The organism is Alistipes sp. dk3624 (genome assembly GCF_009557455.1).
GTDB lineage: Bacteria > Bacteroidota > Bacteroidia > Bacteroidales > Rikenellaceae > Alistipes_A > Alistipes_A hominis.
The window spans coordinates 576717-1038089 of record NZ_CP045651.1; the positions used below are offsets into that span (position 1 = coordinate 576717).

The following is a 461373-nucleotide window of genomic DNA, read 5'->3' on the forward strand; positions in this document are numbered from 1 at the left end:
ATTTGACGAATCTATCGGCGTCGTAAATGGTAGCATACGCGTCGCTACACACCATCAACGACAAAAGCAACTCGATAAATCCCAGGCAAAATAACTTTTTCGCAATCGTTCTCATCGGAATCTATTCTTAGGCTAGTGTTTCGATGCCAGCTTTCCGCTCAAGCCCCCGCGTAGATCAGGAACCCGAGTCCGACGATAAACAGAACGAACATCCAGGCATTCAGTCGGTCGGACGCTTTCGGAGCGCCTTTGAACTCTTTCCAGACCAGGATACCCCACATGGCGGAGACCAGCGTGGCTCCCTGCCCCAGTCCGTAGGAAATCGCAGCCCCGGCCTGTTCCGAAGCGATCATGCTGAACGACTGACCGACGCACCAGATCACACCGCCCAAGATACCGACCAGGTGCGTCTTCGCACTGCCCCGGAAATAGCCGCCGATCGAGATCGGCTCGCCCTCAACCGGACGTTTCATCGCAATCGTATTGAAGATAAAGTTGCTGGCGAACACTCCCACGGCAAAGACGAATACGGCCGTATAAGGCGTCAGCTTCCCGGGAGCCGGATCGGCAAAATTCGTAAGATCCATCGACGCCGCGACGAAACGGTAAAAGAAAGCCATGATTACGCCCGCTGCAATCGAAATCCCGATCCCCTTGGCGGGAACCTTCTTCGAGCCGGTCAGCATTTTCCGGTAGGCCAGTCCGTTCAGTACGATGGCTACGACGATCAGCGCCACCCCGATGAAAATGAACAACGGCGCGCCCTTCGCGGCCCCGAAATAGTTGACCAGCACGCCGAGCACCAAAGCCAGCCCGATCCCGACCGGGAACGCCACCGACAGTCCGCAGATCGCGATAGCCGCCGCCAGCAGAATATTCGCCGCATTGAACACCACGCCGCCGAGCAGCGCGCTGCCGATATTGCTCCAGTCGGCCTGCGCCAGATCGGGCAGGAAACTGCGCCCTTCGGAGCCGACGCTACCGAGCGTAAAAGCCGACAGGATCGAAAACAGCAGCAACCCGATCACATAGTCCCAGTAAAAATATTCGTAACGCCAGGCTTTGGCGGCCAGTTTCTGCGTATTTCCCCACGATCCCCAGCAGATCATCGTGACGACGCAGAAAATCACGGCCAACGTGTAATTGTTTACGATATACATAATTTCGTTTTTAAAAGTTCGACATCCTACGGAACGAAACGATCGACTTCGCTGCGATACGGAATCGACGACTGCGCCCCCATGCGAGTCACCGAAATCGCCGATGCGCGGCTTGCGAAACGCACGGCTTCCTCAAGGCTTTTGCCTTCGGACAGCGCGACGACCAGCGCCCCGTTGAATACGTCCCCGGCTGCCGTCGTATCGACCGCCCGCACTTTCTGCGCCGGAACCGCTTCGTCGAACCGGTCGTTGCAGATATACGCTCCGCGCGAACCGAGCGTGATAATCACGTTCTGCACGCCCATCGCCCGGATACTGCGGGCCGCTTCGGCTTCGGTCTCGGCATTGTGGATCCGGATACCCGTAATGATCTCGGCCTCGGTTTCATTCGGCGTAATCAGGTAAAGACTTTTGAGCAATTGCGGCGACAGCGCGGCGCCGGGAGCCGGATTGAGCACCGTCCGCTTGCCGCGCTTGGCGGCTTCGGCGGCTACGTATTCGATCGTCGTCATCGGCGTTTCGAGCTGCATCAGCACGATATCGCAATCATCCAACGCCGTTTCGGCCTTGGCCACGTCCAGCGGCAGCAAATTCGCATTGGCCCCGGAAGCCACGACGATCGTATTTTCGGCGCGGCTGTCGACAGAAATCAACGCCACCCCCGACGGATTATGATCGTCGATGAACACGAAACGGGTATCGATGCCCTCCTGAGCCAACTGCTGGCGGGTGGTGATGCCGAACATGTCGTTGCCGGTCTTGCAAACGAAAATCACGTCGGCCCCGAGCCGAGCCGCCGCAACGGCCTGGTTGGCCCCTTTGCCGCCGGGATTCATCAAAAAAGTTCCGCCGAGTACGGTTTCCCCCGGCCGCGGCAGGCGTTCGGTTCTGACCACCATATCGGTATTGGTACTGCCGACCACCAGAATTTTTCCTTTTCTTAACCCATTCATCGCGACACTATTTTAGATTGATTTGATAAAGTTAAACTCTATTTTCCGAAAAAGCAACCCGGACGCCGAATATTTAAACTCCCAAAAAACGGACCGATTGCAAAAAGCGACCGCCGGGACAGCTTTTCCGCACCGTCCGTAGCATCCGCTTCCGGACGCCGCCGAGAGCGGAATTCCGGAATTTTGCCGCGGGAATTGGATTTTTCCGGCCATTTTTGCTAATTTTACCGATCCGTGCAAAAGGCCTGCCGCCTTTGCCCGGACAAATCCAACCTGAACAACAACCCGTCATGAAAAAATTTTGCATTTTACTTACCGCGCTTTTCCTCGGCCTGTCGGCCGGAGCGCAAACTCCGTTTCAGATCACCTTCGGCCCCTATCTACAGAACGTGACGGCCGACGGAGCCACCGTAATCTGGGGAACCTCCGCCGACGCGCTGTCGTGGGTCGAAGCCGCACCCGACGGCGAAGACCACTTCTACGCCGAAGAACGCCCGCAGTATTACCAGACCAAGCTCGGCAAACGGACGGTGGGACGACTGCATACGGTGCGGATCACCGGACTGAAGCCCGCCTCGTTTTACCGCTACCGAGTATGCTCGCGCGAAGTGACCGAACTGCAACCGTACAAAGTCAGCTACGGACAGACGATCTGCTCGGACGTCTACCGCAAAAAACCGTACCGCTTCAAAACGCGGGACGCCGCGCAGCAGAGCGTATCGTTCACCGTGGTCAACGACATCCATGAAAACAGCGACATGCTGGCGACGCTGCTGTCGGACGTCAAAAAAGAGCAGCGCGACTTCGTCTTTTTCAACGGCGACATGGTCAACAACATGAGCAGCGAACAACAACTGATCGACGGCTTTCTGCGCCGTTCGACCGAACTGTTCGCCGCCGAAATCCCGTTCCTGTTCGCACGCGGCAACCACGAAACGCGCGGCCTGTTCTCGGATCATTACCTCGACTACTTCCCCACCCCGACCGGCGAACCGTATTACGCATTCCGCCAGGGGCCCGTATTTTTCGTCGTGATGGACGGCGGAGAAGACAAGCCCGACAGCGACATCGAATATTACGGGCTGTCCGACTTCGACCGCTACCGCGCCGATCAGGTGGCCTGGCTGAAGGAAACCGTCGCGAGCGAAGCGTTCCGCACGGCCCCGTTCAAGGTGGCGATCATACACGTTCCGCCGGTCAACAGCACGTGGCACGGGCCGCTCGACGTCAAGAAGCATTTCCTGCCGGTGCTCAACGACGCCGGGATCGACCTGATGCTGTGCGGCCACCTGCATTCGTACCACTACCTGCCGGCCGGCCAAACCGAATGCGATTTCCCGGTGCTGATCAACTCGAACGACCGGGCGGTCGAAGTCGAAGCGACGGCCGACGCACTGAACCTGAAGGTCAAAGATACTAAAAAACAGGTTGTTCAGGAACTGACGCTGAAAGCCAAACAATAGCCGGCCAGCCGAAAAGACATGGAGCCGTCACTCGAAAAAAGAAGCCGTATTCTGTCGAAGAATACGGCTTCTGCCGTATATGCGGACAAGGAACCCGCTACCACATGTAGATCACGGCGTCGCCCGGATCGACCGTCATCTCGGTAATGTCGTCCGCCGGCACGATCGAACCGTTCTTCAGTACCTGCCGTACCCGGCTCTCCGCTTCGAAACGAAGCCCCATGGCAGTATTCGGATCGCGGTTAACGATCACCAGGAACGTATACCCCTGATTTTCCAACTGTGAAACGACCGCTCCGCTTCCCTCGGTTTCCAGTCGCCTGACCGGTTCGGGCAGGTCGGTCAGCCGAACGGTTCCTTTCGGAACGGACGTCCCCGTATGGCGTACGGAAACAACCCTGGCTCCGAGGAAAACGCCGCTCAATCGCTGAATTTCACTCGTCACGGTTTTCACCAGATCGTACGTCGCCGTACGGGCTCCGTCTTCGGCGATCGGCGCCATCCGATAATTCCAGTCGCCCGACACCGTCGGCGTCCAATAAGTAAAGTATTGCAGCACCTGCGCCCCGTAAGCCAGATCGCTGTACAACTGCAACCGCAGATCGGACAAAGTCGGAACGGGATACACCACGTGAGGGCATGTCAGCGCGAAAGCCCAAAACTTCTTATTCGCCTTCCGGGCCTCGTCGGCAACGATTTCGAGATCCTCGTACCAGGTGTCTTTGATCAGACGCACCGAAGAACCCGGATTAGTCACCAACGGATATTCGTCGAACGACAGAAAAGCGGCGGGCACCTCGTTCAAGTAGCGCTGCACGTACTCCCGGTAGGTAGCGACGCCCAAGGCCTGCAAATGCTCCGCAGGCCCGGCCGGGAACAGGTTCGCATAGCAGTAGTGATCCGGGTCGACGGCCTGGATCGCGTTCATCATCCGGGCAATGGTCGGAAACTCGCTGCACAGCGGCTCGTCCTTGCAGAAATAGGCTTCGAGGGCCGGATACCTCATCAGTTTTTTCACGGCCGCTTCGCGCCGGGTATCCGAATACAGCGCATCGCACTCGACGATCAGCTTCACGCCGGCCTGCCCGGCGTATTCGAGCGCCTTGCAAGCCGTCTCGGTATCCGAAAAACGGGTGTAATTCACGGTGATGCCCAGTTCGGCGGCTTCCCGGAAACGGGCTACGCTAACCTGGCTCGCCCGCACTCCGTGCCAGGCGACGATCGGAATCCGGCCCGGCGAAGGCAGCTTTTCGGGAAAAGGATCCGGATCGGGCCGGCCGGTCGTATCCGGAGGCGTTACGGCGGTGGTATCCGGAGGAGCGGGCCGCTGCCCGCCGCCGCCCTTCGAAGACGTTTCGTCCTTGCCGCACGAGAAAACGAGGACGGCCGCAGCCGCGCACAAGTAAAACAATTTTTTCATGCCAATCAGTAGTTTATTCGGTTAAAACGGGGCTATCCGCCGGGCAAAGCGGCCAAACGGCGCGCGCGCCGCAGATTCCCCTACTCGATCTTCACGATCCCCTGCCAACTGATATAATGTTCCGTAATGCCGATCTCGTCCATCCAGCGGCGGGTCTCGATCGTTTTCATGTAGGCCGTATCGAAACCTTCGCCCACATCGTTGTTCCATACCCACAGCGGCGTAGGCCACAGGCAGGCGCGGAACCGGATCGATTTGTAGAAATGCTCGTCGCATCCCTGCTGGCCGTGATGCGCCATTTGCAGGTAATCGCAATCCAACAGGGGTTTATAAGTACCTTCGAGCAGCATTTTGCCGCTCTCGACGCCGGTATCGCCCAGAAAGACCATCGACTTTTTCCGGTCCCACACCCTCAGCACGATACTCGCATTGTTGTAGGCATTCGTCAGGATGGACGGATGGGCGACGCCGAGCACTTTCAGGTTCATGCCGTCGATCTTCATCTCGAGTCCCGGCTCGGTCAGGTTTACGACCGGAAGGCCGGAATCCCGGAGCGCTTCGTAGTAAGCGTCCGCAAGCTTTTTGCGGTTCATGTCCGTGCGGAGCTGCTCGTCGGTCATCGGCGACTGATAAACCGTGTCGATAATCATTTGTCGAGGATCTTTCAGGATTTCGGTCAGCGCCCCCATGTGATCCACATGCGGATGGGTGACGATCCATTTGTCGACGCGGTTGCCCAGGGCGGCCACGAATCCCCGCAAAAAAGGCGCGTCCGCAGCGGTTCCCCCGTCCAGCACGACCACCCGTCCCCGGTCGGTCACGAACACGTAGGAATTCATCTGGGAAGGCCCCTGGGCGCAAAGCTGCCATACGGCGAAACCGGGCTTTTTAGCCGCTGTGAAAGAGACGGACATCAGGCCGCACAGCAGGCATACGATCAATTTGTTCTTCATATCGAAATCGTGTAACGAATTTTTTCCGTCCGTTCCCCGTGCATTCCGGCCTTCGGCCGGCTTCAGGAATCCGCAACGGATATTTCAAAAAAAATCGGAAAAAAGAATGTCCGTTCTCACGGACATTCTTTTCAGTTTTAAAGCGTTTCGATCTCCGCGGTTAAGGATGGAGCGAACCCGGATACAAATCGCATATCTCGTGGTTCTCGCCGTTCTTGTTGTGCGTGTGCATCAGGGTCTGCGGTTGCCCGTTTTCGCCCCAATAGGTCCAACATTCAACGATTACGCCGGCGTTCAACGCATCGATGGCCGGGTTATCCGTTACCCAGGTAAGTTCGGCGCCCACCGTATCGACATTGGCCTGCGAAACGCATCTCCACCAATAATATTCCACTTTCAGCGTACGTTCCACGGAAGTATCTTCGGTAAATTCGAAATTAACCGCCGCGCGACCCGGTTTTTTCCACAAATACATGTATCCGTCGGCATTAGCCATCATGTTGCGGATATCGAGGTATTCGAGCGGGTTGTCCATGATCGTCAGTTCGCAAAGCTTCACAACGTTGCTGACGTCGAGCCTCTTGATTTTGTTTCCGTTCAGATGCAGATACCGCAATTCGTTGGCTGGAGCGACTCCCACGGCGCCGAAATTCACGGTTTCGAGCGTTCCCGTATTCCGGGCTTCCAGTCTTTCGCAGTTGGGGAACAACGTCATGTCGAGCGACTGCAACTTGGAATTGTCCAGCGAGAAGAATTTGATGTTCGCAGCATCCGGGAATCCTTCCAAACCTTCCACCGAAGTCACCGCTTTATCGATAAGGTTCAGCGTCTTATAAGTAGATTCGTATTTCACTTCGTCCGGGAATACGACTTCGGCCGCATCGGGTTTGTAAGCGTTGCCCTTTTCGTCGAACAGGTACTTATTGTCCGGAACGAGACTCTGCAAATATTCGCGGAATGCGGCATCGGGAACCATAAAGCGTCCTACCGCGGAACGGAAACATCCCAGTTCCTGCGTCTGCGTACCGCGCTTGAGCGTCATCACCCAGCCTTTGGCATCGACAGCCAAGTCGGCGGGGAACGCGAACACCAGTTTGGCGTCGGTAATCTCGCCGGATACGGTCTCTACGGCGTCGCCGCCGGACCGGGGCTGGAGAACGATTTTATCTTTGCCCAGGAAACCGCGGCCGGTAACCGTCACGTTCCCTCCTACCATCGATTCCACGAAAGAAGGAATCGACAGGGAAGCGAGTTCGATCGGGGTGTTCAGATCGGGATCGTCCGCCGGATCGACCGGTTTGAGCGTACCGAACTCTTTGCTCTGCGTACCGCGTTTGAGCGTCAGCGTCCAGCCTTGTTCGTCGATGGCCAAGTCGTCGGGGAACGTGAACACCAGTTTGGCGTCGGTAACTTCGGAATTGGTAACCTCCACGGCATCGCCGCCCGAAACGGGTTTAAGTTCCACCCTGTCTTTACCGAGGAAACCTTTGCCGTCGATCGTAACGCTGGCGCCTTTCATCGATTCGGTAAAATCGGGAATCACCACGTCCGACAGTTCGATCGGCGTCGTCAGTTCGGGGTCTTCCGGATCTTCGGGCATCATCGTGCCGATTTCCTTGCTCTGCGTACCGCGCTTGAGCGTCAGCGTCCAACCTTCTTCGCTGGTGGCCAGATCGCTCGGGAACTTGAACACCAGCTTGGAAGCCGTAATTTCCGCCGGAGCGATCTCGACGGCCGTACCGCTGGGACGGGGCGTAAGGGCGATTTTGTCCTTACCGAGAAAACCTTTGCCCTGGATCGTGACATTGGCTCCCTTCATCGATTCCTGGAAAGTCGGGATCACGACGCCGGACAACTCGATCGGAGTCGTCAGATCAGGGTCCTCCCCGCCGTCGTTCTTCTCGTCGCTACACGAAGTAGCGGCGAACCCCATCGTGGCGATTGACGCCAACAACAATAAATACTTTTTCATACGCATAAAGTTTTAAAGCGGCATTTCTGCCAAAAGTAATTAATGGTTAATAGATTATGTTTGTTACTCCATTCGGTATCGTCTCGTATTCAATCCGTTGCTTTTTTCGCGGCCCGGTCCGCCATTACTGCTACTTAAACGGTTAAGCTGCGCTACCTAAAAAAGATTTTTCTCCCGTTCGAATTTCAAAAAAAACAACCGTTAAAAAACAAATGCCATCCACGTTTTTCATAATTTATTAAAAATATACAAAAACCGCACTTTACCGTTACAGAGAGCGCCTCTTACTTTTACTCGGTTCATTACTTTCGCAAACCGGAACAAATCGCCGCCGTTACGACGCTTTTTCGTTCGCTCTATCCTCTTTTACGAACTTCTGTTTTCAAAATTAGATTTAATTTTCTAAATAAACAACAAATTCCCGTTACATTTTCATTACTTTTTTCGCATTTTCCGTAAAAAACAAAACCGAAACGGGATTTACAGCCCGTTTTTCACCGCCTGGAATACACGACCCGCCTTTTTTCGTTTTCCGCAAAAAGACAAAAACGGGATTAAAACGAGAGAATCGGCATCCTCTTTTCCTCCGGAGTTCTTCGAAATCTCCCGGACGAAAAAACGGACAGGAGCAATCGTCGGTTACCGCACCCCGCCGTAAGCCGCAAAACATACGTTCTTATGCAGGATCTCCACCTCGCGGAAACCGACTTCGCGCATCAGGTCGAGTTGGTAGTTCAACGGCCGGGGAGAATCCTCCAGCTCCACGTAAGCCAGCACCCTGTCGCGGTACTCCGTTCCGCCCAGAGCGGTCAGGTAATCGCCGTAACGCTCCCGAAAATAGGCGGAAAGTACCTCCGTTTGCTGCGCGACCAGGTCGGAAATCATCAGGCAGCCGCCCGGACGCAGGCTCCGGTACAACCGGGCGAACACGGTCTGCCACTCCTCGTCCCCGCGCAAATGATGCAGCGCGGCTCCCGACAGCACGATATCGTACCGGCATTCGCCCAGATCGGCCTCGCGGACGTCCCGCTGTACCGCCGTGACCCGGCCGGCCGAACAGGCCGAAACGCGTTCGACGGCCCGGTCGAGCATCGGGCGGCTCAGGTCGAGCAGCGTGCAATGAAGCCCCGGCCGTTTCGAAAGCATTTTGAGCGTATAGTTTCCCGCCCCGCAGCCCACGTCCAGCAGATCCGTCGCCAAAGGCGTCAGACGCGCCGCGGCTTCGGTAATCAGTTCCAGCGACAACGCCGCATCGACAGTCGAAACCTGTCCGCTCTGCAAATTCGAAAAACGCTCGACATCGTGATCGAAGCGTTCCCGAATCTCTTCCACACTCGATTTTTCCCGCATATCTTATAAATTGAATTCCATATCCGGAAAACCCGGACATTCATAGCAAAGATAACGTTAATTATCACAAAATTAATCCTACATTTGCATAAATATACCACACCCTATGAAACAAACCGTCCGCCCCCACTCGATGCGCGCCTGGATACTTGCGGCGCGCCCGAAAACGCTCCCCGCGGCAGCCGTTCCCGTACTGCTGGGATGCGCGCTGGCGCTGGCGGAAGGCGGATTCCGGTGGATTCCCGCTCTGCTCTGCCTGCTGTTCGCGCTGCTGATGCAGATTGACGCAAACCTGATCAACGACCTGTTCGACTACCGCAAAGGAAGCGACCGCAAAGACCGCCTCGGGCCCGAACGAGCCTGCGCGCAGGGCTGGATTTCGCCGCATGCCATGAAACGGGGAATCGCCCTGATTACCGCGACCGCCTGCGCGACGGGCCTTTGCCTACTTTTTTACGGAGGAACCGAGTTGATCGTCGTCGGAGCGGTCTGCGTCGTATTCGCATTCCTGTACACCGCCGGGCCGTACCCGCTGGCCTACCACGGCTGGGGCGACGGGCTGGTGATCGTCTTTTTCGGTTTCGTTCCGGTCGGAGTCACCTACTATGTGCTGTGTCACGGATGGACGACCGAAGTAACGGTCGTCTCGCTGGCCTGCGGACTGGTGATCGATACGCTGCTGATGGTAAACAACTACCGGGATCGCGAGCAGGATGCGCAGAGCGGCAAACGGACGTTGGTCGTGCGTTTCGGCCCGAAAGCGGGCAGCCTGGCGTACCTGACGCTGGGAATAGTCGCCTCAGGACTCTGTCTGACGCTGCTCTCCGGCGGGTATTTCGCGGCGGGGCTACTCCCGCTGGCCTACCTGCCGTTTCACCTGGCAGCCTGGCGACGGATGGTACGAATCCGCGAAGGCCGGGAACTGAATCTCATCCTGGGAAAAACGTCCCGTAATATCTTGATTTTCGGAATACTGCTAACCGCGGGGCTGATCCTGCGGTAATGCGGCGAACGAGCGGCTCCGGCGGAACGATCCGCCGGGCATGGGATTTGAACCGTTACCGTAACCACCAAAATCCTTTATCATGAAAAAAATTCTGCTTTTCGTCTTCCTGCTTGCCGGAACCGCCCTGGCGGCCCAGAAATCCCAACCGATCCGAGTGCTCTTCATCGGAAACAGTTATACCTTTTACCATAACCTTCCCGATCTGGTGTCGCAAATCGGCGAAAGCGTCGGCTTTCCGATCGACGCGACGGCCTGCACCAAGGGCAGCCAACGCTTTACCGGCCACCTGCAAAACGGGAAACTGCTTCGGATGCTCGCCGCCGGAGGATGGGACTACGTCGTCCTACAGGAGCAGAGCGAAGCCCCGGCCCTGCCGACCGAACTGGTCGCCGAGGGAACGTACCGGCCCGCCCGGACGCTGGACAGCCTCGTTCATGCCGGAAGTCCGCAGGCGCGGGTAATCTATTACATGACCTGGGGACGCAAAGAAGGCAGTAAGACTTACGGGAACCACTATCCGCCGGTAGCGACCTACGAAGGTATGCAGCAGCGGTTGGCGACCAGTTACCTGGAGATGGCTTACCGCAGCGGCGGCTGGTGCGCGCCGGTAGGACTGGCCTGGATGCGGGTACGGAGCGAGAAACCCGAATACGAACTGTATATGCCGGACGGAAGCCATCCGTCGGAAGCGGGCACGCTGCTCGCGGCGAACGTAATTTTCAGCGTTATCTACGGCAAACCGTATACTTCGGATATCCGGGCGGGCGTTCCGCAGCAGCAGGCGGAATACCTGCGACAAGTGGCGCAGCAGACCGTATTCGACAACCTGCGGCTGATCAACGTCGAACCGGTCGCCCCCGGCCCGCTGCCCGAAATCGCCCTGCCCCGCAAATAAACGGGCCCCGGGAGAATCCGGCAAAATACGAAGACGCATTTCCGGCCGCATTCCGCGCAACGGTCTTCTTATGGCGGACGCCCGTCGCAAAATAGCGCTACCTCAACCCGTCGAGCCATTTCTCCAGTTCGGCGAGCCATTGCCGCTTATAGCGGAACGTATCGCTGAACCCGAAACCGTGTCCCCCCTCGGGATAGATATGCAGCGAAGCGGGAACCCGGTTATCCATCAGGGCCCGGTAATACAGCAGGCTGTTTTCGGGCGTAACGGCCTGGTCGTCTCCGGCCAGCGCGATAAAGGCGGCCGGCGTCTCCGGGGAAACATACCGGTCGAGCGAACATGCGGCGATCTCATCCCCGGAAGGGTGCGGCCCCATCAACCGCTCGCGCGAGGGAAGATGCGTCAGCCCGTCCCGCATACTGATAACCGGATAAAGCAAGATTTGAAAATCCGGTCGCATTCCCGTCTCCGGGAACAGGGCCGCCGACGCCGCGACATAGCCTCCGATGGAGGCCCCCATCACCCCCAGAGACCGGATGCGCAACTCTCCGGAGCGCTCTTCCAACAGGCGTACCGCCCGGCGGATATCCTCGCCGGGAATCTCGCGGCGGCCGTTCGGCAACCTGTATTTCAATACGGCCAGCGTAATGCCCCGCTCGTTGAACCACGATGCGAAAGCGCGGCCCTCGTGCTCCACGGCCACGCCCCGAAATCCTCCGCCCGGACACAGGATAACGGCTTGCCCGCACGGCTGCGAGGCCGGATAAACGTATAACACGGGGACGGAAACATTGCCGATCAGTCCCGGCCCGAGCGTCTGCTCCGCTCCAGAAAGGCCGTTGGACGAAGGCACGCCTTCGGGCCACAAAAGCACCTCCCGGCAAATCGATCCGAATTCTTCCATCAGTTCATCTTTTATCTATCTGAAACGCGACACGCGCAGCGAGCGAAGCCCGTTCCCCGCGCGCCTGCCGCCGGTTCGTCGGCTCAGCGGCCGCGCTCTTTCACCGCAAAATACCGATCGACGGCGAACTTGCCCGGCCCCGCGATGTACATCAGCACGAAAACGACCAGGTACACCAACGCCAACTCGCGAACGGCAAAGGCATCCTGGCTATGAATCACGAAAAAGGCCATCGCCATCGTAAAAATCATCGGGATCATCGCGAGGCGGTACAAAAAGCCGATCAAAAAACCGAACGAACAAACCAGCTCGCCGAATATGGCCAGCATCAGCGAGAAACGGCTGCCGACGCCCAACGGATCGGGAAAGACATCGGCCATCTGCGCGAATCCGGCCCACTTCTGCAACCCGTGCGACATCAGCAATACGCCGAAAATAACCCTCGCCGCCAACAATAACAGCGACGTCTTCGCGCCTTCCGGTCTAACGGGAAATAAAAAACGATATAACATAACATTCAATTTAAATTCATACCAACTACAAGCTTATCAAATACTTTGCCACGAAACGCGCCGTCCTGCCGAATCGAAGAACCGATCCCTTTCGACGCCCGGCGCGTTTCACGCGCAACCGCAGAACCCGGCCCCGCACGATACGATTCTCCGGCTTTCGCCGACGAACGGCTACAACCGTAAATTTAATAAAAATAATTCGGTAGAAACCGATTGACTTTTTGATCGCTCAGAATAACGGACAAAGCGCCTAGATCTTTTTCGGTGAAACGCCGTAATATTTTGGGATTCTATACTGCCGGATTTGTGCGAATAAAGTGCGGAACGCAACGAATCAGGGATATTCCCTTGACGGAAAATATCTTTAATATCGACACCGTCCGCTTACCAAATTCGTCCGACCCGGTAAAACGACGAAGGCAGATGCCTTTTATCATCTGCCTTCCGACGTTTGCGGTCGTAGACCTTTTTCGATTTGTGTATCCGACTGAAACAGATCGGACGGTTGTGATTCTCGATCTCGGCCTCGCGGCTTCCTCTGCGACTGGCTTTGACGTAATCGCGTTCGGTAATTCTTTTTGTTTTCACTTCATGTCAATTTACGGCTGAGCCGCAAAGATAGCATATTTTAAGTCGTTCCGGCCCTATTGACCGTTTCAAAAAGACCTATTTCCCGCCCCTCATCGGTTGTCACGTCATTATTTTTAAACGCATACCCGCCCCACAAAAGACATAATATACTAATTATAAAATCATTAAAAGAACAACGATACAAATCCGGAAATTATTTTCCACAGGAATCTTGTTTTATCGGAAAACAATTCGCACCTTTGCGCCATTACTTTCCTACGGAAGTATCTTCCATTAGATCGCATTGTAAATAATTTTCAAACAGGCTATATGAAACATATCATTATCGGAGGCGTCGCGGGAGGTGCAACCGCGGCGGCCAGGATTCGCCGGGCAGACGAGGAGGCCGAGATCGTCCTACTCGAAAAAGGCAAATACATCTCGTACGCCAACTGCGGTCTGCCGTATTATATCGGCGGCGCGATCGCCGAACGGGAAAAACTCTTTTTACAGACCCCGGCTTCGTTCGGCGGACGATTCAATATCGACGTGCGGATCGAAAACGAGGCGGTAGGCATCGATACCGCGGCAAAGAGCGTCGACGTGCGCCGTGCGGATGGATCGACCTATACGGAAAGCTACGACAAGCTGCTCCTGTCGCCGGGCGCTTCGCCTGTGCGTCCGCCGCTGAAGGGCATCGACAGCGAAGGAATTTTCACCCTGAGAAACGTCGACGATACGGACCGTATCAAAAACTATATAACTACACGAACGGTCGCCAGCGCTGTCGTCGTGGGCGCGGGATTTATCGGATTGGAAATGGCCGAGAACTTGCATCGCGCGGGAGCGGGAGTGTCGATCGTAGAGATGGGCAATCAGGTGATGGCGCCGGTCGATTTCTCCATCGCCTCGCATGTGCACCAACACTTGTTACAAAAAGGGGTGCACCTTTATTTGGAGCAGAGCGTCGAACGCTTCGAAAAACGGGACGACAAAATCGAGGTCTTTTTCACAAGCGGGAAGAGTATCGCGACCGACCTGGTTATCCTTTCGATCGGCGTCCGTCCCGAAACGGCACTGGCCAAAGCAGCCGGACTCAGGATCGGCGAGACGGGAGGCATCTGGGTGGACGACTATCTTCAGACTTCGGCGGCGGATGTTTATGCTGTGGGAGACGCCATCGAATTTCCGCATCCGCTGACAGGCAAACCCTGGCTAAATTACCTGGCCAATCCCGCCAACCGCCAGGGACGCATCGTGGCGGACAACATGGTCTTCGGCAATACGACCCGATATGAAGGGGCGATAGGAACTTCTATCGCCAAGGTGTTCGATATGACGGTGGCTTCGACCGGACTTGCGGCCAAGCGGCTCAAACAGTTCGGCATTCCGTATGCCAGTTCGACCACCCATTCGGCCTCGCATGCGGGGTACTATCCCGATGCGTTGCCGCTGACCCTCAAGCTGACCTTCGACCCCGCGAGCGGCAAACTCTACGGCGGTCAGTGCGTGGGCTACGACGGAGCGGACAAGCGTATCGACCAGATTGCCCTGCTGATCAAGCAGGGAGGCACGGTTTACGATCTGATAAAAGTCGAGCACGCTTACGCCCCTCCTTTTTCATCGGCAAAAGACCCGATCGCCATAGCCGGCTATGTGGCCGGCAACATCATCAGCGGGGCGATGCCTGTGGCGACCTGGCGGCAAATGGCGGAAGCGGATCGCTGCGACACGCTGTTTCTGGATGTGCGTACCCGCGAGGAACACGCCTTCGGAGCGATCCCCGGTTCGGTGAACATTCCGCTGGACGAGCTTCGCGGCCGGATCGGCGAACTGCCGCGCGACAAAGAGATTTACATCTATTGCGCCGTTGGTCTACGGGGATACCTGGCCTTGAAAATTCTGACGGGACACGGGTTTACCCGTGTCAAAAACTTGTCGGGCGGATACAAAACCTATGCGACGGCGACCGCGCCGATCGAAAATAAAACGGCGACGATCAGAACGAATGGCAAAACGGATACGCAGCATACCGGGGAGCGGATAAAAACCTTGAAAATCGACGCCTGCGGATTGCAGTGCCCCGGCCCGGTCATGAAGATCAAACAGGCGATCGACTCGATCGGCGAAGGCGAACGAATCGAAATGGTCGCCACCGACGCCGGATTCTCGCGCGACGCGCAGGCATGGTGCAACACGACCGGAAACATCCTGATATCCAATTCGGAAGAAAAGGGCAAATATACGGTCGTCATTGAAAAAGGTTCGCCCCAAGCGTGCAGGACGGCCACCTCGTGCGACGGCAAAGCCAAAACGCTCATCATGTTCAGCGACGACCTGGACAAAGCCCTGGCCACATTCGTGCTGGCCAACGGCGCGGCGGCTACCGGACAGAAGGTGTCGATATTCTTTACGTTCTGGGGATTGAACGTGATCAAGAAAGTCGCCAAGCCGAAGGTAAAAAAGGATATTTTCGGACGCATGTTCGGCATGATGCTACCGTCAAGTTCACTGAAATTACACCTTTCCAAAATGAGTATGCTGGGAATCGGCGACCGGATGATGCGCCACATCATGAAACGAAAGGGTATCGACTCGCTCGAATCGTTACGGCAACAGGCCATAGACAGCGGCGTGGAATTTATCGCCTGCCAGATGTCGATGGACGTCATGGGTGTCAAACGCGAAGAGCTGTTGGACGAAGCGACCGTAGGCGGCGTTGCGACCTACATGGAGCGTGCCGAAGGAGCGAATGTAAACCTGTTCGTCTAAAACCGACATATGCTATGAAAAAAGGAATTTTAGTCGTTCTCGCGGCGGCAACCTCCGTCCTCGGTCTCCGGGCGCAAGAGCGAGCGGGACACGGAGAGCACGCCCACCCGCGAAACGAAGCAGGACTGAGCCTCGGCGCGGCATACGGCATCGAGCATAAAGAGTGGGCTCCGGCGATCCACGCGCACTATTTCAGGACGCTCGCCCCGCACAGTCGCTGGGCCCTGGGCGCCGGAATAGAATTCATTCCCGGCGAGGAGCGTCATTGGGAGATCGGCGCAGGAGCGAGATTTCAGGTACTGAACGATCTTCAACTGTCGCTGATGCCGGGCATATCGATCGTCGACAAAGCGAAGTTTTCCCTGCACACCGAGGCCGTTTACGAAGCGATCCATCTGGGGGGCTTTCATTTCGGCCCGGTCGTAGGTTACGCATGGACGCGGGATCACTCCCATGTGTCGGCCGGCATACATGCCGCTTTTGCATTCTAAACGGAAAGGATCATGAACAGGTTTGGGATCATCCGGCTCAGCATTGCCACGATTCCCCCGGCGGAAATCTCTATCGAGGACTTGTAGGCTGCGAGCCTGATCGCCTCGTCGCCCGGAATGCGTCGACGGGCGCTGTTGTTCGGACTGTTCCAAAAAGAGAAAAGACAATGAATAACTTTTTGAAAACCGAATGCGGTAAATAACTAAAATACTGCAACATGCACCGAAACATCAAAGACATGGATAGACTCTGTAAAATACGCGACATTCAGCGCGCGGTCAACCAATTCGAGCAAGGATTTGAAAAAACATACGGAATTTGTTTGAACGAAGGAATGGCGCTGTGTTCGTTGCTCAAAGCCGGCAGCCTCTCTTCGGGAGAAATCGGCGAGCTGTTGGGACTGACTTCGTCGAATAACTCGAAAGTGATCGGCTCGATCGAGAAAAAAGGACTGGTCGAGCGCGTGATAGGCACAAAAGACAAGCGTCAGATGTATTTTTCGTTAACCCCGAAGGGAAAGGAATTGATTTCGTCCCTCAAATGCGAACAGATTGAAATCGCCCCGCCGCTTCTGGAGTTACTGGAACGGAGCGGAACAGCCGAGTAGAGTTGTTAACATATGAAGTTACACTGGTATTGAATGCCTGTACGGCCCCCTCAGATTGCAGGACTTTCACATTTTCGACCGTCCAGCGGGCGCGGCGATTCAGTTCGTTCAGTGCTACGGGACGACAAATTTCCTTATCTACCATAAGAAACTGCGATTTCAGATCGAGATCCTGTATAGGCATGACTTCCAGTAAATCGTAAAAATAGTCTTGCACATCGAATGAATGCGCGATATCGGGATGCTTATCTGCAATTTTACCCTTCGGTCGAATAAAGCCCGCAATCGTTCCAAACGGCTGTGCGAGTACTTAGATCCTTTGTCTCAGACTACATAATTCCAGAACATAACGTCGCAACAACTCCTGAAACAAACGACTATCCCTGTTCACTGCATAGAGTCCGATCCCGACCGAACGGGACAGATCCCGTAGTAGCGGCTCTTGAATCATCGTAACCATTCGCCGAAAAATCACGGCATCGGTAGCCCTCAAAATACTATTCATGTCGCTTTCGACCTGCTCGTTACGTAGCAGGTAAGACAGACACCAGCCGATACCGGCAAGTCCTCGTTTGAATAAAATGTCTTTCTTCCACATATCTGGCAATATGTTCCATTGTATTTTAAAGCGATAAAACAAATATTTTTTTAACTTTGCGTCGCAAGGTTTTCCGGAAGTTATTCTGTTGCCGGAAATAATAAGGGAATGCCGTGAGAATCGGCGACAATACCCGTTGCTGTGAGTTTCAGCCCTGATTGGGCAACTTCGCGCACTCTTTGCCACTGGTTTTAAACTGGGAAGGCGCAGCGGAGGAAACGAGTCAGAAGACCTGCCTTGCGACAACGAAGATTTACCCCTGCGGGAACACGGGCGGTAGGTAATTGACTTTCTCAAACATTCAGTGCGTTTGTTCTGTTCGGTCAATTGCAGAGGTAAATTGTATAAACGAATAACTTTGCACACAAACAACTGAAAATAAACACCTTGCAACAAAAGAAAAATCATGATTTCCCTTTTGGGATATCGGATATAGAACGTGCGGCAATTCCTCGGCAGGGTTCCAATCGGCTAAAGATTATGGCCTCTATACCGGTGAACAACTCACAGCCGTGGTACACCCGCGATATGTCGTTGTCCAAGAATTTTCAGTGGAACCGGGTAGGCATACGGATTACGGCTGAAGTCAACAATATTTTCAACCAACAATACGAGATCGCCCAAGTGCTACCTGATGCACGGGACGAATTTAAAAATTAAAATAAACATAACGATATGAAAAACAACAAACTGATATATGTCCTGATACTGGCGGCAATCGTGTGCGTTACATCCTGTCGCAAAGAGGAGGAGATTGTCCCTTCGACATCCTTACAGGTAGTTTATCCGGATCCAAATCCCGGCGAGATCAAGGGTTTTTTCCTGCTCAACGAAGGCAATATGGGCAACAATAAAGCCACGCTCGATTATTTCGATTATGAAACCGGAGTATATACCAAAAATATTTATGCAGAACGCAATCCGGGAGTAGTGAAAGAGCTCGGCGATGTGGGCAATGATTTGCAGATATACGGCAGCCGTTTGTATGCCGTCATCAACTGCTCCAATTTCGTCGAAGTAATGGATGTGAATACGGCTAAGCACATTGGTGTTTTTTCTATTCCCAACTGCCGCTATATCGCGTTCAAAGGCAAATATGCTTATGTGAGTTCTTATGCTGGCCCGGTAGTGGAATCCGATCCTAATTACCGGCTCGGATACATTGCCAAGGTAGATACGGCAACCCTCGAGATAATAGGTACATGCGATGTCGGATACCAGCCCGAAGAAATGGTGGTGGCCGGAGATAAACTATACGTAGCCAATTCAGGCGGATACCGGTACCCGAATTATGATTGTACGGTGTCGGTGGTCGACCTGGAGACATTCACCGAAATAAAAAAAATAGAAACCGGCGTCATCAATCTCCACCGAATGGAATTGGATGTCTACGGCCAGATATGGGTTTCGTCCCGCGGAGATTATTACGGGACATCGTCGAAAACCCTTGTTATCGACAGCCGGACGGATAAAGTGACCGACGTGCTGGATCTGCTTCCCAACAGTGAAATGACCCGGTGCGGCGATTCCCTTTATGTTTACAGTAACGAATGGAGCTACGTTACCAATTCATGGAAAAAATCGTATGCCATCGTCAACGTCAAAACGAAAAAGATCGTCTCCCGCAATTTTATTAAAGACGGAACGGAAAAAAGCATAGTCTCACCATACGGGATAGCGGTCAATCCCGTTACGCGTGAAATCTTCGCTACCGATGCCCGGGACTACGTAACACCGGGAACGATATACTGCTTCTCGCCCCAAGGCATGAAAAAATGGTCGGCTACTACGGGGGATATTCCCGCCCATTTTGCATTTACCAAACGGAAACTCCGACCTCTGGAATAGTTCATAATCAACATTTATAATTTATTACGCTATGAAAAACATGTACCAAACATCTTGGTTATGCCTGTTGCTCGGCTGTATTTTGTTCGCAGCCTGTAGCAAAGACGATGTGAACGATGCACTCGCGCCGAAAATCACATTGAGTAGTTCGACCAGCATCTACACCGGAAAGGTCAACCGCGATATCGTGCTTGAAGCCACCGTGGAACACGGCGACGGCGGCATATATTCGTGGAAACAGGACGGGAAAATCATCTGTACGCAACCGGTCTGTATTTTCCGCTCGGACAAAACGGGCGAGTATTACGTTACGCTGAGGGTTGACACCAAGAACGGTTATGCCGAAAAAGAGATGCGCGTCGACGTCCTTGAGATGGCGCCTCCCGTCATATCGTTGGCTGTGCCCGAAGGCGGTATCGTCACTTATGTGAATACGGAACTGACCCTTTCGCCCGATGTACAGAACAGCGAGGGGGCGACCTACCAATGGTATATCGACAATGAAAAGGCGGGGACGGACAAAGATCAGGTTTTCACCAAGACCGAAACGGGCGATTACCAGGTAAAGCTTGTGGCTACCAACGAAGACGGAACAACCGAGTACGAAACGATTGTCCGCGTCGAAGAGAGCCCGACGCTTAGAATCGAGACGACCGATCCTGTTTCCCACATCAAATCGGCTCCCCGCACAGTAATGGAAGGGCGTTCCGTTTTCCTCAAGCCCATTATCGTCAATGCGGTCGATCCGACTTACAGTTGGAGCGTGGACGACATCGAGCAGGAAGGCGTTACAACCCCGTATTTCAATTTCACGCCTGCGGAACAAAAGGAATACACGGTAAAATTGACCGTTACCAATCATACGCCACAGGTCCGGTCCGTGCTTTCCCGGAATCTTACCCAAAGCGAAAGCAATACCGCATCCGCAACGATCCAGGTAAATTGCGTCGGTACGGACAATGAAATGAACCGCTTCCGCCCTTATGCCGGCACGGAACGCTTTACCGTCATGGAATTCGTGGCTGCTCCGGGCCAGTTCGTCAATGCGGGTTATGAAGCGACTACCTACGAAGAAGCCAATGCATACGCCCAAAAACGCCTGAACGAAGGCAACTACGTCAGCCTCGGCGGTTTCGGCGGCTACCTGACCGTATATTGCAGCCACAGCATTGTCAGCAGCAACGGCGATTATGATTTCTGTGTGTTCGGCAACCCGTTCGATGGAAGTTCCGAACCCGGTATCGTATACGTCATGCAGGACGAGAATGGCGACGGACTTCCCAACGATACGTGGTACGAAGTGAAAGGCAGCGAAACGGGCAAACCCGAAACGATCCAGGATTACGCGATCACTTATTACCGTTCCGAAAAATCCGCTATCCGCTGGTCGGACAACCAGGGAAACAACGGCAGCATGGGCTTTATCAATCACGGAACTTCGTCCATGTATCCGAAATGGATCAGGCCGAACAGCTACACGCTCCGCGGAACGCGCCTCGAACCGAGGACGGTGCAGGAAGGCGGTATCTGGAAAAACAAATCGTTCGACTGGGGCTATGTGGACAATTACAGTACGACAGACCTCATAACAACAAAGAATCCCATGACCCAGCAAACTGCCTCGGGCAACCGTATCCGTATCAGCGACGCCATCACCCCGGACGGGAAACCGGCAAACCTGAAATATATCGACTTTATCAAGGTGCATACGGCCCTGAACGTTTCGGCCGGCGCACTGGGCGAAAACTCGACCGAGGTATTCGGCTACGCATCTCTCGATCCGGAAGCCGCGATTCAATAATCTTAACAACATTAAACCATGAGAAATATACTGAAAAATATTTTCTGCGCCTCGCTCGCCGGATTGATACTGGCCGGATGCAGCAAGGAGGAGAGCGATTTCGCCGGAACGGACAACCACATCATATCGTTCGAAATGAAAGTGGGTTCGGAAAGTTACAAGGCCGTCATACTGGATAACGAGATCCGTCTTACCGTCCCGAAAGGCACCGACCTGAGCCAGGGGAAACCCGATATCGTCCTGTGCGAGAACATGAGGCTGACCCCCGATCCGTCGACCATAACCGATTGGGGCGAAGAATACCAGTTCATCGCCACTTCGTATAACAACAGCGACAGGATCTACCGCTACCGCATCATTCATCCCGAAGTCAGCACCGACGGCAACGTCGTACTGAACACGCAGGCCGATGTGGACGCATTCGCCCGTTCGGGAATAGACGTCATCCGGGGGAACCTGATCATCGGCGCGGAAAAAGGGGGCCCGGCCTTCGATTCCATCCGCAACCTGGAAGGACTGGAAAACCTGCTGGAGGTCGAGTATAACGTCATCGTCAACGAAACGTTCGCCGGGGAAACCCTGAACTTGAAAAGCCTTCGCAGCATGTACGGATTGACGCGCACGACAGATGACAGGGGCAATAATATTATCTGCAAAAACCTGAAAAACATCGTCCTGCCCTCGCTGACTGAAGTAGTATCCGGGATAACGATCAGGCAACCCCATATACAGCGGATCGAAATGCCGGCACTGGTCCGTGTCGGCGGGAATATGACCGTCAATACAGATGAACTGAATGCCATAGACCTGACCTCGCTGGAGACGGTACGGGGCGACCTCTCGTTTACATCCGGCCGCAACGGTACGAAACTGGAGACATTCTCCCTGCCGGCCCTGAAAGAGTTGGGGGGTACGCTTTCCCTTTCGGATATTCCCCAGATGACCGCGGTCGATCTGCCTGATCTGGCCTCCGCCGGGGGATTCAGCATGACCGGATGTGTCAAGATATCCAATTTGACCAATACGATACTCGAAAACCTGACCGGGGAACTGACCCTCTCGGGTAACAATTCGCTGTCGGAAGTGCAATTTCCGACCCTGAAAAAAGCGGGCAGCGTCAATATCCTGGACGGCACGGTAGGTTTTGTCGATTTCACCGCCCTTGCCGAGGTGGGCATCCTCGACCTTCAGACCCTGACCATTATGAACCTCGACGGGTTCAAGTCCCTGAAAACGGCGGCTAAAATATCCCTGACGAATATGGAACTGGTCGAGTCTTTCGACGGAATGGAGTCGCTGCAAAGCGTAGGCGAACTGATACTCGACCGCATCCCTATCAGCGGCGAACTCGACCTGACGAACCTTCAGGTAACTTCCAAACTGCAACTGACCGGATCGACGCTCAACGTGCCGAAGATCGTCGGCCCCGAAGTGCTCGAATGCGACGTTACGATGGACGGAACCAACTATTTCGGAGTCACGAAAATGCCCCTTTTCGAAGGGATCAAGCAGATCGGGAGCCTTAACCTACAGTTCACCACGATGGGAATAGAGGTGGCCGACCTTGGGAACCTTACCCGTATTACAGGCTTACTACGCATATATACGAACCATCAATATTTCCGCAAGGTAAACGCTCAGAATCTGGTCAGCATAGGCGGCCTGACTTTCGGCGGACTCTACACCAGCAAAGCGGAGGATGTGCGTACTTTCAATTTCCCGCTTTTGGAAACCATCACCGGTGACGCCAGTATCAATCTGGATATAAAAGGAATATTCCCGGACGGATTTTCCGTTCCCGCCCTGACCTCGATAGGCGGGAGTATAGAGATCGAAGTATCCACTCAAACAGGCCCAGGATCGCTGGATTTCTCAGCCCTGACGACCGTTGGAGGAAAACTGTCCATTATAAACCGTAATCTGGGTGCAAGCACGGGAATATCCAGTTGGAATTTCGACAACCTTGAATCGGCCGGGTCGGTATATATCAGCCGCATCGGGATGACCGATTTTTCGACATTCAAAAAGGTCATTCCGAGCCTGAACGAAACGACATGGGAGACAAGGCAAGGCGTTTACGACCCGACTTATCAGGATATGCTCGATGGAAAATACACTCCGGAAAGCAATAATTAACCAAACAGTACAAAATATCATGAAAAATAAGATCAATTTACTGTGCGTCGCGTTCTTTTCACTGCTGTTGGCAGGGTGCGAAAAGGAGAACAACGACTTCGTAGGGAGCGACAACTATATCACCTCTTTTAAACTGGTAAACGGGGAGCAGGAGTGGCCGGCTATTATCGCCGATAACAACATAACCGTTACCGTTCCGGCCGGTGCCGATCTGTCCGGAGCCGCGGTCGTATTGGAAACCTGCGAACACGTGGCGGTTTCGCCCGATCCGGCTTCGATTACGGATTGGGAGGCGTCCCGTGATTTCACAGCCGTATCGTACAACCAGACGCAGCGAACCTATCATTATTCGCTGGTACGTACAGAAGCCGACACGAAAGGAGATTTCGTATTGAACACCCAGGCGTCGGTAGATGCGTTTGCGACGATGGGCATAGAAACGATCGACGGGAACCTGTCGGTCGGAACCGAAACGTCGGAAGACGATCCCATTACCAATCTCGACGGATTGCAGAACCTTAAAAACGTGCGTTACATCCTGACCATAGGCGAATACTGTACCCTGCCGGAAATAAAGCTCGAAAACCTACAGCGCACCGGAGCCCTTCGATTGAGCAGTCTGGCCGACGAGGTGCAGAGCCTTTCGTTGCCCGCGCTGGAGGCCGTAAGCATGAACGCCGAAATATGCAGCGGCGAACTCACGTCGCTGGATCTTGCGGGCCTTTCACGGGTTGACGGGGATTTCATACTGAAAGCCGACAAAATGGAAGAAATATCGTTGTCCGCCCTCGTTTCGATCGGTGGAGAACTCCAGATTCAACAGCTCAACAATAACCAGGCACAGGTGCAAAAAATCTCGCTGGGCGCGCTTCAAACCATCGGGAAACGGTTATATTTATACAGTCTACGACAATTGGTCGAGTTGGATGTTCCGGCCCTGAAAATCGTGGGCGGAATATATTTGGAAGATTGCAGGGAGTTTACCGAACTCTCTTGTCCGGCGCTGGAAGAGACGACCTCCTATAGCATCGACTTCAAGAGGTGCAGCCAATTGACCTCCTATAAATTCCCTACGCTGAAAAAAGCCTGGAGCATCATTTGCAATAGCAGCCTCACTTCGCTCGACTTTTCCTCCCTGACGACCGTGACGAGTGATCTTACTTTGACCTCGATGACCCTGTCCGATCTGGGCGTATTCGGCAAACTCGAAACCGTAGGCGGGATACTGAGCCTGGACGGGGTGAAGGAACTGACCTTTTCTTTCGACAAGCTGGGGACTCTGAAAAACATAGGCGGTCTAGGACTGAACAATATTCCTGTCGATGGAGGAGAACTGGACTTCACCCAATCCGGCATCACCGGCGATATCACGCTTTCGGGTTCCAGTATGCTGATCGATAAGATCATCGGTCCCGACCGTTTTGAAGGCACGCTAAACCTGAATAATAGTTCGGCTACTAAACTGCCCGTTATCGAAGGATTTCGGGTAATGGGCGGATTGACGATCAACGCCAATCCGTCCGATGCCGTGTCGCTGCCCGTCGAAGAGATCCTCGGTGATTTGACCCTGACCAAAATGGGCGGCTGCCCATCCTTCGAAATGCCGAACCTAAAGCGGGTGGGAGGCGAATTCGAAGCGGTTATCACCACCTTGACAAAAGCGACGTCTTTTACCTTGCCTGCTCTGGAAACGATCGGCGGCAACATGACTTTTGCAACCGGACGTCCGGGCACACCGCAATCCATCGGTATGCCGGCCCTTACCGCCATCGGAGGAAACCTTTTTGTCGGCCCGACATCTACCATAGCTCTTCTCAAGCCGAATACGGCGATCACATCGCTCGATTTCGGGAAGCTGACTTCCGTAAACAGCGTTACCGTCGACAACCTGAAAAGCCTGAAAGATTTCTCAGGGTTCACGGCTTTGGTTCCTTATATCGATACTACGCGGTGGAATGTGACCGAATGCGCTTATAATCCTAAATACTCAGATTTAAAAAACGGCGATTTCACAGAGCCCTAACAGATTTTAACGTTATACCGATAAAGCCCCGGCTTTGTGAACTGCACCCTACTCTGCGTGCTGCTGAAATACTCCCGGCGCATCATCGTCTGTGAAAAGTCGCCCGAACGGATTCGTTTCGTGCGGGAATATTACTCCGATGCGCTGGTTACCGAACCGGAGGTATGCCGAGATTTCGCACTGCACCACAGCGATCGCGGAAGGGCTGACGCGGCGCTGGAAGCGGCGGGAGCCGTCGATACGCTCCACTTGCCCTGGGAGTGCGTTCGGCCCAAGGTCGTCGTCACCGCAGTGGCATTTTACGACCGGCCGCAGACACTGCTTTTAGCGGATATGTATGGCAAGAACCTCACCTTCTGTATCGGCGGCATGGATGGCTGCGACTGCGCCCGATCGGACAGGGCAAGATCGACACCATGCCGCTCATTACGCACCGCTTTCCATTGAGCCGGATCGGGGAGGCATACCGCCTTTTCGAAAGCCGGCAGGACGGAGCATTTTACTGCAAACGGGGGTACAAATTTGTACCCCCGTTTGCAGTAAAAATAAATAGCATCGATTTTGTCAGTGATGGGCCCCGGCCACGAGTAGCGCCACCAGCATACCCGTCAGGAAAAGAGATTAATTCGTTCTCACAATATTACTTTGCCGATTGGAGCGCATCTTCCAGCGAAATACCCAGCGCCTCGGCCACGCCTCGACCGTAAGCCGGATCGGCCTTATGGCAGTTCCGTACGTGCCGCTGCTTGATGAACAGTTCCGAGTCGCCCATGTTGGCCGCCGTGTTCTTGAACAGCGCCTTCTGCTGTCCGGGCGACATCAATCGGAACAGATCGCCCGGCTGACTGTAATAATCTTCGTCGTATTCGCGCTCGTTGTAGTTGTAAGCGTCGCCGTGCAGCTTCAAAGGCGGTTCCTTCATTTCGGGGCTGTCCTGCCACTCGCCGTAGCTGTTGGGCTCATAACCGATCGCCGAGCCATTGTTACCGTCGGTACGCATCATCCCGTCGCGGTGGTACGAATGGAACGGGCATCGGGGACGGTTCACGGGAATCTGACCGTGGTTGACCCCGAGGCGGTAGTTCTGGGCATCGCGGTACGAGAACAGGCGGCCCTGCAACATCTTGTCGGGCGAGAAACCGATACCGTCGATCACGTTCATCGGATTAAAGGCCGACTGTTCGACTTCGGCAAAATAGTTTTCCGGATTGCGATTGAGTTCCAACACGCCGACATCGTGCAGCGGAAAGTCCGCATGCGGCCATACCTTAGTCAGGTCGAACGGATTGATGCGGTAACCGTCGGCCTCCTGCTCGGTCATCAACTGTACTTTGAGTTCCCAGCGCGGAAAGTCGCCCCGCTCGATGGCTTCGTAAAGGTCCCGCTGATGCGATTCCCGGTCGCGGCCGATCAATTCCATAGCTTCTTCGTCGGTAAGATTCTTGATCCCCTGCAGGGTCTTGAAGTGGAATTTCACCCAGGTGCGTACATTGTCCTTGTTGATAAAACTGAACGTATGGCTGCCGAAACCGTGCATGTGGCGGTACGAAGCGGGGATACCGCGATCGCTCATGGTAATAGTCACCTGATGAAGCGCTTCGGGCAACGAAGTCCAGAAGTCCCAGTTGCTGTTGGCGCTGTGCATGTTGGTGCGCGGATCGCGCTTGACGACGTGGTTCAGGTCGGGGAACTTCAGCGGATCGCGCAGGAAGAAAACCGGGGTGTTGTTGCCCACCAGATCCCAGTTGCCCGTTTCGGTATAGAACTTCATGGCGAAACCGCGAATGTCGCGCTCTGCATCGGCTGCGCCGCGCTCGCCGGCGACGGTCGAAAAACGCACGAAGCATTCCGTTTTCTTACCTACTTCCGAGAAGATCGAGGCGCGGGTATACTTGGTAATGTCGTGCGTCACGGTGAACGTACCGTAAGCGCCCGAACCCTTGGCATGCATACGCCGTTCGGGGATCACCTCGCGGTCGAAATGCGAAAGTTTTTCCAAAAACCAGGGATCTTGCAGAAGCATCGGACCCGGCCGGCCGGCCGTCTGTACGTTCTGGTTATCGGCCACTGGACGACCGGAAGCCGTAGTCATTTTTTTCTTTTCCATAATCATTCGGATTTTAAATGGTTAATAATAATTTGCACCTGTATCTTGTCGATATTCGTGTCGCCGGGCAATTTTCCTGCCAGATAGCGATAAATCAGCCGTGTAAGCTCCGGATCGTCGTAGTCCGCAATCTTCTGTCCGTCGAACAGGTGATGGTGATTCCCGACCGTTATGTCGAAATAATGTTTCCCATCGGCGGGATTGCCGACCGAAGAGAGCACCTTCGCCCTACAAAACGAATCCAGAATCCGGTAAATAGTCGACACCGTGATATCCGGATTGCGTTCGCGCACTTTCTCGATAACCGTATCGACGGAAGCATGCCGCAGCTCCTGCATCACCTCGTAAACCATCCTGCGCTGCGGGGTGACTTTCAGTCCCGCAGTCTTGATTGCCTGAGTTATACCCGTTTTTCGTTCCATATCTATCGCAATATAAATATAAAAATTATCAGTTGCAAAAAAATTGCATCTAAAAACAGATCGACAACGCCTGCAAATATTCGCAGGACGAAGTACGGGCGAGGCTTTTCCGGGAGAACGGGGCGATCGTCCTGCCCGAAGGACTCGAAAGAACTTACCGCCACGGCGACCGGACCCTGACGCTTCGCAGCGGACGGAACGAAATCCGCTGACCGTCCGGTCGCACGGGCACAGACGCGCCGTACGGCCGGATTTCAGACGACCGAAACGCAGGAAGCCCTGCGGCCGCAACGGGAATTGCGGCCGCAGGGTCTTCTTTTGCGCGCTCCCGGCGCTAAACGAACTCCTCCTTTTTGAATACGAAACGCACGACGGGGCTCGTCCCCATGTCCGACCAGTCGAGGAACTCCAGTTCGACCGGGGTCAGCTTATCGACCAGCACCGGGCGGCCTTCGTGCAACAGCCACCCGCGCGGTCGGTCGAACGCGTAGGGAACCGTAGCGACTTTCAGATACGATTCGTAACGGTCCAGCAGACCGTCCGGGCCGAAAACCCACACGACGACGCCCGGTTCGAAAATCTCGCCCGGAAGCCACGCGCCCGGACGGCGGCCGTCGCTCCAGTAGTGCTCGGTACGAAGCAATGCCCAGCGCCCCGACAGCGATACCTCCGCCTGCGGGTGCGCTTCCTCGCGCGTGGCCGGGTGAGGGCCCAGCCCCGTGCGAAGCCATTCGACGCTGTACGCCGGGAAAGCGTAGTGAATCCGCGCGGCCAGTTCGGGACAGATTCCCGTCGCGGGGTCTTTCGCGGCTTCGATCATGTGCGGCCGTTCCAGACCGATGCGGCGGGCCAGCTCGTTCACGCACAACGTTTCGTTTTTAAGTATCGTGACGATGCGATCCCACGAAGGGGATTGAATGATTTTTTTCATAAGGCGAATAGTTAAAAAAACGGATCGTTACTGCGCCCGATGAAATCCGAAGCTGTTCGGAAAAAGGCATAAAAAGAGGGCGCATTTGCAGCCCCTAACAGCAGGTCTTGGGAACCTTAATCTGGAAGCTGTCCTGCGCCCTTGTCTGCCCTACCCGTTAAGGGCAGGACATAACAAGGACTGACAACTGTTATACCCAGATTAAACAACCTCCGAAAAGGCTCCCAAGTTCACTGTCAGGTATAAAGGTTGTTTGCCTTTATAGTATGTCCTTCGGCTATGCCGAATCGTCGTAGTTCCTTAAAGTTTGCATAGTAATTGCTTTTTAGGTTCGTTCCCGGACGGCACGAGCCGCCCCCTGTACAACGAATCCGCTTTAAGAAACCGTAAAACAAAGATACGAATAAAAATCAATTAACCGCGCCGGGTATGTATTTCTGGAAATTTCTTGCTAATTTTGTGAGTATGAAGAACTCGATCGACTTCCTGCCCGAACGCAAACAACGCGATTTGCACGAACTCGTCCGCCTGATCCGCGACGAAGTGAAGGACGTTGTGATGGTTATTCTTTACGGCAGCTATGCCCGGAACACCTACGTCGAGTGCGACGAACGCCGCGACTTCGGCGTGAGAACGTTTTACATCAGCGACTACGACCTGTTGGTAGTCACGAAAAAGCGGCTGGGAGTCAGGGAGTCCACCGCGACCGCCCGTATCGGCAACCGCTTTCTGGAAGGCAAGGATGCGGAGTTTCACACGCATCCGCAATTCATCAACGAAAGTATTTCCAAACTGAATAACGCACTTTCCGAGGGACGTTATTTCTACGTCGATATTCTGGCGCAGGGTATCGTACTCTACGATTCGGGGGAATACCAATTAGCTACGCCGCGCGATCTGAATTATCCGGAGATCAGAAAAATGGCGCAAAAATACTATAATAACAGATTTATCGAGGCATCGCGTTTTTTCGAAACGGCTAAATTCAACTATTTAAAAGAGTGGTACGTTATCGCTTCATTCCAACTTCATCAAGCAACCGAAAATTTTATAAAAACGATCCCGTTGGTCTACATTCTCTACGGGCACAAAGAACACGACCTCGAACTTCTGATAGAAAAATGCAAGCCTTACACGCTGGAGTTGTCGAAGGTCTTTCCGCGTGACACCCCGGAAGAAGAACGGCTGTTCAGACTGCTGCAACGCGCCTACGTCGAAGCCCGGTATAACGACGATTTCGTCGTCACGAAAGAAGACATCGACGCCCTTATGCCTAAAGTCGAACGCCTGCGTGACATCACCGAAAAAATCTGCTGCGACCGCATTGCCGAATACAACCGCCTGAGCCGCCAACCGTAAAATCATTGCAACGTTGCATTCGTTCTTTCAATACGAAGAAACAATGACGTTACGACATATTCTCAGACCAAACCTTGAATATTGATTCAGGCAAACTTTCAACAAAAGAGGGCGCAGGGACTTATATTCTCTAACTGTAGGTCTTAGGAAACCTTAAATCGGAAAATTGCCCTACGCCCAAGTTAGCCTTGACACAAACGGTCAAGGCGTAACATGGACTGGCAACTTTTATACCCGATTTAAACAACCTCATTACAGAGGCTTCCTAAGTTTACAGTTAGGCATAAAGAGTTGTTTACCCTTTATAATTTGCAGTTTTACTGCAAATTTATCGTCTATGTCGTATTACAATGTTTCCACAAAGATAACATAACTTTTTTATTTGATGTTGGTTAAAATGATTCCTTATTGAAAACAAAGATACAATATATTTTCCAACAATTACAGTACTGTCGTTATTAAAACACTCATTTTCTCCGGTTCTTTGTTAAATATGGGACGGGAAAGATATGATTACGAATTGTTGAAATGGACCGCCGATAGGCTAAAAGCACTACGGGAAGAGCGAGGTTTGTCCCAAGAAACAGTTTATTTTCATACCAATATTAATATCGGCAGAATAGAAATCGGCAAATCCAATATTTCATTGACATCATTGTCTATTTTGTGTAAATACTTCGGCATCTCCATTGAAGATTTTTTCAAAGGAATTTCGACAGAACAAGCAGGATAACCGCAAAGTAATAGATAGATACATACGCATATGTCGCGTATCGAAACAAGAAAAGTCAATTTTACAATTAGAACTTTATATAAAATTTCTATTGCACTCAATGTAAAATTAAAAGATATTATCGACATTGACGAATAATGATTTTATAAACACATTTTCAGCAACTTACCAGACACTACAATCGGGAAAAGCATAAAAGAAGGCGCATTTGCAGCTTCTAACAGTGAGGTATTGGGATACCCTGAATCGAAAGCTGTCCTGCGCCCTTGCCGGCCCCGACGCGCCGAATTGCCGACGACCGGGCCGGCAAGCAGACGCAATGCGGCGAAACGCTCCCCTTTTGGCACGAAAACTGAAAGATTCGAAAAACGTATTTTCGAATTTCCCGACACGATGGCTAAAAGCAAAAACATTACGACCATGCAACTCGCGCTGATGACGGCCGCCGCCGTAATCAGCCTGCGGGGACTGCCGATGATGGCGCAGGAAGAACTTACGATGTTCTTCTACATTTTTTTCGCTACGTTCCTGTTCCTTATCCCCGCCGCGCTGGTCGGGGCCGAGCTGGGCAGCGCCTTCGCCTCCCGGGGCGGCGGCGTCTATTCGTGGGTCAAAGAGGCTTTCAATCCGCACATGGGGTTCACGGCGATCTTCCTCCAATGGATTCAGAACGTGGTATGGTATCCCACCGTGCTGGGATTCGCCGCGGCGTCGATCGCCTACATGATCGGGATGCCCGCCCTCGCGCAGAACGGCGTTTTCGTCGGACTGTTTTCGATCGTCATGTATTGGGCGGCCACGTGGGTGACCCTGAGGGGCACGGCGACCGCTTCCGGCTTGACGAGCAAGGGATTCCTGATCGGGACGGTGCTTCCGGGCGTGGTGATCGTGGCGATGGCGCTGGCGTGGATCGCCGGCGGTAATGAAATCGCGTTCGAACACATCCCGGCGAGCGTTTCGCAGGTCGTAAGCGCCGACGCGACGCAGCACGCGCACCCCCGCCTTTTCCCGCACATCACGGGCATGAGCGACATCGCGTTCCTGGCGGGTATCCTGCTGCTTTTCGCCGGCGTCGAAGTGCACGCGGTGCACGCTCCCGAACTCAAAGAGCCGCAGAAACAGTTTCCGAAAGCCATGTTCCTGGCCGCGCTGATCTCCTTCGGGCTTTTCACGCTCGGCTCGCTGGCCGTAGCCGTCATTACGCCGTACGACCAGATCAACCTCCAATCGGGACTGTTCACGACGTTCGACATCGTATTCAAGCACTACCGCATCGGCTGGCTCACGAACGTCATGAGCCTGCTGATCGCTTTCGGCGTCCTGGCGGGCGTGATGTCGTGGATATCGGGACCCAGCCGGGGCCTGCTCTGGACGGCCAAAGAGGGCCAATTGCCCGAATTTATGAAAAAGACCAACAAGAACGGCGTCCAGGTCAACATCCTGGTGATCCAAGGCTGTATCGTCTCGGTGCTCTCGTCGCTGTACATCGTGATGAAAGACGTAAGCGTCGCCTTTTTCCTACTGAGCGCCCTCACCATCGGGCTCTACCTGATTATGTACATGATGATGTACGCCGCAGGCATCCGCCTGCGCTATACGCAGCCCGACCTGCCCCGCAGCTACCGCGTGCCGGGAGGCAACGCCGGGATGTGGTGCATCGGCGGCGGCGGATTCCTCGCCGTGCTGTTCGCATTCACCGTAACGTTCTTCCCGCCGTCTCAGTTGCCGGTAGGCAGCCCGGCGCTCTATACGGGGCTGGTCGTCGCGGGCACGGTCGTATTCCTGGCCATCCCGATCGTCATCAGCGTCGCAATGGGCCGCCGGGCGCGGAAAAACCGGCAGCCGTCGAAATAAAAAATTCCGGAAACGCTTTCCGGACAGTCGTTCCCCCTTCCGACGCATCGCTGCCGGAAGGGGGAACCGTCATTCCGGACAAGCCGGAAAGGTGCGGACAGGCCGCGCCGCAAACGGCGGTTTCGCTCCCCTGGCTTACCCGCTCCTCGCTTCCCCGCGTCATGGACGATCCGAATTTACAGCACCAAGGACACCCCGCCCCGTTTATAAAAAAACGAAACGATCTTGCTTTTCATTAAAATGATTTTTATATTTAGAATGGATTCATTTTAATAACCTGAAAACAAGTTCAATGAACAAAATTATCTACGCAACGGTTTTATCGTGTTTTATCGCGTCATTCGGTTTTTCGCAACAAAGTACGAAGTATCGGAAAATAATCGAGAACAACAGCCGGGACGACTGTACACAGACCGACGACGAAAATACGATTCCGCACGGATCTTATAATTTCGACAGTAAAACGGACATCGAGATGCTTTTTTTCGGAGACATCAATGCCAGGATCGAATATTTTCTGTCTCCTTCATTCGAAAGTCCGGACGGATTGCGAATTTTAAAGGATTCAACAAACAATGCGTATTTGCTGGAGGTAAAACGTATCGCGAACTGGAAAGAAGTAGAAAATCGACTGTCTGAAAAATATCCTTCGATAGGCATTCCGGGCGAGATATATTTCTCAACACCGGAAAACATACGAAAGTTAACCCGAGAGCATAACAACGCCATGTATCGCAAAAGAGAGAAAGAAAGGCTGAAACTCTATGCGGTCGAAACACAAACGTTTCCGATAAGTCATCGATTCGCAGAAGCGTTGTATGCCGGGTTGGTTACGTCGATAGAAGGCTTTGCTATGAAAGGAAGACCGGCAATGACAGGCGACGGTTACAGTGTGACTTTCCGCTGCGTCGTCGATGACGATGTTTGGACATTGACTATCCAAAATCCTCGGGTGGAAAACATACTCGAACTGTCCGATCTGTGCAAACGAATCATCGAAGACGCGGAAGCGGGCCGATTCGACGAATCGAAGTATATCAATGGGATGGATTGGACATGCGCATTTATCATGACGGAGCTTTTCGCCAATTTGACAAATATGGATTAGTTTATGATTAGTTTTCTGTTTATTGATTTATAAAATGGGGATCATGAAAAAAACCGCTTTCACCGTATCGCTATGTTTTATTGTATTGTTTGCTTCCGCTCAACATTTCAGAAAAATAATTGAGAACAAATACAGCATCAGAAGAACCCTGTTCAAAATCGACACGACCCGGCAGCACGATGCCTCTGTACTACACGCTACCTCTGTAGAAGGTGTGGATAATATTGAAAGTAAAAGCCCACTCGAAAAGGTTCTTTTCGGAAACACCAATGCTAAAGTCGAATTTGTCGTCGAACCTTCTTTCGAAGGCGCATACGGCATTCGCGTCATAAAAGATTCGTCCGAAACGTCATCCTCACTCGAGGTGAAACGTATTATAAACTGGAAAGAGGTTGAAAAGCAAATGCAGAAAGCATTCCCCGTAAAAGGGTATACAATCCAAGAACTGAACGCCAAGATTGCCGAAAGAGAAAAAATGTCGGAAGAAGAAAGGGAATTATCAATACTGAAAAGCAGAATCCGTAATGAAAAACGGGAAAAAGAGTCTTTGAAACGCTACCAGGTACAGACTTTCATTATTCCGATTTCAGATTTATTTGCGGAAAAACTATACGCAAAGTTTGTTTCATTCATCGACGATTTCAAAGCGAAAGAATTGGAACCGAACTTGTTGATGGGAGACGGCGAGACGACGGTGTTCCGCTGTATCGTCGATCAGGAAATATGGACGCTATCGATCCCTTTCAAAACCGAAGAAAAAGCACGCGAACTGTCCGATCTGTGCAAACAAATCGTCGAAGACGCGGAAGCGGGCCGATTCGACGAGTCGAAGTATATCGGATCGTTGGAATACGGGCAAGAGGACTGCAACTAAGACAATATAAGGAGCTGCCAGGATCGCAGGCATATTGCAAAAGACGGAGCCCCCGTTTTTTCATTTAATGAAATAGCTAAGATTTCAATTTCAAGCCATAAAAAACAAGACGGCATTGTTTTACGTTAAAGTTTCCTTATATTTGAAATTATTCGATCATAACGATTGCGATTTCGTATTTCATTAACTATTTCCTAAAACTTATCGTTATGAAAAAACATTTACTCGTAAAGACAATGTTGTCCAGATCATTTGTCATCTTTTGTGCAGCCTGCATGGTTTTATCTCAAAGTTGTCAGAAACAAGATTATATCGAAGAGGAAGATTATTTGGATCCTGTCTTATTGAATTCGACGGAATTAGCTGAATTTGTTATTGCCGGTGTGGAATATCAACACACGATGAATACTTTGCAAGCAACAATTAGTAAAGTCAATTTTTCGGAAATGAAATTTATTGAAAAATCCAACGGCATCAAAGTAATGCAACTACCATTCATTCTTAATTTCAAGAATAAAAGCCAATTATTGAACAATAAAAAACAATCGTTACTGGCAAAATACCCTCAATTTGCATCTCTAACAAAAAAAGAAAAATATGAATATTTTCAAAACTGTTTCAAAAATTCAACATACGTAAATCGAAAACTTCTTGAATTGGGAATCAATATCAGTCAACCAACGACAAAAGGAAGTTGGACAGAAAGTTTTAATGATTCAGACGGATATATGTCTTATCTTGCAGATTGGATGGAAAATCCCGATTACAATGAGGCAATAATAATCGTATTTAAAGATGGTTCGGCAACCATAGTTCATGACGATTCTTTCACACCCACTCAATCCGTTATTCCTAGCCTGGGTTATACAGATGATTATTCCGCATACTATTACGACAACAAAGAAATTGATTTCGTCGCACATACCCACCAAAACAGCAGTACGCCTAGTAAAGATGATTTTAAAAATCCCAACAACGATTTACAAGGTCTGAAGCAGGCTATTTATTATAACGGTACATTTGGCGACTTTTTTTACTGTAAATAAAATTCCATGTTGAAAAAATTTTTGACAGCCATTGTCTTTCCCTGCCTGGGCTTGTCCGGATTGTTTGCCCAACAGCTTAAACAAACCAAGCCCGTAGAAGCTGTCGTTTTCACCAAAACGATCGAACAAAACTTCATCCGGACGGACGACAAAACAAAAAAAGAGTATAATCTCGCCGGCAAGCAATACCTCGAAAAATTATTTTTCGGCGACCTCAACGCCCAAGTGGAATACCTAATGATCCCGCCTTTCGCAGGAGCTTATGGTTTACGCATCGTGAAAACCGGGCAGAATGCTTCGTATAAAATTGAAATAAAATACATTGCAAATTACAAAGAAGCAGAATCCCAGATCGACGAAAAATTCCCTCTCGGATCGATGAGCATCGAAAAAGCACTGGGCATGTCCGAAGAAGAAAAGCACAGAATGGCGGAGGCAACACGTATAAAACTAATCGAACGGGAAAAAGAGAGCCTCAAACTCTACAAGGTCAAAACGCTTACCGTTCCGGTTTCCGCCGCTTTTGCAGAAACATTACATGCAAGGATCACATCGGCCATACAGGTTTTGGACATGGAAAAGAAAGTTCCGGGCATGATTTTCGATCCCGATAAAATCATTTTCCGATGTATCGTCGGAGACGAATTGTGGACACTAGCCTACCGTAACCCTCAGGGGGAAATCGGAGAACTGTCCGACCTGTGCAAACGAATCGTCGAAGACGCGGAAGCGGGCCGATTCGACGAATCGAAGTATATCGGACGGCTGGAAGACTACGGGCAGGAGGACTGCAACTAAGACAATCTAAGAAGCTGCCAGGATCGCAGGCATATTGCAAATTTTCATTTAATAAAACCGTTAAGATTTCAATTTCAAGCCATAAAAAACAAGACGGCATTGTTTTACGTTAAAAGTTTTTTTATATTTGAAATTATTCGATCATCACGATTGCAATTTTGTATCAATTAACTATTTCCTAAAACTTATCGTTATGAAAAAACATTTACTCGTAAAGACGGCATTGTCCGGTTTGTTCGCTACTCTTTGCACTGTCGGTATCGTTTCATTTCCAGGGTGTCAAAAACAAGATTACGATTATTCTGAAAAAGACGATTTGGATCCCGCCTTATTGAACTCACCAGAATTGGAAGAGTACATCATAGCCGGAGCGGATTTTCAACAAACGTTAAATATTTTCAAAGACGAAATTAGTAAAATCGATTTCTCAAAGCTCGAATTCGTTGAGGAAACGCCAGGGAAAAAAATTATGCGTCTTCCTATTTCGGTTCATATTGAAGAGAAGTCCCGAATATTTAAAGAAAAAAAGGAAGCACTACTTACAAAACATCCTCTATTTTCTTCTTTATCAGAGAGCACTAAATACGATTATTTCCGAATCTGTATTCAAAATTCAATAAAAGTGAATAATAGGCTGTTAGAATTAGGAATTGATATCAATCAACCGACAACAAAAGCTAGCTACACGGAAGGTTTTGAAAACAAATATTCCGTTTTAGGATATCTCGCCGAATGGATGCAAAACAGCAATTATACAGAAGTGATTATAATCGTGTTTGAGGACGGTTCTGCTACAATAATTCATGACGACGAAAATTTCACTCCAACACAAGCTACTATTCCCAGCTTAGGGTATGATGGTAAAGGCAATTTTTATTATGATAATAAAAAAATTGATTTTGTTGGACATACTCATACCAGTGGGCCAGAGCCTAACGGGAAAGATTTGGAAAATCCAGACGGGCAATATACAGGATTAGATCAAGCAATATATTACGATGGAGCCTTCCATCATTTTCAGGTAAATTAGATATAAATCCGGTATGGAAAAGACTATTTTGACAACCGTTTTTTCAATCCTTCTGGGAACCGTCGTTTTTTCGCAAAGTACTCGGTTCCTGAAAAGAGTCGAAAACAATTACAGCAGCGATCTCGTCCGCTTGAACGGAAAGCCGGACGGGTATTTCAATCTCGACAGCAAAACAGAAGTCGAAAAACTCTTTTTCGGAGACATTAACGCCGGAATCGAATTTTATGTCTCCCCCTCGACTGAAGCGAACTACGGTTTTCGCATCCTAAAAAAGCCATCAGACGGATCGTATACCCTTGAAGTAAAACGAATTTCCAACTGGAAGGAAGTAGAAACCGAACTTCGGGAAGAATTTCCATGGCAACGCGCTTCCGCCAATCGCTACATATCCGAAGATTCCAGCGTACGATTGGCGCAGCACAACCAAGCAATGCTTGCCGAACGCGAGAAAGAGCGGCCCAAACGTTACCAGGTCGAAACCGAATCCATCCCGGTAACCGATTCATTTGCCGAAAAGCTACACGAAAAATTCGTCTCCTCGATCGATCATTTCAAGGGAACGGGACGGCCCGGGAAAGTGCTCGACGGCGAAGAAACGACATTCCGGTGTGTCGTCGGCGACGACGTATGGACGCTGACCGTCAGCAAGACCGAAGGAAACATCCTCAAACTGTCCGATCTGTGCAAACGAATCGTCGAAGACGCGGAAGCGGGCCGATTCGACGAGTCGAAGTATATCGGATCGTTAGAGAATTAATGCGCTTGTCAAAAACCCGGACGAGCGGAGCGGTCGCCGAATCGCTCCGCTTGTTTTACACTTATTAACATCTAACCGGCAATCCGGATGAACGGCCACGGCATTTCAGAATACCCGGCGAAGACGCGAAAATACGGAGTCTTCACCCTGTCCTTTATCATCGTGATCGGGATGGGATTTTGCTACGTCGATCTGTTTACGGATGCCGGGTGGAAATCGAAATGGTACTGGCTTTATACCGCCGTATCCGTCTGCGGCCTATCGTTCTTTCTTACCGGAGCGGGGCGCCCGGAAACCGGGAAAACGTTCCGGATCGGGCTGCCGGACTGCCTGCTGGCGGCGCTCGTGCTGTACTGCCTGTCCAGGGCCGCCGCCGGGCAATTCGCGGAAGCTTTCCTGATGCGGTGCACCGCGTTCCTGCCGATCTACTGTCTGGCCGGCCGCGTAGTCCGGAACCGGTCGTTCGAACCGCTGTCGGCAGCGGTTGCGGCATCCGCACTGCTCCTGGCCCTGTACGGCATCGCGCAGTACGCAGGGCTGCTGCCGGCCGGAAAAACGTTCCGGGTAGTCGGAAATTTCGATAACCCGGCGGGTTACGCCTCGATGCTGGCGCTGAGCGTCCCTTTCATCCTGTATTTCGCCTTATCCGGCCGACGCCGGATGCGGTATGCGGTCGGCGTCGTCTGTGCAATCGTCGTCGGGGCGATCGTCTTGTCCGGTTCCCGCACCGGAATACTGGCCGTCGCAGCGACCGGTCTTCTGTACGCCGTAAGGCGGCGCAGCGACTTCCTTAGACGCACGACGGCCTGGAAGAAAATCGTACTGGCAGCAACGGCCGTTTCCGTCGCGGCCGGATTGTATTTCATAAAAAAAGAGTCGGCCGACGGACGGCTGCTCATCGGCCGATGCACCTGGGAGATGATCCGCGAAAAACCGCTGACCGGACACGGATACCGGTGTTTCGAAGCCGGGTACATGCTCCGGCAGGCGCGTTATTTCGAACGGAATCCCGAAAGCGGATTCGCTCCGCTGGCCGACAACGTAAAACACCCGTTCAACGAGTTTCTGCTGTTGACCGCAGAATTCGGAGCCGTCGCCCTGCTGCTGACGGCGCTGTGGATCGCAAGCCTGATCCGGGCCTATCGGAAAAACCCGAACGACGAATCGCACACGCTCGCGACGGCACTGTCGGCCGCGGCGGCGCTTTGCTGTTTTTCATACCCGCTCTCGTATCCGTTCACCGGGTCGATCGTCGCACTCGCGGCAGGCGGCCTGACGGCCCAGTCGCGCCGAAGTTGCGAACGGTTCCGCGCGCGGCGGGCTTCCGGAATCCTCGCCGCGCTGTCGTCCGCCGCGCTGCTGGGATTTACTGCGAAAGAAATGTATTACGAAAACCGATGGCACCGCGTGCAGAAAACCGCATCGTCCGATCGCCCGCCGCTGCCGGAATACGAGCGACTGTACCCGTTTTTGGATAAAAACGCTTATTTCCTCTACAATTACGCAGCGGAATTGAATGATGCGGGCGAAGCGGACAAAAGCCTCGAAGCGGCGACGGCCTGCGAAAAAATGCTGAACGACTACGACGTGCAGATGTTGAAAGCCGATGCCCACAAAAAGCGGCGCGATTTCCGCCGGGCGGAAGCCTGTTACCTGCTGGCGTCGCGAATGTGCCCCGGACGATTCATGCCGCTGTACGAACTGGTGAACGTATACGACAGCACGAACCGGCCGGACAGGGCGCAGGCTCTGGCGGCGGAGATCGCAGACAAACCCGTGAAAATACCGTCGGGACTCGTCTCCGCAATAAAAATAAAAATGCGGGAACGAGTCGGCGACTAATGCTAATTGCTGTTTCCTTCTTGTAGCCCCGCGCGCGCAGTCTCGAATGGCTCCGGAGTAGGCCGGAATGACAACAACATCAGAATCGGAGATACCGACGAGCTGTTCTACAGGAAAGACAAGAATGGATGGATTTCGCTGGGCAGGCAAAAGGCCCGGGATATCAAACTGACTTTCCACGACATACCGAACAAGGCCCTCTTTCTCTTACTGTATCTCAGCCCGGACAAGGAAATCGAATATTTACGGTCGACCGGGACGAGAAACAGATCTGGTAGTAATTCCGGAAAACGACCGCCCGGCAAACCGGATACGATCCGCAGGGAAAAAGCATTTTACGTTTCACGCGCGGATTCGTGCCGGCCGGAATCGATGAAAAATGCCGAAAGGCTCTCTCTCAGGAAATGTAAGTTATAATCAGGACGGCTCTCTCGCCCAAACCGGAAAATCGTTCTTTCATCGTCTTTACCCAGCGACATCCGTAGTTGACTGCAACACACAAACAACTAAATACAAAATATTTACAAAATAAAAAGAACGAAATTACAACGAAACAGTTGGAAGTAATGAAATAAATGTTTTAACTTTGACGGCGAATCGGTTCGCCTTTTTGCACTCAGAGAAAGGCGATAAAAGGGAACCGGGTGCGAATCCCGGACAGTCCCGCTGCTGTGAAACTCCGAACAACGTCCTGAAACGATCTGAATGGCCACTGGCGGCAAACGATAACGTCGGGAAGGCATCAGGACGGGAGTCAGTCAGAAGACCTGCCGGTTCAGGTGATGTTTTACCGTCCCGAGGGTTGGATGTTAAAACGTGGAAAGTTTAATCATTTTTTTTAATCCGGATCGTTCTGCTGAATGCAGACCGTTTGCGGTGTGTGATAACGATGGAAAAAGTTTGTCCTCGTTGCGGAACACGTTTTGCATGTTCCCTCGATGCTGTTATGGATTGCCTCTGCGCGGGCGTGGCTCTGGATGACGCCCAGCGTCGGTTCATAGCGGATAATTACGACGATTGCCTATGCAACGACTGCCTTCGCATACTCAGGGAGACCTTCTACTCGACAGGGATCAATCCCCGGTATGCTCCTATTGTAAAACCTAAATCATATAGCGAATGATCGAAAAAATCGTTATAGCCAACCGAGGAGAAATCGCCGTCAGAATCATCCGTTCCTGTCGCGAAATGGGAATCCGTTCGGTAGCTCTTTTCTCCGAAGCCGACCGCATGTCGAAACACGTCATGCTGGCCGACGAAGCGTATCCCATCGGCCCGGCTCCGTCGAAAGAAAGTTACCTCGACGTCGATAAAATCATCGAAACAGCTCTGAAATGCGGTGCGGACGCCGTCCATCCGGGATACGGTTTCCTATCGGAAAACGCCGGATTCGCACGAAAATGCGAAGTGGCGGGAATCACGTTCATCGGCCCGCGTGCGGAGACGATCGAACGGATGGGCGACAAGATCTCGGCCCGCCGGTCGATGACGGAAGCCGGCGTGCCCGTGGTGCCCGGCATCCAGCGCCAACTCGAATCGGCCACTGAAGCGGAACGGATCTGCCGAGAAATCGGCTTGCCGGTCATTCTGAAAGCGGCTTCCGGCGGCGGCGGCAAGGGTATGCGCCTGATCCGGTCGGAAAGCGAAATCGGCGAGGCGTACGCCGCCGCTAAATCGGAAGCTCTGTCGTCGTTCGGGGACGAAACAGTCTACATCGAAAAATACATCGAGGAACCGCACCACATCGAATTCCAGATACTGGGGGACGCGCACGGGAATATCGTCCATCTGTACGACCGGGAGTGTTCGGTACAGCGCCGCCACCAGAAAATCGTGGAAGAGAGTCCGTCGCCGTTCCTGACCGACGAACTGCGACAGGAAATGGGAAAGACCGCGGCGGCGGCGGCCCGGGCAGTCGGTTACGTCGGGGCGGGAACGATCGAATTTCTCGTGGACAAAAACCGCAACTTCTATTTCCTCGAAATGAACACCCGACTCCAGGTCGAACATCCCGTAACTGAAGAAGTGCTGGGCCTCGACCTGGTCAAAGAACAAATCTACATCGCCTCGGGCCGCCCGCTGCACCTGCGACAAACGGACATCGTCCAGCGGGGGCACTCCATCGAGTGCAGGATTTGCGCCGAGGATGCGGACAACGGCTTCATGCCTTCGCCGGGACTCGTCAAACAGGTTACCGAACCCAACGGGCTCGGAATCCGCATCGACAGTTACATTTACGAGGGTTACGAAATTCCTGTCTACTACGATCCGATGATCTCCAAACTGATCGTCCGGGCGACTACGCGCGAATACGCCGTCCAGCGTATGCGCGCGGCACTGGACGAATACAAAGTTACAGGCATCAAAACCAACATCTCTTACCTGAACGCCATCATGCATACGCCCGACTTCGTCCGGGGCGGCTACGACACGGCGTTTCTCGAAAAAAACGAAAAGATCATACACCGCTACTTACGGGAACCTTTCCCGGCCGGAGCGGATGACAGACTGGTCGAAGACCTGGTGCTGATCGCCGCACAGATCGACTATTTGGTCATGCAACAGGAAGGCGGAGGAAGTTCACCCGCGGCGGCGGACACCGGCACGCTGAACCGTTGGCGCGAATTCGGCAAACGCAAAGGCGTAATGGGAATTTAAAACGAAACGTATGGAAATACATATCGGAGAACGGGTCGCCGAAGTGCAACTCGTCGAAAAAGAAGGGAATCAGGTACGCATCGCTGTAGACGGGCAGATGTACGACGTCGATATCGTGATTGCCGACAACGGGGTTTGTTCCGTCATCTTCAATGGACAGTCGTACAACATGGAGATCGTCCGTTCCGACAACGGCAAGCGATACAAAGTGAACCGGGGATTCAATTCGTACGATGTCGGGATCGTCGACGCCCAGGAGAAATATCTCCGTTCGCGCCGCAAAGACAACGGGCGCCAGGACGATACGATCACGGCGGCAATGCCAGGCAAGATCGTAAAAATAAACGTCGCCGCGGGCGACCGGGTAACCGACGGAGATACCCTGATCGTATTCGAAGCGATGAAAATGCAAAGCAACCTGAAGGTAGTCGGCGATTGCACCGTCCGCGAAGTGCTGGTCTGCGAAGGTGATCCGGTCGCTACGGGCCAACCGCTGATAAAACTCGATATTTTAACCAACGACCAAAACAATGAATAACGATAAGATCCTAAAAGATTTCCTCGCGAAAGACAAAGCCGCTGAACTCGGCGGCGGAACCCGAAAAATCGAAAAACAACATCAGGCCGGCCGAATGACCGCCCGCGAACGCATTGAGACGCTGCTCGACAAGGGCACCTTCGTGGAATTCGATAAATTCGTCACGCACCGCTGCACGAACTACCACATGCAGCAGGAGAAAATTCCGGGCGACGGGATCGTCTCCGGATACGGCAAGGTCGACGGGCGTCCGGTGTACGTCTACGCCTACGACTTCACGGTCTTCGGTGGATCGCTGAGCCTCACCAACGCCGGCAAGATCGTAAAAGTGCAGACGATGGCCCTCAAGAACGGGGCACCGATCATCGCGCTGAACGATTCCGGGGGCGCGCGCATTCAGGAGGGCGTCGACAGCCTGACCGGTTATGCCAACATTTTTTTCCAGAATACGATTGCATCGGGCGTCATCCCTCAGATCTCAGCGATCCTGGGCCCTTGCGCCGGAGGCGCATGTTACTCGCCGGCGCTGACCGACTTTATTTTCATGGTGAACGAAAAAAGCCACATGTTCGTCACGGGCCCCGACGTAGTGAAAGCCGTCACCCATGAAGAAGTTTCCAAGGAAGAACTCGGGGGCGCTTACACACACAACAGCAAAAGCGGCGTAGCGCACTTCCTGGGTAACTCAGAAGAAGAAGTGCTGATGGGCATCCGCGAGTTACTGAGTTTCCTGCCGTCCAATAACCTCGAAGACGCGCCGGCACGACCGGCCGTGGACGATGTCCGTCGGGAAGACGAACGCCTGACGGATCTGATCCCTTCCGACCCCAACGTACCTTACGACGTGAAAGAACTGATCGAATCGGTGGCCGACGACAACTATTTCTACGAAATCATGCCGCATTTCGCCAAGAACGTGGTGATCGGCTTCGTCCGCATGGGCGGGCGTACGGCGGGAATCGTAGCCAACCAGCCGGCATTTCTGGCCGGGGTGCTCGATATCGACGCATCGGACAAGGCGGCCCGGTTCATCCGTTTTTGCGACTGTTTCAATATCCCGATCATCACGCTGGAAGACGTCCCCGGGTTCCTTCCCGGCTGTACGCAGGAACACAACGGCATCATCCGCCACGGAGCGAAAATCGTTTACGCCTACATCGAAGCCACCGTGCCGAAAATCACGCTCATTCTTCGCAAAGCTTATGGCGGAGCCTACATCGTCATGTCGAGCAAACAGACCGGTTCGGACGTGAACCTCGCCTACCCGATGGCCGAAATTGCCGTCATGGGTGCGCAGGGAGCGATCAACATTCTCTACCGCAACGCGGACGACGACCGGAAAGCGAAAGAGCTCGAAGAATATGCCGCGAATTTCGCCAATCCGTATCAGGCTGCCGAGAAAGGATATATAGACGAAATCATCCTTCCCCGCCAGACCCGTTTCAAACTGATCCAGGCCCTGGAAATGACCCAGAGCAAACTGAGAACCAATCCGCATAAAAAGCACGGCAACATGCCATTGTAGTTGCCAAAAGCCGAATGAACGGGAAAACAGACCACCCCGACAGAATACTTTCGGAAACACGTAACGGAGACTCCTGTCCGTTCGAAGACCGGAGTGAACCCGCGCACGGACATGTTTCGTCCCCCGCGGACCGCGACAACGAGGCCCTGGCTTCGGAAGAACAGGCGAAGCTGACGCCCGGTACAGTCGTCGAAATTTTAAAGCAGGGCAACAGGGATTTTGCCGGTGGAGCCCTAACGGTACGGAACAATACGAAAAGGATACGGGAAGCCGCCTTGTGGCAATATCCCAAAGCGGTTATCCTTTCCTGTATCGATTCCCGGATTCCGGTGGAAGACGTATTCCATCGCGGTATCGGAGAGCTGTTCGTGGTGCGGATTGCCGGCAATTATGTCAATGCGGATGTGTTGGGCTGCCTCGAATTCGCCTGCAAGGTATCGGGCGCGAAATTGATCGTCGTATTGGGTCACGAACACTGTGGCGCCATAAAATCGGTCATCGACCATGTCCAGCTCGGTCATGTCACCGCCATGTTGTCGAACCTGCAACCCGCCGTAGCCCGCGCCAACGAAACATTCCGGGGAGAAAAAAATGCATCCAATCCGGAGTATGTAAAAGAAGTGTGTATTCGCAATATACAACATGCGGTTCGAGGAATCCGCTCGGGAAGCGATATTCTGAAAAAAATGGAAGACAAAGGAGAAATCGGAATCGTCGGCGCCATCTACCACATGAAAACGGGAGCCGTTACTTTTTTATGAGATGTTGCGCCCGCGTGTTTATCGAACGTTTATCGCAGGAGCCTGTCGTCAACACATGCCGTACAGGCAACCCCGTCCGGGATTATCCGTTCCCTTTCCGTATCCGTAAAAAACGGACCGCGTTACCGACGTCCTCGACCTGCTGCCGAACAGCAACATGACCCTGTGCGGCGATTCGCTCTACGTTTACAGCACCGAATGGAGCTGGATCACCAACAAAAACACGATCACCTACGCCATCGTCGATACGAAAACCAAGCGGGTCGTTTCGCGCAATTTCATCCGGGACGGAACGGACAAAACGATTCAGATCCCTTACGGCGTAGCCGTCAATCTCGACACGCGGGAGATATTCGTAACCGATGCGAAAGATTACGTGACGCCCGGCACGCCGAATTGTTTCGATCCGGACGGAAAAAAGAAATGGTCCGTCACGACCGACGATATCCCCGCGCACATCGCATTCACCTACCAAAAATTACGGCCGCTCGAATAATCGCGCAACGATTGCGACCGGTGAAGCAATCGCGGGCACACCCGCCCGATCGGAAAACCCGCCAGCGATCGAACGGGCGGAACAGGAAAAGATTTTTGCAGACCGAATAGTATTTTTCCTTTTTTTTAACGATCTTAGTCGTCTGACTTTACAAACCAACCGACTAACCGATCCGAACATGAACAGACTAAGCCCCAAACGGCGGTTGCTGTATGCCGCTTTTTTACTGTTTCCTTTTGCTTCCCTGACAGCGCAAGTACCTATCGTACCTCCGGCGGACGAGCTGAACAAGCCGTTCGGCGAAAGCGACGAAGAGGCTTTCGCGTCCCCCCCGAAAGTTTTTTATCCGGAAACATGGTTCCATTACATCGGGGGCAACGTATCCCCGAAAGGAATTACCGCCGACCTGGAAGCGATCGCGGCGGCCGGCTTTTCTGGAATACAACTGTTCCACGGACAGTTCGGCGGCGTTTGGCCCGGCACGGAATCGCAGATCGCCTGCCTCAGTCCGTTGTGGGACGATGCCGTCCGGCATACCGCAGAGGAGTGCAAGCGGCTGGGACTGCGCTTTACGATGCAAGGATGTCCCGGCTGGGCGATGGCGGGCGGCCCGTGGATCAAACCGGAACAGGCGATGCGCCATCTGGCATGGAGCCGGACGGACGCCACGTCCGGGGCCAGCAACGTAACGCTGCCCGTCCCGCAGCCGAGCGAAGAGGAGTGGCGGGATTACCGCGATGTGGCGGTCATCGCTTTCCCGACCCCGACGGACGACACCGGGAAACCGCTGGAACCGGAGGACGTCCGGAGCAACCGAGCTGGCGACTGGAAAAAATTCATAAAAGGAGAAGCCGACGCTCCGATGCAACTTTCGCCGGCGGGGGAAAACGATCCCAACTGGGTGGAAATCACATTCCCCGAAGAAACGGTCGTTCGGACGGTCGAATTCCCGTCGGTCAACAGCCTGACCCATGCCTGGTGTTACGAACCGGGAGTCGAACTGACCGTACAGGCGATCCTGCCGTCCGGCAGCGCCGAGGATATTCTGCACACTTACCTACCGCAGGGTAGCTGGCAGGACGACCGTCCCGTCTCGCTGGCCTGCACGGAAACGGAAGGAGTCCGGAAATACCGGATCGTTATCAGGAACGAACACGACATGACCCTGCAATCCCTCCGGCTGTTTTCGGCGGCCCGTAAGAACAACTGGGAATCGGAAGCCGGCTGGACGCTCCGCAGCATCGAGCGGAACGGACAATCGGCCGAACAATCTCCCGACACGTACGTGAAAATGTCCCGGATCATCGACCTGTCCGACAAACTGAACGAAGACGGCTCCCTCGATTGGAAAGCGCCCGAAGGAAAATGGACCGTCCTGCGGATCGGTCACGTAAATACCGGCATGAAGAACGGCCCCGCCCCGGCGGAAGGCACCGGATGGGAGTGCGACAAACTATCGACGGCCGGTTCCGACGCGCAGTTCGACGGATATATCGGCCGGCTCGCCAAATCCGGCGGCCCCCTGGCCGGAGGACTGCTCAACGGCGTGTTGTTCGACAGTTGGGAATGCAAAACCCAGACATGGACGCCGGAAATGGAAAAAGAATTCGTCGAACGCACGGGCTACGGCCTGCGAAAATGGATCCCGGCCCTGTTCGGTTACGTGATCGACACCCCGGAAGAGACCGCGCGCTTTCTGAACGACTGGCGGAGGGTCGTCGGCAACCTCTTCGCCGAAAACTTCTTCGGCAACATGGCGCGACGGGCCCGGGAACAAGGCCTGTCGATCTCGTACGAAACCGCCGCCGGCGATATTTTCCCGGCGGACATCCTCGAATATTACAAATATGCGGACGTCCCGATGTGCGAGTTCTGGCAACCGTTTTCCGAAGGGTACGTAGGCTCGCTGAACTTCAAGCCGATCAAACCGACGGCGTCGGCAGCCCGCCTGTACGGCAAACCTCGCGTCGCGGCGGAATCCTTCACCTCGTTCGCCCATACGTGGGACGAGCATTTCCAGATGCTCAAAGAAGTTGCGAACGTCAATACGACGGAAGGGGTCACCCACCTGATTTTCCACACTTACACCCACAATCCGCAGGTCGGCTTCCCGCCTCCCGGCACCTCTTTCTCCGGAGCGGGGATCGGAACGCCTTTCCTACGGGGACAGACCTGGTGGAAATACATGCCCGAATTTACGACTTACCTGGCGCGCTGCGGCTACCTGCTCGAACGGGGAAAACCCGTCTCCGACATCCTGTGGTACCTCGGAGACGAGATCGACCACAAGCCCGACCAGGAGATCCCCTTCCCGGCGGGATTCAAATACGACTACTGCAACACCGACATCCTGCTGAACCGCCTGAAGGTCGATAACGGCCGGATCGTTACGCCCGAGGGAATCGGATACCGCGTCCTGTGGCTGCCCGAAACCACCCGGATGCTGCCCGAGACCGCCGAAAAGCTGTATGCGCTCATAAACGACGGAGCGACCGTCATCGGAAACGCCCCGCAGGGTCCGGCCACGTTGATCGGCGGAAAAAAAGCCCGAAAACGGCTGGATACGGCCGCAGCGAAAATCTGGGGCAACTCCGCTCCCGGCATCCGCAACGTGGGAAAAGGCCGGATCGTCGCCGGCATATCGCTGGACGACGCGCTGAAACGACTGGCGATCGAACCGGACGTAAATGCGCCGGAAGTCCTGTGGCTGCACCGGACGACCGACCGGGCCGACTGGTATTACGTCTGCGCGCCCAAAGGAAAAGGTTTCCGGGGGACGGTGGACTTCCGGTGTAGCGGAAGGGTACAACTGTGGGATCCGGTAAGCGGAACCGTCCGCGACGTACCCGCCGAGCCGAAAGACGACCGGACGCGCGTCGGCATCGACCTGCCCGCGGCGGGCTCCTGCTTCGTCGTCTTCCGAAAGGACGGTTCGAAGGCTCCCCGGATCGAAGCGCCAGAAGTCGTATCGACCCAAACCCTGACCGCCCCGTGGGAACTCAAATTCCCGGAAGGCTGGGGAGCGCCGGTTTCGGTCGAACTGGTCGATCTGAAACCGTGGAAAGACCTGGATATTTCCCCCGAGGGCAAAGCCTTCTCCGGAACGGCCGAATACAACTCCGCGTTCGAAATCGGGCCGGTGAAAAAAGACCGGCATTACATCCTCGACCTGGGAGACGTGGAGCGCATCGCCGAAGTCTATGTCAACGGAGAGTTCGTCCGCACGCTCTGGACGCCGCCTTACAGCCTGGATATAACGGACCGCGTCCGGGATGGTAAAAATTCGATCACGGTAAAGGTGACCAACACCTGGTTCAACCGGCTGGTATACGACGCCGCCCGGCCGGAGAGCGACCGCAAAACCTGGGTGCTGAAATGGCCGGATAAAAACGCTCCGCTCAAAGAGAGCGGCTTGCTGGGCCCCGTGTCGATCCGCACCATGCAATAGATCCGGATGCGTAAACGCGACAAACCATCGCAGATTCCGATGGTCTGTCGCTTCCAGAACGAAGGCCGGCGTCCCGATGGACGCCGGCCTTCGTCATAACCGTTTCGGAAAGATCAGAAACGCACCTTCGCGCTCCGGCGGATATCCCGCGAGGAGTGACCGGCTTCGATCGTAAACTCGTCCGAATCGCGCACCCAGGCGCGGCGATCGGGATTCCAGTACGAGAAAGCGTCCTTATCGAGCGTAAAAGTCACTTCGCGGCTTTCGCCGGGCTTGAGGAAGACCTTGTCGAAGGCTTTCAGTTCGTGAACAGGACGCGTATAGCGGCAGTTTTTCTGTCCCACATAAATCTGAACCACTTCGGCCCCGTCGCGCGAACCGGTATTTTTCACATGCAACGTCACGACGCAGTTATCCCCGTCTTTTTTCACTTTCATCTTCGAATAATCGAAAGTCGTATAACTCAATCCGTAACCGAATTCGTACCGGGGCGTCACCCGTTTCGTATCGAAGTAACGGTAGCCGACCATCAGGCTGTCTTCGTAATTGACGTTGTCCACGTCCTGCGTCGCCAGTTCGTAAACCGGGGAATCCTCCAGCCGCTCCGGCCAACTGAACGTAAGCCGACCTGAAGGATCGGCGTCGCCGAAAAGGATATCGGCCATCGCGGTTCCCCCTTCCATACCGGGGAAAAACATATCCAGCACCGCCGGCACGCGGTCGATCCACGGCAGGTCGATCGGAGCCCCGTGCATCAGCACGACGATCGTCTTGCCGTTGATCGCCGAAACCTGACGGATCAGTTCGGTCTGCCCCTGCGGGAACTGCATCGACGTCCGGTCGCGCCCTTCGCAATCGAGGTTGTGGTCGGTGCCCCCTACGAAAACGATCGCATCGGCATCGGCCAACTGCTCTCTATACGGGGCGATCTGCCCGGCAATGATATCGGCATCGCTCGGCATGGCCCATTCCAAGCGCAGCGAAGGATTGTCTTTGGCCCAATAATTCATCTCCGTAGCGTTTTTTCGACCGTCGGGCGACTGCGAATAGTCGATCCGGACGTCGTAGGTCTTGCCCGCCTCGAAAAAGAACATCGCCGTATTGCGCTGCGGGACGCCCGCTTCTGCGTTGCGTACCGCCTGGGCCCCCATATCGCTGACCCACAGTTCGGCATGGTCGTCGGTAATCAAGCGCAGGGTATAGTTTCCGGTAACGGGAGCTTTGAGCTTACCTTCGACGGTAGCATGCACGTATCCGGGCTCGATTTTTCCCGGGACGGGCGATGCGTTGAACCAGGTGAAATCGACGACCGGCTCGATACGTTCCTGCTGCACGTCGCCGCTGCCCTGTTTGCGGTAAACGGCCGTAACGCCGTTGCGTCCGTCCTTGCCGACCCAGCACTCGTTCGGGATCGGCTGGAATTCCGAATCCCCGGTCAGCGGCAGGTAGGCCAAGTCGGCCTTGCCGGCCAGTTTGGCTTCCAGACCCTTGAGCGGCGTAGTCTCGTACACGGCCTGAGCGCCCGAACTTCCGCCGAGTCCCAGCACGCAGAAACGCTGGGCGCAATTGGGACCGATCAGCACGACCTTCTTCGTCTTGTCGATATCGAGCGGCAGCAAACCGCCGTCGTTTTTCAGCAGCACCATACTCTCTGCGGCAGCCCGGCGGGCCACCTGCTGATTCTCCGGCGTATTGAGCGCAGCGCCCGCCTTCATATCCTTGTGATCGAGCATACCGGTTTTCCACTTCACCCAAAGGATGCGGCGCACCATCTCGTCGAGCACCGACTGCGGCACATCGCCGCGGGCTACGGCGTCCATCAACGGTTTTCCGAATTTGATCGTTTCGAAATCGCCCCACGGCATATCGATATCCAGTCCGGCCAGAGCCGCTTTCTCGGTAGAACGGGAGTGGCAGAAATCGGTAAGCACCAGTCCCTTGAAACCCCATTCGCCCTTCAGCACATCGTTGAGCAGCCACCTGCTGTCGCTGCACAGGTCGCCGTTCAGTCCGTTGGCCGCCGTCATGCACCCCCACGGGTCGCCCTCTTCGACCGCTATTTCGAAACCGCGCAGGTAAATTTCGCGCAGCGTCCGCTCGTCTACGTTGCTCATGTACCAATTGCGATTCAGGTCGCGGCCGTTCGCCGCGAAGTGCTTGATGCAGGCCGAAACGCCTTCGCTCTGTATCCCGCGCACCTGTGCGGCGGCGAGCTTCCCGCTGAGGAAAGGATCTTCGGTCAGGTATTCGAAAAAGCGCCCGCCCAGCGGATCGCGGTTGATGTTGAACGCAGGGCCGAATACCATGGATATGCCGTTGGCCCGGCTCTCGCTGCCGATCACGCATCCGGTCTCTTCGACCAGCGCGGGATTCCACGTAGCGGCCAACCCCAACCCGGACGGAAATACCGTCACCGCACCGGCGCGTATGCCCCGGGGACCGTCGGCCGCGTACATGGGCAGAATCCCCAGCCGCGGAACGCCCGGCAGCACCACCTCGCCGAACTTGTCTCCGCCGAAACACAACCGCACCTTCTCTTCGGGCGTCATCCGCTCGATCGCATTCTGAATCCGCTCCTCGATCGGAATGTTCGGATCGGCGATCACTTCCGGCTGGGCGGACAACGTCCCCCCGCAGCACAGCAGCAAGCCGATCCCGCATAACAATTTCTTCATTTTCCGTATTTTATTTTAAACGACTTAATCTCCGTTTCGCCGGCTGTCCCCTCCGCCGCGATGAAACGGCATTGCTGCGGACAAGACGTTCCGCCGGCAGAACGACTATTTTTTAAACAACTTCTCCATCTCCTCCAGCGACTTTCCTTTCGTTTCGGGGACAAATTTAACCATAAAAAACGCGGAGGCCAACCCCATCAGCGCATAAATCCAGTAAGCGAACCCGTGGTGGAAATGCTCGATCAGGTAGCTCGATTTGTCCATCATCGGGAAAGTCCAGGACACCACGTAATTGGCGACCCACTGCGCGGCAACGGCCAACGCCATGGCCTGACCGCGGATCCGGTTGGGAAAAATCTCGGACAGCAGCACCCAGCAGACCGGCCCCCACGACATGGCGAACGAAGCCGTATAACACAGCATGGCGGCCAGCGAAAGCCATCCCATATGCTGCGTATAGAAGGTGAGTCCGAGCGTGACCATACTGACGGCCATACCCAGACTGCCGATAATCATCAACGGTTTGCGACCGAAACGATCGACCGTAAATATGGCCAACACCGTAAAAGACAGGTTAATCACGCCTACGATAATCGTCTGGGCCAGGGCCGCGTTGGTACCCATGCCCATACTGCGGAAAATCTCCGGAGCGTAGTACAGCACCACGTTGATCCCCACGAACTGCTGGAATACGGAGAGCAGGACGCCGATCACGATCACGGCGGCGCCGTAACTGAACAGCTTCGAGCGGACGGAACCCGCGAGCGACCTGCGAATGTCCCGCACCTCGGCATCCGTATCCGTCGCGGGATCCACGCGGCGCAGGATCGCCGCGGCTCTTCGATCCTGTCCTTTCATCACCAACCACCGCGGACTCTCGGGAACGCAGAAAATCAGCAGCAGCAGGCAGGAAGCCGGAATCACCTCGGACAGGAACATCAACCGCCAACCGGTCGTCGTAAGCCACTGCTCGTCCCCGCTCAGCGCAATGCCGTAATTGACGAAGTAGACTACCAGCATTCCGAAAATAATGGCGAACTGGTTCCACGAAACCAGGCTGCCCCGCCGGCCGGCCGGCGCCATTTCGGCAATGTACATCGGCGACAGCATCGAAGCCAGCCCCACCCCGATACCGCCGATGATCCGGTAGACGATGAAATGGGGCAGGAACTCGTGCGGATCGCCGTCGCCGAATCCCATTTCGGGATAGGCCGACCCGACGGCCGAAACGATAAAAAGGACGGCGGCCGCCATCAGGCTCCGCTTACGCCCCAGCCGGGTAGCCATCACTCCGCCGATCAATCCGCCGATCACACAGCCGATCAGGGCGCTCGACACGGCGAAACCGAGCAGAGAACTGGCCGCCGTTTCGTCCAAGCCGAGCGGTACGACGAAATTGAGATCGAGGTATTTCACCGTCCCCGAAATCACCGCCGTATCGTACCCGAACAACAATCCGCCCAAGGTAGCCACCAGCGTCAGAAATATCAGATAACCGTTGCTTTTATTCATTTTCTTTTCAGGTTCATTTTGGACGAAAGGCGGGAGCGCAACGGAAAATTCGCTGCGCTCCCGCCTCACGGCATTAGATATACATCGAAAGCAGTTGCTCGTATTTTTCCTGTTTCCCGCTGACGGTCGCGGGTTCTCCGGCCGCAGCGGCCAGATCGCGCAACGCCTCGAGGGTCAGCTTTCCCTGTTCGAATTCGGCGCCTTTGCCGCTGTCGAACGAAGCGTAGCGCTGCTTGCGCCACTGTTCGAGCGGCGAATCGCGCAGGATCGTATCGGCGATCAACAAAGCCCGGGCGAAGGTGTCCATCCCGGCGATGTGGGCGATGAAAAGGTCTTCCGCGTCGGTCGAATTGCGGCGGGTCTTAGCGTCGAAATTCACGCCTCCCGAACCGAATCCGCCGTTGCGTAGGATCACGAGCATCGCCTCGACGGTCTCCTGCAGGTTGATCGGAAACTGGTCGGTGTCCCAACCGTTCTGCGCGTCGCCCCGGTTGGCGTCGATACTGCCCAACATCCCCGCATCGGCCGCACATTGCAGTTCGTGCTCGAAGGTGTGACCGGCCAGCGTGGCGTGGTTGACTTCGATATTCACCTTGAAGTCCTTGTCCAGGCCGTAGTGACGCAGGAAGCCGATCACGGTTTCGGTATCGTAATCGTACTGGTGTTTGGTCGGTTCCATCGGCTTGGGCTCGACGAGGAACGTCCCCTGAAACCCGTTTTTACGAGCGTAGTCGCGGGCCAGGGTCAGCATCGTCGCCAGGTGCTCCTTCTCCCGTTTCATATCCGTATTGAGCAGAGACATATACCCTTCGCGGCCTCCCCAGAACACGTAATTTTCGCCTCCGAGAGCGATGGTCGCGTCGATCGCGTTTTTGATCTGCACGGCCGCGCGCGAAACCGCCGCGAAGTCGGGATTGGTCGCCGCGCCGTTCATGTACCGACCGTTACCGAACACATTGGCCGTCCCCCACAGCAACTTTACGCCGGTCTCCCGCTGCTTCTGCCCGGCATACTCCACGACAGCCTGCAAATTCTTCTCGTATTCGGCTACGGAGCCGCCTTCGCGGACGAGATCGACATCGTGAAAGCAATAGTACGGAGCGCCGATTTTCACGAAGAAATCGAAAGCCGAATCCATCTTGACCTTCGCCTGCTCCACCGGATCGGCGATACCGTCCCACGGGAAACGATGGGTGCCGCCTCCGAACTGATCGCTGCCGTCGGCGCAGAACGAATGCCAGTAAGCGATCGCGAAACGAAGGTATTCTTTCATGGTCTTGCCCGCCACGACCCGGTTCTCGTCGTACCAGCGAAACGCCAGCGGATTTTTCGAATCGGGCCCTTCGTACCCGATCTTGCCGAATTTTGAAAACATGGATTCCATCATCGTTTGATTCGATTTAGTATTGTTTTTAAAGATAAATTTCAAACTGAAGTTCCGTGCGACGCGCGGCCGAGCCGGTTTTCCAGTTCGGCTTTCCAGCGCGCGTATCCCCGTTCCAACACATCCCTGTCCGCAGGATCGGGACGCACTTCGTCGATCTTGCGGAGCGACGCGAACGTCTCTTCCCGGGAAGCGTACAGTCCGGCGCCGAGAGCCGCGCCCCGGGCGGCGCCCAAAGCCCCGTCGGTATTGTACAATTCGATGTCGGCGCCGCACAGGGTAGCCAACGTCTGCCGGAACACGGGACTGAGGAACAGATTCGCATACCCGGCCCGGATCACCCGGAGCCGCAACCCGGTCTCCCGCATGACGTCCATCCCGTAGCGGAACGCAAAAGCTATCCCCTCCTGCGCGGCGCGGAGCAGGTGGAAACGATCGTGCCGGTTGAGATCCAGCCCGATCGCTTCGGCCCCCGTATAACGGTTTCCGAGCATACGCTCCGCCCCGTTGCCGAAAGGCAGCATCAACACGCCTTCGCTACCGACCGGAATCTCCGCGCACCGCCGGTTCACTTCCGGATAACTCATATCCGGGACCGTCGTTTTCTTGACCCAGGCGTTCAGGATACCCGTACCGTTGATACAAAGCAGAACGCCGTAGCGCGGCCGCCGCGGCTCGTGATTCACATGCAGAAACGTATTGACCCGCGAAAACCGGTCCGGCCGGGGAACGTCGGTCACACCGTAAACCACGCCGGAAGTGCCTCCCGTAGCTGCCACCTCCCCCGGATCGAGCACGTTCAGCGAAAAAGCGTTGTTCGGTTGATCGCCCGCACGGTAAGAGACCGGCGTACCCGCTTCCAGGCCGAGATCGGCCGCGGCGGCCGCGTCCACCCGAGCCTGTATGCCGATGGACGGATGCGCCTGAGGAATCGTCCTCGGGTCGATCCCGTAATAACCGGCGACGAAACCGGCCGGCTTATTCTCAGTGAAGTCCCACAAAATCTGCTCGGACAGTCCGCTGCGGGTCGTAGACATTTCTCCCGTCAACCGGTACAGCACGTAATCGCCGGGCAGCATGAAACGATGCACTCCGGCAAAAACTTCCGGCTCGTTCTCCCGCACCCAGGCCAGTTTGGAGGCCGTAAAATTTCCGGGCGAATTCAACAGGCGTTCCAGACAGCGATCGTGTCCGAGCGCGTCGAACGCTCGATCCCCGATCTCCACAGCCCGGCTGTCGCACCAAATAATGGATTTTCGCAACGGCTCGCCCGCCTCGTCGAGGCACACGAGTCCGTGCATCTGGTACGTGATTCCGATCGCTTTCACGGTGCCGGCCCCTCCGGCCCGCGCGACGAGCGTCCGCACCCCTTCCCGCACGTAATTCCACCACATCCGGGGATCCTGCTCGGCCCATCCCGGCTGCGGCGCGTCGATCGGCATTTCAGCCGAAGGCAGCGTCACGGCCCCGGCACACTCGCCGGTCGCCACGTCGAGCAGCGAAACCTTGACCGAAGAGCTGCCGACGTCAATACCTAATGTTTTCATCCCGTTCGTACTATTATTCCGCAAACGACAGGGTGTAGACACGCCCCGTCTCGGTTTCTATATCGTATGTATATTTCGTCGGCAACGCCACCGGATGCAACGGCGCGCCGGGAGCGATCACCGGCGGATTGATCCGCTGAAGGGCGAACAGCGGATTCGGATTTTCGCCTTCGGCAGCGCGGAAACCGCCCCCTTTGCAAGAGCGCAGCGCCGAAGACGAGCGCACGCGGCAGTTCCCCCCGATCGTGGAGCGGATCACGGCCCGCGTCAGCCGGCCGCCGTCCCACTCCATCCGCACGATCTCGAAACCGCCCCGGGCCCGCAGGCCGCACACCCGTCCGCTCCGCCATACGTCGGGAAGCGCCGGCAACAGGTCGATCACCCCGTCGTGGCTTTGCAGCAGCATCTCGGCGATGCCGGCCGTACAGCCGAAATTTCCGTCGATCTGGAACGGGGGATGCGCATCGAACAGATTGGGATAGGTTCCGCCCGATTCGAAAGATTCGCCCTCCGGCGAGATCTGGTCGGTAATCAGCTTGTAGGCATGATTTCCGTCCAGAAAACGGGCCCACAGGCAAACCTTCCAGCCCATCGACCATCCGGTCGAAGCGTCGCCCCGGTGAATCAACGAAGTGCGGGCCGCATCGAAAAGATCGGGAGTCGTATAGGCCGAGATCTGGCGTCCGGGATAGAGCCCCCACAGGTGGGAAACATGCCGGTGACGATCTTCGGGATTGTCCCAGTCCTGCTGCCACTCCTGCAACTGTCCCCAACTACCCACCTGCATGGGAGCGAGCCGGGAACGCTTTTCCCGAAGCTCGCCGGCAAGATCCGCATCGCAGCCGAGGGTTTCCGCCGCTGCGATCGTATTGGAGAACAGGTCGAAGACCATCTGGTTGTCCATCGTCGCGCCGCTGACGACGGCATGGTGGATTCCCGCCTTCGCCGGAGTGTTCTCGGGAGAAATCGACGGCACGCAGACCAGCCAGCCGTGCTCGGGCTCCTCGGTCAGAAAATCGAGGAAAAACTCGCAGGCCCCTTTCATAACGGGATATACCTCCGCCAGGTAGACCGTATCGCCGCTGAACAGGTAACGATCCCACAAATGCTGGCAGAACCAGGCGTTCGACGTAGGCCACATCCCGCTGAGCGGGGTATCGACCATTCCGCTGATGCGCCAGATATCCGTATTGTGATGGGCCGTCCAACCCCGGGCGCCGTACATTCCGGAAGCCGCCTGACGCCCCGTAACGCTCAGGTCGCGGATCAGGTCGATCAGCGGGCCGTGCAGCTCGGACAGGTTGGTCGCTTCGGCGGGCCAGTAATTCATTTCGGTATTGATGTTGATCGTGTATTTGCTGTCCCAGGCAGGAAACGTCTGGTGGTTCCAAATGCCCTGCAACGTGGCCGCCTGTCCTCCGGGCTGCGACGAACAGATCAACAGGTAGCGGCCGAACTGGAAGTACAGCGACACCAATTGGGGATCGAAATGCGTGGCAAACTCGCGAACCCGCGCGTCGGTCGTCTTGGCGGCCTGGGCATTGGCGCCCAAATCGAGCGAAACCCGTTCGATCCACGGACGGTAAGCGGCGATGTGATCCGCCCGCAACCGCTTGTAAGACTTCTTTTTGGCCTGAGTCAAATAAGCCTCGGCCCGGGAGACCGGATCGCCGGAAATATCTTTGTAATCGTTGAAATTGGTTGCGATCGAAACCAGGATCGTAACCGCATCGGCTCCGGTCACCGTAATTCCGGCGCTGTCGGCGACCGTCGTTCCGCCCTCCGGAGAAATCTCCGCGACCGTACGGTACTCCACCTGGCCGGGGATCGTTTCATGGCCGTCGGTTCTGCCGTCGATCAGCAGCCGGTCGTTCCCCTGCGTGGTTACCCGGTAGTTTTGCATCGGGGTAGCGAACGAAATCCGGAACGAAATCCGGCGCCGTTCGGAAGCCGTCAGCCGCACGACCGCCACCTGATCGGAAAAGGAAGTAAACATCTCCCGCTTATAACGTATCCCATCGACGGCGTAGCCGACCGTAGCCGTGGCCGTAGCCAGATCCAGATCCCGGTAAAAATCCGAAACGTTCCGATGCCCCGGAAAGTCCAGCAACAGCGAACCGGCCGTCTGATACGGCATACCGTGCGAGGCGTGCAAAGAGAAATTCTCGTCGCACAGGTCGAAAGCCTCTTTGTAGCGTCCTTCGAAAATCAGCCGTCGCACTTCGGGCAACGCTTCCCGGGCGGCCGGATTGACGTTGTTGTGCGGACCTCCGGCCCAGATCGTCTCTTCGTTGAGCTGCAGCTCCTCGCGTCCGCAGCCCCCGTATACCATAACGCCCAGGCGGCCGTTGCCCAGCGGAAGCGCCTCTTCCCAGCGGGAAGCGGGTCGGTCGTACCAAAGGGACAACGTCCCGGGATTCGGGCCGGCCGCCAGCTTTCCGCAAAAGCAGGTTGCGCCCAGTAAAAACAAACAAACGTATTTCATCGCGGTCGACATTTATTTAAGTATCAAAACGGGTTATGCAAAACGTCGTTCCGAAGCTAAAGCTGCCAGTTGATAAAATTGAGCCGGAATTTCTGCCGGACGTCTTTCTGGTACTTCTGCTTATCGAACGTGTAATACGCAGCCGGCTTGTGAGATACGTTTTTCTCTTTCTCGCCGGTTTCGCGGATGTAGCCGGACGACAACACTTTCTTACGAAAATTCCGGTTGTCGATCTCGATCCCCAAGATAGCCTCGTACAGCATCTGCAACTGACGCAGCGTAAACCGGCTCGACAGCAGTTCGAACGCGATCGGCTCGGTCATCAACTGCCGGTTGAGCATCTCCAAGGCCTGCGCGAGGATCGTTTTATGATCCATAGCCAGCCGGTTGACCGATTCGACGTCGAACCACCGCGCGCCTTTGTCCGCCGCGCAGGCGATCAGCCGGCCGTCCAGCTTGACCAGCGAATAGTAGGCCACCGTGACCACGCGGGTCGTATTCACGCGATAGTATTCGTTCAACCAACGCAGTTCGTCTCCCGAAACCCGATCCGGCCGGGAAAACACATGAAGCTGGCGCAGGTAGATATCGCGCGTGGACGTGTATTCGGCCAGCGTACGGTAAGCCGAAGTACGCAGATCTTCGTTCTCGAAGATCAGGTTGCCCGGCAACTTGTAATCGACGATCTTTTCGCCTCGGCCATCGACGAACTCTCGTTCGACGAGCAGCACTTTGAGCGAATGACCGTCGAAACCGAAAATAACGCAATCCACCGACAGGGAATGATTCGTTTGCGGAGACATGGCTTCGTTTTTAATGACCGGCGAGGAGGTCAAAGTGTAATCTATACGCTATCTATACAAAAATAGCAACCCGCAATCACAAATCCAAACTTATCGTACACAATACGGTAACAGAACCGTTCACACACAACAAGAATCTAATTATCAACAAATAATAGCGAAGGCGTCTGCACATTGCAATACGTTTAGGGGATGCCGACTCCGTTATTTATCCCGCCGGATACGCCGAAAAACGCAGCGACCGAACCGCGATTGCGGTTCGGTCGCTGCGCCGGCTCCACGTCAGAATCCCGGCAAACCTCCGGAACGCGGCTTTGGCAACCCGGCGCTTCCGGCATCGAAACGATTTCCGTTAATAGCCGCCCGGCGACAGTTGCGTACTGATCGGGCGCGGATTGTCCGAAGCCGGGAATTCCAGACCGAAAAGCTCTTTTCCCAACGGCCGGAGCGAAGAGCCGTCCAACTTGCTCGGATCGTACCCCGTTTCACACTCGAAAGGCATCAGGTAAGCCAGCGCCGACCACCCCCAGAAACGTTTCAGGCCGAGTCCTTCGCCGCTCTCGCCGTTGTAGAATTCCCGCGTCACCTCGTTGCGCCGATAGACCAGCTCGACGGTCTTGCGAGCCAGTTCGCGGGCGATGTCCGCGTACCCGTAGTCGATCAGTCCGTGCATAATCATATAGTTGGTCGGAATCCACGTCGAACCCCGCCAATTGCAGCCCCAATCGCGGATATCCCCCTGCACGTAGTCGGGTTCGGTCTTGGCGTAACAGGCTATCGGAAACTCGATCCAGAACTCTTCGGGATTGGTCAGGTGCTCCTTGACCAGCCGTTCGGCGCGGCGCGGGGAGACGATGCCCGCCCACAACGGCAGGAATCCGGCCGCGGATTTCACCTTCACCAGTTCCCCCGTATGTTCGTCGCGGTCGTAATAAAATCCGTCCCGCTCGTCCCAAAAAACCGTATTGATCTTATCGGCCAGCAAAGCGGCGCGCACGCCGAGTTCCCCGGCCTTCTCCGTCTTACCCAGCCGTTCGGCGATCAGTTGCATCGCCTTCAGTTCGCGGTAAACATAACAGGCAAGATCGACTCCCTCGTAACGGAAATCGTCCAACTTGCCCGCCCGACTGATCTGGTTGTCCATGCCGCTGTGATCGGAACTGTTCCAGACCGGCAGTCCGTTCCGGTCGAAATCGCAGTACCGCGTCCAGTAGTCGATGCTCAGCATCAACTGATCGAAATACGAAATCCCTTTGAATGCGGGTCCGATCTGCACCCTCCCCCGGTCGCCTTTCTCTTCGAGCCACGTATAATCTCCGGTCTGCCGCGAACCCAGTTCGGCGATCTGCGCCAGAAACGGTTTGAAATGCTGACGTTCGCGTTTCTCGATCAGCGTGCGGGCGATGAACCCGTTGACGCACTGTTGGTTCAGAAAACTTTTCAGGTTCGTAAAACAGTAATCCGAAATTCCGAAATAGCTCATATAGAGATTCTCGAAATAGAGATCCCAGTCGTACATCTCGTGGTACGCATATCCGGTCAGCAACTTCCGGTTGTCGGGTTCGTACAGCACGATGCCTTTGTCGGCTATGTCGCGGTTCACCTCGTCGATCCGCGCCGCAAATTTCCGCGCGTCGTCGATCTTATACTCCCGAACCACCTTTTTTACCAGTTCTTGACCGGACTGACTCCGTCCCCCTAAAGATACGGTACAGCAAACGAATAACAAACAAACGAATCGGAACGTTCTCATTTCTTCTGAAATTTTATTATAACAAGACGGCAAAACGGTTTCGCCGGAAAAAACGAATCATTCCGGAAGCCTCGCAATCGTTGCAATTTCCGGAAAACACCGGCCGGATCATCCGTTTGGGAAACAAAAATCGAATCGTCCGTCCGATAAATCGCAACAATTTTACAAAAATTATTTTAAAAAACTATCTTTACGCTCGGATTATAACAAAAACAAACGTAACGGCATGATAACATGCCCAATGAATAGACTCGTCGATTTCGCAGCCGGGCGAAGGGATCTGTTTCCCCGCAGAAGATACAGATCCGCAGCCGTGCCGACAAAACCGTTTTTTCAGCTCCCTGCGCCATGAAGATCTCCAAACCCTTAAACGAATCCCTCCCGGCCGAACAAGCCGCGGAATTATACCGGTCCATTCTCGGAACGTTGCCGCTGACGACTTTTCTGTACGACCGAAACAAGAATCTCATCGAAGTTTACCATCCGTCTTCCGTATCCATCGAGAAATACCGCATAGAGTCGTACATAGGCAGCAATATCATGGATTACATCAACGACGAATCCTCCCTGCTGCACGACCAGTTCGTGAAGTTCAACGAAATTTTCGACCGGGTGCTGGCGACCGGAGAACCCGGGCGATTCGAATACGAAGTGGACGGCGAATACATCGAATCGGGAGTCGCCCCGCTCGGCGAAAACCATGTCATCTCTTATGTGCGCAACACGACCCCGGCCGTCAAAAAACAACTGGAAACCGAACGCATGATCCGGAACGAACTTTCGCTGGCCATGACGGTCGGAGGGCTCACTTCCTGGAGTTTCGACGTGGAAAAAGGGATTATTTCGACCAAACACGATAACGAGGTGATCGGAGACCGCCTGACTTACGACGAGTTCCTCGCCCGGATCGACCCGCAGTACCGCCACCGGGTATCCGAACTGTTCGGGAAAATAACCGGCGGGGAAACCGACCGGGCCGAAGCGACTTTGCCGATCACCGACATCCACGGCAAACAAATCTGGATCAACGTACACGCCATGGCGCAGGAATACGCGCCCGACGGAAAAGTTTCGGTTATCGTCGGCTCGCAGAAAGACGTTACGCGGGAACTGGCCGATAAAAACGGCCGCGAGGAGCTGCTCAAACAGAATGCGCTGATCATGAACAACGCCGCCTGCGGCTTCGTCTACATCACGCCCGATTACCGGGTGGCCTGGGAAAACACCGCCCATGTGCTGCCGCCCGAATTCGACGACGGCACCCGCTTTTTCGAGGTCGGCGAGCCGTGCTACAAAAACGAACACCGGATGCAAAATTCGCACACCCGGAAATTCGTCGAAGCGGCATTCCGGGAAAAAACCGTGCAGCGCATCGAAAAGAGGATTCAATCGCGGATATGGATCGACATGACGGCCAGTCCGGTTGTCGCCGGCAACGGAACGGTGGAAGGCGTCGTACTGAAAATCGAAAACGTCACCGAACGCGTGTCGCTGCGGAACGAGTATGAAAACCTGTACCGGCAAACCAAAACCATTCTGGACTCGCTGCCCGTAGGCGTCGAGGTTTACGGAACGGACGGGCGGCTTCTGTTCCTGAACGATACCGATTACCGGATCTTCGGGCTCGACAAAGAAAATTTCGACCTCTCGCGGATCAACATCCAGGACAATCCGAACCTGCCCATCGAAATAAAAGAAGGCGTGACGAAAGGAATGAATACCCATGCGACCTTCGCTTACCATTTCGACGCGGTGAAAGACGCCGGCTTCTACGCTACTTCGCAGGAGGGCGTCCTGCGGATCGAATGCGACGGGCATCCCGTGATCGACGCTTCCGGACGAATCGAAAATTACGTTTTCATCGTCCGCGATGTGACTGAACAGGAACATACCGACGACGAACTCCGCCAAAACAAACGCAAGATGGAACTGGCAATGCAGGATGCCGACATCATGCTCTGGGAGTTCGACGTACGGCAAAGACTCTTTTTCAGCGACAACGAACCGCTCAACGGCTACGATCATGCCCGACCGCTCACTATCGACGACTACCTGAGTTGCATCTATCCCGGAGACGAAGCCCCCGCCCTGGAAACCCTGCAAAAGATGTGCGCGGGGGAAGCCTGTTCTTTCAAGTTCGACGTCCGGATCAAACTTCCCGGATACCCCGACGAATGGCAATATTGCACCATCAACGGCTCCTCTTATCAGAGGGACGGAGAAGGGAAGGCGACGAAGTTCATCGGCACGCGCAAAAACAATACGGAACTCCAAAAAAAGAAACAACTGCAGGAAACCATCCTCAACAGCATCCCCGTCTCGATCCACATCAAAGACGTCGACGACAATTTCCGCTACGTTTTCTGCAACGACGAGAGCAAACGCCTGTTCGGCACCAGCGAAGATACGACCACTTACGACGTGATGGATCCCGACAAGGTGGCCCGTATCGAAAAGACCGACAAGGAGGTCTTCGCCACCGGCAAGCCCTATTTCGGACTGGAGCATATCGAACTGAAAGACGGACGCGTCTACGACACGCTCGTCCGCAAAAGCGTCGTTTACGACGACGGCAGGTGCCTGCTGCTGAACGTCCGCTGGGATCAAAGCCTGCAGAACGACCTCGAACGCCGCGCCAAAGTGCTCAACATCACGATGGAGGCGATGAATGCGTACACCTGGTTCTACGAACCGGAGAAGGACAAGATCAGTTTCGGCGAAGGTTCCGACAAGTTCGGACGCGATATTTTACACTCCGATTCACTCGAAAAATTCATACGTTTCATTCATCCGGACGAACGAAAACTCTTTATGGAGTCCATCCGGAGGCTGATCCGTAACGAGACCGACGAATGGAACGTGGAGTACCGGGCCGATCTCCGCAACAGCGGCGTTTACGAATGGTGGCAAACGCGCGGCATGCTCGAAACGACCCTGCGCGACGATATCCCATATACCTATATGTTCGGCATGACGATCAACATCGAGGAACACAAGCAGACCGAATTGACCCTTTTGAAGAACCGCGAGGAATTGAACCACCTGATCCGACAAAACGAAATGGTGCTCAACAACGCCAACTCCGGCCTGGCGTACATCTCTACGGATTACATCGTCCAATGGGAAAATATCTCGATGTGTTCGGCCAGTCTGTCGCACAAAGCCTACCGGAAAGGCACGATCTGCTACCAAAGCACCCGCGGCCGCACGTCGCCCTGCGAAAACTGCGTCATGCAGCTTTCGATGCGCTCGCGTCAGATGGAACAGGCCAAATTCACGTTCGACAACGGACATACGGTCGAAGTATTCGCAACTCCCGTATTCAGAAGCGACCGGACGATCGACGGAGTCGTAGTCCGCATAGACGACGTGACCGAACGCGAACGGATGATCAAAGAACTGAAACAGGCCAAAGCGCTCGCTGAGCAGTCCGACAAACTGAAATCGGCTTTTCTGGCCAACATGAGCCACGAGATCCGTACGCCGCTGAACGCCATCGTCGGATTCTCCGGCTTGTTGATGGAAACGACCGAACAGCAGGAGAAGGAGGAATACATCAAAATCATCCATATCAACAACGAACTGCTGCTGAAACTGATCAACGATATTCTGGATTTGTCGAAAATCGAATCGGGATCGGTCGAACTGCAATACGAGGACTTCGACCTGTCGGAATATTTCGACGACATGGTGACCTCGATGAAACAGCGCATGACCAATCCCGGCGTACGGCTGATAGCAAGCAACCCCTACTCCGGCTGTAAAGTCAGGCTGGACAAGAACCGTATCGCCCAAATCATGACCAACTACGTGACCAACGCGATCAAATACACCCGGAAAGGATTTATCGAGATGGGGTACGAATCGAAAGACGAAGGCATCCGGCTCTACGTGAAAGACAGCGGCATCGGAATCCCGGAAGATAAAAAGCACAAAGTATTCCACCGTTTCGAAAAGCTGGACGAATTCGCCCAGGGAACGGGTCTGGGCCTTTCGATCTGCAAGGCGATCGCCGAATCGATGGGAGGCTACGTAGGGTACGAATCGCGCTACGGCGAAGGATCGCTTTTCTGGGCCGTGTTGCCTTGCAATGCCGAAGTCCAGCCTTTTGAGAAGCAATTGGACTCCCTGACCGAAACGCCGGATATCCCCGAACGTAAAACGATCCTGGTCGCAGAGGATATTCCGAGCAATTACCGGCTGGTTTCGGCCCTGCTGGAGAAGCGCTTCGACCTGATCCATGCGAAGAACGGCCGGGAAGCCGTGGAAATCGCCGGGAGCGGGCGGGCCGACCTGGTGCTGATGGATATGAGAATGCCCGTGATGGACGGGCTGACGGCGACCGCGGAAATCAGGAAATTCGATCCGGAGATCCCGATCGTCGCCCTGACGGCCCACGCTTTCGACACGGATCAGTTGGCAGCGCTCGAAGCCGGATGCAACGAATACCTCCTGAAACCCATCGACAAGACGAAACTCATGGCCGTACTGCGAAAATACTGTCATAAACCCTAAACCGACGCGGGACCGGCCGCCCGCAAAAAAACAAAACACCGTTTCGCCTATGAAAAACATTACATGCTGTCTCAGCATCCTGTCCGGACTTCTGCTGCAATCCTGCGACATCACGAGGATGGAAACCCCCGCCTATAAAACAGACAGGGCGAGCACGAGAACATACGAAAATCTTATCTTTTACGAGGTACTGACCGACGGGCAGCAGTACGACGCCGCCCGGCTGAGCCTGATCGCGTCGAATATCCGGAAAAACACCGACGTAAAATACACCGCTCTGTTCATCGAATACAAAGAATACGGATCGGCCCCTTCTTACGCGGCGACTTCGATGAACGGGGACTCGGTCGTCACCAGGCTGAAATCCGGGGAAGAGACTCGAAACGGACAGGAAACCGATGCGCCTCCGGCCGATTCTTCGGTCGATTCCCTGAACGAGCCGGAGCAAAAGACCGAAACGGCCGACAGACGCAAGCAGCCGTCCGACTCGGACGACAAAACGGTACTGGGCCGTTTCAGGGATCAGTTTTCCAGCGTTTATACCGTTTACGAACAAGGCGGCAGACATTATCTCGACAATGCTTTCGCGGACGGTTCCCACAGCTTGCAGGAGTTGGAAGTTCGGACGAGGAACGGCGCCAAAACATATCATGCGGCGGATTCCCCGGATGAATTCTACGTAATCCGGAACGGAAAATTCTACTGTTACGACCTGGACGGCAATTTAGGCGTCGTATACGATCCGTACTAATTAAACGAATATTTCCCATTCGACGAAAAAACCGATGATCTTCTTGATTATACTCGCGGTACTGACCGGAACGACCGCCGCCGTACTGAACCACCCCTCCTTCGGCCGGGCGCCGCGAGGCGAACGACTGGAACGCATCGGGCGTTCGCCGAACTACCGCGACGGCAAATTCCATAACATCCACCCGACGCCCATTACGACGGCGGAAAAAGGCGGCCTGAGCGGGATATGGCATTTCTTGTTCGGTAAACGGCGCGATCTGAAACCCGAAAACGACCTACCGACCGTAAAAACCGACCTGCACGGGCTCGACCGGAACGAAGAAACGGTCGTATGGTTCGGGCATTCGTCCTATTTTATCCAGAGCGGCGGCAAGCGGTTCCTCGTCGATCCGGTACTGACGAACCGTCCCCCGATGTCGCTCATGTTCCGGCCGTTCAAAGGCACGGACGTCTATACGCCCGACGACATTCCCGACGTCGACTTCCTGATCGTCACCCACGAACACTGGGATCACCTGGACTACAACACGGTAAAACGGCTGAAAAACCGCGTCGGAAAGGTCGTCTGCCCCCTGGGCGTAGGCGAACATTTCGAATACTGGGGATTCCCGCCGGAGCGCATTGCCGAAATGGACTGGTACGACACGCTGTATGCGGACGACCGGCTCGCGATACACTGCCTGCCCGCCCGGCACTATTCGAACCGGATACTAAAAAGGGATCGGACGCTGTGGGCCTCGTTCATGATAGACGGCCCGCAGCGGATTTACCTGTCGGGAGACGGCGGCTACGACACCCATTTCGCGGAGATAGGCGAAAAATTCCCCGGCATCGACCTGGCCGTCATGGAGAACGGGCAATACGACCGGGATTGGCGTTACATCCACCTGATGCCCGACGAACTGGTCCGGGCGATCGACGATCTGAAACCCCGAACCGTACTTACGGTGCACAACTCGAAGTATGCGTTGTGCAAACACCCGTGGCACGAGCCGCTGGACAACATCCGCAAAGCATCGGCCGGCCGGCCGTACCGACTTCTCACGCCCCGGATCGGTGAAAAAACGAGTCTTCGCGATACGGTCGCCACGAGCGGCAAATGGTGGTAAGGACGGAGCGAACCGGGCATCCGGTTTCGAAGCGGGCCCCGGTCTTTTCGAAAAGACCGGGGCCCGCTTTACCCTTCCTGCTCCATCTACAAGGTATGCCGCAATGCGGAACGGAAGATTCCCCCGGGATTCCGAAACAGATCGGCTCAACCTCATCCCCGGAACATCCTACCCGGCGCCTTTTTGTCCTAAAAATCATGTAAAACGGACGCTTATGTCCGTTTCCGGACACCCGCACAAAAGACAACAAACTGACTAACAAAACACAACATTCCAGGCATTCCTATTGCTGTCACACCCCGTACAAAAGACAGAATATGGATCGGGAAATACCTGCCGAAGTAAAAAAACAAAAAATGCTGAAACGACTGCTGCGGCTCGCCGTCACGGGAACCGCGGCGACGGCCGCGCTGCTCATTCTGTCCCGAGTACTGGGAAACGACCTGCATGAGAACGAACTTTTCATCCGAAAAGTCGACCGGGGCCCGATCGAGATCAGCGTCAGCGCATCGGGCAAACTGATGCCGCTGCAAGAGGAGATCATCGTCACCCCGATCAATACCCGGATTCTGGAAGTATATAAAAATCCGGGGGATTCGGTAGACGAAGGAGACCCTCTCCTCAAACTGGAACTCGCCTCGGTAGAAACGGAATACCGGCAGAAACTGGACGAACGCGAGATGATGAAAAGCAAACTGGAACAGGCCCGCGTCCGGCTGAACGGCACGATCTCCGAACTGGAAATGCAGCGCCGGGTAAAAAGTATGCAGGCAAAACAGTTGTATACGGATCTACAGGACGAACGGTACCTCGACAGCATCGGCGCCGGCACGCCGGACAAGATCCGCCGCGCCGAACTCAACTACGAAGAGACGAAGCTCGAACTACAACTACTGGAACAAAAGATCGAAAACGAACACAAGAACGCCCGAGCCGAACTCCGCGTGCAAGAACTGGAACTGGGCATCCTGGACAAAACGCTCGAAGAGAAAGCACGTCTGCTGAAAGACGCCCGGATACTGTCGCCGCGAAAAGCGACCCTGACCTTCATTAACCGGCAGATCGGATCGCAGGTACCCCAGGGAACCCAGGTCGCGGTCGTTTCCGACCTGACCCGCCTCAAGGTCGACTGCGAAATAGGAGACCAACACCGTGAAAAACTGTCCGTCGGGGCGAAAGCTGTCATCAAAACCGGGGATACCGAACTCCGGGGAACCGTCGTTACGGTCACGCCTTCGGTTACCAACGGCATCGTCTATTTCACGGTCGTTCCGGACGAGGCCGACCACCCGGGCCTGCGGAGCGGTCTCAGCGTCGACATCCACGTCCTATACGGATTGCGGCAAAACGTGCTGCGCATCCCGAACGGTACGTTCTTCAAATACGGGCCGGGACTTTACGACCTTTGGATCGTACGGGAAGGACGCGCCGAAAAACGGGAAGTATCGCTGGGCGAAAGCAGTTACGAATATGTAGAAATCACGGACGGCCTGAACGAAGGCGACCGGGTCATCCTCTCCGACATGGAACGCTATAAAGATAAACAAACGCTCAAAATACGCAAAAACTAACTCACCTAAAACGAACACGAAATGGGAATTATCAACTTGCAGGGGGTCACGAAAATCTACCAGACCAAAGAGGTCGAAACCGTAGCGCTCGAAAACGTCAATCTCGAAGTGAAAGCGGGCGAATTTCTCTCGGTCATGGGGCCTTCGGGCTGCGGCAAGAGTACGATGCTCAACCTCATCGGGTTGCTCGACGTGCCGACCGAAGGCGCCGTCACGGTGGACGGCGCCGCCACGGGCCGGATGAAAGACGCCGAAATGGCGGAGTTCCGAAATAAAACGCTGGGATTCGTCTTCCAGAGTTTTCACCTGATCAACTCGCTGAACGTGCTGGACAACGTCGAACTGCCTCTGCTCTACCGCAAATCGACCGAAAAATCGCGCCGGGAAACGGCCAGGGCCGTACTCGAAAAAGTGGGGCTCTCGCACCGGACGAAACACTTCCCTTCGCAGCTTTCGGGCGGACAGTGCCAACGGGTGGCGATCGCGCGGGCGCTAATCGGCAATCCGAAAATCATCCTGGCCGACGAACCGACCGGCAACCTCGACAGCAAAACGGGCGAAGAGATCATGCGCCTGCTGTTCGAACTCAACCGGGAAGGGACGACCATCGTCATGGTGACCCACGACGAGCACATGGCCCGAAAGACGCAGCGGATCGTCCGCTTCTTCGACGGACGGCGCATTGAATAACCCCAAACGAGCGAACTATGTACAAGACCTACTTCAGACAAGCCGTCGGGATGCTGAAACAGAATCCCTTCATCAGCGTCATCTCGATACTGGGAACGGCGCTCGCGATTATGATGATCATGACGATGATCGTAACATTTCAAATCAAAAACGCCTCGGTCGCCCCGGAAGCCTTTCGAGACCGCACGCTGTACCTCGTCTCCTTTGCGGTACGCGATACCAGCGGAGGAAACAAGAGTTATCAGAGCTACGGCGGCCTTCCCTACGACGCCCTGAAAAACTACATCGTCCCCGCGATGAAAACTCCGGAGCTGGTCGTCGCAACAGTCAATAACGTCGCCGTCGTAAAAAGAGAAGGGGCAAAAGATGCCCTGTACCAGTCCGTCCGGGGAACTGACGCCGATTACTGGAAACTCTATACCCATACGTTCACCGCAGGAAAACCGTATGCCCGGGAGGATTTCGAATCGGGAATCCGGACAGCCGTGCTGTCGGAAACCATGGCCAAAATGCTATTCAAAGGGGAGGATCCGATCGGGAAAAACATCGAAATCGATTTCAACTCCTACCGGGTAACCGGCATCGTACGGAACGTATCTCCGCTGTTCCAGGAGGCTTATAGCGAAGTATGGATTCCCTACACTGCGAGTCCCGGCTACGAACGAAGTTACTACGACGTCATGCTGCTGGCGCGGAACACTGCCGACTTCCCGAAAATACGGGAAGAAGTAAACGAGGCCAAACGGAAACTCGACTTCGAGAAATCGCCGAAATTCGTGGACTTTGCCGGTCCCAGAGACCACCGGGCACTGGCGACAGTCAGCGCCCGGGGAACTACTTCGGAACAGATAAGCGACTACGCCCGGAAAACGCGCCGCAGAACCGTTTTCCTGTTCGCCGTCATGCTGCTGGTTCCCGCCCTGAACCTTTCGGGATTCAGCCTCTCGCGCATCCGCAAAAGGATGGCTGAAATCGGTATCCGCAAAGCGTTCGGAGCCAAACGGCACGTCATCCTGATCCAGGTGCTGTACGAAAACCTAATCACCACGCTGATCGGCGGGATCATCGGGCTTGGACTCTCTTACGGGATCGTTTTCGGAATGCGCAAATGGCTGCTCGGCATCCCGGCCGACGGCAGCCTTCCGCTGAACGCCCTCGTCTCCGGCACCACGTTTCTGGCCATTTTCGTCGTATGCCTCGTACTGAATTTGATTTCGGCCGGCGCGCCGGCTTACCGGGCATCGCGGATGAACATCGTCGATTCACTCCATCAAAACAACAGAAAATGACACGACATATTTTCAAAATCATTTGGAACGAACGCCGGGGCAACGCATGGCTACTGCTCGAATACACGGTCGTCTTCTGTATACTCTGGTTCTGCTGCGATTACGGCTTCTCGCTGTACCGCAGTTACTATGCAGAAAACGGAATCAACGTCCGGCACACCTACCGCATTCAGTTGAGCAAACGGGCCGACCTGCCCGAAACCGACCGGTACGCCACGCTGCGGACCTTAAAGGAACGCATCGAACGCTATCCCGGCATAGAAACCGTCGCATTCGGAAGCTGGAGTCTTCCCTACGGAGGCAGTTACGCGCAGAATGGATTCGTAGTCAATTCCGATACGGTCGGCGGACGAAAAATATGCAATACGCAGGAAGTGCATGTAACATCCGACTTTTTCAACGTTTTCAGGATCGACCTGCAACAGGGAAAGCTGTTCGACGGCACCGATCCGAAAGCGGCGGTCATCTCGCCGTTCGATGCAAAAGGCAGGCTGTTCGGATCTTACACGGAGTTCCACGAACCGATCTCCGAAATACATACCGTGCTTCCGTCGTGGGGCGACTCGTCGTTCGCCCTGCATGTGACCGGAATCACGAAACCGGTAAGAATCATCCGTTACGGAAGCAATCCGATGTCGCTCGTATTCCATCCGCTGACCCCGGAACGCGCCGACCCCACACAGGACATCATGGTACGGATACGACCCGAAGCCGAAACGGATTTCGCGGAAAGGTTTACCCGCGACATGCGCGAGCAATTCACCATAGGTCCCTACTTCCTGCTGTCGGTCACCCCGATCGAAAACGAGAAAAAAGCGAGCGACGAAAGTACGTTTTACCACATGAAAGGCGTATACGCCATCATCGGATTTCTGGTAATCAACGTATTCCTCGGACTGCTGGGCAGCTTTTGGTTCCGGGTACAGGCCCGCCGCAGCGAGATCGGCCTGCGTGTGGCGATGGGTTCGTCCAAACGAAAGGTGAGGCGTATGATCGTCTCCGAAACCCTGCTGTTGCTGAGCATGGCCTGCGTAATCGGCACGGCCGTATGCCTGAACCTGTCGAAAACAGACCTGGTCGAAGCGATCGGAATTCCGATCGCCAACCGTGCGGCATGGGGTATCGGAGCCGAGCAGGACGCGATCAATTTCGCGGCGACGTCCGTATTCCTCGCGATCGTCTCGGTGTTCGCCGTATGGTATCCCGCCCGACAGGCGTCCGAAGTCCCGCCGGCAGACGTTCTGCGGGAAGAATAACGCAACCGGGATCGTCCGCCGCGTTTTCTCGGCGGACGATCCATTCCCCAAGCCGGAAATCCGCGAAGGGCGCAACGCATACAATCCGGCCGGAAAATACACAAACACATTTATTCGGAAAAAGATGAAACGGATATACAGTATCATCGTCCCGATTCTGGGCTTTTGCCTCGCCCGGGTCCATGCGCAAGATACGGTACGGCTCGAACTGACCGAAGCCATCCGGTTGGGAAAAGAGCGTTCGGTTCAGGCCAAAGCTGCCGAAAGCGAATACCTGTCCGCTTACTGGGCCTACCGGACTTACCGGACGGAACTGCTGCCGGAAGTCGTCCTGAGCGGAACCGTTCCGTACTACTCCAAATCCTTCAATACGAGGCAAAACGAAGACGGAAGCTGGAACTACGTCGAAAACAATTACAACCGGATCGACGCCGGGATTTCCGTCACGCAGAACATCCCGTGGACAGGCGGAAAAATCACCGTAGGGAGCAGCTTCGAGCGGCTGCGCCAATACGGGGACGGGGACTACACCCACTACCGGTCGATCCCGGGAACCATTACGCTCGAACAACCCCTGTTCGGCTTCAACCGTATCAAATGGCTGCAACGGATCGAACCGGTGAAATACCGGGAAGCTTCCCGAAAGCGCATCAGCGACCGGGAAGAAGTGACGCTGACGGTGATCCAGTACTATTTCGACCTGCTGGCCGGCCAGACCAACCTCGACATTTCGGTGCAGAACCTGGACAATGCGGAACGTCTCTACGGAATCACCGAAGCCCAGCACCGTATCGGCCGCCAGTCGGAGATCGACCTGATGCAGATGAAACAGACCCTGCTGAACGCGCAGTCCGCCCTGACCGACGCGCAGATATCGCTCGAAGCCCGGATGTTCCAGTTGCGTTCGTTCCTCGGAATCGACGAAAGCGTCGTATTGCAGGCCGTCGTTCCGTCGTTCATCGCCGAACGTATCCCGACCCTGCGCTACCGCGAAGTGGTCGAACTGGCCCTGCAAAACAACCCGTTCACGCAAAACATCCAAAAAAGGATGCTCGAAGCGTCGCGCAACGTCAGCCAGGCCAAAGCCGACCGGTGGAACGTCAACCTGTTCGCTTCGTTCGGCTTGTCGGGAACGGCCGACGCCTTCTACCGGGCGTACAGTTCGCACAACCGCCGCAACGACCAGGTGATCTCGGTGGGGGTCAGCATCCCGATTCTGGACTGGGGGAAGCGAAAAGGGAGAGTCCTGGTAGCCGGGGCCGACAAAGAAGTGACCGAATCCCGGATCGAGAAAGAGAAAATGGATTTCAGCCAGAACGTTTTCCTGCGCGTACAGTACTTCAATAACCAGCCCCGCCAACTGCAACTGGCTCGGGAGCGGGCCGACCTCGCGCAAAAACGGTACGACACCTCCGTAGAGGCTTTCGTGCAGGGAAAAATCGACATCCTCAACCTGAACGACGCGCGTTCGTCGAAAGACGCGGCGCTGCTGAATTACATCGAGCAAATGCACTGGCTCTGGAGTTATTACTACCAGATACGCAGCCTCACGCTGTACGATTTTATCGGCGGCCGGCCGCTGACGGCGGAATACGACCCCGGGTAACGGTACCCGGAAATTGCGTTCCTCGGTCGGATACTCCGTCGAATATTATTATATTTACCTGAATTTTTAATCGAGAAACAACCGTATGATCCTGATTTGCGACGACGACGCGACCATCCGTTCTTCACTGTCCCTGGTGCTGAAACGCGCCGGCTACGAAGTCGCTTCGGCGGAAAATCCGCACGAAGCGCTCGGCTTCGTGCGCGGGCAATGCCCCGAACTGATCCTGATGGACATGAACTACTCGAAAACCACGACGGGGGAAGAAGGACTCGAACTGCTGCGGAAAACAAGAGTTTTCTGTCCGGACGTCCCGGTCATCCTGATTACCGCCTGGGGATCGATCGGCCTGGCCGTCCGGGGCATCCGGGCCGGGGCTTTCGACTTCGTAACCAAACCCTGGAACAACCTCGCACTGCTGAATACGATCCGAACGGCGATCCAGGTCAACGAAGAGAGTAAAGAACAGGCCCGCCCGGCGGAAAGCACTGCGAAGACGGTATTCCGACGCGAACGCATCATCGGCCGGTCGCCGCTGCTGACGCAAGTGCTCGACACGGCTTCGCGCATCGCACGCACCACGGCGCCCGTACTGATTACCGGCGAAAGCGGCACGGGCAAGGAGCTGATCGCCGAAGCGATCCACCAGAACAGCAAGCGCAGCAAGTCGCCTTTCGTCAAAGTCAACCTGGGCGGAATCTCCCAGTCCTTGTTCGAAAGCGAAATGTTCGGCCATAAAAAAGGCGCTTTCACCGATGCTTTTTACGACCGTACCGGTCGCTTCGAAACGGCCGACAAAGGGAGCATTTTTCTCGACGAGATCGGCGAGCTGGACATGGTCAGCCAGGTAAAACTGCTGCGGGTATTGCAGGATCAGACTTTCGAGCCGCTCGGCGACAGCCGACAAAAACAGGTGGATACCCGAATCATCAGCGCCACGAACCGCAACCTGCAGGAGATGGTGCGCGACGGCTCGTTCCGCGAAGACCTGTTCTACCGGATCAACCTGATCACGATCCGTATGCCGGCCCTGCGGGAGCGTCCGGACGATATTCCGCTGTTGGTCGATCACTTCGTCGGTCTTCAGCGGGAACTGAACGGCATCCGTGCGGTGGAAGTTTCGGCCGAAGCGATCGACTACCTGCAAAAACTTCCCTACCACGGCAACATCCGCGAACTGAAAAACCTGGTAGACCGGACGATCCTGGTATCGGACAAAAACGTCCTGACCGATCGGGATTTCAAGGCCCAATACTCCGAAATATCGTCCGCAACGGCCGCGTTCGATTCGGTGCATTCGCTGGAGGAAATCGAAAAAAACATGATCCGCAAAGCCGCCGAACAATTCGGGAACAACCACACCAAAATCGCGACGGCGCTGGGACTAAGCCGGCAGGCGCTTTACCGCCGGCTGGAAAAATACGGCATCCGTCTGCCGGAATAAGTCCGTCGCCATGAAATCGAAACGACTTTTCTGGCTGTTGGCCGCACTGGTCTTCGGATCGCTGATTACGACCGGAATCCTGTTTTCCGACACGCACCCTGCCCTGTTTTGGACGATGGAGGGGATTGCCGCGTTGTCCCTGATCCTGTTCGTCTCCCTTTACCGGCGATTGATAAAGCCTTACCATATCCTGCTGAACGGAATGGAACTGCTCAACGAACAGGATTTTTCGAACCGGCTGCGCCTGGTAGGCAACGACGAAGCCAACCGGCTGATCGAAATTTTCAACCGCATGATGACCGAACTGAAAAACGAACGGTTGCAGGTGCGCGAGACCAACCGCTTCCTCGACCTGTTGATCCGGGCCTCTCCGCAGGGCGTCGTCATCCTGGACTTCGACGAACGCATTTCCGAGATCAATCCGGCGGGACTTAGACTACTGAAAATCAACGATATCGAGACGATCAAAGGGAAAAAGATCGGAGAATCCGATTTCAAACTGGCCGCCGACCTGGCCGGGTTGGAATCGGGGGACGACCTGATCGTGCGCATCCCCGGACAAGCCATTTACCGCTGCGTCCGTTCGTCGTTCGCAGACAGGGGATTCGACCACCCTTTCATCCTGATCGAGGAATTGACCCGCGAGCTGATGCGGATCGAAAAGGCCTCCTACGAACGGATCATACGGATGATGTCGCACGAAGTCAACAACTCGATCGGAGCGATCGGGGCCACGCTGAACGTCGTCTCCGACATTCTGCGGCAAACCCAAGACAGCGACTGGCAGGACGTGCTTCCGGCGGTTTCGGCCTCGTTCGAGCGCTGCGGGAACCTGGCCCGATTCACCAGCAAACTGGCGGACGTCGTACGAATCCCCGAACCCGTGCGAGCCGACCTTTCGCTGAACGAACTGGTGCGGTCGGTCGACGCCCTGACCCGGATCGAATGCCGGAAAAGAAACATCTCCCTGTCGCTGTCGCTCGCCGATCCGGACACGATCATCCGGGCGGACGGCATCCAGTTGGAACAGGTACTGGTCAATATCGTAAAAAACGCTTACGAAGCGATCGGACACGACGGCAGAATCCGAATCGTCACCACTGCGGATCCTCCGTCCGTAACGGTCGAAGACAACGGCCCCGGAATCCCGGAAGAGATTCGGAAGCAACTGTTCACGCCCTTTTTTACAACGAAACCGTCCGGTCAGGGAATCGGCCTGATGTTCGTGCGCGAGGTGCTGAACAACCACCGCATGGCATTCAGCCTCACCTCGCAAAACGGGTGCACCCGATTCGAAATCTCGGTCTGACCGCCCGAACGCACATCTCTCCGGAGCCCCCCCTGCGAACGAAGCGGGTGGCTCCGACAGTCGCAAATCTTGCGGCGCGGTCAATCGCGCCGGACGGGATTTGGTTTTATTCCATCTATTTTATAATTTTACAAGACCCGGAGCGACCTTTTTCCGGGTCGGATCTTACAACCGAAGTACATCGGATCCTATAAAAACTACTAAATTTAAAACCTATGAAAAACAAGTATTCGGTAATTTTAGGCAACCTGGGCAATACCTGCGACCGTTTCTGCAAAAGTTACAAAGACAATCCTTCGACCCTCGAAATGCTGTCGCAGGCGGTTAAGATCCCGCATGTGGAAGGAATCGAGCTGGTCGGCACATGGGACATCGGCCCGGACAACGTCAAAGAGATGAAAAAACGCTTCGCCGATTACGGCGTACAGTGCGTATCGATCATCCCGGACGTTTTCGGCGACAAGGCATACGGGAAAGGCACGCTGACCAGTTCCGATCCGGCCGTCCGGCAAAAAACGCAGGACTACCTGCGCCAGATGAGCGAAGTGGCCCTCGAAATGAACTGCGGCATCCTGAACATGTGGATGGCGCAGGACGGCTACGATTACCTGCTGACCACCGACTACGACCAGAAACGGGAGTGGCTGAAAGAAGGAACCGCCCGGCTGGCCAAAGAGTTCCCGACGCTGAAGTTCGCGCTGGAATACAAGCCCAAAGAGCCGCGCAATTTTTCGTTTCACGCCCGCATGAGCGACACGATCCTGGCGGCCAAAGAGACCGAATGTCCGAACGTCGGCGTCACGATCGACACCGGACACGGATTCGTAGCCGGCGAAAACGTAGCCGAAGCGGTCGTACTGGCCAAACGGGCCGGCGACCTGCTGTTCCACATGCATTTCAACGACAACCACGGCGCATGGGACGACGATATGATCGTGGGCAGCGTCCACAGCACCGTTTACGTAGACCTGATCTACTGGCTGAAAAAAACCGGCTACGCCGGGTGGCTGTCGATGGACCAGTACCCGTACCGCGAAAACGCCGTCGACGCGATCGCCGAGAGCATCGAATGGGTAAGGCGTTTCGAAGCGATCGTCGACGATCATTTCGACGAAATAGACCGGCTGGTAAAGCTGAACGACGCGGTAGCGACCTCTCGGTTCATGCGCAAAGCGCTGTTCGGCTAAACGGTAAAATATCCGAAACGATTGAAGAATAACCGAATGAAGAAACAATTGCTTTACGGCATCGGCCTGCTGCTGGCCGGATGCCTCGGAATGATGCAGGCGGCAGGCAGGCAAGCTCCGGCCGCCGACCTGCGGATCGAAGGCCTGCGCTGCGAATACGCGACCGACCCGATCGGACTGGACGTCCGGTCGCCGCAGTTCAGCTGGCGCACCGAATCGCAACGGCGGGGCGTATTACAATCCGCTTACCAGATCGTCGTCGCCCGGTCGCAAGAAGAACTGGCACAGGACAACGGCGTTTGGAACAGCGGCCGAATCGAATCGTCCCGATCGGCGGGCATCCGCTACGAAGGCCCCGCACTCTCGAGCAAGGAACGCTACTACTGGAAAGTACGCGTCTGGACAACCGACGGAGGACAAAGCGACTGGTCGGCGGCGGGATCGTTCGAAATGGGACTGCTCGACGAAAAGGATTGGGTATCGGACTGGATCGCGTACGTACCCGGAAAACCCGGCCGGATCATCTATTTCAAAGGAACGTTCTGCCAGCAGAAAGAGGTCGAAAAAGCCCGGCTGTATATCTCCGGGTTGGGTTACTACGAAATGTACATCAACAACCGCAAGGTCGGCGACCATGTGCTGGACCCGGCCCAGAGCAGTTATGACAAGCGGGTCTACTACGCCTCCTACGACGTAAAAGACTACCTGTCGCAGGAGAACGTGCTGCTGGTAGCCGTCGCCCCGGGCTGGTACGGGATGCCGAAGCTGCGGATGCAGATGGAAATCGCCTACACGGACGGCAGCGCAACGACGCTGACGGCAAACCACCTGAGGGCCGTAACGACCGGCCCGACCGTCTATTCGACGGTCTTCGACGGCGAGTTGTACGACGCGCGCCTCGAAGCGCCCGACATCTACAAGCCCTTCGTGCCGGCCGGCCTGATGAACAAGGACTGGGGGCTGGCCCATATCGCCGACTCGCCCGGCGGGAAAATGGTGTCGCAAAAAATGGAACCCATCCGGGTAGTGGATACGCTGACCCCGAAGATCATCACAGAACCGAAGCCGGGAGTCTACGTTTTCGATACCGAACAAAACCTCGCCGGATGGGCTTCGTTGACCGTCGAAGGGGAGCGGGGCCGCGAAATCACGTTGAAATTCGCCGAAACGCTGTACGACGACGGACTCGTAAACCAGGAGAACCTGCGGAATGCGAAGGCGACCGACACCTACATCCTCAAGGGCGAAGGCGTCGAAACCTGGGAACCTAAATTCACCTACCACGGATTTCGTTACGTCCAGGTCGAAGGCCTGCCGCACGCTCCGAAAGTCGGGGACATCCGGGTAAAAATCGTGCGCAATGCAGTGGCTCCGGTCGGGAAATTCCATTGCAGCAACGAACTGCTGAACCGAATACACCGGATGGTCGTGGCCACCGAAGCGAGCAACCTGCACGGCGTGCCGACCGACTGTCCGCAGCGCGACGAACGGATGGGCTGGCTGAACGACCTGACCGTCCGCATCGAACAGGCGGTGTACAACTTCGACTTCTCGCGTTTCTACGCCAAATTCATCGACGACATCGCCGATACGCAACACGAAGACGGGACGATCACCTGCGTAGCCCCGTACCGCTTCGGAGCGCGGCCGGCCGACCCGGTATCGGCCAGCTACCTGCTGCTCGCGTGGAAATCGTACGAATATTACGGCAACCGGAACATCATCCGCGACCATTATGACGGCCTGAAAGGATGGGTCGATTACCTCGCATCGCGTACCCAAGACGGGATCGTCGATTATAGCTATTACGGCGACTGGTCGCCGCCGACCCAGTTCGCCGCAGCGCCCGGATCGGCCGTATCGCGGGACACTCCGGGCCAGTTGATGTCGACCGGTTACCTGTACTACTGCGCCTCGATGCTTTCGAAAATGGCGGAACTGACCGGCCACGACAGCGACAAAGCCCGCTACGCGCAGCTCGCCGAACGGACGGCCGAAGCGTTCAACCGGACATACTGGAACGAACAGACCGGCGGATATGCGGCCAATAACCAAGCCGCCAATTCGTTCGCGCTGTTTCTGGGTATCGTCGACGAAACGCGTATCCCGCGGGTCGTGAAAAATCTGGCCGACGACGTCGAAAAACACGACTACCACCTCACGACGGGAAACCTGTGCACGAAATACCTGATGGAGATGCTAACGCGCTACGGCCACGCCGAAACCGCCTACCGAATCGCGACCCAGACGACCTATCCCAGTTGGGGATACATGCTCCAGAACGGCGCGACGACGCTGTGGGAGCGATGGGAATACGCCACCGGCGACGAGATGAACTCGCACAACCACCCGATGATGGGTTCGATCGACTCGTGGTTCTACAAATACCTGCTGGGAATCGTGCCCGACGCCGAACATCCCGGTTTCGACCGGTTCACCATTCACCCCTATGTAGTCGACGACTTGGAATTCGCCGAAGGAGAGTTCAACTCGGTAAAAGGGATGATCCGCAGCGGTTGGAGCAAAAAGAACGGGGTGTTGTCGCTGAACGTAACGATTCCGGCCAATTCGGTCGCTACGGTGTACGTGCCCTCTTCGCGCGTAGGAAGCATCACCGAGAGCGGTAAAAACGCGGCGAAAGCGCCATCGGTACGGTTCCTCGGAGAACAGGACGGCTGCGGCGTCTTCGAAGTGGGATCGGGGGACTATCGTTTCCGGTCAACACTGAAAAAATAGGCCGGGCCGGAGATCGCGCCGGAAAACGGCGAACGGCCGGACCGAAAGATTCCGGATTCCCGTATACCTTGAGGGTAAAACGGGGATCCGGACTTTTTACGCACCGGGCGACCGGCAAAGCAGATTGCACCTGTTACCGGACATTTAAGGCATTTCGATCTCTTTACAGGGGTCCCAGAAAACCTTCCTCCAACCGACGATCCGGTCGCCGGCGACCTGCACGCCCTCCGATTCGAGCAGTTCACGCATCCGGGACGGGCTGCCGAAAGCATGACTGCCCGAAAGCCGTCCCTGGCTGTCGACGACCCGGTGGGCCGGAATGCGGGCTTCGCCGCAGCTTCCCAGGATACGCCCGACCAGCCGCGCCCAGCCGGGACGGCCCAAAGCGCGCGCAACGGCCCCGTAGGAAGTGGCCCGTCCCCGGGGAACCGCAGCGACGATCTGACAGACCGCCTGCCTCAACTCGCTGAAATCGGATTGCTGCATCATTTTTCCGTATCGTTCAATCGACGGCGATTCGCCGCCTCAAAATTCCGGCGAACCGCTTCGAACCGACATTCCCCGAAAACCGCCGGGCGGCGGATACGCACACCGCTCGATGACTTTCCAAAATCAGATCAATCGTCATAAAAATACACATCCGAACGGTAATATACAAACATTTTTCCGATGGAATGCTCCGATATACCCCGATTCGCACATCCCGCAGCGAACGGCATACGCGAACGAAGGTCGGGACGGAAGACCGGTCCGTACGAAAAGGGAAGCGATCGCCTGCGGACGGCCGCCTCACATCGGAGAACGTTGCGGTTATCGGACTCAGAACCGGCAGGCAAGCCGAAACGTCCGGCGGATTTCAGACGAACAGGTCGTTCAGCGCTTCGCTGACGCTCGGGTGCGTGAAAACGAAATCGCGAAGAAAAGCGGCAGTGCGTCCGGATTTCATCGCCACGGCGACCGTATTGATGACCTCGCTCGATTCGGGACAAAACAGCGTACATCCCAGAATCCGGTTCGTGCGGGCGTCGATCACCGCTTTCAACAGGCCGTCCGTCTCGCCGATGGTCCGCATCCGGGGAATCGAAGCGACGGCTATCCGGTTGACCCGGACATCCAGGTTGTTCCGCCGGGCCGTCTTTTCGGTAATGCCGATGTGCGACAACGGCGGGTCGATGAATACGGAGTAGGCCACCGGATTGCGGTCGCCGGTTTTCCGCACCGCCGCGCCGAACAGGTCGTCCCGGATAATCCGGTAATCGTCCAGCGAAATGTAAGTGAACTGGAGTCCCCCCTTCACATCGCCGATCGCGCGGATATTCGGATTGGACGTCCTCAGCCGATCGTCCACGATGACGGCCCCGCGCGAATCGACCTTTACGCCGGCAGCTTCGAGATTCAGTCCTTCGGTCGCCGGCCGGCGGCCCGCAGCGATCAGTACGGCGTCCGCTTCCAGTTCCCCGACCCGGCCCTCCCCGGCCTGCCGCCAGGATACCTTCGCCGCCCCGCCGGAATCGCGCACGGACAATACGTCGGCGCCCGTTCGGAAAACGATCCCCTTTTTCTCAAGAGTCTCCCGGACGCTGTCGGCGACATCCCGGTCTTCCCTCGGCATCAGCACAGGCCCCCCTTCGAACACCGTCACTTCCGAGCCGAAAGAGGCGTACATGGAGGCGAATTCGAGCCCGATGTACCCGCCGCCCACGATCGCCAGCCGGCGCGGCAACTCCTTCAGCTCCATGATCGACGCGCTCGTATGGACGAAACGGCTCGCAGACAGCCCGTCGATCGGCGGCAGGACGGTCTCGGCCCCGGTATCGATAAAGATGTATTTCGCTTTCAGCACCTGCCTGCCTTCCGCGCCCTCCACCGAAACCTCGTCCGGGGAGACGAACGAGCCGACGCCGGTATAGACCGCGATCCCCGGACGGTCGGCCAGGTTGTGGTAATTCCGGTCGCGCAACGACGAAACGACCTCTTCCTTGACCGCGACGGCCCGGCGGTAAAACTCTTTTTTCCGGTCGAACGGAAGTTCGAGGCGCATGGCCGCCGCTTTCGCCTGGTGTATCAGCGTTTTGGTCGGAATGCATCCGGTATTGATACAAGTTCCGCCGTACATCTTCTCGGAACGTTCGACTACGGCCACCGTCCATTCGCGTTTGGCCAGTTCGACGGCTAAGGTCTTTCCGCCTTTGCCGAAACCGATAATAATCGCATCATAAGTCTTCATCGCCGTTGTTTTTTTGTTCGTTCAATAGCCTTCTGGCCGATTCGGAGAGCAGGATCACCGCCCCGGCCAAAATCGCGATATCTTTGACGACCAGCCTCCCCGCCCCGCTCAGCAGCGGAAATCCGTGCTCCGCCCCGAGGTCGGGAACCCACGCTTCGGGAGTCGTCGCAAGGAACGACAGGGTGCCGACAGTCATCAGGATTGCAAGGATTGCACCAACAAGGCCCGCTTTCGGAAAAAACATGCCGAGAAACGCCAGCACCCCGATCCCCATAATCAGGACGCCCAGTCCGCGCGAGAACCCGTACGTATTGTTCGCCGTATGCCAGTCGCGTTTAGCCGGGTCGAATTCGCCCTCGCGGAGCTTGTAATCCCTGTATTCGGGCGCGGATTTCGTATAGAAGAAGCTCATGAAAGGGCTGTTGGCGACGAAAGGGACGATCCCTTCGGCCTCGTAATTCCAAAATTTCAGGCCGCCGATCCAGACGAAGATCACGAAGATAGCGACACGCATCAGGCCGATGCCCAGTTTCCGGCAGCCGGCAGTCAATCTCAGCGAACCGACGTAAAGTTTTTTGAGTTCCGTCATCATCATTTCTCTTTTGAGGTTTAACGATGATGCAAAGATCCGCCGTTTACGCCGGCCGGTAAATGGCGATTCTGCCGGATGTGTTGGCAATTATTCCCTATTTCCGGCTCCGGTATTCCGAAATGCTTTTCCCGGTCGCCCCTTTGAAGAACCGGCTGAAAGAGGCCGCGTCTTCGAATCCGAGGATACCGGCGACCTCCTTGGCGCTTTTCGAAGTATAGAGCAGCAAACGCCGGGCTTCGGCCTGCGTCCGGTCGCGGATGACCTGCAACGGCGACGGCAGGCCGTAAACGGCGAAAAGATTCGACAGCGTTTTCGGGGAGCGGTGCAGCAGAAGGGCATACTCCTGCACCTGCTTCTTTTCACGGAAGTACCGGTCGACCAGCACATAGTACCGGCGGACGATGTCGAACTGCCGTTCGCTGCCCGCCCCGGCTGCGAACCGTTCCCGCGCCATGCGCGTACAAGTAATGATAAAACGTTTCAACAGAATGCGCAGCATCTCTTCGCGCAGGTTGTCGGCGACGGCGTACTCGGCAGCTATCCGGTCGGTGATCTCATGCAGCGCTTCCGACTGTCCGGCGGTCAACTTCAGCCGCATAACGTCCGACGATCCGTTGAACAGCAGGCCGTTGCACGACACTTCGTCGTCGTGCCCGTAGATGCAGTAAAAATCGCTGTTGAACAGCAACGCCAGATACTCTGCGCCGGACTCCCCGAATTCGATCCGGTGCAACGGAGTGAGCGAAACGATCTCGCCGGCGGCGAGTTGCGTTTCCACATGGTCGATCACGAGAGTTAGCGTCCCGCGCTGCACCCAGATGAATTTATACAGGCTCCGGTCCCGGCGCAGCACCGGATCGGCATGAAAGCTGCTGGTCATCGCGACGACTCCTTTCAGACGGGTGGTAACGCTGTAATCCATAGGGCTGCTGTTTTCCGATAGTAAAGATAAGCATAATCCGCCGATAAAACCGCATCTTTCGGGACAGCGCAACCCTCCGTTGCGGGAAAAACGTCCCATTCGGGCGAAAATGATTACCTTTGCAGTCGTTCCCGAAAAACACGGCTATGAACATTCGCCCCCCCGAAACCCGGCTGTTTGCAGATCCGACGAAAAGAAAAAGATACCTTTTCGCCCTGACAATGATCCTGCTGATGGTAGCGGTCGCCGAACTGTCCGGCGAAAAAGAGATCATTTTCCCGGAAATGGCAGCCCTCACGATCGGCATGTGGATAGTCGACAAGCAGGTATGGCGGGTCAGCCGCGCGCGGATGGTGGCGCTGATGACCGCAGGCGCCGTAGCCGGAGTCTGCATCGTGCGCTACTCGCCGCTGCCGCTGATAGCCGACATCGCGGTTTCGTTCGCCTTTACGGCCGTATGCCTGATGCTGTTCCGCGCTTCGCTGCCCCCGCTGATCTCGGCGGGCATGCTGCCGATCCTGCTTGGCACCGACAGTTGGATCTATCCGGCGGCCGTACTGACGATGACCCTGACCGTAGCGGCCGGGCAACGCCTGATGGAACGGGGCCGCCTGCGGACGGCAGCCGATTTTACGCCGGCTGCAACGGAGTGGAAAAAAGAGACGCTCCGTTGGTTGTTCCTGCTCAGCACGATTCTAGTCGTCGCGGCCGTTCCGGTCTATACGTCGAACCTCTATTTCATTCTGCCGCCGCTGATAGTCACCTACGTCGAATTCGCCGGATCGAAAGCGGGCTTCCGAAACCGGCCGGTTCAGATCTTCCTGCTGCTGACGGCCGCCGCTTTCCTGGGCACGCTGTTCCAGTGGGCCGGGCACGTCCGTATGCAATGGCCCGAATGGGCGGTAGCGCTCGCGGTCTTCACCAGCCTGTTCCTGCTGTTCGAACGCATCGGCAAATTTTTCGCTCCGGCCGGAGCGGTCGCGCTGATCCCGATGATCGTGCCGCAGGAAGACCTACCGCTACTGCCCTTCGAGATCGCCGCCGGCGCAGCCCTGTTTATCGCCGCGGCAATGCTGCTGTTCCAGCAATGTTACCGGTGGCAGCGGGCTCAGTTGATCGTTTGCCTGGTTCCGGTTCCGCTGCGGAAACACCTGAACCGGGACGGACGCCGGATGCGGAAAGCGGTACGGAAATTTTAGATCAGCGTCATCCGGGACTGCAACATGTCCAGTATCTGCCCTTTCAACTGTTTCGCATTGATCGGCTTGGGCATGTAACCGTCGAAACCGTTCTGCATCACTTTCTGCTCGTCCGACGCGAAAGCGAAGGCGGTGACAGCGAGCACGGGCACGTCGGAAGATATTTTACGGATCTCGCGCGTGGCTTCGTAACCGTCCATCACCGGCATATTGAGATCCATCAGCACCAGGTGCGGCCGGTATTGTTCGAATAATTCGACGGCCTCTTTTCCGTTCCACGCATGTACCAGCCGGTAATCGTGCCGGAGAATGGTTTCGAACAGTCTGTAATTACTGTCGTCGTCCTCGGCGATCAGGACGGTCAGTTTGTCTTTTTCGACCGCCACGAGCGGACGCTCTTCCGGCTCGTCCTCCGGCCGGAGCGTGGCCGGCGTATAAGGGATCGTGAACCAGAACGTCGAACCTTTGCCCTCTTCGGACTCCACGCCGATCCGTCCGCCCATGTGCCGGACGATCGTATGGCAGATCGAAAGGCCGAGACCGGTGCCCTGTTCGAAGTGGTTCAGCTTGACGAACCGTCCGAAAACGCTGTCTTTCTTATCCTGCGGAATTCCGCAGCCGGTATCGGTCACGTAACAATAGATCTCCTGACCGCGCAGTTCGTAGCCGAACCGGATACTTCCCTGCTTGGTAAATTTGATCGCATTGGATATCAGATTGATCAACAATTGGGAAAGCCGGTTTCTTTCGGAGCGAATAGGACATTCGGCCAAGGGCCGTTCGAACGCCAGCTCCACCCGATCCGTCTTCAGGCGCATCCGCATCACGCGTTCCTTCTCCTGCATCAGTTCGTTCAGATCGAAATCCGAATAGACGAATTCGAGCGTTCCGGCTTCGATCTTCGACAGATCGAGAATGTCGCCGATCAACTGCAACAACAATGCGTTGTTGTTCTCGATAATGCCGACGTACTCCTGCTTCTCCTGCTCCGAATCGGACAATGCCAGAATCCCCGAGAAACCGACGATCGCATTCAGCGGCGTCCGGATTTCGTGGCTCATATTAGCGAGGAAAGCCGACTTGAGCCGGTTGGACTCTTCCGCCCGGTCTTTGGCCGACATCAACTCTTGCTCCATCTTCTTCCGCTCGGTAATCACCTGCGACGAACCGACCAGCACCAGCGGTTTGCCCGATCCATCCCATGTCTCGACGGCCGCCTGCGCCTCCACCCACTCCTGCCGCCTACCCCGGCCTTCGCCGACGATCACCCGGTACTCCTCCTTCACTTTCGCTACCCGGCCTTCCGCCAAATCCCGGTAAGCGCGGCGCACCCTTTCCCGGTCTTCCCGGCGGATTTTGGCGAAATACTGCGTATCCGGCACGGAAAGCTGCTCTTCCCGGACATCGCCGTCCAGTCCGCCCAGTTCGATCGGCCGGTTCACATCGCACAGAATGGTGCGTTCCCGCAGGTTCCACTTCCACGGAACGATGCTGGCTATCTCCAGGGCCATCGACAACTTCTTGTTCGTAGTGGAAAGTTTCTGCTGCACGTCGTGAAGCTGGGTGCTGTCCAGGCAAAATACGTCTATAATTCCCGGCATATGCGAACAGCACAGCACCACCTCGTAGAACGTGTCGATCGACTTAAAATAGTAAGTAAAAGTAATGCTCCGCCGTTCGGCGATCGCGATCCGGATAAAATGCAGGAATTCGGGCATCGACTCGGGAAAAATTTCGCTTCCCTTCTTGCCGATAATTCGCTCCTTGGGATAGAACGACCGTTCGAAAGACCGGTTCACGTCGCAGAACACGGTATCGACCGGATCGCCGGATTCGTCCAGCACTACACGCTCCTGCATGTATATGATCGGCATGTTGTCGAACAAGTTCGTATAGTTTTCACCGATCTGGATCTCCCGCAGTTGCGCCTTACTGAGTTTTTGTAACATGCGGTTGCGCTTCGACTGAAAAAGAAGCAGGGCGACGACGAAAAGAACGACCGTCCCGAAAAGGACGTACTTGTACTGCTCGAAAAAAGAGGGAGGCCGGTTGTAAACCACCGCCCCTTTCGGCGTATCGGCCAGAGAAAACCCGTTGCCGACCAGCGATTCGTAATTGAACGTAGGAATGCCCCGCGGAAAATAAAACGGAATATCCCGCGGCTGACGACCGGCCAGCACCCCGGAAATGGTTTCGATCAACTTTTTATTGAACGCTTCTTGACTGTAAACGAAACCGCCGACGATACCGTTGGAATCCCTGATCCCCGACGGATGCAATGAAAAAAACGGCAGGGCGAACGTGGTGATTCCCCGGTAAGCGTCCGTCATCAGCACGGTATTGCCCACGAAGTTTTTTTTATACCACCAGGACGAATAGAGTACGCCCGTGGTTTTCCTGTCGATCGTTTTCAAAGAATCGAACAACTGCCCGGTCGTCATGTCCGCCGCGGAAAAATAACGGTAGCTTAGTTCCGGATAATCCGTCCGCATCAGTTCGGAGAGTTCCTGTTCGTCCTGCCGGTTGATATACAAGTCGTCGCCCAGGAATACCAGCTCTTTCATTCCCGGAATCATCCGGCGCATCAGATCGACGCTCTGTCGCAGAAAAACGGGCGTTTGCAAGACCGTCAGGTTGTACTCCGAAACCAATTCGGACAACGGGGTTCTCTGATCGGGCGGAATCGGATTTCGCTTCAGATACAGGCTGTCCGTTCCCACATACTCCTTGTCCGCGCAAAAAAGGATCGGAATGTCGCCCCAGTGTTTTTTTACATCTTCCAGCAATATCTTCGCCGGGTTCCCGATCAACAGCAGCATCCGGGGCGGGTGTTCCCGGTAATTCGCGAACAGCCTCCGCTTGAACTCGGTCGCCAGCGTATCGTTGTCGATCAACAACATGTTCATGTATTCGGAATACACGTTCAGGTTCTCGATCCCGGCGGCCATGTTGATGACAGGAATAATGATGTCGTTGCTCCATGCGGAGGCCTCGGCATAAACGCTGACGACCAGCATATAATCGGTTCCCCGACCCTGCTGTTTTCCGAATCCGGGAAAAACCGCGAGCAGGCAAAAAACAAAAAGCAATCCGCCCTTTATCAGGCGAAACAAACGGACATCAGGCCTATCTATCATAATAAACTATATACAAACCTCTTAACATTCGACCTCATTGCGCGCACAATGATATACAAATATATACCTTTATTCTTGCAAAATGCACGATACGAGTTTTTTTATAATCCACCGGGAGCCGTCCCGCCCGGGATTTCGAACGCAATAGGGCTGGAATATGTTTTAAACGGGTTTTCTCCATACAAAACTTCCGTAAAAGCCCTATCGCTTCGGTTTCGCGGAACGAATGAAATTCCGTATCTTTGCAATAAATCCGGAACAATGAAAAACCGTCGCATGAAAAAAAAGACGATCCTGAAATACCTGCTCGCCGTTCTGGCGTGCACCGGATTCGCAGCCGCCGCACGGGCAGCCCTGCAAGACGTCGTTTCCGGGGAAGACCGGCAGACGACGATCCGGGTCTATCCGAGAGAGTCCGCCGGAAAGATCAAACCGGTGAACGGCGGCAACCTGGCCCCGCCGCTCGAAGACGAAGAGATGCCCGGATGCAACCTCCGCGAAGCGTTCGCCGGAATGCACATCCCGATCACGCGGCTGCACGACGCTCCGCTGGAGAATCCCGGCATGAGACTGGTCGATCTTCCGCTGATCTTCGCGAATCCCGAAGCGGACGCGGAAGATCCGGACAACTACTATTTCGCCCAGACGGACGACTATATTGCGAATTGCATCGCGTGCGGCACGGAAGTCTATTACCGGCTGGGAACCTCGATCGAGCACAGCGTCAACAAATATTTCGTGCACCCGCCCGAAGACGTGCGAAAATGGGTCGACGTCGCATCGAACGTCATCCGTCACTACACGGAAGGAAAATGGAACGGGTTCCGTTACGACATCCGTTACTGGGAGATATGGAACGAACCCGATCTGGGCCCGAAAATGTGGACCGGGACGTTGCAGCAGTTCAACGACTTCTATGCGCAGGCGGCGACCGAACTGAAAAAACGCTTCCCGCACCTGAAATTCGGCGGGCCAGGGCACTGCGCCTTCGGCGAACAGGCGGTCAGGGATTTCGCAGGGAACTGCGCCCGTCACAAAGCGCCGCTGGACTTCTACTCGTTCCACTACTACTCGCCCACCGATACCGAATTACTGCAAATGGCCGTAGACGCACGCCGGTATCTGGACGAATGCGGCTATCCCGAGACGGAGATCCACTTGAACGAATGGCACTACAACCCGTACGGCGGAGCGCTGTGGAACATGGGCCCGGCGGAGCAGAACGAAGCGATCCGGTTCATGCGCGGACTGGAATCGGCGGCTTTCCTGAACACGGTGATGATCGGCTGGCAGGATACGCCGCTCGACAAAGGATTCTACTACACGGTCACCACGACGCGCTGGGGCGTATTTGAAAACCGGACGCCGGTCAAAACTTACTACGGCATGAAAGCGTTCGGCGAGTTGACCGCCTATCTCGAACGGGTACGCACCGAAACGGACGGTATGCCCGCCGGAAGCCGCGTGCTGGCCGGCACGGACAGCCTGGGCAACCTGGCGATCCTCGCCGCCTGCTGGAAATCGGGCCCCCGCGAGTTCACGCTGGACATCGATGGCATCGGGAAATTCGCCCGAACCGAAGTATTCCTGCTCGACGAAACGCACGACCTGAGCCGGGTGTTCGAAACCGGGCGGACGGCAGGTCCGTTGAAGATCGGGACGGTTTCCGACTCGGGCGTGATCCTGATCCGGCTTTCGAAAAACGACTGACATGTACCGAACCGAAGAGACCGCCGCGACGATCCCGGCCGGGGAGTACGTCGCCCGCTACCGGAACGCTGAAAAATTCATCGTATTCTGCCAAGCATGTTCCCGCTACGGCGCCTGCTGGGCCTGTCCGCCGCACGGATTCGATGCGGACGAATACCTGTCCGGATACCGCACGGCGTTGATCATAGGCACACGGATCATCCCCGAGCCGTCCGCCCGCGCCGAATGCGCGACGCCGGAACAAGGCCGGCAGGCGGGACAGCGGATGATCGTCGAAGTCCGGCGGACGCTCGACGCCCGGCTATTGGAACTCGAACGGAAATATCCGGGCAGCCGCGCTTTTTATGCCGGAACCTGCCACCTGTGCCCGGAAGGGACATGCGCCCGGAGCGAAGGCCGGCCGTGCCGCTATCCCGACCGGATACGCCCTTCGCTGGAATCCCTCGGTTTCGACATCGGGAAAACCGCGTCGGAATTGCTGGGCATCGAACTGAAGTGGAGCGAACCCGGATCGTCCGGACTGCCCGAATATTTCACACTGGTCAGCGGCTTTTTCTCCAGCCGCCCCGCAAACGACGGATCATGGTAAGCGGGAAGCGCGAAAAAGCCGTTTTCAACTGGAGCGGAGGAAAAGATTCCGCGCTGGCGCTGTACAAGGCGCAGCAGAGCGAAGCCTACGAAATCGTATCGCTGCTGACGACCGTGAACCGCGACAACGCGCGCTCGTCGATGCACGGCATCCCCGTCGGACTGCTTCGTCGGCAGGCCGACAGCATCGGCCTGCCGCTCTACACGATAGACCTCGCGCCGGACGGCACGATGGAGAACTACGAAGAGGCGATGGCGGCGGCGGTCGGACACTTCAGGGATACGGGCGCCGATCGTTTCATTTTCGGGGATATTTTCCTGCACGACGTGCGCTCCTACCGCGAAAAGCAACTGTCGCCCTACGGCATCACGGTCGTCGAACCGCTGTGGGGCAAATCTTCCGCGGAAATCATGCGGGAATTTCTCGCCTCGGGCCTGCAAACCGTGATCGTCACGACGACCGCCGACCGGCTCGGCCGCGACTTCATCGGGCGGCGAATCGACGAAACGTTCGTACGGGACCTGCCCGACGGCGTCGACGTATGCGGCGAAAACGGCGAGTACCACACGTTTTGCTACGCCGGCGGTCCGTTCCGCACGCCCGTGCAGTTCGCGCTCGGCGAACCGTTGCAGCGCAGGTACCCGGTCAAACTGGACGACGGCACGGTAAAAAACTACGCCTACTGGTTCGCCGACATCCGGGAAGGCTGATCCGCCCGCGCGCACCTACCCTATCGTTCTCCCTCGCCGGCAACAATACCTACCTCCGGGTATTGCTTTAAACGGACGATTTTACTTTTTTTACTCCTTAAAACAACGGGGCCGCAGGTTATTGCACACTATTTGCACAGAACCGATATCCGGAGCGTCGCGGCGACGGAGAGCCGCGCATCCGCCGCACGGGCACGGAACGCCAGCCTGCAACCGCGTCCGACATGGAAAATCAAACCGCATAAGACTATGAAAAAAATCGTTTTGCTCCGACACGGAGAAAGCACCTGGAACCGGGAAAACCGCTTTACCGGCTGGACAGACGTCGACCTGACCGAAAAAGGCGTCGCCGAAGCCGACAGGGCCGGCGAATTGCTGAAAAAAGAGGGTTTCGCATTCGACAAAGCCTATACTTCGTACCTTAAACGCGCCGTCAAAACGCTCGACCGCGTGTTGGACAAGCTCGACCAGGACTGGATCCCGGTCGAAAAGAGCTGGCGGCTGAACGAAAAGCATTACGGTATGCTGCAAGGACTCAACAAAAGCGAGACAGCCGCCAAATACGGCGACCAACAGGTGCTCGTCTGGCGACGCAGCTACGACATCGCACCCGATCCGCTCGCCGAGGACGATCCGCGCAACCCGCGTTTCGACCCGCGCTACCGGCTGGTTCCGGACGGGGAACTGCCGCGCACCGAATCCCTGAAAGAGACGATCGAACGGATCATGCCGTACTGGCAGTGCGCGATCTTTCCGAACCTGAAAATGGCCGACCAGTTGCTGGTCGTCGCGCACGGCAACAGTCTGCGGGGGATTATCAAGCATCTGAAGCGCATTTCGGACGACGACATCGTCAACCTGAACCTGCCGACGGCCGTACCGTACGTCTTCGAATTCGACGACCGGCTGAATCTTACGAAGGATTATTTTCTCGGCGATCCGGAAGAGATCCGCAAACTGATGGAAGCCGTCGCCCGCCAGGGTAAAAAACAACAATAAATTTAAACCGTTATAGAATATGAGCCAGATCATCAATTTATTGGGAGACAAAACCGAGTATTACCTGAATCACGTTTGCCGGACGATCGACAAGTCGCTGATCCACATCCCGTCGCCGGACACGGTCGACCGGACATGGATTCCGTCCGACCGCAACGTCCGCACGCTGTGCAGCCTGCAAACGCTGCTCGGCCACGGCCGGCTGGCCGGCACGGGCTACGTGTCTATCCTGCCGGTCGATCAGGACATCGAACACACGGCCGGCGCGTCGTTTGCTCCGAACCCGGTCTATTTCGACCCGGAAAACATCGTCAAACTGGCAATCGAAGGGGGCTGCAACGCCGTAGCTTCGACGTTCGGCAACCTCGGCGCAGTGGCCCGCAAATACGCGCATAAGATACCGTTCATCGTCAAGCTGAACCACAACGAGTTGCTGACCTACCCGAACACGTACGACCAAGTGCTGTTCGGATCGGTCGACGAGGCGTGGAACATGGGAGCCGTCGCGGTCGGCGCGACAATCTATTTCGGTTCGGAGCAGAGCCGACGGCAGTTGGTCGAAATTTCGGAAGCCTTCGAACGGGCGCACGAACTGGGTATGGCGACGATCCTGTGGTGTTACCTGCGCAACGGCAGTTTTAAAAAAGACGGCGCCGATTACCACGCGTCGGCCGACCTGACCGGGCAGGCCGATCACCTGGGCGTCACGATCAAGGCCGACATCGTCAAACAGAAACTGCCGACCAACAACGGCGGGTTCACCGCGCTGCATTTCGGCAAAACGAACGAAAAAATGTACATAGAGTTAGCGTCCGACCATCCGATCGACCTGTGCCGCTACCAGGTGGCCAACGGTTACATGGGCCGCGTCGGACTAATCAACTCCGGCGGCGAATCGCACGGCGTATCCGATCTGAAAGACGCCGTCATCACGGCCGTCGTCAACAAACGCGCCGGCGGCATGGGGCTGATCAGCGGACGCAAAGCGTTCCAACGCCCGATGAAAGAGGGCATCGCGTTGCTGCACGCGATTCAGGACGTTTACCTCGATCCCGGCATCACTATTGCATAATCTACCGGCAATAGGTTCCGGCAAATCCGCTGAATAATTCAAACCGGCATCCATCGAAAAATCGCTGGGTGCCGGTTCTTTATGCCGTTCGTTCCGGAAAACCGTCCCCCGCGATCTCCGAAAACGGGATACCCGCCGCAGGACATCGCCTTACGAAAAGCCGCTACGACCCGGAAAATTACCGGCCGCCGAAAAGCCGCAGACGGCAGAGCAAGTGCCCGAACGCATCGAGCGGACGATACCACAGCAGGCGGGGACCCGCATAACGCATCACGCACCGCATCCGTTCCCGCATGGATATTTTGTAGCAATGAACGGGGCATTTCTTGCAAACCGGTTTCCTGTCGCCGAACCGACAGCAATCCAACCGGACAACGGCATACGCGAGCAATTCCCGACACTCCGGACAAAGCTCCCGGTTCCCTTCCCGGTGGATACAGTAAAAACGGATCATCCGCTCGACGACCCGCTTCTCATAGTTTATCCGCCCCCCCGGAAAAATCATACGTCCGATCTTACAATCACTCAACTCGCTGCAAATCAATTATCCACAAATCTCGAATACGGCACCGTACAGAAACGATCATTACCGCCATACCCGTTTTCCAAACCGCCCGGACATCTCGCAATTCCGCCGTACCAAAGCATTTTGTACAAATATAATCAAATTGTACGGATATTTGTATTTTATCCGGACGCTGTTTACTCCCGTCTCCGGGAAATACCCTCGCCGCATAACATGCTATTTTAGAAACGGAAACCGTCACGGCCCCGTTCCGAAAGAACGGTTCCGACTGACAGAAAACTCATTTATCCCGGACCGAATGCAGTATCCCCGACACCGTACAGCGCTAAAAATTTTAGTCACTTTCACTATTATTTTTCATTTAGATCCAAATACTTAAGAAATTCGGACCGAAACCGATCCGACCAATTATCGATATGTATGCATTCTATCAGTTATTTAATCAGAGCAAAAGAAATCCAGGACTTTGCAGCACAATTTTACGAACCGGGACGGCACGACAAATGTTACAAACAGGTTTGGCTGAAACACGTATTTCCTAAATACGGCTTCAACTACGATACGTTCCTGCGTTACATGCGCGTGGACACCAGTTGTCTCGAAGAACTTCTGGTCGAACAGGAATAAAACCGACCGACAGCGGCTATGGCGATCCAGGATTTCCATTTCGTTCCGGGAGAGCTGTATCTTTTCTCCCTCGATCCCCGGCACCACGACCCGGACCGCTGCCTGTGGGGAATTTTCGACAAACTCGAAAACGGGAACGTCGTTCTGGAGGTCATGACCGACGGATTGACCCGATTTTACAGGGACGCCTGCGTCCCTCCCGAATACGTATCCGTCAGGCGGGCGACCCGCAACGAACTCAAAGATTTCTATTTCAGTTACGGGCACCGGAGCGGGAGAACCGGAGAATAAAATCTTCGGCAGATAATCCGCATCGTCGAATATCTCATCCATCGACCGGCGATTTGGACAGGAATTTGCAAGCTATGCATTTTATTCGTAAAATGCACAGAATTATGGAAACTACCGAAAGAAAACCGCGTTTCAGAAAAATCGTCCGGACGGCGGGGATCGTCGTCGTCGCCGTCCTGCTGCTGCTTGCGGGCGCAAACCTCTGGATCGGCCGGATCGTCCGGCAAAAGATCGAAAAAGAGGTCGCCGAGCAGACCGGCGGAACGTGCCGGATCAGCATCGACCGGGTGCGTTTCAATCCGGTCGGCCGGTCGATGCGGCTCAAAGGCATCGTCCTGACGACCGACAGCTTGCTGCTCGCAAAACGACATCCCGGCCTGCGGATGTTCCGGCTCACCGCAGCACAGCTTTCGATCGGCGGAATCCGCCTGACGCAACAAGACGGAGACCGGACGCCGACGATCGCCGAAATCGAAGTGTCGGCACCGCACGTCGACATCGTCCGCAACTTCAGCGACTCGGTTCCACCGGTCGACTCGCTGCAACGGGCATCCGGACAGACCGTCCGGACGATCGGCATCGGCCGGCTCCGGATCGCGGACGGCTCGGTAACGTACTGCGAGATCCGGAACGGACGGCAGACATGCCATACGTTGCGGGGACTCTCCGTACAAACCGACGATTTCCGCCTGAACGCCGGGAATGCGAACGACAGCGGATGGCTCGACAACGGCATCCGCACTTCCGTCGAATCGGTAAACTATCAGCTCGACGAAGGAGCGGTCGCGTTGCAGGCCGATACGCTGATAATCGACACCCGCAAAGGCGAATGCTCGGTAGCGGGCGTCCGCCTGTTGCCGCAATACCCGAAAAGCGAATTCGCCTCGCTGGTAGCAGGCCATCCGGACTGGACGCAGGTCGTCGCAGGCCGGATCGCGTGCACGGGAGTGGACTATCCCGAGATCGCGCGGAACAAAAAGCTGAAAATCGACAGCGTATGGATCGGCAACGTGGAAATCGGCAGCTTCAAGAACCGACAGATCCCGCAAAAACAGCGCATCAAACCGCTCTTTTACCAATCCCTGCAAAAACTCTCTTTCGGAGTGGAAGTTCGTAGAATAAGTTTCAGCGACATTCGCGCCGTGTACGAAGAACTGTCGGCGACGGGAACCGTTCCGGGTACCGTCACCTTCGACAGTCTGAGAGGCGACCTGTACGGACTCGCCAACGCCGCCTCGCCGGAACATCCGCGCATCACCCTGAAAGCCAGCGGGCGACTGATGAACCGGGGAGTCTTACAGGCGACCTTCCTGCTGCCGGCCGATTCGCTGGACGACCGTTTCGAAGTGGACGGAAAGCTCGGCCCGATGGAACTGCAGGCGATGAACCGGGCGATCGAACCGCTGGTGAACGCGCGAATCAATACGGGGCGAATCGACGGAATGAATTTCCGCATCGCAGGAGACTCTCGTCAAGCCGACGTACAATTACTACTGCTGTACGACAGCCTGAACGTCTCGCTAATGAAACAGGAGAAAGACGGGCCCAAGGCCCGCCGGTTGCTTTCGGCCATCGTAGACGACCTGTTGATCCGCACCGGCAATCCGGAAGACGGAGTGACCCGCACCGGCGAAGGCGCGACCGAACGGGATCCCTACCGCTCGCAGTTCAACTACCTGTGGAAGTCGCTGATGCCGGGTATCAAACAGACGGTCGTCGGACACGGAACGGTCGTCAAAAGACACCGCCACCGGGACGACCGGCGATAAGCGGCCGTCCGCCGGTTCAGGATTCCGACGGCGGCAGCAACCGGTATTCCTTGTAATAGATCCGAATCAACAGCAGGAAGGCGGAGATCAGCAGCGGCCCGAAAATAATCCCCCAGAAGCCGAAAAGCGGAATCCCGAGGATCACCCCGAAAATCACGATCAGCGGGTGGGTATTGGAGATCTTCTTCATCAGGATGATCCGGCACAGGTTGTCTACGTTGGCCACGATCAGTATGCCGCACGCGATCATGATGATCCCCATCCAGACGCTGTCGTCGAAAATCATATAAACGCCCATCGGCACGGTGACGATCGCGGTGCCGACCATCGGTATCAACCCGCAGACGGCCGTCACGAAAGCCCAGAAGACCGCATTGTTGACGCCCAGCGCCCAATAGACCAGAAAGGAGGCCGCCGCCTGCGCGAACATGACCAGCGGAATGCCGACGGCATTGCTGAAAATAATGCTCTTGACTTCGCTGCGAATCACCTGCTGGCTATGACCGCGGAACGGCAGGTAGCGGTTCGCGCTTCGTTCCATAGTCCGAGCGTGCAGCAGCATGAAATAAAGGATCACGAGCATCATGAACACGTTCGCTGCGAAACTGTAAGTCGTATTGAGCAGCATCGAGGCCATTTTCGTGATCGTCCCGCCGGAACCTTTGACGATATTTTCCGGCACGATCGCAAAGCCCAGCAGATGGTTCGCCCGCCGGAGCAGTTCGTTGAAAACGTCGACGATTTTCGAGGTGTCCACGTTCGGGATCTCGGAGGCGATCACCTCGAAAATCAGAAATCCCAGCCCGGACAGCAGCAGCGTCGTAGCCAACACCAGCATCAGCGAGGCGACCCAGGGCTTCCAGTTCCAGCGCTCGGTCAACCGGAACAGCACCGTCCGCAACACGACGTACATCGTGATCGCCCCGAGGAACGATCCTACGAAAAATTGGAGTTGTGTAAAAATTACCAGCCCGATCGTAATCAGGATGCCGATATAAAGCAGTTGCCGGAAAAAAGCGTTGTTTTTCCCTATCGTTCCGTCTGTCATAGCTCTAAGAATGGATATTGCGGATCACTCCGCAAATATTTCACCAATTTTTCGGTGAAAGCAAAAACAAAACGAAAAATCGGGACGATCCGGACGGAACGGCGATTCCGGGCGGCGGGGAATTACCCGGCCGCGACGGTCTCTCCGATCTCGTCGAGTTCGACCAGCTTGTTGACGATCGCATAGATGGTCAACCCGGCCGGACTGTGTATCCGCAATTTGCCGGCGATGTTGCGGCGGTGGGTAATCACGGTATGCGCCGACAGGCACAACCGCTCGGCGATCTGCTTGTTGGTCATCCCCTTCACCACGCAGACCACAACGTCTTTTTCCCGCGGACTCAGCAGGTCGCGCCGGGATTCGGGTTTTTCGTCCCGGTTGGCGAGACGGGACAGTTTGAGCCGGATCTGTTCGGCCGTATCGTACAGGGAGATCGTCTCGTCGTAGATCCTCAGCGACAGGGCGTCGGCCAGCGCACATTGCAGGGCCACGCATTTCATCGTCTCGCACCCCGATTCGTGCCGGATGCGCTGCAACGAAAAAAGCCCCGGCAACGCCGGATTCACGATCAGGATGTCGGGCTTCTGCCAGCAAAGCGACTTGACCAGTTGTTCGGGATCGGCGATCTCCACGACGCTCACATTCAGTCCGGGTAGCCGTTTCAGCACCGCAAGAAGACCGCTGCGGATAATCTGCGAAGACTCGGCTACGGCTATTTTCAACGAAACGCTCATCATTGCGAACCGTTTTTACGCTCCAGTTCCACGACCGCCGGAACGAACAGGTGGTCTTCGATCCGATTGTGCGAAGCCAGGTCGCGCTCGCACGAAAAAATATCGAACAACGCGCTGTTGAGTTCGTTGCTGCCGCTGCCCGGATAGTAGCGGATCAGGATGTTCTTCAACTCCGTCAGCCGGGCCTCCACCTGATCGTGCTGTCTCCGGAAAATATCGATCCTGTACCGTCCCTTCTTACGCCCTTCGAGCAAAGAACGGACATAAGGAAAAACTTTCTCTTCTTCGTAAAGCATGTGCCTGCGCACCTCAGCCGCATATTCATCGAAAAAACGGAGCACGGCGAACGAAACGTCGCCGTGATCGCTGCCGAGCGCATCGGCCAGTTCGCGGCGGATCACCGGCAGACGAAAATCCAGGAAATAGGCGTGCGAATTCTGCAAGTACCGTACGAGCGCTCCGACCGACAGCGGAGCATCGGCCGGAGCGGCTGATTCGTCCTCGTCCAACAGCAGGTTCACGACGGCCAGAAAAGTCGGCGTATCGACCCCGTTGTCCGCGCACACCTGCGCGATATCCTTGTCGCCGAACCCGAGCGAAATACCGAACCTGCTAACTACCAGAAGAATCGGATAGTTTTCACAGATCAGGTCGCCCATTTTGTCGGTTTCCTTATATTGACTGAGTCTGTACATGGCATGAGTCTTTTGACGGATGGGAGCATTCGGCGTAAAGATAGCGTTTTTCTCCGGAAACGCGAAGTCCGGCACGCCGCCTCCGCCGGTCATAGGGCGAACCGGCTCCGCTGCCGGCAAAAGCGTTCGCACTGCTGGATGATATCGTAACCGAGCATGGCCCCCAGCATGAAATCCTGCTCCGGGGTGAGCCGGTTCAGCGGCTTGTCGATAAAGGCCCGCACCGCATCCAAACAGGCGCGTTTTCCGAAATAAAGGTTCACTTTATTGTCCGTCACTTCCTGAATCAGGTACTCGATCCGCTGCCCCCGAAGCCGTTCTGCCACCAGCGCGGCGCAGGTCGGGCACATCGTGCAGAGCACCAGATTCCGAACTCCTTTCTTGAATTCGTAAATCTGGTGCATGAAGATTTTCAGTTCGCCGAAACGGACGTAATCCTGTTCGCTCATACCCCTTCCTCTTTCAGTACCGCGATCCATTGCTTCAGGTGTTCCGACGAAACGGCTTCCGAGTCCGCCTCGTCGATAGCCAATCCGACGAACTTTCCGTCCTCGCACACTTTCGAATCGGTAACGGAATAGTTCTGCGGCGCGTAGGCTCCGACGAACCGACATCCCGTCCCGGCGAGCTCCTCGCGCAGAATCCCGACGGCGTCGCAGAACGTATCGGGATACATGCTGCTGTCGCCGCATCCGAACAGTGCCACGCTCTTCCCGGACAGATCCTGCCCTTTGAGCCCTTCCAGAAAACCGAACCAATCGTCCTGCAACTCCCCGCATCCCCATGTGGAGGAGCCCAGCAGCAGGCAATCGTAACGCTGAACCGCATCCGCCGCCGCGCCGGCCACATCGTGCACGTCCGCCGCGGCGATTCCCAACTCCTCCGCGATGCGGCCGGCCAAAGAACCGGTAGTCCCGGTAGTGCTTCCGTAAAATATTCCTTTCATTTCCAAATTTGTTTTTCGTTTGATGCAAAAGTAGCAAACCGGCCCCGGCGGAAAAATACCCAGAAAAAGCGAAAAAAGAGAGCCCCGATACCTAAAACCGTCAACCGAGGTCCGTTCCTTGCATTACCAACGCCTTAGAAAAGAGTGCCGTAAAAAGGGCGTTTCGCAAAGTAACCGTTTCGTAACAATCGCTTAACGGGAGCGTAACAACAAACCCCTAATATTGCAACATCAATTTAACGACTAAAATTTCGAGAAGTGAAAAAATTGATTCTCATCGCATTGGCCGCCGTTCTGGCCGCCTGCGGACAATCTCCGAAAGGGAGCGGCCGGGAAAAACTGGCCGGCGCGGGCGCAACGTTCCCGCTGCCGTACTATAATCTTGCATTCAAGACCTATCGCGACAGCGTTCCGGCGGAAGTCTCCTACGGCGGTATCGGAAGCGGCGGCGGCATCCGCAGCCTGAAAGACCGGATCGTCGATTTCGCCGGCAGCGACGCCTACCTGACCGATGCGGAAATGGCCGCGATGCCCGACAGCGTGATCCACATCCCGACCTGCATGGGCGCCGTGGTAATGGCCTACAACCTGCCGGGCGTGGAAAAATTGAAACTGACCGGCGAACTGGTGGCCGATATCTACCTGGGTAAAATTACCCGCTGGAACGACGCCCGCATCCGCGGGATCAACCCCAGCGTACAGCTTCCCGATCTGGAGATCCATCCGGTATACCGTTCCGACGGCAGCGGCACGACTTTCGTATTCAGCGATTACCTGACAAAAGTAAGCCCCGCATGGAAAGAGACGATCGGGGCCGGCAAATCGCTCGAATGGCCGGCCGGCCTCGCCGCCAAAGGCAATCCCGGCATATCGGGGACAGTCAGCCAGACCGAAGGGGCCGTCGGCTACATCGGGTCGGAATACGCTTTTGCACAGCATATCAGCTACGCGAGCCTGCAAAACAAGGCGGGCCGCTTCATCGACCCGACCCTCGAAAGCATCTCGGCAGCGGCCGCGGGCGACCTGCCGACCGACACGCGTTGCATGATTACCGATCCGGACGCGGCGGACGCTTACCCGATCAGTTGCTTTACGTGGATTCTGCTGTACAAGGAACAAGGCTACGACAAGCGCACCCGCGAACAGAGCGAAGCCCTCGTCGACTTGCTCGGATGGATGCTCGGCAGCCAAGCGCAGGATCTGGCCGGCAAGGTCAATTACGCCCCGCTGCCGCAACAGGTGATCGACAACGGGCGCGCACAACTGGGCACAGTTACGTATAAAGGAGAAAAACTGCTGAAGTAATGATCCGCACAGCCGCACGCGACCGTATTTTCAAAGGACTGCTGCTGGCGGCGGCGGCCGCCATCATACTGATCTGCGGGGGAATGTTCTACTCGCTGATCAGCGGAGCGGCGCCGGCGTTCGACCATTTCGGCTTTTTCCGCTTCATCGCCTCGTCGGACTGGAACCCGAAGACCGGCTCCGAAAGCTACGGGGCGCTGCCGTTCATCGCGGGGACCGTGCTGACTTCGCTGCTGGCCATGCTGTTCTGCCTTCCGCTGTCGCTGCCGGTCGCCCTTTTCACCGGCGAATATTTCCGGGGCCGGCGGATCGCGAAAGTAATCGGTACGGTGATCGACCTGCTGGCCGGCATCCCGTCGATCGTCTACGGGCTGTGGGGATTCTACGTGATCCGGCCGGTGATCGTCGACCTGGGACTGTCGTCGCAGGGATTCGGCATCCTGACCGCATCGGTCGTACTGGCGATCATGGTGATCCCGTATGCCGCGTCGCTCAGTTCGGAGTTTATCTCGATGGTGTCGCGCGAACTGAAAGAAGGAGCGTACAGCCTCGGCGGAACGCGGCTCGACGTGATCCGCCGCGTCGTCTTTCCGGTCGCCGGGTCGGGTATTTTCGCCAGTTACGTGCTGGCGCTCGGGCGTGCGCTCGGCGAGACGATGGCCGTCACGATGCTGATCGGTAACACGAACCTGATTCCGACCGGCCTGACCGCCACCGGCAACACGATGGCCAGCGTCATCGCCAACCAGTTCGGCGAGGCCGACGGGCTGAAGCTCAGCTCGCTCGTCGCCATCGGGCTGCTGCTTTTCATTATCACCGCCGTAATCAACCTGATCGGGCGGCTCATTCTTCGTAAATTCCGATAACTATGACGATAACGGTTCCTAAATCGCGGACGCGGTTCCGCAAGGCGAAAGAACGGGCGTTCTTCTACGTGGTCTGCGGATTCTCGCTGCTCACGGCCGTCCCGCTGCTGCTGATCATCTGGGAAGTGGTGCGCAAGGGATACCGGCAGATCTCGCTGTCGTTCTTCACCGAGAACGCGCCGAGCACGCTGGACGCGATGCTGGCCAAAACGGCCGGCGAGTCGATCCCCGGAGGCATCGCGAACGGCATCCTCGGCACGCTGTCGATGACGCTGATCGCGGCGCTGATCGCGATCCCGTCGGGGATTCTCGCAGGAGTTTACCTGTCAGAAAAGCGTAAAACGGCGTTCGCAGGCATCGTACGTTTTCTGACCGAACTGCTGCAAGGCACCCCGTCGATCGTGATCGGGATCATCGCCTACGCCTGGATCGTCGTACCGCTGGGCAGTTACTCGATGCTGGCCGGCAGCGTGGCGCTTGCCGGAATCATGCTGCCGCTGATCGTCCGCTCGACCGAGGAGACGCTGAATATGCTGCCTTCACCGCTGAAAGAAGCCGGGCTGGCGCTCGGAGCGCCTTACCGCTCGGTCGTGATGCGTATTCTGGTGCCGTCGGCTTTCGGCGGGATGTTCACCGGCATCCTGCTGGCCGTATCGCGGGCGATGGGCGAAACCGCCCCGCTGATGCTGACCGCGCTGGGCTGCGCAACGCTGAACTTCGACCCGCTGCACCCCACTTCGGCCGTTCCGCTGCTGATCTGGGAGTTCTACAACGATCCGAACCTCGTCGACCTGATCTGGGGCTGCTCGCTGCTGCTGCTGATCCTGACGCTGGTGCTGAATATCATTGCCAAACGAATCGCTGCAAAATGGAAAATCTGAAACTGCAAATAAACGACCTGTCGGTCGCCTACACTCCGGAAAAACTGGCCGTGAAACACGTCACGACGGGCATCCTCGAACGGACGATCACGGCGATCATGGGCCCGTCGGGCTGCGGTAAAAGCACGCTGCTGCGGGCGATCAACCGTATGCACGAGCTCTATCCGGACATCCGCGTAACGGGCGAAATCCTGCTCGACGAACGAAATATATTCAAAATGAATCCGATGGAGGTGAGACGGATGGCCGGCATGGTGTTCCAGCGGCCGAACCCGTTCCCGACGATGAGCATTTACGACAACGTGCTGGCCGGATACAAGCTGAACGGCATCCGGTTGTCGAAAGCGCAGAAGGACGAGATCGTCGAAACGAGCCTTACGAGCGTCGGACTCTGGAGCGAAGTGCGCGATTCGCTGTTCCGCAAAGGAGGATTCCTCTCCGGCGGACAGCAGCAACGGCTGTGCATCGCCCGCGCGATCGCGCTGAAACCCGAAGTGCTGCTGATGGACGAACCGACCTCGGCGCTCGACCCGATCGCGACGCACCGCGTCGAAGAGCTGATGCTCGAACTGAAAAAAGAGTTCACGATCGTTATCGTAACGCACAATATGGCGCAGGCGGCGCGTATCTCGGACTACTCGCTGTTCATGTACCTCGGCGAGCTGGTCGAATCCGGCCGCACGCAAAACCTGTTCACCACACCGAAAGACAAACGGACCGAAGAGTACCTCTCCGGCCAGTTCGGATAAAAACACACCTATTATGAACCGATTGAAAGACACCGTTTTAAAACCGGTAGGCGACCAGTTCGACCGGCTGACCGAACTCATCCTGAGACAACTCTCCATCACCCGGCAACTGCTCGCGGGAAATTCGTCCGCCGAACTGCGCGACGAACTGAACCGCAACGAAAGCGCGATCGACGGCCTGGAAGTCTCGATCCGCGACGAAGTGGTCAACGTGATCGTACTGCACGCGCCGCGCGCCTCGAACCTGCGGATCATCATGGCCTGCTACGATACGACCTCGAATCTGGAGCGCATCGGCGACCTGATCCACAACGTCTACGAATTCACCGGCGGCACGGCCGTCAGCACCGGACTGTACCGCCGCAAAAGCGACGGACTGCTCAAAATGTTCGACCTGGCGGCGGATATGGTGAAAAACGTTATTTTTGCGATGAACTGCAGCGACGAACGGCTGGCGCGCGAAGTGATCCGCAGCGACGACCGCGTGGACGAATGGTGGCGGCGGATTTCCGGCGAGTTGAAAAGCACGGGAACCCAGCGGACGCTGACGGCCGAAGAGATGGAAGGGATGCTGTCGGTTTTCGGCATCGCGAACAACCTCGAACGCATCGGCGACCAGGCGACGAACATCGCCGAGGCGGTGATTTTCGTTACCGAAGGGAAAGACATCAAGCACACGGACAAAAACCTGTTGTAAAAATGGCAAAACGCGAGAAAATACTGGTCGTGGACGACGAACAGGATCTGTGCGAGATCCTGCGCTTCAACCTCGAATGCGAAGGGTTCGCCGTCGAAACGGCCGAATCGGCCGAGCAGGCCCTGAAAATGCTGCCGGACGGCTACGACCTGATCCTGCTGGACGTGATGATGGAAGGGATGTCGGGATTCCGGATGGCAGAAAAGGTGCGCAAGGAGCAGAAACTGCAAGTTCCGATCGTCTTCCTGACGGCCAAGGACACCGAAAACGACCTGCTCACCGGATTCAGCCTCGGAGGGGACGACTACATTCCGAAACCGTTCTCGATCAAGGAAGTGACGGCCCGCGTAAAGGCCGTGCTGAAACGGAGCGCCGCAGCGCCGGCCGATACGAACCGTACGATCGAACTGGGCGAACTGACGATCGATCCCGAAACCAAGAGCGCGACGCTCGGCAACGAACACATCCTGCTGACCAAAAAGGAGTTCGAAATCCTTATGACGCTGGCGCGGACTCCGAACAAGGTTTTTTCGCGGGAGGATATTCTCGAACGCGTCTGGAAAAAGGAGTCCTACGTGCTCGAACGCACCGTAGACGTGCACATCACACGGCTGCGCAAAAAACTGGGAACGTTCGGCGAACGCCTGACGAACCGTTCCGGATATGGATACTGCATCGAATTTTAACCCGATAACCGATACCGCCATGATGCGCCTGAGCTATCGAAAAAAACTGTTTTTTTACTTCCTGATCGTATTCGCCGTTTTCGCGGCGATCGTCGTCTTCGTCCAGCAAAACCGCGAACGAACCTTCAGAAACGACGAGTTCAAACGGGGAATGGACGTTTACGCGACGCTGATCTCGAAATACATCGCCGAAAACCATCTGACCGCTCCGGATTCGATGTCCCGGCTTGACAGCCTGCTGCCGCTGCTGCCCCGGGATCTGCGGATAAGCATCATCGACCGGCGCGGCAACGTGCTGTTCGACAACGGCTCCGACGGAAAACCGATCGTCGAGAACCACCTGTCGCGGCCCGAAATCGCCCAAGCGCTGATCCGCGGCGGCGGAAGCCACATTCGGCACTCGGCAACCACCGGAAAAACTTATTATTACTATGCGCGGCTGTTCGGCAACGATTTCGTCCGGGTGGCGCTGCCTTACGACAACGCGGCGAAACTGAGCCTGAAAGCGGACGATTTCTTTCTTTATTTCATGTTGCTGCTTTTCTTTGTCGCGCTGATCTCGTTGCTGTACCTGTCCGACCGTTTCGGCAAGGCGGTCAGCGGATTGCGCGACTTTCTGGTCTCGACCGAGAACAACCGTCCCGATTTCGACAAGGTCAGATTCCCGGATACCGAACTCGGCGAGATAGGCAACCGCATCGTCACCAATTACCGGCTGCTGCGCGAAAGCCGCAACCTGCTCGATACGGAACGTGAAAAACTGATCCGCCACTTCCACTATTCGGACGAGGGAATCTGCATCTTTTCGCCGGACGGAGACAAAATTTATGCGAACTCGCACTTCATACAGCACCTCAACACGATCCTCGACGAACCGACCTCCGACGCGACCGCAATTCTCCGGGCCAAAGATTTCGGCGACCTGCGCGAATTCCTGCAACGGCACCGGCCGGTCAACCCGCAGTCGGCCTCGATCCCGATCTACGAAACCAAGCTTACCCGGGAAGGCCGTCATTTCGCCGTCCGGCTGCTGATTTTCAACGACAACAGTTTCGAAATCACGCTCGATAACATCACCGCGCAGGAGAAAAACCGGCTGCTGAAACAGGAGATGACCAACAACATCGCGCACGAACTGAAAACCCCCGTCACCAGCATCCGGGGATACCTCGAAACCCTGCTGCAACAGCACGAGATCAGTCCGGACAAACAGCGCTTCTTTCTCGACCGGGCTTATACCCAGGCATTGAGACTGTCCGACCTGATCCGCGACGTCGCGCTGATCACCAAGATCGAAGAGGCGACCGACTTGTTCGAGCGCAAACCGGTCGACCTGAAACAGGTCGTCGAAGAGGTGATCGCCGACCATAAAAATACGCTGGACGCTCACCGCGTGCAGATCGTCGACCGCATCGGCCGCGGAACGACGGTCGAAGGAAACCACACGCTGCTTTACTCGATCTTCTGGAACCTGACCGACAATGCGGTCAATTACGCCGGCGAAGGCGTCACGATCACGATCGAGCAATACGCCGAGGACGACGATTTCTACTACTTCTCGTTCCACGACAACGGCTGCGGCGTACCGGAGGCCGATCTGGAAAAAATATTCGTCCGTTTCTACCGGGTCGACGAAGGTCGGAGTCGCAAAAACGGAGGATCGGGACTCGGACTGTCGATCGTCCGCAACTCGGTATTGTACCACAAAGGACGCATCTCGGCCAAAAACCGGAAAGAAGGGGGACTCGAATTCCTGTTCTCGCTGGCCAAAAAGAGCTGACCGAAACGCGCTTCCGCCAAACGCTCCCGTTGCGAAGAAACTGTTCGCAACGGGAGCGTTTTCATAAGATATATTCCGGCCGAATACGCCGGTTGCCGGACAGAGGTCGTCCGTCGAAAAAATTACCGCCGCGCGCCGAATTCCAGCCAATCGACCCGAACATCCCCGCTGCCGGGCTTCGTCTTCAGAAAGATATAGAACGCATCCTTCCCGTCGCGGGTTACGGAAGCCGGGGCTTCGACCTTCTTCCATTCGCCGTCGGTATTCGGCAGATCGACGGCGGCGATCAACTCCCCGTCCGCAGAGCCCCGGCGAATTTCGAGCGACCCGCCGGCGGCTTCGGTGCAGACGCTCATGCCGACTGTCGAAATTTCCGGTGAGAAATCCATAAAACGGTATCCGATCCACTGTCCCGGCTCGTTGTAAAAAGTGTACGGATAACCGACATACCGGAAAACATACGGATTGGCGGTCGGCTCGCGCCGCGTCACCAGCCTGCGGTCGTTACGGCCGCCCGAATAGACGACCCCGCTGGAGCTGCGGATCCGTTCGCCCGGTACGAAACAGCCCTTTACGCCGGACGAAGTCGGCTCGGCCCGCCGGATCGTCCCGTCATCGTCGAATTCGATCCGGTCGAGGCAGGCGGCACGGGTCAGACCGAGCTCCGACACCGGCATATGGTACGACACGTACCACTGTCCGTCGAACGGTTCGATCGAGCCGTGTATGTTTCCGGAAGCCGGATAATCGTAATTGGTAACGATCACGCCGCGGTAGGTATACGGGCCGAGCGGATTTTCGGCCGTCATATACCCCATCAGCGTCGGAACCGCGCCGTCGCGTTCGATATTGCCTTTATTCTGAATATAGATGTAATAGTAAATGCCGTTGCGTTTCCGCAGCGAAGGCCCTTCGAACGGCTCGTCGCCGACCGGCATATACTGCGTCACGTCGCGGCAGGTTTCGGGCATCACCCGCGAGTAGTCCGACGGGTCGAGCCGGCAGATAAAGAATTTCGGACTCGCCAGGTACACCTTGCCGTCATCGTCGACCAGTACGCCCGGATCGATCTGCGGGATGGGCTCGCCGTTCAGCGTTACGAGTCGGACGTTGCCGAAAGGCCCTGTCGGGCTCGTCCCCTCGGCGATATACACCGGCTGGCCGTTGCCGCAAAACAGCAGGTAATACTTGTCTTTTTCGGTCGGGCTTTTGAAGACGTCCGGCGCCCACAGCCGCCGCGTATTTCCGCGGATCTCCGCCGGAATACTGTCGATCGAGATGCTGACGCCCGCGTCCGTCCAGTGGATCAGGTCGTCGGAATAGATCACATGGTAGTCGGTCGAACAGAAATCCCGTTCGCCGTTCGGCAGAAAACCGTTCGTCACGTCCCGCGACCCGAAAATATACATCCGTCCGTCGAAAACGTGCGGCTCGCCGTCGGCGATAAACAGTCCCCACGTCGGCGGCAGGATCGGATTCTGTCCCTCGTAACCGACCGACACGATGCATTCGGCTTTCGAACCGGCCGCTGAAGCCGTAATTACGGCATCGCCTTTCGAAACGCCGGTCACCACGCCGCTCCGGGAAACCGTCGCCACCTTTTCATCGCTCGACGTCCACTGCACGCCGCCGGCAGGAGCCTCCGCCAGGCGGATTTTCATCTTATCCCCGCTGTCGATCATAAACGCCGCCTTGTCCAGACGGATTCCGCCGCCCGCAGCGCCGCTGCATACGCCCGCTCCGAAAACGAACGAAAAGAGCGTCAGCGACCACAAAAAAAACCTTTTCATAAACGATAGAATAACGTTAGAACGCCCGATGCGTCCGACCGGGTACTTTCAAATATAACTAAAAGAAATTTTTCCGGCAATTCCGCCGGCCGCCTTACCGCTCCGTTTTTACGCGAAGAACCCCGGTCGCAACACCCGCAACGGCCTCGGTTCAAAAGCGAAAAGGCCCGAGAAAGCAATATAGGTCTGATTCTTGCAACAGACCGGACGACGATTTCGGAAACCTGAAATACGGTAAGTCGCGCCGTTTGCCGGCTGCCGGCACATATTCCGGCCCGTTTGCGTAGAGCCCGGAAACACACAGATTCAAAGCATTCATTATAAATACATTGAACGATTTATCCACAAAAAAACAGCGTTGAAATTTGCAAGGTTCGTATTTATTCCTACATTTGCGGTATTAATAGATATATTAAATTAAACTATTAACACATGAAACAGACGGAAAAAACGGCGAAAAACGAAACCGAACCGATGGAACAGGCGATCCTGCGGGCGGCCGAACGGCTGTTCCTCGACAAAGGGTTCGCACTGACCTCAACGACCGAGATCGCCCGGGAAGCGGGCTGCAACCAGGCGCTCGTTCATTACTATTTCCGCACGAAAGAGAACCTTTTCGAGAAAATTTTCGAACAGAAAATACGGATGCTGATCTCGAACATATTTTCGATCGACCGGGAAGGCGGAACTTTCGAAGAGAAACTGCGGCGCAAAATCGAAGCGCATTTCGAAATCCTGAAAAAGAATCCGAAAATCCCCTTTCTGGTCATCAACGAGATCACGACGAACCCGGAACGGATCGCATCGCTGCGCGACAGCATCGGCGAACTGCCGCTGAGCGTTTACGCTACATTCGAACAAGATCTGCAAAAAGAGATCGCGCAGGGACGAGTCCGCGAAACCAATGCGCTCGACCTGATGTTCAGCGCGCTGTCGCTGAATCTCGCCACGTTCCTGGTCCGACCGGTACTGCAGAACATTCTCGGCCTGACGGACGAAGCGATGGACGGCTTCCTCGAGCACCGCAAAGAGGAGAACGTGAAAATCATCCTGCAAAGCCTCAAGCCGTAAAACATCGGAAAACCTTCACTTCACTCATGCATAAATTCAGTAAAACGATGAAAATAATCCGATCCATCCTGCTGCTGGCCGTCGGTTTCGGAACTTTGCCGGCACAGGCGCAACTGACCATCGACGCCTGCCAGCAGAAAGCGCAGGCCAACTATCCGCTCGTGGCCCAGTACGGACTGATCCGACAATCGGAACAGTACGACCTGGAAAACGCCAACAAAGGCTACCTGCCTCAGTTGTCGCTGTCGGCCAAAGCCTCTTACCAGACCGACGTGACGAAAATCCCGTTCTCGTTGCCGGGCATCGACATCCCGACCCTCAGCAAAGACCAGTATCAGGTCGTAGCCGAGGTGAACCAGGTAATCTGGGACGGCGGGAACATCCGTGCGAAAAAACAGAATGTCAAAGCGTCCGCCGAAGTCGACCTGCAACAGCAGCAGGTCGATATGTACGCGATCCGCGAACGGGTCAATTCGCTGTTCTTCGGCATTCTACTGACCGAGGAACAACTGGAACTGAACCGGCTGTACGACGAGGAGCTCGAACGCAACTACCGCAAAATAAGCAGCTTCATCGAGAACGGGGTCGCCAACCAAGCCGACCTCGACGCGGTGCAGGTCGAACAGCTCTCGAACCGACAGCAGCGCGTCTCGCTAGAAGCGACCAACCGCGCGTACCGGCAGATGCTGGGAGCCTTCATCGGCGAAAACGCCGACAGCGCCGAACTGATCTGCCCGGAAGTCGGAAGCGAGCCGGCGCCTACCGACGTGAACCGTCCGGAGCTGCGCCTGCTCGACGCCCGCAACACGCTGCTGGACGCCCAACTGAAACAGTTGAACGCCCGGAACCGCCCGACCCTCGGTCTGTTCGTACAGGGAGCCTACGGCAAACCGGGACTGAACATGCTGCAAGACAAATTCAAAGCATTCGCGATCGGCGGCGTGCGGTTTTCATGGAATTTCGGCAATTATTACACGCATAAAAGCGACGCGGCCAAGATAGACGTCGCGCGCAACGCGCTCCGCACACAACGCGAAACGTTCCTGTTCAATACGAACCAGCAGGTCGAATCCTCGCAAAGCGAACTCGAAAAATACCGCCGCACGCTCTCCGACGACGACCGGATCGTAGCGCTGCGCGACAATATCAAACGCGCGTCGGAGGCGAAGGTCGCGGAGGGCACGATGAGCGTTACCGACTACATGCAGGAAGTAACCAAAGCCGAAACGGCGCGGCAGAACCGCGCGTTGCACCGGATGCAACTGATCATGACGACATACAACCTGAAAAATATAACCAACAACTGATATGAAACGATTTCTGATTCTCGCGCTTTGCGCCGGGGCGACGGCCTGCGGCGGCAATAAAAACGGTTACGACGCCTCCGGGACGTTCGAGGCGACCGAAGTGATCGTATCCTCGGAAGCCAACGGACGAATTACTTCGTTCGGCGTGGAAGAAGGCCGGCGGCTCGCGGCCGGACAAACCGTCGGCACGGTCGACAGCGTCCAGCTCTACCTGAAAAAGCTGCAACTCCAAAAACAGCTCGGGGCGACGCGCAGCCGCACGTCCGACATCGGCAAACAGATCGCCGCCACGCAACAGCAGATCGCCACGCAGCAGCGCGAAAAACGGCGCGTCGAAAACCTGCTGAAAGCCGACGCCGCGAACACCAAACAACTGGACGATATCGACGCGCAGATCGCCGTACTCGAAAAACAGCTCGCAGCGCAGCTCTCGACGCTCGAAAACAGCAACCGCGGCGTCAACGAAGAGAGCTCGGCCATCGAAATCCAGGTGGCTCAGATCGAAGACCAGCTCGCCAAATGCCGCATCGTAAACCCGATCGACGGGACGGTACTGGTCAAATACGCCGAAACGGGCGAAGTGACCGCCCAAGGCAAACCGCTGTTCAAGATCGCCGACGTCGATCGCATGGAACTCCGCGCCTACATCACATCGGGCCAACTGACAGGCCTGAAACTCGGCGACAGGGTGCGCGTGTTCGCCGATTCGGGCGACAAAGGCAGCCGCGAATACGACGGCGAAGTGATCTGGATCTCGGACAAAGCCGAGTTCACGCCGAAAACGATCCAGACCCGCGACGAACGCGCGAACCTGGTCTATCCGGTCAAAATCGCCGTCCACAACGACGGCCTGCTGAAAATCGGCATGTACGCCGACGTCAAATTCTCCGAATAATGGCTTCCGCAGTAACCATACGCGACCTCACGAAAAGCTACGGGCGCATCGAAGCGCTGCGCGGAGTGAGCTTCGATGCGCAACGCGGCGAGATCTTCGGAATTATCGGCCCAGACGGGGCCGGCAAGACGACACTGTTCCGCATCCTGACGACGTTGCTGCTGCCCGACAGCGGCCGGGCGACGGTCGACGGACTCGACGTGGCGGCCGACTACAAACAGATCCGGCGGCGGGTCGGTTACATGCCGGGACGGTTCTCGCTGTACCAGGACATGAGCGTCGAAGAGAACCTGCGCTTTTTCGCAACGCTTTTCGGGACGACCATCGAGGCGAACTACGACCTGATCCGCGACATTTACAGTCAGATCGAACCGTTCCGCACGCGGCGGGCCGGAGCGCTTTCGGGCGGGATGAAGCAGAAACTAGCGCTCAGTTGCGCGCTGATCCACAAACCGTCGATATTGTTCCTCGACGAGCCGACGACCGGCGTCGACCCGGTATCGCGCAAGGAACTGTGGGAGATGCTCGCCAAACTGCGCTGCCAGGGCATCACGATCCTCGTATCGACGCCCTATATGGACGAGGCGTCGCGCTGCGACCGGATCGCGCTGATCCGCGGCGGCCGGTTCCTCGATATAGACACGCCGAAACGCATCATCGAAAAATTCGGAGAGCGGCTGTGGGCCGTATCGGGCGACCGGATGCCGGCCATGCTGAAAACGCTGCGCCGTCATCCGCAGATCACCTCAGCCTTCGCGTTCGGCGACACGCACCACGCGACGCCCGACGCGACGCTGACCGAAAAGCAACTGGCCGCTTACCTGACCGCGGAAGGATACCGCAATCTGCGGATCGAGGCGATCGAACCGGGTATCGAAGATTGTTACATGAAACTGGACCGTACCAATGAATGATAAAGTAATCGAAACGAAAGGACTGACCAAGCGGTTCGGCAGCTTCACGGCGGTCGACCACATCAGTTTCGAGGTCGGGCGCGGCGAGATCTTCGGATTCCTCGGCGCGAACGGCGCCGGCAAAACGACCGCAATGCGGATGCTGTGCGGCCTGAGCCGCCCGACCGAGGGCGGCGGTACGGTCGCCGGGTTCGACATCGTGCGCCAAAGCGAGCAGATCAAACGCAACATCGGCTACATGAGCCAGCGCTTTTCGCTGTACGAAGACCTGAAAGTGTGGGAAAACATCCGGCTGTTCGGCGGCATCTACGGCATGGGAAGCCGGCAGATCGCCGAAAAGACCGACCGGGTGCTGCGCCGGCTCGGATTCGCCGAAGAACGCAACACGCTGGTGAGCGCACTGCCGCTCGGCTGGAAGCAGAAACTGGCTTTCTCGGTAGCGATCTTCCACGAGCCGCGCATCGTCTTCCTCGACGAGCCGACCGGAGGGGTCGATCCGGCTACGCGGCGGCAGTTCTGGGAGCTGATCTACGACGCGTCGGAACGGGGCATCACGGTTTTCGTCACGACGCACTACATGGACGAGGCGGAGTACTGCAACCGCGTCTCGATCATGGTCGACGGGGCGATCCGGGCGCTGGATACTCCGGCCAACCTGAAACGAACTTTCGACGCGCCGAATATGGACGAGGTGTTCCACCGCCTCGCCCGCGAAGCTAAACGGGGAGAATAACGCCATGAAACAATTTCTGTCTTTCGTCTATAAAGAGTTCTGCCACATCCTGCGCGACAGCCGCACGGTGCTGATTCTGCTGGTAATGCCGATCGTGCAGATCATCCTGTTCGGATTCGCTATCTCGACAGACGTCAACAACGTCCGGCTGGCCGTCTACGACCCGTCGAACGATGACGCCACACGGCGGATCGTAGAGCGTTTCGACGCAAACCGCTACTTCTCGTTGGTCGAAACGCTCCGCACCCCGCAACAGATCGAGGAAGCGTTCCGTTCGAACCGGGCCGACCTCGCGCTGGTCTTCGAGGAGAATTTCCAACAAAACCTGCTGCACGGCGGAACGGGGAACGTCCAGTTGATCTGCGACGGAACCGACCCGAACACCGCGACGCTGGTGACAAGTTACGCATCGAACATCCTGGCCGCATACCAGGCCGAGCTTTCGGCCGGCACCCCCGCCCCGCTACAAATCGTTCCGGAAGTGAAACTGCTGTACAATCCGCAGATGAAAGGGGCGTACAACTTCGTGCCGGGCGTGATGGGTATGATCCTGATGCTGATCTGCGCGATGATGACGGCCATTTCGATCGTTCGCGAAAAAGAGCGCGGAACGATGGAAGTGCTGCTCGTGTCGCCGATGCGACCGATCTACATCATCCTCGCCAAAGCCGTCCCCTACCTCGCGCTGTCGGCCGTAAACCTGGCGACGATCATTCTCGTAGCGGTTTACATCCTGCAGGTTCCGGTAGCGGGCAGCCTGTTCTGGCTGTCGGTGATCTCACTGCTGTTCGTCATCACGGCACTGGCGCTCGGATTGCTGATCTCGACACTCGTCAAAACGCAGGTAGCCGCGATGCTCGCTTCGGGGATGGTGCTGATGATGCCCACCACGCTGCTCTCGGGCATGATGTTTCCGATCGAAAGTATGCCGGGCGTATTACAGGGACTGTCGGCCGTTATCCCGGCGCGCTGGTACATCGAAGCGGTCAAAAAAGTGATGATCGAAGGACTCGGCATCACCTACGCGCTCAAAGAGGTGGCGATCCTCAGCGCAATGGCCGTCGTGCTGGTCGTCGTAAGTCTTAAGAAATTCAAATACAGACTCGAATAGCCATGTTGAAATACCTGATCGAAAAAGAGTTCAAACAGATCCGCCGCAACTCGTTCCTGCCCCGGCTGATCTTGTTCATGCCGTGCCTGACAATGCTGGTACTGCCGTGGGCGGCCAGTATGGAGGTACGCAACATCAACCTGGCCGTCGTCGACAACGATCGCTCGGCCTACTCCGGGCGACTGACCGAAAAAGCCTCGGCGTCGGCCTATTTCAACCTCGTCGACGTCGCGTCCTCGTACGAAGAAGCGATGAAAGGCGTCGAATCGGGACAAACCGACATCATCCTCGAAATCCCGGAAAAATTCGAACGCAGGCTGACTACCGAAGGCGCCGCGCAGGTGCTCATTGCGGCCAATGCGGTCAACGGAACGAAGGGGGGGCTGGGCAGTTCGTACCTCACGGCCATCGTGAACGACTTCTCGGCCGACTTGCGCAACGAAACCGCCGCGCAGTCTCGGATTTCGGCCGCGCCGGCCGTTCGGATCACCCCGCAGTACAAGTTCAACCCGCATTTGAATTACCAAGTCTATATGGTTCCGGCGCTCATGGTAATGCTGCTGACGATCGTCTGCGGATTCATGCCGGCGCTGAACATCGTCAGCGAAAAAGAGATCGGGACGATCGAACAGATCAACGTGTCGCCGGTCGGCAAATTCCAGTTCATCCTCGCCAAGTTGATTCCGTATTGGGTAATCGGATTCGTCGTGCTGTCGATCAGTTTCGTATTGGCATGGCTCGTCTACGGGCTCGTACCGGCGGGCAACCTGCTGACGATCTACGCCGGGATGGCGCTGTACGTGCTGACCGTGTCGGGCCTCGGCCTGCTCGTATCGAACACTTCCGACACGATGCAGCAGGCAATGTTCGTGATGTTCTTTTTCATGATCGTGCTGATTCTGATGAGCGGACTGTTCACCCCGATCAGTAGCATGCCGGGCTGGGCGCAAAAGATCACGCTGTTCAATCCGCTGCGGTACTTCATCCAGATCATGCGAATGATTTACCTCAAAGGGAGCGGATTCGCCGATCTGCTGACGCAGTTCTCAGCGCTGGCCGTCTTCACGGTGACGATCAACTTATGGGCCGTGCTGAGCTACCGCAAAAACCGGTAAACAGAAAAGTCGGCCGACGCTTGCAGTTCCCTCGCGGATTGCTAAATTTGCAGGTATGAAACAGACATTCACCATAGCAGGCGTCGGGGAACTCCTGTGGGACCTGCTGCCTTCGGGCAAGCAACTGGGCGGAGCGACGCTCAACTTCGCATTCCATGCGGCGCAGTTCGGCTGCCGGTCGGCAGTCGTCAGCGCGGTCGGCAACGATCCGTATGGCCTCCAAATTCTCGAAAAGCTCCAGGAAGCTCAGCTCGGCACCGCATACGTACAGCAAAACGACTATCCGACCGGCACCGTCGACGTGCGGCTCGACGCGCGGGGCGTTCCGTCGTACACGATCCACAAGCCGGTAGCCTGGGATTTCATCGCATGGAACGAAGGACTCGAACGACTGGCTCCGCAGTTGGACGCCGTATGTTTCGGTACGCTCGGGCAACGCGGCGAAACGTCCGCCGCGACGATCCGAAAACTGCTGTCGCATGTGAATAAGCAGTGTCTCAAAGTGTTCGACATCAACCTGCGGCAGGATTTTTACAGCGAAGAGACCGTCCGCGCCTCGCTCGAACAGGCCGACATCCTGAAACTGAACGAGGACGAACTGCCCGTCGTGGCGGGGATGCTGTCGCTGCACGGGGATGCCGACAGCCAACTGGAACAACTCCGACAACGCTACGACCTGCGGTACATCGTCTACACGCTCGGCAGCCGGGGCAGCCGGGTGACGGCCCCGGACGACTTTTCCGTCATGGAAACTGCAAAGGTCGAAGTCGCCGACACGGTCGGCGCAGGCGACTCGTTCACCGCCGCCTTCGTCGCAGGCATCCTGCAGGGCCGGCCGCTACACGAAGCGCACCGTCGGGCGACCGAAACCGCCGCCTTCGTCTGTACTCAGGCAGGCGGCACGCCCGTGCTGCCCGATTCGCTGATATACTGACAAAACGAGATTTCCGACCGGAAATCCGAAAGGGGCCGCATCCGATCCGAATGCGGCCTCTTTCGGGTATCAGCGATCCGGGCCGAACGGCCCGCAAATCAATACAGATGGTCGCCCTCCTCTTGCAGTTCCTGTTCGGAGATGCGTTTACGGCCCATCGCGCGCCATACGTACCAGATGTACCCCGCCACGAACGGGACGAGTATCGACACGATCGCCATCACGTAAAGCGTGAACCGGCTCGAAGAACTGTTGTAGATCGTCAACGAACTCTGCAGGTCGGTGAGCGACGGATAATAGGCCGTATGGTTGTATCCGGCGGTCAGCAGCAGCGCGAGCACCGTCAGTACGGTTCCCGCTCCGGCAGGCCAAATCCCGCAGCGACACCCTCTGAAAATACCGACTCCGATACCCCATAGCACCCCGACCACGCCGGCCAGCAGTGCGACGAGCACCAGCGGCATGGCCAGCAGGTTGTGCAGGTATTTGTACGGCTCGACGGAAATCACGCCGGAGACGGGATCGACCGCTGCGCCTTCCGACAGCAGCAGCAACAGCAGAAACGGCAGGAAGAACAACAGGAAAAGCCCCGCATTCCACTTCAGGTAACGCCGCGATCGCGCGAAAATCGTTTCGTCGTCGATGCTGTTCATAAAATAGAGCAGGCCGAGCACCCGCGACAAGAACAGCACCGCCAAGCCGAGCAGGATGTTGCGCGGATCGGCCAGCGCATCCAACCCGTACCAGGAAGTGGACCAACGCGAAATCGTATTGAAACCTTCCAGATTGCCGAAGTTGGCGCGGTCGACCGTGAACGGAGCGCCGGTGAACAGCGTCGCCACGGCCGTTCCGAGTAGGAAGGCTCCGAGCACGCCGTTAATCAGCAGGAACCAGTTGTAAGTTTTCTCGCCAAGGAAATTGGACGGTTTGCGCCGGAATTCATAGGCTACCGCCTGGATTACGAAAACCAACAGGATCAACATCCACACGTAGAACGCGCCGCCGAAACTCGTGCTGTAAAACAGCGGGAACGATGCGAAGAACGCGCCGCCGAACGTGACCAGCGTCGTGAAAGTCAACTCCCATTTACGTCCCAGCGTGTTGACGATCAGGTTGCGTTCCGTATCGGTACGCCCGATCAGGTAGAGCATCCCTTGGCCGCCCTGCACGAACAGCAGAAACACCAGCAGCGCGCCGAGCAACGAAATGATAAACCACCAGTAGTGTTGCAGAAAAATATATACCGTATCCATAAAATCGCTCTTTTTTATTCCGTCAATTCGTTTTCGGCCGCCGTTTCCGCCGGTTTAGGCCCGATTTTGATCTGCCTGAACATGATCATCAGTTCGGCGATCAACAGCACCGTAAACAGTGCGAGGAAGATAAAGAAGGTCGCCTTGACCGGCCCCGGAGCGATATCCGACACCGACGCAGAAACAGGCAGCAAATCCTGGATCGTCCACGGCTGCCGACCGACCTCCGCGACGATCCATCCGGAAACCGAAGCCAAATAGGCCAGCGGAACCGACCACATCATCACGCGGAACCACCACCGCCTGTCGTACAGTTCCTTCCGGTACACGAAGAAAAGCACCCCGGCGAAAAACAGAATGAAATAGACGCCCAGCATGAACATAACGCGGAACGAATAGAACACCAGCGGCACATTCGGAATCACGTCCGTCTGATTTTTCAGGTATGCGTAACCGAGATATTTCAGTTCCCAGCTACAAAACCTGGCCCCCTCTTCCGTCTGAGGATCGAATCGGGCCTTGTAACGGGCTTTGGCGACCGCATCGCCCCCGGCCATGACCTCCCGATAATCTTCAATGGCCCGCACAGCCTCCCGCCCGGCTTCCATCTTCACGCCGACCGGAGTGATCAACGGATCGAAATTGCCGTATACAAGGTCATTAATGCCCGGGACATAGGCATCCGCATCCCGAAAACTCAGCAGCGACAGCATCTTGGGGATCTCCAGTTTGAAATAAAAAGCGCTTTCGTTGGACATGATCAGCTCCCGGTCGTTCACTTCCGGACGCAATATCCCGAACGCGACCAGTCCGGCTTCTTTCTTACCGTCGTAGAGCGCTTCCATCGCCGCCAGTTTCATCGGTTGCGTCCGGGCCACCTGTACGGCCGATCCGTCGCCGGTCATCGCCAACAATAGAGAAGCGGACAGGCCGAACCACGAAGCGATCGCCATGCTTTTGCGGGCCATCTTCCGCTCGCGTTTTTTCAACAGGAACCAGGCGCTGATACCGATAACCACCGCGGCGGCCACCACATAACCCGAAGTCACCGTATGAAAAAACTTGTTAATCGCCACCGGAGAAAACAGCACATCCCAGAACGAGGTCATCTCCTGGCGGGCCGTTTCGGGGTTGAAGGCCGTTCCGACCGGATACTGCATCCACGCGTTGGCCACCAGAATCCACAACGCCGACAGGTTCGCGCCGATGGCCGTCAGCCAGGTCGCCGTAAGGTGAAAACCTCTGGACACCTTATTCCAGCCGAAAAACATCACGGCGATGAACGTACTTTCCAGAAAAAAGGCCATAATTCCTTCGATTGCCAGCGGCGCTCCGAAAATATCGCCGACGAAATAGGAGTAATTCGACCAGTTCGTCCCGAACTCGAATTCGAGGATCAGTCCGGTGGCCACGCCGATCGCGAAATTGATCCCGAAAATGCGCATCCAAAACTTGACCGTCCGTTTCCAGAACGGATCGCCGGTACGGTAGTAAACGGTCTCCATGATGGCGCAGATGAAACCCAGCCCGAGGGTCAGCGGCACGAACAGCCAATGGTAGATGGCCGTCATCGCAAACTGGGCCCGCGACCAATCCACCACCTCCGCCAACTCATTTGCAGTAAGAATCATAATATCAATGATTTGTATTCAACAATCGTTCCATCATATACTCGCTCCGCTCCCGGTCGGTGTCGAATTTCCCCATCACGTCCGGGAAAAAGAACAGCCGCAGGATCGCGAACATGATAAACAGCTTGACGAGGATCACCGCCCACAATGTCCGCCCCAGGCTGGTCATCTCGCGAAAACCATCCCGGTAGAAACGGAAAATACGAACGAACACGTTGCGGCTCATGACGTCTTTGTCTATACGGTTTACCGAAAGTCAAATATATGAATTATTTCGAAATTTCCTATCTTTGTCCGGTAACAGCGAATAATCCAAATGAAAAAGATAAGAACCATCATATTCGACCTGGGCGGCGTACTGATCAATTACAGCATCGAAGCGACCGTCCGCAAATTCGAACAGATCGGCTGTATGAACGCCGCCGAATTCATCAATCCGTACAAACAGTCCGGCGTGCTGCTGCAACTCGAACGCGGGGAGATCCGCCCCGAAGATTTCCACGACGCGATCATCCGGGAAATCGGACGCCCGGTCGACCCGCAGGCGATCGACGACGCGCTGTGCAGTTTCCTGCTCGACCTGCCGCAGTACAAGCTCGACATGCTGCTCGACCTGCGCCGGCAGGGCTACCGGGTCTTCATGCTCAGCAATACGAACCCGATCATGATGCGCTTCATGATGGAACACCGCTTCAAACAACAGGGGCTGACCATCGACGCCTATTTCGACCGGTTGTTCCTCTCTTACCGGATGAAGCTGGTGAAACCGTATCCGGAGATTTACCGGAAAATGATCGACGAATCGGGTATCCTACCTGCCGAAAGCCTGTTCATCGACGACTCCGAAGCCAACATCCGAACGGCCGCTTCGCTGGGATTCAACACCTACCTGGCCGCACAGCACGAAGACTTCCGAAATCTGTTTTCGCAATACGAACCGTTTACCGAAAAATAAAAGTTATGAAAAAGCGCATTTCCCTTGCGGCGGTTGCCGTAGCGGCTGTCGCCTGCTCGTCCGCAGAAAAAACGCCGACAACGCCCGTTCTCACCGATAAGATCGTATTCTGCGAAGCCACGCTGCCGCTGGACGGCAAACTGCTGGTCGGCAGCTTCGGCTCCGACGAGTTCAATCCGCTGAACACCGAGGGTAAAGGCTATATCCTCGAATTCACCGACACGGTTTCGCGGGTGCTGATTCCGGCCGACGGCACGCTGTCGGCGCCCAAGGGACTGCTCGTAAAAGACGATTACCTGTTCATCGCCGACGTCGGCAAAATGGCGGTCTACAACCTCGCCGCGCCGAACGAGAAGCCGAAAATCGTTCCGTTCCCCGAAGGCGAACTGTTTGTCAACGACATGGCCCTGCACGGGAACACCCTTTACGTGACGGTGACCAACACCGGCAGCATCTACGCGCTGAACGTCGCCCGGCCGTCGCAGCTCGACACCGCGGGACTGAAACCCTACGTGACGGTACCCGGAGCGAACGGGATCGTCATCCGGGGCGACACGATGTATATCGCATCGTATCCGCCGGACGGCGTCACCACGCAGGATAACGTGATCTACCGCATCGACAACATATCCACTCCGGTAGCCACCAAGTTGTTCGACCGTCCGGGACAGTACGACGGCCTCGCGCTGAGCGGCGACGGGAGCCGCCTGTATTTCACCAATTGGGTCGATTCGGAAGTCGGCTATTACGATCTCGGAACGGGAAAGACCGAACTGTTGACTCCGGGCGTCGGAATCGAAGGGCCGGCCCGGCTGTCGACCGACGGCAAAAAACTGTACGTTCCCGATCTTCCGGGCAGTAAAGTAGTCGAGATAGACATCCGTTAACGATCTCCGTACGAAAAACGACGCAGGCATCCGGCATCCGCCGCGAAACGCCTGCGTTTTTTACGTTTGCGCTTTCCGGAACGAATGTTCCGGCCCGCCGGCCCGCAGAACCGTATCCCGCATATGAAACGGAAATTCCGCCGGCCGGAGAAAAGTCCGTTTTTAAATTTATTAAATTAATGCCGAAATATTTTTTGCATCAAAAACTTTTTTTTATACCTTTACACAACTATATGTATATAGGTTAAAGGCCTGATAGTTTCAACGACCCGACTTAACTTGCTAACTTTAAAACAAAACCTAAATATTTGAAACCATTATGGACAGAAGAGAATTCCTCAAGAAATCAATGTTGCTGACCGCCGGAGCCATGGTCGGCGGTTCCCTGTTTCCCGAAGCGACCCTGTCGGCCGCCCAAAGCGGAAGCGCCGCCGGGAAGAAAAAAACGATCGGGCTCCAGCTCTATTCGATCGGGGGCGATATGGGCAAAGACGCCGCCGGATCGTTGAAAAAAATATCGGACATGGGTTATTCGACCGCCGAAACCGCTTCATACGGAGACGGTAAATTCTACGGCCGCACGCCCGCCGAATTCCGCAAGATGGCCGAAGACGTCGGCATCCGGGTCACCGGAGCGCACCTCGGCCGCGGATACGACGCCGGATGGGAAGACTGGTGGAAGCAGGCTTGCGACGCGCAGGCTGCCGTCGGCGGCAAGTACATCGTACTGCCGGGCATCGATTTCGGGAAGACGGAAGCCGATCTGAAAAGAACCTGCGAATACTTCGACAAGGTGGGAGCCATCGCCAATGCCGCCGGCTTGAAATTCGGCTACCACAATCACGCCCACGAATTCAACAAACAGGACGGATACGTGATCGAGAACTACCTGCTCGAACATACCGATCCCGAGAAAGTGATGTTCGAACTGGACGTTTACTGGGCCAGCAAGGGCGGCGTCAACCCGTCGGCTTACATCCAGAAATACGCAGGGCGTTTCCCGCTGTTGCACATCAAGGACGACAATGTCATCGGAGCCAGCCAGACCATCGACTTCGAAGCGATCTTCAATGCCGCCTACAAACAGGGGCTCGAAGCTTACTACGTGGAGATCGAAGCCAACGACATCCCGCCGATGGAGTGCGCCGAAAAGAGCGCCGAATACCTCAGCGCAGCTAAATTCGTTAAATAACCGACATAACCAACCAAACTAAAACCTTTATATCTTATGGCAGAAAAAATATCCCGGAGAGACTTTTTGCGCACGAGCGCAGTCGGCCTGGCCGGACTGACCATCGTTCCGAGTTCCGTTTTCGGTAAAGCGGCCGGACAAACCGCCCCGAGCGACAAACTGAACATCGCGGCCGTCGGTATCGGCGGCATGGGCGCAGCCAACCTGTCGAACATGGAAACGGAGAACATCGTGGCCCTGTGCGACGTGGACTGGCAATATGCGAAAGGAACTTTCGACCGCTATTCGAAAGCCAAACGGTACTGGGATTACCGTAAGATGCTCGACGACATGGGCAAGAGCATCGACGCCGTGCTGGTGGCTACCGCCGACCACACCCACTGTATCGTCGCCGCCGAAGCCATGACCCTCGGCAAGCACGTTTACGTACAGAAACCGCTGACCCATTCGGTTTACGAATCGCGTCTGCTGACCAAACTGGCCAAGAAATACAAAGTAGCTACGCAGATGGGTAATCAGGGCGCGTCGGGAGCCGGCGTACGCCAGGTCTGCGACTGGATCTGGAACGGCGAGATCGGCGAAGTGACCCGCGTGGACACCTTCACCGACCGTCCGATCTGGCCGCAGGGGCTGATGCGCCCGAGCGAAGTGGATCAAATTCCCGAAACGCTGAACTGGGATCTGTTCATCGGACCGGCTCAGATGCGTCCGTACAACAAAATCTATACCCCGTGGAACTGGCGCGGTTGGTGGGATTTCGGCACCGGAGCCCTCGGCGACATGGCCTGCCACATCCTGCACCCGGTATTCAAAGGTCTGCAGTTGGGTTATCCCGACCGCGTACAGGGCAGTTCGACGGCCCTGCTGACCGATTGCGCCCCGAACGCCCAGATGGTGAAATACGTTTTCCCGGCCCGTGCGAAAAAAGAGAAAGTCAACATGCCCGAAGTGGAAGTAACCTGGTACGACGGCGGTCTGACCCCGCCGCGTCCGGCAGGCGTACCGGCAGGCAAATCGCTGAACGACAGCGGCGGCGGCGCTATCTTCTACGGAACGAAAGATACGCTGATCTGCGGTTGCTACGGCGTGAACCCGTGGCTGGTATCCGGCCGCAAACCGGAAGTTCCGAAGATGAACCGCGAAATCACCGCCAGCCACGAACAGGACTGGATCCGCGCCTGCAAAGAGAATCCTCAATCGCGCGTACAGACCTCGTCCGACTTCAGCGAAGCGGGTCCGTTCAACGAAATGGTCGTAATGGGCGTGCTGGCAGTACGTCTGCAGGGTCTGAACCGCGAACTGGAATGGGACGGCGAAAAGATGAAGTTCAAGAACATCGGCGCGAACGAAACGATGCAGATCATGATCGAAGACGGGTTCACGATCCACAACGGGCACCCGACCTTCAACAAACGCTACACCGATCCGTTCAACGCGAAAGAGTTTGCAGAACAGATGATCAAGCACAATTACCGCGACGGCTGGGAACTGCCGGCCATGCCCAAGTAATCAACGAATTATTAATTAATACACGAAGACAAGAAAATGAAACGATTAATGTGTGCTATCAGTTGCATGGCCGTTGCCGCAATGGCAGCTTCCTGCGTATCGAATCCGAATAAGAAAGCCGCGGCCGACAGCACGGCCACAGCCCAGACTGCCGATGTAGAAGAAGGCTTCGTTGCCATCTTCGACGGCAAAACGTTCGACGGATGGCGCGGCTACAACCGTACCGACGTGCCCTCGGCATGGACCATCGAAGACGGCTGCATCAAGATCAACGAGTCGGGCATGGGCGAAGCCGGTGCCAAGGACGGAGGCGATATCATTTTCGCCAACAAGAAGTTCAAGAACTTCGAACTGGCATTCGACTGGAAAGTCGATAAGGGAGCAAACAGCGGCGTTTTCTACCTGGCTCAGGAGATTCCGAACCAACCGATTTACATCTCCGCTCCGGAATACCAGGTGTTGGACAACGAGAACCATCCCGACGCCAAATTAGGCGTCGACGGCAACCGCCAGTCCGCTTCGCTGTACGACATGATCCCTGCGAAACCGCAGAACTCGAAACCGTTCGGCGAATGGAATACGGCCAAAATCCTCGTATATGACGGAACCGTGGCTCACTTCCAGAACGGCACGCAGGTCGTGGAATACCACTTGTGGACCCCGAAATGGAAAGAGATGCTCGACAACAGCAAATTCAGCAAGGACAAATGGCCGGAAGCCTACGAACTGCTGCTGAACTGCGGCGGTGAAAACCACGAAGGATACATCGGTCTGCAGGATCACGGCAACAACGTATGGTTCCGCAACATCCGCGTTAAGGAACTGTAAAATCGTCCGCAACCGGCGAAAATTCCGTCGGACTTCGCATATTCGAAAACCGGAACAGTATAGATTACTGTTCCGGTTTTTTATTCCGGTAATAAACAAACCGTTCCTATTTGCGGAAAATTATCGAAAAAGACACGGACGCCCCCTTTCCGCATTTTTTAAAATGCAAAAAAAATCATTACTTTGCTATATTAAACGATACTTTCTATCCGACTGATATCGCCGACAGACAGGAAGATACCGTTCATTGCTATTTTAACTCGGACGATAATGCGTATAAGAATATATCTGCTGCTGTGTATTGCGTTGTTGACAGGCGATTGCATACACGGCTCCGCTCGCTCGAAAGACGGTATCCTGGTCATCAGCTCCTATTCCCCGCTGAAAGAAAACGGCAACCACGTCATCGCGTCCCTGGTCGGCGCGCTCCGGGAAGAAACCGACAGGAACCTGTTCGTCGAATACATGGATTGTGAAAATTCGCCCGAACTGGCGGAGTGGAAATCATGGATGAACTCGATGTTCAGGGCGCACGACGAAACGCCCGAAGCGGTCGTGATCCTCGGCGGGGAAGCATGGACGACCTATCGGGAATGCGTCCCCGATACCTGGCGCGACGTTCCGGTCGTCCTGGGATTGGTAAAAAGAGGGTACATCGATTACGTAGCCCGGGAGAAAAAGAAAATAACCGATATACGGCAGATCTCCCCCATCGATTCGACGTTCGACGGTTTCCGGGTGACGGGTTATTATTACGCCGATTATTTCAACGAGAACATCGATTTTATCAAACGGTTGCAACCCGAGGTCACCCGCATCGCATTTTGCTATGACGACCGTTACGCGCACGATTTTTTCGAACCGTACCTGTCGCAACTGGTCGCCTCCCACCCGCCGCTCGAACTGGATTACCTGGTCGGCAGCCGGCTGTCGACCCAGGAACTGCTGAAAAGTATCTTCGCGATGGACAGCAGCTACGCGTTGCTGACCGGAGGATGGTACACCGACCGGAACCGTTACCCGCACGCCTATTCGATGCTTCACAACGAACTGACCCGACATTCGACAAAAAACATGTACCAACTGCAGGAGCAGGATCTGACGGAGGCCAACTACATCGGGGGCTACTTCGTTTCCGGCAAAGAACTCGGCCGGGACATCGCCGGACTGACCTACAGCGTACTGACCGAAGGGATCGAAAACAGCCCGGCATTCGGCCCCACCCCGTCGTCGCCCCGGCATCACGTCAATTACAAAACGCTCCTCAAAATGGGGATCGATCCGTCGCGGCTCCCCGCCGACACGGTACTGCACAACACCGACCCCACGCTGTTGGAGAGATATCCGGTCGAAGTCGCTCTCGTCTGCTGTCTATTGCTGCTACTGACCGCCAGCGCGATCTTCGCGCTGGTCTACCGCAGAAAACGCGAGCAACAATACAAAAAAAACTCGCAGAAGATGCAGCACCTGCTGGGATCGATGCCCAACATGGTCGTCATCTTCGACCGGGAGATGAACATCGTCGATATCCTCAATCCCGACCGGGTCATCATGCTCGGCAAGACGGTCGACGAACTGAAAGGCAACAACCTATACCGTCTGCAAGAAAACTTTCCGACATTTTCCGAAGCGGCGGACACATTGATTTCCCATGTAACTTCGACGGAAAAAACGAAACAGGCCCGCGATTTCAGTTACGAAGTCACCACGACCCGGAACAAAACGCTGTACTTCGAGGCCCGTTCCGTACCGTTCGAAGACCGCAAGGTGCTGCTTTTCGTCCACGATACGACGACACGGGTCGCGGCCGAGAAAAAAGCGGTCATGCTGAAAGATTTCCTGCAGTCGATTATCCACAGCCTTCCGGTCGGCGTATCCGTAAAGGACGCCAACGACCAATTCCGCTACCTGTTCTACAACAAAAAAGCGAACGACTTCTACAAAGAGGAGAAGGAGGTCAAGCTGGGTAAGAACGATTACGAACTAGACAGCCCGGTAGCCCGGCAATACCGCGAAGAGGACGAAAAAGCGCTGGAAAGCGAAACGCCGCTGGTGTTCGATCGGGTTATGTACGATAAAGAGACGAAATCCTACCGGTTCGGCGTCGCAACCAAATCGAGGCTGATCCGCGACGACGGTTCGCGGTATATCATCACGACCATCGCGGATATGACCGACCTGCATAAAAAGGAGACCGAACTGGACAACATCCGCAACGAACTCTCGATCGCCCTTGATGCGGGATCGCTGTCCGCATGGATTTACGATGTGGAGGAGGCGAAATTCATGTCGCTGTACAGCAACACGCTTTCCGACGGTTCGCCCAATCCGGACGTCATTCAACACATGGCGCATCCGGAAAGCCGCGCCGACCTCGACCAATTCATGGAAGCCCTGCTTTCGGGCAGGGAGCCGAAGCGCCGGGGCGTATTCCGTTTCATGCGCAACGGACAGTACGGATGGTACGAAACGTACGCCATCGCCCAGAAATCACCCCGTACGGGACGCGTCGTGCGGATCGTCGGAACCGAACGGAACATCAGCGACGAAATCGAGCAGCAACAGAAAAAAGAGGAGTCCCGGCTCCAATTGGAGCTGGCATTCGACGCCGCGGGCATTACGCCGTGGTCTTACGACGTCGAGAACGACGAATTTACCTCTCCGAGCGATAAATCGGTACTGTACGGACACCGGTATTCGTTGCAGGAAGCCGTGCAGGTGCTGATGCCCGACGACCGCAGGGCCTCTTTCCTCGAAGCGATCGGGCACCTGATCGACGGCACGACGCAGGCGATCGACGCCGTTTTCCTGTTCAAGCAGGCCTCCGGAAAGCAAGAGTGGTCTCAGATCGCCGCCAAAGCCTTCAAACGCGATTCGAACGGACGGGCCCGGAAAATCGTCGGAACCCGGAAGTACATCACCGAATCGTTCGAAGCGGAAAAAAAGTTGAAAGCCTACAACTTCAAATCGGATCTGGCAATCAAATCGAGCGGCATCGTCCAGTGGGATTACGACGTCCAGACCGGCATCATCTCTTCGCCGAACCAAAATGCATTCTTGCGCGACGGCCTGCCGATCGGAACTTATCTGAAACTGATCCACCCGGAAGATGCGAACCGCTTCAAAGAAGCCCTGCAAGGTATGATCGAGCGGGGAGACGAAACGATTCACCACCAAATCAGAATCAATATCCAACAGGAAGGCGGATATCGTTGGGCGGATATTCACGGCGTAGCTTTCGAACGCGACCCGAACGGACGGATCACCAAGATAACCGGGCTGCGGCGCGATATCACCGACCTGAAAAACATGACGCACGAGTTGATCGTTCTGCGCGACAGGGCCGAGGAAGCGAACCGTCTCAAAACGGCGTTCCTCGCCAACATGAGTCACGAGATACGCACTCCGCTGAACGCGATCGTCGGTTTTTCGAACCTGATCGCCCAAACGCGGAATCCCGAAGAGATCGCCGAATTCTGCAAAATTATCGAAACGAACAACGAACTGTTGCTGCAATTGATCAACGATATCCTCGACCTGTCGAAAATCGAAGCCGGACAGCTCGAGTTCGTCTACTCGGACATCGACATGAACGAACTGTTCCGGAACCTGGAGCAAATTTACCTTTTCCGACTCAAAGGAACGGTGCAATTGATCTGCAACCTGCCCGAACGAACGTTCGTCACCCATTCGGAAAGGAACCGGCTCACGCAGGTCGTGTCGAACTTCCTGAGCAACGCCTGTAAGTTCACGACGGAAGGATCGATCACGATGGGATACGAATGCTCCGACGGTCTCATCCGTTGTTTCGTCACGGATACGGGCAAGGGCATCGCCCCGGAAAATCTTCCTCACGTATTCGAACGGTTCGCCAAGTTCGACGCTTTCATTCAGGGAACGGGATTGGGGCTTTCTATCTGTAAAACGATCATCGACAAACTGGGAGGCGAAATCGGCGTCGAATCCGAGGAGGGAAAAGGGACGACTTTCTGGTTTACGATTCCGCCCCGGCCGCCCGAAGGCGGAGACCCGGAAACGATCGCGGATCTCTGACCGGTCAAAAATACGAACCCCGGCCGATTTTTCCGGCGGAACCGATTTATGGTATGAAAATAGCAGTTTTGCGACTGTAATGTTTCGGCGGCCCGGCCGCCCAACGAATAAACGACATAAAAAACAATACGATGGAAAAAATTGCCAAACGACTGACCGATCTGATCGGCAACACTCCGCTGCTCGAACTGAACCAATACGGCAGCAAACACGACCTTCCCGCCCGGATCATTGCAAAACTCGAATATTTCAATCCGGCCGGCAGCGTGAAAGACCGCATAGCGTTGGCCATGATCGACGACGCAGAGAAAAAAGGCCTGCTCAAACCGGGCAGCGTCATCATCGAGCCGACCAGCGGCAACACCGGAGTCGGCCTGGCGCTCGTCTCCGCCGTTCGCAAATACCGATTGATCCTGACGATGCCCGACACGATGAGCGTCGAACGCAGAAACCTGCTGAAAGCCCTTGGCGCGGAGATCGTCCTGACGCCAGGGGCCGAAGGCATGAAAGGAGCCATCGCAAAAGCCGAAGCGCTGAAAGCGGAGCATCCGGGGGCGATCATCCTGCAACAATTCGAAAACCCGGCCAATCCGGCTGTCCACGTCGCCACGACCGGCAAAGAGATCTGGCGCGACACGGACGGAAAGGTAGACCTGTTCGTCGCCGGAGTCGGAACGGGCGGAACCGTCAGCGGTGTCGGGAAAGCGTTGAAGAAGCACAATCCGGCCGTCCGGATCGTGGCGGTCGAACCGCAGGACTCACCGGTACTCTCCGGCGGAAAGCCCGGCCCGCACAAAATACAGGGCATCGGGGCCGGATTCGTCCCCAAAATTTACGATGCTGGCGTAGTGGATGAAATAATCCCCGTAAGCAACGACGATGCGATCCGCACCAGCCGCGAGCTGGCCGCCGAAGAAGGACTGCTCGTCGGCATATCGGCCGGAGCGGCGGCGGCGGCGGCGACGCAACTCGCTCTGCGGCCCGAAAACAAAGGGAAAAACATCGTCGTCCTGCTGCCGGACACCGGCGAACGCTACCTGTCGACCCTACTCTACGCATTCGACGAATATCCGCTGTAAAACACGGCTGACGCCGGCTCTGGCCAGGAGTTCGAAAAAAGATTCCGCCGCCTTTCCGGAACGCCTTAAAATTGATGTAACAGCCTAATAAATAGGGCTGTTACATTTTTTATAATAGGACGAGGTAACGAAAAAGCAACGGTTCTATTTTCCGTGTTTTGCTTTTGGATTCACACTATCAAACAACTGATAATAAGGCAATAAAACACTTCGAGAACAGCAAATTCTGGAGCTCTTCTATTCAGTTCAGACCTTAATCATATTTTTCTCCAATGCTTCCGGCTTTAGTAGCTTGCTGTGCAGTACCGATTTACAAACGACGAACAGTCTCTATGAAAAGTGTAGTTTATCATAAAACAGGTGAAAATTCCGCATCCGTCCAGTCATCTCCTCTCGGAGCGAAATAAACCTTCCATTATGTATTAAGTATCTACGATGATTTTTTGTTCGTTTTCATTTGTATTTGTTTTACGCAATAGCGTCAGTAAAACGTCAGTAATAAAAAAATAAGAATAAAAAAACAGGTTAGAAACCTAATCTAACCTGTTGATTTTTAACTTGTCGGGGTGAAAGGATTCGAACCTTCGACCACACGCCCCCCAGACGTGTACTCTAACCGGGCTGAGCTACACCCCGTAGCCGTAAAAGCAGTGCAAATGTAGCATAAAAAAGTCATTCTGCAAAACTTTTACACGTCATTTTCCACGGCAGGCGTTTTCAAACGTTCCACAAATAGATTAAAAGTCATTTCCCCCTTATCCGAGATCTCCACGGCTTCACTTCCCGACGCCGAACCGACCGGCCGTAGCGTAAATACGATATAGAAACGATGCTTTTATTTGTTCTGTCCGAATCCTTTTACCGATATCCTGACAGGCAGATCGTACCCCTCCGCAATCAAATCGGCCTCCTGCTCGAAGTGCCCCGGAACGACCGGGTGTACGCGCAAACGCACCGAAGCCGTATCGCCGGGAGCCAGCGGACGGGGACGCAGACTCACTACCGACAGGCAGCCGCAGGTCGTTTCGATCCGGTCGATCTGCAAAGGCTCCGTACCGGCGTTTCTGTAAACCACGTTAAACACGGTATCCCGGCTGATCGGGAACTTCCCCAAGTCGATCAACGTATCGGTTTCGATCTCCGGAGACGCGGACGCCGCACCGTTCCCGCATCCCGGCCAGCCCAGACACACCCCGGCAAGCCCCAAAAGAGAACATGCGATTTTCACCGTTTTCATCAGATACTGTCCAAAGGATAATAAACGATAACCGGATTGTCGTTCTCTTCGGTCGAATCAACGATCTCGCGGATCCGGGGATCGGAATAAATCGGGTCGTCGTCCATCTTCGCCCGGTCGATCCCCGCAATCTCGTAAGCGGGGATGCAACTTACCAACGCATTCTCGGTAGCCGTGCAAAAAGTTTTCCGCCCGGGATAAAACAGACTGCTCCCCCACGTCCCCGCCGGGGAGTAATGAATGGCCCGGCGGGTCTTCAGATCCCAAATCAGGTAATTGACGGCATGGAATGTAATCTCTTTCAATTCGTTATTCAAATAATACGTTCCTGTTCCTCGATAGATGTGATATTCCGCACAACCGAACTTCTCGGTCAACCAGACCCGTTCGATTCCGCTGGAATAACCTTTTTTTTGAGCCTTACTGACCACTTCCGGATAATAATCATAGGGACCGCCATCGTCAATCGCCTTTTGAGGGAACGCTTGTTTACCGGTCTGTATTACATACAAAGGGTCTACGCGTCCGTCGTGCCACGTGTATAATGTATCGTTCAGGACGGAAGTCATCAAGAACATACCGTTGTTTTTAGCCATCGACGGTTGCGCTACTCCGCATGACGTCGCACCTGTCACCCGATAAGGCAACGCATAATCCCGAAACGCGTAATTACCCGCCTTAAATACCCCGTATTCATTAGGATAATCCTGAGCATTCGTGAATAGTACGACCAGGTTCTGATCGTCGGCCAGAGACATATCCTTGATAAAATCCATCTCCTCGGCATAACCGACCTTTTCGAGCAATTTTCCATCGAAGCCGTAACGGAAAATCTTTTTACGCAAAATATCATATACGCCTATAAACTCGCCTTGACCGTCGACATAGAAAGCCCCCATACTCAACTGTTCTTGGGGACCTCTGCCGATCTGCCCGATCCGATTTCTAAATGCGCCGGTCGAATCGAAAACCAAAATACGTTTGTCATCCTGAACGACAATAAAGTTTTTATGGACGACAACCTTTTGGATTTGACCGATCAGACAATCGTCCGAGGTCTCTAATTTCACAAATCTCCATCTATCGGGAAGACTGTCTTTCAAAAACGGATTTTTTACCGGACAATCTTTCGTACGGAAGATCGTCACCCCGGAAAGAACCCGATCGTTCGGTTGACTACATCCTACTGCTAATAATATTAAAACCAATACGGCATACTTCACAATAACAATCTCTTTTAATTTAGAGTTTCCGACCAACTCGGTCATTCTTCAAAAAAACATGCGATTTTCACCGTTTTCATCAGATACTGTCCAAAGGATAATAAACGATAACCGGATTGTCGTTCTCTTCGGTCGAATCAACGATCTCGCGGATCCGGGAATCGGAATAAATCGGGTCGCCGTCCATCTTCGCCCGGTCGATCCCCGCAATCTCGTAAGCGGGGATGCAACTCACCAACTCATTTTCGGTAGCCGTGCAAAAATTTTTTTGGCCGGGATAAAACAAGTTGATGCCCCACGTCCCCGCCGGGGAGTAATGAATGGCCCGATGGGTCTTCAGATCCCAAATCAGATAATTGACGGCATGAAATATCATTTCGTGCAATTGGTTATTCATATAAAATGACCCTGTCCCTCGATAGATGTGATATTCCACACAACCGAACTTCTCGGTCAACCAGACCCGTTCAATTCCGCTGGAATAACCTTCCCGTTGGGCTTTGTCAACCACTTTCTGATAGCAGGTGTAAGGCCCTCCGTTATCTATCAGTTTCTGCGGAATCGTTTTTTTGCCTGTTTTAACCAACAGCGAAGGCACCAGTTTTCCCTGCGAAAAAGCGTACAGAGTATCCGACAAAACGGCTGTGACCATAAGAGTCGCGTCGTTTTTACCGAAAGAGGGTCTCGCCACGTCGGATGCTATTTCACTCATGACACGAAAAGGCAATGCGTAAGAACGGAACGCATAGTTCCGTTCTTTGAAAACCGCATATTCATTGGGATAATCATTGGCATTCCTGAATTGAACGACTACATGCTTATCGTCGGCTTTGCATAAATCCGCAATAAAATCCAACTCTTTATCGCAATCGACCTTCTCGATCAAATCGCCGTCGAAAGCATAACGGAAAATTTTGTGCAGCAAAGCATCGTAAATACCTACGAATTCCCGTTCTTTATCCACATAAAAAGCGTCGATACTCAACTGTTCTTTGGGGCCTCTTCCTTTTTGCCCGATCCGATTTCGGAATACTCCCGCGGAATCGAAGACGAAAACATGCTGATCATCCTGAATAAAGATAAGATCCTTACAAATAGCAACTTTTTTGATCTGCCCGATAAGGCAGCTATCGCTGGTTTCAAGCTTTACGAAACGCCATTTATGCGGAACGCTGTCTTTCAGAAAAGGATTTTTAACAGGACATTCTGCTACATCAATAACGCTGACCTCCAATAAGCCTGTTTTTACTGAATCATTACATCCGAGTAAAAACAGGCTCACGATGATAAGAAATTGTTTCATTAATTTATGAATTATAATTCCTGTATTACACTCAAATGTGATTTAGCACAGCAGTTATTGTCTTTAGAAGGACATATCCCATAACGCACTGTCTTAGTAACACCGACTTCTCCACCTCCAGAGATGGGAAAATCTATTCCTCCAATAGTAACGACAATTGTTCCACCTGTACTTAAGGAAGTAGTTACTCTCGTGGGCTCGGAATAATTTTCCACGGCATCACGCACGTATGTAAAGATATCACAATCATCCACCCCTTCATCTCCACTCAACGCTTCGACATTGGCAAGCAGCAGATCCGAAGAAGCGGAATTGCCCTCAAAATAAACGGTCGCAGAAAAAGCGACAACGCCGGCAGCCATAACGGCAAAGAGTAAATTCTTTTTCATTTTTGTAAAATTTAAGATTATTGAATAAGGTAAAATATCGTATTTATACTATCAAATATAGCATTGAAATATTTCTTGAACAATATTTTGTCAACAAAAATCGCATAAAAGGCTTTTTTCTATCAAGAAAAAAGCCTTTTATGCGATTTACACTCAGTCTCTTCGACGGAATATTTTTGACCCAACACCTAAAACGATACGAATCAACAACATACCGTTTTCAATCGCCGCTCACAAACATCGCCCGTTACACGATCTGCTGCGTCCGCTGGATAACCATGTCCTGCCACTCTTTGCAGAGCGTCGTGAAACGGGCCGACCATCCGGCTACGCGCACCGGTAGGTTCGGGTACTTCTCCGGGTGCATCTGCGCGTCGATCAGCGTCGCCGAATCGACTACGTCGATGTGCATGTAGAAACCGCCCTTCTCGCGGAACGTCTTGGCCAGCGCGACCAGCGCGGCGATCCCGTTCTCGTCCTTGACCGAATCGGGCAGGACTTTCAGTTCGACCGTAGCGCCGTTCGGACAGCGGGTGAAATCGAGTTTGCAGTACGAATTCAGCACGGCCGTCGGCCCCTTGCGGTCGCTGCCGGGCGTCGGCGAACAGTTCGTCGCCAGGATATCCCCGACGCGACTGCCTTCGGGCGTCGCCCGTCGCGCCATCCGCCAGTCGATCTCGCGGCCGAACGTACTGATCCCGCACGGACGTTTCAGTCCGTTGCGCTCCTTGACCCGGCCGACGATCGAGGTATAGTCGTCAAACACCCGTTTCATCATATCGTCGGCCTCGGCGTGGTCGTTGCCGTAGAACGTAAAACGGTTCTGCACCAGTCGCCGCAGGCCCTCGTTGCCCTCCCAGTTGTGACGAAGGATATTGACGAAATGGTTCAGCCCGATGTAATTTTCTTCGAAGACCAGCTTTTTCAGCACCAGCAGGCTGTTGGCCGTATCGCTGACTCCGCCGTAGTGGATGCCGTTGACCGTATATTTCGGGCCGCGCTCGTAATAACCGCGTCCCTTCTCGATGCATCCTTCGACGAACATCGACACCAGCGGATTGGGGTTGTTCGGATCGTTCCAACTGCCGTCCAGCGCTTTTTGCAGATTGTCGATCTCCCGGCCGAGTTCCGACGTAAAACGGCCGTAGACCGTTTCGAAATCGTCCGCTTCGAGCGGAACGTCCTTATCGAGGTTCAGTGCGCGGAACAACGGCTGCATCATGTCGCAAGGCGAATAGATGAACGCCGTCTTGCCCGGAATGATCGCTTCCCAGCAACCGTCGTTGGTAAACTCGCGGGCTTCTTCGAGCGGATAGCCGAACTGCACCAACCCGTCGATCACGGTATTCTCGTTGTACATCGAAACGATCCCGCCGCCGAAACGTTGCACCTCGGCAATCCGGCGGAACAGTTTCTCGGGCGTATGATCGCCGATACGCACGGCGATCGGATAATCGCTGATATGCAACTCTTCGACGACATCCAGGACGAGGTAGGTAATCGGATTGGTCACTTCGTTCCCGTCCTTGTCGATCCCGCCGAGGATAATGTTCTGATAGAACTGGGCATCCCCCGAACCGTTGAATTCGCCGATCCACTCGGTTCCTTTGATCCAAAAATGGGCGATCAGTTCGCGGGCTTCGTCCAGCGTGATCTTCCCTTTCTGCAGGTCGGCCTCCAGATAAGGCCACAACATCTGGTCGAAACGCCCGATCCCCGACCAGTTGCCCATCAACCGGTGAAAAGCGTACAGCGACCATAGCGACTGCACCGCTTCGCGGAAGTTACGCGGCGGATTCTCGGGGACGTTTTCGAGCGTATCGATGATATTCTGGTAAAACCGGCGTTCGCTGTCCGGCGCATTCCCTTTCATCTCCTTGAGCAGAGCGATGTTGCGCTGCTGCCACAGCGCAGCGGCATCGAGAGTCATCAGCATGGATTCGAGCAGGTCGGTTCCGTGCGAATCCAGCCCGCCCCGGCTCAGCCGTTCGTCGATCTCGGCCCGTAGCCCCTTATACCCCTGATGCAACACTTTGGCGAATCCGACGGTAGTATGGCTGACCGAGCCCATGTTCAGCGCCGGAATGCGGTGTTGCGCCGCTTCGCGCAGCGTGGCCGACCCGACGATCAGTTCGCCCGGCAGAATACGCAACGGAGCATTCCGCGCCACGCTCAGAGCCGCATAGCCGTATTTGCGGTTATTCGACAATTTTTCATCGCGCCCTTCGGGAAATTCCCAGTCGACGGTAGGCATGTTGCGGCCGTGCTGACCGGACAGCCCCATTTGCGCCAAGTGGTGCGTGATATCGCTGAGACGTTTCGGCGATTCGGGATGCCACGCCTGCCCCCAGTTATAGAGATGTTCGCCCGGTTCGGACAAGGCTTTCGCCGGCGCGCTTCCGGCAAACACTTTTTCATTGAGTCCCACAAACAGGGCGCACAATCCGAGCGACGAGCGTTTCAGAAATTCGCTTCGCGAAATGCGTTCTTGATTGTTCATCGTATTTCAGGTTTATAGGTTTTAGCGTCAATTCTTACGCGGCAATTCCCGCCCCCATTCAAACGCACACCGCCTTTTGGCGAAGTTAATAATTAAAATACGGAAATGCAATACATTATTCCGTCTCCGTCCGATCTTTTTCCGGGGCGGACCGCCCGTCTCCCACAGCTTCTTCCTGCACAGATCGCGCGGCCGGCCGCACTCCCGTCCCTGCCCCGCGACTTCTCCGGCCGAAAACGGAAAGCGGAGAAAACTTCCGCATGGAAATTTTCTCCGCTTTCGGTACAGGGAAACCGCCGGCCGTTATTTGACGGCGATCTCCTTCACCTTCTTCGCTTCGACGGCTTCCTGTTTTTTCGGAATGTCGATGGTCAGCACGCCGTTCTGCACTTTCGCGTCGATCTTATCTTTTTCGACGTTCTCCGGCAGGATCATCACCTGCTGGAAACGACTGTACGAAAATTCGCGACGCAGGTACCTGCCCTTCTTGTCCTCGTCCTTGTGTTCTTCTTTTTTCTCCATCGAAACGACCAACTGGTTATCGGCGTCGATTTTCACCGAAAAATCATCCTTGGTCATTCCCGGCGCAGCCAGTTCGACTTTATAATCCGTGTCCGATTCGATGATGTTGATGGCCGGCGAAGCGCTGTTGGCTTTTTCGATCCATTCGTTCCCGAAGAAATCGTTGAAAATTCCCGGTAACCAATTCTGAGATTTTTTTACAGGCATCATAGTTTTGTCCTCCCAAATATTTTAAATTATTAAACATTCTTTTAAACCTTACCCGGGCTCTCTCTTCCCGGTTCCGGAAAGAAAATACTCAAAATATATGCCACGCATACCAAACAAAAAGCCACAGGACGCTGCCCGAACGGCTATGTCCTGTGACTCTGTAAATTAAAAAAAACGAATGCCCGGCGCCGGAATCCAAACAAGTTGTCAACTTGTCACGCATCTATGAAAAAATGTCCGGAACAATGTCATTTTTTCACTGACAATCAACTAATTGCCAACAACATCATGTCATACAAATCAAATCCCCGTAATTTTTTTAATCTCACTCAGTTTATTGAGCGCTTCGAGCGGCGTCAGCGAATTGATATCCAGCCCCCGGATCTCGTCCCGGATTTGCTTGAGCACCGGATCGTCCAACTGGAACATACTGAGCTGTATGCCGTTGCTTCCATACTGGGCGACCGTGGGAGCTTTCTTCTTATTGTCCTTGAGCTTGCCCCGGTGGGCCGACTCCATATCGTTCAGTATCCGGGCTGCCCGCTCGGTCACCTGCCCCGGCATCCCGGCCATTTTCGCCACATGGATACCGAACGAGTGCTCCGTACCGCCGCGCACCAGTTTCCGCAGGAAGATCACCTTGCGGTTCACCTCTTTGACCGACACGTTGTAGTTTTTCACCCGTTCGTACAACTCTTCCATCTCGTTCAGTTCGTGATAGTGCGTCGCGAACAGCGTCTTCGCCCGCGCCGTCGGATGCTGGTGAATGTACTCGACCATCGCCCAGGCGATCGAGATCCCGTCGTAGGTACTCGTCCCGCGTCCGATCTCGTCGAGCAGCACCAGGCTGCGCTCCGAAATATTATTCAGGATGCTGGCCGACTCGAGCATCTCGACCATGAACGTCGATTCGCCCTGCGAAATGTTGTCCGAAGCGCCCACCCGCGTGAAGATCTTGTCCACGATCCCGATACGGGCCTCTTTCGCCGGCACGTAGCATCCCATCTGCGCCATCAGTACGATCAGCGCCGTCTGCCGCAGCAACGCCGACTTACCGGACATGTTGGGGCCGGTAATGATGATGATCTGCTGCGACGAGTCGTCGAGCAGCACGTCGTTCGGAACGTACTCCTCGCCCACTTTCATCAGCGTCTCGATCACCGGGTGACGCCCTTCGCGGATGTCGAGAACCGACGAATCGTTGACATCGGGCCGGCAATAGTTCCGTTCGACGGCCAGCGACGCGAATGACAGCAGGCAGTCGATCCGCGCGATCGCCGAAGCGTTTACCTGGATCTGCGCGGTATACTGCGCCAGTTCGGCCAGCAGCGCCGCAAACAACTCCTGCTCAAGCACCAGGATACGGCTCTCGGCTCCGAGAATCTTCTCCTCGTACTCCTTGAGTTCCGACGTGATATAGCGTTCGGCTCCGGTCAGCGTCTGCTTGCGTATCCACGATTGCGGCACCTTGTCCTTGTGGGTATTGCGCACTTCGATGTAGTAACCGAACACGTTGTTGAAGCTGATCTTCAGCGACGGGATGCCGGTCGCTTCGCTCTCGCGCTGCTGGATACCGGCGAGAATCTCTTTACCGTGCGCCGCGACGTTACGCAGGTCGTCCAGCTCGATGTTGACGCCCGAAGCGATGACGCCCCCCTTCTGGATCTGGTTCGACGGATCGGGATAGACCTCCCGCTCGATCCGGTCGCGCACCTGCAGGCACAGGTCGAGCTTGTCGGCCAGCTCCCGCAACGGCTCCGCCCCGGAGCGTTCCAGCGTATTTTTGATCTTTTCGACGGCAAAAAGGGCATTTTTGAGCTGCACCACCTCGCGCGGGGTCACCCTCCCTACGGCGATCCGCGAGATGATCCGTTCCAGATCTCCGACCACGCCGACGGCTCCGGCAAGCGTTTCGCGCAGCGCGGCGTCGCCGATAAACAGCGACACGATGTCCAGCCGGCGGTTGATCTGCCGCAGATCCTTCAGCGGCAGCGATATCCAGCGACGCAACATCCGCGCGCCCATCGGCGACGAAGTCCGGTCGAGCACATCGAACAGCGAACGGCCCTCCTCGCCGCCGTTGGCCGAAAACAGTTCGAGATTCCGAATCGAAAACTTGTCGATCCACACGAAGCGGTCCTCGTCGATCCGCGCGATGGACGATATGTGTTTGGTATCGCGGTGCTCGGTAAATTCGAGGTAATAAAGAATGGCTCCTGCCGCCACGATGGCTTCCGGCATCCGGTCGATGCCGAATCCCTTCAGCGAAGCGGTGCCGAACTGGGTTTGCAACTTCTCCCTGCCGGCATCTTCGGCGAACATCCACGGGTCGAGCCGGTAGGTATAGTACCGCGATCCGAAAGCTTCCGTAAATTCGGCTTCGCACCCTTTCTGGTAAATGATCTCTTTCGGCGACAGGTTGGCCAACAGTTTGTCGACATACTTGTCGTCGCCTTCGGCCGCATAAAATTCGCCGGTCGAAATATCCAGAAACGCCACGCCGGTGCGCTTCTTACCGAAAAAAACCGATGCGAGAAAAGTATTTTCCTTGCAGTTCAACACGTTGTCGCTATACGACACGCCCGGCGTAACCAATTCGATCACGCCGCGCTTGACGATCTTCTTCGTGGTTTTCGGGTCCTCGAGCTGCTCGCAAATCGCTACCCGTTCGCCGGCGCGCACCAATTTCGGCAGGTAGGTGTCGATGGCATGGTACGGAAACCCGGCCAGTTCGACGAACGAAGCCGAGCCGTTGGCCCGGCGCGTCAACGTAATGCCCAGTATCCGGCTGGCCCGGATCGCATCCTCGCCGAAAGTTTCATAAAAATCGCCCACCCGGAACAGCAGGATGGCGTCGCCGTGCACCGCTTTCACGCCGTAGTACTGTTTCATCAGCGGCGTCTCGACGTATTTGGTCTCTTTGGTTTTCTCTTTTGCCAAGGTTCTTCTATATTTTATTGGATCGATCGGACGGTAAAATTAGCTATTTTCCGTCAAAAAATCGCTCGTCGAAATTGATAAAGTACAATTTTTCGGTCGCCCGTGTGATCGCCGTATAGAGCCACCGCAGCAGGTCGCGACTGATCTGTTCGTCGCCGAACAGCATTTTATCGACGAAAACGCAGCGCCACTGCCCGCCCTGCGCCTTGTGACACGTCACCGCATAGGCGAACTTCACTTGCATCGCATTGAAGTAAGGATTCTCGCGCACCTGTTTATAGCGCTTCGCCTTCGACGGAACGTCGGCGTAATCCTCCGCTACCGCGAAAAACAACCGGCTGCCCTGCTCGCGCGTCAGCGACGGAGAATCGCTGCCGAGCGTGTCGAGCAAAATCTTACACTCCAGTTCCAGATCGTCGTAATCCGGGAACGACAACCGGGCCTGCGCGAAACGGAACCCGTAAAAATCTTCGAACTTGCGGATGCGTCTCAGCAGCGCGGTATCCCCGTTGGCGATAAAATCGACGCTGCACTCCTCCTCGCGTCCGGTATAGTGGTAATTGTTTTTGACCACCATCAGCATATCGCCCGAACCGATCTCTTCCTCGGCGAACAGTACGTGCCGGCGGATCGCCTCGTTAAAACGGTTGGCCCGTTTATTCGACCGCGTGATGACGATCGTCTCTTCCATGCCGTACCTGTCGTAAGCGCCCTGGATCGCCTCAAGGATATCCCCGCCGTCGACGGCCTCCACATCGTCGAACGAAGTGTCGAAAAGCGGAATATCGATAATCCCGGCTTCCAGCATACACCTCACGAGCGTTGCATTGAACAGAATGCCGGAATCGGCCTCCTGCCGCACCACGTCGTCCAGCAGAGCGGCTTCGGCCGTCCCGTACACGCTCATTTTCTGCGGATCGAGCGCCGGACTGCCGTCGTGACCCACCGGGGGCAACTGCGCGCTGTCGCCGACGACGATCAGCCGGCAGTCGCAGCCCTTGCGGATGTAGGCGATCAGGTCTTCGAGCAACTGCCCGGAGCCGAATATCGAACCGTCGGACGAATAATTGGACAGCATCGACGCCTCGTCGACGATAAATACGGCCCCCTTCTCTTTATTATAGTCGAGCGAAAAGGAAGCGTCCTCGGAAGCCAGCGATTTCTGCCGGTAAATCTTCTTATGGATGGTGTAGGCTTTCGCTCCGGCGTAACGGCTCATCACCTTGGCAGCCCGCCCCGTAGGCGCCAGCAGGATCGTCCTGACCCGAAGTCCGGACAAAGTTTTCACCAACGCGGCGATCAGCGAAGTCTTTCCCGTTCCGGCGTATCCGTTCAGGATAAAAATCCGATCCTGCGCATCGCCGCAGAGGAACCCGCCGAGGCGATCGATCGCATTTTTCTGCGCGGGAGTTGGCTCGAATGCGAAATTCTCGTAAATTTGGGAGGCGATATGTTCTGCTAACATGGGCGTTATTGAGTTGCGGACGACACAACGGCCGGAGTATCCGGACTTTCGGACAACGGCCGGCCGACCGTTACAAATTTACGTCAATATTTCCGGGGTTGAAAACGATTTTTCCGGATTTATTCCGGCGGCACAGTCGAAAACCGGTATTTTAAAACGATGAAATTACACGAACGATGGAAACGACCGACGCGCCCGACAGGCTGCTGATCCAGTTTTCGGACGGAAGGTTCGCCTTCTGCCCGGTGTCCGGCGGAAAGATCGGAACGCTGGCGTCCTGCCCGCTGCCGCACGGCGAAGAACAGGCCGACGCGCTGCGGTCGCTGCTGCGACAGAAAGCGCTGCAATGCCCGGAAGGCGGGGCGACCGTATTGTACGACACCGACCGGGTTTGCCTGATCCCGGCCGAATATTACCGGGAGGAAGACGCCGAGCGGTACATGACCCTGTCCGGCATTCCAGGCGAAGCGGAACGCCGCACGGTCGCCACCGCGCCGCGCGACGGGAAGATCGCGCTGATAAGCATCGCACGCACAATATACGACTGCCTGCATTCGGCTTACGGAGATCGGCTCGCTTATACGCATCCGCTGCTCGAAAGCGCTGTCCGGCACGCCCGGAAACCGCTGCTTGCGGCGGCGCTGACCCGCAGCTTCGTTCACCTGTCGGCCTACGACGGGGAGCTGTTATTCGCCGAAACCCTGCCGCGCCACAGCGATGCCGACCTGCTTTATTACCTCGGCGCCCTGACAAAAATATATGCCGGAACGAATTTCCGGATCGAAATTTCCGGGACGGACGCCCCTCAACTGCGCCGCGCCGCGGCCCGTTATTTCCGCCGTACGCGGCTTTTCCGCCCGTCCGTAAACCGATCCGTCGCAGGCAGCGAAAACGTATGCGACTTCACCCATCTGATCCGTCTGAACCATGAGAATCATTAGCGGCATCCACCGGGGCCGGGTTATCCAGCCTCCCAAGAACTTGCGCGCGCGGCCTACCACCGATTTCGCCAAGGAGAACCTTTTCAACGTACTGAACAGCCACCTGGAGATCGAAGGACTCGACGTACTGGATCTTTTTTCGGGAACCGGTTCGATCAGCTACGAATTCGCCTCGCGCGGAGCGGCTTCCGTCGTATCGGTCGAAATCAACGCCGTGCACCACCAATATATCCGCAACACGGCCAAAAGTTTCGGTTTTACGAATATCCATCCGGTAAAAGCCAATGCGTTTCTTTACCTGAAAAGCTGCGCCAAACAGTTCGACATCATCTTCGCCGATCCGCCTTACGACATCGAAGGGAGCGAGACGATCCCCGCCGCCGTCTTCGACCGGCACCTGCTCAGGGAGGGGGGATGGCTGATCCTGGAGCACTCTAAGAACCTGGATGTAAGCCGTTATCCGGGCTTCGCGGAGAGCCGCAGTTACGGGAGCGTACATTTTTCGATTTTCAAACGCGACTGACGGCTGGCTGAAAAATTCCTGATTTTTTTCGAAAAATTTTGGAGAATCGAAAAATTACATTACATTTGCAACGCAATCAGGGAACAAGATTGCACATCAGTACGGTGTGGTAGTTCAGCTGGTTAGAATGCCTGCCTGTCACGCAGGAGGTCGCGAGTTCGAGTCTCGTCCATACCGCAAAAAGTGTCCTTACGGGGCGCTTTTTGTTTTTATTTCTGTCGTAAATATTCTGACATAGAGTTTTAAAGACAAGTTACGACTCCCTAAATTCCCGGCTCCGCAAAAAGGAAGAATCCCTGTAAAATCATTATAATTTGTTTCTGATTTCTACTTAGAAGCCTAAAACCGCGAAGAGGAATCCAGCAGTGGATTCCTCTTCGCAACAGATATCAACGACGCATCGCTATTCGCCGGCAGCGGGAGCCGCCATTTGCGTAGCGACGCTTTTGCTACGCTCGATGGATTGCAGCGCCAGGTAATTGTCCCCGTATTTTTCGAGGTTATCGATCTCCGTTTCGTACTGGTCGAGGTGCACCTCTTCCTCGCCGACCAGGGCTTCGAACATTTTCTTGGTCACCGAATCGGCGTTCGCCCCGCACTCGTTGGCCCAGTTGTTATAATCGTCCACGCTGCCGGTTTCCATTTCAGCCGCTTTTTTCAGCATCTCCTTCACGCAGTGGATTTTTTCGACCGAACCGGACGGGGTCATCTCCACCTCTCCTTTGAGGAACAGAATCCGTTCGGCCAGGCGTTCCACATGCAGCATTTCGTGGATCGCAGTGCGTTTGAACAGATTGGAAAGCAGGTCGTACCCGTAATCGTCGCAACGGAAGTGAAAATACATATACTGGTTTACAGCCAACAGTTCGTCGGACACGGCTTTGTTCAGCAATTCGATGCTTTTTTCTTTTTTACTCATAATCAATAATTTTTACATTGAAACATAATTCTAAAAGTACGGGTTTCCCATCAGAATAACAAATTTTTCAGCACTTTTAACGTCCGGAACGATCCGTTTCCGTCAAAAACCTCCGAAATACGCATTTTACGCCTTCCGCATCCGGAAATATTCCGAAAAATACAGATGCAAAAAACCTGAGACGGACTCTTCGGAAAAAATCCGGGTACAAAAAAAACGGAATGGGCGGACGGTTTATCCGATAATTTTTTTTACCTTTATCCTTATCTATCGAACATTCGAACCCTTAATGAACCGAACTATGAATACCCGTACTTTCCGTTTCGCGCACGGCGCCGACCGCACTGCGCGATTAATTTTGTCGCTCTGCACCGTCCTGTGGCTGTCGTCCTGCTCGCAGCGCGAAGGACTGCAAATCACGGCCAATGTTCAACAAATCGACATGGGACGCACCGTGCAGATCGAAGCGAGCTACACGCCTTCGCAGGGCGATTCCGTCCGGGAAGTGATTCTGATGCCATACGTCAACGGACGCAGGTGGGGATCGCACGAATTTCCGGACAGCAACGGCAGGGCGCTGTTGCTGCTGCCGTTGCCAAACGTCGGCACGGCCGAAATCGAGGTGGTGGCCGTACCGCGCGACACGTCGCTGTGGTGCGGGCTGAAAGATTACAGGCCCTACCTGACCGGCAGGCCGATGCCGAACGCCGGACTGCATTCCAATAAAATCGACGTCGACGTCCGCCGCCGCGACATTCCGCAGCGACCGGAACATCCGACCGCATTCGTATCGCAATGGGAGCCGTGGTTCGCTCCGGGCAGCATGTGGACGACGGCTCAGGCCGTTCCGCTGGTCGGCTTTTACGACTTTACCGATCCCGACGTGATCCGTCAGCACCTGCTGTGGCTGATGGATTCGGGCGCCGACGCCGTGTTGTTCGACTGGTCGAACCATATCTGGGATTGCAAGCACTGGGACGAACGCGGCGACGGAGTGAACGCCATCGTGCACAACACCGAACTGGCGCTCGAAGTGATGGCCGACATGCGCGACGAGGGTCTTCCCGTTCCGCAGGCGATCATCATGCCGGGCCTGAGCAACGGCCCCCCGGCGACGATGGAAGCGCTGAACGAAGAGCTGAACTGGATCTACCAATACATGGTGCGCAATCCCCGTTTCAAAGGATTGTGGTACGAATACGACGGAAAACCGTTGACCGTCATTCTGGATACGGGAGCCATGGGCGTCAAGGAGGGCAAGACCGAAACGGCCTTCCGCGTTCCGTTTTTCAAGCAGACGCTCGGATGGACGGCCGAACAGATCGACGACCTGCGCCGACGAAATCCTCCGGTAGACAGCTCGCGCTTTACGATCCGCTGGATGTCGTCGCAAAACCAACTGACCGGACACGATAAGTTGGGGTATTGGAGCTGGATGGACGGTTCGCTGAAACCGACCGTGACCTATAAAGGGGACGTGGCCGAATGCACGACGGTCAATCCGGCCTGTTTCGCCGAAAACGGCTGGAAGGCGCCCGAAGCATGGGGCCGCCGGGACGGATGGACATACCTCGAATCGTTCAAAACCGCCCTCGAACACCGTCCGCGCATGGTAATGTTGCACCAATTCAACGAATTTACCGGTCAGGGATCGCACGGGTACGGGCCGGACAAGGATATTTTCGTGGACAGTTACAGCGTCGAATACAGCGACGATTACGAACCGGTATCGCTGACGGCCCCCGGATTCCGCGGCGACAACGGCGGATGGGGTTTCTATTACCTGAACCTGACCCGGGCGCTGGTCGATATCTACAACGGGCAGGCGGACGATGTTACCGTCATGGCCGTAGCGCCCGTTCACTGTAAGGACGGGAAAATATCGGTACACTGGACGACCGTCGGCGTGCAGCCCGAAAGTTTCACCGTAGCCATCGACGGGCAGACGGTCGAGACGGCGGCGGGCGGAACGGGCGTTTCGCTCTCCAGCGAAGGACTGACCCCGGGCGACCACCTGCTGACCGTTACGGCCAACGGAGTCGGCACCCGCTACGCGCTGTCCCCTTACGATCTGGATACGCCGTCCGCGGAACCGATGCCCGTAGAAGTAAGCAAAAAATTCAGGGTCGAATAGACACGAACGGCGCGCGGCTTTCGTCGTATCGGCTTTTTTTGTATTTTTGCGGGTAACTTTGAACCTGGGATGAAAAAGATATTGCTGTTTATCGTTTGCTGGATAGTGGCCGCGGCTACCGTTCAGGCACAAAATCAAACGCAGAAATCGACGAGCATCGTCACGATCGGCGGAGAGAGCTACTACGTACACACCGTAAAACCGGGAGACACGTTCTACTCGCTCTGTAAAGTGTACGACACCGACGAAGACTCCATCCGGGCGAGCAACCCGCACGTCGCCGACGGTCTGCAGGCCGACCAGGTAATCAAGATCCCGGTCGTCAAAGCGTCCGAGAAACCGCTTTCCGACCGTAAAAGGAAACGTCTGTTCGATATCCATACCGTCAACCAGGGCGAAACCGCCTACTCGATCGCCAAACGCTACGGCGTAGGACTCGACGTACTGATGGAAGACAACGAAGGTTTCGACCCGGCGCACCTGTCGATCGGCCAGCAAATCAACATCCGCAAGGCGAGCCAGGGCAAAAGCGACACCGAAGAGATCGAGGAGCAGATCGAATCCTACAAAGACGCGCTGAACAGCGTATCCGACCGTTTCACCCACCACGTCGTGGAAAAAGGCGAAACGCTCTATTCGCTCGGCAAACGCTTCGGTCTGCCGGTCGATTCGATCGCGGCCTACAACGAACCGATCCTGAAAGACGGACTGAAAGAGGGAAGCATCCTGCGTGTCCCGATCCCGCAGCAAGGAACCGACCGACCGGTACGGGATTCCCTGCCGCAGCATCCGGGAACGGAACCGGCAACGGAAAGCGCATCGATCAGGCCGGTCGACGTAACCGGCGTCATTAAAGTGGCCATGTTGCTCCCGCTGAAAGGAGCCGGCGTGTCGGGACGCCAGTTCCTGGAATTTTACCAGGGAGCGCTGCTGGCCCTCGAAGAACTGAAAACCTCGGGCATTTCGGTCAAAGTCGACCTGTTCAATACCGGCAAATCGGCCGCCGAAACAGCCGAAATCCTGCAACAGCCCGAACTGCAAAACGCCAACCTGATCATCGGCCCGGTCTACGACGAATGTTTTCCGCCGGTCGCGGCATTCGCCGCACAGCACGGCATTCCGGTCGTATCGCCGCTGGCCGTCGTGGAAAGCGTCGACAGTCCGTTGCTGTTCCAGGCCGCGCCGGGGCCTTCGGTCAAGAACGACAAGCTGCGTAACGAATTCGCGGGAGACAAAAATGTCATCGTGATTTCTGCGACCGGTAACGATTCGGAATTCGCGGCCGAGATACAGCCGTTGATCCCGCAGGGAGCGCACCGCTTCAACTATGTCAAAGGCATGGGCGGAACGGCCCTCGAAGGGTTGCTCAGCGGAGAAAAAGAAAACGTGATCGTCGTGCTGGCTTCGGATGAAACGAATATCGACGGAATTCTGGCTTACGTCAGTTCGGTGCAAAACAGCCTGACTTCGCGAAGCATTAAGAATCCGGCGATCCGGGTTATCGGGAGTTCGCGCTGGGCCCGGCTGCAGAATATCGAAAGAAACCTGTTCTTCAAGCTGAACCTGCGCTATGTCACCTCTTATCATGCAGACCGGGGCAACGAACGGGTACTCAATTTCGACCGCCGTTACGTATCGGCTTTCAATTCGCTTCCGAGCCTGTACGCATACCGGGGGTACGACATCGCGAAACTTTTCATCGGCGGCATCAAAATGCACGGGGCCGACTTCGCGTCGTTCCTGAACCGTGCCGAACTGCCGCTGCTGCAAACGCCCTATCGCTTCGTTCAGAAAAGCCCCGGACACAAATACGAGAACGACGAGTGGGCGCTCGTTTGCTACAATAACAATTACACGATCGAAGTCAAATAGTTTGTCGGCGAACTAAAGCGATCCCCGGACAGTACCGACAAATCGCCCATCCGCCGAGGGCCCCTCGGCGGATGGGCGATTTGTCGGATTATTGTGCTATCTTTGGCGATCAATCAAACCAATCGTATCATGCGCATCACACTCCTGCTGCTCTCCGCCTTGCTGATCTGCTCCTGTTCCCGGCAAGCGGATCCCTGGCAAACCGGCCGCGTCGTAATCGCCGGCAAAATTCGTCATTTCGACGAACATCCCGACCGTAAGGACATCGGATTCGGATTCAACGGCCTGCTGAAACAGAGCGGCCAGAATACGCTGAAAGTATCGGCGGACGCAGAAGGCGCCTTTCGCATGGAAACCCTGCTGGGCTACCCGCAGGAAGTGCTGATGAACTACCGGCAGACCCACCGCCTGTGCCTCGCTCCGGGCGACAGCCTCTACATCGAACTCGACGCCCGCATCTGGAACGATACGATCCGCGACGGAACAGTTCCGGAGTCTGTCATCACGTTCGCCGGAAACGAACGCGCGGCGGCGCTGAACCGGGATATGGCCGATCTACAGCAATATTACCAACCGCTGCGGCTGAAATACACGGGTGAAAACAGCATGGAACAGGCCATCCGCAAATATTCGCCGGAAGAGTTCGAAACCTTCGCCGATAGCAAAGAGCGGGAATACCGCGACGTATGGAACCGGTTCCGCAAAGAGCACCGTCCCGTCAAAGAGCTGAACGCATGGGTGGAAGACATGCTGCGATACGGAACGTGGCAGGCAAAATTGACTTACGCCAACATTTGTCAGGTGATCAAACAGCAAAATCCGGAAGCCCAGGCGCCGGAACTGCCGAAGAATTTCATTCGCTTTGTAAAAAGCTACGATCCCGACGATAACCGGATCGTCACGATGGAGCACGCCGCCTTCCTGGATATGTACAATCAATACCTGCTTGAGTCGATCTACCGCGAAATGGACGACAATCCGGCAATCAAATCCGACGACGACGCGCTGCAATTCCTGCAAAAGCGTCTGGGAGAGAAAACGTCTGGATTCACCGAAGAGTTGATCCGCTGCCGGTTTTACCTCGAGATGCTGCCCAACGCACCGACCGATATCCTGAACAGATACATCGCGCCGGAACAATTCGCCAACGCCTACATGCGCGAAAAAATGCAGGCCGCCAACGACGAACTGAACGCTGTGTTGAACAGAGAACCCGCCGAAGGAACGCAACTGATCGAACCCGACTCGACGATCCGCGGGAACCTGTTCGAATCGATCGTCGCCGACCACGCGGGCAAGGTCGTTTACGTCGATTTCTGGGCACCGTGGTGCGGACCGTGCATGGCCGAAATGCCGTTCTCGCTGGAACTACAGCAACACTACCAGAATAAGAACGTCGTTTTCGTATTCCTCTGCGGACAATGCCCGAACGATCAGTGGCGCAGGACGGTTCTCGCCGAAAAGCTGACCGGAATCCACTACAAGCCGACTTCGGAGCAGATCAACGAACTTTATACGCAATTCGGAATCGAAGGAATTCCGCACTATATGCTAGTCGACAGGAATGGGAAAATCGTTTCCCACAACGCACCGCGTCCCAGCGAGAAGGACCGGATCGTCGAAGAAATCGATAAACTGTTGTAAAACCAGCCCCCATCGCAGCGATGAGAAAACTGATTATCCTGCTGATCCTGGCCTGTCTGAACGGGCCGTTCGCCGCCGCGCAGAATCCCGAACCGGTAGCGCTGAGCGACAGCAGTTCATGGTGCATGGTATTGATACCCGATCCGCAAACCTACACCAAATTCGATTACAACCACCCGACGTTCGAACTGATGATGCACTGGATCAAGCAGAACAAGCGACGTCTGAACATCCGGCTGGTGCTCTGCACCGGCGACCTGGTCGAACAGAACCAACGTACCGTACCGGACGGAGTAAACGGCAACCTGCCCTCGGACAAACAGTGGCAGTTCGTCTCGGATGCGTTCGGCATCCTCGACGACGTGGTACCGTACATCTTGTGCACCGGTAACCACGATCACGGTTTCGACCGGGCCGAGAACCGTTACAGCCAACTGAACTCGTTCTTCCCCGCCAACCGGAAGAGCCTGTACACCGGCCTGTTGAAAGGTATGTTCAAAAACGAAGCGGGCATCCCGACGCTCGAAAACGCCTGGTACGAATTCCAGGCGCCCGGCGGCGACCGGTTTCTGATCGTCTCGCTGGAATTCAATCCGCGGGCAGCCGTCGTAGCGGAAGCCAAAGCGCTGGCAAACAAGCCCGAATACAGCGAACACAAAGTCATATACCTGACACATAGTTACATGGACTCAAAAGGCAGGCGGATCGAAAAAGAAGGTTACAAAATAACGGACGTAACCTGCGGGAAAGCCCTGTGGGAAAAACTGATCGAACCGTCGGCCAATTCGTCGATGGTACTTTGCGGCCACGTGGTAGACGAAATGTCGCACCGGGGCCACGTAGGTTTCCGTACGGATAAGAACCGGGCCGGGCGCACGGTCAACCAGATGATGTTCAACGCGCAGGCCGAAGGGGGCGGCTGGCACGGCAACGGGGGCGACGGCTGGCTACGGATACTCGAATTCCATCCGGACGGCAAAACGGTGACCGTTCACACGTTCTCGCCGCTGTTCGCCGTCTCGCCGTCGACGGTCGGCCTGTCGCTGCGCACGGAACCTTACGACCATTTTTCGTTCTCGCTCGAATAAGCCCGGCCGCAGCTTCCGGCAAAACGGCCTTACCCGGAATGTAAAAGCCCGTCTCGTCATCGAACGCCTTTAGATTAATGTAACAGTCTAATAAATAGGGACGTTACATTTTTTGTAATAGGACGAGGTAACGAAACGGCAACGATTCTATTTCTGCCTTTTGCTCATCCGTCCAGTCATCTCCTCTCAGAGCGAAATAAACATTGGCAAGACAACAAACCGCAAAGATAACAACGACCTGCCAACCCGCGTCAATGATAAGGCATTAACCGGAATCGACCTTTCTCCAGAGTAAGGCTCATCTTTGTCATCCTCGCTCAGGAAATCCTTATCGCCTGCCCCTGTATGAACTCGCAAAAATGTCAAGCCCATATCAGGTCGAAGCGCCCTGTCTTTCCCTGAAAAAATTGGCTCATAAACTGTAAAGATTATAAATTTGAATAGCTAAGACATCAGAGTATGGAATAAATCCGAGCTTGCATTGGTCTTCGAGACCGGGAGCAATGTTCCGCCCCCATACTCTTTACATCAGAATCCGGATGGTTCGTTGGGCTTTAACGAAGCTGAGCAGAAAAAAGAAAACTGGAGCCATTGGAACAAAGCATGTTCGACGGGAAATATGAAACCTACGAGATAAAAAACAGGTAGATGCCTTTTGAAAGAAGATATATGACTAATCCGATACAAACACTCCCTTGTAATACAATGAAAAGCAACCAATAACAAAAAACGCCAGCGGCCCACCTGAAAGGACAACAATAAATTAGTCACAACTAAAAACGCTGTTTGAAAATGGGTATTTTAAAATCAGCGTAGACGGCAAACATACTCGCCGGAAAGCATCTCTCCCCGTTCGAATGGTCGGAAAACGGCGGCTACGTTATCGCCAAATCCTGCGAATACATCCGGGTCAAGCACTATCTGGAAGACATCTGTCGCAAGTGAAAGAACACTATATAGTCATAAATGCAAAAAGCTTATAAAACCCGTAGATTTTATAAGCTTTAATAAGATGGGAACAACCGTATGATTATTGATTTTTTATCATATTATGATCTTGGACGGCACCGACTTCGGTCGAAATTTCGCCCTAGCCTCCGGCCGTAGCGTTGACGCCAGTCTGTATCTTGACAAAATCGATAAAATCAAGACGAATCGGTTTTCCGTCGCAGGTAACGGCATCGCTTATTCTCAGGCGACTAGCAACCCAGCCTGCATTTGGATTCCCATCGTTGACAAACATATCGATCAGGCTGTAATTATCAACATACCCCCAGCCTAAATCCCTGCTCTCCCAGTATCCTGAAGTAGATGACTGCTCTGTAGCCGATGGCAGGCGAAAGCCGACCAACGTATAACTTTCGGTATCGATCCAACGCGGATATAACGTAGGCGGATAATGACTGTGAATGTAGTCTACTTTACCGGTATTGCCTAAATTATCTTACCATATAATCGGCTCGTAGATTCTTCCTTTACAGTAGGTTACAGCGTAATCCCGGACATATCCTTCCGCCTCGTAAAGACTTCCCTTAAGTTCGCACCAAGTGTCGTTTGGCTCTCCATCGCCATTTTCATCCTGCATCACCCATACGATACCGGGCTCAGACCAACCCGGAAACTGATTCCCTTTAATCGCCAGGTCGTATGCGCCGCTATTTTCGACGCTATGATCGAATCCGACCATCAGATATCCGCCCCAAGCACCGAGTGACGCTCCGAATTCGGTTGAACCGGGATGGTCGTAGATGAAAGCATTGACCGCCGCTTGGTTCGCAAAAGGGATTACGGTTTCACTATTACCGCGATTGACGTGTTGGGCTGGCGCCAGAAGGAAAAAATAACCATGATCCGCCGTAGCCTTACTGGTAGCGGTAATCGGCCTGGGCTGAACCGGAGGATAAACATTAACCGTAAACGTCTTTTTTCGCTCGATATACTGGTTTTTCATCGTAACAGTTACCGGATGTGTCCCCTGTGTTTCTGGTTTGTAGGCAAACAGGCACTCATGCCCGGTTTGCACAATCTCATCACTGCCGTCTACCTGCCATGAATAGGTGGCATCGAAAGCATTCTTAATCCAATAAGAGCGTATAAAAGCCGTACGTCCAATCGTTAAGTTGAATGTTTCTGTTTCCCACATCCATTCGAACGGCATCTCTTCCGAAGTGCAGACCTTGACATTGAATTTTAACACCCCTTCACCGTCAGCATTTTTAGCAATAAGCACCACTTCATACATACCGATTTTCGACGAGTTGAATATGAAATCTTTTTGATCACTTTTTTTCTCTCCGTACACCGTCCACGTATATTCGGTGTTTTCGGAATTGATTACCTCGGGTTTGAGTTCCAGATCGACGCCTACAGGAACAATATACCCTTCTTCCGGAACCGCCAGTAAAATTTTTGGGGAAAGCAAAGACACTATATCCACCTGTATCTCCAATTCGTCCGAGCCGTAATCTGTCGTAATCGAAAAGTCAATATAGAATGTGAAAGAATCATTCCCGGCTTCGTAAGTATATGTTTTATCGCGGCCCACTGTCTTCCCATCAATTCGCCAGAAGTACACGGCATCGTTACCGGCATACTCGACGATCGGTTCAATTGTAATCGATTGGCCGGTTTTTCAAAAAAAGCACATGTCCACTAATTTGGGTTACAGTACGAACCAAAAAACTCAGAAATGTGGGCTAATTTAGGAATGTAGAACTCCAGGTAAATCAGTAATTATCTTAAAATGAACGGAAGGGACAGATGAGAGTGAATTTTCCACATTACCAACTATTCCGTAGATTTTTAGAAGAAAACGGTACAAATAATGGTATTTTCAAGTTCGAATGTGTATTTTCGCAAACATATTCACCTAATAAATAGGTCAACTAAGAGCAAAATATTTATCATTCAACTATAACGTAGTCGAAGGCGATGAATCAAAAGGATACTCTTTCATATCTACGTCTGACTAAATCTGTTAAAGCGTTTTGTGACGAAGTTTTTTATTAGTATGATAACTAAATATCACGCGAAGTATTACGCAAACTTGCTTACACAAAAAGCTGTGGGCGGTGAACTATCTTCAATCTCGCAATCACTAATGAGTGCGTCTGTTGACATCAATCCACATCAGATTGATGCAGCACTCTTTGCATTCAAATCACCACTATCCAAAGGTATCGTTTTAGCTGATGAAGTCGGTTTAGGAAAGACTATCGAGGCAGGTTTGGTCATTTGCCAATATTGGGCTATAGGCAAACGAAAGATTATAATTGTTTGTCCTGCTGCATTAAGAAAACAATGGAGTACAGAATTGATAGATAAATTTGGTATTGACAATATTATCCTTGACACCAAGAACTACAATGAAGCCATCAAGAACGGCAGATCTCCATATTCAAAGAATAAGGCAATTATTTGTTCCTATAATTTTGTGGCTCGTAAAAAGGATGAAATATTGATGCATGGTTTCGATATATCAATCATTGATGAAGCTCACAAACTGAGAAATGTTTATCGCCAATCAAGCAAAACATCTCATGCAGTTCGTGATGCTCTCACAACAACAAAGAAGTTGTTGCTTACAGCTACACCCTTCCAAAACTCATTACTGGAGCTTTATGGTTTGACAAGCATAATTGATGATCATATTTTTGGTAGCGAGAAATCATTTAGAAGTGAATACGGTTCTGGAGAAAATAATACCGACCTTCGTGCACGATTGTCTACGATGTATAAACGTACATTGAGACGTGATGTAAAAGAATATATCAATTATACAAATAGATTACCACTGACACAGAAGTTCGACTCAACTGATGCTGAATATGAGTTATATCGAGCTATTTCTGATTTTCTCAGAAGAAACGATATCTACTCAGTTCCTGCACAGCAGAAGAAGTTGACTACAATGATAATCCGTAAGATATTGGCTTCTTCAACTTTTGCTCTTATAAGTACATTGACCAATATAAAATCACGTCTTGAAAAGATGCTCGAAACGGCATCTATGCTCTTATTTACAGCAGAGGATTTGATAGACGATGATGAAGAAATAGATTTGTATGTTGATGATAACGAAGATATATCAGCCGAGGAAGAGGATGCGATTGACATTGATAAACTAAAGGCTGAGATTGAGCTATTACAATCATTTATCAACAAAGCCAAACAGATAAAGCAAGATTCCAAATCAGAAGCTCTTCTTCAAGCATTGGATAAATCATTTGAGATGCAAGCCAAAGAAGGTGCTTCACGAAAGGCATTGATATTTACTGAATCTACAAAGACACAGGCATATCTGAAAGAATATCTTGAAGCGAATGGCTACGAAGGTAAAATCGTATTGTTCAATGGTCGTGGTTCTGACTCTAAAACAACACAAATATATAAAAACTGGCGCGAAGCTAATCCTTCAAAAGTTAGTGGCATCAAATCTGCTGACCGAAGAATGGCATTAGTAGATTATTTTAGAGAATCGGCAGATATTATGATTGCAACAGAGGCTGCTGGCGAAGGTCTTAATCTTCAGTTCTGTTCTCTTGTTGTAAACTACGATTTACCGTGGAATCCTCAGAGAATTGAACAGCGCATTGGTCGTTGCCACCGTTATGGTCAAAAACATGATGTTGTTGTTGTCAACTTCGTAAATATCAGGAATTACGCAGATGTGCGTGTATTCAATATCCTTAACGAGAAATTCAACCTTTTTGATGATATATTCGGCGCTTCTGATGAAATTCTCGGTAAGGCAGACGCTATCGACTTTGAAACTCGCATTTGGGAAATCTATCAGCAATGTAGAACTGAAGAAGAAATCAATGAAGCATTCGATCGTCTTCAAACTGATATGCAGGTTGAGATAGACGAACGCATGAAAGATACTCGCCATCAAATTTTGGAAAACTTTGATATTGACGTGCAAGAACATCTTCGTGTAGCAAAAGATGAAGCAAGTACTTTCTTAAATAGATATGAACATATTCTTTGGGAATTAACAAAGTATGTGCTTGATGGCAAAGCTAAATTCGATGATAAACAACATTCTTTCGTTCTCAAAAAGTCGGTTGCGAATTGCGCGTGCGGTAAATATGATTTACTCTCACAACTGCGAGATGGTGCTCCGTATCGACTTTCTCACCCTTTAGCTCAATATGTCCTCGGCAAAGCTATGGTTTTAGATACAGACAACTGCAACAGTGAAATCGTATTCAACAATAAAGACACTGGTATAAACGTAGTACTGCCTGAATATCTTAGATGCCAATCAGGCTATTTGGTTTTATCAAAGCTTCAAATTTCATCATTTGAAGACGAACAATATTGCTTGTTTACTGCATTCACTGAGGATGGCAAGTTTTTGACACAAGAAGAAGCCGAAAAACTATTCCTCTGCGGTGGAACTGAAAAGATGAATATCGAAATACCCGATACCATTGTTTCTCGACTGGATGCTAATTCAAAACAGCACATCGTAACAACAACAAAGAATGTGGATAACAGAAATCTTTCATTCTTCAAAGAGGAAGAAGACAGAATCTATCGTTGGGAACGTGATGTTATTGATGGTATTGAGCAAGAACTTGATATGGTAAAACGTAATATACGTGAGACAGAAAGACTTGCTCGCCAAGCTGAAAATATAGAAGAACGTATCAGCTTTGAAGCTAAAGCAGAGGACTTGCGCCGTCAGAAGCGTAGAAAGCGTAATGAACTTGAAAATAGGGAAGATGAAATATCTGTTCGTAGAAAAGAGCTCGTTGCTGAACTTGAGAGAAAAATGATTCAAACAACTTCATCAGACAATCTATTTATTGTTCGTTGGAGTACTAACTAATTAATAAATAACATAATGAATGAATATCAGAAGCGCTTCGTCGCATTATTGAAAACTATATTTGAGTTAGATAAGTCTGACCTTGATTTCGGTATTTACAGAATCATCAATATTCGTCAACGTGAGATTGTTGATTACTTCGAGAATCGTCTACCCAAGAAAATACAAGAGATTCTCGCCCCATTTGCAAATGAAAAGACTGATGAAATCAAGCAAAAGTTGGCTAAGATAGAGTCGGATGTTGAATCAATGGGTATGACTATTGATGCTCTTCAAGACAATACTCCCAAAAAGCAAGAATATATTGCTTTGCAGAAACAATTATCTCAAGGTTCAGATATGTCAGCACTCGAAAGCGACGTCTATTCTGCACTATATTCATTCTTTAATCGTTACTACGACGAAGGAGATTTTATCTCTAAACGTCGTTATAAAGAAGGTGTCTATGCCATTCCTTATGAAGGTGAAGAAGTAAAACTGTATTGGGCTAACCAAGACCAGTATTACATCAAGACTGCTGAAAACTTCAAGGATTATTCGTTTGTTACAAAGGAAGGGATAAATGTTCATTTTCGCTTGGTTGATGCTACAATCGAGCAGAACAATAATAAGGAAACTGACGATTCTAAACGTGCGTTCATGCTGTATACAGAAAATGATGAGCGGCCTGAATTGAAGACATTCGAATGGAATGCTGAATCGAAGGAACTAATCATTCGCTTTATCTTTGACATACCTGCAGACAAAAAGAAGAACTATGTTGATGATAACTATGCAAAAATTCGTGAATATATTATTGGTGTACCTGAATTGATGATGCCATTGATGTACCAAACATCAACAGACCCAAAGAAACCTGTAACTTTGATTCAGAAACATCTTAACGGATATGTAGCAAAGAACACATTCGATTATTTCATTCATAAGGATTTAGGTGGATTTCTCACACGTGAACTTGACTTCTTTATCAAGAACGAAGTAATGCATCTCGATGACCTTGACACAGATGACGAAGTACGTGCAGAAAGTTATCTTGCAAAGGTGCGTGCGGTAAAACGTATCGGTAAGGAGATAATCACATTCTTGGCGCAGATAGAGAATTTCCAGCGCAAACTTTGGCTGAAGAAGAAGTTTGTGGTGGAAACAAATTGGTGTATCACCCTCGACCATATTGATGAATCGTTCTATCAAGAGATAGCAGATAACAAGCCGCAGATTCAAGAATGGATTGATATGTATGCTATTGATGAAATCAAAGGAGATCTACATACAACAGCATTTACAAATCCTCCAAGCATAGATTTTTTGAAGGAGAATCAGAACTTGATTGTTGATACAAAGAATTTTTCAACCACATTCCGAGATCGTCTAATTGCGTCTATAGATGATATAGATGAGAAAACTAATGGGTTGATGATTAATAGTGATAATTACCAAGCTATCAATTTGCTTCTTCAAGGGAATACTGAAAAAGTAGATTGCATTTATATCGATCCTCCCTATAATACAGATGCAAGTAAAATACTTTATAAAAATGGTTATGAACATTCTAGCTGGTTATCATTGATTCATAGTCGTTTAATTAATAGCAAAGCGCTTTTAAAAGATACTGGAATTATTGAGATGGCTATCGATGACTATGAAATGAGATATTTAAGTTGTTGTTTGGACTCTGTGTATGGAGCGAACAACGCTATCTCTAATATTGCGATTTTTACAAATCCAAAAGGGCGAGATCAAGGATTCATAGCTCAAGCTCATGATTATTCAATCATATATGCAAAAAACAAACAATATGCTGAAACATATAACTTTATCCTATCTGACGATGAACTGTCAAAGAAATTCTCTAAATCAAAAGGAGGTGAAGCATTAAGGGAATTGCCACTAAAAAGAACAGGGACAGGAAAATTTAGATATGAAAGACCTTATATGTTTTTCCCTTTCTTTTTTCATCCAGAGACAAAAGAGTTTTTCGTGATTCCAAAAGATAATTACATTAATATATATAACAAAGATACTGATTCTTTTAACGATGCATATCTTAATGATGTAATAAAATCCTACACAGATAAAGGATACTATGCAATTCTCCCTAATAGTGGAAAAGGAGAATTTCTTCGCTGGAGATGGGGATATGATAGTTGCGTAAAAGGTATTTCAAATGGTACTTTATTTTGCAAAAAAGTAAAGGATGGTTATGCTGTATATCAATATGATTTTGCTGATATTGAAGTAACTCCAAAATCAATTTGGGTGGGAGATAAATACGATGCATCTTCGAAAGGCACTAACATTTTGGAAAACATAATACCAAACAATCCTTTCAATTATCCTAAAAGTCTATATACAGTTGAAGACAATATCATTGTTGGTTCATCATCCGAAGGACTCGTTTTAGATTTTTTTGCTGGTTCTGGAACAACAGGTCATGCTGTAATTGAATTGAATAGAAGTAATAATTGTAACAGAAAATATATTCTTGTTGAAATGGGGGAGTATTTTAATTCTGTAACCCTTCCACGTATTAAGAAAGTGATATATGGATCAAATTGGAAAGATGGGTATCCAACTGATCGAATAAGTGGCATATCCCAAATGATGAAATATGTGAAACTTGAAAGCTACGAGGATGCTCTTTCTAATATTACGCTTGAAAATAAAGGCTCATTCTTCGGATCCAACTTAGGAGATGAATACCTAATAGGCTATATGCTTGATATGGAATCAAAAGGCAGCTTGCTTAACCTTGAGGCTTTCATCACTCCATTTGAGTATAATATGAAGATTACAGAGAAGAATGAATGCAAAGAAAGACAAGTTGATGTCGTTGAAACCTTCAATTACCTTATTGGTCTTTCTGTTCATAGTCAATCTTCAATCTCCTACTTCTCAACCAAAGAAGCTGTTAATCCTCCATATGAGGGTGCAGTTGATTTGCAAAAAGACCAAAATGGCATATATAGCTTTCGTCAGATAGAAGGAACATTACCAGATGGTCGTAAAGCTCTGATTATATGGCGTAACATTAATCAAGATAATATTCTAACGAGCAATGCTGCACTGGATGCCTATTTTTCGAAATATCGCATCAATCCTGCCGACCGTGAGTTTGATGTAATATATATCAATGGGGATAACAACCTTGAGAATCTGCGTCTTGACGATGAGCAATGGAAAGTGGTGCTTATCGAAACAGAATTCAATAAACGAATGTGGGAGGAATAACGAAATATGGCAAAAAAGAAAAGTTCACCATCAGTCAGCTTTGAAACCTATTTGGTTTTATTCCGTTACTTTCTTGGTGAGATAGGCACCACCGAACTGAAAAGTTTGGGTAACAAGCTCAACAGCATTGAATATGAAGGATTGGATGAAAATGGCAATACTCATTTTCATCACTACATAGCACAGATAGCAAAGATGAAACATTGTAGTATCACAACAGACAAGTTGCGAGAATACGATGAGAGAATCTGTCGGTATACAAAAGAAATTGGAGAAAACCGTGGTGGAATCAGCCTGAAGTATTTTCAATACATCTCCCTGTTATTCACTGAGATGTATCTCGACAACTACTTTGCAGACAGATCAGCCTTCTGCAAGTCGCTTAACGAATTCATTGATAGCGAAAACGCAAGAACATTGGGTGCTCTTGCGATGGAACCATATACCATTAGCTCAATGAACAAGTTAGCGTATATGTGTGCTACAGGTAGTGGTAAGACACTTTTAATGCACATCAACATAAAGCAATTTATATTCTATTTGAAGCGAGCAAAACGAATAAACGGCGGTATCGCTATCAATAAAATTATTGTGCTTTCGCCAAATGAAGGAATGAGTAAACAACATTTAAATGAACTTACTCTTTCTGGAATTAAAGCCACTATCTTCAACAAAGATGGTGGCGGTATGTCTAGCGGACAAAATGAAGGTATTGCCATCATTGATATGAACAAACTCAAGGAAGAAGGCAAAGTGAAAACCGTATCGGTAGACAGCTTTGAACGCAATAACCTTGTTCTTGTGGATGAAGCCCATCGTGGCATGTCTTCAACAGACGGTGTTTGGTACGACTATCGTACACGCTTAAGCGAAGAAGGTTTTGCCTTTGAGTACTCAGCTACATTTAAACAAGCACTGAATGCCACATCTTCAAAAAAGGAAGACAGGCAGATGGTAGCGGAATATGGCAAGTCTATAATAATGGACTACTCATACAAATATTTCTATGGCGATGGCTATGGAAAAGATTATCGTATCTATAACCTCAGAGCAGGTATTGATGATAATCACCGTCATTTGTATTTGATAGGTTGTTTGCTTTCCTTCTTCCAACAAGTGAAGTATTCTATTGAAAAACGAACCGAACTGATTCCTTTCAATATAGAGAATCCATTATTAGTGTTTGTTGGAAACCGTGTAACGGCATCAACATCAAAAGATGAGTTAAGTGATGTTCAGGAAGTGTTATGTTTTATCGACAGATTTGTTCGTAACAAACAAGAAAGCATCCGTTGTATAGAGCAAGTGAAGTCAGAAGAAACAGGTCTTGCCGATAAATATGGACGTGATCTATTTTCACACGATTTCAATGCGCTAATAGATGTGTATGGCCAATTACCATCAGCGCAAGTGCTATATGAAGATATGCTTCATCTGATATTCAATACCGACACTGTTGCCGATGCTCCACGATTGCACATTGAAGCCATAAAGCAAGTGCAAGGCGAAATTGCAATGAAGATTGGCGAATATGGTGATTATTTTGGTGTGATAAACATTGGAGATACAGCTAATCTTATTAAGGCTTGTGAAGCAAAGGGAATAGTAAGCAGAAGCGAAGAATTCGTTTCTACTTCATTATTCAGTAGCATCAACGATAAAGAATCAAAGGTTAGAATACTTATCGGTTCACGAAAGTTTACCGAAGGATGGAACAGCTGGCGTGTGTCTACAATGGGATTGATAAATTTTGCCAAAGGTGAAGGTTCGCAGGCAATTCAGTTGTTTGGTCGTGGTGTTCGTTTGAAAGGATATAAAGGAATGCTAAAAAGGTCTACATGCCTTGACGATACCTCAGTAAAGCCTTTGCGATATATGAATTGCGTAGAAACACTTACCATTTTCGGTGTGAAGGCGCAATATATGGAGGATTTCAAGAAATTCCTTGAACAGGAAGGCGCTCCAACCAATGATGATATTATCGAAGTGACTCTGCCGGTAGTCAACCGTTATGATGAAGTGAAGACAAAGAAACTCCGTGTCATAAAAGTAAAGGACGGGAAGAATTTCAAGAAGCAAGCACGACGTATGGTGCTCGATGTACCCAAAGAAGACTTCATGCGATACCTTGTTCGTAACAAGTCGGTACTAGATTGCCGAAGCAAGATTCAATCCATTGAATCATCAGGCTCATTAAAAATGAATATTCAGATGATTGATACAAGATTCACGATTCCAGCGTCAACACTTGCCTTGCTTGATTATTATCGCATTTTTGATGAGATTCAGCAATACAAGAATGAGAAGTCTTATTTCAATATCAGCATTGATAGAAACAAGCTGAAACCTATTCTTGAAACAGATGGTTGGTATGAACTAATTATTCCAGAAAAGCAACTTGAAATAGATTCAATTCGCAAAATTGAGTATGCCACAGATTATGCGATTATGGCATTAAAGTCTTATATGGACAAATTCTGCAAATTCGAGCAAGAAAGATGGGAAGCACCATTGCTTGAATTCCAAGAAATCTCGGCTACTGACAATAATTTTGTAGATGAATATACCTTCACCGTTACACCACAAAATAGCTTAGATACCACTGGTGAAGAATTGGATAAATTCATTGAAGATATAAAATCTATTCTTACAGATAATAATGGATTGAACGAATACGAAAAGAAGTTTGACTTCAACAAAAATCTGTGTCTGTTCGATTTCCGTTCTCACTTGTATGCGCCATTGGTGTGCTTGAAAAAGGGAAATACCAATATACAGATTACCCCTGTCAGTTTGAATGAAGATGAAAAGCTGTTTGTTGATTATCTGAAGGAATTTACAGAGAATAATGGTGATGTACTTGAAAACAAATCTCTTTATCTTCTAAGAAATAAAAGTAAGGTGGGTATGGGATTCTTTGTTGCAGGTAATTTCTATCCTGATTATATCTTATGGATAGACACACCTGAAAAGCAATATATCACATTTGTCGACCCGAAAGGTTTGCTTCGTATTATGCCTGATGACCCTAAGATTGAATTTTACAAAACAATCAAGGATTTGGAAAAGCAGTTAGCACCGACAGCAGGTGATAAGCAGATTGTTCTCAATTCATTTATTATGTCTGCAACAAAATCAGCAGATTTGCATGAATGGTGGCATTGGGATAAAACCACAAGAGAGGCACACAATGTCTATACTCTTGATGATGACCAATGTGTTATCAGTATGATAAATAAAATATGCTTTTTGTAAAGTTAATCAATAAATATATAGTAGATTGCTCATCCTACAAGAAGGTAATTATTTTATTCCAACTGCTTTCTATATACCAAATCCAATGTATTCCCATCCTTATCTTTCCATTCGTTCCATCCATTGGATGGCCGACCTGTGCAGAAATCGGCGGCGGTACTGGGACTGGAGAAGGTCTTGTCCGAGTCCATCGTCCAAATGCCGTTATTCAAAGTCGCATATTCTTCGACCATTCTTTCCCTCTTTGCTTTCCATGTAAAAGAGGGGACACAATTATTGGCTACGATGCTGCCCTTTAATACTGTAAACCCTGCGGAATTATAAAATCCTTTTGCATTACAGCCTCTGGCCTTTGTATAGAACAGATGTTCTTCCTTGGGCTGAGATATTTCAAAGATGCCACAACCAATGAATAACACAAGGAACTTAATGTCGTCAAAAAATTCATCCATAGCATCCCGCTGATGCTCGGGAAGATTCGGCGCTTTGGGAACCTGTTTGTTTTCGTTTAGCACGAACGAGTTCGACCGCTTGGCCTCAGCAATCGCACGATATTCCAGATATTGCACGTCGGCTTTGGTCATATCTTCGTCTTTCGAGACAAAGACAAGTGCTTTTTGCCAAAATGCTTTTTTGCTGTCGTGGTCTTTTACCCGTTCCTTAAAATTCTCGGTCTCTCCGATATAGGCTTGCGGTTTTGTCGTCTCATCTTCTCCAATCAGGATATAAAACGCCGGCTTGTGCAGTTTCTCCTGCTCGTTCAGATAGGCCAGGTTCGAACGCGGAATCACAAACATCTGACAAATCTTGTTGCTGATAAATGCATACTGCGTCCCCTTTGGATCTCCGTCAATCAAATATGTAGTTACTGTTTTGCCCATGGCTATAATTTAAAAATACTAATTAATTGATCCAATACAGGTTTGAATCCATCAAACCATTCGTCTTTAAATTGAGAGTAATGGTTCTCAATATGCTTTTTTATTGCTTCCGTCGTTTTACCTTGGTCATTGCACCGGAACTCTTTATGTGTATTCTTTTTATGAATATATTCGACTTTTTCTTTATATGATTCCGGTGAAAATAAATCTTCGACCATATACGAATCTTTATCTGCTATATTTTTTATACTGGTTTCGTATTCTTTTGCATAATTGTCCTGATAAAATATGGGAATTACTTTCTCAGATTTTATATTGCCAATATTTTTCCACCCCTCCAATCCTCCTTTATCATAATCGAATAGGAAAGCTATTAGTTCTAATCCGTCAACTTGTTTAGATAAAACATCATCATACATTGTTTTTGCGTTTCCTGCGCTTCCGGCTGGGATAATAGCAATTTGTTTAAGAGCTTTATATTTAGAATTTCTTTTTGCAAAAATTGAAATAGCCTTTTCAAGGTATTTTTTATCATAGGGGCCTTCGACAACTAGAATTTTTTTTGTCCCTAATATTAAAGAACCTTCAAAAATGGAAATGCCTCCGCCAGATAAAAGTGATAATTTTTTGCTCCTCTCCAGATCCTCAATCTTGCCATCTTTCAAATACCGAATATTTTCATCGCAAAGACAATTCACAAATACGGGAGAGTGGGTTGTAACTATACTATAGCGGTTCTCTGTATTAATCAATTCTTTTAATTCATCTTTTCTTGCAATATGAATGTGTGAATCAGGCTCATCAAAAAGACACAAACTATTAGGAGCAGAAAGAATATGAATTATGGTATTAGCATTGATTAACTTTTTTTCTCCTTCGCTGAGACCTTCAATGTTTCCCTTATTTATAAATTCAATGTTTATTCTTTGTATAATTTGATTATCACTTTCTGTTCGGCATTTATATAGACAGTAAAATAGAGTACTAGGCTGATCAATAAAATTAATTTCATTTATTGTCGCCCTAAACGATTCGATATTATAAGTAGACTTTTCTTTTAATTTTTCTATAAAACCTTCGATTTCTGTTCCGTCCCACTTCTTTATATTGGTATTATTATACTCAAAAGATATTTTGCATTCAGCACCTTTTGTTATTCCTGCAACAAACTTAACAACGTCAATATCCTCAGAATACAGCAGTGTTAATAGAGAAATATCCCATTCATGCCGACTTATATAAAACATAAATAGAGGAATAAATCCCTGAGTAGCAGTCATTTTGCTGCAATACTTTTCATATATAGGCTTATAATATGTTTTCCATAACCTTGTATCTTCCCCACTATATGAAGCAAGGATATTTTTGGGTAAAATATCTAATGTTACTTTATTCCCATTTTTTAATCTACCATCAATGATCTCATAAAATTCATTATCATTGATATAGCTAATTCGATATTTAAATGGACATGGGTATTTTCTGAGCCCATCTACCAAGGTGGCAATATGGTACAGACTATAAAAAATGGCACTTATGACCTCTAAAACATTACTTTTTCCGGACCCATTTAACCCGATTAGGCAGCAGTATTTGTCAGTTGATTCAAAATCAATACATAATTGATGTAGGTTTTTATATTCTCCTATATTAAGAGAATATAATTGGAACCTATCTGGTTTAATGGAATATTTAAACTTCAATTCTGTAACATCGTCTATATATCCATCAGCATAATTGGGGACTGTGACTAAATTATATTTATCAAGCCATGAATTAATGTATGCAATATTTCCTGTAGTGCGTTTTTCACATCCGAGAGAATTAATTAATTCGCGTTTAGTTATTGGCACAGGCCGTTTCGTTTTTGAACCTGATTTGCAATATTATTCAATTCGTCACGTGTCATATTATTTAAATATTTGGGTCTCAAATCTTTTTTTTGCGGTTGTGTGGGCTATACTAGCCTGCTGTATTAGTGATTGTACCTTTTCTTTCAGAACCTGAATATACTGTACTATATCATTCTGAATTTCTAAAGGAGGGAATGGTACTAATACTTTTTTTAAATCTTTGTTTGTTATCGCCGGATATAGGGCTCCGGTCATATAAAATTCAAATTGATTTATTGCCAAATATGTATGCAAATACTCATACAGGAAATTCAGATTGTAATTCTTGTTAGCTGCGATTACCTGAAAACCTGACGAACAAACACAACTATCATATTCAGAAGGAACTATTGCAAATTTCTTCAAGTATGGTCGCGTCGTACCGATAATCAGATCTCCTTCTTTTATAATTTGAGTAGCTCTGCTTGGCGCTTTATCCGTACTAAGCTCTTCTGCATTGACAATACCACGCAAGGGTTCGACACTTCCTATTTCCACATATCTGAAAGTATTAGAGTCTCGCACCCATTTTCTATGTATTAGATTATAAGATCCAAGCGTAACTATGGGGTATTTTGTAGTATGGAGCAAGGTTGTTATTGACTGCTCCTGGTTCCAATAATCCCATCTGTTTATGTCGGATAAATTTGTGAATTTCAGGTATTTATATTGACATTCTGCAGTCTTATTATTCTCAAGGTTATTACTATCTTTTATGCCGATGGCATTTAATAAATACGATTGTATTTTTTGTCGAATTGATTCAATTTGGATGTCTATTTTATTCCCTTCTTCAATTATAGCATTATACTCCTCCACCAACTTATTTTGTTCTGCTAGTGAGGGAAGAGGAACCTTTATATCTAAAAACAGAGGTTCCTGCAAATAGTGGCGATTGGTCGTACCATTACTTGCTTGTTCGCAGAATTCAATAAACTCATTCGTTGTCGTGAGTAATGCTAAATAATGTGGGTTTACTTTTGAATAATCTACATCAAAAGTCCAGAAATTACCTGTTATGATTCCTCCATCTAACTCCTCTGGGACAACGCCAAATGCACCGTTACGAGCATCTATCTTGGACAACAGGAATTGTCCCTTGGAAATCACGAATTGATTTTTTGTGCCAATTTTACTCCCTATAACTGTATCTCGCAGAAAGATTCCACCGTTGCGTACCTTAATGGTGGCACGCTTGTAATATACATCGTCCTGTATTTCAATAGCTGTTTTATTACGGGTCAGGAACTCTTTAATCTGAACCAGCGGGTATTTGGTGGTGAATCGGATTTTGGAGTCATTCAGATACTGCACACTCCAGTTGTAAAGTTGCGATAACTTTACAAAATCCAAATACTTGTATGTGCTTTTACTCTTTAACATAACTCCTTCGTATTGCCATCTTGATCGGTTCGAACGACTTTATTATCGACTATCTCATAGTGAAATTTCAACTCATTTGAGGCCCACATATGATACTTCTTGCGATAAGGCGTAAACTCTTCGAGCAAATCGATTAATTGATTCTCGCATTCGGCACCGGTTGTCGTAATGCCTGCTTTTTCTACTTGGGCGATGGGGATAGTATAATCAAATTTTTCTTTAACGATCGCCCATATTTCGGCTGCAATTTTCGTCTCTAACGCACGCCTTTCAGCCCTCTTTGCTTTCTTTTCCTCTGCAGAATTACCCCGTTCCGCCAGGAATGAATCAATCTTATCAAGTTGCGATTGATACTTGGAGCCTACCTCTTCGGTCGCCGCCTGTTTAATTGCATCGAACTGGGCCCGCTCTTCGGTCGTAAACTTTTTGAAGAATAGTAAGCTGGGTTTTACCGTAGCCCCAGAGGCCATGAATACGTCTTGCGGGATAGAGGTGATTAAAATTATTTTGGCCATTTCCTCGAAAAGTTCGCGTACAGCTTGCAAATTAGTGTTATTGAGAACTCCTTCCGGCAAGACAATGCCCAAACGTCCACCCGGCTTAAGCAAGCGGATACAACGTTCGATAAATAATACTTCGGTCAGCCCGCTAAGTTTGCCAACCGTATATAAATCCAGTACAGAATCCCCTATGTGGTCATTGATCTGGCTCCTGGCCTGTTGATATACCTCTTTACCATATTTCTTCTCGTATGCGGCAATCTTCTGCACATCGGTTTCCACATCAGTTTCTGTTATTTCCAGCGATTTTTCTACGCGAGAACCAAATGGCGGATTGGTGAGAATCACATCGAAACGATTTTCAAAAACACCATTGACATTTAACAATCCGTCGTGGTGATAAACGCCTCCGTGTCCATCTCCATGCATAATCATATTCATCTTTGCGGTTCGTGCCATGCGTGGATTGGCGTCCGTACCATAGATACAGTTGCTGGATAGATTCTGTAAACGGCTGTTTGAATTACCGGTATCAAGTTCCTTGTTAAGGGCAGCAAAATAGGCATTGACCTGTTCATCAATAGCTGATTTCTGTTTTTCGCTCAGAGTCTCATAGCTTTCATTGAAAAGCTGGGCTTTGATCTGCTCTTTAACTTTTTGTATATCTTTTTCAATTTTCTCGCGCACATACTCGAAGGTCTTGATTAAGAACCCTCCGCTACCACAACAGGGGTCGCAGATGATTTCACCTTCCTCAGGGTCAAGTAATGCTACCATGAAATCGACAATGGTGCGAGGCGTAAAGAATTGGCCCAGCTCTCCGCGAAAGGTTTTCCCTAAGAATTTCTCGAAGGCAATACCTTTCACATCATCTGCCGTACGGGAGAGATTGTACACTTCGAGTTCTTTAACTATTGCCTCAAAACTTGCCTCTTTAATCTTTATCGTATCATTGGATTCGAATAGACCATCTTTTGCATAGTCCTCCTTTGTACGCTCGAATAATTGCTGATAAAAAGGCAGACTTTGTTTGGACTTTGTCTTGTCGTAGGCTTCTCGTAGTTTCGTAAATTCCTCTTTTGAAAAAATCTGAGTACCGGTATTATCTCGTTCATATCGGATTTTAATGAAGAGGACCTTGCTGATTTCATCAAACGCTGCTTCCGGCGACAACTTGTCGTTGTTTCGTATGATATTATGGCATTTAAAAAGCAGCCTACTGAATTCATCGCGCGTAAACGCTTTGGTCTGACTTAATAATTCCCTGATCTTTTTTGCATTGGTCAGATCTTCGGCTTTGGGGATATCAACAATCTCTTCAAGCCGTTTTGGAATTTTTCCTTTAACGACCTTGAATATACGAGTCTCCTTCAGGTTGGTGGTAACAAAGAAATCCGCTCCAGCCCAAGATGCATAGTTATATCCCTGATAATAATCCTCTTCTTGAATTGTAATATGCTCGGCTTTGCACTCTATAACGATTATAGCAGAAGCGTCATCCTTCTTATCTGATGAAGACTTCCATATTACAATATCGGCTCGAGCTTTACCCAGCCCACGATGAGAATTACTCACTTGAACTTCCTGAGCCATTTGATCAAGCGAGTAGTCATAGACATTAACAAGCCGGCAGATGTATTCCTGACGAACTCTCTCTTCGGGAGTTAGAACCAACTCTTTATTTTTCAGAGGAGCAAATATTTTGTTGCCGTTAATCTGGAGTTCCATATATACTATTTTGTACTTTTTATTAATTCTTTGGGATCAATTTGAAGTATTTGGGCTATCTCAAACAGCACCTCTAAACTTGGCTGTCGGCGATTGCAGACGTATGAATTGACAATACAAAAACTTTTTCCAAGCTTCTCTGCCAACCAAGTCTGTTTTATGCCTTTCTCTTCAAGCACTTCTTTGATTCGGTTCATGGGTTTGTTCATTATATACTGTACCGTTTTTATTTACGAAGATATAAAATATTATGCGATAAAAAGATAAAAACAGGCGAATTTCTTTTTCATTTGTTGGGTATTGTCCAAGGCTAAGAATTAATGGATAGCGACATGAGGTATTAAATAGATTCTTTTTAGCTTACCTTAATATATCCACCAATAGTTTTTCCAGCGTGGGCATGGGAACTCCAGATACCTTTTGCAAAGGAGCCTCGGAGATAAGATTTTCACAAAAAAGACACGGCTATCCAAATCCACATATCGGTATATCATTTTCTTATCAGGACGCAGATAAGCATTACGCTGCTTGCCTTTCAGAAAATTGAAAACGGTTTCTGTCGAGTCTCTGTTCGTTTCCGCATAGATGATGCGGTTAGATGAAAGATGATGTTGCAAAGGTGCGATAATCTCTCCTTGGTAGACGCAGAATTTCGCAAATGGGAAATTGGCATGTAATAGTTCATAAATCTCCTTTACTTCCTTTACTGGTTTGGGGGCAAAGGTCTGTTTCATTACTTCGGCGTACATTCCACGCCCGGTTCTAACCAGCCTATTTTCATTCACTAGCTTGAACAGATACCATGACAAGGAAGACCTGTTTATGCCAATTTTTTTGCAGAAAGGCAAACAAGTCCTCTATACTGAAATTATGATGGGTATCAGCAATTTAGTATGGATGTCACTGTTTCGTTATTCATATTATAGCTGTTTCCGGGGACAAATAAAACCAAATATCGGCACTAATTCAAAATAGTGCCGATATTTTGAATTTTTAACATCGTAACTCAACTCAATTGTCTTTTATTCCGTTTCTTGTTGATTCTTATTTCTTTAATTTTTCCCCATTCTGCCAGGGAGATAATTTCATGGTATTATTCCAATGATAAAGAATTCTCTTCGCTATCCATGCATTCGTACTCCCATGGAAGTTGATAAACGGTCCCTTCTTCATGATGGCCCATGTAATCGTGAAATGTGTACGGAATCAATCTCACATGATCCTCCTCCTTGAGTATTCGCAAAAGTTTGCCAGCGTCGTGTATTTCCAAAGGAATGCCAGACTTGTAAAGCGCAGTGGCGACTTCTACCGCAACATCCGCATACGCCGAGTAGCTATTGGAAACAATGATTCTCCATCCGGGACTGTCAAAATTCGAAGCGAGTATGTTCAGCCGCGACAACCCCAGTTCCCCATAATGGTTCGAGGCGAATTTGTTGAAATCCGTCTCACTGTCGAGATCGTATTTATCCTGCAAATCACAGAATGTAACCATGTTGTAATATGCGACATCTTGTAATTCCAATGGTACTCCATTCGGAAGGGTACGTATCTTTCGTGTAGTATCAAACCTTTCAAAATACCGGTCATAGGCTTCATGAGCGATTCGATAGTATTTGCAATACGAACGTATCGTCATTGTATCTAACGGCTGTCCGAAATTCTTGCAGACGGAATCCTCCAGTGCTTTTATTACCGTCGTCTCGTCTTCGACCTCAATTTTAAATCTCGATTCGATTCTGTTGAACTCCTTTCTCGCAATTCTTCCGTCTCGCTGCTGGTAAAGAAGATGCTTCGCCACATAATCATTGAACCTCTCCGGATCTTATATGATAGCATCGATTAGCTTATGAAAATATAAGGCCAACTCTGCCAAGAAATCCCTTTGCCATTCGGGGTAGAAACGATCACCTATTCTGTCTCCATATCGGGAATAATTCGCAATAGTAAAATACGAGTGTTTCCTATCCGTGAATTGTATGGTACGCTTTTCTTTGTATCTGGCGGAGCCGACATGATACCATACCGTTTCTCTGGGATTTGACAATTCCCAATCCCGGAGGTATTCTTCCTTGCTCTCATATTCTCCGTCTGCAATCGACGCTTCGCAATCTCCCCATTCTTCCGGAGTAGGGCGGGGCAATTCGATATAAAATCCCCTGTATTCATCGTTACCCATCTCTTCCAGTCGGGCAAATTGCTCCTGAAGTTTAACTAACATCTTCAATGTATCGTTATCAACCACGATTTCTGTATCGCGCCCGCTTCCGAGCTGTTCGAATATCGCAGCATTCAATCCGCATTCTTTCGCCAAGTCTATGAAAAGATGCTTGGTAAAGATTGTCTTCTTATGTGGTTCTATCTTATGTCGTTCCATATCTCATTCGTTTTCAATCGTTAAAAATTTACCCGGATCAAATCCGTTGATTATATGCTCGTTTTCAAATACATATCCCATCTGGTTGCAAATCACTTTTGTACTCCCGATTTCTGTGTCGATATTGGTATGCGAATGTCCGTAAATCCATGCATCGATCCGGCTGTTACCGATCAGGTCTCCGTATTCACTGGCAAAGGCACTGTTCAATACGGAATCTTTATGCTGAGGAGCAACAACCTGCAAAGTAGGCAGGTGGTGAGTTACGACCACTGTGTGTTTTGCCGTACTTTCGGCAAGACTTTTTTTGATATGACCTAAACAGAAGTCATGCATCTGATTATATGCTTCCGTTTGGAGCAGTTTCCCTTTATACATGGTCTGACGGAAATCGTTAAGTCCTTTCCAAACGAAATATTCGTCTGCCGGTTCGATATGCGACCAGAGTGTGCTCATTATGAAATCGGTATCGTCTATTCTCAATACCTGATTTTGATAATAACCGACATTCTCTTTGAACATCCATCGCCATTGTAATCCCCGTTCCATCACATCACAATAATTGTAATACTCGTGATTGCCGGGAATAATGAGTACTTGTCGGTAGTTCTCCGATGCCCATTTCCAGAATCTTGATAAAGGGGAGACTTTGTCCTTCAGATAGAAAATATCTCCGGCCAATACGAGTATATCGCCCGTTACCGGGAATTCGTTATGTTTTATGTATCTGCTGTTCTCCCGAAACTCAAAATGCAGATCGCTCATGTATTGTATTTTCATATTACTGTTTTTTATTCGATTGTTCAATCTGCTTTTGGATTATCCTTTTTACCTGCGCGAATGAGACCGGAGTAAAGTCATTATTATCCACTCCCACATCATATTGCGTCGGAAAGAGCATATCCAGCCGTGAAGCGTCTTTTCCCGTGTTATATTTGCTCGTATGCACGTGTCCGAACAATTACCACATGTTCCCGTAAGCACCTCCATAGCAGAGGAACGGACAGTGATTCAGGTAGATTTTCTGCTTGTCGACCTCTATGTGCATTTGCATGATTGTCAATTCAAATCTGCCGGCGTACCCTTGCCTGATATTTTTCATGTCATGATTACCGAGAACAAGATAGATTTTCCCATTCAGTCTGTTAAGAATCTTGGTACATTCATGGGATCCTCCCAAGCAAAAATCCCCCAGATGGAACACGATATCATCTTGACTAACTACCCGGTTCCAGTTTTCGATCAGCGTTTCATTCATATCTTCTACATTTTTGAATGGCCTTTTGCAAAAGCCAATGATATTCGAATGATAAAAGTGTGTGTCCGATGTAAAATATACCTTGCTTCCGTCAAACTTGTAATTCATTTTGCTCTCTTTTGTGCACATCGCTGTGCGGTTAATTAATAAATTGGATGTTCTTACGCTCATTGGACGGAAATGACGGGAGAGGAATTGCACGGAGCAAACAGTCACCAATGGGCATAAAACAAAATAGTTGGAAAGTTCGGTAAGGACTCTCCAACTCTTCTCTGTTGTTTATTCTAAGATCAAGATACGAGCATCTATCGCATCTTATCTCCTATATGTGTTCGCTGGAAAGTATTTATGAAATTTGCAGACGTTTCAATGCTCCAAACATGAAGAACATACGACCGAACTCCGAAGCATTTGTTGCCTCGAATTGTCGTTTGAGATAATATGTTCATTCTATTTTGCAGCATTGTAAATTTTCAAAAGAGGCGCGAATGTACAGAATAATTCTGCAATATTCCAAATGTTTTTTATTGAACTCTTCAAATCGCCCTATAAAATCGCTGTGAGATTTAAGAGGATGTTCAGGGAATATTTATCAAATTGTATGAGGAACAGAATTTTGTCCCTTGTATCCGTTCAGAGAACAAACGGGGGACAAAATTAGGAAAATTTGATCAATACTTTATTATTCATGCATATTTAAAGTATTGATTATCAATATTATCAAAGTTTGATTGCTTCTTCTTTCACTTTCTATCGTCCGCTGTGTAATATATTTATAATCAATTTGTTGTGTGATGTTATTTCCCGATGCAAAACTTAGAAAAAATCGAACCGAGGATATCGTCCGTCGTTATTTCACCGGTAATCAAGCCTATACAATGTAAAACTTCTCTGATGTCTTGCGCCAGCAGGTCTCCGGCGAGTCCGGATTCGATGCCTTCACGAGCTCGTTGCAACGCTTCGCGCGCGCGGAGCAGGATTTCATGGTGCCGGCTGTTGAAAACCACGATCCGGTCGCCGTTTAGGGTCTCGGAATCGACGCTCCGTTTCAAAAAATCGGTCAGCTCGTCCAGGTTGATTTGCCGCTTGGCCGACAGGGGAAGGACAAGATGCGGGATTTTCGACGAGAGTCGTTCCCTTTTCTGCCGTAGCTCTTCGTCCGGCAGACAGTCGCACTTATTCAAAATCAGTGCGATACGCTGCCCCGCCTTGAAAGAGAGCGAAGCGTACTGCGCATAGATATCGTCCACGCTGTCGCGCGCGTCGGTCAGCAACAGAATTACCGACGCCCGGCCGATCCGGTCGAACGTACGTTCGATCCCCAGACTCTCGAGCGGATCGTCCGTACGGCGAATCCCGGCCGTATCGATAAACCGGAACGTCACGCCGTCGATGTTCAGCGTATCCTCGATCACGTCGCGCGTCGTGCCGGCGATATCCGAAACCAACGCTTTTTCTTCGCAAAGCAATGTATTCAGCAGGGTCGACTTCCCGACATTCGGAACCCCGACGATTGCAACGGGCACTCCGTTTTTCAATACGTTGCCGAGCCCGAACGAAGCGATCAGGCGATCCACCCGCTGCCCGACAGACGACAGCACGTCGAGCAACTGCGTGCGATCGGCGAATTCGACATCTTCCTCGCCGAAATCAAGTTCGAGTTCGACCAGCGACACCAGTTCGAGCAACCGGCCGCGCAATTGCCCGAACTCGTCCGAATAACCGCCGCGCATCTGCTCGTAAGCCAGCGCATGGGCTGCCCGGTTGTCGGCCGCGATCATATCGGCCACCGCCTCGGCCTGCGAAAGGTCCATTTTACCGGCCAGGAATGCCCGCAGCGTAAATTCGCCGGGTTGGGCCGTCCGTACTCCGGACTCGACCAGCAACCGCATGACTTCGCGCTGAATATACGCCGACGCATGGCACGAAACTTCGATCATATCCTCGCCGGTATAGGAGTGCGGCGCGCGGAATACCGAAACCAGCACTTCGTCGACAACCGTTTCGCCGTCGCGGATCGTCCCGTAAAGGATCGTAAACCCCCGGGCATCGGCCAGCCGCCGGCCGCGTACCCCGCGGAAGATCCGGTCGCCGGCGGCAATGGCTCCGCCGCCGCTGACGCGGATCAGCGTAACGGCTCCCCCAACCCCGGAGGCAACGGCGGCTATCGTATCGTTCTCGATCATCGTCAGCGAATGATTTTCAGGGTTTGTCCGATTTTCAGATTACTGTTTTTCAATTGATTCCACTTCATCAATTGAGAAACCGTCACCTTATATTTATGCGCGATGGCTCCGAGCGTATCGCCTTTTTTGACCTTATAGGTCAACGGATCGGGGCCGGAATAACCGTCTCCGTTCGAACCGCCCTGTTGCGATGAAGCGGCGGACGCTGTCAGTCGTCCGTCCGAAACGGTATCGGCCGGCAACGTGTCGGCCTGCGCAAGACGCGCCTGCTCGCACTCGATAAAACGACAGACCTCCTGCTGCGGCAGCACCAGCGGATAACTTTTCACGGTAGCCGGAATGACATCCTGCTTATACTGCGGATTCAGCAACTTCACCAATTCGGACGGCAAGTTCAATTTTTCCGAAACGCGGTTCAAGTCGATCCGGCGGCTGACCATCACCGTATCGGTTGCCAACGGCAGCGGCGAAGCGAACGGGACGACCCCGTAATCGGAATGATAATAGTACAGATAGACGAGCGCTACGAACGCGGGAACATAGTCGCGAGTCGCTTTCGGCAGGAAAGGATAAATGTCCCAGTAAGTCGAAGCGTTGGCCCCGGCCCGCTGCAACGCCTTATTCACATTGCCGGGGCCGTAATTATAGGAAGCCATCACGAGCGTCCAGTCGTGGTAGATATCGTAAAGATCCTTCATATAGCGACAGGCGGCGGCCGTCGCCTGCACCGGATCGCGCCGGGCGTCGACCATCGAAGATATCTCGAGTCCGTACTGCCGACCGGTTTGCAGCATGAACTGCCACAGGCCGACCGCTCCGCTCGGCGACGTGGCCGTCGGATTCAGCGCCGATTCGATCACCGCAACGAATTTCAGCTCCAGCGGCAGGCCGTTTTTGGCCAGTTCGTGCTCGATCATCGGGAAGTAGTACTTTCCGTAGCTGAGCATCCGGCGGGTCACCGATTTATGGGTCGTTGCGTAAGCCACAATATGCTTCTTAACGATGTCGTTATAAGGCAGGTAGATCGGCGAAACCATGTTTTTGAGCCGCGTCCGGCAAACGTTGTCGGTAACGGTCGACACCGCGGGCAGGTAGCGCGTGGTATCGAGTTCGATGTAGTCCCGCAGGTAGTCCCCGAACGTCTCGTTGATATTGTCCGTCCGCCAACTTGCGACGACCGAGTCGTAAACGGTCGGAGAACCGACGATGTTGAGCTGCTCCCTGGGATCCGCCTGGGTCTTGGCGAACAACGGGAGGAGCGTCAGGATCAGTAAGGCGGTCAGGGATTTCGGCATCAGAAACGAAGTTTAAAGGAGAGTCCGTAACCGTTCGAATTGCCGGTTCGCATCGTATAGAAATTCGTCACCGTCGGTTCGAGCGTCATCGACAGGTCGTCGCTGACGTCGTAATCCTTCATGTGGGCATCCACGTGAGCGTCGATGATGTTCAACAGGTAAAGTCCGGCGGTGATGATGATGCAAAGGTCGCGGTTGCGGCGGTAATTGTTTTTCAGCTTACGCAGGTAGTCGGCCGTATAACGACCGTTGAACTCGTCGGGTTTGCCGGCGGCAACCTGATCGTAGGCAAGCTTGAAACGCTCGTACCCGCGGTTGTTGAAATTGATCACGTAGCCCATCGTGGCGATACCGCCGAGGATGATCGGCATCTTCCAATAACTTTTATTGTAGATCTGGCCGGCGCCAGGACAAATCGTCGACAGCGTAGTCGCCTTTTTGACGCTATTGACCGGCCCTTTGTAGCAGATAGCCGCATCGCCGATAAAATAGAGATACGAACCGATAGCTCCGACGAACAGCAGCGTCCGCGCCGTATTGTGCCGGATCATCTGCGACTGGATCGGATCGGTCTCTTCCTGCGTGGCGTTCTCGCGCTTCATCGCATCGTACTGGCGTTTGAGACCCCTGTATTTGCTGTTTTGCTGGAAGGCGAAATAGGCCGTCGTAGCGACCGTTCCGTACAGAATCGGAATTTTCCACGCCTGTTTGTTATAAAGCTGCCCGAACCCGGGTGCGATCGCCGAAATGGCGCAGACTCGCGAAATCGGCATGGTATCGCGGAACAGCCTGCTGTAACGCACCGTCACGGTATCCCGGGCCTCGCGCTCCAGCCGGCGACGTTCGCGGGCCGTAGTCGTGGTATCGATTTCGACGGGCGACGCCTCCCGCACGATCGAATCCCGCGCGACCGCGCTGCTGTCGGCTGCGGCCGGAGTCAACGACGTGCGGACGCCCCCCTCCACCTTGTACCGGACGCCCGGCTCCTGGGCCGAAACTCCGGACTGGGATACGATCAGCACCGTAGAAAGAACGATTGTCGCAACGCCCTTCCGCGTAAAATTTCCGAAAACGGCTATGTTACTTCTTAAATTCATTGAATTTGCCGATAAACGCCTCGATATCCGCATCCGATTCAAAACCGATAACGATCTTTCCCCCGCCTTTATTATTCTTTTTGATGCTGATTTCCTGCGTAAAAAACTTCTCCAGGTAATCGACCAGCCGGACGTAGCTCTCGGGGAACTCCTCGTCCGCATCGTCCCGGACGGGTTTTTCCTGCCGGATCTTCTGCACCTGCTCCTCGGCCTGACGCACCGACAACCCTTTCTTTACGATCTTTTTGAGCAGTGCGATCTGTTGTTGCGGGTCGTCGAGCCCGGCCAGCGCACGGGCATGTCCCATCGAGATCAGTTCTTCGCGCAGAGCCAACTGCACCTCGACCGGAAGTTTCAGCAACCGCATGTAATTGGCTACCGTCGAGCGTTTTTTACCGACGCGTTCCGCCAGCGAATCCTGCGTCAGCCGGCATTCGTCCACCAACCGTTGCAGGCTCAGCGCCACCTCGATCGCGTTCAAATCCTGACGCTGGATATTTTCCACGATGGCCATCTCCAGCAACGCCTGGTCGTCCACCTCGCGGATGTAGGCCGGAATCGTCGCCTGGTCGGCCAGTTGCGACGCCCTCCAGCGGCGTTCTCCGCTGACAATCATATATCTCCCGTCTGCTTCCTTCTTGACCGTAATGGGCTGTATCACGCCCAGCGTCCGGATCGAATCGGCCAACTCGTCGAGCGCCTGCTCGTTGAAACGGGTGCGCGGCTGCTTCGGGTTCGGGACGATCCGTCCGATTTCGATCTCCTCGAACGCCGTTCCCTTCGTTTTCTCGGGCAGCGCCGAACCCTCTATTTCAAAAATTGCGCCCAAGCCCCGGCCCAGGCCCTTGTTTTTCGGATTCATCGTATATCGCTTAACTCTTGTTTTTCTTAATAAACTCCTTGGCGAGGTTCAGGTAATTGATACTGCCGGTCGACGAAGCGTCGTACAACAGCGCCGGCTTGCCGAAACTGGGCGCTTCGCTGAGCCGGATGTTGCGCTGGATGATCGTCCGGAAAGCCAGGTCGCCGAAATGCTCCCGCACTTCGCCGGCCACTTGGTTGGCCAGCCGCAGCCGCGAGTCGTACATCGTCAGCAGAAACCCTTCGATCTCCAGTCCCGGATTCAGCTTCGTTTTGGTCATCTTAATTGTATTCAGCAGTTTACCGAGCCCTTCCAGCGCGAAATACTCGCACTGTACGGGAATCAGCACGCTGTCCGAAGCGACCAGCGCGTTCAGCGTCACCAGCCCGAGCGACGGCGAACAGTCGATCAGGATAAAGTCGTACTGCGGTTTGAGCGGTTCCAGGATCGCCTTCAGCCTCCGCTGCCCGTCTTCGATCTCCAGCAGCTCGGTTTCGGCCCCGACCAGGTTGATGCTCGACGGCAGAACGTCCAGCTTCTTGACGTCCGGACATTTCAGGATGATCTCCGCCGGCTGCGCCTGTCCGGTGATGCAGTCGTAAATCCCCTTCCCGTTGATGTCGAGCCCCAGCCCCGAAGTCGCATTGGCCTGCGGATCGGCGTCTACGAGCAACACCTTTTTGCCCAGCACCGCCATGCTGGCCGCCAGATTGATGGCCGTGGTCGTCTTTCCTACCCCGCCCTTCTGATTGGCCAACGCCACGATTTTGCCCATATTTCTTTTGGTTTTAATAATTGTACATCCGCAACGGACGCCTTGCCGTGCGTCCGGAGCCGCATCCGGCCCCAAATCCGGTGCAAGATAGGCAAAATTTATCAAAATCGAGGCAACATCCGCCCGACCGGCGAACTTTTCGGACTGCCGGCCGACGACGGTCGCGGCGCCGGCATATCCTGCGGTACGACGGGTCGGACAACAGGAAACGGCGCGGGGAATAGGGATTTATAAATTTATGTTTTATCTTTGAAGCTGATTTGAACGGCCGCCCGGACACGGACGGCGGATGCCCGCAGGCCCGGAACCGGAGCCGGAGCATCGAAAAACTCACGGAATGGTTATGGTTGACTTAAGTAAAAGAAGTTTGTTGACGCTCCTCGACTTCACGCCGGGGGAGATCGGTTATCTGCTGGATCTGGCCGCACGGCTGAAAGCGGACAAGTACATCGGGAAAGAGAAAAAAACGCTCCAGGGCAAAAATATCGTGCTGCTGTTCGAGAAAGACTCTACGCGGACGCGCTGTTCGTTCGAAGTGGCGGCCTACGATCAGGGCGCACGGGTCACCTATCTGGGCCCCACCGGTTCGCAGATGGGTAAAAAAGAGTCGCTGAAAGACACGGCCCGCGTGCTGGGGCGCATCTACGACGGAATCGAATACCGCGGATACGGGCAGCACATCGTGCACACGCTGTCCGAATACTCGGGCGTTCCGGTATGGAACGGCCTGACCAATGAATTTCACCCGACGCAGGCGTTGGCCGACATGCTGACGATGCGCGAACATTCGCAGAAGCCGCTGTCCGAAATGAAACTGTGCTTTCTGGGCGACGCGCACAACAACGTGGCCAATTCGCTGATGATCGCGTCGGCGAAAATGGGTATGGATTTCAGAGCCATCTCCCCGGCGCAGTGCGCCCCGGACCCGGCGCTGGTGAAAACCTGCCGCGAACTGGCGCAAGCCTCGGGCGCCCGGATTACCGTGACGGACCGCATCGACGGCGTACGCGACTGCGACTTTGTCTACACGGACGTATGGGTGTCGATGGGCGAACCGGACGACATCTGGCGCGACCGCATCGAATTGCTGAGCCCGTACCAAGTCAACCGCGCCGTGATGGACGCCACGCAGAATCCGGAAGCGAAGTTCCTGCACTGCCTGCCCGCGTTCCACAACATGGAAACCACGGTCGGCAAGGATATTTTCGGCAAATTCGGCATCTCGGAAATGGAAGTGACCGAAGAGGTGTTCGAGTCCGACGCATCGGTCGTGTTCGACCAGGCCGAAAACCGCCTGCACACGATCAAAGCGGTCATGGTAGCCACGCTGGGCGACCAGGTTTATTAACCGGTCGGCCGGATGACAGAACGACCTATGAAGACCAATCCGCAGAAAGGGGCTTACCCGACCTGGAGCGACCTGCTCGCCATTCTGGGCATCTACCTCGTAGCGATGCTGGCGTTCAACCTGGGAGGCGGGTTGCTGCTCCGGTTCGGAATCGCGTCGCAGGGGCCGGTCGTAGCGCTCGTCTACGCGCTGACATTCCTCAGCACGATCTGCTATGCGCTGTTCGCCAAGCGGCTGCGCGTAGGGCCGGACGTAAAACTGCTCCGGTTCGGATTCCGGAAAACGGACCCGGCGCTGGTGCTATGGGGAGTGATTACCGTCCTCGCCACGACGCTGGTCATCGAACCGTTGCTGGAGCTCTTCCCAAGCCGGTGGCTCGAATGGCTCGGCGACCAGATGAAACTGGGCGGATGGATGATGCTTACGACCGTCGTCGTCGCGCCGATCCTCGAGGAGATCCTGTTCCGGGGCATCCTCCAGGAGTCGTTGACCCGCAAATACGGCCCCTGGCGCGGCATCCTGATCGCGTCGGCCATATTCGGCATCGTGCACGGCATCCCGCAGCAGGCCCTGAACGCCTTTTTCGTAGGCGCGATGATCGGATTCATCTACTACAAGACCCAATCGCTGATCCCCTGTATACTGATCCATGCGCTGAACAACGCCGTCTCCTATTTCGTCTGGATGCTCAGCGGCGAAAAGATCGTCTTCACGAAGGAGATGTTCGGGAGCGAACGGAGTTACCATGTGCTGTACGCCGCGGCCTGCGTCGTCCTGCTGCTGGCCGTCGCCGGCATCGTACGCACGCTCCGGCGGAATCGCAACGTGGAGGTTCCGGCGGCGGAAGCGTCCGAAAACGGGAAAGTTTTCGGGAAAAATGACAATATAAGTCCGCAATAACCGTTGTTTACCCGGAATCGTATATCTTTGTATCGCAGCAAACGAATGATGAAATTTGTCCCGAAAATATTATTGGTAGCGGTCTTGCTGACGGCCTACTCCTGCAAGCGTTTTCCGAATCCGTTTGCGGAGCACAACACCATTCTGGCCGAAGTGGAGAACAAAAAACTGTACCTGCACGACGTGAGCCCGATCTTCACGCCGAATATGACTTCCGAGGACAGCCTGAAAATACTGCGTTCCTACGTAGACCAATGGGTCAAAAAACAACTGAAAATCAAAGAAGCCGAGCGGATGCTCGAAGAGAGTCAGAAAGACATCGACCAGATGGTGCAGGAGTACCGCAATTCGCTGCTGACCCACAAGGTCGACCAGTTCTACGTGGACAAGAACATCGACACGCTTTTCACCGATACGCAGATTGCGGACTATTACAACCAGAACAAGGCCGATTTCATCCTAGACAAGACCCTAGTGAAGGCCCGGATCGTACGTATTCCGCGCAGTTACGACAAGAAAAAGACGATCGAAGAGCTGATGCTCACCCCGCGCGAGGAGGGCTATCAGGATCTGCTCGACCTGTGCGTCAAAAACAATTTCGAACTGACCGAACTGAACCAATGGACGGACTTCGCGGTGCTGCGGTCGTTGCTGCCGGTCGACAAGACTCAGGATTACGACTACCTACTCAACACGGCGAAAGTCAATGAGTTCGAAGCGAACGACTTCATATTTTACGTCCGGGTGCTGTCCGTTTGCAGGGCCGGGGAGTATGCGCCGCAGGAAAGCGTGCGGGAGGTCATCAAACGGGTCATTTTCAACAAACGAAAAGAGGAAATCATCCGCGCCCACGAGGACAGCCTGTACCGCGGGGCGCTGGACAACAAGGAAATAGTAGTAAATGTAAATTAAAATACGATGCGTGGATATCAATTGAAGATCGTTCTGGGCGGATTGCTCGCCTGCGCTTTGTGTAACCGGGCTGCGGCGCAGCAGCAGTTTACGGCGGACAAGGTGATCGCCGTGGTCGGGAATTCGATGGTGCTCTATTCCGACCTGGAAAGGCTGACCCAATCGCTGATCGATCAGCAGAAAGAGACGGGTTATACTTCCGGACGGGATCCGCGTTGCGAGGCGCTCGAACACTTGATCGTCCAGAAAGTGCTCTACAACCAGTCCCAGATCGACTCGATCAAGATCTATAACGAACGCATCATCGACCAGAAGGTGCAGGATCGCCTGAACGACGAAACCGAAAAGTTCGGATCGCTGGCCGCGCTCGAAATGTACTACCACAAGCCGATATTCGACATACGGGCGGATATGAAGAGAAGCGCCCAGGAAGACAGCTACGCCTACGAAATGGAGAATACGGTGAAGAACAAAGTCACCGTCACTCCGGGTGAAGTCGAAAAATATTTCAAACGGCAGTCCAAGGACAGTATTCCGGTCATCCCGGAACAATACGTATACGCGCAGATCGTCCGTTATCCTTCCGCAGCGGAAAATGCCAAGATGCGGGCGCAGGAACGCCTGCTCGAACTGCGCGAGCGGATCCTGAAAGGGGACAAGTTCGACATGCTGGCGCGTATCTACTCCGAAGACCCGGGATCGGCGTCTCGGGGGGGCGACGTAGGTACGGTTACCAAAGACATGATGGTGGAGCCGTTCGCCAAGGCGATGTCGCAGCTCAAACCGGGACAAGTATCGGGAGTCGTGGAGACCGAATACGGATTCCACCTGATCCAGATGATCGACAAAACGGGCAGCCAGTACCACGTCCGCCACATCCTGATCAAGCCGCAGTACACCCAGAAAGATATGGAAGAACCTTACGACCTGTTGGACAGCGTCAGCAGGGAGATCAAGGCCGGCAACCTGACGTTCGAAAAAGCCGTGGAAAAATATTCGGAAGACCGCTTTTCCGCTAAAAACGGCGGGATCGTATCCAATATGGAACAACTCGAATTCTACTACCGGGGAATGGTCGACCCGTCGGAAGCTTCGACGAAGTTCTACAAGGAAAACCTGAACCGGGAAGACCTGGAAGCACTGCAAACGCTGACCCCCGGCGAGGTGTCGAAACCTTTCGCCGCCGTCGACACGCACGGAAGCCTGCTGTGCAAGCTGGTCATGCTCAAGGAGGTCATCCCGACCCATTCGGCCAACCTGAACGAAGACTACAAGCAGATCGAGAAACTGACCCTCGCCCAGAAACAGCAGGAAGTTTTCGACAAGTGGCTCGCAAGCAAGATCGAGGGAATGTACATCCGGATCGACAAGGAATTCCACGACTGCGATTTCCAGCACAAAGAACTCCTTAAATAATTCACTGCCGGTGATCCGAAGAAGTCGCATAGCCGCCGCGTTCGCGGTGCTGCTGCTGGCCTGCATAGCAGGCGTACGGGGGCAGGAAGTCACGACCGTGGACTTCCGGGCCGACGTGATGTCCAGCATCAAGATAGCCGACTCCACGGCGCTGTGCCTGGTCGGGCACGTCGTCTTTTTCCACAACGGGGCCGTCATTACCTGCGACAGCGCAATCCGGTACAGCGACCGCATGATGGACTGTTACCGCAACGTGGTCGTCAACAAGGACAGCACGTTCATCTACGGCGACAAGGCCGACTACAACGGGCTGCTGAACGAAGCGCGCATCTATTCCCCGCTGATCAAAATGGTGGACAAGGACGCTACGCTGTACACCTATAATTTTACGTTCAACACGCTGACCAACATCGGACGCTATTACGGCGGGGGAACCATGTCGCAGAAAGACAACCTAATGGAGTCCGACGAAGGGTATTACTACGCCGACAACCGCGAGCTGATCGGCGTACGGAACGTCGAAATGCAAAACCCGCAATATACGATCAGCTCCGATTCGGTAACGTATAACATGGACACCGAAATCGCGACTTTCGATACGCCGTCCTACATCTGGAACGACCAGGACGAATTTCTCACGGCCCGCCGGGGCAGCTACAATGCCAAGGAAGACCTTTATACGTTCACCGACAGCTCCTATATCATGACCAAAACCCAGGAACTGTGGGCCGACACAATCGTGTACCGGCAAACCGGACAGGACGCGGTATTGCGAAACAACATCCAGATCGCCGACCAGGAACAAAAAGCCATGGCTTTCGGCGATTACGGCCAATACTGGGGCGATAAAAAACAAGCCCTGCTGACCCGCGACCCATCGGTGCTTAGCTACGAGGAGGGGGAACAACCCGATACCGTTTTCATGCGCTCGGACAGCATCTTCATCTATACGCTGAACCGTTTCCGCAACGACTCTGTTCCGACGCAGAAAACGGCGGATTCGCTGGCAGCGGAAACTCCCGCACCGTTTCCTGCCGCAGACAGCGCGGCGGTCCGTCCCGCGACGAACGGGCCGGGACGTCCGCCGATTCCGACGCTCCCGGACGGGCAAGCTCCGCCACCTGCGTCTGCCCCCGCTCCGCCCCCGGTTCCGGCCGGAAACGACACGGAAACCCCGGCCGACTCCGCGCAACGGAACATCCCGGGCGAAACGGCCGACTCCCTGGCGCAATCGGAGCCCCCCGTACCGGACTCCGTATCGACGAGCGACTCCGTCCGAAAGGCGAAAGAACGGCCGGTAGACCCTAAAAAGCTCGAAAAAGAAAGACTCCGAAAAGAAAAGGAAGAAGCACGCACCGCAAAAATCAAAGCGAAGATCAAAGCCTCGCGAGAAAAAGCAGCGGCGATCGCCCGGGCCCAGCAGGAACAGGAATGGGCGCGGCAGCGCAAAGAGCTGGCCCGCCGGTTCCTCAAAGGCAAAGCCACTTCGGAAGATACGCTGGCCCTGCTGAAACTGGATTCGCTGCAACAGGTTTTCGCAGCGGACACGCTGGCGACCTCCCCGGATTCGACCGTGCAGAAAGCGCCCTCCCCCGCCCCTGCCGCGGACTCGGCGACGGTAAAAGCGGCCGCCGATTCGGCGGCAATCGTCGATCCGGCGGATTCGCTGGTAAGGATCGTCCGCGGATATTACAACGTGCGCATCTACCGCTCGGATTTCCAGGCCGTGTGTGACTCGATCGTGGGGTTCTCGATCGACTCGACGATCCACATGTACACCAATCCGGTGCTGTGGAACGGGGAAAACCAAATCACGGCCCAGACGGTCGATATCTTCACGAAAAACCAAACCATCGAAAAAGCGGTGTTCAGAGGGGAACCGCTGATGTGCTCGAGGGTCGATTCGACGCATTTCAACCAGGTGAAAGGCAAAGTGATCGAAACCTACTTCAACAATGGGGAGATCTTCAAAACCGATGTGAACGGAAACGGCCAAACCTACTACTACATGGAGGACGGAGACAGTACCGACCGGTACATCAGCGGATTCTTGGTCGCGGAATGCGCCGACATCACGTTCCGATTCACCGAGCGGCAGGTCAGCGAGATCGTCTACCGAGGCAACCCGTCCTATTCGATCTACCCGATGGATAAAATTCCGGAAACGCAGTCGCAGTTGATGAAAGGATTCAAATGGGAAATCGAGCGCAAGCCGACCAAAGAGCAGGTCTTCACCCGAACGATCCGTCCGTCGCAGCGCGCCCGTTACGAAACGTTGAGCAAACCGACCTATCCGATCACGGGACGCATCGACAAACAGCGTACGGAACTTCCGAAATCGGGTTGGATTGACCGGACGGACCGTTACCTGAGCCAGGAGGCTCTGGAATTCGTCCGCTCGCTGGGGAATTGATCTTTCGGACACGAAACGACATACGGACTCATATTTTAACCGCATATATTTTTTAACCTAAATCTGACTCGATGAGAAAAATCGTACACCTGTTGCAATCCGTAGTACTTCTCGGGGCGACCGCCGCATCGGTGCATGCCCAGCCGGTAGCCTTCGCCGCAGAACGGGAAAACTGGCTGCGCAAAGCCGCCGACAACATGCCGAAACTAACCGAAACCGTCAAAAAACCGCAATGCCTCGTCCGCAGCGAAAAGGATCCGGACGCCTTCCAGGGCTGGAAGATGGTCGAGACCGACGGCATGGAAACGCTGTACAACCAATCGTTCAAGGCGCTGAAAGAGGTGACCGTCGATTTCGGGGAACATCTTACCGGCTACTTCTCGTTCACGATCGGCAAACTGAACACCGACGCCGACGCTCCGTTGCGGTTCCGCCTGACGTTCGCCGAGGTGCCCGCCGAACTGAATACCCCATTCGATCCCTATCCGGGCGGTCTGAGCCGCGCATGGCTGCAGGACGAAGTGGTCACCGTGATGCGCGCGCCGGCGACGGTCACGCTGCCCCGCCGTATGGCCTTCCGTTATGTAAAGATCGAGATGCTGGCCCATTCGTCGTTCGATTTCGCCATTACCGACATGCAGTTTACCGCCGTAACGTCGGCGAGCGGCACGCCCGAAGAACTGGCTCCGACCACGGATCCCATAATCGCCCAGATCAACCGGACGGGCCTGACCACGCTGAAAGAGTGTATGCAGACCGTCTACGAAGACGGCCCGAAACGCGACCAACGGCTGTGGATCGGCGACTTGTACCTCGAATCCCTCGCCAATACCTACTCGTTCAAGAACCATGAACTTACCCGGCGCTGCCTCTACCTGCTCGCCGCGCTGGCCGACGAAGACGGCTGGTTGCATGCGACGGTGTTCGAATATCCCGACCCGCACCCGCAAACCGGGCAACACTGCATGGATTACAGCCTGCTCTACGGAGTGACCCTGTACGAATATCTGAAGGCCACCGGCGACCGCGAAACCGCCGAAGATCTATGGCCGGTGGTGGTGCGCCAGATCGAATTCGCCCGCACCTACCTCAAAGACGGCATCTACGACATGGACAAGAAACCGCAATGGTGGCTTGTTTTCGACTGGAAAGAAGACCTGAACCGCCACGCGCCGATGCAGGGGCTGATGACTTTCGCCATCGACCGGAGCTACGAACTCGCTCGGATGCTCGGACGCGAACAGGAAGTGGCCGAATGGCCCGGAGTTGTCAAAGCCATGCGGAAGGCTTCGCGGAAAAACTTCTACGATTCGAAAAACGGAGTCGTCGTATCCGGCCCGGACAGGCAGGTTTCCTACCTATCGCAGGTATGGATGATTCTTTCGGGCACGCTGTCCCAAAAAGAGAGCGTCCGGGCGCTCGAAGCCGCATTTGCCGATCCGGCAAGCTGTTATCCGGGCTCTCCTTACGCCTACCACTATCTGATCGAAGCAATGCTGCACTGCGGCATGAACCGGCAGGCAAAAGAACTGCTGGTCGATTACTGGGGCAGTATGATCCGCAAGGGAGCCGACACTTTCTGGGAAGTGTACGATCCGAAGGACGACTTTAAATCCCCCTATAATTTCTACCCGATCAACAGCTACTGCCATGCCTGGAGTTGTACACCGGTCTATTTTATCAACAAGTACAAAGAAATTTTCCAGCAATAACAACCGGCGGACGGCGTTCCACAATTCGCCGCCCGTCGATCGGACCCGGTTCCCGTAACCGATCCCGATCCTATCCGGAACGTTTTCTGAGGATCAGAAACGTTCCGGATTTTTTTATTTCATTCGAACGGAAGACCGCCTCGACCGACACCAATATTCCCGATACGCCACGCCCGCGGTCGTAATAGCAAAAAGCGAAGATATTTTTACCAAAACTGTTTGCAGAATAAATTATTTGGTATATATTTGCACTCGCAAAAGAGAAACATCGGGTTCGATTAAAAAACTTCAACCGCTCTCTTTTGGAAACATATTCCTCAATAGCTCAGTTGGTTAGAGCACCTGACTGTTAATCAGGGGGTCCAAGGTTCAAGTCCTTGTTGAGGAGCAACTTCAGTAAAGAAAAAAGATGAAAAACCCGGTAAATCAACGATTTATCGGGTTTTCTTTTTCTGGTACAAAGAGAAAAGGTGCAATTTTACACACCGATTTCCAGCCTTATTCGGGGGTTATTCAAAATCGCCCGAAAAGCGCCCCCGATTTAGCGTTAACGCATTATTATGCAATGTTTTGCCTCTTGACAAGTCAGCTCTGGTCTAATAATTTTGTGTCATTAAAAATCAGTAGCTATGAAAAGACGAACATTCGCCATTCTGTTCTTTATTAAAAGAACAAGATTGCTTAAAACAGGAGAATCAACGATCATTGTCCGCATCACGGTAAACGGCATCCGGGATGAATTTCTGTTAAAACGTGCCGTGAAGCCGGAGAACTGGGACTCAAAGAAAGAACGCATTTTAGGGAATGACGATCTTTCCATCGAATTAAACCGTTATCTCGACAGCGTCCGGGTATCCATTTACAGCATCCACCGAGAACTGGAACAAAATAATAAGGAAATAACCGCACGAATCATCAAGCAGCGGTTTCTCGGACAAAACCAGTCCTCTAAAACCATTCTGGAATTATTCGCCGACCATAACAAAAAAATGAACGCATTGGTAGGCAAGGAATTTTCTCAAAAAACCGCAGACCGGTATAATGTGACGATCAAACACCTGAAAGAGTTTATACAACGGCAATACCGGTGTAGCGATTTATGTATTTCCGAAATCACTTATCAGTTCATATCCGATTTCGACATTTTTCTGAAAACAGATAAAAAATGTATCCATAATTCCGCCGTCAAACACCTGAAAGCACTGAAAAAAATTATTCGGATCGCACTAATCAACGAGTGGATCAAACGCAATCCGTTCGAGAATTACAAACTGAAAGAATACCCCGTAGAGAAAGACTTTCTGACACAAGAAGAATTAAACCGTATCATTACGAAAGAAATTCACATAGAACGGTTAAAACTGGTTCGGGACATCTTTGTATTCTGTTGCTACACCGGCTTATCTTACATCGACGTAAAGTGTCTGACGCCGGAGCATCTTGCAACAGATAATCAAAACAATGTCTGGATTTACAAAACCCGTCAAAAAACAAAAAACATGTGCCGGATTCCGTTGTTGGAACCCGCCCGCCGTATTATCGAGAAATACAAAGAACATCCCGTGTGCATATCGGAAAATGTTTTGTTGCCCGTTTCATCCAATCAAAAACTAAACAGTTATTTACTGGAAATCGCAGATATATGCGACATTCATAAAACCATTACAATGCACATCGCCAGACATACGTTCGCAACGACCGTCACACTTTCAAACGGAGTTTCGTTGGAAAGCGTTTCCAGAATGTTGGGACACGACAATATCCGATCCACTCAGATTTATGCAAAAATCACGGACACAAAAATAGGTCGTGAAATGCAGACATTAGCGAATAAACTTAGAGAGCCGTTGTAAGCAGAAACGCCAAAACCGAGGGAGGGGGTTTCCGAGATTTTTAAGGTCTCAGAAACCCCCTCCCCCGGTTTCGGCCGGAAACAACCGGAAGTAACCGGAAAGGGTGTATCAATCGGGTATTTGCGTATTTCTTTTGTACCGGCAGCCGCTTATCAGAGCGGCGCGATTGTTTAATTAAAATCTACTTAACTTATGGATTACATTCTTATCGAAACCAAGGCGTATGAAAAAATCAAACAGCGTCTTGCCGACTTGACACAACAGGTCAATCTGTTTTCCCGAACATTCGGCGAAAAGAAAGCCGGCCAGTGACTCGATTCGCAGGAAGTATGTCTTGCACTCGGAATTTCCAAACGGACATTGCAGTATTACCGCAGTACCGGCACGGTTCCTTATTCCTTTATCGGGAATAAGATTTATTACAAGGCCGAAATTATCAACGCCTTGCTTGCAAAGGCCGCCGTCAAACCGAACTCCCGCTAATTATGGACGACATCATTGATCGCGGTTCCGACGAGTTCAGGGAATTGATCGGAAGCATCGAAACGGCAATCGCTAAAATCGAACAGGTATCGGCGCATTTAAAACCGCCCATCTGCAATGAACGCTATTTAACCGGCGAGGAGATTTGCCGAATCTTCCATATCAGCAAGCGCACCTTGCAGGAGTACCGGGACAGCCGAGTAATTCCTTACACTTCGGTCGGCGGCAGAATCCTCTATCCCGAATCCGGGATCGAAAAGCTGTTGGAAAAGAATCACGTATGTCCCTATGATTTTTAAATCGGGATAACCTACACACCAAACAAAAAGGTCAACTTAAATAGTTGACCTTTTTGTTTGGTGTGCCGAGGAATATTAAGCGGAGTATATCGTATGTACGGTTTCACGATCTCCATGATCTCCGCGATCTTCACGATCTCCATGATCTCCATGATCTCCACGATCTCCATGATCTTCACGATCTCCACGATCTTCACGATCTCCGCGATCTCCACGATCTTCACGATCTCCACGATCTTCACGATCTTCACGATCTCCACGATCTCCACGATCTCCGCGATCTCCGCGATCTCCGCGATCTCCGCGATCTCCACGATCTTCACGATCTTCACGATCTCCACGATCTCCACGATCTCCGCGATCTCCGCGATCTCCGCGATCTCCGCGATCTCCACGATCTTCACGATCTTCACGATCTCCACGATCTCCGCGATCTCCGCGATCAGCACAGATATACTAAATACACGGTGTATCCATTGTGTCCGGCAGATCAATCGGGTACTCCGTATGCGAAGTACACTATGTATCCATAGTGTCCCGGATGTTTTTTGTTTCTCCGGTTCACACGGAATACTACGTTGCCGGATTATACCGTGTGCAATCCGTACACACAGCCTGAAGACACGGACAAAAGAAATCCCGAAATCCCGGTTTTATACAGTCGTTCCGGTTGTTTCCAGTTATTTCCGGCCCTTTTGCGTGCCCATCCGGGAAAAGCCGCCGTACCTTTGTCCCCGGAACAATCCCCCTGCCAATTTATCGGACCAAAGGTTGCGAAGCAACACCTTCCGTCCTTTGGACGGATTTTCTTTGCGACGAGCAAAGAGCAAGAAGTGTGCTCGTCCGACAAACTCCGTTTTGTCCGACAGCACGGTCCCGATCTTATCGGGAGGGGTTTAACTCCGAAGTCGTTAAACTTTTAAATCTTTTAGCCATGCGAAAAAACAAAGGCGGCAGCGGCGGTTCGAAAGACGTGAAAACCTACCGCTACACGTTCCGGCTGAACGAAGCCCAGAACGCAAAATTTCTGAACATGCTCGACAAATCGGGCGCAACGAACAAATCGAAATTCATTCTCTCCCGGATTTTCGGCTGAGACTTTAAAGTCGTGAAGATCGACAAGGCGGCTTACGACTATTACAACCGCCTGACCTCGCTGTTTACCCTGATGCGGTCGGTGGGTGTAAACTACAATCAGGTCACAAAAGCGATTCACACCAATTTCAACGAGCGCCGCGCGGTCGCCCTGTTAGCCCGGTTGGAAAAATACACCGGGGAGCTTCAAACGCTCGACCGTAGCGTGATCGAACTTACCCGTCAATTCGAGCAAAAATGATTGGAATAATAAGCAGAGGCGGCAGCAACCTGTACGGTGCGCTCATGTATAACGCGGAGAAAGTAAATGCGGGACAGGCCGATTTACTGTTCGGAAACCGCGTAGCCATGCCGTCCGATCCGTCCGCGCCGTTCGACATGCACCGCGCCATGCGAAGTTTCGAACCGTATATGAACTCCGGCCATAACCTGACTAAAACCGTTTTCCACGCTTCGCTCAATCCCGATCCCAAAGACGAGCTGACGGACGAACGGCTGACCGTTTTCATGCAGGAATACATGCAGCGCATGGGCTACGGCGATCAGCCCTATTACGTGTTCCGACACCGGGACATCGACCGCGAACACGTACACATCGTTTCGGTGCGGATGCGCGAGGACGGGACGAAGATCGACGACTACAAGGAAGTCCAAAACCGGTCTGTCCCGATTCTCAAAGACATGGAACGTACATACGGCCTGCACCCGTCCGACAGGCAGGCCGTGCAGGATTTGGGACGAATCAAAAAAGTGGAATACGGCCATGAAAACCTCAAACAACAAATATCTTCGGTCGTGCGGTTGCTGACCCAGCAGTATAAATTCGGATCGTTTCCAGAACTCAATGCGCTGCTGAACCTGTATAACGTCGGTCTGGAAGAACGCAAAGGGGAACACCAGGGCCAGCGTTATCACGGCCTCGTCTATTCGGCCCTGAACGACAAAGGGGAACCCGTCGGCGTTCCGATCAAATCCAGCCGGATCGGGAAAGACGTGGGATTCGAACGGTTGGAGAAAAAGCGACTGTCCGATTTGGAGAAATACATCGGCTCGGCAGAACTCAAATCCCGCACCCGCGACGAAGTGATCCGCGCCATGCACGAATCCCGCACCAAAGGCGAATTTACGGAACACCTGAAACGGCGCGGCATCGACGCGCTGTTCCGGGAAAACGCCAGCAGCGGGCGCATCTACGGCGTGACCTTTATCGACCACAATACGAAAATGGTGCTTAACGGTTCGCGGTTGGGTAAAAACTATTCGGCCAACGTCTTTCAGGAGTTGTTCAACAATCCCCGCGCGGATCGGGCGGCGCTGTTGCCGAAGCTGCCGCAGGTACGAAACGCACAAACCCCGAAAACCGTGCAGTCGCCGGAACAAAAAACGCAAACCCCCAAAATCGTCCCGGCATTACGCGCAGATCCGCCGCAAGGAAAAACGCCGGTACAGCCGCAGACCATCCCACAGGCGGAGTGCCCCATCAGCATGGCGAACGCGCCGCAGCGGGCGACCGTCCCGGACGATCCCGTATCGTCGCTTCTGGGAGCACTCGATTTCGTGGCCGTTGGACTGGAAAACGAACCGCTGCCGCCCGACGAACTCGACGAGATACGCGAAAATCTGGCCCGCAAGTACCGACGCAAGAAAAAGAAAGGACATACCATGCAACGGTAAATAAAAAAGCCGGGCGGATCGCTCCGTCCGGCTTGGGCCGTCGCCGTTTTCATTGATTATCAGGTTAGTGGGCAAACGGTTCGTACCATGATGAGGATATCAATAAGGGAACGGGCATTGCGGAGCCCGTTCCCCGCCGATTTGTCCGGAATCGGAAAGTAAGCCTGATTACGAACCGGACAAATCTGCTTTATAGCTGTAAAACGCCGAGTCTTTGAACGGCCTCTCTTAGCTGAGATAGCATTTCGGGCAGGGCTTTGAAATGCAGGATAGGAAACGTCAGGAAATAAAACCGCTTTTTATTCATTTCCACGATATAATGCAGGGCTTCCTGAAACGGAAAGAAATCTTCGATGACCTTCTCGTAAGGTGTAGCGTACGAATCATCGTTGAGAATCGCGGCGTAAATCTTGTCGTGATGACCGTAGGCGCACGCATAAACGGCGAACGGCAGGGTGCTGTCCGGATCGGCTTTGCCGTCGGCCATGTCGGAGATTAATTGCTGCGGGTCGGGCGCGACCCATGCTTCCAGCACCTCGTCGGGAATTAAATTGTACCCGACGGTCGTAACATCGTGGTTCCGGAAAAAGTCGAGGCTCCACCTGAAATTGGCGGCGGCGACCGGCGAACCTTTGAATTGTGGATTTTTCGTTTTCATAATTATTTAAATAAAATGGTTAATAAAAAAAGCACAAACTTTATTTGTCTTTAACAATCAAGGCAACGCCAATCGCCTGCGCAGCAAAGACAAGTTCGGTTCGTGCCCTGTTTAAACATAATACATCACTTTTATTTTATCTTCATTATCTCCGAAATCAGTCGCTCATCCGCTTTGTTGTTATACTCCTGTGCGTCGTCGCACAGATTCAGAATCGTCATATCCCGCTTGCGGGCTAAATCCACCGTGTAGGCCGTGCCGCCGGACTGCCCATCGTAGTAGCACACCAGTGCAGACGCATGATCGAGCATCGCCCGGTTGCGCTCATGGAAACACGACCGCGTACAGGTATCATGCAGGCAGACGCGCCGATCTGCTGCGGCCAGCACTGCCGAATGAAGTTCTTTAAACTCGTAGGGAAAACCTTTCGCCTGCCCCCGGAACGGCACGACGGCGATCAGCCGCAGGTCGGGCATGTGCTTTTTCAGCGACAGTACCGCCAGCCCCGCCCACAGGTCGAAACCCGTAGCCATGCCGCAGAGGAAAGTATTGTAACCCTGATCGCGCAGCAGCAGTACGGCGCTTGCCGTGCGCCGGACGATACGCTCGCGGACGGACGTGTAATCGGCATCCGTTTCCGTCAGTTTGATTTTTTCCTTTCGGTAGCCCGAAAAAGCTACCGCATGCGACGGGTCGATGTCGTTCAGGATTTGCAGTTTATCATATTCGATTCTCATAGCGGTAAGCATAAAAAAAGGCCGAACGTCCGAAACGTTCCTGTAAACGCTCCGGGGTTCGGCCCATCCAATCTAATGTTATTATGAAAAATTGCTCGTAGAGCCATAAAAAAGGGGGACGAAGCTCAGGCGATTCAGTCCACCGTGCACACGAAGTTACCCGCGCAACCGCCTGCCGGGAACGCCCCCCGGAAAAGAAGAAGTAGTTAATAAAGGCCGGAAACAACCGTTTTGCCCCGCAGCCTGACCGTGTTATAGAACATCTATCGAATAAATAATTGGAATATCCCGAAAAAAGGGGGACGTACCCAAGCAATCGTACCCATACGCCTTTAACGACAACTGCTTGCCGGATTGCACGTCCCCCGGCTATGAAAAAATTAGTAAAAAAGGGTAATGTAATAAGCCGGAACGCTGCCGAGTGTCTACTAACGGTTTTCATCGGACATGAAAACAAATCGGTGCGTGTCCGGCCTATATCGGTGTGGGTAAAAGAAATATCGGAAAGGGAGTGCGACGGCACGGGATTGCCCGGCCTGCCGCCCCCACAGGAACAGGCGAACGCCGCGCACTCCCTTAGTTTTCGGTTTGGAAATACGGGGCTTTCCCGAACGCTCGGATCGGAATACGCCGCGCATGGCCGGAGTTCTCCGGCTGCGGATAAATGACAGGGTTTCGATTTTGGCCGTAACATAGTAACCGGGATAGAAGTTGATACTTCATTCGATTTCCCGGCGTCCGGCCCGTTGCGGTAAGGCAATAAAAAAGGGCGAGGACGCTTGGACAATCCCTTTGGGTCGGCCTTACGATGCCTTCTCCGGTAATCATCCTTACGCCCAAGCCCGCCCCGACAGCACGTGCCGGGGCATAGCTCAGGTTTCAGACAATTTTACGCCGGACTAAACCTGTTATATCGCTATAACAGTTCGTAAGTTTACCCAAAGGCATAAAGGTGTCTTAACCTTTACAATATGTTACGATCTAAACCGTATTGTGACCACACAAAGATAGCATAACTTTATAATTTTTAAAGTTTCCTATCCGTCGAAAAAAAGAACGTGAGCATCATTGTGACAAATACCACCCTAAGGCTCTGGTAAACCTACTGAGAATATAAGCACAAGATGCCCACGCCTATGCGTGGAATCAAAATCGGATGCCCCGCATTAGGCGTAGGCCAATGCGTGAGGGCTTTTCTTGTGCTTCGTCTCTCAAAATGTACCAGATTTTAAGGGCGGACAAAGCCAACAACCCACCTATTTCGGCGAATCATTGTTCAAATATACGAAACAAATTGCAATGAACAACGACCGAGTATTCCGATTTTGTGTCTTTTTAAGAACTTTTTTGCTTTTTTCGCTATTTCGGGCATTTTTCTGATTCGCAATTTGTTCGGACCAAATTGGACCGGAAAGGAAATGTCCCGTTTCGGATAAAGCGGCCAATCTCCCGGACCAAATGCGGTACGCGGGTTCAGGCAGTTTTGTATGTAAGATGTGGGAAAGGGCACGGGCCGAAACAGTCCATGCCGGGCGAGGGAATGGACTATTTGTTACGGATCATGCGCCTGTCGGCACACCTGTCACTATCTGCAATAGTCTCCATAATCAATCAAGTTTGACGTAATGATAACGGGTCAAACTTACGGATTATTTTCAAAAAACACATATTATACAACAAAAAAGAGCGTCTTTTCGAGAATGATCTTGTGTTTGATTAACTATTATCATCAATTGATTCTCCATAGAAACAGGTTATTAGAAATACTTTTTCAACACGAGTATACCCTGTTTGATTAGTATATAGGCATCCTGACGATCTTGTTTCCCTTAAATATCCATTGAATACATGATTTTACTATGTTGATTAATCACCAAACAGGAATATAAATTTTGTTCGTATATTTAGTAGATAAATTATATTTGAAATCAAAATGGAGAAACTTAAAGAGTTAATAATTAAATTTCATGACTTGCTTCGTTATGAGAGACTTAATGATTGCCATTTTCATTACGAGTCAGACATTTTGAGCCTTTACAAAGATATACTTTCAACATTAGTCGAATCTCATCCTAATTATTGGGATTATTATCCGAAATTTCTTTACAGTTTAGAAGAAAATTCATCGCCGTCGCTTTTATATTCAATAAAAATTTTCTTAGATCTCTTTGATTCTATTCTAATAGAAAAAAAATTAATGCGATTAAACCTATCTATAACAAAATATAAGTGGAGTGGTAAAAGTGTAAAAAAGTATATGAATATTTTTCTTGAAGATGGATACACGAGAAACAAGAGTCAACGGTTATCAGAGGAATATTTCAATCTTGATTTGCTAAAAGATGTTGAAAAGATTGAACTCATATCATTCTTTAGAGATACGCTTCACTATCAAGGCGAAAAAATCAATTGGAATAATGAAGATGTAGAAACAGCACTTATGTATGTAATTCCACTAAGGCAACTTCTTTTATACTTTAAGATGCCAGAGTTATTTTACTTCCTTGCCGGAAGTGTAGTCGAAAGACTGTCGACGTCCGAGTTTTATCAAATAAACCGAGATTTTGTTGAAGAAATCATCATGGCGTCCTATAAGGATAAAGTTCCTGAATTAGGTTTTGTGAATGCGTTTAAGGCATATTCAAATGCTAATAGCATTCATGCATCATTAATGTTCGTCAATTTAAGTCTAGTTGCGAGTCTTATAAAAAAGCCGCCGTATCATCACGAGTTCGTTTTAGAAATAGGTAGACAAGTAATTCGGTTATTCAGAAATGTAGGGCTAGTAAAGTTTATTTTGCCATTATATCAAAAACTTCAACATAATCTAAATCTTAGTGATTACGAAAAAAACATATTGGCTCATGCTTATTATTCATCACTTATTGCCGACCACACAGATGGCCTGCCAGATATACTGTTAGATTTCTTAAGAAAGGAAAGAGAAACATTATTTAAAGATGGTATCCACAGTGCTATACCTTGGCTGACATTATTGTACAATATAAGACGGATCTATCCTGATGCCGATTTTTCTCCAACGGGACTAGGCTTTTTCGTAAATGTGTTCGAATCAATAGTGCCTCATGAAAGCATAAATCGTATTAAGGATATATTAACAGGAGATAGCACAATGCTCAAATCTAGAATTAAGGAATCGTTGATAAAGTTAAATGAAACTAGAAATACATCCGATTTTGTCTATGATAATGAAATATCACTCACTATAGCCAGTCGCCTTATTCAAGAAAGTTTCAAAAACTATGATAATGCAGGTTTCATTCTCGCAATGATGCTAAAATCAGATTTTAGTATCTTATTTCGCCCTAAAGAAGTAATAGGAACAATGCCGCTTAAATTACCTAAATTAGATTTAAACGATTTTGATTTATTATATGAGCACCAAGATGACTTTAATGCAGCACTCCAATTAAAAGAAAATACAGCAATACTGTGGATTGGCTTTTCGGAAAGTAAAATATATACACTGACATTACACAATAAAGAATATGGTTTTTCATTACAGGATCAATGGGATTACGATAAATATTTGCAATTACTAAAACAGGATTACTTCTTCGATTTTAGTTTTGCCTTTACAATTAAAGAAAAAGGAGAAGTAAGATTGATAACAAATGAAGAATATATCAACCAAAGCAATGAAGTAAAAAAAGAGCTACAAAGTTTTTCTTTACTAATAAATAAGAATATAGAAAGTATTTATCTCGTGAAAGACTTGGAGATATCTGGCTATCCTCATAACCTTTTATTAGACGAAAATAAAAACTTTATTGCGTTAAGAATGCCAATAACAAATGTATTATCAACAGAATGGTTATTATTTAGAACAAAAAACTCTATTCTTTTACGTAATTATTCAAAATCAATATGGATTCCTATCGAAAGCGGGGATCTAACTATAAATTATCTATATAACAATATTGAAAATACATTAAATAAATATCAGTTTCAAATTAATACTCAGTCTGAAATGCTTGAGAAAATGTCTTCAGATATAAACATAGTTTGTTCGCATGGTGCTCAAAATATCTCCGAGACACATCTCATATTCCAAGAAGGAACAAAAAACTGTGATGTTAGTTCAGTTATTAGTAATGGCAAAATCTTAATCTTTTTTGTTTGTTATTCCGGATCAATGAAAACAGAATCTTTTCGAAATAGTATAGCTTCAGTTGTTCTCCAAGCAATTGCACTCGGCTATGAAGCCATTATTGCTCCTTGCTGGGGGTTAAATGCATCCATTCCTGAAATTTGGCTTCCTATTTTTTTAGAGTCAATGGATAATGGCTATGAAATACAACAAGCTGTTTTTAAGGCAAACATGAAAGTGTTCGAACAATATTCAACTCCTGCCGCATGGGCCTGTTTACATCTTTATGGAAATCCCAAACTAAAATTAGATATTTCATGATTTACTATCCCAAAATATAATTAGCTTTGAATTTCTAATCTATTAATCTATATGAGTTTGAGAAAATACCTTATATCTGATTGATACATGATATTGTGCATCAAGTCAAAAAATGACAATTATGCTTTATCATAATTTTTTGTTTAATGTTTTAATAGAACAATGTTCGTTATTGAGTAAATATTTTTATATTTGCGAATACAGACTGATTTAGCAAGGCAAGGTACATTCATGTAATGAGCAAAAGCCAGAAGTATAAAGCGACTGGCATAGTGCAAAATCGGAGAAAAACGGGAAAGACATCTTTATAAAAGACTGAAATACACCACACTGTAAAAATTGCAAAATTCCTTGTTGAGGAGCTTAAAAATCAAGCACTTGCAAATTCCTTTGCAAGTGCTTTTTCATTGAATACTCAATGTGCCTTGCGTAAGTTTTAAACTCTGTCCTTTCTCTTTGTGTTGCCTATGTTATTATTGCCAACCTACACAGGACACGTAATTGGGAATGCAATCCCCGCCCGGCCGTTTATTTCCGACCTTTCTTCCCACGTTTCACCCTTTTAATTAACGCTTCAGTCAGACTGTCGAGGTAGGGTTTCAGAACTCCGTGCCGCTGGTTCATCTTGATATTACCGGCTTCCTCAGGACTCATTTGATACCGTTGCGTTCCTGCATCAAATGGCGATGGTAGGTACTGACATAACGGGAAAATCCGTTGAGAGTCCCCCCGCACTGCCGGCATATCTCGATATAGGAGAGGTCGGTGGCTGCGTACAATTCAGTGTCGGATGATATTTTGCTTCCATCTCCAGCTTGCACTCTCTTGTCCGGTTACATTTGTTCTCTTTTAAGGCTGCTCCGATTTTATTCTACTTTTCCCGTTGATACACAATTTACTTACATCACCGCTAATCGTCAAATTTGATTCTTCTCCCATGATTATGGATCTACTACGCAACGCACAAAGCAAGCATCCGAACCTCCGGATCTAATTAGGTTGTCCGTACTGATAAAATTGAAATCAAATGAAAAATAGTTGATATCCCATCCCAGGCTGGCACCATCCGTCGGCGTAAAGTAGTCTTTAGGAATCTCCGCGTTTAACCAATAGATGGCTCCCGGTCGTTTGTATATGTCGTAAAACAACGGACGATCTTTAGGATCTGGATATAATTTTGTTCGGCCGCCAGCATATCTTAATACTCCATTGAGGATTTCAGGATCTCCCCAACTGGCAGTATAGCTTTGTTTTCTGTGTCCGTAGCCGGAGGCGCCAATGGGGAAGAACAGATTTTTGCCCGTATCGCTGTTATACGCGAAACAGCCTCTCATTCCACGTCCAGACGTACTGTGTTCATAGTCATAGCCGTAAGCATCTACGATATCATCGGCCGTTTCCGTGGCATCATCTCCGTACAATACACCGTATCCCTGCTCTACATTATCCGCCCTCAATTCCCAAAAGTCTGCGGCTGTAGCCACCCTGGCATTCGCCATTTGAGGAGCACCGAACTTATTGTCCTTACCAAGATTAGTAATGGTTGTCCACTCCATTTTGACTCCAGTTCCTGCATTGGTAAAGCCATCTTCAGGATATACTTTGAAATCTTCCGGCGTGACATTTATCCACGGTTCAAATGGGTTTTTATTGCTCAATGCGTCTATCGGCTGATTCCAATTTCCGAATTTGAACAGCGACCCTTCGTCCAACGGAGTGGAAGCCAGGTCGGTCGAAGTCTTCATATTCTTGGCATACCACTTCACGCCGCCTGTAACCAAATCGTCAGGCTTGTCACCTTGCCGTATGAAAATCAGATGCTGGCAGGTATAATTGTGATATTCCACGCGGATAATAGCGTAACGGTTCTCTGTCGAACTCCCGGAGAAATCCACGCTGAAGTCAATCTCGCTGCCGGTTTTACCATATATGGCTTTTCCATATTCCGGATCATCCTTTAACTCTGTTTTGTCCGATGTTACCGACAGGGTGATTCCATCTCCGTTATATCTCTTGATGACATAGGCTTTCCATGGGCCTTCGGATTGGAATGTCTTGAATATTTGGTCATTCTCTCTCGGCAATCGCTTCAACACGACATGAAACGACTTATTATTTTCGGAAGATCGATATATGCCCTTCGGATTCACGACACGACGTACCTGGTATATCGGAACTTCATTATAAAAGCACTCATCCAATCCTTCCAGCTTAGTTGTAATCTCGACTCTCGCCAATCTCTGATATGCCACGTAAGGATTGTTTCCGGTGTATCCGGTCGTTGATATCATCTGCTTGGCGCACGTGTACATAGGAATATATATGTTGTATGTATTCTCTTCCGTAGGATGTTTCTCTACACGGTATTTATCGTCCGATTCAGAACCGGCAGTCGTAAAATCTTCGGATATTTTACCGTCGGGCAAAGTAAAATCTTTATATTCACGTTCTCCTCGTTTAGGAACAGTATTGTAGTATTGCTCATTTGTTCCGATTTTATCTGCATATAGGACCGTTTCCGTTGTTTTATGTAATGACAGGAAACCGTTCCACGGTGCGTCAACACCATTCAGAGCACCCGTATAATAAATATCGCTGCTGGCGTTATGGGGCGCCCAATTGTTTTCCTTGATTTCCGCTTTTATGTACTCTATCTTTCGACCGCCAGTATTCACCTTAATGGGATACATCATGGAATGGTTGTACAGGTATGAGATATAATAGGGCTCAGGAGTCATCACGCCCGGCTCCGGCTCCTCGTACTCGATATGCCAGTCCGCCTCGTTCGCGAAGTTTTTGAATTTCAATGTCAGCTTGTAGTGGCAGTTGCGCTTGGCGTTATAATCATGTATCACGTCCTGTCCCAGCATGAAACGATAAATGATGTGCCCGTTACCCAATCGCTCGGAATTGTTGGAGATGTAGTGCGCATGTACCTCAATGTATGTACCGTAAGGTACGTTATCTTTTAGGCGGTAATCAGGGTATTTATCCGGCTTGTTCGGCAATCCGGGGAAATCCAATATCCCGTTACCGTCTGAATCCTGCCTCTTGTCAGGCATACTACTACCCGCTCCCTGTATATTCTCGTAAAAGTATAGTGCGGGAGCTGTTTCATCGTGAGAACCGAAATGGGGACTACCTACCGTGACACGATGGTCTGCACAGCCTTCCCCGTATTCAAAATCCTCTGTTATATCTCCTTCATGATAAGTAATGATTTCTCCATCAATCATATCAGGCCCGGTCTCTGGTACATCCAAGGTGTACCCCTCTTTTCCCACATTATTTTCCTTTCCCAAATAGCATTGCAAAGGAATATCTTTAATCTGCACGGATTGGAGATAGATAAACACTCCTTCTTTCAATGCGCTACCGTCGTATGCCACGGTCACTTTAGAAGCCGCACGGCGTAGCCACGCGTGGAGTTTTATGCTTTTTTCATTTACTACAAGAGACTCGTCGTCCGCCGATAGAGCAGGAACGGAGCTTTTAGTGAAAAAGCCAATCATCTGGCCATTGTTGGTCACGTTTTCGGAGTCCCATGTGAGGGGAATACTTTTGAGCTCGTCTATCGTTTGTATGGCATCAGAATAGGCCGTATTTGTAAGCAGGTCTGGGATGTTCGCCACGGCATACATATAATATTTGCCGAAGTTGATTTCCTCCGGCAGCTTGAAAGTGGCGCGTTTGGTACTTGTTTCCGCACTGTTCCCGTTTTCAGCATTCGTATCATCACGTTTTTCATCGGACACGGAATATTCTTCTATCTCCCAACTGTTTATTAACTTCTTTGTACTGTGATCATACAACAATATATGCAAGCTATTGATACCCTTTAATGCATCTCCGGCAGCCCGTGTCCGGCTCAGTGCCGAGGACATGGGTTTGAAGTCCAGCGTGGCAGATATACTTGCCTTGCCTTCACCTATGGTTTCTTCCTTCATAAATTCGTCATAACAACCTGTAACGGTTGAAATCATCAGGAAGAGAACGGTATGTCGTACAAAATGCTTCATATACTTATTTATTGTTTTATAATCCGAATTCCGGTTCAAGGATTACCTCGCTATATGGAATCACATCCACTATGATTTCATTACTATTATACATTGTTATATCCACCACGACATGGGTGTTGCGGAAAAGTGCCTTCAAGTTGGGTAACTTGCAGACGAAAGGTTCATCCCTTCCGGTTATCTTGATTGTCAGGGTGTACTCCTGCTCGCCGTCTGTTGCTCCCGCTTTGGGGCTTTTGCTTTCGGGCAGGTAGAAAACGGGAATATTCTTCGCCACACCCGGTTTCGAGTTATCGGGGTTGTCTATATCCACTGTCGGTTTTCCAACGGTAACCGTCCCGTGGGTATAGGTGATTGCCTTATCCGCTTGTGCCGGCAGTTCGTAGTCTTTCAGCCAGCCGGCGGCTTCCGTGACGGCGTAATCGTCATTTTCGGACGAGGCGTCGGAAACCTCCTTCAACCAATCTATCCAAGTTTTTCCGTTGAAAAGTTGCTCGTTTTGTTCGCTGTCATTGACATGCGCCATCAGAAAGTTCTTGTCGGCATGGCTCGCTATGGTGAAATTGTCCACAATTACTTCCTCTCCACGCCAGTTCATAAAGTTCACCATGAATTTGGTGGCGACACGTACCACGTAGAACGTCCCGTCGAAATTCCCTTTTTCAGGAAAATCTATCTCGTACATGGAAGACATCGGGATGGGTTTTCCGCCCGAATAGTCCGGAGCGAAATAGAGGTTGTTCACCGCGGCTTCAAAGCCGGGCATTCCTTCTGTATAACTGTTGAAGAAAGCGGTCAGCGTTTGATTTTCACCCTCTACAGTTACACCTTCTACCGTGGACACGCTCTCTTCATTGGCGAAGAGGAATATCTTCTTCTTTTCGTTCGGTGTTACCTTGAGTAAGATGGTTTTCTGTGCCTGCGCACCCTCCAGCGAAAAGTGGCGGTTATGTTCCACCGTTCCGTCAGCCGCATGTAGTACAACCACGCGTACACTGTTCATCTTCTCGTTGTCGGGCAGTTCTGCCGTACTCGCCCTTGTTTGTCCTATGGTGGCGATATTCAGATACAGGGCAGCTTCCGTAACGTTGTCCGGCAAGGATTCTTCCTGACTGCTGCACGCCACCATAAAAAGCAATGCGAATGCCGTCAGGCAGATTACAATGCTATGTATAATGTTCGGTTTCATCAGTCCAACCCTTCTTCCTGATTATTCAATTTCAATGTTACTCGGCACCACACGCCAAGAGTGAATCAGTATGTAGCTGTTGATCCACTGGTTGTCCTCGTCAAGGAAGAATGTCATCACATAGTCGTCCTCGCGGTCCAGGAACTCCTGGTCGGTCATCGAACGGTTGTACTCTTCCTCGTAATAGTCCTTTGCCAACAGCGCATAGTCTATCACCGGGATGCGGGCCACCGTTTCGCCGTCTTCTTTGCCGGCGATGGTCAGAAACATCTTCTCACGATGTGTTTCCATCATACGTCCCACGGTCAGGTCGGCGATGGCCCCCTTTACTTGGATGACGGCACGGGTATCATCTTTTCCTACGCCAGCCTCGCCGTTCTGCGTTTTCCAAGGACGGTAGGTAATGTTCTCGTCTTCCATCAATTCATTGTCATGAGCCATCAAACCGTTCTCGTCCTCTATACGGAAGACGAATTGATTCACATCCACATCCTCTCCCGAAAGGTGATGCAGTATGACGCGGACATGATTGGTGTTCTTGGTCAGGCACATGGTGTAATCGTAACTGCCCCCGTCATCGTTCGAGGGCAGCGACACATCCAAAGTGCCATGAAAGAGCCGGTAAAGCCTTTCTTTGCTGTATGCGCCGGACTCGTCGTACTTACGGTTCAGGGCACACTGCAACTGCTTCATACGGGTCTCGCCGACACGGGCTTCGGGTACGGAGAAAGACTCTTCACGCTCGCCATCGTTCCGGAGACCGCACCATGCCAACAGTCGATAATCGCCGGCGGGCAGGTCGAGCGACATCGAGTAGTTCTCCGCCGTAGTCGGATCTATCTGTTCTTCACGCTGCCATACCAGTACACCCGATTTGTCGAAGGCATACAGGTGAACTGATGAAACCTCGTTTGCGAAAGCATCAGCCCACTTCAAGTTCTTATCGTAACGGAATTTGAGCCGGTAATATACCGAACAGTCGCCTTCTTCCTCGTAGAACCATCTGTCGCAGGACGGAAGAGCCGACAGGCAGACTGACGCCACGCAGACCTTGGCTGCCAAATTCCTTATCATTGCCCGTATATCCATATCGTTTACTCTTTCTTGATATTTATATATTGTGTGCGGAATTTCCGCATCCGGATTTTCTCGTCAAATGGGATACCTGTCTTGCGTTCAGGTCTCCGATGCCGCACCTCCCTTGTGTACCGGTGGGCGGGTACTGTATTCGTTATTCTGTTTAATTAATATGTGTGGGAGACGGGAGCCGCCTCCCACACTGTATGTATCAGGAACGCCTTCGGGCGTCCGGGTTCATATTACCACTTCAACTCATAGTTGTTCTCGACAATGCGCCAAGACAGGATATCGATTTCAGCAGCGATGTAGTGGTCATTGTCTTCGGGCTTCTCGGGATAAATTACCTGGTCGGGATCGTAAACAGGGGTGCCGAGACCGGCGATCTTAGTCACGGTTGTTTTATATATGTGATTGCGAACTATACCTTTGGTAGCCGTTTCGTTAGTTTGATTAGCTTCTTTATGATGAATAATCTCATAGTAATAGTAGGTCATACCGGACTTCCAGACCAGAGCCCTGTCAACTATATCCTTGTCTGCAAGTTTGCCGTTAATGACATCGGATGAAACAGTTGCCGTCACGGCGGTGTTTGAAGAAGTGTACCACTTCTTCGCTTTTGCGACATCTGTCAACTGGGCATATACATAGCAGTTGCGCGCTTTTCCATCGCTTGGCTCGGATGTTGCCTGTCCCACGATTACAATCTTAAGATCGCTGGCACTAAGCCCTGTACGTGTCGTGTTGTCTCCCGAATAGTAAGTATATCCACCGGCTGTCAATTGATTGAGAATACTTGCCTTCAATACGGGGAGGTTTGAAGACTCGGTCGTAGAATATGTGTCGGCAGAATAGATACCCAAGTGTCTTATAATAGTGAAAGGCGTTGTACCGTCTGCCTTACAAAGAGTCCCCTTGAGGATAACCTTGGTGCGGTTGATAGAGGAACTCGCATAATCCAAAGCATTCTCATTGGTGTACAATGAAGTGCTAAAGGCATTATTGATAGTGTTGTTGTAAGTATCATAGTCGTTCGCGGCATCCTCAGAATTGATGGCCCAGAAACTGCGGTGTGTGCCGTTCCACCAACTACTTGTCCATGTGGGATCAATAGCCTTGACCAATCTGCCCTCATCGGTTTCGGCGGTCAGGCTCCAACCGTTGAGTTTCAGGTAAACCTGTTCTCCACCTACTGGTACTTTGAGGTCATTACCATCCTTATCTTTCAGTGCAAGTTTGTCACTGCCGGCAGCACTTACAGCAGAACCCAGGGCAACGCTGACCTTGGCCACGCTACGCTCGACATAGATTGTGACGGGGTTGGCCTTGGCAAGGGCTTCAGTCTTCTGTAGATGGTCAGACTCGATAGGGACAGCACATACCTCTGCGCTATTTTCCCCATATACGGAATTGAACATCACGAATTTGCCTTTTGTGGTCAGACCGGTGGCGGCATAATCGGCGGCAACAGCCTTCAGATTGGTAAGGCTCATTGATGTGTTACCCAAAAGGACATTACCATCATCATCTCTGGGAGGATTCAGCACAGCCGCAATTCTCTGCGGAAGTCTGTCTCCGTCCTTGGTACTGATGACAATCGTGGCCTTGAGTTTACTTCCGATATCATCGTTGCCATTTCCGTCAGGAAACGTCTGATCCGCATCAGTGGGTTCCCAGTCATAGAAGTTTACATAGCTGCCGTTTAAAAGTTTAACGTTAGCAACGGCGCCGTTCGCGGTGAAAAAATAAAAACGGACTTTTTCAACATCGTTTTCGGCTTCACTTCCATCCTCGTAACCGGCAGCGGCACGAGTACCTGTCACATCAGAGGACATCAGGTTTACGGCCATATAGCTGGTATTGGCCTCACCGTTACCGTTGTCCTCGCCGCCAGGAGTAATCTCCTCCTGTGAGCATCCTGCCATAAACAGGGCTGCCAGCATGGACATGAATAAAAAATTTCTTTTCATTGTCGATAAATTAAAATGTTTGAAAATATTGTTCCTTATCTCTTGGTTTATCCTGTCTATTTGAGGTCATTGCAATCTTTCGTTCAGTTCGTCGAGCGTCCTGCCGGCCTTTTCAAATCCCATCTCTTTCGCCTTGCTCAGGTACCGGCGTGCCGTGTTATAATCTTTCTTGCGTATGGCTAATGCGCCCCGTGCATAGACAGCCTCGGCGGAGTCGCCTGCCTTGTCGAGATACCTATGTGCCGTTTCAAAATCATCGCGCCGGATAGCGGCATTGGCGGCATTGAGGTTTGCAATCTCATCGTTCGGGAACATACGCACGGCTGTTTCAAAGACATCGGTAAACTCATCCGTGCCTGGCTCATACTTTCCGGCAACGAGGTAGAACTCATTCTGACTTAGCTTCTGCGGCTGCTCAGCCATAATGCGCTTTATCTCTTCCACTTCGCTGAACGTGCGTATGGCGTAGTCTATGCGGTAGTCCGTATGGCGCAACGCCGGATAGAAATGTTGCAGCATGAAGCGGTATTCTTCCGGGTAAGTGCGCTTGATCTTTGCCTCCTTGGCATCCGGTTCCATGTCGCTGTCTATCAAAGCCAGAATCTCCCCGCGATGGTTAATGTTCGATTGTTCCACCTGACGGCGCAGGCCCGCCCAGTCTTCCGGTTCGTAGTCTGTCCGGATGATACTGTCTGCAAAGTGGTACAGCTGCCCGATGTGCTTTTTAAGTGCGGCTGTACGCCCGATGGCCAGCTCCGTGTTGTGCTTGTAGGGACTTTCCGGCGAAGCGAAACCTTTCAGCCACACGGAAGTGATGGAGACATCCTTGTCGTTGCGTACGGAGTCGATAGTCGCCTGTATCTTGCCCAATTCGACCGTATTGCGACGGTAATCGGGATAAATCGCCGTTTGGTCGACCGGGAAGTCTATGTATGCCGATCCGGATAACGAACGACTTTTCATGATTTCCGCTTCGGGTTGCACAAATATCAATTCCGGGAAGAAAGCTTCTCGATGACGCCCCAATACGCCTTCGTATTCCGCCAATATCTCGTGACAACACCCCCAATCGCTGCGGTGGAATTTAAGCGTTGCCCCGTCCATCCAGTCTTCGTACTCCGTAAGGTTATTGTATGCCAGACTGTTCGGTTTGCCCGACGCGCGATAAACCGTTTCATTTTCACCTGAGATACTGCCTATGCCGTTCCGTACGTAATAGTAATACCGCCTGCGCCCGTAAATTCCCACCGAGGGCAGGTCAAGAGAATCCGTCCCGTTGACCAAACGCGGCGTGAGCAGCACGGCACGGTTGGCATCCACATCAAGTTTGTTTATATCCAAATTTATCTCCACGGCAAGGTATTTTCCCTCTCGATTCATGTTGGAATTTTCGACGGAAACACCAGGTATGACAGTATCGGTATTTTGTCCTACCGCTTCTGGCAAATGTCCCAATCCCAACAGGATTACCGGTATGAGTATTGTTCTTTTCATGTTAGTTGCATTTTTTAGAATAGATAAACCAGGTTGATGGCCGCTTTGGTGGGGCCCATGTAGTGGTGGGGCTTGTCCGTTTCCACCTTTTTGCCGCATCCGCTACACCGATACCTGTCATAGCGGGTATAAGAGTAGCCCAAACCGATTTCCGTTTCCAGATTCCAATGGCGGCCAAGGATAAAGGCGTAGCCGTATGATACGCCCGCACCGATAAACCAGCCTTGATAGCGGGTATCTTTCAGCTTCCGGAAGTCAGTGCCCAACATATTGATTTTCCCGTCGAATCCGCCGATGTTGTACTGTCCGCCATGTAAATGCGCACCGAAAAAGTGTCCGCCGAAGCGGTCGCATAGCCAATAGCGAACTTCCGGCTGCACTGCCCAGTGCTTCCACCGCCTGTCATGCGAAAGCGTCCATCCGTTGAACTGTCCGCTCACGTCCAATGTCCACCTGGGGGCGAATCCTACTTCAACACCCAGATTCGGGCTGAAAAAAGCATCGGAAAGCAGGTTGGTTTTCACCGCCACCTTCTGCGCATAGAGTTCCTGCGAGACACAGGAAACGACTATCGTAAACAATAAAAGCGCGCGTTTCATTTTCTATCTTCTATTTATCGTTTTACCATATCATTTATTCAAATATCTAACTACGATGCTTCAGTCCAGGCAATAAAAAGCGGCAATACAGACGGACACGGCAACTCCATGGTCTGGCATGTATCGTTGATAGGTATGATGATAGACACCTCCGGAAAGCGGCGGGAGTCAATTGATACAAAGAACGCCTTCGTTCCGGCGTACAAAGCATTGCCGGCACAAATCGCATTCTCTAAACACCGGTACGGACCCTCTCCCGAGAACCGTACGACATGCGGTGTCTTTCCCGAACTATATCGGAAACTGGCATCCCCACCATGCAAGCCGGTGGATTCGAAAAAAAACTGTGATTTTTTTATAAAAAGACCATAGATACCGGTAACCGATCGGTATCCGATGACAGCACTCTCCGTACGATAGATCGGCCTTGACGCCGACTGTTGGGCGCGAAGGAGATTGAAAGCCCCTGCACCTATGAAACACAGGCAGAGAGTAAGACACAGCATATACAGCCTTTTCTCCATATACGGGTTTCGTTTTGTGTTAAAAACTAACCGGTTATGGTGCCGTGTGCCGCAATCTAACAAAGGCCCGCAGAGGGACTGTACAACGATTCGCTATGTTTAGCGAAAAACCAGAAACAATTGCTGTGTATAATGCGCTTATACACAGCCTGAAATATCACGGACAATGTTTTACCGGAACGCAATCGCATTTCCGGGTAAATGATACGAGACATAATGCATTGGTTATAACCAGACTGCGGGAGACCGGCAAATATCGAAACGGTAAAACAATGCGCTGCAAGACGGCGCGGAGATGTACGAAAAAAAGCGTTCCAGACCGCTTACTGTGCGGTTTGTGGAGGGATCGGTTGCATGGCGATAATAGGTCCGAATAGGACACGATGCGGTAAAACAATCGGGGACGCGGTAAAACGGACGGACTTATCAAGAAAACTCCGTACCCGGACTATCCTGATTTACTGTTCTTATATTTTTTTTGCATAAAACGCAGATAATGTATATTTTTGTATCATAAAATGAAGACCAGTCCGGTTTTGTCTGTTTGTTGGCAGCAAGGATACGAAATCAGACAAGATTCGCTAAACATAGCGATTTTACTTTGGTTTTTCGCTAAACATAGCGAATCGCATGCTTAGGGCGGTTTCCCCCGTTCCCTCTTTTTCAATACAGCTTCGTGACTTTTTCGTTGATCCGGTCCACCGTGCCGCTGTCGAGTTGCGCCAGGTAGCATCGCGTCGTCCGTTCCGAGGTGTGGCCCAGGCCTTCGCTGATATGCGGCATCGGGACGCCCATGCCCCGGGCCTCGGTCGCCCACGTATGCCGGGCCACGTTGAAGGTCAGCCGGCGGCAGCCCACGCTCCGCGAGACTTTCTTCAGTTGTGTGATATAGTATTGCAGGGCCATGCGGTAAAAGGTATATAGTTTTCCGGGCGGCATGTCGCCAGCCATCTCTTCGTTTCTGAATGCCGAGCGGATCATGCCCCGCCCCATGCAGGGAAGCGCCCACGGGGAGGCGGGATCGTCGTAGCGGGAGATGATCTCCTGCAGTTGCGGCGTAAGGGCCACGCTGAACGGCTGGTGCGTCTTCTGCCGCTCGTAGTGCAGCGTGCCGCCACGGATATTCTCCTTACGCAGATAGCATATATCGACGAAAGACATGCCCCGTGCGTAGAAACTGAACAGGAACATATCGCGAGCCTCGTTCAGTTCGCGGTCCCCGAAATCACTGGTGGCGAGGATACGCAGCAGACTGCGGTTGACGGCCAGTTTCGGGGTTCGGGCGGGCTTGAACGACACGTTCGGAAACGGGTCCCGGTGGATGGGGGCGCAGCCGTACACGCGGGCGCGGTTGTAGAGTGCATGCAGGGTCCTCAGATAGAATGTTACCGTATTGCGCTTGCGGCCCCGGCTTTCGAGGTAGGCCGCAAAGGCGGAGACCGTACCGCCGTCGAGCTGCGAAAAGCGCCATTGGCGGTGGGCCGCGAACTTGACCCACGCGCTCCGGAGCGAGCGGTACGAGCGGGCCGTGCCGAAGCGTCCAGCATTTTCGAGTTCGCGGGCAACATGCTCTGCGAAGATCTCCACGTAGCGGTTGTCGCCGCCGAGCTTATACGTTCCAGTGATGTCCGATACCGTGTAAGGTTTGCCGGTCTCGTGAAGGCGGTCGGCGATGGCTCGCAGTTGCCGGATATACTCTTCGATGCACTCATTCGCATCGCGGATCAAGGTGAGGTGGGCTTTGCCGCGGTTCGTAGCCACGGCACGCCCTCTCCGGGCGTCGAACTCTTCGGGGCGCAGGCGGTAAGGGGTGGTCAGGATGCTGCGGCGGCGGTTGTGGATCACCTGGACGATAAGCGCACGGCGCCCCGCCGAGTCTGGTCGGTAGTTGAGCCTGGGGGTAATGGAGGTTTTCATTGCGTTGTGCTTTGATCGGTTTATAAACTCTTGCGATAAACACCGGTAAAGCACACCCGAAAGCATAAGTGCAGGTGTTCCCACTACGGCCCTTCGAATGGAAGCATCGGGAATTCTGCATGATGGTATTTGTAGTTTTCCATTTTTTCTCTGTTTCCTTGCGGCATTACCCGTGTCTGAAATGATACATAAGGGCCCCAAGATACGCTTATTTGTCTGTTTGTCGACATGCAACGGAGGGTCTGACATCTGCGGCCGTCTTCTTCCGGACAATCGAACGGCCCCAGAAGAATCGTTTTCGAACGGGAATCGGTAAAAAAGGTAATTTGCCGGGCAAGGTACATACTGCAAGTTGTCACTGTTTCCAATAATCCGACACCATTTAATAACGCTATTTCAGATGATTGCGTTAAAGTGCCAGCCGGATCGCTCACCGACTATCAGACTGCCGGGGAGAGGATTTGGGTCACATAGAGGTTATAACGGACCACATACCCTTGCTAACCGAATAGCCTGAAACACGAAGACCTGGGACGCATAGGGATGCATTTTACCCTTGTGTTTCGGTTTTGCTACATATGGTGAATTCATAAAAAAGTCCATAACTTACTGATGACAGCATAATTATGGACTATATGATTTAGCTAAAAGATGCTTACTCACTACTTGTGAGGATTATAATCAAGGAGATTATGGTAAGAAATACAGATGTCATGCTGATTCTTACAATCAAATTGTCATTAACTACGATAGAAATATTATATAAATGCACAGCTTGTGATTTTTGAAAAGACTCTAAAGCTTGTGTTGGAGAATTACAAAACGATGGCATTCCGGTTTGGAATAAATCTTACTATGAACGCATAAAGATTCCCTTTGACAATACGAAATGTAAAAATTACATTTTAGTCCCTGTTTGCTTCGGCACATGCAGTCAACATTCTTATTCTGGGAATTTTGATGCAAACAAATGTAATCCATCGGAGAAAATTAAAATTTTAAAAGAGGATTTGTATAAAGGTATGTATGAATACATTTTAAATTATACAAAAGCCACACAATAACTTCTTACTTAGTTTGACATTAAAAACGTAAAATCATGAAAACTATTCAAAAACTCAAGAAGCTTCAGCTTACCTCCGATGAACTCTCCAAATTAAAGGGGGTATTGTAGAATTTAGAATCAGCATGTATTCCGACGTTGATAAAAATAAAGCTTATCACAGTGTTCCTGCGCTCCTGCGGAAATAACAAAACAAGTCCTCTGGTTGTAGTTGTAAATAAAGATAAATAAAAAAAGTTATTGTGTAGCTTTTATTACTATATGAATACTAACAATAAACGGATCAATTTGCTAAAACCCTCTGTATTTACGAGGTGATAATTAAGCCCCGAGTAACATTTACCTTAATTCTATTTCCCCAGCACGGGAATCTGCACCTTTCCTTCGTCCCAGTCGCTGACCGTAACGGTAATTTCAGAGGATGTGACGTCGATGTGGATCGGAATTATCACCTCTTTACCGCAGTGATAATCGATCCGTTCGCCGTACCGGGCCAGGTAGTCGGACAAAGAAATCTCTGCGATCGTCTCTTCTTCCGATCGCAAGGCCATCGAGTCGGTAAAGCGTTCCCCGAAAGCGGTTATTTCCCGCAGAAACACTCCCGTAGGGTCGAACAGCAGGGAGGCCATATGTCCGACCTCTTCATGCGTCGTGTTATTTCCCTTTTTATCGGTGTACCGGTATTCCACCACGAGGGTCGGTTTGGGATTGATCTCGATGTCGGTATCCTTTTTCAGCGAGCAGCCGCACACTTTGCGGAAGCACCGGCACAGGATACCGTCCGCACGTTTTCACAGCGGCAGGTCGTGGAGCCCTGCCGGGTGGAGGTCGCTTTCAGCAAAACGCTCCACATCCTTTTCCCCTCGGAGGCGGTCTATGTCGATCTGGGGAGTCTCGACCTGATCGCGGACAAGGCGGACGGGGCGCGGAACGTCGTGCGCGTCAAAGCCGCGAAACAGGGCTTCGAGGGAGAGACGAACTTTTCGGTCATCACGGCCGACGGATGCTTCTACTCTTTCACGGCGGTCTATTCCGAAAATCCTTCCCGGCTCAACATCGAGATGGAGGACTGACTGCACAAAGATCCCTACTCGGATTTTGCGAACCGGCAGACGTACATACGTCTCGACGAACTCGCCGGGGAGACGCCCCTTACGGTCAACCGGATCATGTACACGATTCTCAGGCGGAACGCTCGGGACATCCGAAGCGTCGGCAGCAAGCGTTTCGGAATGGAGGTACTGCTGCGCGGAGTCTACGTGCACGGCGATCTGTTCTATCTGCACGTGCTGATGCGGAACCGTTCGAAGGTGGCTTTCGACATCGACTACATACGCTTTAAGGTCTGCGACCGGAAAACGGCACGCCGGACGGCCGTGCAGGAGACCTTCGTGAACCCGGTACGGGTATTCGACGAGATCACGCGCGTGGATGCGGAGGCTATGGTAAGGAACGTATTCGTGTTCCGCAAGTTTACGATTCCGGACGATAAGGTGCTGGTCATGGAGGTTTACGAGCGGGGCGGCGGACGTCACCAGCATTTCGAAATCGAAAACGTCCGTTTGGTCGGAGCGCGCGAGATGGATGAACTGAAAATCGAATAGGCGATGCGAAGGAGAATTTTTATTCTGCTGGCCGCGGCGGGACTGCTGGGGCCGGCGGCCGAACTATCCGCACAGCGGTGTCTGCCCGGACAGACGGGCGTTCAGCTCGGCGGGGGCGCTTGCGGCGGTTTCCTGCTGCGCGACAAATACGGAGCGTGGAGCTTTCATGCGGAACTGTCGGTAGTCCGCTATGTCCGGAAAACCCGTTACTGGGAGTTCGGAGCCGGGTATCTGAGAAAGGACTACCCGTACCGGGAAGCGATGCTGCCCAAAGAGCAGTTTACGGCCGGGGCGGGATACTTCGTTCCCGTTGCGCGTGACCGCCGGGACAATTTTCTGGTAACGGCAGGGCTCTCCGGGGTGTTGGGGTACGAGACGGTCAACCGGGGCGGGAAGCGGCTCTATGACGGGGCTACGTTGGTCAGCGGAAACGGTTTCGTCTACGGCGGGGAGATCGCCCTGAGAGGCGAAGCGTATCTGTGCGACCGGGTGGCGCTGTTGCTGACGCTAAGAGAGCGGGTAACGGGCGGATCGTCCGTCGCCCGCTTCCATACGCTGCTGGGCGCGGGGCTGAGGATTATGATTCATTAGAAACGAAAAAAATGGAAACCGTTATGGTAAAGACGATAGCGGCCGGCTGTACGGTCTTGCTGACCGCGCTGGCACTTTGGGCCTGCAACGATAAAATCGACGTGAAGCAGGCTTATCCCTTCCGGCTGACCTCCTGGCATTTGCCCGAAGAAATCGCAAGCCGCGATGATAACGAACACGTTTATCTTTGAAAAGAGGCGAATACGCGGAAATTATCATTGGAAAAACGGCATTCAGTACCAAATAGGTCGGCAGACAGCCTTAATAAAAGCCAGTTATGCTCAGACGACTACATCCGGAATTATTATGAAACGACCCGTAACGCACTGCTCGTTACCGGCGCACGGCAGATCGGCAAGACTTATTCGATCCGTCAGTTCGGCAAATCGTTCAAAAGTTTCGTCGAGATCAATTTCATCGAGATGCCCGAAGCGGTGGAGCTGTTCAAAGGGGCGAAGAGCAGCGGCGATATGCTGCTGCGCTTGTCCGCCCTGACTTCCGTACCGCTTATCAAGGGGGAAACGCTCGTTTTTTCGACGAGGTACAGGAGTGTCCCGAGATCGTTACGGCGATCAAATTCCTTGTGGACGAAGGCTCGTACCGTTATATCCTCAGCGGTTCGCTGTTGGGGGTGGAGTTGAAAGACCTGCGTTCGGAGCCGGTCGGATATATTGGTGTCAAGGATATGTACCCGCTCGATTTCGAGGAGTTCATTTCATGCGTGGGTATCAGCGATGCCGTGATCGGGTCGCTGCGCGAAGCGTGGAAGCGCCGCGAGGCCGTCAATGAGTTCGTTCACGGCAAGATCATGGAACTGTTCCGGCTCTATCTCATCGTGGGCGGTATGCCGGCCGCTGTGAGCAGGTACATCGAGAGCAATAATCTTCAGGAGGTAATGGCCGTACAGCAAGACATCATCCGCCTGTACAAACGGGACATTGCCCGGTACGACCCGGGCAACAAACTCTATATCGAGGAGATTTTCAACCTGATTCCGCCCGAGCTGAATGCCAAAAACAAACGCTTCATTCTGAAGAGGCTGAACGAACATGCGAAGTTCGATCGGGTCGAAAGCAGTTTTCTGTGGCTGACCAACGCAGGAACGGCGTTGCCGGTTTATAACGTGGAGGAACCGAAAGTCCCGCTTTTACTGGCCCGTTCGCGCAACCTGTTCAAACTCTTCCAAAATGACGTGGGACTGTTGGCCAGCCAGTATGCCGAGGGCATCCAGCTACGCATTATCAACGGAGACAAGGACATCAATTTCGACTCGGTTTATGAGAACGCCGTAGCGCAGGAGTTGGCGGCGCACGGCATCGCCACATATTATTACAACAACAAGAAACGGGGCGAGTTGGATTTCGTCATCGCACTGGGCGGTAAGGTTCTGCCCATCGAGGTAAAGTCGGGCAAGGACTACGAAACGCACCGCGCCCTGTCCAACATTATGGATTGCAAGGAATACGACCTGCAGCAGGCTGTCGTATTCAATAACGACAACCTGAGGGTCGCGGGTAAGATCGTCTATGCTCCCGTCTATATGGCGATGTTCCTCGAAAAAGAGAATACGGCTCCTGCCTACTATAAAGTGGACCTGTCGGGATTATAATGCGGTTAAATTTTTTAAGGCGATACAATATGTAGCTTTTTAAAAGATTGACGCAGGAGGGTATAAAAACAGAGATCGGTTATCTTAGCAACAAGATATTGGTTTGCGCAGATTTTACGTTATCCTGTACAATCGAATATCCTCTCCATTTTACCCCTTCTTATTCCGCCTTGACGCACCGTAAACTCATAGCGGAAGCTTTCGAACTCTCAAGTTGTTGAGCATTAGCCGTACCTATCAGATACCACATATTCTCTGTGTCGGGAGCCGAGGCCGTTAATAGGGCCGCGCACTGTCCAGCTTCTATAAGTTCTCCGTCGAAAGAATATTTGTATCCGGCGCCCGGCACAAAAATGGACGCATTCCGGCGGGGACTGTTCGTTGATGGGTTGAAGAACAGCGTACCTATATAGGCTATGTCTTTGGTACCCCATGCCACGGCCGTATTGCCTTCCCTGACATCATACCCATTTACGCCTGGCCCTACATAGGGGTTATTGTGAGCTCTCCGGTCAAAAAAACCGTCCGCATAAAAGCCCCATCTCATATTGCCGTTTGATTGATTCCCCCCAATGGGAGGGTCGGCGTACAAAGACTGCCTGATTTCCGAATTGGATATATTTGATGCCGAGTTATTCAACGCGACTGCAGAAGTCAAACCGTCATTCGGCCGGCGGTACCCCGGGGGGCAAGTTTCATATGTGTTTTTTATACTTTCCCAAAAGTTTGGGTTTGCTTGAGACAACCACCCTGTCGGTACCGTCGTAATGTCGGCATTATAAGTGCGTCGCGGATAAGAGAGAGGTGCCCATTGGAAGAGAGCGCCGGCCTGTGAAGGATAATCCGTGAACGCGGCATTCGACAGATTTCCCAGGATATCGGTATAAATACTGGAATTGGCCATATCTGATGCCGTGGCATTGTAGGCAGAAAAACGCACAGCCGATAAACCGCGACCGCCATCGCCAGGGTACATCAGGTAGTCGGCCTCTTCCCCTTGCCGTATAAATATTACATGATATTTTGGGGGAGACCCATAACGCAGCAACACCAAAGCATAGCGGACTGGGACAGAAGTGGTAGGCGTATAGGTGGAGGTCAGGCCTATGCGGAAAGAAATATAGTTGCCGGCTCCGCTGACAACGCTTCCTGAGGCCGAAGACAAATGCCCGGAAACGCTAAAAGTGGCGTCATTGGCCGGCAAAAGCATATCGACCGGAGTTTCAGTACTGCGGTTATAAGTTATGCCCGCATCGTCGGAATCCTCCGTACTGAATACAATATCACCCGGGCTCCATCCGTCGCCCAGCCAGAACACCGATGCATCCCAGCTTCCCGCAAGCAATGATGAACTGACAGGTATGCGTATGATACGCTCCCCTTTCTGATTGTTTTTCCAGTATGCTCCGACGTATTGATCGTGGATATAGCTGGCGTGTATCACTGATGACGCATAGTCGGGCAGTTGCACAAGGTTGATTTTTATGTCCGTATCGTCCGTGTTAACAATAGTCCCGGTTATTTCATTCGTCGTACTGTTGTTAGAGGTGGGTTTCCATGCATAGAGCGTCGTCGTTCCCGATCCGCTGTAAGAGCCAATAACCGGAATGGTTCCATCCAGATTTTTCACATTGGCGGCAGTGAGCGTTCCGGCCGCCCAGCCCTGCAGGTCGGCGAAGTTGTCACAGATATAGAAATTGGTGCCCGATATGGTCCAGGTCTTGGGAGACTCGTTTTGCACGATCACGTTGAACTGCGAGAACCCTCCCATAGGCGGAAGAACGATTCTTTCCGGGGTAAGCATAATGATGGCATCGGGGGATACGGATAAACTGTAATTGATACGCTGCCCGGACGACCATGTAATTCCGCTCAGGTCGAATTCAACATCCGGACGCCCGTCATCGACACCCACGATCAGCCTGGCGCCGGCCGGGAGAGTCTGCGGAATCATCATCAAGTAACCGCCGCCGGTATTGACCAGCTGCGACGAAGGATCCAAGTATACATCCGTATCCACCGTGGCTTCGAAATTTCCTGTGGAGGAGGAAGCGATATTCCATGAGAATGTTCCGTCTGCATTGGTTGTCAAGATGCCGTTGGTCTTAACCCCCTGTATTTCAAGCTTAGTGATTTGCTGTCCATTGCCGGAAGCCTTGAATCCGATGCATGTCAGAGCGTGTCTCATCTGGAAATTGACAGGTGCAGAGCCGTTATTGGTTTTGTTGCGGTCTGCCACAAGAGCCGCAACCATTAGGTCAGGCTGGTCGGAGCAGTTCGTGGGAACGGTATAGCTGATGGTCGGAATGCCGGTAGTAACATTTGGAGTTATCCCGTTAGTAGCGGTAGCGTGGGGCGAATAAGCGAAAAAGCTGATATTCGCATCCGCGGCCTGAGGCCAGTAGGCCGGATTGTCGTAGGTCCAGGAGCCGCTGTTGTGGGAAACCTTCACGTTATTCATAAAATCAGGGGTCGCTGTCGCTCCGTTCGCCGCCCAGTTATTGGATGTTCCGTTGCCGGTATAATATGCAAATACTCCCATATTCGGGATGTCCGCTACCGATTCCACCGGCATTCCGCGGGTGAAGGCATCACCCGGGTTACCAATGAAACCGATCCTGCCGTCACCGTACCCGCAACCTTCCATTTCGTTTTTAGTACAGGACACAGCTGCAACAGCTGCGGTCAAGCTTATTATTATAAATCTGATAGTATTCATAACCGTATCTATTTTTAAATCTTTAGTGACCGGAAGAGGTATCACCCTCTTCCGGTCTGTGTTACCAAAACGTCTCCTTTATTTATGGCTGAGGAAGTTCGGGATCGGGCGTCACAGCAGTCCAATCTTCAGCAATGGAAGACTCGAATTCGATTATATTGAAAATCGGATCCGTTCCGCCGCCGTGCGAATCGGCGTCAATAATCATCTTCAACAAATAATGCTTGCCTTTTTCGAACTCATCGGCGGGGATATTGCCAGTCGCAATCGTATACTGCTGCAGATCGCCACTGTAGATTGTGGTTCCGTTTTTCGTTATCGTTATGCCGGCTGTAATCTTCACTTTACATCCTGCCGAACTTTGCGGTATAATCATGTAAGACGCTGCTCCTGCATAGGTTGCAGACGTTGAATTAGGAGAGGCCCATGCAGGAGTAGTGGCCGTCGGATCAATTGTTCCTCCTGTCGATTGAACATCCAGGCTGGCAGTAAGCCCTATTGTGCTGAGTTGGTAGCCAGCATCTGACAAGTCATCATGCAATTGGGCTGTAACGGTGATTTTGGCCAACATATGGGAAAAAGCCAAACCAACAGTGCCGGAAGTCAGGCCCAGTTGAGGAGCGGCAATGGTAAAATCCTTGTTGGCATTTGCTGGAACTTCATAGGCGATTGAGAGAGTCGGATAAGTTCCGGTCGCCGCAACGTCTGCCGGAGCCCATGCGTAAAAATCCACACTACCGGAAGCGGGCCAGTAGTAAGGGCCGCCGCTGGGGACATCGCTTGCACTTACCTGATCGTTGATAAACCAGCCTGTCCCACCACTCCAAGCCGCATAAACCCGGTAAGGATCATTCCCATCGTTTGCGGCACGGGTCAATTTGTCGTTCAGGTTGGTAAATTTGATCTGCTTCGGAGTGAATCCGTCAACGTTTTCCTGTTCGTTTTTCGAACAGCCTGCTAATATGGCCGCCGCTGCCAGAGCCATTAAGATTTTTTTCATTTTGATTCGAATTATGCGTCGTTCGTTAATCTTTTAAAATTTTGTTTTCTTTATTTTCACTTTCGCCTTGCAAAGGTGAAAATTAGGAGTGTTCCCCTGTCCGGTCGGTAATCGCTTTTTTTTACTTTATCACGTCTTTAAACAATATTATTTATTGATAACCAATATCTTATTTCGAGGTTAAGGGTACATCTATCACATCCCAGTCGATAAGCTCCGAGTCAAAACCGGAACCTCCTTCCTCGGGCTCCACATCGGGCAGCCGCTCGGGCAAGTCCACCTCCACTTCGAGAGTCGTCGCCCCATGCTGCCCCGGCAGATACCGGATCAGCCCGGTAACATTCGCCCGCAGGTGCACAACGGTCCGGTCTCTGTCCTTTAAGATGAAGAAAAAGTCCATTGCGATCTGACGGTCGGGCTGGGGAGTAAGCGACGAGGGCTGTTGGCCCGGGATCCCGAACGTGCGGACAGTGGTTGAAATCGTACCCGCCGTGGTCGAGCCGGGGTTATAGGTTCTGTTGTTTATGGTGAACTGCTGGCTAACGGCCTGCAGTGTACTCCTGTCCCCGCTGAAATTATAAGCCCCCGCCATCCCGTTCAAATCGATCAATGCCGGCATACGGGCATTATTCAAACCCTCCACATGGACAGTGACATTCAATTCGTGCACCTTACGTTCGGGTATCAATCCTACCAGGGCTTCGATGGATTCCTGCATCCCCGGAGAAGGCGTCTGCCCTTCTGGATTCTGGGTATACCTGACCATTGCACAACTCACTTCGAAATCACGTACCGTAACCGAAGCCAGGATATCTGGTTCGTAAACGTACGGAACATCGCCCAACCTTAACGGTACGGTGGGGTTGGAATTGATCGTGGCGTACGATTCGAGTGTCGACAGATTCTCATATCCGCGTATACCGACCCCATATAGCTGTCCCCGGATCTCATTGAAAACGACAACCGTGTAGCCCCCTTCGGGCACATAGGCATAGGTCTGTATCCGGTTGGCGCTGTTTTCAAAACGGTGTTCCAGAACCAATTTGCCGTCATTTTTACTGTAAAACAATGCGGTTACGTTTTGCGGGACTATACCGGCTTTCTCCCACAGCGTTCCCATGGGGATAACGGCACGCAGATCCACCACTTCTTCAATAGGGCGGCGGCAACTGCTGAAAAGCAGCGCGACGGCCAGTATCAATACTGTATATTCATTGTATATGCGTTTCATTATTCGCTTTCTTATTCTTACTTGCGGTAACCGCGGTTAATCATCCATACCAGGGATACCTTCAATTGGGTCGGACCAACCCAGTGGAAGTTCCCCCGGCTCTTGAGAATAAGGTGCCACTGATCGTCCTCTCCGCATTTTTCGGCAGCGTATTCCCTGTACTTGCTTCCCATATATCCTAAACCGAGCGAATACTCCATCCGCCAGTTTTTGCTGATGCTGTGGGCAAAACCTCCGGTAATACCCGCTGAAACAAACTCGCCCTGATATCCTTTTGTCTTCCATTCCACATCATAATAACCGCCGCCCGCATATAGGCCCGTAAACCATCCCGTCATTTGATTGCGTCCTGTACGCTCGCCCCACCAGTAACGCAATTCCATGTTCCCGTTCAGCACTTCCAGGGCGTGTTGTTTTTTTTCAAAAAGCCACCACGGGAACACCCATTCCATAGCCAATGACCAGCGCTCCCTCATGGGGATTTCGATACCGGCATTGACCGCAGATCCTAAATCGTACAGAAGGTTGGTTTTCATCGCAAAAAGCGGTTTGCGTGCCATTGTCGGCAACGATGGAATTGACAAGGTGTCGCTCGGATCGTTTACCGAGTCATTGCCAGCCTCCGGCCCCACCACCTGCCCGGGAAAATCAATAGTCGTTTCTATCGCGGGACTGTCTGACGGGACGGGTACCGTGACAATCTCTTCCCGTTGCTGCGCCTTTTCAGGGTTTTCTTCCTTTAAATAGAAAACAACGCTTGTTCCCGACCGCATAAGCCTGGCAAAGTTGCGTGTCAGGTAATTCTCTGTTGCGCCGCCGCCCAGACGCTTCATCTTAATGAACTTCGATTCTTCATCAAGCGGCATCGAAAGTATGCGCAGAAGATCATCCCTGTATGGAACCATCCTGTCAAGTCGGACCTGTTCGAAAAGGTAGCTCCAATTGATAACCGACGGTTTTATAAATATTTTCTGTTCATTCAACTCCACATCGGGGAATTTCCATCGTATATGACTTCTTACCGCCATGGCACGTTCGTACGATAAGCGTGAATTGGTCCGGAACGATCCGATAAGGGAAGAGCTTCCTTGAATGACAATGGAATCCAATGCGGATCTAACCGTTATATCCCGGAATATTTCTTCCAGTTTATTCAATTCGGCCTGGTTGGTGCAGTACTCCCGCATCAGAAGCGAACTGTTGTTGGCAAAATAAAATACCGCAGTCAATGTATCCTGCCGATACCCGGGAGACGCGGCATAGCTGTAGTTTGTCGCCCCAAAAAACAGTGATATCCAGGACAACATGAGCGTGCGCCATAATATATGTCTGTTCAATCTGTTCATTTTTTTATTAATGTGGTGCTGATAATTACAAAGAAATATATTCGTGTTCAATCAGTTTCAGGAGTACAGAGAATGCCATAACTGGTTGCGGATAAACTCTTTAAATTTTGTCATCTTTGATTTAGTGAAAAACGCTGTAAAATTAGACTTTGTTATGCCTGATTTTGTGGTAATTAGCTGTAATATTAGTATTTTGGTTAAGTGCCATGAATCAGAAAAACGATTAATTATCAGCGACATACATATGATTTACAATTATATAATGTTATGTATATGTTATGTAGTATAGTAGGTCTCTAATTCGATTGATTGAAGGTAAATGCAGATTGAGAAAGGGTATGGGGATTAGTTGCACGGAAAATGCATACTTTTGGCATACAATTCAAATTCATATAGCCGCGTGTAACTTTCACGAATGAACGGCAGTTGTCAACATGTTTAAGGGATTGTTGTTTTTGTGACGGAAATTATGAAACAGACTATAATTTTGATATTATGTCTCTTGGGGTGCCGCGTGGCGTCCGGAGAATCATTGGCGCCAGACTCGCTTTTCATCAGGTTGGATGCGTCGATCGCTAACCGTTCGTTTTACATAGAGCAAAAGAACGATACATTGATCGAGCTCAAAAACCGGTTGCTCAATGCTGCTTCGCTGGAACAGAAATATGAGCTTTCCAAAGAATTGGTCTCTCAATACAGCAATTATGAAAACGCCCCCACATTATATTATGCCGACCAATGTCTGGAGATAGCCAGGCAATTGGGCGACCGGAACCTCATTACGGAATCTCTCCTGCGCCGGGCAAACTACCTGCGCTTTTCAGGGCTTACACACGAGTCCCTCTCCATCCTGGAATCAATTGATCCCGATAAGCTGCCCGTTGAATTACGGAAAACGTATTATAAAGTGTATATGCACGTATGCCACAGTTACACCAAGCTTCAGAATGACTCTCACTACAGGGATAAATACATAGAGCTGGCGCTTCGGAATGCGGATTCATACCTAGCCTTGGAAAGAGGCGACGAATCGGAATATTTAAGTGTCCAGGCTTACAAATTTTATTTGGAAAAAAATTACCAACAAGCCATCAATACCATTAAAACCCTGCAGAAAAGGGATGACGTCAAGCCTTATATGAGTGCCGAATATCTGTATTATCTGGGGTTGGTTTATCTCGAACTGGGGGATAGCTATAAGCGTGTGTCTCTCGAAGCATTCATAAGAAGCGCGATAATTTCCAATGAGTTGGCTATGACAAATTTGCTGTCACTTTTATATGTAGGCAGATTGCTGATCAATTCTGACAATCCTTACGCATACATGGCCGATGAATACATAAATGTTGCCGTCGAAGATGCGGTTATTTTCGGAGACAGTTATAGAGCGGATCTTATCAAATCCACCTATTATTACACATTGCAGATCAATCTGGAGAGAGCTGAAGCGCGCAAAAAAACGTTAGAAATAGTCGCTGTTGTCGTTTCCATCTTTTTAGTGACGCTGGGGTTCTTTCTGTTTTTGTTGCTGCGCAGCAACAAAGAAAACAAAAACAACCGTAAAAAATTGTCGGTAACGAATGCCCGCCTGCAGGATTCCGCATTGAGGATGGAGGCATATCTTAAATTATTCATCAACCGAAATTTAGTACAGATAGAAAAGGCAGAAAAATACAAAAAACAGCTATTGAAAATGCTAAACGGCAGTACGTCTTGCGAAAAAATAAAGCAGGATATATCCTCTATGTTCGATATGAACGAGGATTATAATAGCCTATTGGCCGATTTTGACAAATCGATCACCGACCTTTTTCCCCATTTTGCCGACGAGGTCAATAAACTGCTCAAGCCGAATCAGTTATATACGTACGATCAGAATTCGGCCAATAAATTGAATACCGAGTTACGTATATTGGCGCTGGTAAGACTGGGCGTTGCCGATAACAAACAGATCGCCTCCTTTTTCCGCATTACGCTCCAATCGGTGTATAACTACAGGAGCAAGGCCCGGGGCCGGGCCGTAAACGAAGATACTTTCGATGACGATATAATGAAGATTTTATAGACTGAATCTTGGTAATGGGAGGATTACGGGTAGACGAAACTGCGTAGCTGGCTTAAACCTCGCCTAAATTTGCATTTGAAGGGCATTTGCTGTTAATTCCGGATCATTTTATCAAATATGGGAATTAGATTATATCAAAAACGCGAAGCTGATTTGTCGTTACACAAATTCCGGTTAACTTCGCAGTGTCGGTCAACACAATCCCGACTGTTTTATGGGCGGGTAATGTTTCAAATTAGGGGATTGATAAAATCAAATGATTAAAACATTGATTACCAAGAATTATCTTCATCGTTTCAACAAATTAAAAGCGACTATTTCAGTCGCTTTTATTATTTTTGCACCCTTAAATCCTTCGAAAATGAATTCTCCGAGTGGATTTTTGACCTTCATGTTTCAAACTAGGGAATAGTAAAAATAGAATGTAAATATTGCGGAGGAGTATGTGTAAAAGACGGAACGCAGAGCAACGGCAGGCAACGCTACAAATGCAAATCGTGTCATCGAAAACAACAGGTACTATATAGTTGCTCACACTAAGAGAGCGGATCGTCCGTCGCCCGCTTCCATACGCTGCTGGTAAACCGCGAGTTCCATGCGCTGGACGATATGCCGGGATCGACCGGAGCGATCCGATGCGGCAGGTGTTTACCCTGTGATATCGCAGCCTGTCGGACAAAAACGCCGAGGTACGGTTCATCGTCCGGGATAATTTCGGACAGCAGACCGAACTGACCGTGAGTTTCGATGTCGGGCGGAAAGAACCGCAGACGGAATAGAATACGAATAAAGAAAAACAATTAAGGGGCAGGAGTGTTTATTTCCGTTCCTAATTGTATATTATGAAGTCTGTTATCGCAGACCTACACCGTTATCAAAAGCAAATATATATAAAATAAATTTCAATGACAAATACACGAAAGCAGGATATGTCATTATTCAGGTTCTTTGTTATATGAGAAAGCAAAGACGCAATGACATATTACTCGGGATGATCGCGAAAAAGCTGAAAAAGTTGCGAAGTGTGAAAAAATTGACGCAAGCAGAAGTTTACCGACAAACTAAGATACATATAGGGCGCATAGAATCGGGAAATTCTAATATTACGATGAGTTCTTTATCCGAGTTGTGTAAATTCTATCAGATTTCTTTTGAGGATTTTTTCAAAGAGATTAGAACGAAATAGGAAACGGCGGACTTTTCAGTCCGCCGTTTCTTTTGTTTACCGATCCTTGTTTGATCGGTAGTTCTGTTTCAGCACTTCACGCATTCCCGCTTCGGGATAGAGAAACACCCGCCCGCAGACCGCCGTATGGGATATCTTATTCGTTAAGAACATACATGTGTATGTTATTTCAATGGATGTACGAGTAAATCAAACTTGTCACTTTTATTGTCAAGTGAAACATCGTATTCTTCAATTTTGTGGCTATAAGCCCATGTGCGTAAATGGTCTTTTATGTCTGCCTCGATATATGGCCCGTAATAAATGGCTTTTAACCTGTTGCCGCAAGATATTTCTAAAAATGGATCGTTTGATTTTGCTTCGCATTTACATATAAACCGCCACTCCTTTTCAATACTATATTCTGCAATGTCTTTAAATAAGAATGCCTTGTACCAATACAATAAATCGGGGAAAGGCATTGTAGATGGCAATCCGTTTGATGTCAAAAATGAATTTACCAACCACCAACTTGCAACTTCTGTCGCATTATACATAGTATCCGAATAAACCACAGGAAATAATGTCGGATTGACTTTTTCATCCGGATTATCCGCCTCTTTCTCAATAATCAGTCCTGTCAAATCGCCATGTACGAGGCTTTCCCGCGCTCGGACTACTATGGCGGCTCCGTCACCATGCCGGATATTCAGGAGCAGACTCCATAGCCTTGCGGCGTTCCGGTTTAGGTAATCCCCGTTTAGACACTTAATAACTATTAGCGTGATAGATTTTCGGATATGACTTTCGCCGTTTTATGCTTATCGCACATGCGCTGCAATTTGTTTATGCCTTATCCCCAGACGAGGGGTTGGGGCATTGCAATACAACGTATATAAATGTCTTCCGTTGCAGTCGCAGTGGGTACCGCTTGGGCTATCATTCAATCAATCCAGATTTTATCCTTATATCTATCGTTTCAGCTCCCCATTCAGTCGCAGTATGACATTTTACTGACTTATAGCTTTCCCGACATGCTACACTCCCTGTCCAGTTTCCCTTTCAGATAAGTCGGTTGCTTACAGGCATATAAACACGCGCCTGGTGTATGCTACACACATTTATCAAGTGCCCTTACGGGCGCACGTCCTGCACCGCCGCCCCGTTGATCAGTTTACCAGCGCCGACTGATGCGTCTGGATGATCTCCGCGAGCTGGCCCATCAGCCCGAACAGGAACAGCAAATCGTCGTCGACCAGCTCGCGGTCACCCTCCAAAAACAGTCGCGGGCCAAGGTCCGCATAGCCATGACCTCGTCCTTCTTGGATGCGGCTATGAACTTCGAAAACTGCGGGAACGTGAGCTCGCCCAGGTAGGCGACGTAAACCTTCCTCTCCCCGCACTCCGTGTCCCCGAAGACTGCCATCGGGTACACCTTACGCAGCTTGCGCTCGGCTTTCAGACCCTCGACGCGCTCGCGGATGCGGCACGCTGCTCCAGGGTCAAACTCTTCTCTTCCGTCATATCTCGTGTTTTTATGGTTTATGGAAGGATAGAGGCCCCGCCGGGGAATATGTTTACGGTTGTGGCAAAAAAACTTCCGGACCGGGAGCATTAAGCGTCATGACGTTCACGGATACGGCGTTGCAGCACCGAAGAGGCGGTAAAATGAACCGTCCTGCACGCAGGAATCCTCATCGAAACCCTTCGGTGCGGATCGTAGCCGTTGTGCTCGGGCCGGTCTTTCGGAGTGAACGTTCCAAACGAAGAGATCGTAATCCTCTCCCCGTCGAGGATTGCCGTGGCCAGCCGGGCGAAAAGCGCGTTGACGACAAGTGAAACTTCCTGCTGGGATTTGCCCAGATCGCGGGCGACGTCCCGAACCAATACTTGCTTATTCATAATCTATATCTTTAGATTTATGGGACTATAAATCCACGAAATTTCCGGCTCCTGTACCGCACAGAAACCCGGAATCCGCGATCATCCATTCTATTTTCTATATCGTTGGTCCGGAGAGCTTCCCGAAGGTTCCGGCCAAGATCTCCGAAGACCGTCCCACACACGACCGCCCGCTCGGGACGAAAGTCCGAAGCCGAGCCCTTACGGCACCGGATATAGCCCGGAATCGCCGCATAGATCTTCACCTTTCACTACCGCGGCTCAACGGGTCAGTACATATCCTCCCGCACGAACGTACCGTCGGCCGAGTAGATCAGCTCCAGCCCGCCCGTGATCTTGATCTCGTAGCCGCCCCGTTCGCGTTCGGCTTTGTAGATTTTCGCCCCCGGATAGCGCACGGCCAGATCCTCGACGATCGCCGCCGGCACAATACCAGCAGGCAGAAACGAGTAGCCGCAGTCCACCTTTTTCCACTCTCCCGAGGCGTGGAACTCGATGTCCGTGCCGTCGGAAAGCTTTACCTCAAACTCGCGATGTCCGTCCTCCCGCTCCCGCTCGGCATAGATGCAGCTCGCATCCGGGAAATAGGTTGCAATGAAAGTCTTCGCCCCGGAAGGCAGCCAGAGACAAGGAATGCGCATCTCGGCCAACGCGCAGTACAGCGCAGCTCCGACGACGACCACGCCCGCCGCAAGCGCATAATATCGTTTCTTCAACTTTTTCATACCATTTTCTGTTTTTCAGGCTCCGATACGTTCTCTTTAGGAGCGATCCTCCCGCACGAACGTACCGTCGGCCGAGTAGATCAGCTCCAGCCCGCCCGTGATCTTGATCTCGTAGCCGCCCCGTTCGCGTTTGGCTTTGTAGATTTTCGCCCCCGGATACCGCACGGCCAGATCTTCGATGATAGCCTGCGGAACGATCCCGGCAGGAAGGAACGAATAGCCGCAGTCCACCTTCTTCCACTGGCCCGTGCCGTGGAACTCGAGGTCCGTACCGTTCGACAGTTTCGCCTCGTACTCCCGGCGGCCGTCATCGCGCTCCCGCTCGGCATAAACGCAACTCTCGGTCGGGAAATACCGCTCGATAAATGTCCTGGCCTCGGCGGGTAATCGTCGGTAGGAGATGCGCGAGGAAGCGCATCCGGTCAGTAAAAGCAGGCTGGCGACCATCGTCGCCAGCACCGTCATAGATTTCAACGCTCTCATCATCGAACGGGCTCAAAGGATCGTACCCTCGGCGGCGATGCGCAGTTCGATCTCGCGGTTGCCGCGCTCGAGTTCCACGAGGTAGTATTCCGCAGTCGGGGTCTGCACGTACTCTATATCGTCGATCGAGAACGTAGCCCACTCGGAAGCCGCGATAGCGGCAGTAACGGCCTGCGGAAGTTCGCTGCGGCGGATGTCCCATTCGGTGTAGACCCATTCGTTCCGTCCGTTGAAGTAAACGTCCTTCTCGCGGTTCTCATGCCAGATCTCGACCTCCAGAAGACCTTTGTCGTAATCGTACTCCACGATCCGCGCCCCGGGGTATTTCGACGAGATGAACCCGGTGACTTCCGCATCGACCAACTGGCCGTTGCCCTGTGCGGGCATGTCGGACTGCTTGAGCGTCACCGTGCCGTCGAGCGTGACGTCCACCTTCACGTCGCCCTGCGCCGACTCCAGATCGAAGCGGTAGAACTCCTTGTCGGGAGTCTCGTAGTGGTCGATGTCGTCGATCCGGTAAGCGGCCCACTCGCTGTTCTGAAGAGCCTGCATCACCGTCTGGGGAACATCGCTGCGCCAAACCTCGGTCTTGGTGTAGACCCACGCGCCGCTGCCGTCGAAGAGCAGCTCGCGCGGCGTGCGGCCGTCGATGATATCCACTTCGGTCATACCGTGCTCGTAGTCGATCTCCGTGATGCGGGCGTCGGGGTAGTTCGTGCGGATGTACTCCTCGATGCCCGTGGCGGGCGTCGACGGGATATAGTCTCCGTAATCGTAATCGGGTGCCGAGTCCGTCAGCATTTTGACCAGCACGCCGTCGGCCGAGTAGTAGAGGTCGATCTCCGTTTCGATGCCGTTCTCCCGTTTCTCTACTTCGATGACGTAGATCGTTTCCACGCCTTCGCGCTCCAGCATATCCACGTCGTCCGTGCGCCACGGAGCCGAAGCGTATTCACTGGCCTCAAAAGCTGTCTGCACAGCCTCGGGAAGTGCCGTGAAGGGAATGTCCGTTTCGGTCATGTACCACGCGCCCCCGTTGTCGAACCACGCCGCGAGGTCGATGCCTGCCTCGGCGGCGCGCGATTCGGGCAGCGAGAAGCTCGCCACGACATATTTGTCTTTGGCCGTCCACCGCACATTGGTAGCGTTGGGGTACTTTTCTGTCAGAGCGGCCTGCGCCTGTTTGCTTACGGCGGGCTCGCGGGACCCGTTGTCCTCGTCCTTGTTGCAACCTGCCAGAGCCAACGTGCTCACGAGCAAGGTCATCAAAATCGTGTTCCTTTTCATAAAGTTGTTCGTGAAAATTTATATAATAGGTGAAAATTGGGGTCTTATCTAAGAAGCAGGGGGACCGAACCGAGATGCACCGTCTGCGGGATCATCGCCGCTTGCGCGTAAGGCCGATTCCCTCGTGGCGGTGGCGGTGCTGCGCCGTGAAATCCTCCAACCGTTCCGACTGCGGCACCGTATGGAACCACTGCAACCACGCACCGAAGCGGTCCAACAGCCATTGCAGAACGCGGCGAAGGGCATGGCTTATGGGAGAACGGGCATCCTTCATGGTCGGGCTGTCGTATCGTTAATCGTCGTAGCCGATCACGTTGAACTTGGTGTCGAACTTGATCTCCAGGCCGCCCGACAGCTCGATCTCCCACGTGTAGGGGTCGCGCTCGATCTTCTTGATGAACTGCCGGCCGAACAGTTCGTTCGCCGCCACGAAATCCGAGATCTGCTTCGGGACGATGGCTGCGGGAACGGGAGCGTACTTGCGCTCCACGCTTTCCCACTGTCCGTCGGAGCGGAAATCGACCTCCGTGCGGTCGGTGTATTTCACCTCGTACTCGACACCCATAAACTTCCGGTCGGCCACGATGTAGGCCACCGTCAGCGTGTCGAAATGGGTTTTCAGGAAGGTCTGCGCCGCCTGCGGCAGGCGGTCGAAGGTGATCGGCTCCTCATGTCCGTCGGCATGGGCCGGCGCAAGGCCGCAAAGGAGCAGCAGGGCCGAAAGAAGCAGTTTTTTCATGTTTTTCATAAGATCCGTTTTTTTAAGTTGTCGAATAATCATCCGAAGCTGCCGGCAGCGCTACTTTTCCCACCAGGCGATCAGCTCCATGATCGAGAAATAGAGCAGCGCTCCTCCCCACAGGGCGATGCCGACCACGGCCGCTGCGACCGCCACGATCCGCTCGGCGGCGGATTGCCTTCCGCCGTCCTCCTCCGGCGTGTCCGGCTTCGTCCCGTTCATCGGGTCGGGTGCGATCGGTTTTCGTTCCGTGCGTGTTCGCGTTCCGGTCGGTTTTCTTTTCTTTCTCTTTTTTGCCATCGTACGTTGCCGTTTCCGTCCCGCGCGGCGTTTACTGTATCAACAGCCATAATGCGAGCACGATACCCGCGAGGCACAGCAGCCGGACGAAGTACCGGCGGAACCTCGCCCGTCTCCGTTCCCGCCTGTGCAGCCTCCTTACATCCCCGTTATAGTCCAGTATGGGCATATTCAGGCGGTAGTCCTCCCAGCGTTCGGGATCGTTCGGACGGTATGTATCTCTTTTTTTGCCCATGAACACTCTCTCGGGAACCGACCATTACGATCGGCCGGGGTTATCTCGTTTCTCATATTGCGTTTTTTCGTTCTTTCTTTCCGTTACCGTCCGTTTTTCCGGCATATCGTTCCGCGCCGCCCCGGCCTTTCGGGCCGGGACGCGCAGACCGCGGGAATGCCGGATCCTATTTGCGCACATTATCCCGGATGCACCTTATGCCATAACCGAAGGCTTTGGATTGTGCGGTGGCGTTCAGCGGCATTACCGTCGTTGCTATAGTGCCATTGTCTATGCGAAGCGTCGGAGTATAAGCCTTATCCCTGTTACCTGCGGCAGTGGTGCTACTGGGCATATTTGTCCAATAGTAGGAGACACGGCCTACTGCCTCCGATTCTAAGTTATCTTTATGGCGAAATCCGCCTGCTCTCAGGTAGTATACTCCTCCCGAGGGATCGTATGCTCCCCTCCCTGACATGAGATTGGCATAGAACACCCAGCCGTAGACGGATCGGAGTCCGGAGTTATCCGTAAAGGGCGAGTTGTAAACAGTGCCGAATTGGGAGTTGCCTCCCATCGATTGGGTATATGTCCCCCCATCAACTGTCATACCCGTGAACACATCCGGATCGGGAACGCGGTAACCTCTCGGGCACGGATCGTAAACGGTTTTGGCGCTCCTGTAGCCGGCGTCGAACTGGGGGAGTCCGTCCTTGAACGTGATGCCGGAGCTGCCCGTAAGCTGGGCGTTCCAAAGGTTGCAGTAGTTCACGGCAGCACCATCCGATGCTGCAGCAATCCAATTACTAATACTCCCACCACAGACGAAGCTGTTCGGATTCTGGATGGCCTGGCCGATCGTATATCGGGCTGAGCTTGTTTGGAAAGCATTGTTTAACTTATTATTATTGCCATCATATACGGTCTTGTTGACTATCTCGCCGTTTTGGTTCATAGCCGCCGGGATCGGGTCCTTGCGCCCCCACTGGTAGAAGGGGTTGTTGCCGGAGCTCTCGATCTCGACACGGGGCTGTTCGAGCGTGATATCCCGGGTACGGCCGCTCGCCTGCGTGATGCGCACTATCGCGCTGCGGCCCTCGTAGACGTCGACATCGCCGCTGCACCAGCCCAGGTTCTGGCCCTGCAGGATAAACTCTTTTCCCGCTGCGTTCGTGATCTTGCAGTCGCTTACGGGGGCGTACGGGCTATAGGTATCCTGCACTGCCGGAGCTTTCTCAGGATCGTAGTCCGTAATCCAGATATGCCATGTCCAGATGATCCTGTCCAGATGATCGTACGCGGCAAATACGACGTTGCCCTGCATGGGGGTCTTCAAATCGGTATTCTTCGGTACGTCGAAGCAGATATAGCAGTCGGGCTTGTCCGTGAAGCACATGTCGGAGATCATATTCGGATTGTCCTGCCAGAGTATGCCGACGCGGGTGGGATAGCCGTTCGAACGGGCAGCGTCCGTACCCGTTACCGCGACTTGATGCGTTTCGTTATATTGCAGGTCCTTTTGGATCCAGCCGCTATGGATTCTCCGATTATCGTAATCCAGGAACCAGCTCAGCCAAGTAGTAGTAGTAGTAGTAGTAGTGCCTCTGTTGTAAGAGGTGGTGTTCTCGTCCGTTATGTCGATGCAGGGGCCTATAAGGCTGTTGCCGTACGCATACGGTATGCGGTAGTAGCCCGGTGCGGAGACGATGTAGCAGTTGGCCGTCTCGCGGGTAGCCAGCGTTTGGTCGGAACCCTTCGAAAGGTCGTATCGCGGAGACGAGTCCTCGCCGGGCCCGGTATAAGCGCCGACTATGGGGCGACCATTGAGCCGCTCGTTATAAGGGTCCTCCGTCTTTGTCAGAGGCATGGGATCGAAGGCAATGGAGAAGTCGCCGGACGACGTCTTCTCCACCGTGATCCAGTTCGGTTGGCTCGTCCCGACACCATCCTTGTCGACGAACCCGGCTTCCCACGGCAGTTCTTTGCTCGTTCCGTCGGGCATCACGACGTTGCTGCTCACGCGCTGGCTGAACGATCCGCCCAGCTGGTAGCCCGTGACATCATGCACCGTCAGGGTCGCCCATCCCACGGGCACGAACCGCTCGATATTGCCGCACTTTACGCGCAACCACATGCCCTGCGCCGTGGCGTTGTTCCCCGTCTTGAAGTGGAGCATATAACCCTCCTCGAGAGAGCTCTGGTTATTGAACGTGAAGGTGTTACCCGGTATGTCATTCCCGTCCTTGTCCAGCAGCTGCACGATCGAGGTCGCTACGGGAGCCGTTCGGGCGGCATTGAGCAGCGTCACGGTGCTGGTTGCCGGAGCCCCGTCCGGGTCGTTCTCGGGCTGGGGCCACGAGAAACGGTAGAGGGGCTGCGCCTCGGCTGCGGTCCACACATAGGCCGTATCGCGGTCGGCCGTCACCCCGTACTGTCCGTTGTACTCCCAATTCTTGCTCCAGTCGTCCAGAATCCCGATCTCGTAGACGGCGTTGGAGGGGTTGTCCAGCGCCTCTTCGATATTGTCGTAACCCCGCTTGTAGATGTCCTTCACGCGGAAGACGTAGTGCTTGCCACGCTCGAAGGCGTTGCGTTTTGCGATCGTGCCCTGATTTGTGTCGTCGAATGTGAGGCAGTAGTATTGCATGGGGCCGCTCTCGGTCTCGGCGACCCGCAGCAGGACGTAGTTGAACGCCCGGTTCGTCGGCCAATTAGCAGGCTGCGCCGCCTCGTAGGTGTACAGCGCGGGAAAACTCATCGGGTCGGCATCCGGGTCGTAGCCCGGCGTGCCGCTCTGAGAGAGCGCACCCTGTTCGTTCTGCGAAGCCGGCGTGCTTGCCGTTGTCCACTGCGTCGTTGCGGGCATGTGGTCGAGGTAGGTGGTGCGGACGGTCGTCCACGCCAGCGGCCCGCCCGTCTGGGTCAGCGAGGGGTCCAGCACCACGCTGATCTTGGCGCACTGGAAGCTCATGCGAACCTGTACGTTCTGGCCGTTCCATACGGCATCGCCGGCCATCGTCAGCGGGGCTTTCATATCGGCCGAAGTGCCGCCCGCGGCGCTGCGGGGCTTCAGCGTATTCTGCGCCGCAGCCATATTTTGGCCTACGAGTCCCTCCGCCTGGTTCACGGTTGTCGGGTCGAGGTTGCACAGCACGACGATCGTCTCGCCGCTCTGCGGTGCGAGCTTTCTAAAGCGCAGCGTGGGCTGCTGCGTGCCGTTGCCCATGACGGTCGCCACGACCTCGGCACCCGTGATCCGGTCGTCCGTCTTGTTCCACGCGAGCACCACGGCATTCTCGATGCGGCACTCGTCGATGGTCGCGCCCGAGTAGGTCTCCACCCGCTCCGGGGCGGGAATGTAGAGGGCGAGATCGGTGCCCTCGTCGGGACCGCCCGGCCCGACAGGGTCTTTGGCACAACTCCCCAGCAGCAGCGCGAAGACCGCCGTCAGGCGGAGCAGGGAATGCAGTCCCCGGAGTGCCGCGCCCGGGGAGCGCCGTGCGACGTTCTGCGCCGCACATAGTCTCTGTTTTAATACTGTCCGTTGCATTGATCCGTTGCTTTTATTTTTCGTTTTTCTGTTCGTTTTCCGTATCTTTTTCCGCCCCGGCAGAGTCCGAACGGGTTCGGCTCTGCACCCGGCTTATCGAAAGGGTTCGCTTTTTATTCGTTCCTGTATCTACCGTTCGCCCTTCGGGGTCTCTATTGCTCCTTCACGGGGCGGACGGAGAAGCCGTAGCTGCGGTGGAAGGCGTTGGCCTGCGTGTCGACGCGCGTCTGATTGCAGTACATGCTACTACCCGTACCATTATCCGAGCCCGAACCCGCGGACCAGCAGTAATAGTTGCCGACGGCGAAAGGGGTACCCATCGTGTAGTAGCGAGGGCGCGAAGCGGGGAAATAGATGGTTTCGCCCGTACCGTCCGTATTGCAGTAGAAGTGCCAGCCGTTGTCCCATGCGCCGGAAACATTGAAATCGGTAACGGTGGAGGTAACGTTACCAGTAGTCGTGAACCCGGTGAAAGCCCCGCTGGGCGGCAGGCAGAACCCGGCCGGCGAGGGATCGTAGACCGTCTTGACGACCTGATTGGTATTAATGCTGGTAACGTTGCTGTTTGCGGACCAGAGGTTGTAATATTGTCCATCCATACCGGAGATGATACAGAACGCAGACGGATTCTTGATATACATCTGAATGGACGTTGTACTGATCTGACGCGGAGCGCCAGTGATCGAAGACCAGGCATTCGGCCCGTAGGTGGGCTTGTTGACGTTGCCATTCGATCCGGGGAACGGGTCCTTGCGGCCCCACTGGTAGCAGGTGCTGTTGGCCGATATTAAGGCGTAGTCCTGTTGTACCGTTATGATCCGTGTCGCGCCCGTCTCCGACTGCGTAACCTTGACTCGTGCCTCCCGCGCAGCATACTCCTTTTCGGGGCACCAGCCGAGGCTCTGCGTCATAAAGTCGAACTGCGTGTTGGGCGACGTGCGGTTCTGCACCGTCTTGGTGGCGTCCGCGGCATAGGGGTCGTAGTCCGTAGCCCAGATATGCCAGCTCCAGGCGATAGTATTGCCTGCGAAGACCGCCAGTACGGCATTGCCGTAGTCGATCTTGTCCGTTACCCGGAACGCGAGGCGATTCCCGCTGAGCTGTACCGAGGATTCCTCGATCATCCCGTTCACGTCCTGCCACAGCAGTTTGGCATCCGTGAGCGTGATGCCGTTATCGGAAATATAGGGATTGGTAATTGTACCCGAGTGGTTGAAAAAGGGATTCAGGATGTTCGTCCCGCTGGCCGTCGAGGTATAAGCCGCTGCGTTCGTGGCCCCGTCCTTGATGGCGTTGCCGTAGACCAGCGGCAGCGAGTAGGTACCCGGAGCATGCACGAGATAGCAGTTGGCGGTGTTCATAAGTCCGTCGCGTGTCGAGAGGTCGTAGTTGACGACAGCGGCTTCCGTCTGCATGCGATGGCTGTTTTCCTGCGCCGCCACGCTGCCCGAGAGGTTTCCCGTACCCGAGGTCTGGATCGTCAGCCAGTCGGGAACCGGGGCGGAAGCGCCGCCCGCATCCACGGTCTCGGCCGTCCACTCCAGCGGTTCGGTCGTGCCGTCGGGCATAGCGGCCCGGCAGACGATCTGCGAGGCGAAATCTCCGCCTGCATAGGTCGCACTCCCGTTTGCGGCCGAAAATTCAGCCTTGCCCACGGGAATATAACGCGCCAGCCCGGCGGGTTGTCCCCCTTTGGTCTTGACGATCTTCAGCCATGCCCCGGCGAACTGCTCCGTGGCCGTGAACTGCACCTCCGCTTTGGACGAAGGCTCCAGCAGGAAGGTGTTGCCCGCAGCGAAAGAGCCGTCGCGGTAGAGCGACGCCAAGGAGGCGTCCAACGTTCCCGACCTGTCGGGCTTCATGAGCGTGACCGAGAAAGGTTCCGTACCGCCGCCCGCGGCGACGGTCATCACCGTCGATCCTTCGCCCGGCAGGACGTAGAGCGCCGAATGCGAGGTCACGGCCTCGCCCCAGGGGGCGTCGATGTCGATGACCGCGTCGTCCCAGTCATGGATCTCCAGATTGGCGTTCAGGCTCTCGTCGCCCTCGATGGACTGCACCTGCACGTCCAGCGTATAGATCGTGTTGCGCTTGATCGTATAGTCCTTGTCGCCATTGGTAAGCTGCTTACCCAGCGGGTATTCGAGCGTCAGGGTCTTGCTCTCGGCGGAAACGGAGTCCGAGACCTTCATGCTGACCTTGACCACCGTGGCACTGTCCCGGTTCGTACCCGCGTCGTGCGGGTGCATGTACAGCGAGTCGATCTTCATCCCCGAAACCCAGTTCTCCTCCATGCGCAGCGGCGTGCCGGAGGTCGCGCTCCGGACGATCGTCTGCTCCATACCTGCGAAAGTATCTCCCGGATCGTAGTCCTTATGATCCGGATCATTCCTGTCGTCCGTCGTGGGGGATGCCGAGGCCATCTTTTCAACCGTCACGCTGATGCTCCGGGGGTCGATCTCAAGGGTCGAGGGCACGGCGTCGGGGTGGATGCCCGCCTTGATGCGCAGCTTGGCGACCTGACGCGTCAGGTTCACATTCGCCGTCCACGTGTCGTTCACCTTGCCGAACACGCTCGTTCCGGTGAAGAACAGCGGATTGAGCGTCGAGCCCTTCCAGAGGTCGCTCTCGGCGGTGATGGCACCCGGATTCTGGTTGTAGTTCGCGTAGATCACGGCCCTGAGCTCCGTGCCCCCATCCAGCGCCGAAGGGGTCACCGGAATACCCTCCACCGTGAAGGTGGCCGTAGGGTTACCCCCGGTCGTCCCGGTAAAGCTCGGAAGTTCTTCTTCCTTCAGCGTTTTCGTGGCTACTTCTTTCCAGTCGGCCCGGGCGCCGAGCGCCCCCTTGCTGCGCGAGTAGAAGACGATGTAGAGCGAGTTGATCACGCTCTCCTGGCCGTAGCCCGGTTCCGTCCCCGCATAGGTGCGCGGATTTCTCATCTCCCGCTCCACGCTCTGCGGGACGGTCAGGCTGATGGTAAGGCCCGCCCGTTCGACGATCTCGGGGCTCCCGAGATCCTTCGCGCAGGAAACGACCGTCAGCGCCGTCAGCGCCAGCACCCAGGTTCTTCCCGCACTTCGGATGTTTCGTATAAGCTGTAACATGCGCGTTTATTTTTTAGTTATATTATCGTTGTTATATTCTTGCTTTCTCATGTTTGTGTTTTCCCGTTCCGTTTTCCTGTTCCCGACCCGGTTATTGCCCGGACACCGCCCGGTACCATGCCGTGCGGCGGTAGGCTTCGTTGAGCGCCGCCAGTTCCGCCCGGGGGAGATATACCGTCAGTCCCGAGTGGGCCGTGATGTCGAAGCCGTTGTAGCGGCCGTAGTTGCCGTCGTCGCCGACCATGAACCGCTCGGTCTGGTCTTTCCACACCACCGTGCGCCGGAGCTGTTCGCGCAGGGCACCGATCTCGCCCGCCAGGTGCTGCGCGCAATCTTCCAGATCGAAATACCGGGCTACGGCGGGATTGTCGCCGTAGCTGCCCGGACGGTCGAAACGCTGCAGGTCGTCCGTTATGTCAGACTCACGGACCGACAGAGTCGGCAGCTCGGCCATCCGGGCGGCCAGCGGCTCCATTTCGTGCAGGTCTACGACCGACAGGGTCGCCGAGCGGTAGACGCCCGTCTGCGTGGCGACATGCCCCATATAGGCACTGCCGAATGCCGTAAGGCACTCCGGGGCGGGGGCCGAAGCGTCGAGCAGGTATTTCAATGCGCTCCCGTAGACGAGCGTGAACCCCGGCGAGAGTATCTCGGCCGACGAAGCCAGCATGCACTCCGCCTTGTCGCGCAGGGCGTAGGCCACCTCGGCCCCCGCCATCAGGCACGCCTCGAAAACGATGAAATCGAGCGAGCCGTCGGCGATGGCCGAGGCGAACTCTTCGAGCTCCATCTCCGCGTGCGGCGTCTGCTCGTCGCTTTCGTCCCGGCCCATCGAGCGGCTGCCTATCGTGCCGGACGACGTTCGGCCGGGGCTTTGCAGGGCGCCCTGCGGTAGCCAGCCGCTGCCGTGCGAGAAGAACACGAGGCCGTAACCCGGCGCCGGGAAGGCGTTCATCGTCTCGCGCAGCGTCCGCCCCAGCACGGCGGGCGACGCGGAGTTCTCCGCCCCGTATTCGGCCACGGTCTGCTGTGTCCCGTCGGGCAATGCCCGCAGCAGGCGGGCGCCCTGGGGAGTGTCGGCGTAGATCAGCAGTTCTCCCGCGCGGGCCGCTGCCCGGCCGCGGCACAGCGCCGCGATCTTGTCGGACGTTTCCCCGTTCAGGTCGTTGTCGGAGGCCATGTACGCCAGCACCGTGCGCCCGGGCGCGGGAACGGGCGGTTCCTCGTCCCGGCGCTCGCATCCTGCGAGGAGTGCCGCCGCGCACAGCGCGGCGAGAGTCAGGTATCGGGTGCACGGTCGTTTCATGGTCTTTATATCGTGTTTTCGTTGCCGGGCTCTTCCCGGCGGTTCGCTGTTTTTTCGTTTATGTTATCGTTTTTCCGTTGCGTCGTCTTTTCGCCGCCCTGCGGCTTCGCTCCCTTTATTCTCGGACGGGGCGAACGGGGAAGCTGCCGCCGCGCTCGCTGTCGCTCTTCGGGTGGACGATATACTGTTGGGCGTGAAGGCAGCGCCCCTGTAAATTCGAGGACGGAATCGCGGACCAAACGAGGGCGCTGCCGCCGACGAAGTTCGTCGTGCCGGCCGTCTGTCTGCGATAGCCCGAAGCGGGGAAATAGATGGTTTCGCCCGTTTTGTTCAAACCGCAGAAGAAGTTCCAGCCGTTGTTCCATACGCCATCGACGTTGAAATTGATGTAGTTGGAATCCTCGCCCGTAGTCGTGAATCCGGTGAAAGCCCCGCCGGGCGGGAGGCAGAACTCGGCCGGAGAGGGATCGTAAACCGTCTTGACGACCGGATCGGTATTGATGTAGTCGACATTGTCGTTGTTTGCGGACCAGAGGTTGCTATACACATTGTCCATACCTATGGTCAAATTGAACTTGTAAGGATTCTTGATGTACTCCGCAAGGGACGTTGTACTGATCGTCTGCGCCCCCGGAGCGTTACCGGTCGCCGGCCAGATATACTCCGCCGGCCCGTAGGTGGGCTTGTTGACATCGCCATTCGATCCGGGGAACGGGTCCTTGCGGCCCCATTGGTAGAAGACGCTGTTGCCCAGCGTGTGGGCCGTCTGTTCGATGGTCACCACGACGTCGGCTCCCGTGCCGGCCTCGGTCAGCAGCAGGCGCTGGCTCCGCGCCTCGCATGTGACGGGACACCAACCGAGATTCTGCGTCATAAAGTCGAACCCCGTGATGGGCGTACTCATGTTCTGCACCGTCTTGGTGCCGCCTGCGGCATAGGGGTCGTAGTCCGTTGCCCAGATATGCCAAGACCAGGCGATCTGGCCGGCATTGTCGAAGACCGCCAGTACGGCGTTGCCGTAGTCAATACTGTTCGTTACCCGGAAAGTAAGGTTATCTCCGTCGATCTTTACCGAGGTTTCGTCGATCATCCCGTTCACGTCCTGCCACAGCAGTTTGGCTTCCGTGAGCGTGATGCCGTTATCGGAGATATAGGGATCGGTAATTGTACCCGAGTGGTTTAAAAAGTGAGTCAGGATGTTGTCCGAGGTGGCGGCCGTCGAGGTATAAGCCGCAGCGTTCGTGACCCCGTTCTTGATGGCGTTGCCGTAGACTAACGGGAAAGAGTATGTCCCCGGCCTGTGCACGATGTAGCAGTTGGCCGTATTCACAAGAGTAGTTCCACCGCGTGTCGAGAGGTCGTAGCCGCTCACCGCCGGGAGGACTTTCATGGATTCCGCCACGTTCACCTGCGCCTGGGCAGTGACCGATAATCCGTTCACCGTCACCCAGTCGCTGGCGGCGGGGTTGCCGTTCTCGTCGCACGGCTGGGCCGTCCAGGTGCCCGTAACGTTTTCCGTCGTATTGTCGGGGTAGGTTACGGAGAAAGCGGAAACCGGCAGGGTGTTTGTTCCTCCCGCGAAGATTACCGATACGTCGGACGTGGTCGTCGTGCCCTTGCCGACCTGCACATACTGCGCCTCGGCGAAATTGCCGTCCGGCTTGCACTGCTCGATTCTCAGATAGCCCCCGGTGAACCGGGCGGTATTGTTGATCTGCACGCAGATGTCGGTCTCGTGGCCGGGAACGGCGTAGAGTTCGGTCTCCTCCTTCATCTGCGTCCCGTTCCACAGGCAGATGGTTGCGACCGCCGCATCCACTTTTGTGGAGCCGCCGTTCGTCGTGACAAGCGTAACCTTGTAGGGAAGGGCTCCCGGCTCGGTCTTCAGGGTGACGACTTTCGAGGCCGGAGAGGTGGTCGCACCCGCTTTCGTCACTACCACGCCGAAACCTTTCTGTTGGTCGGGCGCAGCGGAGCCCCAGTCGCGTTCGTCGGTGGCGGCAGCCGTCCACGGGCAATGTCCGTCGGTGTGGGCCTGCGGGTCGCTGGTTACGTGTACGTGCCAGATCCAGCGGTAACCCTGATCGCCCTGCAGCTTCAGGCCCACGGTGGCCTCGCCGGTTATGTTCGGATTTGCGGCCTTCACCCGGACAGAGTGGTGGGCGCCCGTCGCGCCATTGCCCATCGGGTTCACGACCTCGGCCGAGATCAGATCACTGCCCGAGATCACCTCGGCGACGAGCTGTGCGGCCTGATCCATCTTGCCGCCCAGCTCCGCGTTATGCTCCAAGTTCCATGTTTGGAAGACGTCCTCGACGGAGAACTCGGCCGCCCGGCCCGGAGCCACGACCACGCAGTTGGCAGCGTTCAGTTTCCGCTTTACGGTCTCGGTCTGCGTATCCTCCACGTTCCACGGCAGCAGTTCGGTTACGATCTCCACGTCGGAACTCTTCGGCACCGGGATCAGGTTGTAGACGATGCGGCCGTTGCAGCGGGGCACCTCCGGGACTGCCTTGGCCTCGATGATCTGCTCCGCGCCCCATCGGTCGGTGTAGGTCAGCGCGATCTTCATCTTGTGTTCGAGGATGTCGGTGGGGTTGTCGTTCATCGTGCCGTCATCTTTCCAGAAATCGCTCCCCCGGTGCGCCGGGATGACCGTGTGGTTCATCGACGACATTTTGAATAATGGCTTGTTATCGGTCGAGAGAGAATCCCTCCACGTCTCGGTGTCGGGAATCGTCAGCACGATGGGCGCTTTGCGCAGCTCCGGCGTCGTCGTGTTCGGCAGGATGTTCCCCGCCCACGAAACGGTGCTCGGCACCTCCGTCAGCTGAACCGTAATAGGCTTACTCGCATTCACGATACTGTCCTTGTCGAGAATACGCACGTACACCTGCGACATGTTGCGCGCCAGCGACATATCGGCCTTCGCATCCTTGTCCGCTTCGATCTCGGGCAGGGTTACGCTGCCGAAAAAGATTTCGGGGCAGGTCGTCGCATCCTCCGGCATCCGGTACATGGGTGTCTCGGTCATGTCCGCTCCCGCTCCGGGCAGGGGCAGCAGGTCGCTGCGCGGGGAAACCGCGGCCAGGCCCCAGTTGCCGGTACGCATCATGCCCGTATAGACGTTACCGTCTCTTTTGAGGATTACCTCGTGGCTGAACGTGCCCGCACCGGAGAGGTTGCCGGACTGTGTATAGGGCGACCGGTAGGCGGCGAAACGCATACCTGCATAGACCGTCTCGGTCTGGTCGGCGGGCAGCGCCGCCGTCGTCCGACCGGCGAACGTGAGCGTGAAGCGATTCTCCCCGCCCGTGGGGCCCTCCGCCCCGACAGGGTCTTTGGCACAGCCGCCCAGCCCCGCCGACAGCGACAGGGCCATGGCGCATTCGAGTGTATATGTCAATAATCGTTTCATGGTATATGTATATCTATGTCATCAATTTCTTCCTGTGCCCGTCGCCGGGGCAATCCCGCCGACACTTGCGGCTCGTCCGGGCGCTTCGGTTTCGGCGGCCCTTGCCCCTCCTGCGGCTCGTTCGGGTGCATGGGGCGTTGCGCTCGCGGTTTTAAAAGTTCAGTCCCACGCCTATCGACGGGTAAAACCCGTGCAGGCCGTTTACTTCTGCGGCCTTCCACCGGTTGAAACCGTAGCGGTAAGCCGCCCGCACGTCGAGGAAGAGAGCTCCCCCGCGCCGCGGATAGATCCGTGTGCCGACCTCGGCCGAGGCACCCACGCCCCAGCTGTCGGCCTTCGAGGTGTTGATCGTCTCCCCGGTAATATCGAACCGGGTCCACTGGGCGCCGACACCGGCGCCGAGATAAGGTTGCAACAGACTTGTGCGCCCACCGAGCATGTACCACCGCAGCGTGGCCGTGATGGGGATTTGCTGCCGTGTGCGTTCGGCGTAGCCCGTTACAGCGTCGCCGTCGAAGTGGCCGTCGAACACCCCGTTGTCGGCCGTACGGTCCCAGGCGACCGAGACTCCCGCCGCCCACCGCTGTGCGAAGCGGTACTCGTAGCGCAGCGAGAAGGCGGCCGCTCCCGTCTTGTCGGGATAGCCCGTCCCCAGCGGTACCGATACGCCCCATGCGACCTCGGCGCTGTGGCGCGGGGCCGGAGCCTGTGCCCCCGCCCCGAGGGGCAGGAGCAGCAGGACAGCCGTCCGGATCAGATGTCCGACCTTATTTCGTTTCATCGCGATCATCCGTCTATCTATTGAGGATATTGAAGCTTGCACTTTGTTTGTCGGGAGCGATACCGATCTTGCCGGCTCCCTCGGCGGCCCTGACGCCGCTGAGCTTCACGCCCACGGTCTTGACGATGCTGTCGGGGGTGTAGAGCACCATACCGTTGAGATTGACGGCGCTGCTGCGGTCGTCGCCCCAGATGCGCAGGTCATGAGCGTTGGAGAAGACGAAATCGGTACCCTGCACCGCCGTAGCCTTGTCGTCCAGCTGGGTCTGCAGGAAGATGTCCCCGCCGCTGCAGTTGGTCTGCACGGCGCCGTCCTTGGCCCGCAGCAGCGAGATCTTGAAGAATCCCGACACCACGTTGTTCATCTTGTTGTAGTCGCCCAGCGACTCGATGGCCACCAGCGCCGGCTGGTCGTAGATCAGCCCTTCGCAGCTGAGCACGTTGCTGCCGAACGACACTTCCGTGTCGGACATGGCGTGTATCTTGTTGAAATCGACCACGACGGTCTTGATGTTTTCGTAACGCGTATCTTCGAACGTCTGCACGCTGAAGCGGCCGCTGTGGCTGCCCGGGGTGATCGTCAGGCGCGGCTGGCGGCCCATGTCGAAGTCCATCTTGTCGGCCGTACCCTTGCCGTAGATGCCGTCGATGACGATATCGGCTTTGGTGGCGTTCGTCAGGCGCACGCCGTTGGTCTTGAAGATGCCCAGTTCGTACACTACGTCGCTCTCGCCCTCGGTTCCGGCCGTCGAGGAGATCATCCGCACGACCGAAGGCTGGTCTACGATCGTGGCCAGGCTCTTGCCGCGGATCAGGTACGAGTCGGTAACATCCGAAAGCTGAAGGTCGAACGTGCGGTCGCCTTCGAGCAGGTCGTTGGCCATGACGGGAACTTCCACCGTATAGCGGTTCAGGTAGCGGTCGCGGCCGTCGGTGCTCGGGATAAAGGAGAGCGTACCGGTCACGGGCGTGAAGTTAAGCCCCTCTTTGGCGCTCACGGGCGTAGTTTTGTAGTTCACCGTAACGGGACGGGGCGTACCCTCGTCCGTGAATCCGAAGCCCGAAAGGGTTACGGTAAAGGTCGCCGTGGCGTAGCCGTCGATGGGTTTGTTGACGATGATGTCGCTTACGTGGATGCCGTGCGCCAGCTTCGTCACGCGGCTCCCCTCGCCCACGAAGAACGCCTCGCCGCTCATGGGCAGGCAGACCTCGCTGAAGGCCGTAGGCTCGTTCTCCACGGCGAAGCGGTCGAAGAGCGTCTCGCCCGTGGCCGAGAGCATCGAGAGGCGTCCCGTTGCGGAGTTGCCCATCAGCAGGTCGTCGTTGCCGTTGATGCGCAGGTTCGTGTAATTGGCCGCGGTATTCTTCTCGTAGAGCTTGCGTCCCTCTTTCGAGAGTTTGATGATCTTGCCGCGCGAGGCGCTGCGGTCGTAAAGGCTCACGACGCAGTGGTCGCCCGCGATGTTCTGCGCGATGGCCGAAACCTCGCCCCGGTCGGCGCTCGAGATGAGCACCGTACCGTCCGAACGCAGCAGCGCGAAGTAGGAGTTCTTGGAGTCGTGGCCTCCCACCAGCAGCTCGCCGGTAGGCAACACGCCGAGTTGGTCGAGGCGCGTGTCGGCCGAGGCCGGAACGATGGGTTTGTTGAATACCTCGTCGCCTTCGGGACGGATCTTCACGACCGTGCCCCCGGCCTTCTCGCCCTGGCCCACCAGGTAGATGTCGCCGTCGGCGGTCGAGACCATCCGCTCGATGCGGTAGCTCTCGTCGGGCAGCGTCGTGAGGAAATAGGGCTTGCCGTTCTCGTCGAGACGCACCACCGAGCTGCCGCCCTTGCCGTCGGTGAAGGCGGCGTGCAGCAGTTCCGAGCGGTTGCCCAGCACATCGAAATGGCGGCACACGGCGCCCGTCACGGCCGTATAGAAATAGACGACCTTGTTGCGGGGCGACACCTTGCAGACGAAGCCCGCCTCGCGGCCCTCCTTATTCAGCGTGCTGCCCGATAGGATGATGTGTCCGTCGGGCAGGACCTGCCCGGCCATGATCTTCGTGCCCGGCTCGCCGATATAGAAGTCGCGCTCCACCACGCCGTTACTGCCCATCAGCATGGCATGGCCCGTAGCACGGCTGCGCTTGTCGCCGGCGGGGATGTGGCGGTAGCCCATCACGAGCACCTGCCCGTCGCCAACGCTCTCCAGCGCGAGGATACGCTCGAACTCATCGCCCGGGAAACGCTTGAACAGGCGGCTGCCGCCGCTGCGGTCGAGCCAGGTGAGCGATGCGCGGGAGTCGCTTACGCCGGCCGCTACGGCCTCCCCGTTGGTGAAGTCGGTTTCCATGACCTCGAACTGGTGTGCGCGTCCGTAGTTCTTGTCATAGACTACGGGCATGTATTGGGCGGCCGCGGGAGTCGTCGAGAGAACGCCTGCGAAGAGGCCGGCTATCAGAATATATTTGTCGATGCTTTTCATAATTTTATGCTGTTTTTATTTTTCCCGGATTATTGTTTTTTGACGATGATGTCCACGCGGCGGGCCGTGCGGTTCAGTTCGATGCGCTCGCGCAGGGGCAGTTCGATCATGGGCGTCTCGGGGTTCCATCCTCCGGACAGGCTCAGGCGTCGCTCTTCCATCTGTGCGCGGTAGTCCTCGGCGTCGGGGGCGGTGCGCCCACGGCCCTCCCAGACGATCCGGGGCTTCATGCCGCAGCGAACGAGCTCCTCGGCCGCCGCCCTGGCCCGTTGTTCCGAGAGCCGTTGATTGTATCCTTCCGCTCCCATTTCGTCGGCATAGCCCACGACGATGACCTCGGACAGTGTCCCGATCACCGGGTCGGCGGCCAGCGCGCGCAGCGCTTCGGCACTCTGCGCCCGGAGTTCCCAGCGGTCGAAATCGTAATAGAGCGTGAGCAGGATCTCTCCCTCTTCGGGTTGCATGCGGATCGTACTCTCGATCAGGCTGTCGTCCGTCGGGGCGCCGCCTCCGCGTTCCAGGTCCGTCACCTGCGTCAGGGCGCCGTTCAGGGCGAGATATTCCCGCGAGACGCCGAGCGCCTCCAATCCCGAAATCGAGGTGCGGGCGTTCTCGAACGTATAGATGTCGTCGCGGAACTCGAGGCCCCGGCGATCCGAAATGAAATACCCCTGCCCGTCATGGAACATCATCCCGTAGTCGTTGTACACGGAGTTGATCGGGTAAGGAAGATGCCACAGCGAGTTGGACATGATCTTGCCCTCGACGAAGTTCGCGCGGTAGATGTCGTATCCGCCGTAGCCTTCCTGCCCGTTGCTGGCGAAGTAGAGTTCGTCTTCGATGATCGAGGGGAATATCTCGTCGCCTTCGGTGTTGACCGTCGAGCCGAGGTTTTCGGGGTCGGACCAGCGTTCGGTCTGCTCGTTCCAGTAGGAGACGTAGAGGTCCATGCCTCCGTAGCCGCCTTCCAGATCGGAGGCGAACAGCAGCGTGCGTCCTCCGTCCAGCAGCACCGGGTGGGCGTAGCACGCCTCTTCCTGATGCTCGAACAACGGCTGCAGGGCGCTCCATCCGCCGCGCCTGGCGTTATATACCGTATAGAAAAGCTGGGTGCGGAACAGTTCCTTGACATCCACGCCGTGGATGCGGTCCGACCCGCGGTAGTTGATGCCCGTGACCACCCGCAGGTCGCCTTCCGACGCGGCGGCCCCGTTCTGCACCTCGCGGGGCAGGTCGCGCAGGGGCTTCAGCTCGCCGTCGCCGCCGATGGAGAAATACTCCGTGCGGTGGAAGAAGACCTTGCGCGGGTCGAGCATGCGGCTCTGGCTGGCCGCGCAGAAGATGCGTCCGTCCCACTCTCCGAGCCAGTATTCGGCCGCCGTACTGCCTGCCAGCAGGCGCACGGCGTAGTCCGCTTCGCCCTTGTTGTAGTAGTGCTGCTGATTCGAGAGCGCGTAGAGCGTATTGAGGAAACGCTGGTTGCGGCTGTGCGGACTGCGGAAGGCATAGTGGCGTGCCACGACCTCGGCCTGCTGGGTGCGATCCAGCAGGCGCAGCGCGTCGATATAGGTGCAGGCGTCGTCCACGTCCAGCAAGGAATCGCTGCTTTCGTAGACCGTCGTATAGTGTTTCGCGCTGTTTTCGGGATCTTGCAGCATGTTGTACACGCGGGCCATCTTCAGCTCCAGACGCAGCCATTCGGGCATGTCGTGTCCGTCCACGCGGGAGGAGGCCCGTTCATAGAATTTCATGGCCTTGTCGTAGCGGCTGGTGATGAACGCCCGGTCGCCCAGACGCTCCAGGCGCGTGGCCCGGCTGTGGGCCGGGGCCTCCTCTGCGGCGGCCGCTTTCTCCTGCTTTCCGCGGGAGCGGCTCTTCTCCGCAGCGGGAATCTGTCCCCGCTGCTGCATGCGCGCTGCGCGGGCTTCGCTGCGCGCCTGGCTGCGCGGGGAGCCTTCGTCCTGCGCCGAAGCGTTCGTAGCCCAGCATGCGGCCAGCAGCAGGCACATCGATAGTATTGCGTTGCGTTTAAATTTTCTCATCAGGATTATCTTTTTTTTCGACGGCTATTTGAATATGTTGTACACCAGGTGGACGCCGAACTTGGTGGGGCCGATCCACATCTTCGTGTTTTTCTTCTCCAGCGGATAGTGCGCCCACTCGCCGCCCAGCAGGTACTTGTTGTACTGCAGGTGGGCGTAGCCTACCCCGAGGTTCACATCCAAACGGAAGCGTTTCGCGAGGTAGAACTTGTAGCCGAGCGACACGCCGGCCGACACGCCCCAGCCCTTGCGGCGGTAGCTCTCCTTGTCCTCGCCCTTGTACAGGCCGATGTTGAAGTTGCCGTACATGGCGTAGGGGCCTATGTAGAAACCGTCGAAGGCGTTGTTCGTATAGTAGTATTTCGGTTTGACGTAGTAGCGCAGGTCGATGCTTCCGATAAGCGTGCGGAACACCTCTTCGTGTTTCTTGAACATGTACGGCATCCACAGCACGTCGCCGTTCACGGTGAACTGCCGGCCTACGTTCCATTCGATGCCCACGTTGGGGCTCCCCGCCAGGATCAGCGGGATATTCGTTTTGACGGCTTGCGCCCGGGCATGGCCGGCGGACAGAAACGTCAGCAACCCGATGATGCCGGCAATGCGGATGATAGACTTTTTCATTGTAATCGTTATTTTTATTTTCATATATGCCATGCTGTCTACATCGGCGTGACCTCGCCCTGCTCGATGTCGCCCCAGCCGACGAGCTCGATGCCGAAGACGAAGAAGCCTTTGAACACGAACTTCACCTGGTGCCTCGGGTCGAGGTGGAAATTCCACGCTGCGGCGTTGCCGTTCGGGTCGGTGACCGTCGGCGGAGTCTCCTGATCGAAACCGCTGAACACGCCCATGACGTTTCCCCTTGCATCGTAGAAGCGCACGACGAGATCCATCGCCTCGCGCGTCGTATTGCGGTTCGGGTCGGCGTAGTGCGTGCCGCCCGAGGGGAACACGTACTCGGGACCTGTCGTGAAATCGGCTCCGGAGGAGCTTACCTCGTGCGAGCTCTGCACGTATCCGTCCGCCGGACGGCGGTAACAGCCGTCGAAGCCCATGTGCGTGCCGACGCCCATATATTGTATATCTATTCGCGCTACGGCGGCCGGCAGTTCTTTGAACTCGCACAGAACGCTGGCCTTGTAGACGCTGTCTTTTGCCAAGTTGACCGTATCGGGTCTGCCGGCCATCGGATGCTCCAGCGGGTAGGACGTGATATCGTCCTGAAGTACGACACGGAAGTTGGGGCCGGGAGTGTGTACCGTCCCGGCATTGCCGAGCAGCGGCTCGGAGATGTGGGAGTCCTGATGGGGCTGGCCCCTATCGCAGTAGGTCTCGTCCACGTTGGCGAAGGCGCTCACCTTGTAGCCTCCGCCCCACGGCAGTTTGAATCGCAGGATGCCGTCCCTGCCTATGGTGTTGGGGTCGAACGGTCCCTCTATGAACCGGGTATAGCGGTGCGTGCCGGAAGCGTCGTGAATGGACACCAGCACGTTGTCGATCGTCCCGTCCTGGAGTTGCGGGATGTATATCTTGAAGTTGTTCTCGTCTTCGAAGTAGTCGTAAGTGCAGGATACCGCGGCGAAGATCACCAGACATAAACCCAGCAACCGACCTCTCATGTTCTTGTAGCGTTGTATCATACGTTCTAAAATTTATACCTGAATACTCCTCCGGGTAATGAAAGTGAAAAAGAGAAAAGGGGAGAGGGATTGCTCCACTCTCCCCCTTTTGTTTCGTCGCTCGAAGATGGATTACATATCTACATCCACGTTGTCGATCGTGGCGTTCCAATCTGCCAGACCGACCGTGATTTCCAGATTACCGTATTCCTCCGGTTGGGGAAGCGGCTTGTCGGGATCGGTCGGGTCTACCCACGTACCTGCGCCCCTGAGCGTAAGGTTCAGCTCCAGAATGCAGTTGCCCTTGAGTGTGGCGGTGACGGCGCCGGCCCATGCGATCTGCACGCCTTGGGGAGCGGTGAGTACATCATTCTCACCATCGCCGTCCGTATCTTTGGGATAGCCGGCGGGAACATACATGTTGTCTTTCGTGATACCGGTAACCACCACGTCGAGTTTCTCTTTACTGTCACCTAGGACACTCCCGTCACTTCGCCCGGAGCCGGCGGGAATGAGCATCACGTCCTTCCACGATTTGAAATTGCCGGAAAGGATCGTGCCGTTGCTGTTGTAACCGGTTGTGGGGTACATACTTTCGAACGCGCCCTTGGCGAAGAACACGGTGTTCTTGGCGGTAATGCCCTGATCAACTTTATCATCGAGGCCAGTGATCGCGTTGCGACGGACCGTTCCGCGCAACATGGTTTCCGCATTTGCGTCGGTGACCGTTGTGGGATCGTACGTCAGGTTGATGCCCGTCTTGATACGGCGGATACGCAGCGAAGCCTCACCGGCCTGGAAATCGATCGCGTCGTTGCGGTTGTTGGTATTATCCTCCAACTGGTTGATACGCACGCGCACGAGGCTCACGATACGGGTTAGCTTATAGGTTGCCGGAGTATAGCCATTTTCACCTTTCGCAACCCCGTTCCCGTCCGTGGTTTTGTCCGCTACGATTTGTACGTTCTTTTTAGAAGCCACGAACACTTCGGGAGCTTCGTCGTAACCTACCGAATTAGCCTCGCTGCCATTCGGGTTACTCGTCGCATTGTAGTCCTTGTAACCATCGTAGGTAGTACTCTTGACCGCATCCATGTAGAGATCCACGATATTGCGCCCCTTGGCGGTAGCTATCGACCAGTCGATGGTGCTACGCTGATCCCAGTTGGCGAAGACATAGACGTCGTAGGTACCCGCGGGAATGCCATTGATTACTCTGTTGGGCTGATCAGCAATATCATTCTTCGTGTTGTCGTACGGAACTTCCTGAGCATTCTTGATTACGCCGCTCTGCACGAAGAAGACAGCCAGGCTCTTGATGTTGTTTGCCCAGCTCGTGGTCGGTATGGCCGACGATTGCGCATACGTAGCCGGGGCTTTTTCGAAGGCCAGCGAGATACTTAACGCTCCCGTAGCGCCGTCGTCAGCGCCGCCTACGGGATCGCTGTCCTTGTTGCAGGAGGCCAGACCCGCGATCAGGGCCGCTCCCATCATCAGTGTTACAAAAAAGTTTTTTCTTCTCATGATTTAAAAATTTTAAGTGTAAGGGTTGTTAAAGTATTGTTCTTTCGCTTCGCGTTGTTTATTTAAGGTATTCTTACTCCTACCCCGCTTGCCAGCAGACCGGCAGCAGCAGGGAGAGCAGAAGAATTTTTATTTCGCATTTCGATATCATAGGCTATCACGTGTTATCGGTTTTCAGACGCCTTTGTTCTCGAAGCGGCGCGCCGCTTCGGGAGGTTTTTCGCATTAGCGCTCGTTTCAGAGGGTTTTTCCGACCTCCGGCGCGGGGATGAAGCGTTGCTCCTCCTTGAAAAATCGGGCGAAAACGCTTCCGAATGGGTGCGTAAATTCATAGGAGTCTGTCCGAAATATCGTTTACAGAAGGTAATGAGATAGGACGACGCAGAGAAGCCGTGATCCGTGGCGATTTCAGCAAAAGTCTTATTCGTATTGCGTAAATCGTGAAGGACGCGTTCGGCGCGACGCTCCTGGAGCCACTCGTGAGCCGGGCGTTTGAACTCCGCCTTAAACTTGCGCTGAAAGCTGCGGACGCTCATGTTTGCCAGGGATGCAAAATCCTGAACGTTGCAGATCCCTTTATAATATTCGTAGACGAAATCCTTGAAATGGGCGCTATATCCTACGACGTAGTGCAGAAGAGCGTACAGCTCCTCCGGAGTATGATAACCGCGAAGAAGGATGCAGAGCTCCTCCTGCTTGACCTTATGGAAATGGATGCAGTTAAGACCGTCGTCCAGGGCTCTGGACAACACCCAGAAAAAGTCCGCAACCTGCTGTTTTACATGAATTTGAGGGGGGGGGGGGGGGGGGGGGGGGGGGGGGGGGGGGGTAAATGACTGTCACTCTTAGAAGACATTTCGCGCTGGAGATCCATAAAAGAGTATTTATCGCACAGCGGCGGTTGTCCCATAAAGAAGCATACGATCAAGCTGCATCCGCAAGCGGCCGTGCCCGAAACGTGCAGATTCATGGGAGCGAGAAACAAGGTACCCGCCTCGATGGTACGACGCGGAAGACAACCCCATTCGAGAAACAGGCTGCCCTCGGCAACGTATACAAGCGCGCTGTGACGATCATTGCATGACGGCAAGAGTTCGCCTACGGACAAATGGTATTGTCGGAAGAGAGATGTCGTATCTGTCGCGTAATTTTTGCAAGACAAATGCGTTTCTATATTGTAAAGGGACATGACAAAACAAACTCGTGGTTTCCTTTTGCAAAATTACAACGTCAGAAATAGAAATAATTTAAAAAATCTGACAAAATATTTAAAATACGCGACAATTTGCACCCTTTTTTACGGTAAAAGCCCCCATTCTATGTTATTATACGCCATAAAAACTCTCGGAACGATACCCGAATCATGCCTTCGTCCATCATCGATTCAAGACAACAGCGGCATGCGGCATCGAACCGCAATACATGAATATGAGCGGCAGTTTCAATTTCCAGCGAAAGTCCCGGCCCGAAAAGATCGAAGAGGAGATCACGGCAAAACTGAAAAAGTCCGCACACGTAAATAAATCCCGAATGGCGCAAACAGCCCGAATGTAACGGACGTACCTGTGTACGATACCGGTCTCTTCTATCGTGACAATAAAACCGTCCATCCACGCCCAATAAACGATCCGCAGGCTCGCCAGCTCGTCGCAGGACAACTCTTCCCTGATTATCCATGCCTCCTGCAAATCGTAGGGAACCTTCATCGCAGTCAGTGCAACAGCATCGTCCGACTTTCAATTTGCTGCGTAACCGGCACAGCAGACCTACTCCGCGGGCCATGATGTTTTTTACTTTCACCTTTAGCAATTTTTCCGCCTGTTTTATTCGGCATTTCCAACGTTTTTCGTAAATTTGCCATGCGACTCACAAAGAGTGGCGCCTATATGATCATAAAGAGTAAGAGCATTGTAACAATCTGTATCCCTGTAAGAAATTGGGGCTATCTGGAGAACTGGAAAAGCACAGCTTCGGTTTGTGGCTCGTAAATCACGAGCTGGGTTCAGTCATATATTCGGACTGACAAAACGATCAATTCCCATCACATAAAATAATCAATCCTTTATGAACAATCTTCGATTGCTCGCAGGGCTGCTTCCTGTAGCCTTGTTGAGCGGCGGGGTGTGCTCTTACGGTCAGTCGATAATTACCTTGGAGGAGATTTTCGAGGCTGCCGAAACCAACAGTGCACAACTTCGACCTTCATTTACTGCGCAGACCGAAGCCGAACGTGAAATAAGCGTCGCACGCGCAGGCCGTCTGCCCGACATCAACGCATCGCTGTCGCTGAGCTATATAGGAAACGGCTTCACAACCGAGCGCAGTTTCAGCGATTATCAGAAAGCTCCCATACCGCATTTCGGAAACGGATTGTCGCTGAATGTCACTCAGCCAGTCTATACCGGTGGAGCCCAAACGTATGCCATAGAGCTTGCCGAACTGAAATCAACGGCGGCACGATATGCGACCGATTTTCAGCGCAACAATATTCGTTTCCAATTGACAGGATTTTATCTCGACATCTATAAATATACCAATCTGCGTCGGGTTATAGAAAGCAACATATTCGCAGCACGAAAGGTATTGGAAGAAATGCGGGCACGTTATGAGCAGGGAACGGCTCTTCAAAATGACATCACACGTTATGAACTCTTGATGTCAAACCTTGAGTTGCAACTTGTCAGGATAAACAATACGCTCAATATTCTCAATACCAATCTCGTGACAACGGCGGGATTGTCCGACGGAACCGTCATCGTTCCGGATTCTACCATTCTCGCCCGCTCCTTGCCGATGGGGGAAGAGCACAGATGGCAACAGGAGGCGATGGAGAATTCTCCGTCATTAAGCCTTGCACGTTCCGCTGTCGACATAAATCGTAAGGCGGAGGCTATCGTCCGTTCCGAGCGATTGCCCAAAATAGGACTTCAGGCAGGCTGGACTCTCGACGGACCCATTCTTGTGGAAGTTCCGCCAATCAACCGCAATTTAAGCTATTGGTATGTCGGAATCGGAATCAGCTACAATATCTCTTCACTGTATAAAAGCAACAGGTCTTTGACAAAGAAACGCATTGCGACGCAACGGGCCATAGAAGAACTGAACGCCGCACACGAGAACGTATCGCTCACCGTGAGGGCCGACCATATACGCTATCTCGAAGCTTACGAGACGCTGAAGACCCAAGAGAAAAGCGTAGAGCTTGCCCAACGCAATTACCGCACGACTTCCACGCGATATTCGGCGGATATGGCATTGATCACCGACATGCTCGATGCGGCCAACGCAAAACTCGATGCGGAACGGCAGCTCGTAAATGCCCGTATCGACATCATCTACTATTATTACAAACTTTTATTTGCTACAGGAAAAATATGAAACACCATAACAAAAAGATACTTTCTTACATTATTACCACGGCGGTAATCGCTGTCGCAGCATTATGGGTCGGCAACAAGTTCATCCATCTCGGCAATATTGAATTTACCGATAATGCACAGGTACGTCAGCAGATAGTGCCTGTAAACAGCCGAGTGCAAGGCTATATCAAAGAAATTCGTTTCAGGGAGTACGCAAAGGTTAAGAAAGGCGACACACTTGTCATAATCGACGATGCCGACATGCGGCTCAATGTAGCCCGTGCAAACGCCGATTACCAGAATGCCCTTGCCGGACGCAGTGTCGCCGATCGATCGGTTGCTTCGGCCTCGGCAAACGTAGCGGTCAGCGAGGCATCTATCGCCGAAGCAAAAGTGCTGATGGAGAATGCGGCGACTGATCTGACACGATACGAAAAACTACTGGCTCAAGACGCCGTTACCCATCAACAGTATGATGGAGCCAAGACGGATTATGAGGCAAAAAGAGCCCGTTATGAAATGCTTGTCCGACAATGTTCGGCAACGTCGTCGGTAGTCGATGTCAATCGTCAGCGCATGTCTCAGTCAGAAGCGGGGATCAAACTTGCCAAAGCTCTTCTTGAAACTGCTGAGCTCAACCTCAGCTACACCGTCATTATCGCCCCGTGCGACGGCTACACTTCGCATAAGGAGATACAGGTCGGTCAGCTCGTACAACCGGGGCAGACCCTTCTCGATGTCGTCGATTCCGGCGATATCTGGGTTACGGCAAATTACAAGGAAACCCAGCTTCGGCACATTACCCCCGGCAGCAAAGTCGAAGTAACGGTCGATGCCATTCCCGGAGTGGTTTTCAACGGCGAAGTGAGTGCCATCTCAACGGCAACGGGGGCATCTCTTTCCCTTATTCCCCAGGACAATTCTGCCGGCAATTTCGTAAAAGTGCGTCAGCGCATACCCGTAAGAATCGAATTCGCGCCCGATAATAAACCGGAGGATATGGCCCGGCTCCGCGCGGGCATGAATGTGGAATGTCGCGTGAAATACTGATATGGCAGACTGGCATGTTCAACAGGGACCGTTCGACATACCGGACGTTCCCGACTTCATCCCGCGGCGACTCAAGCCGTATCTGTTCATCTTTTTTGTCCTGATAATCCAATTCTCGGGAGGCGTGTATCTCGCAGCCGCTTCCGATATGGTGGGCACAAAAGCAGTGATGCAGGAAGATATTCTCATGGCCGGTTACGCCTCGCTCATCGGCATGGCTATCAACTTCGCCATGATGTTTCGCATCAAGTTCCGTTTCTCCACCCGAAACCAATTGCTCGTCTCTGGCATGGTACTGATCGCAGCAAACGTGATATGCGCCTATACCGCAAGCGTACCTCTGCTCGTCGGAACTTGTTTCGTGGCGGGATGGTTCAGGATGCAGGCGACATTCGCATGTAACTCTACCATACAACTATGGTTGACTCCCGTGCGCGACATGGCGATATTTTTCTGCTATGTCTATATCATAGTCGACAGTGTCATACAACTCAGCGGCATAGCCACGATATACACTGCGTTTTTCTCCCAATGGGAATACATGCACTGGATTATGACGGGGATGCTCGCCTTGATGATGCTCATGGTGATGATCCTTGTAAAGCCTGTGCGCGGACCAATGTTCATTCCTTTGCTCGGCATCGACTGGATCGGTGCGGTTTTGTGGGCGATATTCATGCTTTGCTTCGCATTCGTCTGCGTTTACGGCAGTTTCTATGACTGGTGGGACGCTGCCGAGGTATGCGAAGCAACATTGATCGGCATCGTCTGTATCGGCATAAACCTGTGGAGAGCCTCTTTTTTACATCACCCCTATATCTCATTCCGGGCGATGAAAAATCGCAACGTGTTACGTGCCACCGGCATATATTTCGTCTTCTTTATGCTGATTGCTACCGAGCATGTGTTCGAACATAGCTATGCCGCCAACATTCTCGGTTTCGATGACACCAATCTCATAGACCTTAATTGGTATGTCTTTGCCGGGATCGTTGCCGGATGCGCGTTCACATACCTTACATTCGCCCGGCGTAAATGGAGATATAAGACCATGACGGCCATAGGTTTCGCCCTTGCGGCCGCTTATCTGGCATATTTCTATTTTGTCATAGACTACGGTATTGAGAAAGAAATGCTTTTTATTCCGCTCTTTTTCAGAGGAGCGGCTTCAGTGATAATCTCCATCGTGTTTCTGACTTCGATAGTACAGAGCGGCCTGCCGTTTCAGGTATTTCCGCAAGCTCTGACGATCAACGGCTTCACCGGAGCGGTAATGGGCGCTACGCTTGGTCCGGCGCTGATAGGCGAATTCCTACAACATACGATGGCTAAAAATGCAGCTTTGCTGAGTTCCAATATAATCAATGCCAATACCGATGCCCTGCATATTCCACTAACTCGACTTTACGGCATGGTACAGACACAGGCTCTCGTAATCTCCATGAAAGAAATATATGGCTGGTTGCTGCTTGCAGCATTGGTGTCATTGCTGATCATTCTTATAAGCTATGGCACGGTGCATCCATTTGCCATCTTCCCGAAATGGAGCACCGTTCGCAGGGTAATCAAGCATATTGTCCGTACCACCGATAATGAAATACGGCCAATGTAATTAATTGGTATTAACCGTATTGTACTGTTCGTATCAATTCAAAAGCGCGACCATCTGGAAACCCCTATGACAAACATTACGTCCGAACAGCGCCGATTGCTCGATGGGCTGAGCACAGATCAAGGGAAACGGATGCCGCTACGTTGTCGAGTTCCTGACCGTAGAGCAGATGCGTGAACATAACTACGACGTGACGGAACAAGCGGCCGACGTTATCGACCGTATTGTCGAAAAGGTCGAAGTGGGTACGAACGTCATGCTCCGTATAGGCCAACAATTACGGAATAAAATCACTCGAAAACTATTAGCAAATGACAAGACAAGAGTGCCTGCGGCGCTCTCCGATCGAGGGCGTCGTTTTGAGATCACCACGGAATACGTGCGGATCTACAATGACTGCACAATGTTTCTTAATGCATACAACTACATTATAATCAGACTGAAGACATTCGGCGACAATTTGATGAACTACGAAGTATCGCTTCACTAAAAAACTGACATTGAAAGACACGACCAGATTCATGCTTGCTGTCCGGGAACTCTGCCCGGTCTACCGCACCGTATGCGACGATATCGGACGGCTTTTCTCTGAGCTGACGGAACTCGTCCGCCGGATAGAACGGGACGGGATTCACAGAGACTATTCGGACGACGAACTGCTGGAAGCCGCTATACGGAGGCAAAACAAGATCGGCAAATATTAGTCAGAAACTTTCCGGATAATCCGTTTCGTTCATCAGTCGAGTTTCGCTATATTTGTAACTAAGGCGGATCCGAATTATTTAAATATGATTCATAGTAATAGCAATTATATATACCAGAATCAACATCTCAACGGCAATCCGCCAAAGAAAAATAGATTCAATCACTATCGATAATTAATATGGCAACAATATCAAATAGTATAAAGTTTATTAATCACAAAACACAAAATCATCCCTTAATGTCACATCTGGAAAGAGCGATCTACGATAAATTCCACACCCTGTTTCCTCAAATGGGATACGATGTATGTATTCCTCAACGACAAAGAGGACATACATACACTCCAGATTTCGTCATCAGTTCAATAGACCAAAAATATAAGATCGCCGTAGAAGTGAAAGGCAGTAATCATATCTACGGAAATTTTTTCAGCTATGTGTCCGATATGTTCGCCAGACTACAAAAAACAGATTCTTATGATAAATTTTTATCGGTCTCGGATCATATAAAAAACGTTAATAATCATTTTTCACATCATGGATCATCATCGAACATCGAAATAATAGACATCGATGAAATACATAACTGGATCGAACGGTTAGAACAATCGTCCTCGGATCAGTCAGAGAATCCATACGATATATTAATCCATTTACGGAAATTCAACAAAAGTATCATCCGTTGTATCGCATGTGCTCCTGAGCAATTATACAATCTTGAATGGAGAGATACGGAACGGGTAATCGCCGAATTATTCGAAGGGATCGGGTTCAATGTTACTCTAACCCGTTGCAGTAAAGACGGAGGGAAAGATATTATTCTCGAATACAAAATAGGCAACAGCACTAAATCATATATTATCGAAATAAAACACTGGAAATCAAAAACAAAGGTCAACAAAAATAGTGTAAAACGATTTACACAAATTGTCGTTAATGAAAATCGGGAAAAAGGATTGATGATATCGACATTCGGCTATACACGCAATTATTATGAAAGCCTGACAGAACACGAATTAAAAAAAGTTTGTTTTGGAACCCGGAATAAAATCGTTGATTTATGCAAAACGTACGAAAAAATTCGGGGAGGAATATGGGTACCTCTTGATCTGGAGGGAGAATTTACAAAAGAGACTTTTACGCCAGTCTTTTGAACGAGATTATGAAGAACAATATCATAACGTAAGAATAATAAAAATAAAATCTTCCACGCGATATGTTTTGTATCCGTCTTGGACTTTAGTCTTATTTACCAGCACATTGACGGGGAAATGCATGCAATCTGTGTTAATAGATATTGAATTCGTTTTCGTGCACAAAGGCAACGATTTTATAACAAAAAAACTATTTCCGTTAACAAAACAGATCACCGGCGCTGTGTTGCGATCAGCATGTAAGGCGACCGGTGCGGATCGAGCCATTGCAGCGTTTCGATCACCTTCGGCTCAGTAACGGTTATGCAACCGGCGCTGCCGCGGTTATAACCGCTTTCGAGGTGGAAGAAAATTGCGCTCCCTTTGTATTTTTCAATCGGGCGCGTGTTGTATTCGACTACGGCGGCGTACTTGTAAGCGTCGTCGTCGCGGCGCAGGTATTCGAAATTGTCCGTCGCGGGCGTCTCGGTGGTCATCCGGTTATACATCGGGTCTTCCGAATCGCTGATCCAGTAATGTTGCTTGGTAACCACCAGGAACGGCCATCGCAGGTCGATGTCGTCCCGGTAACCGAACGCGAATCCCATCGGGTAGGCTCCCGTCGGAGTCCGCTGGTCGCCTTCGAGTTTCTCGCCGTAAGGCGCGATCCCGCGGCGGCCTACGTTGGCATGGATCGCCGGAAAGGTTTCCGTCCACCGCCCGTCGCCCTGCTTGTCGAAACGGCGGAACGCGCACAGTACCGAATCCGGCCGGTCGTTATAAACCAGGATCAACTGTCGGCAACTGTCCGGCAATTGCACGTTCGCATCGAGGAAACGACCGATCAGCTCGCCATTGCTGTCCGTTTTGCGGCAATCCCCGATATAATCGTCGATCCGTGCGATCCGGCGATCGACGGCCTCCCTTGCCTGCGCATCGTATTTCCGAGCCTCTTCGTAAAACGACCGGGCGCGTTGCAGCGCCGCGAGATCCTCCATCCCGAAACCCGCATTCGCGTATAAATGTCCCAACGCCTGATTGCACCACGCCTTGCGGGCATAATTTCCGCGCCGGATAAAATCCCGAATCTCCGGCCAGCGGATTTCCGCCCGCTCGCACAGATAGACGTCTCGGATCTTATCCTGCAACGGAGTGTGCAGCTCCTCCTGAATCCGGAAACAATCGCGGTATAACAGATCCGCCAGCGGATTCGTCCATGCATAAAATTCGCCTGCCATCTCCAAGCCTGCCATTTCCAGCCCTGCACGCCCTCGCAATGCGTCCGACACGGTATCGGGCAACGTCATAAAACCCGTTACCGTACCGGATGCAAGCGTATCACCGCCTCGTAACGCCACATAACCCAAGCGTACCGTATCGCCTCCGTCGACCGACAGGCTAAGGTCGATATCCTTGCAACCGAAAATTTTCCGAACGCGGCGTTCGACATTTCTCCATCGTCCCGTATGCAATCCGTAGTCTCCCCGGCCGTCGAGCGAAAGGCGTTTTTCGGCAAACGACTTCGCGTCCGTCACACGGCCGCCCTCTTCTGCGAAGGCCCCGCGCAAACTCGCCGCCGTAAAAAAAGAAGCCAGATCCAATCCCTGTTTCAACGCCTGTTCGGTCATTTCGGGCGTTATCCCGTGCCGAGCCGACGCATCGGCCACCTCCGCCGAACGCAGGTAGACCACCGGCCCCGGACACGTTGCGCGCACGAGCAACACCGCAACGACTACGCACGCAAAAAAGGCGGCCAGCAAACGGACGAAAACCCTTTGACGGGCAGAACGGACACAAAAATCGGATCGTTTCATTTTCCGGATATTTTCAGTTAAAAACAACTATCGTACGAAACACAGCCGCCGGTCGGCCAAACAACAACGGGTCACGCCTGCCGCCGATCGGTCTCGCCCGCGCTCACCACGCAAGCCGCCATCGCATCGCCCGAAACATTCACCGCCGTAATCAGCATATCCAGCGGACGATCCATCGCAATGATCAGCGCGATCCCCTCGGCCGGAATGCCCACCGACACGAGCACCAGCATCAGGATGGCCATCCCGCCGCTGGGAATCCCCGGCGTACCGATCGACGAAACCGTCGTCAGCACGACGATCGAAAGCATCTGCGTCAGGGTCAGGTCGATCCCCATGACCTGCGCGACGAAAACGGTCGCGATGGCGTGGTAGCAGCTCGTCCCGTTCATATTGATCGTGATCCCGGTCGGCAGCACGAAGGAAATCACGTTGTGCGGCAAGCCCAGTTTCCGCATCTGTTCCATATTCACAGGCAGGCAGGCTGCGCTGGAACACGACGTAAAAGCCAACAACTGCACCGGCAGCACCGCGCGCATGTAATCACCGAGCTTGGTCCGGGAAAAAAAGCGAACGATCAGCGGATAGCATACCAACAGGATGAAAACCAATCCGATCACTACCGTAAGGGCGTAATACCCGAGCGCCAGCAACAAATCCGAATCGCCGGCAAAGCTGACGACCAGATCGGCCATCAGCGCGAACACCCCCAGCGGGGCGAACTTCATCACGTAACCGATGATCTTCAGAATAATCCCGTTCAGCGATTCGATCAGGTTTTTCACCGGCGCGGATTTCTCCTTTCCGACAGCCACCATCGCCACGCCAAATACGATCGACAGCAGGATCAACTGCAACATGGCTGTGTTGTCGCCGGCCGCCTGCACGACGTTTTCGGGGATCACGTCCACGACGAATTGCAACGGACCGGAACTTTTCACCTCCTGCGCATCGGCGCGTCTCTGTTCGACAGCCTGCTCGTAATGACTCCGGAACTCCTCGGTCTTTTCGCGCGGAAAAACGTTACCGGGCTGAATCGCATTGACGACGATCAGCCCGATAAAAATAGCGAACACAGTGGTAGTCAGGTAAACTCCGAGCGTTTTCAATCCGAGCCGGGACAGGTGTTTTACATCGCTCAAGTTCGTAATGCCGCTGATCAGCGATACGACCACCAGCGGAACCGCCACCAGGCGCAACATCCGGATGAAAATGGTTCCCCACGGCTTGACCCAATCGGTCACCAAATGCCCGCATCCGCCGGAAACAGCAGCGAAACCGAGCACGGTTCCGAGCGCCATTCCGATCAGGATCGTGATATATAGCGGTAATTTCTTCATCGTTTGCAATCGACAGCCTTTCCCTATCCGGGACTTTCACGGAACGGAGGCTTACGCACGACCGGATCTCGTTTCCGGTAAGAGTCAAACAAATATAACGCAAAATCCCGGAATCCGAATATCCGGAATCCGGACGATCGGCCGAACCGTTAATTACCTCCGCCGCTGCCGGCTTCGCGGGGACGTTTGCCGCTTCCCTGCCGGCGTCCGTAACGGCCGCCCGGCTTACCGGAACTTCCGCTCCCTTTACGCGGCCCCCGACCATGGAAATTGCGACGGCTCCCCCGCCGATCGCAAGCCGCCGGATCGTATTTCGGCCCTTTGCCGAGCCGTTCGGGAATCGGCAGCTTTTCGATCTCCCGCTCGATAAACTTCTCGATCCGCTGGAATTTATCCTGTTCCTGTTCGCTGACGAACGTGATCCCGGTACCGGTCGCACTCGCACGGGCCGTACGACCGATCCGGTGGATGTAATCTTCCGGGTCGTGCGGCACGTCGTAATTGATCACCGTACCGATATCCTCGATGTCGATTCCGCGCGCCACAATGTCCGTAGCCACGAGGATATCGATCTTACCGTTGCGGAAATCGAGCATCACCGCTTCTCGCTGCTCCTGTTCCAGATCGGAATGCATCGCGCCGACGTTCAGCTTCATTTGCTTCAGCGTGCGCGCCAGCTCTTTGGTCTTCAGCTTCGACGACGAGAAAATAATCGTTTTCGTCCCCGAAGGCCGGGCGAACAATTCGCGGATAATTCCGATTTTCTGGTTTTCGTAACATACGTAAGCCACTTGGCTGATCGCCTCGTTGGGTTTGGATATGGCGATGTTCACCTCGGACGGATCGCGCAGGATTTGTTTGGCCAACTGCCTGATTTTCGGAGGAAGCGTCGCCGAGAACATCACGGTCTGCCGCTGGGCGGGCAACTCGGCGACGATCTTCATAATATCGTCGAAGAATCCCATATCGAGCATCCGATCGGCCTCGTCGAGCACGAAATAGCGCACGTGCGACAGATCCACCCCGCTGTTCTGAATATGGGCCAGCAGGCGTCCGGGCGTAGCGATCACGATGTCGGAGCCCATGATCATCCCCTGTTTCTGCTGACTCCAGCCGATACCGTCGCCACCGCCGTAAACGACCGTCGTCGAAAGGGGTAAAAAGTAGGAAAAACCCTGAAACTGGATATCGATCTGCTGCGCCAGCTCGCGCGTGGGAACTACGATCAGCGATTTCACCACATTGTCCGGATTGCCCTCGTGCAGCAAACGGTCCAACAACGGAAGCGTATAGGCGGCCGTTTTGCCGGTGCCGGTCTGAGCGCAAGCGATCAGATCTTTTCCTTCGAGAATAATGGGAATAGTTTGTTCCTGAACGGGGGTCATCTCTTTGAAGTTCATCGTTTCGATTCCTTCCATGATGCCCTCGTGCAGGCCGAGTTCGTCGAATTTCATCTTTTTCGTATTAAAATCATACAAAGATACGGAAACAATCCGCTTTATTCCAGCAGGAACCGGCAAAAAACGATGAAAATATTCCAAACTGCACGCTTTCACGTTCCGGCCGAAAATACCCCGGCGCCGTTTCTTTGTACAGAGTACTACAAATCACGCGCATACCGGACAACAGACGAAACGCCCCGGCCGCGCCTATCCCTCCCGTTTCATCGTCTCGATAAAATCCGTTACCTGTGCCAGGCACTCTTCGGGCGTTTGCAATCCGTCGCAACGGGTTTCCAACGGACACCGGCCGGTATGCGTACGGTTGACGATATGCGGCACGCAAAGCCTGTAACCGGTGCCGACCGCATTTTTCTCCAGCAAATCGAGGGCCGGCCGGCTGATCACATCCGCAAATACCTCTTCGACGCCGCCCAAAGCCAGCAACGCTGCGGCCGCCTTGCCCACGACCTTATCCGCGACGAAAGCCCCGCGCAGGAGCCCGGGTACCTCTTTCAGCAGCCGGTACAAGTCTTTCACGCCCCGTTCATAGAATACCCGCATATCGGAACCGTTACGAATCACGCACGAACACCGTTCCGCAAAGAGCCGGTCAATCGCCTGCCTTCGCAACTCCGGAGTTATTCCGTTTGTATCCCTTGCCATACTCCGTTCATTTTAGTTAGAATGCACGCCCCTGCTTCAGATCTTCGACGAATTTGTCGATGCGCTGCATCTCCGCGGGAATGTTGATGCTTTGCGGACAATGGGGATTGCACTGGTTACAGCCGATGCAATGATTGGCCTGCCGCAAGCGCGGCACCGAACGGTCGTAGCCAACCAGAAACGCCCGCCGCGCTTTCCGGTAATTCGCATCCTGCGACGAAGAGGGCATATTACCTTCGTTGATACACTTGTTGAAATGCAGCAGAATGCCCGGAATATCCAATCCGTAAGGGCACGGCATACAATATTTGCAGTCGTTGCAGGGAATGGTCGGATAACGCAGCAACGCCTGCGCCGTCTCTTCCAGAAACTCCTTGTCCGAACCGGTCAGTTCCTCAAGCGGCGAATAGGTACGCAGATTATCCTGCAGATGCTCCATGTAAGTCATACCGCTCAGCACGGTCAGCACGCCGGGAAACGATCCCGCGAAACGGAACGCCCACGAGGCGACGCTCGCTTCCGGACGACGTTGCTTCAGTTTAGCGGCGATATGGTCGTGCACGTTCGACAGCCGGCCGCCCAGCAGCGGCTCCATGATGACGGCCGGAATACCCCGTTTTTCGAGTTCACCGTAAAGATATTCGGCGTCGGTATTCCTATCGTTGACCTCTTTGGCGTGTTTCCAGTCGACGTAATTGAGTTGGATCTGCACGAAATCCCATTTGATCTCATCGTGCCGCGCAAGCAGGTAATCGAAGACCTCGATATCGCCGTGATACGAGAATCCCAAGTTTCGGACACGTCCCGCTTCGCGTTCGGCAACGAGAAAATCGAGCATCCCGTTATCGAGATAGCGTCCTTTCAGCGCCTCCATACCGCCCATACCGATGCCGTGAAGCAACAGGTAGTCGAGATAATCGACCTGCAACTCCTTGAACGAATTGCGGTACATCGCCAGCGAAGCTTCCCGGCTCCAAGTCGCAGGAGCAAAGTTAGACAATTTGGTGGCAATCAAATATTTGTCGCGCGGATGACGGCTCAGCGCAATGCCCGTTGCGCGTTCCGAACGCCCTTTACAATAAGCGGGCGACGTATCGAAATAGTTGACGCCGTGCGCGATGGCGTAATCGACCAGCGAATTGACCATCTGCTGGTCGATCTGCTCGTCGCTGCTGTCGGCAACGGTCGGCCAGCGCATACAACCGTACCCCAGCAACGACACGCGGTCGCCCGTAGTCGGATTAGTGCGGTAGGTCATCCTATCGGTCGGAACCTCGCCTTGCGCCGAGCGGTCGCCCGACGCCGGATTGCGCTTCGGACGGCAACCGGACAGCGCAACCGCCGAAACGGCCGCTCCCGCGCCGAGTCTTTTCAGAAATTCGCGCCGGTCTATTTTCTCTTTTTTTATCTTTTTTTCCATGAGTTCGCAATCTTAAATCGTTCTGTGATTTTCGTGTCCTTCGATATAGATCGCACTGAACGGACGCGCCGGGCAAAGGTTTTCGCACGCGCCGCAGCCGATGCACCGCTCTTCGTTCACAACGGGGATTTTCGGAGAATCCGCCGTATCGGGATCGGACGGAACCATCGTAATGGCTCCCGTCGGACAATGGCGAGCGCAGTTGCCGCAATCCACCCCGTCCGTAAGCGGCACGCAGTTCTCTTTCACCCAGACGGCATGGCCGATCTGAATCGACGATTTTTCCGCAAGACCGGTCAGGCGTATCGCATCCGTCGGACAAACCTCGGCGCATTTAGCGCACTCCGGACGACAGTAACCACGCTCATAAGACATTTCGGGCTGCATCAGGGTCGCCAGACGGGCCGAAGGCCGCAATACGCCGTCGGGACATACCGACACGCAGAGCTGGCAGCCGGTACAGTGGGCCGCCATATTCCGGAGACTCCGGGCTCCGGGCGGGACGACGGGCGTCGCCCGATCCGGTATCTTCTTGTCCAAAATAACGGCCAGGCCGCCGTCCACTTTTTTCTCCTGCGCCCGGACGGCTGCCGAAGCGGCCAACAGTCCCAGACCGGTCAAAAAACTGCGGCGGGCTGTATCCGGCTTTCGCGTATCGCCGACCGCTTCGAAAGCGACGGCCGGTTTCGCACCGGTTTTCGCAAACCGGAACCGATAACCGACGGCTCCCTGCCGGCAAGCGTCGATACAATCCATACAATCCACGCACCGGCTGTAATCGATCCGATGCTTCGACGAATCAATGCAGGCCGCTTTGCATTTACGCGCACAAAGACCGCAACCGTTGCATTTTTCCGTATCGATCACCGGACGGAACAGGGAATACCTGGAAAAAAAACCCAGCACCGTACCCACCGGGCAAATCGTATTGCAATAAGTACGACCGTTACGCCACGCCAGCACGATCAGCGTCACGAAAGTAACGGCGGCCACGAGAAAAGTCGGCAGGCTTTTCATCCACACCTCCGTCCGGTAGAAAGCGTAACTGCCGGCTCTTTCGGCCAGATAGGCCAGCAGGTTATTTCCCCACTGATACGCGGGAGCGAACAGGTTTTGCACGATGCGGCCGTAGGAACTGTACGGAGCGAGCAACGCCACCAGCGAACCGATACCGGCAACCGCTGCGACGACGAACAACGCCAGCGCACCGTACCTCAGCCACGATACGGCCGGCGAATACGAAAAACGGTATTTTTTCTTTTTCCGTTTCCCGCTGATCCACGAAATCGCGTCCTGAAATACCCCCAACGGGCAGATCACCGAACAGTAGACACGCCCCGACAGAAGCGTCAACGCCAGCAGCGCCACGATTACGCCGACATTCAGCGCCAGTACCGCCGGCAAGAATTGAATTTTCGCCAGCCACCCGAACCACGCGTGCAACGTTCCCGTAAAATCGAGAAACAACAATGTGATCAGCGTAAAACAGACGACGGCGAGCGTTACTCTTATTTTTCGCAACATAGGCTTTTATATATTATCGTTCTTTCGTTTCCATCTTTTACTCCCCGCACCACAAAAATACCTAAAAACAGGCCATATCGACCGTACCCGAATTACGGATAATCCTACCCGTATTACAGACGGGAAACACGTGTGCATAAGGATATTTCCCCGATGTTCGCAAAATTAAAAAAACTTATAACAATTTCACGATCGCTTTTTATTTATAACGATCCGGAACGGAACCGTTCGCGCCCGCTTCGCGGGTTTCGAAAAAGGGTCCGCCTCGGCGAAAGCCGCCGCCGGCCCGCTATGCATCGCCTGTCGCCAGACAGTTCCGGGCATCGGGCAGGATTTACATTCCCGCCGCTTCGCAACGCGCCGACGCCGTCATTCCCACGTCCGGGCAAGAGTATCTGAAAACAAAAACATCCGTACAACCGCCTCACGGCCGGCTGTACGGACATCTGCAATTATCTCAAATCGCGGAGAAGGCGGGATTCGAACCCGCGATACCCTTTTGAGGTATACACACTTTCCAGGCGTGCTCCTTCGACCGCTCGGACACTTCTCCTAAAAACTTTTACTGAAACTTCCGAGCCGGGGTCGAAGTAGTGTTCGGCTCAAAAAGCGCAGCAATGTACGAAAAAATCCTGAATTATTAAAACCGGACGGCATTTTATCGCAAAAGATATTCCGTCGTAACGTTTACCGGCCCGCTCCGGGAGTGGAAAACGTCAGAAGAACGCGTCGCCGAATATCTTCCGGACGCTCCGGGCGGTCGTCTCCGCCACTTCGTCCGGCGAAATACCGTAAATCGCGGCGATCCGTTCGCAGATCAGCGGCAGGTAACCGCTTTCGTTCCGTTTGCCGCGGTACGGCACCGGAGGCAGGTATGGAGAATCGGTTTCGAGAAGCAGCTCGTCGAGCCGCATGGCCGGCAGCACTTCGGCCACGGCCGATTTTTTATACGTGACCGGACCGCCGATCCCGAAACAGAACGTCCCGACCGCCCGAATCCGCCGGTAATGTTCGGCCGTTCCGCAAAAACTGTGCATCACCCCGCGCAAACCCCGTCCGCCGAAATCCTCCAGCAATCCGCACATCTCGTCCCAGGCATCCCGCGTATGGATGGCGACCGGCAGGTCGTAAGCTAGCGCCAGTTCGATTTGGAAGCGCAACGCCTGCATCTGCTGTTCCCGGAAATCGCGGCTCCAGTAGAAATCGAGTCCGATCTCGCCGACACCGCAGAAACGAATCCCCGCGGGAGGCTCCTGCAAGTACTCCGCCACGCGGTCGAGATCGGCCCGGTAGTCCGGATTGCCATTCACAGAAGTCGGGTGCAGCCCCATCATCGGGCGGCAATACGCCGGATAACGCCTCGACAGGGCGAACATCGCATCGTAGGACTCGCGGTCGACGGCGGGCAATAGCATCTTCCCCACTCCGGCGGCCTGCGCGCGCGCGATCGCTTCGTCCCGGTCGTCGTCGAAAACGACGTCGTACATATGGCTATGCGTATCGATCAACATCTGACGTAAAAACTACCCCGCAACGAGCGGATCAATCCTGAAAATTCGAGTTCCAACAGCAGCGGCGACAATTCCTGCGGCGCAATCCCGCTGCGCAGGCTCAATTCCTCCGACGATACGGGAACGTCGGTGCCGATCAACTGCAATACCGCTTCTTCCGGCGAACCGGCAAGTATATCGATCGGCGATTGCCTCGCCGGTTTCCGCACCGGTTCAACCGGATCGGCAGGCTGCCAGTTCAGCGCCTCGACCACATCCTGTCCGCAGCATACCATCTGGGCTTTCAGGCTCTTGATCAGGCCGTTCGTCCCGTCCGACGACGAGTCGGAGACGCGCCCCGGAACGGCCATAACGGTCCGGTGATAACCGTCGGCCATCCCCGCGGTCACCAGCGAGCCGCCGCGACGGTGCGATTCGACGACCAACGTCCCGTCGCTCAGGCCGGCGATAATCCGGTTCCGGCAAATGAACGAAGAGCGTTCGGTCTTATACCCGCTGCAAAACTCGGTCACCACGGCGCCGCCTTCGTGCACCATGCGGCGGGCATCCCGCGTATGTTCTCTCGGATAGATGCGATCCAGCGGATGCGCGACGACCCCGACCGTAGCGAGTCCGGCCTGCATGGCAGCCCTGTGCGCCGCAATGTCGATCCCGAAAGCCAATCCGCTCACCACCACGGTATCGGGACACAGGCCGGCCACTTCGCGGATAATCCGTTCGCATACGCCGGCCCCGTACACCGTGCAATCGCGCGTGCCGACGACCGTGAGCCAACGTCCCCGGTTCAGATCGATATCCCCGCTGACATAGAGCACATGCGGATAATCAGAACACTCCCGAAGCCGCTGCGGGTAGTCGGGCGACAACGAATCGATAGCCCGGATCCCGTTGCGACGGATCGAATCGACCTCTTTCGCAGCCCGTTCGTGATACTCCCGGCGGCTGATTCGCTGCGCCAGGTCGGGTCTCAGTTCGGCCCGTTCTACGATTTCATCGGCAGTCGCGGCGAATAGCCGTTCCGCCGAACCGAAACAGGCGATCAGATGGATCGCCGTCCTGGATCCCACCCCGGGATACAGCGTCAATGCAATATCATCCACCAACATATGCTGAACGTTTAAACGATCGGTTATCAACTCAATTCAACCGCCCCGGACAAAATACATCGCCCAGGCTTACCGCCGCCCGTACATCTTCTCGTAATACTTTTCGTACTCGCCGCTGGTCACGCTGTCGAGCCACGCCTGATTGTCCAAGTACCAGCGCACGGTTTTTTCGATACCTTCCTCGAACTGCAGGCTCGGTTCCCACCCCAGTTCGTTTTTCAGCTTCGTCGAATCAATGGCATAGCGCAGATCGTGCCCCGCCCGATCGGTCACGTAAGCGATCAGCTTTTCGCCCGCTCCCTCCGGACGCCCCAGCAAACGATCGACCGTCCGGATGACCACCCGGATCAAGTCAATGTTTTTCCATTCGTTGAAACCGCCGATGTTGTAGGTTTCGGCGATTCGGCCCCGATGGTAAACCGCGTCGATCGCCCGCGCGTGATCTTCCACATAGAGCCAGTCCCGCACGTTCTCGCCCCTGCCGTAGACGGGCAGCGGCTTGTCGTGACGAATATTATTGATAAACAGCGGGATCAGTTTCTCGGGAAACTGATAAGGCCCGTAGTTGTTCGAACAGTTGGTAATCACGGTAGGCAGTCCGTAAGTATCGTGAAACGCCCGCACGAAATGATCGCTGCCCGCCTTCGAAGCCGAATAGGGACTGTGCGGGTCGTACTTGGTCGTTTCGGTAAACAGCGTCCCGTCGAATCCCAGCGCGCCGTAAACTTCGTCGGTCGAAACGTGGTAAAAACGCCGGCCGTCATAATCGCCGTTCCAATACTCACGCGCGGCCTGAAGCAGCGAAAGCGTCCCCAGCACGTTGGTTTTCGCAAAAGTGAACGGATCCTTGATACTGCGGTCCACATGGCTCTCGGCCGCCAGATGGATCACCCCGTCGATCGAATACGTCCGGAAGATCTCTTGCATCTTTTCATAGCGGCAAATATCTTCTTTTACGAACGTATAATTCGGCGCATTTTCGACATCCCGCAGGTTTTCCAGGTTGCCCGCATAGGTTAGTTTGTCGAGGTTGACGATTCGGTAATCGGGATATTTATTTACAAACAGCCGGACGACATGCGAGCCGATAAACCCGGCTCCTCCGGTAATCAGAATGTTCTTTTTCATCGCTTTTTGTCTTTATTTTTCGGTCGGGACGGACAGGATCGCCATGCATTCCCGCAGCGAATCCAGCCAGTAGGGAACACGGACGCCGGCCTCCCTGATTTTATCTTTTGCAAGCACGCTGTAAGCCGGACGACGGGCCGGAGTCGGATAAGCCGCCGTCTCGATCGCTCCGACGCGGATATCGATCCCCGCCAGCGCAAATACCGCTTTCGCAAAATCGTACCACGAGATCGCCCCCTCGTCGCTGAAATGGTACACTTCGAAACCGGATACGCCGCGTTCGGCAAGCCGCAGGATCGCATGCGCCAGATCGGTCGCATAAGTCGGCGTTCCGACCTGGTCGTACACCACGTTCAGCTCATCGCGTTCGCGGCCCAGCCTCAGCATCGTCTTAACGAAATTATTCCCGTACTCCGAGTAAAGCCATGCGGTACGAATCACGCAGGCATTGCACCTGCTCGCTTCGATCGCCTGCTCTCCGGCCAGTTTCGTGCGGCCGTAAACGCCCTGCGGCGCGGTCGGACGGTCTTCCTTCAGCGGATGACAACTCTCCCCGTCGAACACGTAATCGGTCGAAATATGGATCAGACCGATCCCGCGCTCCCGGGCGACGCCGGCCAGCACTTCCGAGCCCTGCACGTTGATTTTCGCCGCCGTTTCGGCATCGCTTTCGGCCCTGTCCACCGCCGTATAGGCCGCACAGTTGACGATCAGGTCGATCGCATGTTTCTCCGCCAGAGCTGCGATACACGCCCGATCCGTGATATCCGCCTCCGGGACATCGGTAAATACGAACCGGTGCTGCGGGTACATTCCGGCAACTTTCCGCAGCGAACAACCCAGCTGTCCATTTCCGCCGGTAACCAATATATTCATAGCTTAATACAATACGCCATTAAACAATACGGCATCGCGCAGCAGCGGATGATGCCGGTCTTTCTCTGAAACGACAATATCCGACGCCGGCAGCCGCCAGTCGATGCCCAAAGCCGGATCGTCGTAAGCGATCGCTCCCTCGCATTGCGGCGCGTAGAAATTATCGCACTTATACTGGAACAGCGCTTCGTCGCTCAATACGACGAATCCGTGCGCGAATCCCCTCGGAATAAAAAGCTGGCGATGGTTTTCGCCGGTCAGTTCCACCGCCACATGCCGACCGAACGTAGGCGATTCCCTGCGGATATCGACGGCCACGTCGATCACCGTTCCGCGGATCACCCGCACCAGCTTGCTCTGTGCGTGGGGCGGCAGTTGATAATGCAGTCCGCGTAATACTCCATAGCTCGATTTCGATTCGTTGTCCTGCACGAACACCGTCTCGCACACCTTTTCGGCAAACTCCCGCTGCGAAAAACTTTCGAAAAAATAGCCCCGGTGATCCCCGAAGATTTGCGGTTCGAGAATCACGACGCCCTGTAAATCGGTTTCTATAACATGCATATCCGTTCTTTCATATTTAAATTCATACCGTCTTCGACAAACCGGACTACAACAGCCCGGACAGATATCGGCCGTATCCGTTTTTCAACATCGGCTTTGCCAATTCCCGGAGCTTTTCCCGCGTGATCCATCCCTTGTTAAAAGCGATCTCTTCGAGACAGGCTACTTTCAACCCCTGTCGTTTCTCGATCACTTCGATGAAATTCGACGCTTCGCTGAGCGAATCGTGCGTCCCGGTATCCAGCCAGGCGAATCCTCGACCCAGCAACTGCACCTTCAGCGCTTTTTCTTGTAGGAACCGCTGGTTGACCGTCGTAATCTCCAGTTCTCCGCGCGCCGACGGTTTGATCGTCCGGGCGACCTCGACCACCCGGTTCGGATAAAAATAGAGTCCGACTACCGCATAATTGGATTTCGGCTGCACAGGCTTTTCCTCGATCGAAAGCACGTTGCCCGCGGCGTCGAACTCGGCAACGCCGTACCGCTCCGGATCGTTGACATAATAACCGAATACGGTCGCATTCCCCTGCTCTCCGGCCTGTGCGACCGCCTCGCCGAGCATCTTCGTAAAACTCTGTCCGTAAAATATGTTATCGCCCAGCACGAGACAAACGTCGTCCCCGCCGATAAACTCCTCGCCAATTAGGAACGCCTGTGCCAATCCGTCCGGAGAAGGTTGTTCGGCATACGCGAAACGCACGCCGTAATCCGAACCGTCGCCGAGCAGCCGCCGGAACATCGGCAGGTCTTCGGGCGTCGAAATAATCAGGATATCCCGGATACCGGCCAGCATCAGCACCGATATGGGATAGTAGATCATCGGCTTGTCATAGATCGGAAGCAACTGTTTGGACACCCCCTTGGTAATCGGGTAGAGCCGGGTACCGCTGCCCCCCGCCAACACAATACCTTTCATAAAACTATATTTTTTTCAATTCGTTACACAAAGATAGCTTTATTTGACAAAAAAATGTGTCGAACCGGCAAATACGCACGATCCGACACACTTTTTATTTAAATAGAACTTTGAAAACGATAAGTGCCCGAAACCACTTCGTACAACGCCTTGCCGTTCTCCATCCGCAAGAACCGAACGCCCGGGGCCTCCGCCGCCGGACGGCCCGATTCGGTGATCCCTTCCGCCGACGCAGCCGGCACGTGAACGACCGCCGACGTATTGACCGGCACCGTCACGTCGAGCGTCAACCGCTCGCCGTCGCGCTTCCAGCCGCTTTCGATCCGACCGTACATCGAATCGTGCCACGCCTCGACGAAAGTCAGATCGCCGACCACCGACGGGTCGATCACGAAACGTTTGAATCCGGGATATTCCGAAACGCAACGGATCCCGGCCAGGTACTTGTAGAAATAACCGCTGATCAGGCAGAACGGCGGATGGTTGCGCGAAGCCGAGCCGTCCCACGTTTCCCACATCGTATTGGCTCCGTTGGCCACCATAAAGCCCCACCCCGGATAGGCGGGCTGGGTCGCCAGCCGGTAAGCCAATTCCGGATCGACTTGCGGCAACAGATCCATCAGGGCCATCGTACCGACGAAGCCGGTTCCGATGCGGCCGTCGTACTTCTGCAGATCGGAAATCAGGTTCCGCTGTACCGCGTCCCGGTCGCTCTGAGGAACGATCCCGTATTCGAGCGGAACGACGTTCGCCGCCTGGCGGTACGGAGTCGGCTTATCCCCGTGATAGGTCTTCGTAGCCGGATCGAAAAACTCGCGGTTGAAACTCTCGGCGATCCGCGCGGCCCAGGCGTCCATCCGCTCGGCTTCCTGCGGGCGATCCAGGTAACGCGCGATCCCGGCGAGGTATTTCACGACGCGGTAGTGCGAAGCCGTCCCGTAAAGAGTCAGCCCTTCGGGCGGCGCCATCTCATAAGATTGCAGCGTATCGGACAGCGTCATGTGCGGCGACACCCAATCGCCGAGCACCTCGCGGATGATCTCCGGCTTGCCGTCCGCCTGACGCAGCAGGCTGCTTTCGGCGAAACGCTTCATCGTTTCGTAATGCCGCTCCACCACGCGGCGGTCGCCGTAATAGCACAGCAGATCCCACGGCACGAACACGATGGCGGCCGGCCACACGGTCGAAATGCTCTGGTCGTACCCGGTCGACGGCGCCACGGTGCACAGTCCGCCGTTCCGGTCGGCCGTACCGGCCAGGTCGGTCGCCCATTTCGCATAGAAAGCCGCCATATCGAAATTGTAGATCGCCGTCTGGTCGGTCATATAGGTATCGGCCGTCCAGCCCTGCTTCTCGCGGTGCGGACAGTCGGTCGGGATGCTGTGGATGTTGTTCAGCAGCGTCGCGCGCGACATCTGCTGCAAGCGGTTCACGGTCTCGTTCGAACAGACGAACGATCCGGCGTCGGCCACGTCGGTATGCACCGGAACGCCTTCGACCCGCTCGACGGTAACCCCCTCGTCCGCAGTCACGCGGATATACTGGAAGCCTTTGTACGAAAAACGACATTCGAACGTCTCCGGCCCGCCGCCTTTAAGAATGTAACCGTTCTGCTGCCGGATATTGATCGACTTGTCGTAAAACGACGCGTAATCGGGATCGCCGATTTTGAATTTCATTTTCGACGGATGGATATCCGGCACGAGTTCCGGATCGGATGGCAGTTCGCAGTACTCCACGAGCACCCGCGCTCCGGCCGGACCGCTGACGCGCACCCGCGCCCACCCGGCGATGTTCCGGCCAATATCGTAAGCCGTACGTCCGTTCCCTTTATCGAAGGTTTTGACCGGGGCGATCGGAGCGAAACAACGTACCGGCGGCATCATCTGGGCATACAGCGGCCCGCTGCCGTCGACCACGGCCGCGGGCCTCCAGCCGTCCGCGACGAATCCCGGCCGGTTCCACCCGGCTTTCTCTTCGCGGGCGTCGTACAACTCCCCGTGCCGGGTATCGTCGTAAAGAATCGGACCGCCGGCGGTCGTCCAACTGCCGTCGGTCACTATATCAGCAGTCGTCCCGTCGGCGTATTCGACGCTGAGCAACGCGATCGCCTTCGGCTGTCCGACCCACAGGGAGCTGCCCAATCGCCAGATATCGTTGCACAACGGGTTGTACTGTCCGCGTCCGACCATGATCCCCAGCGCGTTGTCCCCGCGCCGGACATCGGCGGTCACATCGTAGGTTACGTAAAACGTCCGTTTATGAAAATTCGTCCAGGCAGGATCGAGGACGTGATCGCCGATTTTTTTTCCGTTCAGAAAGGCTTCGTAATACCCCACCCCGGTCACGTACAGCGTAGCTGCCTTCACTTTCTTCCCGAGCGCGAATTCTTTGCGAAACAGCGGCGACGGATCGTAATGCGGAGAAGCCATATCGTACAGTTCCCAAATCGTCCGGCCGGTTCCGACGAACCACGGCCACGTCGGTTCGCGGTGACTGTTCTCCCGATCCTTGTGAGCCTGCCACTGCTCGCGCCACTGCGCATCGTCGCGGTAGGCAATCCAACGGGCGCCGCCCCAATCCCGTTCGGTCAGCAGCCCCATGCTCCACATCGCGGGCTCGCTCCACGGCCCCGCCTTCCCCGCGGCATCCCACACCTGCACCTTCCAGTAACAGCGCATACGGGATTCCAGCGGCTTGCCGGCATACTCGACCTGAATCGACCGGTCGGAAGGCACCCGGCCGCTGTCCCAAAGATCCCCCCGATCCTTTTTCAGCAGTTCCGCAGAAGAGGCCACCAGAATGCGGTAAGCGGTCTGGCAGTCCCCGCGCTTGCCGGAAACGACTTTCCAACTCAGCCGCGGCGACGTCACGTCGATCCCCAGCGGATTATCGAGGTATTCGCAACGCAGCCCCTCCGTGCCGGCCGCCCGAAGGCCGATATTTCCGGCCAACAGCAATCCAAGTAAAATGATCCTTTTCATGAATTAAAATTAAGTTCGGTTATTTCGGGGCAGCCGTCCGGCTACCCAATCGGTTAGTTCGACGAATTGAGCGACATTCAACACCTCGGGACGCAGCGGGAAAAACGCATGTTCGTCTCCTCCCAGGTCGCCGAACGCGGCGCGCAGCGAATTGCGGATCGTCTTGCGGCGCTGGTTGAAAACGGCCTTGACCACCCGGGCGAACAGCGCCTCGTCGCAACCGAGTCTCTCCACCCCGTTGCGCGTCAGCCGGATCACGGCGCTCTTGACTTTCGGAGGCGGGTTGAACACCCCCTCGCCGACCGTAAACAGGTACTCGATATCGTAAAAAGCCTGCAAAAAAACGCTCAGAATCCCGTAGTCTTTCGTACCGGGCTTTTCGGCTATCCGCACGGCCACCTCGCGCTGCACCATCCCGACCGCTTCGGGCACCCGGTCGCGGTATTCCAGAATTTTGAAAAAAATCTGCGACGAAATATTGTACGGGAAATTACCGATCACGTTTACCCCGTCGGGAAACCGCTGCGCCAGATCCATTCGCAAAAAATCGCCTTCGATCAACCGCGGCGCGAACTGCGGATAATGCTCGTGCAAGTAAGCGACGCTCTCGGTATCGACTTCGGCGCCGTAGAGCGTAATATCCGTCCTTTCGAGCAGGAACTTCGTCAGCACGCCGGTGCCGCACCCCACTTCGAGCACCGTGGAGCAACGATCGGCCCGCAGGCTGTCCGCAATCCGTTTCGCGACCGACAAATCGGTCAGGAAATGCTGACCGAGGTGTTTTTTGGGTTTTACATACATAGGTCTCTCCGTCACGTTATCAGCGCACCAACATCACTTTGCCTTTCGAATCGGTTCGTACGCTGCCGTAATTGATCGACGGGATCGTTTTCCGGGCTTCTTTCAGGTCGATCACCGCATAATACGGATCTCCGGCATCCACACGGGACTTCACCTCGTCGAATTCCTCCTTCGCCACCGCCATTGCGTTTTTAAAATTGGCCTTGCTCGCCTCCCATTTCTCCTCCGCCGTCGTCAGAGCGTCCAGCCGGACGTTACCGATCATGGTCGTTTCGAGAAAATAAGTCAGATCCCCGTTCGCATCGCCGATGCCCAAAAACATGTGATTCGGTTTCAGAATCAAGTACGGAAACAGATCGAACCGTTGGTAGATCGAAGCCAGCATGCAGGTTCCCTCCACGCAGTTCGCCTGCGCGCTGGCCAAAGCCTGACTAAAAAAACGAACATTTTGCACCCTGACATCCTCCGCCTGACCGGGAATTTGGGTCGCATTGCTGTAACTGACCCCAGTTTGCTGCAAAACGTACCAGATCGCGCACATCTGCTGAAACAGGTAATTTTCATCGCCCGACTGGTAACCGTTGAATCCCGACGGCAAAGCGACCTCCTGAAGCGCCTGCTCCATAATCCGGTCGATCTCCGGATTTTCCTCTTCGACGTAACCGGCGAACATCTCGGGAATTTCGACCGCATCGTCCTCGTTGACGACCAGCCCCTGCGGCCGTTCGTACGGATATACGATCAAGGCGTTCACACACTGACTGACCGAACGGCACGAAAAGGTGCGATCGACGGTACAAATCTCCCTGCCGTCGGCCGAGATCGTCCAGCGCAGCGCCAGGTTGCGCGTCCGGTCGAACCGGCGCAACGCATCGTACTTCCAGACCATGCGGGGCTGCATCCACAACGTATCCCCGCTGCGGGGCAGCGTATATTGTCCGACGACCTCTTCGTTGAGCTCGCTTTCGTGCATCTTCAGTCCGATCGTCGCCCCGCTACGCGGACTCACCAGCGACAGCTTGAAAATATCTTTCGTCAGCAACCCTTCCACATTCACGCCCTGGTAGTCCGTTACGAACGGAATCATGTAAAGATAAGAGGTGTAAATCTGATCTTCGAAACCGCGGGGCGTCAGCACCACGTCCACAGCCACGTCTCCGGCCGCAAGCGGCGGATCCGACTCATCTTTGCTGCACGCGCACAGCGTAAAAACCGCTGCGGCCAAACACAACGATCCGTTCCAAATCCTTTTTCGCAACTTCATTACACCCAATTTATTCATAATCAGATTATTTAAACAATTTCTAATCACAACGCTTCGTCCTTTCCTCCATTATGCAGGGAAAGCCCCCCGGCAATTAACGTTATGCCGGACCCGTATCGGACGAGTCCGGCATCATTCCGCCGTATTACCGTTGATCAGTTCCCCATTTCGCTCATGAACCTGGCCCTTACCAGCCGGATCTCCTCTTCGGTGAAATCGGGGCCGAGCTCCTTGACCGCCTCTTCGAGCGAATCGCTCTCGGCGTCCTCCTTGAAATAGAGATAGATCTCTTCGGCCTTCTCCTCGTCGATCACCTCGTTCACGTAATAGCCTATATTGAGTTTCGTCCCGGAATGGATGATGGCTTCGATCTCGCCGAGCAGCTCTTCGAAATCCATGTCGCGCGCTTTGGCAATGTCTTCAAAATCCATCTGACGGTCGATGCTCTGAATGATGAACACCTTGTTGCCGCTCTTGTTGACCACGCTCTTGACCACCATGTCCTGCGGACGGACGATGTCTTTTTCATCGACGTATTTCTTGATCAGTTCGACGAACGGCTTGCCGAACTTCTTTGCCTTGCCGACGCCGACGCCCGTGATGTTCTGCATCTCCTCAAGCGTAACCGGGTACTGAATCGACATGTCTTCGAGCGACGGATCCTGGAATACCACGAACGGCGGCAACTCCATCTGCCGGGCCACCTTCTTGCGCAGGTCCTTCAGCATCGCGAAAAGTTCCTCGTCGGCTACCCCGCCTTTGCCGGCCGGCGGCGAAACCGACTCGTCGTCGTCCGTATCATCGTACTCGTGGTCGGCGGTCATCATCACCGAATAGGGATTCTCGATATACTCCTCGCCCGCCTCGTTGATCGACAGCAGGCCGTAATTCTCGATGTTGCGGTCGACCAGCCCGAGGATCAACGCCTGGCGCACTACGGCTCCCCAGAAACGGTCGTTGTGATCGTCGCCGATGCCGAACCACTCGCTCTTATGGTGATTATAAGACTTGATCAGGGCGTTGTTGCGACCGACCAACATGTTGACCAGGTAGTCGGCCTTGAACTTATCGCCGATGGCCTGCAACACGCGCAGCAGCAACCGCAGGTGGTCGCGTCCCTCGAAACGCGGCTTCGGATTGACGCAGTTGTCGCAGCAACCGCAGTTCTCCTCGGGAAACTCCTCGCCGAAATAGTGCAGCAACGTCTTGCGGCGACACACCGAACTCTCGGCATAGGAGACCGTCTCCTGCAACAGCAGCTTGCCGATCTCTTGCTCGGCCAACGGTTTGCCCTGCATGAATTTTTCGAGCTTCTGGATATCCTTGTAACTGTAAAAGGCGATGCACTGCCCGCCCCCGCCGTCGCGGCCGGCGCGGCCGGTCTCCTGATAATACCCTTCGAGACTTTTCGGAATGTCGTAATGGATCACATAACGCACGTCGGGCTTGTCGATCCCCATCCCGAACGCGATGGTCGCCACGATTACGTCGACCTGTTCGTGCAAGAACTTGTCTTGGTTGCCGGCCCGCGTCGCGGCATCCATCCCGGCATGGTACGGAGCGACCTTGATGTTGTTGGCGGCCAGCAGTTCGGCCAGTTCCTCGACCTTCTTGCGGCTCAGGCAGTAAATGATCCCGGACTGTCCCTCGTGGTTTTTGATATAACGGATAATATCCTTCGTGGCATTCGCCTTCGAACGGATCTCGTAGAAAAGATTCGGCCGGTTGAACGACGACTTGAATACCGAAGCGTCGAGCATACCGAGGTTCTTCTGAATGTCCATCTGTACTTTCGGCGTAGCCGTCGCGGTCAGCGCGATCAGCGGCGCCTGCCCGATCTCGTTGATGATCGGACGAATGCGGCGGTACTCCGGGCGGAAATCGTGTCCCCATTCCGAAATACAGTGCGCCTCGTCGATCGCATAGAACGATATTTTGATTTTCCGCAGGAAATTGACGTTATCCTCTTTGGTAAGCGATTCGGGAGCGAAATACAGCAATTTGGTTTTCCCGGCCAGCACGTCCTCTTTGACCTTCGTGACGGCCGCCTTGTTCAGCGACGAATTCAGAAAATGGGCGACGCCGTCCACCATGCTGAACGTGCGCATCGCATCGACCTGATTTTTCATCAACGCGATCAACGGCGAAATGACGATAGCCACGCCGTCCATCATCAGCGCGGGAAGTTGATAACACAGCGATTTGCCGCCTCCGGTAGGCATCAGCACGAACGTATCGTTCCCATCCAGCACGTTGCGGATCACCGCCTCCTGATTTCCTTTGAAATTATCGAATCCGAAATACTCCTTTAAGCAATGATATAGCTTAGAAACCTCTTTATCAGACATCTACATCCAATATTATTTGACAACAAACCTATTTAATAAAGGAAAGATAAGAATAATTTCCGAATTTAACTAACTTTGTAGAAAATTTTTCGCACACTGCGTATCCAACCCTATGAGACTATACACGAAAGACCTGGTAAAACGCTATAAAACCCGCACGGTGGTCGACCATGTGTCGATCGAAGTCAACCAGGGGGAGATCGTCGGACTGCTCGGCCCGAACGGCGCCGGCAAGACCACGACGTTCTACATGATCGTCGGACTGATCAAGCCCAACGAGGGTTCGATTTTCCTCGAAGACCAGGAACTGACCAACGAGCCGGTCTACAAACGCGCCCAGAAGGGGGTCGGCTACCTGGCTCAGGAAGCTTCGGTATTCCGCCGACTGTCGGTCGAGGACAACATCCGGGCCGTCCTGCAGATGACCAATTTCACGAAAGAGTATCAGAAAGAACGACTCGAAAACCTGATCGAAGAGTTCCGGCTGACCAAAGTGCGCAAAAGCCTTGGCATCCAACTTTCGGGCGGCGAACGACGACGCACCGAGATCGCCCGGGCGGTGGCGATCAACCCGAAGTTCATCCTGCTCGACGAACCGTTCGCCGGGGTCGACCCGATCGCCGTCGAAGACATACAGAGCATCGTGGCAACCCTGAAAAACAAGAACATCGGCGTTATCATCACCGACCACAACGTGCACGAAACCCTGTCGATTACCGACCGCACCTACCTGTTGTTCGAGGGACGCATCCTGAAAGCCGGCACGGCCGAAGACCTGGCCAACGACGAAATGGTGCGCAAGGTCTATCTGGGACAAGACTTTAAACTGCGTTAACACATGGACATCACCCTATCCGAAGGAACCGTATCGGGCAGCGTTACCGCCCCCGCATCGAAAAGCTACGCGCAGCGGGCGATCGCCGCCGCGCTGCTGTGCGAGGGCGAAAGCGTCCTGTCGAACATGGTGCAGTGCAACGACACCCGCGCCGCGCTGCAAGTCGCCGCCGACCTCGGCGCGAAAATATCGGCTCACGAAGACACATACACGCTGCACGGCGGCCTGCATCCGCGCAAACGCCAACTGAACATCGGCGAATCGGGCCTGGCGACCCGCCTATTCACGCCGATCACGGCGCTCTGCACCGAAACCATCACGCTGACCGGCAAAGGATCGATCCTCAAACGCCCGATCTCGATGATGGAAGAACCGCTGCGGCAACTCGGCGCGACGGTCAGTTCGCAAGGAGGCTACCTGCCGATCCACATCCGGGGAGCCATCCGCGGCGGCAACATTACGGTCGACGGTTCGCTCAGTTCGCAGTTCATCACCGGGCTGCTGATGGCGCTGCCGCTGGCCGCACAGGACACGACCCTGACGGTCAACGACCTCAAAAGCCGGCCGTACATCGACATGACGATCGGACTGCTGAAAAATTTCGGCATCGACATCAAACACAACGACTACCGGCAGTTCTTCATCGAAGGAGGCCAACGCTACGTCCCGACGCGCTACCGCATCGAAGGCGACTGGAGCGGCGCCTCGTGCCTGCTAGTCGCAGGAGCCACGGCCGGTCGGATCACGGTCGAAAACCTGAATCCGCTGTCGCTACAAGCCGACACGGCCATCATCGACGCCCTGACCCGGGCCGGGGCCGAAATCACGACGACGGCCGATTCGGTCACCGTCCGCCGTAACGAACTGCACGCGTTCGAATTCGACGCGACGCACTGCCCCGACCTTTTCCCGGCGCTCGCCGCGCTCGCCGCCAACTGCGACGGCACTTCGGTCATCCGAGGCACACACCGGCTCATCCACAAGGAGAGCAACCGCGCCCAAACCCTCGCCGACGTTTTCGGCGGCATGGGAGTTGCGGTGGACATCGAGACGGAGAACGAGATGCGGATCATCGGCGGAACGATTCACGGCGCTACGGTCAGCAGCCACAACGACCACCGGATCGCCATGGCGGCGGCGGTAGCGGCGCTGAACAGCGACGGGGCCGTCACGATCCGCGGAGCCGAAGCGGTCGACAAATCCTATCCGGAATTCTGGGACGATTTCAGAAATCTGGCCGGACGCGAGGCGGAAGATAAATTGTAAATAATTACGGATACGCACAGGCTTTTTCACTTTGCGACGGGCCTGATCCTAAAAATAAACCGAAATGAACAGTTTTGGCAGATTATTCAGAATTTCCATATTCGGAGAGTCGCACGGCGAAGCGGTCGGCGTGACCCTCGACGGAGTACCCGCGGGACTCGAACTCGACGAGACCTCTTTCGAAAAAGACCTCGGCCGCCGCAAAAGCGGCAAACGCGGCACGACGCCGCGTAAGGAGAGCGATACGCCGCACCTGCTGACGGGCGTCTTCAACGGCCGCACGACCGGCGCGCCGTTGACCATCCTGTTCCACAACGAAAACACGCTGTCGGGCGACTACAAAAACCTGATCACGCATCCGCGCCCGTCGCATTCGGACTGGGTGGCGATACAAAAGTTCAGGGGATTCGCCGATTACCGCGGCGGCGGACACTTCTCCGGCCGGCTGACCCTCGGGCTGGTCGCGGCCGGCGTGGTAGCAAAAAAAATACTGGGCGGCAAGATCCGGATCGAAAGCCGCATCCTTGAGATCGACAACTGCAACAACCCGGACGATTTCCCGAAAGTCATCGAAGCCGCGCTGCGTTCGCAGGATTCGGTGGGCGGTATCGTCGAATGCACGGCCACCGGCGTACCGCACTCGCTCGGCGAACCGTTTTTCGATTCGGCGGAGAGCGTCATCAGCCACCTGTTCTTCTCGATCCCGGCCGTCAAAGGCGTGGAATTCGGCGCCGGATTCGAAGCGGCCCGGATGCGCGGCAGCGAGCACAACGACCCGATCATTTCGCCGGACGGAACCACGGCCACGAACAACGCCGGAGGAATTACCGGCGGGATCACCAACGGCAATCCGGTCGTGGCGCGGGTCGTCGTCAAACCGACCTCCAGCATCTCGTCGCCGCAAATCACGCTGAACACGGAAACCGGGAAACCCGAAGAGTTGAAGATCAAGGGCCGTCACGACGCCTGCATCGCGCTGCGCGCACCGGTCGTCGTCGAAGCGGCGATGGCCATCGCGTTGTGCGACCTGACATTAATCGCAAAGTCGCAACGTCCATAGCGCGGACGATCGGCGGAAACGGGATTCCGTACCTTCCGGCCAGCACTCCGGACAATACGGAAGGTACGTTTCCCGTTAGCACGGATAGGATACTCTATTATTCACGGAAGGTTTGGCAATTACGTTTAAATTATATACCTTTGCGGTCTGTTTTAGCATAGGATGAGTACGCTTACAAAATGTTCCATAGCCCATAAGGCGCTGAGTGTCGGGACACACCGATTCGATTTCAAAATCGGCGATCGCTTTTTCGAAGCTTTCGAAGGATCTGAAATCCATCGGGGAAAAGCCGATGTACAGGTCGTGCTGAACAAGCAAAGCAACCTGCTGACCCTCGATTTCAGGATCGAAGGGGAAGTCTGCGTGACCTGCGACCGCTGCCTCGAAGAGTTCATGATGCCGGTCGGCTATACGGGAACGCTTGCCGTCCGCTACAGCGAAACGGAGCAGGAAAGCGACGGCGAGGTGATGTGGATCGGCCCGTCCGAAACCGAGATCGACTTGTCGCAGTACATCTACGAAAGCATCTGTTTGAGCTTGCCTTACCAGCGGGTGCACCCTGTCGGCAGCGATGGTAAAAGCGGTTGCGATCCGGACATGCTGGCGCGGTTCAACATCGTAAGCGAAGAGGAATTCGACCGGCTCACCGGCAACGAGCAGACCGAAACGCTACAAGACAAACTAAAAACGAAAAAGTCTACAAACGAAAAATAAACGAGAATACTAACAGTAGTAAATATCTTTAAAAATGGCACATCCTAAACGTAAGATCTCGAGCACGAGACGGGACAAAAGAAGAACTCATTACAAAGCCGAAGCACCTACGATTTCTACCTGCTCGAACTGCGGAGCAGCCGTGCTTTACCACCGGGTATGTCCCGAATGCGGATTCTACAGAGGCCGCTTAGCGATCGAAAAGAAAGCCGAATAGAGTCCTAAAGTCATAACCGTATGACGAAAATAGGAATTGACGCAATGGGCGGAGATTATGCTCCGCAGGCGGTGGTGTCGGGTGCCATCAAAGCGTCCGGCCTCATCGGCAGGGACAGCAAAATCGTCCTGTTCGGAGACAAAGTCCGGATCGAGGAGATTCTGTCGCGCGAGAACTGCCCGCCCGACACGTTCGAAATCGTACCGACAACCGAGGTTATCGGCATGGGAGACAATCCGTCGCAGGCATTCCGCCAGAAACCCGATTCCAGCATCGCGGTCGGCTTCCGTTACCTGATGGAACAGAAAATCGACGGTTTCGCGAGCGCCGGCAGCACCGGGGCGATGATGGTCGGCTGTATGTGCACCGTCAAGCAGATCGAAGGAATCATCCGCCCGGCCATCTCGTCGGTCATCCCGACCATCGACGGCGGCGAAGTGATGCTCCTCGATGTCGGACTGAACGTGGATTGCAAGCCCGAAGTGTTGTGCCAATACGGTACGATCGGCAACCTGTATGCGCAGGGGGTCATGCACAAGGAAAACCCGCGCATCGCCCTGCTGAACATCGGAGAAGAGAAGGAGAAGGGCAACCAGCAGACCAAAGCCGCCTACGAGATGATGGAAAACTGCCACGATTTCAATTTCGTCGGCAACATCGAAGCCAAACACCTGTTTTCCGGTGAAGTGGCCGACGTGGTGGTATGCGACGGGTTCGTCGGCAATACGATCATCAAACAGGTGGAAGGCGTCTATTCGATGGCCCTGCACGACGGTCTGAAAAACAGCTATTTCAACAAACTCAATTACGAAACGGTAGGCGGAACCCCTGTACTGGGCATCAACGCTCCGGTGCTGATCGGTCACGGCTGTTCGAGTGCCGAAGCGATCAAGAACATGGTGCTCCAGACCGAAAAAACCATCAAGGCTCAGCTGGATTCCAAACTACGAGAAAGATTTAGTTAATGGCAAAAAAGAAAACCGCAGCAATAACTGGCGTCGGCGCATATTTGCCCGATTACATTCTGGACAATATCGAGTTGAGCCAGATGGTCGATACATCCGACGAATGGATCATGTCGCGTATCGGCATCAAGACCCGCCACATCCTGAAAGGAGAAGGGCTGGGCACCTCGTTTATGGGCGAAAAAGCCGTCCTCGACCTGCTCGAAAAGACCAATACCGACCCGATGGATATCGAAATGGTGATCTGCGCAACGGTCACCCCCGACATGTTCTTTCCGTCGACGGCCAATCTGATCTGTTACAAGACCGGGATGAAACAGGCGTTCGGGTTCGACTTGTCCGCAGCCTGCAGCGGCTTCCTGTTTGCACTGAACACGGCTTCCAAATACATCGAAGCCGGTACGCATAAAAAAGTGATCGTGATCGGCGCCGACAAAATGTCGTCGATCATCAACTACAAAGACCGCAACACCTGCCCGATCTTCGGGGACGGCGCGGCAGCCGTGCTGCTGGAGCCTTCGACCGAAGGCTACGGCGTACAGGACGCTATCCTGCACTCGGACGGCGGCGGCGGCCAACACCTCTACATGAAGGCGGGCGGCTCGGCCTATCCGGCCACGCACGAAACCGTCGAAAACAACTGGCACTACGTCTATCAGGAAGGACAGGCCGTATTCAAAGCCGCCGTATCGAACATGGCGGATACGTCGGTCGAAATCATGGAACGCAATAAGCTGACTCCGGACGACATCGCCTACCTGGTTCCGCATCAGGCCAACCTGCGCATCATCGAAGCGACGGCCCACCGCATGGGACTCGCCAAAGAGAAGTGCATGATCAACATCAACAAGTTCGGCAACACGACCGCAGGCACCATTCCGCTCTGCCTGTGGGACTACGAATCGCGGCTGCGCAAAGGCGACAATCTAATCCTTTCGGCTTTCGGCGGCGGTTACACTTGGGGCTCCATTTACGTCAAATGGGCCTATAACGGCGGCGATTTTTCGAAATAACCGGATAACTTTTATTCCCTTTTACGGAGAGGATAAATGGACGGTCTCATAGTTCAAGGGATAGAACGGAAGTTTCCTAAACTTTAAATGCAGGTTCGAGTCCTGCTGGGACCACAAGCAGGCTGACAATCTAATGATTGTCAGCCTGCTTTATTTCAACAAAGGGCTACGGCCTTTTAAAAGCCCCCTGGCCCCGTTTAAAGACGAAACCGGAATATCCCGCACGTCCCGATCGCCGGTATGCTCTACGATCGCACAAAATTTTCGCGTGACGGCCGGGGTACGATCATCACGCGAAAAGAATCGAATAACCGACGACCGTGCGGCATCAACCGCGCTTTCGGCCGACTGTCGCTACGGCATCATACAAACCCTCCGCAGGCCGATCCATGCATAAGAAGTCCGGGTGTTCCGATCGACCAGTTCGAGTCGCAGATTGCGGCCGGAAAAGGCCGAAACGTCCATGTATCGGTGCGTAAGACTGTGTACCCCGGCCGACAGCATGACAGCCAGCTCGCGGCCGGTATCGGCGTCCAGCAGCCGAATACAGAGCGTTTCGTTCCCGTCGGGATCTTTCATCGCCGTTCCTCCCTGGGTGTCGAAGTCGAGCTTCGCACACCACTCCGGCAACCGGAACGCCGGCGACAATGCCCGGCCCACGGCGGTTTCTCCGTTTTTGGCCAGCGAATTCAGGGTCGCTTCGTTGAACAAGGCAGGCACCGGAGCGACCGAGAACGCATCTCCCTCGATCTGCCACCGGGACAGCGAATCGGGAGCCGTCAGATCGAACAACGGCACCGGGGGCAACCGGCGGGCGGGCGGAAACCACGGCGTACCGGCCAGCGCGCCGAAACGGTCGGCCGAATAACCGGTAACGGCCACCAGTCCCAGCGCGGAAATATCGTCCAGCGCTTCCAAGTCGATCCACGCCAATTCGCGGATACGTTCCAAATCGAGCTCGACCACCGCGAAGACACCCGAACGGGTGACCGCTGCCGCGCTGCCGCTCCACCATACCGGCTGCGGAAAAGCCGGAGCCCGGCCCTCGGGCCGATCGGCCTGAACCGGAGAAAGCAGCGACAACGGAGGAGCCGTCAACGAACGGTTCTGCTGCGTCGTCGCGAACTTTCCCACGGCCGACGGCGGGCACGACCAATCCAGATCGCCCGGAAAACTCAGCGTCCGCGTCACCTCGCCCCCTTCCGCATCGCGCACGGTGATACGCGCCACGCGGGTGAACATATCGGCATTATCGAGCAACGGCACGAACAGGAAATAAAGTTTTTTACAATGCAAACCGTCGCCCGGAATCCGGATAAACGGAGTTCCGTTGCTGCGCGACAAAGCCGCGAAGCGGTGCGACGGAACCCGGAACGATAGCCCAGGAATCTGCGGCACACGGAACTCGCGAGTCGTATCGAGCGCCTCCATCGGCGGCGGGCAGGAGTGCCAGGGCGGATGATAAAAGGCCTGGTATTTCCGGACTTTCTGCCACGATTTGTCGGGCGTATCGAGCAATCCGTCGATCGCGATCGGACGCAGATTCTCTTTCAGGAACGAATCGAACGGCCCGGCTTCCGGCAGGTCGCCGAACGCCAGCCTCAGCGGAAGCGACTCTCCGCCGGGCAAGGTCAATTCGGCACAATTGACGCCCGGCGCAAAGAGCGTTGCGTCGCCCGCTCCGAAAGCGATATTCCGCCGGCACTCGCTGCGCGGCGCCAGATCGACGCAGAACGGGAAAGCGGCTTCTCCGACACGCAGCACGGCCCGGCCCGTCACGGCCCGGTCGGTATTGTTTCGCAGCAATACGTCCGCCGACAAAGAGTCCGTAAACTTCAATCCGCCGAGCGGTACGGCCTCGAACCGGGGCAATACGGTCAGGTCGACCGGAATGTAAAACCCGACGCCCTCGCCGGTCTGGGCGCGCACGAACAGCGTACGCCGGCTGAAATTCAGTTCGCCCAACGCCCCGAACGACCGGTACTCGTCGAGCAATCCCTTTTTCAGAGTCCCCCGCAGAACATTTCCGTCGGTGCATACCGACGCCAATAAGCCGCCGCGGTCCTCGATTCCGAGCAATTCGGCGCCCTGCAGCGCGACCTGTAACGATTCGCCTTCGGCCACCGATCCGGGAACCGAAAGGTTCAACGGCACGGGATCGAACGTCACGACAATCCGCGAATGATTCTCGGCTGGCAGTTCGGCTTCGGCGAACACGCCGTCGATACCGGACCGCAGGCGAACCGGAATCGGTTCGCCGTGATCGGTCAGCCGCACGTTCGTGCAAACAGGTAACGACCATCGGATTTTCCGGGCGAGTTTCGCGGTCGTATGCAGGTCGTATTCGAGCCGGTTTCCGGATCGCCGGAAATCGACCCGATGGTTTTTCAGCCGCATCGAAGCGGAAGGCCAATCGTCCGGAAAATTGGGCGACACCCGGATATACCCCTCCGGAGCGTGCATTTCCAGGCCGAAAAGCGCCTCGACCACAGCCGCCACATACAACCCTGCCGGAGCCGAGAAATAAGCCGGAACCGCTTCGGTCGAAACTTCGGGCCACGATCCCCGGTGGTTGTCGTCCATTACCCAGCCGGCCAGCGCATGCAACGGATCGGACACCCGGTTGCGCAACCCGGCGGCCGCGTATCCCCACGCGCCCCACGGCTGCTGAGCGGCTCCGGCCTGCATTCCCCAGGTCCCGACCGCATGATACGGAAAATTATTGGAACAATAAATCGCTCCGGAGCTGTCGGTCAGCCGGTCGGACAGGTGTCGGAGCGACGTATAGGAATCCAACAGGTCGGTTATCCCGAAAATAGCCGGATAGGTCAGCGTATGGTACTGTCCGTCGAGCCGGGGATTGCCCTGCAGATCGTCGAAATAGACGAACCGCCCGAGATCGGAACGCCACAATTTCGCGCGCAGCCGCGAGACGGTCTCGTCGGCGCGGGCGCGCCACAGCAGCGACGCGGTAGTATCCCCGAGTCCGGCGGCCAGTTCGCTGCGAGTACGCATCATGTTGATCCCTTCGACCGACGGGGTCGTTCCGTCGCCGGCGGTAGCCACGTAATCTTCCTGATTGCCGATCTGCAGACCCCAGCCGAGCAGCAAATTGTCATTCCTGTCGTATTCGGCGAACGTCTGGCCGATTACCCGGTCGAGCACGGGCGCCGTCGCGGCGGCAAAATCGAGGTCGCCGGTAAAATTCCAGTAACGGCGCACCTGCCATGCCCAGAACTGGTTCGTCCCGCCGAAATCGCGACGCGTAAAACCGAATGGCGCGAAATGCGGGATCGACCCGTCGGAATTGATCATCTCGGCCTGTTTGAGCGTCGTGGCGCGCGAACGGTCGGTCTGACCGAGCCACTCGGCCGCCGCAGTCTGCTGCATGTGCCACAGCGAAGTCCAGTGATGGATGCACTCGACCCAGCCGTACGGATCGACCCAGGTATATTCGAGCGTGGTCAGCGCGCTGCCGAAAGCCTTGTCGATCAACGAATCGGGGGTCTCGATCCGGTTCGCAAGCAATTCCCCGTAATGACGGTCGACATCGTCCAACGCCCGGGACATATCGAGTCCGGAGATCTTTACCACCCGGGCCCGGTCTTCGGCAAAGGCGAGCAACACTTCGCCCGACCCGCCGGCGAAAGCGCAGTCGAGGTACTCTCCCCCGCCCTCGCCGCGCCGGACATCGACGACGGCGGAAGTCCGCACTCCGGTAATCGCGCTATGTTCGCCGGTGGCGATCAGGTAGGTTTTACCCTGCTTGTCGATCCGGTTGTCGCGCGGGTCGAGCGGCTCGAACGGCACTTTGTTCATATCCTCGAAAGCCGACCGTTGCCAAAACGATTCGCCGATCATCAGGCGCACCGTCGCTTTCGGTTCGGTGCGGATGCTGTACACGGCGGCCCCGACCCGGGTGGATTCGCCCGTACCGACCATCAACAGCGTAAACCGGCTCTCGACCTCGACGCCGCCGAGCCGGAAACGCGCCTCGACGCCGCCCGGAAAATCCTCCACGCGGATATCGGTCGCCTCGGCCGCGGTATAAATGCGGCCGTCCACCTCGACCTGCGGCACGATGCGCGCGAGGGCCGTATATTGAATCCCGTAATTCTCGCGCACGTAAGTCAACAGGCGCGATACCGGAGCCCGTTCGTAAGTGCGTACCAGCGCATAGTTCCAGGCCGCCATCCGGTCCATCGGCTGCCGTTCGAAATGTTCGGGAGCCAAGGATTGCGTTCGTGCGGGAGATCCCGTTCCCAACACAACCGCCGTTAGAAAAAGCTGCGCAAAGCGCAAAAGTCGTATTCGTTTCATAAGCAGGTTAGGTTAGAACTATAAAGGTACGTATTTTACTGGATTTCCGATCTCGATCTGCACGGAATTTCTTCCGACACAACCGTTTGCCGCATCCGAACTATTATCTATCTTGCAGAAGAAAATCCCGACGGGAACGAATTTTGCAGACACCGGGAGAAGGTCTGCGGCGGGGATCGCCATCGTCCATTTTCCGCCCGAACCGTCCGGATCGTCCGGCTGCATGAAAATTTATTAAACCATAATTTGATGAAAAGATTCGAAAACAAAGCGGCGCTCGTAACCGGAGCGGCCAAAGGAATCGGTTTTGCCACGGCCGAGCGGCTATGCGCCGAAGGGGCCTCGGTCGTCGTGGCCGACTACGACCTGGAAGGAGCTAAAAAGGCCTGCCAAACCCTGAACGACGCCGGAGGAAACGCCGTCGCCGTCTATTTCAATGCGGCGGAACTGGAAAGTTCGCGCGACCTGGCGGCGCATACGCTGAAAAATTTCGGCCGGATCGACGTGGTCGTCAACAACGCCGGGTATGCCGATCCCAAACGGGACGCCGACCTGCTGCACGCCGACCTGGATTATTTCGACGAAGTGTTCCATGTGATGGTTCGCAGCATGATGGTCATTACGCAGCAGGCAGTCGCCTGGATGACGGCCAACGGCGGCGGCGCGATCGTCAACGTCGCGTCGATCGGAGGGTTGACCGGCAACCTGACGGGCTGCTATTACGGCATCTGCAAAGCCGGTTCGGTCAACTTCACGCGGTACGTAGCCACGCAGTACGGCAAAGCCGGCGTGCGATGCAACTGCGTCGCGCCGGGACTGGTGTTGACCCCAGCGGCCGAACGGTCGCTGACCGACGAGTACAAGGAACTGTTCATCGCGCACAATGCGGTGGATTACGCCGGGCAGTCGGAAGACATCGCCGGAGTGATCGCCTTCCTCGCTTCCGACGACGCCCGTTACGTGACCGGGCAGACGGTCGTGGCAGACGGCGGCTGCACCTGCCACAATCCGACGGTCAGAGACATGCGCGCTTTTGCGGAAGGACAGACTACGTTCAAATAAAGGAAAATACGGTGCAGGCCAAGGCCCCGCAGACCGTAAGCATAACGGCAGGGACGACACAACAGCCGTCCCTGTCGGTTTTTACAGCACTGTATGTTGAAACTGGGAAAAGAATCCGTCGTCCGGTGAAACGAATATGACATGCCCCATCACAATACCCGTTTCATCCCCGGAATACTCCGCACCAGATAAACCAGCGCGAACGACACGACCGTCGCGCATATTCCGATAAAAAGAAACTTGACCGTTCCGCTTCCCATATCGAACCCGTCGAATGCATATTGCAATCCGATGATGACGAACAGGTGGAAAAAATAAACGCCGTACGCCTGATCGGCCAGCCATCGGCGGAAAGGGGACGTCCGATTGAATCTTACTCTGTACAGATAGATCAGACCGAAACTCAGCGACAGACAGAGGAGCGCTTCATACCACCACCAATTCTTCCAGATATTGTTTCCCAGAAAAGGGTAAACCGGACGCAAATAAACCAATAAAACCATCAATCCCGCCACCGCGAGCAGTACCTTCCCCACCGACGGAGACAATGATCCGAACCAATCGTTCCGGTAAGCGACAATTCCCAGCGCAAACATCAGAACGTATTGGGGAAGATGGGCGGGTTCGCTACTCAAAAAACCTCCCAGCATTTTCCAGTGGTCGATCGGATTTTCCAACCGGACATAATAAGTAACGGCGGATAACCCGGCTGCCAAAAGCAAAACACGCAGTAAATTCAACCGCCTGTCCCGTTTCAGTCCCCATTCGTATTTTCTGCACGCTTCGTAAATGCAAACATAGGCCAGCGAATAAAACAACAGATGTTCCAGAAACCACGTATGAGCGAATTCCGCTTTTCCGGTAACCGATAACGACAATATCAGCACGACCAGCATGGGAACGCCCAAGCGGATCGCCCTTTTGCGAACAAATTGCTTCGTACCGCTTCTATCCAGGCTTCCGGGTATAAAATAAGCCGAAATCAAAAAAAACAACCCCATGAAGAAAGCCGCGTTCACCGGAAAGAAATTTCCGAGCCAACCGACATATTCATGCGATAAGGAAGGGGAGTAAGGCCACGCTCCTCCGTCGCCGTACGCCTGACCGGCATGATGAAATACGACCAGTACCGTGAGAAGCACTTTCAAATTATCAAGGTAATGGCATCGTGTAACGGAAGGAAGCACAGTAGTCGGCATAAGAAAGTCAATATTCGGGTCAGTATTTATAAAGATACGAAAAATTTTTCCCTATTCCAAATTGAAAAGGCGGGGACTTCCGGAATCGGGATGATTCCCTGAAGTCTCCGCCTTTTGTTACGAGGCAGAATCTGCCGTTTGCAGGTTACCGGGAACGGAAAGCCGTTCCCGTCGGAACATCGCGCGAAGTAAAAACTTACCCCCGGATCGAAAAATTTATTTCTTATCCGTCTTCGACGAGCTCTTCCCGTCCATCGGTTTTTTCTTCATGTCGTCCGAATCTTTGGGGCGTGATGACGATCCGCATCCGCATCCCCCTTTCTTAGTGCTTTCCATAATACGATAATTTATAAGTGAAACATTCTTTACTTTTTTCGGTTATTGCTGTCTTTGTTTTTTATGGCTCAGCAGCGAAGCGATCCACAGCAACACGATCGCCCCGACGAGCGACGCGATCAGGCTGCCCAGCGTCCCGACGGCGACCAGCCCGAACAGGCTCAGCAGCCATCCGCCGAGCACCCCGCCGACGATACCGATCACGATATTGAGCAACAGGCCCGAACCGCTGCCCTTGACGATCAGACTGGCGATGTAGCCCACGATGAGCCCGATCAATAAATACCACAGAAAATACATAATTCCGTTTTTTATGTTCTACGAACGTTTCCCGGAATACATCAATACCCGTGCCATGTCGGCCGGGAAAAGAGCGGAAAACCGTAGGAAAAAGGTCAGAATTGCAGCGTGACGACGCCCCCGTATGGGGCAGGCTCCGCAAACGCCTGTTCGACAGAACACGAGTCGGCGACCGTGCGCGCGCAGGCGATCACCCCGCCGTGCGTAAAAAACAACACGCGACTCAGGCCGGCCGCTTTCAACCGGCCGATAAAAGAACCGACGCGGCCGCACATTCCATCGAACGACTCGCCGCCGGCCGTCGGCGCATGCATCCAGTCGGCGAACCATACTTTCAGCCGGGGATCGGAAATCGCCATCCACGGCCGCATCTCCCACGCCCCGAAATCCATTTCCAACAGGCAGGATTCCCGCACGGCGTCCGGCCAACCGCAGAAAGCCGCCAGCCGCTCGCAACGGCTGAGCGGACTGGTGTAAACGGCATCGAACGGCGGCGTCGGCAAAGCCGCCGCAACGGCGGTCGCCTCCTGCGGAAACGTCGCCTTCAGCGGCACATCCGTCCGTCCGTAGCAAACGCCCGGCGGAACGTCAACCGAGGTATGCCGCACCAGTACCGCTTCCATAATATCGGTATAAAACGACCAAAGCCACATAAAACGAGCCCTCGCACAACAGGAATGCCGCACCGCAGCAATCCCCCGTGTACCCGCCGATACGGCGTCGCATCTGTCGAATAAGCCACGCAATGCACGCGAACGGCGCAAGCCCGGCAAGCCAGTAAGGCGGATAAAACAGCGACAGCATCGGCAGCACACCGAACGCCGCGCCGCAAACTATTTCGCCGACGCGCATCGGTGCATACACCACGCCGGATTTGCTCTGAGCCGCCGGACGCGCGTAAGGCAGGAAATTGATCGTCATCGACGCGACGAACTTGCAGAACGGATCGCCGCAAAGCACCGCCGCACACGCCACCGGAACCGGCAGCGAAGCGAGCAGCGCGACGAGCAGCCCGAAATAGAGAATCAACCCGATGATTCCGTAACTGCCTGTACGGGAGTCTTTCATAATGGCCAGCGTCTGCTCCCGGGTTCTACCTCCGCCGAAACCGTCCAGAAAATCGGAAAGCCCGTCTTCGTGCAACGCCCCGGTCAGCAGCACCCGCGCGATAACCGCCGCCAGCACGGCCGCCGGCACCGGCAGTAGGAACGCCGCACCATACAACACCCCCGCCGTCACGGCAGCGGTCAGCCACCCGGTCGCGGACCAATAAGCCACCACCCGCCGGTAACAGGCGTCCGGAACCCGCACGACCCGCCACAGGGGCAGGCGTGTGAAAAAGATCAATGCGGCGGCAAGCTGTTTCATTTCAAAATCCGTATTAAAATCGAGGGCGGAATTTCGTCCGGAACGTTCCGCTGCAATCACCCGCAGACATCGCAGCGCGCACTCCCCTCTTCTAAAAATATTTGGTAACGCCGGCGTCGCCGAACGAAGCCATTTCGGCGAGCATCCGCACGGCCGATTCGACGATCGGATAAGCGCACACGGCGCCGGTTCCCTCGCCCAGACGCAGGCCGAGGTCGAGCAGCGGTTTCGCTCCCATCGCATCCAGCAACAGGGCGTGTCCCGACTCGTCTCCCCGGTGCGCGAACACCGCATAGTTCAACACTTCGGGATAAAGCTTCGATGCGGCGAGCATACAGTTGGTCATAATGAATCCGTCGACGAGGATCACCATTCCCAGCTCGGCGGCCTGCAACATCGCCCCGACTGCCATCACCATCTCGTAGCCGCCGAACCAGCGCATCACGTCCTCCACCGAACGATCGCCCGCATATCCGTCGAGCGCCTGCCGCAATACATGGCATTTACGGCGCACCCCGGCCGAACCGAGTCCGCTGCCGGCCCCGACGCACTGTTCGAGCGGAGTACCGGTCAGGCAGGTCATCCACATCGACGAAGCCGACGTATTGCCGATCCCCATTTCGCCGAAACTGATGACGTTGCAACCGTCGTCGCGGCACATCGCAGCGACCGAAGCGCCGCGTTCAACGGCCAGTTCCATCTCCTCGCGCGTCATGGCCGCCGTATCGACGAAATTACGCGTCCCGCGGCGAATCTTCAGGTCGATCAGTCCGTCGGCGGCAGGCAGCTCGGCGTCGACGCCGGCATCGACCACTCTCAGCCGGAAACCGTGCTGCCGACACAGGAAACTGATCCCCGCCCCGCCTTTCAAGAAGTTATCGACCATCTGCCGAGTCACTTCTTTCGGCGACAGGCTGACTTTCTCTTCGGCAACCCCGTGATCGCCGGCAAAAACGATGTTGTACGGCCTGTCGAGCGACGGGGTAAGCGTCTGCTGTATCCACCCGATCTGCAAAGCCAATTCTTCGAGACGGCCGAGCGATCCGAGCGGCTTGGTCAGCCCGTCAATCTTCTGTTGCAACGCCGTACGAATCTCCGCATCGGGCGTCTTTATCGCAAAGTTTTTCATCATCTATTTAACTTTTATCGGTATGCCGGACACCATCAGTACGACGCTTCCGGCACGTTGTGCAATGTATTGGTTGACCCACCCCTGCAAGTCGGTAAAACGGCGCTGCAACGGATCGGTCGATACGCCGCCGAGCCCGATCTCGTTGGTCACGAAAATAAAGTCGGCGTCCTGCGCGGCCAACCGGTCGAACTCGCTTTTGACCGCGTCCAGCGCCCGGTCGACATCCGAATCGAAATCGTAAAAAAAATTCGTGCACCACAGCGTCACGCAGTCCACCACCACCGTCCGGCCGCGAAAATCACGGCGGCTCAAGTTTTTCGGTTCCTCGACCGTCTCCCACTGCGGCCCCCGGTCGGCACGATGGCGTTCGATCCGGAGTCGGTGCTCCTGGTCCCATACGCGCGAAGTCGCCAGGTAGACCGGACGATCCGAACGCTCCAGCGCCAACCGCTGCGCATACGAACTCTTCCCCGAACGGGCGCCTCCCGTTATCAAAGTAATACTACCCACAATCGGTTTCGTTTAATAATTCTATCCATTCGGCGAACGATGCACAGCGTACCGCAACACCGTCCGGACGGAAAAATTCGATATTGTCCGCCGCATGTACGCTGAGCCGCATTCCGTCATTACCGTCCGCGCCGGACTGCGCCGCATAGCCGTTTCGCATCAGCGCATTCCGGGCCCACAGTAGCAACCGATCGTCGGCAGCCTCGACGGACACGGTCCGCCCCACCCCGCCGCAATGCCGAAAACGGCCGTTGTCCGGATCGAATTCCACGTCGCCCCGGCTGAAAAAACGGTTCAGCGAACCGTTCAGCACCAGGTCTTCGGTCGTTCCACACAACAATCCGTTCTGCTGCGACATCAGCCACAGGCTGTCGGCCAACAGCAGCGCCTGATCGACGTCGTGCGTCGACAGCAGCACGGCCTTATGCTCCTCGCGCGCCAGGCGGTGCAGCAGGTTCATCACCTCGATCCGGCTGATAATATCCAGAAAAGCGGTCGGCTCGTCGAGTAGGATGACCGGGCACTGCTGCGCCAGCGCCTTGGCGATCATCGCTTTCTGACGTTCCCCGTCCGACAGTTCGGCTACGTAGCTTCCGGCTTTGCCTGCTATTCCGACCGCTTCCATCGCCCAATCGACGACCCGCCGGTCCTCCGCGCCGAGATTTCCGAAAAAACCCGTATAGGGATACCGACCGAGAGCGACCAACTGATGCACCCTCAGTCCCCCGGCATACACCTTATCGGTCAACACCACGCCGACCAACCGCGAACGACGGGTCTCGGAATACTTCCCGAACGGCTCGCCGCACAAGCGGAGCTCGCCGTCCAACAGCGTCCGCCCGCCGCCGAGCGTCTTCAGCAACGTCGATTTACCGGCGCCGTTCGGGCCGAGCAGGCAGGTCAACTCGCCGGCACGCAGCGAAAACGACAGACCCTCGTGCACACGCCGGACGCCGCGCCCGCCGAGGCGGTAGCCGATCGAGAGGCGCTCTCCGGTTATCACGCAACGACGCTCCATCAGTTGAAATATTGTATCCGTTTCTGGTTCACGATCACATAAATAACCACCGGAGCGCCGACCAGCGGAGTGATCGCGTTCAGCGGAATCACGCCCGATGCGCCGGGCAGCAGGCTGATCAGGTTGCACAGCAGCGCGACGCAGGAACCGGTCAGCATCACCGCCGGCAGCAACAGCCGGTGATCGGCCGAACCGGTCATCAACCGCGCCAAATGCGGTACGGACAACCCGATAAAGGCAATCGGCCCGCAAAACGCCGTCGAAACGGCCGTCAACACCCCCGTACAGATCAACAGCAAGATCCGCACGCGCTGTACGCGCACCCCGAGATTCTCGGCATAGCGTTCGCCGAGCAGCAATGCGTTCAGCGGCTTCATCAGCAGTAGCGCGACGAACAGTCCCGCCCCGATCAGCAGCGCGAACAGCGGCATCTGCCGCAACGAAACGCCCGAAAAATCGCCCATCCCCCACAGCATGTAGGAATACACGCCGTCCGACGTCGCGAAAAAATTCAGCAGCGAGATCATCGACGAGGCCAGGTAGCCGACCATAATCCCGATAATCAGCAACATCACGTTGCTGCGCACCAGGGTCGAAAAAAAGATGATGATGCACAACACCGCCGTCGCTCCGACGAATGCGCCCGATACGACGGCCATATAACCGCTGAGCATGAAACCGCCCGTACCGCCGACCGTCCCTCCCAGCATCAGCATCACCAACGCCACGCCGAGACTCGCCCCCGTATCGATCCCGAGAATCGACGGGCCGGCCAACGGATTGTTGAACACGGTTTGCAACATCAGTCCGGAAGTAGCCAGCGCCGCACCGGCCAACAGCGCGGTCACGGCCTGCGGCAACCTCGATTCGAGCACGATAAACGACCACGAAGCCTGTCCGGCCTCCCCGCCCGTCAGGATGCCGAGCACCGCCCGCAACGGAATCGGCACCGACCCCAGGAACAGGCTGGCCGCAAACAGCACCGCGACACAGCAAGCCGCCGCAACGATATACCGCACCGAAATGCTCACTGCCGCATCCTGTTAAAATACCGCAACCGGTATCCGGGTATCGTCCCCGGATGAAAAATCTCGATCAGGTCGCCCAACACCCGGTCGGGATGCATCGGCATTTCTTCGTAATAAGGCGTTTCCCCGGTATTGCAGACGAAAATATTCCGGTTTTTAAAAGCGTCGAAATGCCGGTAAGGTTCGTACTCCGTCTGCAGTTCCGCATAGGTCAGTTCCTGCGGCGCATTGTATTTAATAAGCCAGAAATCGGCTCCCTGTCCCTTTTCGAACACCGTCTCGAACGCCAACGGCACCGAACCGGTAGTCGGGTCGTCGGCCCAGATGTAATCGGCCCCGGCATCGCGGTACAAGTTGGCAATGTAACTGCGGCCCCCGGGAACATACCATGCCGATCCGTATTTTTTCTCGGACAGTACGGTCGGACGCACGCCCACCGTATCCGTCATCCTGCACAGCGAATCGTATGCCGCCGCCGTCTGCCGGAATAGCGAATCGGCCCGCTGTCCTCTGTCGAAAAACAACGCCATGAAACGCATCCATTCGGCCCTTCCGAGCGGCGTAACCTCCATATAATCGACGCATTCCATGATCGGAATCGCCGTTTTTTCGATCCGTCCGTAACCGACGTTCTTGAACGGCGAAGCGATGATGATGTCGGGCGCCAGGTCGATCACCTTTTCGACATCCGGCGACGAAGCCTCGCCCAGGTCGGCAATAGCACCCCGGGCCACCCCGTCGCGAATAAAATCCAGGTCGATATAACGGGGCTCGCAAACCCCTACGATCCGGTCGCCCACCCCCAGTTCGTCCAGCATACCGCAGTGCACGGCCGAATAAACCACGACCCGCTGCAACGGCGTCCGCACGATATTTCCTTCCGGAAGTCCAACCGGCAGCGGCCTCTCGCGGTCGACGAGCACATAACGACGCAGCAACCGGAGGCTGTCCCACGGACTGAGCACGTCGACGAGCGTATAATCCCGGAAATGCTCGACCCGATAATGCCGGGCATATTCTATCCGGAACGCTTCGCCGGCGCCTTCGCCGGATTTCCGGCCCGATCCGCACCCCGCTCCCAGCAGTATGACGGACAAAAAAAGAAAAAACGATCGAATCAATCTCATCGGAATACCCATATTTTCCGGTTGAACTTACAAAGTTACGCAAATTACCGATCCCCTACAAACCGAAACAAGGACAGATGAGCACCTTATTCAGATCCTCATCCGTCACTCAGGGGGAAAACTACTTATCATATTCGTAAAAAACGTCGTTCGCAGGGCGTCGATCCTGTAAAACCGTTTTTCCGTAATATTCGTCCGGCTGCTCCGAAATAAAATAAAAGAGGAAGAAAAAACGCGAACCCGGACAACTCCCGTCCGACCCCCGCAAAGAATCAACCCATTCCGCTTTTTACCCGAAGCACAAATGTTTCAAACGAATCGAGGCAGGTCTTCTGGCTCGCCTCACATCCGGCAGTCTTCCCATCCTTACGACAGTGACTTTCAGAATCGCCGGACATTTTCCGAGGCTTACAGCTGCGGGTACAGCTCCGGGATTGAAACGACGTTTCGCACCGGATTCCCTATTACGGCCATTCCGCGTCGCTGCGGTCGGGCCACCTTGATTCAACTGGAAGCAAAGGTAAAGCGTTTTTACGAACAATCAAACGTTCCCGACGGTTTCCGGTAATTTTTTTTGCACATTTTGTACACAAACGAAAAAGCCGGCGAGTTTCACCGGCTTTTATAGGATTCGATCCCACGCTACATTCCGTAGCTCAGCAACGAGATCCGATCGTACACCACGCTCAGGACTCCCAACAGCAGGATACCCATGCTACAAGCCACCAGACTGGCACGCATGTACCCGTCGCTGCGGAACGCGGCGATCGGCGCCTCGTTCTTGTTGATGAACATGGCCTTGACCACGAGCAGATAATAGTACAGCGAAATAATCGTATTGATCAGCGCGATCAACACAAGGATGTAATACCCTTGCTGGGCGGCGGCTGCGAAGATGAAGAACTTGCTGAAAAATCCGGCGAACGGCGGAATCCCGGCCAGCGAGAACATCGCCAGCGTCATCACCAGCACCAGTTTCGGATTCGTTGCGTACAATCCGTTGTAATCGTCGATCGTCACCTTGCCGGAGCGGTTCTCAATCGCCGAAATCACGCCGAAAGCGGCCAAGTTGGACACCATGTAAACCAATATGTAATAAACCAGCGAAGTCATACCGAGAGCCGATGCGCTGATCACTCCCAGCACGATGTAACCGGCCTGCGAAATCGACGAATAAGCCAGGAAACGTTTGATATTGCGCTGTCGAATCGCGAACAAGTTGGCGATCGTGATCGTCGCGATGATTACGCCGTAGAGCACGCCCTGCCACTGGGCTGCGATCGGAGAGAACACCTTCATCAGGATCGTCATCAGCACAAACACGGCAGCCCCTTTCGAAATGACCGACAGGTAAGAGGTAACGGTCGTCGGAGCGCCCTGGTAAACGTCGGGCGTCCACTGGTGGAACGGCACGAGCGAAATTTTGAAGAACAGCCCCACGACGAAGAACAGGAAAGCCATGATCTGCAACGGCGAACCGTTCACGGCGGCCGGGATGTCGTCGAAATAGAGCGTTCCGGTCGTACCGTAGATCAGCGACATACCGTACAGCGACAGCCCCGATGCAAAGACGGCGTTCAGGATGTATTTGGCTCCGGCTTCGGCCGATTCGCGTTTGAACTTATCGAAAGCGACCAACGTAGCCATCGGGATCGACGCGGTTTCCAGTCCGATAAAGAAGAACAGGAAGTTGCCGGCCGAGATCATGAAGTACATGCCCAGCAGCGTGGTCAGCGTCAGGAAATAGAATTCGCCGCGCTTGTGGACGGTCGTATCGCTTTTGAGCCAGCCCTCGGCCTGCATCAGCACGATCAGCGTCCCGACGTTCAGGATGCTTTTGACGACGCCCATCATCGGCGTGTACTGGTACATGCCGCCGAATGCTTCGCCAGCGACTCCCGGCACGATGTTCAGCAACGTATGTACGCCGAACAGAATGCACGCTACGGGCTGGAAATACCGCAAACCGTTCTTCGAAGCCATCAAATCGTAGAGCAGCAGGATCACCATCACGGCGATCAGCGACAGCTCCTCTTTCATCATCAGAAAATTACTGTAATCCATATAGCGTCCTCTATTTCATTAACTGTTGTACAACGGGCAGCAAACTGTCGTTGATCATATTCGACACCCACAACGGCGCCATACCGAGTCCGGCGATCGCCACGATCAGCACGACGACCGACAGGCGTTCGAACCACACGGCGTCGGTCAGCGCCAGGTGATCCTTATTCAGTACCGAACCGTAAAACACCTTGCCCACCATCCGCAGGATATAAACCGCCGTAATCACGATCGACGAGCAGGCGACGATCGTAAAGACGCGGTGGAACGTATCGGTATGCTCGAACGAGCCGACGAACACGGTCATCTCGGCTACGAATCCGCTGAGTCCCGGAAGCCCCAGCGACGCCAGTCCGGCGATTACGAAGCAGACGCTCAAAAACGGCATCACCTTCATCAGACCGCCCATCTCGCGGACATCCCGCGTATGGGTGCGTCCGTATATCATCCCGATCAACGCAAAGAACAAGGCCGTCATCAGTCCATGCGACAGCATTTGCAACACGGCGCCGGTCATCGCGGTCTGGTTCAGCATCAGGATCGCGAACAGCACCAGTCCGCAGTGGCTGACCGAAGAGTAGGCGTTGATGTATTTCAGGTCGGTCTGCTTGATTGCCGAGAACGCTCCGTAGACCACGCTGATACCGGTCAGCGTCAGGAAAATCCATGCCAGTTCGTTGGCCGCCTCGGGCATCAGGAAGATCGCCACGCGAAAACAACCGTATCCGCCGAGTTTCATCAGCACCCCAGCATGCAGCATCGAAACGGCCGTAGGCGCCGAAGCGTGACCGTCCGGCGACCACGTGTGGAACGGAAACATCGCGCCGAGCACCCCGAAGCCGACGAACGTCAGCGGGAAGAACAGGTACTGCGCGCTCATCGGAATCGTATGTTTGGAGATTTCGAGAATATTCATCGACAGTTGACCGCCTTCGGGCGCCGAATGGAAATAGATGCCGAGGATGCCGACCAGCAGCAGCGCCGAACCTCCCATCAACATCAGCGTCAGTTTCATCGCCGAATACTCTTTCCGGCCGGTTCCCCACACGCCGATCAGCAGGTACATCGGGATCAGCGCCACCTCGTAAAACATGAACATCGTGAACAGATCAATCGAAATGAAGAATCCGAACACCCCGATCGACAGCAGCGAGAACCATGCGAAAAACTCCCGCGGTAGCGGCGACATTTTCCACGAAGCGAACACCCCGGTAAAGACGATCACCGACGACAGCAGCAACATCGCCACCGAAATACCGTCGACGCCGACCGAATAGTGGATATTCAGCGGAGCGTACCACACCGCATCGGCCGTGAACAGCATTTCGGCGCCGTTCCCCGCGCTGCGTTCTCCCAGATACATCGCCACCAGCGCCACGGACAGGCCCAGCAACAGCGAGGCGCCGACTACCATGATCGCACGGATGCGGCGGATGTCCTTCGTGAGGAACATCGCGCAGGTCATCAGCAGCGGTATCAGTACAAATAAAGATAAAAAGTTCATATCCGTATCAACTTATTTTATTCAACAAAACAGCACCAGTACGGTAATCAGCAACAATCCCACGAGAAATACGAACGCATACTGCTGCACCTGTCCGGACTGCAATCCGCGAATCGCCAGCGACATCCGGTTTGTCACCAGCGCCAGCCCGTTCATCGCGCCGTCGATCACATGCCGGTCGAACCACGCGATCGAACGCGAAACGCCGTTGAAAATGATCCTCTTGGTAATGAAAAGATATACCTCGTCGATGTAGAAGCGATGGCTAGCCGCACGGTGCAGGCCGCTGAACGTACGCGCCAGACGATCCGGAATCGGACTGTGCTTGCGGTAAAACACCGTAGCGACGGCGATCGAGATCAGCGCAATCGCGATGCTCGTTCCGGCTACCGTCCAGTCGAGGTGGATGATGTAGTCGGCCCCGTCGCTGCTGACGAACTTGCCGAACGGGATGAACCCGGCAACGCAGGTGACGGCGGCGAGGATAATCAGCGGCGTCGTCATTACGCCGGGGGCCTCGTGCGGCTCATGCTCGTGCTTGGCCGGAGTTCCCCAGAAAATATTGTAGTACAGACGGAACATATAGAACGCCGTCAGCGCGGCGATAAAGCTCATCACCCATCCCATAGCGGGCGCGAACATGAATGCCGCGGTCAGGATCTCGTCCTTGCTGAAGAAGCCCGAGAACGGTGGAATACCCGAAATCGCGAGGCAGGCGACGAGGAACGTGATATGCGTAATCGGCATCTGCTTGCGCAGGCCGCCCATATGGCTCATCTCGTTGCTGTGCACCGCATGGATAATCGCGCCGGCCCCGAGGAACAGCAGGGCCTTGAACATCGCGTGCGTAAACAGGTGGAACATGCCGGCCATGTAACCGAGCCCTTCGTGTCCGCCGTAGCCCGACACGCCGAGGGCCACCATCATGAAACCGATCTGCGATATAGTCGAAAAGGCCAGCACGCGCTTGATATCGGTCTGCACGCACGCGATCGTGGCGGCAAACAGCGCGGTAAACGCGCCGACGTAGGCAATGCCGTGCAGCACCTCCGGGGTTTCGAAATAGTAGACCGGGAAGAGCCGCGCCACCAGATAGACGCCGGCCACGACCATCGTCGCGGCATGGATCAGCGCCGACACCGGGGTCGGGCCTTCCATCGCATCGGGCAGCCAGATATGCAGCGGGAACATCGCCGACTTACCGGCGCCGCCGATAAAGATCAGCGCCATCGCCCATGCCAACGCCGAAGCGCCCATGAAGGTCGTCCCGGCAGCTTGGGAGAAGATCGCACGGTCGCCCGAAGTCAGCAGTCCGAAATCGAACGTCTGCGTAAAGAACGACAGCAACAGGATGCCGATCAAAAATCCGAGATCGGCGAACCGCGTCACGATGAACGCCTTTTTCGAAGCGGCGATCGCTTCGGGCTTCGTATAGTAGAACCCGATCAACAGGTAGGACGAAACGCCCACCAGCTCCCAGAAGATATACATTTGGAAAATATTGGTCGCCACGACCAATCCGAGCATCGAGCAACTGAACAGCGACAGGAAAGCATAGTAGCGTTCGAAACCGCGTTCGCCCTTCATGTAACCGAGGCTGTAAACGTGCACCATCAGCGACACGGTCGTAATCACGACCAGCATCATCACCGAGATCGGGTCGAGCAATACGCCCAGGTCGATGTGCAGGTTATCGGTAAAACGCAGCCACTCGATGTTGAACGGCACCCATTTCTGGTAAATGCCGTCCACCTTGGCCGTCGTGAAGTACTGCCAGGCCGTCCCGTAAGCGAGCGCGGTCGTCACGGCCATCGACAGGGTGCCGACGAGTCCCGACGCGCATGCTTTCAGTTTCATGCCCAGCAGACCGAGCACCAGGAACGTCAGCAGCGGCAACAGTACGATCAGTATCGTGTATTCCATATTGCGTAGTTTTTTCTGTCCTTAAAGTTAGTCTTTCAGTTCGTCGAGGTTTTTGACCTCGATGTTACGCAGGTTGCGGTAGATGTTGATGATGATCGCGATGGCGACGGCGGTTTCGGCCGCTGCGATGGCGATCGCGAAGATCGTAAAGAAAAACCCTTCGAGCTGTCCGGGGAACAGGTAACGGTTGAACACGGCGAAATTGATATCCACCGCATTCAGGATCAACTCGATGGAGATCAGCACGGCGATCAGGTTGCGCCGGGTGATGAACCCGTACACGCCGGCGAAAAACATCACGGCGCTGACGATCAGGTAATATTCCATTTGTATTTCCATAGCGCTATTTCCGTTTACGTGCAATCAACAAACCTCCGACGATACAAGCCAGCAACAGCACGCTGACCGCCTCGAAAGGCAACAAATACTGGTATTTCCCGGTTCCCATCATCGCGTGGCCGATCGTGTGCATGTCGATCTCCCCACCGGCGAACTGCGACGGGCCGAACGAATGGGTCACGAGCAGGAAGATGCAGAGCACCGCGCCGGCCACCGAAGCGGCCAAGCCCGCGACGACGCGGCGGTTGCGCAGCGGCGTCTTCTTCTCCTCGTCGGAACTGGTCAGCAGAATCGAGAAAACGTACAAGACGACGACGCCGCCCGCATAAATCAACAGTTGCACGGCGCCGAGGAACGAATAGTTAAGCTGAAAATAGATGCCCGCCGTGGCGAAAAGCACGAAAAGCAGATATGTGGCAGCTCGCAGAATCCGCTTCGTGGTCACCGTCATCACCGAAAAGACGACGATCACCGCAGCGAGAAACGCAAAACCGGCCTGTTGCAAGGTAATTTCCATTTCCGTCTATTTTTTTTCTAACGTTGAACCTTCGTGATTGAGCTGACGCACCAGTTTGTCGCGCGTGAAGACCGCATGCTCGAACTTGTTGTCGAACTCGATCGCTCCGTGCGGGCAGGTGCGCACGCAAAGCTGGCAGTAGAGACAGCTTCCGATGTCGTACACGTATTTGGTAAGCACCCGCTTCTTCTTACCCTCCTCGTCGGTTACGGTCTCGGAGATCACCTTGATCGATCCGTTCGGGCAGTTCATCTGACAGATCCCGCAGGCTACGCACTTGTGCTCGTTGTTCGCATTGTGCGGCATGACCAACTCCCCGCGGAAACGGTCGAAGATCTGCAGCGTATCGCGGTTTTCGGGATACTGCTCGGTCGTCTTCTTACGGAAGAAAACCCGTATCGTAACGCGCATCCCCTTCAACAGCGACGACAGCCCGCTGAAAAAGGAACTTATGTAATTCTTAAAAGCATTCATATTCCGTTTGTTTATAGGCCGGTTCGGCGGTTAAAAATGCAATCCGAACGCAACGATAATCACCATCAGCAGCAGGTTCAGCAGGTTCAGCGGCAACAGGTATTTCCATTCGAGCTTCAGCAGTTGGTCGATCCTCAGTCGCGGGAACGTCCACTTGAACCACATGATGACGAAAATAACCACGCCCACCTTCACCAGAAACCATACGATCGACGGAATAAAATCCATCACGGCGTTGAAGCCTTCCCAACCGGCGATGTGCAGCGGCATCCATCCGCCGAGGAACATCGTCGTAGCGACCCCCGCGACGATAAACAGGTTCAGGTACTCGGCCAGGTAGAAAAAGCCGAAGTGCATCCCCGAATATTCGGTATGGTAACCGGCCGTCAGTTCCGAGTCGGCCTCGGGCAGGTCGAACGGCCCCCGGTTCGTCTCGGCGGTACCGGCCACCAGGTAGATCAAAAAAGCGATCACCGCCGGAATGTGCCCCGTAAAGAGGAACCAACCGTCGGCCTGGCGTTCGACGATCTCGGAAAGCTGCATCGTTCCGGCGAACACGACCATCGTCATCAACGACAGTCCGATCGACAATTCGTAACTGATCATCTGCGCGCCGCTTCGCATCGCGCCGATCAGCGAATATTTGTTGTTACTCGACCAACCGGCCAGCAGGATGCCGACGATCCCGATCGACGACACCGCCATCAGAAAAAAGATCCCGACGTTGAAATCGAGCACTTCGAAACCTTTGGCGAACGGCAGGCAGCCGAATGCCAGCACCGACGAAATAATCACGATGTACGGCGCGAGGTTGAACAGGAAACGGTCGATATGGTTGATCGTGATCAGCTCCTTGATCAGCATCTTGATCATGTCGGCTACGCTCTGCACGGTTCCGTAAGGCCCCACCCGGTTCGGCCCGAGGCGGCACTGGAAAAAAGCACAGACTTTGCGTTCGACGTAGATCAGCGCCAGCGCGATCACCGCATAACCGAGCAACAGGCACAGGCCGATCAGCACGCACTCGGTGAGCGTCACGCCCCAGGCCGGCATCATCCCGCTCAGCGTATCGTGCACCCATCCGGTCACCGCGTTGAAATCAATACTGTCTGTATATGTATTCAATAACATATCGTTGTTGGATTAAAGTTTGTTATCTGTCGATATCGGGTACCACGTAGTCGAGCGAACCGCCGATCGCGATCAGGTCGGCGATCTTGCTGCCGCTGGCCAGGTAATCGACCACCGATACGAGCGGCAGTCCCGGCGAGCGGAACTTCATGCGGTACGGGAACTTGTCGCCCCGGCTTTCGATGTAAACGCCGAATTCTCCGCGGCTCGCCTCCACGCTGCTGAAGAACTGTCCTTCCGGCAGACGGATGATCGGCTTGGTCTTCACGGCGTAGTCGCCGGCAGGAATGTTGTCGATCAATTGTTCGAGAATATGCAGCGACTGGCGGATTTCATCGACGCGCACCAAGTAACGGTCGAACGAATCGCCGCCGGTGCGGATCACTTCGTCGAACTGCACCTTGTCGTACACGCCGTATGGTTTCAGCTTGCGCACGTCGCAGCTCCACCCCGAAGCGCGGCCCGACGGACCCGTCACGCCGTACGAAACCGCCACCTCTTTGGGCAGGATGCCGATCCCCTTCAGACGCTGCTGCGCGATCACGTTGCCGGTAAACACTTCGTCGTACTCGTCCAGCATCTTCGGCAGGTATTTTATGAAATCCTTTACCCGTTTAACAAGGTTCGGATGGATATCGGCAGCCACGCCGCCGATCATGTTGTAGTTCTGGATCAACCGGCCGCCGGTGGTCTCCTCCATCATGTCCAGCACGATCTCACGGTCGCGGAACCCGTAGAAGAACGCCGTCAGCGCACCGAGGTCCATGCACAGCGTCGACCAGAACAACAGGTGCGACGACAGACGGTTCAACTCGTCCATGATCGTGCGGATGTACTGCACCCGTTCCGGGATTTCGATCCCCATCGCCTGCTCGATGCACATGCACAGCGCATGGCGGTTCTGATGCGCGGACAGGTAGTCGAGCCGGTCGGTCAGCGCCAAAGTTTGCGGATAAGTAAGGCTCTCGCACATCTTTTCGATGCCGCGGTGAATGTAACCGCAGTGGACGTCCACCTTCTGCACCGTTTCGCCGGCCAGCGAAACCCGGAAACGCAACACGCCGTGCGTAGCCGGGTGCTGCGGCCCGATATTGACCACGTATTCGTCGTTCTCGAACAGCACGTTTTCGTGCTTTTCGACCTTGCCGTCTTTCAGCTCGTAAGCCGGAGCCGTGTCGAGCGTTTCGTCGGAATCCAGTCTGACCGGATTGACGTCCGGCGAAGCGTTGTAATCCTTGCGGAACGGATAGCCGACCCAGTCGTTGCGCAGGTACAGCCGGCGCATATCGGGGTGCCCGATAAAGCGGATGCCGAAAAAATCGTACACTTCGCGTTCGTTCAGGTTGGCCGATTCCCACAGGTCGTACACGCTCTGCAATTCCGGGTTCTCGCGGTCGGCGGTCTCCGTCCGGAGCACGATTTCGTGTCCCAATTCGGTCGAACGCAGGTGGTAAACCACGCCGAGCGTTTCGCCCCAGTCCATCCCGGTCATGCACAGCAGCAGGTCGAACCGCATCTGCGGATCGTCCCGCAGGCTTTTCGCCACGTCGCGGAATTGCCCGGCAGGCACGGTCACCGTCAACGGCTCCCCTTCCCCGAACACGAGCGACGGAGCCATAAGCGCTAACTTATCTTTGATATTATTCATGGTCTGCGGATTCTTTCTTTTCCTTTCTGTTCACCTCGCCGAAGAAATGTTCGGCCTTGACCTTACGCTGCAACTGCATCATACCGTACAGCAACGCTTCCGGACGCGGCGGGCACCCCGGCACGTACACATCGACCGGAATGATCTTGTCGACCCCTTCCAGCACGTGGTACGATCCTTTGAACGGGCCGCCGGAAATGGCGCAGGCGCCCATTGCGATCACGTATTTCGGCTCGGCCATCTGGTCGTACAGCCGTTTGAGCACCGGGGCCATCTTATGCACGATCGTGCCGGCCACGACGATCACATCGGCCTGGCGCGGACTGGCCCGAGTCACTTCGAACCCGAACCGGGCAAAGTCATAGCGCGCCGCACCGACCGCCATGAACTCGATACCGCAGCAACTGGTCGCGAACGTCAGCGGCCACAGCGAATTGGAACGCCCCCAGTTGATCAGTTGATCCAGCTTGCCGACGACGACGTTCACTCCGCCCGCTCTGAGCTGTTCAATGTACTCGTTGTCATTGAACGCGTCGTATTTCATCGACTTGATGTTGACTCCTTTTATTTCCATTCCAAAGCTCCTTTTTTCCACGCATAGGCGAGACCCAATACCAAAATCAACAAAAAGAACAGGATGTTCAGCAAGCCGTCGACACCCATTTCGCGCACGATAACGGCCCACGGGAACATGAACATCGCTTCCACGTCGAAAATCAGGAACAAAATCGCGAACAGGTAATACCCTACCCGGAACTGCATCCACGATTTACCGCGCGTCGGGATGCCGCATTCGTAGGCCTCCCCTTTTTGTTTGTTGAACGATCGCGGCGAGAGCCATTTGTCGAGACTGAGTGCCGCCACTACAAGAAATACTGCCGTAATAATAACGACCAGCAATAAAGTCAGATCCATAGTTATTTGCTTTGATAACCAAAAAGGCCTCTAAACGGTATCGGTATACTATTTACAGGCACAAATGATAAATGGATTAAAAACGATGCAAAAATAGCTGAATTTGTTTAGAGAAAAAATTATATCCCTTTTTTATTCCTAATTTTTACAAATTTTTATTAACATTCCGAAACGACCGTTCCGGACGGCCCGTACGACCGGACGCGGCGGGGAAACGCGAAAAACGAAAATCCCGTCCGGATACCCGGACGGGATTTGAGTGATTGTCACGCTAAAAATTACTGCTGAATGTACTGCGGCAACACCTCCGCCATCCGTTTGGCTTCCGCATTGTCGGGATTCAGTTCGAGAATCTTTTTCCAGTACTCGAGCGATGCCGGATAGTCCTCCAGCCCGATGTAGTGTACCCCCATGAAGCGATAAGCCTCGATCAGACCGGCCGCATTCTTCTGCGGATCTTTTTCCATAACGGCAATCGCCTGTTCGTAGAACGGCTTGGCCAGCTTCGGAGCCTGCGGATTATCGATGGCCCAGTTGGCGCGTCCGCGGAACAGGTAACCCAGATAGCTTTCCGGAGCCTTTTCCACGACATGCGCGAACAGACTGTCGGCCCCTTTCAGGTAATCGACCATACGCATCGAATCGCTTTCGGTCATAACCACTCCGTCTTCGGTCGGACGAATCGACGCGCCGGCCGTATAATAGACTTTACCGAGGTTGAAATAATCGTTCAGCTTGACGTCCTTGGCCTGATCGATATAGCGTTTGTAAGCGCCGATCGCCTTGTCGTAATCCTTCACGGCCTCGTATTCGCTACCCATCTCCTTGAGCAGTTCCACGCGCGCCGTGTCCATGTTTACCGCCTTTTCGAAAACTTCGGCGGCTTCCTTATGCAGGTCGTTCTTGGAAAGCGTCCGCGCGAAATACATATAATCCCGCGTAATCAGCTTCGAGCTGTCTTCCACCTGTCCCATCAGCGTTTTGGCAAGCTCCAGGCTCTTCGCATAGTCGCCCTTGTCGTAATTGATGTACATGTTAAGACGGCGCAGAACCGTGTTGTTCGGCTCTCGCTGCGACACCTTCGTTACCAGTTCCAAGGCTTTGTCCTGATCGCCGCTGAAGTACAGCAGCGTCGCATAACGCGCCAGATCCTTCATATCCGAAGTCTCGACGTTCACGTATTTCGAAAAAGCGTCCGCCGCTTTGGCAAACTCTTCGTTCTTGTAATATACGTCGGCCAACTCCCCGTAGGCGACCGTATATTCCGGATCCATCTCGATCAGCTTGTTCAGCATATCGATCGCATACTGCGGATTGGAACGGCTGTAAATCTTGGCGTATTTGAAATAAGCCTCCTTGCATTTGTTATCGAAATAGATAGCCTGCTCGTAGCGGCTCGCCGCATCGCCGTACTGCTTTTTAGCGGCCAGGATGTCTCCTTCGAGAATGAAAACATCCGGAGATTTCGGAGCGACGGCGCGCGCCTGCTCCATGTATTCCATCGCCTTGGCGGTCGAAACCGGCAGATAAGCCCTTGCGATCGCAATGTAAACGGCGGGATTCTTCTTATTCTTACCGGTCAGAAAACCGCTGAAAGCCTTGTCGGCGTTCGGGTTGTTCGCCAGGTCGAGTTTCAGTTCGCCGATCGAATTCAATACGTAATCGGGATCGGCCACGATCCCTTCCTTATAGTAATAAGCCGCCGAATCCTTCATGTTCTGGGCCGAATAGAGCTCGCCCAGGTAATAGCACACTTCGGCCTTGTCCGTCTTTCCGCTCTGCAGATTCGCCAACAACTCCTTTTTGGCTTCGCCGTACATGCCTACCTTGTAGTAATCGATCGCTTTTCCATTATCTTCTGCGAAAAGCGAAGTCGCCCCCATCATCAAAGCGAGGGTCAAAACACTAATTTTAGAACCCATTTTTAATCAGTTAGTTAAGCTATTTTTAATTACAAATTTTCGCGTACATTTACGATCCGCACATTTTGCGTCGCAGGTACGATGCCGGAACGGAGAATGATCCGCTGGCCGCGATCGGACGCCATGAACGTGGCGAATCCCGACGCCAACCCGCTGCGCGGATCGGTCAGCAGTACGTACATATTCCGAACCAGCGGATACTGTCCCAATGCGATATAGGCCTGAAAAGGCTTGTAACTGTTTTCTCGCGTCGCTTTGGTTTCGCGGCTGACGCTCATCACCGTCACCAGCTCCGAGAACGTCATCCGGGTCGAATCGCTCTTGTTGCCCACCCACGTAACGCCGATCACGCCGATCGCGCCGGGCGTTTTCGACACGTAATCGATCACGGCCGCATTGTCGTGCTGGGCGCTCAGGTTGCCTGCCAGCGAATCGCCGCGGCAGATCGAATCGATCGCAAAACGTACCGTACTCGAATTCTGGTTGTCGAAAACCAATTGCAGGTCGCCGAGCTTGGAACCGGGATTCAACTGATTCCACCGGGTAATCCGTCCGGTCAGAATCTCCCGCAGGTCGGGAATCGAGATCATCGAATCCGCATTCTGCTTATTGACGATCAGCGCGATGCCGTCCGTAGCGATCTTGATCTCCTTCGGGAACAGTTTTTTCTGGGCGAGCCCTCCCTTTTCGGCCTCGGTCAGTTGACGCGACGCGACCGCCAGGCGCACGCTGTCTTTCAGCAACAGGTTGATCGCGTCCACCTCGCTGGCATAAATCGGCATGATTCCGGCCTGTACGTAAATACTCTCGAACACGTCGATCTCCTGCTGCACGATGTCCCGGAAACTTTCGTCGGCGCTGATCTGTATCACTCCGGAAGTAGCCGTATCCGTATGTTTGTCTTTCGCTTTATTTCCCCAGCAAGAGGTAAAAATCCACGCAGCCGCAATTGCCACCGAAACGATCCCTAAAAACTTACCTGCCTTTGACATAATTCATTCGATATTACCGGTCCTTGATCTGCCGGTATGCTCTGAAAATACCGTACAGAAAAAAGAGCGCTCCCATCCCGTAACGCAGCGGAGCCGATATGCGTTCTACAAATATAGGCGAAAATATCATAATATACGCCATACCGACGTAAAATATTATCATGAACAACCCGAAAACGTAATAAATTTTACTCATGCCGCCGGGCTTGCGTTCTTCATCATTTTGTTTTTTCATACGACATATTTTGATATCAAAAACCGGACCTGCCTTAAAAAACAAAAACCCTGTTTAAATTGAAATTTAAGCAGGGTTTTTGATAAATAAAGATGATTACTGCTGTCCCAGCACGAACGTAACCGGAAGCGTGTAGTACACCGCTACGGCGTTTCCGTTCTGCTTACCGGGAACCCATGCGGGCATGGATTTCACCACGCGAACCGCTTCCTCGTCGAGCGCGCGGTCTACGGGGCCGAGTACTTCGACATTCTCGATCTTACCGCTTTTCGATACGACGAAACGCAGTACGACCCTTCCCGAAACGCCGTTTTCGGCGGCAATCGTCGGATACCTTAGGTTATCTTTCAGGTACTTGTTCAGCGCCTGCATACCGCCGGGGAACGAAGGCATCTGCTCGACCGTCTGGAATACGGTCTCCTGCACTTCTTCCTGCGGCGTGTCGATCGCGATCTCCTTCAAGTCCTGGATGTCCGTACCGAACAGGTCGTCGTTACCCTTCACGTCGGCCACGGAAACCGCAACTTTCGCACTGATAATTTCTTCCTGCGTCTTCACGTCCTCCCGATCCGCTTCCTCGTCTTTCACGATCTTCGGAGCGGTAAACTTGATAGAGCTCTTCAACGGCGGTGGGGGCGGAGCGTCCACCTTCTTGATCACATCGTTATTCTTCACTTCCGGGGGCGGCAGTTTGGTCAACTGCGTCACTTCGGTCATTTTGACTTCTTCCTGTTTTTTCGGAGCAATGTAGCGGAACAGCGCGGGCAGCGTGATAATCAGCACGACCAGGATCGCTACGATAATCATTGCCTTGTTATGACGGGACGTCGACTCCTGACGCATCTGGAATGCGCCGAATTCGGTATTTTTCCCGTCGAAAACTAATTCGCACCATTGCTTCGAATTCAAATCCAAATCACTCATTTTTTTTCGATTTAATGTGTACTATTAGTTTTGCGCCATTTCACTGTTCTTGCCGAGATCGCCGGCCGATTTCAGGTTCTTGATCAGCCACAGGTCGCCTTCGGCTATCGGCACGATAGCGTAACGGCTGATGTTGCAGATCTGCATTTCGTCCAGCGCGTCGATCAGGTTTTTATAGGTCGACTCGTCGGTTCCCTTGATCGAAACGACGGGAGCGTTCTCGTCTTTCTTGATCTCGGTGGACTGCGTCTTGAACTCCTCTTCGGTGATCTCTCCGTCCAGCTTCTTTTTCTTCAATTCGTTGATCCGTGCCACGACGTTGGCATTACGCGCCAGCAGAACCGCACGCAGGCCGTCCGGAGTGTAAGTCGTCTCCTTGAGCGACGTATAGTCCTGATAATTAGGTTCTCCCAGGTAATAATAAACCTTGTCGTCTTCTCCCAAAAGGAGCGTAATGGCACGGGATGCCGCCACTTTCGTCTGCATATCTTCCTGCGTATCTTTGGTCGGCATACTAATTTCCATCGTCTGAGGCTTGCTCAACGAGGTACAAAGCATAAAGAACGTAATGAGCAACATGTTCATATCCACCATCGGGGTAAAATCGACCCGGATGGTCATCTTTTTCTGTTTGCCCTTACCCTCCTTACCTTTGCCGCTGTTGTTTTCTTGTATTTCAGCCATAATATTTAAATCTTATGCGACGGCATTAATTGTCTGTACTGACCACTTTCAACGTGGTGATCAGGTTGTACCGGTTTTCCCGGATATCCTGAAGCGACGTCATAATGGTATTGATGATAGGATAAGGCGTAGCCTGATCCGCCTTGATGGCGATCCGCAGATCCCTGTTCTGTAACCGGGCATTCTTGACCCACGACTTCAACTGATTGTCGGTGCTGTCGGTCGGAATCCCGTAGTCTTTCAAAATCTTGTCCTGCTCGTCTTCGGGCAGCGCCAAGAAAGACCTCATCTGACCGATGGGCACCCCGAACGACGGAGCCAACCTGAATTTGTTGACTTCTTCGGGCGTGAACGTGATCCCGTACTCTTCACCCATTTTCTCCAGAACCGCCACGCGGTCTTCCTGCTTGTCCATGCTCATGAACACCTTGCCGTCGTTATCCACCAAAATCTGGAGAATATCGGTTTCGGGTATCTTGATCTCCATCACGGAAGCCGGGGTCGAAACCTGTATCGGCTCCTTCTGGATGAAAGTGGACGTAAGCATAAAGAAAGTAAGCAAGAGCACCGTCACATCGCTCATCGCGGTCATGTCGATGAATGTACTCTGTTTTTTTACTTTTACTCTAGCCATAACGAGAAGTAATTTTTTTTTAAAAGTTAGGCTTTATGCGTTGCAGCATAAGTCTGAACAATGGTAAACCCTACTTCGTCGATGCTATAGGTGAGTTTGTCGATTTTGCTGGTGAAGAAGTTGTAAGAGATAACGGCCAGAGCACCGGTTGCGATACCGAAGGCGGTGTTGATAAGGGCCTCGGAAATACCGGCGGACAGCGCTACGGAGTCCGGAGAACCGGCGGTTGCCAGTGCGGCGAACGACTTGATCATACCGATAACGGTTCCGAGCAGACCGATCAGGGTACCCAGCGTGGTCATGGTCGCGATAACCACCAGATTCTGTTGCAGCGACGGCATTTCCAATGCGGTAGCTTCGTCGAGCTCTTTCTGGATGTTCATCAGTTTCTGCTCTTTGGCCAGCGTGGTGTCTTTTTCCATCTCTTCGTACTTGGTCAGCGTAGAGTAAACGACGCTTGCAACGCAACCTTTCTGCTTCACGCAAAGTTCGCGGGCTTTAGCGGTATCGTTCTTGTCGAGAGCTTCCTTCACGTTCTTGACGAATTTGGTGACGTTGCCTTTTCCTTTGGCCTTGGTGATGGCGAACGCGCGTTCGATACTGAGCACGATCACGGTCAAAAACAACGTCTGGAGAACCGGCACGATCACGCCCCCTTTATAAATGGTACCCTTGAAGTTACCCGGCAGCGGGTGGTTGTTCGGGTCGTTATTCATAAAGTTCGCGGGATCACCCAGTACGAAGTGAAACACGCATACAGCTAAAATAAAGCAACATACAATAACCAGGAATGCTGATTTAATGCCTTTTGCCGTTTTAAAATTTACTGCCTTGGCTTCCATAATGAATAAAGTTTTGAGTTTTGTTGTTAAAATTTAGTTTTATGTTAAAATTAGTTGAAAATTTCACCCCCTCGCCGACCGGTACGTTCTCGCGATTCAACACAAATGATGGCAACATGCTTCCGCTCTCCAATTCCGCCGCTTCCAGCCCCGCACATTGTCATCACTCTAAAATCCCGCAACCCCGTTTTTCATGGTCAAGTACCTGCGCCTGTATTGCTTTCGTTAAAAAAACTTACGATTCCCTTTCCGCACCATACCTGTTTTCATCCTTTCAATAACGTTTAACGCGCTGTCGGCTCGTCGGAAACCGCACGAAACGCATGAAATTTTGAATCATCACAACTTCAAAAGTACTAAAATTTTCAAACTACACAAAAAAAGATATCTTATTTTACAAAGCCCTGACGCTGACACAAAACGGCCGTTCCTCTCCAAACGGAGCATAAAATACTACAAATAAGAACGATAAACACTTCCGTCCCATACCTTCCGAAGTGCTTCCGTAATAGAAAATTTACAATTACCCGTACCGCCGCCACAGGTTCCGGCATATTATCCGAACGAAAAATACCGTCGAAATATTTCGGATATTCGGTGAAATTTATACGGCGCGACGAGTCGCCGTCGCCGGTCGCCGTGCAACGGCCGGCATGAGGAGTTTCGTACCCCGGACGCTCGGAAAGCGCCGGCTTTCCGAAAAATCCGGTCGCCGCCATTTAAAAAAAATTTGTATCTTGGGTGCTGTTTTCCATAATCATCCGAAGAATATGACCGATCTTTCACACTATTACGACCTCTTTCTGGCAGGGATGACGGCGCTGGCCGTCGTGGTTTTCATCGCGCTGTTTTTCGTCCGGGCCGGGTACGGCATGTTGCGCGACGGGAAATGGGGTCCGAAAATCGACAACCGGCTCGGCTGGATCGCGATGGAAGCCCCTGTTTTCATCGCCATGTGTATCCTCTGCCTCTGCTCCCCGCGCCGCGGCGATGCGGTATGTCTGGTCTTTTTCGGGCTGTTCCAGCTCCACTACCTGAACCGGGCGTTCGTCTACCCGCTGTTGTTGAAAGGGCGTAGCACGATGCCGCTCGGGATCGTACTGATGGGCGTGACGTTCAACGTGCTGAACGCTCTGATGCAGGGCGGCTGGATCTTTTACATAGCTCCGGAAGGCTACTACACGCCGCAATGGCTGCTGTCGCCGCAGTTCATCGTCGGCACGCTGATCTTTTTCGCAGGAATGGCCGTCAACATCCACTCCGACCGGATCATCCGCCGCCTGCGCAAGCCGGGCGACCGCAACCACTACCTGCCGCAGGGCGGCATGTTCCGTTACGTAACCTCGGCCAACTATTTCGGCGAGATCGTCGAATGGATCGGATTCGCCGTGCTGACCTGGTCGGCCGCCGGAGCGGTATTCGCGATCTGGACGTTCGCGAACCTCGTACCGCGCGCCGACGCCATCTACAAACGTTACAACGAACTATTCGGCGAACAACTGCGCACGCAGCGCCGCAAACGGATTATCCCTTATATTTATTAGCACAACGAAATGAAAGAATCGCTGTTGTTCACTCCGTGCAAGATCGGACCGCTGACCCTCCGCAACCGCACGATTCGCGCCGCCGCCTTCGAAGGCATGTGCGCGGGCAACTCGCCGACCGACCTGCTGTACGACTACCACCGCAGCGTCGCGCGCGGCGGCATCGGAATGACGACGTTGGCCTATGCTTCGGTAACGCGCAACGGTCTGTCGTTTCCGCATCAGTTGTGGCTGCGTCCGGAGATCGTGCCGGGTCTGCGCCGGATCACCGACGCCATCCACGCCGAAGGCGCCGCCGCCGGAATCCAGATCGGACACTGCGGCAACATGTCGCACCGGGGCATCTGCGGCTGCACGCCGCTGTCCGCTTCGTCCGGATTCAACATCTACTCCCCCACCTTCGTGCGGGGGCTGCGCAAAAACGAAATCCCCGGAATAGCTAAAGCGTTCGGCACGGCCGTGAAACTGGCCCGCGAAGCCGGATTCGACGCCGTCGAAGTACACGCCGGACACGGCTACCTGATCAGCCAATTCCTGTCGCCGTACACGAACCGGCGGCGCGACGAATACGGCGGATCGCTCGAAAACCGGATGCGCTTCATGAAAATATGTATGCAAGAGGCGATGGAAGCTGCCGGCAGCTATATGGCGGTGCTGGTCAAGACAAACATGCGCGACGGCTTCCGCGGCGGGCTCGAAATCGACGACTGCATCGAAGTGGCGCGCAATCTCGAAGCGTGCGGGGCGCATGCGCTGGTACTCAGCGGCGGATTCGTCAGCCGCGCGCCGATGTACGTGATGCGCGGACAGATGCCGATCCGCACGCTGACTTACTACATGAAACAGTTATGGCTCAAAGCGGGCGTCAAATTGGCCGGACGCTGGATGATCCCGTCGGTACCGTTCCGCGAAGCTTATTTTTACGAAGATGCGCTGCAATTCCGCAAAGCGCTGAAACTGCCGCTGGTCTATGTCGGCGGCCTCGTGTCGCGTGAAAAGATCGACATGGTGCTCGACAGCGGATTCGAATGCGTGGCGATGGCTCGCGCGCTGATCAACGAACCGGATTTCGTCAATCGGATGAAAGAGCGGGGCGAGTTGCGCTGCGGTTGCGAGCACACGAACTACTGCATCGCCCGGATGTACTCGGCCGAAATGGCCTGCCACCGACACCTGCAAGGGCTGCCGAAATGCCTGCAACACGAAATCGAACGAATCAACGCACGACGATGAACGCACAGCAACGCCCGACGCCCCTGGCCCTGGTCACCGGGGCGAGTTCCGGAATCGGCTACCAATACGCCCGGCTGCTCGCCGAAAAAGGCTACGACCTGCTGCTCGTAAGCAACGAGGAGCTACGGATCGCCGAAGTGGCGCGGGAACTCCGTCGGCAGTTCGGGGTACGGGCCGACGGGCTTTGCCGCGACCTGTCGCTCGCGGACGCCGCCGACTCGCTTTTCGAATACACCCGGCAGCAGGGGTTCGAAGTGGAGGTACTGGTCAACAACGCCGGCGTATTCTTTTTCGACGATCTGACCGAAACGGACAGCCGCCGGATCGAACGGATGATCGGCCTGCACGTACAAACCGTAACGATGCTTTGCCGCTATTTCGGCGCGGCGATGAAAGCGCGCGGCAAAGGCTACATACTGAACATGTCGTCGATGTCGGCCGGTATGCCGTTCCCGGGCATTTCGGTCTATGCGGCGACCAAAAGCTACCTGAAACAATTTTCGAAAGCGATTCATAACGAACTCTACGATTACGGCGTACGCGTGACGGCGGTTTGTCCGGGCGCGGTAGCCACCGACCTCTACAACCTCAGCGGGCATTATCAGCGGCTCGGACTGCGGCTCGGCATCCTGATGCGGCCCGAACGGCTGGCCCGCAAAGGATTGCGCGCGCTGTTCGCCGGACGCCGGTGTGTCACGCCGGGCGCGGTCAACCACCTGTTCATGCCGCTCGCGGCGCTCGTTCCGTCGCGGCTGATCCGGCTGATCAAACGTCGTGCAAAATTTTACCGCTATGGAAGATAAGCCGTTACACATCGTCACCGGAGCCAGCGGCGGCATCGGCCAGGCGTTGACCGAACGACTCGCAAAGCAAGGATACCGCGTACTGATGGCCTGCCGCAATCCGGAAAAATCGGAACCGATCCTCACGCGCATCCGCAAGCGGAGCGGCAACCCGGAAATCTCGCTGCTGCCGCTGGATCTGGGCTCGCTGGATTCGATCGCCCGCTTCGCCGCAGAACTGAAAGCGCGGGGACAAAGAATCGACGTCCTACTGAACAACGCCGGAACGATGAACGGCACGTTCGGTCTGACGGCCGACGGCTTCGAACAAACCGTCGGCGTCAACTGCGTCGGAACGGCCGCGCTGACGCTCGCCCTGCTGCCGCTGATGCACCCCGGCAGCCGCATCGTAAATACGCTGTCGTGCACCTACCGGATCGGCCGAGTCGACGGCCGACTGTTCGAACCCGATCCGGAGCGTTACGCTCGTTTCCGAGCTTACGGCACTTCGAAACTGGCCCTGCTGCTATTCTCGCTCGAATTGCGCGAGCGGGTCGCCCGCCAGGGCATCGGCGTTTTCGCAGCCGATCCGGGCATCGTCGACACAAACATGATTACGATGCACCGTTGGTTCGACCCGATCGCCGACCTGCTGTTCCGTCCGCTGATCAAGACGCCCGAACAAGGCGCCGAAACGGCTCTGCAACTGGCCTGCGGAAAGCTCCCGGTCAGCGGAAACAGCCTCTACTGGCGGAACGGCAAGGCACGCCGGATTTCGGATTCGGTCGTGAATCACCCCTGTCGGAAACATCTCTGGAAACAGATTTTGCAACTGACGACACGAGCGATTCCCGAAACAGAAACTTATTTTCGATCTTTAAAATACTAAAATCAATCGAATATGACTCTTTCATCGCTATGGATGTCGGCGCAAACGATCGTGGCCGACTCGACGCACAAAGAAAAAATCGCGGAAAAACTGACCGCCCTGTCCCACATGTCGGGAGAAGAAGTCATTAGCATGATCATCCGGGGCGCCCTCGACATCTCGGCCCGTATCCTGATCGCCCTGGTCATCCTGGCGATCGGCCGCTGGATCATCCGCTACCTGAAAAACATCCTGCGCAAAATGCTGACCAAACGAGAGGTAGACGCTTCGCTCAAAAGTTTCCTGATGAGCCTGGTGAGCATCTCGCTGACGCTGTTTCTGATTATCACGATCATCAGCATCCTCGGTATCGACACCACGTCGTTCGTCGCGATCTTCGCATCGGCCGGTCTGGCGATCGGCATGGCGTTGAGCGGTACGTTGCAGAACTTCGCAGGAGGTGTGATGATCCTTATATTCAAGCCATTCCATGTAGGCGATTTCATCGAAGCGCAGGGACAGACCGGCACGGTCAAAGAGATCCAACTATTCAACACGATCATCAACACGCCGGACAACAAAACGATCATGATTCCGAACGGCGGCATATCGACCGGCATTATCAACAACTATTCGAAGGAGAACCGGCGGCGCGTGGAGTGGACGTTCGGCATCGGTTACGGCGACGACTACGACAAGGCGAAAGCCACGATCGCCGAGTTGCTCGAACAGGACGACCGGATACTTCCCGAACCGGCCCATTTCATCGCGCTGTCGAGCCTCGGCGACAGTTCGGTTAACATCGTCGTACGCGTATGGACCAGCACCGACAATTTCTGGAGCGTCTTTTTCGACATGAACGAAAAAGTATACAAGCGCTTCGCCGAAGTCGGGCTGAACATTCCGTTCCCGCAGATGGACGTACACCTGCATCAGAAAAGTTAATCAACATATTATTAAATCGTTATGCTAAAAAAATGGTCGATATTGCTATTGCTCGTTGCAATAGTGACCGGTTGCAAAAATTCCAAGGAATTCCGACAAATCAAAAGTTTTTCGGAATTTCCTTTAACTGATTCGATTCGACTGACCTCTTTGCAAATAGCCGATTCGTTAAGTTATCCCACACGCATCTACGATTACGATTCGCTGTTCGCATTCAAGGATCTGAGCAGGGAAAACCAAGTTATCCTTTTTTCAAAGAAAACAGGGCGACAGCAAACCATCGTCGCAAAAGGCCGGGGACCTTATGAACTATTGGGAGCTTGGTCATTATCAGCTCCGGATTCGTCAGGCAATTTTTATATTCACGACGTGGTTACCTCTGAAATCATGCGGGTCAATTTGCCCGAAGCTTTACAACAAGCAACCGGTTACGCACAAAAAATGCAGTTAAGGGAAGATCTGCTACCGATGGAATGCATCGCTCGAACGGAAGACTCTTTGTTTGTCGGCACGGGTCGTTTCGAAGATTGCCGGGTAATCAAATTCAACCAAAAGGGAGAAATCAAAGCGAAAATAGGCTGTTCTCCGCAAATATCTTCTGCCCGAACAGCCAACCCGCAGGTTAATCAGGCTTATATAGGCGTCGTCAAGGCAAGTCCCAACAACCGGTCGTATGCAATTGTATGTAGATATGCCGATCAAATAGAGGTTTTTCATTCAAATGATACGACTCAGGCTTTTTTTATCAAAGGACCCATGCTTTTCGAACCTAAAACAAAAATTGTCAAAGGGAATGTCGGACTGGAAGCCGAATGTATGTACGGTTATGTAGATCTTGCCGTTACGGATCAATGGATCATCGGATTGTTTTCCGGACGCACCTTATCGGAAAAGCGAGCCAACCAAGGAAATGCACTGCATATTTTTACATGGGACGGCACACCGGTAGCACGTTATTTTATGGATCAAGATTGCATTTCGATCGACATGGCAAATGACAGCACATTATACGCACTTTCTATTGCTCCGCAACCGGAAGTTTTTTCTTACAAAATGACTGACAAGTGAAATGGATCTTAGCCATTTGCCTCTTAAGTTACTTGAATAGTTGTGCAAAAGGAACCGAATTGATAGCTCCTGCCGATGAATCGTGTTGTCTGATGAGTGTCATATACGATACGGTACATCAAGGAAATATCATATGCGACAGTACTTCATATTTATTTGCATGTTATAATTTCGACTGTTCCTCCTGCATTGCAGCAATGGAAGAAACGGAGAAATTTCTGAAATCATACTCTAACGTGTGCTATATCGTTTATTCTCAAGATTCCATTACGTTATCATACTATATTCAAAAAATAGCGCCTCGCGCCACCGTTTTATATGACAAAAACAATGCTTTTTTCATAGCCAACAGACACCGGTATAATCTCGCCAGAGATTTTCCGGTTTTTATCATAAAAAAAGGACATTTGATTTATGCGAATAATCCTTTAAAAAACGGATTGCAAAAGATTATATTTAAACGAAAAGCAAAAGATTTCCTCAAACAGAAGAATAAATAAAAATTGAATTTGATTACCAAAATCGATAATCGTCAAACCGTGCAATTGATTCTCCAATAAAAGAAATGCCCTCCAAACGAAAATAGGAGGGCATCTCAGTATTCTCTTATAAACTATTTTCGAATCACAATTTCATCGTGTCGAGCTCCTTGATGTTTTCGGCGATCTGCTCGTCGGTCAGCGTGTAGTTCATCAGGTCGCCGGCGATGTATTTGTCGTACGACGCCATGTCGATCAGACCGTGTCCGGACAGGTTGAACAGGATCACCTTCTGTTCGCCGCTCTCCTTGCATTTGTTAGCTTCGTCGACGGCCGCCGCGATCGCATGGCACGATTCGGGAGCGGGGATGATGCCTTCGGTCTGCGCGAACAGGCAGCCCGCCTCGAAGCTGTCCAACTGCGCGATATCGACCGCTTCCATCATCTTGTCTTTCAGCAGTTGCGACACGATCACGCCCGCTCCGTGGTAGCGCAGTCCGCCGGCATGGATGTTGGCCGGGGCGAAATTATGTCCGAGCGTGAACATCGGCAGCAGCGGCGTGTAGCCTGCCTCGTCGCCAAAATCGTAGCGGAACACGCCGCGCGTCAGTTTCGGACACGAGTTCGGTTCGGCGGCGATGAAACGCGTCTTTTTGCCCGACAGGATGTTGTGCCGCATGAACGGGAACGAAATGCCGCCGAAATTCGATCCGCCGCCGAAACAGCCGATCACGATGTCGGGATATTCGCCGGCCATCGCCATCTGTTTCTCGGCTTCGAGGCCGATAATCGTCTGGTGCAGCGTCACGTGGCTCAATACCGAGCCGAGCGTATATTTGCAGTTCGGCGTGCTCATCGCCAGTTCGATCGCCTCGGAAATAGCCGTCCCGAGCGAACCCTGGTAGTTCGGATGGTCGGTCAGGATCTTGCGGCCCGCCTTGGTCGACATCGACGGCGAAGCGGTCACCTGCGCGCCGAACGTCTGCATGATCGAACGGCGGTAAGGCTTCTGTTCGTAACTGATTTTGACCATGTAGACAGCCAATTCGAGACCGAACGCCTTGGCCGCGTACGACAGCGCGGCGCCCCACTGGCCCGCGCCGGTTTCGGTCGTGATGTTGGTAATCCCCTCCTGTTTGCAGAAATAAGCCTGCGCGATGGCCGAATTCAGCTTGTGCGACCCTACCGGGCTGACGCTTTCGTTCTTAAAATAGATATGCGCCGGAGTGCCCAACGCCTTTTCCAGCTCGTAAGCCCGTACCAGCGGCGTACAACGGTAGTTCTTGTACTGCTCCCGGACCGCCTCCGGAATGTCGATCCACGCGTCGGTCTGGTTCATCTCCTGATCGGCCAGCGCTTTGGCGAAGATCGGATAGAGATCCGAAGCGCGCAGCGGCTCGCGGGTCTGCGGATTGAGCGGCGGCATCGGCTTGTTCGGCATGTCGGCCGCGATATTGTACCATTGGGTCGGAATTTCGCTTTCCGGAAGGATAAATCGTTTCGTTCTCGTGCTCATATCTTTTATGTTTTGAATGTTTGTCGTACCGAAAAAACAAGGGCTGTCGTGAGTTCGACAGCCCTATGCATTATGTTGCGGATCCTTTCCTCGCACGGTGAAGCCTCTCACGATCGTTTCAGATGCGAGCGCCACCAAAATTTATCGTTCACCGGAAGATCCATGAATATCATCGTTTACCGACCGCAAATGTAACGAAAAAAACGGAAACCCCGCAAAATCAGGCAAAATATTTTTAACTTTGAACGACCGTTTCGCCCGGATTTTCTGTGAACAAAATTCTATTTCCAACATAAATCGGTGAAAAACAAAAAATTATGAAAGTAAGGAATTTGATCTTGCTGTCGGTTGCGTTATTTTCGGCCGCTTTCGCGCAGGCCGCGACCGTGGATACGCTGTCGGTCTGGAGCGCGTCGATGAACAAAGGAGTCGAAGTGGTGGTAGTCGTACCCGACGGCGCCCGGACGAAAACGGGGCCGGCCTACCCGGTGCTCTACCTGCTGCACGGTTACAGCGGCTATGCCGCCAATTGGCTGCAGGTGAAACCCGAACTGGTACAGTTGGCCGAACGCGACAGCGTGATCGTCGTATGCCCGGACGGCAAGAACAGCTGGTACTGGGACAGCCCCGTCGATCCGTCGATGCGTTACGAAACCTTCGTATCGCAGGAATTGCTCCGCGACATAGACGCCCGTTACCATACGCGCGCCGATCGCAGCGGACGGGCCATCACCGGTCTGAGCATGGGCGGGCACGGCGCCATGTGGCTTTCGCTGCGCCATAAAGACCGCTTCGGGGCCGCCGGATCGACCAGCGGGGGATTGGACATCCGCCCGTTCCCGGACAACTGGGAGATGAAAAAAGCGCTGGGCGAAAAGGCCGACAATCCGAAGCGCTGGGACGACTACGCGGCGATCAACCAGATCGACAGCATCGCCAACGGCGACCTGGCGTTGATCATCGACTGCGGTTACGGCGACTTTTTCGCCGAAGTAAACCGCAACTTCCACGACAAGCTGATGGAGCGCGGGATCGACCACGACTACATCGTGCGGCCGGGCGTGCACGACGGCCTCTACTGGAACAACTCGATCGACTACCAGTGGCTCTTTTTCAAAAAATTCTTCGACCGGGGACGCTAATCCGCCGCCCGTCCGGAATACGATAAAACCGGCTCCCCGTCTTCCGGCCGGGGAGAAAACAAAAACATTCCCCTGTCCGCGCAGACGAAAACCGCACGGGCAGGGGATATTTATTTCGGAAGAAAAATCGTCAATCGCCCAACCGTTCCAGATACTTCGCCTCGTCCAGGCGGCCCGCGACGGCATCCGCGATAATCTCCCGGCAAAGGTCGGACAGCGCGACGGCGTCGGCCGTGAATTCGTCGTTTAAGGACAGCGTCCAGACTTCGTTATCGACCACGCAGCGGAAAGTCGCCCAATACCCTACGGAGGGGCCTTCCGCCTTGCTGTCGAAACGGTCGATCCAGTTCACGAACTTATTATACAACGCCTCCGCGAACCGGTCGCCGATGCGAAACGTTCGGGTCTCGACCCGATAGCGCTTCGGGGCCTCCTCCTGACATTTTGCGTACATAGCTAAGTTGTGTTCGACCGATTGACGAATCATACTGTCGGTTACCGTATCCAGATCCTTTAGCGGGGTTCCGATCGAAGGATACTCTTTTTCTAACGCTCTGTTCACTTCCTGAAATTTAGGAATACTTTTAACTTCAAGCAAGTAATACCGATCTGATGAATCCCTCACAATCCGAAGACCTAAAACTTCTATGAATTCTCGTTCGAAGAAATATTCCACGGGCGCGTTGAAATCTTCGAAAAAAAGGTTTTCGATATCGGTTTTTCCGTCCAGATTGGAAAACGGTTTGATCGAGCCGTCCGGCTGGACATTCTCCAGCCGGCTTTTGATATAGTTGTTTTCGATCCTCTTCGAAAACTGAACGGGATAATCCCGGGCCGAAACTTCCTGCAAAAACACGATTGCAAGAAAGATTGTCATTATTTTCAAAAACATTTATTTAGCAATATTATACCAACTTATAATACCATCATAATAAATGCCCTGGGTTAAACCAGGGTACTTTGCAGCCATTGCGTTATCCGCCTTACCAGGCTTTGCACTTTCTTGGTGAGTATGAGCTACCATCTGGACTCTTTTACCTTTGCGTGTAATGTTCCCGTTGTCATTGGTGATCGGTAAATAACTTTCAGTTGCCGTATTCCTGTCGTCCACGAACACCTCTTTTGTGCCGTCATAATAAATTACGATATACGCTTCCACGTAATCCGGCCGGGTCATCCAATCGGCTATGTAAGCCATCACCTCACCGAGCGTACCGAACATCTCGGTAGTGCCGGACTTGGTCAGGGCCATGTACTTATTGAACCCCAACTCCAGAAATTTACTGTTCACTTTTACCGAATGATCGGTAGAATAATTCACATAATTGTTCGCTTCGCTGAAATTCCACGAAGCAAGTTGCGGATATTTGCGGAGCAGCGCCTTCTTTTTTTCGTTCATAATCTGCGCTTTTCTTCGACACGAAGAGAACGAATGATTCCCGGAAGATACGTGACATAATTCCCTGCCGAATCCTGAACGATCTCCAGATTTGAAAAATCGACCTTGTTCATTTCATGCGCAAAAGCATTCAACGAATGTTGAAAATCGGAAGCCGCAATTACATACTCTTCCAGTTCCGGAGAAGTCGCAATGGTCTGATCTATTTTTTCCCGATCGAAATAGTCGTCTTTCTGACATCCCTGGAAAATAAAGAACATACCGGCAGCAACGAATAGAATGGTACCGACTGTTTTAAACGATAGATTTTTTTCATAGCTATTCATACATTTAAATAAAAGGTTTCATTATGTGATTTTATATGCATACACGTTCTTTCAGCCCAAGATAAATTAAAATATTATATAAAACAAATAACATCATAAAAAAATATTCATTTCTCATTTACAAAACGGACAAAACAGCGACACGTTATCTCGGCATTTAATAATAACCCGACCATCCTCCAACATCATATTGACAATCAGTTATATTCAAATTAAAATCGTAAATTTTCAGACGCCGTTTTCTTTTTTAAAAATAATTCCTACCTTTGACATATTAAAGTCGTGCCCGTGCACGGAGATTTGTTTTTAACCCAAAAAATCATAAAAGCCTGATGAAAAAACTGTTTATAGCGCTCGGAATGCTCTGTTTCTGCGCGACCGTATCCGCCCAGGGCGACTGGGAGCCCTTGTTCAACGGAAAGAACCTCAAAGGATGGAAAAAGCTGAACGGCGCGGCCGAATACCGCATCGAAGACGGCGCGATCGTCGGCGTCAGCCGGGTCAATACGCCCAATACGTTCCTTTGCACCGATAAGACATACGGAGATTTCATCCTCGAACTCAGCTTCAAGGTGGACGAAGGGCTGAACTCCGGCGTGCAGTTCCGCAGCAACTCGAAACCCGATTACCGCAACGGACAGGTGCACGGCTACCAGTACGAAATCGACCCTTCGGCGCGGGCATGGAGCGGCGGCATCTACGACGAAGGACGCCGCGGATGGCTCTACCCGATGACAAAAAACCCGTGCGCGCAAAAAGCGTTCAAACCGGGCGAGTGGAACAAACTGCGCATCGAGGCGATCGGCGACCGCATCCGCACGTGGCTGAACGGCATTCCGACGGCCGACATCCTCGACAACGCCGACGCTGCAGGTTTCATCGCCTTGCAGGTGCACGGTATCGGCGATAACGCCGCAATGGAAGGCAAAACCGTCCGCTGGAAAAACATCCGCATCTGCACGACCGATCTCGAAACCGAAAAGATGCCCGAAATCTGCTGTCTGCCGCAGATCAACTGCATCCCGAACACGATCTCCGAGCGCGAAGCGGCCCAGGGATGGACGCTGCTCTGGGACGGTAAAACCACCGACGGATGGCGCGGCGCGAAACGCGCCGACTTCCCTCCTTCGGGCTGGGAAATCCGCAACGACATGCTGTGCGTGCAGAAATCCGACGGCCGCGAATCGGCTAACGGCGGCGATATCGTCACGACGCGCAAATACAAAGACTTCGAACTGGTCGCAGACTTCGAGATCACCGAAGGGGCCAACAGCGGCATCAAATATTTCGTCGATCCGGATATGAACAAAGGCGAAGGCTCGGCCATCGGCTGCGAATTCCAAATCCTCGACGACCAGCGCCACCCGGACGCCAAACTCGGCGTAAAGGGAAATCGCAAGCTCGGTTCGCTGTACGACCTGATCCCTGCGCCGGACAACAAGCCGTTCCGTCCCGGACAGTTCAACACGGCGCGAATCGTCGTGAAGGGCAACCACGTAGAACACTGGCTCAACGACGTGAAACTGATCGAATACGATCGCAACAACCAGGAGTGGAATGCGCTGGTAGCATACAGCAAATACCGCGACTGGCCGAACTTCGGCAATTCCGAAAGCGGATATATCCTGTTGCAGGATCACGGCGACGAAGTACACTTCAAGAACATCAAGATCCGCGAGTTGAAATAACCGCAACCCGCCCTGCCCCGCTGCCTGAAAACTTCAAAACCATGAAAACACGGATCCTCTGTATAGCAGGACTGCTCGTCTTCGGATGCGGCGGCCTTCGGGCCAAAAAGCCGCAATCGCTAGACGCACGAATCGGAGTATGTTCCGACGTTCGCAACGCGCAGCGGCTCAAAGCCGCCGGAGCCGACTGCCTCGAGGCCGGCGTCTCCGCTTTCCTGGTTCCGGACAAGCCGGAAGAGGCATTCGACAAAAACCTCGCCCTGCTGCGGGAATCCGGCTCGGAGATCGTTAGCTGCAACGGTTTCCTGCCGGCTTCGATGATCGTGGTAGGCCCTTCGACCGACCACGACAAGATCCTGGCATGGGCCGAAACGACTTTTCGCAGAGCCGAACGGGCCGGTATCCGGTACATCGTTTTCGGCAGCGGAAAATCGCGCAAAGTGCCCGACGGATTCTCGCGCGAAACGGCCGAAGAACAATTCGTGCGACTATGCAAACGGCTCGGCCCGGTCGCCGCGCGCTACCGCGTGACGGTCGTAATCGAACCACTGAACAGCCGCGAAACGAACCTGATCAATTCGGTGTCGGAAGGCGCCTCGATCGTCGAACGCGTGAATCACAAAAACATCCGGCTGCTGTGCGACCTATTTCACATGACGGCCGACGGAGAGCCGCCGCAGGCCATCGTCGACGCGGGAAAGCATATCCGGCACTGCCACATCGCCGAAGCCGCCGAACGGACGGCCCCCGGCACCGACGGGGACGATTTTCGTCCCTACCTGCGCGCGCTGAAAAAAATCGGCTACAAAGGCTGCGTATCGATCGAATGCATGTGGAAAGATTTCGGAGCGCAACTGCCGACAGCTGTCGCGGAGCTCCGCAAACAAATGAACGACTTATAACTGAAACAACTAACCTAAAACGATCATGAACGAAAAAATATCCAGGCGGGAATTTCTAAAGAAAGCGGGTCTCGTATCGGCCGGAGCCGTAATGGGCAATTTCATCCTCAGTCCGAAAAGCTATGCGCGCGTCAAAGGCGCCAACGACCGCGTCAACGTGGCGGTGGTCGGTTTCTCCGACCGGTTCCGCAGTTCGCTGTTGCCCGGTTTTACGGATCACCGCGAGGAACTGAACTTCGACATGATCGGCGTGTCGGACATCTGGAGCCTGCGCCGCGATGAAGGCGTGCAGGTCGTGGGAGAGAAAATCGGGCACAAGGTCAAAGGATACCGCAACAACGAAGAGATGTACAAGGACAAGGACATCGACGCGGTAATCATCTCCACGCCGGACTTCGCGCACGCCACGCACACCGTCGAGGCGGCCGAACACGGCAAGCATATCTACGTCGAAAAACCGTTCGCCGAAACGATGGAGGACAACCGCCGCGCGAGAGCCGCCGTCGAAAAGGCGGGCGTCATATTCCAGGTCGGTTCGCAACGTCGCAGCGCGCCGAACTACCACGCGGCGAACGACTACATCCGCTCGGGCCAATTCGGCGACATCGTGATGTGCGAAATGACGTGGAACGTCAACCAGCCGGGCCGCTGGCGCCGTCCGTCGCTCGTTCCGAAGTGCAGGGAAGAAGACCTCGACTGGATTCGCTTCCTGTGCAACCGCCCGTTCGAAGCGTTCGACCCGCGCAAATACCTCGAATATCGGTTGTTCTGGCCCTATTCGTCGGGAATCCCCGGCCAGTGGATGGCGCACCAGATCGACACGGTGCACTGGTTCACCGGACTGAAACACCCGCGCAGCGTAACGGCCAACGGCGGCATCTACCTGTGGCACGACGGCCGCACGAATTTCGACACGATGACCGCCGTGATGGACTACGGTCCGGCCGACGACCCGCAGAAAGGATTCCTCGTACAATACACCTCGCGTTTTACGAACAGCGCCGGCAGCGTCAAGGAGATCTACTACTCGAACGGCGGCGAATTGAACCTCGACACCAACAAGATCACCCCGAACGGCGGTCTGACCGAAGGAGAAGCCAAAGCGATGGGTATGCATGCGAATCAGCTCGCGCCGCTCGATCTGAAATCGACGATGAAAGTGGCCACGGCCGGAGTGACCGGCGTAGACCCGATGACCTCGGTTCACGTCCGCAACTGGATGGAGTGCATCCGCAGCGGCGAAAAAACGAACGCTCCGGTCGAAGCGGCCTACGACCATTCGTCGGCCTGCATCATGGTCAATGCCGCGCTGCGCACCAAACAATACGTCACGTTCGACGAAGAGCACCAGGAAGTGCTGGCAGGCGGCAAAGTTTTTAAATTTTAATAAAAAAAGTACATTTGTAATCGGGGCCGATACAATAGGCCCCCGCTGCAATCCGAAGAAACCATGAACAACGAGAAAATAAACCGCCGGGACTTCCTGAAAGAGCTCGGATTCGTCGCGGGCACCACAGCCCTGCTCTCCTCTTTCCCGTGGCTGTCGGGAATGGCCGAGGACAAGCGGAAAGCCACGACGGGACACAAAACCCGGATCGCGGTGATCGGCACCGGCGACCGGGGACGCTACCTGCTCAATTTCCTGGTAATGAACCCGAAGGCCGAAGTCGTATGGCTGTGCGACAATTACGAGCCGTGGCTCGACCTGGGCCGTCAGATCGCGCCGAGCGCGAAAACCTGCGCGGATTACCGGCAGGTGATCGACGACCCGAACGTAGACGGCGTGGTAATCGCCACCCCGTTGCATACGCACCTCGAAATCGCCGGCGCCGCGATGGAAGCGGGCAAGCACGTTTTCTGCGAAAAATCAATGGCCCGGACGCTGCCGGACACGCTGACGATGTACCAGACCCATAAACGGACGGGGCATGTTTTTTTCGTCGACCAACAGCGGCTTTTCGACCCGGTCTACCTGAAGGCGATCGAAATGATCCGTTCGGGAATGTTCGGCGAAATACAGGGGATCAAAACGTTCTGGAACCGCAACGGCGACTGGCGCAGGCCCGTCCCGTCGCCCGAACTGGAGCGTAAAATCAACTGGCGGCACTACAAGGAATACTCCGGCGGCCTGATGACCGAACTGGGCTGCCACCAGATCCAAATGGGAACGTGGATCTGGCGCGAGCTGCCCGAACGGATCTACGGACAGGGGGGAATCACCTACTGGAAAGACGGCCGCGAAGTGGAGGACAATGTCGGCGTGATGTATACGTACAAAAACGGCAAGCGGATGTCCTTCGACTCGATCATATCAAACCAGTTCTACGGGCTCGAAGAGCAGATTATGGGCAACCTGGGAACCCTCGAACCCGAAGTCGGCAAATACTATTTCGAAAAGACGCCGCCGATGCCCGGATTCTTGCAGATGATCAACAACATCGAGAAGGATATTTTCAGCTCCGTCTCTTTCGCCGGCCCGAGCTGGGACCCCGAGATCGCCCGCAAGAACCACGGCGAATACATCATCGGCAAGAAACGCGACTTCCTGGACGGCACCGGCTTCACGGTCGATGCGTTCGTCGAAGCCGCGATCACCGGAGAACAACCGCCGATGATCGCCGAGGAGGGCTACTACGCGACCGTGCTGTCGCTGCTCGGGCTGCAAGCCATCGAAGAGAAACGGGAAATTCTGTTCCCGGAAGAGTACCGCATCGACTATCTGTAACCGCAAAAGCGACGAACTATGAAAGATATCGTAATCAAGGGGCGGCAAATCCGCCGGGAAATAATCGTATGGATCTGCTGCGTAGCCGCGCTGACGGCATGGAACGCTTATGCCATCGTCCAGTACGGAACCAGTTGGAGCGAACTTCTGTCGTTGTGGTACGTAATCTTGCCGTTGTCCGTGCTGCTTTACGCCGTGCTGATCCCGATCCGCTGGGCAGGCAGGCTCGTCCTGCGACTCGTGTGCGGGAAAGGCGGCTGCCGCAAACGTAACGAAAAAGCGAAAGCGTAACGGATGGGAGATGCGGTCAGCCATACGTTCCGGCAAATGCAGAACGGAACGGGTCTGTTCTACGGATGGTTCGAAGCGATGCACAGCCGGTTCGACCTGTTGACGGTCGGCCCGACTGAAAATGAAGCTGCAGCATTGTGCCGCGACATCGCCGCGGAGATCCGGAGGATCGAGAACCGCCTGAACCGGTTCGACGAAGCGAGCGACGTGTGGCAGATCAATCAGAACACGTTCTATGACAAATGCCCGGCCGATCCGGAGTTGCTCGGGATTTTCGCCGATGCGCTGCGTTACCGCGAAATGACCGGCGGGGCGTTCGATATTGCGATCCAAACGCCGGAATACTTGCCGGGGGAGTCTTGTTTCGCGGTCGACCCCGCCTGCGAAGCGGTCGTCAAACTGCGTCCGGACGCAATTTTCGATTTCGGGGGATACGGCAAGGGATACGCATTGCAACAGGCTCTCGGCATGTTGAAAAACGCCGGAATCACGACCGCGTTGGTCAATTTCGGCAATAGTTCGGTCTGCGGGATCGGCTGCCACCCGTCCGGCGACAGTTGGCAGGTCGGCGTAGAGAACCCGTTACGGCGCGGCGAGAACATGACCTTCTTCGGACTGAACGACCTCTGCCTCTCCTCGTCGGGCAACCTGCCGTCGAACCGCGGACATATCCGTTCGCCGCGAACCGGAAAACCGGTCACCGACAACCGGATCGTCTCGGTAGCGGCTCCGTCCGCCCTCGACAGCGAGGTGCTCTCCACCGCGTTGTTCGTCGCCGATGCCGCACAGCGGCAGACCGTCCTGCGGCATTTCGCGCTCGCGCGCGTCGCCGAGATGGATTTCACGACCGCCGGTCACACGACCCGCGAAGCGGTCTGAATTCGCCGTTCCATAATTCACACGAATTCGCGCAAGTCCCGACGGCATCGTTCCACCGGGACTTTATTTTGCTATCGAATTGAGAATCCGCCGTTTTTTCTGAAAGATCAGAAGGTTTGATCCGAAAAAAGTATGATATTTGTATAGAAACGCTATGCGGCCGCAAGGCTTCGCAAATTCAAAACTCACGAAAACTATGGAAAAAACGGATATCGGACTGATCGGCCTGGCCGTAATGGGTGAAAACCTCGCGCTGAACATGGAAAGCAAAGGATTCAGCGTGTCGGTCTACAACCGGACGGCGCCGGGCGAAAAAGGCGTCGTCGACCGTTTCGTCGCAGGACGCGGCAACGGGAAACGGTTCACGGGCACGCACTCGATTCGCGAGTTGGTCGGATCGGTCAGGCGTCCGCGCCGGATCATGATGATGGTGCGGGCCGGGGAAGCGGTCGACGAACTGATCGCGCAATTGACGCCGCTGATGGAACCGGGAGACGTAATTATCGACGGAGGCAACTCCGCCTTTCAGGATACGGCCCGGCGCGTGAAAGAGGTCGAAAACCGGGGACTGTATTTCGTCGGAGCGGGGATCTCCGGCGGGGAGGAAGGGGCCCTGCACGGCCCGTCGATCATGCCGGGAGGTACGCCGGAAGCATGGCCGCTGGTCAAAGACGTATTGCAGGGCATCGCCGCGAAGCTGGACGACGGCACCCCGTGCTGCGAATGGATCGGCAGCGGCGGAGCCGGGCACTTCGTCAAAACGGTGCATAACGGCATCGAGTACGGCGATATGCAGCTAATCGCGGAGGCTTACGCACTGCTGAAAAACAGCTTGCAGCTCGATCCCGAAACGATGCACCGCGTATTCGCCGAATGGAACCGAGGCGAACTGAACAGCTTTCTGATCGAAATCACCGCCCGGATCGTCCATTTTAAAGACCCGAAAGGAGGCTATCTGATCGACCGCATACTCGACGTGGCGGGACAGAAAGGCACCGGCAAGTGGAGCGTCGTCACGGCTGTCGACGAAAACGACCCGCTCACGCTGATTACCGAAGCGGTCTACGCGCGGCTGATCTCGTCGATGAAAGAAGCGCGGATCACGGCGAGCGGGCTCTATCCGGACGCGCGTACCGACCTCAACGCGATGACCGGCCGCGAACCGGACGACGAGAAAGCCGTCCAGGCGGAAGCGATACGCGACGCGCTGTATGCCGCCAAGCTGATCTCTTATGCGCAGGGATTCTCGCTGATGCAACGCGCTTCGGCCCATTACCGGTGGGATCTCGACTGCGGCACGATCGCCCGGATCTGGCGCAAGGGATGCATCATCCGTTCGGCGTTCCTCGAAAAGATCACCGAAGCCTACGACCGAAACCCGCTGCTCGAAAACCTGCTTTTCGACGACTTTTTCCGCGACAAAATCACCGCCGCGCTGCCCGCATGGCGCAGCGTCGTCGCAGCGGGGGCTCTCGGCGGAACGGCGCTGCCGTGCATGGGCTCGGCGCTCAGCTATTTCGACGGCCTGCGGACGGCCGACTCGCCGGCCAGCCTGATCCAGGCGCAGCGCGACTACTTCGGCGCGCACACCTTCGAACGCACCGACGCGCCGCGCGGGGAGTTTTTCCACAACGACTGGACCGGCCGGGGCGGCAAGACCTCGTCGGGCAGTTACAACGTATAGCACAAGACACTATGAAAAAAGCGGATAACCAACTACTCGTCATCTTCGGGGCATCGGGCGACCTGACCCGGCGCAAGCTGATGCCGTCGCTGTTCGAACTCTACGTGCGGGGGCTGTTGCCGAAACGGTTCGCGATCCTGGGCGCCTCGCGCAGCGAATATACCGACGACACGTTCCGGCAGCAGCAGCGCGAAGGCATCCGCCGGAGCGCCAAAGGCGCGTCGTACGACGACGGACAGATCGACGAATTTCTCCGGATGATTCATTACGTCAGTTTCGAACCGACCGAATACGCCACTTACGGCAACCTGAAAAACCGCATCGGCGAACTGCTGGAAACGCTCGGCTCGCCCGACCGGGTCGTCTATTACCTGGCCACGCCGCCGGTACTGTACGAAACGATCCCGGCCGGACTGAAAGAAGCCGGGCTGAACGTCGCCGCAACGAAAAAAGGATGGCGACGGATCGTTGTCGAAAAGCCGTTCGGCACCGACCTCGAATCGGCGCGCCGGCTCAGCGAACTGCTGCGCGGGGTATTCGAAGAAAACGGAATCTACCGGATCGACCACTATCTCGGCAAAGAGACGGTGCAAAACATCCTGGTGCTGCGTTTCTCGAACGGCATTTTCGAGCCGCTGTGGAACCGCAACTACATCGACTACGTCGAGATCAGCGCGACCGAAACCCTCGGCGTCGAAAACCGGGGCCCGTATTACGAAAGCGCCGGAGCGCTGCGCGACATGATCCAGAACCACCTGCTGCAGTTGATGGCTTTCGTCGCGATGGAGCCGCCGGCCGTTTTCGAACCGGAACCGATCCGCAACGAGATCGTCAAAGTGTTCCGCGCCATCCGCCGTTACACGCCGGCCGAAATCGGGCGCAACGTGCTGCGGGCTCAATACACCGGATGCGAAATCGACGGGCAATACGTCCCGGGATACCGCGAAGAGAAAAACGTCGCTCCGGATTCGACGACCGAGACTTTCGTGGCGATGAAACTCTTTATCGACAACTGGCGCTGGGGCGGCGTACCGTTCCTGTTCCATACCGGCAAACGGCTGTCGAAAAAACAGTCCGAAGTCGTGATCCACTTCAAATCGACGCCGACGCAACTCTTTTCGGGCCAGTGCTCCGGGCGTTCGTGCAACAAGCTCACGCTGCGTATCCAGCCCGACGAGAGCATCTCGCTGAAATTCGGACTGAAAATGCCCGGCGCGGGACTGAGCGTACGGCAGGTCAGCATGGATTTCCGCTACGACTCGCTGTCGTCGGACTACCTGCCCGACGCTTACGAACGGCTGCTGTTGGACGTGATGCTCGGCGACTCGACGCTGTACGCCCGCCGCGACTCGCTCGAAGCGAGCTGGCAGTTCATTGACCCGATCCTGCGGGCCTGGAAGCAAAACCCGCAGCGGGGCCTGCTGACCTATCCGGTGCTGACCGAAGGGCCCGACCCGCAGCAACTGCTCGAAGACGGCAACGACCGGCCGGATGAGAATTGTACCCTGGACGAATCCATTTTTCAGGAATAAACACGCTATGGAAATGCTCTCTTTCGACTGCGTGCACGACGCACTGCAGGCAATGACCGAACAACTGGCCGCAGCGGTCCGGCAAAAAACGGACGGTCCGTTCCACATCGCCCTCTCGGGCGGCGGGACGGCCAAACTGCTGTTCCGGCTCTGGGCGCAGGAATATGTACGGAAAATCGCGTGGTCACGGCTGCGCTTCTATTGGGTCGACGAACGATGCGTCCCGCCGGACGACCCGGAAAGCAATTTCAAATATGCCGACGAACTGCTGTTTCAAAAGATCGGCATCCCCGACAACCACCTGTTCCGGATACGGGGCGAAGAGGATCCCGAACAAGAAGCCCGGCGCTACGCGGCGGCCGTCCGGGCCGAACTGCCGCTACAAGACGGACTGCCGCGCTTCGATGCGGTCGTCCTCGGCATCGGCGACGACGGCCACACCGCTTCGATCTTCCCGCACACGCCCGGATTACTGACCGACCCGGCCTGTTACGCGGTATCGCGGCATCCGGTCACCGGTCAGTGGCGGATCACGATGACCGGCCCGCTGATCCTCAACGGGGCGGAACTGCTGTTTCCGGTCATCGGCCCCGGAAAGGCGGAAATCCTGCAAAAAATAGACGGCCCGCAGGGAGCGGAATATCCCGCGGGGTACATCCTCCGCCGCGCCGAACGGGCGGCGGTCTATACGAACTGTAAAATATAATCCCGCGCGCTCCGCCTTCCGGTCATCGTCGGGTATTTTTGCGTACCTTTGCGGCGACCAAACCGGAAAACGATGGAACAACCGATCATAGCACTGCAAAACGGAGTCGTCCGCGACGAAAGCCGGCGGTTCCGCACGCCCGTCAATTTCACGCTCGAAGCCGGGGAGCATATCGCCGTCATGGGGCTCAACGGCAGCGGCAAAACGATCCTAATCGAAACGCTGTTGGGCAACCTTTACCTCGCGGAAGGCAAGTTGAACTACGATTTCCGCTCGGACGACAACCGTGCGTCGCAGCACATCCGCTACATCACATTCCGCGACGCTTACGGCAGCGCCGACGGAGAATACTATTACCAGCAGCGGTGGAACGCCACCGACCGCGAAAGCGCGCCGCTGGCCTCGGAAATGTTCGACCGCGTGACCTGCGACCCGCTGGAACGCGAACGGATCTTCGACCTGCTCGGCATCCGCGGCATGTTGCAAAAACAGATCATCCTGCTGTCGAGCGGTGAACTGCGGAAATTCCAGATCGCCAAAATGCTGCTGGCCGCGCCGCGCGTACTGGTCGTCGAAAGCCCGTTCATCGGACTGGACGTCGAAGCGCGCCGGACGCTCGAAGAGCTGTTCGTCACGCTGACCCGCCGGTCGGACGTACAAATCGTGCTGTCGGTCTCGTCCCCGGCCGACATCCCGTCGTTCGTCACGCACGTCTGCACGGTGGACGGTATGCGGTGCGGCGCGAAGCAGACCCGCGAAACGTTCCTGCGCGACGAACCGTTCTCGCGACGCCGGGCCGAAATGACCGCCGCTTACGAACGGCAGCCGATCCAACTACCCCCTCCCCTCGCCGAACCGCTGCATTGCGACGAAGTGGTGCGGCTGCGCAACGTTACGATCCGCTACGGCGAACGGACGGTGCTCGACTCGGTAAACTGGACAATCCGGGGCGGCGACAAATGGACGCTGACCGGCGCCAACGGCTCCGGCAAATCGACGCTGCTGAGCCTGATCTGCGCCGACAACCCGCAATCCTACGCCCAGGACATCGTGCTGTTCGGACGGCAACGCGGATCGGGCGAAAGCATCTGGGATATCAAAAAGCACATCGGCTACGTCTCGCCGGAGATGCACCGCTCGTACATCAAGAATATCCCGGCGATCGACATCGTGGCGTCCGGATTTTTCGATTCGATCGGCCTGTACCTGACTCCGAACGACGACCAGCGGGCCGTCTGCGAAGAGTGGCTGAAGACGTTCGAAATGGGCGGACTGCGGGATAAATCGTTCGTGAAACTGTCGTCGGGCGAACAGCGACTGCTGCTGCTGGCGCGCGCCTTCGTCAAAGACCCCGACCTGCTGATCCTCGACGAACCGTTGCACGGACTCGACTGCTACAACAAGGAGCGCGCCCGCGCCGTGATCGAGGCTTTCTGCCGCCGGCCGGACAAGACGATGATCTACGTGACGCACTACGAGCGGGAGCTTCCCCGGTGCGTGGACAAAAAAATGGTGCTGCAAAAACATGCATAGCGAACCGGAAGTTCCGAACAACGATGAATACGTATAAACTATACCAGGTCGATGCATTCGCCGAAAAGTTATTCACGGGCAACCCGGCGGCCGTCTGCCCGCTGGACAGTTGGATAAGCGACGACCTCTTGCAGAAAATCGCGATGGAAAACAACCTCGCCGAAACGGCCTTTTACGTCGGCCGGGGCGACCGGTACGAAATCAGATGGTTTACGCCGAACACCGAGGTAGACCTGTGCGGTCACGCCACGTTGGCGGCGGCCCACGTCCTGTTCGAATACGAAGATCGGCGAGAAACCCCGATCCGTTTCTACTCGCCCCGGAGCGGGGAATTGCAGGTGAGCAAAAAACCGGACGGCCTGACGCTGGACTTTCCGGCCGACGAACCGCACGAAGTTCCGGTTTCGGACGAACTCCTGAACTGCTTCGATAAAAAACCGGTCGGGACCTATAAAGGAAGAACCGATTACATGCTGGTTTTCGCGAACGAAGCCGATGTCGCCAACATCGAACCGCGATTGGAATCCATCGCAAAATTGAAAGCCCGGGGGGTCATCGTTACGGCAAAAGGCGAAAAGGCGGATTTCGTATCCCGTTTTTTCGCTCCGCAATCGGGAGTCGCCGAAGATCCCGTCACCGGATCGGCGCACACGACCCTCGCCCCGTACTGGGCCGCAAAGTACGGCAAAACCGAACTGTCGGCGATACAACTGTCCGCCCGGAAAGGTTACTTACGGTGCAGAGTCCTCGGCGAAAGGGTCGAAATCAGCGGCCGGGCCGAACTCTATCTCAAAGGCGAAATCTACATCTGACGCTTCCCGGCCCGTTCCCGGCCTCTTTATCCTTCCGGTCATCCTTTGCGGATGATGCCTTTGTTTTTGCGGCCGTCGACGTAAATGTACAGCGGCTCCGTAAAACGGACATGCCGCACCAATTCGCTCTCGTAGACGGCTTGTTCGCCGTCCAACTGAGCCGCGTCGAACGCTCCGTCGCCGAGGAACGGGCTGATGGTCATGTAGCCGACGCCGAACGACGTGAGGTTCTGGAAAAAATGGGTCCCTTGACTCGGTTCGACGCGGAAATTTTCGAGCCCGCACTCGACGATCACTTTCGCTTCCGAAATCGCGGTCCACTTGACCGGAATGCCGAGCCACGGGTCGCTCGACCCCCAGCGTCCGGGACCGATCAGCACGTAGGAACGCTTTTCTGCGCGCATCCGGTTGTTCAGCGCGCCGATCTCGTCGGCGATCTGCTGCGTGCGCGCCGAATCGAACGCCTCGTTGCGAATATAAACCACGTCGCATACGTCGCCGATCGCGCCGAGCCCGAGAGCGTGTTCGGCATAGACCAGCGCGCCGTCGGGGGATACCTCCGACCAGTCGAGCGAAACGTTCGACTGCGTATCGACGATCGGACGTATCTGCAGGAAATTGAACACGCAATCCGTGCCGTACGGCACGTCCATATCGACGGCAAACTCCATTTCGATCGGGCAACGCATCTCTTTTTCGCCCATTTCGAGCAGGTCGCAGACGATCTGCGCCAGCGGGATCGTATCGTATTTCAGGATTCGCGAGAAGGTGACGATCTTGCGCCCGTCTTCGAACGTACTGTCCGTAATGCGTTGATTCTGCATATCCCAGGTCGAAGCGACATGACGCATGTTGCGAAAATGCTTCGCCTTGTTGATCTCGAAACGCTGCAGGTTCACCGCGTCGTCGATCGACGTTTTGAACTCTTCGGGCTTCAAGTTCAACGCATACATCTCGCGCTGCGTCTCGCTCAACGCCAGTTCGGGCGTCGAAAGTTGCAATACGTTTTTCGGATAACGGGGCGAAAAGCGGAGCGTCTGACCGCCGTCGACAACCAGCTTGCCGAGCCCGAACGCGAGGTTCACGATACCGTCCTGCGGCTTCTCGTCGCCGATCGGATAAAAATTCAGCGAACGGGCCACGCCGGAAATCGTCGGAAAGAAATACCCGCTGTCGGCCGTCCCGCACACCTCCTGGATCACGACGGCCATCTTCTCCTCGCTCAGCAGGTTGGCCGTCGCCTGGATATAGGCGCGGCTCGATGCGAAATAGACCGACGCATAAACGCTCTTGATCGCCTTGCCGAGCAGTCGCAGCGTCTGGTCTTCGTTGCTGGTCATCGGAATCATATAAGTCGAATAGATACCGGCAAAAGGCTGGTAGTGCGAGTCCTCCAGTTTCGAACTCGACCGCACGGCCAACGGTTTCGACGAGTGGCGGATGAAGATTCGCAGGTCGTCGACCAGCGACTCGGGCAGCCGCGAGCTGACGAATTCGGAAAGTATCTCGTCGTCGGAGATATCGGAGTTGATCACGTATTGCAGGCCGTTCTCGCGGATGAACTCGTCGAAACAGTCGGTGGCGATCACCAGCGTCCGCGGCAGGTAGATCCGCACGCCCTCGTACTTGTCGTAAAAGCGGTACTTATGCAGCATACTGTTCATAAAGGCCAGTCCGCGCGCCTTACCGCCGAGCGAACCGTTGCCGATCCGGGCGAAACCGATGTAATTGTCGTACGTGTCGGGGTCGAAACGCGCCACCACGCCGTATCCCTGCAGGATGCGGTATTCGCGGATCGCCTGCGCGATGAATTCGCGCATCCGGTCGATCGAGTCGAACGAACCGTTGTGCAGCTTGCGCACCGTCGCCGCCAACGAAAAAAGCCCGCGGGCATACATCCACTTCGACAGCCGGTTGCGTTCGCCGTGATAGAACAGCACCTCCTCGGGAATCTCCATAACCAACTGTTGCAGATCGCGCAGGTCGCGGGCGCGGCCGATCACGGTTCCCGTCTTCAAATCCTTGAACACGAAATCGCCGAACGAAAACTCCTCGCCGATGTAGTCGCTCAGTTCGATCAACAGCGTCTTCGAATACTTCGCGATAAAGCCGACGCCCAGTTCCTCGGCCGTCGCGCGCATACTCTCCTGCGACGATTGCAGCAGGAACGGCATTTGCGGATTATCTTTTTTAATCAGCTTGCAGAGGTCGATTCCCGCATCCAGCTTTTCGCTCGACGCCGGATCGTCCTTGTGAATAACGAAACCGACGTCGGAAATCACCCCCAGCAGGTTGTTCTTGTATTTTTCATACAGTTCGACCGCCTCCGCGTAGTTCGTCGCCAGCAGGATCTTCGGCCGGGCGCGCTTGCGCAGCTTTTGCTGCTGCTCGTTGAGCGCCTCCTTCGCGAATTCGCGGCTCTGCTGCAACACCAGCTTGTAGATCGTCGGCAGGTAGGTCGAATAGTACTTCACCGAGTCTTCGACCAGCAAGATCGACTGCACGCCGACCTGCAGGATGTCGTTGTCGGCGTTCATCCGGTCTTCGATCAGCTTGATGATCGTCAGGATCAGGTCGGGATTGCCGTGCCAATAGAACGTGTAATCGATGGCCGACGTGTCCTCGTTCTCGATCCGCATCCCGATATCGCGCGAAAAATTGGTCAGCAGCACGATCGGAATGTCCGGCTGCTGTTCGCGGATCAGCTTCGACAGGTGGAAAACGTCGATCTCGCCGACATTGAACATACTGATTACCAAATCGAATCCTGGATCGTCGCGCAACAATTCGAGCGCTTCGACCGACGAACTGACGCGCCGGAACGACGGCGGATTGCTCAGGTTCAGATCGATGTACTCGTTGCTGATCTGCACGTCGATCCGGCCGTCCTCCTCAAGCGTGAACGCATCGTAACTGCTTCCGATCAGCAGTACCTTGCGGATGCGCCGCCGCATCAGGTTGCCGTAGTCGATCGTCGTGTCGGCCGTGATCCGGCCGATGGTATCCTGTGTCATAATCTTATCCGAATAGTGCGAAACAAACTTACGCATTTTTTGGAACTTTTTTTACCTTTGCACAAACTATCGAACAACCCTATGGCTAACTATACGCTCGAAGAAGTCACCTCGCGGCGGGCTGCGCGTGAATTTCTCGACCTGCCCAAACGGCTTTACCGCGACGAACCGCACTGGATCTGCCCGTTGGACAGCGACATCGAAAACCGGTTCCGCCCGCAGACCAACGAATTGCTGCACGACGGCGAAGCGATCCGCTGGATCGCACTCGACGAACGGGGCCGCGCGGTCGGACGCATCGCCGCCTTCTACAACCGCGAGTTGGTCAAAGCGTCGGAATACCAGCCGACCGGCGGCTGCGGATTTTTCGAATCGATCGACGACCAACGGGTAGCCGACCTGCTTTTCGACGCGGCGCGCGACTGGCTCGCCGCTCGCGGCCTGGAGGCGATGGACGGCCCGATCAACTTCGGCGACCGCGATTCGTGGTGGGGATTGCTGGTAAAGGGATTCGAATTCACGCCGCTGTACTGCAACCCGTACAACTTCGAATACTACGTCCGCCTGTTCGAGAATTACGGCTTCCAAAACTATTTCAACCAGCACACCTACCTGCGCGAACTGGCCGAAGGCCTGTTTCCGGAAAACGTTTACGAACGGGTCAAACGGCTGAAGGAAGAGCCGCGCTACCGGTTCGAGCACATGGACAAGCGCCGGATCGAAAAATACGCCGACGACTTCCTGGAGGTTTACAACAAAGGATGGGCGGGATTCTCGGGCGTCAAACCGATCGACCGCGAACACGCTTTCGCCCTGCTGAAAAAGATGCGGCCGATCATCGACGAACACCTGATGTATTTCGCCTACTACGACGACCGGCCGATCGGCTTCTTTTTGATGATTCCCGACCTGAACGGCGTGATCGGGCCGCTGAAGGGGCGTTTCGGCCTATTGCAGAAATTCCGCTTCCTGTGGCGGTTGAAGGTGACGAAAAAAGCGACGCGCATCTTCGCCCTCATCTTCGGCGTCGTTCCCGAATTCCAGGGGAAAGGGATCGAATCGGGCATGATCTACACGTTCGAACAGGACGTGGCGAAAAAGATCAAATTCAGGTATAAAAGCCTCGAACTGGCATGGATCGGCGACTTCAACCCGGTGATGATGCGGATGGTCGAGAATTACGTCTGCGCCCAGAAGCACAAAATGCACACGACTTACCGCTACTTGTTCGACCGCACCAAAGAATTCAAACGGGCGCCGCGGATGAACCTGCGCAAACGGGAACCGGCGACGGCGGCCGAATAGCGCCCGGCCCGGCCGGTTTGGAATTCAGCCGGTAAAGCCTTACCTTTGACTTGACCAATTACCGATAACAAAAAATAAACCATGACAAAAGGAATCATACATACCGAGAAGGGGGATATGACCGTCGAGTTTTACGACAACGAAACGCCGATCGCGGTGAACAATTTCTGCAAACTGGCCGAATCGGGCTTTTACGACGGGCTGACGTTCCACCGCGTTATTCCCGATTTCGTGATCCAGGGCGGCTGTCCGCAGGGAACCGGAGCCGGCGGTCCGGGCTATACGATCAAGTGCGAGACATCGGCGGGCAAACAGTATCACGACCGGGGCGTACTGTCGATGGCGCATCGCGGCAAGGACACCGGCGGATCGCAGTTTTTCATCTGCATGAACCGCACGAATACGGCGCACCTGGACGGCGTGCACACCTGTTTCGGCCGCGTGGTCGAAGGGCTCGACGTGATCGACCAGATCCGCCAGGGCGACCTGATTCTGAACATCGAAATCTTTAAAGACCAAGCGTAATGGAATTCGAAGGAACCGTATGGCGGGTACTTCCGCTCGTCAAGGGAACGAGCGCCCGCGGCGAATGGATGAAACAAGAGGTGGTATTCGAACTGCCCGGCGAGTTCAACCGCAAACTGTGCGTCGGGTTCTGGGGCGACAAGGCGCAGGAAGCCGGCACGCTGCAACCGGGCGAATCGGTCGCCGTTTCGGCCAACGTCGAATCGCGCGAATACAACGGCCGCTGGTTTACCGAAGCGCGCGCGTGGAGAATCACCCGCAAAGCGGCCCAGCAACCGCAGCCGCAGGCTCCGGTAGCCGACGGGCTGCCGCCGATGGACGCATTCGCTTCCGACGAACCGGCCTCGACGAGTTCGTCCGCCGAAGTAGACGACCTGCCGTTCTAAACGCAACGAGGTTAGAACAGATAAAAAGCCGTTCTCCGATTGGAGAGCGGCTTTTTTGCGAAACATGCGGACCAATCCCGGAACCATTTTCTCGTCCGGCGATAACAACCGCCGTCGCACGGATACTATAAGAAATACTATTCCACCCTAAAAAACACATTTTAACATCTTTTTACGCCATAATTAATTGATTTCTCCTTGTTTTTCCATATATTGATCCAAATTATATAAAAAAGGAGGTGTATATGACATAAAACCATTATATGCAGGAACAAAGGAATATCCACTGTTATTTATTATCTAAAATTCAAATTCAAAATCAATGAATCAAAAAAAATGGCGATTAAGCTGTATAATCGCACTTATTTTTATTTGCAGTTGCCAGAGCGATCCGTATGATAATGCAGAATTTCCAAGCGCAACGAACTCTTCTTCAAAATTCTCCCCCCAAGAGGCCCGTTCCTATTTCGAACGAACCGCAGAAGATTTGCGGGCGGTCTCGTTTCGACACACGCACCCCATGCAGACAAAATCGTCGATTTGCGAACAACCGGAGTCTCAGGAGGTATTTACGCCTTTATGGAACGACCTGAGGCAAACGGACGAAAACGACCTTTGCGTCACAATGGAGATTCCGTTGGAAACGAGAGGCGGACCTTTGCTGGGCTGGTGCGAGTCGCATCTGACGGGCGATCGACCAGGCGGCGTTTCGCCGGTAGCGATCACCAGCAACCTGGTGATCAAAAAAAACATCGAAACCGACGACATTTTTTATTTTGTGGCTACCTTTATACCCGACCCGACATGCGCTCGGGAACGCAAGGGTCAAAAACATCCTTATCGGTTTATGATGGATCGGCAATACAGCGGATACGTAGTGATTTCCGACGTGACGGGCGAATATGTTACGGCTTTTTTACACCGGAACGGATCGCACTGCCAGGTACATCTCCGTATTCCCGAGTCAGAGCAACCGACGGATTCGTCCGAAGTGACCGACCGGCTGCGCCTGGCAACCCCGGGGGCGGAACTGATGACCCGGAGCGCGGACTCAGAGCAGGACGAAACGCGTTACTATTGCGCCTATTGTAACTGGCAGATCGTAAACGGCTCCTGCCCGAATCCGAACTGCAAACCGGTGGAAGTCGTAGCCTGCCCTGTCTGCCACAGTCAGGAGTGCGTCTGTTGCCCGGTCTGCAAAAGCTATCCGTGCAAATGTAACCCGAAGACGTGCACCAATGCGAATTGTCCTTACGGCGGATATTGCAACGGACTGTGCTCGACGGGCAGCGGAGGCGGCACCGGAGGGGGAGGCAGCACCGGAGGGGGTACCACCGGAGGAGGTGGAACTCCCGGAGGGAACATAACGCCGCAATCGTTCAGTTGGAAACCGGGAACTCCGTATCCGACGGTGTCAACCACCTATGTCCGGTGGAAAAATTTGTTTAATAATGCTCAGACGACTCTCGATTTTCGACTGATTTATATCAACTCGGCCATCGTAGACGATAAATTTATCATCCGCAACTTCAAATATCCCTCGAACATCGGATATGTAACAAAAGATCCATATTCGGGAAAATGGTATATAGACCTGGACGCGTCTCAGATCCCGCAGGGAACTTTTGCGGAGCAACTCATTATGGTGCATGAGTTGTATCATCTTCATCTGTATTTGAAAGCCGGTGTGACAAAACCAACTTCTTCCGACAATGATGACCATCATCGACAAATGGTCGAAGACGGAATTTATGTCGAATGGCTAAAAAAAATGTTTCCGGGGCGGCCAAATGATGAATATGATCTGATGAAATATGCAGGAACCATAAATTCTCCTATATTTCAAAATCAGCAGAAAAAGAAACAAAATAAAATAAAGAAGTTTTTTCAAAATTCAAACATCATTTACTAAATTGAATTAACATTTAATTGCAATGAGACGATTATTAATTTCAACAATTATATTCCTGGCATTTAACAACATACTATATGCCCAACCTCAACTTCGCGCAGGAGCACAAGATATGTACTTTTTCTGTTCGGCCGTAGCCGAAACAAACGACGGAATTCGAAGAGATGAAGATTTTGAAGATGATAACGATCCTCTTTATGTACACCGCCCTATCTTTTTTACGATGTACTCAAAATCGAAAGACATTTACGTTTGCTTCGATCATTACAATTACAATCCGACGGAATTGGCCAAAATTCGTTCGGTGAATCCGGCAAAAGATCAATTGGAAATTATGATTACGTCGCGTGGTATGCTGAAATTTATCTATGAACTAAAACCCATTACCTTGGAAGACAAACTGGCCTCGTTCCGTACGAAAGAAGAGGCGTGGACATGGGTGGATTCGGTCAAGGCCACCGGCAAAAGAATTTACATATTGGACTGGAACGACTCTTTTAATCAAAACGGTAACGGACAGATCAAACTGATCCAAGTAATACCAACCGCTACCAATCGGCCCCTTTACTGACAAACGGTAAATTAACTGAAAATTACCGGCGGAAAGAGTTGTACATTTCCGCCGGTTTCATTAAATTTACCTATATTGTTTCGATTATGAAACTTCTGTTATTATTCGCACTTATTTGTCCGGCCGCACTGACGGTATTCGGCGCCGAACCCCAACCGCGTGTCAAGGGCGATGCGATCTATTTCTATTGTACTTCACGCACCGATCCCGACGAAGGCGTCGAAAGAGGAGAAAATCCGGCAAACGACAATGACCCGCTTTATGTACATAGACCTATCTTTTTTCAGATGGTTTCAAAAACTAAAGATATTTATATTGATTTTGCTTTTTTCAACTACAATCCGACCGAATTAAGCAAAACCCGCCCGGTAATCCCGGCGAAAGACCAAATGGAAATCGTCACGGGACCCCGAACCATGCTGCGGTTTATCAATACGTTCAACCCGATCACGCTGGAAAACAAATTGGCATCCTTCAAAACGAAAGAAGAATCATGGGCCTGGGTGGATTCGCTTAAAGCAACCGGTAAACAGATTTACCTGATCGATTGGAATGATCCGATAAATGGTAGCGGAGGAACAGAACTCAGACTGATCCAGGTAAGGCCTACCCTTACCAACCGTCCGTCTTACTAACAAATTAAATACTAAATGATAACTATCGGCAGAAAGGTGCGATTCTTTCTGCCGATTTTCATTATATTTACAAAAACGAGCCTGTCGAATTATGAAAACATGGTTGCTATTTGTATTCGTTTGCTCAGCGGCATTCACGGCACTCGGTGTCGAACCCCAACCCCGTGTCAAAGGCGATGCGATTTATTTATACTGTTCCGCATCTACACAAGACACCCGGGAAGGCATCGAAAGATTCGAAGATGCTGAAAACGACAATGACCCGTTATTCGCGCATCGGCCGATCAGTTTCGAAATGAAATCGAAACAAAAAAACATTTACATACTCTTTTTCCATTGCAGTTTCAATCCGGCGGAACTCAGCAAAACCCGCCCGGTAGACCCCGCAAAAGATCAGATGGAAATCGTCACGGGACCCCGAACCATGTTGCGGTTTATCAATACGTTCAATCCGATCACGCTGGAAAACAAATTGGCATCCATCAAAACGAAAGAAGAATCATGGGCGTGGGCAGACTCGCTCAAAACCACCGGTAAACAGATTTACCTGATCGATTGGAATGATCCGATAAACGGTAGCGGAGGAACAGAACTCAGACTGATCCAGGTGGCACCAACAACTATCAACCGACCGCTTTTTTAGATATAAAAGCAGACTAAAAAAACCGGAGGACAGGGACATGCTTTCCGCCGGTCTGTTTTTTCAGTTTTGGGACTTTCGAAAAGAGCTAAAGCAGTTCGCCGATCAGCGTGGCCGAACTGCAATCGGTGATCCGGACGGTCGCGTATTCGCCGATCCGCCGGTCGCCGCGGTCGAAGACGACGACTTTGTTCTGCGACGTGCGGCCGAACAGCCGGTCGTCGCTGCGTTTCGAAACGCCTTCGATCAGCACTTCGAACGTGCGGCCCACGTCGCGGCGGTTGCTTTGCAGCGACAGTTCGTTCTGCAGGCCGATGATTTCGGTCAGTCGGGCCGTCTTCACGTCATCGGGCACGTCGTCGGCATAGCGGCGGGCCGCCTTGGTATTCGGGCGTTCGGAATATTTGAACATGAAGGCAAATTCGTAGCCGACTTCCCGCATCAGCGACAGCGTGTCGCGGTGATCCGCATCGGTCTCGGTGCAGAAACCGGCGATCAGATCGGTCGACAGCGCACAGTCGGGCAAGATACGCCGGATCGCGGCGATCCGGCCGAGGTACCACTCGCGGGTGTATTTTCGGTTCATCAACTCCAGCATCCGCGTGCTGCCGGACTGCGCCGGCAGGTGGATTGCGCGGCACAGGTTCTCCCGCCGCGCCATCACATGCAGCACCTCGTCGCTGAGGTCTTTCGGATGCGAAGTCGAAAACCGCACCCGCAACAGCGGATCGATCCCGGCTACCGCATCGAGCAGCGCGGCGAAGCCGGTCGAATGCCCGTCCTGTTCCCAACGGTACGAATTGACGTTCTGCCCGAGCAGCGTCACCTCGCGGTAACCGGCGTCGAACAGCTCGCGGGCTTCGCGGAGAATCGTCCGCGGATCGCGGCTGCGTTCGGCTCCGCGCGTATAGGGAACCACGCAGTACGAACACATGTTGTTGCACCCGCGCATGATCGAAATAAAAGCGCTGACGCCGTTCTTATCGAGCCGCACCGGGGCGATTTCGGCATAAGTCTCCTCCTGCGACAACAGCACGTTGACCGAACGGCTGCCGTCGCCGGCCTGCCGCAGCAGCCGAGGCAGATCGCGGTAAGAGTCCGGCCCGGCCACGATATCGACCAACTGTTCGCGCTCCATCAACTGCTCTTTCATCCGTTCGGCCATGCAGCCGATCACGCCGACGAGCAACGCTTTCTTACGCCGCTTATAAGGCTTGAACTCGCGCAAACGGCCGAGGACGCGCTGCTCGGCATTGTCGCGTACCGAACAGGTATTCACGAGGATCACGTCCGCTTCGTCGATCCGCTCGGTGTAACGGTATCCGTCGCGCTGCAGGATCGACAGCACCACTTCGCTGTCGCTGACATTCATCTGACAGCCGTAGGTTTCGATATACAGTTTACTGCCATCGCCGGACAACGGCCGCAGTTTTTTCAGATTTTCGGCATTGAAATCCATCGTTTACTCTTTTTGCGGGAAAGGCTTGAAACCGTCCCCATAAGTTTCGTCGGCATCGACAATCACGACGAACGCCGTCGGATCGATCTCGTGCACCATACTGCGCACCATCGACACCTCGCCGCGGCTCACCACCACGAAAATCACCTCCTTATCCCGCGCGGTGTACAAACCCGACGCCTTCAGGTAAGTGCCTCCGCGTCCCATTCGTTCGAGGATATATTCCCGGATCTGCTCGCGCCGGTCGGAAACGATGAACAGCAGCTTGTCGTAGCTCGCGCCGTCGAGGATATAGTCGATGACCCGCGACGAGACAAAGATAGTGACTAACGAGTAAAGCGGCAAGCGCCAGTCTCCCAAAACGATCATGCCGAACAGTACGACGCACGAATCGACGATCAGTATTCCGCGCGAAAAGCGGATGTGCGCGTAGCGCGTCAGTAACTTCGCGATGATGTCGGTGCCTCCCGACGTGGCGTGCGACTTGATGATCAGCCCGGTTCCGGCGCCGATCAGCACGCCGCCGAAGATACACGGCAGGAACATGTCCTGCGACAGATTCATGGCTCCGCCGAACAGCGTTTCGGGACTCTCGCCGAAAAGCCACGTCATCGCGTTCATCGAAAGGGGGATCAACAGCGCGGAAAAAATCGTTTTCGCCCCGAACGCCCGCCCGAATACCTTCATCCCGACCAGCAGCAGCGGGATGTCGAGCATCAGGCCGAACGTCCCGACCTGCACCGACGGAAACAGATAGTGCAGCACGATGCCGGCGCCGTACACCCCTCCCGGCACGATGCGGTACGGGTTCATAAACAACACGAACCCGGCGGACAGCACGACACTGCCGACGAACACGTAAATCCACGAAACGACGGACTGTCTCGCAAGCCATCGGTCGTATACTTTCGGAATCATAACATTCCTCCTTTTTCTATTTTCGTTCCAATAAATAACAAAAGTAATCAATTCTGTTAAAAACCAAACTCCGGATTTCGTTTATGCGTTTTATTTGCCTAATTTTGCGGCTTAACGCGAAAAATCATGGTACTCAATATAACCTTAATCGTCATTGCTTATCTGCTGGGATCCATTCCGAGCGCCGTATGGATCGGCCGCCGCTTTTACGGCATCGATGTCCGCGAACACGGCAGCCATAACGCCGGAGCGACCAACACGCTGCGCGTGCTGGGGCTGCGGGCGGCGCTTCCTGTCTTCGGGATCGACATGCTGAAAGGATTCGTCGCGGTGATGCTGTCGCACCTGACCGCTTACGAAAACGGCAGCGACGCGATGTTCGACCTGAAGATCGCGCTGGTGGCGGCAGCCGTGATCGGGCATATCCTGCCGCTGTTCGCCGGGTTTCGCGGCGGCAAGGGCGTCGCCACGCTGGCGGGAGCGGTGTTGGCCGTCTATCCGTCGGCCGTGTTGTTGTGCCTGCTGATTTTCGGGATCGTCTTCGTAACCACCCACTACGTATCGCTCGGTTCGATCAGCGCCGGGATCGCGTTCCCGATCTTCGTAATCGGCGTATTCGGCGAACGGTCGGTATCGCTGATCGTATTCAGTTGCGTCATCGCGGTGTTGCTGCTGTATACCCACCGCAGGAACATCCAGCGGCTGTTCGACCACAGCGAATCGAAGACCTATCTGTTCAAAAAAAAGGACAAAAAATAACCGCTTCCCGGAACAACCCGTTTGCAAAGGAGCCTGAAAAAGAATTTCCCAAAATTCGTTATTTTTAAGAAAACGCATCCTGCCCCCGCCGGCACAGACGATCTTACCCGACGCAGGGCAAAAACAGATCCGATATGAAAAAAGTGAAAATAACGGTGCTGAAAACCACCCTGGACGAAGAACTGGCCAAAGAGTACGGGGCCGAAGGACTGACCGCATGCCCGATGCTGAAACAGGGACAAACGTTTTATGCGGATTACGCCCGCCCCGAAGGATTCTGCGACGAAGCGTGGAAAGCGATCTACCAATACGCGTTCGCCCTGGCCCACGGAGCGGGAAACGGTCTTTTCTATTACGGCGACTGGATCCGGAAACCGGGAATGGCGATCTGCAGTTGCAACGACGGACTGCGTCCCGTGATTTTCAAGCTGGAAGCGACCGACGAAGAATCGACGATCGACTACACTCCGGTGCGGTAATTCGGCCCCGGCCGGAAACGCCGGAAGCGGAAAACCGTTCCCGCGCTTCCGAAACCGGCACTCACTCCGGCACGCCCACGGCGCATACCGGAGTTTGCTCCGCCCGCCGCGACAGGAACGTCGGATACCCATAAAAAAACGGACGGCAGCCCCGCGAGGCCTGCCGTCCGTTTTTAAAACCCGGTCGTCAGATCCGGTCGAAACGCGTGTATTGGGCCAACGCCGCCGGGATACGAATATTCTCCGGAGTCTGGTTGTTCTCCAGCAACGCCGCCAGGATACGCGGCAGAGCCAGCGAACTGCCGTTCAGCGTATGGGCCAACTGCGTTTTCTTATGAGCATCGCGGTAGCGCAGCTTCAACCGGTTTGCCTGGAACGACTCGAAATTCGATACGGACGACACCTCGAGCCAACGTCCCTGCGCCGCCGAATAGACTTCGAAATCATACGTAATCGCCGACGTGAAACTCATGTCGCCGCCGCAAAGTCGCAGAATCCGGTACGGCAGTTCCAGTTTTTGGACAATGCTTTCCACATGCGCGATCATCCCGTCCAGCGCCTCGTAAGAGCGGTCGGGATGCGCCAGTTGGACGATCTCCACCTTATCGAACTGGTGCAGCCGGTTCAATCCGCGCACATCCTTGCCGTAGGAGCCCGCTTCCCGGCGGAAACAGGGCGTATAAGCGGTCATCTTGATCGGAAAATCGGATTCGTCGAGGATTACGTCGCGGTAGATGTTCGTCACGGGCACTTCGGCCGTCGGGATCAGGTAGTAATTGTCGAGCGTCACATGGTACATCTGCCCCTCTTTGTCGGGCAACTGCCCGGTACCGAAGCCCGACGCCTCGTTGACCATCAGCGGCGGCATGATCTCGGTATAACCGGCAGCCGTATTGCAGTCGAGGAAAAACGCGATCAACGCGCGCTGCAGCGCAGCGCCCTTGCCTTTATAAACGGGAAAACCGGCCCCGGTCAGCTTGACACCCAGTTCGAAATCGATCAGGTCGTATTTGCGGGCCAATTCCCAGTGCGGCAACGCTCCTTCCGGAAGCGCGGGATTCGTCCCGCCCATACGCACCACCACGTTATCGGCCGCCGTCTTGCCGCGCGGCACGTCCTTGTTCGGGAAATTCGGCAACGTCACGATCACGGCGTTCAGCTCTTCGCCTACGGCCCGCAACCGCTCCTCCATGCTCCGCGAGCGTTCCTTCAACTGAACCGTTTTCGCCTTAGCGGCTTCGGCCTCCTCCTTTTTGCCCTGTTTGAACAGCATACCCACTTCCTTGGCGATGGCATTTTGCTGCGCCAGGCATGCATCCAATTGAGCCTGAATAGATTTACGTTCATCGTCCAGCGCTTCGATCTTCTCGACGGCCTCTGTGGCATCCACCCCCTTGACGGCCAAACGTTCCAGCGTAAACGCCTTGTCTTCCCTGATTTGCTTAAGTGTCAGCATTTGGTTTCGATCTTTTTAAATTTTTGTATACTGCTTTCGTTCGTTTTTACGTAATATCAGTGAGGCAAAGATACTATTTTTTCGTACCTTTGTAACCTGTGAATTCATAATTTATGGACATCCGGAAAAACATATCGCCGCTGGTCGTACTGCTGTTTTGCCTGTTAAGCGCATGCGTAGGAACCGGAGGAGCGAAAGCCGACGGCGTTTCTGAAAAGAAACGGGAACAGACGGAAAAGAAAAAAGCCGGCCTGATACGCAGCGTATCGCCGCTGTACGGCACCTACGTCACGCAGGGGGAATCGCAGCGGATCGTAGCGGAACTCGGCGCGGAAGTCGATAGCGTCGTTTTGTCGATCGGCGGCAGCCGCGTGACGGCGCTCGACACGGCGGGTTACGTGTATGCCACCGACGGGAAACACCCCACCGGACGGATCGTTTACCGAATCACCGCCTACCGCGACGGCGACAGCGACAGCCGCACCGGCGAATTTACCATCCTGGCCGCAAAAGCGCCCATACTGTACGGACACAAGGTGCTCAGGCAATATCCGCACAACGCCGACTCGTATACGCAGGGCCTGCTGTGGCACAACGGCTCGCTGTACGAAAGCACCGGCCTCGAGGGACGTTCGTCGGTACGCAGGGTCGAACTCGCCACCGGCAGGCCGGTCGTCACCAAAAAACTGGACGACAACCTGTTCGGCGAAGGCCTCGCGCTGCTGGACGGCAAGCTGTACCAACTGACCTGGCAAAACAACAAGGCGTTCGTCTACGATCTGGAAACGTTCGACAAAGTCGGCGAATTCGATTACAGCGGCGAAGGCTGGGGACTGACCACCGACGGGAAGCACCTGTATATGAGCGACGGCAGCGAAAAAATTTATGTCCTCGACCCGGAAACTTTCCGGCGGATACGCACGATCGAAGTCTATACCGACCAGAGCAAGGTAGCCTACGTCAACGAGATGGAGTGGATCAAAGGCGAAATCTGGGCCAACGTCTACATGACCGACACCATCATCCGGATCGACCCGCAGACCGGCGCGGTGACCGGAGCGATCGACATGAGCGGACTGCTCTCCGAAGCGGACGTCACGCCGGCGACCGACGTGCTGAATGGCATCGCCTACGACGCCAGAACGGGCCGGATTTTCGTCACCGGCAAAAACTGGAACAAACTATTCGAAATTTCGGTCCATCCGAAGTAGGGCCGACTCCACAATTTACGTATGCTGAAATTTTCGATACACGACCAGAGCGCGCGCCGAATCCTGATCCTCGACGGCGGACTCGGAACGATGATACAGGGCTACGGCCTGAGCGAAGAGGATTACCGCGGAACGCGTTTTGCAGATTGGAAAATCCTGCTGAAAGGGTGCAACGACCTGCTCGTGCTGACCCGTCCGCAAGTGATCGCCGAAATCCACGAAGCCTATCTCAAAGCGGGAGCCGACATCATCTCGACCGACACGTTCAACGCCAGCGCGGTATCGATGGCCGATTACGGGCTCGAGGCGTATGTTTATGAGATGAACCGGGCGGCGGCGGCGCTGGCCCGCAAAGTCGCCGACGGCTATACGCTCCGCAATCCATCGAAACCGCGCTTCGTAGCCGGTTCGATCGGCCCGACCAATCGCACGGCGTCGATCTCGCCGGACGTCAACAATCCGGGTTACCGGGCGGTGACGTTCGACGACCTTCGGGCATCCTATGCCGAACAGGTGCGCGGTCTGCTGGACGGCGGAGCGGACGTGCTGCTGATCGAGACGATCTTCGACACGCTGAACGCGAAAGCCGCGCTGTTCGCCATCGAGGAGACTTTCGCCGAACGCGGAAGACGGATTCCGGTGATGGTCTCCGGAACCATCACCGACGCCAGCGGACGGACGCTGTCCGGGCAAACGATCGAGGCTTTCTACGCTTCGATCGCCCATGCGAATCCTTTTTCGGTAGGACTGAACTGCGGCTACGGCGCCGAACTGATGCTGCCTTACATCGAACGGCTGGCGGCGGTCGCCGGGTGCGCCGTATCGTCGCACCCGAACGCCGGACTGCCGAACGGCTTCGGCGGTTACGACGAAACGCCCGAAATGATGGCGGCAACGATCGGAACCTACCTGGACAAAGGCCTGCTGAACATCGTCGGCGGATGCTGCGGCACGACGCCGGAACACATCGCCGCCATCGCGCAAGTCGCATCGAAATACACGCCGCGCGCAATCCCGGAACCGGAGCACGTAACTACGCTCAGCGGACTGGAAACGCTGCGGATCACGCCCGAAGCTAACTTCGTCAACGTCGGCGAACGGACGAACGTGGCCGGATCGGCCAAATTCGCCGGCTTGATCCGTGAAAAAAAATACGAAGAAGCGCTGTCCGTAGCGCGGCAGCAAGTCGAAGGCGGCGCTCAGATCGTCGATATCTGCATGGACGACGGGCTGATCGACGGCCCGACGGCGATGCGCGACTTCCTGAACCTCGTGATGTCCGAACCGGACATCGCACGGGTCCCGGTCATGATCGACTCGTCGAAATGGGAAGTGCTCGAAACGGGGCTCAAATGCGTGCAGGGTAAATCGGTAGTCAACTCGATCTCGTTGAAAGAAGGCGAGCGGGAGTTCCTGCACCGGGCCGGACTGATCCGCCGTTACGGAGCGGCGGCCGTCGTAATGCTGTTCGACGAACAGGGTCAGGCCGATACTTTCGAACGGAAAATCGCGGTCGCCGGCCGCGCCTACGAATTGCTGACCGAAAACGGCTTCCCGGCCGAAGACATCATCTTCGATCCCAACGTGCTGTCGGTAGCCACCGGTATCGAAGAACACGACGGCTACGGCATCGACTTCATCCGCGCCTGCGGCTGGATCAAGGCCAACTGTCCGTATGCGAAGGTCAGCGGCGGGGTCAGCAACCTGTCGTTCTCGTTCCGAGGCAACAACAAGGTGCGCGAGGCGATGCATTCGGTATTCCTGTACCATGCGATCGCCGAAGGGATGGACATGGGCATCGTCAACCCGTCGATGCTGCAGGTGTACAGCGAAATTCCTTCCGAATTGCTGGAACTATGCGAAAACGTCGTGCTGAACCGGCGTCCCGACGCGACCGAACGGCTGACCGCATACGCACAGCAACTCAAGGATAAAAGCGGCACCGTGTCCGACGATACGCAACGGCTACAGTGGCGCAAAGGGAGTGTCGACGAACGGCTGGCGCACGCCATGCTGAAAGGAATCACCGATTTTATCGACGAAGACACCGAAGAAGCCTACCGGTCGCTGGGCAATGCGCTGGCCGTGATCGAAGGGCCGCTGATGAACGGCATGAACCGGGTCGGCGAATTGTTCGGCAGCGGAAAGATGTTCCTGCCGCAGGTGGTCAAGAGCGCCCGCGTGATGAAACGCGCCGTCGCGGTGCTGACTCCCTACATCGAACAGGAGCGCAGCGAAGGACGCGCCGCATCGGCCGGGAGGATCGTCGTGGCGACGGTCAAGGGCGACGTGCACGACATCGGCAAAAACATCGTCTCGGTGGTGCTGGCCTGCAACGGCTATCAGATCGAAGACCTCGGCGTGATGGTCGAGACGGGACGGATCGCCGACGCCGCCTCGAAATGGCAGGCCGACGTGATCGGACTCAGCGGACTGATTACCCCGTCGCTCGAGGAGATGGCCAAAGTAATCGTCTCGGTCGAACAGATGGGCCTGAAGATCCCGATTCTGATCGGCGGCGCCACCACGTCGGACATGCACACGGCGGTCAAACTGGCCCCGCTGTACAGCGGCCCGGTGATCCACGTCAAAGACGCGTCGGAAGACGTGCGGATACTCGGCGAACTGAATTCGGCGCACCGCGAAGACTTTTTGCGGAACCTGCGGACAGAGCAGCAGCGGCTGCGCGAAGAGTTCGTCCGCAAAGAGAGCGGCAAAACCTACCGCACGCTCGCCGAAGCCCGCGCCCGCGCACTGAGAATCGACACGAGCCGGATCGCGCGGCCCGCGCGCACGGGACGTTTCGTTTTCGCGGACTACCCGTTGGACGAAATCGCGAAACTGATCAACTGGAGTTACTTTTTTGCCGGCTGGGGACTGGCCGGACGCTACCCCGCCCTGCTGGACGACCCGATCAAAGGCGAAGAAGCCCGCAAACTGTTCGCTGACGCGCAGGAGCTATTGCAGCAAATCATCGACAACAAATGGCTGAGGACCAACGGCGTCGTCGGAATTTACCCGGCGACCGGCGACGGCGACGACATCGTGCTGTACGCAGACGACAGCCGGCGGCAGGAACTCCTGCGGCTGCCGCAGTTGCGCAACCAACAACCCGACGACGAAACGAACCTGTCGCTGGCCGACTTCGTCGCTCCGGCAGGCAGCGGAATAGCAGACTACGTCGGCGCGTTCGCCGTAACGGCGGGCATCGGCCTGAACGAACTGGCCGAACGTTTCCGCCGCGACAACGACGACTACCGCGCCATCATGACCAAGTTGCTCGGCGACCGGCTGGCCGAAGCCTTCGCCGAAACGTTGCACCGGCGGGTGCGCACCGAACTGTGGGGATACGAAAAACCGGACGCATTCACGCCGAAAGAGCTGTTCGCCGGACGGTACCGGGGTATCCGCCCGGCATTCGGCTACCCCTCGTGCCCGGATCACTCGATGAAAGAGGACATCTTCCGGCTGATGCGGGTGACCGAAGCGACCGGCATCGCGCTGACCGAATCGTACATGATGACGCCCGGCGAATCGACCTGCGGCCTGATCTTCGGCTGCGAGGAGGCCCGTAACTTCTCGATAGACAAGATAGACGGCGAACAACTCGCCGATTACGCGGCAAGGAGGAACGTCGATCCGGAAAAACTGAAAACAATCATGCCGCAGCACCTGCGGTAGCGCCATAGCGAAATTAAAAACCTATTTCATGCACATTACCGACATCATACGAAAAGCCGGCGCGGAAGGCAAACCCCGTTTCTCGTTCGAACTGCTGCCGCCGCTCAAAGGCGACGGAACACAGCGCACGTTCGAAGCGATCGACCCGCTTATGGAATTCTCCCCGATCTTCTGTAGCGTCACCTACCACCGCGAGGACGTCAAATACGTCGAAAAAGAAAACGGTCTGCTCGAACGGCACACGGTACGCCGGCGGCCGGGGACGGTCGGCATTTCGGCGGCCATCATGCAGCGGTACGGCCTGACCGTCATCCCGCACCTGATCTGCGGCGGCCAGTCGCGCTACGACATCGAAGACGCCCTGATCGACCTGGACTTCCTGGGAATACAAAACGTGCTGGCGCTCCGCGGAGACAATCTGAAAGGAGAACACACGTTCCGCAACCACCCGGACGGACACCTGCACGCGTCGGAGCTGGTCGAGCAGATCGAACGGATGAACCGAGGCGTTTTCATCGACGGCGAGGTCGAACAGTGCCACAACACGAATTTCTGCATCGGCGTGGCCGGTTACCCCGAGAAACACGCCGAAGCCCCGAACAAAGCCGAAGACCTGCGCCGGCTGAAAGAGAAAGTAGACGCCGGCGCCGCGTACATCATCACGCAGATGAGTTTCGACAGCGCGAAAATCCTGTCGTTCATCGACGACTGCCGCGCGGCCGGAATCGACGTGCCGATCGTTCCGGGCATCAAGCCGTTCTCGACGAAAGCCCAGCTCACGATGCTGCCTCAGATTTTCCATGTCGACCTGCCCGAAGCGTTGGTCGAAACGGTGAAGCGGTGTAACAACAACGCCGAAGTGCGCGAAGCGGGCGTCGAATGGGCCATTGCACAGGGACGCGAGCTGATCGCGGCCGGAATTCCCGTCCTGCATTTTTACACGATGGGAAAGACCGACAACATGGTCAAGATCGCCCGCGCGTTATTCTAAAAACCGAGAACCTATGGACTACGAATCGATTAAAAAACACGCGAAGGCCGTTTCCGAACAGGTATTGACCGTCCGCAGGACGATCCACTCCCGGCCGGAGCTGTCGTTCGAAGAGCACGAAACGGCGGATTACATCGCCGCACAGCTTACCGAAGCGGGAATCCTGTTCCGCAGGATCGCCGGAACGGGTATCCTGGCGCGCATCGAAGGGCACGGCGACCTGCAACGCTGCGTGGTGCTCAGGGCCGACACGGACGCGCTGCCGATCTGGGAGGAAACCGGACTCGAATGCGCCTCCCGGCACGACGGAGTGATGCACGCCTGCGGGCACGACATGCACACCGCCTGCCTGCTCGGCGCGCTGCTCGTGCTGAACCGGCACAAATCGGAGATCGCCGGAACCGTGTTCGGGCTGTTCCAGCCCGGCGAAGAGGTTTGCCCCGGAGGCGCGTCGATGGTCATGGCAGAAGACCCGTTCCGCGATTACCGGGTGGTCGCATTCGTCGGGGAGCACGTCGCCCCGGAAATGGCAGTGGGAAACCTCGGTTTCCGCAGCGGAAAGTACATGGCTTCGAGCGACGAATTGTGGATAGAAGTACACGGCACCGGCGGCCACGGCGCCCTGCCGCACACGATGACCGATCCGGTCGTAGCCGCCGCCGCGCTGATCACGTCGCTGCAACAGGTGGTCAGCCGCAACAACAACGCCACGATCCCGACCGTGCTGTCGATCGGGCGGGTCATCGCCAACGGAGCGACCAACGTCATTCCGCCGGTCGTACAAGTCGCCGGGACGCTGCGCACGATGGACGAACGGTGGCGCGCGCAGGCCAAACGGCGCATTCACGAGATCGCCGCCGGAGTCGCCGCGGCCCATTGCGTTACGGCCGAAGTGAAAATCCCGGAAGGATATCCGTGCGTGGTCAACGATCCGGCGCTGACCGTCCGCGCCCGCAGCATCGCCGCCAAACTCTGGGGCAAGGAGCACGTCGAAGAGCTCGACCTGCGGATGACCGCCGAAGATTTCGGCACCTACACGGAACGCTACCCCAGCCTCTTTTTCAGGCTCGGCACCGCGCGTAAAAACGGCGAATGCGGCGGCGCGTTGCACACCGCTACGTTCAACCCGGACGAACAAGCGCTGGATTACGGCGTGGTCACGATGGCCGTATTCGCCCTGGAGTTTCTGCAATAATCCGCCAAATTTATTCGTTGTTAACTTGACTCGTATATAGAATAATTATACATTTGCGTCGTGGAACTCTTAAAACAAACAGAAAATGGCTTACAAAATCAGTAAAGACACATGCACCGCTTGCGGTACCTGCATCGACGAATGCCCGGTGGGAGCTATCTCCGCAGGGGATGTCTATGTAATCGATCCCGAGTCCTGCACCGAGTGCGGTACCTGCGCCGACGTTTGCCCGACCGAATCCATTTCGCTGGAATAATACGGCCACGCAACGTGGGAAAATAGAACCGCTTTCTCTTCGGAGAAGCGGTTTTCCTATTTAAAAAACGATGGACAACGAAAAAATATACCGCAAGGCGCTCGCCCTCGAACCGCTGACCGCCGGCGAGGCGATGCGGCTGTACGACACCGCCCCGACCGGCGAGTTGACGTTACTCGCATGGGAACTGCGCCAAAAGCAGGTTCCGGGCGACGTGGTAACGTGGCAAATCGACCGCAATGTCAACATCACGAACGTCTGCATTTCGGGTTGTAAATTCTGCAATTTTCACTGCAAGCCGCACCAGACCGAACGGGCCTACGTCACCACGATCGAACAGTATGCCCAAAAAATCGAGGAAACCCTCGCGCTGGGCGGCGACCAACTGTTGTTGCAGGGCGGCCTGCACCCGAAACTGGGGATCGATTTTTACGAAAACCTGTTCCGGGAGCTGAAAACGCGCTATCCGCAGATCCGACTGCATGCGCTCGGCGCGCCCGAAGTATTCCACATCGCCCGGATCAGCGGGCTGGACACGGAAACGACGCTGCGACGGCTGGTCGACGCGGGACTCGACTCGCTGCCCGGAGCCGGAGCCGAAATCCTCGACAACGGGGTGCGGCGGACTATCTCGCCCGGCAAGCCGAACGCCGACCAATGGCTCGACGTCATGCGCACCGCGCACCGCCTCGGCCTGGCGACCTCGGCAACGATGATGTACGGGCACGTAGAAACGCCGCGGCAACGCATCGAACACCTGATCCGAATCCGCGACCTGCAGGCCGAATGTCCGGCCGGAAACTACGGATTCATCGCCTTCATCCCGTGGATCTTCCGCGCGAGCGGAACGCAGCTCGAACGCGAGGGCGTAAGCGCCCGGTTCGTTCCGCTCGAATACCTACGGATCATCGCGATCAGCCGCATCGTCCTGCACAACATCCGCAATATACAGGCTTCGTGGCTGACGGTCGGCAAAGCGACCGCGCAAATGGCGCTGCACGGCGGCGCCAACGATATGGGATCGATCATGATCGAAGAAAACGTCGTCTCGTCGGCCGGCGCGCACAATCGTTTCGACGCGCAGGGTATCCGGCAGGCGATCCGAGAGGCGGGCTTCGTGCCGCGCCTGCGCAACCAGTTATACGAATTCCGGGACGAACCGTCCGCATAGGAACACCCGGAACGGGCCAAGTTATTCTGTACACGGGACTTTTCCGAAACATTCCGACAATCCCGCCGCGATTTAGCACAATATTTGCACGAACCGTTTCCAAACCGTCATTAATCACTAAAACGCAAAACGATGAAACAGGTAAGTGCAGAGGTGCTAAACCTCGATGTTCAGAAACTGATCGAAATGCTTAACGCCGCCCTGTGCGAAGAGTGGCTGGCCTACTACCAATATTGGGTAGGCGCGCGCGTCACGGAAGGCCCGATGCGCAGCGAAATCGAATCGGAAATGCTCAAGCATGCCGACGAAGAACTGTCGCACGCCGTCAAACTGATCGATCGGATCATCCAGCTCGGCGGCACGCCCGTGCTCAGTCCCGACCAATGGATGAAAATGGCCCGGTGCAAATACGAAGCGCCGACCGACCCGTACATCGAAACCGTTCTCGAACAGAATCTGCGCGGCGAACGCTGTGCAATCAAGCGCTACCAGGACATCGCCGACTTTACGAGCGGGATCGACTATACAACCGCCAAAATGGCCGTCGAAATCCTCGAAGACGAACTGGAACACGAGCAAGACATCATCTCGTTCCAGCGCGACATCACTTCGCTGAAAAAGACGCTCGACAAAATGATGAAATAAAACAACCCGGTTACGGACATAAGAGGGAATCCCGCTATTTGCGGGATTCCCTCTTATGTTGCCGAAACTGCGGCGCGGCCCGGAAAAATTTCCTAAATTTGTCCGTACTTCAAAAAAAACGGAACGTCATGAAATACCTGTTTCTTCACTATCCAAAGTGCGGCACCTGCATCAAAGCCGCCAAATGGCTGCGGGCGAACGGCATCGACGTCGAAGCGCGCGACATCACGCTGCAAAACCCGACCGCGCAGGAACTCTCCGCATGGATTCCCGCCAGCGGACTGCCGATCCGGAAATTCTTCAACACCAGCGGGCTGAAATACAGGGAACTGAACCTGAAAGAAAAAATGGAAACAGCAACCCGCGAAGAGTTGCTGTCCGTACTCGCCTCCGACGGCAAGCTGGTCAAACGCCCGTTGTTGGTCGCCGCAGACTTCGTGCTGGTCGGCTTCGACGAAACCGCATGGCGGCAACGGCTGGCGGTACGCTAAAAACCTTCAGGCTGATTAGTTGATCTTCTTTCGGTCGGCTTCGGTCTCTTCGGGCTCCATCTCTATCTGCAAAGCGATCATCTTGATGACCGCAGCGGCGGCTTCGTCCCCCTTGTTGCCGTACTTTCCACCGGCACGGTCGATGGCCTGCTGCAAATTCTCAGTCGTCAGCACCCCGAAGGCCACCGGCATGTTCCACGACAGCATCAACTGCGTAACGCCCTGCGTAACGCCCTGGCACACATAATCGAAATGCCGCGTCTCGCCCTGGATCACGCAGCCCAGCACGATCACGCCGTCCACATCGGTGTACTCGGCGAAAAACTGCGCTCCGAGGGAAAGTTCGAACGTCCCGGGGACGCGTTTCACTTCGATATTCTGTTCGTCGCACCCGGCGTTTTTCAACGTACGCACCGCTCCTTCGAGCAACGCGCCGGTGATCTGCTCGTTCCACTCCGACACCACGATGCCGATCCTCATATCCGCCGCCGAGGGCAGTTCCGTTCCTATTTCCGACAAATTTTTATGAATCGTCGCCATATCTTTTATTTATAGTTTAAGTCAAAAAAGGTTGCCGTACAACACAGCAACCTTTCGGTTTATGGATTCCGTAAACGGTTACTGCTGCTGAATTCGCCCGATGTATTTCTGAATATCGCGGGCCTCCATGCTGGTCGGATAATCGACCTCGACCGCCTCGTACGCCGCGAGCGCCTTGGCATTGTCGCCGAGCTTTTCGTACACTTCGCCGGCTTTTTTCAGGTAGTAAGGCGCCGTAAGCGGATCGCTGCTCGTGGCGACGGCTTTTTCATACGACTTGGCAGCCTCGGCGTAATCGCCCATCTGGACATAAACGTCGCCCCGCAGTCCGTAGTTCTGCGCGGCCAGCAAAGCGGACGGCACGTCGTCGGTCGAGCCTTTGTACTGAGTCAGGTAGTCCAGCGCTTCCTGGTACTGTCCCAGGCGCAGGTAGCAGATTCCGGCGTAATGCCTGGCTACGTTGCCCGTTCCGGTCGAACCGTATTTTTCGATCACCTGCAGGAAACCGGCGAAATTACCGTCCCCGTTCAGCGCCAGTTTGAACGAATCCTGGGCGAACTGCTGCTCGGCGGCGAACATCATCGCCGAAGCCTTCTCCATCCGAGGAACGGCGACCAGGTATTTATATCCGAAGAAACCTCCCACCACGATGATAACGACTCCCAAAGCGGTCAGCAGCGACCGGCTGTTTCGCATGATAAAAGCCTCGACGCGACCGATCGCCGATGCGATGGCTACCTCGGGATCTTTTTCGGCCTGCGGTTTGTTTTGTACCATAATCGATTCAAAAATTAAAATTTACATACTTACGAAATGCAAAAGTAACCTTTTTTAGGGAAATTAAAACTATTTCAGCATCTTTTTTATCTTTGCCCGCCTCCGGAGCGACGCCCGCAAAATCCTTCCGTCGGCATCCGGGAAGCAAAAAACCGCGCGCCGCGGAATATTCCCGAAAATTAAGTATCTTTGGGAACGTAAAAACAACCTTATGCACCTCCACAAACTGTCGCTGATCGACTTCAAGAACATTGCGGAAGCCCATATCGAGCTTTCGCCGCAGATCAACTGTCTGGTAGGCGACAACGGAACCGGCAAAACCAACCTGCTCGACGCCGTACATTACCTGTCGGTCGGTAAAAGCGGATTCAATTTTGCCGATTCGCAGTGCATACGCCACGGTGCGGACGCATTTTTGATCGACGGCGTTTACCGGACGTCCGAAGATCGCAGCGAGCACATCGTTTGCTCGTACAAAAAAAATTCTCAGAAAAAGTTGTGCCGCGGCGGGAAGGAGTACGAAAAGCTGTCCGATCACTTCGGACTGATCCCGCTGGTGATGGTCACCCCGTCGGACACCGCGCTGATCAACGAATCGGGCGAGGAGCGGCGCAGGTACATGAACAGTCTCATTTCGCAGCTCGACCGGAAATACCTCGCGACATTGGTGCGGTACAACCACCTGCTCGCCGAACGGAACAAACTGCTCAAGGCGCAGCAAACGCCGAACTTTTCCGAAATAATGGAAGTGATCGATCTACAGATGGCGGCTCTCGGAACGGATATCAACGCAAGGCGCAAACAACTGATTGACGAACTGGCGCCGCACGTAGCGCGATATTACGCCGCACTGTCCGGCGACCGAGAACAAATCAAACTGAAATACCGGTCGGAACTGAACCAACTGCCGTTCGATGAAATCTTGCGCGATGCGCAGCCACAAGACCGGGCGAACCAATACACTACGCGCGGCGTGCACCGTGACGACCTACGTATGACCCTCGGCGACTATACGTTGCGCAAATACGGTTCCCAGGGACAACAGAAGTCGTTTCTCATCGCGCTGAAGTTGGCCCAGTTCGATCTGATAGCCGGCCACAGTCCGGTTCGGCCGATCCTGCTGCTGGACGACATCTTCGACAAGCTCGACATGCAGCGCGTCGAACAGTTGATCCGCATCGTGACCAGCGAACGTTTCGGTCAGATCTTCATTACCGACTGCAACAAAGTCCGGCTCGAAAACGTACTGCACAGCAACGGATGCCGGTACACCCTGTTCAACGTAACCGACGGCGAAATCCGAACGGCATGAGAAGACGCGACCCGATCCGGATAGGCGATGCGCTGAACGATTTTTTCACGTCCACGCCGACGATCGCCCGCAAAATAGCCGAAGCGCGGATTCCGGACGTGTGGCCGCGCGTGGTCGGAGACATCGTCGCATCGTATACCGTCCGGCTCGAGATCAAGACGGGCGGACGGTTGTTCGTCTACCTCAGTTCGTCAGTCGTCCGCAACGAGATCTTCATGCAGCGCGCGGCGCTCAAAGAGGCGATCAACCGGGCCGTCGGCAGCGACATCCTGACGACGATCATCGTCAAATAGCCGCCGCGAAATTCCGCCGCCCCTTTTCAAAGAAACCGATAAAAAACCGGGAAGCGTTTACACGCTTCCCGGATCTCTCTGCTCGGAGCGAAAAATTATTTCGTAGCCGAATCCGCAGGAATCACGTCGATCAGATCGACTTCATAGTACAATGCCGAGTTGGCGGGAATCATCTGACCGCGGCCCTGTTTGCCGTAAGCCAGTTCGGACGGCAGCCACAGTTTGATTTTGCCGCCTTTGCCTACCAACTGCATACCTTCGGCCCAACCCGGGATTACGCCCTTCAACGTAATGTTGGCGGTATCCTTGCTGTCATAGGTATTCTGCAGATCCTTTCCTTTGCGGTCGGTCATCTTGTAGAGTACGCGTACGGTCGAAGCCGAATCGGGTTTCACGCTCTCGTCACCCATTTCAACGATCTCGTACAGCAGGCCCGAAGCGGTCTTCTTCACGTTGCTTCCTTTTTCGGCTTCGGCGATGAATTCCGCGCTGGCGATACTGTCTTTACGGGGTTTAACCACCGTGTAGTATTCGCGCATAAAGTTATAGGCGGCCTCCTTGCTCATCACGGAAGTATCGCTCTTGGCAACGTCCTGCATCGCTTTTGCGATCACCGCCAGATTCAGGTTGGCGTCCAACATCGTATCCATGTTCTGGATATAGCTGCCCATATCCAGGCCCATAGCATAGGCCAGCGAATCTTCGGTCGATTTGAGGCTGCCTCCGCCGGTCGAGGTGCAGGCGCCGAGGAAAAGGGCGGCTACACCGCTTAAAATAACAACTTTTTTCATTTTTTTAGAACTATAAATTAATAATCAGAATCGTCTTCAAAACCGTGCCACGTTTTCAGTAGCCGTATACGAGTCGCAAACTTAAACAAATTCAGCGAATAATGCACCATTTTCGCCGCATTTTCGGGCAAATATTTTCAATCTTCCGGATTTTCCTTCCGTTTCACCATCGTGCGGGTAAAAACGAACCCGACGATCACGGCGGCCAGCGACGCCACCAGAATCGCGATTTTGCCGTTACTCACCGTCGCCGGATCGGCAAAGGCCAGGTTATTGATAAAAATCGACATCGTAAATCCGATCCCGGCCAGGCACGAAACGCCGAAAACCCCGGCCCAGGTAGCTCCCTGCGGCAATTCTCCCCATTTCAGCCATACGACCAGCCGGCTGAACAGAAATACGCCCAGCGGCTTGCCGACCACCAATCCGAAAAAGATTCCCATCCCCAGCGGCTCCAACAGCACGCGCAAGTCGCCGAATCCGCTGATCGCGACCCCGGCGTTGGCCAGCGCAAAAACGGGCATAATAAAAAAGGAGACGACGTGGTGCAGCGCATATTCCAGCCGTTGCGACGGGCTGATCGCATTGGTCGCCACCAAGCGCACCATCTCGATGTCTTCGAGCTGTTTGCGGTTCGACAGCACCTGCACTCCTTCGCGGTCGTGCCGGCGGAACGAACGCAGGTAATACCGCGTCTTGTAGGAAAAATAACGTTTCGTAAAACGGGGCGTAGACGGAATCGTCAGCGCGATCAGCACGCCGGCGATCGTCGCATGAATCCCCGAATACAGAAACAGAATCCACATCACGATACTGAGAATCAGGTAATAGCGCATCTTGTAAACATTCAGCCGCTTCAGCAGGATCATGAAGACGAACACGACGGCCGCCGCCACGAGCATTCCGACCTGGATGTCGGTCGAATAGAAAACGGCGATCACCAGGATGCCGCCGAGGTCGTCGACTACGGCCAGCGCCATCAGGAACACCTTCAGCGAAACCGGAACCCGGTTGCCGAGTAGCGACAGGATGCCGATCGCGAATGCGATGTCGGTTGCCATCGGGATCCCCCACCCCGACAGGAAATCGCCGCTCCGGTTGATCAGCACGTAAATCAGCGCAGGCACCGCCATGCCTCCGATCGCCGCCGCCACCGGAAGCGCGGCGCGGCGCACCCCGGAAAGTTGGCCGGCGATGATCTCGCGTTTGATTTCCAAGCCGACATAGAAAAAGAAAATAACCATCAACCCGTCGTTGATCCACGCTTCGAGCGGCTTGCTGAGCCGGAAATGGTCGAACCCGACGGTCAGATGGCTCTCAAGCAGGTGGTGATAGACCCCGGCGGTTTGCGGAATGTTGGCCAGAATCAGGGCCAACACCGCGAACGCGACCAAAATCACGCCGCCCGCCCAGGGGCTATGCATGAAACGGTGGTGCTTTTCGTGGCGGACAAAAAAATTCCGCTTGCGTCTGAAAGTAACGGCCCTCGTCATAATCCGTTGTCGAATCGATAAAATAACGCCGCTGCAAAACGGCAAAATGTCAGAGCCTTACCGCAAACAGGATACCAAAACCTCCTATCTGCCGCCCCGCAACGCAAAATTACACAGTTTATAGAGCATCCGCGCGCCGACGTTGGCGTCCCAGTCATCGTCGCCGGCCGGATCGGGAGCCACCTCGCAAAGGTCGAACCCGACCACCTCGCGACCCGAAGCGGTCAGCCGGTCGAGCAGGTAAACCGCTTCGGCGAAACTCAGTCCGCCCGGAACCGGCGTTCCGGTATGCGGGCAATACTCCGGCGCGAGCCCGTCGATATCGAAACTGACGTACGCCTTTTCGGGCAGGCAGGCGATGATCCGCTCGCACACGGCATTCCAACTTTCGCCGCCGAACTTCGCGGCGGACAGCGCGTAATCGTCGAACAGGCGGACACGCGCATCCGCCGCGGCCAGGCGCGCCTCGTCGTCGCAGAGATCGCGAACGCCCACCTGCACCAGAGCCGACACTCCGGCCGCTTCGTTCAACACATTATACATAATGGAAGCGTGCGAATAGGTAAATCCTTCGTAAGCCCGGCGCAGGTCGGCATGAGCGTCGACATGCAGTACGCCGACGCCCGGATTACGCTCGGCCACCGCGCGGATCAATCCGAGCGGGACGCTATGATCGCCGCCGACCAGCCCCACTTTTTTACCGGCGTCCAGCCACCGGCAGGCCTCGTCGTACACTTCCGCATTGAGTTTTGCGGAACCTTCGTTGACCCGCGCGATACGGCGGCGCACCGATTCTCCGGCCGTACCGCCCGATTCCCAGTGTTCGATCACCCGCCGAGCCTCTTCCCGCAATTTTTTACCGCGCAGTTCCAGCGTATCGCCGACCGGCAGCGTCCCGATTCCCTGCCGCCAACCGTCCGGATTGTGCAGGTCGTACAGATCGACCTGCAACGAAGCGTCCAGGATTGCATCGGGACCGCCGGCCGTCCCCTCGCGGTAAGAGGTCGTCACGTCCCACGGAACGGACATCAGCACCAGTCGAGCCTGCTCCGGCGTAAAAGGAAGTCCGAAATAGCGCCCGTTATTCACGCCCGGAGCGTTCGGATCAAAATCTGTTTTCTCCACGTTTTTCGAAATTAAGCGGCCCGCAAACGACCGGCCCGCACGGACAAAAATAGATAAAAATACCGGATTTCCGGGAAAAGGCTTTTTTCCGAATTTTGAAATCCAACCCGTTACCGTTTTTCTTCCGACAAAAAGAACGATCCGGACAATATCCGCCAATCCGCCCGCGTTACTAATGTAGATTTCCGATTATCGTTGTGAAACGGAGATCGGGTAGTTTTTTTCATAATCATACATTAAGTTGGGTAACCCCCGTCGCAGTAGCTGCGGCGGGGTTTTTTTCACGATTCGTCCGCCCGATGCCGGATTCCGTCGCTGCCGGAGCCGGAACAAGCCGTAAAAACAAGCCTTTGCGAAAATCCGGACGGCGATTCCAAAGTTATTGTTACATTTGCCCCGGAAACAATAAGCTGGAAGATGAACGCAAAACCTTACGTGCTGGCCGACTGCGACATTCCCTTTCTCAAAGGCGTGCTGGAACCCTACGCCCGCGTGCAATATCTCAAAGGCAGCGAGATTTCGCACTGCGACGCGGCCCGGGCCGACGCTCTGGTCGTGCGGACGCGCACGCACTGCGACGAACGGTTGCTCGGCGGCACGCCGGTCGGATTGATCGCCACGGCCACAATCGGCCACGACCACATCGATTCGGAATACTGCTCCCGGCACGGCATCGCGATCGCGACCGCCCAGGGATGCAACGCGCGCGGGGTGCTGCAATACGTCATGGCGGCCCTCGCGGCCCTCGCAGTCCGGGACGAATGGTCGCCCGCAGACAGAACCCTGGGCGTCGTAGGCGTAGGAAACGTTGGGTCGCTGATCGCCGAATACGGCGAGCTGTTCGGCTTCCGAGTGCTGCGCTGCGACCCGCCGAAGGCCGAACGGAACCCGCAGGACGACTACCTGCCGCTCGGCGAACTGTTGCCGCAGGCCGACATCGTCACCTGTCACGTTCCGCTGAATCGCACGGGAAACTATCCGACGCTGCGAATGGCTTCGGCCTCCTTTTTCGAAGCGATCAAACCAGGGGCGATCTTCATCAACACGTCCCGGGGAAAGATCGTCGACGACGAGGCGCTGATCGGCGCGCTGCAAAGCGGACGGCTGTCGCACGCGGTCGTCGACACCTGGAACAACGAGCCGGATATCCACCCGACGTTGCTAAGCCTGGCCACGTTCGCCACGCCGCACATCGCCGGCTACTCGATCCAGGGAAAAGCCGCCGGAACGGCGGCGGCCGTACGAGCCGTCAGCGAATTTTTCGGATTCCCCCTGAACGGCTGGTATCCTCCGCAGGTAACCCCGAGCCGGGCCGACCCGAACATCACATGGGAACGAATGCGGGAAACCATGCCGCGCTATTTCCAGATCGAAGCCGAGACGCAACGCCTGCGCAGTGCGCCTTCCGCATTCGAAAACATCCGCAACAACTACGACTACCGCACCGAATTCTTCTAAACGATCCGATTCATAATGAAAATGTTGCGGGCGACGTACTTTTGTCCGGAATTGCTTCCGGAATGCCCGTTATTTTAAAAATTATTCCTACTTTTGCAGAAATTCTGGCCGCCTGATTAATTATGTATAAGAAAGTCATCCGTCCGATCCTGTTCCTGATTCCCCCGGAAATCATCCATCGGATCATCGTCACCGCACTGCGCGTGATTCATTACATTCCCGGTTCACGTATGCTGCTGAGAGCCTTCTGCGCCGTCAGACATCCGTCGTTGGAACGGGAAGTGTTCGGCATCCGGTTCCAAAATCCGGTCGGGATCGCCGCCGGCTTCGACAAGGACGCCGAAGTGTACAAAGAGCTGCTCTCGCTCGGATTCGGATTCACCGAGATCGGAACGGTCACCCCGAAAGCGCAGCCGGGCAATCCTCGCCCGCGCCTGTTCCGGTTGCCCGAAGACAACGCGCTGATCAACCGGATGGGCTTCAACAACCAAGGGATGGAAAACGCCGTCCGCAACCTGCGCCACCGCCGTCCGCACCAGATCATCGGCGGCAACCTCGGCAAAAACACGCAGACGCGCAACGAAGACGCTCCGGCGGACTACCTGCGTCTGTTTCGCAACCTGTACCAATACGTCGACTATTTCATCATCAACGTCAGCTGCCCGAACGTCGCGAACCTGACCAGCCTGCAGGACAAGAACAACCTGAACCTGATCCTGCGCGGTTTGATCGACTTCAGGCGCGGACAGAACCAGTACCGGCCGATCCTGCTGAAAATATCGCCCGACCTGACCGACGCGCAGATCGACGACATGATCGACGTGCTGGTCGAAACGGGACTCGACGGCATTGTCGCGACAAACACGACAACCCGCCGCGACGGACTCGAAACCGATCCGGCCACGGTCGCAGCCATCGGCAACGGCGGACTCAGCGGAGGTCCGCTGACCCGACGGTCGCTGGAAGTGGTGCGCTACATTCACAAAAAAACCGAAGGTCGCTTCCCGATCATCGGCGTGGGCGGCATCATGACCGAGGACGACGCCGTAGCGATGCTGAACGCCGGCGCCAGCCTGATCCAGATCTATACCGGCTTTATCTACAACGGTCCGCAATTCGTCAAACGTATCTGCAAGCGACTGAAGCAGGAAGCCGAGAGCAAGACGAAAACGGAAACCCGATCGGAATCCGGACAACGCTAATCCCTACCGTATGCGAAACGTTCCGCTCGAAAAGGCGGAACGTTTCGATTTACGACGAACGTTCCGGAAACCGGTTTCGAAAAAATGCCGGGCGAAAACGGCCGCCGGAAACCCGACGGCGGGCGAAATCCGGGCGGAGCGGAGCCGGGAACGCCGCCCGACGCTCCTTTACCGCAGCCGGCGACTCCGGAAATTTATCGAAAAAATCAGCCGATCCGCAGTCTCGGCCGCAACGGTCCGAACGAATTTACCGATAAAGCCGTATCTTTGCCGGACGTTTCGCCGGCGGCGGGAACGTTCCGAACAACGTCCGCCGGAATCGGCCGAACGACTTTAAACCGTATAATCATAAAAAATCCCGGATTCGGGATCAGAGAAACGATGCAAGCAGAAATCATTACCATCGGCGACGAAATTCTGATCGGACAGATCGTCGACACCAACTCGGCATGGATCGGCGAAAAGCTGAACGCGGCCGGAATCAAAATCCACCGGATCACTTCGGTATCCGACCGAGCCGAACCTATCTCCGAAGCCGTCACGCAAGCGTTGTCGCACTCCGACATCGTCATCTGCACCGGCGGTCTCGGCCCGACCAAGGACGACATCACCAAACATACGCTGGCCCGGTTGTTCGGCATGAAACTGGTACGCAACGAGGCCGTCTACGAGCAGGTGCGCGCGATGACTGCCGTACGGCACATCGACTTCAACGAACTGAATCAGGGCCAGGCCCTCGTGCCGGACGGATGCACCGTCCTGCCGAACCGTTGCGGAACGGCTCCGGGCATGTGGTTCGAGCGGGACGGCAAAGTGCTCGTATCGCTGCCGGGCGTCCCGTTCGAAATGAAAACGCTGATCGGCGAGCAAGTGCTGCCGCGGCTGTACGAACATTTCCGATTCGACGCGATCGTACACAAAACGGCGATCACCTACGGACTGGCCGAATCGATCCTCGCCGAAACGATCGCCGACTGGGAAAACGCGCTGCCCGCCTACCTGCACCTGGCCTACCTGCCCAGCGCAATGAACATCCGCCTGCGGCTGTCGGCCTACGACGTGGACGGACAGCAGGCCGCGGCGGAAATCGACCGGCAATTCGCATTGCTGGACCAAGCGATCCCGTACCGGATCATCGGTTACGGCGACGCTACGCTCGAAAGCGCCGTCGGCGAGTTGCTGCGCGTCCGCGGCGAAACGGTCGCCGCAGCCGAATCGTGTACGGGCGGCAACATCGCCCACCGCTTTACGGCGCTGCCCGGAGCGTCGGATTACTTCCGGGGAGGCGTCGTAGCCTATTCGAACGACGTCAAGACGGCCCTGCTCGGCGTGAACGCGGACGACCTGAACCGCTGCGGAGCGGTCAGCCGACCGGTGGCCGAACAGATGGCGACCGGAGTGCGCAAGGCGACCGGAGCGACTTACGGGATCGCGACGACCGGCATCGCCGGCCCGACCGGAGGAACGCCGGACAAACCGGTCGGCACCGTCTGGATGGCCGTCTCAGGCCCCGATGAGACGTATTCGATCCGGATGGTTTTCGGATCGCTGAGGAGCCAGAACATCGAACGCGCGTCGTCGAACGCGATCAATCTGCTCAGGCTGCGCCTGTGCGGCGCTCCGGGAAACGGACTGTGGACGATCCGGTACTGAAGCCGCCCGTAACCGCTTGTGTATTCGGATTATTTCATTGCTGTTGTAGTACTCACGCGTTGAAAGACGTCGTGATATTGTTTCGGCCTGAAAATCGGGAACTTTCAAAGGAACGGGGCGATAGGCACGGGCTCACGCCGGGAGTATGCCGTATGTGAAACGGCCGTTTTCCTGCGTGAAATCTTTTGTATCCGGGATCGATCTCGACACGGGACGTATCCGTACATTCGTGCATACTTAAAGCGTGAACTGTATGCGCTTATTCGTTCCGGATACCCAGGATCTCAAACCGGATCGGTCATGCAGCCTCACGTCTTCCTATGCACTTCACCGGGAGGCGGGTGAAATAAAATCCGGAACAATGAGCCAACCGATCTTTCCGAAACACGGCCCCTGCGCGACGCCGATCGCCCAGGACAATCAATTCCTGCACGAACAGACATTCGCCCTGCAACAGGAAACCGCCCGGCTCGACCGGGAGATCCGAAAAATCATGCAACGCAACGAAGAACTCGAAAAGAGGCGCAAAACAAATGCCGTTGCAATAAAATAGCCTGCGAAACAGCGAAACACATTTAGAATTCCCTTTGCGGAACGCGTATGCAAAGCGTAGCCGGATATGAAAACGGCGCGGACGAAATATCCGCGCCGTTCGAAATTTCCCGCCGGCGTTTTATTGCTGCGGCCTGTCGAAACGGAAACCGACCTGCTCGCGCGGAAGGTGACTCCCGTCGCGCCCCTGCTGTTGCAGGTCGAGCTGGATACGGTCGTACTGCTGCTCCCATTCCAACAGCATACGGTCGTAGCGGATCGCCGCCACGTCCCAGTGAATCGGACGGTTTTCGCCGCGCCACAGATCGCGGTGAAAGAGTTTCAGTTCCTTGGTCATGTCCCTCAGCGATCCGAGGCGGCTGGCGTACGGCATAATCAGGTCGTACAACGCCGTATTGACCGCATATCCCTTGTCGTCGTCGCGGACGAACGCATCGTACAGGTCGGACATCTCGCCGGCCAACAGCGCCTTGTGAAACACGAAATCCATCCGCCGGGCGGCGAACAACAGCGCATCGACCGTCGAACCGTGCAGCGCGACCCGGTCGCGCGCGCGGCTGAACTGCGTATAAGCATCCTCGCACCACAAGCGCATCTCGCGGCACGCCCCCGTATTTTGCAGGTGATTCTGCAACGCCACGCCGGCTTCGGTGAACGGCGAAGTGTAAGCCATCTCGAAGTTGACCGCCCCGACGCGGCCGTGCACGTCGGCCAACTTGCAAATTCCGTCGGCGAACGGATGCCCGTCCGAATTGCGATAGAACGCCCAATCAAACGCATCGCGGTAGCGGTCGAGATCCGACTCGCCGTGCTGCCAGGCGCAGGCGGCGGCGTAAACCACGCCGTACCAACCCATATCGAACAAGTCTTCGCCCATATCGTCCCACGAAGTGTTCAGCATCCCCATCGAGCCGTATTTCTGCCCGTCGCGGACGAAATTACGGATATTCTTCATGTGAGACAGGTAATCCGGGAAAACGCGCCCGCCGTAGAAAGCCGACGGCGCGACGAACGTGGCGAAGTGTTTGTCGGCATACGGCTTCAAGAACGTCTCGTAGCTATCCCGGGGCAGGTAGTCCCACGCGACAGCGATCACGTTCGACGGCAGCAGATCGAGTTTCTCGGGATGTTCGACGGCGATCTCTCCCCAAAACAACAACTTTTTATCCTTCAGCGCGGGCAGTGCGGCCACCTTTTTCAGATGTCCCAGGTAAACGTCGGCGTGCGACGACCCGGCCACCGACTCTTTGCTTTTGCCGCGTCCGAGTTCGAACGTCTCGTCGCAACCGATATGGATGAACTCGGACGTGAACATCGGCACGATCTCGCCCAGGTAGTCGCCGATAAAATCGTACGCCCCCGGTTCGGTCGGACTCAGTATCTGGCTGCCGCGCTTTTCGCCGAGGTCGGCGTAACGCTCCTGCCGCAACACATAGTGCAGGTGCCCGAAGGTCTGTTGCTGCGGGATGATCTCGACATGGTAACGTGCGGCGTAATCGATCAGTTCGGCGATCTCCTCCGGGGTGATCGTGCCGCCGTACGGGTTGATCGCCGGATGCGACTTCGACTGGTATAGGTTTTCGGCGTAGATGCTGTATCCGTTGATTTTATATTCTGACAAAATGCGCACCTGCTTTTTGGCGTATTCCAGCGTCGGAATCGGCCCGCGGCTCCAGTCGTCCTGCTGCCAGCGATAACGCATCGCCGGAGCGTCGCGCACGGCGACCGCCCGCACCCGGTATCCGTCGCCGGACGGATAGACCAGTTGGCGTAGCGTCTGCACGCCATAGAACAGGCCGGCGGCCGTATTGGCCGAAACGATCACGCCCTGCCCGTCGGCCAGCAGCACGTACCCTTCCGGATTAAAATCCGGAGCGAGTTCCAACCCCGCCTGTTTCAAGCGTTCGTCGGCCTGACGGTTCAGCCCCGGACGCGTCAGCGTCACGGCACCCTTAACGCCCGACCGCGACTTTCTTACGACCGTGCGGATATTTTCCAGTTCGTCGGTCAACGTCGCGGCGGCAAAAAAATCTTCCTCGTCGCCGGAACACACCCGGACGGTAAGCCGCTCCCCGGGATCGAAATCGCGCTCCCCGACCCGCACCTCGGCCGGATAAGGTATCAACGGCAGTTTTCCGCCTTCGAACGGGTTGTGTTGCTGCGCGATCGCCCGGCCCGTGCCCAATGCCAACAGCGCCAACAACGGCAAAATGATTCGTTTCATGCGTATTTTTTATTTGAATTCGTCACACGAAAATACGCATTTCGGACGACATTCCGTTCCGTCCCGAAAAAATTATTGACCGCCGCCGTCCGAAACGGCGCATCTCCGCATTTCCCGTTATCTTTACGGCTTCGTACGAAACGCCCTGTTTTTTTACCGCCGTATTTTTTTATTCGGAGAATATTTCGTATTTTTGGCGATCCTTTTGGAGTAATGTAAAAAAACGAATTCTATGAAAATTTGTGAAATCACGGGTAAAACGGCTCAGGTTGGCAACAACGTGTCGCACTCGAACAAAAAAACCAAGAGGCGTTTTAATCCGAATTTGAAAACGAAACGCTTCTGGAACGAAGAAGAAGGCCGGTGGATCACCCTTAAAGTGACTGCCGCAGGCATGAAAACCATCAACAAGAAAGGTTTGTCCGCAGCCCTGAAAAGCGCCGCTGCGCCCAAATCGGTCTATTAATTATTAATCGAAGCAGAAAATGGCAAAAAAAGGTAACAGGGTTCAGGTTATCCTTGAGTGCACGGAACAGAAAGAGAGCGGGCTTCCGGGAATGTCAAGGTATATCACGACCAAAAACAAGAAAAACACGCCCGACAGGATGGAGCGTAAAAAGTATAACCCGATCCTGAAACGAGTAACCATCCACCGCGAAATTAAATAAGGTTTGAATCATGGCAAAGAAAGTAGTTGCGACGCTGAAGACCGGAGCCGGTAAAGCGCACACGAAATGTATTAAGATGGTGAAATCCGAAAAGACCGGAGCCTACTCCTTCAAAACCGAAGTAGTGCTGAACGATCAGATCAAAGATTTCTTCGCAAAAAAATAAGCGATTTTCCGTCTTATTACAAAAAGCTTCTTAACTGTAAGGAGCTTTTTGTATTTTTGTAGGGCGCATCCCCCGAGTCTCCCGGGGCCCATGCATATCATCAAATAGCGTACGATTATGGGACTGTTCAATATTTTTTCAAAAAAGGAGCATAAAGAAGACCTCGACAAAGGGCTCGAAAAGACGAAAGAAGGGGTTTTCTCGAAACTGGCGCGGGCCGTGGCCGGCAAGTCGAAAGTCGACGAAGAGGTGCTGGACAACCTCGAAGAGGTGCTGATCACGTCGGATGTCGGCGTCGACACCACCGTACGGATCATCGAACGGATCGAAAAACGGGTCGCCGAAGACAAATACATGAACACCGCGGAACTGAACCGCATCTTGCGCACCGAAATCACGGCCCTGCTCGAAGAGAACAAAAGCGCCGGCGAGGAGAACTTCTCCTACGAGAAACGCAACGGTATGCCGTACGTGGTCATGGTGGTCGGCGTCAACGGGGCCGGCAAAACGACCACGATCGGCAAGTTGGCTTCGAAGCTGAAAAACGACGGTAAAAAAGTCTATATCGGCGCCGCCGACACGTTCCGCGCCGCCGCGATCGACCAACTGGCCGTCTGGGCCGAACGCGCCGGGGGCACGATGATCCGCCAGGACATGGGTTCCGACCCGGCCTCGGTGGCTTTCGACACGCTGCGTAGCGCCGTAGCGAACGATGCCGACGTCGTACTGATCGACACGGCGGGACGGCTGCACAACAAAATCGGCCTGATGAACGAGTTGACCAAGATCCGCAACGTTATGACCAAAGTGATTCCCGACGCGCCGCACGAAGTGATGCTGGTGCTCGACGGATCGACGGGCCAGAACGCCTTCGAACAGGCGAAACAATTCACGCAAGCCACGCGCGTCACCGCCCTCGCGATCACCAAACTGGACGGCACGGCCAAAGGCGGCGTAGTGATCGGCATCAGCGACCAGTTCAAAATCCCGGTGCGCTACATCGGCGTCGGCGAAGGGATCGACCAACTGCAGGTATTCGACCGCAGGGAATTCGTCGACAGCCTGTTCGGGGAATAAAAACCGCCCGGCGAAACCCCAGCGGTTTCGTTCGGGCGGGAAATCCGCGCCGCACCGGCGCAGGAAGCCGATTTTAAGGATTTAATTTTCCGAAAGACCCCCGGTCGATCTGGAGCGTGCCGATCCGCGGATCGCCTTTATACCGCACGGTCGCCGCGCCGGACAGGCTGGAAACGCTCAGGTTCTGAACGGCCCATACTCGCAACCCCGCCGCGCCGGAACCTCCCAGCGTAACGTCGTTTGCCTTCAGTCCGACCGCTTCCAAATGCGCGCCGCCCGACCCGGAAGCCTTCAGAGCCCCGGTTTCGCCGAAAGCCGTAATGCGCGCGCCGCCCGACATTCCGATTACGATCTGCTCGCATTTTACGGCCATATCGATATTGGCCCCGCCGCTGGCGTCGATCTTCAGGCTGCCGGCTGTCAAATTCAAATTGGCGCGGGAGCCTCCCGAAAGTCCGAGAGAAACGTCTTCGAACGTCCCCTTGATATCGTAACCGGCGCCTCCGCTGGTCTGCGCGCGCAAACGCCCCCCGGAAAAATTCAGCCCGGTCGCCGACGATGCGCCGCTAAGCCCCATGACAAAATCGGAGCCTTCGAAAACTGACGTCGTCGACAGCCGCGCGGCTCCGGAAAGTTGGAGCCGTTCCAGAGCGGGTATGCTGACGACGGCCCTGACTCCTCCGCGGAAATTGCGGCGCTCTTTTCGATCCAACCGGTCCGTATTCAGCCTCAACACGAGATCCCCGCCGCTGACCTTAACGTCAAGCGCCTCTTCGATCTCTTTCGGACAAAAAATCTCGACCGCACATTTATTCGCCCGTACCAACGTAATATCGAAAACGCTCTCCGCCGAAATTCCGGAGAAACCGGACACCTTCACGCGTTTGGTAACCTCCTGCGCGGTCGCGGTCAACGCACAAACGACGCACAGCACTGAAAACATCATTTTTTTCATAACGCATTTTTTGATTGATGGATAATTCGATCTATTCGTAGGAAATTCATTCGTCCGCATCCGATAACTGGGCCCGTAACTGCCTGACGGCTTTCAGTTTCAAATTGAAATATTTTTTCAAGATACGGGCCTTCTTTTCGTCGCCGAGTTCGTCGGGCAGTTGTTCGTATAACGGAACCGTATCGTTGCTGATGTCGCGGATAATGGTCTTCATTTCGGAGGTATCCTCCCCGCGGCGTTCGCTGACATCGACGATATCGCGGGTCAGCGCCTCCAGACTCCGGTTGTACAGGTCGATCTCGGCCTGCACCGGATTCTCCCGCAAACCGTCCCGGCACAGCATCGCGCCGAAAAACACGACTGCCGCCGCCCCCGCAGCCAATGCCCACCGAACCGCCGGCGAATGCGAACGGCGCCCGATCCGATCGAGCTTTCGCCTGAAACGCGCTTCATGGCCGCCGTTCAGCGGCCCGTCGTCGAACAACCCGCGGTTGTTCCGTACAAAATCATACAGCTTATCCATCACGTTGCAATTTTTCCAAAAGTTTACCTTTCGCACGCGTGTACTGCGACCGGACCGAAGAAGTTTTCAGACCCGTTATTTCGGCGATCTCGGCATAATCGTAGCCTTCGAACAGACACAGGGAGAGAATCAGGCGGCAACCGTCGGGCAGCTCGTTCAATCCGGCTTTTATCCGGGCGACCCGGACGGCCGCTTCACCGGCGGAATCGTCCAGCAGCTCGCTCCACCCGGATTCGTCCCGGCTTTTGTCTTCGGCAGGCAACCGGCCGGATTCGGACAGCTCCGACAGAAACGACGCCCGCTTCCGTCGCCGGCGCAAACGGTCGATCGCTCCCCGGACGCAAGTTTTCACCAGCCAGGCCTCGATCTGGGGCGCCGTCTGAGGACATGAGCGCATCCGCGCGAATTTCAAAAACGCATCCTGCATCGCCTCTTCGGCCTCCATGGCATCCCCCACGATCCGCAGGGCCGTATGGAACAACCGACGCGAATAACGGTCGTAAAGCGTGTCGATATCGCAGGACGTTCCCTTCATTTTCAGTGGCTTTTACTATTAAAACGCACGCGGAACCGAAACGCTGCATTTCAGGAATAAAATAACGAAAAACAATAAACAAAAGCTATTTTTTCTGCGGCTCGAACGACGCGCTTCCGAAAAACCGGAAGCCGGGAAGCGTCGGATCGGCCGCAGAAACCCGATACCATGAAAATAAAAAACATTTGCTTATTTCATTAAATCTATTTAATTTTATAAACCCGCCCTGCTAAAACTCCCGTTATGAAAAAACTGCCAATCTGCCGTTTCGCCAGACTGTTGGCCGCAGGATACCAGGCACAGGCCGGTTCCGGCACGAAAGAGGCTACAACCAAATCGAAGTGGAAGACGGCAACATTCCGGGAAACAAACTCTATTTCAACGTAAATCTGGCGCTCGATCCGCTTCGGAAGAAAATGAAATGATGCAAGGAGAAACCGCCCCCCCAGAGCATTAACCTTCCGGATAAAAACGCACCCGAACCGTCCCCGCAAAAAAATATGCCGCCCGTCTGCCGGGCGGCATATCCTCATACCGGAAGCGATCAGTCGGATTATCCGGCGACAGGGCTCGCATAGACCCGGCCGGCCAGTTCCTTGTCCAGCATAAAGGTTCCCACCTTGTCGTCGCCGACCAGCTTCAGCGCATCGATAATGCCCTGCACGTTCTCCTCTTCCTCGATTTGCTCGTCAACGAACCAAACCAACCGGTTCGCCGAAGCGAAATCCTTTTCGGCGGCAGCCAGCTCGCACAGCGCATTGATCCGGGCGGTCACGCTTTTTTCGTGTTTCAGCGTATCTTCGAAAGCGGCCAGCGGAGAATCCCAGGCGGAAGGCACTTCGGCAATCGGCGCCAGAGCGACCTTTCCGCCGCGTGCGAGGACATGATCCATCAGCATCCGGGCATGATCCTGTTCCTCGCGGAACTGGATCGAAAACCAGTTGGCCATTCCCTTGAGTCCTTTCCGGGCGAAATCGCAGGACATCGACAAATACAAGTATGCGGACCAGAATTCCGCATTAATCTGGGCGTTGATCGCCTCTTCCATTTTTTTACTCAGCATAATCTATCGTTTTAAATGTCCGTAAACATTCGGTCAATTTCATGTCGACATGCAAATATAGTGCGGATTTTCCTATTTTTGCAAGCAAATACGCACTATGAAACGTAAAATCAACGTCATAACGCTCGGTTGTTCGAAAAACCTCGTCGATTCGGAACACCTGATGGCGCAATTGCAACGCAACGGTTTCGAAATCGTCCACGACTCGAACGAAACGGACGCCAGGATCGTCGTAATCAACACCTGCGGATTCATCGGCGACGCCAAAGAGGAGTCCGTCAACACGATCCTCGCATTCGCCGACGCGAAGACCAAAGGCTGTATCGACCACCTGTTCGTCATGGGCTGCCTGGCCGAACGCTACCGGGAAGAACTGCGGGAAGAGATCCCCGAAGTGGACGAATACTTCGGCGTCAACGACCTGCGCGACATCGTGAAAACCGTCGGCGGACGCTACCGCGACGAACTGACCGGGGAGCGGCACCTGACCACGCCGGGCCATTACGCCTACCTGAAAATCTCGGAAGGATGCAACTGGGGATGCGGTTATTGCGCGATCCCGCTGATCCGCGGACGTCACGTCTCGGTGCCGATGGAAGAGCTGCTTCGCGAAGCGGAGATGCTGGCCGCGCGGGGCGTCCGGGAACTGATCGTCATCGCGCAGGATACGACCTACTACGGCCTCGACCTGTACGGCGAGCGGCGGCTCGGCGAGTTGCTCCGCAGGCTGTGCCGCATCGACGGGCTCGAATGGGTACGCCTACACTACGCCTACCCGGCGCAGTTCCCGACGGACGTGATCGACGCGCTGCGCGACGAACCGAAAATGTGCAAATACCTCGACATCCCGTTTCAGCACATCAGCGACCCGCAACTGAAAAGTATGCGCCGCGGGCTGAACAAGGCGCAGACCTACGAACTGATCGGCGAACTGCGCCGCCGGATTCCCGGCATCGCGCTGCGGACGACGCTGCTGACCGGCTATCCGGGCGAAAGCGAAGCGGATTTCGACGAACTGCTGGAATTTGTCGAACGGGTGCGGTTCGAACGGCTCGGAGTCTTCCCGTACTCGGAAGAAGAGGGTACCTATTCGGCCATGCGGCTGCGCGACGACGTACCGGACGAGGTGAAACAACGGCGGGCCGACGCGATTATGGAACTGCAAAACCGCATTTCGGCCGAAAACAACCGCCGGCGGATCGGCACGCGAGAGCGGATCATCATCGACCGGCGCGAGGGAGAGTTCCTCGTCGGACGTTCGCAATACGACTCGCCGGAAGTCGATACCGAAATCCTGATCGAAACCGACGAGAATCCGTCGCCGGGAACCTTCCTGGACGTAAAAATAACGGAAGCAGGAGATTACGACCTTTACGGAAAATTCGTATAGGGAAGCGCGGAAAATAGATTTTGCATTTTGACAAAAAATAACTACTTTTGAGTGGACGAATCAATTTTGTCTGCAGAAATGGATGACAACAAGGCGATTATCGATTCACTGAAGAAAAAGGTTTCTCGGATCATCGAGGACAACCGGCGACTTCGCAGCGAAGTGCGTGAATTGACCGCCGAACGAGACACGGTCATCCTCGAAAAAAGAGCGGCCGAAACGGAAATACGGCAGCTCGGCAGACGAATCGAAACGCTCGAAACGGCGGCCGGTCTGATGGGAAACCGCGGCGACAGCCGGATAGCAAGGCTCAGAGTCAACAAACTATTGCGGGAAATTGACAAATGCCTTGCATTGATGAACAAGTAGCGAAGACGTTATATTGATGGCAGGAACGCGCAGGATATCGGTGAAGTTGGCGGGTAAAGAATACCCGATGACGATCCGGCAGGCCGAGGAGGAAAAGTACCGGCGTGCGGCACAGGATATCAATGCCCTGATCTCGGTTTACAAAACCCGGTTCGCCGCCGAACCGGAAGATTATCTGGCCATGGCCGCTTTGCAGGTGGCCGTCGACAAGGTCGGGCTGGAGATGAACCGGGAGATGACGGAAGAGGCACAGCGTTTGCAGAAAATCGAACGAGAGATCGACGACTACCTGAACAATATTTGAAACGCAAACGACGTCTTAATAACAGACAACAGGTTCTTGGACATATAAGTTAAGGAATAAAAACCCGCATGGATTCCTTTTAAGCTTTGCGAAACTCAACACTATTTACATTGGGGTCAAGCTCAGTATTTCAAAAACAGGCCTTAACCTTCCCCCCGGAAGGTTCTTCATCCGAAGACGTTGGACGTTTGCGATAAACGGCAGCCCCATACATGACGAGATTGGAGATTCGTCAAACAAGGAAAGAGGAATTTGTGCGGGTCTTTTTTATACCCAAACGTACATTTTGTTTAACATATAAATACATTTAACTAACACCTATGAGCATTGTAATTATAGCAATAATTGCCGTCATCTGTTCCGCCGCAGGCTGCTATGCAGGCTATTCGATCACATCGAAAATCGTCCGGAACAAGAAGGCCGCGATTCTGAAAGAGGCCGAATCGGCCGGCGAGATGATCAAAAAGGAGAAGATTCTCCAGGCCAAGGAAAAATTCATCCAGCTCAAAAGCGAACACGACCGGGCCGTCAACGAGCGCAACCAAAAGCTCTCCCAGAGCGAACAGCGCGCCAAACAACTGGAAAACAACCTGACCCAGCAGCAGGACGAGCTGAACAAGAAAATCCGCGAACAGGATTCCGTACGCGAGCGTCTGCAGGCTCAGATCGAGAGCGTCGAACGCAAGAAGGAAGACCTCGACCGCAAAATCAAGGAACAAAACACCCGTCTCGAACAGATCAGCGGCCTCAGTAGCGACGAAGCCAAGAACATCCTGATCGAAAACATGAAAGAGGAGGCCAAGACCGAAGCGATGACCTATGTCAACGAAGTGATGGAAGAGGCCAAGATGAGCGCCAACAAGGAAGCGAAAAAGATCGTCGTACAGACGATCCAGCGCGTCGCTACCGAAGCGGCCATCGAAAACTCGGTCACGGTGTTCAACATCGAGAGCGACGAAGTGAAAGGCCGGATCATCGGCCGCGAAGGACGGAACATCCGGGCCCTGGAAGCCGCTACCGGCATCGAGATCATCGTCGACGACACGCCGGAAGCGATCATCCTGTCGGGCTTCGATCCGGTACGCCGTGAAATCGCGCGTCTGGCGCTGCACCAACTGGTAACGGACGGCCGCATCCATCCGGCACGCATCGAAGAAGTCGTTGCCAAAGTACAGAAACAGATCGAAGAAGAGATCGTCGAAGCCGGCAAGCGCACCACGATCGACCTGGGCATCCACGGGCTCCATCCCGAACTGATCCGCCTGATCGGTAAGATGAAATACCGTTCGTCTTACGGACAAAACCTGCTGCAACACTCGCGCGAAGTGGCCAATCTGTGCGGCATCATGGCCTCGGAACTGGGACTGAACGCCAAGATGGCCCGTCGCGCCGGCCTGCTGCACGATATCGGCAAGGTGCCCGACGACGAACCGGAATTGCCGCACGCAATCATCGGCATGAAACTGGCTGAGAAATTCAAGGAAAAACCGGAAGTGATCAACGCCATCGGGGCGCACCACGACGAAATGGAAATGAACAACCTGATCTCGCCGATCGTACAGGTCTGCGACGCGATCTCCGGAGCCCGTCCGGGAGCCCGCCGCGAAGTGGTCGAATCGTACATCAAGCGGCTGAAGGAGATGGAAGACATGGCCCTCGCCTATCCCGGCGTCATGAAGACCTACGCGATTCAGGCCGGCCGCGAACTGCGCGTGATCGTCGGCAGCGAGAAGATCACCGACCAGGAGGCCGACAGCCTGTCGCACGACATCGCCAAGAAGATCCAGGACGAAATGACCTATCCGGGCCAGGTGAAGATCACCGTGATCCGCGAAACCCGCTCGGTCAGCTACGCGAAATAAGGACAACCGGAACCGGAGGAATCCGGATTCATAAAAAGACGACGCCCGGAACTGCAGTTCCGGGCGTCGTCTTTTTATGAATAACACATAAGAGACTGCCAAACAGCATCTTATTTTTAAATCGCCGCATTAAAATACGGACATAAACCATTGAAGCACATCAATCCGGCACGTCTCAGTAAATCCACTTATAAAATAATAAAACAGGATTACTGTTCTCCGAGACTTTTAAAGATAATTCATCCAGCAAAGCGGAATCGCAACCTTTTCTCCGACCTATCTTTTTATCAGCCTCGATATTCACCGGACTGAAATATGAAATCAGATAACCGGAATTGTCGAAATCCAGATACGGTACGGGCCTCAATAAAACGCCATTCTTATCCCTGGCGCTGTTACCGGTGTACAATATCTCTCCTTGTTCGTTGGCAATCAGCACATACGGTCGGAAATCATAAGTATATTCGGCTAAATAACCGTTCGGAAATTTATAGAACGCTACCGGAACTTCTGGTTTTTCACCGCCTAAACCTTTCTGGTAGTTCGAAATCGGGTAATTCTCATCATCCGCCCTCGGTCGTTCGACACCCAAATCAAACACAAGACAGGGCGTTATCCGACCGGAGGTATCGGATACCTGGTAAATAGTATCGTTATGCTGAGCGCTCATATAAATTTGCTCTCCATACCGGTAAAAAAACGACTTCCCTTTATCGTATTGCGTCGACAATCCGAACATTTGCTTATTGAACGGAACAGCAGATATCCGTGTTTTGCCGAAACTGTCGATACATCTGTAATTAAAATAGTCTTCCTTTTGCAAAAAGGTGCTCGAACCATTTCCCATATTAAAAGCGATCAGGCCATCACCCAAAAGTTTGAACGCCTTTGCATGTGGGATCATTTCCTTAACAGAAACGGCTTTATCGTCCATGTCATACGTCAATAACTTTCCCGCATTCTTGTCATACACATGACATACCCAGTCCTTTTCCCTACCGATCTCCATGTCCGTCATTTGCAAATATTCGTTAGGACCGCGCCCCTGGCGATCCCAACAATGCACCAGCCTACCAGTCGAATCGAAAACGTAAGCTTTATTCTCACTCGCAACACCTATATGTCCGTCCAGAAGTTGCAACTTCTTTATTTTTCCAATCAGGACTTCTTGTTGCGGATCCAAAATGACATAATGCGAAAATTCCAATATACTGTCTATCAGTTTACCGTCATCATTCCGACCGACGTCAACAGTTATCGTCAACAAATCGGTAGGGTAATCCGGTCGGGATGCCGAACTTACGCAACCGGAAAACACAACAGAAAATGCGATTGCAACAAACGAGGTTCGTTTCATAAACGGAGACTCTTTAAAAAGTTACCATCATATTTATCTAAAATTATTTTCATTTCATATGATCACAAGAGCAAGCCAGATCGCCCTCCCCAGAACAACTCCTCGAATGGACTTTCACAACCAAACTGTCACTATTAACCACGTCTTCATATACGCAACTAACCTCGGCATATCCAGATGACGTTTCATCCCGGGCTAAAGCTTCTACATTTTCAGTCATCACATCAGATACTGCTGTTTGATGTAATTTCTTACTAATTCCAGAGAAAACCACCAAAGAAAAAGCACCAATAAAGAAAGTCGATTTTTTCATCTTTAATATTCTTTTAACAAAACGTTAATTTATAAACACTGTATTTATTTTTCATGACTACAAGTACAAGCCTTATCTCCTTCTCCCTCACACATTATCGCATGCGACTGGACAACATCTCCATTTGAATCAGTAACTTCTTCATAATAACAAGAAACCTCTGCAAACCCAGACGAAGTTTCGTCTCGAGCAAGAGCCTCCACATTTTCAGAGATCAAATCAGAAACCGCCGTTTGATATGAATTGACTTCCCAGGAAGTCCCAAAACGAGAGCCCCTCCAATTAAAAAAATTGTTTTTTCATCCTTCGTGTTTTTTTAATGAATAAAAAATATTTATTTATCAAACTATAAATATAAATCTTAGCTTTATTTCTTTTGCGTATTGTCAAATATGACTAGACAATACCCCATTCAAGTCTATAACCTAAAGAAACATCAGCAAATCCTAATATAATTTCACTCCGAGAGTAACTCGCATATTTCCAAATTTACATGCAAAGGGGATCGCTCAACGTGATTTTTTTTGATTTCTGAAAGGATGCAAAATATACCAACATAATACAACTTTCTTCATACTATATAGATTTAAATAAAATAAATTTCACATTAAAACACTCCATATATTTGAGCAATATATACTTTTTTTTTGCGTTATTCCAAATACAAAACAGCATAAAATGAAATAATTATACGGCACAAAGCACATAATCGTCATTTTAAATCATTTTTCTGTATCATCTCTTAAACTTACAAACAAAGAATTTATCGCTTCTTTCATGAGATTTCCCGTATAAAGAATTGCCCGGAAGCGTCTGCTTCCGGGCAATTCCTATATCCGATCTCGGATTCCCTACGACAGCGGAGTCACCGAAACGTAAGATCTGTCTTTTTCTTTCTTGCGGAAAGAAACCACTCCGTCAACGAGGGCATAAAGCGTATGGTCTTTGCCAATGCCTACGTTTTCACCCGGATTGTGTACGGTGCCGCGCTGGCGAACCAGAATATTGCCCGCTTTGGCAACCTGTCCTCCGAAAAGTTTTACGCCCAAGCGTTTGCTTTCGGATTCCCGACCGTTCTTGGAGCTACCGACTCCTTTCTTGTGTGCCATCTCTGTTCTGAGGTTTTAAACGTTAAGCTTTAATTTCATCGATCTGAATCTGGGTCAGGTATTGACGGTGACCGTTCTTTACCCGATAGCCCTTCCTTCTCCGCTTCTTGAAGACGATCACTTTGTCGTCTTTGAGGTGCTTGAGAATCGTTGCATTCACTGCGGCCCCTTCTACTACAGGTGTGCCGACGTTAACCTGACCGTCATTGTCTGTTAGCAGGACTTTGTCGAAGCTCATCGAGGAACCTTCATCCCCCTGAAGACGGTGAACATAGAGCTTCCGACCTTTCTCAACTTTAAACTGTTGACCTGCGATTTCTACGATTGCGTACATTTAGTCACAAATTAGATTTGCATAAATCGGAGAGCAAAGATAGCGATGTTTTTCGAATAAAACAAAATCCCCGCGCTTTTTCGCCGACGACGGGCGGAATTTCGCCGGACGGAAAGCGCGGAACGTTCCTTTTCCGGCGCGCATCTATTGGTAAAAAACACGGAATCATTGTTTTTGAAGGGATAAAAAAGTCTTTTCGGGATACAAAAACCGCATTTTATTTCGTTAACGCATATGAACGGACATTCTCCACTACCGGAATAAGTTACGGAACGTTCCTTTTGCGGCTGTCCGGACGGCTCCGCGGAGAAAGCCCCTGAAAAATTTGAGTAAATCGGAATAAAAACGTACCTTAGACAAAATTTTAAAGACAGATTACCGGACTTATGTATATCGTCAACACCTCTTTCATGGTCGATCCGGCGATCCACGACCGCTGGCTGGAATCTTTGCGCAAACACTACCTCCCGCTGCTCGCGGCACAGGGATTCGATAAAATCACTTTTACCCGCGTATTGCCGGCGACCGCCGAGGAGCATTTCACCTATTCGCTGCAGGTGGACGTCGGCGACATGCCCCGGTACAAGCGACTGGTCGGGGAACTGTTCGAGGAGTATGCCGCAACGGCCCGGGATTTGTTCGGGGACAAACTGATGTGGTTCAATTCCCTGCTGAAAAAAGTGGAATATTAACAAAACGGATATGTACAAAAAAATAGCAGGACTGGTACTGGCGGCCGCGTTGCTTTGCGAATCGCTGGCCGCGCAGTACAGTACGAAAATCGACGTATTGAAGGGAGAACAGTGGTGGGGTGTATTCGTCGGGGGCGAACAGGCGATGCCGCTCAGCGAGCCTTTTCCGCAAACGGACCTTTCCACCTGGGTGAAAAGCAACGTCGCTCCGCTGCTGATTTCGAGCCGGGGACGCTACATCTGGAGCAAATCGCCCTTTAAGATCGAATATACCGGAACCGAATTCCGGATCGAATCGCCGATCGAAGAGGTCGAAGCCGTCACCGGGGGTAAAACCCTGCGGGAAGCCTACCTGGTCTGCTGCCATAAGAATTTTCCTCCGGCAGAAAACGCGCCGACTCCGGCGGCGGAGTTCTTCACGGCCCCGGTGTACGACATGAGCGCGGAAATTCCGTTCTCGGCTACGGCCGACGACATCCGGCAGTATGCACAGAACATTCTCGCCGCAGGCTATCCGGCCGGAACGCTGGTCGTTCCCGGCGGGTGGCAATCGACGATCGGCAGTTTCACGCCGAACCTCGAAATGTACGGCGATTTTGCAGCCCTCATCCGCGAATTGCACGACAAAGGATTCCGGCTCATGCTGACCGTCACGCCATTCGTCAGCGGAGACGGGCCTATTTACCGCGCTTTCCGCAACAGCGGAGCATTCGTCAAACTGTCCGACGGACGCACGGCAATGGCCGAATGGATCGGCGGATACAGCGCTTTTTACGACATCACGCGGGAGACCGTGTACGAAATGCTTCGCCGGCAATTGGGCGTGCTGCACGACAGCCTCAGGGTCGACGGCTTCCTGTTCGACTGCGACGGAGCGCTGCCTTACGCGCGCTTCGCAAATGCCGGGGCCGCCGAATTTCTGAAAAAATGGAGCGAACTGGGCAACGATTTCCACTCCAGCCAATATACGATCAGCCGGGGCGACGGCTTCGCGCCCTATATCCACGATTTACAAACGAAACGTCCGCTGGAATGGGGGCTCTTACAGGAGATGGTATCCAATATCCTTACGGCCAACCTGCTGGGATACCCGTACAGCACGGTGAGCGCCGATCCGGCCCTGACGTCGGACTCCGTCGCACGGGACCCGAAAGTGCTGCTGCGTTACGTGCAGCTCTCGTCGGTATTGCCGGTCGCCGCGCTCGACATCGCCCCGTGGCGGATCACCGATCCGGCGGTCGCCGCGCAGTGCAAGGCGGCGTTTACCGCCCGCGAGAGAATCGGCGAATATTACCGACAGTTGATTCAGGAGAGCGCCCGCACGGCCGAACCCATCGTACGCCACATGGAATACGAATTTCCGCGTAACGGATTCACCGACTGCAACGACCAGTTCATGATCGGGTCGAAATACCTCGTGGCCCCGCTGCTCGGCGAGTCCGACAGCCGGACGGTACGATTCCCGCGCGGAGTGTGGATCAGCCGCAAAGGGGAACGCTTCAAAGGGCCGCTGGTAACCACCGTAACCGTCGCCGACGGAGAAATTCCGATCTTCGAATCCTCCAAATAATATGCGAACCTAATCTGAAACCGAACGCCATAAAACCGAACAGCCATGCTGAACAAAGAACAAACCGACTTCCTGCTGGTAAATGCCTATAATGCCGCGATCCGCGCCGGGGCGCGCATCATCGACATCTATACCGGGGACGCCGATTTCGCCGTGGATATCAAAAGCGACCACACCCCGATCACGATAGCCGACCGGGATGCGCACGAACTGATCAAGAAATACCTGAGCCAGACCCGCGTCCCGCTATTGAGCGAAGAGGGGCGCGACCTGCTGTACGAAGAGCGGCGCAACTGGGATCTGTTTTGGATGGTCGACCCGCTGGACGGCACCAAGGAATTTCTGAAAGGCAACGGAGAATTCACCGTCAACATCGCGCTGATGCACAACAACGAACCGTACATCGGGGTGATCTACGTTCCGTATATCCATAAAATTTACTTCGCGCTGAAAGGAGCCGGATGCTACCTGAAAACCGACGTAGAGCCCGACCACGAAGCGTTGTTCGACCTGCCGCAAATCTGGAGCGATACGACCCGGCTGCCGCTGTGCGACAAAGCCAACGAACCGATCCGCATCGCCGTAAGCCGTTCGCACAATACCGACGAAACGTTCGAACACATCGCCCGGATCAAAGCGGGTCATCCGGCGGCCGAGATCGTCGAGCAGGGCAGTTCGTTCAAATTCTGCCTGCTGGCCGAAGGTACCGTCGAAATTTACGTCCGCACGTCGAACACCTACGAATGGGATACGGCCGCCGGAGAGATCATTCTCAGCGAAGCGGGCGGGGTCGTCGAACCGTTCGACGGGGGCGCGGGATTGCAATACAACAAGATCTCGCTGCACAATCCGCATTTCGTATGCCGCAGCAAATATTTCAGGTAATCTTCCGGAATTTTAGACCGGGAACGTTCCGTTTCGGCCGAACTTTTAGTACCTTTGCGCCGTAATGTATTATTATAATGGTTATGGAAAACAGAAAGAGCGTGGCCCTGGTCGCTCATGACAACATGAAGCGCGACCTGGCCGAATGGGTGGACTGGAACTGGGAGGTTTTGCTGAAACATCATCTGATCTGCACCGGAACGACCGGGAAAATGGTCGAACGGACGTTGCGCGACCGGCGCGGCAAAGAGTTCGATGAGGAAGCGGTCGATATCGTACTGCTGAAATCGGGTCCGCTGGGCGGCGATCAGCAGTTGGGCGCGATGATTGCCGAAGGCAAGGTCGAAGCGGTGATCTTCTTCTGGGATCCGATGCAGGCCCAGCCCCACGACGTGGACGTAAAAGCGCTGCTGCGTCTGGCGACGCTGTACAACGTGCCCACGGCGATCAACCGTTCGACGGCCGATTTCCTGATCTCGTCGCCGCTGTTCGGCAGCAACTACTGCCCGGTGGTGAAAGATTACAAAAGTTATATCGAACGGACGCTGAATCAATAGTTCGGCGTTTCGACCACATACTGCGAACGACGACATTCCTGCTGCAGGTTGTCGTCGTTCGCCGATCATGACAAACCTAAACCAACACGCATAACCCGACCATGAAAAAATTGTTACTGTCGCTTACCTTGCTGTGCGCTTCGCTGGCATACGGACAACGCGACCCGAAAATGGACGCATTCATCGACGACCTGATGAGCAAAATGACCCTCGACGAAAAACTGGGGCAGTTGAACCTCGCTTCCGGGGGCGTTCCGGGCGTCGTAGGCGCCGCCGTAGGCCAGGACGAAGCGATCCGCAAAGGATATCTCAGCGCAACCGGCGGCATGGACCCCGCCGCGACGCAAAAAGCGCAGGAGATCGCCGTCAAGGAGTCGCGGCTCGGCATTCCGCTGCTGATCGGTCTCGACGTGATCCACGGCTATAAAACCGTATTTCCGATCCCGCTGGCCATCTCGTGCAGTTGGAATCCGGAACTGATCCGAAAAAGCGCTCGGATCGCTGCCGAAGAGGCTTCGGCTTTCGGCATCAACTGGTTCTACTCGCCGATGGTCGATATCGCCCGCGACGCCCGTTGGGGCCGAATCGCCGAAGGTTCCGGCGAAGATCCGTGGTGGGGGTCGGAAATAGCCAAGGCGATGGTAAAAGGATACCAGGGCGACGACCTGTCGGCGCCGAACACCGTGATGGCCTGCGTCAAGCACTACGCGCTGTACGGCGCATCGGAAGCCGGACGGGATTATAACACGGTGGACATGAGCCGCGTAGCAATGTACAATTATTACCTGCCGCCGTACAAGGCGGCAGCCGAAGCCGGCGCAGGCAGCTTCATGTCGTCGTTCAACGTCGTAGACGGAATTCCGGCGACCGGCAACCGCTGGCTGCTGACCGACGTATTGCGCGACCAATGGAAATTCGACGGGTTCGTGGTTTCGGACGCCGGATCGGTCGGCGAAATGACCGCCCACGGCATGGGAGACCTACAGCAGGTCGCGGCGCTGGCGCTGAAAGCCGGGCTCGACATGGACATGGGCGCGAACGCTTTTATCTGGACGCTGAAAAAATCGCTCGACGAAGGGAAGGTAACCCGGCAGGAGATCGACCAGGCGTGCCGCCGCATCCTCGAAGCCAAATACAAACTGGGACTGTTCGACAACCCGTACCAGTACACCGATCCCGAACGCCAGAAAAAGGCCCTGTCGCCCGAATATTTGCAAACGGCGCGCGAACTGGCCGGAGAGTCGATCGTGCTGCTGAAAAACGACCGGCAAATCCTGCCGCTGCAAAAAACCGGCAAGATCGCCGTGATCGGCCCGATGGGCAACACGCGCGGCGAACTGTTCGGCACCTGGGTCATGCTGCGCGAAGAAGCCCCGGCACGCAGCATTTTCGAAGCCGTCAAAGAGGTCGTCGGCGACCGGGCCGAAGTGGTCTATGCACAGGGATCGAACCTGACCGAGGAACCGATGCTGCTGGCTCAGACCGGGAAAAACACGACGCCGACCGAAACGTTGATCGAACAGGCGCTCGAAACGGCCAAAGACGCCGACGTGATCGTCGCCACGGTCGGCGAACCGAGCGGCTGGTCGGGCGAAGCGCGCTCGCGCTCGGACATCGGACTTCCGGAATGCCAGAAAGCGTTGCTCAAAGCGCTGCACGATACAGGTAAACCGGTCGTCGTGGCGATCATGAGCGGACGCCCGCTGACCCTGTCGTGGGAGAACGAACGGTTCGACGCGATTCTCGAAGCCTGGCACGGCGGAACGATGGCCGGCTACGCGCTGGCCGACGTACTGTTCGGCGACCGCGTACCGTCGGGCAAACTGACCGCGACCTTCCCGCAGAGCGTAGGCCAACTCCCGCTGTACTACAACTCGCTGAATACCGGACGGCCGTACCGCGCCGACTTCTGGGCGACGACCAAATACCTCGACATTACGAACGATCCGGTCTATCCGTTCGGATACGGGCTGAGCTACACGACGTTCGATTACAGCGACATCCAGCTCGACCGGGCGGTCGCTTCGGGCGGCAGCGGGACGATAAACGCCACGGTCAAAGTAACCAACACCGGCACCCGCACAGGCGACGAAATCGTCCAGCTCTACATCGGCGATCCGGTGGCCAGCATCTCGCGACCGGTCAGGGAACTGAAAAACTTCCGCCGGATCACGCTGAAACCCGGCGAAACGCAGGGCGTAACGTTCCGCATCACAACTGCCGACTTGAAATTCTACAACAGCGAACTGGAGCACGTCTGGGAACCCGGAGAGTTCAACGTCTGCATCGGTCCGAACTCCCGCGACGTCAAGACGGCCAAAATAAACTGGACAAAATAACCCTTCCCCGAATGGATCTGCGCAAAGACATCCGGCGTTTACAAAAACGCTATTTCAGGCATTTTCCCGAAGAAAAAGCCGAAACCGGGCCGTTCACGGAATTCGTCGCCCGGTTCGACGGGGAATCGCTGTACGACCGCAAAAACTTAGCCGGCCATATCACCGCCGGCGGCGTGATCGTCAGTCGGGCGAGCCACCGGGTACTGCTGCTCAAACACCGCCAACTCGGCAAATGGTTGCAACCCGGCGGACACGTCGAAGCGGCGGACGACTCGGTGCTGGACGCCGCCTACCGCGAGATTGCCGAAGAGACGGGCATCCGCAGCGAACAACTGACGCCGCTGACGTTTCCGGGCGAAACGGCGCTGCCGCTGGACATGGACTCGCACTACATCCCCGCTTGCGCTGCGAAAAACGAAGCGGAACACACGCACCACGACATGCGGTTCGTCTTCCTGTTCGACGGCGACGACGACCGGGTGATGATCGACCGGAACGAATCCGACGCTTTCCGCTGGGTCTCTCTCGACGAACTGGCCGCCATTCCCGACTTCCGCGACCTGGCGCCGCGAATCGAAACGCTGCTCGGCGAAGCGGATGCAAAATAACCGGCGACGGCCGAGAGAAAGACGATTTCATAACAAAAACGAAAGGAGGCGGTTCGCAAACCGCCTCCTTTCGTCTGATATCCGCACTACTCCGCTTCCCGTCGTTTCAAGAAAGGCATCTTCACGACCCGGGCCCGAACGGGCTTATTGCGGATCACCACGTCGATATCCGTACCCGGAGCGGCAAAAGCGCTCTGCACGTACCCCATGCCGATCCCTTTTTTCAGCGTCGGCGACATCGTTCCGGAAGTCACCGCCCCGATCGTCCGCCCGTCCGGAGCCGCAAGCGCGTAACCGTGCCGGGGAATCCCCCGTTCGGTCAGTTCGAAACCGACCAGACGCCGTTCCGTCCCCTCCTTTTTCTGGACTTCGAACAGCGGCCGGTCGATGAAGTCGTTGCCGTCGACCGGCTTCGTAATCCAGCCGAGACCGGCCTCGACCGGCGAAGTCGTATCGTCGATGTCGTTCCCGTAAAGGCAGAAACCCATCTCCAGGCGCAGCGTATCGCGGGCACCGAGACCGATATTCTGCAAACCGTACTCCGCGCCCGCACGCCACAAAGCATCCCACAACCGGGGAGCGTCCTTCGCCGCCACATAAATTTCACACCCTCCGGCGCCGGTATAGCCCGTCGCGGAAAGAATCGCATTCCCGATGCCGGCCACCTCGGTCTTTACGAACGTATAATATTCGAGATTCTCGACCCGTTCCGGACACAACCGCTGCACGATCCGCATCGCCAGCGGCCCCTGCACGGCAAGCTGCGCGATCTCGTCCGAAGCGTCGTAAAGCTCCCTCCCGGGCCGCATTTCGAATTTTTCGCCCTGTGCGACCAGGTGCGACCAGTCTTTGCCGACGTTCGACGCGTTGACCACCAACAGAAATGTCCCGGCGTCGATCCGGTAAATCAGAATGTCGTCCACGATTCCCCCGCGACCGTTCGGCAGACAGGAATACTGTACCTTCCCGTCACGCAGCGCGCGGATGTCGTTCGTCGTAACGTATTGCAGGAATTCCGCGGCACGGGGCCCTTTGACCCAGATCTCCCCCATATGGCTCACATCGAAAACGCCGGCCCGTTCACGCACGGCCGCATGTTCGTCGTTGATTCCGGTGAATTCGATCGGCATGCGGTAGCCGGCGAATTCGGCCATCCGGGCGCCATTCTCAACATGATAGCGGGTAAAAGGAGTGGTTTTCATAGATCGGTTGCATTTTTTTTGCGAAAATACGCCAATTTATCCTAATTTTATACCGGATTTCTAAATTCGACGGAAAACGTATGCTGCTGAAAGTCGCGATCATCGTTCTGATCATCTACATCATCGTCGTGACCCGCTCGCGGATCCGGCTGCCGAACTCCGCGTTGCAGGCGACGGTCGACGTGTTGCAGGCCGCCACGCTGAAAGACGAGCACGTGATGCAGATGGCCCGCAAATACATCGACTACGCCGACGCGCAAAATGCGTTGCTGCCGGTAGACGATCCCTACGCCGAACGCCTCGATCGGCTGACGTCGCGCTACGTAGCCGTCAACGGCGTTCCGCTGAATTTCCGCGTCTACAAAACCGCGCAGATCAACGCCTTCGCAACGGCCGACGGCAGTATCCGCATTTTTTCCGGACTGATGGATCTGATGAACGACGACGAACTGATGGCGATCGTCGGCCACGAAATGGGACATATCCGCAACAGCGACACGCTGAGCGCGATGCGCAAGGCCTACCTGACTTCGGCGGCCCGGAATGCGCTGGGCGCTACGGGCGGCGTGATCGGTTCGCTGAGCGGTTCGCAGTGGGGATCGCTGGCCGAGAAGCTGGCCGGATCGCAATTCTCGCAGGGACAAGAGTACGCGGCCGACGATTTCAGTTTCGGTTTTTTGCAGCGCAACGGCTACGACCCGTATGCGATGGCCAGCGCCCTCGAAAAAATCCACCGCACCTCGCAGCGGAAAGACGGACAGGCCGACGCGATCCTGCAATTATTTTCGACGCACCCCGACAGCTTCAGCCGCGCCGCCCGGATGCGGGCAAAAGCCGATGCGGCAAAAGCCCTGCCTGCCGCCTGAGAATCGCCCCGAGCGAAAAAACATTTCATTAATTGGCTTTTTTATCGTACCTTTGCGGCGCAAAAAGAGGCCGGACAGCCTTATGCCGAACCCTTTCATTCCGAACGGTTTGCCGATTACAGACTACCGCCGCGAACGGGCGACCCCGGACGATCCGGCCAATTTCGACGATTGTTTTTAATTTTTTTTAATATAAATCGCTATGGCTTATAGAATGATTCTCAACGAGACCTCCTATTTCGGAGCAGGCTCGAGAAAAGTAATCGCAGAAGAGGTCGCAAAACGCGGCTACAAAAAAGCGTTGGTCGTAACCGACAAAGACCTGGTGAAATTCGGCGTGGCCGCACAGGTGACCGACGTACTGAAAGCCGCCGGCATTCCGTTCGAAATGTTCGACGAAGTGAAACCGAACCCGACCGTAAAGAACGTGAAAAACGGGATCGCGGCATTCAAAGCCGCCGGCGCCGACTTTATCGTAGCTATCGGGGGCGGTTCGTCGATGGACACTTCGAAAGCGGTCGGAATCATCATCAACAACCCGGAATTCGCGGACGTGACTTCGCTGGAAGGCGTCGCCAATACGAAAAAGAAATCGGTTCCGGTAATCGCGCTGCCCACCACCGCAGGCACCGCCGCCGAAGTGACGATCAACTACGTCATCACCGACGAAGAAAACGTGAAGAAAATGGTCTGCGTAGACCCGAACGACATCCCGACGCTGGCGATCATCGACCCCGAACTGATGCTGTCGATGCCGCGCGGACTGACCGCCGCGACCGGTATGGACGCGCTGACCCATGCGATCGAGGGACTGATCACGCTCGGCGCCTGGGAAATGAGCGACATGTTCGAGATCAAAGCGATCGAAATGATCGCCAAATGGCTGCCCAAAGCCGTCGAGAATCCGTCCGACATCGAAGCCCGCGACGGCATGGCTACCGCGCAGTACATCGCCGGCATGGCCTTCTCGAACGTCGGCCTCGGCCTGGTGCACGGCATGGCGCACCCGCTGGGAGCTTACTACGACATTCCGCACGGCGTGGCCAACGCGCTGCTGCTGCCGTTCGTGATGGAGTACAACAAGGAAGCCGCCAAAGCCAAATACCGCACGATCGCCGAAGCGATGGGCGTCGACACCTCCGCCATGGATGACGACCAGGCCGCACAAGCTGCCGTAGACGCAGTGAAAGCGCTGGCCGTCAAAGTACGCATCCCGCAGCACCTCAGCGAACTGGGCGTACCCGAAAGCGGTCTTCCGACGCTGGCTCAGGCTGCTTTCAACGACGTCTGCACGCCGGGCAACCCGCGCAAGGCCGTAGTCGAAGAGATCCTCGAAGTGTACAAAAAAGCGTTTTAGCTTTTTCACGGCATAATTAAACCCGAAAGCGCTCCGTTTCGTAAGAGACGGGGCGCTTTCATCTTGTTGCCGGCAAGCGCTATCCCGCCGGAAATTGTTATATTTGCAACGTGCAACGCAAACATGGAAAAGAAACCGATGGAACCGCAGCGTAAAGCCCTCGAAAAAGGCCCGGAAACGGGCCGCAAAGCGAAAAAAAGCGTACCGCGCCGATTGATCAAACTGTTCGCCGTACTGACCGGTTCGCTGTTGCTGCTCATCGCGCTGTTGCTCGGAGCCGTAGCGCTGATCCTGACCCCGTCGCGGTTAACGCCGCTGGTGAACGAATACAGCAGTCGCTATCTGGACGCGCAGGTACGGTTCGACACCGTCACGCTATCCGTATTCGAGAACTTCCCGAACGTCAGCGTCAAACTTTCCGGCGGCGAGATCATTTCGCACGCTTTCGCCGGATTGCCCGACTCGCTGAGAACCCGGATTCCGGCGGCGGCCGACACGCTGCTGAAATTCGACGAATTTTCGGTTTCGCTGAACCTGCCGCAACTGCTGGCCTCGCGCATTTCGATCCGCCGGATCGCCCTGACGCGGCCGAGAGTCTATGCCTACGTCTCCCCGTGGGGCAAAGCCAACTGGGAAATCTTCGCAGCGGACACGACGGCCGGCGACTCCACGGAGCAGGGCGGCGACCTATACCTGAACATCGCCGGCCTGGACATTCGCGACAGCGGACGAATCGTGTACGACAGCAAGCCCGACAAGCTGTACGCTACGGTCGACCTGGAGCACCTGCGGCTTAAAAACACGTTCCGCCACGACTACAAAATCGACCTGAGCTCCGTGAACAGCGTCCGGCTCGATACGCTGGACGCCTGCGGCAGCCTGCCGGTCGCCCTGAAAGGCGGTTTCACGTTCAATCCGAAACATCCCGAAACGATCGCGCTCGATAAACTGAACCTGCAACTGGGAGACATCCCGATAGGATTCGACGGCCGCGTGTCGATCGCCCGGGACAGCATCGTTTCCGAACTGCAGTGCACGATCCGGCCGCTGGCGCTCGAACGGGCGATCACCCTCGTTCCGCCGCAACTGATGCCGACGCTCCGGGCATTCGACACCAACCTCGCCTTCGACCTGCATACCCGGATCGACGGCAGCTACCGGTTCAGCGACGGACGCCTGCCACGGATCGACCTCGACGTCACGACCAACGACGGATACCTCTCCTACAAAAACGCGAAGGCGCGGATTGACCGGTTCGGGATCGACGCTTCGCTGCGTTACGATCCGCAACGGCCGGACTCGACCGGCGCGGTATTCCGCAAACTGGACATCGCCGGATCGGGTATCCGGCTGCACGGCAGCGGATCGGTGTGGAACGCGATGCGCGATCCGTCCGTACGGATGAAACTGACCGGAGCCGTCTACCTGGACACGCTGTCGATCCTGTTCCCGTCGAAACAGGACATCGCCGTACGCGGACGGCTCGGACTGAATACCGACGCTTCGTTCCGGATCAGTCAGCTTCAGATCGGAAAGATCGGCAAAACACGGGTAGAGGGCACCATTACGCTCGACAGCCTACTGGTCGATATCCCCCGCGATACGATTTTCATGATGGTCGGCGGCGGGATGATCCATTTCGGGTCGGACCGCAACCGGCAAGACTCGCTGATCGGGAAAGACGCCGAGATGCTGCACACGACCGTCAAAGCCGACACGTTAAACCTCCGCATGAAACGGCAGTGGGTGCTGCTCGGATCGGCCGTATCGGCGTCGGCCCACAGCGCAGCATCGACGCTGAGCGGCGACACGACCGTCGTACATCCGCTGAACGGCCGCGTTGAGGCGCGTATGCTCGCGATGGCGGCATTCGACTCCACCTGGATTCGTCTGGACGGTATGCAAAGCAATTTCAGCATTGTTCCTTCTGAAAAAAATCCGGCGGTGCCGCTGCTTCAATTAGGATTCGACGCCCGGGCGATGCAGGCGAAAAGCGCCGTCAACCGCTACGATCTGCAAAACGGGCATGTCGATTTCCGAGCGACGCTGGTTCCGAACCGAATGGACTCGACCCGGCGGCGGCAACTGCTCGATTCGCTGCAACAGGCCTATCCGTCCGTCGCGCGCGATTCGCTGTTCGCGTACCACCGTTCCCGAACGCAGATGCGAAGCCGTTCGCGCAAAGACGACTTTTCGGACTCCGACCTCGATCTGTCGCTCGACAAAAGCGCGGCGGAGATGTTGCGCCGATGGGATGCCAGCGGATCGGTAAAAGCCGCTTCGGGACGGCTGCTGACCCCCTACTTTCCACTGACCAACACGCTGCAAAACGTCGATATTGCCTTTACGACCGATGCCGTCAAACTGAAAAACACACAGATTCAATCCGGACAGTCGTCGCTCGAACTGACCGGCGAAATCTCGAACCTGCGCCGCGTATTACTCGGACGGGGACAGTTGAAGATCAAAATGAACATCGAATCGGATACGCTGAACTTCAACGAACTGATCCATGCCGCGACCGTCGGCGCACAATACGAAAACGCTTCGGAAACCTACCAGAGATCGGTCGCCGAAGCCGAGAACAGCGAACAATTGCAACAGGTGATCGCCGAACAAAGCGGCGTGGACGACACCACCGCAGCGAGTCCGCTGATCGTGATCCCGTCGAATGTCGATGCGCAGATCGACCTGTGCACGCACTACGGCATCTATACGAATCTGCGCCTGAACTCGCTGGCAGCCGAACTGATCGCCCGCGACCGCTGCCTCCAGATCAAAGACCTGAAAGCCGAAACCGACGCAGGCAGCATGAACCTGACGGCACTGTACGCGACCCGCAGCCGGGACGACATCATCACCGGATTCGACTTGGAACTGACCCAGATGAAAGTCGACCGGCTGATCAGCTTGATTCCGGAAGTCGACTCGATGCTGCCGATGCTGCGGTCGTTCGAAGGCGTCGTGGACTGCCAGATCGCGGCGACCGCGGCCGTCGACACGATGATGAACATCGACCTGTCGACGCTGAACGCCGCATGCAGCATCCACGGCGAGAACATGGTGCTGCTCGACGGCGAGACCTTTACCGAGATCGCCAAAATGATGCACTTCAAGAACAAGCAACGCAACTTGATCGACCGCATTTCGGTCAATATGCTGGTGCGCGATAACCAGATCGAGCTGTTCCCGTTCATCATCGAGATGGACCGCTACAAAGCCGCCGTCAGCGGCGTGCAGAAACTCGACATGAGTTTCAACTACCATATATCGGTGCTCAAATCACCGATCCCGTTCCGCCTCGGCGTCAATATTTTCGGCACGCTCGACAAATTCAAATTCCGGCTGGGCCGGGCGCGCTACCGCAGCGAGAATATCCCGTCGTACGTCGGACTGATCGACACGACGCGCGTCAACCTGCGGCATACGATCACCGACATCTTCCACAAGGGAATCGAAGCCGCATCGCTCAGCGGGATGAAGATCACGCCGGCCGCCGATTCGCTGACCGTAAATACCGACAGCGAAGCGCTGTCGAAGGCGGACAGTCTCGAATTGCAACGCCAGGGCATCCTACCGGGAATCGATTCCTCGGAAAACGGAACCGACAGCACGGCTGTTCGACAAAAACCGGACACGGCCGTTTCGGAAACGACACCGCCGACGATAACTCCCGCCGAAACGAAAACGCCCGGACGGAAAGAACAGCGCGCCCTACTGAGACAACAAAAGCGGGAACGCAAAAAAGCGAAAACAAACAATTAAAAAAACGACGATATGGCAAAAATTTTCTGCTTACTCGCCTTGTGCTGCCTGGCAGGAGCGTGCGGCTCCGGAAACGAAAAAAAACAGGCTACGGCATCCAAAAATTTCCAAATGATCGAAGTTCCCAGTATCCTGGACAACCCGGACGACCGGGCTGCATACATCGGCAAAAATTATTGGCGGAATTTCGATTTCACGGATACCTCGCTGATCGGCAAACCGGAAATAACGGAACAGGCTTTTGCCGATTACGTCCACATCATCGAACACATGAACGCCGAAACCGCCGCCGCATCGGTCAAAACCACGCTGTCGAAAGCGGAAGCGGATACGGCGATGTACGCCCATTTTTTAGCCCTATTCGAGAAATACCTCTATGATCCGAACTCCCCGATGCGCAACGAAACGCTCTATATCACCGTTCTACGGGTTGCTATCGGCTCTCCGAAAACGTCCGAAGCGGAAAAGACACGTATGCGTTACCGCCTCGACCTGGCTCAGCGGAACCGTCCGGAAATGCCTGCGACTGATTTCACCTACACGCTGGCTTCAGGAAAGACCGGCACGCTGTACGACATCGACGCCGAATACCTGATCCTGTTCTTCAACAATCCCGGCTGCCATGCGTGCCAAGAGACGATCGACCAGATCAACGGTTCGGAAACGGTTCGTAAAATGATCGGGGACAAACGGCTGAAAGTGCTGTCGGTGTATCCGGATGAAGACATGAAAGCATGGAAAGAATACTTTCCGACGCTTCCGACGCATTGGCTGAACGGCTACGACGCTTCGCAGCAGATCAAGAACGAAGAACTGTACGACCTGCGCGCCATCCCGACCCTTTACCTGATCGACCGGAAAAAGTTCGTCATTCTGAAAGACGCTCCGTTCGGAGAAATCGAACATTACCTGACACAAAAAGCCGAAAAGTAGTTACACTTTCCGGCTCCGGATATTTTTCTTCTTCAAACCATGCCGAAAACGGCGGTCAGGACACGCATAGAATCAATAACTGGGCCGTCAGGATACGCAGGAACATAGTCAGCGGGTAAACGGTCGCATACCCCACCGACGGCATATCGTTGCCGGCCACGCCGTTCGAGTAGGCCAACGCAGGAGGATCGGTCATCGCCCCGGCAGACACGCCCATCAGCGTATAATAATTGACCTTAAGCACCTTCCGGGCAATGATCCCGACGATCAGCAACGGCAGTACCGTGATGATGAAGCCGTAACCGATCCAATGATAGCCCTCCTCGTACAGCACCGTGTGGACGAATCCTTCGCCGGCCCCCAGACCGACGCAGGCGAGAAACAGCGCGATCCCGATCTCGCGCAGCATCAGGTTGGCGCTCATCGTCGTATAGGTCACCAGCTTATAGTGCGGCCCGAAACGGCTGATCAGAATCGAAACGACCAGCGGACCTCCCGCCAGCCCCAATTTGACCGGCTGCGGAATGCCGGGAAACATGATCGGCACGCTACCGAGCACGACCCCGAGGAAAATCCCGACGAAAATCGGAATCAGATTCGGTTCGTTCAGCCGCCGCATCGAGTTGCCGAGTATTTTCGAAACGGCATTGATCGCCGACTCGCTGCCCACAACGGTCAGCCGGTCGCCCATCTGAAGCTGCAAATTATGGTTCGGGATCAGATCGACGCCGGCCCGGTTTACCCGCGTCACATTGACGCCGTAACCGCTACGCAGCCGCAGGGCGCCGATATACTGCCCGTTGAGTTTCGATTTCGTAATCATGATGCGCCGCGAAATCAACTGGTTGTCGAGACGTTCCCACTCGTCTTTGTCCATATCGAGTTTCTCACCGACGAAATCGGTAATCAATCCCATATCGTCGGTCGTGGTCACGATCAGCGCCTTATCGCCGACCGACAGCGGAGTCTGCGAACCCGCGATGTCGATACGTCCGTCCGGATGCAGTACGCGGGAAATAACGAACTGTCTGTTTATAAGTCGCTTGATCTGCAAAACGGTCTTTCCGTCCAGAAACGGATTCTTCACTTCGACCGAAATACGCACGGCTTCGTGCGCACCGCCCTGTTTGACCGTATAAGCCTTGTCTTCCTCTTCGAAACGGATCCTGAAAATCCAGCGGATGAAGATCATCGACAGGATGATCCCGAGCACGCCGAGCGGATAAGCCACAGCATACCCCATCGCGATATCCGGGGAGTCGATCCCGGTCATGTCGCTGTATGCCTGCTGAGCGGCTCCCAGACCGGGCGTATTGGTCACGGCGCCGGAAAGAATCCCGACCATCGTCGTAATCGGCAGACCGGTAATCAAATAAATCACGTAGGTAATTACGACTCCCAGCAGCACGATCCCGGTAGCCATCAGGTTCAACTGGACGCCTCCCTTCTTAAACGAGGAAAAGAAACTAGGCCCCACCTGCAGCCCGATCGAATAGACGAACAGGATCAATCCGAATTCTTTCAGGAAGTGTAACAGGTGCTCGTTGAGCTGCATCCCGAAATGGCTGAACGTGATCCCGACGAACAGAATCCACGTAACGCCGAGCCGCACCCCGGCAATCTTGATCTTGCCCAACGCAACGCCGAGCGAAATCACCACGGCGAGAATCAACACCGAATGAGCGACCCCGCCTCCCCAGAACGCATCGTTCCCGAAAAACAAATTGCGAAAAAATTCCTCCATACCGTCTGTCTGCTACGACCCGAGCATCCCTCCGCAAATTTCGAAAACGCGCCCGGAATCTGAATTTCATTTCGGGTGCGAAGTTAATTAAAATATCCGGCATTTCCCGATGCGAAAAAACAGGAAAAAACCTTTTTTTTAAAATTATTAAGAAACTTTTTCGCACCCGCCCCATCCGTACCGCCCGAAAATGCGAGGCCGCCAGATCGTCCCGCGCCTGTAAAAACACCGATAAAAATCCGGAATCCATTTCTGCGGTTGTAAAAAACATTCCGCAATGCGGAAAAATAAGACGGTTTTATCTTCCTAAAATCAATTAATTTAGTTTATTTTGTAAAAAATTAGGAAAGTTTTCTTCGGAATCGCACCCCAAAATTCAATAACTCAAATGAAAATGAAAAAATCGATTTTACCCGTATTGCTCGCTGTCGCACTTGCAACGGCTGCCTGTACGTCCAACACGAAACGACAGACGGCTACCCTGAGCGACGATTCGCTGTACACGACTTTCCGGGATCCCGGCCACGAATGGCGGGGCAAACCGTTCTGGTCGTGGAACGGACGGCTCGAAAAAGACGAACTGATCCGCCAGCTTCATATTTTCAAAGAGATGGGTATGGGAGGCGCCTTTCTGCACTCCCGCGTCGGACTGAAGACCGAATACCTCGGGCAAGAGTGGTTCGACCTGACCAACGCCGTGGCCGACGAAGCTGAAAAAATCGGCATGGAAGCGTTTCTGTACGACGAAGACCGCTGGCCTTCGGGCAGCGCCGGCGGCATGGTCACCGAGAATCCGGCCTACCGGATGAATTTCGTGACGCTCTACACGATGCCCGCCGAGGAATTCAAGTGGGACAACGATTCGATCGTCTCGGCATTCGTATGCAAGCTCGACGGGATCGACTACTCGGAACTGGAACGGCTGACCCCCGAATCCGACATGACCCGATACGCCGGGAAAACCGTCCTGAAATTCCAGCACGAAACGGAAAAATGCTCCGACGGCTACAACGGGACCACTTACCTCGACCCGATGAACCGAGAAGCCACCGACCGCTATATCTACCTGACGCACGATCAGTATGAAAAACACTGCGGCGCCCGGCTCGGCGGCAACATCCAGGGGATCTTCACCGACGAACCGCACCGCGGCGGATTGTTCACCTCGCACGAAAGCAAAACCGACGGAGTGACCAGCGGCATCCACCACATTCCGTGGACGCCGAAACTGCCGAAAGAGTACAAAAAGGCATACGGAGAAGACCTGACCGCCGAACTGCCGAAAATTTTCCTGCGCGAAAACGGCGAACGGGTCAACGATGCCAAATGGCAATACTGCGACCTGGTACAAACGCTGTTCTTGAAAAACTTCGCCCAACCGCAATACGATTGGTGTACGAAACACAACATGATCTATACCGGCCATGTGCTGCACGAAAACAGTTTCTCGAACCAGGTGACCATGCAGGGTTCGCTGATGCGTTTCTACGAATACCAGCACAACCCGGGCGTCGACATGCTGACCGAGCACGACAACTCCTACTGGGTGGTCAAACAGCTCTCTTCCGCCGCCCGCCAGTTGGACAAAAAATGGCTGCTGTCGGAACTGTACGGCTGCACCGGCTGGCAGTTCAACTTTGCGAACCACAAGGCCGTCGGCGACTGGCAGGCGCTGTTCGGCATCAACGTGCGCTGTCACCACCTGTCGTGGTACACGATGGAAGGCGAGGCCAAACGGGACTACCCGGCCAGCATCTTCTACCAATCCCCCTGGTGGAAAGAATATAAGTACGTCGAAGACTACTTCTCGCGGCTGGGCGTGATGCTGAACCAGGGCGCTCCGGTATGCGATCTGCTGATCGTCAACCCGATCGAAAGCGTAACGAGCCAAGTGAGCGTCAAATCGTTCAACGGCTTGGGCGCATCGGCCCCTGAAATCGTCTCGATGGAGCAGAAATACGCAGACCTATTCCACTGGCTCGCCGGCGAACGCATCGACTTCGACTACGGCGACGAGGAGATGATGGGACGCCTCAGCAGCGTGGGTAAGGACGCCGAAGGCAATCCCGTTTTCAACGTGGGACACGCCTCCTACCGCACCGTATTGGTAGGAAACATGGAAACGATGCGCGAAACGACCCTGAAAGCGCTTCAGAAATTCGAGGAGGCCGGCGGCAAAGTGATTTTCGCCGGCGAAGCGCCTAAATTCGTCAATGCCGTAGCGTCGGAAGCCCCGGCGCAACTGGCCGCGCAAAGCATCCGGATCGATTATGCGCAAAAACCGATCGTAGAGACCGTGAAAAGCCTGATCCGCCCCATAGTACAGGTGACCGATGCGTCGGGTAACGACATGAAAAACGTCTTCGGTCAGGTGCGTCAGGACGGCGACCGCTACTACGTCGTGCTGATGAGCATGGACCGCGGCCGGAAGTTCGATTCGGTAACCGTAACGTTGCCGTTCGCCGGCGAAGTGACGCTGTGGGATTGCAAAACGGGCGACGTATGGAAACAGCCGACCGTAAGCTCCGGAGCCGAAGGATCGAAAATACTCACTTCGTTCGAACCCAACGAGGAGAAAGTTTACACGATCTCGGCCGCATCGCCGGCATTCGCCCGGCAGATGCCGGTAATTACCGAAAAATCGCGGATATCCCTGCCCGACACGTACGATTACACGCTGAACGAACCGAATATCTGCGTACTGGACGTAGCCACTTGGCAGATCGACGAACAGCCGGCGCAACCGCTGACCGAAATCATGAAAATCGATCAAGCGGTACGCAAGCATTTCGACTTGCGTCCCCGTGGCGGAGAGATGGTACAGCCCTGGTATGCGGAAAAAACGGACGGAGTCAACTACCAAAAACCGCTCGGCGTACTGAAAATGCAGTTCCCGTTCGACGTAGCGGTCATGCCTTCCGACACCCTCTTCCTGTGTCTGGAAACGCCCGACCGCTTTACCGCCGTAATCAACGGTCGGAAGCTTTCGATGGAACAATCCGCGGGCTGGTTCATCGACAACAGCATCCGTAAATTCGCCGTCCCGACAAACTACCTCCAGCAGGGCCGGAATACGGTCGAACTAATCGCTAATTTCAGCCGCAACCTCGACCTCGAAGCGCTGTACCTGATCGGCGATTTCGGCGTCGAATTGAAAGGCATTCAGCGGACGCTGACCAAACTGCCGGCCAAATTGAAAGTGGGCGATATCGCGACGCAGGGACTTCCGTTCTACTCGGGAGCCGTTTGCTACCAGATCGGCAACCTGCCGAAACCCGCCGCCGGCGAACGCATCATGCTGCAAATGCCGGGCTTCGACGGCGGTTGCATCGAACTGAACAATGACTATGCGCACCAGATCTGCGGATGGGCTCCATACCAAATGGACGTAACCCAGGTGGCCGAAAAAGGCGATGTAGCGCAATTGAACGTGGTGCTTACGCGCCGCAACACATTCGGCCCGCTGCACGCGCTGCCGGCACGTGCAGGAGCTTACGGCCCGTGGAACTGGCGTACCGAAGGCGGTTCGTTCACAATGGATCAGTACACCCTGCTGCCGGCCGGCCTGACGCAACAGCCGACGCTCGTCATCGACGACGTGAAATAGGCGAACCGGATCGAAAATACGGCAAAGGGGCGGGAGCATTCCTGCCCCTCTGCTTTCGAAAAACGAACCATCAAAAACCACGGTAATGAAACGAATAATCGGAATCATCGCATGGACGGCAACGGCTGTGTTGCTGCTCACGGCGCGCGGAGCATCCGCACAGAAAAAACGGCTGCATACCGTCCCATGCAGAAACTACGCCCAGGTCGAAGCGTACTTCCGCTATACGCCCGGATGCGGCACGATCGTCAGCGGACACCGCGGCGGCATGGCGCCGGGATACCCGGAAAACTGCATCGAAACGTTCGAAAATACGCTGAGCCATATGCCGTCGTTCTTCGAGATCGACCCGCAGATGACCCGAGACAGCGTGATCGTGCTGATGCACGACCCGACGATCGACCGCACGACGACCGGCAAAGGAAAAGTATCGGACTATACCTACGAAGAACTGCAACGGTTCAACCTCGTAGACCGCCAGGGCACGGTGACCCCGTATAAAATACCGCGCGTCAGCGACGTGATCCGTTGGAGCCGCGGTAAAACGATCCTGAACTTCGATAAAAAAGAGGTTCCCCGCGACGTGCTGATCCGGCTCGTCAACGAACTGAAAGCCAAAAACGTCATTTACACGGTACACTCGGCCGACGACGCGCGCACCTGCTACGGACTCGATCCGGACGCGCACTTCTCGGCCTGGATCGGCGACATGCGGCAATTCCGCGAATACGAAGCCACCGGGATTCCTTGGTCGCGGTTCATCGCCTACGTGGTCAGCGGTACGATGAAACCCGAACAGCGGGAACTGTACGACGCGCTGCACGCAAAGGGCGTCCGGTGCATGATCTCGGTAGCCCCGACGGTCGACCGGCTGCCGGAAGCGGAAAAACGGAAAGAGGGATACCGGACGGAGATCGCCAAAAATCCGGATATCATCGAAACCGATTATCCGCTCGAACTGATCGGACTGTACTGATCCGGAGACGCCTCGGACAAACGTCGTCCCGCTACCGAAAATAAAAACCGCCCGGATTCGCGCGAATCCGGGCGGTTTTTATTGAATACGACGGCGCGTTATTTCGCTTCGTCCTTGATGCAACGCACAGCCTGTCCGCCGAATATCGGACCGTACATTACCTGTGCACGTTGGTAAGTCGCATTATTGGTCAGCAACATGCTATACGATTGGGCCGTCGTCGCACCGGTCTTATCGTTCAGCTTGAACTGATAACCGGTCGAACCCATAAAGTACCCGAGCGAATTGTAATCGAGATCCTTAGCATTGCTGGCATATTTTCCTTCGGCCTGATCGGTCGTCTTGTTGATCGCGCCGGACAGTACGACGTCGAAACCCGCACCGTTCAGATCGGCCAGCGGGGCTCCTTTCTGCTCAGCCACATAATACTTACCGGGAGCGATTCCTTCCGCTTCGTTGCCGGCTCCCGCAAGGGCGTCCAGCTCCGCTTTGGTCGGAATATGCCACCCTTCCGGGCAAATACCCTGCTTGCCTTCCTGCTGATTCCAGTTCGAGGCGGTTATCTCGCTTACGCCGAACGCCGTAGCATAGTCGTACAGGTAACCCATTTTTTCAACGGACGCAGCGTCGGTAGCCGGTTCTCCGAGGAATCCCGGATACCAAACCCCGTTGCCGTCGGCGGGATCGGACGAAGGAGTCTTTCCGGCAGGCAGGTAGCGCAGATTCTCGGCCATCCACCAGCGGTCGTCGGCCAGCTTAACGATCTTGTAGGTAACGCCGCCGTATTCGAGCGACGGCACTCCCTGCGTAATCGTGTACGTAGCCTCCATCGCCTCCATCAACGGCGAGAATTTCGTCGATACGGTAAGCTCGTAAACGAGGGTTTCCTCGGATTCGTTCGCTCCGATCTTCAGCGTAAAGGTATGATCGCCCTTGCCGCTATCGCCCAGGTCGGCGCCTTCGAACGAACCCGCTACTCCGGTAACTTCCCATTCGGTATTACAAACCAGCTTGGCCTTGAACTCGCCGCCGTCCATCGAAGCGGTCGTATCGGCCGGAACGAATGCGATCGAAATCTTATCCTGTTTTACCGTCAGCACGGCCGTAAGCGCGCTCGAAGCGGCTTTGACCGTAATATTTCCGGTTACGTCGTCGCCGGTTTTCGGGGAAACGAAAAACGACAGCGTGGCATTGCCTTTGCCCGACTCCATATTCAGCGAACTGATATTCGAACTTTTGGAGGTCACCGTCCATGCGACGTTAGATTCCAATTCGGCCGTATAGGTACCTCCGGCGGGATCGGCGATCACTTCCGCCTCCTTGAACTTGAGCACGGGATCGACCGGATCGTCGTTCTTGTCGTCGCTACAGGCGACGAACAGCAAAGGCAGCGCAAAGGCGGCCCATAAATAGATCATTTTTTTCATAACGCATTTTTTTAGTAAAACATTCATACAATCTCTTCTACTTCTTCTATCGTTCTTTCCGCTCAGAACTGGCAACCGATCGCCAGCGCGAAAACGCTGCGGTTCCGGCCGGCTACCCAATCCAACTTACCGGCATGAACGCCACTCCATCCCAGATCCCCGTACACGGGCAGGGCGATCCGGCCCACCGGATGCGTATAGCGCACTCCGAGCGACAGTTCCCCCCGGGTCGCTGCAAGGTATTCGTATTCGTAATTTCGGTACTCCTCGTTGCCCGCCGCATAGACTCCGGGCTCCATATCCGGCACCGAAGAGGCCGTCTGCCCCTCCCCGAGCCGGCTGCCGCCGCCCGTATGGCATGCCAGCTCGACGCTGCACTTCAGCCACCCGCGTCCGACCCTGAAATTGCGGTCGGCACCGATATGCACCCGTACATTCTCGACATACTGCGAACGGGTGTACGGAAAAACCAGCGAGCCGATCCCGCTGCGATTGTAGTAGTCCGCACCGGCACGCAGGCTCATCACCGGATTGTAACGGTCGGCCTTCCAGTCGAACTCGTACTCCAGACCGGCATTGACCGCACGCTGGCGGTAAATCTGCCGACTGCCGTAGATAACGGTCTGCACCACCCCGCCGATATTTTCGCTGCGCAGGACATTTTCATTGTTCTTCAGGTTGACGTATCGGAAGTTTCCCCGGATCAGATGGACGTTCCGACGATGCGCGACACTCATTACGCCGCGGTATTCCAGTACATCCGATCCGCTGTGCGTCCAGATCGTCCCCTTCTCCCCCGTCTCGCCCTTACGGTACCGGTAGGTGAACTCGTTGAAAAAACGGAATCCCCTGCTCCGGAAAGCGATCTGTAGCGCAGCGCCCTGCTCGGAATCCTTCATCGGCAGACCCGAGATCCCCGGTTCGTTCAGATGCATACCGTTGCCCGTCCACAGACCCTTCTCGCCGAACCACACGCCTTTGTTGAAAAACATATCGTAATTCTCGCCGGTCGTCCCGATTTGCTCGCACAGCACCCGCTCGGTATTTTTGCGGTACAGGTAATTGGCCCCCAGTTCCACCGCAGCGAAACGATACACAAATCCTGCCGAAAGATTCAGATCCATCATCGTATTGCTGTGGCGCAAATCCTTGCGTTTGGCGTAGTTGTCGGCTTCATAATCGATTCTCAAGCCGCCGGTCAGTTTCTTGGTCAGCAAAAAGCCTACCCCGCCGGACAGGATATACTGCTCCCGCGTCTTCGTCCCGGGCGTAAACTCCACCAGATCGAACGGCCGGTCGCCGGGATTCAGCAGAATCGACCCGGACATATGCTGGCCCCGAAAATAGCGGTACTGCATTTTCCCGTAGAATGAAACTTTCTCGAAACGCCTGAACGACTCGGTCTTAAGCCCGAAATCATAGCTGTCGTCGGATTCCCAGTAATTGATAAAACGACCGTTCTGTTTACCGAAATAAGCCTCGGCATAAGAGACACCCGGAACCGGAACCGCGCCGTGAAGCCCCGCCGCATTGTACGACGTGAGCCACCCGTCGCTGCGCGCAATGTAATCGAAATCGTACAACGGTTTCTCCTTCCTTTCCGCCTGAACGGACGGCCTGAATTTCGGTGATTTTTCACGGCATTTCCGGGTGTCGGACACCGGACATTCCGTTCCACGCCCCCGATGCCTTTTTTGGGCGGATGCCGTAAAACCCACCGCCGTCACCGCCAGCGTCACCGATAAAACCGCTATGTATCTTCGTATCCGTATCATAACTTTCATTTTTTCAAGGCGCTCCGTCACCGGACGCCCGTATGGAGCGACTGGACGCTGCGCTCGTGGAAATCCTGCGTCGAATTGTTGGTATCCTGATAAACGACCCTACCGCCCGCCTTCAGCGTAGCCTCGGCGTCGATCCCGCTCGGATCGTTCCCGTAGGCGTACCCGTACACCACCGGATTGCCCTCGATCGCGAGCGTGGCCTCGGCATCGACGTTGCGGTACAGGGTCCGCCCGAGGAAATTCTCAGTCAGCGTTACGTAACCGGCGTCGATCGCAGGCGCCAGCCGTTTCGCATTTCCGGTCGAGCTGCCCGAAAAGACCTCCATGCCGTCCATGATCCATTCGTTCGGCACTTTGATGCAGCGGGTTCCCGGATAACCGGGCTTCAACACCTCGTTGGCCGCGTCGTTCATATACTCTCTGGCGGTGCCGGCTTCTGCGGGCACCTTGAAAAACAGCGTCGTCGGCGAATCGACCGAAATCGTATAAGCCTTCGCCGTTCCGGTCTTCCGAAGCACCTGCATGTAACGGTCAGTGCGCACTTTATCCCCCGGAGTGGGATGGTAAGTCGTGTTGGTATAGTACGTATTGTCGTAGCAGACGAAACAATCCGCACGGTTCAGATCGACCGACAGCGGATACTGCAACGTATGGTCTATCGCCCCGTTGATGCACATTACGGCCTGGCCGCCAGGTTCGAGCGGATAATCCGTACCGCCGCCCGGAAAACCCCACACGCACTCCACCAGCGGCACGTAATCCCGGAACGATTTCTCCCCGGTCTCGGGATCGGCAATCAGCCAGACGTTCGTTCCGTACGCATTGTAAGGATCGACCGTTCCGAAACAGATATTGTCGAGGTAGGCGACCTTTTCGGAATTGTTGTACAGGATCACGTACTTATCGCTCTGATAAGTACCTTCCAGCGGATCTTTCTTACAGCCGCCGCAGTAGACCTCCTTGATGACGATTTGACTGGTTTTGGAAGCCACCAGCGGGATATTCACCGGCTGCGAAAGGTCGCTGGCCGCAGAGACGATCATCTGATCGCGCGCGCCGTTGAAATAGATGACCGCATCCTGCTCCGACACCCGGTCGCGCGCGCTGACCCGGTAAATTCCGAAAGCCACTTCGAACCGGGCCATATCGTCGTTGCCGGCCGAAGCCGTATAAACCGTGCCCCTGTCCACGTCCTCCAGAGTCACCCGCGCGCTCCCGCCCTCCCGGTCGGGATGACCTTCGGGGTACACCAGCCGCACGGTGAGCTCCCGAGTCGTCCCCTCGTACGGATTATCCTTCCCGTCGAGCAAGTCGTTGCACGAACACAACACGACAGCGACCATGCCCAATACGATTCCCGCGATATATTTATACTTTTTCATACTCCTTTTCCGCTAAAATTTTAACCGCAAGGTCAGTCCGTAATAAAAATCGGGAGTCAGGATCACCTTCACCCCGCTCGCATACGAAGCCAGGTACTTGCGGGCATTGGTAAAGTTGTTGGCGTAGAACGAAACCGACGCCACGTTACCGATCTCCTTGGTAATGCTCAGATTGGCTGAAAAATAAGGATCGTACCCGTCCTGTTTCAACTGGAATGAGTTCCCGTTGATTATCAACCCCTTGAGCACGGGATCGTTTGCGGCGGCATCGTCGTAATTGTAGACGTTTCCTTCCAGATCCATATAGTAAAGCGGCCTCAGCGCCGTATAGCTCTCGCCCTCCTGCTCCACCTGGTAGGCCAGTTGTTTACCGTGATAGGACGAGATGTTCCGCGAGCGCGAAACCAGCGACGCCTCCAGGCGCAACGAGATGACCATCCGGATCGACGGAATGTGCGTAATGGCGGTCAGGTTCGCATCGAGACGCTTCGTCTGCCGGCCGTTGTAGGTGGCGGTCGTCGAACCGCCGTTGTCGGCATAAATCCCCACGTACTCGAACGAACGACCCGGAATCGACGAATGCGACTGGTTTTCCTTGTAAATGTAGGAAAACCCTTCGTTGACGTACTTCACGTTCGTATAAGCGGCATCGAAACGGAACTGTGTCCGGATCGACGGAATCTGCGGGAAATCGACCGTCACTTCCAAACCTTTCCGGTCGACCGGCGAACTGTTGTCCTGATAGATGTTCTTCACGAAAGTCTTGTCCATCACCTTGGTATCCATCGGCGTGTAACCGGCCGACGGATCGTCCTTGTCGCCCACGAGGATCTGACCGGTGCGGTTATCCACGACGATGTCGGGATTGGCCGGCATTTTATAACCGCCCGGCACTTGACTGATGCGGTATTCGAACGGCGAATAGGTCGTATTGAGGCGATAAGGATACTTGGTTTTATTGAAATAACCGGCCACCGATATCCGGGTGCCGTCGAGGGTCAGATCCACCCCGACCTCGATATTCCGGTTACGCATCCACCGCAGGTTGTCGTTGTAGGCGATCGAATAGGGCGTCGTATGGTAGACATACACGCTGCGGTTGTCGGCGTACGAAGCCCCGAACACCTGGATATCGCGGTACAGCGGATCGGGGTAAAGGATATTGAACGACGGCAGTTTCTCGGTGATTCCCCATCCGCCCCGTACGTTCAACTGGTTCAGAAAATATTTCCGTTCGCGATTGATCAGCGTATATTTCACATTGAATCGCGGCGACAGGCTCTGCGCCTTGTCGTACTGCATGTTCTTGATCAGGGTCTTCTCGCCGCGGACGCCGGCCATCACCCCGAGCGAAGTCTGACCGAGCTGCAGCGTCAGGTTGTCTTCGAGGTAGACCGCCAGGTTATGCATATACGGAATGTCCGTATACGGCCGGGGACGGAAACCGTTCGGCTGCAACTGCGGATTTTCATAATACTCGCCCTGACCGACATTGCCGTTCGCGCTCCAGGTGACGCCGGCTTTCACCCGGTTCAGCAGCCGGTCGAAACGGCGCGACCAGTTCGCCTTCAGCGAGACCCCGTAATCCAGCTCTTTCGAGTCGATGAACTGTGTGTTCACGTAATTGACAGGCAGTTGATTGGCGACGAAATAACCTTCGGTCGTCGCATTCACGGCCGGCTGTTCCGACGCGGTATGTACCGGCAAGTGGTATTTCGACAGCATGTCGGCATAATTCACCGAGGCCGTTACCGCCACGTTCGTAATCCAGGATTTGTTCAGCAGCCAGTCGAGCGAAGTATTGAACCGCAACGCATTGTCGTGCGCCTTTTTCCACTCGCCGGTCTGCGCGTCCGGGTCGTCCTTGGTATTCATGCCGCCGAGATTGCCCGTCAGGCCGACCGAAAAGTTCAGCGGCGTGCTTCCCCGCCTGAAAACGCGCGCATAATTCAGCGCGATTCCGTTCCGCTGGTAAGTCGTGTACGGCGAAACCGGGTTGTCGATCGCGCGCGTATGCTCCAGCGCGACATTCAGCGAACCGAGATCCCTCCCCAGGTCGAAACCTTTGCTCAGCGAAAACTGCTTGGTTTTGGGGTTCGTCGTAAAAGTCGCCGTATAAGGCGTTTTGCCCTTGCGCGTCTTTACCTTGACGACGCCGCTCGTCAGGTCGCCGTATTCGACCGACGGAATACCCGTAATTACTTCGATGGATTCCACGTTGCTCGATGCGATATTCCGCGTGCTCGCTCCGGACAAGTCGCCGAACGAAGCGTTCGTCGACAACCGTACGCCGTCGACCTCGACCGCCGTACCGAACGAAGCGTTCCCCTGCGAGACGCCGCCGTCGCGGATCGAAAACACGTTGTCTTTCATCAGGTTCGGGTTCACGGTTTTGCCGCCCGGCAGCAGGCTCGACACGTCCGAAACGTTGACCATCTGCAAATGGTCCAGCGCCGCCTTGTCGATCACGCGCGAAGTGCTCATGCTGTTGCGGTTCTCGCGCGCGGTAACCACCACTTCGGAGAGTTTCAGGTCGGCGCAGCACAACCGGAAAACCAGATCGTCCCTATCGCCGGTCACGTTCAACTCGCTGTCCAGAGCGACGTACCCCAGGCACGAAACATTGACCGGATGCTTGCCGGCCTGCACGTTCCTGATCGAAAAATGTCCATTGTCGTCGGTAATCGCCCACAGGTTCGCGTCGACCACCGTCACGACGGCCATCGGAACCCCTTTCGACGACTTGCCGATCTGCACTCTTCCGGATATCGTATATTTTTGTGCGGAAACGCCCAGGACACTAACGCTCAGCAACAAAGCAAGTAGAAATTTTCTCATCCAGCAACCCTAATTTAATCAAGCCTCCAATCCGGACCAACTTTTGCAAAGATGAAAAATTTTGTTACAAAAGACAAAAATAAGCACCTTTTTCACACAAAAAGCGATGCAGCATTCCGCAAAATGCCACATCGCAAACCATTCGTAAAACCGGATAATCCTCTATTTCGACAAGGCCTGTTCGATATCGGCGATGATATCCTCCGCATCCTCGATGCCGACCGAAAAACGGATCAAGTCGGGCGCTACGCCGGCTTCGATCAGTTGTTCGTCGGTTAGTTGGCGGTGGGTATGGCTCGCCGGGTGCAGCACCGAAGTGCGGGCGTCGGCCACATGCGTGACGATAGCGGCCAGTTTCAGGTTGTCCATAAAACGGATCGACACGTCGCGTCCGCCTTTCAGTCCGAACGACAGCACGCCGCAGGAACCGTTCGGCAGGTATTTTTGCCCCAAATCGTAGTATTTGTCCCCTTTCAGGCCGCAGTAATTCACCCATGCCACCTGCCCGTTGCCTTTCAGGTATTCGGCTACTTTCTGCGCATTGGCACAGTGGCGCGGCATCCGCAGGTGCAGCGTTTCGAGTCCGAGGTTCAACAAAAAAGCGTTTTGAGGCGACTGGATCGAGCCCAGGTCGCGCATCAACTGCGCGGTCGCCTTGGTGATATAGGCCAACTTGCCGAAATTTTTCGTATAGGTCAGTCCGTGATACGAAGCGTCGGGACGGGTCAGTCCGGGGTATTTGTCCGCATGGGCTTCCCAATCGAAATTGCCGCTGTCGACGATCGCGCCGCCAACGCTGGTCGCATGGCCGTCCATATATTTGGTCGTCGAGTGCGTCACGATGTCGGCCCCCCACTCGATCGGGCGGCAGTTGATCGGCGTGGCGAACGTATTGTCCACGATCAGCGGTACGCCGTGACCGTGCGCGATCCGCGCGAATTTCTCGATATCCAGCACGGCTACGCCGGGATTGGATATCGTTTCGCCGAACAGCGCTTTGGTATTCGGACGGAACGCCCGGGCGATCTCCTCCTCGGAAGCGTCCTGATCGACGAACGTCACCTCGATGCCCAGTTTCGGCAACGTCACGCCGAACAAGTTATAGGTTCCGCCGTAGATCGTCGACGCGCTGACGACGTGGTCGCCGGCCGAACAGATGTTGAACACGGAATAGAACGAAGCGGCCTGGCCCGAAGAGGTCAACATGCCGGCTACGCCGCCTTCGAGCGCAGCGATCTTCGCCGCTACCGCATCGTTGGTCGGGTTCTGCAGCCGGGTATAGAAGTAGCCGCTCTCTTCCAGATCGAACAGCCGGGCCATCTGTTCGCTCGTCTCGTATTTGAACGTGGTGCTCTGATAAATCGGCAGCACGCGGGGCTCGCCTTTTTTGGGAGTCCATCCCGCCTGAACGCAAAGGGTCCCCCGATGTAGTTTTTTCTCCATTTAGCTGAATTTTAGATTTGCAAATGTAATCATTTCCGCGAAAAATCGTACGCTTCCGGCCGGATCGGAACTACAAAACCCGCCGTCCGACCGGGTACCCGAAAACGACTCGTACCGCCGGACGAACGCTTCCCGGAAAACGATACCGCATTCGGGTACATTTATGGAATTTCCGGCGGAGAAAGGCGGAAAATTACGATAAATTCCATACCTTCGATTTCCGAACCGTCCCGTCGGGAGAACGATTGAGCATCGGTTCGCACGCGATCGGTTTCGACCGGAACGCAAAAACAGCGGACGAACCGGCAATTCCCGAAAAGGCCGTCCCGTCGTCCGTAAAACGCGGCATATCAAATCGCAAAGGCCATGAATCATTCCGGAATCCGATATTGTTTTCAGCTTTGGAAAGCGAAAGAAAGCATTGTTTTTTTTGTCCTTCTTTCGTATCTTTCGATCCCCGGCGCCCTGTACGCGGCAACCGGGGCAAATGCGCGATCAACCGTTAATCCTAATGATATGAATTTAAACACGCCCCCTGCGATCGCAGGAAACATACCGCAGGACGTAACCGAAAGAGCGGGCGAGAACGCCGTCTTTATCGTGTACGGACTCAAAGAAACGCCCCGGACGGCAGACCGGATAAAAGATTTGTGCGCCAACTTCTCGGCCATGATCCGCAGCATACGCAACCGATTCCCCGACATGCAGTTCAGTTGTACGATGGGATTCGGGGCCGACGCATGGAGCCGTCTTTTCCCGGAACGGCCGAAACCGCGGGAACTCGAAACGTTCCAAGAGATCAAAGGCGCCAGGCATACGGCGGTTTCCACGCCCGGAGACCTGTTTTTCCACATCCGGGGCAGGCAGATGGGCGTTTGTTTCGAATTCGCTTCCATCATCGACGAAAAGCTGAAAGGAACCGTAGACCCCATTGACGAAGTTCACGGCTTCAGGTATCAGGACGGCAAGGCGATCATCGGATTCGTAGACGGCACCGAAAACCCGGCCGTGGACGAAAATCCGTACGAGTTCGCCGTAATCGGGGATGAAGATTCCGGATTTGCGGGAGGCAGCTACATTTTCGTGCAGAAATACCTGCACGACATGAACGCATGGAACGCCCTGCCGGTCGAGGAACAGGAAAAAACGATCGGCCGGAAAAAATTCAACGACGTGGAACTCTCCGACGAGGAGAAACCCGCCAACGCTCACAATGCCGTGACCAACATCCAGGACAGCGCAGGCAACGACCTGAAGATCGTACGGGCGAACATGCCTTTCGCCAACACCTCCAAAGGAGAATACGGCACCTATTTCATCGGTTATGCGGGAACGTTCTCCACCACGCGGCGGATGCTGGAAAACATGTTCGTCGGCGATCCGGCAGGCAATACCGACCGCCTGCTCGATTTCAGTACCGCCGTAACCGGCACGCTGTTTTTCGCACCCTCCTACGACCTGCTCGAAACGCTCGGCGAATAAATGCTACCGGCTCCGAACGGGGACGAACATCCGGAAGACGCGCACGATGCGACGCGTCTTTCGTTTTATAAACGACTCCCCTCACCCGAACAGCAAACGATCCGGCCGAATTTCAGGAGAGAAAACGCACTGTTATAAAACGACGAAGCGATCCCGCCGTCGGCGGGATCGCTTTAAAAACGAAACAGTCCGAAACGGATTATTTGTTTCTTTCCGGACGCAGGCTGCGGACAGTCGCACCGGCCTGCCACATTTCGCTTTCGCGCAGCTCTTTGAGCTCCTGGTTCAGCTTTTCGCGGTAATCCGGCTTGCTGTTCGAGTCGATCGAACGCTGCGCTTCGTTACCGGCAGCCACTTCGGCGTACAGTTTCTTGAACACCGGCAGGGTCGCGTCGCGGAACGGCTTCCACCAGTCCAGGGCGCCGCGCTGTGCGGTCGTCGAGCAGTTGGCGTACATCCAGTCCATTCCGTTTTCGCCTACCAACGGCATCAGGCTCTGGGTCAATTCCTCAACGGTTTCGTTGAAGGCTTCCGACGGCGTGTGGCCGTTTTCGCGCAACACCTGGTACTGCGCGGCGAAAATACCCTGAATAGCGCCCATCAGCGTACCGCGTTCGCCGGTCAGGTCGGAATAAACCTCGCGTTTGAAAGTCGTTTCGAACAGGTAGCCCGAACCCACGCCGATACCCAGCGCGATCACGCGTTCCATAGCGCGGCCGGTAGCATCCTGCAAAACGGCATAGCTTGAGTTCAAACCGCGACCTTCGAGGAACAAACGGCGCAGCGAAGTACCCGAACCTTTCGGAGCGATCATGATCACGTCCACGTCTTTCGGAGGAACGATACCGGTGCGATCCGAATAGGTAGCGCCGAAACCGTGCGAGAAATAGAGCGCCTTGCCGGCCGTCAGGTGCTTTTTCACGGAAGGCCATACGGCGATCTGAGCGGCGTCCGACAGCAAGTACTGAATAATGGTCGCCTTTTCGCAGGCCTCTTCGATTTCGAACAGCGTCTTTCCCGGAACCCAGCCGTCGGCAACGGCTTTGTCCCACGTCTTCGAATTTTTACGCTGGCCGACGATCACGTTGAATCCGTTATCTTTCAGATTCAGAGACTGTCCGGGGCCCTGAACGCCGTATCCGATCACTGCGATGGTTTCGTTCTTCAGCACTTCGAGCGCTTTGCTCAGGGGGAACTCTTCACGTGTGGTCACGTTCTCCACAACTCCCCCGAAATTCATTTTTGCCATGATTTTCTGTTTTTAAAAATCGATTTATAAGTTTGTTATAGTTCGTTCAATCCGTTTCCGTTCGGCTCGCGGTGCAGCACCACGCTGCCCGAACGCGTAAACTCGATCAGGATTCCCCGGCTTTCGAGCTCCGTGCGCATGTTCTCGATCTCCTCGCGCGTGCCGGTCTTCTCGACCACTACGTACGCCGGGTTCATCTCGATGATACGGGCGCTCCACTCGCGGACGATCATGTCCACCGTGCCGCTCTCCTTGAAAATCTTCGACGAAAGTTTATAGAGCGCGATCTCCTGCGTAATCAGCTCGTCATTCGAATAGTATTCCACCTGGATCACCTCGACGATGTTACGCAGTTGCTTGGCCAGTTTGTCGATAACCTCCTGCGTCGTAAAAGCCGAGATCACGAACATACTGATTCCCTTGATCGACGATTCCGATACTTTCAGACTTTCGATGTTGATCTTACGCCGCAGGTAGAGAGCCGTAATCCGGTTCAACACCCCGATCTGGTTCTCCGTAAATGCGATAACGATATATTCCTTAATCATAACTGTCAACTCCGTTAGGTTCTACTTTTTGTCAGGTTCCTTGGCGATCAGATCCGACAGCGATGCGCCGGCCGGCACCATCGGAAAAACGTTCTCCTCGGACAGCACGTCCACTTCGAGGAAATAGGCTCCCGGAGCCTTCACCAGTTCGTCGATCGCCCCTTTCAGTTCCGACAACTGCGTCACGCGACGGTTCGGAATCCCGTACGCCTCGGCAATCATCGTGAACTTCGGGTTTTCGAGGCTCGTGTACGAATAACGCTTTTCGAAGAACAACTGCTGCCATTGGCGCACCATACCGAGGTAATGGTTGTTCAGCACGATCATCTTGACGCCGATCTTGTTCTGCATGATCGTCCCAAGCTCCTGCATCGTCATCTGAAACCCGCCGTCGCCCATCATCACGACCACTTCGCGGTCGGGCACGCCGAGTTTCGCCCCCATCGCGGCGGGCAGCCCGAATCCCATCGTGCCGAGCCCTCCGGACGTAATGAAACTGCGCGTACGATTGAACTTCGAATAGCGGGCGCTGAACATCTGGTGCTGTCCCACGTCGGTTACGATCACCGCATCGGCCTTTTCGGCCTCGGCCAGCGTGCTGACCACGTCGTACATCGAAATACGGACGCCCTGCGGATCGGTGCTCGGCTTCACGACGACTTCGTATTCGCGTCGATGGTAGTCTTCCGCCATCGCAATCCATTCGGCGCGCTCCTTATACCGGATGCCCACTTTCAGCGCGTCGAACGCGTCGCCGGCGTCGGCATGGATCGGCAGTTCGACGGCCACGTTCTTGCCCAGTTCGGCCGGATCGATATCGACGTGGATGATCTTCGCATTCGGCGCATACTGCTTCACGTTACCGGTCACCCGGTCGCTGAAACGCATACCGACGGCCACGATCAGATCGCTCTGCTGCGTCATCCGGTTACCGGCGATATTGCCGTGCATCCCGAGCATACCGATGAACAGCGGATGGCTGTTCGGCACGGTCGAAATACCCATTAGCGTCTGCGCCATCGGGATTCCGGCCGCTTCGGCGAACTCCAGCAACTTGGTCTCCGCGCCGGCGAGCTTTACGCCCTGTCCAACGATCAGCAGCGGACGTTCGGCCGCATTGATCATTTCGACGGCCCGCTGGATCGCTTTCGGATCAACCTCCGGATGCGGCTTGTAGCTGCGCAAATAAATGCACGGTTTATAACTGTAATCGAACTCCTCGACCTGAGCGTTTTTCGAAATATCGATCACCACCGGCCCGGGACGTCCCGTGCGGGCGATGTAATAAGCCTTGGCGATCGCACCCGGAATTTCGGACGCTTTGGTCACTTGGAAATTCCATTTCGAAATCGGCATCGTCATGCTGATCGTATCGGCCTCCTGGAAGGCGTCCGTTCCGAGCAGAGTCGAAGGCACCTGCCCGGTAATGCAGATGATCGGCGTCGAGTCGAGCATCGCGTCGGCGATCCCGGTCACCAGGTTCGTAGCGCCCGGGCCGGACGTAGCCAGGCAAACGCCCACCTTGCCGGTGGCGCGCGCATAACCCTGCGCGGCATGTACGGCGCCCTGTTCGTGGCGCGTGAGAATGTGATTCAACCGATCGGTATGATGGTACAGATGATCGTAAATCGGGATTACCTGACCGCCCGGGTAACCGAATATCGTATCGGTTCCTTCGGCTATAAGCGACAGTAAGAGAGCCTCGGCCCCTTTTATTTTTTGTTTGTTGGACATAATGAACGTATTAAAATTCAACCATCGGAAAACAACCGCAACCGCCCGGAACGTATTCCGAAAACGATTCTGCTATTACAAGGCTGTTTCCCCGAACAACGTGTTGCTAAATGTTTTCGCGTACTCCGCCCTTGTCGGCCGATGTTACCATCGATGCGTAGGCCTTAAGGGCCCGACTGACGACTCGGTTGCGCTCCACGGGTTCGAAGCGGACAATCGCCTGCCTGCGCATATCGAGCTCCTCCGAAGTAAGTTCTACATTGATCGTTCGGTTCGGTATATCGATAAGGATCGTATCGTCGTCCTTTACCAGCGCGATGTCGCCGCCCGCTGCGGCCTCGGGTGAAACGTGCCCGATCGACAGTCCCGACGTACCGCCGGAAAAACGACCGTCCGTAATCAGCGCGCACGCCTTGCCGAGGTTCACCGACTTCAGGTACGAAGTCGGGTACAGCATCTCCTGCATACCGGGGCCCCCTTTCGGTCCTTCGTAACGGATCACCACCACGTCGCCGGCTTTCACCTTACCGCCCAGAATACCGTCGCAGGCCTCTTCCTGCGATTCGAATACGCGGGCTTTGCCCTCGAAACGCAGGATCGACTCGTCGACGCCCGCCGTTTTGACGATGCAGCCGTTGCGGGCGATGTTGCCGAACAGTACGGCCAGTCCGCCGTCCTTCAGGTACGGATGCTCCAGGTCGCGGATACATCCCTTCTCGCGGTCGGTATCGGCCGCCGGGTATCTCGTATCCTGCGAACCCAGCTTCAGGTTGAAACGTTCGCCGGGAGCGGCCAGCGCACGCGTCTTCGCCTCGTCGGCAACGTCCGGACTACGCAGGTCGTTCAGGCGGATCGCCTCGCCGAGCGTCATTCCGTCGACGCGGACGACGGCCGTATCGAGCAGCTTCCCTCGGTTCAATTCGCCGAGAATGCTCAGGATTCCGCCGGCGCGGTTGACGTCCTGAATATGGTACAGCGGCGTGTTCGGCGCAACTTTGCAGATCACCGGCACGCGGCGCGACAGCATGTCGATGTCGCTCATCGTGAAATCCACGCCGGCCTCTTGAGCAACCGCCAGCAGGTGCAGCACGGTATTCGACGACCCCCCCATCGCGATATCCATCGACATCGCGTTCAGGAAGGCCGCGCGCGTAGCGACCGACCGCGGCAATACGGCTTCGTTATCGTTGAAATAATATTCCCTGGCATTCTTGACGATCAATTTGGCCGCCTTGCGAAACAACTCCGTCCGCAGTTTATGCGTGGCTAACACCGTTCCGTTACCGGGCAGCGAGAGTCCCAGCGCCTCGGTCAGACAGTTCATCGAGTTGGCGGTAAACATACCGGAGCACGAACCGCAAGTCGGACAAGCGGCGCGTTCGAGTTTCGACAAATCGTCGTCCGAAAAATCCTTGTCGGCTCCCTTGACCATCACGTCGATCAGGTCGTAAGCGCGGTCGCCGAGCCGTCCGGCCTCCATCGGCCCCCCCGACACGAAAACGGCCGGAATGTTCAGCCGCATCGCGGCCATCAGCATCCCCGGGGTGATCTTGTCGCAGTTCGAAATGCAGATCATCGCGTCCACCTTGTGCGCGTTGCACATATATTCGACGCTATCGGCGATCAGGTCGCGCGACGGCAGCGAATAGAGCATCCCGTCGTGTCCCATCGCAATCCCGTCGTCGATGGCGATCGTATTGAACTCGGCGGCGAAACAGCCCTCTTCGGCGATCCACTCTTTGATTTGCTGTCCGATTTCATGCAGATGCACGTGCCCGGGGACGAACTGAGTGAACGAGTTGACGACGGCGATCACCGGCTGTCCGAACTGTTCTTCCTTCATTCCGTTTGCTCTCCAGAGACTTCTGGCTCCCGCCATTTTCCGTCCCGTGGTACAGACACTGCTTCTGAGATTTTTCATAACTTTCGTTTTCTTGTTTCTTCCCTAATGTACTGCGGCAAAATAAGCGAAAGAATCCTGTTTCCGGTCTTCGTTCCGCGCGCCGCCTATGATGCTCAAACCGGCATAACGCCGATCATATCGTTATCATCCAACCGGTTAACAGACATCCGGGCACTATAACAAACCGGTTACGAAATGCCTGGGCGTCCGTTGATCGAGCAAAGGTAGAACTTTTTAAAAAACAATAAAAATTATTACCCGCTTTTTTGAGGGTGAACCACAATTCCTTCGGCTTCGAAAATTCACGGAATCCGGAAAATACGGCGGATCGGCCCATACAAAGCGAACCGGACGGACGGCGGCCGATAAAAACAGCTGCATACGTATTTTTTTTTACCTTTGCTGCGTTATAAACTTATAATCGAAAAGAACATGAAGGAAGAATATATCCCGTTCGTCAACGACCTGATCGAACTGGCCATCCGCGAGGACATCGGCGACGGCGACCATTCGTCGCTCGCGTGCATCCCGCACGACGAACGCGGCCGGATGAAGCTGCTCGTCAAGCAGGAAGGCGTCCTGGCCGGCGTCGAAGTCGCCGAAACCGTGCTGCGCCGGCTCGATCCGGAAGCGAAATTCGAAAAACGGCTCGACGACGGCGCGCGCGTCCAACCGGGCGACATCGCCTTTTACGTCGAAGGACGGCTGATCTCATTGTTGCAGGCCGAACGCATCCTGCTGAACATCATGCAGCGGATGAGCGGCGTAGCGACGCAGACGGCCGTTTACGTCCAGGAACTGGACGGGCTCAAAACACAGGTGATCGACACGCGCAAAACCACGCCGGGCATGCGCGTGCTGGACAAGATGGCCGTCCGCATCGGCGGCGGCGGCAACCACCGCATCGGGCTGTTCGACATGGTGATCCTCAAGGACAACCACATCGACTTCGCCGGCGGCATCACGCCCGCGATCCGCAAGACGCAGGCCTACCTGAAAGAGAAAGGCAAAAATATCCCGATCGAAGTCGAGGTGCGGTCGCTGGACGACATCCGCGAAGTGCTCTCGGTAGGCGGCGTAGACCGGATCATGCTCGACAACTTCTCGCCGGAGACGACCCGCGAGGCGGTCGCGTTGATCGGCGGACGGTACGAAACCGAATCGTCGGGCGGCATCACGCTGAAAAACCTGCGCGAATATGCCGAATGCGGCGTAGACTTCATCTCGGTCGGCGCGCTGACGCACCAAATCAAGAGCCTCGACCTGAGCCTGAAAGCGTGTAAGGCCGGCGAATAATCTCTCTTGCCGATGAATTTCGAAACGCGGTATGACCTGTCCCGGCGCGGACGATACGCCGGACGTTTACTTTTCCTGATTACGATGGCTGCGCTTATCCTGAATCCCGGTGCGGCGGCCCAGGGCCGCTTCGACTACGCCGACCTGCGCGGCGGTTTGTTCACGCCGAAAACCGTCGGCGGCGTCCGCAGTATGCGCGACGGCGAACATTATACGGCGGTCGACAGCGGCCGCATCGTCCGATACAGCTACCGGACGGGCGAACGGCTGGCCGTGATTTTCGACCGCGCGACAGCCACCCCGTCGATAGACTTTACGGATTACCGGTTCAGCGCCGACGAAACCCGCATCTTGCTGTCGACCGACGTAAAACCGGTGTACCGCCGTTCGTTCACGGCCGAATACTGGATATTCGATACGAAAGACGGATCGCTCAGGCGGCTTTCGACGGGCGGGCCGCAGCAACAGGCCGCCTTCTCGCCGGACGGCCACCGCGTGGCCTTCGTTCGCGACAACGACCTTTTCGTGGCCGACCTCGCGGACGGCGCCGAACGCCGCATTACCTCCGATGGACGGAAGAACCACATCATCAACGGTATCCCCGACTGGGTATACGAAGAGGAATTCGCCTTCGCGCGGGCGTTCGAATGGTCGCCCGACGGACGGCGGATCGCCTGGCTGCGGTTCGACGAAAGCCGCGTCAGGGAGTACAATATGAACCGTTTCGACGGGAAGCTGTATCCGGAAAACTACACGTTCAAGTACCCGAAGGCCGGCGAGGAAAACTCGATCGTCGAACTCTACTGCCACGATCTGGAAACCGGCGAAACCGTCCGGATCGATACCGGCGGCGAAACCGACCGATACATTCCGCGCCTGCTGTGGACGCCGTCCGGAGAGCTGGCTTTCTACCGGCTGAACAGGCTGCAAAATCACTTCGAAGTGTTATTGAGCGACCGCAACGGCGCGACGCGCGTCGTTTACGACGAACGCGACGAACGCTACGTCGAACACGCCGACCGGTCGACCGTCACGTTCCTGCCCGACGGCGACCGTTTCGTCGTCCGCAGCGAACGGAACGGCTACATGCACCTGTACTTGCACAGCATCCGCAAAGGCTTTCTGAAACAACTGACCGACGGACAGTGGGAAGTCACGGCGATGCTGGGCGTCTCCGACGACCGGGTTTACTACTTGTCCACCGAAACCTCGCCGCTCAGACGCGACCTGTATGCGGTCCGACTGGACGGCAAGGATAAGAAACGGCTGACCGGGGGCGACGGCACTTACAACATCCTGCCGTCCGAAGGGTTTCGCTACTACATCAGTTACTTTTCGAACGTCGAGACGCCGGAGCGGATCACGCTGCACGCCGCCGACGGCCGGCTGATCCGCACGCTCGAAGACAACGCCGCGCTACGGGACACGCTGGCGGAGCGGGACGTACCGGTCAAAGAATTTTTCACGTTCCGGAATTCGGAAGGCATCGAACTGAACGGCTATCTGCTGCGGCCCGGCGATTTCGACCCGGCGAAAAAATACCCGGTGCTGATGACCCAGTACAGCGGTCCCGGATCGCAGCAGGTCGCCGACCGCTGGACGATGGAATGGACGGACGTGCTGGCGCAGCAAGGCTATATCGTCGCCTGCGTCGACGGCCGGGGAACCGGGTTCCGCGGCGAATCGTTCCGCAAATGCACGTACCGGCAACTGGGACGCTACGAAACCGAAGACCAGATCGAAGCGGCCCGCTACCTGGGGTCGCTGCCTTACGTGGACGGGTCGCGGATCGGCATTTACGGCTGGAGTTACGGCGGGTTCATGGCGTTGAACTGCATTCTGAAAGGCAACGACGTGTTCCGCATAGCGATCGCCGTAGCGCCGGTCACCTCATGGCGTTTCTACGACACGGTTTACACCGAAATTTATAACGGCATGCCGCAGGACAATCCGTCGGGCTACGACGACAATTCGCCGATCCGTTTCGCCGACCGGCTCGAAGGAAAACTGTTGATCGCGCACGGCACGGCCGACGACAACGTGCACATTCAAAACACCTACGAAATGGCCGCCCAACTGACCGCGCACGGCAAACCGTTCGAAATGCGGATCTATCCGGACAAAAACCACAGCATGGGCAATGCGCGGCACCACCTGTTGGAACGGTGCATCGAATTCGTAAAAGAAAATCTGTAAAAAAACGCCCCGGCCGTTTGGCGATGCGGCAAAAACTCGTTACCTTGCAGGAAGATAACCTAACCCCTGCAAAGCATGAAAACAAATGCAGCCGTTGCCGGATTGATCGCTCTGGGTTGCCTGTGCTTGTCGTTCAGCCCGCGAATCACGGATTCTCCCGCAGCCGAAAAGACGGCATCTTCATCCGTTTCCGCAAAAACGGATTCTCTGCAAAGGGAAGTCCGCCGTTTCGAAGACACGGTGCGTCAGATGGAAAAAGAACTGGGCTGGGCCGTGTTCGAAGAAGCCACCGAAATCGCTTACCGCAAGGGGATCATCGCCCCAGTCTATTCGCTGGCCGACTATCGTTTCGACATCGCATCCTACAACCTGAAAATCGACTCCTGCAAGGCCTATCGCCGGGCTTTCGACGATGCGGAGGAACAACTGCGCCAGGTGCTGATGCAGGACTCAGCTTACCTGTCGCTGATGCGGCACCTTCCGGAAAAGGACGGGAAACCGGACTACGAACGCCTGAAGGCCGGACAGGAACTGATATTCACCCGCCTGTCGCACACCTCCGAGGAATACCGCTGGAAGCGGGAGATCCGCGAACGCAGGCTGCTCGAATCGAACACCGCGCTGCTGCGCACCGTCGCTGCGGTCTGCCGCAGGCAAAACCGGGAGGTTCCGCCGTTTCCGGTTCCTCACTTACAGAACAAAATACAGAAAGACGCGGAAGCCATCGGATCGGATCTCGCCACAGACCTGTCTCCCGACAAAGAGATGGAAATGAAATACAGCGACGAACTGCGGCAGGCCATCGCCTCGCTGGAAGAAGCTCGCGAAGCCCTGTGGCTGACCCGGCAGGATCTGTACCGCCTGCAGGACGAGCGAAAATAATAATCCGCCGCAGCCATGAAAATCCCGATCTGCCTGATCTTCCCGTTCGTATTGCTGTTCCCGCACGCCCGGGCCGAAAATCCGGACGATTTTTCGCCGGAACGCAAGACATGCATTCTGCACCTGAGATCGGTCAGGGACTCACTCCAAAAAGACATAGACAGCAAAAGGCTGCGGATCAACGCGATCCTGTTCACCGAGGGGATCGCGGAGCTCACGGTTGCCGACCAGCCTTACATCCGGCTTCCGTTCCCGTGCCTCGGATACGACGATCTGGACGATTACGTCCGGGCCGTCGATTCGCTGCAGACGTTCGACCGGAGCTATTATCCGGCCGCCCAGCGACGCAGGGACAGTCTCCTTTCCCTCTCCTGCCGTTACCGGGCCGTTCCGGACGAAACGGACTCGCTGGAACTCGTATTCAAAAAAGCCGTGCTCCGGACGTTGTATGCAGATTTTCGGGCGCACGGGCGGCCGATAAACACGGAATACATCCTGGGGCCGGAGAACACGAACCGGGTCGTGGAAAAAAGCCACGAACGTCGGAGACTCGCGCTGGAACTGGGCGCCCTGTGTCGGCTGCTGGATAAAAAACAGATCGCAGCGGCCGCGCTCTGGACTCCGCAATGGAGTCGCTACGTGCAACCGATCCCGACGGCGAACGATTCGCTGCTCGCACGGATACGGCTCCGATCGGTCGATTCGCTCTGCCGCGCGACGGAGCGCAAAAAACTGCAGATCAACAAAAGGGTATACGATTTGATTATCCGCGAGGTAATCCGTACCGGGCGGCCCTTCCCGATGGAGTCGCTCGAAAGATGCGGTTCCATCCCCGTAGCCCGCTATCGGGCGCAGCTTTGCAGGAAGGGAAAAACGGTTCCGGAACAGATCGGATCGTTCGAATTCCAGCTCCGGTTGCTGAAAACGATAGCGACCGACTTCCGGCGGCAGCGGAAACTGTTGCCGGAAGGGGAAGTCACCCAGCTTGCCCGGTACCTCGACATCAACGCGGACGCAAAAATCATGCTGCTACGCGAAGAACTCGACGTCTTGGAACAAAAAACGGAACAGGCGATCGAAACTTACGTAGAACAAAAATACTTGTAAAACAAAACAATATGGAATTTTTAACGGAATATCATTTGCTGGGACTGGTCATCGGGATCGCCACCTTTTTGATTATCGGACTGTTTCACCCGGTAGTCGTCAAAGCCGAATATTACTGGGGAACCGGATGCTGGTGGATTTTCCTCGTGCTCGGAATCGGCGGGATCGCCTGGTCGCTGCTGACCGACAACGTACTGATCGCCGCGCTGGCCGGCGTGTTCGCGTTCTCGTCGTTCTGGACGATCAAGGAACTGTTCGAACAGCAAGAGCGCGTCCGCAAAGGCTGGTTCCCGGCCAACCCGAAACGCCGGACGAAACAGGTATGCCGGACGGAAGAAAAAAAACGGTAAAAATGTAAAAAGTCCCCCGGTTGTTTTAGTTTAAACCGGGGGCTTTTATTACTTTCGCCGGAACCGGCACGGTCGCCGGAAAACGGCAATCCCGCCCGAAACGATCACTGCTTTTCGAGTTCCAGCAACTTGCTTTTACAAAGCGCGGGACCGGAACGGCTCCATCGATTGTTATCGACCACCCGTCCCTGCTTATCGACCACAACGCAGTGCGGAATCCCGTAAATGTCGAATTTAGTACAAAGCAAGTTCCACTGATCGTCGGACAGCCTCAGGCGCTCGCCCTGAATCCGGCGTTCGGAAAGGAACCGATCGTAAGCCGCAAGCGGGGATATTCCTTCGGACGTGATATATAGGAACTTGATTTTCGAATCTTTCAGCTCTTCGACCGTTTGGCGGGCCTCAACCATCCCCTGCCTGCACGGAGCGCATCCGGTGCCCCAGAAATCGATGTATAGCACGTATCCCCTGTACGGAGCGATCAGCTCGTCGAAATAGTCGTCGGCTTTGGTTCGCGGCTCGTCTTTTTCGACCGGCCGGATTACGACCGACGAGGCTTCTTCGTACGCCCGCACGATCCGGCCGGTCAGGTACGGCGTCCCGACATACGGCAGCAACCGGGTCATTTCCGCGAAAAGATCCAACCGAAAATTCTCGTTTTGCTGTTGCTGCGACACGAGGCTGTAAAAATAACCGGTCAATGCGTAATCGTAAGCCAGGCAACGGTCCAATCCGTAACGGCGCAGCGTATCGAACGCATTCGCATACATGTATTTTTCGCGCAGCGTATCCAGCCGCGCCTGCTCTTTCGCCCGCTGCGCGTTGAACTCTTTGAGACAAGCCACGAAGCGACGACTGATCATCGTATCCCGGATCGAGACGGACTCTCCCCGGCTCTTGAACGGCAGGCTGTCCAACTCGGCCCGCTGCCCGGGAGTCAGGTCGGGACATCCTTCCCGCACCTTTCCGGCGATATACGCGATCAGCCCCGGCCCGAACAGACCGCTGAATGCGGAAAATGCGTCTGCGATACGGCCTATATTCATCACCGGACTGCTGACGACAAGCCGGCTGATTACCGAATTCGCATCGGACGTAGTAATCATCAGCGGATCGTCGACCCGCTCCATCGTAACGAAATCGTAAAAGGACGCCGGAAGCGGCCGGTAATCGGGATTCCTCTCGGCCTCGTAAACGCCGTCGTCGCGCAACCGACCGTTTATGATTTTCGAATTTTGATTCGCCGACGCATAGTCCAACAAATTACAAAATGCCCGCTGACTATGCTCCGCGTAGAGCAGATCCCGCGTCCGGCCGCTTATTTCGTAACGGGCCGCCAGAGCCGACAACGAATCTTCCGTCCGGCGAAAACGTTCGGCGATCCACGCCTTGTATTCGTCGGCAGCCCCTCTCCCGACGCACTCCTGAGTCCGGCCGTAAACGCTGTCTTGCGCCGGCACGATTCGGTCGGCGATCATCCGGTACATATTGTATTCGGCCGCGCGGCCCATAAACCGCGACCGGCTCCAGTCCTTCATTCCCGATCTGCACTGAGGATTCTGCAGATCCGACATCACGAAACGGCACATCAGCGTATCGCCCGGCTCGACGTACAAATTCCTGATCGTTCCGGGTCCCAGGCTCATCACCAAGGTCTTCGGATGTTCCGTTTCGATTTCGGCGGAAAAACGGCCGTCCGGAAGCACCTCGATCAGCGCCGCGCAATCCCGGCGCGTTATCGGATCGTACGACATCAGGGTTCCCGACGTAAAGCCGAACTGCGGCGTATACCCTTCCAGAATACCCCGGATCACGGCCGTGCCCGGACGATACAGCTCGTTCCGGTACTTCTCCGGATCGTATTTCCACTCCGCCGCCGGCGTAGTGCGGCGCACCAGGTCGCGGCCCAGCGTCGCGAACGTACGGCCGTCGGAGCCGAGCAGCAGCGCGCCGTCGCGCCCTTCCTTCAAGCAGAGCGTCGTATCGCGATCGCCATTCTTAAGCTGCACCCACAGCGTTTTTCCTTTGCGGGTCACCGTTCCGTAATCCCAGAAATCGTTCCGCCACACCGCCGTCTGCGGCAGAAAACCGCAGACCCACCGGTTCGAACCGTCGGAAGTCATCCAATGGCCCGCAGCCCACGCCGGAAGCGGCGACGGCGCATCCTTCAGCCAAATGCCGTACGTATTTTCGAGCGGTTTCTGTCTGCCGAGAAAATCGACGCAACGCACATCCGCATCCAGCGGTTCGAAAACGAACCGCGCTTTCGACACGCCGGGAGCGGGTAGAAAAACCTCCTTGCCCAGTTCGAACCCTTCGGCCGCCAGCAGCCTGTACCGCCGGTCGCCGCCGCGTTCCCGCAGATAACATCCCGTATCGTAACGGATCCACGAAGCGGGATCGTTGCGTAACGTCACCTCGGCCACCGTCCGCTCTTTTGTGGTTTCGATCCGGTCGAACCGCACGACGTAAACATAATCGTTCCGCACCGGATCGACCGTACGTTTCTGTCCCCAAGCCGCACAGCATAGCAACAAAAACAATCCCGACAACAAACTCTTTTTCATATCGCATCGTTTTAGATTTGCAGGTTTCCGTCCGGAATCCGGACGCTAAACAAATTTAATAAAAATATCCTGAAAAAGCTATTTCATAACACAAAAAGACAACCCTTTCGGATTGTCTTTTAAAACATTTCTTTTTCTGCACAACAAATACAGCGAACAACCGGGCCGCTATCGATGCCGCGGGACGTCGGTTTCTACTGCTACGCCGCTCCCCCGCCACCCGATCCGGATCGTCGTCAAGGCTCTTTCTCCAGCTTCAGCAATTTACTTTTACAGTGTTTCGGCCCTATCCTGCACCACCCGTTATTATCGACGATGCGCCCCTGTTTATCGACTACGGCGTAATGCGGGATTCCGCCGATGTCGAATTTCGCTTTCAGCAGGTTCCACTGATCGCGGGTAACCCGGATATGCTCTCCCCCGATCCCGTTCTCCGTCAAAAAACGGTCGTAAACCTCGACCGGCGACTGCGATTCGTCGGTAATATAAAGGAACTTGATTTTCAAATCTTTCAACTCTTCGACGACCGGTTTCGCCGCGATCATGCCGCTGCGACACGGCCCGCAACCCGTCGACCAGAAATCGAGGAATAGTACGTTTTCCTTGTAGGGCGCGATCAGTTCGTCGAAATATTCGTCGGCCTTCGTCCGCGGCTTCTGCCGCTCCTGCGTCCGGCGGGTTTCGCAACCCGAAGCATACGACTGCACGATCTTACCGGTCACGTACGGGGTTTTGACATAGGGCAGCAGCCGGGCTACCTCCTCCAGTCGGGCGCTGTCATTCTCCAGTCTGTCACCTTGGCCGGCATACCAGCGTGCGAGCGTATAATCGTAAGCCACGCAGCGATCCAATCCGTAACTGCGCAAAGTGTCGAAAGCGGCCCGGTAAAGCGACCGTTCTTGTTCCGACCTGATCCGGGCGATCTCCCGTTTCAAAAAATCCTGCTCCAAAGCCCGGAAACGACGGATGACGATAGTATCGAGCCCGGCCAATCCGGCGGAATCCCTTTTCCCGGCGATCAACGAATCCAGCGTAGCCATCTGATGCGGGGTCGGCTCCGGCATCGACGCTTTCATCCGCTTGCCGACATCGGCGACCGCTTTCATCCCGAGGGAGTCGTATCGTTTATTAAACCCGTTGTATGCGGCGCCTACGAACATGGCCGGGCCGTATTCGAGCCGGTTGATCACCTCGGCAAAGCAGGTTGTCGCGATCATCAGCGGATCGTCGACGAAATCCATCGTCATAAAATCACAGAACGACTTCGGCAGCGGCCGGTAATCGGGATTCGGCGTCGCCTTATAGGTTCCGTCGGGCCGTTGCGAGTAGGTATACCGGCGATCGGAATGCCGCATCTGGTAATTGAGCAGGTTCCGGTACTCGGCCGTCCGGAAATTCGCATACAGCAGATCCCGCGTCCGGTCGGAAAGTTCATAGCGGGCGGACAGCGCCGCCAGCGAATCGTCCACCTGACGGAGCCGCCCGTCGATCCACGCCCTGAATTCGTCCGAGGCGTCCTTCTCGATGCATTCGCTCATCCGGTCGTAAACGCCCCACGGATTGGGCATCATCCGTTGGGCGATTAAATAAAACTGGTTATGCGGCGCCGAACCTCCCATGAACCGGGAACAATCCCATATCTGTTCATACCCATGCCGCCGGGGATTCTGCAAATCGGTTATACTGTAATAACACATCAGCGTATCGCCCGGCGCCACGAATACATAACCGGAGACGCCTTCTCCGATCTGCATATACAATGCCTGCGGAGCTTCCACCTCCACTTCCACGTCGAACCGTCCGTCGGGCCGGATTTCGATCAGAGAATAAGAATCCCGGCGCAGGACGTGGTCGGTCACGCCCAACGAACCGGTCGTATAGCCCAGCTTCGGGGTATAGCCGTCGATCACGCCGCGGATCACCGCTTTCTTTTTACCGTACAGGACGTCCCTGTATTTTTCCGGGTCGTATTTCCACTCCGCCGCCGGCGCAGTGCGGCGCACCAAGTCGCGGCCCAGCGTCGCGAACGTACGGCCGTCGGAGCCGAGCAACAGCGCGCCGTCGCGCCCTTCCTTCAGGCAGAGCGTCGTATCGCGATCGCCGTTCTTAAGCTGCACCCACAGCGTTTTTCCTTTACGGGTCACCGTTCCGTAATCCCAGAAATCGTTCCGCCACACCGCCGTCTGCGGCAGAAAACCGCAGACCCACCGGTTCGAACCGTCCGTCGTCAACCAGTTTCCCGACGCCCAATCCGGCAGTACCGAAGGTTTCTCCGATCTCTCCAGAAAAATTCCGTACGTATTATGCGATTTTTTCCAGCTCGGATCGATGAAATCGACGCAATGTACATCGGCATCGACCGGATCGAAAATGAAACGGGCTTTCATCTCGCCCGATTCGGGCATATACACTTCCTTATTGAGTTCGAAGCCTTCCGCGGCCAACAACCGGTACCGCCGGTCGCTGCCGCAATCTTGCAGATACGTCGTCAGCGAATCGTACCGGATCCAGTAATTCGGGAGGTAGCGCAGCGTCACTTCGGCCACCGTCCGTTTACCGGTGATTTCGACGCGGTCGAATTTCGCCACATAGGAGAAATCGCTCCGGACGGGATCGACGATCCGTTTCTGTCCGTAAACGCTACAAGCCCACAGCAGCAGGAGACCTGCCAGCAGATTCTTTTTCATGACAGAGCAGTTTTAGGTTCGGGCACCGGCACATGCCGACGTATCACAAATATAGCAAAATACACCAAAAAAACCGCTTTGCGACACAAAAAGACACTCCGCCGCGAATTATTTGAAATATTTACGCTGGAACAGCAACAAGTAAATGACGCCGACGGTGATGTAACTGTCGGCGAAGTTGAAGATCGGGCTGAAAAACAGGAACGGCTCCCCTCCCACCCCGGGAATCCACGACGGGAAAACGCCCTCCACGATCGGGAAAAACAGCATATCCACGACTTTGCCGTGCAGAAATCCGGCATAACCGCCGCCTTCGGGCAGGAAAGTGGCGACGCTCGTAAAGGTCGATTCGGAAAACAACAGCCCGTAGAACGCGCTGTCGAGCACGTTGCCGAGCGCTCCGGCAAAGATTAGCGAGAAACCCGCCAGAACGCCGGCCGGCGCCTTTTTCCGGTATAAATAAAAAATATAATACCCCAAAGCACCGATCGCCAGCAGACGGAAAACACTGAGTATCAACTTCCCGTAATTACCCCCCAACTCGAATCCGAACGCGGCTCCCGGATTTTCGATAAACCGGATGAAAAACCAATTCGGAAAAACCGTCACACTCTGATCCAACATGAAATGCGTCTTGATCCAAATCTTAACGATCTGGTCGAATACCAGCAAAGCGACGATCAACAGGATAATCTTCTTTTTACTCATCGTGAAGGGGCTCATTTAAGATCTGCAAAGATTGTCTATTTTTTTGGAAAAGACAAACCCGCAAACAAAAAGCAGACAGCCCGTTTCCGCAAACCGCCCGCTTTCGTTCCGACCTCCCCGTTATTTCAGCATATCGCTCAATTCTGCACCGGCTCTGAATTTGACCACATTCCGCGGGGCGATCCGGATAGCCGCCCCCGTTCGGGGATTGCGTCCCGTACGTTCCGGCTTTTTAGCCACCGAGAACGATCCGAAACCGACCAGTACGATCTTGTCGCCCGACCGCAACGTTTCGCCGGTCACTTCAATGAACGCGTCGAGCGCTTTTTTGGCATCGACTTTCGTAATTTTTGCATTTCGCGCAATGGCGTCAACGAGTTGAGATTTATTCATGACTCTTAAGTTTAGGTAAACACGCTGAATTTCAGCACGTTTACAAATATAGTCATTTATCTCGTAAAAACGAAAAACTTAAAATGGAAAATTCGCCAACCGTCCGAAACGCAAAACAAACGTCCCGCCGCCGGAAAACAAACGGGAGAAAGCGCACTACAAGTTGGAAAAGTAAAATTTCCGTTATATTTTTGTCCCCGGAGAGATGGCAGAGTGGTCGATCGCGGCGGTCTTGAAAACCGTTGAGCTGCGAGGCTCCGGGGGTTCGAATCCCTCTCTCTCCGCAATAAATACTGAATATCAGTGTATTGCAAGATCAACACCCGACTTTACACCCAAAAATGTAAGGTGGGGTGTTTTATTTTCTACATCTAAAATCTCATACAATATAAACTAATGAATAAATAAAAATCGATTCGATCTTGGCTTAGGGTACTTTTAAATACCATCAAAAAAAGATTATTGATTTTTCACTCGTTAATATTCTCCGCTTAAGACTTTGCTAAAGCAGCCTCACAGTATAGGCTTTCTTTTGAATTTGCACAGTATTCGTAGGGCGTGTCGTTGGGTAACATTAAATCAGGCCGGTCAACTCCAGACGCAATATATGCCAAATAATCGTAATTGCCGAGACATTCACCATCTCATTGAAGGAAGTAGCGAATGTCACCTTCTTTTTTCATTGGAAGATGTATGCATTGTACTTCATTGCTATCATTCAAGAAAGTAAGTTGTTATAGACCATAATAATTATTATGGCAAAAAAAATATATCTTTGCTACTGTAATAATGATTTTTTATCTAGCTTGAAAGTAGAACAGAATATATCAAGACTTAATTATTTGTTGTCGTTATATGGAATGACAATGGATGACTTGCTTTCTACAATCAACAAGGGAAGAAAGCATCTTATTACTCAAAATGAGGTCTTTTCAAAAGATATTGATATTAGTATCTTAAAAAAGATAGATAAAATATTTGATAAAGGACTTCATTTTTATCTTGATCCAAAAACCTTAGTACAGACAGCGGAGGCTAGCATATTTTTTAGAAAAAATAGTTTCGGAACTGAACTAAATATCGGTGCAAGAAAAATCGTAACTCAATTTGAGGATTTCAAGATTTCTTTTTCTGCGATAGCAAAGCTTGCTGATATAAATCTTAATAGAAATCTCCCAGTATACAATATTGGTCAATCAGCTAAAAATGTTGCCAACCAACTAAGGAAATTAATATATCCTAATCATCAAACAAAAACAAGAAAAGATTTTTTAACAGCTATTATCGGTAAATTGGCTGAAAGGAATATTTTAGTTTTTGAATTTGTTGAAACGTGGAATAAAAAAGAGAAAGCGAATATTGATGGCTTTTTTCTGTGCCCTAATGTCATCGTTCTAAAACGGAACCAAAATGCCTTTAATAGAGAAATATTTACACTTCTTCATGAATTAGGACACTACCTATTAAACGAAGAAGAAATAGAACAAGTTGATGTTTTAAATACTGTTAATTCGAATCTTAGTGAGGTTGAGAGATGGTGTAATGATTTTGCTTACTATTTCTTAGCAGGAGATTACTCTGCCATTATTGATAATATGGATATGGCTGATGCCTCAAACGATTATTATCATGAAACAATAGAAGAAATATCTCAAAAAGTAAATCTTAGTCGAATAGCATTATATACTAGGCTTTTATTGCAGGGAAAAATATCACCTCACAATTATAATCTGGTAAAAACAGATTTGGATGAACAATACCATAATTGGCTACAAGAAAAAAAGAAAGAAAGGGATTTAAAGAAAGTGGATGGGCGTAAGCAAGGTGGCTCTTCTCCGATACCAATAAAATCTCCGCTACTTATTTCTACTATTCAGACAGCCTTTTATGAAGGAGTTATAAATGAATCTGAGGTATGTAAAACACTTAATATACCTCCTACAAAACTGGATAAATTCATTCAATGAAAGTAATAATTGATACCTGTTCGCTTTTGTCGCTGGTACGTTATTACTTACCATTCGACAAACAAAATAACCTACTCAATTTTATAAGAAGTAAAATTGAGGCAAGTGAATTGATTATTATTGATGCAGTGTACAAGGAGTGCCAAATTATTGCAAAAGGGATAATTTTAGATACGTTATTTTACCTCAAAGATAAAAACTTCAAAAAAGACAATGAAGTGCCTGTAAATACAGAAAATATCATAGCTCCATCTCCTGCAAAATTTTTACGCCAAGTTGACAATCAGTTTGTGATAGGCATAATGAAAAATAGACTCTCAGAAGCAGAATATGAGAATAGAAAAGAAGAATTTATGAGGTCTGCTGATATGAGAATGATTTTATATTATCTCAATTTGAAGCAACAAGCTGAGTCGCAACCACGGCAATCTTCTTTATTTGAAGAGGATACTAATAGAAAAGATATAATTATAGTAACAGAGGAAACACAAGCCAATAATGATGGTAAATTATTTCACAAAATTCCTAAGATATGTGAGATACTAAATATTCCAATAATGACATTGCCGGAATTATTAACGGAATACGATGTAATAGATGCATTGTTCAAATAAACTCCGATATAGTTTCATACATTTAAATAACAAACTGAGTCACATGAAGACCCGGGACGCACTTATATAAGTGCGTCCCGGTTTACTTCGTGTACTAATGTTATGTAGAGGTTATTCCTCGTCGAAAGGTTATTACAAATCCCGGTATTCGATCGTGTAACCACATTTGTCGGGATTCAACAGCACGGTTTTCCAGTAGTTCTCGGTCCCGTCTTCCTGAAGATCGTCTTCGTATCCGGTCGCACCGGTAGGCACGATCAGTTTCTTTTGTCCGTCAGGCACGTTCAAGCCTGCCAGATAGTTTCTGCCGTGGTCTTCATTGATCATTCCGAAATCCTCGAATTTCACCGCAGGGGCTTTCATAGCTTTGCAGGTGATGGTTTCCAGATTGTAGCATCCGAGCAACACCCTATTGTTGAAAGCGGCCGTATTGGACGGGAAGGTCACGGATGTCAACGCTTCATCCTGATAAAAGAATCCGAGTCCGAATGTCAACGGAGCTTCCCCGTCTTCGATAACGGCGGTTTTCAGGTTCGGCATATCGGCGAACGCCACCTGTTCAACCGTGGATACCGTACCCGGAATGGTGATCGACTCCAGAGCCGTCCAACGGAAAGTTTCAGATCCTATGGATGTAATATCGTTGGAGAAAGTTGCCGATGTCAGTTGTTCGCATTGTTTGAACATCCTCGGCGACAGTACGGTAACCGCGTTGGGAAGTACGATCGAAGAAATAGATGTTCCCGCAAAAGCGCCATATTCAATACTGGTCACCGATTCGGGCAGATTGATCTCTGTTATGCCCGAACAACCGCTGAACGCATTGTACCCGATGGTTTCCAGTTGCGGCGGGAAAGTTACGGCCCGAATGCTTTTGCAGTTGGCGAATATTTGATCGGGAATCGCCGTCATATCGTCGGGGAAAGTTACGTTCTGTATCTCTAAATGTTCGCACCCCTCGAACAGCAGACGCTCGTAAGTGGTAATGTTCGACAAATTGACGGTTCGCAGATTCGTACAGCCTCTGAAAGCCATTGTCCTTAACGTCGTCACGCTTTCGGGCAGTGTGACTTCGGTCAGCGAGGTGCAGTTCTGGAAACCGCCGGCCCCGATATATGTCATTGCATCGGTCAAACCGACACTTACCAAATTACTGCACCCTTTGAAAAAATAGGCCGGCATATAGGTAATGTTCTCCGGGAATATGAACGAACGCAAAGCTGTGCTGTTTTCGAAGGAGTTGTTGAACATGGTATTCCTTTCGAATATGGCTTTGCTCAGGTCGATCACTTCGAGATTCCGATCCTTTATCGCGGTAAGATGATTCTGAGTCAATTTCTGTCCCCCGACGGAGAGTGCCGCGAATGAAGAATAGGTTCCTTCCGGCATATCCGCTGTTTCCCATTTCGTCCAAGCTTCACCATCAAGCGAATAGTAAAGTCCCGTTTCGGTAGGCGTATCTTTCGGCTCGGTCGTTTCGATGTCGTCTCCGGCGAAAGCGGCTTCGGTCTCGACATGGAGCGTTCCGGTTTGAGTAAGCAGGGCGCCGGTCACGTTGGTGCGGTAGTTCTGTTGCAACGGAATGTTGGTCATGTTATATGTCACGACTTCGCTATTGTCGGCACGGTAGAAATGCACGTCCATATCCACTACGTTTTTCCCTTCGGACGAAGTGAAATAATAGCCGGTGAACACCTTGTTCTTGTCGGGCGCAGCACCTTCCTTTTCGGTCTTGACAGCCACATACGAGCGGAGATCGGAAGTCGCCGAACCGAACGAAGTCCCGGTCAGTACATTGAAATCCGCCGCCGTCGTTATGGTAAGGCCGGTGTAGGCGGGTCTGAAGCTCTCCTCCACCTGCTCATAGTCCGTAGTAAAGATATTGAGCTGCGCTACGGCACGGGTCAGGGTAATGGTTTCGTTTATGGGTGCATCTGCGGTCACTTGCTTGTGTGCCGAAAAAGCATCGCGGGTAGCTGCCAGCTCGTAGTCGTGCTGCTCGTCGGTAATATAGGTCTTTTCGGACCGGCTGACCTCCTTCAAACCGTTGACGGTCGTATAGTGCATATCCTCGTTGCCGCCGTCCTCGGCATAGTCGGCCCACAAGAGAAAATCGAAAGTACGGCCGGAAAGGAGCGTGACGTCGAAAGAGGTCGTCTTGTCTGCGTCCGCCTCCTTTACGATCCGTTTGTAGAGTTCGGGCTTATCGCCGCTTGTCCAGATTTCGAGGATATACCGCAGGTGGTATCCCTCTATGTCCGCTACCTGTTCGGTTACGGCCCTCGATTGCGGGGCCGACGGCAGCCGCGTAGCGAGTGAAACGGCTACCTCCTTCGTCCGGACTTGTCCCGGATCAAGCTCTTTGCTGCACGATGTAAAGGCCAACGCGGCCGATAACATCACCAATGAAAACAATGTGAACTTTTTCATAGAATTAGAATTATTAAAAAGGTGAAACTTAAAGGTAGATATCGTATTCTCCGTCATAATCCGGATCGATGCCCACACCGGAATTGTAGCTTCGGGTCAGAAAGTCCCCGTATATCCGGGTGACGACATTCCGCTTATAGGGAATGCGGATGCCGGTGCTTTCGCTGACGAGTTCGCCGCCGTCGTCATATATGCGTATGTCGGCCGTTACGGCGGATTCCGTACCGTTGACGAACACATAATCGAAAGCGAGCGTAGCCGAGGTTTCGGTCACTTCGGCCAGCGATGCGTTGAAAGCGACTCCCTGCACGGCATCGCTGGGATTGTCCGTAGCCGCGTTATACGTGGACGGCAGGTATCCCCGGTAGGCGACCTCGACCCGGTAAGAGGAGAGGTCGCCGCCCGTTCTCGCTTCGGCGGCACGCTGCCGCCGGAACTCCGCCACGTCGCGCGTGATGATCTCGTAGCGGGCGAGGGGCCTGTCGAGGGTGATTCGTTCCTCGACGACTGCGTTCCGCTGTCCTCTGTATCGGGAAAGGTCTATGCGTTTGTTGGCGGCGAAGGCGTCTTTCGTTTCCGCATTACCGCGATAAGTTCCGCAGAAACATACGCTGTGAAGTCTGTCGGCCGTGTAATGCAATTCATCCCCCGTTTCGGCATCCTGATAATCGGCCCATGCGAGGAGCAGGTAGGCCCGGGGAGCAAATTCGAGCGTCAGTTCTACGGGATCGTCGCAAAAGGCCCTTTCGTCCAACGGGATCACCTGCCGCAAGCAAGGTTCGGCCCCGTATATATCGGAAGGGTACAGTTCCCCGCCGGGATGGTTGTCGGTATAAGCCTCGACGATCAACCGGGCAGGCCCTGCGGCGTTTTCCGTTCCGGCAGCGCCTGCACGGGTAATTTCATGGACATCCTCAAAAGGGGTAAGGAAGTTTATGTCGGCCATGATCCGGACCTCCATCGTCGAAGGTGTTCCGAAATCATCCGGAAATTCGTGCACGTCGCAGGCGGTCAGCCATGCCAGCGGAAGGCATATCGCCAGGTACAGTAGTCTTTTCATCGCCTGCCTCCTTTCTTTTTCAGGTCGAACGTATAGGAGAACGACACGGCGGCGTTATCTACCCCGAAGAAGGTCTTGCGGACGGTCGAGGAATACGCTCCGCCGGGTTCGTTGTGGAACTTGTCGTAATGCAGGCGGTACGCGCCCGCGCCGAGCGAGAACTCGACGTTCCAGCGGTCGCTGCGGCCGAGGGGCATCCGGTAGCCGACGCTTACGCCTCCGCCCAAAGCCGGGGTCATCCCGTCGTGGTCCTGTATGCGCCACTTGCCGCCGAGGGCGAGATTGTACGAGGCGACGCCGAAGTGGACGCCCGCGAAGAGGCGGCGATCCCGCGTGGGCCAATAACGCAGTTCGGGCTGGGCGGCCAGTATGCGGAACTTGGTCGTCCCGCTGAAGTAGTTCCATGCGGAGTAGTAAACCGGGATGTTGAGCGACAACCTTTGCGAGAGGTCTATCTCCACCGCGACATTACTTATGGCCATAGCCCAGCCGACGGCGTTGGTCTTGACTACGAGCCGGGGAGTCCACCCCTTCGCTTCGGGACTGGCCTTGCCTATAAGTGCCGGGATTGCTTCCCCGGCTTCGTCCGTACGTTCAGGTGCGGCGGCCGTATCGGGAACGGTTGCCGGTTGCGGCTCGTCGTTCTCCGCAGGTTTCAGTCCAGGTTCCGGAGCAGGGGGCGGAGCGACCGCAGGCGGTTGCGTGCTTTCCGGTGTTTCTTCCGACCGGAAGTATAATGTCACGACGACGCTGCTTCGCAGGTCGGGGAAGAACTCCCGCAGCATATAGCGATAAGGTTCGCCGCCGCGCAGGTCCATCAGCCGTTGTTTACGGCCGCCCACGACCTGGTTCTTTTCATCGAAGATCCAGACGGGCGTGTTGTCCAGCACGTCGAGCACTTCGTCGCGGTACAGCATGCCGGATGCGGCCACCTGTGCCCGCAGTTCGTCCCACGCTATCCCGGCGGCCTGCCTGTCGATCAGGGAGGCGGGAACGGAGCCGTGGCGGACTATCCATGAAGAGAGCGAATCGGCACGCCGTTCGGAGAGCAGTTCGTTGGCACGGTTAGCCCCGTCCGGGGAGGCGTAGGAACGTATGGAGATACGTTCGAGGCGGCCCGCAGAGCGTGCCTCGCCGATATACCGTACCAGTCGGTCCAGCGCGGCGCGGTTATCGCGGAATCCCGGTTCAACGTAGCGGTAGCCTGCTCGGTAGTAGATACGCACCGAATCGGCTCCCTGTCCGGCATGGGCCGACAGAAAGCACGACAGGCAAATGACCGATAAAAAGATTCTTTTCACCGACATAGCCGCGAACATCCGTTAACCCGTTCGTAACCGGGAAAATCTTTCATGTCGTTGCGGAGGCCGGTAATGTTGTATTGATCGAATCCGGTCGGCACGGCTCCGACCGATAGAGCAGAGATAGGCAGATTGTGTTTCATGTGTGTAAATCGGTCCCGCCCGTCCCCCGGCGGAAGTTTAGTTACACATATAAAAAAGACGTGGGACAGTACCTTTTATTTGCTTTTGAGGTCTTGGCCAACCGTGCAGACAAATAAACGAGTAAAGCCCACGTTTCCGTGAGCGTTTACGCTTTACTCTTGTCTGCGATTAAAACGGCCAAGTTTCAAAAGCAAGAATAAAAGCTAACGCTTTTTATATTTTATCTCTTAATATTTCTCCGTTTATGCCATAGGCATCACCTTTAATTAATTGGTTTTCGCGGTAAATATACGAAAATTTGGCTAATATATTAATAAAATGCCGGGGAAAGGAGGAAAAGACTGGGGCGGGATCTATCTCATCCGCATTCCCCGGCCCTGTTCGCGGTCTTTAATCTCTCTTCCTAATCGTTCCAAGAATTCTTTCGCCTTTTGCCGGAACCATTGCAGGATCGGTATTAGGTCGATGAACAGTTGAAACCCTCCGGGGCCTTTTTCATCCCGCAGGAGCCGGGCTTCCGAGTGTTCGGTTTCAAAGTGCTGGGAGTGCTCGCGCGAATAGAGTTTGCCGGAGAAACGAACAGGCCGCATATTCACGAGGTCGCGGGCCATCTTGTCCGTGAATCCGAGCGAACGGCAATACTCTCCCCACTTGACAAGCTGGGGTATATCGGGAAACCAACCGTAAATGCGGTCTATCTCGCCTTGTAGTCTTTTGGCGGTCTGTTCATGTTCCCGCCTCTCCCGGTCTATCGTCTTGTTCTGCCTTTTTATCTCGGAGTGCAGGCGTTCGTTCTTTTGGGCAAGGTCATCTATCTGCTGTTGCTGCCGCTTGACTTTGGATGTGCCGATCATCGAGCCGATACCGTCGAGAATAATCGTGCCGACCTCAGCGGCGGAGTTCTTCAGTTTCTCGGTTCTCAGTTCTCCTTTTACCGCTTTGAGTTCCGCTTCGGCTTGTTCTTTGGCTATCCGGGTTTTCTCGGCCTCCTGCTTCTGCTTGGCGATGATGTAGTCCGTCCGTTCCAGATGCTCACGTCCGGTCTGCTCTTTGGACGTGCCGCGTTCCATGTCGAGCATTTCGGCCAGTATGGTTTGCATTTCGCTCATGTCCTTTTTGCCCAGCTTGCAGGACTTTCCCGTGTCGTGGTCCATCCAGTCCCATACGATATGGGCGTGGTAGTTCGGCTTCCATGTGGTTTTGTCGTTCGGGATTTGATAGTGCCCCTCGTCCCGATGGATGAAGATTTGCAGCGGCTTAATGCCCCATCGTTCCTTGCATACCTCGCAGAAATGCCGCAACTGTTCCATCGTGGTATCTTCCTTGATGACTACCACGCCCTCTTTGATCGGGGTGCTGCCACGGACTACGGTTACCTTGCCCGTCTTCTTGTTCACCCGTTCCCGGTCTTTGGTCTGCATCGCCCGGCCTGTCTTTTCCTTGACCATTGCGGCTATCTGTCTGTTACGTTCTTCAAGCGAGGTATCGCCCAGTTCAGGCGATACCCATTCCTCGTTTTTCGCCATGAGGTCGGTACGGATGTATATCTTTTCTTTGCGGATCTTGGCGAGATATTCCGCTAACCGTCTGTTATGCGCCCCGCTGCTCGTAACGAGGCAGGGCTTTATGTTGATGGATGTTTTTGCCATAATTGTCGGTGTTATAAATGAATGGGGGTCTTGGGGGCAATGTTCCCAAGCGGAGTTTCCAAAGAGAGGGTCACTCTTTGGTCGGGGGTGTCGGGGGCTGAAGGCCAGCCAACCGGGTCGAGGGCAGGGCCCTCGCGGGTTTTCAGGGCAGCGCCCTGAATCCCTCGGAAGAGCCCACAACTACCGAAGCGCAGCCGGTAGTTATAGTGAGCTATATCAAGGCAAGCCTTGAAGTTTCCCTGCCACTCCCTTTGTTCGTCCGGCGTTCCCCGGTATTGGGTTATCGAACCTTATGCTCGTGCGATTGTTGCTTGCGCTGCACTTGTTGCCGCTGCCTCTCTTGCAGGTATTCGTTCAGGTCTTTGTGCTGGCGGTAGTGCCCGGACTGGTCGGACAGGTTGCGGCATGCCGCTTTCAGTTCGGCGGTCGCTTTCCGTCCGGCATCGTCGTTGTCGAGGTAGGTATAGACCTGTTCGTGCGAGGCGATAAAGGATTTGGCCCTGCCGAGGTTCGTAACCGAGTTCAGCACTACGACATCCTGTACCGGGTGCGGCTGGTCTTTGAGCGTCACAAAGGACAGATAGTCCATAAAGCCCTCGAATACGAGGCAGTCCGCATGGCTTCCGTCCTTAGTGGTCGGGGCTTTCGAGGTACTGCCTTTGAAATACCTGCTCCGCAGTTCCCAGCCTCCGACATCGTTGCGGAACCCGACGGCAAAATACTCCCTGTCATTGATTGAATAGCGTACTTCCCGACAATGCTCCCGCGCGATGTCGATACAAATACCCCTTTCCGAGAGGTAGGCGATAAGGGCAGGATTTTCAAGCGGACGGATTTTCTCTATCGCAATGGCCGATTCGCGGCGCGGCGGTACAGGGTTACCGTTCCCGTGAAAAGAAAAAGAGGGCGTGCCGGAAATCCTCCGCTCCATCAGGCGCATGGCCTGACCTGCATCGCACCTTTCCAGCCGCATAACGAGGTCGATAAGCGTGCCGCCGTCGCCCGCGCTGTAATCTATCCAAAGGTTCTTTGTGTAATCCACTTTCATACTCGGCGTGCGGTCTTCGCGCATCGGGGAGCGGTACATGCCGTAATACCCCCGGTCTTTGGCCGGGCGGATGCCCAGCCCGGCGAGGTAATCTCTTATCGGAAATCTATTGATTGTCTTTGCGTCCATGACGTTGTGTTTTTAAGGTTGTGATCGTTTTTTCTTTCACCCGGAATCCTCTCCGGGCGGTTTAACGGTACGGGTAGCGGTTTAACCCGCCATACCGGTTTAGGATGGTTTAAGTCTATATATGCCCGTCCCGTACTAAACCGCCTGAAAGGGTCAATAATGGAAATCGGGATTGTAGCGGTATGCCTTGTCCTCTTTGAGGATCATCCGTTTGTTTTCCAGAAACGTTTTGAGCTTTTTCGCCTTGTTGATGCCGAAAGAGTGGCCGATGGCGGCATAGCTGCTTTGCAGCTTTCCGATAAGCGAGGCATAGGATACCCGGTCGGCCTCGGAGAAAAGCAGCTCCAACGCCTCGCGGTGTTTGACCTCACTGACCTCCCGATAATCGAACCCTTTGGGCGTTCCCGCCTGCGGAGGCTGGTAATTATCGACCGGTTCGGGCAGGCCGTCCGGGTTGATGCGGAACGCGAACGGCTCGAAATCCACATCGCGGATGTAGCTCGCCGCAACGAAACTTATATCCTTATCGAAATCGTCCTTAGTGATTTGCAGGACGGTTTCGGCCTTGTTGTTCAGTTCCGTTCCCAGATGGCCCCGCGTGTTGTCGTCGCCCTTGTTCAGGTGTAGGACGGTGTGGATGTGGATTTTCCTCTCATCCGTCCACCGCATCAGTTTCGTGATAAGGTCGGTCGATTCGCCGGGGTTGTTGATGTCGTACGCCAAATCGCGAATGCCGTCGATAACGACCAGTCCGAGGCCGTCTATTTCATAGATGGCCTGCTCGATCATTTTCAGCCGTTCTTTGGTCGCAAACTTCCGCAGGGACAGGAATACCAGTCCGTCGGGATGAACGTCGGCAGAAAGCCCCGCAAGGCGGAGAATACGGCTTATTACCCGGTTGCAATGGTACTCGCTCTGCTCGGTGTCGGCGTAGAGTACCCTGCGCTTGCCCGGCGGCAGAGAGGCCGAATAGTTCAATACCGTGCTGCCCGTCATGGCCGCCGCAACGATAGCGCAGACGTTGAACGTCTTTTTGCTCTTGGCCTTGCCGGTGGACGCGCTGAAGTTACCCAGCGTGCCGATAACCGAATCCTCCACCCGCAGGATCACTGGCGGGGCCTCGAACTCGTCCGTAACGAGCAAGAGAGCGTCCCGCCATGTGCTTGCGGTCTCGGACGGTACGGGAACTGGCGCAGGTGCAGGGTTCTTATGGGAATCCATAGACTATTTCCTCCCTCCGGTTCTTCGGCCGGCCAGTTCGAGCGCCAGCTCCGCATCGACGATGATCTTACGGCCGATCTGCGTAATGGCTTTGTCTATTTTTCCGCTCTGCTTGATGCGGTTGGCCGTAGGCAGGCTGCACCCGAACAATTCGGCGATCCCCCGGATGCCGTAAACGTGTTTCTTCTGCGGGGCAACGACATAGGGTTGTCGCTCCGGTTGCTCGCTGCTGTTCTGTTGCAGGTAAAGAAATTCTTCACCCGTCATCTGCCACAGCGGTTTCGATTTCAATGCTTTTATATCCATAGACGAATCACATTTGGTAAGACATGCGATCGCCGGCCGGTCGATCGTGGTGCAAATGTAATTCGGCAAAAAACGGAGCGCGAGCAATCGTAGTCAATGCGGATTAACTGCACTGACTATGAGTGATATATAGAAATACTACGTGATACGGAATCGTACTACGGTCGTAGTCGAAACACTAAAAAGGAAGGTCGTAAAAGATCGTACGGTAATCTTTCGTCAGCGGTTCGCGTCGCTTGCGCTCGAAGTTCTGGCCGATCGGGATTCGGTAACGCTCCTCGAAAAAGCGTTTGATCGCCGCATCGCGGTTCGGAAGGAAATAGTCGTTGTCGAGCAGGCCGGCAAGAAACGTAACCAATCGTTTGATGTCCGGTTTGCCGTTCTTGTGCTTCGCCTGCCAATGCAGGTTCTCGTCGAGGTCGCCCGACCTGATTAATCGCGATTCCAATTCACGAAGTTTATCGAACATCCGCGACCGGAAAATTTCGTCGGGCAAAATGCTTTTGATTTCGATCGGCTGTACGTCCGATTCTATCGGTGCAACCGTTATTGTTTTCTTTTCAACGGGAAAATAGCTGTCGAAAATCGCAGCAAACGAACGGCTCGTTTCGCAGATGGCGGTGTAGTAGTCCCTGCATATCCATGCGGCGTTTTCCTGTCGGTAGCGATTGCGTTCATTGTCGAGTTCATTGAGTTCCGACCGGTTTTCCCGCAACAACTGTTCACGCTCCCGTTCCGTCGGATAGGGGTATTCTTCGATCAGTTTTCTATCGCTCAACAGCAATGTACGTTTTCCAGCGAACAGATACTCCTCCTGAAGCCGGCAAAGAACCTCGAAATCGACTTGGCTGAAAACCTCTTGGCGGGTTTCGCAGATATGGATATTCTCCCGTATCAAATCCCGCAAACGGACAAGCACCCGATCTTCGATTCCCTCGGCGACAAGGCGCAGGGCGACCTGTTCGACAGGTACGGCACACAATGCGACATAGGAATCCCGATATGCCTGCTGCCGGTCAACCTGATAAGCATTCGTCGTACAGGGATCGGACTTCAGACATTTGTTGAGCGTTTCGTAAACTGCGGTCAGTTCCGTTATCGAAGTATAAATATCCTTCTCCATAATCACAACGTGTTGAATTTATCCATCGCGCTGGCCTTGATGTCGTCGGCGATGTCGATGTAGGGCTTCATCGCTTTGTAATCGCTGTGTCCCGTCCATTTCATTACAACCTCTGCCGGAATACCCAACGCCAGCGCATTGCAGATGAATGTTTTTCGGCCTGCATGGGTACTCAACAATGCGTATTTTGGGAAAATTTCATCTATGCGCTCGTTCCCCTTGTAGTACGTTTCCCGTACAGGTTCGTCAATCTCCGCGAGTTCGCCCAGCTCTTTCAGATAATCATTCATCTTCTGATTGCTGATAACAGGCAATACCATGTCGTCCTCAAATTGGACATCCTTGTATTTTTCAAGTATGGTTTTGCTGTAATCATTCAGTTCGATGATCAGATTGTCGGCAGTTTTTACCGTGGTTACTTCAATATGGTCGGATTTGACATCACATCTTTTTAAGTTGCGAACGTCCGAGTATCGAAGACTTGAGAAGCAACAGAACAGAAAAACATCCCGGACACGCTCCAGATATTGTTTGTCTTGCGGTATCTGATAATCTTTCAGTTTGTTCAATTCGTCCCATGTTAGGAATATGACCTTTTTAGGGGTAGTCTTCAATTTCGGCCTGAATGTGTCGTATGCGATATTCTGATGGTAGCCTTTCTTGAAACTCCAGCGCAGGAACCATTTGAGAAATCCGAGTTGTTTCCCTATGGTGCTGTTCCTCATGTCCTTTTTATCGCGCAGGAAATTTATATATTCATTCAATCCGAACTCGTCGAAATATTCAAAGGCAACATCCTCCTTAAACTCTTTAATGTGGGCTTTTACGGCTGCGAACTTTTCGTAGGTAGATTTAGTCCAGTTATTCTGGTTGCCGCATTCCTTGACAAACTCATCGAACACCTCCCAAAAGCTTATTCGAACATCTTCCTGCTGTTCTCCGTTCGTGTCTTTCATTCGCAGGTTAAACGCATCCTTTAGCTGTTGTGTGGTCGGCATGGTTTCCCGCACCTCGAACTCCTTGAACACATTTTGAATCTCGGTATAATATTTCAGAAGGTCAGCATTGATTTCGGACGCGCTTTGCTTCAGCTTGTTGGTGCATCCATTCTTTACCCGTTGCTTGTCAGCATCCCACTTGGCCACATCAATGCGGTAGCCCGTTGTAAACTCGATGCGCTGGCTTGCGTATATCACGCGCATACGGATAGGCACATTTTCTATGATCGGAACGCCGTTCTTTTTCCGGCTCTCCAATGCGAAGATGATATTTCGTTTGATATTCATATTTGGGTGTGCTTAAAATTCAACACCCAAATATACACCCAAAAATTAAAATAGCAAAAGAAATTCAGAGATATTTCGGTTTATTACAATTTGCAACAACCTAATAATTAGCAGTAAATTGCAATTTTATGATACTCTTTAATTATTTAGGTTCGAGAGCCTCTCTCTCCGCTTAGAAATTCGCAAAGAATCACAAATACCCGTATAATCAACTGATTATGCGGGCATTTTCTTTTTCCCCTTCTCAAAGAATCCCGGTTATTCTCCGTTTTTTCGTTGAATATTCATGTACAGTTGTCCGCAGAAAAATTTAGTGTACATGAAATCGCTGTAATTCCCACGGGCATAATCATTTATTATCTTATTAATCACCTTTTTTACCCGATCTATAATAGATTGATTTTCAGATTGTTGAATAATTCCATATATTTGTATCACCTAATATGATAAAAACAGGTGATAATTTACGTTGACAAACTATTCATAAACTGCTATTTATGCACATAAATAAATCGGACAAAATATTTATCATTCATTTGTCACCTATTTATACCATAGTTAGGAGATATGCCAATTGTTATTTCATTTATAATCAGACGATTCTAATTGCAAATAATACGGAAATAAATGATAATTGGAAGGATTGATTTGACTTATTAAACTTGCCGAAAATTTACAATTACTTTATCATGAATACCATCACACATAATAACAGGGGAACATTCTCTGTAAGTTTTTTTGCTCGGAAGACGCAATATTCCTCCGTGGCAACTGTTTATGTGCGGATCACAATTAACAGAGCCTCAAAAGATTTATCTACCCATCAGAAAATTCCCTTGGATAAATGGGATGTTCGGCGCTACTGTTATAAAGGGAATAGCGAAACCGCTCGTACAATCAATCATCATCTGGATATTATCAAGTCTCGATTATTCCTGATTCACACCGATTTGATCGCTCAGGGCAAACCCGTCACGTTATCCGCTGTCGTGGATGAGTACCTCGGATTGGGTAAACGAAAATATACGGTAATCGGCACGATAGATTTCCATAACAAGCAAAAAATCCCGACGGTCAGTAAAGCGACACTCGAACGTTACGAAACTATGAAAATGCACATACAAAATTTCATGCGGACACATTACGGAAAAGAGGATATATATCTATACGACCTGAATATGGAGTTTGTCCGTAGTTTTGAGGGGTATTTGCGATTCGTCAGAGGATGTAATCATAACAGTACGATGAAATACATTAAGAACTTCCGCACGGTAATCCTGATGGCTGTCGAAAATGAATGGTTGCGAAAAGACCCGTTCTCCGCTTATAAAGTCACCCTGCAAAAAGTAGAGATTACTCCGCTTACCCTCGAGGAATTGGAGAGAATCGAAAAAAAGAAATTCACCAGCGACCGCTTATCGAGGGTGCGCGATGTATTCGTGTTCTGTTGCTATACCGGATATTCATATAGCGACGTAGCGAAACTGGCGCCTGAAAACGTACTTCCCGACGAACAGGGCAATTTGTGGATTCGTTCGAGTCGTATCAAAACGAAAATTCAGGAAGATGTACCGTTATTACCGCAGGCCAAACAACTGATTGACAAATACAAGAGCGACCCCGAGTGCCTGTATAGAAATCGGTTATTACCCGTTCTGAGCAATCAGAAATACAATGCATATCTGAAAGAGATTGCTGTTTTGTGTAATATTTCAATCAATCTGACAACGCACGTTGCTCGGCATACCTATGCCACGCGGTGCCTGACACTGGGTGTCCCTATCGAAACGGTCAGCAAAACGATGGGACACACTAATACGCGAATGACCAGCCATTATGCAAAAATTACGGAGGCAAAAATTCTCAATGAAATGTATCCCTTGATGCGATAGAGGGATACATACGCAAGGAAAAACAGAATATAATTTAAGTATTCTGCTTTTTCTTTTTTACACGCATGATCGGAGATATTTTCAGTTCTAGGGGTTCACAGGAGACCCGGAATGCCTTTGCCCCATCCCGACGCGGAAGTGTTTCGTTCCTTGTTTTCATTAATGAGCGAAAACATTCGGGATTATGTGTATATCGGTCTATCGTTTCCGTGATCTTACCTCTTGAAACATTTAAGCGTTTCATAATTTTACCATCCGTCCAGCCCAATAATTTCAACAACAATATTTGTCGGGCCATCAACTTTTCCGTCGGGATTGCCTCTGCCGGCACAAACGATTTTCCACAAACTTGACATTTGTATTTTTGCCGACGAGCAGGATCATCCGTGTGACCGTTACGTACGACTTTCCCTTTCTTCTTTTTCCGTTTACAGACGGGACAAGTGGGCATTTCTGCCTTTTCTTCATCTTTTTTTAGGTTATCCGTCTTTTTTTCTTCCATTACAGCTTCGATTTTTTAGAGCAAAATACCATTGATTAACAGCATGTTACAATACAGCAAATCACCATAAAATATTAATATAGGTGATAATAATTTTGTATATAACTGTAAATCAGCATCAAAAGAATCTCAAATTTCATTATTTATCATTTCTTCCCGCATTTTTGTCAAATCACCGATATATAATATAGTTGGGGATAAACATTAAATATTTATATTGATTATCTGTCATTTACACACCTAGCAAGTTGGTATTTTCCATCTTTTGGACGGATTGTTTTTTTCTCTCAGTTTTGCCCTGTCTAAATTAATAAAAAACTTTTTAAAGACAGATGCAACATGAATACAAACGAATTAGTAACTAAACATGACATCGAGCAATTAGCCGAAATCGTATTACGCCTAGAGCGTAAGTTAGAAAGCATGGGTCATCCGAAACCTTTTTTAACCGGACGGGAGGTCAAAGAGTTGTTGAATATCTCCGAAGGGAAATTACAATCCCTGCGAATCAGCGGAGAACTCAAAGCCTCGAAAGTACAAGGTACCTACTTATATACCCTTGCCGATATTATGGATATGATTAATCGCAACAGAAAATAACCATGATCGACCGGATAAAGTTCGAAATAAAAGGCGTTTCCCTTGAGCACTTCATAACCATAGAGGACAAACTTGGCTTTGATGATGCAGGCTTGCATGGAAAAGAACGAGTGGCAATTAAAAGTACCACTTATCGTAATATCCGTTTTAAGTATTTCGCGGTATATAAACTCTTGACTATTGAAGGATCATTGCATAAATTCTGCAAGGGGAATAATTACGGAGATTTCACATATGCAGAAATGAAAACCGTATTAATCGAACTGTCCGAAATGGTCGATATCCATTTGTCCCGTTTTCACGTCACCAAAATGGAAATCGGCGTAAATGCCCGAATGAAGGAAGCGCCCACGGAATACCTCGATATGTTGCATTCATATAAAAGCCGTCCGTTTATAGATATGACACCTTTGGCAAAAAAAAGCGCCTTACGTGGCAAGAGATGCAAATTCGTGGAATATGAGATTAAATTCTATGACAAAACATTCGATGCGATTTACCGGGACAAGCACAGGAAAGAGACCGTACCGGAAAATATCCTTCGTTATGAATTAGCCCTATCCCGAAAATACCTGAAAGCAATCGGCATGACCAACGTAACCGGAAAAAATCTTTTAAGCTGCTTGCATTTCCTGCGATTCAGAGAGCTGCTCCGGAGTATGTTAGACGCTATTTATTGCAATGATCTTACAGCAAGTTTCGAAACGCTGACACCGGATGAAGTAAAATATTATATCTTTGTCATGTCGAGCGATTATCGACGCTACCTGGCTTATTTGAAAAAATACCGGGGAGAGAAAGAATATCGTAAAGAAGCACGGCGCGGGAATATCCTGAAGAAAAAAGTCGCACCTCTCAAAGAAGGAGCATTGGAACGCGAATTTAAATTGGAAATGCTCCATGCGTTAGATCGAAACTGTCGGTTTTACCCTCCAATCGAATCCTAAATTTCATCGACCATGTAAAAATTCCCTACTCCAATAGTGGGGAATTGATGATTATTAAATCTATTGATATGGAACAATGGAGAGATATACACGGATACGAAAGTCTGTATCAGGTATCGAACATGGGAAAGATCAGAAGTCTTCGCAGCGGCATACGGCTTATCAATCCGAATAACCATACCCATGTATGCCTGTACGATCAATGGGGTAAACCCTCGTATCGTAAAGTATGCCGGATCGTAGCCGAAACATTCCTGCCGAGAAAGAGAAAATGCAATTACGTTTATCACATCAACCAAATCCCGTACGATAACCGCGCGGAAAATTTACGTTGGGCCACGTTGAGGGAGTGCCACCGTACCGACAGGGAACGTTACCGCAGAAGTGTCCGCCAATTGAAAGATAAATCCGTCCTGCGTGATTATGTTATTGCCGTCCCCGCACTCCGGGGAATCCGTACCCGCGTGCAAAGCCAATCCGCAAGAATGTTCCGCAATATCGCAATGGCGGCATCGGATACGGGCATTCCCGAAGCAAGTATCTATCTGTGTTGCGCCGGGAAGAAACCGGCTGCCGGAGGATACAAGTGGTATCCGATACGCAAAATACCGCGTGAGGTTAAGGTACATTTGTCCGACCAGATTCGGACATGGCTCCACGATATAGAATTTTCCCGTTTGGAAGAAATAAACCGGATTCGCCGGAAAAACAGCCGCCAGGCCTTATAAATTCCGGCACTGCGTAATATCCGGATATATTTTACTATTCTTTCGGTACCGAGAAAATACCTGAAAACAGTTTGCAAAAATATTCCGTCGGAAACCTCGATTTTACAGGCGGATCGTCGTATTTGTAAAAATACTTTAGACGTGCAAACCGGAGAAAAAGAGGATTTTTCGGACGGTTGTGTAAATATGCGTGAAACACCCAGCTATGTAAGGGTGATTCGGGTGTAATTCGTGAAGGCAAAGGGATTACGGACGTGGAAAGAGCCACCGTGAAAAATTGGCTGATGCAAATCCCAGCAACATCTTGCGCGTTCCCGCAACAAGGCATAATCCACACACCTGCCGAGGGGGTACCCTTAAATAGGATCGGGTGTTAGGGTGTGTACGGGTAGTCGTTACTTATCAGCCCCCGGCCCGGAAAATCCGGATATATAAGTTACCGTTATTGGGCCGTAATGATCGGATCGAAAAGTTTTTATATCTTTAGGGCGTAATCAAACCGTTACCGGATGAAATAAACCGAAGATCATTTACAATACATATTTAAAAGCGTTAGCTTTTATTCTTGCTGTTGAAACCTAGGAAATTTCACAGTTGACAAGAGTAAGGCGTAAACGCTCACGTCCAATGACGTGGGCTTTACTCATTTATTTGTCAACAAGGTTTTCCTAGGACCCCAACAGCAAATAATCAGTTTAGTCCACGTTTTTTATGCCTGTACACGAAACATTCAGCCGATGGATCGACGATACGATCCGGCTGCAAGAACAACGCAAACGAACCGAACAGGCCGAGCGCCATCGACGGCTCCGGGCGTTCAACGCCTTTATCGACGAACTGGTTCCGCTCTATGAAGCCCACCGGGACGAGTTCTACAAAACCCGCATCGCCGGGTTTGTCGAAAAACATCCGTACCTGAACAACGCCGGAATACTGGACGTGATCGGGAAAGCCTGCCACGAAACC

366 protein-coding genes, 6 tRNA genes, 11 pseudogenes and 3 riboswitches (2 of these 386 running past the window's edge) are annotated in these 461373 nt (G+C 54.0%); of the genes and pseudogenes, 192 read left to right on the forward strand and 191 right to left on the reverse strand.

Annotated features, from left to right (window positions below):
• The 3 genes in view from GFH31_RS02470 to rbsK are tightly spaced (at most 43 nt apart) and all read right to left on the reverse strand, a layout consistent with a single transcriptional unit that may run on beyond the window.
• A protein-coding gene (locus GFH31_RS02470) for a hypothetical protein (protein ID WP_153498278.1) crosses the window boundary here: on the reverse strand, nt 1–115 show its beginning. Its footprint begins 587 nt before the window's first position; only the first 115 of its 702 coding nucleotides appear in the window; its start codon is at nt 113–115; the stop codon falls past the left edge of the window.
• Between the two features lie 43 nt (nt 116–158).
• Nucleotides 159–1160: a GRP family sugar transporter gene (locus tag GFH31_RS02475; protein ID WP_118657246.1), complete on the reverse strand. Its 1002-nt coding sequence runs from the start codon at nt 1158–1160 to the stop codon at nt 159–161.
• A gap of 26 nt (nt 1161–1186) precedes the next feature.
• On the reverse strand, nt 1187–2113 hold the full coding sequence (gene rbsK, locus GFH31_RS02480; RefSeq protein ID WP_153498277.1) for a ribokinase: 927 nt from the start codon (nt 2111–2113) through the stop codon (nt 1187–1189).
• 290 nt (nt 2114–2403) lie between these two features.
• On the opposite strand from rbsK, the gene GFH31_RS02485 reads away from it, so the two are divergent.
• Entirely contained in the window at nt 2404–3576 is a 1173-nt protein-coding gene (locus GFH31_RS02485; protein ID WP_055205095.1) for an FN3 domain-containing metallophosphoesterase family protein, read from the forward strand.
• Nucleotides 3577–3673: 97 nt separating this feature from the next.
• On the opposite strand, the gene GFH31_RS02490 is transcribed toward GFH31_RS02485, so the two are convergent.
• The 4 genes from GFH31_RS02490 to GFH31_RS02505 all read right to left on the reverse strand — a co-directional run bounded on the left by GFH31_RS02490 (nt 3674) and on the right by GFH31_RS02505 (nt 9271).
• Nucleotides 3674–4996 (reverse strand): hypothetical protein, encoded by a 1323-nt coding sequence (locus GFH31_RS02490; RefSeq protein ID WP_228385782.1) that lies wholly within the window; start codon nt 4994–4996, stop codon nt 3674–3676.
• An 80-nt stretch (nt 4997–5076) separates the two neighbouring features.
• Nucleotides 5077–5949 carry a ComEC/Rec2 family competence protein gene (locus GFH31_RS02495; protein ID WP_118458278.1) on the reverse strand — a complete coding sequence of 291 codons (873 nt, stop codon included), beginning with the start codon at nt 5947–5949 and terminating at the stop codon, nt 5077–5079.
• Between the two features lie 160 nt (nt 5950–6109).
• On the reverse strand, nt 6110–7921 hold the full coding sequence (locus GFH31_RS02500; protein ID WP_147386996.1) for a hypothetical protein: 1812 nt from the start codon (nt 7919–7921) through the stop codon (nt 6110–6112).
• Nucleotides 7922–8560: 639 nt separating this feature from the next.
• A complete protein-coding gene (locus tag GFH31_RS02505) occupies nt 8561–9271 on the reverse strand; it encodes a class I SAM-dependent methyltransferase (RefSeq protein ID WP_118458282.1) in 711 nt (236 codons plus the stop codon).
• 106 nt (nt 9272–9377) lie between these two features.
• On the opposite strand from GFH31_RS02505, the gene GFH31_RS02510 reads away from it, so the two are divergent.
• The gene (locus tag GFH31_RS02510; RefSeq protein WP_118458284.1) at nt 9378–10274 is read left to right on the forward strand and encodes a 1,4-dihydroxy-2-naphthoate polyprenyltransferase; all 897 of its coding nucleotides are present in this window, start codon (nt 9378–9380) and stop codon (nt 10272–10274) included.
• Between the two features lie 82 nt (nt 10275–10356).
• Nucleotides 10357–11172 (forward strand): hypothetical protein, encoded by an 816-nt coding sequence (locus GFH31_RS02515; RefSeq protein WP_101573945.1) that lies wholly within the window; start codon nt 10357–10359, stop codon nt 11170–11172.
• A 97-nt stretch (nt 11173–11269) separates the two neighbouring features.
• Here GFH31_RS02515 and GFH31_RS02520 read toward each other — a convergent pair whose 3' ends face one another.
• The 3 genes from GFH31_RS02520 to GFH31_RS02530 form a co-directional block, all read right to left on the reverse strand.
• Entirely contained in the window at nt 11270–12076 is an 807-nt protein-coding gene (locus GFH31_RS02520; RefSeq protein WP_101573943.1) for an alpha/beta hydrolase, read from the reverse strand.
• Between the two features lie 83 nt (nt 12077–12159).
• Nucleotides 12160–12588, reverse strand: coding sequence for a DoxX family protein (locus GFH31_RS02525; RefSeq protein WP_101573941.1), 429 nt, complete (start codon nt 12586–12588; stop codon nt 12160–12162).
• 384 nt (nt 12589–12972) lie between these two features.
• Nucleotides 12973–13176: a hypothetical protein gene (locus tag GFH31_RS02530; RefSeq protein ID WP_118657251.1), complete on the reverse strand. Its 204-nt coding sequence runs from the start codon at nt 13174–13176 to the stop codon at nt 12973–12975.
• Nucleotides 13177–13488: 312 nt separating this feature from the next.
• Here GFH31_RS02530 and GFH31_RS02535 point away from each other — a divergent pair, with 312 nt between their 5' ends.
• The 9 genes and pseudogenes from GFH31_RS02535 to GFH31_RS02575 form a co-directional block, all read left to right on the forward strand.
• Nucleotides 13489–15930, forward strand: coding sequence for an FAD-dependent oxidoreductase (locus GFH31_RS02535; RefSeq protein ID WP_153498276.1), 2442 nt, complete (start codon nt 13489–13491; stop codon nt 15928–15930).
• A gap of 14 nt (nt 15931–15944) precedes the next feature.
• Nucleotides 15945–16421, forward strand: coding sequence for a hypothetical protein (locus GFH31_RS02540; RefSeq protein WP_101573935.1), 477 nt, complete (start codon nt 15945–15947; stop codon nt 16419–16421).
• Between the two features lie 239 nt (nt 16422–16660).
• Nucleotides 16661–17029: a winged helix DNA-binding protein gene (locus GFH31_RS02545; protein WP_101574038.1), complete on the forward strand. Its 369-nt coding sequence runs from the start codon at nt 16661–16663 to the stop codon at nt 17027–17029.
• A gap of 647 nt (nt 17030–17676) precedes the next feature.
• A riboswitch (cobalamin riboswitch) is annotated at nt 17677–17882 on the forward strand.
• A 225-nt stretch (nt 17883–18107) separates the two neighbouring features.
• The gene (locus GFH31_RS02550) at nt 18108–18287 is read left to right on the forward strand and encodes a hypothetical protein (RefSeq protein WP_145996580.1); all 180 of its coding nucleotides are present in this window, start codon (nt 18108–18110) and stop codon (nt 18285–18287) included.
• A gap of 15 nt (nt 18288–18302) precedes the next feature.
• Nucleotides 18303–19475, forward strand: a complete 1173-nt coding sequence (locus tag GFH31_RS02555; RefSeq protein WP_101573929.1) for a YncE family protein — start codon at nt 18303–18305, stop codon at nt 19473–19475.
• 31 nt (nt 19476–19506) lie between these two features.
• Complete coding sequence (locus GFH31_RS02560; protein ID WP_118458295.1) at nt 19507–21276, forward strand: PKD-like domain-containing protein; 1770 nt, start codon at nt 19507–19509, stop codon at nt 21274–21276.
• An 18-nt stretch (nt 21277–21294) separates the two neighbouring features.
• Entirely contained in the window at nt 21295–23412 is a 2118-nt protein-coding gene (locus GFH31_RS12840) for a hypothetical protein (protein ID WP_228385783.1), read from the forward strand.
• A 19-nt stretch (nt 23413–23431) separates the two neighbouring features.
• A complete protein-coding gene (locus GFH31_RS02570) occupies nt 23432–25435 on the forward strand; it encodes a hypothetical protein (RefSeq protein ID WP_153498275.1) in 2004 nt (667 codons plus the stop codon).
• Between the two features lie 42 nt (nt 25436–25477).
• Nucleotides 25478–25929: pseudogene (locus tag GFH31_RS02575) on the forward strand (alcohol dehydrogenase); the annotation flags it as partial.
• Between the two features lie 146 nt (nt 25930–26075).
• On the opposite strand, the gene GFH31_RS02580 reads toward GFH31_RS02575, so the two are convergent.
• The 3 genes from GFH31_RS02580 to GFH31_RS02590 all read right to left on the reverse strand — a co-directional run bounded on the left by GFH31_RS02580 (nt 26076) and on the right by GFH31_RS02590 (nt 28895).
• Entirely contained in the window at nt 26076–27542 is a 1467-nt protein-coding gene (locus tag GFH31_RS02580; protein WP_153498274.1) for a catalase, read from the reverse strand.
• A gap of 2 nt (nt 27543–27544) precedes the next feature.
• Nucleotides 27545–27964 carry a Fur family transcriptional regulator gene (locus tag GFH31_RS02585; RefSeq protein WP_101573921.1) on the reverse strand — a complete coding sequence of 140 codons (420 nt, stop codon included), beginning with the start codon at nt 27962–27964 and terminating at the stop codon, nt 27545–27547.
• 334 nt (nt 27965–28298) lie between these two features.
• Entirely contained in the window at nt 28299–28895 is a 597-nt protein-coding gene (locus tag GFH31_RS02590; protein ID WP_153498273.1) for a hypothetical protein, read from the reverse strand.
• A 465-nt stretch (nt 28896–29360) separates the two neighbouring features.
• Between GFH31_RS02590 and GFH31_RS02595 the strand changes: the two genes are divergently transcribed.
• The 17 genes and pseudogenes from GFH31_RS02595 (at nt 29361) to GFH31_RS02675 (ending at nt 49722) form a co-directional block, all read left to right on the forward strand.
• Complete coding sequence (locus tag GFH31_RS02595; protein WP_118657264.1) at nt 29361–30254, forward strand: HEPN domain-containing protein; 894 nt, start codon at nt 29361–29363, stop codon at nt 30252–30254.
• A gap of 493 nt (nt 30255–30747) precedes the next feature.
• Nucleotides 30748–30987 (forward strand): helix-turn-helix domain-containing protein, encoded by a 240-nt coding sequence (locus tag GFH31_RS02600; protein ID WP_101572754.1) that lies wholly within the window; start codon nt 30748–30750, stop codon nt 30985–30987.
• Nucleotides 30988–31380: 393 nt separating this feature from the next.
• Nucleotides 31381–32841 (forward strand): amino acid permease, encoded by a 1461-nt coding sequence (locus GFH31_RS02605; RefSeq protein WP_153498272.1) that lies wholly within the window; start codon nt 31381–31383, stop codon nt 32839–32841.
• 292 nt (nt 32842–33133) lie between these two features.
• A complete protein-coding gene (locus GFH31_RS02610) occupies nt 33134–33949 on the forward strand; it encodes a hypothetical protein (protein WP_153498271.1) in 816 nt (271 codons plus the stop codon).
• A gap of 43 nt (nt 33950–33992) precedes the next feature.
• Nucleotides 33993–34823: a hypothetical protein gene (locus GFH31_RS02615; protein ID WP_153498270.1), complete on the forward strand. Its 831-nt coding sequence runs from the start codon at nt 33993–33995 to the stop codon at nt 34821–34823.
• A gap of 209 nt (nt 34824–35032) precedes the next feature.
• Nucleotides 35033–35869: a hypothetical protein gene (locus tag GFH31_RS02620; protein ID WP_118459013.1), complete on the forward strand. Its 837-nt coding sequence runs from the start codon at nt 35033–35035 to the stop codon at nt 35867–35869.
• Between the two features lie 6 nt (nt 35870–35875).
• Nucleotides 35876–36667: a hypothetical protein gene (locus GFH31_RS02625; protein WP_118459015.1), complete on the forward strand. Its 792-nt coding sequence runs from the start codon at nt 35876–35878 to the stop codon at nt 36665–36667.
• A 193-nt stretch (nt 36668–36860) separates the two neighbouring features.
• A complete protein-coding gene (locus GFH31_RS02630; protein ID WP_153498269.1) occupies nt 36861–37697 on the forward strand; it encodes a hypothetical protein in 837 nt (278 codons plus the stop codon).
• A 13-nt stretch (nt 37698–37710) separates the two neighbouring features.
• Complete coding sequence (locus GFH31_RS02635; protein ID WP_153498268.1) at nt 37711–38454, forward strand: hypothetical protein; 744 nt, start codon at nt 37711–37713, stop codon at nt 38452–38454.
• 87 nt (nt 38455–38541) lie between these two features.
• Nucleotides 38542–40296 (forward strand): O-antigen ligase family protein, encoded by a 1755-nt coding sequence (locus GFH31_RS02640; RefSeq protein ID WP_118457592.1) that lies wholly within the window; start codon nt 38542–38544, stop codon nt 40294–40296.
• Nucleotides 40297–40877: 581 nt separating this feature from the next.
• A riboswitch (cobalamin riboswitch) is annotated at nt 40878–41086 on the forward strand.
• 99 nt (nt 41087–41185) lie between these two features.
• Nucleotides 41186–41419 carry a cysteine-rich CWC family protein gene (locus tag GFH31_RS02645; protein WP_153498267.1) on the forward strand — a complete coding sequence of 78 codons (234 nt, stop codon included), beginning with the start codon at nt 41186–41188 and terminating at the stop codon, nt 41417–41419.
• A complete protein-coding gene (accC, locus tag GFH31_RS02650; RefSeq protein WP_153498266.1) occupies nt 41416–42954 on the forward strand; it encodes an acetyl-CoA carboxylase biotin carboxylase subunit in 1539 nt (512 codons plus the stop codon). The genes GFH31_RS02645 and accC overlap by 4 nt, the downstream gene beginning before the upstream one ends.
• Before the next feature lie 10 nt (nt 42955–42964).
• Entirely contained in the window at nt 42965–43492 is a 528-nt protein-coding gene (locus GFH31_RS02655) for an acetyl-CoA carboxylase biotin carboxyl carrier protein subunit (RefSeq protein ID WP_118656220.1), read from the forward strand.
• Nucleotides 43485–45017 carry an acyl-CoA carboxylase subunit beta gene (locus GFH31_RS02660; RefSeq protein WP_153498265.1) on the forward strand — a complete coding sequence of 511 codons (1533 nt, stop codon included), beginning with the start codon at nt 43485–43487 and terminating at the stop codon, nt 45015–45017. Before GFH31_RS02655 ends, GFH31_RS02660 begins: the two co-directional genes overlap by 8 nt.
• 14 nt (nt 45018–45031) lie before the next feature.
• On the forward strand, nt 45032–45778 hold the full coding sequence (locus tag GFH31_RS02665) for a carbonic anhydrase family protein (RefSeq protein ID WP_101572766.1): 747 nt from the start codon (nt 45032–45034) through the stop codon (nt 45776–45778).
• Nucleotides 45779–45890: 112 nt separating this feature from the next.
• Nucleotides 45891–46274: pseudogene (locus tag GFH31_RS02670) on the forward strand (YncE family protein); the annotation flags it as partial.
• 178 nt (nt 46275–46452) lie between these two features.
• A complete protein-coding gene (locus tag GFH31_RS02675; RefSeq protein ID WP_101572770.1) occupies nt 46453–49722 on the forward strand; it encodes a glycosyl hydrolase in 3270 nt (1089 codons plus the stop codon).
• Between the two features lie 113 nt (nt 49723–49835).
• On the opposite strand, the gene GFH31_RS02680 is transcribed toward GFH31_RS02675, so the two are convergent.
• The 7 genes from GFH31_RS02680 to GFH31_RS02710 form a co-directional block, all read right to left on the reverse strand.
• Entirely contained in the window at nt 49836–52397 is a 2562-nt protein-coding gene (locus GFH31_RS02680; RefSeq protein WP_153498264.1) for a beta-glucosidase, read from the reverse strand.
• 105 nt (nt 52398–52502) lie between these two features.
• Complete coding sequence (gene xylE, locus GFH31_RS02685; protein WP_055205005.1) at nt 52503–53909, reverse strand: D-xylose transporter XylE; 1407 nt, start codon at nt 53907–53909, stop codon at nt 52503–52505.
• A 73-nt stretch (nt 53910–53982) separates the two neighbouring features.
• A complete protein-coding gene (gene xylA / locus GFH31_RS02690; protein ID WP_216645973.1) occupies nt 53983–55296 on the reverse strand; it encodes a xylose isomerase in 1314 nt (437 codons plus the stop codon).
• 38 nt (nt 55297–55334) lie between these two features.
• Complete coding sequence (locus GFH31_RS02695; RefSeq protein WP_101572772.1) at nt 55335–56840, reverse strand: xylulokinase; 1506 nt, start codon at nt 56838–56840, stop codon at nt 55335–55337.
• 13 nt (nt 56841–56853) lie between these two features.
• Nucleotides 56854–59325, reverse strand: a complete 2472-nt coding sequence (locus tag GFH31_RS02700; RefSeq protein ID WP_153498263.1) for a glycosyl hydrolase family 95 catalytic domain-containing protein — start codon at nt 59323–59325, stop codon at nt 56854–56856.
• Nucleotides 59326–59381: 56 nt separating this feature from the next.
• The gene (locus tag GFH31_RS02705) at nt 59382–60128 is read right to left on the reverse strand and encodes an NUDIX hydrolase (protein WP_153498262.1); all 747 of its coding nucleotides are present in this window, start codon (nt 60126–60128) and stop codon (nt 59382–59384) included.
• Nucleotides 60129–60480: 352 nt separating this feature from the next.
• The gene (locus GFH31_RS02710) at nt 60481–61881 is read right to left on the reverse strand and encodes an MGH1-like glycoside hydrolase domain-containing protein (RefSeq protein WP_153498261.1); all 1401 of its coding nucleotides are present in this window, start codon (nt 61879–61881) and stop codon (nt 60481–60483) included.
• 348 nt (nt 61882–62229) lie between these two features.
• Between GFH31_RS02710 and GFH31_RS02715 the strand changes: the two genes are divergently transcribed.
• The 12 genes from GFH31_RS02715 (at nt 62230) to GFH31_RS02770 (ending at nt 81346) form a co-directional block, all read left to right on the forward strand.
• Complete coding sequence (locus GFH31_RS02715) at nt 62230–66396, forward strand: response regulator (RefSeq protein WP_228385784.1); 4167 nt, start codon at nt 62230–62232, stop codon at nt 66394–66396.
• A gap of 49 nt (nt 66397–66445) precedes the next feature.
• Complete coding sequence (locus tag GFH31_RS02720) at nt 66446–67147, forward strand: hypothetical protein (protein ID WP_101572778.1); 702 nt, start codon at nt 66446–66448, stop codon at nt 67145–67147.
• Nucleotides 67148–67181: 34 nt separating this feature from the next.
• Nucleotides 67182–68258 carry an MBL fold metallo-hydrolase gene (locus tag GFH31_RS02725; RefSeq protein ID WP_153498260.1) on the forward strand — a complete coding sequence of 359 codons (1077 nt, stop codon included), beginning with the start codon at nt 67182–67184 and terminating at the stop codon, nt 68256–68258.
• A 356-nt stretch (nt 68259–68614) separates the two neighbouring features.
• The gene (locus GFH31_RS02730) at nt 68615–69829 is read left to right on the forward strand and encodes an efflux RND transporter periplasmic adaptor subunit (protein ID WP_228385785.1); all 1215 of its coding nucleotides are present in this window, start codon (nt 68615–68617) and stop codon (nt 69827–69829) included.
• Between the two features lie 21 nt (nt 69830–69850).
• Nucleotides 69851–70519 carry an ABC transporter ATP-binding protein gene (locus tag GFH31_RS02735; protein ID WP_081032600.1) on the forward strand — a complete coding sequence of 223 codons (669 nt, stop codon included), beginning with the start codon at nt 69851–69853 and terminating at the stop codon, nt 70517–70519.
• A 17-nt stretch (nt 70520–70536) separates the two neighbouring features.
• A complete protein-coding gene (locus GFH31_RS02740) occupies nt 70537–71808 on the forward strand; it encodes an ABC transporter permease (RefSeq protein WP_101572784.1) in 1272 nt (423 codons plus the stop codon).
• Complete coding sequence (locus tag GFH31_RS02745; RefSeq protein WP_118457585.1) at nt 71805–73064, forward strand: FtsX-like permease family protein; 1260 nt, start codon at nt 71805–71807, stop codon at nt 73062–73064. Before GFH31_RS02740 ends, GFH31_RS02745 begins: the two co-directional genes overlap by 4 nt.
• A 124-nt stretch (nt 73065–73188) precedes the next feature.
• Nucleotides 73189–74670 (forward strand): TolC family protein, encoded by a 1482-nt coding sequence (locus GFH31_RS02750; protein ID WP_055204977.1) that lies wholly within the window; start codon nt 73189–73191, stop codon nt 74668–74670.
• Between the two features lie 85 nt (nt 74671–74755).
• Nucleotides 74756–76114, forward strand: coding sequence for a sigma-54-dependent transcriptional regulator (locus GFH31_RS02755; RefSeq protein WP_153498259.1), 1359 nt, complete (start codon nt 74756–74758; stop codon nt 76112–76114).
• Between the two features lie 10 nt (nt 76115–76124).
• Nucleotides 76125–77423, forward strand: coding sequence for a sensor histidine kinase (locus tag GFH31_RS02760; protein WP_153498258.1), 1299 nt, complete (start codon nt 76125–76127; stop codon nt 77421–77423).
• Nucleotides 77424–77638: 215 nt separating this feature from the next.
• Complete coding sequence (locus GFH31_RS02765) at nt 77639–78610, forward strand: sugar phosphate isomerase/epimerase family protein (protein ID WP_055204971.1); 972 nt, start codon at nt 77639–77641, stop codon at nt 78608–78610.
• A 36-nt stretch (nt 78611–78646) separates the two neighbouring features.
• Entirely contained in the window at nt 78647–81346 is a 2700-nt protein-coding gene (locus tag GFH31_RS02770) for an alpha-L-rhamnosidase (protein ID WP_153498257.1), read from the forward strand.
• A gap of 144 nt (nt 81347–81490) precedes the next feature.
• Here the strand turns inward: GFH31_RS02770 and GFH31_RS02775 are convergent, their stop codons facing one another.
• The 4 genes from GFH31_RS02775 to GFH31_RS02790 all read right to left on the reverse strand — a co-directional run bounded on the left by GFH31_RS02775 (nt 81491) and on the right by GFH31_RS02790 (nt 85087).
• On the reverse strand, nt 81491–81835 hold the full coding sequence (locus tag GFH31_RS02775) for an MGMT family protein (protein WP_228385786.1): 345 nt from the start codon (nt 81833–81835) through the stop codon (nt 81491–81493).
• Between the two features lie 367 nt (nt 81836–82202).
• Nucleotides 82203–83573: an FAD-dependent oxidoreductase gene (locus GFH31_RS02780; protein ID WP_118457581.1), complete on the reverse strand. Its 1371-nt coding sequence runs from the start codon at nt 83571–83573 to the stop codon at nt 82203–82205.
• Nucleotides 83560–84165, reverse strand: coding sequence for a DUF417 family protein (locus GFH31_RS02785; RefSeq protein WP_055205151.1), 606 nt, complete (start codon nt 84163–84165; stop codon nt 83560–83562). Before GFH31_RS02785 ends, GFH31_RS02780 begins: the two co-directional genes overlap by 14 nt.
• Nucleotides 84166–84259: 94 nt before the next feature.
• Complete coding sequence (locus tag GFH31_RS02790; RefSeq protein WP_118457580.1) at nt 84260–85087, reverse strand: helix-turn-helix domain-containing protein; 828 nt, start codon at nt 85085–85087, stop codon at nt 84260–84262.
• A 146-nt stretch (nt 85088–85233) separates the two neighbouring features.
• Here GFH31_RS02790 and GFH31_RS02795 point away from each other — a divergent pair, with 146 nt between their 5' ends.
• On the forward strand, nt 85234–86286 hold the full coding sequence (locus GFH31_RS02795) for a hypothetical protein (protein WP_055205150.1): 1053 nt from the start codon (nt 85234–85236) through the stop codon (nt 86284–86286).
• On the opposite strand, the gene GFH31_RS02800 is transcribed toward GFH31_RS02795, so the two are convergent.
• Complete coding sequence (locus GFH31_RS02800; protein ID WP_153498256.1) at nt 86283–89423, reverse strand: ATP-binding protein; 3141 nt, start codon at nt 89421–89423, stop codon at nt 86283–86285. The genes GFH31_RS02795 and GFH31_RS02800 overlap by 4 nt on opposite strands.
• A gap of 276 nt (nt 89424–89699) precedes the next feature.
• On the opposite strand from GFH31_RS02800, the gene GFH31_RS02805 reads away from it, so the two are divergent.
• The 5 genes from GFH31_RS02805 (at nt 89700) to GFH31_RS02825 (ending at nt 94503) form a co-directional block, all read left to right on the forward strand.
• On the forward strand, nt 89700–91133 hold the full coding sequence (locus tag GFH31_RS02805; RefSeq protein ID WP_172970796.1) for a GH39 family glycosyl hydrolase: 1434 nt from the start codon (nt 89700–89702) through the stop codon (nt 91131–91133).
• A 1-nt stretch (nt 91134) separates the two neighbouring features.
• A complete protein-coding gene (locus tag GFH31_RS02810; RefSeq protein ID WP_055204957.1) occupies nt 91135–91722 on the forward strand; it encodes a DUF2284 domain-containing protein in 588 nt (195 codons plus the stop codon).
• A complete protein-coding gene (locus GFH31_RS02815; RefSeq protein WP_101572796.1) occupies nt 91716–92432 on the forward strand; it encodes an ATP-binding protein in 717 nt (238 codons plus the stop codon). Before GFH31_RS02810 ends, GFH31_RS02815 begins: the two co-directional genes overlap by 7 nt.
• 249 nt (nt 92433–92681) lie before the next feature.
• Nucleotides 92682–93431, forward strand: coding sequence for a 2,3-diphosphoglycerate-dependent phosphoglycerate mutase (gene gpmA, locus GFH31_RS02820; protein ID WP_118457617.1), 750 nt, complete (start codon nt 92682–92684; stop codon nt 93429–93431).
• Between the two features lie 19 nt (nt 93432–93450).
• Nucleotides 93451–94503 (forward strand): class I fructose-bisphosphate aldolase, encoded by a 1053-nt coding sequence (locus GFH31_RS02825; protein ID WP_101572798.1) that lies wholly within the window; start codon nt 93451–93453, stop codon nt 94501–94503.
• 178 nt (nt 94504–94681) lie between these two features.
• On the opposite strand, the gene GFH31_RS02830 is transcribed toward GFH31_RS02825, so the two are convergent.
• The gene (locus tag GFH31_RS02830; RefSeq protein ID WP_055204949.1) at nt 94682–95008 is read right to left on the reverse strand and encodes a nitrous oxide-stimulated promoter family protein; all 327 of its coding nucleotides are present in this window, start codon (nt 95006–95008) and stop codon (nt 94682–94684) included.
• Between the two features lie 441 nt (nt 95009–95449).
• On the opposite strand from GFH31_RS02830, the gene GFH31_RS02835 reads away from it, so the two are divergent.
• From GFH31_RS02835 to GFH31_RS02845, 3 genes are all read left to right on the forward strand, one after another.
• Nucleotides 95450–95656 (forward strand): hypothetical protein, encoded by a 207-nt coding sequence (locus GFH31_RS02835; RefSeq protein WP_055204947.1) that lies wholly within the window; start codon nt 95450–95452, stop codon nt 95654–95656.
• 18 nt (nt 95657–95674) lie between these two features.
• Nucleotides 95675–95947: a hypothetical protein gene (locus tag GFH31_RS02840; RefSeq protein WP_118656193.1), complete on the forward strand. Its 273-nt coding sequence runs from the start codon at nt 95675–95677 to the stop codon at nt 95945–95947.
• 104 nt (nt 95948–96051) lie between these two features.
• The gene (locus GFH31_RS02845) at nt 96052–97716 is read left to right on the forward strand and encodes a hypothetical protein (protein ID WP_101572800.1); all 1665 of its coding nucleotides are present in this window, start codon (nt 96052–96054) and stop codon (nt 97714–97716) included.
• 16 nt (nt 97717–97732) lie between these two features.
• Here GFH31_RS02845 and GFH31_RS02850 read toward each other — a convergent pair whose 3' ends face one another.
• The 5 genes from GFH31_RS02850 to GFH31_RS02870 form a co-directional block, all read right to left on the reverse strand.
• Nucleotides 97733–98764, reverse strand: a complete 1032-nt coding sequence (locus GFH31_RS02850; RefSeq protein ID WP_101572802.1) for an AI-2E family transporter — start codon at nt 98762–98764, stop codon at nt 97733–97735.
• A 122-nt stretch (nt 98765–98886) separates the two neighbouring features.
• Nucleotides 98887–99498 carry a response regulator transcription factor gene (locus GFH31_RS02855; RefSeq protein WP_055205147.1) on the reverse strand — a complete coding sequence of 204 codons (612 nt, stop codon included), beginning with the start codon at nt 99496–99498 and terminating at the stop codon, nt 98887–98889.
• Complete coding sequence (locus tag GFH31_RS02860) at nt 99498–100193, reverse strand: hemerythrin domain-containing protein (protein WP_101573151.1); 696 nt, start codon at nt 100191–100193, stop codon at nt 99498–99500. Before GFH31_RS02860 ends, GFH31_RS02855 begins: the two co-directional genes overlap by 1 nt.
• 89 nt (nt 100194–100282) lie before the next feature.
• The gene (locus GFH31_RS02865; RefSeq protein ID WP_055204940.1) at nt 100283–100642 is read right to left on the reverse strand and encodes a DUF2023 family protein; all 360 of its coding nucleotides are present in this window, start codon (nt 100640–100642) and stop codon (nt 100283–100285) included.
• The gene (locus tag GFH31_RS02870) at nt 100639–101139 is read right to left on the reverse strand and encodes a flavodoxin (protein WP_055204938.1); all 501 of its coding nucleotides are present in this window, start codon (nt 101137–101139) and stop codon (nt 100639–100641) included. Before GFH31_RS02870 ends, GFH31_RS02865 begins: the two co-directional genes overlap by 4 nt.
• 258 nt (nt 101140–101397) lie before the next feature.
• Here GFH31_RS02870 and pstS point away from each other — a divergent pair, with 258 nt between their 5' ends.
• From pstS to GFH31_RS02905, 7 genes are read left to right on the forward strand one after another with little or no spacing between them, the layout of a single operon-like run.
• Nucleotides 101398–102444, forward strand: coding sequence for a phosphate ABC transporter substrate-binding protein PstS (pstS, locus tag GFH31_RS02875; protein ID WP_153518033.1), 1047 nt, complete (start codon nt 101398–101400; stop codon nt 102442–102444).
• On the forward strand, nt 102444–103310 hold the full coding sequence (gene pstC, locus GFH31_RS02880) for a phosphate ABC transporter permease subunit PstC (RefSeq protein ID WP_055204934.1): 867 nt from the start codon (nt 102444–102446) through the stop codon (nt 103308–103310). The genes pstS and pstC overlap by 1 nt, the downstream gene beginning before the upstream one ends.
• Before the next feature lie 2 nt (nt 103311–103312).
• Nucleotides 103313–104191 (forward strand): phosphate ABC transporter permease PstA, encoded by an 879-nt coding sequence (gene pstA / locus GFH31_RS02885; RefSeq protein ID WP_055204932.1) that lies wholly within the window; start codon nt 103313–103315, stop codon nt 104189–104191.
• Nucleotides 104179–104940: a phosphate ABC transporter ATP-binding protein PstB gene (gene pstB / locus GFH31_RS02890; RefSeq protein ID WP_153498254.1), complete on the forward strand. Its 762-nt coding sequence runs from the start codon at nt 104179–104181 to the stop codon at nt 104938–104940. Before pstA ends, pstB begins: the two co-directional genes overlap by 13 nt.
• A gap of 13 nt (nt 104941–104953) precedes the next feature.
• Nucleotides 104954–105637 carry a phosphate signaling complex PhoU family protein gene (locus GFH31_RS02895; protein WP_055204928.1) on the forward strand — a complete coding sequence of 228 codons (684 nt, stop codon included), beginning with the start codon at nt 104954–104956 and terminating at the stop codon, nt 105635–105637.
• Nucleotides 105638–105639: 2 nt separating this feature from the next.
• On the forward strand, nt 105640–106323 hold the full coding sequence (locus tag GFH31_RS02900) for a response regulator transcription factor (RefSeq protein ID WP_101572805.1): 684 nt from the start codon (nt 105640–105642) through the stop codon (nt 106321–106323).
• Nucleotides 106301–108103, forward strand: a complete 1803-nt coding sequence (locus tag GFH31_RS02905) for an ATP-binding protein (protein ID WP_228385787.1) — start codon at nt 106301–106303, stop codon at nt 108101–108103. The genes GFH31_RS02900 and GFH31_RS02905 overlap by 23 nt, the downstream gene beginning before the upstream one ends.
• 122 nt (nt 108104–108225) lie before the next feature.
• Here GFH31_RS02905 and GFH31_RS02910 read toward each other — a convergent pair whose 3' ends face one another.
• Nucleotides 108226–109893: a family 43 glycosylhydrolase gene (locus GFH31_RS02910; protein WP_081032596.1), complete on the reverse strand. Its 1668-nt coding sequence runs from the start codon at nt 109891–109893 to the stop codon at nt 108226–108228.
• Between the two features lie 432 nt (nt 109894–110325).
• Between GFH31_RS02910 and GFH31_RS02915 the strand changes: the two genes are divergently transcribed.
• The 8 genes from GFH31_RS02915 to GFH31_RS02950 are packed head-to-tail and all read left to right on the forward strand — an operon-like array spanning nt 110326 to nt 117973.
• Nucleotides 110326–110964: a TetR/AcrR family transcriptional regulator gene (locus tag GFH31_RS02915; RefSeq protein WP_101572807.1), complete on the forward strand. Its 639-nt coding sequence runs from the start codon at nt 110326–110328 to the stop codon at nt 110962–110964.
• 47 nt (nt 110965–111011) lie between these two features.
• Nucleotides 111012–112271: a TolC family protein gene (locus GFH31_RS02920; RefSeq protein WP_101573152.1), complete on the forward strand. Its 1260-nt coding sequence runs from the start codon at nt 111012–111014 to the stop codon at nt 112269–112271.
• A gap of 1 nt (nt 112272) precedes the next feature.
• Nucleotides 112273–113166, forward strand: coding sequence for an HlyD family secretion protein (locus tag GFH31_RS02925; RefSeq protein WP_101572809.1), 894 nt, complete (start codon nt 112273–112275; stop codon nt 113164–113166).
• Complete coding sequence (locus GFH31_RS02930; protein ID WP_153498253.1) at nt 113166–114080, forward strand: ABC transporter ATP-binding protein; 915 nt, start codon at nt 113166–113168, stop codon at nt 114078–114080. The genes GFH31_RS02925 and GFH31_RS02930 overlap by 1 nt, the downstream gene beginning before the upstream one ends.
• Complete coding sequence (locus GFH31_RS02935; protein WP_118457567.1) at nt 114073–114813, forward strand: ABC transporter ATP-binding protein; 741 nt, start codon at nt 114073–114075, stop codon at nt 114811–114813. Before GFH31_RS02930 ends, GFH31_RS02935 begins: the two co-directional genes overlap by 8 nt.
• A gap of 4 nt (nt 114814–114817) precedes the next feature.
• Nucleotides 114818–115924 carry an ABC transporter permease gene (locus GFH31_RS02940; protein WP_101572813.1) on the forward strand — a complete coding sequence of 369 codons (1107 nt, stop codon included), beginning with the start codon at nt 114818–114820 and terminating at the stop codon, nt 115922–115924.
• A 2-nt stretch (nt 115925–115926) separates the two neighbouring features.
• The gene (locus tag GFH31_RS02945; protein WP_118457565.1) at nt 115927–117039 is read left to right on the forward strand and encodes an ABC transporter permease; all 1113 of its coding nucleotides are present in this window, start codon (nt 115927–115929) and stop codon (nt 117037–117039) included.
• A 55-nt stretch (nt 117040–117094) separates the two neighbouring features.
• Nucleotides 117095–117973: a carbohydrate kinase family protein gene (locus GFH31_RS02950; protein ID WP_055204910.1), complete on the forward strand. Its 879-nt coding sequence runs from the start codon at nt 117095–117097 to the stop codon at nt 117971–117973.
• A gap of 98 nt (nt 117974–118071) precedes the next feature.
• Here the strand turns inward: GFH31_RS02950 and GFH31_RS02955 are convergent, their stop codons facing one another.
• Genes GFH31_RS02955 through GFH31_RS02965 form a run of 3 tightly spaced genes read right to left on the reverse strand, consistent with a single transcriptional unit; the run spans nt 118072 to nt 121083 of the window.
• Entirely contained in the window at nt 118072–119226 is a 1155-nt protein-coding gene (locus GFH31_RS02955; protein ID WP_055204908.1) for a cytochrome d ubiquinol oxidase subunit II, read from the reverse strand.
• 14 nt (nt 119227–119240) lie between these two features.
• Nucleotides 119241–120857, reverse strand: coding sequence for a cytochrome ubiquinol oxidase subunit I (locus GFH31_RS02960; RefSeq protein WP_153498252.1), 1617 nt, complete (start codon nt 120855–120857; stop codon nt 119241–119243).
• A 4-nt stretch (nt 120858–120861) separates the two neighbouring features.
• Entirely contained in the window at nt 120862–121083 is a 222-nt protein-coding gene (locus tag GFH31_RS02965) for a DUF4492 domain-containing protein (protein WP_055204903.1), read from the reverse strand.
• Nucleotides 121084–121173: 90 nt separating this feature from the next.
• On the opposite strand from GFH31_RS02965, the gene GFH31_RS02970 reads away from it, so the two are divergent.
• The 7 genes from GFH31_RS02970 (at nt 121174) to cysK (ending at nt 131360) form a co-directional block, all read left to right on the forward strand.
• Complete coding sequence (locus GFH31_RS02970; protein ID WP_101572821.1) at nt 121174–121812, forward strand: HAD family hydrolase; 639 nt, start codon at nt 121174–121176, stop codon at nt 121810–121812.
• 5 nt (nt 121813–121817) lie between these two features.
• Nucleotides 121818–122699: a hypothetical protein gene (locus GFH31_RS02975; protein WP_180951556.1), complete on the forward strand. Its 882-nt coding sequence runs from the start codon at nt 121818–121820 to the stop codon at nt 122697–122699.
• A gap of 319 nt (nt 122700–123018) precedes the next feature.
• Nucleotides 123019–123891, forward strand: coding sequence for a sugar phosphate isomerase/epimerase family protein (locus GFH31_RS02980; protein WP_228385788.1), 873 nt, complete (start codon nt 123019–123021; stop codon nt 123889–123891).
• A gap of 36 nt (nt 123892–123927) precedes the next feature.
• Nucleotides 123928–125400, forward strand: a complete 1473-nt coding sequence (locus GFH31_RS02985; RefSeq protein ID WP_101572825.1) for a Gfo/Idh/MocA family protein — start codon at nt 123928–123930, stop codon at nt 125398–125400.
• Nucleotides 125401–125436: 36 nt separating this feature from the next.
• Nucleotides 125437–126228 (forward strand): DUF1080 domain-containing protein, encoded by a 792-nt coding sequence (locus GFH31_RS02990; protein ID WP_101572827.1) that lies wholly within the window; start codon nt 125437–125439, stop codon nt 126226–126228.
• A gap of 270 nt (nt 126229–126498) precedes the next feature.
• Nucleotides 126499–130281, forward strand: coding sequence for an ATP-binding protein (locus GFH31_RS02995; RefSeq protein WP_153498251.1), 3783 nt, complete (start codon nt 126499–126501; stop codon nt 130279–130281).
• A 131-nt stretch (nt 130282–130412) separates the two neighbouring features.
• A complete protein-coding gene (gene cysK / locus GFH31_RS03000; protein WP_153498250.1) occupies nt 130413–131360 on the forward strand; it encodes a cysteine synthase A in 948 nt (315 codons plus the stop codon).
• Nucleotides 131361–131921: 561 nt separating this feature from the next.
• Here cysK and GFH31_RS03005 read toward each other — a convergent pair.
• From GFH31_RS03005 to GFH31_RS03045, 9 genes are all read right to left on the reverse strand, one after another.
• A tRNA-Pro gene (locus GFH31_RS03005) sits at nt 131922–131996 on the reverse strand.
• A gap of 199 nt (nt 131997–132195) precedes the next feature.
• Nucleotides 132196–132597, reverse strand: coding sequence for a DUF1573 domain-containing protein (locus GFH31_RS03010; protein ID WP_101572854.1), 402 nt, complete (start codon nt 132595–132597; stop codon nt 132196–132198).
• Nucleotides 132597–133865 (reverse strand): 6-bladed beta-propeller, encoded by a 1269-nt coding sequence (locus GFH31_RS03015; RefSeq protein ID WP_153498249.1) that lies wholly within the window; start codon nt 133863–133865, stop codon nt 132597–132599. Before GFH31_RS03015 ends, GFH31_RS03010 begins: the two co-directional genes overlap by 1 nt.
• Nucleotides 133866–133899: 34 nt before the next feature.
• Nucleotides 133900–135123: a 6-bladed beta-propeller gene (locus tag GFH31_RS03020; RefSeq protein WP_118656171.1), complete on the reverse strand. Its 1224-nt coding sequence runs from the start codon at nt 135121–135123 to the stop codon at nt 133900–133902.
• A gap of 11 nt (nt 135124–135134) precedes the next feature.
• Nucleotides 135135–135512: a hypothetical protein gene (locus GFH31_RS03025; protein WP_153498248.1), complete on the reverse strand. Its 378-nt coding sequence runs from the start codon at nt 135510–135512 to the stop codon at nt 135135–135137.
• A 247-nt stretch (nt 135513–135759) separates the two neighbouring features.
• The gene (locus tag GFH31_RS03030) at nt 135760–138012 is read right to left on the reverse strand and encodes a pyruvate formate lyase family protein (RefSeq protein ID WP_153498247.1); all 2253 of its coding nucleotides are present in this window, start codon (nt 138010–138012) and stop codon (nt 135760–135762) included.
• A 303-nt stretch (nt 138013–138315) separates the two neighbouring features.
• A complete protein-coding gene (locus GFH31_RS03035; protein ID WP_055203750.1) occupies nt 138316–138744 on the reverse strand; it encodes an Hsp20/alpha crystallin family protein in 429 nt (142 codons plus the stop codon).
• Nucleotides 138745–139044: 300 nt separating this feature from the next.
• A complete protein-coding gene (mutS, locus tag GFH31_RS03040) occupies nt 139045–141636 on the reverse strand; it encodes a DNA mismatch repair protein MutS (RefSeq protein WP_172970802.1) in 2592 nt (863 codons plus the stop codon).
• A 91-nt stretch (nt 141637–141727) separates the two neighbouring features.
• A complete protein-coding gene (locus GFH31_RS03045; RefSeq protein ID WP_118457553.1) occupies nt 141728–143149 on the reverse strand; it encodes an ATP-dependent RecD-like DNA helicase in 1422 nt (473 codons plus the stop codon).
• Nucleotides 143150–143325: 176 nt separating this feature from the next.
• Between GFH31_RS03045 and GFH31_RS03050 the strand changes: the two genes are divergently transcribed.
• From GFH31_RS03050 to GFH31_RS03060, 3 genes are all read left to right on the forward strand, one after another.
• Nucleotides 143326–144090, forward strand: a complete 765-nt coding sequence (locus GFH31_RS03050; protein WP_153498246.1) for a DUF3822 family protein — start codon at nt 143326–143328, stop codon at nt 144088–144090.
• Nucleotides 144077–144613 (forward strand): RsmD family RNA methyltransferase, encoded by a 537-nt coding sequence (locus GFH31_RS03055; protein WP_153498245.1) that lies wholly within the window; start codon nt 144077–144079, stop codon nt 144611–144613. The genes GFH31_RS03050 and GFH31_RS03055 overlap by 14 nt, the downstream gene beginning before the upstream one ends.
• A 103-nt stretch (nt 144614–144716) precedes the next feature.
• Nucleotides 144717–144790: transfer RNA gene (locus GFH31_RS03060), tRNA-Asp, on the forward strand.
• A gap of 226 nt (nt 144791–145016) precedes the next feature.
• Here GFH31_RS03060 and GFH31_RS03065 read toward each other — a convergent pair.
• Nucleotides 145017–145532: a bacterioferritin gene (locus GFH31_RS03065; protein ID WP_101573154.1), complete on the reverse strand. Its 516-nt coding sequence runs from the start codon at nt 145530–145532 to the stop codon at nt 145017–145019.
• Between the two features lie 301 nt (nt 145533–145833).
• Here GFH31_RS03065 and GFH31_RS03070 point away from each other — a divergent pair, with 301 nt between their 5' ends.
• From GFH31_RS03070 to GFH31_RS03085, 4 genes are all read left to right on the forward strand, one after another.
• Nucleotides 145834–147666: a hypothetical protein gene (locus GFH31_RS03070; RefSeq protein ID WP_118656165.1), complete on the forward strand. Its 1833-nt coding sequence runs from the start codon at nt 145834–145836 to the stop codon at nt 147664–147666.
• Between the two features lie 69 nt (nt 147667–147735).
• Nucleotides 147736–149538 (forward strand): LysM peptidoglycan-binding domain-containing protein, encoded by a 1803-nt coding sequence (locus tag GFH31_RS03075; RefSeq protein WP_153498244.1) that lies wholly within the window; start codon nt 147736–147738, stop codon nt 149536–149538.
• Nucleotides 149539–149667: 129 nt separating this feature from the next.
• On the forward strand, nt 149668–151182 hold the full coding sequence (locus GFH31_RS03080; RefSeq protein ID WP_153498243.1) for a TlpA family protein disulfide reductase: 1515 nt from the start codon (nt 149668–149670) through the stop codon (nt 151180–151182).
• Between the two features lie 20 nt (nt 151183–151202).
• Entirely contained in the window at nt 151203–152270 is a 1068-nt protein-coding gene (locus tag GFH31_RS03085) for a metallophosphoesterase (RefSeq protein WP_101572875.1), read from the forward strand.
• 1444 nt (nt 152271–153714) lie between these two features.
• Here GFH31_RS03085 and GFH31_RS03090 read toward each other — a convergent pair.
• A complete protein-coding gene (locus GFH31_RS03090; protein WP_153498242.1) occupies nt 153715–154815 on the reverse strand; it encodes a PKD-like domain-containing protein in 1101 nt (366 codons plus the stop codon).
• Nucleotides 154795–154890 (reverse strand): annotated as a pseudogene (locus tag GFH31_RS12945) (PKD-like domain-containing protein); the annotation flags it as partial. The pseudogene GFH31_RS12945 and the gene GFH31_RS03090, both read right to left, overlap by 21 nt.
• A gap of 369 nt (nt 154891–155259) precedes the next feature.
• Here GFH31_RS12945 and GFH31_RS03095 point away from each other — a divergent pair.
• The 3 genes from GFH31_RS03095 to GFH31_RS03105 are packed head-to-tail and all read left to right on the forward strand — an operon-like array spanning nt 155260 to nt 164589.
• Entirely contained in the window at nt 155260–158106 is a 2847-nt protein-coding gene (locus GFH31_RS03095; protein WP_228385789.1) for an SNF2-related protein, read from the forward strand.
• A 15-nt stretch (nt 158107–158121) separates the two neighbouring features.
• Nucleotides 158122–161334, forward strand: a complete 3213-nt coding sequence (locus GFH31_RS03100) for a site-specific DNA-methyltransferase (protein ID WP_118656159.1) — start codon at nt 158122–158124, stop codon at nt 161332–161334.
• A gap of 6 nt (nt 161335–161340) precedes the next feature.
• Nucleotides 161341–164589, forward strand: a complete 3249-nt coding sequence (locus tag GFH31_RS03105) for a DEAD/DEAH box helicase family protein (protein WP_118457538.1) — start codon at nt 161341–161343, stop codon at nt 164587–164589.
• Between the two features lie 53 nt (nt 164590–164642).
• On the opposite strand, the gene GFH31_RS03110 is transcribed toward GFH31_RS03105, so the two are convergent.
• From GFH31_RS03110 to GFH31_RS03175, 15 genes and pseudogenes are all read right to left on the reverse strand, one after another.
• On the reverse strand, nt 164643–165470 hold the full coding sequence (locus tag GFH31_RS03110; RefSeq protein ID WP_153498241.1) for a GIY-YIG nuclease family protein: 828 nt from the start codon (nt 165468–165470) through the stop codon (nt 164643–164645).
• Between the two features lie 2 nt (nt 165471–165472).
• Nucleotides 165473–167323 carry an ATP-dependent nuclease gene (locus tag GFH31_RS03115; RefSeq protein WP_153498240.1) on the reverse strand — a complete coding sequence of 617 codons (1851 nt, stop codon included), beginning with the start codon at nt 167321–167323 and terminating at the stop codon, nt 165473–165475.
• Between the two features lie 57 nt (nt 167324–167380).
• Nucleotides 167381–168745 (reverse strand): restriction endonuclease subunit S, encoded by a 1365-nt coding sequence (locus GFH31_RS03120; RefSeq protein WP_118457530.1) that lies wholly within the window; start codon nt 168743–168745, stop codon nt 167381–167383.
• The gene (locus GFH31_RS03125; RefSeq protein ID WP_153498239.1) at nt 168739–170973 is read right to left on the reverse strand and encodes an N-6 DNA methylase; all 2235 of its coding nucleotides are present in this window, start codon (nt 170971–170973) and stop codon (nt 168739–168741) included. The genes GFH31_RS03120 and GFH31_RS03125 overlap by 7 nt, the downstream gene beginning before the upstream one ends.
• A gap of 5 nt (nt 170974–170978) precedes the next feature.
• Nucleotides 170979–171182 carry a helix-turn-helix domain-containing protein gene (locus tag GFH31_RS03130; RefSeq protein ID WP_101572897.1) on the reverse strand — a complete coding sequence of 68 codons (204 nt, stop codon included), beginning with the start codon at nt 171180–171182 and terminating at the stop codon, nt 170979–170981.
• A gap of 151 nt (nt 171183–171333) precedes the next feature.
• Nucleotides 171334–171722: pseudogene (locus tag GFH31_RS03135) on the reverse strand (DUF6577 family protein).
• A gap of 344 nt (nt 171723–172066) precedes the next feature.
• The gene (locus GFH31_RS12845; protein WP_228385791.1) at nt 172067–172498 is read right to left on the reverse strand and encodes a hypothetical protein; all 432 of its coding nucleotides are present in this window, start codon (nt 172496–172498) and stop codon (nt 172067–172069) included.
• A 300-nt stretch (nt 172499–172798) separates the two neighbouring features.
• Nucleotides 172799–173350, reverse strand: coding sequence for a hypothetical protein (locus GFH31_RS12850; protein ID WP_228385792.1), 552 nt, complete (start codon nt 173348–173350; stop codon nt 172799–172801).
• Between the two features lie 3 nt (nt 173351–173353).
• Entirely contained in the window at nt 173354–174130 is a 777-nt protein-coding gene (locus GFH31_RS03145; protein WP_118457528.1) for a metallophosphoesterase, read from the reverse strand.
• A 286-nt stretch (nt 174131–174416) separates the two neighbouring features.
• Nucleotides 174417–174779, reverse strand: a pseudogene (locus GFH31_RS13015) (metallophosphoesterase); the annotation flags it as partial.
• Nucleotides 174780–175405: 626 nt separating this feature from the next.
• Nucleotides 175406–176794, reverse strand: a complete 1389-nt coding sequence (mnmE, locus tag GFH31_RS03155; RefSeq protein WP_101572900.1) for a tRNA uridine-5-carboxymethylaminomethyl(34) synthesis GTPase MnmE — start codon at nt 176792–176794, stop codon at nt 175406–175408.
• Nucleotides 176795–176796: 2 nt separating this feature from the next.
• Nucleotides 176797–178089 carry a lytic transglycosylase domain-containing protein gene (locus tag GFH31_RS03160; RefSeq protein WP_118457526.1) on the reverse strand — a complete coding sequence of 431 codons (1293 nt, stop codon included), beginning with the start codon at nt 178087–178089 and terminating at the stop codon, nt 176797–176799.
• 59 nt (nt 178090–178148) lie between these two features.
• Nucleotides 178149–179219 (reverse strand): annotated as a pseudogene (locus tag GFH31_RS03165) (DUF5683 domain-containing protein); the annotation flags it as partial.
• Complete coding sequence (locus GFH31_RS03170; RefSeq protein ID WP_055205063.1) at nt 179170–180048, reverse strand: ParB/RepB/Spo0J family partition protein; 879 nt, start codon at nt 180046–180048, stop codon at nt 179170–179172. The pseudogene GFH31_RS03165 and the gene GFH31_RS03170, both read right to left, overlap by 50 nt.
• Nucleotides 180049–180058: 10 nt before the next feature.
• On the reverse strand, nt 180059–180823 hold the full coding sequence (locus tag GFH31_RS03175) for a ParA family protein (protein WP_055205062.1): 765 nt from the start codon (nt 180821–180823) through the stop codon (nt 180059–180061).
• Nucleotides 180824–181166: 343 nt separating this feature from the next.
• Here GFH31_RS03175 and argF point away from each other — a divergent pair, with 343 nt between their 5' ends.
• The 11 genes and pseudogenes from argF (at nt 181167) to GFH31_RS03230 (ending at nt 192159) form a co-directional block, all read left to right on the forward strand.
• A complete protein-coding gene (argF, locus tag GFH31_RS03180; protein ID WP_055205161.1) occupies nt 181167–182171 on the forward strand; it encodes an ornithine carbamoyltransferase in 1005 nt (334 codons plus the stop codon).
• Nucleotides 182172–182183: 12 nt separating this feature from the next.
• The gene (locus GFH31_RS03185; protein ID WP_101572905.1) at nt 182184–183071 is read left to right on the forward strand and encodes a CPBP family intramembrane glutamic endopeptidase; all 888 of its coding nucleotides are present in this window, start codon (nt 182184–182186) and stop codon (nt 183069–183071) included.
• Nucleotides 183072–183116: 45 nt separating this feature from the next.
• Complete coding sequence (locus GFH31_RS03190; protein ID WP_228385793.1) at nt 183117–183983, forward strand: hypothetical protein; 867 nt, start codon at nt 183117–183119, stop codon at nt 183981–183983.
• Between the two features lie 6 nt (nt 183984–183989).
• Nucleotides 183990–185399, forward strand: coding sequence for a peptidylprolyl isomerase (locus tag GFH31_RS03195; RefSeq protein WP_153498238.1), 1410 nt, complete (start codon nt 183990–183992; stop codon nt 185397–185399).
• 10 nt (nt 185400–185409) lie between these two features.
• The gene (locus GFH31_RS03200) at nt 185410–187812 is read left to right on the forward strand and encodes an OstA-like protein (protein ID WP_228385794.1); all 2403 of its coding nucleotides are present in this window, start codon (nt 185410–185412) and stop codon (nt 187810–187812) included.
• 71 nt (nt 187813–187883) lie between these two features.
• On the forward strand, nt 187884–189524 hold the full coding sequence (locus GFH31_RS03205) for a family 78 glycoside hydrolase catalytic domain (protein ID WP_153498237.1): 1641 nt from the start codon (nt 187884–187886) through the stop codon (nt 189522–189524).
• A 314-nt stretch (nt 189525–189838) separates the two neighbouring features.
• A tRNA-Asn gene (locus GFH31_RS03210) sits at nt 189839–189912 on the forward strand.
• A 21-nt stretch (nt 189913–189933) separates the two neighbouring features.
• Complete coding sequence (locus GFH31_RS03215; RefSeq protein WP_153518034.1) at nt 189934–190191, forward strand: hypothetical protein; 258 nt, start codon at nt 189934–189936, stop codon at nt 190189–190191.
• Entirely contained in the window at nt 190154–191377 is a 1224-nt protein-coding gene (locus GFH31_RS03220; RefSeq protein WP_153498236.1) for a site-specific integrase, read from the forward strand. Before GFH31_RS03215 ends, GFH31_RS03220 begins: the two co-directional genes overlap by 38 nt.
• A 312-nt stretch (nt 191378–191689) precedes the next feature.
• Nucleotides 191690–191860, forward strand: a pseudogene (locus GFH31_RS03225) (helix-turn-helix domain-containing protein); the annotation flags it as partial.
• A 2-nt stretch (nt 191861–191862) separates the two neighbouring features.
• Nucleotides 191863–192159, forward strand: coding sequence for a helix-turn-helix domain-containing protein (locus GFH31_RS03230; protein WP_153498234.1), 297 nt, complete (start codon nt 191863–191865; stop codon nt 192157–192159).
• 11 nt (nt 192160–192170) lie between these two features.
• Here GFH31_RS03230 and GFH31_RS03235 read toward each other — a convergent pair whose 3' ends face one another.
• A complete protein-coding gene (locus GFH31_RS03235; protein WP_153498233.1) occupies nt 192171–192608 on the reverse strand; it encodes a hypothetical protein in 438 nt (145 codons plus the stop codon).
• 485 nt (nt 192609–193093) lie between these two features.
• On the opposite strand from GFH31_RS03235, the pseudogene mobA reads away from it, so the two are divergent.
• Together mobA and mobB are read left to right on the forward strand one after the other, a co-directional pair.
• Nucleotides 193094–193495 (forward strand): annotated as a pseudogene (mobA, locus tag GFH31_RS12855) (conjugal transfer protein MobA).
• Nucleotides 193492–194928 (forward strand): conjugal transfer protein MobB, encoded by a 1437-nt coding sequence (gene mobB / locus GFH31_RS03250; RefSeq protein ID WP_153498231.1) that lies wholly within the window; start codon nt 193492–193494, stop codon nt 194926–194928. The pseudogene mobA and the gene mobB overlap by 4 nt, the downstream one beginning before the upstream one ends.
• A gap of 190 nt (nt 194929–195118) precedes the next feature.
• Here mobB and GFH31_RS03255 read toward each other — a convergent pair whose 3' ends face one another.
• Both GFH31_RS03255 and GFH31_RS03260 read right to left on the reverse strand, forming a co-directional pair.
• The gene (locus GFH31_RS03255) at nt 195119–195586 is read right to left on the reverse strand and encodes a hypothetical protein (protein WP_153498230.1); all 468 of its coding nucleotides are present in this window, start codon (nt 195584–195586) and stop codon (nt 195119–195121) included.
• A gap of 131 nt (nt 195587–195717) precedes the next feature.
• The gene (locus GFH31_RS03260) at nt 195718–196323 is read right to left on the reverse strand and encodes an SLOG family protein (protein WP_172970795.1); all 606 of its coding nucleotides are present in this window, start codon (nt 196321–196323) and stop codon (nt 195718–195720) included.
• Nucleotides 196324–198256: 1933 nt separating this feature from the next.
• Here GFH31_RS03260 and GFH31_RS03265 point away from each other — a divergent pair.
• Entirely contained in the window at nt 198257–200755 is a 2499-nt protein-coding gene (locus GFH31_RS03265; RefSeq protein ID WP_153498228.1) for a hypothetical protein, read from the forward strand.
• A gap of 941 nt (nt 200756–201696) precedes the next feature.
• Here GFH31_RS03265 and GFH31_RS03270 read toward each other — a convergent pair.
• The 8 genes from GFH31_RS03270 to GFH31_RS03305 all read right to left on the reverse strand — a co-directional run bounded on the left by GFH31_RS03270 (nt 201697) and on the right by GFH31_RS03305 (nt 215359).
• Nucleotides 201697–204774 carry a DUF4906 domain-containing protein gene (locus GFH31_RS03270; protein WP_153498227.1) on the reverse strand — a complete coding sequence of 1026 codons (3078 nt, stop codon included), beginning with the start codon at nt 204772–204774 and terminating at the stop codon, nt 201697–201699.
• Nucleotides 204775–204790: 16 nt separating this feature from the next.
• Nucleotides 204791–205963 carry a hypothetical protein gene (locus tag GFH31_RS03275; RefSeq protein WP_118656000.1) on the reverse strand — a complete coding sequence of 391 codons (1173 nt, stop codon included), beginning with the start codon at nt 205961–205963 and terminating at the stop codon, nt 204791–204793.
• 21 nt (nt 205964–205984) lie between these two features.
• Nucleotides 205985–207052: a FimB/Mfa2 family fimbrial subunit gene (locus GFH31_RS03280; protein WP_153498226.1), complete on the reverse strand. Its 1068-nt coding sequence runs from the start codon at nt 207050–207052 to the stop codon at nt 205985–205987.
• Nucleotides 207053–207282: 230 nt separating this feature from the next.
• A complete protein-coding gene (locus GFH31_RS03285; RefSeq protein ID WP_153498225.1) occupies nt 207283–209010 on the reverse strand; it encodes an Mfa1 family fimbria major subunit in 1728 nt (575 codons plus the stop codon).
• Nucleotides 209011–209076: 66 nt separating this feature from the next.
• Nucleotides 209077–210504, reverse strand: a complete 1428-nt coding sequence (locus tag GFH31_RS03290) for a DUF3868 domain-containing protein (RefSeq protein WP_081032564.1) — start codon at nt 210502–210504, stop codon at nt 209077–209079.
• Nucleotides 210505–210518: 14 nt separating this feature from the next.
• Nucleotides 210519–211103, reverse strand: a complete 585-nt coding sequence (locus GFH31_RS03295) for a DUF3575 domain-containing protein (RefSeq protein ID WP_101573128.1) — start codon at nt 211101–211103, stop codon at nt 210519–210521.
• A 1187-nt stretch (nt 211104–212290) separates the two neighbouring features.
• Nucleotides 212291–213544, reverse strand: a complete 1254-nt coding sequence (locus GFH31_RS03300; RefSeq protein WP_172970794.1) for a site-specific integrase — start codon at nt 213542–213544, stop codon at nt 212291–212293.
• A 1413-nt stretch (nt 213545–214957) separates the two neighbouring features.
• Nucleotides 214958–215359, reverse strand: a complete 402-nt coding sequence (locus GFH31_RS03305) for a hypothetical protein (RefSeq protein ID WP_172970789.1) — start codon at nt 215357–215359, stop codon at nt 214958–214960.
• Between GFH31_RS03305 and traN the strand changes: the two are divergent.
• From traN to GFH31_RS03320, 3 genes and pseudogenes are all read left to right on the forward strand, one after another.
• Nucleotides 215333–216211: pseudogene (traN, locus tag GFH31_RS03310) on the forward strand (conjugative transposon protein TraN). The gene GFH31_RS03305 and the pseudogene traN sit on opposite strands and share 27 nt — an antisense overlap.
• A 3-nt stretch (nt 216212–216214) precedes the next feature.
• The gene (locus GFH31_RS03315) at nt 216215–216802 is read left to right on the forward strand and encodes a conjugal transfer protein TraO (protein ID WP_153498223.1); all 588 of its coding nucleotides are present in this window, start codon (nt 216215–216217) and stop codon (nt 216800–216802) included.
• 23 nt (nt 216803–216825) lie between these two features.
• Nucleotides 216826–216993, forward strand: coding sequence for a TraQ conjugal transfer family protein (locus GFH31_RS03320; RefSeq protein WP_172970793.1), 168 nt, complete (start codon nt 216826–216828; stop codon nt 216991–216993).
• Nucleotides 216994–217175: 182 nt separating this feature from the next.
• Here GFH31_RS03320 and GFH31_RS12860 read toward each other — a convergent pair whose 3' ends face one another.
• A complete protein-coding gene (locus tag GFH31_RS12860; protein WP_228385795.1) occupies nt 217176–217316 on the reverse strand; it encodes a hypothetical protein in 141 nt (46 codons plus the stop codon).
• On the opposite strand from GFH31_RS12860, the pseudogene GFH31_RS03325 reads away from it, so the two are divergent.
• Nucleotides 217273–218411: pseudogene (locus GFH31_RS03325) on the forward strand (ATP-binding protein). The gene GFH31_RS12860 and the pseudogene GFH31_RS03325 overlap by 44 nt on opposite strands.
• Nucleotides 218412–218571: 160 nt before the next feature.
• On the opposite strand, the gene GFH31_RS03330 reads toward GFH31_RS03325, so the two are convergent.
• From GFH31_RS03330 to GFH31_RS03345, 4 genes are all read right to left on the reverse strand, one after another.
• Nucleotides 218572–221130, reverse strand: coding sequence for a fimbrillin family protein (locus GFH31_RS03330; protein ID WP_153498222.1), 2559 nt, complete (start codon nt 221128–221130; stop codon nt 218572–218574).
• Nucleotides 221131–221212: 82 nt separating this feature from the next.
• Entirely contained in the window at nt 221213–222130 is a 918-nt protein-coding gene (locus GFH31_RS03335) for a fimbrillin family protein (RefSeq protein ID WP_101572724.1), read from the reverse strand.
• A 169-nt stretch (nt 222131–222299) separates the two neighbouring features.
• The gene (locus GFH31_RS03340) at nt 222300–223250 is read right to left on the reverse strand and encodes a DUF5119 domain-containing protein (protein ID WP_172970792.1); all 951 of its coding nucleotides are present in this window, start codon (nt 223248–223250) and stop codon (nt 222300–222302) included.
• 128 nt (nt 223251–223378) lie between these two features.
• Nucleotides 223379–224707, reverse strand: a complete 1329-nt coding sequence (locus GFH31_RS03345; RefSeq protein ID WP_153498221.1) for a DUF3575 domain-containing protein — start codon at nt 224705–224707, stop codon at nt 223379–223381.
• 469 nt (nt 224708–225176) lie between these two features.
• Here GFH31_RS03345 and GFH31_RS03350 point away from each other — a divergent pair, with 469 nt between their 5' ends.
• Nucleotides 225177–226772: a DUF6377 domain-containing protein gene (locus GFH31_RS03350; RefSeq protein ID WP_101572719.1), complete on the forward strand. Its 1596-nt coding sequence runs from the start codon at nt 225177–225179 to the stop codon at nt 226770–226772.
• Nucleotides 226773–227308: 536 nt separating this feature from the next.
• Here GFH31_RS03350 and GFH31_RS03355 read toward each other — a convergent pair.
• From GFH31_RS03355 to GFH31_RS03455, 21 genes and pseudogenes are all read right to left on the reverse strand, one after another.
• A complete protein-coding gene (locus GFH31_RS03355; protein ID WP_101572717.1) occupies nt 227309–227572 on the reverse strand; it encodes a hypothetical protein in 264 nt (87 codons plus the stop codon).
• 550 nt (nt 227573–228122) lie between these two features.
• On the reverse strand, nt 228123–228581 hold the full coding sequence (locus tag GFH31_RS03360) for a hypothetical protein (protein WP_147387375.1): 459 nt from the start codon (nt 228579–228581) through the stop codon (nt 228123–228125).
• Between the two features lie 525 nt (nt 228582–229106).
• A pseudogene (locus GFH31_RS12950) lies at nt 229107–229461 on the reverse strand (hypothetical protein).
• Nucleotides 229462–229551: 90 nt separating this feature from the next.
• Complete coding sequence (locus tag GFH31_RS03370) at nt 229552–229839, reverse strand: HU family DNA-binding protein (RefSeq protein WP_118655981.1); 288 nt, start codon at nt 229837–229839, stop codon at nt 229552–229554.
• A gap of 269 nt (nt 229840–230108) precedes the next feature.
• A complete protein-coding gene (locus GFH31_RS03375; RefSeq protein ID WP_118655979.1) occupies nt 230109–230564 on the reverse strand; it encodes a PepSY-like domain-containing protein in 456 nt (151 codons plus the stop codon).
• A 36-nt stretch (nt 230565–230600) separates the two neighbouring features.
• Entirely contained in the window at nt 230601–231050 is a 450-nt protein-coding gene (locus tag GFH31_RS03380) for a PepSY-like domain-containing protein (protein WP_118655977.1), read from the reverse strand.
• A gap of 9 nt (nt 231051–231059) precedes the next feature.
• Nucleotides 231060–232313 carry a PepSY-like domain-containing protein gene (locus GFH31_RS03385; protein ID WP_118656250.1) on the reverse strand — a complete coding sequence of 418 codons (1254 nt, stop codon included), beginning with the start codon at nt 232311–232313 and terminating at the stop codon, nt 231060–231062.
• A gap of 313 nt (nt 232314–232626) precedes the next feature.
• The gene (locus GFH31_RS03390) at nt 232627–233082 is read right to left on the reverse strand and encodes a PepSY-like domain-containing protein (protein ID WP_118655973.1); all 456 of its coding nucleotides are present in this window, start codon (nt 233080–233082) and stop codon (nt 232627–232629) included.
• Between the two features lie 51 nt (nt 233083–233133).
• Nucleotides 233134–233373 (reverse strand): hypothetical protein, encoded by a 240-nt coding sequence (locus GFH31_RS03395; protein WP_118655971.1) that lies wholly within the window; start codon nt 233371–233373, stop codon nt 233134–233136.
• A 31-nt stretch (nt 233374–233404) separates the two neighbouring features.
• Complete coding sequence (locus tag GFH31_RS03400; protein WP_118655969.1) at nt 233405–233608, reverse strand: hypothetical protein; 204 nt, start codon at nt 233606–233608, stop codon at nt 233405–233407.
• Between the two features lie 166 nt (nt 233609–233774).
• Nucleotides 233775–237137, reverse strand: coding sequence for a hypothetical protein (locus tag GFH31_RS03405; RefSeq protein ID WP_153498220.1), 3363 nt, complete (start codon nt 237135–237137; stop codon nt 233775–233777).
• Between the two features lie 152 nt (nt 237138–237289).
• A complete protein-coding gene (locus tag GFH31_RS03410; RefSeq protein WP_153498219.1) occupies nt 237290–240244 on the reverse strand; it encodes a DUF4906 domain-containing protein in 2955 nt (984 codons plus the stop codon).
• A gap of 91 nt (nt 240245–240335) precedes the next feature.
• Nucleotides 240336–241550: a clostripain-related cysteine peptidase gene (locus GFH31_RS03415; RefSeq protein WP_153498218.1), complete on the reverse strand. Its 1215-nt coding sequence runs from the start codon at nt 241548–241550 to the stop codon at nt 240336–240338.
• Between the two features lie 115 nt (nt 241551–241665).
• Nucleotides 241666–244968 (reverse strand): hypothetical protein, encoded by a 3303-nt coding sequence (locus GFH31_RS03420; RefSeq protein WP_153498217.1) that lies wholly within the window; start codon nt 244966–244968, stop codon nt 241666–241668.
• 151 nt (nt 244969–245119) lie between these two features.
• Entirely contained in the window at nt 245120–245749 is a 630-nt protein-coding gene (locus tag GFH31_RS03425; protein ID WP_172970790.1) for an outer membrane beta-barrel protein, read from the reverse strand.
• A gap of 13 nt (nt 245750–245762) precedes the next feature.
• The gene (locus GFH31_RS03430) at nt 245763–248219 is read right to left on the reverse strand and encodes a Calx-beta domain-containing protein (protein WP_153498215.1); all 2457 of its coding nucleotides are present in this window, start codon (nt 248217–248219) and stop codon (nt 245763–245765) included.
• Nucleotides 248220–248248: 29 nt separating this feature from the next.
• A complete protein-coding gene (locus tag GFH31_RS03435) occupies nt 248249–250261 on the reverse strand; it encodes an OmpA family protein (RefSeq protein ID WP_153498214.1) in 2013 nt (670 codons plus the stop codon).
• A gap of 24 nt (nt 250262–250285) precedes the next feature.
• On the reverse strand, nt 250286–250885 hold the full coding sequence (locus GFH31_RS03440; protein WP_118655954.1) for a DUF3575 domain-containing protein: 600 nt from the start codon (nt 250883–250885) through the stop codon (nt 250286–250288).
• A gap of 38 nt (nt 250886–250923) precedes the next feature.
• Complete coding sequence (locus GFH31_RS03445; protein WP_153498213.1) at nt 250924–251904, reverse strand: hypothetical protein; 981 nt, start codon at nt 251902–251904, stop codon at nt 250924–250926.
• Between the two features lie 111 nt (nt 251905–252015).
• Complete coding sequence (locus tag GFH31_RS03450) at nt 252016–253407, reverse strand: hypothetical protein (protein ID WP_153498212.1); 1392 nt, start codon at nt 253405–253407, stop codon at nt 252016–252018.
• A gap of 164 nt (nt 253408–253571) precedes the next feature.
• The gene (locus GFH31_RS03455; protein WP_153518037.1) at nt 253572–254159 is read right to left on the reverse strand and encodes a helix-turn-helix transcriptional regulator; all 588 of its coding nucleotides are present in this window, start codon (nt 254157–254159) and stop codon (nt 253572–253574) included.
• A gap of 1312 nt (nt 254160–255471) precedes the next feature.
• On the opposite strand from GFH31_RS03455, the gene GFH31_RS03460 reads away from it, so the two are divergent.
• The 6 genes from GFH31_RS03460 (at nt 255472) to GFH31_RS03480 (ending at nt 261286) form a co-directional block, all read left to right on the forward strand.
• Nucleotides 255472–256785, forward strand: coding sequence for a TolC family protein (locus GFH31_RS03460; protein ID WP_101572713.1), 1314 nt, complete (start codon nt 255472–255474; stop codon nt 256783–256785).
• Nucleotides 256782–257816, forward strand: a complete 1035-nt coding sequence (locus GFH31_RS03465; RefSeq protein ID WP_101572711.1) for an HlyD family secretion protein — start codon at nt 256782–256784, stop codon at nt 257814–257816. Before GFH31_RS03460 ends, GFH31_RS03465 begins: the two co-directional genes overlap by 4 nt.
• A gap of 1 nt (nt 257817) precedes the next feature.
• On the forward strand, nt 257818–259428 hold the full coding sequence (locus tag GFH31_RS03470) for a hypothetical protein (RefSeq protein WP_118655946.1): 1611 nt from the start codon (nt 257818–257820) through the stop codon (nt 259426–259428).
• A gap of 169 nt (nt 259429–259597) precedes the next feature.
• Nucleotides 259598–259918, forward strand: a complete 321-nt coding sequence (locus GFH31_RS12795) for a hypothetical protein (RefSeq protein ID WP_153498203.1) — start codon at nt 259598–259600, stop codon at nt 259916–259918.
• Nucleotides 259919–259928: 10 nt separating this feature from the next.
• Entirely contained in the window at nt 259929–260132 is a 204-nt protein-coding gene (locus GFH31_RS03475) for a hypothetical protein (RefSeq protein ID WP_101572705.1), read from the forward strand.
• A gap of 239 nt (nt 260133–260371) precedes the next feature.
• On the forward strand, nt 260372–261286 hold the full coding sequence (locus GFH31_RS03480; RefSeq protein ID WP_172970788.1) for a restriction endonuclease: 915 nt from the start codon (nt 260372–260374) through the stop codon (nt 261284–261286).
• A gap of 212 nt (nt 261287–261498) precedes the next feature.
• Here the strand turns inward: GFH31_RS03480 and GFH31_RS03485 are convergent, their stop codons facing one another.
• From GFH31_RS03485 to recQ, 17 genes are all read right to left on the reverse strand, one after another.
• On the reverse strand, nt 261499–263079 hold the full coding sequence (locus GFH31_RS03485; RefSeq protein ID WP_153498201.1) for a L,D-transpeptidase: 1581 nt from the start codon (nt 263077–263079) through the stop codon (nt 261499–261501).
• Nucleotides 263080–263150: 71 nt separating this feature from the next.
• A complete protein-coding gene (locus GFH31_RS03490) occupies nt 263151–264419 on the reverse strand; it encodes a dicarboxylate/amino acid:cation symporter (protein WP_055204885.1) in 1269 nt (422 codons plus the stop codon).
• Between the two features lie 149 nt (nt 264420–264568).
• Complete coding sequence (locus GFH31_RS03495) at nt 264569–265873, reverse strand: DEAD/DEAH box helicase (RefSeq protein WP_055204883.1); 1305 nt, start codon at nt 265871–265873, stop codon at nt 264569–264571.
• 195 nt (nt 265874–266068) lie between these two features.
• Nucleotides 266069–266524 carry a DUF1893 domain-containing protein gene (locus tag GFH31_RS03500; RefSeq protein ID WP_153498200.1) on the reverse strand — a complete coding sequence of 152 codons (456 nt, stop codon included), beginning with the start codon at nt 266522–266524 and terminating at the stop codon, nt 266069–266071.
• A gap of 16 nt (nt 266525–266540) precedes the next feature.
• A complete protein-coding gene (locus GFH31_RS03505) occupies nt 266541–267944 on the reverse strand; it encodes an aldo/keto reductase (RefSeq protein ID WP_153498199.1) in 1404 nt (467 codons plus the stop codon).
• 12 nt (nt 267945–267956) lie between these two features.
• Complete coding sequence (locus GFH31_RS03510; RefSeq protein WP_101572697.1) at nt 267957–269468, reverse strand: 4Fe-4S binding protein; 1512 nt, start codon at nt 269466–269468, stop codon at nt 267957–267959.
• Nucleotides 269469–269933: 465 nt separating this feature from the next.
• Nucleotides 269934–270021: transfer RNA gene (locus GFH31_RS03515), tRNA-Ser, on the reverse strand.
• Nucleotides 270022–270184: 163 nt separating this feature from the next.
• Nucleotides 270185–270979 (reverse strand): TatD family hydrolase, encoded by a 795-nt coding sequence (locus GFH31_RS03520; protein WP_153498198.1) that lies wholly within the window; start codon nt 270977–270979, stop codon nt 270185–270187.
• Nucleotides 270973–272085 carry a DNA-processing protein DprA gene (dprA, locus tag GFH31_RS03525; RefSeq protein WP_153498197.1) on the reverse strand — a complete coding sequence of 371 codons (1113 nt, stop codon included), beginning with the start codon at nt 272083–272085 and terminating at the stop codon, nt 270973–270975. Before dprA ends, GFH31_RS03520 begins: the two co-directional genes overlap by 7 nt.
• 69 nt (nt 272086–272154) lie before the next feature.
• Nucleotides 272155–273213, reverse strand: a complete 1059-nt coding sequence (rfbB, locus tag GFH31_RS03530) for a dTDP-glucose 4,6-dehydratase (protein ID WP_055204873.1) — start codon at nt 273211–273213, stop codon at nt 272155–272157.
• 12 nt (nt 273214–273225) lie between these two features.
• Nucleotides 273226–274089, reverse strand: a complete 864-nt coding sequence (gene rfbD, locus GFH31_RS03535) for a dTDP-4-dehydrorhamnose reductase (protein ID WP_118655887.1) — start codon at nt 274087–274089, stop codon at nt 273226–273228.
• A 3-nt stretch (nt 274090–274092) separates the two neighbouring features.
• Nucleotides 274093–274653, reverse strand: a complete 561-nt coding sequence (gene rfbC, locus GFH31_RS03540; RefSeq protein ID WP_055204869.1) for a dTDP-4-dehydrorhamnose 3,5-epimerase — start codon at nt 274651–274653, stop codon at nt 274093–274095.
• Between the two features lie 46 nt (nt 274654–274699).
• Nucleotides 274700–275569 carry a glucose-1-phosphate thymidylyltransferase RfbA gene (rfbA, locus tag GFH31_RS03545; RefSeq protein WP_055204867.1) on the reverse strand — a complete coding sequence of 290 codons (870 nt, stop codon included), beginning with the start codon at nt 275567–275569 and terminating at the stop codon, nt 274700–274702.
• Between the two features lie 98 nt (nt 275570–275667).
• The gene (locus GFH31_RS03550; RefSeq protein WP_118655885.1) at nt 275668–278553 is read right to left on the reverse strand and encodes a family 78 glycoside hydrolase catalytic domain; all 2886 of its coding nucleotides are present in this window, start codon (nt 278551–278553) and stop codon (nt 275668–275670) included.
• A gap of 9 nt (nt 278554–278562) precedes the next feature.
• Nucleotides 278563–279354 (reverse strand): 16S rRNA (adenine(1518)-N(6)/adenine(1519)-N(6))-dimethyltransferase RsmA, encoded by a 792-nt coding sequence (gene rsmA, locus GFH31_RS03555; RefSeq protein WP_153498196.1) that lies wholly within the window; start codon nt 279352–279354, stop codon nt 278563–278565.
• A 19-nt stretch (nt 279355–279373) separates the two neighbouring features.
• Nucleotides 279374–280636 (reverse strand): hypothetical protein, encoded by a 1263-nt coding sequence (locus tag GFH31_RS03560; protein ID WP_153498195.1) that lies wholly within the window; start codon nt 280634–280636, stop codon nt 279374–279376.
• A gap of 137 nt (nt 280637–280773) precedes the next feature.
• Nucleotides 280774–282966, reverse strand: coding sequence for a DNA helicase RecQ (gene recQ / locus GFH31_RS03565; protein WP_055204859.1), 2193 nt, complete (start codon nt 282964–282966; stop codon nt 280774–280776).
• 112 nt (nt 282967–283078) lie between these two features.
• Between recQ and lptB the strand changes: the two genes are divergently transcribed.
• From lptB to GFH31_RS03605, 8 genes are all read left to right on the forward strand, one after another.
• Entirely contained in the window at nt 283079–283801 is a 723-nt protein-coding gene (lptB, locus tag GFH31_RS03570; RefSeq protein WP_055204857.1) for an LPS export ABC transporter ATP-binding protein, read from the forward strand.
• Between the two features lie 3 nt (nt 283802–283804).
• Complete coding sequence (gene aroA, locus GFH31_RS03575; RefSeq protein ID WP_153498194.1) at nt 283805–285067, forward strand: 3-phosphoshikimate 1-carboxyvinyltransferase; 1263 nt, start codon at nt 283805–283807, stop codon at nt 285065–285067.
• Nucleotides 285068–285131: 64 nt separating this feature from the next.
• Nucleotides 285132–286127: a chorismate synthase gene (locus tag GFH31_RS03580; protein WP_118655879.1), complete on the forward strand. Its 996-nt coding sequence runs from the start codon at nt 285132–285134 to the stop codon at nt 286125–286127.
• Nucleotides 286128–286289: 162 nt separating this feature from the next.
• Entirely contained in the window at nt 286290–286841 is a 552-nt protein-coding gene (locus GFH31_RS03585) for a YceD family protein (protein ID WP_101572610.1), read from the forward strand.
• A 34-nt stretch (nt 286842–286875) separates the two neighbouring features.
• A complete protein-coding gene (gene rpmF / locus GFH31_RS03590) occupies nt 286876–287058 on the forward strand; it encodes a 50S ribosomal protein L32 (RefSeq protein ID WP_081032593.1) in 183 nt (60 codons plus the stop codon).
• A 20-nt stretch (nt 287059–287078) separates the two neighbouring features.
• Complete coding sequence (plsX, locus tag GFH31_RS03595) at nt 287079–288023, forward strand: phosphate acyltransferase PlsX (protein ID WP_081032592.1); 945 nt, start codon at nt 287079–287081, stop codon at nt 288021–288023.
• Nucleotides 288023–289036, forward strand: a complete 1014-nt coding sequence (locus GFH31_RS03600) for a beta-ketoacyl-ACP synthase III (protein ID WP_055204844.1) — start codon at nt 288023–288025, stop codon at nt 289034–289036. Before plsX ends, GFH31_RS03600 begins: the two co-directional genes overlap by 1 nt.
• A gap of 42 nt (nt 289037–289078) precedes the next feature.
• Nucleotides 289079–289150, forward strand: a tRNA-Arg gene (locus GFH31_RS03605).
• A 240-nt stretch (nt 289151–289390) separates the two neighbouring features.
• Here GFH31_RS03605 and GFH31_RS03610 read toward each other — a convergent pair.
• Nucleotides 289391–293356 carry a hypothetical protein gene (locus GFH31_RS03610; RefSeq protein WP_153498193.1) on the reverse strand — a complete coding sequence of 1322 codons (3966 nt, stop codon included), beginning with the start codon at nt 293354–293356 and terminating at the stop codon, nt 289391–289393.
• A gap of 249 nt (nt 293357–293605) precedes the next feature.
• Between GFH31_RS03610 and GFH31_RS03615 the strand changes: the two genes are divergently transcribed.
• Nucleotides 293606–294418 carry an SDR family NAD(P)-dependent oxidoreductase gene (locus GFH31_RS03615; RefSeq protein WP_118655874.1) on the forward strand — a complete coding sequence of 271 codons (813 nt, stop codon included), beginning with the start codon at nt 293606–293608 and terminating at the stop codon, nt 294416–294418.
• A gap of 149 nt (nt 294419–294567) precedes the next feature.
• Here the strand turns inward: GFH31_RS03615 and GFH31_RS03620 are convergent, their stop codons facing one another.
• From GFH31_RS03620 to GFH31_RS03745, 26 genes are all read right to left on the reverse strand, one after another.
• Complete coding sequence (locus tag GFH31_RS03620) at nt 294568–295617, reverse strand: acyltransferase family protein (protein ID WP_118655872.1); 1050 nt, start codon at nt 295615–295617, stop codon at nt 294568–294570.
• A gap of 378 nt (nt 295618–295995) precedes the next feature.
• A complete protein-coding gene (locus tag GFH31_RS03625) occupies nt 295996–296253 on the reverse strand; it encodes a GlsB/YeaQ/YmgE family stress response membrane protein (RefSeq protein ID WP_055204833.1) in 258 nt (85 codons plus the stop codon).
• A 95-nt stretch (nt 296254–296348) separates the two neighbouring features.
• Entirely contained in the window at nt 296349–296876 is a 528-nt protein-coding gene (gene cobC, locus GFH31_RS03630) for an alpha-ribazole phosphatase family protein (RefSeq protein WP_153498192.1), read from the reverse strand.
• Nucleotides 296842–297621 carry an adenosylcobinamide-GDP ribazoletransferase gene (locus tag GFH31_RS03635; RefSeq protein ID WP_101572598.1) on the reverse strand — a complete coding sequence of 260 codons (780 nt, stop codon included), beginning with the start codon at nt 297619–297621 and terminating at the stop codon, nt 296842–296844. The genes cobC and GFH31_RS03635 overlap by 35 nt, the downstream gene beginning before the upstream one ends.
• Before the next feature lie 91 nt (nt 297622–297712).
• Nucleotides 297713–298750 (reverse strand): nicotinate-nucleotide--dimethylbenzimidazole phosphoribosyltransferase, encoded by a 1038-nt coding sequence (gene cobT, locus GFH31_RS03640; protein ID WP_118457868.1) that lies wholly within the window; start codon nt 298748–298750, stop codon nt 297713–297715.
• 3 nt (nt 298751–298753) lie between these two features.
• Complete coding sequence (locus tag GFH31_RS03645; RefSeq protein WP_101572594.1) at nt 298754–299263, reverse strand: bifunctional adenosylcobinamide kinase/adenosylcobinamide-phosphate guanylyltransferase; 510 nt, start codon at nt 299261–299263, stop codon at nt 298754–298756.
• A complete protein-coding gene (locus tag GFH31_RS03650; protein WP_153498191.1) occupies nt 299256–300281 on the reverse strand; it encodes an ABC transporter ATP-binding protein in 1026 nt (341 codons plus the stop codon). The genes GFH31_RS03645 and GFH31_RS03650 overlap by 8 nt, the downstream gene beginning before the upstream one ends.
• A complete protein-coding gene (locus GFH31_RS03655; RefSeq protein ID WP_101572590.1) occupies nt 300281–301312 on the reverse strand; it encodes an iron ABC transporter permease in 1032 nt (343 codons plus the stop codon). The genes GFH31_RS03650 and GFH31_RS03655 overlap by 1 nt, the downstream gene beginning before the upstream one ends.
• Nucleotides 301309–302427, reverse strand: coding sequence for an ABC transporter substrate-binding protein (locus GFH31_RS03660; protein WP_118457870.1), 1119 nt, complete (start codon nt 302425–302427; stop codon nt 301309–301311). The genes GFH31_RS03655 and GFH31_RS03660 overlap by 4 nt, the downstream gene beginning before the upstream one ends.
• A 313-nt stretch (nt 302428–302740) precedes the next feature.
• Nucleotides 302741–302953, reverse strand: a riboswitch (cobalamin riboswitch).
• A gap of 125 nt (nt 302954–303078) precedes the next feature.
• Complete coding sequence (locus tag GFH31_RS03665; RefSeq protein ID WP_118457794.1) at nt 303079–304500, reverse strand: NADH-quinone oxidoreductase subunit N; 1422 nt, start codon at nt 304498–304500, stop codon at nt 303079–303081.
• A gap of 10 nt (nt 304501–304510) precedes the next feature.
• Nucleotides 304511–306004: a NuoM family protein gene (locus tag GFH31_RS03670; RefSeq protein ID WP_055204819.1), complete on the reverse strand. Its 1494-nt coding sequence runs from the start codon at nt 306002–306004 to the stop codon at nt 304511–304513.
• Nucleotides 306005–306025: 21 nt separating this feature from the next.
• On the reverse strand, nt 306026–307927 hold the full coding sequence (nuoL, locus tag GFH31_RS03675) for an NADH-quinone oxidoreductase subunit L (protein ID WP_118655866.1): 1902 nt from the start codon (nt 307925–307927) through the stop codon (nt 306026–306028).
• A 27-nt stretch (nt 307928–307954) separates the two neighbouring features.
• Nucleotides 307955–308266 (reverse strand): NADH-quinone oxidoreductase subunit NuoK, encoded by a 312-nt coding sequence (gene nuoK, locus GFH31_RS03680; RefSeq protein WP_055204816.1) that lies wholly within the window; start codon nt 308264–308266, stop codon nt 307955–307957.
• Between the two features lie 4 nt (nt 308267–308270).
• Nucleotides 308271–308783 (reverse strand): NADH-quinone oxidoreductase subunit J, encoded by a 513-nt coding sequence (locus GFH31_RS03685; protein ID WP_055204813.1) that lies wholly within the window; start codon nt 308781–308783, stop codon nt 308271–308273.
• Nucleotides 308784–308789: 6 nt separating this feature from the next.
• Entirely contained in the window at nt 308790–309257 is a 468-nt protein-coding gene (locus GFH31_RS03690) for a 4Fe-4S binding protein (RefSeq protein ID WP_101572582.1), read from the reverse strand.
• A 30-nt stretch (nt 309258–309287) separates the two neighbouring features.
• Nucleotides 309288–310388 carry an NADH-quinone oxidoreductase subunit NuoH gene (gene nuoH, locus GFH31_RS03695; protein ID WP_055204809.1) on the reverse strand — a complete coding sequence of 367 codons (1101 nt, stop codon included), beginning with the start codon at nt 310386–310388 and terminating at the stop codon, nt 309288–309290.
• 22 nt (nt 310389–310410) lie between these two features.
• The gene (locus GFH31_RS03700) at nt 310411–312036 is read right to left on the reverse strand and encodes an NADH-quinone oxidoreductase subunit D (protein WP_055204807.1); all 1626 of its coding nucleotides are present in this window, start codon (nt 312034–312036) and stop codon (nt 310411–310413) included.
• Nucleotides 312029–312610 (reverse strand): NADH-quinone oxidoreductase subunit B, encoded by a 582-nt coding sequence (locus GFH31_RS03705; protein ID WP_055204806.1) that lies wholly within the window; start codon nt 312608–312610, stop codon nt 312029–312031. Before GFH31_RS03705 ends, GFH31_RS03700 begins: the two co-directional genes overlap by 8 nt.
• Nucleotides 312601–312951 (reverse strand): NADH-quinone oxidoreductase subunit A, encoded by a 351-nt coding sequence (locus GFH31_RS03710; RefSeq protein WP_055204804.1) that lies wholly within the window; start codon nt 312949–312951, stop codon nt 312601–312603. The genes GFH31_RS03705 and GFH31_RS03710 overlap by 10 nt, the downstream gene beginning before the upstream one ends.
• 278 nt (nt 312952–313229) lie before the next feature.
• On the reverse strand, nt 313230–314873 hold the full coding sequence (locus tag GFH31_RS03715; protein WP_145996541.1) for a tetratricopeptide repeat protein: 1644 nt from the start codon (nt 314871–314873) through the stop codon (nt 313230–313232).
• A 29-nt stretch (nt 314874–314902) separates the two neighbouring features.
• A complete protein-coding gene (locus GFH31_RS03720; protein ID WP_153498189.1) occupies nt 314903–315865 on the reverse strand; it encodes a PstS family phosphate ABC transporter substrate-binding protein in 963 nt (320 codons plus the stop codon).
• 13 nt (nt 315866–315878) lie between these two features.
• Nucleotides 315879–316100 carry a hypothetical protein gene (locus tag GFH31_RS03725; RefSeq protein WP_228385796.1) on the reverse strand — a complete coding sequence of 74 codons (222 nt, stop codon included), beginning with the start codon at nt 316098–316100 and terminating at the stop codon, nt 315879–315881.
• 96 nt (nt 316101–316196) lie between these two features.
• On the reverse strand, nt 316197–317024 hold the full coding sequence (locus GFH31_RS03730) for an energy transducer TonB (RefSeq protein ID WP_118655862.1): 828 nt from the start codon (nt 317022–317024) through the stop codon (nt 316197–316199).
• Nucleotides 317025–317048: 24 nt separating this feature from the next.
• The gene (locus tag GFH31_RS03735) at nt 317049–317708 is read right to left on the reverse strand and encodes an ExbD/TolR family protein (RefSeq protein ID WP_101572576.1); all 660 of its coding nucleotides are present in this window, start codon (nt 317706–317708) and stop codon (nt 317049–317051) included.
• Nucleotides 317709–317733: 25 nt separating this feature from the next.
• Nucleotides 317734–318342 carry an ExbD/TolR family protein gene (locus GFH31_RS03740; RefSeq protein WP_118655860.1) on the reverse strand — a complete coding sequence of 203 codons (609 nt, stop codon included), beginning with the start codon at nt 318340–318342 and terminating at the stop codon, nt 317734–317736.
• 26 nt (nt 318343–318368) lie between these two features.
• Complete coding sequence (locus tag GFH31_RS03745) at nt 318369–319184, reverse strand: MotA/TolQ/ExbB proton channel family protein (RefSeq protein ID WP_055204790.1); 816 nt, start codon at nt 319182–319184, stop codon at nt 318369–318371.
• 812 nt (nt 319185–319996) lie between these two features.
• Here GFH31_RS03745 and GFH31_RS03755 point away from each other — a divergent pair.
• The 6 genes from GFH31_RS03755 to GFH31_RS03780 are packed head-to-tail and all read left to right on the forward strand — an operon-like array spanning nt 319997 to nt 325624.
• Nucleotides 319997–320728, forward strand: coding sequence for a DUF1295 domain-containing protein (locus tag GFH31_RS03755; RefSeq protein ID WP_055205139.1), 732 nt, complete (start codon nt 319997–319999; stop codon nt 320726–320728).
• Between the two features lie 9 nt (nt 320729–320737).
• Nucleotides 320738–321961, forward strand: coding sequence for an NADH:flavin oxidoreductase (locus GFH31_RS03760; RefSeq protein WP_153498188.1), 1224 nt, complete (start codon nt 320738–320740; stop codon nt 321959–321961).
• Nucleotides 321958–322764, forward strand: a complete 807-nt coding sequence (locus GFH31_RS03765; protein ID WP_101572574.1) for an SDR family NAD(P)-dependent oxidoreductase — start codon at nt 321958–321960, stop codon at nt 322762–322764. Before GFH31_RS03760 ends, GFH31_RS03765 begins: the two co-directional genes overlap by 4 nt.
• A complete protein-coding gene (locus GFH31_RS03770; RefSeq protein ID WP_153498187.1) occupies nt 322754–323632 on the forward strand; it encodes an SDR family NAD(P)-dependent oxidoreductase in 879 nt (292 codons plus the stop codon). Before GFH31_RS03765 ends, GFH31_RS03770 begins: the two co-directional genes overlap by 11 nt.
• Nucleotides 323633–323644: 12 nt before the next feature.
• A complete protein-coding gene (locus tag GFH31_RS03775; protein ID WP_081032590.1) occupies nt 323645–324556 on the forward strand; it encodes a mechanosensitive ion channel family protein in 912 nt (303 codons plus the stop codon).
• Between the two features lie 21 nt (nt 324557–324577).
• A complete protein-coding gene (locus GFH31_RS03780) occupies nt 324578–325624 on the forward strand; it encodes a BF3164 family lipoprotein (RefSeq protein WP_118457806.1) in 1047 nt (348 codons plus the stop codon).
• Between the two features lie 624 nt (nt 325625–326248).
• Here the strand turns inward: GFH31_RS03780 and GFH31_RS03785 are convergent.
• Entirely contained in the window at nt 326249–327619 is a 1371-nt protein-coding gene (locus GFH31_RS03785; protein ID WP_101572567.1) for a TrpB-like pyridoxal phosphate-dependent enzyme, read from the reverse strand.
• A 317-nt stretch (nt 327620–327936) separates the two neighbouring features.
• On the opposite strand from GFH31_RS03785, the gene GFH31_RS03790 reads away from it, so the two are divergent.
• Nucleotides 327937–328761, forward strand: a complete 825-nt coding sequence (locus tag GFH31_RS03790; RefSeq protein ID WP_101572566.1) for an alpha/beta hydrolase — start codon at nt 327937–327939, stop codon at nt 328759–328761.
• A 130-nt stretch (nt 328762–328891) separates the two neighbouring features.
• On the opposite strand, the gene GFH31_RS03795 is transcribed toward GFH31_RS03790, so the two are convergent.
• The 3 genes from GFH31_RS03795 to GFH31_RS03805 all read right to left on the reverse strand — a co-directional run bounded on the left by GFH31_RS03795 (nt 328892) and on the right by GFH31_RS03805 (nt 330486).
• A complete protein-coding gene (locus tag GFH31_RS03795) occupies nt 328892–329323 on the reverse strand; it encodes a hypothetical protein (RefSeq protein ID WP_145996540.1) in 432 nt (143 codons plus the stop codon).
• Between the two features lie 330 nt (nt 329324–329653).
• Nucleotides 329654–330160: a hypothetical protein gene (locus GFH31_RS03800; RefSeq protein ID WP_153498186.1), complete on the reverse strand. Its 507-nt coding sequence runs from the start codon at nt 330158–330160 to the stop codon at nt 329654–329656.
• On the reverse strand, nt 330157–330486 hold the full coding sequence (locus GFH31_RS03805) for a hypothetical protein (protein ID WP_153498185.1): 330 nt from the start codon (nt 330484–330486) through the stop codon (nt 330157–330159). The genes GFH31_RS03800 and GFH31_RS03805 overlap by 4 nt, the downstream gene beginning before the upstream one ends.
• A gap of 332 nt (nt 330487–330818) precedes the next feature.
• On the opposite strand from GFH31_RS03805, the gene GFH31_RS03810 reads away from it, so the two are divergent.
• The 11 genes from GFH31_RS03810 to GFH31_RS03860 all read left to right on the forward strand — a co-directional run bounded on the left by GFH31_RS03810 (nt 330819) and on the right by GFH31_RS03860 (nt 343238).
• Complete coding sequence (locus tag GFH31_RS03810) at nt 330819–332174, forward strand: DUF1080 domain-containing protein (RefSeq protein WP_118457808.1); 1356 nt, start codon at nt 330819–330821, stop codon at nt 332172–332174.
• A 41-nt stretch (nt 332175–332215) separates the two neighbouring features.
• Nucleotides 332216–333076, forward strand: coding sequence for a sugar phosphate isomerase/epimerase family protein (locus GFH31_RS03815; RefSeq protein ID WP_153498184.1), 861 nt, complete (start codon nt 332216–332218; stop codon nt 333074–333076).
• Nucleotides 333077–333101: 25 nt separating this feature from the next.
• Nucleotides 333102–334463, forward strand: coding sequence for a Gfo/Idh/MocA family protein (locus GFH31_RS03820; protein WP_153498183.1), 1362 nt, complete (start codon nt 333102–333104; stop codon nt 334461–334463).
• 63 nt (nt 334464–334526) lie between these two features.
• The gene (locus GFH31_RS03825) at nt 334527–335801 is read left to right on the forward strand and encodes a Gfo/Idh/MocA family protein (RefSeq protein ID WP_153498182.1); all 1275 of its coding nucleotides are present in this window, start codon (nt 334527–334529) and stop codon (nt 335799–335801) included.
• Nucleotides 335802–335819: 18 nt separating this feature from the next.
• Entirely contained in the window at nt 335820–336092 is a 273-nt protein-coding gene (locus tag GFH31_RS03830) for a hypothetical protein (RefSeq protein ID WP_055204764.1), read from the forward strand.
• 3 nt (nt 336093–336095) lie between these two features.
• Nucleotides 336096–336971 (forward strand): FAD:protein FMN transferase, encoded by an 876-nt coding sequence (locus GFH31_RS03835; protein ID WP_118457815.1) that lies wholly within the window; start codon nt 336096–336098, stop codon nt 336969–336971.
• A gap of 196 nt (nt 336972–337167) precedes the next feature.
• A complete protein-coding gene (gene gnd, locus GFH31_RS03840; RefSeq protein ID WP_101572551.1) occupies nt 337168–338655 on the forward strand; it encodes a decarboxylating NADP(+)-dependent phosphogluconate dehydrogenase in 1488 nt (495 codons plus the stop codon).
• A gap of 11 nt (nt 338656–338666) precedes the next feature.
• The gene (gene zwf / locus GFH31_RS03845) at nt 338667–340187 is read left to right on the forward strand and encodes a glucose-6-phosphate dehydrogenase (RefSeq protein ID WP_101572549.1); all 1521 of its coding nucleotides are present in this window, start codon (nt 338667–338669) and stop codon (nt 340185–340187) included.
• Nucleotides 340188–340194: 7 nt separating this feature from the next.
• The gene (pgl, locus tag GFH31_RS03850) at nt 340195–340893 is read left to right on the forward strand and encodes a 6-phosphogluconolactonase (RefSeq protein ID WP_055204758.1); all 699 of its coding nucleotides are present in this window, start codon (nt 340195–340197) and stop codon (nt 340891–340893) included.
• Nucleotides 340894–340965: 72 nt separating this feature from the next.
• The gene (locus GFH31_RS03855) at nt 340966–342426 is read left to right on the forward strand and encodes an ATP-binding cassette domain-containing protein (RefSeq protein WP_118457817.1); all 1461 of its coding nucleotides are present in this window, start codon (nt 340966–340968) and stop codon (nt 342424–342426) included.
• A 23-nt stretch (nt 342427–342449) separates the two neighbouring features.
• Nucleotides 342450–343238, forward strand: a complete 789-nt coding sequence (locus GFH31_RS03860) for a PhzF family phenazine biosynthesis protein (protein WP_118457819.1) — start codon at nt 342450–342452, stop codon at nt 343236–343238.
• A 38-nt stretch (nt 343239–343276) separates the two neighbouring features.
• Here the strand turns inward: GFH31_RS03860 and GFH31_RS03865 are convergent, their stop codons facing one another.
• Entirely contained in the window at nt 343277–346252 is a 2976-nt protein-coding gene (locus GFH31_RS03865) for a PEP/pyruvate-binding domain-containing protein (protein WP_055205137.1), read from the reverse strand.
• Nucleotides 346253–346333: 81 nt separating this feature from the next.
• Here GFH31_RS03865 and GFH31_RS03870 point away from each other — a divergent pair, with 81 nt between their 5' ends.
• The 7 genes from GFH31_RS03870 to GFH31_RS03900 all read left to right on the forward strand — a co-directional run bounded on the left by GFH31_RS03870 (nt 346334) and on the right by GFH31_RS03900 (nt 352229).
• The gene (locus GFH31_RS03870; protein WP_055204753.1) at nt 346334–347557 is read left to right on the forward strand and encodes a hypothetical protein; all 1224 of its coding nucleotides are present in this window, start codon (nt 346334–346336) and stop codon (nt 347555–347557) included.
• An 81-nt stretch (nt 347558–347638) separates the two neighbouring features.
• The gene (locus GFH31_RS03875; protein WP_055204752.1) at nt 347639–348082 is read left to right on the forward strand and encodes a peptidylprolyl isomerase; all 444 of its coding nucleotides are present in this window, start codon (nt 347639–347641) and stop codon (nt 348080–348082) included.
• Nucleotides 348082–348468: a DUF3127 domain-containing protein gene (locus tag GFH31_RS03880; protein WP_055204751.1), complete on the forward strand. Its 387-nt coding sequence runs from the start codon at nt 348082–348084 to the stop codon at nt 348466–348468. Before GFH31_RS03875 ends, GFH31_RS03880 begins: the two co-directional genes overlap by 1 nt.
• Nucleotides 348469–348988: 520 nt before the next feature.
• On the forward strand, nt 348989–350380 hold the full coding sequence (locus GFH31_RS03885; RefSeq protein ID WP_153498181.1) for a hypothetical protein: 1392 nt from the start codon (nt 348989–348991) through the stop codon (nt 350378–350380).
• Nucleotides 350381–350402: 22 nt separating this feature from the next.
• Nucleotides 350403–350951 (forward strand): hypothetical protein, encoded by a 549-nt coding sequence (locus tag GFH31_RS03890; protein WP_153498180.1) that lies wholly within the window; start codon nt 350403–350405, stop codon nt 350949–350951.
• 86 nt (nt 350952–351037) lie between these two features.
• Entirely contained in the window at nt 351038–351586 is a 549-nt protein-coding gene (locus tag GFH31_RS03895) for a hypothetical protein (protein WP_153498179.1), read from the forward strand.
• A 91-nt stretch (nt 351587–351677) separates the two neighbouring features.
• Nucleotides 351678–352229 (forward strand): hypothetical protein, encoded by a 552-nt coding sequence (locus GFH31_RS03900; protein WP_153498178.1) that lies wholly within the window; start codon nt 351678–351680, stop codon nt 352227–352229.
• Nucleotides 352230–352314: 85 nt separating this feature from the next.
• On the opposite strand, the gene miaB is transcribed toward GFH31_RS03900, so the two are convergent.
• Complete coding sequence (miaB, locus tag GFH31_RS03905; RefSeq protein ID WP_118457829.1) at nt 352315–353685, reverse strand: tRNA (N6-isopentenyl adenosine(37)-C2)-methylthiotransferase MiaB; 1371 nt, start codon at nt 353683–353685, stop codon at nt 352315–352317.
• 3 nt (nt 353686–353688) lie between these two features.
• The gene (locus GFH31_RS03910) at nt 353689–354603 is read right to left on the reverse strand and encodes a YitT family protein (protein ID WP_101572536.1); all 915 of its coding nucleotides are present in this window, start codon (nt 354601–354603) and stop codon (nt 353689–353691) included.
• A gap of 126 nt (nt 354604–354729) precedes the next feature.
• Here GFH31_RS03910 and plsY point away from each other — a divergent pair, with 126 nt between their 5' ends.
• Both plsY and GFH31_RS03920 read left to right on the forward strand, forming a co-directional pair.
• On the forward strand, nt 354730–355362 hold the full coding sequence (gene plsY, locus GFH31_RS03915) for a glycerol-3-phosphate 1-O-acyltransferase PlsY (RefSeq protein ID WP_101572534.1): 633 nt from the start codon (nt 354730–354732) through the stop codon (nt 355360–355362).
• 134 nt (nt 355363–355496) lie between these two features.
• Nucleotides 355497–355841 carry a TIGR04076 family protein gene (locus tag GFH31_RS03920; RefSeq protein WP_101572532.1) on the forward strand — a complete coding sequence of 115 codons (345 nt, stop codon included), beginning with the start codon at nt 355497–355499 and terminating at the stop codon, nt 355839–355841.
• Nucleotides 355842–356028: 187 nt separating this feature from the next.
• Here GFH31_RS03920 and serS read toward each other — a convergent pair whose 3' ends face one another.
• Nucleotides 356029–357297: a serine--tRNA ligase gene (gene serS, locus GFH31_RS03925; protein ID WP_101572530.1), complete on the reverse strand. Its 1269-nt coding sequence runs from the start codon at nt 357295–357297 to the stop codon at nt 356029–356031.
• Between the two features lie 113 nt (nt 357298–357410).
• Between serS and GFH31_RS03930 the strand changes: the two genes are divergently transcribed.
• From GFH31_RS03930 to GFH31_RS03965, 8 genes are all read left to right on the forward strand, one after another.
• Complete coding sequence (locus tag GFH31_RS03930) at nt 357411–358508, forward strand: glutaminyl-peptide cyclotransferase (protein WP_101572528.1); 1098 nt, start codon at nt 357411–357413, stop codon at nt 358506–358508.
• Between the two features lie 21 nt (nt 358509–358529).
• Nucleotides 358530–362189, forward strand: a complete 3660-nt coding sequence (gene metH / locus GFH31_RS03935) for a methionine synthase (RefSeq protein ID WP_153498177.1) — start codon at nt 358530–358532, stop codon at nt 362187–362189.
• Nucleotides 362190–362217: 28 nt separating this feature from the next.
• Nucleotides 362218–363180 (forward strand): methylenetetrahydrofolate reductase, encoded by a 963-nt coding sequence (locus GFH31_RS03940; RefSeq protein WP_101572525.1) that lies wholly within the window; start codon nt 362218–362220, stop codon nt 363178–363180.
• Nucleotides 363181–363193: 13 nt separating this feature from the next.
• Complete coding sequence (locus GFH31_RS03945) at nt 363194–364375, forward strand: M20 family metallopeptidase (protein WP_055204722.1); 1182 nt, start codon at nt 363194–363196, stop codon at nt 364373–364375.
• An 85-nt stretch (nt 364376–364460) separates the two neighbouring features.
• Nucleotides 364461–364631 (forward strand): DUF362 domain-containing protein, encoded by a 171-nt coding sequence (locus GFH31_RS03950; RefSeq protein ID WP_055204719.1) that lies wholly within the window; start codon nt 364461–364463, stop codon nt 364629–364631.
• A 70-nt stretch (nt 364632–364701) separates the two neighbouring features.
• Entirely contained in the window at nt 364702–365802 is a 1101-nt protein-coding gene (gene mqnC, locus GFH31_RS03955) for a cyclic dehypoxanthinyl futalosine synthase (RefSeq protein ID WP_118457833.1), read from the forward strand.
• Nucleotides 365803–365934: 132 nt separating this feature from the next.
• Nucleotides 365935–366447, forward strand: coding sequence for a ferritin-like domain-containing protein (locus tag GFH31_RS03960; protein ID WP_055204716.1), 513 nt, complete (start codon nt 365935–365937; stop codon nt 366445–366447).
• 128 nt (nt 366448–366575) lie between these two features.
• Nucleotides 366576–366938 carry an arsenate reductase family protein gene (locus GFH31_RS03965; protein ID WP_055204713.1) on the forward strand — a complete coding sequence of 121 codons (363 nt, stop codon included), beginning with the start codon at nt 366576–366578 and terminating at the stop codon, nt 366936–366938.
• Between the two features lie 15 nt (nt 366939–366953).
• Here the strand turns inward: GFH31_RS03965 and ribH are convergent, their stop codons facing one another.
• On the reverse strand, nt 366954–367478 hold the full coding sequence (gene ribH / locus GFH31_RS03970; RefSeq protein ID WP_055204711.1) for a 6,7-dimethyl-8-ribityllumazine synthase: 525 nt from the start codon (nt 367476–367478) through the stop codon (nt 366954–366956).
• 78 nt (nt 367479–367556) lie between these two features.
• Nucleotides 367557–368255 (reverse strand): tetratricopeptide repeat protein, encoded by a 699-nt coding sequence (locus GFH31_RS03975; RefSeq protein WP_101572521.1) that lies wholly within the window; start codon nt 368253–368255, stop codon nt 367557–367559.
• A gap of 211 nt (nt 368256–368466) precedes the next feature.
• Between GFH31_RS03975 and recF the strand changes: the two genes are divergently transcribed.
• Both recF and GFH31_RS03985 read left to right on the forward strand, forming a co-directional pair.
• A complete protein-coding gene (gene recF / locus GFH31_RS03980; protein ID WP_055204707.1) occupies nt 368467–369567 on the forward strand; it encodes a DNA replication/repair protein RecF in 1101 nt (366 codons plus the stop codon).
• Complete coding sequence (locus GFH31_RS03985) at nt 369564–369860, forward strand: DUF721 domain-containing protein (protein WP_101572517.1); 297 nt, start codon at nt 369564–369566, stop codon at nt 369858–369860. Before recF ends, GFH31_RS03985 begins: the two co-directional genes overlap by 4 nt.
• 95 nt (nt 369861–369955) lie before the next feature.
• On the opposite strand, the gene GFH31_RS03990 is transcribed toward GFH31_RS03985, so the two are convergent.
• The 3 genes from GFH31_RS03990 to GFH31_RS04000 form a co-directional block, all read right to left on the reverse strand.
• A complete protein-coding gene (locus GFH31_RS03990; RefSeq protein ID WP_055204703.1) occupies nt 369956–370651 on the reverse strand; it encodes an FKBP-type peptidyl-prolyl cis-trans isomerase in 696 nt (231 codons plus the stop codon).
• A gap of 137 nt (nt 370652–370788) precedes the next feature.
• Nucleotides 370789–372075, reverse strand: a complete 1287-nt coding sequence (gene nhaA, locus GFH31_RS03995) for a Na+/H+ antiporter NhaA (RefSeq protein ID WP_253906348.1) — start codon at nt 372073–372075, stop codon at nt 370789–370791.
• Between the two features lie 153 nt (nt 372076–372228).
• A complete protein-coding gene (locus tag GFH31_RS04000) occupies nt 372229–373269 on the reverse strand; it encodes an agmatinase family protein (protein ID WP_153518039.1) in 1041 nt (346 codons plus the stop codon).
• Nucleotides 373270–373686: 417 nt separating this feature from the next.
• Between GFH31_RS04000 and GFH31_RS04005 the strand changes: the two genes are divergently transcribed.
• From GFH31_RS04005 to GFH31_RS04020, 4 genes are all read left to right on the forward strand, one after another.
• Nucleotides 373687–374727 carry a 4-phosphoerythronate dehydrogenase gene (locus GFH31_RS04005; RefSeq protein WP_153498175.1) on the forward strand — a complete coding sequence of 347 codons (1041 nt, stop codon included), beginning with the start codon at nt 373687–373689 and terminating at the stop codon, nt 374725–374727.
• A gap of 122 nt (nt 374728–374849) precedes the next feature.
• Nucleotides 374850–375929 carry a quinone-dependent dihydroorotate dehydrogenase gene (locus tag GFH31_RS04010; protein WP_118457837.1) on the forward strand — a complete coding sequence of 360 codons (1080 nt, stop codon included), beginning with the start codon at nt 374850–374852 and terminating at the stop codon, nt 375927–375929.
• A 381-nt stretch (nt 375930–376310) separates the two neighbouring features.
• A complete protein-coding gene (locus tag GFH31_RS04015; protein WP_118457873.1) occupies nt 376311–377582 on the forward strand; it encodes a competence/damage-inducible protein A in 1272 nt (423 codons plus the stop codon).
• 361 nt (nt 377583–377943) lie between these two features.
• Complete coding sequence (locus GFH31_RS04020) at nt 377944–378135, forward strand: hypothetical protein (RefSeq protein WP_101572511.1); 192 nt, start codon at nt 377944–377946, stop codon at nt 378133–378135.
• Between the two features lie 120 nt (nt 378136–378255).
• On the opposite strand, the gene GFH31_RS04025 is transcribed toward GFH31_RS04020, so the two are convergent.
• The gene (locus GFH31_RS04025) at nt 378256–380358 is read right to left on the reverse strand and encodes a beta-N-acetylhexosaminidase (protein ID WP_055204694.1); all 2103 of its coding nucleotides are present in this window, start codon (nt 380356–380358) and stop codon (nt 378256–378258) included.
• Nucleotides 380359–380590: 232 nt separating this feature from the next.
• Here GFH31_RS04025 and rpmB point away from each other — a divergent pair, with 232 nt between their 5' ends.
• From rpmB to ftsY, 4 genes are all read left to right on the forward strand, one after another.
• On the forward strand, nt 380591–380824 hold the full coding sequence (rpmB, locus tag GFH31_RS04030) for a 50S ribosomal protein L28 (RefSeq protein ID WP_055204692.1): 234 nt from the start codon (nt 380591–380593) through the stop codon (nt 380822–380824).
• Nucleotides 380825–380843: 19 nt separating this feature from the next.
• Nucleotides 380844–381026, forward strand: a complete 183-nt coding sequence (gene rpmG, locus GFH31_RS04035) for a 50S ribosomal protein L33 (RefSeq protein WP_019245673.1) — start codon at nt 380844–380846, stop codon at nt 381024–381026.
• A gap of 10 nt (nt 381027–381036) precedes the next feature.
• A complete protein-coding gene (locus tag GFH31_RS04040) occupies nt 381037–381192 on the forward strand; it encodes a DUF4295 domain-containing protein (protein WP_081032587.1) in 156 nt (51 codons plus the stop codon).
• A 117-nt stretch (nt 381193–381309) separates the two neighbouring features.
• Entirely contained in the window at nt 381310–382269 is a 960-nt protein-coding gene (gene ftsY, locus GFH31_RS04045; RefSeq protein ID WP_153498174.1) for a signal recognition particle-docking protein FtsY, read from the forward strand.
• Nucleotides 382270–382342: 73 nt separating this feature from the next.
• Here ftsY and GFH31_RS04050 read toward each other — a convergent pair whose 3' ends face one another.
• Genes GFH31_RS04050 through GFH31_RS04060 form a run of 3 tightly spaced genes read right to left on the reverse strand, consistent with a single transcriptional unit; the run spans nt 382343 to nt 384282 of the window.
• The gene (locus tag GFH31_RS04050) at nt 382343–383224 is read right to left on the reverse strand and encodes a GIN domain-containing protein (protein ID WP_172970786.1); all 882 of its coding nucleotides are present in this window, start codon (nt 383222–383224) and stop codon (nt 382343–382345) included.
• Nucleotides 383225–383270: 46 nt separating this feature from the next.
• On the reverse strand, nt 383271–383747 hold the full coding sequence (locus tag GFH31_RS04055; protein WP_118655818.1) for a hypothetical protein: 477 nt from the start codon (nt 383745–383747) through the stop codon (nt 383271–383273).
• Entirely contained in the window at nt 383740–384282 is a 543-nt protein-coding gene (locus GFH31_RS04060) for an RNA polymerase sigma factor (protein ID WP_118655816.1), read from the reverse strand. Before GFH31_RS04060 ends, GFH31_RS04055 begins: the two co-directional genes overlap by 8 nt.
• A gap of 243 nt (nt 384283–384525) precedes the next feature.
• On the opposite strand from GFH31_RS04060, the gene GFH31_RS04065 reads away from it, so the two are divergent.
• Entirely contained in the window at nt 384526–384669 is a 144-nt protein-coding gene (locus GFH31_RS04065; protein WP_153498173.1) for a hypothetical protein, read from the forward strand.
• Between the two features lie 166 nt (nt 384670–384835).
• Here the strand turns inward: GFH31_RS04065 and GFH31_RS04070 are convergent, their stop codons facing one another.
• Complete coding sequence (locus GFH31_RS04070) at nt 384836–385345, reverse strand: ferritin (RefSeq protein ID WP_118655814.1); 510 nt, start codon at nt 385343–385345, stop codon at nt 384836–384838.
• Nucleotides 385346–385442: 97 nt separating this feature from the next.
• Between GFH31_RS04070 and rimO the strand changes: the two genes are divergently transcribed.
• The 4 genes from rimO (at nt 385443) to rny (ending at nt 389270) form a co-directional block, all read left to right on the forward strand.
• Entirely contained in the window at nt 385443–386735 is a 1293-nt protein-coding gene (gene rimO / locus GFH31_RS04075; RefSeq protein ID WP_055204681.1) for a 30S ribosomal protein S12 methylthiotransferase RimO, read from the forward strand.
• Nucleotides 386736–386813: 78 nt separating this feature from the next.
• A complete protein-coding gene (locus GFH31_RS04080) occupies nt 386814–387104 on the forward strand; it encodes a hypothetical protein (protein WP_055204679.1) in 291 nt (96 codons plus the stop codon).
• Between the two features lie 16 nt (nt 387105–387120).
• Nucleotides 387121–387408: a cell division protein ZapA gene (locus tag GFH31_RS04085; protein WP_081032585.1), complete on the forward strand. Its 288-nt coding sequence runs from the start codon at nt 387121–387123 to the stop codon at nt 387406–387408.
• Nucleotides 387409–387728: 320 nt separating this feature from the next.
• Nucleotides 387729–389270 carry a ribonuclease Y gene (rny, locus tag GFH31_RS04090; protein ID WP_101572498.1) on the forward strand — a complete coding sequence of 514 codons (1542 nt, stop codon included), beginning with the start codon at nt 387729–387731 and terminating at the stop codon, nt 389268–389270.
• A gap of 175 nt (nt 389271–389445) precedes the next feature.
• Here the strand turns inward: rny and GFH31_RS04095 are convergent, their stop codons facing one another.
• The 5 genes from GFH31_RS04095 to rplU all read right to left on the reverse strand — a co-directional run bounded on the left by GFH31_RS04095 (nt 389446) and on the right by rplU (nt 392383).
• Nucleotides 389446–390627, reverse strand: a complete 1182-nt coding sequence (locus tag GFH31_RS04095) for a 6-bladed beta-propeller (protein ID WP_101572496.1) — start codon at nt 390625–390627, stop codon at nt 389446–389448.
• A 49-nt stretch (nt 390628–390676) separates the two neighbouring features.
• Nucleotides 390677–390940, reverse strand: coding sequence for a hypothetical protein (locus tag GFH31_RS04100; RefSeq protein WP_118457851.1), 264 nt, complete (start codon nt 390938–390940; stop codon nt 390677–390679).
• 44 nt (nt 390941–390984) lie between these two features.
• Entirely contained in the window at nt 390985–391158 is a 174-nt protein-coding gene (locus tag GFH31_RS13020; protein ID WP_373419258.1) for a hypothetical protein, read from the reverse strand.
• Nucleotides 391159–391791: 633 nt separating this feature from the next.
• Nucleotides 391792–392049 (reverse strand): 50S ribosomal protein L27, encoded by a 258-nt coding sequence (gene rpmA, locus GFH31_RS04105; protein ID WP_055204673.1) that lies wholly within the window; start codon nt 392047–392049, stop codon nt 391792–391794.
• A gap of 22 nt (nt 392050–392071) precedes the next feature.
• Nucleotides 392072–392383, reverse strand: coding sequence for a 50S ribosomal protein L21 (gene rplU / locus GFH31_RS04110; RefSeq protein WP_055204671.1), 312 nt, complete (start codon nt 392381–392383; stop codon nt 392072–392074).
• Nucleotides 392384–392769: 386 nt separating this feature from the next.
• On the opposite strand from rplU, the gene GFH31_RS04115 reads away from it, so the two are divergent.
• From GFH31_RS04115 to GFH31_RS04140, 6 genes are all read left to right on the forward strand, one after another.
• Complete coding sequence (locus tag GFH31_RS04115) at nt 392770–393075, forward strand: DUF4286 family protein (RefSeq protein WP_055204669.1); 306 nt, start codon at nt 392770–392772, stop codon at nt 393073–393075.
• Nucleotides 393076–393085: 10 nt separating this feature from the next.
• Nucleotides 393086–394645: a TIM-barrel domain-containing protein gene (locus tag GFH31_RS04120; RefSeq protein ID WP_153498172.1), complete on the forward strand. Its 1560-nt coding sequence runs from the start codon at nt 393086–393088 to the stop codon at nt 394643–394645.
• A 45-nt stretch (nt 394646–394690) separates the two neighbouring features.
• The gene (gene cysQ / locus GFH31_RS04125) at nt 394691–395530 is read left to right on the forward strand and encodes a 3'(2'),5'-bisphosphate nucleotidase CysQ (protein ID WP_153498171.1); all 840 of its coding nucleotides are present in this window, start codon (nt 394691–394693) and stop codon (nt 395528–395530) included.
• Nucleotides 395531–395613: 83 nt separating this feature from the next.
• A complete protein-coding gene (locus tag GFH31_RS04130) occupies nt 395614–396087 on the forward strand; it encodes a methylglyoxal synthase (RefSeq protein ID WP_055204663.1) in 474 nt (157 codons plus the stop codon).
• A 101-nt stretch (nt 396088–396188) separates the two neighbouring features.
• Nucleotides 396189–398426 (forward strand): beta-glucosidase BglX, encoded by a 2238-nt coding sequence (gene bglX, locus GFH31_RS04135; protein WP_101572492.1) that lies wholly within the window; start codon nt 396189–396191, stop codon nt 398424–398426.
• Nucleotides 398427–398437: 11 nt separating this feature from the next.
• The gene (locus tag GFH31_RS04140) at nt 398438–399034 is read left to right on the forward strand and encodes an NUDIX hydrolase (protein ID WP_118457857.1); all 597 of its coding nucleotides are present in this window, start codon (nt 398438–398440) and stop codon (nt 399032–399034) included.
• Between the two features lie 86 nt (nt 399035–399120).
• Here the strand turns inward: GFH31_RS04140 and gcvT are convergent, their stop codons facing one another.
• On the reverse strand, nt 399121–400236 hold the full coding sequence (gene gcvT, locus GFH31_RS04145; RefSeq protein ID WP_118457859.1) for a glycine cleavage system aminomethyltransferase GcvT: 1116 nt from the start codon (nt 400234–400236) through the stop codon (nt 399121–399123).
• 80 nt (nt 400237–400316) lie between these two features.
• Between gcvT and GFH31_RS04150 the strand changes: the two genes are divergently transcribed.
• From GFH31_RS04150 to GFH31_RS04165, 4 genes are all read left to right on the forward strand, one after another.
• On the forward strand, nt 400317–401102 hold the full coding sequence (locus GFH31_RS04150) for a M48 family metallopeptidase (protein WP_118457861.1): 786 nt from the start codon (nt 400317–400319) through the stop codon (nt 401100–401102).
• Nucleotides 401103–401304: 202 nt separating this feature from the next.
• Complete coding sequence (gene fucO / locus GFH31_RS04155) at nt 401305–402459, forward strand: lactaldehyde reductase (protein ID WP_055204652.1); 1155 nt, start codon at nt 401305–401307, stop codon at nt 402457–402459.
• A gap of 123 nt (nt 402460–402582) precedes the next feature.
• Nucleotides 402583–406224, forward strand: coding sequence for an AsmA-like C-terminal region-containing protein (locus GFH31_RS04160; protein WP_153498170.1), 3642 nt, complete (start codon nt 402583–402585; stop codon nt 406222–406224).
• A 12-nt stretch (nt 406225–406236) separates the two neighbouring features.
• Nucleotides 406237–407157, forward strand: coding sequence for a DUF5106 domain-containing protein (locus GFH31_RS04165; protein ID WP_153498169.1), 921 nt, complete (start codon nt 406237–406239; stop codon nt 407155–407157).
• Between the two features lie 55 nt (nt 407158–407212).
• Here the strand turns inward: GFH31_RS04165 and GFH31_RS04170 are convergent, their stop codons facing one another.
• Nucleotides 407213–408901, reverse strand: a complete 1689-nt coding sequence (locus GFH31_RS04170) for a putative transporter (RefSeq protein ID WP_101572480.1) — start codon at nt 408899–408901, stop codon at nt 407213–407215.
• A gap of 394 nt (nt 408902–409295) precedes the next feature.
• Between GFH31_RS04170 and GFH31_RS04175 the strand changes: the two genes are divergently transcribed.
• Nucleotides 409296–412508 (forward strand): glycosyl hydrolase, encoded by a 3213-nt coding sequence (locus GFH31_RS04175; RefSeq protein WP_172970785.1) that lies wholly within the window; start codon nt 409296–409298, stop codon nt 412506–412508.
• An 85-nt stretch (nt 412509–412593) separates the two neighbouring features.
• Nucleotides 412594–413484 (forward strand): glycerophosphodiester phosphodiesterase family protein, encoded by an 891-nt coding sequence (locus tag GFH31_RS04180; protein WP_153498167.1) that lies wholly within the window; start codon nt 412594–412596, stop codon nt 413482–413484.
• Between the two features lie 98 nt (nt 413485–413582).
• Here GFH31_RS04180 and GFH31_RS04185 read toward each other — a convergent pair whose 3' ends face one another.
• The 5 genes from GFH31_RS04185 to GFH31_RS04205 all read right to left on the reverse strand — a co-directional run bounded on the left by GFH31_RS04185 (nt 413583) and on the right by GFH31_RS04205 (nt 422358).
• Nucleotides 413583–414911 (reverse strand): FISUMP domain-containing protein, encoded by a 1329-nt coding sequence (locus GFH31_RS04185; RefSeq protein WP_172970784.1) that lies wholly within the window; start codon nt 414909–414911, stop codon nt 413583–413585.
• Nucleotides 414912–414973: 62 nt separating this feature from the next.
• Nucleotides 414974–416686 (reverse strand): DUF6850 family outer membrane beta-barrel protein, encoded by a 1713-nt coding sequence (locus GFH31_RS12800; RefSeq protein WP_172970783.1) that lies wholly within the window; start codon nt 416684–416686, stop codon nt 414974–414976.
• A 26-nt stretch (nt 416687–416712) separates the two neighbouring features.
• Nucleotides 416713–418077 (reverse strand): DUF4876 domain-containing protein, encoded by a 1365-nt coding sequence (locus GFH31_RS04195; protein ID WP_101572470.1) that lies wholly within the window; start codon nt 418075–418077, stop codon nt 416713–416715.
• Between the two features lie 12 nt (nt 418078–418089).
• Nucleotides 418090–420915: a TonB-dependent receptor domain-containing protein gene (locus GFH31_RS04200; protein ID WP_101572468.1), complete on the reverse strand. Its 2826-nt coding sequence runs from the start codon at nt 420913–420915 to the stop codon at nt 418090–418092.
• Nucleotides 420916–421077: 162 nt separating this feature from the next.
• A complete protein-coding gene (locus GFH31_RS04205) occupies nt 421078–422358 on the reverse strand; it encodes an O-acetylhomoserine aminocarboxypropyltransferase/cysteine synthase family protein (RefSeq protein ID WP_101572466.1) in 1281 nt (426 codons plus the stop codon).
• A gap of 516 nt (nt 422359–422874) precedes the next feature.
• On the opposite strand from GFH31_RS04205, the gene GFH31_RS04210 reads away from it, so the two are divergent.
• Nucleotides 422875–423840 (forward strand): Dyp-type peroxidase, encoded by a 966-nt coding sequence (locus tag GFH31_RS04210; protein ID WP_118458953.1) that lies wholly within the window; start codon nt 422875–422877, stop codon nt 423838–423840.
• A gap of 199 nt (nt 423841–424039) precedes the next feature.
• On the opposite strand, the gene ilvC is transcribed toward GFH31_RS04210, so the two are convergent.
• From ilvC to ilvD, 4 genes are all read right to left on the reverse strand, one after another.
• Nucleotides 424040–425089, reverse strand: coding sequence for a ketol-acid reductoisomerase (gene ilvC, locus GFH31_RS04215; RefSeq protein ID WP_055204626.1), 1050 nt, complete (start codon nt 425087–425089; stop codon nt 424040–424042).
• A gap of 35 nt (nt 425090–425124) precedes the next feature.
• Nucleotides 425125–425637 carry an acetolactate synthase small subunit gene (ilvN, locus tag GFH31_RS04220; RefSeq protein WP_055204624.1) on the reverse strand — a complete coding sequence of 171 codons (513 nt, stop codon included), beginning with the start codon at nt 425635–425637 and terminating at the stop codon, nt 425125–425127.
• A gap of 21 nt (nt 425638–425658) precedes the next feature.
• Nucleotides 425659–427371: a biosynthetic-type acetolactate synthase large subunit gene (gene ilvB / locus GFH31_RS04225; RefSeq protein WP_055205132.1), complete on the reverse strand. Its 1713-nt coding sequence runs from the start codon at nt 427369–427371 to the stop codon at nt 425659–425661.
• Between the two features lie 106 nt (nt 427372–427477).
• Nucleotides 427478–429292 carry a dihydroxy-acid dehydratase gene (gene ilvD, locus GFH31_RS04230; RefSeq protein WP_081032582.1) on the reverse strand — a complete coding sequence of 605 codons (1815 nt, stop codon included), beginning with the start codon at nt 429290–429292 and terminating at the stop codon, nt 427478–427480.
• 414 nt (nt 429293–429706) lie between these two features.
• Here ilvD and nadC point away from each other — a divergent pair, with 414 nt between their 5' ends.
• The 5 genes from nadC (at nt 429707) to GFH31_RS04255 (ending at nt 435105) form a co-directional block, all read left to right on the forward strand.
• Complete coding sequence (gene nadC, locus GFH31_RS04235) at nt 429707–430570, forward strand: carboxylating nicotinate-nucleotide diphosphorylase (RefSeq protein WP_055205131.1); 864 nt, start codon at nt 429707–429709, stop codon at nt 430568–430570.
• A 12-nt stretch (nt 430571–430582) separates the two neighbouring features.
• Nucleotides 430583–432766, forward strand: coding sequence for a S9 family peptidase (locus GFH31_RS04240; protein ID WP_228385798.1), 2184 nt, complete (start codon nt 430583–430585; stop codon nt 432764–432766).
• A gap of 75 nt (nt 432767–432841) precedes the next feature.
• A complete protein-coding gene (locus GFH31_RS04245; protein ID WP_153498165.1) occupies nt 432842–433648 on the forward strand; it encodes a hypothetical protein in 807 nt (268 codons plus the stop codon).
• A 15-nt stretch (nt 433649–433663) separates the two neighbouring features.
• Nucleotides 433664–434755, forward strand: coding sequence for a hypothetical protein (locus GFH31_RS04250; protein ID WP_118655790.1), 1092 nt, complete (start codon nt 433664–433666; stop codon nt 434753–434755).
• 11 nt (nt 434756–434766) lie between these two features.
• Nucleotides 434767–435105: a DUF4491 family protein gene (locus tag GFH31_RS04255; protein ID WP_153498164.1), complete on the forward strand. Its 339-nt coding sequence runs from the start codon at nt 434767–434769 to the stop codon at nt 435103–435105.
• A 104-nt stretch (nt 435106–435209) separates the two neighbouring features.
• On the opposite strand, the gene GFH31_RS04260 is transcribed toward GFH31_RS04255, so the two are convergent.
• The 4 genes from GFH31_RS04260 to GFH31_RS04275 all read right to left on the reverse strand — a co-directional run bounded on the left by GFH31_RS04260 (nt 435210) and on the right by GFH31_RS04275 (nt 441460).
• Nucleotides 435210–437672, reverse strand: coding sequence for a TlpA family protein disulfide reductase (locus GFH31_RS04260; protein ID WP_118655787.1), 2463 nt, complete (start codon nt 437670–437672; stop codon nt 435210–435212).
• 236 nt (nt 437673–437908) lie between these two features.
• The gene (locus GFH31_RS04265) at nt 437909–440359 is read right to left on the reverse strand and encodes a TlpA family protein disulfide reductase (protein ID WP_153498163.1); all 2451 of its coding nucleotides are present in this window, start codon (nt 440357–440359) and stop codon (nt 437909–437911) included.
• Nucleotides 440360–440467: 108 nt separating this feature from the next.
• Nucleotides 440468–441067 (reverse strand): lipoprotein signal peptidase, encoded by a 600-nt coding sequence (locus tag GFH31_RS04270; RefSeq protein WP_055205129.1) that lies wholly within the window; start codon nt 441065–441067, stop codon nt 440468–440470.
• 120 nt (nt 441068–441187) lie between these two features.
• The gene (locus GFH31_RS04275; RefSeq protein WP_101572448.1) at nt 441188–441460 is read right to left on the reverse strand and encodes an HU family DNA-binding protein; all 273 of its coding nucleotides are present in this window, start codon (nt 441458–441460) and stop codon (nt 441188–441190) included.
• A gap of 199 nt (nt 441461–441659) precedes the next feature.
• Here GFH31_RS04275 and GFH31_RS04280 point away from each other — a divergent pair.
• The 3 genes from GFH31_RS04280 (at nt 441660) to GFH31_RS04290 (ending at nt 444041) form a co-directional block, all read left to right on the forward strand.
• Nucleotides 441660–441744 (forward strand) — tRNA-Ser (locus tag GFH31_RS04280).
• Between the two features lie 471 nt (nt 441745–442215).
• Nucleotides 442216–443427 (forward strand): ImmA/IrrE family metallo-endopeptidase, encoded by a 1212-nt coding sequence (locus GFH31_RS04285; RefSeq protein WP_216645971.1) that lies wholly within the window; start codon nt 442216–442218, stop codon nt 443425–443427.
• Complete coding sequence (locus GFH31_RS04290) at nt 443424–444041, forward strand: DUF4411 family protein (RefSeq protein WP_153498162.1); 618 nt, start codon at nt 443424–443426, stop codon at nt 444039–444041. Before GFH31_RS04285 ends, GFH31_RS04290 begins: the two co-directional genes overlap by 4 nt.
• Before the next feature lie 132 nt (nt 444042–444173).
• On the opposite strand, the gene GFH31_RS04295 is transcribed toward GFH31_RS04290, so the two are convergent.
• The 9 genes from GFH31_RS04295 to GFH31_RS04335 form a co-directional block, all read right to left on the reverse strand.
• The gene (locus GFH31_RS04295; protein WP_172970782.1) at nt 444174–446471 is read right to left on the reverse strand and encodes a leucine-rich repeat domain-containing protein; all 2298 of its coding nucleotides are present in this window, start codon (nt 446469–446471) and stop codon (nt 444174–444176) included.
• 28 nt (nt 446472–446499) lie between these two features.
• The gene (locus GFH31_RS04300; RefSeq protein ID WP_153498160.1) at nt 446500–447531 is read right to left on the reverse strand and encodes a DUF6562 domain-containing protein; all 1032 of its coding nucleotides are present in this window, start codon (nt 447529–447531) and stop codon (nt 446500–446502) included.
• Nucleotides 447528–448838: a DUF3575 domain-containing protein gene (locus GFH31_RS04305; RefSeq protein WP_172970781.1), complete on the reverse strand. Its 1311-nt coding sequence runs from the start codon at nt 448836–448838 to the stop codon at nt 447528–447530. The genes GFH31_RS04300 and GFH31_RS04305 overlap by 4 nt, the downstream gene beginning before the upstream one ends.
• A gap of 491 nt (nt 448839–449329) precedes the next feature.
• Nucleotides 449330–450625, reverse strand: a complete 1296-nt coding sequence (locus tag GFH31_RS12865) for a plasmid recombination protein (protein ID WP_253906345.1) — start codon at nt 450623–450625, stop codon at nt 449330–449332.
• A gap of 280 nt (nt 450626–450905) precedes the next feature.
• On the reverse strand, nt 450906–451802 hold the full coding sequence (locus GFH31_RS04315) for a toprim domain-containing protein (protein ID WP_228385799.1): 897 nt from the start codon (nt 451800–451802) through the stop codon (nt 450906–450908).
• 153 nt (nt 451803–451955) lie between these two features.
• Nucleotides 451956–453023 (reverse strand): AAA family ATPase, encoded by a 1068-nt coding sequence (locus GFH31_RS04320; RefSeq protein ID WP_153498158.1) that lies wholly within the window; start codon nt 453021–453023, stop codon nt 451956–451958.
• A 3-nt stretch (nt 453024–453026) separates the two neighbouring features.
• Nucleotides 453027–453329, reverse strand: a complete 303-nt coding sequence (locus GFH31_RS04325; protein WP_153498157.1) for a DUF3853 family protein — start codon at nt 453327–453329, stop codon at nt 453027–453029.
• Nucleotides 453330–453507: 178 nt separating this feature from the next.
• Entirely contained in the window at nt 453508–454452 is a 945-nt protein-coding gene (locus GFH31_RS04330; RefSeq protein WP_153498156.1) for a hypothetical protein, read from the reverse strand.
• 2 nt (nt 454453–454454) lie between these two features.
• Nucleotides 454455–455738 (reverse strand): site-specific integrase, encoded by a 1284-nt coding sequence (locus GFH31_RS04335; RefSeq protein WP_153498155.1) that lies wholly within the window; start codon nt 455736–455738, stop codon nt 454455–454457.
• A 689-nt stretch (nt 455739–456427) separates the two neighbouring features.
• On the opposite strand from GFH31_RS04335, the gene GFH31_RS04340 reads away from it, so the two are divergent.
• Entirely contained in the window at nt 456428–457630 is a 1203-nt protein-coding gene (locus GFH31_RS04340; RefSeq protein WP_153498154.1) for a site-specific integrase, read from the forward strand.
• Nucleotides 457631–457664: 34 nt separating this feature from the next.
• Here GFH31_RS04340 and GFH31_RS04345 read toward each other — a convergent pair whose 3' ends face one another.
• Complete coding sequence (locus tag GFH31_RS04345; protein WP_153498153.1) at nt 457665–458132, reverse strand: hypothetical protein; 468 nt, start codon at nt 458130–458132, stop codon at nt 457665–457667.
• 339 nt (nt 458133–458471) lie between these two features.
• On the opposite strand from GFH31_RS04345, the gene GFH31_RS04350 reads away from it, so the two are divergent.
• From GFH31_RS04350 to GFH31_RS04365, 4 genes are all read left to right on the forward strand, one after another.
• A complete protein-coding gene (locus tag GFH31_RS04350; RefSeq protein ID WP_153498152.1) occupies nt 458472–458732 on the forward strand; it encodes a helix-turn-helix domain-containing protein in 261 nt (86 codons plus the stop codon).
• Between the two features lie 2 nt (nt 458733–458734).
• A complete protein-coding gene (locus GFH31_RS04355) occupies nt 458735–459679 on the forward strand; it encodes a hypothetical protein (RefSeq protein WP_153498151.1) in 945 nt (314 codons plus the stop codon).
• Between the two features lie 68 nt (nt 459680–459747).
• The gene (locus GFH31_RS04360; protein ID WP_172970780.1) at nt 459748–460407 is read left to right on the forward strand and encodes an NUMOD4 domain-containing protein; all 660 of its coding nucleotides are present in this window, start codon (nt 459748–459750) and stop codon (nt 460405–460407) included.
• 711 nt (nt 460408–461118) lie between these two features.
• Nucleotides 461119–461373, forward strand: partial view of a PD-(D/E)XK nuclease family protein gene (locus GFH31_RS04365; protein WP_153498149.1) — the start only. 594 nt of this gene lie beyond the right edge of the window; 255 of the gene's 849 nt are visible here — the first part of the coding sequence; it begins with the start codon at nt 461119–461121; its stop codon lies beyond the right edge, outside the window.

Coding starts and splice junctions, on each gene's coding strand:
- GFH31_RS03670 (WP_055204819.1), bottom strand. CDS start 306,004: ATGAACTTTTTATCTTTATTTGTACTGATACCGCTGCTGATGACCTGC.
- rpmG (WP_019245673.1), top strand. CDS start 380,844: ATGGCAAAAAAAGGTAACAGGGTTCAGGTTATCCTTGAGTGCACGGAA.
- GFH31_RS02845 (WP_101572800.1), top strand. CDS start 96,052: ATGGAAACTACCGAAAGAAAACCGCGTTTCAGAAAAATCGTCCGGACG.
- GFH31_RS03785 (WP_101572567.1), bottom strand. CDS start 327,619: ATGAGCACGAGAACGAAACGATTTATCCTTCCGGAAAGCGAAATTCCG.
- pgl (WP_055204758.1), top strand. CDS start 340,195: ATGGAAATGCTCTCTTTCGACTGCGTGCACGACGCACTGCAGGCAATG.
- GFH31_RS03330 (WP_153498222.1), bottom strand. CDS start 221,130: ATGAATACTATCAGATTTATAATAATAAGCTTGACCGCAGCTGTTGCA.
- GFH31_RS04005 (WP_153498175.1), top strand. CDS start 373,687: ATGAACGCAAAACCTTACGTGCTGGCCGACTGCGACATTCCCTTTCTC.
- zwf (WP_101572549.1), top strand. CDS start 338,667: ATGAAAAAAGCGGATAACCAACTACTCGTCATCTTCGGGGCATCGGGC.
- GFH31_RS02980 (WP_228385788.1), top strand. CDS start 123,019: ATGGACAGAAGAGAATTCCTCAAGAAATCAATGTTGCTGACCGCCGGA.
- GFH31_RS04020 (WP_101572511.1), top strand. CDS start 377,944: ATGAGCCAACCGATCTTTCCGAAACACGGCCCCTGCGCGACGCCGATC.
- GFH31_RS03445 (WP_153498213.1), bottom strand. CDS start 251,904: ATGATACAACGCTACAAGAACATGAGAGGTCGGTTGCTGGGTTTATGT.
- GFH31_RS03295 (WP_101573128.1), bottom strand. CDS start 211,103: ATGAAACGCGCGCTTTTATTGTTTACGATAGTCGTTTCCTGTGTCTCG.
- GFH31_RS02525 (WP_101573941.1), bottom strand. CDS start 12,588: ATGTTATATCGTTTTTTATTTCCCGTTAGACCGGAAGGCGCGAAGACG.
- GFH31_RS03320 (WP_172970793.1), top strand. CDS start 216,826: ATGGTAAAGACGATAGCGGCCGGCTGTACGGTCTTGCTGACCGCGCTG.
- GFH31_RS02665 (WP_101572766.1), top strand. CDS start 45,032: ATGAACGGGAAAACAGACCACCCCGACAGAATACTTTCGGAAACACGT.
- GFH31_RS04295 (WP_172970782.1), bottom strand. CDS start 446,471: ATGAAAAAGTTCACATTGTTTTCATTGGTGATGTTATCGGCCGCGTTG.
- GFH31_RS03910 (WP_101572536.1), bottom strand. CDS start 354,603: ATGATTCCGAAAGTATACGACCGATGGCTTGCGAGACAGTCCGTCGTT.
- nuoL (WP_118655866.1), bottom strand. CDS start 307,927: ATGGAATACACGATACTGATCGTACTGTTGCCGCTGCTGACGTTCCTG.
- GFH31_RS03260 (WP_172970795.1), bottom strand. CDS start 196,323: ATGAGAATCGAATATGATAAACTGCAAATCCTGAACGACATCGACCCG.
- GFH31_RS03370 (WP_118655981.1), bottom strand. CDS start 229,839: ATGAATAAGCAAGTATTGGTTCGGGACGTCGCCCGCGATCTGGGCAAA.
- GFH31_RS03725 (WP_228385796.1), bottom strand. CDS start 316,100: ATGAAAAAACAAAATGATGAAGAACGCAAGCCCGGCGGCATGAGTAAA.
- GFH31_RS03690 (WP_101572582.1), bottom strand. CDS start 309,257: ATGAATGCTTTTAAGAATTACATAAGTTCCTTTTTCAGCGGGCTGTCG.
- GFH31_RS04330 (WP_153498156.1), bottom strand. CDS start 454,452: ATGGAGAAGGATATTTATACTTCGATAACGGAACTGACCGCAGTTTAC.
- GFH31_RS02930 (WP_153498253.1), top strand. CDS start 113,166: ATGGCTTCCGCAGTAACCATACGCGACCTCACGAAAAGCTACGGGCGC.
- GFH31_RS03705 (WP_055204806.1), bottom strand. CDS start 312,610: ATGGAAATAAAAGGAGTCAACATCAAGTCGATGAAATACGACGCGTTC.
- GFH31_RS03960 (WP_055204716.1), top strand. CDS start 365,935: ATGAAACAGGTAAGTGCAGAGGTGCTAAACCTCGATGTTCAGAAACTG.
- GFH31_RS03495 (WP_055204883.1), bottom strand. CDS start 265,873: ATGAAATTCGACGAACTCGGCCTGCACGAGGGCATCATGGAAGGAATC.
- GFH31_RS03270 (WP_153498227.1), bottom strand. CDS start 204,774: ATGAAGCATTTTGTACGACATACCGTTCTCTTCCTGATGATTTCAACC.
- GFH31_RS03710 (WP_055204804.1), bottom strand. CDS start 312,951: ATGGATCTGACTTTATTGCTGGTCGTTATTATTACGGCAGTATTTCTT.
- GFH31_RS03255 (WP_153498230.1), bottom strand. CDS start 195,586: ATGAAAACGAAAAATCCACAATTCAAAGGTTCGCCGGTCGCCGCCGCC.
- GFH31_RS02850 (WP_101572802.1), bottom strand. CDS start 98,764: ATGACAGACGGAACGATAGGGAAAAACAACGCTTTTTTCCGGCAACTG.
- GFH31_RS03400 (WP_118655969.1), bottom strand. CDS start 233,608: ATGGGCAAAAAAAGAGATACATACCGTCCGAACGATCCCGAACGCTGG.
- GFH31_RS03410 (WP_153498219.1), bottom strand. CDS start 240,244: ATGTTACAGCTTATACGAAACATCCGAAGTGCGGGAAGAACCTGGGTG.
- GFH31_RS02925 (WP_101572809.1), top strand. CDS start 112,273: ATGAAACGATTTCTGATTCTCGCGCTTTGCGCCGGGGCGACGGCCTGC.
- GFH31_RS02705 (WP_153498262.1), bottom strand. CDS start 60,128: ATGTCTCCGCAAACGAATCATTCCCTGTCGGTGGATTGCGTTATTTTC.
- GFH31_RS03415 (WP_153498218.1), bottom strand. CDS start 241,550: ATGAAACGACCGTGCACCCGATACCTGACTCTCGCCGCGCTGTGCGCG.
- gpmA (WP_118457617.1), top strand. CDS start 92,682: ATGAAAAAAATCGTTTTGCTCCGACACGGAGAAAGCACCTGGAACCGG.
- GFH31_RS04355 (WP_153498151.1), top strand. CDS start 458,735: ATGATCGACCGGATAAAGTTCGAAATAAAAGGCGTTTCCCTTGAGCAC.
- GFH31_RS02740 (WP_101572784.1), top strand. CDS start 70,537: ATGTACAAGACCTACTTCAGACAAGCCGTCGGGATGCTGAAACAGAAT.
- GFH31_RS02590 (WP_153498273.1), bottom strand. CDS start 28,895: ATGAAAAAAATCATTCAATCCCCTTCGTGGGATCGCATCGTCACGATA.
- GFH31_RS03340 (WP_172970792.1), bottom strand. CDS start 223,250: ATGGGAACGCTGTGGGAGAAAGCCGGTATAGTCCCGCAAAACGTAACC.
- accC (WP_153498266.1), top strand. CDS start 41,416: ATGATCGAAAAAATCGTTATAGCCAACCGAGGAGAAATCGCCGTCAGA.
- rfbD (WP_118655887.1), bottom strand. CDS start 274,089: ATGAATATATTGGTTACCGGCGGAAATGGACAGCTGGGTTGTTCGCTG.
- cobT (WP_118457868.1), bottom strand. CDS start 298,750: ATGAAAAACTTTGCGATAAAGACGCCCGATGCGGAGATTCGTACGGCG.
- GFH31_RS03175 (WP_055205062.1), bottom strand. CDS start 180,823: ATGGGCAAAATCGTGGCGTTGGCCAATCAGAAGGGCGGGGTAGGAAAG.
- GFH31_RS04120 (WP_153498172.1), top strand. CDS start 393,086: ATGTACAAAAAAATAGCAGGACTGGTACTGGCGGCCGCGTTGCTTTGC.
- GFH31_RS02725 (WP_153498260.1), top strand. CDS start 67,182: ATGATCTTCTTGATTATACTCGCGGTACTGACCGGAACGACCGCCGCC.
- GFH31_RS03315 (WP_153498223.1), top strand. CDS start 216,215: ATGCGAAGGAGAATTTTTATTCTGCTGGCCGCGGCGGGACTGCTGGGG.
- GFH31_RS03485 (WP_153498201.1), bottom strand. CDS start 263,079: ATGAAACGATCCGATTTTTGTGTCCGTTCTGCCCGTCAAAGGGTTTTC.
- GFH31_RS02580 (WP_153498274.1), bottom strand. CDS start 27,542: ATGGAAAAGAAAAAAATGACTACGGCTTCCGGTCGTCCAGTGGCCGAT.
- mutS (WP_172970802.1), bottom strand. CDS start 141,636: ATGAAACAGTACTACGGCGTGAAAGCGGTGCACGGCGACGCCATCCTG.
- GFH31_RS03500 (WP_153498200.1), bottom strand. CDS start 266,524: ATGGCAAGGGATACAAACGGAATAACTCCGGAGTTGCGAAGGCAGGCG.
- GFH31_RS04265 (WP_153498163.1), bottom strand. CDS start 440,359: ATGAAAAAGAATCTGCTGGCAGGTCTCCTGCTGCTGTGGGCTTGTAGC.
- mnmE (WP_101572900.1), bottom strand. CDS start 176,794: ATGATCGAGAACGATACGATAGCCGCCGTTGCCTCCGGGGTTGGGGGA.
- GFH31_RS04270 (WP_055205129.1), bottom strand. CDS start 441,067: ATGAGTAAAAAGAAGATTATCCTGTTGATCGTCGCTTTGCTGGTATTC.
- GFH31_RS03120 (WP_118457530.1), bottom strand. CDS start 168,745: ATGTTAAAGAGTAAAAGCACATACAAGTATTTGGATTTTGTAAAGTTA.
- GFH31_RS03990 (WP_055204703.1), bottom strand. CDS start 370,651: ATGAAAAAAGTTGTTATTTTAAGCGGTGTAGCCGCCCTTTTCCTCGGC.
- GFH31_RS02910 (WP_081032596.1), bottom strand. CDS start 109,893: ATGAAAAGGTTTTTTTTGTGGTCGCTGACGCTCTTTTCGTTCGTTTTC.
- GFH31_RS02870 (WP_055204938.1), bottom strand. CDS start 101,139: ATGAAAGGAATATTTTACGGAAGCACTACCGGGACTACCGGTTCTTTG.
- xylE (WP_055205005.1), bottom strand. CDS start 53,909: ATGAATAAAAGCAACGGTTATCTGATATTTCTGACGCTGGTGGCTACC.
- GFH31_RS03825 (WP_153498182.1), top strand. CDS start 334,527: ATGAACAACGAGAAAATAAACCGCCGGGACTTCCTGAAAGAGCTCGGA.
- pstB (WP_153498254.1), top strand. CDS start 104,179: ATGGAAAATCTGAAACTGCAAATAAACGACCTGTCGGTCGCCTACACT.
- GFH31_RS03700 (WP_055204807.1), bottom strand. CDS start 312,036: ATGAATAATATCAAAGATAAGTTAGCGCTTATGGCTCCGTCGCTCGTG.
- GFH31_RS03350 (WP_101572719.1), top strand. CDS start 225,177: ATGAAACAGACTATAATTTTGATATTATGTCTCTTGGGGTGCCGCGTG.
- GFH31_RS02965 (WP_055204903.1), bottom strand. CDS start 121,083: ATGAGCCGCAACGTGTTCGTTCGTATTTTCCGTTTCTACCGGGATGGT.
- GFH31_RS04175 (WP_172970785.1), top strand. CDS start 409,296: ATGAAAAAATCGATTTTACCCGTATTGCTCGCTGTCGCACTTGCAACG.
- GFH31_RS03190 (WP_228385793.1), top strand. CDS start 183,117: ATGATGAAATTTGTCCCGAAAATATTATTGGTAGCGGTCTTGCTGACG.
- GFH31_RS03010 (WP_101572854.1), bottom strand. CDS start 132,597: ATGAAAACGGTGAAAATCGCATGTTCTCTTTTGGGGCTTGCCGGGGTG.
- GFH31_RS03230 (WP_153498234.1), top strand. CDS start 191,863: ATGGACGACATCATTGATCGCGGTTCCGACGAGTTCAGGGAATTGATC.
- GFH31_RS02955 (WP_055204908.1), bottom strand. CDS start 119,226: ATGGATACGGTATATATTTTTCTGCAACACTACTGGTGGTTTATCATT.
- nadC (WP_055205131.1), top strand. CDS start 429,707: ATGAAGGAAGAATATATCCCGTTCGTCAACGACCTGATCGAACTGGCC.
- GFH31_RS03435 (WP_153498214.1), bottom strand. CDS start 250,261: ATGAGAAAATTTAAACGCAACGCAATACTATCGATGTGCCTGCTGCTG.
- GFH31_RS02865 (WP_055204940.1), bottom strand. CDS start 100,642: ATGAGCGAACAGGATTACGTCCGTTTCGGCGAACTGAAAATCTTCATG.
- GFH31_RS03110 (WP_153498241.1), bottom strand. CDS start 165,470: ATGGGCAAAACAGTAACTACATATTTGATTGACGGAGATCCAAAGGGG.
- GFH31_RS04070 (WP_118655814.1), bottom strand. CDS start 385,345: ATGCTGAGTAAAAAAATGGAAGAGGCGATCAACGCCCAGATTAATGCG.
- GFH31_RS04200 (WP_101572468.1), bottom strand. CDS start 420,915: ATGAGAAAATTTCTACTTGCTTTGTTGCTGAGCGTTAGTGTCCTGGGC.
- GFH31_RS02950 (WP_055204910.1), top strand. CDS start 117,095: ATGAAACAGACATTCACCATAGCAGGCGTCGGGGAACTCCTGTGGGAC.
- plsX (WP_081032592.1), top strand. CDS start 287,079: ATGACGAAAATAGGAATTGACGCAATGGGCGGAGATTATGCTCCGCAG.
- GFH31_RS03405 (WP_153498220.1), bottom strand. CDS start 237,137: ATGCAACGGACAGTATTAAAACAGAGACTATGTGCGGCGCAGAACGTC.
- ftsY (WP_153498174.1), top strand. CDS start 381,310: ATGGGACTGTTCAATATTTTTTCAAAAAAGGAGCATAAAGAAGACCTC.
- GFH31_RS02615 (WP_153498270.1), top strand. CDS start 33,993: ATGAAAAAAACCGCTTTCACCGTATCGCTATGTTTTATTGTATTGTTT.
- GFH31_RS03780 (WP_118457806.1), top strand. CDS start 324,578: ATGCTAAAAAAATGGTCGATATTGCTATTGCTCGTTGCAATAGTGACC.
- GFH31_RS03635 (WP_101572598.1), bottom strand. CDS start 297,621: ATGAAACAGCTTGCCGCCGCATTGATCTTTTTCACACGCCTGCCCCTG.
- GFH31_RS02860 (WP_101573151.1), bottom strand. CDS start 100,193: ATGTACAGACTCAGTCAATATAAGGAAACCGACAAAATGGGCGACCTG.
- GFH31_RS04305 (WP_172970781.1), bottom strand. CDS start 448,838: ATGTCGGTGAAAAGAATCTTTTTATCGGTCATTTGCCTGTCGTGCTTT.
- GFH31_RS04130 (WP_055204663.1), top strand. CDS start 395,614: ATGGAAAACAGAAAGAGCGTGGCCCTGGTCGCTCATGACAACATGAAG.
- GFH31_RS03080 (WP_153498243.1), top strand. CDS start 149,668: ATGCGCATCACACTCCTGCTGCTCTCCGCCTTGCTGATCTGCTCCTGT.
- GFH31_RS03580 (WP_118655879.1), top strand. CDS start 285,132: ATGAACAGTTTTGGCAGATTATTCAGAATTTCCATATTCGGAGAGTCG.
- GFH31_RS02660 (WP_153498265.1), top strand. CDS start 43,485: ATGAATAACGATAAGATCCTAAAAGATTTCCTCGCGAAAGACAAAGCC.
- GFH31_RS03520 (WP_153498198.1), bottom strand. CDS start 270,979: ATGTTGATCGATACGCATAGCCATATGTACGACGTCGTTTTCGACGAC.
- GFH31_RS03900 (WP_153498178.1), top strand. CDS start 351,678: ATGAAAACATGGTTGCTATTTGTATTCGTTTGCTCAGCGGCATTCACG.
- GFH31_RS02755 (WP_153498259.1), top strand. CDS start 74,756: ATGATCCTGATTTGCGACGACGACGCGACCATCCGTTCTTCACTGTCC.
- GFH31_RS03450 (WP_153498212.1), bottom strand. CDS start 253,407: ATGAGAAGAAAAAACTTTTTTGTAACACTGATGATGGGAGCGGCCCTG.
- GFH31_RS03860 (WP_118457819.1), top strand. CDS start 342,450: ATGAATACGTATAAACTATACCAGGTCGATGCATTCGCCGAAAAGTTA.
- GFH31_RS02760 (WP_153498258.1), top strand. CDS start 76,125: ATGAAATCGAAACGACTTTTCTGGCTGTTGGCCGCACTGGTCTTCGGA.
- GFH31_RS04065 (WP_153498173.1), top strand. CDS start 384,526: ATGAAAAAACTGCCAATCTGCCGTTTCGCCAGACTGTTGGCCGCAGGA.
- GFH31_RS04205 (WP_101572466.1), bottom strand. CDS start 422,358: ATGGAGAAAAAACTACATCGGGGGACCCTTTGCGTTCAGGCGGGATGG.
- GFH31_RS02675 (WP_101572770.1), top strand. CDS start 46,453: ATGAACAGACTAAGCCCCAAACGGCGGTTGCTGTATGCCGCTTTTTTA.
- GFH31_RS02620 (WP_118459013.1), top strand. CDS start 35,033: ATGAAAAAACATTTACTCGTAAAGACAATGTTGTCCAGATCATTTGTC.
- GFH31_RS02835 (WP_055204947.1), top strand. CDS start 95,450: ATGCATTCTATCAGTTATTTAATCAGAGCAAAAGAAATCCAGGACTTT.
- rimO (WP_055204681.1), top strand. CDS start 385,443: ATGAAACGTAAAATCAACGTCATAACGCTCGGTTGTTCGAAAAACCTC.
- GFH31_RS02970 (WP_101572821.1), top strand. CDS start 121,174: ATGAAAAAGATAAGAACCATCATATTCGACCTGGGCGGCGTACTGATC.
- rpmB (WP_055204692.1), top strand. CDS start 380,591: ATGAAAATTTGTGAAATCACGGGTAAAACGGCTCAGGTTGGCAACAAC.
- GFH31_RS12850 (WP_228385792.1), bottom strand. CDS start 173,350: ATGGAACGACATAAGATAGAACCACATAAGAAGACAATCTTTACCAAG.
- GFH31_RS03075 (WP_153498244.1), top strand. CDS start 147,736: ATGAAAAAGATATTGCTGTTTATCGTTTGCTGGATAGTGGCCGCGGCT.
- GFH31_RS02645 (WP_153498267.1), top strand. CDS start 41,186: ATGGAAAAAGTTTGTCCTCGTTGCGGAACACGTTTTGCATGTTCCCTC.
- GFH31_RS03195 (WP_153498238.1), top strand. CDS start 183,990: ATGCGTGGATATCAATTGAAGATCGTTCTGGGCGGATTGCTCGCCTGC.
- GFH31_RS03185 (WP_101572905.1), top strand. CDS start 182,184: ATGACAGAACGACCTATGAAGACCAATCCGCAGAAAGGGGCTTACCCG.
- GFH31_RS03220 (WP_153498236.1), top strand. CDS start 190,154: ATGAAAAGACGAACATTCGCCATTCTGTTCTTTATTAAAAGAACAAGA.
- GFH31_RS03505 (WP_153498199.1), bottom strand. CDS start 267,944: ATGGAAAAAAAGATAAAAAAAGAGAAAATAGACCGGCGCGAATTTCTG.
- GFH31_RS03085 (WP_101572875.1), top strand. CDS start 151,203: ATGAGAAAACTGATTATCCTGCTGATCCTGGCCTGTCTGAACGGGCCG.
- GFH31_RS03480 (WP_172970788.1), top strand. CDS start 260,372: ATGTCACATCTGGAAAGAGCGATCTACGATAAATTCCACACCCTGTTT.
- GFH31_RS03665 (WP_118457794.1), bottom strand. CDS start 304,500: ATGGATTACAGTAATTTTCTGATGATGAAAGAGGAGCTGTCGCTGATC.
- GFH31_RS02720 (WP_101572778.1), top strand. CDS start 66,446: ATGAAAAACATTACATGCTGTCTCAGCATCCTGTCCGGACTTCTGCTG.
- GFH31_RS02935 (WP_118457567.1), top strand. CDS start 114,073: ATGAATGATAAAGTAATCGAAACGAAAGGACTGACCAAGCGGTTCGGC.
- GFH31_RS03835 (WP_118457815.1), top strand. CDS start 336,096: ATGGGAGATGCGGTCAGCCATACGTTCCGGCAAATGCAGAACGGAACG.
- dprA (WP_153498197.1), bottom strand. CDS start 272,085: ATGTTGGTGGATGATATTGCATTGACGCTGTATCCCGGGGTGGGATCC.
- lptB (WP_055204857.1), top strand. CDS start 283,079: ATGAGACTATACACGAAAGACCTGGTAAAACGCTATAAAACCCGCACG.
- GFH31_RS03275 (WP_118656000.1), bottom strand. CDS start 205,963: ATGAAACCGAACATTATACATAGCATTGTAATCTGCCTGACGGCATTC.
- ilvB (WP_055205132.1), bottom strand. CDS start 427,371: ATGTCCAACAAACAAAAAATAAAAGGGGCCGAGGCTCTCTTACTGTCG.
- GFH31_RS04350 (WP_153498152.1), top strand. CDS start 458,472: ATGAATACAAACGAATTAGTAACTAAACATGACATCGAGCAATTAGCC.
- GFH31_RS02765 (WP_055204971.1), top strand. CDS start 77,639: ATGAAAAACAAGTATTCGGTAATTTTAGGCAACCTGGGCAATACCTGC.
- GFH31_RS02555 (WP_101573929.1), top strand. CDS start 18,303: ATGAAAAACAACAAACTGATATATGTCCTGATACTGGCGGCAATCGTG.
- GFH31_RS02905 (WP_228385787.1), top strand. CDS start 106,301: ATGGATACTGCATCGAATTTTAACCCGATAACCGATACCGCCATGATG.
- GFH31_RS03865 (WP_055205137.1), bottom strand. CDS start 346,252: ATGACACAGGATACCATCGGCCGGATCACGGCCGACACGACGATCGAC.
- GFH31_RS04010 (WP_118457837.1), top strand. CDS start 374,850: ATGTATAAGAAAGTCATCCGTCCGATCCTGTTCCTGATTCCCCCGGAA.
- GFH31_RS02855 (WP_055205147.1), bottom strand. CDS start 99,498: ATGAGCGTTTCGTTGAAAATAGCCGTAGCCGAGTCTTCGCAGATTATC.
- GFH31_RS03345 (WP_153498221.1), bottom strand. CDS start 224,707: ATGAACAGATTGAACAGACATATATTATGGCGCACGCTCATGTTGTCC.
- GFH31_RS02535 (WP_153498276.1), top strand. CDS start 13,489: ATGAAACATATCATTATCGGAGGCGTCGCGGGAGGTGCAACCGCGGCG.
- GFH31_RS03030 (WP_153498247.1), bottom strand. CDS start 138,012: ATGAACAATCAAGAACGCATTTCGCGAAGCGAATTTCTGAAACGCTCG.
- GFH31_RS02730 (WP_228385785.1), top strand. CDS start 68,615: ATGCTGAAACGACTGCTGCGGCTCGCCGTCACGGGAACCGCGGCGACG.
- bglX (WP_101572492.1), top strand. CDS start 396,189: ATGAAAAAATTGTTACTGTCGCTTACCTTGCTGTGCGCTTCGCTGGCA.
- GFH31_RS03160 (WP_118457526.1), bottom strand. CDS start 178,089: ATGCCGAAATCCCTGACCGCCTTACTGATCCTGACGCTCCTCCCGTTG.
- GFH31_RS02700 (WP_153498263.1), bottom strand. CDS start 59,325: ATGAAATACGTTTGTTTGTTTTTACTGGGCGCAACCTGCTTTTGCGGA.
- GFH31_RS03775 (WP_081032590.1), top strand. CDS start 323,645: ATGACTCTTTCATCGCTATGGATGTCGGCGCAAACGATCGTGGCCGAC.
- GFH31_RS02945 (WP_118457565.1), top strand. CDS start 115,927: ATGTTGAAATACCTGATCGAAAAAGAGTTCAAACAGATCCGCCGCAAC.
- mobB (WP_153498231.1), top strand. CDS start 193,492: ATGATTGGAATAATAAGCAGAGGCGGCAGCAACCTGTACGGTGCGCTC.
- GFH31_RS02495 (WP_118458278.1), bottom strand. CDS start 5,949: ATGAAGAACAAATTGATCGTATGCCTGCTGTGCGGCCTGATGTCCGTC.
- ilvC (WP_055204626.1), bottom strand. CDS start 425,089: ATGGCAAAAATGAATTTCGGGGGAGTTGTGGAGAACGTGACCACACGT.
- GFH31_RS03460 (WP_101572713.1), top strand. CDS start 255,472: ATGAACAATCTTCGATTGCTCGCAGGGCTGCTTCCTGTAGCCTTGTTG.
- pstA (WP_055204932.1), top strand. CDS start 103,313: ATGACGATAACGGTTCCTAAATCGCGGACGCGGTTCCGCAAGGCGAAA.
- GFH31_RS04240 (WP_228385798.1), top strand. CDS start 430,583: ATGAATTTCGAAACGCGGTATGACCTGTCCCGGCGCGGACGATACGCC.
- GFH31_RS04140 (WP_118457857.1), top strand. CDS start 398,438: ATGGATCTGCGCAAAGACATCCGGCGTTTACAAAAACGCTATTTCAGG.
- GFH31_RS03615 (WP_118655874.1), top strand. CDS start 293,606: ATGAAAAGATTCGAAAACAAAGCGGCGCTCGTAACCGGAGCGGCCAAA.
- GFH31_RS02775 (WP_228385786.1), bottom strand. CDS start 81,835: ATGATGCAGCAATCCGATTTCAGCGAGTTGAGGCAGGCGGTCTGTCAG.
- cysQ (WP_153498171.1), top strand. CDS start 394,691: ATGCTGAACAAAGAACAAACCGACTTCCTGCTGGTAAATGCCTATAAT.
- recF (WP_055204707.1), top strand. CDS start 368,467: ATGCACCTCCACAAACTGTCGCTGATCGACTTCAAGAACATTGCGGAA.
- gcvT (WP_118457859.1), bottom strand. CDS start 400,236: ATGAAAACCACTCCTTTTACCCGCTATCATGTTGAGAATGGCGCCCGG.
- GFH31_RS04100 (WP_118457851.1), bottom strand. CDS start 390,940: ATGAAAAAATCGACTTTCTTTATTGGTGCTTTTTCTTTGGTGGTTTTC.
- GFH31_RS03600 (WP_055204844.1), top strand. CDS start 288,023: ATGGCAAAAAAGAAAACCGCAGCAATAACTGGCGTCGGCGCATATTTG.
- GFH31_RS02805 (WP_172970796.1), top strand. CDS start 89,700: ATGAAAAAAAAGACGATCCTGAAATACCTGCTCGCCGTTCTGGCGTGC.
- plsY (WP_101572534.1), top strand. CDS start 354,730: ATGGTACTCAATATAACCTTAATCGTCATTGCTTATCTGCTGGGATCC.
- GFH31_RS03560 (WP_153498195.1), bottom strand. CDS start 280,636: ATGAATAAATTGGGTGTAATGAAGTTGCGAAAAAGGATTTGGAACGGA.
- GFH31_RS02550 (WP_145996580.1), top strand. CDS start 18,108: ATGGCCTCTATACCGGTGAACAACTCACAGCCGTGGTACACCCGCGAT.
- GFH31_RS02825 (WP_101572798.1), top strand. CDS start 93,451: ATGAGCCAGATCATCAATTTATTGGGAGACAAAACCGAGTATTACCTG.
- GFH31_RS02510 (WP_118458284.1), top strand. CDS start 9,378: ATGAAACAAACCGTCCGCCCCCACTCGATGCGCGCCTGGATACTTGCG.
- GFH31_RS03950 (WP_055204719.1), top strand. CDS start 364,461: ATGGCTTACAAAATCAGTAAAGACACATGCACCGCTTGCGGTACCTGC.
- GFH31_RS03550 (WP_118655885.1), bottom strand. CDS start 278,553: ATGAAAAGGATCATTTTACTTGGATTGCTGTTGGCCGGAAATATCGGC.
- GFH31_RS03130 (WP_101572897.1), bottom strand. CDS start 171,182: ATGAACAAACCCATGAACCGAATCAAAGAAGTGCTTGAAGAGAAAGGC.
- GFH31_RS03755 (WP_055205139.1), top strand. CDS start 319,997: ATGACGGCGCTGGCCGTCGTGGTTTTCATCGCGCTGTTTTTCGTCCGG.
- GFH31_RS04195 (WP_101572470.1), bottom strand. CDS start 418,077: ATGAAAAAGTATAAATATATCGCGGGAATCGTATTGGGCATGGTCGCT.
- GFH31_RS03650 (WP_153498191.1), bottom strand. CDS start 300,281: ATGGAGCGTCGTTGCGTGATAACCGGAGAGCGCCTCTCGATCGGCTAC.
- GFH31_RS02915 (WP_101572807.1), top strand. CDS start 110,326: ATGAAACAGACGGAAAAAACGGCGAAAAACGAAACCGAACCGATGGAA.
- nuoH (WP_055204809.1), bottom strand. CDS start 310,388: ATGTTATTGAATACATATACAGACAGTATTGATTTCAACGCGGTGACC.
- GFH31_RS02810 (WP_055204957.1), top strand. CDS start 91,135: ATGTACCGAACCGAAGAGACCGCCGCGACGATCCCGGCCGGGGAGTAC.
- GFH31_RS04050 (WP_172970786.1), bottom strand. CDS start 383,224: ATGAAAAAAATGATGTTTTCAGTGCTGTGCGTCGTTTGTGCGTTGACC.
- GFH31_RS12840 (WP_228385783.1), top strand. CDS start 21,295: ATGAGAAATATACTGAAAAATATTTTCTGCGCCTCGCTCGCCGGATTG.
- GFH31_RS03760 (WP_153498188.1), top strand. CDS start 320,738: ATGAAAGAATCGCTGTTGTTCACTCCGTGCAAGATCGGACCGCTGACC.
- GFH31_RS03805 (WP_153498185.1), bottom strand. CDS start 330,486: ATGAATAGCTATGAAAAAAATCTATCGTTTAAAACAGTCGGTACCATT.
- GFH31_RS03880 (WP_055204751.1), top strand. CDS start 348,082: ATGGAATTCGAAGGAACCGTATGGCGGGTACTTCCGCTCGTCAAGGGA.
- GFH31_RS02750 (WP_055204977.1), top strand. CDS start 73,189: ATGAAACGGATATACAGTATCATCGTCCCGATTCTGGGCTTTTGCCTC.
- GFH31_RS02985 (WP_101572825.1), top strand. CDS start 123,928: ATGGCAGAAAAAATATCCCGGAGAGACTTTTTGCGCACGAGCGCAGTC.
- GFH31_RS03985 (WP_101572517.1), top strand. CDS start 369,564: ATGAGAAGACGCGACCCGATCCGGATAGGCGATGCGCTGAACGATTTT.
- GFH31_RS02545 (WP_101574038.1), top strand. CDS start 16,661: ATGGATAGACTCTGTAAAATACGCGACATTCAGCGCGCGGTCAACCAA.
- mqnC (WP_118457833.1), top strand. CDS start 364,702: ATGGACAACGAAAAAATATACCGCAAGGCGCTCGCCCTCGAACCGCTG.
- GFH31_RS02485 (WP_055205095.1), top strand. CDS start 2,404: ATGAAAAAATTTTGCATTTTACTTACCGCGCTTTTCCTCGGCCTGTCG.
- rplU (WP_055204671.1), bottom strand. CDS start 392,383: ATGTACGCAATCGTAGAAATCGCAGGTCAACAGTTTAAAGTTGAGAAA.
- GFH31_RS03385 (WP_118656250.1), bottom strand. CDS start 232,313: ATGACCTTGCTCGTGAGCACGTTGGCTCTGGCAGGTTGCAACAAGGAC.
- GFH31_RS03585 (WP_101572610.1), top strand. CDS start 286,290: ATGAGTACGCTTACAAAATGTTCCATAGCCCATAAGGCGCTGAGTGTC.
- GFH31_RS04300 (WP_153498160.1), bottom strand. CDS start 447,531: ATGAAAAGACTACTGTACCTGGCGATATGCCTTCCGCTGGCATGGCTG.
- GFH31_RS02735 (WP_081032600.1), top strand. CDS start 69,851: ATGGGAATTATCAACTTGCAGGGGGTCACGAAAATCTACCAGACCAAA.
- GFH31_RS03465 (WP_101572711.1), top strand. CDS start 256,782: ATGAAACACCATAACAAAAAGATACTTTCTTACATTATTACCACGGCG.
- GFH31_RS04285 (WP_216645971.1), top strand. CDS start 442,216: ATGGCAAAAAAAATATATCTTTGCTACTGTAATAATGATTTTTTATCT.
- GFH31_RS02715 (WP_228385784.1), top strand. CDS start 62,230: ATGAAGATCTCCAAACCCTTAAACGAATCCCTCCCGGCCGAACAAGCC.
- rfbA (WP_055204867.1), bottom strand. CDS start 275,569: ATGAAAGGTATTGTGTTGGCGGGGGGCAGCGGTACCCGGCTCTACCCG.
- ilvD (WP_081032582.1), bottom strand. CDS start 429,292: ATGAAAAATCTCAGAAGCAGTGTCTGTACCACGGGACGGAAAATGGCG.
- rfbB (WP_055204873.1), bottom strand. CDS start 273,213: ATGAAAAAGAACATTCTGATTACCGGAGGAGCCGGGTTTATCGGCTCG.
- GFH31_RS03420 (WP_153498217.1), bottom strand. CDS start 244,968: ATGAAACGATTATTGACATATACACTCGAATGCGCCATGGCCCTGTCG.
- GFH31_RS04210 (WP_118458953.1), top strand. CDS start 422,875: ATGAATTTAAACACGCCCCCTGCGATCGCAGGAAACATACCGCAGGAC.
- GFH31_RS02815 (WP_101572796.1), top strand. CDS start 91,716: ATGGTAAGCGGGAAGCGCGAAAAAGCCGTTTTCAACTGGAGCGGAGGA.
- GFH31_RS03735 (WP_101572576.1), bottom strand. CDS start 317,708: ATGGCTGAAATACAAGAAAACAACAGCGGCAAAGGTAAGGAGGGTAAG.
- cysK (WP_153498250.1), top strand. CDS start 130,413: ATGGAAAAAATTGCCAAACGACTGACCGATCTGATCGGCAACACTCCG.
- GFH31_RS02515 (WP_101573945.1), top strand. CDS start 10,357: ATGAAAAAAATTCTGCTTTTCGTCTTCCTGCTTGCCGGAACCGCCCTG.
- GFH31_RS03430 (WP_153498215.1), bottom strand. CDS start 248,219: ATGAAAAGCATCGACAAATATATTCTGATAGCCGGCCTCTTCGCAGGC.
- miaB (WP_118457829.1), bottom strand. CDS start 353,685: ATGGATTTCAATGCCGAAAATCTGAAAAAACTGCGGCCGTTGTCCGGC.
- GFH31_RS03205 (WP_153498237.1), top strand. CDS start 187,884: ATGAGAAAAATCGTACACCTGTTGCAATCCGTAGTACTTCTCGGGGCG.
- recQ (WP_055204859.1), bottom strand. CDS start 282,966: ATGTCTGATAAAGAGGTTTCTAAGCTATATCATTGCTTAAAGGAGTAT.
- GFH31_RS02540 (WP_101573935.1), top strand. CDS start 15,945: ATGAAAAAAGGAATTTTAGTCGTTCTCGCGGCGGCAACCTCCGTCCTC.
- rbsK (WP_153498277.1), bottom strand. CDS start 2,113: ATGAATGGGTTAAGAAAAGGAAAAATTCTGGTGGTCGGCAGTACCAAT.
- serS (WP_101572530.1), bottom strand. CDS start 357,297: ATGCTGACACTTAAGCAAATCAGGGAAGACAAGGCGTTTACGCTGGAA.
- GFH31_RS03830 (WP_055204764.1), top strand. CDS start 335,820: ATGAAAGATATCGTAATCAAGGGGCGGCAAATCCGCCGGGAAATAATC.
- GFH31_RS03965 (WP_055204713.1), top strand. CDS start 366,576: ATGAAATACCTGTTTCTTCACTATCCAAAGTGCGGCACCTGCATCAAA.
- GFH31_RS02800 (WP_153498256.1), bottom strand. CDS start 89,423: ATGATAGATAGGCCTGATGTCCGTTTGTTTCGCCTGATAAAGGGCGGA.
- GFH31_RS04150 (WP_118457861.1), top strand. CDS start 400,317: ATGCTGCTGAAAGTCGCGATCATCGTTCTGATCATCTACATCATCGTC.
- GFH31_RS02520 (WP_101573943.1), bottom strand. CDS start 12,076: ATGGAAGAATTCGGATCGATTTGCCGGGAGGTGCTTTTGTGGCCCGAA.
- GFH31_RS04255 (WP_153498164.1), top strand. CDS start 434,767: ATGGAATTTTTAACGGAATATCATTTGCTGGGACTGGTCATCGGGATC.
- GFH31_RS03050 (WP_153498246.1), top strand. CDS start 143,326: ATGGAAACGACCGACGCGCCCGACAGGCTGCTGATCCAGTTTTCGGAC.
- GFH31_RS02595 (WP_118657264.1), top strand. CDS start 29,361: ATGAAGAACTCGATCGACTTCCTGCCCGAACGCAAACAACGCGATTTG.
- GFH31_RS02600 (WP_101572754.1), top strand. CDS start 30,748: ATGGGACGGGAAAGATATGATTACGAATTGTTGAAATGGACCGCCGAT.
- GFH31_RS03285 (WP_153498225.1), bottom strand. CDS start 209,010: ATGAAAAGAAATTTTTTATTCATGTCCATGCTGGCAGCCCTGTTTATG.
- GFH31_RS03885 (WP_153498181.1), top strand. CDS start 348,989: ATGCAGACAAAATCGTCGATTTGCGAACAACCGGAGTCTCAGGAGGTA.
- GFH31_RS04115 (WP_055204669.1), top strand. CDS start 392,770: ATGTATATCGTCAACACCTCTTTCATGGTCGATCCGGCGATCCACGAC.
- GFH31_RS03720 (WP_153498189.1), bottom strand. CDS start 315,865: ATGTCAAAGGCAGGTAAGTTTTTAGGGATCGTTTCGGTGGCAATTGCG.
- GFH31_RS02795 (WP_055205150.1), top strand. CDS start 85,234: ATGAACATTCGCCCCCCCGAAACCCGGCTGTTTGCAGATCCGACGAAA.
- GFH31_RS03730 (WP_118655862.1), bottom strand. CDS start 317,024: ATGAGTGATTTGGATTTGAATTCGAAGCAATGGTGCGAATTAGTTTTC.
- GFH31_RS04340 (WP_153498154.1), top strand. CDS start 456,428: ATGAATACCATCACACATAATAACAGGGGAACATTCTCTGTAAGTTTT.
- argF (WP_055205161.1), top strand. CDS start 181,167: ATGGTTGACTTAAGTAAAAGAAGTTTGTTGACGCTCCTCGACTTCACG.
- GFH31_RS02585 (WP_101573921.1), bottom strand. CDS start 27,964: ATGGAACGAAAAACGGGTATAACTCAGGCAATCAAGACTGCGGGACTG.
- GFH31_RS02960 (WP_153498252.1), bottom strand. CDS start 120,857: ATGATTCTTACTGCAAATGAGTTGGCGGAGGTGGTGGATTGGTCGCGG.
- GFH31_RS02630 (WP_153498269.1), top strand. CDS start 36,861: ATGAAAAAACATTTACTCGTAAAGACGGCATTGTCCGGTTTGTTCGCT.
- GFH31_RS02655 (WP_118656220.1), top strand. CDS start 42,965: ATGGAAATACATATCGGAGAACGGGTCGCCGAAGTGCAACTCGTCGAA.
- GFH31_RS03490 (WP_055204885.1), bottom strand. CDS start 264,419: ATGAAGAAATTACCGCTATATATCACGATCCTGATCGGAATGGCGCTC.
- rpmA (WP_055204673.1), bottom strand. CDS start 392,049: ATGGCACACAAGAAAGGAGTCGGTAGCTCCAAGAACGGTCGGGAATCC.
- GFH31_RS03045 (WP_118457553.1), bottom strand. CDS start 143,149: ATGTTAGCAGAACATATCGCCTCCCAAATTTACGAGAATTTCGCATTC.
- GFH31_RS02490 (WP_228385782.1), bottom strand. CDS start 4,996: ATGAAAAAATTGTTTTACTTGTGCGCGGCTGCGGCCGTCCTCGTTTTC.
- GFH31_RS04085 (WP_081032585.1), top strand. CDS start 387,121: ATGGCAGGAACGCGCAGGATATCGGTGAAGTTGGCGGGTAAAGAATAC.
- GFH31_RS02840 (WP_118656193.1), top strand. CDS start 95,675: ATGGCGATCCAGGATTTCCATTTCGTTCCGGGAGAGCTGTATCTTTTC.
- GFH31_RS03390 (WP_118655973.1), bottom strand. CDS start 233,082: ATGAAAAACATGAAAAAACTGCTTCTTTCGGCCCTGCTGCTCCTTTGC.
- cobC (WP_153498192.1), bottom strand. CDS start 296,876: ATGGAAGCGGTACTGGTGCGGCATACCTCGGTTGACGTTCCGCCGGGC.
- GFH31_RS02990 (WP_101572827.1), top strand. CDS start 125,437: ATGAAACGATTAATGTGTGCTATCAGTTGCATGGCCGTTGCCGCAATG.
- GFH31_RS04055 (WP_118655818.1), bottom strand. CDS start 383,747: ATGGATAAGCTGTATGATTTTGTACGGAACAACCGCGGGTTGTTCGAC.
- GFH31_RS03055 (WP_153498245.1), top strand. CDS start 144,077: ATGAGAATCATTAGCGGCATCCACCGGGGCCGGGTTATCCAGCCTCCC.
- GFH31_RS03335 (WP_101572724.1), bottom strand. CDS start 222,130: ATGAAAAAAATCTTAATGGCTCTGGCAGCGGCGGCCATATTAGCAGGC.
- GFH31_RS04250 (WP_118655790.1), top strand. CDS start 433,664: ATGAAAATCCCGATCTGCCTGATCTTCCCGTTCGTATTGCTGTTCCCG.
- pstC (WP_055204934.1), top strand. CDS start 102,444: ATGATCCGCACAGCCGCACGCGACCGTATTTTCAAAGGACTGCTGCTG.
- fucO (WP_055204652.1), top strand. CDS start 401,305: ATGGCTTATAGAATGATTCTCAACGAGACCTCCTATTTCGGAGCAGGC.
- GFH31_RS04320 (WP_153498158.1), bottom strand. CDS start 453,023: ATGGATTCCCATAAGAACCCTGCACCTGCGCCAGTTCCCGTACCGTCC.
- GFH31_RS02710 (WP_153498261.1), bottom strand. CDS start 61,881: ATGAGAACGTTCCGATTCGTTTGTTTGTTATTCGTTTGCTGTACCGTA.
- GFH31_RS02770 (WP_153498257.1), top strand. CDS start 78,647: ATGAAGAAACAATTGCTTTACGGCATCGGCCTGCTGCTGGCCGGATGC.
- GFH31_RS03425 (WP_172970790.1), bottom strand. CDS start 245,749: ATGAAACGAAATAAGGTCGGACATCTGATCCGGACGGCTGTCCTGCTG.
- GFH31_RS04095 (WP_101572496.1), bottom strand. CDS start 390,627: ATGAAACGAACCTCGTTTGTTGCAATCGCATTTTCTGTTGTGTTTTCC.
- GFH31_RS03395 (WP_118655971.1), bottom strand. CDS start 233,373: ATGGCAAAAAAGAGAAAGAAAAGAAAACCGACCGGAACGCGAACACGC.
- GFH31_RS04315 (WP_228385799.1), bottom strand. CDS start 451,802: ATGGACGCAAAGACAATCAATAGATTTCCGATAAGAGATTACCTCGCC.
- GFH31_RS03870 (WP_055204753.1), top strand. CDS start 346,334: ATGGCTAACTATACGCTCGAAGAAGTCACCTCGCGGCGGGCTGCGCGT.
- GFH31_RS12800 (WP_172970783.1), bottom strand. CDS start 416,686: ATGATACGGATACGAAGATACATAGCGGTTTTATCGGTGACGCTGGCG.
- GFH31_RS04180 (WP_153498167.1), top strand. CDS start 412,594: ATGAAACGAATAATCGGAATCATCGCATGGACGGCAACGGCTGTGTTG.
- GFH31_RS03715 (WP_145996541.1), bottom strand. CDS start 314,873: ATGGGTTCTAAAATTAGTGTTTTGACCCTCGCTTTGATGATGGGGGCG.
- GFH31_RS02625 (WP_118459015.1), top strand. CDS start 35,876: ATGTTGAAAAAATTTTTGACAGCCATTGTCTTTCCCTGCCTGGGCTTG.
- ilvN (WP_055204624.1), bottom strand. CDS start 425,637: ATGATTAAGGAATATATCGTTATCGCATTTACGGAGAACCAGATCGGG.
- GFH31_RS03265 (WP_153498228.1), top strand. CDS start 198,257: ATGGAGAAACTTAAAGAGTTAATAATTAAATTTCATGACTTGCTTCGT.
- GFH31_RS04060 (WP_118655816.1), bottom strand. CDS start 384,282: ATGAAGGGAACGTCCTGCGATATCGACACGCTTTACGACCGTTATTCG.
- GFH31_RS03940 (WP_101572525.1), top strand. CDS start 362,218: ATGCACATTACCGACATCATACGAAAAGCCGGCGCGGAAGGCAAACCC.
- rfbC (WP_055204869.1), bottom strand. CDS start 274,653: ATGCATGTTATAGAAACCGATTTACAGGGCGTCGTGATTCTCGAACCG.
- GFH31_RS02745 (WP_118457585.1), top strand. CDS start 71,805: ATGACACGACATATTTTCAAAATCATTTGGAACGAACGCCGGGGCAAC.
- GFH31_RS04015 (WP_118457873.1), top strand. CDS start 376,311: ATGCAAGCAGAAATCATTACCATCGGCGACGAAATTCTGATCGGACAG.
- GFH31_RS04165 (WP_153498169.1), top strand. CDS start 406,237: ATGGCAAAAATTTTCTGCTTACTCGCCTTGTGCTGCCTGGCAGGAGCG.
- GFH31_RS03015 (WP_153498249.1), bottom strand. CDS start 133,865: ATGACCGAGTTGGTCGGAAACTCTAAATTAAAAGAGATTGTTATTGTG.
- nhaA (WP_253906348.1), bottom strand. CDS start 372,075: ATGCATAGCCCCTGGGCGGGCGGCGTGATTTTGGTCGCGTTCGCGGTG.
- GFH31_RS03020 (WP_118656171.1), bottom strand. CDS start 135,123: ATGAAACAATTTCTTATCATCGTGAGCCTGTTTTTACTCGGATGTAAT.
- GFH31_RS03920 (WP_101572532.1), top strand. CDS start 355,497: ATGAAAAAAGTGAAAATAACGGTGCTGAAAACCACCCTGGACGAAGAA.
- GFH31_RS02635 (WP_153498268.1), top strand. CDS start 37,711: ATGGAAAAGACTATTTTGACAACCGTTTTTTCAATCCTTCTGGGAACC.
- GFH31_RS03380 (WP_118655977.1), bottom strand. CDS start 231,050: ATGATGAGAGCGTTGAAATCTATGACGGTGCTGGCGACGATGGTCGCC.
- GFH31_RS04290 (WP_153498162.1), top strand. CDS start 443,424: ATGAAAGTAATAATTGATACCTGTTCGCTTTTGTCGCTGGTACGTTAT.
- GFH31_RS02605 (WP_153498272.1), top strand. CDS start 31,381: ATGGCTAAAAGCAAAAACATTACGACCATGCAACTCGCGCTGATGACG.
- GFH31_RS03770 (WP_153498187.1), top strand. CDS start 322,754: ATGGAAGATAAGCCGTTACACATCGTCACCGGAGCCAGCGGCGGCATC.
- GFH31_RS02975 (WP_180951556.1), top strand. CDS start 121,818: ATGAAAAAGCGCATTTCCCTTGCGGCGGTTGCCGTAGCGGCTGTCGCC.
- GFH31_RS03930 (WP_101572528.1), top strand. CDS start 357,411: ATGGACATCCGGAAAAACATATCGCCGCTGGTCGTACTGCTGTTTTGC.
- rsmA (WP_153498196.1), bottom strand. CDS start 279,354: ATGTATGTAAAACCCAAAAAACACCTCGGTCAGCATTTCCTGACCGAT.
- GFH31_RS03800 (WP_153498186.1), bottom strand. CDS start 330,160: ATGAACGAAAAAAAGAAGGCGCTGCTCCGCAAATATCCGCAACTTGCT.
- GFH31_RS02560 (WP_118458295.1), top strand. CDS start 19,507: ATGAAAAACATGTACCAAACATCTTGGTTATGCCTGTTGCTCGGCTGT.
- xylA (WP_216645973.1), bottom strand. CDS start 55,296: ATGATGGAATCCATGTTTTCAAAATTCGGCAAGATCGGGTACGAAGGG.
- GFH31_RS02895 (WP_055204928.1), top strand. CDS start 104,954: ATGAACCGATTGAAAGACACCGTTTTAAAACCGGTAGGCGACCAGTTC.
- GFH31_RS02610 (WP_153498271.1), top strand. CDS start 33,134: ATGAACAAAATTATCTACGCAACGGTTTTATCGTGTTTTATCGCGTCA.
- nuoK (WP_055204816.1), bottom strand. CDS start 308,266: ATGGAAATACAAATGGAATATTACCTGATCGTCAGCGCCGTGATGTTT.
- GFH31_RS04080 (WP_055204679.1), top strand. CDS start 386,814: ATGGATGACAACAAGGCGATTATCGATTCACTGAAGAAAAAGGTTTCT.
- aroA (WP_153498194.1), top strand. CDS start 283,805: ATGGACATCACCCTATCCGAAGGAACCGTATCGGGCAGCGTTACCGCC.
- GFH31_RS03470 (WP_118655946.1), top strand. CDS start 257,818: ATGGCAGACTGGCATGTTCAACAGGGACCGTTCGACATACCGGACGTT.
- GFH31_RS04345 (WP_153498153.1), bottom strand. CDS start 458,132: ATGGAAGAAAAAAAGACGGATAACCTAAAAAAAGATGAAGAAAAGGCA.
- rny (WP_101572498.1), top strand. CDS start 387,729: ATGAGCATTGTAATTATAGCAATAATTGCCGTCATCTGTTCCGCCGCA.
- GFH31_RS03025 (WP_153498248.1), bottom strand. CDS start 135,512: ATGAAAAAGAATTTACTCTTTGCCGTTATGGCTGCCGGCGTTGTCGCT.
- GFH31_RS03510 (WP_101572697.1), bottom strand. CDS start 269,468: ATGTTGCGAAAAATAAGAGTAACGCTCGCCGTCGTCTGTTTTACGCTG.
- GFH31_RS03215 (WP_153518034.1), top strand. CDS start 189,934: ATGAAAAACCCGGTAAATCAACGATTTATCGGGTTTTCTTTTTCTGGT.
- GFH31_RS03065 (WP_101573154.1), bottom strand. CDS start 145,532: ATGAGTAAAAAAGAAAAAAGCATCGAATTGCTGAACAAAGCCGTGTCC.
- GFH31_RS02790 (WP_118457580.1), bottom strand. CDS start 85,087: ATGGATTACAGCGTTACCACCCGTCTGAAAGGAGTCGTCGCGATGACC.
- GFH31_RS03875 (WP_055204752.1), top strand. CDS start 347,639: ATGACAAAAGGAATCATACATACCGAGAAGGGGGATATGACCGTCGAG.
- GFH31_RS02995 (WP_153498251.1), top strand. CDS start 126,499: ATGCGTATAAGAATATATCTGCTGCTGTGTATTGCGTTGTTGACAGGC.
- ribH (WP_055204711.1), bottom strand. CDS start 367,478: ATGGCGACGATTCATAAAAATTTGTCGGAAATAGGAACGGAACTGCCC.
- GFH31_RS04025 (WP_055204694.1), bottom strand. CDS start 380,358: ATGAAACGAATCATTTTGCCGTTGTTGGCGCTGTTGGCATTGGGCACG.
- GFH31_RS02475 (WP_118657246.1), bottom strand. CDS start 1,160: ATGTATATCGTAAACAATTACACGTTGGCCGTGATTTTCTGCGTCGTC.
- GFH31_RS02640 (WP_118457592.1), top strand. CDS start 38,542: ATGAACGGCCACGGCATTTCAGAATACCCGGCGAAGACGCGAAAATAC.
- GFH31_RS03855 (WP_118457817.1), top strand. CDS start 340,966: ATGGAACAACCGATCATAGCACTGCAAAACGGAGTCGTCCGCGACGAA.
- GFH31_RS03290 (WP_081032564.1), bottom strand. CDS start 210,504: ATGAAAAGAACAATACTCATACCGGTAATCCTGTTGGGATTGGGACAT.
- GFH31_RS03440 (WP_118655954.1), bottom strand. CDS start 250,885: ATGAAAAAGTCTATCATCCGCATTGCCGGCATCATCGGGTTGCTGACG.
- GFH31_RS02940 (WP_101572813.1), top strand. CDS start 114,818: ATGAAACAATTTCTGTCTTTCGTCTATAAAGAGTTCTGCCACATCCTG.
- GFH31_RS03300 (WP_172970794.1), bottom strand. CDS start 213,544: ATGAAAACCTCCATTACCCCCAGGCTCAACTACCGACCAGACTCGGCG.
- GFH31_RS03610 (WP_153498193.1), bottom strand. CDS start 293,356: ATGAAACGAATACGACTTTTGCGCTTTGCGCAGCTTTTTCTAACGGCG.
- GFH31_RS04185 (WP_172970784.1), bottom strand. CDS start 414,911: ATGAAAAAAATGATCTATTTATGGGCCGCCTTTGCGCTGCCTTTGCTG.
- GFH31_RS04160 (WP_153498170.1), top strand. CDS start 402,583: ATGGAAAAGAAACCGATGGAACCGCAGCGTAAAGCCCTCGAAAAAGGC.
- GFH31_RS03070 (WP_118656165.1), top strand. CDS start 145,834: ATGAATACCCGTACTTTCCGTTTCGCGCACGGCGCCGACCGCACTGCG.
- GFH31_RS02920 (WP_101573152.1), top strand. CDS start 111,012: ATGAAAATAATCCGATCCATCCTGCTGCTGGCCGTCGGTTTCGGAACT.
- GFH31_RS03125 (WP_153498239.1), bottom strand. CDS start 170,973: ATGGAACTCCAGATTAACGGCAACAAAATATTTGCTCCTCTGAAAAAT.
- GFH31_RS04335 (WP_153498155.1), bottom strand. CDS start 455,738: ATGAATATCAAACGAAATATCATCTTCGCATTGGAGAGCCGGAAAAAG.
- GFH31_RS03620 (WP_118655872.1), bottom strand. CDS start 295,617: ATGCCGACTACTGTGCTTCCTTCCGTTACACGATGCCATTACCTTGAT.
- metH (WP_153498177.1), top strand. CDS start 358,530: ATGCTGAAATTTTCGATACACGACCAGAGCGCGCGCCGAATCCTGATC.
- GFH31_RS03280 (WP_153498226.1), bottom strand. CDS start 207,052: ATGGATATACGGGCAATGATAAGGAATTTGGCAGCCAAGGTCTGCGTG.
- GFH31_RS02780 (WP_118457581.1), bottom strand. CDS start 83,573: ATGAAGACTTATGATGCGATTATTATCGGTTTCGGCAAAGGCGGAAAG.
- GFH31_RS04260 (WP_118655787.1), bottom strand. CDS start 437,672: ATGAAAAAGAGTTTGTTGTCGGGATTGTTTTTGTTGCTATGCTGTGCG.
- GFH31_RS03105 (WP_118457538.1), top strand. CDS start 161,341: ATGGCAAAAAAGAAAAGTTCACCATCAGTCAGCTTTGAAACCTATTTG.
- GFH31_RS02680 (WP_153498264.1), bottom strand. CDS start 52,397: ATGAAGAAATTGTTATGCGGGATCGGCTTGCTGCTGTGCTGCGGGGGG.
- GFH31_RS03685 (WP_055204813.1), bottom strand. CDS start 308,783: ATGGAAATTACCTTGCAACAGGCCGGTTTTGCGTTTCTCGCTGCGGTG.
- GFH31_RS04170 (WP_101572480.1), bottom strand. CDS start 408,901: ATGGAGGAATTTTTTCGCAATTTGTTTTTCGGGAACGATGCGTTCTGG.
- GFH31_RS02900 (WP_101572805.1), top strand. CDS start 105,640: ATGGCAAAACGCGAGAAAATACTGGTCGTGGACGACGAACAGGATCTG.
- GFH31_RS04275 (WP_101572448.1), bottom strand. CDS start 441,460: ATGAATAAATCTCAACTCGTTGACGCCATTGCGCGAAATGCAAAAATT.
- GFH31_RS03740 (WP_118655860.1), bottom strand. CDS start 318,342: ATGGCTAGAGTAAAAGTAAAAAAACAGAGTACATTCATCGACATGACC.
- GFH31_RS03815 (WP_153498184.1), top strand. CDS start 332,216: ATGAAAACACGGATCCTCTGTATAGCAGGACTGCTCGTCTTCGGATGC.
- GFH31_RS03790 (WP_101572566.1), top strand. CDS start 327,937: ATGAAAGTAAGGAATTTGATCTTGCTGTCGGTTGCGTTATTTTCGGCC.
- GFH31_RS03975 (WP_101572521.1), bottom strand. CDS start 368,255: ATGGTACAAAACAAACCGCAGGCCGAAAAAGATCCCGAGGTAGCCATC.
- GFH31_RS03100 (WP_118656159.1), top strand. CDS start 158,122: ATGAATGAATATCAGAAGCGCTTCGTCGCATTATTGAAAACTATATTT.
- GFH31_RS04245 (WP_153498165.1), top strand. CDS start 432,842: ATGAAAACAAATGCAGCCGTTGCCGGATTGATCGCTCTGGGTTGCCTG.
- GFH31_RS02500 (WP_147386996.1), bottom strand. CDS start 7,921: ATGAAAAAGTATTTATTGTTGTTGGCGTCAATCGCCACGATGGGGTTC.
- GFH31_RS03375 (WP_118655979.1), bottom strand. CDS start 230,564: ATGAAAAAGTTGAAGAAACGATATTATGCGCTTGCGGCGGGCGTGGTC.
- GFH31_RS03625 (WP_055204833.1), bottom strand. CDS start 296,253: ATGTATTTTCTGTGGTATTTATTGATCGGGCTCATCGTGGGCTACATC.
- GFH31_RS02785 (WP_055205151.1), bottom strand. CDS start 84,165: ATGATGACGGAACTCAAAAAACTTTACGTCGGTTCGCTGAGATTGACT.
- gnd (WP_101572551.1), top strand. CDS start 337,168: ATGGAAAAAACGGATATCGGACTGATCGGCCTGGCCGTAATGGGTGAA.
- GFH31_RS03945 (WP_055204722.1), top strand. CDS start 363,194: ATGGACTACGAATCGATTAAAAAACACGCGAAGGCCGTTTCCGAACAG.
- GFH31_RS04325 (WP_153498157.1), bottom strand. CDS start 453,329: ATGGATATAAAAGCATTGAAATCGAAACCGCTGTGGCAGATGACGGGT.
- GFH31_RS02830 (WP_055204949.1), bottom strand. CDS start 95,008: ATGATTTTTCCGGGGGGGCGGATAAACTATGAGAAGCGGGTCGTCGAG.
- GFH31_RS04040 (WP_081032587.1), top strand. CDS start 381,037: ATGGCAAAGAAAGTAGTTGCGACGCTGAAGACCGGAGCCGGTAAAGCG.
- GFH31_RS03035 (WP_055203750.1), bottom strand. CDS start 138,744: ATGATGCCTGTAAAAAAATCTCAGAATTGGTTACCGGGAATTTTCAAC.
- GFH31_RS03765 (WP_101572574.1), top strand. CDS start 321,958: ATGAACGCACAGCAACGCCCGACGCCCCTGGCCCTGGTCACCGGGGCG.
- GFH31_RS03890 (WP_153498180.1), top strand. CDS start 350,403: ATGAGACGATTATTAATTTCAACAATTATATTCCTGGCATTTAACAAC.
- GFH31_RS12865 (WP_253906345.1), bottom strand. CDS start 450,625: ATGGCAAAAACATCCATCAACATAAAGCCCTGCCTCGTTACGAGCAGC.
- GFH31_RS03810 (WP_118457808.1), top strand. CDS start 330,819: ATGAAAAAACTGTTTATAGCGCTCGGAATGCTCTGTTTCTGCGCGACC.
- GFH31_RS02505 (WP_118458282.1), bottom strand. CDS start 9,271: ATGCGGGAAAAATCGAGTGTGGAAGAGATTCGGGAACGCTTCGATCAC.
- rpmF (WP_081032593.1), top strand. CDS start 286,876: ATGGCACATCCTAAACGTAAGATCTCGAGCACGAGACGGGACAAAAGA.
- GFH31_RS12795 (WP_153498203.1), top strand. CDS start 259,598: ATGCGTGAACATAACTACGACGTGACGGAACAAGCGGCCGACGTTATC.
- GFH31_RS03895 (WP_153498179.1), top strand. CDS start 351,038: ATGAAACTTCTGTTATTATTCGCACTTATTTGTCCGGCCGCACTGACG.
- GFH31_RS04360 (WP_172970780.1), top strand. CDS start 459,748: ATGGAACAATGGAGAGATATACACGGATACGAAAGTCTGTATCAGGTA.
- GFH31_RS03170 (WP_055205063.1), bottom strand. CDS start 180,048: ATGAATCCGAAAAACAAGGGCCTGGGCCGGGGCTTGGGCGCAATTTTT.
- GFH31_RS03145 (WP_118457528.1), bottom strand. CDS start 174,130: ATGAAAATACAATACATGAGCGATCTGCATTTTGAGTTTCGGGAGAAC.
- GFH31_RS03745 (WP_055204790.1), bottom strand. CDS start 319,184: ATGGAAGCCAAGGCAGTAAATTTTAAAACGGCAAAAGGCATTAAATCA.
- GFH31_RS02570 (WP_153498275.1), top strand. CDS start 23,432: ATGAAAAATAAGATCAATTTACTGTGCGTCGCGTTCTTTTCACTGCTG.
- GFH31_RS02695 (WP_101572772.1), bottom strand. CDS start 56,840: ATGAAAACATTAGGTATTGACGTCGGCAGCTCTTCGGTCAAGGTTTCG.
- GFH31_RS03820 (WP_153498183.1), top strand. CDS start 333,102: ATGAACGAAAAAATATCCAGGCGGGAATTTCTAAAGAAAGCGGGTCTC.